421 protein-coding genes, 7 tRNA genes, 7 pseudogenes and 1 riboswitch (2 of these 436 cut by a window edge) are annotated in these 461373 nt (G+C 72.9%); of the genes and pseudogenes, 166 read left to right on the top strand and 269 right to left on the bottom strand.

Annotated elements, in window-relative coordinates:
• The 4 genes from thrC to argS all read right to left on the bottom strand — a co-directional run.
• A protein-coding gene (thrC, locus tag JQN84_RS09655; protein ID WP_204957988.1) for a threonine synthase crosses the window boundary here: on the bottom strand, positions 1–680 show its 5' portion. It extends 370 nt beyond the left edge of the window; only the first 680 of its 1050 coding nucleotides appear in the window; its start codon is at positions 678–680; its stop codon lies beyond the left edge, outside the window.
• A 114-nt stretch (positions 681–794) separates the two neighbouring features.
• Positions 795–2108 carry a homoserine dehydrogenase gene (locus tag JQN84_RS09650; RefSeq protein WP_204958216.1) on the bottom strand — a complete coding sequence of 438 codons (1314 nt, stop codon included), beginning with the start codon at positions 2106–2108 and terminating at the stop codon, positions 795–797.
• 8 nt (positions 2109–2116) lie between these two features.
• Complete coding sequence (gene lysA, locus JQN84_RS09645) at positions 2117–3502, bottom strand: diaminopimelate decarboxylase (RefSeq protein WP_204957987.1); 1386 nt, start codon at positions 3500–3502, stop codon at positions 2117–2119.
• Positions 3503–3507: 5 nt separating this feature from the next.
• Positions 3508–5172, bottom strand: a complete 1665-nt coding sequence (gene argS, locus JQN84_RS09640) for an arginine--tRNA ligase (protein WP_204957986.1) — start codon at positions 5170–5172, stop codon at positions 3508–3510.
• 98 nt (positions 5173–5270) lie between these two features.
• On the opposite strand from argS, the gene JQN84_RS09635 reads away from it, so the two are divergent.
• The 4 genes from JQN84_RS09635 (at position 5271) to JQN84_RS09620 (ending at position 7829) form a co-directional block, all read left to right on the top strand.
• Entirely contained in the window at positions 5271–6089 is an 819-nt protein-coding gene (locus JQN84_RS09635; RefSeq protein WP_204957985.1) for a thioredoxin-like domain-containing protein, read from the top strand.
• A gap of 10 nt (positions 6090–6099) precedes the next feature.
• Positions 6100–6765, top strand: a complete 666-nt coding sequence (locus JQN84_RS09630) for a DUF305 domain-containing protein (protein ID WP_204957984.1) — start codon at positions 6100–6102, stop codon at positions 6763–6765.
• 184 nt (positions 6766–6949) lie between these two features.
• On the top strand, positions 6950–7645 hold the full coding sequence (locus JQN84_RS09625) for a winged helix-turn-helix domain-containing protein (RefSeq protein ID WP_204957983.1): 696 nt from the start codon (positions 6950–6952) through the stop codon (positions 7643–7645).
• 109 nt (positions 7646–7754) lie between these two features.
• A tRNA-Arg gene (locus JQN84_RS09620) sits at positions 7755–7829 on the top strand.
• A 208-nt stretch (positions 7830–8037) separates the two neighbouring features.
• Here JQN84_RS09620 and ligD read toward each other — a convergent pair.
• A complete protein-coding gene (ligD, locus tag JQN84_RS09615; RefSeq protein ID WP_204957982.1) occupies positions 8038–8997 on the bottom strand; it encodes a non-homologous end-joining DNA ligase in 960 nt (319 codons plus the stop codon).
• A 200-nt stretch (positions 8998–9197) separates the two neighbouring features.
• Here ligD and JQN84_RS09610 point away from each other — a divergent pair, with 200 nt between their 5' ends.
• The 3 genes from JQN84_RS09610 (at position 9198) to JQN84_RS09600 (ending at position 12409) form a co-directional block, all read left to right on the top strand.
• On the top strand, positions 9198–9530 hold the full coding sequence (locus tag JQN84_RS09610) for a winged helix-turn-helix transcriptional regulator (protein ID WP_239485203.1): 333 nt from the start codon (positions 9198–9200) through the stop codon (positions 9528–9530).
• A gap of 85 nt (positions 9531–9615) precedes the next feature.
• Positions 9616–10203, top strand: a complete 588-nt coding sequence (locus tag JQN84_RS09605; protein ID WP_204957980.1) for a TetR/AcrR family transcriptional regulator — start codon at positions 9616–9618, stop codon at positions 10201–10203.
• A 13-nt stretch (positions 10204–10216) separates the two neighbouring features.
• A complete protein-coding gene (locus tag JQN84_RS09600; protein WP_204957979.1) occupies positions 10217–12409 on the top strand; it encodes an MMPL family transporter in 2193 nt (730 codons plus the stop codon).
• 91 nt (positions 12410–12500) lie between these two features.
• Here JQN84_RS09600 and JQN84_RS09595 read toward each other — a convergent pair whose 3' ends face one another.
• A complete protein-coding gene (locus JQN84_RS09595) occupies positions 12501–13757 on the bottom strand; it encodes an erythromycin esterase family protein (RefSeq protein WP_204957978.1) in 1257 nt (418 codons plus the stop codon).
• Between the two features lie 90 nt (positions 13758–13847).
• Here JQN84_RS09595 and JQN84_RS09590 point away from each other — a divergent pair, with 90 nt between their 5' ends.
• Positions 13848–14039: a DUF2795 domain-containing protein gene (locus JQN84_RS09590; RefSeq protein WP_204958215.1), complete on the top strand. Its 192-nt coding sequence runs from the start codon at positions 13848–13850 to the stop codon at positions 14037–14039.
• Between the two features lie 33 nt (positions 14040–14072).
• Here the strand turns inward: JQN84_RS09590 and erm are convergent, their stop codons facing one another.
• Both erm and JQN84_RS09580 read right to left on the bottom strand, forming a co-directional pair.
• Positions 14073–14903, bottom strand: a complete 831-nt coding sequence (gene erm / locus JQN84_RS09585; protein ID WP_204957977.1) for an ErmE/ErmH/ErmO/ErmR family 23S rRNA (adenine(2058)-N(6))-methyltransferase — start codon at positions 14901–14903, stop codon at positions 14073–14075.
• Between the two features lie 522 nt (positions 14904–15425).
• Positions 15426–16331: a Gfo/Idh/MocA family protein gene (locus tag JQN84_RS09580; RefSeq protein ID WP_204958214.1), complete on the bottom strand. Its 906-nt coding sequence runs from the start codon at positions 16329–16331 to the stop codon at positions 15426–15428.
• A gap of 249 nt (positions 16332–16580) precedes the next feature.
• Here JQN84_RS09580 and JQN84_RS09575 point away from each other — a divergent pair, with 249 nt between their 5' ends.
• Both JQN84_RS09575 and JQN84_RS09570 read left to right on the top strand, forming a co-directional pair.
• A complete protein-coding gene (locus JQN84_RS09575) occupies positions 16581–16985 on the top strand; it encodes a hypothetical protein (RefSeq protein WP_204957976.1) in 405 nt (134 codons plus the stop codon).
• A pseudogene (locus JQN84_RS09570) lies at positions 16978–17471 on the top strand (hypothetical protein). The gene JQN84_RS09575 and the pseudogene JQN84_RS09570 overlap by 8 nt, the downstream one beginning before the upstream one ends.
• Here JQN84_RS09570 and fabG read toward each other — a convergent pair.
• Positions 17444–18202 (bottom strand): 3-oxoacyl-ACP reductase FabG, encoded by a 759-nt coding sequence (fabG, locus tag JQN84_RS09565; RefSeq protein ID WP_204957974.1) that lies wholly within the window; start codon positions 18200–18202, stop codon positions 17444–17446. The pseudogene JQN84_RS09570 and the gene fabG sit on opposite strands and share 28 nt — an antisense overlap.
• 92 nt (positions 18203–18294) lie before the next feature.
• A complete protein-coding gene (locus JQN84_RS09560; protein WP_204957973.1) occupies positions 18295–19947 on the bottom strand; it encodes an alpha-amylase family protein in 1653 nt (550 codons plus the stop codon).
• An 82-nt stretch (positions 19948–20029) separates the two neighbouring features.
• On the opposite strand from JQN84_RS09560, the gene JQN84_RS09555 reads away from it, so the two are divergent.
• Complete coding sequence (locus JQN84_RS09555; RefSeq protein WP_204957972.1) at positions 20030–20644, top strand: DUF1349 domain-containing protein; 615 nt, start codon at positions 20030–20032, stop codon at positions 20642–20644.
• Between the two features lie 158 nt (positions 20645–20802).
• Positions 20803–21474 (top strand): DedA family protein, encoded by a 672-nt coding sequence (locus tag JQN84_RS09550; protein ID WP_204957971.1) that lies wholly within the window; start codon positions 20803–20805, stop codon positions 21472–21474.
• Between the two features lie 69 nt (positions 21475–21543).
• Here JQN84_RS09550 and JQN84_RS09545 read toward each other — a convergent pair whose 3' ends face one another.
• From JQN84_RS09545 to lysX, 7 genes are all read right to left on the bottom strand, one after another.
• Positions 21544–23106, bottom strand: a complete 1563-nt coding sequence (locus tag JQN84_RS09545; protein WP_204957970.1) for a cellulose binding domain-containing protein — start codon at positions 23104–23106, stop codon at positions 21544–21546.
• Positions 23107–23318: 212 nt separating this feature from the next.
• Positions 23319–24755: a carbohydrate-binding protein gene (locus JQN84_RS09540; RefSeq protein WP_204957969.1), complete on the bottom strand. Its 1437-nt coding sequence runs from the start codon at positions 24753–24755 to the stop codon at positions 23319–23321.
• Positions 24756–24831: 76 nt separating this feature from the next.
• A complete protein-coding gene (locus JQN84_RS09535; protein WP_204957968.1) occupies positions 24832–25563 on the bottom strand; it encodes a YidC/Oxa1 family membrane protein insertase in 732 nt (243 codons plus the stop codon).
• A gap of 127 nt (positions 25564–25690) precedes the next feature.
• Complete coding sequence (locus JQN84_RS09530) at positions 25691–25999, bottom strand: DUF6412 domain-containing protein (protein ID WP_307821117.1); 309 nt, start codon at positions 25997–25999, stop codon at positions 25691–25693.
• 10 nt (positions 26000–26009) lie between these two features.
• Positions 26010–26840, bottom strand: a complete 831-nt coding sequence (locus tag JQN84_RS09525) for an alpha/beta fold hydrolase (protein WP_204957967.1) — start codon at positions 26838–26840, stop codon at positions 26010–26012.
• On the bottom strand, positions 26837–27538 hold the full coding sequence (locus tag JQN84_RS09520) for a DUF998 domain-containing protein (RefSeq protein ID WP_204957966.1): 702 nt from the start codon (positions 27536–27538) through the stop codon (positions 26837–26839). Before JQN84_RS09520 ends, JQN84_RS09525 begins: the two co-directional genes overlap by 4 nt.
• A complete protein-coding gene (gene lysX, locus JQN84_RS09515) occupies positions 27535–30897 on the bottom strand; it encodes a bifunctional lysylphosphatidylglycerol synthetase/lysine--tRNA ligase LysX (protein WP_307821115.1) in 3363 nt (1120 codons plus the stop codon). Before lysX ends, JQN84_RS09520 begins: the two co-directional genes overlap by 4 nt.
• A gap of 203 nt (positions 30898–31100) precedes the next feature.
• Between lysX and JQN84_RS09510 the strand changes: the two genes are divergently transcribed.
• The 5 genes from JQN84_RS09510 to JQN84_RS09490 all read left to right on the top strand — a co-directional run bounded on the left by JQN84_RS09510 (position 31101) and on the right by JQN84_RS09490 (position 35789).
• Positions 31101–32240 (top strand): carboxylate-amine ligase, encoded by a 1140-nt coding sequence (locus JQN84_RS09510; protein WP_204957964.1) that lies wholly within the window; start codon positions 31101–31103, stop codon positions 32238–32240.
• Positions 32233–32433 (top strand): hypothetical protein, encoded by a 201-nt coding sequence (locus tag JQN84_RS09505; protein WP_204957963.1) that lies wholly within the window; start codon positions 32233–32235, stop codon positions 32431–32433. Before JQN84_RS09510 ends, JQN84_RS09505 begins: the two co-directional genes overlap by 8 nt.
• A complete protein-coding gene (locus JQN84_RS09500; protein WP_204957962.1) occupies positions 32430–33800 on the top strand; it encodes an FAD-dependent oxidoreductase in 1371 nt (456 codons plus the stop codon). Before JQN84_RS09505 ends, JQN84_RS09500 begins: the two co-directional genes overlap by 4 nt.
• Positions 33801–33883: 83 nt before the next feature.
• Positions 33884–34831: a PDDEXK family nuclease gene (locus JQN84_RS09495; RefSeq protein WP_204957961.1), complete on the top strand. Its 948-nt coding sequence runs from the start codon at positions 33884–33886 to the stop codon at positions 34829–34831.
• 91 nt (positions 34832–34922) lie between these two features.
• A complete protein-coding gene (locus tag JQN84_RS09490; protein ID WP_204957960.1) occupies positions 34923–35789 on the top strand; it encodes an aminoglycoside phosphotransferase family protein in 867 nt (288 codons plus the stop codon).
• Positions 35790–35865: 76 nt separating this feature from the next.
• Here JQN84_RS09490 and JQN84_RS09485 read toward each other — a convergent pair whose 3' ends face one another.
• Positions 35866–36672 (bottom strand): Fpg/Nei family DNA glycosylase, encoded by an 807-nt coding sequence (locus tag JQN84_RS09485; protein WP_204957959.1) that lies wholly within the window; start codon positions 36670–36672, stop codon positions 35866–35868.
• 369 nt (positions 36673–37041) lie between these two features.
• Here JQN84_RS09485 and JQN84_RS09480 point away from each other — a divergent pair, with 369 nt between their 5' ends.
• Positions 37042–37290, top strand: a complete 249-nt coding sequence (locus JQN84_RS09480; RefSeq protein ID WP_204957958.1) for a hypothetical protein — start codon at positions 37042–37044, stop codon at positions 37288–37290.
• 72 nt (positions 37291–37362) lie between these two features.
• Here JQN84_RS09480 and JQN84_RS09475 read toward each other — a convergent pair whose 3' ends face one another.
• From JQN84_RS09475 to JQN84_RS09465, 3 genes are all read right to left on the bottom strand, one after another.
• Positions 37363–38091 (bottom strand): hypothetical protein, encoded by a 729-nt coding sequence (locus JQN84_RS09475; RefSeq protein ID WP_204957957.1) that lies wholly within the window; start codon positions 38089–38091, stop codon positions 37363–37365.
• 76 nt (positions 38092–38167) lie between these two features.
• Entirely contained in the window at positions 38168–38893 is a 726-nt protein-coding gene (locus JQN84_RS09470) for a TIGR02391 family protein (protein WP_204957956.1), read from the bottom strand.
• A 79-nt stretch (positions 38894–38972) separates the two neighbouring features.
• On the bottom strand, positions 38973–39503 hold the full coding sequence (locus JQN84_RS09465) for a hypothetical protein (protein ID WP_204957955.1): 531 nt from the start codon (positions 39501–39503) through the stop codon (positions 38973–38975).
• A 175-nt stretch (positions 39504–39678) separates the two neighbouring features.
• Here JQN84_RS09465 and JQN84_RS09460 point away from each other — a divergent pair, with 175 nt between their 5' ends.
• From JQN84_RS09460 to rocD, 4 genes are all read left to right on the top strand, one after another.
• Positions 39679–39912 (top strand): GntR family transcriptional regulator, encoded by a 234-nt coding sequence (locus JQN84_RS09460; protein WP_067315389.1) that lies wholly within the window; start codon positions 39679–39681, stop codon positions 39910–39912.
• Positions 39913–40114: 202 nt separating this feature from the next.
• Entirely contained in the window at positions 40115–40945 is an 831-nt protein-coding gene (locus JQN84_RS09455; protein ID WP_204957954.1) for a DMT family transporter, read from the top strand.
• Positions 40946–41300: 355 nt separating this feature from the next.
• A complete protein-coding gene (ddaH, locus tag JQN84_RS09450) occupies positions 41301–42116 on the top strand; it encodes a dimethylargininase (RefSeq protein ID WP_204958212.1) in 816 nt (271 codons plus the stop codon).
• A complete protein-coding gene (gene rocD, locus JQN84_RS09445; RefSeq protein ID WP_204957953.1) occupies positions 42113–43327 on the top strand; it encodes an ornithine--oxo-acid transaminase in 1215 nt (404 codons plus the stop codon). The genes ddaH and rocD overlap by 4 nt, the downstream gene beginning before the upstream one ends.
• A 94-nt stretch (positions 43328–43421) precedes the next feature.
• Here rocD and JQN84_RS09440 read toward each other — a convergent pair whose 3' ends face one another.
• The 5 genes from JQN84_RS09440 to JQN84_RS09420 form a co-directional block, all read right to left on the bottom strand.
• The gene (locus JQN84_RS09440) at positions 43422–44573 is read right to left on the bottom strand and encodes an FHA domain-containing protein (RefSeq protein WP_204957952.1); all 1152 of its coding nucleotides are present in this window, start codon (positions 44571–44573) and stop codon (positions 43422–43424) included.
• Between the two features lie 114 nt (positions 44574–44687).
• Positions 44688–48596 (bottom strand): SCO7613 C-terminal domain-containing membrane protein, encoded by a 3909-nt coding sequence (locus JQN84_RS09435; RefSeq protein ID WP_204957951.1) that lies wholly within the window; start codon positions 48594–48596, stop codon positions 44688–44690.
• 48 nt (positions 48597–48644) lie between these two features.
• Positions 48645–48965, bottom strand: coding sequence for a divalent-cation tolerance protein CutA (gene cutA, locus JQN84_RS09430; RefSeq protein WP_204957950.1), 321 nt, complete (start codon positions 48963–48965; stop codon positions 48645–48647).
• A 52-nt stretch (positions 48966–49017) separates the two neighbouring features.
• Positions 49018–50037: a 1-acyl-sn-glycerol-3-phosphate acyltransferase gene (locus JQN84_RS09425; protein WP_204957949.1), complete on the bottom strand. Its 1020-nt coding sequence runs from the start codon at positions 50035–50037 to the stop codon at positions 49018–49020.
• Positions 50037–50867: a patatin-like phospholipase family protein gene (locus tag JQN84_RS09420; RefSeq protein ID WP_088645980.1), complete on the bottom strand. Its 831-nt coding sequence runs from the start codon at positions 50865–50867 to the stop codon at positions 50037–50039. The genes JQN84_RS09425 and JQN84_RS09420 overlap by 1 nt, the downstream gene beginning before the upstream one ends.
• 194 nt (positions 50868–51061) lie before the next feature.
• Here JQN84_RS09420 and JQN84_RS09415 point away from each other — a divergent pair, with 194 nt between their 5' ends.
• Positions 51062–52744 carry a serine/threonine-protein kinase gene (locus JQN84_RS09415; RefSeq protein WP_204957948.1) on the top strand — a complete coding sequence of 561 codons (1683 nt, stop codon included), beginning with the start codon at positions 51062–51064 and terminating at the stop codon, positions 52742–52744.
• Between the two features lie 28 nt (positions 52745–52772).
• On the opposite strand, the gene JQN84_RS09410 is transcribed toward JQN84_RS09415, so the two are convergent.
• The 9 genes and pseudogenes from JQN84_RS09410 to JQN84_RS09375 form a co-directional block, all read right to left on the bottom strand.
• Complete coding sequence (locus JQN84_RS09410; RefSeq protein ID WP_372445961.1) at positions 52773–53882, bottom strand: glycosyltransferase family 4 protein; 1110 nt, start codon at positions 53880–53882, stop codon at positions 52773–52775.
• A gap of 190 nt (positions 53883–54072) precedes the next feature.
• Positions 54073–55686 carry a S1C family serine protease gene (locus JQN84_RS09405; RefSeq protein WP_204957947.1) on the bottom strand — a complete coding sequence of 538 codons (1614 nt, stop codon included), beginning with the start codon at positions 55684–55686 and terminating at the stop codon, positions 54073–54075.
• A gap of 84 nt (positions 55687–55770) precedes the next feature.
• A pseudogene (locus tag JQN84_RS09400) lies at positions 55771–57021 on the bottom strand (sensor histidine kinase); the annotation flags it as partial.
• A gap of 137 nt (positions 57022–57158) precedes the next feature.
• Positions 57159–57324 (bottom strand): annotated as a pseudogene (locus JQN84_RS32545) (two-component sensor histidine kinase); the annotation flags it as partial.
• Positions 57321–58022, bottom strand: a complete 702-nt coding sequence (locus tag JQN84_RS09395; protein ID WP_204957945.1) for a response regulator transcription factor — start codon at positions 58020–58022, stop codon at positions 57321–57323. The gene JQN84_RS09395 and the pseudogene JQN84_RS32545, both read right to left, overlap by 4 nt.
• Before the next feature lie 109 nt (positions 58023–58131).
• Positions 58132–58749 carry a PadR family transcriptional regulator gene (locus JQN84_RS09390; RefSeq protein WP_204957944.1) on the bottom strand — a complete coding sequence of 206 codons (618 nt, stop codon included), beginning with the start codon at positions 58747–58749 and terminating at the stop codon, positions 58132–58134.
• Entirely contained in the window at positions 58746–59576 is an 831-nt protein-coding gene (locus JQN84_RS09385) for a DUF4097 family beta strand repeat-containing protein (protein WP_204957943.1), read from the bottom strand. The genes JQN84_RS09390 and JQN84_RS09385 overlap by 4 nt, the downstream gene beginning before the upstream one ends.
• A gap of 308 nt (positions 59577–59884) precedes the next feature.
• Entirely contained in the window at positions 59885–60802 is a 918-nt protein-coding gene (locus JQN84_RS09380; RefSeq protein ID WP_204957942.1) for a lysophospholipid acyltransferase family protein, read from the bottom strand.
• Complete coding sequence (locus JQN84_RS09375) at positions 60799–61578, bottom strand: GNAT family N-acetyltransferase (protein ID WP_204957941.1); 780 nt, start codon at positions 61576–61578, stop codon at positions 60799–60801. The genes JQN84_RS09380 and JQN84_RS09375 overlap by 4 nt, the downstream gene beginning before the upstream one ends.
• A gap of 200 nt (positions 61579–61778) precedes the next feature.
• On the opposite strand from JQN84_RS09375, the gene JQN84_RS09370 reads away from it, so the two are divergent.
• The 5 genes from JQN84_RS09370 (at position 61779) to JQN84_RS09350 (ending at position 68710) form a co-directional block, all read left to right on the top strand.
• A complete protein-coding gene (locus JQN84_RS09370; RefSeq protein ID WP_204957940.1) occupies positions 61779–62444 on the top strand; it encodes a hotdog fold domain-containing protein in 666 nt (221 codons plus the stop codon).
• Between the two features lie 150 nt (positions 62445–62594).
• Complete coding sequence (locus JQN84_RS09365; protein ID WP_204957939.1) at positions 62595–63527, top strand: ABC transporter ATP-binding protein; 933 nt, start codon at positions 62595–62597, stop codon at positions 63525–63527.
• Complete coding sequence (locus tag JQN84_RS09360) at positions 63524–64348, top strand: DUF2705 family protein (protein ID WP_204957938.1); 825 nt, start codon at positions 63524–63526, stop codon at positions 64346–64348. The genes JQN84_RS09365 and JQN84_RS09360 overlap by 4 nt, the downstream gene beginning before the upstream one ends.
• Before the next feature lie 300 nt (positions 64349–64648).
• Positions 64649–68452 (top strand): multifunctional oxoglutarate decarboxylase/oxoglutarate dehydrogenase thiamine pyrophosphate-binding subunit/dihydrolipoyllysine-residue succinyltransferase subunit, encoded by a 3804-nt coding sequence (locus JQN84_RS09355; protein ID WP_204957937.1) that lies wholly within the window; start codon positions 64649–64651, stop codon positions 68450–68452.
• 78 nt (positions 68453–68530) lie between these two features.
• Positions 68531–68710 carry a DUF6104 family protein gene (locus JQN84_RS09350; RefSeq protein ID WP_088645992.1) on the top strand — a complete coding sequence of 60 codons (180 nt, stop codon included), beginning with the start codon at positions 68531–68533 and terminating at the stop codon, positions 68708–68710.
• A gap of 51 nt (positions 68711–68761) precedes the next feature.
• Here the strand turns inward: JQN84_RS09350 and JQN84_RS09345 are convergent, their stop codons facing one another.
• Positions 68762–70882 carry a bifunctional polysaccharide deacetylase/glycosyltransferase family 2 protein gene (locus JQN84_RS09345; protein WP_281894252.1) on the bottom strand — a complete coding sequence of 707 codons (2121 nt, stop codon included), beginning with the start codon at positions 70880–70882 and terminating at the stop codon, positions 68762–68764.
• Positions 70883–70964: 82 nt separating this feature from the next.
• On the bottom strand, positions 70965–71570 hold the full coding sequence (locus tag JQN84_RS09340) for a hypothetical protein (protein ID WP_204957935.1): 606 nt from the start codon (positions 71568–71570) through the stop codon (positions 70965–70967).
• 249 nt (positions 71571–71819) lie between these two features.
• Between JQN84_RS09340 and pta the strand changes: the two genes are divergently transcribed.
• The 4 genes from pta (at position 71820) to JQN84_RS09320 (ending at position 77021) form a co-directional block, all read left to right on the top strand.
• Positions 71820–73895 carry a phosphate acetyltransferase gene (gene pta / locus JQN84_RS09335; RefSeq protein ID WP_204957934.1) on the top strand — a complete coding sequence of 692 codons (2076 nt, stop codon included), beginning with the start codon at positions 71820–71822 and terminating at the stop codon, positions 73893–73895.
• Positions 73892–75013 (top strand): acetate/propionate family kinase, encoded by a 1122-nt coding sequence (locus tag JQN84_RS09330; protein WP_204957933.1) that lies wholly within the window; start codon positions 73892–73894, stop codon positions 75011–75013. Before pta ends, JQN84_RS09330 begins: the two co-directional genes overlap by 4 nt.
• An 88-nt stretch (positions 75014–75101) precedes the next feature.
• A complete protein-coding gene (locus JQN84_RS09325; protein ID WP_204957932.1) occupies positions 75102–76004 on the top strand; it encodes an alpha/beta hydrolase family protein in 903 nt (300 codons plus the stop codon).
• A gap of 39 nt (positions 76005–76043) precedes the next feature.
• Positions 76044–77021: an alpha/beta hydrolase family protein gene (locus tag JQN84_RS09320; RefSeq protein WP_204957931.1), complete on the top strand. Its 978-nt coding sequence runs from the start codon at positions 76044–76046 to the stop codon at positions 77019–77021.
• Positions 77022–77029: 8 nt separating this feature from the next.
• Here JQN84_RS09320 and JQN84_RS09315 read toward each other — a convergent pair whose 3' ends face one another.
• The 3 genes from JQN84_RS09315 to JQN84_RS09305 form a co-directional block, all read right to left on the bottom strand.
• Positions 77030–77992 (bottom strand): zinc-binding dehydrogenase, encoded by a 963-nt coding sequence (locus JQN84_RS09315; protein WP_204957930.1) that lies wholly within the window; start codon positions 77990–77992, stop codon positions 77030–77032.
• A gap of 64 nt (positions 77993–78056) precedes the next feature.
• Positions 78057–79235: an NAD(P)-dependent malic enzyme gene (locus JQN84_RS09310; RefSeq protein ID WP_204957929.1), complete on the bottom strand. Its 1179-nt coding sequence runs from the start codon at positions 79233–79235 to the stop codon at positions 78057–78059.
• Between the two features lie 147 nt (positions 79236–79382).
• Positions 79383–79733: a S24/S26 family peptidase gene (locus JQN84_RS09305; protein WP_372445956.1), complete on the bottom strand. Its 351-nt coding sequence runs from the start codon at positions 79731–79733 to the stop codon at positions 79383–79385.
• Between the two features lie 84 nt (positions 79734–79817).
• On the opposite strand from JQN84_RS09305, the gene sodN reads away from it, so the two are divergent.
• The 3 genes from sodN to JQN84_RS09290 all read left to right on the top strand — a co-directional run bounded on the left by sodN (position 79818) and on the right by JQN84_RS09290 (position 81183).
• Positions 79818–80222: a superoxide dismutase, Ni gene (gene sodN, locus JQN84_RS09300; protein ID WP_088645999.1), complete on the top strand. Its 405-nt coding sequence runs from the start codon at positions 79818–79820 to the stop codon at positions 80220–80222.
• Positions 80223–80287: 65 nt separating this feature from the next.
• Positions 80288–80779 (top strand): GNAT family N-acetyltransferase, encoded by a 492-nt coding sequence (locus JQN84_RS09295; RefSeq protein WP_204958209.1) that lies wholly within the window; start codon positions 80288–80290, stop codon positions 80777–80779.
• Positions 80776–81183: an ATP-binding protein gene (locus tag JQN84_RS09290; RefSeq protein ID WP_145921526.1), complete on the top strand. Its 408-nt coding sequence runs from the start codon at positions 80776–80778 to the stop codon at positions 81181–81183. The genes JQN84_RS09295 and JQN84_RS09290 overlap by 4 nt, the downstream gene beginning before the upstream one ends.
• Before the next feature lie 36 nt (positions 81184–81219).
• Here the strand turns inward: JQN84_RS09290 and JQN84_RS09285 are convergent, their stop codons facing one another.
• Complete coding sequence (locus JQN84_RS09285) at positions 81220–81609, bottom strand: hypothetical protein (RefSeq protein WP_204957928.1); 390 nt, start codon at positions 81607–81609, stop codon at positions 81220–81222.
• 42 nt (positions 81610–81651) lie between these two features.
• Here JQN84_RS09285 and JQN84_RS09280 point away from each other — a divergent pair, with 42 nt between their 5' ends.
• Together JQN84_RS09280 and JQN84_RS09275 are read left to right on the top strand one after the other, a co-directional pair.
• Positions 81652–82602, top strand: coding sequence for a diacylglycerol/lipid kinase family protein (locus tag JQN84_RS09280; RefSeq protein WP_204957927.1), 951 nt, complete (start codon positions 81652–81654; stop codon positions 82600–82602).
• Positions 82603–83047: 445 nt separating this feature from the next.
• Positions 83048–83305: a WhiB family transcriptional regulator gene (locus JQN84_RS09275; protein ID WP_067311984.1), complete on the top strand. Its 258-nt coding sequence runs from the start codon at positions 83048–83050 to the stop codon at positions 83303–83305.
• 144 nt (positions 83306–83449) lie between these two features.
• On the opposite strand, the gene JQN84_RS09270 is transcribed toward JQN84_RS09275, so the two are convergent.
• From JQN84_RS09270 to JQN84_RS09255, 4 genes are read right to left on the bottom strand one after another with little or no spacing between them, the layout of a single operon-like run.
• A complete protein-coding gene (locus JQN84_RS09270; protein WP_239485182.1) occupies positions 83450–84226 on the bottom strand; it encodes a sirohydrochlorin chelatase in 777 nt (258 codons plus the stop codon).
• 59 nt (positions 84227–84285) lie between these two features.
• On the bottom strand, positions 84286–85050 hold the full coding sequence (locus tag JQN84_RS09265) for a phosphoadenylyl-sulfate reductase (protein ID WP_204957926.1): 765 nt from the start codon (positions 85048–85050) through the stop codon (positions 84286–84288).
• Positions 85047–85205 (bottom strand): IS1 family transposase, encoded by a 159-nt coding sequence (locus JQN84_RS09260; RefSeq protein ID WP_204957925.1) that lies wholly within the window; start codon positions 85203–85205, stop codon positions 85047–85049. The genes JQN84_RS09265 and JQN84_RS09260 overlap by 4 nt, the downstream gene beginning before the upstream one ends.
• Positions 85202–86923 carry a nitrite/sulfite reductase gene (locus tag JQN84_RS09255; protein ID WP_204957924.1) on the bottom strand — a complete coding sequence of 574 codons (1722 nt, stop codon included), beginning with the start codon at positions 86921–86923 and terminating at the stop codon, positions 85202–85204. Before JQN84_RS09255 ends, JQN84_RS09260 begins: the two co-directional genes overlap by 4 nt.
• 941 nt (positions 86924–87864) lie before the next feature.
• On the opposite strand from JQN84_RS09255, the gene JQN84_RS09250 reads away from it, so the two are divergent.
• Positions 87865–89424 carry a glycosyltransferase family 39 protein gene (locus JQN84_RS09250; RefSeq protein WP_372445955.1) on the top strand — a complete coding sequence of 520 codons (1560 nt, stop codon included), beginning with the start codon at positions 87865–87867 and terminating at the stop codon, positions 89422–89424.
• Positions 89425–89439: 15 nt separating this feature from the next.
• Here JQN84_RS09250 and JQN84_RS09245 read toward each other — a convergent pair whose 3' ends face one another.
• The 5 genes from JQN84_RS09245 to JQN84_RS09225 form a co-directional block, all read right to left on the bottom strand.
• Positions 89440–90978 carry a glycosyltransferase family 39 protein gene (locus JQN84_RS09245; RefSeq protein WP_204957922.1) on the bottom strand — a complete coding sequence of 513 codons (1539 nt, stop codon included), beginning with the start codon at positions 90976–90978 and terminating at the stop codon, positions 89440–89442.
• A complete protein-coding gene (locus JQN84_RS31295) occupies positions 90975–91973 on the bottom strand; it encodes a glycoside hydrolase family 26 protein (protein WP_204957921.1) in 999 nt (332 codons plus the stop codon). Before JQN84_RS31295 ends, JQN84_RS09245 begins: the two co-directional genes overlap by 4 nt.
• Positions 91970–93622, bottom strand: a complete 1653-nt coding sequence (locus tag JQN84_RS09235; protein WP_204957920.1) for a glycosyltransferase family 2 protein — start codon at positions 93620–93622, stop codon at positions 91970–91972. Before JQN84_RS09235 ends, JQN84_RS31295 begins: the two co-directional genes overlap by 4 nt.
• A gap of 261 nt (positions 93623–93883) precedes the next feature.
• Positions 93884–95407 carry a sensor histidine kinase gene (locus tag JQN84_RS09230; RefSeq protein ID WP_204957919.1) on the bottom strand — a complete coding sequence of 508 codons (1524 nt, stop codon included), beginning with the start codon at positions 95405–95407 and terminating at the stop codon, positions 93884–93886.
• 52 nt (positions 95408–95459) lie between these two features.
• Positions 95460–96491 carry an SIS domain-containing protein gene (locus tag JQN84_RS09225; protein WP_204958207.1) on the bottom strand — a complete coding sequence of 344 codons (1032 nt, stop codon included), beginning with the start codon at positions 96489–96491 and terminating at the stop codon, positions 95460–95462.
• Positions 96492–96680: 189 nt separating this feature from the next.
• Here JQN84_RS09225 and JQN84_RS09220 point away from each other — a divergent pair, with 189 nt between their 5' ends.
• A complete protein-coding gene (locus tag JQN84_RS09220) occupies positions 96681–98522 on the top strand; it encodes a tetratricopeptide repeat protein (protein ID WP_204957918.1) in 1842 nt (613 codons plus the stop codon).
• 162 nt (positions 98523–98684) lie between these two features.
• On the opposite strand, the gene JQN84_RS09215 is transcribed toward JQN84_RS09220, so the two are convergent.
• Positions 98685–100274, bottom strand: coding sequence for an MDR family MFS transporter (locus JQN84_RS09215; RefSeq protein ID WP_204957917.1), 1590 nt, complete (start codon positions 100272–100274; stop codon positions 98685–98687).
• 116 nt (positions 100275–100390) lie between these two features.
• Here JQN84_RS09215 and JQN84_RS09210 point away from each other — a divergent pair, with 116 nt between their 5' ends.
• A complete protein-coding gene (locus tag JQN84_RS09210) occupies positions 100391–100957 on the top strand; it encodes a TetR/AcrR family transcriptional regulator (protein ID WP_204957916.1) in 567 nt (188 codons plus the stop codon).
• 4 nt (positions 100958–100961) lie between these two features.
• On the opposite strand, the gene JQN84_RS09205 is transcribed toward JQN84_RS09210, so the two are convergent.
• On the bottom strand, positions 100962–101216 hold the full coding sequence (locus JQN84_RS09205) for a flavin reductase (RefSeq protein WP_281894213.1): 255 nt from the start codon (positions 101214–101216) through the stop codon (positions 100962–100964).
• A complete protein-coding gene (locus tag JQN84_RS09200; protein ID WP_204958205.1) occupies positions 101213–101485 on the bottom strand; it encodes a hypothetical protein in 273 nt (90 codons plus the stop codon). Before JQN84_RS09200 ends, JQN84_RS09205 begins: the two co-directional genes overlap by 4 nt.
• A 406-nt stretch (positions 101486–101891) precedes the next feature.
• On the opposite strand from JQN84_RS09200, the gene JQN84_RS09195 reads away from it, so the two are divergent.
• The 4 genes from JQN84_RS09195 to JQN84_RS09180 all read left to right on the top strand — a co-directional run bounded on the left by JQN84_RS09195 (position 101892) and on the right by JQN84_RS09180 (position 103498).
• A complete protein-coding gene (locus JQN84_RS09195; RefSeq protein ID WP_204957915.1) occupies positions 101892–102644 on the top strand; it encodes a DUF5753 domain-containing protein in 753 nt (250 codons plus the stop codon).
• 2 nt (positions 102645–102646) lie between these two features.
• Positions 102647–102832, top strand: a complete 186-nt coding sequence (locus JQN84_RS09190; RefSeq protein ID WP_204957914.1) for a DUF397 domain-containing protein — start codon at positions 102647–102649, stop codon at positions 102830–102832.
• 177 nt (positions 102833–103009) lie between these two features.
• A complete protein-coding gene (locus JQN84_RS09185; RefSeq protein ID WP_204957913.1) occupies positions 103010–103201 on the top strand; it encodes a DUF397 domain-containing protein in 192 nt (63 codons plus the stop codon).
• Positions 103202–103312: 111 nt separating this feature from the next.
• A complete protein-coding gene (locus tag JQN84_RS09180; RefSeq protein WP_204958204.1) occupies positions 103313–103498 on the top strand; it encodes a DUF397 domain-containing protein in 186 nt (61 codons plus the stop codon).
• Positions 103499–103669: 171 nt separating this feature from the next.
• Here JQN84_RS09180 and JQN84_RS09175 read toward each other — a convergent pair whose 3' ends face one another.
• Entirely contained in the window at positions 103670–104200 is a 531-nt protein-coding gene (locus JQN84_RS09175) for a GNAT family N-acetyltransferase (protein ID WP_281894291.1), read from the bottom strand.
• Positions 104200–104415 carry a biotin/lipoyl-binding carrier protein gene (locus tag JQN84_RS09170; RefSeq protein ID WP_145921537.1) on the bottom strand — a complete coding sequence of 72 codons (216 nt, stop codon included), beginning with the start codon at positions 104413–104415 and terminating at the stop codon, positions 104200–104202. The genes JQN84_RS09175 and JQN84_RS09170 overlap by 1 nt, the downstream gene beginning before the upstream one ends.
• 234 nt (positions 104416–104649) lie before the next feature.
• Between JQN84_RS09170 and JQN84_RS32540 the strand changes: the two genes are divergently transcribed.
• Positions 104650–104724 (top strand): 50S ribosomal protein bL37, encoded by a 75-nt coding sequence (locus JQN84_RS32540; RefSeq protein ID WP_369700219.1) that lies wholly within the window; start codon positions 104650–104652, stop codon positions 104722–104724.
• Between the two features lie 129 nt (positions 104725–104853).
• Here JQN84_RS32540 and rsrA read toward each other — a convergent pair whose 3' ends face one another.
• From rsrA to JQN84_RS09140, 5 genes are all read right to left on the bottom strand, one after another.
• Positions 104854–105141, bottom strand: a complete 288-nt coding sequence (gene rsrA, locus JQN84_RS09160; protein WP_204957911.1) for a mycothiol system anti-sigma-R factor — start codon at positions 105139–105141, stop codon at positions 104854–104856.
• Between the two features lies 1 nt (position 105142).
• Entirely contained in the window at positions 105143–105964 is an 822-nt protein-coding gene (locus JQN84_RS09155) for a sigma-70 family RNA polymerase sigma factor (protein ID WP_204957910.1), read from the bottom strand.
• Between the two features lie 215 nt (positions 105965–106179).
• Positions 106180–106833: an alpha/beta hydrolase family protein gene (locus JQN84_RS09150; RefSeq protein ID WP_204957909.1), complete on the bottom strand. Its 654-nt coding sequence runs from the start codon at positions 106831–106833 to the stop codon at positions 106180–106182.
• A gap of 32 nt (positions 106834–106865) precedes the next feature.
• The gene (locus JQN84_RS09145) at positions 106866–107258 is read right to left on the bottom strand and encodes a WhiB family transcriptional regulator (protein ID WP_204957908.1); all 393 of its coding nucleotides are present in this window, start codon (positions 107256–107258) and stop codon (positions 106866–106868) included.
• Positions 107259–107458: 200 nt separating this feature from the next.
• Positions 107459–108157 (bottom strand): SOS response-associated peptidase, encoded by a 699-nt coding sequence (locus tag JQN84_RS09140; protein ID WP_204957907.1) that lies wholly within the window; start codon positions 108155–108157, stop codon positions 107459–107461.
• Between the two features lie 103 nt (positions 108158–108260).
• Between JQN84_RS09140 and aroA the strand changes: the two genes are divergently transcribed.
• Together aroA and rsgA are read left to right on the top strand one after the other, a co-directional pair.
• A complete protein-coding gene (aroA, locus tag JQN84_RS09135; protein WP_204957906.1) occupies positions 108261–109562 on the top strand; it encodes a 3-phosphoshikimate 1-carboxyvinyltransferase in 1302 nt (433 codons plus the stop codon).
• Between the two features lie 204 nt (positions 109563–109766).
• Positions 109767–110660, top strand: a complete 894-nt coding sequence (rsgA, locus tag JQN84_RS09130; RefSeq protein ID WP_239484980.1) for a ribosome small subunit-dependent GTPase A — start codon at positions 109767–109769, stop codon at positions 110658–110660.
• Between the two features lie 3 nt (positions 110661–110663).
• Here the strand turns inward: rsgA and JQN84_RS09125 are convergent, their stop codons facing one another.
• Positions 110664–111320: a TetR/AcrR family transcriptional regulator gene (locus JQN84_RS09125; protein ID WP_204957905.1), complete on the bottom strand. Its 657-nt coding sequence runs from the start codon at positions 111318–111320 to the stop codon at positions 110664–110666.
• 58 nt (positions 111321–111378) lie between these two features.
• Here JQN84_RS09125 and JQN84_RS09120 point away from each other — a divergent pair, with 58 nt between their 5' ends.
• From JQN84_RS09120 to JQN84_RS09105, 4 genes are all read left to right on the top strand, one after another.
• A complete protein-coding gene (locus JQN84_RS09120) occupies positions 111379–112209 on the top strand; it encodes an SDR family NAD(P)-dependent oxidoreductase (RefSeq protein WP_204957904.1) in 831 nt (276 codons plus the stop codon).
• Between the two features lie 250 nt (positions 112210–112459).
• A complete protein-coding gene (locus JQN84_RS09115; RefSeq protein WP_204957903.1) occupies positions 112460–112783 on the top strand; it encodes a nuclear transport factor 2 family protein in 324 nt (107 codons plus the stop codon).
• A gap of 346 nt (positions 112784–113129) precedes the next feature.
• The gene (hisN, locus tag JQN84_RS09110; RefSeq protein WP_204957902.1) at positions 113130–113948 is read left to right on the top strand and encodes a histidinol-phosphatase; all 819 of its coding nucleotides are present in this window, start codon (positions 113130–113132) and stop codon (positions 113946–113948) included.
• Positions 113949–114007: 59 nt separating this feature from the next.
• Entirely contained in the window at positions 114008–114862 is an 855-nt protein-coding gene (locus JQN84_RS09105) for a hypothetical protein (protein WP_239485170.1), read from the top strand.
• A gap of 22 nt (positions 114863–114884) precedes the next feature.
• Here JQN84_RS09105 and JQN84_RS09100 read toward each other — a convergent pair whose 3' ends face one another.
• Positions 114885–116207 (bottom strand): glycosyltransferase, encoded by a 1323-nt coding sequence (locus tag JQN84_RS09100; RefSeq protein ID WP_204957900.1) that lies wholly within the window; start codon positions 116205–116207, stop codon positions 114885–114887.
• 170 nt (positions 116208–116377) lie between these two features.
• Between JQN84_RS09100 and JQN84_RS09095 the strand changes: the two genes are divergently transcribed.
• The 3 genes from JQN84_RS09095 to JQN84_RS09085 all read left to right on the top strand — a co-directional run bounded on the left by JQN84_RS09095 (position 116378) and on the right by JQN84_RS09085 (position 118030).
• Positions 116378–116608 carry a hypothetical protein gene (locus JQN84_RS09095; RefSeq protein WP_204957899.1) on the top strand — a complete coding sequence of 77 codons (231 nt, stop codon included), beginning with the start codon at positions 116378–116380 and terminating at the stop codon, positions 116606–116608.
• A gap of 56 nt (positions 116609–116664) precedes the next feature.
• Entirely contained in the window at positions 116665–117384 is a 720-nt protein-coding gene (locus tag JQN84_RS09090; RefSeq protein ID WP_204957898.1) for an ATP-binding protein, read from the top strand.
• A 73-nt stretch (positions 117385–117457) separates the two neighbouring features.
• On the top strand, positions 117458–118030 hold the full coding sequence (locus tag JQN84_RS09085) for a DUF5709 domain-containing protein (protein ID WP_204957897.1): 573 nt from the start codon (positions 117458–117460) through the stop codon (positions 118028–118030).
• Positions 118031–118056: 26 nt separating this feature from the next.
• Here the strand turns inward: JQN84_RS09085 and JQN84_RS09080 are convergent, their stop codons facing one another.
• Both JQN84_RS09080 and macS read right to left on the bottom strand, forming a co-directional pair.
• Positions 118057–118725: a response regulator gene (locus tag JQN84_RS09080; RefSeq protein ID WP_204957896.1), complete on the bottom strand. Its 669-nt coding sequence runs from the start codon at positions 118723–118725 to the stop codon at positions 118057–118059.
• Positions 118722–119852 carry a MacS family sensor histidine kinase gene (gene macS, locus JQN84_RS09075; protein ID WP_204957895.1) on the bottom strand — a complete coding sequence of 377 codons (1131 nt, stop codon included), beginning with the start codon at positions 119850–119852 and terminating at the stop codon, positions 118722–118724. Before macS ends, JQN84_RS09080 begins: the two co-directional genes overlap by 4 nt.
• Positions 119853–119972: 120 nt before the next feature.
• Here macS and JQN84_RS09070 point away from each other — a divergent pair, with 120 nt between their 5' ends.
• Entirely contained in the window at positions 119973–120407 is a 435-nt protein-coding gene (locus tag JQN84_RS09070; protein WP_204957894.1) for an ATP-binding protein, read from the top strand.
• A gap of 14 nt (positions 120408–120421) precedes the next feature.
• Here JQN84_RS09070 and JQN84_RS09065 read toward each other — a convergent pair whose 3' ends face one another.
• On the bottom strand, positions 120422–121360 hold the full coding sequence (locus tag JQN84_RS09065; protein WP_204957893.1) for a ribose-phosphate diphosphokinase: 939 nt from the start codon (positions 121358–121360) through the stop codon (positions 120422–120424).
• 63 nt (positions 121361–121423) lie between these two features.
• On the opposite strand from JQN84_RS09065, the gene glpK reads away from it, so the two are divergent.
• The 8 genes from glpK to JQN84_RS09025 all read left to right on the top strand — a co-directional run bounded on the left by glpK (position 121424) and on the right by JQN84_RS09025 (position 133256).
• Positions 121424–122908: a glycerol kinase GlpK gene (gene glpK / locus JQN84_RS09060; protein WP_204957892.1), complete on the top strand. Its 1485-nt coding sequence runs from the start codon at positions 121424–121426 to the stop codon at positions 122906–122908.
• Positions 122909–123691: 783 nt separating this feature from the next.
• Positions 123692–124702 carry a hypothetical protein gene (locus tag JQN84_RS09055; RefSeq protein WP_204957891.1) on the top strand — a complete coding sequence of 337 codons (1011 nt, stop codon included), beginning with the start codon at positions 123692–123694 and terminating at the stop codon, positions 124700–124702.
• A 98-nt stretch (positions 124703–124800) separates the two neighbouring features.
• Entirely contained in the window at positions 124801–126468 is a 1668-nt protein-coding gene (locus JQN84_RS09050; protein WP_204957890.1) for a right-handed parallel beta-helix repeat-containing protein, read from the top strand.
• A gap of 5 nt (positions 126469–126473) precedes the next feature.
• Positions 126474–128039, top strand: coding sequence for a glycosyltransferase family 39 protein (locus tag JQN84_RS09045; RefSeq protein ID WP_204957889.1), 1566 nt, complete (start codon positions 126474–126476; stop codon positions 128037–128039).
• Positions 128036–129808 carry a glycosyltransferase family 2 protein gene (locus tag JQN84_RS09040; RefSeq protein WP_204957888.1) on the top strand — a complete coding sequence of 591 codons (1773 nt, stop codon included), beginning with the start codon at positions 128036–128038 and terminating at the stop codon, positions 129806–129808. Before JQN84_RS09045 ends, JQN84_RS09040 begins: the two co-directional genes overlap by 4 nt.
• A complete protein-coding gene (locus JQN84_RS31290; protein ID WP_204957887.1) occupies positions 129805–130803 on the top strand; it encodes a glycoside hydrolase family 26 protein in 999 nt (332 codons plus the stop codon). Before JQN84_RS09040 ends, JQN84_RS31290 begins: the two co-directional genes overlap by 4 nt.
• 111 nt (positions 130804–130914) lie before the next feature.
• Positions 130915–132150, top strand: a complete 1236-nt coding sequence (locus tag JQN84_RS09030; RefSeq protein WP_204957886.1) for a type VII secretion protein EccE — start codon at positions 130915–130917, stop codon at positions 132148–132150.
• Positions 132147–133256 carry a hypothetical protein gene (locus JQN84_RS09025; RefSeq protein ID WP_204957885.1) on the top strand — a complete coding sequence of 370 codons (1110 nt, stop codon included), beginning with the start codon at positions 132147–132149 and terminating at the stop codon, positions 133254–133256. The genes JQN84_RS09030 and JQN84_RS09025 overlap by 4 nt, the downstream gene beginning before the upstream one ends.
• On the opposite strand, the gene JQN84_RS09020 is transcribed toward JQN84_RS09025, so the two are convergent.
• Both JQN84_RS09020 and eccCa read right to left on the bottom strand, forming a co-directional pair.
• Complete coding sequence (locus tag JQN84_RS09020) at positions 133207–133965, bottom strand: HEAT repeat domain-containing protein (protein WP_204957884.1); 759 nt, start codon at positions 133963–133965, stop codon at positions 133207–133209. The genes JQN84_RS09025 and JQN84_RS09020 overlap by 50 nt on opposite strands.
• A gap of 259 nt (positions 133966–134224) precedes the next feature.
• Complete coding sequence (gene eccCa, locus JQN84_RS09015) at positions 134225–138172, bottom strand: type VII secretion protein EccCa (RefSeq protein WP_204957883.1); 3948 nt, start codon at positions 138170–138172, stop codon at positions 134225–134227.
• 185 nt (positions 138173–138357) lie between these two features.
• Here eccCa and eccD point away from each other — a divergent pair, with 185 nt between their 5' ends.
• Positions 138358–139767, top strand: a complete 1410-nt coding sequence (gene eccD, locus JQN84_RS09010; RefSeq protein ID WP_204957882.1) for a type VII secretion integral membrane protein EccD — start codon at positions 138358–138360, stop codon at positions 139765–139767.
• 7 nt (positions 139768–139774) lie between these two features.
• Positions 139775–141166 carry a type VII secretion protein EccB gene (eccB, locus tag JQN84_RS09005; RefSeq protein ID WP_204957881.1) on the top strand — a complete coding sequence of 464 codons (1392 nt, stop codon included), beginning with the start codon at positions 139775–139777 and terminating at the stop codon, positions 141164–141166.
• Positions 141167–141190: 24 nt separating this feature from the next.
• Here the strand turns inward: eccB and JQN84_RS09000 are convergent, their stop codons facing one another.
• From JQN84_RS09000 to JQN84_RS08990, 3 genes are read right to left on the bottom strand one after another with little or no spacing between them, the layout of a single operon-like run.
• Positions 141191–142462: a S8 family serine peptidase gene (locus tag JQN84_RS09000; protein ID WP_204957880.1), complete on the bottom strand. Its 1272-nt coding sequence runs from the start codon at positions 142460–142462 to the stop codon at positions 141191–141193.
• 19 nt (positions 142463–142481) lie between these two features.
• The gene (locus tag JQN84_RS08995; protein ID WP_307821104.1) at positions 142482–143462 is read right to left on the bottom strand and encodes an SMI1/KNR4 family protein; all 981 of its coding nucleotides are present in this window, start codon (positions 143460–143462) and stop codon (positions 142482–142484) included.
• On the bottom strand, positions 143459–144394 hold the full coding sequence (locus JQN84_RS08990) for an SseB family protein (protein WP_204957879.1): 936 nt from the start codon (positions 144392–144394) through the stop codon (positions 143459–143461). The genes JQN84_RS08995 and JQN84_RS08990 overlap by 4 nt, the downstream gene beginning before the upstream one ends.
• Positions 144395–144522: 128 nt before the next feature.
• Between JQN84_RS08990 and JQN84_RS08985 the strand changes: the two genes are divergently transcribed.
• Positions 144523–144993: a hypothetical protein gene (locus JQN84_RS08985; protein ID WP_204957878.1), complete on the top strand. Its 471-nt coding sequence runs from the start codon at positions 144523–144525 to the stop codon at positions 144991–144993.
• Between the two features lie 20 nt (positions 144994–145013).
• On the opposite strand, the gene JQN84_RS08980 is transcribed toward JQN84_RS08985, so the two are convergent.
• The 10 genes from JQN84_RS08980 to JQN84_RS08935 form a co-directional block, all read right to left on the bottom strand.
• Positions 145014–145562 carry a hypothetical protein gene (locus JQN84_RS08980; protein WP_281894330.1) on the bottom strand — a complete coding sequence of 183 codons (549 nt, stop codon included), beginning with the start codon at positions 145560–145562 and terminating at the stop codon, positions 145014–145016.
• Positions 145559–146119: a hypothetical protein gene (locus tag JQN84_RS08975; protein WP_204957877.1), complete on the bottom strand. Its 561-nt coding sequence runs from the start codon at positions 146117–146119 to the stop codon at positions 145559–145561. Before JQN84_RS08975 ends, JQN84_RS08980 begins: the two co-directional genes overlap by 4 nt.
• A complete protein-coding gene (locus tag JQN84_RS08970; protein ID WP_204957876.1) occupies positions 146116–146346 on the bottom strand; it encodes a hypothetical protein in 231 nt (76 codons plus the stop codon). The genes JQN84_RS08975 and JQN84_RS08970 overlap by 4 nt, the downstream gene beginning before the upstream one ends.
• A 103-nt stretch (positions 146347–146449) precedes the next feature.
• Positions 146450–147112 (bottom strand): hypothetical protein, encoded by a 663-nt coding sequence (locus JQN84_RS08965; RefSeq protein WP_204957875.1) that lies wholly within the window; start codon positions 147110–147112, stop codon positions 146450–146452.
• Positions 147113–147216: 104 nt separating this feature from the next.
• On the bottom strand, positions 147217–147888 hold the full coding sequence (locus JQN84_RS08960) for a hypothetical protein (RefSeq protein WP_204957874.1): 672 nt from the start codon (positions 147886–147888) through the stop codon (positions 147217–147219).
• Positions 147889–147986: 98 nt separating this feature from the next.
• Entirely contained in the window at positions 147987–157745 is a 9759-nt protein-coding gene (locus JQN84_RS08955; RefSeq protein ID WP_204957873.1) for a WXG100-like domain-containing protein, read from the bottom strand.
• Between the two features lie 48 nt (positions 157746–157793).
• Entirely contained in the window at positions 157794–158165 is a 372-nt protein-coding gene (locus tag JQN84_RS08950) for a hypothetical protein (RefSeq protein WP_204957872.1), read from the bottom strand.
• The gene (locus JQN84_RS08945) at positions 158158–158559 is read right to left on the bottom strand and encodes a YbaB/EbfC family nucleoid-associated protein (protein WP_204957871.1); all 402 of its coding nucleotides are present in this window, start codon (positions 158557–158559) and stop codon (positions 158158–158160) included. Before JQN84_RS08945 ends, JQN84_RS08950 begins: the two co-directional genes overlap by 8 nt.
• 109 nt (positions 158560–158668) lie before the next feature.
• Positions 158669–158959, bottom strand: coding sequence for a WXG100 family type VII secretion target (locus JQN84_RS08940; RefSeq protein ID WP_088644222.1), 291 nt, complete (start codon positions 158957–158959; stop codon positions 158669–158671).
• Between the two features lie 78 nt (positions 158960–159037).
• The gene (locus JQN84_RS08935) at positions 159038–159397 is read right to left on the bottom strand and encodes a WXG100 family type VII secretion target (RefSeq protein WP_239484979.1); all 360 of its coding nucleotides are present in this window, start codon (positions 159395–159397) and stop codon (positions 159038–159040) included.
• Positions 159398–159645: 248 nt separating this feature from the next.
• Here JQN84_RS08935 and JQN84_RS08930 point away from each other — a divergent pair, with 248 nt between their 5' ends.
• Positions 159646–160692, top strand: coding sequence for a WXG100 family type VII secretion target (locus JQN84_RS08930; RefSeq protein ID WP_204957870.1), 1047 nt, complete (start codon positions 159646–159648; stop codon positions 160690–160692).
• Between the two features lie 15 nt (positions 160693–160707).
• Entirely contained in the window at positions 160708–162711 is a 2004-nt protein-coding gene (locus JQN84_RS08925; RefSeq protein ID WP_204957869.1) for a hypothetical protein, read from the top strand.
• A 45-nt stretch (positions 162712–162756) separates the two neighbouring features.
• On the opposite strand, the gene JQN84_RS08920 is transcribed toward JQN84_RS08925, so the two are convergent.
• Positions 162757–163590 carry a phosphoribosylaminoimidazolesuccinocarboxamide synthase gene (locus JQN84_RS08920; protein WP_204957868.1) on the bottom strand — a complete coding sequence of 278 codons (834 nt, stop codon included), beginning with the start codon at positions 163588–163590 and terminating at the stop codon, positions 162757–162759.
• Between the two features lie 134 nt (positions 163591–163724).
• Here JQN84_RS08920 and JQN84_RS08915 point away from each other — a divergent pair, with 134 nt between their 5' ends.
• Entirely contained in the window at positions 163725–165056 is a 1332-nt protein-coding gene (locus JQN84_RS08915; RefSeq protein ID WP_281894355.1) for an ABC transporter substrate-binding protein, read from the top strand.
• Positions 165057–165092: 36 nt separating this feature from the next.
• Here JQN84_RS08915 and JQN84_RS08910 read toward each other — a convergent pair whose 3' ends face one another.
• From JQN84_RS08910 to JQN84_RS08880, 7 genes are all read right to left on the bottom strand, one after another.
• Positions 165093–165290, bottom strand: coding sequence for a hypothetical protein (locus JQN84_RS08910; RefSeq protein ID WP_204957867.1), 198 nt, complete (start codon positions 165288–165290; stop codon positions 165093–165095).
• A gap of 224 nt (positions 165291–165514) precedes the next feature.
• A tRNA-Met gene (locus JQN84_RS08905) sits at positions 165515–165588 on the bottom strand.
• Positions 165589–165802: 214 nt separating this feature from the next.
• Positions 165803–165876: transfer RNA gene (locus JQN84_RS08900), tRNA-Met, on the bottom strand.
• Positions 165877–165932: 56 nt separating this feature from the next.
• Complete coding sequence (locus tag JQN84_RS08895) at positions 165933–166877, bottom strand: RodZ family helix-turn-helix domain-containing protein (protein WP_204957866.1); 945 nt, start codon at positions 166875–166877, stop codon at positions 165933–165935.
• Complete coding sequence (locus JQN84_RS08890; RefSeq protein ID WP_204957865.1) at positions 166867–167376, bottom strand: SigE family RNA polymerase sigma factor; 510 nt, start codon at positions 167374–167376, stop codon at positions 166867–166869. Before JQN84_RS08890 ends, JQN84_RS08895 begins: the two co-directional genes overlap by 11 nt.
• A gap of 144 nt (positions 167377–167520) precedes the next feature.
• Entirely contained in the window at positions 167521–170517 is a 2997-nt protein-coding gene (locus JQN84_RS08885; protein ID WP_204957864.1) for a UPF0182 family membrane protein, read from the bottom strand.
• Between the two features lie 129 nt (positions 170518–170646).
• Positions 170647–171660: a YlbL family protein gene (locus JQN84_RS08880; RefSeq protein ID WP_204957863.1), complete on the bottom strand. Its 1014-nt coding sequence runs from the start codon at positions 171658–171660 to the stop codon at positions 170647–170649.
• Positions 171661–171842: 182 nt separating this feature from the next.
• Here JQN84_RS08880 and JQN84_RS08875 point away from each other — a divergent pair, with 182 nt between their 5' ends.
• Positions 171843–173072, top strand: coding sequence for a zinc-dependent metalloprotease (locus JQN84_RS08875; protein ID WP_204958197.1), 1230 nt, complete (start codon positions 171843–171845; stop codon positions 173070–173072).
• A gap of 114 nt (positions 173073–173186) precedes the next feature.
• On the opposite strand, the gene JQN84_RS08870 is transcribed toward JQN84_RS08875, so the two are convergent.
• Together JQN84_RS08870 and JQN84_RS08865 are read right to left on the bottom strand one after the other, a co-directional pair.
• Positions 173187–173786, bottom strand: a complete 600-nt coding sequence (locus JQN84_RS08870; protein ID WP_204957862.1) for a hypothetical protein — start codon at positions 173784–173786, stop codon at positions 173187–173189.
• A 135-nt stretch (positions 173787–173921) separates the two neighbouring features.
• Positions 173922–174452 carry a M48 metallopeptidase family protein gene (locus JQN84_RS08865; RefSeq protein ID WP_204957861.1) on the bottom strand — a complete coding sequence of 177 codons (531 nt, stop codon included), beginning with the start codon at positions 174450–174452 and terminating at the stop codon, positions 173922–173924.
• Positions 174453–174962: 510 nt separating this feature from the next.
• Here JQN84_RS08865 and JQN84_RS08860 point away from each other — a divergent pair.
• The 3 genes from JQN84_RS08860 (at position 174963) to JQN84_RS08850 (ending at position 178010) form a co-directional block, all read left to right on the top strand.
• On the top strand, positions 174963–175130 hold the full coding sequence (locus tag JQN84_RS08860) for a DUF5679 domain-containing protein (protein WP_007464795.1): 168 nt from the start codon (positions 174963–174965) through the stop codon (positions 175128–175130).
• 254 nt (positions 175131–175384) lie between these two features.
• Positions 175385–176497 (top strand): ThiF family adenylyltransferase, encoded by a 1113-nt coding sequence (locus tag JQN84_RS08855; RefSeq protein WP_204957860.1) that lies wholly within the window; start codon positions 175385–175387, stop codon positions 176495–176497.
• 181 nt (positions 176498–176678) lie between these two features.
• A complete protein-coding gene (locus JQN84_RS08850; protein WP_204957859.1) occupies positions 176679–178010 on the top strand; it encodes an ABC1 kinase family protein in 1332 nt (443 codons plus the stop codon).
• 314 nt (positions 178011–178324) lie between these two features.
• Here JQN84_RS08850 and JQN84_RS08845 read toward each other — a convergent pair whose 3' ends face one another.
• The 3 genes from JQN84_RS08845 to JQN84_RS08835 all read right to left on the bottom strand — a co-directional run bounded on the left by JQN84_RS08845 (position 178325) and on the right by JQN84_RS08835 (position 181384).
• Positions 178325–178690: a WhiB family transcriptional regulator gene (locus JQN84_RS08845; RefSeq protein ID WP_204957858.1), complete on the bottom strand. Its 366-nt coding sequence runs from the start codon at positions 178688–178690 to the stop codon at positions 178325–178327.
• 131 nt (positions 178691–178821) lie between these two features.
• The gene (locus JQN84_RS08840; RefSeq protein WP_204957857.1) at positions 178822–179079 is read right to left on the bottom strand and encodes a hypothetical protein; all 258 of its coding nucleotides are present in this window, start codon (positions 179077–179079) and stop codon (positions 178822–178824) included.
• 124 nt (positions 179080–179203) lie between these two features.
• Positions 179204–181384 carry an ATP-dependent DNA helicase UvrD2 gene (locus JQN84_RS08835; RefSeq protein WP_204957856.1) on the bottom strand — a complete coding sequence of 727 codons (2181 nt, stop codon included), beginning with the start codon at positions 181382–181384 and terminating at the stop codon, positions 179204–179206.
• An 89-nt stretch (positions 181385–181473) separates the two neighbouring features.
• Here JQN84_RS08835 and JQN84_RS08830 point away from each other — a divergent pair, with 89 nt between their 5' ends.
• A complete protein-coding gene (locus JQN84_RS08830; RefSeq protein ID WP_204957855.1) occupies positions 181474–181716 on the top strand; it encodes a mycoredoxin in 243 nt (80 codons plus the stop codon).
• 65 nt (positions 181717–181781) lie between these two features.
• On the opposite strand, the gene JQN84_RS08825 is transcribed toward JQN84_RS08830, so the two are convergent.
• Positions 181782–183068 (bottom strand): MFS transporter, encoded by a 1287-nt coding sequence (locus tag JQN84_RS08825; RefSeq protein WP_204957854.1) that lies wholly within the window; start codon positions 183066–183068, stop codon positions 181782–181784.
• A gap of 232 nt (positions 183069–183300) precedes the next feature.
• On the opposite strand from JQN84_RS08825, the gene JQN84_RS08820 reads away from it, so the two are divergent.
• The 3 genes from JQN84_RS08820 to JQN84_RS08810 all read left to right on the top strand — a co-directional run bounded on the left by JQN84_RS08820 (position 183301) and on the right by JQN84_RS08810 (position 185068).
• The gene (locus JQN84_RS08820) at positions 183301–184275 is read left to right on the top strand and encodes a helix-turn-helix domain-containing protein (protein ID WP_204958196.1); all 975 of its coding nucleotides are present in this window, start codon (positions 183301–183303) and stop codon (positions 184273–184275) included.
• A 73-nt stretch (positions 184276–184348) separates the two neighbouring features.
• Positions 184349–184567 carry a DUF397 domain-containing protein gene (locus tag JQN84_RS08815; protein WP_204957853.1) on the top strand — a complete coding sequence of 73 codons (219 nt, stop codon included), beginning with the start codon at positions 184349–184351 and terminating at the stop codon, positions 184565–184567.
• Between the two features lie 237 nt (positions 184568–184804).
• Entirely contained in the window at positions 184805–185068 is a 264-nt protein-coding gene (locus tag JQN84_RS08810; protein WP_204957852.1) for a hypothetical protein, read from the top strand.
• Positions 185069–185184: 116 nt separating this feature from the next.
• Here the strand turns inward: JQN84_RS08810 and nudC are convergent, their stop codons facing one another.
• Genes nudC through JQN84_RS08790 form a run of 4 tightly spaced genes read right to left on the bottom strand, consistent with a single transcriptional unit; the run spans position 185185 to position 189901 of the window.
• Positions 185185–186132: an NAD(+) diphosphatase gene (nudC, locus tag JQN84_RS08805; protein WP_204957851.1), complete on the bottom strand. Its 948-nt coding sequence runs from the start codon at positions 186130–186132 to the stop codon at positions 185185–185187.
• On the bottom strand, positions 186129–187454 hold the full coding sequence (locus JQN84_RS08800; RefSeq protein ID WP_204957850.1) for a M16 family metallopeptidase: 1326 nt from the start codon (positions 187452–187454) through the stop codon (positions 186129–186131). Before JQN84_RS08800 ends, nudC begins: the two co-directional genes overlap by 4 nt.
• Positions 187451–188761: a M16 family metallopeptidase gene (locus JQN84_RS08795; protein ID WP_204957849.1), complete on the bottom strand. Its 1311-nt coding sequence runs from the start codon at positions 188759–188761 to the stop codon at positions 187451–187453. The genes JQN84_RS08800 and JQN84_RS08795 overlap by 4 nt, the downstream gene beginning before the upstream one ends.
• Positions 188762–188815: 54 nt before the next feature.
• Complete coding sequence (locus JQN84_RS08790; protein ID WP_204957848.1) at positions 188816–189901, bottom strand: LLM class flavin-dependent oxidoreductase; 1086 nt, start codon at positions 189899–189901, stop codon at positions 188816–188818.
• Between the two features lie 187 nt (positions 189902–190088).
• On the opposite strand from JQN84_RS08790, the gene JQN84_RS08785 reads away from it, so the two are divergent.
• From JQN84_RS08785 to JQN84_RS08770, 4 genes are read left to right on the top strand one after another with little or no spacing between them, the layout of a single operon-like run.
• Positions 190089–191153, top strand: a complete 1065-nt coding sequence (locus JQN84_RS08785) for an ABC transporter substrate-binding protein (protein ID WP_204957847.1) — start codon at positions 190089–190091, stop codon at positions 191151–191153.
• Positions 191150–191929 (top strand): ABC transporter ATP-binding protein, encoded by a 780-nt coding sequence (locus JQN84_RS08780; protein ID WP_204957846.1) that lies wholly within the window; start codon positions 191150–191152, stop codon positions 191927–191929. Before JQN84_RS08785 ends, JQN84_RS08780 begins: the two co-directional genes overlap by 4 nt.
• The gene (locus tag JQN84_RS08775) at positions 191919–192803 is read left to right on the top strand and encodes an ABC transporter permease (protein ID WP_204957845.1); all 885 of its coding nucleotides are present in this window, start codon (positions 191919–191921) and stop codon (positions 192801–192803) included. Before JQN84_RS08780 ends, JQN84_RS08775 begins: the two co-directional genes overlap by 11 nt.
• 1 nt (position 192804) lies before the next feature.
• The gene (locus JQN84_RS08770; protein WP_204957844.1) at positions 192805–193254 is read left to right on the top strand and encodes an RrF2 family transcriptional regulator; all 450 of its coding nucleotides are present in this window, start codon (positions 192805–192807) and stop codon (positions 193252–193254) included.
• Positions 193255–193336: 82 nt separating this feature from the next.
• Here the strand turns inward: JQN84_RS08770 and JQN84_RS08765 are convergent, their stop codons facing one another.
• The 7 genes from JQN84_RS08765 to JQN84_RS08735 form a co-directional block, all read right to left on the bottom strand.
• On the bottom strand, positions 193337–193537 hold the full coding sequence (locus JQN84_RS08765; protein ID WP_204957843.1) for a hypothetical protein: 201 nt from the start codon (positions 193535–193537) through the stop codon (positions 193337–193339).
• A gap of 265 nt (positions 193538–193802) precedes the next feature.
• Entirely contained in the window at positions 193803–195170 is a 1368-nt protein-coding gene (locus JQN84_RS08760; RefSeq protein ID WP_204957842.1) for a DEAD/DEAH box helicase, read from the bottom strand.
• Between the two features lie 225 nt (positions 195171–195395).
• Positions 195396–195599 (bottom strand): cold-shock protein, encoded by a 204-nt coding sequence (locus JQN84_RS08755; RefSeq protein WP_067374184.1) that lies wholly within the window; start codon positions 195597–195599, stop codon positions 195396–195398.
• A 200-nt stretch (positions 195600–195799) separates the two neighbouring features.
• Positions 195800–199333 carry an ATP-dependent helicase gene (locus tag JQN84_RS08750; protein WP_204957841.1) on the bottom strand — a complete coding sequence of 1178 codons (3534 nt, stop codon included), beginning with the start codon at positions 199331–199333 and terminating at the stop codon, positions 195800–195802.
• A 64-nt stretch (positions 199334–199397) separates the two neighbouring features.
• Positions 199398–202994 carry an ATP-dependent helicase gene (locus JQN84_RS08745; protein ID WP_307821096.1) on the bottom strand — a complete coding sequence of 1199 codons (3597 nt, stop codon included), beginning with the start codon at positions 202992–202994 and terminating at the stop codon, positions 199398–199400.
• An 85-nt stretch (positions 202995–203079) separates the two neighbouring features.
• Entirely contained in the window at positions 203080–203625 is a 546-nt protein-coding gene (locus JQN84_RS08740; protein WP_204957839.1) for an LOG family protein, read from the bottom strand.
• A gap of 4 nt (positions 203626–203629) precedes the next feature.
• Positions 203630–204553 (bottom strand): LOG family protein, encoded by a 924-nt coding sequence (locus JQN84_RS08735; protein ID WP_239484978.1) that lies wholly within the window; start codon positions 204551–204553, stop codon positions 203630–203632.
• Between the two features lie 155 nt (positions 204554–204708).
• Between JQN84_RS08735 and JQN84_RS08730 the strand changes: the two genes are divergently transcribed.
• Positions 204709–204876, top strand: coding sequence for a hypothetical protein (locus JQN84_RS08730; RefSeq protein ID WP_204958239.1), 168 nt, complete (start codon positions 204709–204711; stop codon positions 204874–204876).
• A gap of 537 nt (positions 204877–205413) precedes the next feature.
• Here the strand turns inward: JQN84_RS08730 and dapE are convergent.
• On the bottom strand, positions 205414–206487 hold the full coding sequence (dapE, locus tag JQN84_RS08725) for a succinyl-diaminopimelate desuccinylase (protein WP_204957838.1): 1074 nt from the start codon (positions 206485–206487) through the stop codon (positions 205414–205416).
• Between the two features lie 81 nt (positions 206488–206568).
• Between dapE and dapD the strand changes: the two genes are divergently transcribed.
• Positions 206569–207525 carry a 2,3,4,5-tetrahydropyridine-2,6-dicarboxylate N-succinyltransferase gene (gene dapD, locus JQN84_RS08720; RefSeq protein WP_204957837.1) on the top strand — a complete coding sequence of 319 codons (957 nt, stop codon included), beginning with the start codon at positions 206569–206571 and terminating at the stop codon, positions 207523–207525.
• A 52-nt stretch (positions 207526–207577) separates the two neighbouring features.
• Here dapD and JQN84_RS08715 read toward each other — a convergent pair whose 3' ends face one another.
• Positions 207578–210919, bottom strand: a complete 3342-nt coding sequence (locus tag JQN84_RS08715) for a S8 family serine peptidase (protein WP_204957836.1) — start codon at positions 210917–210919, stop codon at positions 207578–207580.
• 217 nt (positions 210920–211136) lie between these two features.
• On the opposite strand from JQN84_RS08715, the gene JQN84_RS08710 reads away from it, so the two are divergent.
• Both JQN84_RS08710 and JQN84_RS08705 read left to right on the top strand, forming a co-directional pair.
• On the top strand, positions 211137–211694 hold the full coding sequence (locus JQN84_RS08710) for a sugar O-acetyltransferase (RefSeq protein ID WP_281894408.1): 558 nt from the start codon (positions 211137–211139) through the stop codon (positions 211692–211694).
• A gap of 91 nt (positions 211695–211785) precedes the next feature.
• A complete protein-coding gene (locus JQN84_RS08705) occupies positions 211786–214356 on the top strand; it encodes a hypothetical protein (RefSeq protein WP_204957835.1) in 2571 nt (856 codons plus the stop codon).
• Here the strand turns inward: JQN84_RS08705 and JQN84_RS08700 are convergent.
• The 5 genes from JQN84_RS08700 to fdxA all read right to left on the bottom strand — a co-directional run bounded on the left by JQN84_RS08700 (position 214339) and on the right by fdxA (position 218206).
• Positions 214339–214980, bottom strand: coding sequence for a nucleoside/nucleotide kinase family protein (locus JQN84_RS08700; RefSeq protein WP_204957834.1), 642 nt, complete (start codon positions 214978–214980; stop codon positions 214339–214341). The genes JQN84_RS08705 and JQN84_RS08700 overlap by 18 nt on opposite strands.
• Positions 214980–215618 carry an SIMPL domain-containing protein gene (locus tag JQN84_RS08695; protein ID WP_204957833.1) on the bottom strand — a complete coding sequence of 213 codons (639 nt, stop codon included), beginning with the start codon at positions 215616–215618 and terminating at the stop codon, positions 214980–214982. The genes JQN84_RS08700 and JQN84_RS08695 overlap by 1 nt, the downstream gene beginning before the upstream one ends.
• 47 nt (positions 215619–215665) lie before the next feature.
• Entirely contained in the window at positions 215666–216670 is a 1005-nt protein-coding gene (locus tag JQN84_RS08690; protein WP_204957832.1) for a prephenate dehydrogenase, read from the bottom strand.
• 10 nt (positions 216671–216680) lie between these two features.
• Positions 216681–217784 carry a succinyldiaminopimelate transaminase gene (gene dapC / locus JQN84_RS08685; protein ID WP_281894417.1) on the bottom strand — a complete coding sequence of 368 codons (1104 nt, stop codon included), beginning with the start codon at positions 217782–217784 and terminating at the stop codon, positions 216681–216683.
• A gap of 95 nt (positions 217785–217879) precedes the next feature.
• Positions 217880–218206 carry a ferredoxin gene (fdxA, locus tag JQN84_RS08680; RefSeq protein ID WP_007072862.1) on the bottom strand — a complete coding sequence of 109 codons (327 nt, stop codon included), beginning with the start codon at positions 218204–218206 and terminating at the stop codon, positions 217880–217882.
• 79 nt (positions 218207–218285) lie between these two features.
• Here fdxA and JQN84_RS08675 point away from each other — a divergent pair, with 79 nt between their 5' ends.
• Entirely contained in the window at positions 218286–219269 is a 984-nt protein-coding gene (locus JQN84_RS08675; RefSeq protein ID WP_204957831.1) for a GNAT family N-acetyltransferase, read from the top strand.
• 139 nt (positions 219270–219408) lie between these two features.
• On the opposite strand, the gene JQN84_RS08670 is transcribed toward JQN84_RS08675, so the two are convergent.
• From JQN84_RS08670 to mshB, 3 genes are all read right to left on the bottom strand, one after another.
• Positions 219409–219873 carry a hypothetical protein gene (locus JQN84_RS08670; RefSeq protein WP_204957830.1) on the bottom strand — a complete coding sequence of 155 codons (465 nt, stop codon included), beginning with the start codon at positions 219871–219873 and terminating at the stop codon, positions 219409–219411.
• 81 nt (positions 219874–219954) lie between these two features.
• On the bottom strand, positions 219955–220398 hold the full coding sequence (locus JQN84_RS08665) for a hypothetical protein (protein WP_204958193.1): 444 nt from the start codon (positions 220396–220398) through the stop codon (positions 219955–219957).
• A 17-nt stretch (positions 220399–220415) separates the two neighbouring features.
• On the bottom strand, positions 220416–221405 hold the full coding sequence (mshB, locus tag JQN84_RS08660) for an N-acetyl-1-D-myo-inositol-2-amino-2-deoxy-alpha-D-glucopyranoside deacetylase (RefSeq protein ID WP_204957829.1): 990 nt from the start codon (positions 221403–221405) through the stop codon (positions 220416–220418).
• Between the two features lie 86 nt (positions 221406–221491).
• Here mshB and JQN84_RS08655 point away from each other — a divergent pair, with 86 nt between their 5' ends.
• The gene (locus tag JQN84_RS08655) at positions 221492–223636 is read left to right on the top strand and encodes a S9 family peptidase (RefSeq protein ID WP_204957828.1); all 2145 of its coding nucleotides are present in this window, start codon (positions 221492–221494) and stop codon (positions 223634–223636) included.
• Positions 223637–223728: 92 nt separating this feature from the next.
• On the opposite strand, the gene JQN84_RS08650 is transcribed toward JQN84_RS08655, so the two are convergent.
• The gene (locus JQN84_RS08650) at positions 223729–224490 is read right to left on the bottom strand and encodes a class I SAM-dependent methyltransferase (RefSeq protein ID WP_204957827.1); all 762 of its coding nucleotides are present in this window, start codon (positions 224488–224490) and stop codon (positions 223729–223731) included.
• 378 nt (positions 224491–224868) lie between these two features.
• On the opposite strand from JQN84_RS08650, the gene JQN84_RS08645 reads away from it, so the two are divergent.
• Positions 224869–225315, top strand: coding sequence for a hypothetical protein (locus JQN84_RS08645; RefSeq protein WP_204957826.1), 447 nt, complete (start codon positions 224869–224871; stop codon positions 225313–225315).
• A gap of 91 nt (positions 225316–225406) precedes the next feature.
• Here the strand turns inward: JQN84_RS08645 and JQN84_RS08640 are convergent, their stop codons facing one another.
• Positions 225407–226594, bottom strand: coding sequence for a helix-turn-helix domain-containing protein (locus tag JQN84_RS08640; RefSeq protein WP_307821090.1), 1188 nt, complete (start codon positions 226592–226594; stop codon positions 225407–225409).
• The gene (locus JQN84_RS08635; RefSeq protein ID WP_204958238.1) at positions 226584–226790 is read right to left on the bottom strand and encodes a hypothetical protein; all 207 of its coding nucleotides are present in this window, start codon (positions 226788–226790) and stop codon (positions 226584–226586) included. The genes JQN84_RS08640 and JQN84_RS08635 overlap by 11 nt, the downstream gene beginning before the upstream one ends.
• Positions 226791–226902: 112 nt before the next feature.
• Between JQN84_RS08635 and JQN84_RS08630 the strand changes: the two genes are divergently transcribed.
• On the top strand, positions 226903–227640 hold the full coding sequence (locus tag JQN84_RS08630; protein ID WP_204957825.1) for a helix-turn-helix domain-containing protein: 738 nt from the start codon (positions 226903–226905) through the stop codon (positions 227638–227640).
• 37 nt (positions 227641–227677) lie between these two features.
• On the opposite strand, the gene JQN84_RS08625 is transcribed toward JQN84_RS08630, so the two are convergent.
• From JQN84_RS08625 to JQN84_RS08595, 7 genes are all read right to left on the bottom strand, one after another.
• On the bottom strand, positions 227678–228283 hold the full coding sequence (locus JQN84_RS08625) for a PIN domain-containing protein (RefSeq protein ID WP_204957824.1): 606 nt from the start codon (positions 228281–228283) through the stop codon (positions 227678–227680).
• Between the two features lie 3 nt (positions 228284–228286).
• On the bottom strand, positions 228287–228745 hold the full coding sequence (locus JQN84_RS08620) for an excisionase family DNA-binding protein (protein WP_204957823.1): 459 nt from the start codon (positions 228743–228745) through the stop codon (positions 228287–228289).
• Between the two features lie 279 nt (positions 228746–229024).
• Positions 229025–230767 carry an ABC transporter substrate-binding protein gene (locus tag JQN84_RS08615; protein WP_204957822.1) on the bottom strand — a complete coding sequence of 581 codons (1743 nt, stop codon included), beginning with the start codon at positions 230765–230767 and terminating at the stop codon, positions 229025–229027.
• A gap of 119 nt (positions 230768–230886) precedes the next feature.
• Positions 230887–231873 carry an ABC transporter permease gene (locus tag JQN84_RS08610; protein ID WP_204957821.1) on the bottom strand — a complete coding sequence of 329 codons (987 nt, stop codon included), beginning with the start codon at positions 231871–231873 and terminating at the stop codon, positions 230887–230889.
• 12 nt (positions 231874–231885) lie between these two features.
• Positions 231886–232890 carry an ABC transporter permease gene (locus JQN84_RS08605; RefSeq protein WP_204957820.1) on the bottom strand — a complete coding sequence of 335 codons (1005 nt, stop codon included), beginning with the start codon at positions 232888–232890 and terminating at the stop codon, positions 231886–231888.
• On the bottom strand, positions 232887–234017 hold the full coding sequence (locus JQN84_RS08600) for an ABC transporter ATP-binding protein (protein WP_307821087.1): 1131 nt from the start codon (positions 234015–234017) through the stop codon (positions 232887–232889). The genes JQN84_RS08605 and JQN84_RS08600 overlap by 4 nt, the downstream gene beginning before the upstream one ends.
• Positions 234014–235060, bottom strand: a complete 1047-nt coding sequence (locus tag JQN84_RS08595; protein ID WP_204957819.1) for an ABC transporter ATP-binding protein — start codon at positions 235058–235060, stop codon at positions 234014–234016. Before JQN84_RS08595 ends, JQN84_RS08600 begins: the two co-directional genes overlap by 4 nt.
• Before the next feature lie 195 nt (positions 235061–235255).
• Between JQN84_RS08595 and JQN84_RS08590 the strand changes: the two genes are divergently transcribed.
• The 6 genes from JQN84_RS08590 (at position 235256) to JQN84_RS08565 (ending at position 242769) form a co-directional block, all read left to right on the top strand.
• The gene (locus JQN84_RS08590; RefSeq protein WP_204957818.1) at positions 235256–235804 is read left to right on the top strand and encodes a Uma2 family endonuclease; all 549 of its coding nucleotides are present in this window, start codon (positions 235256–235258) and stop codon (positions 235802–235804) included.
• Positions 235805–235836: 32 nt separating this feature from the next.
• The gene (locus JQN84_RS08585) at positions 235837–237273 is read left to right on the top strand and encodes a TldD/PmbA family protein (protein ID WP_204957817.1); all 1437 of its coding nucleotides are present in this window, start codon (positions 235837–235839) and stop codon (positions 237271–237273) included.
• Positions 237270–238697: a TldD/PmbA family protein gene (locus tag JQN84_RS08580; protein WP_204957816.1), complete on the top strand. Its 1428-nt coding sequence runs from the start codon at positions 237270–237272 to the stop codon at positions 238695–238697. Before JQN84_RS08585 ends, JQN84_RS08580 begins: the two co-directional genes overlap by 4 nt.
• Positions 238698–238968: 271 nt before the next feature.
• Entirely contained in the window at positions 238969–239775 is an 807-nt protein-coding gene (gene sdhC, locus JQN84_RS08575) for a succinate dehydrogenase subunit SdhC (RefSeq protein WP_204957815.1), read from the top strand.
• A gap of 13 nt (positions 239776–239788) precedes the next feature.
• Positions 239789–241702, top strand: a complete 1914-nt coding sequence (locus tag JQN84_RS08570; protein ID WP_204957814.1) for a fumarate reductase/succinate dehydrogenase flavoprotein subunit — start codon at positions 239789–239791, stop codon at positions 241700–241702.
• Positions 241702–242769, top strand: coding sequence for a succinate dehydrogenase/fumarate reductase iron-sulfur subunit (locus JQN84_RS08565; RefSeq protein ID WP_204957813.1), 1068 nt, complete (start codon positions 241702–241704; stop codon positions 242767–242769). Before JQN84_RS08570 ends, JQN84_RS08565 begins: the two co-directional genes overlap by 1 nt.
• A gap of 228 nt (positions 242770–242997) precedes the next feature.
• On the opposite strand, the gene JQN84_RS08560 is transcribed toward JQN84_RS08565, so the two are convergent.
• The gene (locus tag JQN84_RS08560) at positions 242998–243438 is read right to left on the bottom strand and encodes a (deoxy)nucleoside triphosphate pyrophosphohydrolase (protein ID WP_204957812.1); all 441 of its coding nucleotides are present in this window, start codon (positions 243436–243438) and stop codon (positions 242998–243000) included.
• A gap of 182 nt (positions 243439–243620) precedes the next feature.
• Between JQN84_RS08560 and JQN84_RS08555 the strand changes: the two genes are divergently transcribed.
• Entirely contained in the window at positions 243621–243929 is a 309-nt protein-coding gene (locus tag JQN84_RS08555; RefSeq protein ID WP_204957811.1) for a 4a-hydroxytetrahydrobiopterin dehydratase, read from the top strand.
• Between the two features lie 167 nt (positions 243930–244096).
• Here the strand turns inward: JQN84_RS08555 and JQN84_RS32225 are convergent, their stop codons facing one another.
• Positions 244097–245374 (bottom strand): DUF4190 domain-containing protein, encoded by a 1278-nt coding sequence (locus tag JQN84_RS32225; RefSeq protein ID WP_204957810.1) that lies wholly within the window; start codon positions 245372–245374, stop codon positions 244097–244099.
• Between the two features lie 112 nt (positions 245375–245486).
• On the opposite strand from JQN84_RS32225, the gene JQN84_RS08545 reads away from it, so the two are divergent.
• Entirely contained in the window at positions 245487–245849 is a 363-nt protein-coding gene (locus JQN84_RS08545) for a PH domain-containing protein (RefSeq protein ID WP_088647519.1), read from the top strand.
• Here JQN84_RS08545 and JQN84_RS08540 read toward each other — a convergent pair.
• Complete coding sequence (locus tag JQN84_RS08540) at positions 245837–246253, bottom strand: MerR family transcriptional regulator (RefSeq protein WP_204957809.1); 417 nt, start codon at positions 246251–246253, stop codon at positions 245837–245839. The genes JQN84_RS08545 and JQN84_RS08540 overlap by 13 nt on opposite strands.
• Positions 246254–246313: 60 nt before the next feature.
• Between JQN84_RS08540 and JQN84_RS08535 the strand changes: the two genes are divergently transcribed.
• The 3 genes from JQN84_RS08535 to JQN84_RS08525 all read left to right on the top strand — a co-directional run bounded on the left by JQN84_RS08535 (position 246314) and on the right by JQN84_RS08525 (position 248720).
• Entirely contained in the window at positions 246314–247207 is an 894-nt protein-coding gene (locus tag JQN84_RS08535) for an NAD(P)-dependent oxidoreductase (protein ID WP_204957808.1), read from the top strand.
• Between the two features lie 80 nt (positions 247208–247287).
• Positions 247288–247794 carry a GNAT family N-acetyltransferase gene (locus JQN84_RS08530; protein ID WP_204957807.1) on the top strand — a complete coding sequence of 169 codons (507 nt, stop codon included), beginning with the start codon at positions 247288–247290 and terminating at the stop codon, positions 247792–247794.
• A 197-nt stretch (positions 247795–247991) separates the two neighbouring features.
• Positions 247992–248720 (top strand): class I SAM-dependent methyltransferase, encoded by a 729-nt coding sequence (locus JQN84_RS08525; protein WP_204957806.1) that lies wholly within the window; start codon positions 247992–247994, stop codon positions 248718–248720.
• 99 nt (positions 248721–248819) lie between these two features.
• Here the strand turns inward: JQN84_RS08525 and JQN84_RS08520 are convergent, their stop codons facing one another.
• Positions 248820–249392 carry a hypothetical protein gene (locus tag JQN84_RS08520; RefSeq protein WP_204957805.1) on the bottom strand — a complete coding sequence of 191 codons (573 nt, stop codon included), beginning with the start codon at positions 249390–249392 and terminating at the stop codon, positions 248820–248822.
• A gap of 125 nt (positions 249393–249517) precedes the next feature.
• Here JQN84_RS08520 and JQN84_RS08515 point away from each other — a divergent pair, with 125 nt between their 5' ends.
• The gene (locus JQN84_RS08515) at positions 249518–250099 is read left to right on the top strand and encodes a Uma2 family endonuclease (RefSeq protein WP_204957804.1); all 582 of its coding nucleotides are present in this window, start codon (positions 249518–249520) and stop codon (positions 250097–250099) included.
• A 51-nt stretch (positions 250100–250150) separates the two neighbouring features.
• Here the strand turns inward: JQN84_RS08515 and JQN84_RS08510 are convergent, their stop codons facing one another.
• From JQN84_RS08510 to JQN84_RS08495, 4 genes are all read right to left on the bottom strand, one after another.
• Entirely contained in the window at positions 250151–250660 is a 510-nt protein-coding gene (locus tag JQN84_RS08510; protein WP_204957803.1) for a GNAT family N-acetyltransferase, read from the bottom strand.
• A gap of 92 nt (positions 250661–250752) precedes the next feature.
• The gene (gene ychF, locus JQN84_RS08505) at positions 250753–251838 is read right to left on the bottom strand and encodes a redox-regulated ATPase YchF (protein ID WP_088647525.1); all 1086 of its coding nucleotides are present in this window, start codon (positions 251836–251838) and stop codon (positions 250753–250755) included.
• A 58-nt stretch (positions 251839–251896) separates the two neighbouring features.
• The gene (locus tag JQN84_RS08500) at positions 251897–252631 is read right to left on the bottom strand and encodes a Type 1 glutamine amidotransferase-like domain-containing protein (RefSeq protein WP_204957802.1); all 735 of its coding nucleotides are present in this window, start codon (positions 252629–252631) and stop codon (positions 251897–251899) included.
• A 70-nt stretch (positions 252632–252701) separates the two neighbouring features.
• Positions 252702–253163, bottom strand: coding sequence for a hypothetical protein (locus JQN84_RS08495; protein WP_204957801.1), 462 nt, complete (start codon positions 253161–253163; stop codon positions 252702–252704).
• 143 nt (positions 253164–253306) lie between these two features.
• Here JQN84_RS08495 and JQN84_RS08490 point away from each other — a divergent pair, with 143 nt between their 5' ends.
• The 8 genes from JQN84_RS08490 to valS all read left to right on the top strand — a co-directional run bounded on the left by JQN84_RS08490 (position 253307) and on the right by valS (position 265020).
• Positions 253307–253816: a SigE family RNA polymerase sigma factor gene (locus tag JQN84_RS08490; RefSeq protein WP_204957800.1), complete on the top strand. Its 510-nt coding sequence runs from the start codon at positions 253307–253309 to the stop codon at positions 253814–253816.
• Positions 253813–254379, top strand: a complete 567-nt coding sequence (locus tag JQN84_RS08485; protein ID WP_204957799.1) for a hypothetical protein — start codon at positions 253813–253815, stop codon at positions 254377–254379. Before JQN84_RS08490 ends, JQN84_RS08485 begins: the two co-directional genes overlap by 4 nt.
• A gap of 101 nt (positions 254380–254480) precedes the next feature.
• Positions 254481–256187, top strand: coding sequence for a DNA-3-methyladenine glycosylase 2 family protein (locus JQN84_RS08480; RefSeq protein ID WP_239484976.1), 1707 nt, complete (start codon positions 254481–254483; stop codon positions 256185–256187).
• The gene (locus tag JQN84_RS08475; RefSeq protein ID WP_239484975.1) at positions 256184–256711 is read left to right on the top strand and encodes a methylated-DNA--[protein]-cysteine S-methyltransferase; all 528 of its coding nucleotides are present in this window, start codon (positions 256184–256186) and stop codon (positions 256709–256711) included. The genes JQN84_RS08480 and JQN84_RS08475 overlap by 4 nt, the downstream gene beginning before the upstream one ends.
• A 37-nt stretch (positions 256712–256748) precedes the next feature.
• Positions 256749–258557, top strand: a complete 1809-nt coding sequence (locus JQN84_RS08470; protein ID WP_204957798.1) for an ABC transporter ATP-binding protein — start codon at positions 256749–256751, stop codon at positions 258555–258557.
• A 92-nt stretch (positions 258558–258649) separates the two neighbouring features.
• A complete protein-coding gene (locus JQN84_RS08465; RefSeq protein WP_204958188.1) occupies positions 258650–260482 on the top strand; it encodes an ABC transporter ATP-binding protein in 1833 nt (610 codons plus the stop codon).
• A 211-nt stretch (positions 260483–260693) separates the two neighbouring features.
• Positions 260694–262268, top strand: coding sequence for a trypsin-like peptidase domain-containing protein (locus tag JQN84_RS32220; protein ID WP_204957797.1), 1575 nt, complete (start codon positions 260694–260696; stop codon positions 262266–262268).
• A 136-nt stretch (positions 262269–262404) separates the two neighbouring features.
• Positions 262405–265020 (top strand): valine--tRNA ligase, encoded by a 2616-nt coding sequence (gene valS, locus JQN84_RS08455; RefSeq protein WP_204957796.1) that lies wholly within the window; start codon positions 262405–262407, stop codon positions 265018–265020.
• Between the two features lie 102 nt (positions 265021–265122).
• Here valS and JQN84_RS08450 read toward each other — a convergent pair whose 3' ends face one another.
• From JQN84_RS08450 to JQN84_RS08435, 4 genes are read right to left on the bottom strand one after another with little or no spacing between them, the layout of a single operon-like run.
• On the bottom strand, positions 265123–265833 hold the full coding sequence (locus JQN84_RS08450; RefSeq protein ID WP_204957795.1) for an ABC transporter permease: 711 nt from the start codon (positions 265831–265833) through the stop codon (positions 265123–265125).
• Positions 265833–266783 carry an ABC transporter ATP-binding protein gene (locus JQN84_RS08445; RefSeq protein WP_204957794.1) on the bottom strand — a complete coding sequence of 317 codons (951 nt, stop codon included), beginning with the start codon at positions 266781–266783 and terminating at the stop codon, positions 265833–265835. Before JQN84_RS08445 ends, JQN84_RS08450 begins: the two co-directional genes overlap by 1 nt.
• A complete protein-coding gene (locus tag JQN84_RS08440; RefSeq protein ID WP_204957793.1) occupies positions 266780–267661 on the bottom strand; it encodes an ABC transporter permease in 882 nt (293 codons plus the stop codon). The genes JQN84_RS08445 and JQN84_RS08440 overlap by 4 nt, the downstream gene beginning before the upstream one ends.
• The gene (locus JQN84_RS08435; RefSeq protein WP_255553919.1) at positions 267654–268511 is read right to left on the bottom strand and encodes an ABC transporter ATP-binding protein; all 858 of its coding nucleotides are present in this window, start codon (positions 268509–268511) and stop codon (positions 267654–267656) included. Before JQN84_RS08435 ends, JQN84_RS08440 begins: the two co-directional genes overlap by 8 nt.
• A gap of 308 nt (positions 268512–268819) precedes the next feature.
• Here JQN84_RS08435 and JQN84_RS08430 point away from each other — a divergent pair, with 308 nt between their 5' ends.
• From JQN84_RS08430 to galT, 4 genes are all read left to right on the top strand, one after another.
• Positions 268820–269461, top strand: coding sequence for a DM13 domain-containing protein (locus JQN84_RS08430; RefSeq protein ID WP_204957791.1), 642 nt, complete (start codon positions 268820–268822; stop codon positions 269459–269461).
• 128 nt (positions 269462–269589) lie between these two features.
• On the top strand, positions 269590–271119 hold the full coding sequence (cysC, locus tag JQN84_RS08425) for an adenylyl-sulfate kinase (RefSeq protein ID WP_204957790.1): 1530 nt from the start codon (positions 269590–269592) through the stop codon (positions 271117–271119).
• A gap of 104 nt (positions 271120–271223) precedes the next feature.
• Entirely contained in the window at positions 271224–272030 is an 807-nt protein-coding gene (locus JQN84_RS08420) for a DeoR/GlpR family DNA-binding transcription regulator (RefSeq protein ID WP_204957789.1), read from the top strand.
• Positions 272027–273103, top strand: coding sequence for a galactose-1-phosphate uridylyltransferase (gene galT, locus JQN84_RS08415; protein ID WP_204957788.1), 1077 nt, complete (start codon positions 272027–272029; stop codon positions 273101–273103). Before JQN84_RS08420 ends, galT begins: the two co-directional genes overlap by 4 nt.
• 298 nt (positions 273104–273401) lie before the next feature.
• On the opposite strand, the gene JQN84_RS08410 is transcribed toward galT, so the two are convergent.
• The 3 genes from JQN84_RS08410 to JQN84_RS08400 all read right to left on the bottom strand — a co-directional run bounded on the left by JQN84_RS08410 (position 273402) and on the right by JQN84_RS08400 (position 277280).
• Positions 273402–274619 carry an NADP-dependent isocitrate dehydrogenase gene (locus JQN84_RS08410; protein ID WP_204957787.1) on the bottom strand — a complete coding sequence of 406 codons (1218 nt, stop codon included), beginning with the start codon at positions 274617–274619 and terminating at the stop codon, positions 273402–273404.
• 682 nt (positions 274620–275301) lie between these two features.
• On the bottom strand, positions 275302–276252 hold the full coding sequence (mdh, locus tag JQN84_RS08405) for a malate dehydrogenase (protein WP_204957786.1): 951 nt from the start codon (positions 276250–276252) through the stop codon (positions 275302–275304).
• Positions 276253–276419: 167 nt separating this feature from the next.
• A complete protein-coding gene (locus tag JQN84_RS08400; protein WP_204957785.1) occupies positions 276420–277280 on the bottom strand; it encodes a bifunctional methylenetetrahydrofolate dehydrogenase/methenyltetrahydrofolate cyclohydrolase in 861 nt (286 codons plus the stop codon).
• Between the two features lie 403 nt (positions 277281–277683).
• Between JQN84_RS08400 and JQN84_RS08395 the strand changes: the two genes are divergently transcribed.
• From JQN84_RS08395 to JQN84_RS08375, 5 genes are all read left to right on the top strand, one after another.
• Positions 277684–279288: a peptide ABC transporter substrate-binding protein gene (locus tag JQN84_RS08395; protein ID WP_204957784.1), complete on the top strand. Its 1605-nt coding sequence runs from the start codon at positions 277684–277686 to the stop codon at positions 279286–279288.
• A gap of 151 nt (positions 279289–279439) precedes the next feature.
• The gene (locus JQN84_RS08390; RefSeq protein ID WP_204924948.1) at positions 279440–280378 is read left to right on the top strand and encodes an ABC transporter permease; all 939 of its coding nucleotides are present in this window, start codon (positions 279440–279442) and stop codon (positions 280376–280378) included.
• An 18-nt stretch (positions 280379–280396) separates the two neighbouring features.
• On the top strand, positions 280397–281353 hold the full coding sequence (locus JQN84_RS08385) for an ABC transporter permease (RefSeq protein WP_204957783.1): 957 nt from the start codon (positions 280397–280399) through the stop codon (positions 281351–281353).
• A 40-nt stretch (positions 281354–281393) separates the two neighbouring features.
• Complete coding sequence (locus JQN84_RS08380) at positions 281394–282431, top strand: ABC transporter ATP-binding protein (protein ID WP_204957782.1); 1038 nt, start codon at positions 281394–281396, stop codon at positions 282429–282431.
• Positions 282415–283452: an ABC transporter ATP-binding protein gene (locus tag JQN84_RS08375; protein WP_204957781.1), complete on the top strand. Its 1038-nt coding sequence runs from the start codon at positions 282415–282417 to the stop codon at positions 283450–283452. The genes JQN84_RS08380 and JQN84_RS08375 overlap by 17 nt, the downstream gene beginning before the upstream one ends.
• A gap of 90 nt (positions 283453–283542) precedes the next feature.
• On the opposite strand, the gene purH is transcribed toward JQN84_RS08375, so the two are convergent.
• On the bottom strand, positions 283543–285114 hold the full coding sequence (gene purH, locus JQN84_RS08370; RefSeq protein WP_204957780.1) for a bifunctional phosphoribosylaminoimidazolecarboxamide formyltransferase/IMP cyclohydrolase: 1572 nt from the start codon (positions 285112–285114) through the stop codon (positions 283543–283545).
• Positions 285111–285731: a phosphoribosylglycinamide formyltransferase gene (purN, locus tag JQN84_RS08365; protein ID WP_088647168.1), complete on the bottom strand. Its 621-nt coding sequence runs from the start codon at positions 285729–285731 to the stop codon at positions 285111–285113. The genes purH and purN overlap by 4 nt, the downstream gene beginning before the upstream one ends.
• A 185-nt stretch (positions 285732–285916) precedes the next feature.
• On the opposite strand from purN, the gene JQN84_RS08360 reads away from it, so the two are divergent.
• Positions 285917–286213 carry a CD225/dispanin family protein gene (locus tag JQN84_RS08360; RefSeq protein WP_088647169.1) on the top strand — a complete coding sequence of 99 codons (297 nt, stop codon included), beginning with the start codon at positions 285917–285919 and terminating at the stop codon, positions 286211–286213.
• Between the two features lie 26 nt (positions 286214–286239).
• Positions 286240–286842, top strand: a complete 603-nt coding sequence (locus JQN84_RS08355; RefSeq protein WP_204957779.1) for a DUF4190 domain-containing protein — start codon at positions 286240–286242, stop codon at positions 286840–286842.
• Between the two features lie 237 nt (positions 286843–287079).
• Here the strand turns inward: JQN84_RS08355 and JQN84_RS08350 are convergent.
• A pseudogene (locus tag JQN84_RS08350) lies at positions 287080–288354 on the bottom strand (cell division protein PerM); the annotation flags it as partial.
• A gap of 156 nt (positions 288355–288510) precedes the next feature.
• Here JQN84_RS08350 and JQN84_RS08345 point away from each other — a divergent pair.
• On the top strand, positions 288511–288768 hold the full coding sequence (locus tag JQN84_RS08345) for a hypothetical protein (RefSeq protein WP_204957778.1): 258 nt from the start codon (positions 288511–288513) through the stop codon (positions 288766–288768).
• A 62-nt stretch (positions 288769–288830) separates the two neighbouring features.
• Here the strand turns inward: JQN84_RS08345 and sucD are convergent, their stop codons facing one another.
• From sucD to icmB, 3 genes are all read right to left on the bottom strand, one after another.
• On the bottom strand, positions 288831–289718 hold the full coding sequence (sucD, locus tag JQN84_RS08340) for a succinate--CoA ligase subunit alpha (protein ID WP_204957777.1): 888 nt from the start codon (positions 289716–289718) through the stop codon (positions 288831–288833).
• A gap of 2 nt (positions 289719–289720) precedes the next feature.
• Positions 289721–290899, bottom strand: coding sequence for an ADP-forming succinate--CoA ligase subunit beta (sucC, locus tag JQN84_RS08335; RefSeq protein WP_204957776.1), 1179 nt, complete (start codon positions 290897–290899; stop codon positions 289721–289723).
• Positions 290900–291397: 498 nt separating this feature from the next.
• Positions 291398–291802 carry a coenzyme B12-dependent isobutyryl CoA mutase small subunit gene (icmB, locus tag JQN84_RS08330; RefSeq protein WP_204957775.1) on the bottom strand — a complete coding sequence of 135 codons (405 nt, stop codon included), beginning with the start codon at positions 291800–291802 and terminating at the stop codon, positions 291398–291400.
• A 385-nt stretch (positions 291803–292187) separates the two neighbouring features.
• On the opposite strand from icmB, the gene JQN84_RS08325 reads away from it, so the two are divergent.
• Entirely contained in the window at positions 292188–292904 is a 717-nt protein-coding gene (locus JQN84_RS08325; protein WP_088645807.1) for a M23 family metallopeptidase, read from the top strand.
• 343 nt (positions 292905–293247) lie between these two features.
• The gene (locus tag JQN84_RS08320; RefSeq protein ID WP_204958187.1) at positions 293248–294015 is read left to right on the top strand and encodes a M23 family metallopeptidase; all 768 of its coding nucleotides are present in this window, start codon (positions 293248–293250) and stop codon (positions 294013–294015) included.
• Positions 294016–294073: 58 nt separating this feature from the next.
• Here the strand turns inward: JQN84_RS08320 and pcrA are convergent, their stop codons facing one another.
• The gene (pcrA, locus tag JQN84_RS08315) at positions 294074–296476 is read right to left on the bottom strand and encodes a DNA helicase PcrA (RefSeq protein ID WP_204957774.1); all 2403 of its coding nucleotides are present in this window, start codon (positions 296474–296476) and stop codon (positions 294074–294076) included.
• 214 nt (positions 296477–296690) lie between these two features.
• Here pcrA and JQN84_RS08310 point away from each other — a divergent pair, with 214 nt between their 5' ends.
• Together JQN84_RS08310 and JQN84_RS08305 are read left to right on the top strand one after the other, a co-directional pair.
• Entirely contained in the window at positions 296691–298541 is a 1851-nt protein-coding gene (locus tag JQN84_RS08310; RefSeq protein WP_204957773.1) for a bifunctional metallophosphatase/5'-nucleotidase, read from the top strand.
• A gap of 268 nt (positions 298542–298809) precedes the next feature.
• Positions 298810–299178 (top strand): chorismate mutase, encoded by a 369-nt coding sequence (locus tag JQN84_RS08305; protein WP_204957772.1) that lies wholly within the window; start codon positions 298810–298812, stop codon positions 299176–299178.
• 139 nt (positions 299179–299317) lie between these two features.
• On the opposite strand, the gene JQN84_RS08300 is transcribed toward JQN84_RS08305, so the two are convergent.
• The 8 genes from JQN84_RS08300 to JQN84_RS08265 all read right to left on the bottom strand — a co-directional run bounded on the left by JQN84_RS08300 (position 299318) and on the right by JQN84_RS08265 (position 309181).
• Positions 299318–300331 carry an ABC transporter ATP-binding protein gene (locus tag JQN84_RS08300; RefSeq protein ID WP_204957771.1) on the bottom strand — a complete coding sequence of 338 codons (1014 nt, stop codon included), beginning with the start codon at positions 300329–300331 and terminating at the stop codon, positions 299318–299320.
• Positions 300324–301352, bottom strand: coding sequence for an ABC transporter ATP-binding protein (locus tag JQN84_RS08295; protein WP_204958186.1), 1029 nt, complete (start codon positions 301350–301352; stop codon positions 300324–300326). Before JQN84_RS08295 ends, JQN84_RS08300 begins: the two co-directional genes overlap by 8 nt.
• Before the next feature lie 26 nt (positions 301353–301378).
• Positions 301379–302350, bottom strand: a complete 972-nt coding sequence (locus JQN84_RS08290; RefSeq protein ID WP_204957770.1) for an ABC transporter permease — start codon at positions 302348–302350, stop codon at positions 301379–301381.
• Positions 302351–302425: 75 nt separating this feature from the next.
• Positions 302426–303352: an ABC transporter permease gene (locus JQN84_RS08285; protein ID WP_204957769.1), complete on the bottom strand. Its 927-nt coding sequence runs from the start codon at positions 303350–303352 to the stop codon at positions 302426–302428.
• Positions 303353–303507: 155 nt separating this feature from the next.
• Entirely contained in the window at positions 303508–305151 is a 1644-nt protein-coding gene (locus JQN84_RS08280) for a peptide ABC transporter substrate-binding protein (RefSeq protein ID WP_204957768.1), read from the bottom strand.
• 732 nt (positions 305152–305883) lie between these two features.
• The gene (locus JQN84_RS08275) at positions 305884–307083 is read right to left on the bottom strand and encodes a thioester domain-containing protein (protein ID WP_239484973.1); all 1200 of its coding nucleotides are present in this window, start codon (positions 307081–307083) and stop codon (positions 305884–305886) included.
• Positions 307084–307251: 168 nt separating this feature from the next.
• Positions 307252–307938: a response regulator gene (locus JQN84_RS08270; protein WP_204957767.1), complete on the bottom strand. Its 687-nt coding sequence runs from the start codon at positions 307936–307938 to the stop codon at positions 307252–307254.
• Between the two features lies 1 nt (position 307939).
• Complete coding sequence (locus JQN84_RS08265; protein ID WP_281902857.1) at positions 307940–309181, bottom strand: ATP-binding protein; 1242 nt, start codon at positions 309179–309181, stop codon at positions 307940–307942.
• Positions 309182–309377: 196 nt separating this feature from the next.
• Between JQN84_RS08265 and JQN84_RS08260 the strand changes: the two genes are divergently transcribed.
• From JQN84_RS08260 to JQN84_RS08250, 3 genes and pseudogenes are all read left to right on the top strand, one after another.
• A complete protein-coding gene (locus JQN84_RS08260; protein WP_204957766.1) occupies positions 309378–310940 on the top strand; it encodes a PspC domain-containing protein in 1563 nt (520 codons plus the stop codon).
• A pseudogene (locus JQN84_RS32215) lies at positions 310937–311123 on the top strand (hypothetical protein); the annotation flags it as partial. The gene JQN84_RS08260 and the pseudogene JQN84_RS32215, both read left to right, overlap by 4 nt.
• A gap of 411 nt (positions 311124–311534) precedes the next feature.
• Positions 311535–312782 carry a phosphatidylserine decarboxylase gene (locus JQN84_RS08250; RefSeq protein WP_204957765.1) on the top strand — a complete coding sequence of 416 codons (1248 nt, stop codon included), beginning with the start codon at positions 311535–311537 and terminating at the stop codon, positions 312780–312782.
• Between the two features lie 65 nt (positions 312783–312847).
• On the opposite strand, the gene JQN84_RS08245 is transcribed toward JQN84_RS08250, so the two are convergent.
• The 3 genes from JQN84_RS08245 to JQN84_RS08235 form a co-directional block, all read right to left on the bottom strand.
• Entirely contained in the window at positions 312848–313777 is a 930-nt protein-coding gene (locus JQN84_RS08245) for a CDP-alcohol phosphatidyltransferase family protein (protein ID WP_204957764.1), read from the bottom strand.
• A gap of 367 nt (positions 313778–314144) precedes the next feature.
• Positions 314145–315146, bottom strand: a complete 1002-nt coding sequence (locus JQN84_RS08240; RefSeq protein ID WP_239484972.1) for an NUDIX domain-containing protein — start codon at positions 315144–315146, stop codon at positions 314145–314147.
• 70 nt (positions 315147–315216) lie between these two features.
• The gene (locus JQN84_RS08235) at positions 315217–316167 is read right to left on the bottom strand and encodes an NUDIX hydrolase (protein WP_088645791.1); all 951 of its coding nucleotides are present in this window, start codon (positions 316165–316167) and stop codon (positions 315217–315219) included.
• 144 nt (positions 316168–316311) lie between these two features.
• Between JQN84_RS08235 and JQN84_RS08230 the strand changes: the two genes are divergently transcribed.
• Positions 316312–316620: a PspC domain-containing protein gene (locus tag JQN84_RS08230; protein ID WP_204957763.1), complete on the top strand. Its 309-nt coding sequence runs from the start codon at positions 316312–316314 to the stop codon at positions 316618–316620.
• A gap of 7 nt (positions 316621–316627) precedes the next feature.
• Here JQN84_RS08230 and guaA read toward each other — a convergent pair whose 3' ends face one another.
• Together guaA and JQN84_RS08220 are read right to left on the bottom strand one after the other, a co-directional pair.
• Positions 316628–318184: a glutamine-hydrolyzing GMP synthase gene (gene guaA, locus JQN84_RS08225; RefSeq protein ID WP_204957762.1), complete on the bottom strand. Its 1557-nt coding sequence runs from the start codon at positions 318182–318184 to the stop codon at positions 316628–316630.
• 68 nt (positions 318185–318252) lie between these two features.
• A complete protein-coding gene (locus JQN84_RS08220) occupies positions 318253–319962 on the bottom strand; it encodes an FAD-dependent oxidoreductase (protein ID WP_204957761.1) in 1710 nt (569 codons plus the stop codon).
• Positions 319963–320092: 130 nt separating this feature from the next.
• Between JQN84_RS08220 and JQN84_RS08215 the strand changes: the two genes are divergently transcribed.
• Positions 320093–321217: an LCP family protein gene (locus JQN84_RS08215; RefSeq protein ID WP_204957760.1), complete on the top strand. Its 1125-nt coding sequence runs from the start codon at positions 320093–320095 to the stop codon at positions 321215–321217.
• Positions 321218–321233: 16 nt separating this feature from the next.
• Here the strand turns inward: JQN84_RS08215 and JQN84_RS08210 are convergent, their stop codons facing one another.
• The 3 genes from JQN84_RS08210 to guaB all read right to left on the bottom strand — a co-directional run bounded on the left by JQN84_RS08210 (position 321234) and on the right by guaB (position 325550).
• Positions 321234–322685 carry a M1 family metallopeptidase gene (locus tag JQN84_RS08210; RefSeq protein WP_204958182.1) on the bottom strand — a complete coding sequence of 484 codons (1452 nt, stop codon included), beginning with the start codon at positions 322683–322685 and terminating at the stop codon, positions 321234–321236.
• A 135-nt stretch (positions 322686–322820) separates the two neighbouring features.
• On the bottom strand, positions 322821–323939 hold the full coding sequence (locus JQN84_RS08205) for a GuaB3 family IMP dehydrogenase-related protein (protein ID WP_088645785.1): 1119 nt from the start codon (positions 323937–323939) through the stop codon (positions 322821–322823).
• A gap of 30 nt (positions 323940–323969) precedes the next feature.
• Positions 323970–325550 (bottom strand): IMP dehydrogenase, encoded by a 1581-nt coding sequence (gene guaB / locus JQN84_RS08200; RefSeq protein ID WP_204957759.1) that lies wholly within the window; start codon positions 325548–325550, stop codon positions 323970–323972.
• A gap of 196 nt (positions 325551–325746) precedes the next feature.
• Here guaB and JQN84_RS08195 point away from each other — a divergent pair, with 196 nt between their 5' ends.
• Positions 325747–326157 (top strand): DUF5319 domain-containing protein, encoded by a 411-nt coding sequence (locus tag JQN84_RS08195; RefSeq protein ID WP_204957758.1) that lies wholly within the window; start codon positions 325747–325749, stop codon positions 326155–326157.
• Positions 326158–326214: 57 nt separating this feature from the next.
• Here JQN84_RS08195 and JQN84_RS08190 read toward each other — a convergent pair whose 3' ends face one another.
• Positions 326215–327030 carry a helix-turn-helix domain-containing protein gene (locus JQN84_RS08190; protein ID WP_204957757.1) on the bottom strand — a complete coding sequence of 272 codons (816 nt, stop codon included), beginning with the start codon at positions 327028–327030 and terminating at the stop codon, positions 326215–326217.
• A gap of 257 nt (positions 327031–327287) precedes the next feature.
• Between JQN84_RS08190 and JQN84_RS08185 the strand changes: the two genes are divergently transcribed.
• Entirely contained in the window at positions 327288–327671 is a 384-nt protein-coding gene (locus tag JQN84_RS08185; protein WP_088645816.1) for a WhiB family transcriptional regulator, read from the top strand.
• Between the two features lie 240 nt (positions 327672–327911).
• Here the strand turns inward: JQN84_RS08185 and JQN84_RS08180 are convergent, their stop codons facing one another.
• The 4 genes from JQN84_RS08180 to groES form a co-directional block, all read right to left on the bottom strand.
• Positions 327912–329360 carry a non-reducing end alpha-L-arabinofuranosidase family hydrolase gene (locus tag JQN84_RS08180; RefSeq protein WP_204957756.1) on the bottom strand — a complete coding sequence of 483 codons (1449 nt, stop codon included), beginning with the start codon at positions 329358–329360 and terminating at the stop codon, positions 327912–327914.
• Between the two features lie 181 nt (positions 329361–329541).
• Positions 329542–331167, bottom strand: coding sequence for a molybdopterin-dependent oxidoreductase (locus JQN84_RS08175; protein WP_204957755.1), 1626 nt, complete (start codon positions 331165–331167; stop codon positions 329542–329544).
• 128 nt (positions 331168–331295) lie between these two features.
• Positions 331296–332942: a chaperonin GroEL gene (groL, locus tag JQN84_RS08170; RefSeq protein WP_204957754.1), complete on the bottom strand. Its 1647-nt coding sequence runs from the start codon at positions 332940–332942 to the stop codon at positions 331296–331298.
• Between the two features lie 72 nt (positions 332943–333014).
• The gene (gene groES, locus JQN84_RS08165) at positions 333015–333323 is read right to left on the bottom strand and encodes a co-chaperone GroES (protein ID WP_067313457.1); all 309 of its coding nucleotides are present in this window, start codon (positions 333321–333323) and stop codon (positions 333015–333017) included.
• A gap of 347 nt (positions 333324–333670) precedes the next feature.
• Here groES and JQN84_RS08160 point away from each other — a divergent pair, with 347 nt between their 5' ends.
• The 7 genes from JQN84_RS08160 to JQN84_RS08130 all read left to right on the top strand — a co-directional run bounded on the left by JQN84_RS08160 (position 333671) and on the right by JQN84_RS08130 (position 341025).
• Positions 333671–334927, top strand: a complete 1257-nt coding sequence (locus JQN84_RS08160; RefSeq protein WP_204957753.1) for a THUMP-like domain-containing protein — start codon at positions 333671–333673, stop codon at positions 334925–334927.
• Positions 334928–334937: 10 nt separating this feature from the next.
• Positions 334938–335417, top strand: coding sequence for a Cys-tRNA(Pro) deacylase (gene ybaK, locus JQN84_RS08155; protein ID WP_204957752.1), 480 nt, complete (start codon positions 334938–334940; stop codon positions 335415–335417).
• 215 nt (positions 335418–335632) lie between these two features.
• Complete coding sequence (locus JQN84_RS08150; protein ID WP_204957751.1) at positions 335633–336733, top strand: sugar ABC transporter substrate-binding protein; 1101 nt, start codon at positions 335633–335635, stop codon at positions 336731–336733.
• 118 nt (positions 336734–336851) lie between these two features.
• Entirely contained in the window at positions 336852–337676 is an 825-nt protein-coding gene (locus JQN84_RS08145; protein ID WP_088645777.1) for an ATP-binding cassette domain-containing protein, read from the top strand.
• Complete coding sequence (locus JQN84_RS08140) at positions 337673–338932, top strand: sugar ABC transporter permease (RefSeq protein WP_204957750.1); 1260 nt, start codon at positions 337673–337675, stop codon at positions 338930–338932. The genes JQN84_RS08145 and JQN84_RS08140 overlap by 4 nt, the downstream gene beginning before the upstream one ends.
• A gap of 40 nt (positions 338933–338972) precedes the next feature.
• Complete coding sequence (locus tag JQN84_RS08135) at positions 338973–340154, top strand: ROK family protein (protein ID WP_204957749.1); 1182 nt, start codon at positions 338973–338975, stop codon at positions 340152–340154.
• 130 nt (positions 340155–340284) lie between these two features.
• Complete coding sequence (locus JQN84_RS08130) at positions 340285–341025, top strand: DUF4142 domain-containing protein (RefSeq protein ID WP_204957748.1); 741 nt, start codon at positions 340285–340287, stop codon at positions 341023–341025.
• A gap of 85 nt (positions 341026–341110) precedes the next feature.
• Here JQN84_RS08130 and JQN84_RS08125 read toward each other — a convergent pair whose 3' ends face one another.
• From JQN84_RS08125 to tsaB, 4 genes are read right to left on the bottom strand one after another with little or no spacing between them, the layout of a single operon-like run.
• Positions 341111–341365, bottom strand: a complete 255-nt coding sequence (locus JQN84_RS08125) for a hypothetical protein (RefSeq protein WP_204957747.1) — start codon at positions 341363–341365, stop codon at positions 341111–341113.
• 14 nt (positions 341366–341379) lie between these two features.
• Positions 341380–342426, bottom strand: a complete 1047-nt coding sequence (gene tsaD, locus JQN84_RS08120; protein ID WP_204957746.1) for a tRNA (adenosine(37)-N6)-threonylcarbamoyltransferase complex transferase subunit TsaD — start codon at positions 342424–342426, stop codon at positions 341380–341382.
• Positions 342419–342895 carry a ribosomal protein S18-alanine N-acetyltransferase gene (gene rimI, locus JQN84_RS08115; protein WP_204957745.1) on the bottom strand — a complete coding sequence of 159 codons (477 nt, stop codon included), beginning with the start codon at positions 342893–342895 and terminating at the stop codon, positions 342419–342421. The genes tsaD and rimI overlap by 8 nt, the downstream gene beginning before the upstream one ends.
• Complete coding sequence (gene tsaB / locus JQN84_RS08110; protein ID WP_204957744.1) at positions 342892–343617, bottom strand: tRNA (adenosine(37)-N6)-threonylcarbamoyltransferase complex dimerization subunit type 1 TsaB; 726 nt, start codon at positions 343615–343617, stop codon at positions 342892–342894. Before tsaB ends, rimI begins: the two co-directional genes overlap by 4 nt.
• 382 nt (positions 343618–343999) lie before the next feature.
• Here tsaB and JQN84_RS08105 point away from each other — a divergent pair, with 382 nt between their 5' ends.
• Positions 344000–344740, top strand: a complete 741-nt coding sequence (locus JQN84_RS08105) for a helix-turn-helix domain-containing protein (RefSeq protein WP_204957743.1) — start codon at positions 344000–344002, stop codon at positions 344738–344740.
• A gap of 87 nt (positions 344741–344827) precedes the next feature.
• Here JQN84_RS08105 and ung read toward each other — a convergent pair whose 3' ends face one another.
• The 5 genes from ung to JQN84_RS08080 all read right to left on the bottom strand — a co-directional run bounded on the left by ung (position 344828) and on the right by JQN84_RS08080 (position 349822).
• Positions 344828–345529: a uracil-DNA glycosylase gene (ung, locus tag JQN84_RS08100; RefSeq protein ID WP_204957742.1), complete on the bottom strand. Its 702-nt coding sequence runs from the start codon at positions 345527–345529 to the stop codon at positions 344828–344830.
• Positions 345530–345601: 72 nt separating this feature from the next.
• The gene (tsaE, locus tag JQN84_RS08095; RefSeq protein ID WP_204957741.1) at positions 345602–346084 is read right to left on the bottom strand and encodes a tRNA (adenosine(37)-N6)-threonylcarbamoyltransferase complex ATPase subunit type 1 TsaE; all 483 of its coding nucleotides are present in this window, start codon (positions 346082–346084) and stop codon (positions 345602–345604) included.
• Positions 346081–347178, bottom strand: a complete 1098-nt coding sequence (locus JQN84_RS08090; RefSeq protein WP_204957740.1) for an alpha/beta fold hydrolase — start codon at positions 347176–347178, stop codon at positions 346081–346083. The genes tsaE and JQN84_RS08090 overlap by 4 nt, the downstream gene beginning before the upstream one ends.
• On the bottom strand, positions 347175–348293 hold the full coding sequence (gene alr / locus JQN84_RS08085) for an alanine racemase (protein ID WP_204957739.1): 1119 nt from the start codon (positions 348291–348293) through the stop codon (positions 347175–347177). Before alr ends, JQN84_RS08090 begins: the two co-directional genes overlap by 4 nt.
• Before the next feature lie 59 nt (positions 348294–348352).
• Positions 348353–349822: an NAD(P)H-hydrate dehydratase gene (locus tag JQN84_RS08080; RefSeq protein ID WP_204957738.1), complete on the bottom strand. Its 1470-nt coding sequence runs from the start codon at positions 349820–349822 to the stop codon at positions 348353–348355.
• Between the two features lie 250 nt (positions 349823–350072).
• Here JQN84_RS08080 and JQN84_RS08075 point away from each other — a divergent pair, with 250 nt between their 5' ends.
• Both JQN84_RS08075 and JQN84_RS32080 read left to right on the top strand, forming a co-directional pair.
• Positions 350073–350369 (top strand): hypothetical protein, encoded by a 297-nt coding sequence (locus tag JQN84_RS08075; protein ID WP_204957737.1) that lies wholly within the window; start codon positions 350073–350075, stop codon positions 350367–350369.
• Positions 350366–352096, top strand: a complete 1731-nt coding sequence (locus JQN84_RS32080; RefSeq protein WP_204957736.1) for an alpha/beta hydrolase — start codon at positions 350366–350368, stop codon at positions 352094–352096. The genes JQN84_RS08075 and JQN84_RS32080 overlap by 4 nt, the downstream gene beginning before the upstream one ends.
• 8 nt (positions 352097–352104) lie before the next feature.
• Here the strand turns inward: JQN84_RS32080 and glmS are convergent, their stop codons facing one another.
• A complete protein-coding gene (glmS, locus tag JQN84_RS08065; protein ID WP_204957735.1) occupies positions 352105–354018 on the bottom strand; it encodes a glutamine--fructose-6-phosphate transaminase (isomerizing) in 1914 nt (637 codons plus the stop codon).
• Positions 354019–354812: 794 nt separating this feature from the next.
• Between glmS and JQN84_RS08060 the strand changes: the two genes are divergently transcribed.
• Positions 354813–355310: an MmpS family transport accessory protein gene (locus tag JQN84_RS08060; RefSeq protein ID WP_204957734.1), complete on the top strand. Its 498-nt coding sequence runs from the start codon at positions 354813–354815 to the stop codon at positions 355308–355310.
• A gap of 95 nt (positions 355311–355405) precedes the next feature.
• Complete coding sequence (locus tag JQN84_RS08055; protein ID WP_204957733.1) at positions 355406–356602, top strand: pyridoxal phosphate-dependent aminotransferase; 1197 nt, start codon at positions 355406–355408, stop codon at positions 356600–356602.
• A 27-nt stretch (positions 356603–356629) separates the two neighbouring features.
• Here JQN84_RS08055 and glmM read toward each other — a convergent pair whose 3' ends face one another.
• From glmM to JQN84_RS08020, 7 genes are all read right to left on the bottom strand, one after another.
• On the bottom strand, positions 356630–357985 hold the full coding sequence (gene glmM, locus JQN84_RS08050) for a phosphoglucosamine mutase (RefSeq protein ID WP_204957732.1): 1356 nt from the start codon (positions 357983–357985) through the stop codon (positions 356630–356632).
• Between the two features lie 116 nt (positions 357986–358101).
• Positions 358102–358575, bottom strand: coding sequence for a 30S ribosomal protein S9 (gene rpsI, locus JQN84_RS08045; protein ID WP_204957731.1), 474 nt, complete (start codon positions 358573–358575; stop codon positions 358102–358104).
• Positions 358576–358595: 20 nt separating this feature from the next.
• Positions 358596–359039 (bottom strand): 50S ribosomal protein L13, encoded by a 444-nt coding sequence (gene rplM / locus JQN84_RS08040; protein WP_088647410.1) that lies wholly within the window; start codon positions 359037–359039, stop codon positions 358596–358598.
• Between the two features lie 211 nt (positions 359040–359250).
• The gene (locus JQN84_RS08035; protein WP_281902795.1) at positions 359251–360693 is read right to left on the bottom strand and encodes an MFS transporter; all 1443 of its coding nucleotides are present in this window, start codon (positions 360691–360693) and stop codon (positions 359251–359253) included.
• A gap of 121 nt (positions 360694–360814) precedes the next feature.
• The gene (locus JQN84_RS08030; RefSeq protein ID WP_204957730.1) at positions 360815–361120 is read right to left on the bottom strand and encodes a type II toxin-antitoxin system PemK/MazF family toxin; all 306 of its coding nucleotides are present in this window, start codon (positions 361118–361120) and stop codon (positions 360815–360817) included.
• Complete coding sequence (locus JQN84_RS08025) at positions 361098–361355, bottom strand: DUF6364 family protein (RefSeq protein WP_091241872.1); 258 nt, start codon at positions 361353–361355, stop codon at positions 361098–361100. Before JQN84_RS08025 ends, JQN84_RS08030 begins: the two co-directional genes overlap by 23 nt.
• Positions 361356–361425: 70 nt before the next feature.
• Entirely contained in the window at positions 361426–362124 is a 699-nt protein-coding gene (locus JQN84_RS08020) for a class I SAM-dependent methyltransferase (RefSeq protein ID WP_204957729.1), read from the bottom strand.
• A gap of 149 nt (positions 362125–362273) precedes the next feature.
• Between JQN84_RS08020 and JQN84_RS08015 the strand changes: the two genes are divergently transcribed.
• Genes JQN84_RS08015 through JQN84_RS07995 form a run of 5 tightly spaced genes read left to right on the top strand, consistent with a single transcriptional unit; the run spans position 362274 to position 369913 of the window.
• Positions 362274–364454, top strand: coding sequence for a molybdopterin oxidoreductase family protein (locus JQN84_RS08015; protein ID WP_204957728.1), 2181 nt, complete (start codon positions 362274–362276; stop codon positions 364452–364454).
• A complete protein-coding gene (locus JQN84_RS08010) occupies positions 364451–365884 on the top strand; it encodes an FAD-dependent oxidoreductase (RefSeq protein ID WP_204957727.1) in 1434 nt (477 codons plus the stop codon). The genes JQN84_RS08015 and JQN84_RS08010 overlap by 4 nt, the downstream gene beginning before the upstream one ends.
• Positions 365885–365913: 29 nt before the next feature.
• Complete coding sequence (gene nirB / locus JQN84_RS08005) at positions 365914–368481, top strand: nitrite reductase large subunit NirB (protein WP_204957726.1); 2568 nt, start codon at positions 365914–365916, stop codon at positions 368479–368481.
• Positions 368478–368825: a nitrite reductase small subunit NirD gene (nirD, locus tag JQN84_RS08000; RefSeq protein WP_204957725.1), complete on the top strand. Its 348-nt coding sequence runs from the start codon at positions 368478–368480 to the stop codon at positions 368823–368825. Before nirB ends, nirD begins: the two co-directional genes overlap by 4 nt.
• Positions 368825–369913, top strand: coding sequence for a uroporphyrinogen-III synthase (locus JQN84_RS07995; protein WP_204957724.1), 1089 nt, complete (start codon positions 368825–368827; stop codon positions 369911–369913). The genes nirD and JQN84_RS07995 overlap by 1 nt, the downstream gene beginning before the upstream one ends.
• A 102-nt stretch (positions 369914–370015) precedes the next feature.
• Here the strand turns inward: JQN84_RS07995 and JQN84_RS07990 are convergent, their stop codons facing one another.
• The 5 genes from JQN84_RS07990 to JQN84_RS07970 form a co-directional block, all read right to left on the bottom strand.
• Positions 370016–370639 (bottom strand): GTP-binding protein, encoded by a 624-nt coding sequence (locus tag JQN84_RS07990; protein ID WP_204957723.1) that lies wholly within the window; start codon positions 370637–370639, stop codon positions 370016–370018.
• Complete coding sequence (locus JQN84_RS07985) at positions 370620–370982, bottom strand: DUF742 domain-containing protein (RefSeq protein ID WP_088647420.1); 363 nt, start codon at positions 370980–370982, stop codon at positions 370620–370622. Before JQN84_RS07985 ends, JQN84_RS07990 begins: the two co-directional genes overlap by 20 nt.
• A gap of 92 nt (positions 370983–371074) precedes the next feature.
• A complete protein-coding gene (locus JQN84_RS07980) occupies positions 371075–371482 on the bottom strand; it encodes a roadblock/LC7 domain-containing protein (RefSeq protein ID WP_030329975.1) in 408 nt (135 codons plus the stop codon).
• A complete protein-coding gene (locus tag JQN84_RS07975; RefSeq protein WP_204957722.1) occupies positions 371479–374748 on the bottom strand; it encodes a sensor histidine kinase in 3270 nt (1089 codons plus the stop codon). The genes JQN84_RS07980 and JQN84_RS07975 overlap by 4 nt, the downstream gene beginning before the upstream one ends.
• On the bottom strand, positions 374745–374906 hold the full coding sequence (locus tag JQN84_RS07970) for a hypothetical protein (protein ID WP_168222566.1): 162 nt from the start codon (positions 374904–374906) through the stop codon (positions 374745–374747). Before JQN84_RS07970 ends, JQN84_RS07975 begins: the two co-directional genes overlap by 4 nt.
• 279 nt (positions 374907–375185) lie before the next feature.
• On the opposite strand from JQN84_RS07970, the gene JQN84_RS07965 reads away from it, so the two are divergent.
• Entirely contained in the window at positions 375186–376367 is a 1182-nt protein-coding gene (locus JQN84_RS07965; protein WP_204957721.1) for an ABC transporter substrate-binding protein, read from the top strand.
• 74 nt (positions 376368–376441) lie between these two features.
• Here JQN84_RS07965 and JQN84_RS07960 read toward each other — a convergent pair whose 3' ends face one another.
• Positions 376442–377305: an ABC transporter permease gene (locus JQN84_RS07960; protein ID WP_281902781.1), complete on the bottom strand. Its 864-nt coding sequence runs from the start codon at positions 377303–377305 to the stop codon at positions 376442–376444.
• 101 nt (positions 377306–377406) lie between these two features.
• Positions 377407–378438 carry an ABC transporter substrate-binding protein gene (locus tag JQN84_RS07955; protein WP_204957720.1) on the bottom strand — a complete coding sequence of 344 codons (1032 nt, stop codon included), beginning with the start codon at positions 378436–378438 and terminating at the stop codon, positions 377407–377409.
• Positions 378439–378698: 260 nt separating this feature from the next.
• Between JQN84_RS07955 and JQN84_RS07950 the strand changes: the two genes are divergently transcribed.
• From JQN84_RS07950 to JQN84_RS32075, 4 genes are all read left to right on the top strand, one after another.
• Entirely contained in the window at positions 378699–379484 is a 786-nt protein-coding gene (locus JQN84_RS07950) for an ABC transporter ATP-binding protein (protein WP_204957719.1), read from the top strand.
• Positions 379481–380437, top strand: a complete 957-nt coding sequence (locus JQN84_RS07945) for an LLM class F420-dependent oxidoreductase (protein WP_204957718.1) — start codon at positions 379481–379483, stop codon at positions 380435–380437. The genes JQN84_RS07950 and JQN84_RS07945 overlap by 4 nt, the downstream gene beginning before the upstream one ends.
• The gene (locus JQN84_RS07940; protein WP_204957717.1) at positions 380434–380742 is read left to right on the top strand and encodes a cupin domain-containing protein; all 309 of its coding nucleotides are present in this window, start codon (positions 380434–380436) and stop codon (positions 380740–380742) included. Before JQN84_RS07945 ends, JQN84_RS07940 begins: the two co-directional genes overlap by 4 nt.
• A gap of 86 nt (positions 380743–380828) precedes the next feature.
• Positions 380829–383027 (top strand): hypothetical protein, encoded by a 2199-nt coding sequence (locus tag JQN84_RS32075; RefSeq protein WP_204957716.1) that lies wholly within the window; start codon positions 380829–380831, stop codon positions 383025–383027.
• A 336-nt stretch (positions 383028–383363) separates the two neighbouring features.
• On the opposite strand, the gene thiC is transcribed toward JQN84_RS32075, so the two are convergent.
• The 7 genes from thiC to thiE all read right to left on the bottom strand — a co-directional run bounded on the left by thiC (position 383364) and on the right by thiE (position 389134).
• Positions 383364–384956 carry a phosphomethylpyrimidine synthase ThiC gene (thiC, locus tag JQN84_RS07930; protein ID WP_204957715.1) on the bottom strand — a complete coding sequence of 531 codons (1593 nt, stop codon included), beginning with the start codon at positions 384954–384956 and terminating at the stop codon, positions 383364–383366.
• Positions 384957–384973: 17 nt separating this feature from the next.
• Entirely contained in the window at positions 384974–385762 is a 789-nt protein-coding gene (gene thiD / locus JQN84_RS07925) for a bifunctional hydroxymethylpyrimidine kinase/phosphomethylpyrimidine kinase (protein ID WP_204957714.1), read from the bottom strand.
• The gene (locus tag JQN84_RS07920) at positions 385759–386460 is read right to left on the bottom strand and encodes a thiamine phosphate synthase (RefSeq protein ID WP_307821077.1); all 702 of its coding nucleotides are present in this window, start codon (positions 386458–386460) and stop codon (positions 385759–385761) included. The genes thiD and JQN84_RS07920 overlap by 4 nt, the downstream gene beginning before the upstream one ends.
• Positions 386457–387227 carry a thiazole synthase gene (locus JQN84_RS07915; RefSeq protein ID WP_204957713.1) on the bottom strand — a complete coding sequence of 257 codons (771 nt, stop codon included), beginning with the start codon at positions 387225–387227 and terminating at the stop codon, positions 386457–386459. The genes JQN84_RS07920 and JQN84_RS07915 overlap by 4 nt, the downstream gene beginning before the upstream one ends.
• A 5-nt stretch (positions 387228–387232) precedes the next feature.
• On the bottom strand, positions 387233–387433 hold the full coding sequence (gene thiS / locus JQN84_RS07910; protein ID WP_204957712.1) for a sulfur carrier protein ThiS: 201 nt from the start codon (positions 387431–387433) through the stop codon (positions 387233–387235).
• Positions 387434–387443: 10 nt separating this feature from the next.
• Positions 387444–388514 (bottom strand): glycine oxidase ThiO, encoded by a 1071-nt coding sequence (gene thiO / locus JQN84_RS07905; RefSeq protein WP_204957711.1) that lies wholly within the window; start codon positions 388512–388514, stop codon positions 387444–387446.
• Positions 388508–389134: a thiamine phosphate synthase gene (gene thiE / locus JQN84_RS07900; protein WP_204957710.1), complete on the bottom strand. Its 627-nt coding sequence runs from the start codon at positions 389132–389134 to the stop codon at positions 388508–388510. Before thiE ends, thiO begins: the two co-directional genes overlap by 7 nt.
• A riboswitch (TPP riboswitch) is annotated at positions 389129–389238 on the bottom strand. It overlaps the preceding gene by 6 nt.
• A gap of 337 nt (positions 389239–389575) precedes the next feature.
• On the opposite strand from thiE, the gene JQN84_RS07895 reads away from it, so the two are divergent.
• Positions 389576–395395, top strand: coding sequence for a ThuA domain-containing protein (locus tag JQN84_RS07895; protein ID WP_204957709.1), 5820 nt, complete (start codon positions 389576–389578; stop codon positions 395393–395395).
• A 75-nt stretch (positions 395396–395470) separates the two neighbouring features.
• Positions 395471–396013 (top strand): hypothetical protein, encoded by a 543-nt coding sequence (locus tag JQN84_RS07890; protein WP_204957708.1) that lies wholly within the window; start codon positions 395471–395473, stop codon positions 396011–396013.
• Positions 396014–396169: 156 nt separating this feature from the next.
• Here JQN84_RS07890 and JQN84_RS07885 read toward each other — a convergent pair whose 3' ends face one another.
• From JQN84_RS07885 to JQN84_RS07875, 3 genes are all read right to left on the bottom strand, one after another.
• Positions 396170–397132, bottom strand: a complete 963-nt coding sequence (locus tag JQN84_RS07885; protein WP_204957707.1) for an aldo/keto reductase — start codon at positions 397130–397132, stop codon at positions 396170–396172.
• A gap of 86 nt (positions 397133–397218) precedes the next feature.
• On the bottom strand, positions 397219–398898 hold the full coding sequence (locus JQN84_RS07880) for an ABC-F family ATP-binding cassette domain-containing protein (RefSeq protein WP_204957706.1): 1680 nt from the start codon (positions 398896–398898) through the stop codon (positions 397219–397221).
• Between the two features lie 41 nt (positions 398899–398939).
• Positions 398940–399545 (bottom strand): class I SAM-dependent methyltransferase, encoded by a 606-nt coding sequence (locus JQN84_RS07875; RefSeq protein WP_204957705.1) that lies wholly within the window; start codon positions 399543–399545, stop codon positions 398940–398942.
• A gap of 154 nt (positions 399546–399699) precedes the next feature.
• On the opposite strand from JQN84_RS07875, the gene JQN84_RS07870 reads away from it, so the two are divergent.
• Positions 399700–400803: a hypothetical protein gene (locus JQN84_RS07870; RefSeq protein WP_204957704.1), complete on the top strand. Its 1104-nt coding sequence runs from the start codon at positions 399700–399702 to the stop codon at positions 400801–400803.
• Between the two features lie 79 nt (positions 400804–400882).
• Here the strand turns inward: JQN84_RS07870 and JQN84_RS07865 are convergent, their stop codons facing one another.
• Positions 400883–401377 (bottom strand): GyrI-like domain-containing protein, encoded by a 495-nt coding sequence (locus JQN84_RS07865; protein ID WP_239484969.1) that lies wholly within the window; start codon positions 401375–401377, stop codon positions 400883–400885.
• Between the two features lie 154 nt (positions 401378–401531).
• Here JQN84_RS07865 and JQN84_RS07860 point away from each other — a divergent pair, with 154 nt between their 5' ends.
• Positions 401532–402341: a phytanoyl-CoA dioxygenase family protein gene (locus JQN84_RS07860; RefSeq protein ID WP_204957702.1), complete on the top strand. Its 810-nt coding sequence runs from the start codon at positions 401532–401534 to the stop codon at positions 402339–402341.
• On the top strand, positions 402338–403180 hold the full coding sequence (locus JQN84_RS07855) for a TrmH family RNA methyltransferase (protein ID WP_204957701.1): 843 nt from the start codon (positions 402338–402340) through the stop codon (positions 403178–403180). Before JQN84_RS07860 ends, JQN84_RS07855 begins: the two co-directional genes overlap by 4 nt.
• Here JQN84_RS07855 and truA read toward each other — a convergent pair.
• From truA to JQN84_RS07570, 57 genes are all read right to left on the bottom strand, one after another.
• On the bottom strand, positions 403177–404007 hold the full coding sequence (gene truA, locus JQN84_RS07850; protein ID WP_204957700.1) for a tRNA pseudouridine(38-40) synthase TruA: 831 nt from the start codon (positions 404005–404007) through the stop codon (positions 403177–403179). The two genes, JQN84_RS07855 and truA, sit on opposite strands and share 4 nt — an antisense overlap.
• A gap of 74 nt (positions 404008–404081) precedes the next feature.
• Positions 404082–404651: a 50S ribosomal protein L17 gene (gene rplQ / locus JQN84_RS07845; RefSeq protein ID WP_204957699.1), complete on the bottom strand. Its 570-nt coding sequence runs from the start codon at positions 404649–404651 to the stop codon at positions 404082–404084.
• Positions 404652–404685: 34 nt separating this feature from the next.
• Positions 404686–405708 (bottom strand): DNA-directed RNA polymerase subunit alpha, encoded by a 1023-nt coding sequence (locus tag JQN84_RS07840; protein WP_007073009.1) that lies wholly within the window; start codon positions 405706–405708, stop codon positions 404686–404688.
• Between the two features lie 96 nt (positions 405709–405804).
• Positions 405805–406431: a 30S ribosomal protein S4 gene (rpsD, locus tag JQN84_RS07835; protein WP_067301470.1), complete on the bottom strand. Its 627-nt coding sequence runs from the start codon at positions 406429–406431 to the stop codon at positions 405805–405807.
• Positions 406432–406445: 14 nt separating this feature from the next.
• Positions 406446–406853, bottom strand: coding sequence for a 30S ribosomal protein S11 (rpsK, locus tag JQN84_RS07830; RefSeq protein ID WP_030329919.1), 408 nt, complete (start codon positions 406851–406853; stop codon positions 406446–406448).
• Between the two features lie 69 nt (positions 406854–406922).
• The gene (gene rpsM / locus JQN84_RS07825; protein WP_088646990.1) at positions 406923–407303 is read right to left on the bottom strand and encodes a 30S ribosomal protein S13; all 381 of its coding nucleotides are present in this window, start codon (positions 407301–407303) and stop codon (positions 406923–406925) included.
• 263 nt (positions 407304–407566) lie between these two features.
• Positions 407567–407680 (bottom strand): 50S ribosomal protein L36, encoded by a 114-nt coding sequence (gene rpmJ / locus JQN84_RS07820; RefSeq protein ID WP_012184307.1) that lies wholly within the window; start codon positions 407678–407680, stop codon positions 407567–407569.
• Positions 407681–407773: 93 nt separating this feature from the next.
• Positions 407774–407995, bottom strand: a complete 222-nt coding sequence (gene infA / locus JQN84_RS07815; protein WP_007073013.1) for a translation initiation factor IF-1 — start codon at positions 407993–407995, stop codon at positions 407774–407776.
• Between the two features lie 251 nt (positions 407996–408246).
• Positions 408247–408849 (bottom strand): DUF1707 SHOCT-like domain-containing protein, encoded by a 603-nt coding sequence (locus tag JQN84_RS07810; protein WP_239484968.1) that lies wholly within the window; start codon positions 408847–408849, stop codon positions 408247–408249.
• A gap of 531 nt (positions 408850–409380) precedes the next feature.
• Positions 409381–410232: a type I methionyl aminopeptidase gene (gene map, locus JQN84_RS07805; protein ID WP_204957698.1), complete on the bottom strand. Its 852-nt coding sequence runs from the start codon at positions 410230–410232 to the stop codon at positions 409381–409383.
• Between the two features lie 95 nt (positions 410233–410327).
• A complete protein-coding gene (locus tag JQN84_RS07800; protein ID WP_204957697.1) occupies positions 410328–410981 on the bottom strand; it encodes an adenylate kinase in 654 nt (217 codons plus the stop codon).
• Complete coding sequence (gene secY / locus JQN84_RS07795; protein ID WP_145921749.1) at positions 410982–412310, bottom strand: preprotein translocase subunit SecY; 1329 nt, start codon at positions 412308–412310, stop codon at positions 410982–410984.
• A 234-nt stretch (positions 412311–412544) separates the two neighbouring features.
• Positions 412545–412988 (bottom strand): 50S ribosomal protein L15, encoded by a 444-nt coding sequence (rplO, locus tag JQN84_RS07790; protein WP_088646994.1) that lies wholly within the window; start codon positions 412986–412988, stop codon positions 412545–412547.
• Positions 412988–413170, bottom strand: a complete 183-nt coding sequence (rpmD, locus tag JQN84_RS07785; protein ID WP_088646995.1) for a 50S ribosomal protein L30 — start codon at positions 413168–413170, stop codon at positions 412988–412990. Before rpmD ends, rplO begins: the two co-directional genes overlap by 1 nt.
• Positions 413170–413784: a 30S ribosomal protein S5 gene (rpsE, locus tag JQN84_RS07780; RefSeq protein ID WP_088646996.1), complete on the bottom strand. Its 615-nt coding sequence runs from the start codon at positions 413782–413784 to the stop codon at positions 413170–413172. The genes rpmD and rpsE overlap by 1 nt, the downstream gene beginning before the upstream one ends.
• A gap of 33 nt (positions 413785–413817) precedes the next feature.
• Positions 413818–414207 carry a 50S ribosomal protein L18 gene (rplR, locus tag JQN84_RS07775; protein WP_110563093.1) on the bottom strand — a complete coding sequence of 130 codons (390 nt, stop codon included), beginning with the start codon at positions 414205–414207 and terminating at the stop codon, positions 413818–413820.
• Positions 414204–414746, bottom strand: coding sequence for a 50S ribosomal protein L6 (gene rplF / locus JQN84_RS07770; RefSeq protein ID WP_204957696.1), 543 nt, complete (start codon positions 414744–414746; stop codon positions 414204–414206). Before rplF ends, rplR begins: the two co-directional genes overlap by 4 nt.
• Before the next feature lie 16 nt (positions 414747–414762).
• Positions 414763–415170 (bottom strand): 30S ribosomal protein S8, encoded by a 408-nt coding sequence (rpsH, locus tag JQN84_RS07765; RefSeq protein WP_067301438.1) that lies wholly within the window; start codon positions 415168–415170, stop codon positions 414763–414765.
• Positions 415171–415266: 96 nt separating this feature from the next.
• Complete coding sequence (locus JQN84_RS07760; protein ID WP_007073023.1) at positions 415267–415452, bottom strand: type Z 30S ribosomal protein S14; 186 nt, start codon at positions 415450–415452, stop codon at positions 415267–415269.
• A gap of 1 nt (position 415453) precedes the next feature.
• On the bottom strand, positions 415454–416023 hold the full coding sequence (gene rplE / locus JQN84_RS07755; protein ID WP_204957695.1) for a 50S ribosomal protein L5: 570 nt from the start codon (positions 416021–416023) through the stop codon (positions 415454–415456).
• Complete coding sequence (rplX, locus tag JQN84_RS07750) at positions 416023–416343, bottom strand: 50S ribosomal protein L24 (RefSeq protein ID WP_194821781.1); 321 nt, start codon at positions 416341–416343, stop codon at positions 416023–416025. Before rplX ends, rplE begins: the two co-directional genes overlap by 1 nt.
• Entirely contained in the window at positions 416340–416708 is a 369-nt protein-coding gene (gene rplN / locus JQN84_RS07745) for a 50S ribosomal protein L14 (protein WP_007073026.1), read from the bottom strand. Before rplN ends, rplX begins: the two co-directional genes overlap by 4 nt.
• 100 nt (positions 416709–416808) lie before the next feature.
• Entirely contained in the window at positions 416809–417090 is a 282-nt protein-coding gene (rpsQ, locus tag JQN84_RS07740) for a 30S ribosomal protein S17 (protein ID WP_088646999.1), read from the bottom strand.
• Positions 417087–417323, bottom strand: a complete 237-nt coding sequence (rpmC, locus tag JQN84_RS07735; RefSeq protein WP_013288628.1) for a 50S ribosomal protein L29 — start codon at positions 417321–417323, stop codon at positions 417087–417089. Before rpmC ends, rpsQ begins: the two co-directional genes overlap by 4 nt.
• Positions 417323–417748 carry a 50S ribosomal protein L16 gene (gene rplP / locus JQN84_RS07730; protein WP_088647000.1) on the bottom strand — a complete coding sequence of 142 codons (426 nt, stop codon included), beginning with the start codon at positions 417746–417748 and terminating at the stop codon, positions 417323–417325. The genes rpmC and rplP overlap by 1 nt, the downstream gene beginning before the upstream one ends.
• A gap of 3 nt (positions 417749–417751) precedes the next feature.
• A complete protein-coding gene (gene rpsC / locus JQN84_RS07725; RefSeq protein ID WP_088647001.1) occupies positions 417752–418624 on the bottom strand; it encodes a 30S ribosomal protein S3 in 873 nt (290 codons plus the stop codon).
• The gene (gene rplV / locus JQN84_RS07720) at positions 418624–419082 is read right to left on the bottom strand and encodes a 50S ribosomal protein L22 (RefSeq protein WP_088647002.1); all 459 of its coding nucleotides are present in this window, start codon (positions 419080–419082) and stop codon (positions 418624–418626) included. Before rplV ends, rpsC begins: the two co-directional genes overlap by 1 nt.
• Before the next feature lie 40 nt (positions 419083–419122).
• The gene (gene rpsS / locus JQN84_RS07715; RefSeq protein WP_007073032.1) at positions 419123–419404 is read right to left on the bottom strand and encodes a 30S ribosomal protein S19; all 282 of its coding nucleotides are present in this window, start codon (positions 419402–419404) and stop codon (positions 419123–419125) included.
• Positions 419405–419416: 12 nt separating this feature from the next.
• Positions 419417–420256, bottom strand: coding sequence for a 50S ribosomal protein L2 (gene rplB, locus JQN84_RS07710; protein ID WP_204957694.1), 840 nt, complete (start codon positions 420254–420256; stop codon positions 419417–419419).
• Positions 420257–420268: 12 nt separating this feature from the next.
• Positions 420269–420571 carry a 50S ribosomal protein L23 gene (gene rplW, locus JQN84_RS07705; protein ID WP_067301418.1) on the bottom strand — a complete coding sequence of 101 codons (303 nt, stop codon included), beginning with the start codon at positions 420569–420571 and terminating at the stop codon, positions 420269–420271.
• The gene (rplD, locus tag JQN84_RS07700; protein ID WP_204957693.1) at positions 420568–421248 is read right to left on the bottom strand and encodes a 50S ribosomal protein L4; all 681 of its coding nucleotides are present in this window, start codon (positions 421246–421248) and stop codon (positions 420568–420570) included. The genes rplW and rplD overlap by 4 nt, the downstream gene beginning before the upstream one ends.
• The gene (rplC, locus tag JQN84_RS07695; RefSeq protein WP_088647006.1) at positions 421245–421910 is read right to left on the bottom strand and encodes a 50S ribosomal protein L3; all 666 of its coding nucleotides are present in this window, start codon (positions 421908–421910) and stop codon (positions 421245–421247) included. Before rplC ends, rplD begins: the two co-directional genes overlap by 4 nt.
• A gap of 11 nt (positions 421911–421921) precedes the next feature.
• Entirely contained in the window at positions 421922–422230 is a 309-nt protein-coding gene (gene rpsJ, locus JQN84_RS07690) for a 30S ribosomal protein S10 (protein WP_007073037.1), read from the bottom strand.
• Positions 422231–422584: 354 nt separating this feature from the next.
• Positions 422585–423778 carry an elongation factor Tu gene (gene tuf / locus JQN84_RS07685; RefSeq protein ID WP_204924855.1) on the bottom strand — a complete coding sequence of 398 codons (1194 nt, stop codon included), beginning with the start codon at positions 423776–423778 and terminating at the stop codon, positions 422585–422587.
• A gap of 220 nt (positions 423779–423998) precedes the next feature.
• Positions 423999–426095, bottom strand: a complete 2097-nt coding sequence (gene fusA / locus JQN84_RS07680; protein WP_204924854.1) for an elongation factor G — start codon at positions 426093–426095, stop codon at positions 423999–424001.
• Between the two features lie 75 nt (positions 426096–426170).
• Positions 426171–426641, bottom strand: coding sequence for a 30S ribosomal protein S7 (gene rpsG / locus JQN84_RS07675; protein WP_088647009.1), 471 nt, complete (start codon positions 426639–426641; stop codon positions 426171–426173).
• A 1-nt stretch (position 426642) separates the two neighbouring features.
• A complete protein-coding gene (rpsL, locus tag JQN84_RS07670; protein ID WP_007465318.1) occupies positions 426643–427017 on the bottom strand; it encodes a 30S ribosomal protein S12 in 375 nt (124 codons plus the stop codon).
• Positions 427018–427492: 475 nt separating this feature from the next.
• A complete protein-coding gene (locus JQN84_RS07665; protein WP_145923052.1) occupies positions 427493–427864 on the bottom strand; it encodes a DUF4190 domain-containing protein in 372 nt (123 codons plus the stop codon).
• Positions 427865–428484: 620 nt separating this feature from the next.
• Complete coding sequence (locus JQN84_RS07660; RefSeq protein WP_204957692.1) at positions 428485–428853, bottom strand: hypothetical protein; 369 nt, start codon at positions 428851–428853, stop codon at positions 428485–428487.
• A 112-nt stretch (positions 428854–428965) separates the two neighbouring features.
• Positions 428966–432856 (bottom strand): DNA-directed RNA polymerase subunit beta', encoded by a 3891-nt coding sequence (locus JQN84_RS07655; protein ID WP_088644796.1) that lies wholly within the window; start codon positions 432854–432856, stop codon positions 428966–428968.
• An 81-nt stretch (positions 432857–432937) separates the two neighbouring features.
• Positions 432938–436369: a DNA-directed RNA polymerase subunit beta gene (gene rpoB, locus JQN84_RS07650; RefSeq protein WP_204957691.1), complete on the bottom strand. Its 3432-nt coding sequence runs from the start codon at positions 436367–436369 to the stop codon at positions 432938–432940.
• Positions 436370–436959: 590 nt separating this feature from the next.
• The gene (gene rplL / locus JQN84_RS07645) at positions 436960–437349 is read right to left on the bottom strand and encodes a 50S ribosomal protein L7/L12 (protein WP_088644794.1); all 390 of its coding nucleotides are present in this window, start codon (positions 437347–437349) and stop codon (positions 436960–436962) included.
• A 54-nt stretch (positions 437350–437403) separates the two neighbouring features.
• Complete coding sequence (gene rplJ, locus JQN84_RS07640) at positions 437404–437952, bottom strand: 50S ribosomal protein L10 (protein WP_088644793.1); 549 nt, start codon at positions 437950–437952, stop codon at positions 437404–437406.
• 302 nt (positions 437953–438254) lie between these two features.
• A complete protein-coding gene (locus tag JQN84_RS07635; RefSeq protein ID WP_204957690.1) occupies positions 438255–438941 on the bottom strand; it encodes a hypothetical protein in 687 nt (228 codons plus the stop codon).
• The gene (locus tag JQN84_RS07630) at positions 438938–439762 is read right to left on the bottom strand and encodes an ATP-binding cassette domain-containing protein (protein WP_204957689.1); all 825 of its coding nucleotides are present in this window, start codon (positions 439760–439762) and stop codon (positions 438938–438940) included. The genes JQN84_RS07635 and JQN84_RS07630 overlap by 4 nt, the downstream gene beginning before the upstream one ends.
• An 83-nt stretch (positions 439763–439845) precedes the next feature.
• Positions 439846–440562, bottom strand: a complete 717-nt coding sequence (gene rplA, locus JQN84_RS07625; RefSeq protein ID WP_204957688.1) for a 50S ribosomal protein L1 — start codon at positions 440560–440562, stop codon at positions 439846–439848.
• 79 nt (positions 440563–440641) lie between these two features.
• The gene (gene rplK, locus JQN84_RS07620) at positions 440642–441073 is read right to left on the bottom strand and encodes a 50S ribosomal protein L11 (RefSeq protein WP_204957687.1); all 432 of its coding nucleotides are present in this window, start codon (positions 441071–441073) and stop codon (positions 440642–440644) included.
• 187 nt (positions 441074–441260) lie between these two features.
• The gene (gene nusG / locus JQN84_RS07615; RefSeq protein ID WP_088644788.1) at positions 441261–441983 is read right to left on the bottom strand and encodes a transcription termination/antitermination protein NusG; all 723 of its coding nucleotides are present in this window, start codon (positions 441981–441983) and stop codon (positions 441261–441263) included.
• A 38-nt stretch (positions 441984–442021) separates the two neighbouring features.
• Positions 442022–442441: a preprotein translocase subunit SecE gene (gene secE, locus JQN84_RS07610; protein WP_204957686.1), complete on the bottom strand. Its 420-nt coding sequence runs from the start codon at positions 442439–442441 to the stop codon at positions 442022–442024.
• Positions 442442–442654: 213 nt separating this feature from the next.
• Positions 442655–442727: transfer RNA gene (locus JQN84_RS07605), tRNA-Trp, on the bottom strand.
• Between the two features lie 127 nt (positions 442728–442854).
• Positions 442855–443247 (bottom strand): MaoC/PaaZ C-terminal domain-containing protein, encoded by a 393-nt coding sequence (locus tag JQN84_RS07600; protein WP_204957685.1) that lies wholly within the window; start codon positions 443245–443247, stop codon positions 442855–442857.
• A 1-nt stretch (position 443248) separates the two neighbouring features.
• A complete protein-coding gene (locus JQN84_RS07595; protein ID WP_088644785.1) occupies positions 443249–443695 on the bottom strand; it encodes a MaoC family dehydratase N-terminal domain-containing protein in 447 nt (148 codons plus the stop codon).
• 135 nt (positions 443696–443830) lie between these two features.
• Complete coding sequence (rpmG, locus tag JQN84_RS07590) at positions 443831–443998, bottom strand: 50S ribosomal protein L33 (RefSeq protein WP_013288652.1); 168 nt, start codon at positions 443996–443998, stop codon at positions 443831–443833.
• A 132-nt stretch (positions 443999–444130) separates the two neighbouring features.
• Positions 444131–444203, bottom strand: a tRNA-Met gene (locus JQN84_RS07585).
• A 26-nt stretch (positions 444204–444229) separates the two neighbouring features.
• Positions 444230–444302 (bottom strand) — tRNA-Thr (locus JQN84_RS07580).
• A 96-nt stretch (positions 444303–444398) separates the two neighbouring features.
• On the bottom strand, positions 444399–446918 hold the full coding sequence (locus JQN84_RS07575) for a putative bifunctional diguanylate cyclase/phosphodiesterase (protein WP_204957684.1): 2520 nt from the start codon (positions 446916–446918) through the stop codon (positions 444399–444401).
• Positions 446919–446981: 63 nt separating this feature from the next.
• A complete protein-coding gene (locus JQN84_RS07570) occupies positions 446982–447128 on the bottom strand; it encodes a hypothetical protein (protein WP_169733070.1) in 147 nt (48 codons plus the stop codon).
• Between the two features lie 692 nt (positions 447129–447820).
• On the opposite strand from JQN84_RS07570, the gene JQN84_RS07565 reads away from it, so the two are divergent.
• Both JQN84_RS07565 and JQN84_RS07560 read left to right on the top strand, forming a co-directional pair.
• The gene (locus JQN84_RS07565) at positions 447821–448339 is read left to right on the top strand and encodes a hypothetical protein (RefSeq protein ID WP_204957683.1); all 519 of its coding nucleotides are present in this window, start codon (positions 447821–447823) and stop codon (positions 448337–448339) included.
• Between the two features lie 123 nt (positions 448340–448462).
• Positions 448463–448918, top strand: coding sequence for a hypothetical protein (locus JQN84_RS07560; RefSeq protein WP_239484967.1), 456 nt, complete (start codon positions 448463–448465; stop codon positions 448916–448918).
• 100 nt (positions 448919–449018) lie between these two features.
• Here JQN84_RS07560 and JQN84_RS07555 read toward each other — a convergent pair whose 3' ends face one another.
• The gene (locus tag JQN84_RS07555; RefSeq protein WP_204957681.1) at positions 449019–449561 is read right to left on the bottom strand and encodes a DapH/DapD/GlmU-related protein; all 543 of its coding nucleotides are present in this window, start codon (positions 449559–449561) and stop codon (positions 449019–449021) included.
• A gap of 379 nt (positions 449562–449940) precedes the next feature.
• Between JQN84_RS07555 and JQN84_RS07550 the strand changes: the two genes are divergently transcribed.
• Positions 449941–450741: a hypothetical protein gene (locus tag JQN84_RS07550; protein ID WP_204957680.1), complete on the top strand. Its 801-nt coding sequence runs from the start codon at positions 449941–449943 to the stop codon at positions 450739–450741.
• Between the two features lie 302 nt (positions 450742–451043).
• On the opposite strand, the pseudogene JQN84_RS07545 reads toward JQN84_RS07550, so the two are convergent.
• Positions 451044–451310: pseudogene (locus JQN84_RS07545) on the bottom strand (hypothetical protein); the annotation flags it as partial.
• A gap of 198 nt (positions 451311–451508) precedes the next feature.
• Between JQN84_RS07545 and JQN84_RS07540 the strand changes: the two are divergent.
• Positions 451509–451739, top strand: a complete 231-nt coding sequence (locus tag JQN84_RS07540) for a GntR family transcriptional regulator (protein WP_204957678.1) — start codon at positions 451509–451511, stop codon at positions 451737–451739.
• Between the two features lie 319 nt (positions 451740–452058).
• Here JQN84_RS07540 and JQN84_RS32210 read toward each other — a convergent pair whose 3' ends face one another.
• The 3 genes and pseudogenes from JQN84_RS32210 to JQN84_RS07525 form a co-directional block, all read right to left on the bottom strand.
• Positions 452059–453393, bottom strand: a complete 1335-nt coding sequence (locus tag JQN84_RS32210; protein ID WP_204957677.1) for a pentapeptide repeat-containing protein — start codon at positions 453391–453393, stop codon at positions 452059–452061.
• Between the two features lie 131 nt (positions 453394–453524).
• Positions 453525–454056 (bottom strand): annotated as a pseudogene (locus JQN84_RS07530) (HAD family hydrolase); the annotation flags it as partial.
• Between the two features lie 122 nt (positions 454057–454178).
• Positions 454179–454262, bottom strand: a tRNA-Tyr gene (locus tag JQN84_RS07525).
• Between the two features lie 148 nt (positions 454263–454410).
• On the opposite strand from JQN84_RS07525, the gene JQN84_RS07520 reads away from it, so the two are divergent.
• On the top strand, positions 454411–454905 hold the full coding sequence (locus JQN84_RS07520) for a YajQ family cyclic di-GMP-binding protein (protein ID WP_088644769.1): 495 nt from the start codon (positions 454411–454413) through the stop codon (positions 454903–454905).
• Between the two features lie 86 nt (positions 454906–454991).
• Here JQN84_RS07520 and JQN84_RS07515 read toward each other — a convergent pair whose 3' ends face one another.
• Positions 454992–456251, bottom strand: a complete 1260-nt coding sequence (locus tag JQN84_RS07515) for an MFS transporter (RefSeq protein ID WP_204957676.1) — start codon at positions 456249–456251, stop codon at positions 454992–454994.
• Between the two features lie 188 nt (positions 456252–456439).
• Between JQN84_RS07515 and JQN84_RS07510 the strand changes: the two genes are divergently transcribed.
• Both JQN84_RS07510 and JQN84_RS07505 read left to right on the top strand, forming a co-directional pair.
• Complete coding sequence (locus tag JQN84_RS07510; protein WP_158224196.1) at positions 456440–456577, top strand: hypothetical protein; 138 nt, start codon at positions 456440–456442, stop codon at positions 456575–456577.
• Positions 456577–457797 carry an MFS transporter gene (locus tag JQN84_RS07505; protein WP_204957675.1) on the top strand — a complete coding sequence of 407 codons (1221 nt, stop codon included), beginning with the start codon at positions 456577–456579 and terminating at the stop codon, positions 457795–457797. The genes JQN84_RS07510 and JQN84_RS07505 overlap by 1 nt, the downstream gene beginning before the upstream one ends.
• Positions 457798–457856: 59 nt before the next feature.
• Here the strand turns inward: JQN84_RS07505 and htpX are convergent, their stop codons facing one another.
• From htpX to JQN84_RS07490, 3 genes are all read right to left on the bottom strand, one after another.
• Positions 457857–458735 carry a zinc metalloprotease HtpX gene (gene htpX, locus JQN84_RS07500; RefSeq protein ID WP_204957674.1) on the bottom strand — a complete coding sequence of 293 codons (879 nt, stop codon included), beginning with the start codon at positions 458733–458735 and terminating at the stop codon, positions 457857–457859.
• A 188-nt stretch (positions 458736–458923) separates the two neighbouring features.
• A complete protein-coding gene (locus JQN84_RS07495) occupies positions 458924–460471 on the bottom strand; it encodes an NADH-quinone oxidoreductase subunit N (protein WP_204957673.1) in 1548 nt (515 codons plus the stop codon).
• 73 nt (positions 460472–460544) lie between these two features.
• Positions 460545–461373 carry the 3' portion of a complex I subunit 4 family protein gene (locus JQN84_RS07490; RefSeq protein ID WP_204957672.1) on the bottom strand. Its footprint extends 701 nt past the window's final position, so the window shows 829 of its 1530 coding nt (coding positions 702–1530); its start codon lies off the right edge, out of view — the gene reads right to left on this strand; it ends in the stop codon at positions 460545–460547.

Below are 461373 nucleotides of genomic sequence, written 5' to 3'. Positions count from 1 at the left end.
TGGCCGCTGACGATCGGGGCCGCCCCGGCGGCCTGGAAGCCGTACATCTTCGGGGCGCGGGTGGCGTTGCCGGCGCGCAGGTCCTCCGAGTAGCCCATCCAGTAGGCGGAGATGTTGCCGGCGTTGCCGACCGGCAGGCAGTGGATGTCGGGGGCGTCACCGAGCGCCTCGACGATCTCGAAGGCGGCCGTCTTCTGGCCGTGCAGCCGGTCCGGGTTGACCGAGTTGACCAGGGCCACCGGGAAGTCCTGGGCGAGCTTCGAGGCCAGCGCCAGACAGTCGTCGAAGTTGCCCTGCACCTGGAGCAGCTTGGCCCCGTGCACCAGCGCCTGGGCCAGCTTTCCCAGCGCGATCTTGCCCTGCGGCACCAGCACCGCGCAGGTGATCCCGGCCCGGGCCGCGTACGCCGCGGCGGAGGCGCTGGTGTTGCCGGTGGAGGCGCAGATGATCGCCTTGTCGCCGGCCTCGACCGCCTTGGAGACGGCGACGGTCATCCCCCGGTCCTTGAACGAGCCGGTCGGGTTGGCCCCCTCGACCTTGAGGTAGACGTCCGCGCCGAGCCGGGCGGAGAGCGCCGGCGCGGGCAGCAGCGGGGTGTTCCCCTCGTGCAGGGTGACCACGGGCGTGGCGTCGGTGACCGGCAGCCGGTCCCGGTACGTCTCGATCAGGCCCCGCCACATGTCGCTCTCCTCGCCTCTGCCGCCCCGGTCGCGCCGGAGCCCCTGCCAGCCTGGACCAGCCTCGCCCATCGCGCCCCGGCACACCCACCGATAACCATCAGGCGAGACGCCCGGTCACGCCCCGCCCTCGACCCGCAGCACGCTGGCCACCGACCGGACGATGTCCAGCCCACGCAGCTCCCGTACCGTCGCGGCGAGCGCGGCGTCCGGGGCGACGTGGGTGACGATGACCAGGTCGGCGTCCTCGCCCCGGCCCGCCGGGCCGCCACCGGCCGGCCCCTGCCGGACGGTGGCGATGGACACGTCGTGCCTGGCGAACACCCCGGCCACCGCCTGGAGCACACCCGGCCGGTCGACCACGTCGAGACTGATGTGGTAACGGGTCAGCGCCTCGCCCATCGGCCGGACCGCCAGGTCGGCGTAGGCGGACTCGCTGGCCGCATGGGCGCCGGCGAGCCGGTTACGGGACACCGCGACCACGTCGCCGAGGACCGCGCTGGCCGTCGGCGCACCACCGGCCCCCCGGCCGTAGAACATCAGCTGCCCGGCCGCCTCGGCCTCGACGAAGACCGCGTTGAACGCGTCGCCGACGCTGGCCAGCGGGTGGGTCAGCGGGATCATCGCGGGGTGCACCCGGACGCTGACCGTCTCCCGGCCGGCCGCGTCGGTGCCCCGGGCGGCGATGCAGAGTAGTTTGATGGTGCAGCCCATCGCCTTGGCGCTGGCCATGTCGGCGACGGTGACCTCGGTGATGCCCTCACGGTGCACGTCGGCGGCGGTGACCCGGGTGTGGAAGGCCAGCGACGCCAGGATGGCGGCCTTCGCGGCGGCGTCGAAGCCCTCCACGTCGGCGGTCGGGTCGGCCTCGGCATACCCCAGCTCGGTCGCCTCGTCCAGCGCCTCGGCGAAGCCGGCACCGGTGGCGTCCATCGCGGAGAGGATGAAGTTGGTGGTGCCGTTGACGATGCCGGTGACCCGGTTGATCCGGTCGCCGTGCAGCGACTCGCGCAGCGGGCGCAGCAGCGGGATCGCCCCGGCGACGGAGGCCTCGTAGTAGAGGTCGGCCCCGCCCTCGGCCGCCGCGTCGTGCAGGGCCGCGCCGTCCTCGGCGAGCAGCGCCTTGTTGGCGGTGACCACGCTCTTGCCGGCGCGCAGCGCCTCCACCAGCCAGCTCCGCGCCGGCTCGATACCGCCGACCACCTCGACGACGACGTCCACGTCGTCGCGTTTGATCAGGCCGAGCGGGTCGGTGGTGAACAGCGCCGGGTCGACGGGGAGGCCACCCCGGTCCCGGCCGAGGCGGCGCACGGCGATACCGGCGATCTCCAGCGGAGCACCGATCCGGGCGGCCAGGTCGGCGGCCTGCTCGTGCAGCAGCCGGACCACCTCGCTACCGACCGTTCCGCAGCCGAGCAGAGCCAAGCGCACAGGTGACGTCATCCCACATCCAAAGCGAGCAGGTCTTCTTCGGTCTCCCGCCGTACGATCAGCCGGGCTCGGCCGTCACGCACCGCTACCACCGGGGGGCGGGGCACATGGTTGTAGTTGCTGGCCATGCTCCGGCAGTACGCCCCCGTGCCGGGGACCGCGACAAGATCTCCGGGCTGCACGTCGGCGGGCAGGAATTCATCCTTCACCACGATGTCCCCGGACTCACAATGCTTTCCCACCACGCGGGCCAGCAGTGGCTCGGCGGTCGAGGTCCGGCCGGCCAGCGTCGCCGAGTACGAGGCGTCGTAGAGGGCGGTCCGGATGTTGTCGCTCATCCCGCCGTCCACGCTGACGTACGTGCGCAGCCCGTCGACGTCCTTGACGGTGCCGACCGTGTAGAGGGTGAACACGGCGGGGCCGACGATGGCCCGGCCCGGTTCGATCGACAGGTGCGGGACGGCCAGGTTCTCCGCCGCGCACTCCGAGTCGACGATCTTGCGGAGCCGCTTGGCCAGTTCCGCCGGGGTTGACGGGTCGTCCTGGGTGGTGTAGGCGATGCCGAAGCCGCCGCCCAGGTCCAGCTCGGGCAGCTCCACCCCCCGGGCGTCGCGGATCTGCGCCTGCAGGGCGAGCACCCGGCGGGCGGAGACCTCGAAGCCGCTGGTGTCGAAGATCTGCGAACCGATGTGCGAGTGCAGCCCGCGCAGGTCCAGCACACCCTCGTCGATGACCCGGAAGGCTGCCGCGGCGGCGGCCCCGCCGGCCAGCGAGAACCCGAACTTCTGGTCCTCGTGGGCGGTGGCGATGAACTCGTGGGTGTGCGCCTCCACCCCGACGGTGACCCGGATCAGCACGCCGGGGCGGACCCCGCGTTCCCGGGCCAGCGCGGTGAGCCGGTCGATCTCGGTGAACGAGTCGAGGATGATCCGCCCCACCCCGGTGTCCAGCGCCCGGGTCAGCTCGGCGACGGACTTGTTGTTGCCGTGGAAGCCGATCCGCTCGGCGGGCATCCCGGCCGACAGCGCGGTGGCCAGCTCGCCGCCGGAGCAGACGTCCAGGTGCAGGCCCTCCTCGGCGATCATCCGGACCACCGCCCGGCAGAGGAACGCCTTGCCGGCGTAGTAGACGTCCACGTCGGGGAAGGCGTCCCGGAAGTCCCGGGCCCGCGAGCGCAGGTCGTCCTCGTCGAGGATGTACGCCGGGGTGCCGTACCCGGCAGCCAGTTCGCGGACGTCGAGGCCCGCGACGGTCAGCGCGCCGCCCGCGCCGCGCTCGACCTGGCGCGGCCACAGCTGCGGGACCAGGGCGTTGACGTCGGCCGGCGAACGCAGCCAGCCCGGCCCCCGGTCTCCGATGTCGCCGTGCAGGGCACCGGCTTCGTGGGCACGCATCAGGGCTACATCCTCTCCGGGGCGGTGACGCCGAGCAGGCGCAGCCCGTTGGCGATCACCGTGCGGGTGGCGTCGTTGAGCCAGAGCCGGGCCCGGTGCAGGTCGGTGACCTCCTCGTCGCCGCGCGGCAGGACCCGGCAGTTGTCGTAGAACCGGTGGTACGCCCCGGCCAGGTCCTCCAGGTAGCGGGCCACCCGGTGCGGCTCGCGCAGCTCGGCGGCGGCGGCGACCACGGCGGGGAACTCGGCGAGCGCCTTGAGTAGCTCGTTCTCCTTGTCGTGGTCGAGCAGCTCGGGATGGAACCCGGTCCCGTCGCCCCGGCTCAGGCCGACCTCGGCGGCGTTGCGGCCGACGCTGGCCGTGCGGGCCGCGACGTACTGCACGTAGTAGACCGGGTTGTCGCGGGTGGCCCGGGTCCACAACTCGACGTCGATGTCGATCGGGGAGTCGCTGGAGTAGCGGGCCAGCGCGTAGCGGGAGGCGTCCACCCCGATCGCGTCGACCAGGTCCTCCAGGGTGACCACGGTGCCCGCGCGCTTGCTCATCCGCAGTGGTACGCCGTCACGGACCAGGTTGACCAGCTGGCCGATGAGGATCTCCAGGTTGACCGCCGGGTCGTCGCCGAAGCAGGCGGACATCGCCTTCATCCGCCCGATGTAGCCGTGGTGATCCGCGCCCAGCATGATCACGACCCGCTCGAAGCCGCGCTCCCGCTTGTCCAGGTAGTAGGCGCAGTCGGCAGCGAAGTACGTCCACTCACCGTTGGACTTGCGCAGCACCCGGTCCTTGTCGTCACCGAAGTCGGTGGTGCGCAGCCAGGTCGCCCCGTCGGCCTCGTACAGGTGGCCCTGCGCGCGCAGCCGGTCCAGGGCGAGGTCCAGCTCACCCCGGTCGTGCAGGTCCTTCTCGTTGAAGTAGGTGTCGAACTCCACCCCGAAGCCGCGCAGCGAGGACCTGATCTCGGCGAACATCAGCGTGACGCCCTCGACCCGGAACACCTCCTGGGCCTCGCCGTCGGGCAGGTCGAGCACGTCCGGCCGGATCGCCCGGACCTGCTCGGCGATCTCGGCGATGTACGCCCCGCCGTAGCCGTCCTCGGGGGCCGGCTCGCCCTTCGCCGCGCAGAGCAGCGACCTGGCGAACCTGTCGATCTGCGACCCGGCGTCGTTGAAGTAGTACTCGGTGCCGACGTCGGCGCCGGTGGCCCGCAGCAGCCGGCTGAGCGCGTCGCCGACGGCCGCCCAGCGGACCCCGCCGATGTGCACCGGGCCGGTCGGGTTGGCCGAGACGAACTCCAGGTTGATCCGCTGGCCGGCGAGCCGGTCGCTGCGGCCGTACTCCTCGCCGGCCTCGACGATCACCCGGGCGAGCTGGCCGGCGGCGGCGGCGTCGAGCCGGATGTTGAGGAAGCCGGGGCCGGCGATCTCCACCGACTTGATCCCGGCCGCCCGACCGAGCTGGTCGGCCAGCGCGGCGGCCAGCTCCCGGGGCGGGACGCCGACCTTCTTGCTGAGCTGGAGGGCCAGCGTCGAGGCGTAGTCGCCGTGGTCGGGGTTACGCGGTCGCTCCACCGCCGTGTGCGCCGGAAGCGCGGCGGGGTCGAGCCCGCGCTCGCGGAAGACGGCGTGGGCTGCGGAGAGGACGACCTCGGCGAGTTCTGCGGGAGTCACCGAACCATGTTATCGGGGGTAGACTCGGGCACTCGGCGGCGACCCTGAGCGTCACCCGGCCCGCCAGTTCCCCTGACCGACCGACCTGACGAGGGACGATGAGCATCAGCACCCCGGGCGGCCCGCAGCGCCGTCCGACCGTGGTCAGCACCGGTAAGAAGCCGGCGGCGGGCCGGCCCGCCGCCGGCGCCAGCAAGCCCGGGGCCGCCAAGTCCACGGGCACCCCCCGGCAGACCTCGGGCGGCAAGGGCCCGCGCAAGCCGATCACCCCGGTGAAGGTCAGCCAGGGCCGGTCCTGGGGCCCGATCGCCCTGTTCGTCGCCGTGGGCGTGCTCGCTGTCTCGATCATCGGTTACGGCGCGTACGCGGCCTTCCAGGGTTCCAAGTCGTGGGAGCAGCGGGCCGCCGAGATCGACGGTATCGTCGACTTCCGGGAGAAGGACCCCAAGCTCGTCCAGGGCGGCCAGCACCAGCAGGGCGCGATCAAGTACGACGTGCTCCCGCCGGTCGCCGGCCCACACAACCCGGCCTGGCAGAACTGCATGGGCGACGTCTACGACGCCCCGATCGCCAACGAGCACGCGGTGCACAGCCTGGAGCACGGCACGGTGTGGATCACCTACCGTCCCGACCTGCCGGCCGACCAGGTCAGCAAGCTGCGCGGCAAGGTGCAGGGCGTCGAGAAGGCCATGCTCAGCCCGTTCGAGGGGCTGGACAAGCCGATCTCGCTGCAGGCGTGGGGCTACCAGCTCAAGGTCGACAACGCCGACGACAGCCGGATCGACGAGTTCATCAAGACGCTGCGGGTGAACGCCTCGGTCGAGGGCCCGAACGCCAACTGCGGTCAGGGCATCACGGCCACCGGCACCGCCCCGCGCGACAACGTCCCGCAGCAGCAAGAGATGCCCACCCAGTGAGGACGTGGCGATGACCGCTCCCGCGACGACCGACACGCCGCCCGTCGAGCCCCCGGTCACCCCCGCAGGTGACCGGCGGCCCGCCGGCCGTTACGGCGTGCTCGTGCTGGCCGCCGCCATCGTGGTCGGCCTCCTGCTCGGGTACGCCGGCGGCCTGCTCACCCCGACGTTGACCCGGCCTGGCGACAGCTCGGCGGAAGCCGGCTTCGCCCGGGACATGAGCACCCACCACGCCCAGGCGGTCGAGATGGGGCTGATCGCCTTCGACCGGGGCACCGACCCCGAGGTGCGGCAGATCGGCGGTGACATCGCCACCGGCCAGCAGGGCGAGATCGGCACCATGCAGACCTGGTTGCGGTCGTGGGGGCTCGACCCGACCGGCAGCGAGCCCCGGATGGCCTGGATGCCCGACGGGGCCAGGGTCGAGAACGGTCTGATGCCGGGCATGGCGACGCCTGAGGAGATGGCCAAGCTGCGCGTCGCCCAGGGACGCGAGCTGGACGTCCTCTTCCTCCAGATGATGATCAAGCATCACCTCGGCGGCATCCACATGATCCAGGGCATCCTGGACGCCGGCAGCGACGACGACGTCCTCAAGGTCGCCCAGATCATGAAGAACACCCAGCAGACCGACCTGACCAACCTGCAGAACGCGCTGAAGCGCCTGGGTGGCTGACCCGCCCGACCTCCTGGGAGGCCCGCGTACCGCCCCGGCGGACGCGGGCCTCCGCGCATCCACCGACTCCACGGCAGGTTATGGGCGATTTGCATCTTTAGCGCGCTGCGCACCTTTGAGCCCCTACGAGAGCTTTCTACCCACATATCGTGACCAGTTGCGATTAGTGCTCGTTGCGTAGGACGTGGGGGTTGCACTCAGAGACGCGCGGCGCTCGGTCACCAGTTGGTGCCGACGCCACACCATCGGCGGTGACGGAGCGGTGGCAGCCGCCCGTCGCGGACACCGGCAGGGCGAGTCGGGAGCGCTCAGCCGGGAACAGGAACTCGAACTGATCGACGTACTGCGCGGCGTCCACCCCGACGGGTTCGGGCTGGACGAGGAACTCTGGACGCGCCAGAGCCTCGCCGCGCTCATCCAACGCCGCTTCGACCTCACCATGGACGCCGGCACCGTCGGGGCGTACCTGCGGGCCTGGGGGCTGGGCCCCCGGGAACCACGCGAGCGGGCCTGCGGGCTCTGCGTCGGTGCGGTCGAACGCTGGGTACGCGGCGAGTACCCGGCCATCACCCGGGCCGCCCAGGAACACGACGCGGAGGTCTACTGGATCGGCCGGGTACGCCTGCGCGGCACCATGCCCGCCGCCGAGGTGATCTCGGCGGTGTCGTCCCGGGGCCGGGTCCGGTTCATGGTCACCACGCCGAGCGTGGACCCGCCGCTGCCCCGCGACTTCGTGCTCCGGCTCAGCGGCGTCGACCAGCACCCGGTGCACCTGATCGTGGACGGCTCCTGGCCCCGCAACGAGTGGCCCCGCCGGCTGCCCCGGCGCATCGTCCTGCACCCGCTGCCGAGCTGCGGACGCACCCTGGCCGCCGCCTGAACAGCCCGCCCGACGTCACGGTCGCCCAGGTCAACGGGGAGAACCGGGGGGTGCCGGGTGGCGATTCGGTGATCCGGAAGGGGGTTTGCTACTCTTCTCAGGTCGCTGAGCCCCCGTAGCTCAGGGGATAGAGCACCGCCCTCCGGAGGCGGGGGCGCAGGTTCGAATCCTGCCGGGGGCACCACGGACGACCAGCACGATAAGGCCGCTGAGCAGGGGAAACCCGATCAGCGGCCTTCGTCGTGTGTCCGGCCGTCAACGACCCGGGCGGGCTTCCGGGTCACCGCGACGATCCACGCAGTATCGCCCCCGTGGCGCTGTCCCGGCTCGATGATGCCGCTCCATCGGCCCACAGGAGTCGATCACCACCCGGCCGGGCGGGCGACGGCCGGTCAGGGGTTTTCGCGGCGGGCCCGGGCGCGGCGTTTACCCTCGTGCATGGCCTGCACCCGGGGCACCGGGATGGTCCGCCCCTCGGCCACCAGGCCGGCCGGGAGCCGCTGCGGTGCGGGCATCGCACCGGTCCACGGGTCGCGGTCGCCGAGCATCGCCGGGACGGTCCGCACGGTGAAGTCGGCCGGGGTGACCCGGTCGAGCTCGTCCCAGGCAACCGGGAAGGAGACCGGCAACCCGGGGCGCATCCGGGGGCTGTACGCGGCGACCACCGTCGCCCCGCCGGCCCGGGTGGGGTCGACGAAGACCCGGCCGCCCCGGTCCTCCCGGATGAAGGCGGTGGTCGCCGCCTGCGGGTCGAGACGTTCGGTGTGCACGGCGAGCGCCCGGGTCGCGGCGGCCACCTCCTCGGCGGTGGTGTCCGGGTGCACCGGTACGAAGACGTGCAGTCCCTTGGCGCCGCTGGTCTTCACCGCGCCGGCCAGCCCGACGTCGGCCAGCGCCCGGCGGACCGCCCCGGCGACCCGGGCCACCGTCGGGAAGGCGTCCCCCTCGGGCGGGTCGAGATCGAGCACGAGGTGGGTGGGCTGCTCGGGACGGGTCGCGGTGACCAGCGCCGGGTGGTATTCGACGGCCCGCTGGTTGGCGAACCAGAGCAGGGTGCGCCGGTCGTCGCAGAGCGCGTACGACACCTGGCGGTGCGAGGTCTCGGCCCAGATCGCGGTGCGGCGTACCCAGTCGGGGGTGTATTTCGGCAGGTTCTTCTGCATGAACGGCTCCTGCCCGCGCAGCAGCCGGACCACCGACAGCGGCCGGTCGCGCAGGCCGGGCAGGATGCGGTCGCGTACGGCGTCGAGGTAGTCGACCAGGTCCCGCTTGGTCAGGTCGCTCCCGGCGAGCAGCGGCTGGCCCAGATTGGTCAGGCCGACCCCGTCCCGTGTCTCCTCCGCCCCACCCATCCGCCCACCCTCCCGGGCGTGCCGGCCGGGCGCAACCCCGACACGGGTCGACCGCCGGCCCCGTCGTCGGGGTGTCCGTCTGTGACCATGGCACCGGCGGAAGGAGACCCCTCGTGTCCCGGGAACACAGCGACGGCCACACCGGCGGGCAGCAGGACGGCGACGAGTGCGACGGCGGCGGACGGGACGGCGACTGCACCCTGCGGGAGGCGCTGGACCGGGTGGGCGGCAAGTGGGCGATCGGCATCCTGCTGGCCGCCTCCCCCGGCCCGGTCCGCTTCTCGGAGCTGACCCGGCAGGTCGAGGGGATCAGCCGCCGGATGCTCACGTTGACCCTGCGCAACCTGGAACGGGACGGCCTGTTGCACCGCCGGGTGCACCCGGGCGTGCCGCCGAGGGTGGAGTACCGGGCCACCCCGATGGCGTTGGAGCTGTACGAGCCGTTGCTGGCGCTGACCGCCTGGGCGCAGCGGCACCGTACGGCGATCAGCGAGGCGCGGGCCGCGTACGACCGGGGGCACGGCCGGGGGTGAGGGGCACCGCCCTGTGGCGAACGCCACCGACTTCCTCTGACCGATCGGTCAGTGTCTGACCGATCGGTCAGGCATGCTGGAACGCATGATCCGACGTACCCCCCGCACGCACGGCGAGATCCTCGCCGCAGCGGCCCGGCGGTTCGCGGTGACCGGCTACAAGGGCACCTCGTTGCAGGACATCGCCCGCGAGGTGGGCTGCTCCAAGGCGGCGGTGCTCTACCACTTCGCCGGCAAGGAGGCCCTGCTCGCCGAGCTGATGGCGGGACCCATCGCGGCCCTCTGCGAGCTGGACGAGCGGATCTCGGCGCTGACCGGCGCGGCGGCGCAACGCGTGGCGGCGGAGGGCTTCGTCGACCTCGCGGTGCGGTTCCGGGGTGAGATCGCGCTGCTGCGCGGGGAGTTCCCGGAACTGCTCGCCCAACCGGCCTTCGCCCACATCCAGCGCATCTCCGAGCGACTGATCGAGGCGATGACCGGCCCCGACGGCGGGCAGGACGCGCGGGTCGCCGCGCTGGTGCTGCTCGCCGGCATCGCCGAGGGGTGCGGCGCGTTCGCCGACATCCCCGACGAGGAGCTGCGCCCCGCCCTGCTGGCCGTCGCCCAGCGGGTGCTCGTCACCCCCACACCGCCGCCACCACGGCCACCTCTCGACCACCAACACCAGGATTGAGGACAAGGATCTGATGGCGACCCTGCTGTACCGGCTAGGCCGGGCATCGTTGCGCCGCCGGCGACTCGTCATCGCCGTCTGGCTCGTCGTACTCGTCGGCCTCGGCATCGCCGCCGCCACCCTGAGGGGCCCGACGGCCAGTAACTTCACCATGCCCGGCACCGAGTCGCAGCAGGCGTTGGACCTGCTCGCCGAGCGGTTCCCGGCAGCCAGCGGCGCCACCGGCACCATCGCGGTGAAGGCACCGGCCGACGGCCAGTTGACCACCCCTGACGGGCAGGCCGTGGTGAAGGGGGTCGTCCAGGAGGCGGCCACCCTGCCCGGCGTGGTCGGCGCGGTCGACCCGTACCAGTCCCAGGCGATCACCCCCGACGGCCGCTACGCGCTGATCCAGGTGCAGTTCGCCACCGGCGCGGACGACGTCACCGACGACCAGCGGACGGCGTACGAGAAGGTCGGCGCGCAGGCCGAGGCGCAGGGGTGGCAGATCGCCCCCGGCGGTGAGGTGCTCAACTCCGAGCCGGAGGTCGGTTCGACCGAGGCGCTGGGTGTGCTCGTCGCCGCGATCGTCCTGATCATCACGTTCGGTTCGCTGGTCGCGGCCGGGATGACCATGCTGAACGCGCTGATCGGCGTCGGGGTCGGCATGGCCGGCCTGTTCGCGCTCAGCAGCGTGGTCGAGCTGACCAGCACCGCGCCCATCCTGGCCCTGATGCTCGGCCTGGCGGTCGGCATCGACTACTCGCTGTTCATCACCTCACGGCACCGGCAGCACCTGCTCGAAGGGCTCACCCCGGAGGAGGCGGTCGGCCGGGCCGTCGGCACCGCCGGTTCCGCCGTGCTCTTCGCCGGCGCCACCGTGGTCATCGCGCTCGCCGGCCTCGCCGTGGTCGGCATCCCGTTCCTCACCGTGATGGGTCTCGCCGCCGCCGGCACGGTCAGCGTGGCGGTGCTGGTGGCGATCACCCTCGCCCCGGCGCTGCTCGGGTTCGCCGGCCGCCGGGTGCTGCCCCGCAAGCTGCGCAACGCTCCGCCGGCCGGGGCCACCGAGGCCGTCGACGCCGTGCCGACCGCCGAGGACCGCTCCGGCTTCGGGTTCCGCTGGGCGCAGTGGGTGACCCGGCTGCGCATCCCGGTGATCCTGGTCGGCCTGCTCGGTCTCGGGCTGCTCGCCCTGCCCGCCCAGGACATGCGGATCGCCCTGCCGGACGCCAGCACCGCCCCGGTGGGCAGCCCGGCCCGCACCAGCGCCGACCTGATCCGGGAGGGCTTCGGTCCGGGCTTCACCGGCCGCCTCGTCGTGGTGGTCACCGCAGACTCGCCACAGGACACCGCAGCCGCCGTGCCGCAGGTCGCCGCGCTGGTCCAGCGTACGGAAGGGGTGCTGGCGGTGGCCCCGCCGCAGCTCGACCCGTCAGGCCGCACGGCGCTGATCGGGGTGATCCCGAAGAGCGGGCCGACCGACGCGGCCACCGAGACGTTGGTCCACGACATCCGGGACCGGGTGGGTTCGATCGGCAACGCCGAGGTGCTGCTGACCGGCGTGACCGCGATCGGCATCGACGTGTCCGAGAAGCTGTCCGACGCGATGCCGGTCTACCTGCTGCTCGTGGTGGGGCTGTCGATCCTGCTGCTGATGCTGGTCTTCCGGTCGATCCTGGTGCCGGTGAAGGCCGCGCTGGGCTTCCTGCTCACGGTGGCCGCCACCTTCGGCATCACCGTCGCGGTGTTCCAGCAGGGCCACCTCGCCAGTCTGGTCGGCCTGGACAGCCCGGCCCCGCTGATCAGTTTCCTGCCGATCCTGCTGATCGGCATCCTGTTCGGCCTGGCCATGGACTACGAGGTCTTCCTGGTCTCCCGGATGCGGGAGGACTTCGTGCACGGCGACACGGCCCGGCAGGCCACCATCAACGGGATGGGGCACGGGGCGCGGGTGGTCACCGCCGCCGCGCTGATCATGATCTCGGTCTTCGGCGGCTTCGTCTTCCTCGACGACCCGGTGATCAAGTCGATGGGCTTCGCGCTCGCCGTCGGTGTCGCCATCGACGCCTTCGTGGTCCGGATGACCATCGTCCCCGCCGTGATGTCCCTGCTGAACAACCGGGCCTGGTGGCTCCCCCGCTGGCTCGACCGGTCCCTCCCCAACGTCGACATCGAAGGCGAAAACCTCCGCGCCCACCTCGACAAACACCCGGTCAACGCCTGACCCTGCCGATCATGGAGTTGTGGTGCCCGACCGGGGGGCTTTCGCCCCTTTCATCCGGCACCACAACTCCATGATCCACGCAGGAGTGGGGTCAGAGGCCGGTGGGGTAGGTTTCCAGTTCGCCTACGGTGGGGTGGGTGGGGAGCGGGTGCAGGGCGGTGGTGTGGTCGCACCAGATGAGGGCGTCGTAGCGGTCGGCCAGCCGGGTCGGCACGTAGTTGCCCCAGCGTTCGAAGGTCGGGTCGTAGACCACCCCGATGGCCCGGTGCTCGACGGTGCCGGTGACCCAGTCGGGCTGGTCGGGGCCACCGAAGACGAGCACCGCCCGCTCCGGCAGCAACCCGTGCAGCCGCCACTCCACCGAGCCCTCCCGGGCCGGCGGCACCGTCATCACCTCGGCCGGTGAACCCCAGTGCGGAGCGGCGACCACGGTGCCCCGGTAGCCGCCGAAGCCGATCAGCGTCACCGCGTCCCGGCCGAGGCGTTCCCGGGCGAGCTGACCGATGTTGACCATCCCGTCGCCGGCCATGTCGGTGGCGCGGGCGTCCCCGATGTGGGTGTTGTGCGCCCAGACGATCCCCCGTGACCCCGGGCCGTACCGGGTGAGCAGCCGGTCCAGGGTGTCGGCCATGTGGATGTCACGCACGTTCCAGGAATCCGGACCGCCGTGCACCATCGCCCGGTAGTACCGCTCCGCGCCGGCCACCACCTCCGCGTTCTGCCAGGCCGCGAACGCGTCCGGGCCGTCCGAGGCGACGTGTGCCCGGGTACGCGACAGCAGCCGGATCACCTCCTCCTCGCAGCGCGCCGAGACGAACCGGCTGGCCGCGCCGTACTCCTCGACCCGCCGCCCGTACGGCTCGAAGCACCGGTACGCGTCCTGCGCCGCCTCCATCGACTTCGGGTCCTCCTCGCCGAGGTAGTCGAAGATGGCCTGCATGGACTCCCACAGGCTGTAGACGTCGAGCCCGTGGAAACCGGTCCGGTCCCGCTCCGGACGCTCCAGGTTCCACGCCCGCAGCCAGTGGCAGAACCGGTCCACCTCGGCGTTGGCCCACATCCAGGTCGGCCAGCGGGTGAACCGGCCCAGCGCGGTACGCGGGTCCTGCGCGCCGCCGGGCGCGCCCACCACCGACCGGTGCACCCGGTCGCAGTCCGGCCAGTCCCCCTCCACCGCCACGAAGTCGAACCCCTGCTCGGCGATGAGGCGTCGGGTGAGCTGTTCACGCAACCGGTAGTAGTCGTAACTGCCGTGCGTCGCCTCGCCGATCATCACCACCCGGGCGTTCCGGGCGCGCTCCAGCAGCGGGTCGAAGTCGCTCGGCGTACCGAGCCGCTGTACCAGCATGGGCGGGGCTACCCGGCAGGGTCGGCGGACAAACCGCCGTCCGGTGCGCGGCGGCCGGTGTGTCGGCGGGTGGAACGGGTAGCCGGCGGCATGACCGTCACCGGGATGCAGTTGCAGGAGTACCTGGCCGGGCTCGACTACCCGGTCTCCCGTGAGGACCTCATCCGCTGGGGTCAGGAGAACGGTGCCAGCACCGAGCTGCTCCAGATGCTGCGGGCGCTGCCCGCCGGGCAGTTCGACGACCCGGCCGAGCTGAACGAGGCTCTCGGCACCCTCGCCTGAGCCGCCCGCCCGGCCCACTCCCGCCCCGGTCGGTCACCACCGGCGACCACCGGCGTGCCGCGGTGCCGTCGGGGCGTGCAGCAACCGGAACAGCACCAGCCACTGCTCCGGCCAGACCAACCCGACCGGGGTCGCCGGGTCGAGCCGCGCCGCCCGCAGCGCGCCGTCGACCCGCCGGCCCGGATGCGCCGCGCGCAGCGAGGCCGCGAGCGACCCGCCCGCCCCGCCGAACCCCAGCTCCACCATCTTCCGGTACGCGGGCAGTCCGGCCGGGTCCAGCAACGCCGCCGGCCGGCGTTCGATCCGCAGGATGCCCCCGTCGACGCCGGGCACCGGGCGGAACGCGGTCCGGGCCACCCGGCCGGACAGCCGCCAGTGGTACTCCGGCCAGGTCAGCACGGTCAGCCGGCTCCACCGGCCGAGGTCGCCGGTCCGCTTGCGGGCGTACTCCCACTGGGTGAGCAGGGTGGCCGCGCGCAACCGGGGCGCGGCGAGACACCAGCGGACCACCGCCGCCGTCAGCGACCAGGGAACGTTTCCGACGACGGCGAACGGCTCGTCGGGGGGCGCGGCGGTCAGGAAGTCGGCCTGCCGGTGCTGCACGTGCGGCAGCGTCGCGCACACCGCCGCCAGGGCGGGGACGACGCCCGGGTCGACCTCGTAGGCGATCAGCCGGCCGCACCGCTGCGCCAGCGGCCGGGTCAGCTGGCCACGCCCGGCACCCACCTCCAGCAGCAGGTCGTCCGGGCCGGTGCGGGCCGCCCGGACCATGCGGGCCACGGCGGCCGGGTCGGCGAGGAAGTTCTGGGACAGTACGCGACGGGACCGGTCGCGTGCGGTGGTGCGGTCGGGGCGGGGCGCCACGGGGCTCGTCCTGTCTGTCGCCGCTCGGCGACGGTACGGACAGGCACAGCACACTGCCGGGCCTGTCCGAGTGGATCGGGACTCGGACGGCCCTGGAGAGATCGGCGGGGACGCGACGCGAAGAGAGCGCAGCCGGTGGCAGGCCGGGTGGTGCTTCGGGTCAGGCGCGGTGGGCGTCCCGGCCGGCCAGGGCCGGACGCCGGACTCGCGGGCGGGCCACCAGGAGGGGGCCCCGCGCGGCCGACGTGACGGCCACGGTGATCAGGGCGTGCATACACATGGCGGCCACGCTAGCGCACACCCCACGGTGCGCAACGCGTTTTCCGGCGTTCCACCACGACCCCGCCGGCCGCCGATCCGGCCGACAGGACAACTCTTGCCCGCCCACCGTTATGACGCCGGGGCATATTGATGACTCTCAGGAATGACGTCCGGGGCAGCACGTCGAACCCGTCACCGACACGCCGGCCGACGCCCCACCTGACCACGACCGGCCTGACCGGGGGCGGCACGGGGCGGGGCTCAGGGCTGGAGGTCGACCGTACGGGCCTCGGCGCGGGCGGTCTCCGCAGCCGCCAGGACCGCCACCACCTCCCGGCCGAACCGGACGTCACACAGGTGGTCCCGGTCACCCGAGTCGACCTGCCCCAGCAGTTGGTCGACGGCCGTACCGAATGCGGTCAGCGCGTTGCCGTCGCCCGGCGGTACGGCCTCGACACCGTCGTCGCCGTAGAGGACGACGTCCCGGGTCAGCGCAGCCGGCGGCGCATCCAGGGTCAGCGACAGCGCACTCGTCGCACCGCCGCCGTGGGTGAGCAGCAGGTGCACCATCCCACCGGGGCCGTCCAACGCGGCGACCCGGGTGACCCGGCCGAGCACCGGCACCACGATCGAGAGCGCGTGCGGTCCGATGTCCCACAGCGCCCCCTGCTCCCGCCGCCAGGAGGAGCCGGCGTACGGGCTGCCGGGCTGGTAGATCGAGGCGAACAGGGTGGCGCGGGCGTGGTGCCAGCCGCCGGCTGCGGCGGCGGCGGTGAGGAAGCCGTCGACGTTCGGGTGGAACCGCTGGGTGAAGAAGACCACCGAGGCCACCCCGGCGGCCCGCACCGCCGCGACCAACCGGTCGGCGTCGGTGAGGGTCAGCGCCAGGGGCTTGTCCAACAGCAGGTGCCGGCCGGCAGAGGCGGCCCGGACGGCGATCCCGGCCTGCACGTCCGGGGGCAGTGCCACGGCCACCGCGTCGCAGGCGTCGAGCAGCGCGTCGACGTCGTCGAAGGCCGGGACGCCGTGCCGGGTGGCCAGCGCGGCGGCCTTCTCCGGGTCGCGTCCCCAGACCCCCACCAGCTCGGCGCGGGGATGCGCGTCAATCCCCGCGCCGTGCGTCTGTGCCGCCCAGTGACCGGTGCCGAACAGGCCGAACCGCAGCACGAGGTACCCCCGGTCTCGTCGGGCCACGCGACACCGTGGCCGTCACCCACGCTAGCCGCCCCGGCCGGGCCACGCAGCCGGGACCGGGCCGGGAGCGCCGGAGTCCGCGTGGCGACCGGCCGGCTACACCGCCCACTCCGGTGGGACCGGTTCGCCGGACCGGGACCGGGGCATTCGGGACGGGGACCGGGACGACGGCGATTACTACGCCGGTTAGTAGGCTGTGCCGGTGACCGAGACACCGATCGGATGGCGGCGATGACCGGCGCGGCGTCGGCCGGTTCGCCGGTGGACGGGGTGCTCGCCACCGTGACGATCGGGCTGTCGCTCGTACTCGCGCTGTGGGCGCTGGTGGCGGCGGTCCGGCACCGGCCGCCGGACCTGGTGCAGTCCGTCGGCCTGGGCCTGCTGGAGGTGGCGCTGCTCGCGCTGACCGTGCTGGCCCTGGTCGCCGTCACCGGGGGTGAGCGGCCGGGCGAGCCGGGCGCGTTCTTCGGCTACCTGGTGACGCTGGTCTGCCTGCCCCCGCTGGCCTGGGTGCTGGCCCGGATGGAACCGACCAGGTGGGGGTCGGCGATCGTCTGCGCCGTCTGCCTGGTCCTGCCGGTGGTCGTGGTCCGGCTGCAACAGACCTGGGAGGTCGTCGGTGGCTGACACACCGACGGCGCGACGCGCCACCAACGCGGGGCCGGGGCGGCTGCTGATCGCCGTCTACATCCTGTTCGCCATCGCCGCCACCTCCCGGGCCGGGCTCCAGATCGCCACGAAGTTCGACGAGGCGCCGGTGGCGTACCTGCTCTCGGCGGTGGCCGCGCTGATCTACATCGTGGCGGCGGTCGGGCTGGCCCGTGCCGGGCACGCCGGCCGCCGGGTCGCGCTGGCCTGCTGCTCGGTGGAGCTGGTCGGGGTGGTCGGCGTCGGGGTGCTCAGCCTGGTCGACCCCGAACTGTTCCCCGACGAGACGGTCTGGTCCGGCTTCGGCAGCGGGTACGGCTACATTCCGCTGGTGCTGCCCGTGCTGGGCCTGCTCTGGCTGTGGCGCACCCGCCACGCCGCCGACGCCTGACGCGGACGCCTGACGTCGGCTCCCGGCGCGGGCGCACCGGCCCCGGTCAGTCCTTCGGGCCGCCCGCGACGTAGATGACCTGGCCGGAGACGAACGACGCGCCCTCGCTGACCAGGAACGAGATGGTGTGCGCGACGTCCTCCGGGCGGCCCGGACGGCGGACCGGGATCTCGGCGGCGGCGTGCTTCTGGAGGTCGTCGAAGTCGACCTTCATCCGGGCGGCGGTGGCGGCGGTCATGTCGGTGACGATGAAGCCGGGGGCGACCGCGTTGACCGTCACCCCGAACGGCCCCAGCTCGATCGCGAGGGTCTTGGTGAAGCCCTGGAGGCCGGCCTTGGCCGCCGCGTAGTTGGCCTGGCCCCGGTTGCCCAGCGCGGAGGTGCTGGAGAGGTTGACGATCCGGCCGTACTTCTGCTCGACCATGTGCCGCTGGGCGGCCTGGCTGAACAGGAACGCGCCGCGCAGGTGCACCCCCAGCACGGTGTCCCAGTCGGCGTCGGTCATCTTGAACAGCAGGTTGTCCCGCAACACCCCGGCGTTGTTGACCAGCACGGTCGGCCCGCCCAGTTCGGTGGCGACCCGCTCGACGGCGGCCTCGACCTGGTCCCGGTCGGCGACGTCCGCGCCGACGCCGAGGGCCCGGCCACCGGCGGCGGTGATCGCCTCCACGGTCGGCCCGGTCGCCGCCTGGTCGATGTCGACCACGGCGACGGCCATGCCGTCGGCGGCCAGCCGACGGGCGGTGGCCGCGCCGATGCCGCGCGCGGCTCCGGTGACGATGGCGACGCGGGACTCCTCCGACATGACTACCTCCCGGTAACTTCTGGCTCGACCGAGGAGCCTACCCGCCCCGACGCCCGTCGGCGTCCCGGCCGGGACGCCGACGGGCCTGCCGGTCAGTAGGTGGTGGAACGGCAGAGCCGGATCCAGCGGTAGCCGTGCCCGCCCAGCTTCAGGCTGTCCAGCTTGCCCACGTCGCCGTAACCCCGGTCGGTCAGGACGTCTATCGGCAGGTCCGCCTCGGGGGCCACGCTGCTCAGGTCCACCTCCACGTCCTCGGTGCCGAGGTTGTGCAGGAAGACCATGGTGCCGGTGGGGCCGTCGGCGCGGTGCGCGAGCACCCCGGCCGGCATCGGCACGTCGATGTGCGTGGTCGAGCCGGAGCCGATCTCCGGGGCCTCCCGCAGCGTCCGGATCATCCGCTCGAACCAGGCCAGCAGCGACGTCGAGTCGCGCCGCTGGGCGGTGACGTTGACCTGCTGGTAGCCGAAGTCACCCTGGTCGATCACCGGGCGGATCAGCTTCTCCGGGTCCGCCGTGGAGAAGCCGCCGTTCTCCTTGTACGACCACTGCATCGGGGTACGGATCGCGTCCCGCCCGTCCAGCGCGAGGTTCTCCCCCATCCCGATCTCCTCGCCGTAGCGCAGCACCGGCGTGCCGCGCAACGAGAACTGGAGCGCGTACGCCAGCTCGATGTGCCGCCTGTCGTTGCCGAGCATCGGGGCGAGCCGCCGCCTGATGCCCCGGCCGTAGAGCTGCATGTTCTCGTCCGGGCCGAACTTCGCCAGCACGTCGTTGCGCTGGTCGGAAGTGAGCCGGGACAGGTCGATCTCGTCGTGGTTGCGCAGGAAGGTGGCCCACTGGCCGCCGGTGGGCAGCTTCGGGGTGTCGCGCAGCGCGTCGATGATCGTCTCCGGGTCCTCCCGGGCGAGGGCGAGCATCAGCCGGCCGTTGAGCATGAAGTCGAAGAGCATGTGGATGCGGTTGCCCGAGCCGCTGCCGTCGCCGAAGTAGACCGGGAGCTGGTCCGGCTCGACGTTCGCCTCGGCCAGCAGCACCGCGTCGCCGCGTCGCCACTGCACGTGCTGCCGCAGGTCGGTGAGGAAGTCGAAGTCCTTGGGCGCGTCCGGGTTACCCGGCTCGGTCCGCTCGATGATGAACGGCACCGCGTCCATCCGGAACCCGGAGACGCCGAGCTGGAGCCAGAACGAGGTGATCTTCTTGATCTCGGCGCGGACCTTGGGGTTCTCGATGTTCAGGTCCGGCTGGAACTTGTAGAAGCGGTGGTAGTACCACGCCTTGGCGGTGCGGTCGTAGCTCCACGTCTCGTGCTGCTCACCAGGGAACACCATGCCCTGGTGCCGGTCCGCCGGCTCGTGGTCGGCCCAGACGTACCAGTCACGGTACGGCGAGTCGGGCGAGGACCGGGCGGACTGGAACCACGGGTGCTGGTCGGAGGTGTGGTTGACCACCAGGTCGATGATGACCCGGATGCCCCGGTTCTGCGCCTGGTGCAGCAGTTCGGCGAAGTCACCGAGGGTCCCCAGCCGCGGGTCGACGTTGTAGAAGTCGGTCGCGTCGTATCCGTCGTCCTGGTTGGGCGAGGGATGGATCGGGTTGAGCCAGAGGCAGGTCACCCCCAGCCGCGCCAGGTAGTCGAGCCGGCCGATCAGGCCCCGGAAGTCACCGACCCCGTCACCGTCGGAGTCCGCGTACGTGTCGACGTCGAGGCAGTAGACGACGGCCTCGGAATACCACCTGTCACCCATGCCGGCCTAATGTCTCCGGTGCGCCGCCGCCGCAAACGCGAGCCCCGTTCCGACCTCGACCCTGCAGGGGTACGGTCCGGGCATGGCTGCGCATCCGACGGACGGCTCCCGCACGCTCGACTGGGACGAGGGCCGGTGGCTGCACCCACCGGTACGGGTGGACCGGACCGACGACGGCGCGCTGCTGGTGGAGCCGGCCGCCAACAGCGACCTGTGGCGGCACACCGGCTACGGCTTCGTCCACGACGACGGGCCGGCACTGCTCGCCCCGCTGCCGGCCGGTGGCGCGGTCGAGGTGGACTTCCTGCTCGACTACGCGGAGCAGTTCGACCAGGCCGGCGTGCTGGTGCGGGTGGACGAGCGGAACTGGATCAAGGCCGGGGTGGAGGTCAGCGACGGCCTGCCGCAGGTGGGCGCGGTGGTGACCAGGGAGTTCTCCGACTGGTCGGTGGCCCCGGTGCCGGACTGGCAGGGCCGGGAGGTGACCGTACGGGCGAGCCGCGACGGCGACGCGCTGACGGTCCGGGCACGGGTCGCCGACGGGCCGTGGCGGCTGGTCCGGCTCGCCCCGCTCGACCCGGACGCGGTGGCGTTGGCCGGGCCGTTCTGCTGCGCGCCCACCCGGGGCGGGCTGACCGTCCGGTTCACCGGCTGGCGGCAGGGGCCGGCGGACCGGGAACTGCACCCCTGCGACTGAGCCCCGGCTCAGCCGGCGGGGCCGCCCGGTCGGCACGACGGCGCAGGTCGCAGCGCCCGGCCGGGCGCGGACGGGGTGGGCTCACTCACCCGCAGGGTGTAAGTGGCGGTCGGCTGGGTACCACTGTCCGATCCCGCCGGCCTGCTGGAAGGACGCCCATGGCTCTCGCCGAGAACGTCGACCCGAACCAGTTCACCGGGCTGACCGGATGGGTGGCGGGCGTCATCGACTCCCTCGGCGCGGTCGGGGTCGCCTTCCTGGTGGCGCTGGAGAGCATCATCCCGCCGATCCCGAGCGAGATCGTGCTGGCGATGGCCGGCTACCTCGCCGCCGAGGGCCGGTTCAGCCTGGTGGTGATCATCCTCGCCGCGACCGTCGGTTCGCTGGTCGGCGCGCTGGTGCTCTACTGGCTCGGCGCGGCGATCGGCGAGGAACGGCTCAAGCACTGGCTGGACCGTATCCCGCTGGTCGACCGGGACGACCTGGAGAAGGCCGACCGCTGGTTCGAGCGGCACGGCCGGTGGGCGGTGCTGATCGGCCGGCTGGTGCCGGTGGTGCGCAGCCTGGTCTCCGTCCCGGCCGGCGCGAACCGGATGCCGATGGGCGAGTTCGTGCTGCTCACCACGCTGGGCAGCGGGGTGTGGAACGCGCTGGTCGTCGGTCTCGGCTACACGTTGGGCTCGCGCTGGCAGGACGTGGAGAAGTACAGCGACTGGTTCAACTACGCCATCTTCGCGGTCTTCGCCGTCATGGTCGTGAGCTGGGCCGGCAAGAAGATCCGCGCCCGGCGCGACCGCAACGACAGGCAGTCGGTGAGCACCGACCGCTGACCGGGTCACCGCGCCGGCCCGGTTCAGCCCGGTGGGGCCGCCGGAGCGGCCGGCCCCACCGGGCGGTGCTCAGAACCTCGCGGTGATCGAGGTGAATTCCCAGGTGCCCTGGCTGATGCCGGAGCAGTTGGCGACCACTCCCCCGTCCGGGCAGGCCCGGTCCCGGTTGACCGACCAGAAGGTGAACCGGGACAGCCCCCGGGCCTTGGCCCAGTCCCGCAGCTGCGTCCAGGTGGCCGGCGAGGTCAGCTCCCGCTGGTCGGACAGGCCGTTCATGCCGCTGATGCCCATGTGGGCGTACGCGGTGGCGTCGGACCAGCCGAACGCCGACTTCAGGGTGGCCTTCAGCCCCTCGGCGGCGTTGACGCTGTTCTGGTACATGTTCGCCCCGCCACCGAAGTCGAACGGCATGATCGTGAACGTGTCGATGTTCGCGCCGAGCGCGGCGGCCTGGTTGATCAGCCGGGTGCCGTAGTACGACGGCCCGGTGGTCGAGGTGCCGAAGGTGATGATCGTCTTGATCCCCGGATTGTTCTGCTTGACGATCTTCAGCGCGCCGAGGATGCGGTCCTGCACCACCTCGTTCTCGAACTCGTCGCTGTTCTCGATGTCGATGTCGATCGCCTTCAGGCCGTACGCGTTGATCACCTGCTGGTACGCCCCGGCGAGGGCGCTGGCGGACGCGCAGTTCGGGCCGAGCTTGTTGCCGCTCCAGCCGCCGAACGACGGGATGACGTCGCCGCCGGCCGCCCGGATCGCGGCGATGGTGTTGGCGTGCGCGCCCCCGGTGAGCGGCCCGGAGCCGTCCCAGGCCGGGGTGCAGCCACCGCCGGAGAGCACGAACGCGATGGTGAACCACTTCACCCCGGTCGCCCCCATCACCGTCGCCGGCGCGGGCGGGTCACCCCAGCCCGGGTAGAGGTAGGGGGCGGCGGCCATGGTGCCGTTACCGCCGGTGCAGCCGGTGGTGGTGGCCGACACCGCTGCCGACTTCGCCGACTCGCCGGCCGCGTTGTACGCGGTGACGGTCCAGCTGTGGGTGGAGCAGGCGGCCAGCCCGGAGACGGTGGTCGAGGTGCCGGTGACGGTGGCCTTCACCGTGCCGCCCTCGTAGATCCGGTAGCCGGTGACCGTGCCGGAGACGGCGTTCCAGGCCAGCGTGGCCGACGACGCGGTGGTGCCGGTGACCCGTAGTCCGCCCGGGGTGGCCGGGCCGGTCGGGTTGCCGGGGCCGCCGCCGGTGCAGGACGCGCCATTGACCGTGCAGTTGGTCGGGTCGCCGGTGCCGGCGACGACGAAGCCGAAGGTGGTGCTGGCACCCGGCGCGAGGCTGCCGTTCCAGCTCTGGTTGAGGGCGGTGACGCGCTGGCCGGAGCTGCTCAGCCGGGCGTCCCAGAACGAGCCGACGGTGCTGCCCGAGGGCAGGTCGAACACGACGGTCCACGAGCTGATCGCGGTCGAGGTGTCGTTGGTGACGGTGAACTTGGCCTCGTATCCGCTGCCCCAGCTGGCGGTGCGGACGAAGGCGGCGGTGGCGGCGGACGCGGCCGGCGGGGCCACGAGCGCGCCGGTGACCAGGGCGGCGGCGAGTGCGACGGCAAGGGTGGCCGCGCGGGGGGAGCGGAGTCTCACGGGTGGCCTCCAGTGGACCGGGGGTGGGGGCGTCAAGGGGGGTGACCGGTCCGGTACGCGGGCCGGTGGACGCGGTCCGGGGGTGGGACCGCCGGGACGACATCCACCGTCGTCCACGTCCGCGCCTATTATTAGGACTCTTAACTGTTAATGTCCAGAGCCCACCGACGCGGGGCCCGCGCCACACCGGCACGGACCCCCGCGCGGACCGCTCAGCGGCGGAAGGTGAACCAGTTGACGTTGACGAAGTCGGCCGACTGACCACTGCTGAAGGTGAGGTAGACGGTGTGCCGCCCGGTCACCGCCGACACGTTGCCCGGCACCGACCGCCAGCTCTGCCAGCCGCCGGTGTTGGCCACGGCGAAGCTGCCGATCGGGGTGGCGGTCGGGCTGTCCACCCGCACCTCGACCAGGCCGCTCACCCCGCCCGCCGCGCCGGAGGCCACCCGGGCCAGGAAGTCGCGCGGGCCGCTGCTGCCGAAGTCCACGTTGTCGTAGCGGGCCCAGTCACCGTTGCGCAGCGCGGCGATGTTCTGCCCGCCCTCGGCACAGGTCTCGACGGCCACCCCGTTCTGCCCGGAGAACGCCTCGGCCTGGATCGTCGAGTAGGCGTCCACGGTGCCCGACGGCGGCGGCGTGGTCGGGGCCGGCGTGGTGGGGGTCGGCGTCGGGGTGGAGCCACCGCCCCGGCGGTAGACCGCCACGTAGTCGACCAGCATCGGCCGGCCGGAGACGGTCGAGCCGGTCGGCGTGACGGCACCGGCCACCCCGTCCGGGAAGGAGCCGCCCATCGCCACGTTGAGCAGCAGGAAGTAACCGCCGTGGCCGGTCATCTGCGCCCAGTAGGTGGCCCCGACCTGGGTCTGGGTGACGGTGTGGAACAGCTGGCCGTCGACGTACCAGCGCAGTTGCTGCGGGCTGACCGAGGTGTCCCACTCGGTGCGGTAGGTGTGGAAGGCGGCCTGGCAGGCGCTGCCGGGGCAGACCCGGGTCGCGCCCAGCCCGCTGAACTCGTTGCACGGGCCGCCGGGGGCGACCCCGCAGTGCAGCGCGCCCCAGACCTGGTTGAGCCCGTTGACGTTCTCCATCACGTCGATCTCGCCGATGCCCGGCCAGTTCTGGTAGTTACCCCGGTACGGCGAGCCGAGTGCCCAGAACGCCGGCCAGTAGCCGGCCGCCTGGGCGCCGGTGACGTTGGGCATCTGGATCCGCCCCTCGATCGCCAGCACCCCGCCCGACGGGGGCTTGAAGTCGGTGCGGACCGTCTCGATCCGGGCCGAGGTCCACCGGCCACCGGAGTCGCGCAGCGGGGTGATCCGCAGGTTGCCGGACCCGTCGTGGGCCAGGTTGGCGGTGCTGCCGGTGTACGTCTGGATCTCGCCGGTGCCCCAGTTGGCCGGGCCACCCGGGTAGCTGGTGCCGGTGTCGACGATCCAGTTGGCCGAGGACGGCAGGGTGCCGGCCGCGCCGGTGAAGTCGTCGCTCCACATCAGGCTCCACCCCGACGGCGGCGTCGGGACGGCGGCCTGGGCGGCGACCGAGACGCCGGTCAGCGCGGTGGCAGCGGCGAGCGTGACCGCCAGGGCGAGCCGGCGGCGGGGCCGGCGCGGGGCGGTGGGGGCGACCGGAGCCGCCGGGACAGCGTTCATCGGGATGCCTCTCTGGGGGGACGGGAGCAAGAGAGCGCTCTCTGAGCGGTTTTCTACGCTCCCGCCCCACCACTTGTCAACGCTCGTCGATGGCGTCGACCGGCACGGGTTGCGGTCGACGCAGCAGCACGTGCTCGGCCACCGTCCACCCGGTCGTGGTGACCAGGTAGAGCACCGCCGCCAACGGCACCACCAGCGCCAGCAGCACCGTGCCGTACGGCAGCAGCGGCAGCACCCGGGCCAGCAGCGCCGCCCCCGGCTGGTCGGCCGGGACGGCGGCCGACGCCGCCGCCCGCCGGGACAGCACCGTGGCCAGACCGGCCAGGGCCGCCAGCAGCACCCCGAACACCAGCAGCACCGACGGGGTCAGCCCGTCGCCCAGGTGCCAGCCCAGCGGCACCCCGGCCAGCCGCGCGTCGAGCAGCCCGACCGCACCGTCACCGGTGCCGAACAGCCGGTACATGACCAGGAAGAACGGTGCCTGGAGCAGCGCCGGCAGGCACCCCGCCACCGGCGACGCCCCGGCCGCGCGGTAGAGCGCGAACAGCTCCGCCTGCAACGTCGCCGGATCGCCCGCGTACCGCTGCCGGAGCTGGCGCAGCTGCGGGGCGAGCGCCGCGCGACGCCGCTCCGCACGGACCTGGGCGACGGTGAGCGGTGAGATCAACAGCCTGACGGCGATGGTGAACAGCACGATCGCGGCGGCGGTGGCGGCCCCGCCGGCCAGCGGCGTCAGCAGCCCGGCGAGCCAGCCGACGGCGGAACCCGCGGCGGCAGCCGCGTCGTGCACAGGTGAGAAGGCGAGCATGGGGAACCCCTCGGTCCGATTCCGGAGGTCCGCACGGGACGGCGACCGGCCGCCGGTCAGGGCGGTCGGGGCGGTCCACCGTGGGACGGATGACGACGGAACCGGTCGGGGCCTGCGGCGCGCGGGATCAGCCCGCGACCGGTGACCACCCGACCGGGAGGGAACCCCCGGGTGCCCGGGGGCGGGGTCGGCCCGCCGCGTCCGGATCGACCTGCCGGGGTACGCGTCGACGCCGGGCCCGGTCGCGTAACCCGGCCGCCCGCCGCCCCGTGCCGGGGCCGGAGGCCGGCCGGGAACGGGTGGTCAGCAGGGTGACGAGCAGCAACGCGGCCACCACCGCCGCACCCGCCAGCAGGTCACCCGGCCGGTCCGCGAGCAGGGTCAGCCCGACGAGCGCGTACGCCCACAGACCCGTCACCACCCGCAGCCCCGACACGCCCGCCAGCCTAGGACCCGCTGTCACGTCGGACCGCCGCGACGGCCTCGACCACCGTCTGCGGCCGGTCCACGTGCAGCAGGTGCCGGGCGTCCCGGAACACCTCCTGCCGGCCGGCGGGGAAGCTCGCCGCCAGCGCCGCGTGTCCGGCCCGCCACGCCGTCCGACCGGCCGGGGTGGGCACGTCGCCGAGCGCGGTCAACACCCGCACCGGCAGCGTCGGCGCCGCCGTCACCGCCCGCAACGCCACCAGCTCCGCCGCCACCGCCGGGTGCGCCATCACCTGCACCAACGCCCCGACCAGCACCGATCCGCGGCCGTACGCCGCCGCAGCGGCCGGGTCGGGCGGGCGGACGCTCATCCGGCGCACCGCCCGACGCCAGGCACCCGGGCCGTACCGGCGGGCCAGACCGGACCGGTCGAGCGCCCCGGCCAACACCGACGCCCCGGCCGCCACCGTGCCGGCCGTCCACGCCGACCACCACCGCCACCGGGCCGCCCCGGCCGGGTCCACCAGGCTCGGGTCCACCAGCACCAGCCCGGCGAGCCGCCCCGGATACCGCCTGGCGTACGCCTCGGCGGGCAACGCCGCCGCCGAGTGCGCCACCAGCACCGGCCGGTCCAGCCCGGTCACCGCCGCGTCGAGGCGGGCCAGTTCGGCGGTGAGGGTGGGCATCCGGGCGTCGTCCGGCCGGTCCAGCCGGCGCACCAGGTAGCCGGCGGCGGTCAGCGGCGGGACCAGCCGGTCCCAGGTCGCCGCCCCCTCCCCCAGCCCCGGGCAGAGCAGCACCCCCGGCCCGCCGGCCCGCGACCCCGGGTCGGGGGTGGGCGGGCCGGTCACCGCTGACGCTCCGGGCCGGGGCCCCACCGGGCGACGGCGGCGGTGAGCAGCAGCCAGCCGGACAGGCCGGCGAGCTGGACCCGCTGCCACAGGCCCAGCCCCCACTCGGGGTGCAGGGTGGCGACCAGCGTGCCGACCGTGCCGACCGCCAGCACCACCGCCACCGAAAGCCCCGCCCGGCGGCGGGCCGGACCGCGCAGCACGGCGAGGACCGCCACCGCGCTGAGCAGTGCGCCGGCCACCGCCACCGAGGAGGTGACCGTGTGCGCCTGGTGCCGCCAGGACAGCTCGCCCAGCTCCTCCAGCCGGGCGCAGCGGTCATCGATCGAGGGGGCACAGTCCATCGAGGTCCACCCGCCGTCGACGGCGGTGGCCACACCGAACACCAGCAACCCCCACCAGGCCGGCCGGGGCACCTCCCGGGCCACCCGGGCCAGCAGCAACCCGGCCGCCGTCGCGCAGAGCCCGGTCGTCACGTCGCCGAGCTGGAAGACCAGGTGGTACGGCTGGTCACGGGCGGCCAGCTCGCTGAGGTAACTCCGCACCGGCCGCAGCCCCGGGTTGAGCACCGGGGCGAGCAGCCAGGAGGCGTAACAGACCGCCGCCGCCACCAACGCCACCGCCGCCCCGGTCCGGGCGGCCCGGTGTCCGCCGGCCCCACGGGCCGCCGGGTCCGGATCACGGTGCGGGCGGGTCACGACGACTCGCGGACCATCGGGAACGGCAGCGTCTCCCGGATGGATCTGCCGGTCAGCAGCATCACCAACCGGTCGACCCCCAACCCCAGGCCACCGGTCGGCGGCATCGCGTACTCCAGCGCGGTGAGGAAGTCCTCGTCCAGCTCCATCGCCTCCGGGTCACCGCCGGCCGCCTTGAGCGACTGGACGGTCAACCGCCGCCGCTGCTCGGTCGGGTCGACCAGCTCCGAGTACGCGGTGCCCAGCTCCATCCCGAACGCCACCAGGTCCCACCGTTCGGCCAGCCGGGGATCGGCCCGGTGCTGGCGGGTCAACGGGGAGACCTCGGTGGGGAAGTCCAGGTAGAACGTGGGCACGTCGGTACGCGCCTCGACCAGCCGCTCGTACAGCTCCAGCAGCAGCTCGGCGCGTTCCCACCCCGGGTCGTACGGCACTCGGGCCGCGTCGGCGCGACGGCGCAGGGTGGCGGCGTCGGTGTCGACGGTCACCTCCTCGCCCAGCGCCTCGGAGACCGCCTCGTGCACCGTACGCACCGGCCACGGCCCGCCGATGTCGACCAGCTCACCGGTGCCCGGTCGACGGGCCAGCGGAGCCCCGTGCACCGCCACCGCCGCCGCGACGATCAGCTCCCGGGCCAGCTCCCGCATGTCGTGGTAGTCGGCGTACGCCTGGTACGCCTCCAGCACGGTGAACTCCGGGTTGTGGCTGAAGTCGACGCCCTCGTTGCGGAACACCCGGCCCAGCTCGTACACCCGCTCGACGCCGCCCACGGCGAGCCGCTTGAGATACAGCTCGGGGGCGATCCGCAGGGTCAACCGCAGGTCGTAGGCGTTGCTGTGGGTGACGAACGGGCGGGCGTTGGCGCCCCCGTGCACCCGTTGCAGGATCGGCGTCTCCACCTCCAGGAAGTCCCGCTCCACCAGGGTCCGCCGGAGGCTGGTCAGGGTGGCGCTGCGGGCGCGCAGCAGGTCCCGGGCCTGCGGGCTGGTCGCCAGGTCCAGGTAGCGGCGGCGGACCCGCGCCTCCGGGTCGGCCAGGCCGTGGTGCTTGTCGGGCAGCGGGCGCAGGCACTTGGCGGTGAGCCGCCAGTCGGCCACCCGGACGGACACCTCGCCGCGCCGGGTGGCGTACACCTCGCCGGTCGCGCCGACGTGGTCGCCGATGTCGACGGTCGCCCGCCACCGGTCCAGCTCCTTCTCCAGCACCAGTTGCAGGTCGCCGCTGCCGTCACGGACGGTGACGAAGCAGATCCGGCCGTGGTCGCGGACCAGCAGCACCCGCCCGGCCACCGCGACGGTCTCCCCGGTACCGGTGTCCGGGGCCAGCCCGGCGTGCCGGGCCCGCACCGCCGCGCACCCGTCGGTACGCGGCCACCCCACCGGGTACGGATCGACGCCCTGCGCCCGCAGCCGGTCCAGCTTCGCCCGCCGGACCCGCACCTGCTCGGGCTGCTGCCCGTGCGCCGGCTCCGGGCTGACCGCGTGCACGGTGGCCGCGTCCGGTGGCACGAACCCCACCCCGCCACCGGCCGGAGGTGCCCCGTGCAGCGGGGACGGCCGGCCGCCGGGCAACGCGACGAAGCCCTCCGCGACGGCGGCGGCCAACCCGACCCGGGCCAACTCCCGCCGCTCGCCGAAGCACAGGTACCGGGGCGTCCAGTGCGGCTGGTACTTGGCGTTGGACAGGTACAACGACTCCAACTGCCACCAGCGGGAGAAGAACAGCAGCGTACGCCGCCACAGCCGGATCACCGGGCCGGCGCCGATCCGGGCGCCCTGCTCGAACACCGACCGGAACACGGCGAAGTTCAGCGACACCCGTTCGACGCCCAGCCGGGGGGCCGTGCCGAGCAGCGAGGCCACCATGAACTCGGTGACCCCGTTCTCGGCGGTGCGGTCCCGACGCATCAGGTCCAGCGACAGCCCGTTGCCACCCCACGGGCTCAGCGACAGCAGCGCCCGTACCCGGCCGGTGTCGTCGCGGGCCTCGACCAGCACGCAGTCGCCGTCGGCCGGGTCGCCGAGCCGGCCCAGCGCCATCGAGAAGCCGCGTTCGTGTTCGGTGTCCCGCCAGCGGGTGGCCAGCGCGGCGAGGGCGGCCAGTTCGTCCGGCGGGATGTCGGCGTGCCGGCGTACCCCGGCGGTGTAACCGGCCCGCTCGACCCGGTGCACCGCCTGCCGGACCGGCCGCATGTCCCGCCCGCCCAGGTCGAACTCCCGGGCCAGCAGGATCGCCTCGTCGCCCAGTTGCAGCACCTTCAGCCCGTGCCGGTGGTAGGCGCGCGCGCCGGCCTCGCTGGCCCCCATCACCGCCGGGGTCCAGGCGTACTCCCGGGCCTGGTCCAGCCACGCCGTGATGGCCGGGCCCCACGCCTCCGGGTCGCCGACCGGGTCGCCGCTGGCCAGGCTCACCCCGTTGACCACCCGGTAGGTCAGCGCCGCCTTCCCGCTGGCCGAGAAGATCGCCGCCTTGTCCCGCCGGGTGGCGAAGTAGCCGAGCGAGTCCTGGTCGCCGTAGCGGGCCAGCAGTCCCCGGATCCGCTGCTCCTCGTCGGGGTGCAGCACGGCGGCGGCGCGCTGGGAGCGCAGCAGGGTGAACAGGCCGGCCAGGAAGGCGACCGCGCCCATCCCGCCGAGCAGCAGGTTGACCCAGCCGGGGGCCTGACCCTGCCGGGTGACGTCCAGGGTGATCGCGCCGCCGAAGACCTTCTCGATGGCGTACCCGACCCGGTCCAGCCAGCTGTGCAGGCTGCCGGGCACGGCGGTGAGCAGCAGGTAGCCCAGCCCGACGGCCGCCGTGGCGAGGCCGAAGAACACCCCGAGGGCGCGTCGGGTGCTGCCGCTGCGCACCCGGGCGTAGAACTCCCGCCGGGCGGCCCGCAGCAGCGCCAGCGCGACGGCGGCGAAGCCGATGCCCACCCAGACGCCGACGGTCTCGACCAGGCTGAACAGCCGTCGGCCGGCGTCGTCGGTGAGCTGGTCCGCGCCGACGGTCACCAGCAGCAGGCCGGTCAGCACGCCGACGACCAGGCTGAGGATGAAGTAGACGACCAGCACCCAGTACGCCAGCCGCTTGTGCCGCAGCACCGCCGCGGCGAGGGTGCCGAGGAACACCGCGTACGCCAGGTTGGCCGGGGCCGGCACCAGCAGCGTGTCGATGGTGGTCCGGATCGGCTGGAACTCGGCGTTGGCCGCGCTGCTGACCGCCGCCAGCGCGCAGATCGCGGCGATGAACCACAGCAGCGCCGCGAACGTCCGGGGCACCTGCCGCCGCCAGTCCCGCCCGGGTGGCCGGGCCGGACGGCCGGGCCGCCGCGCCGGGGTCGGGGGCGTCACCCGGGGCGTCGTCGTCGGGGTCACCTGGCCTCCCTCACGCTCCCGCCCCGACCCGCTCCAGGTCGGGGCGGGGGTGCGGCACGGCACCGGTCGGCGGGACCGGGTCATGGTAAGCATCCGGCGCGATGACGCGCCGTGTCGCGTTTTCTCCGCCGGACACCGCGGGTAATGGGCGGACAGCACCGCGGCGCTCCCGCCGCGGCGGGACGGGACGGACGGTGATGGCGATGACCAGTGGGGTGGCGGCCGGGGCGGTGGCCCCGGAGCGGACCGGGCCCGACCGGCTCACGGTGGGCGTGGAGGAGGAGTTCCTCCTGGTCGATCCGCACACCGGTGCCGCGGTGCCCGCCGTCGACCTGGTCATGGAGCAGGTGCCGGCCGAGCTGCGCGGGCAGGTGGAGCGGGAGTTCCAGACCAGCCAGATCGAGATCGGCAGCCCGCCCGGGTTGGACCTGGGCTCGATCCGGCACTCGCTGGGCGTGCTGCGCGGCGCGCTGGCCGACGCCGCCGAGCGGGCCGGCGTCCGGGTGCTGGCGATCGGCACCGGGCCGGTGGCGGGACCGGTGCCGCCGGTGGTGGACAAGCCACGCTTCGACCGGATGATCGACCGGTTCCGGCTGCTGGTGCCCGGCCCCGGCAACAACGGCATGCACGTGCACGTGGGCGTGCCCGACCCGGACACCGGCGTGCAGGTGCTCAACCACATCCGGCCGTGGCTGCCGGTGCTGCACGCGATGACCACCAACTCGCCCTTCTCCGAGGGGGTAGACACCGGCTACGCGAGTTGGCGGTCCGTCGAGTGGGAACGCTGGCCGTCGGTCGCGCCCACCCCCTACCTGGAGTCGTACGAGCACTACGAGCGGCTGATCAGGCAGTTGATCGCCAGCGGGGTGATGCTCGACGAGGGGATGCTCTACTGGTACGCCCGGCTGTCGGCGAAGTACCCGACGGTGGAGGTCCGCATCGGTGACGTCTGCCCGTCGGTGGACGACGCGGTGCTGGTGGCGGGGCTGGTGCGGGCGCTGGTCGCCACCGCCATGGACGACGTGGCGGCGGGCCGCCCACCGGTGAACACCGACCACCACCTGCTGGTCGCCGCGCACTGGCGGGCCGCCCACGACGGGTTGGAGGGCGACGGCGTCGACCTGGCCAACGGCGAACTGCGCCCGGCGTGGGAGCTGGTCGACCGACTGGTCGAACGGGTCCGCCCGGCGCTTGAGGCGCACGACGACCTGGCCGAGGTGACCGAACTGCTGGCCACGCTGCGCCGGCACGGCACCGGGGCGGCCCGGCAGCGGGCCGTGTTCGCCCGCTCGGGCCGGCTGGAGGACGTGGTCGCCGAGGTCGCCCGGCAGACCCGTGGCTGACCGGCCCGACGCCGGCCGGCCGGTCGACGGCCGGCGGGCCACCCACCGGGCCGCCACCCACCGGGCCGCCACCCACCGGGCCGCCACCCGCCGGGCCGCCACCCGCCGGGCCGCCACCCGCCGGGCCGCCGCCGCCCGGCCTGCCGCTGGCCGGCCCGGGGGCGGCCGGCGCGTGGAAGACTGGGCGTCGTGACGGAGCGGCTGATCGTGGTCGGTGGGGACGCCGCCGGGATGGCGGCGGCGTCCCAGGCCCGTCGCCGCCGGGGCGTCGACGACCTGGAGATCGTGGCGTTCGAGCGGGGACACTTCACGTCGTACTCGGCGTGCGGCATCCCGTACTGGATCAGTGGGCTGGTGCAGGAGCGGGACGCGTTGATCGCCCGCGACCCGGCCACCTTCCGGGACGACTTCGCCATCGACGTACGGCTGCGCACCGAGGTCACCGGCATCGACCTCGACCGCCGCGAGGTCACCGCCCGCCGGCTCGACGACGGCGGCGAGGTCCGCGAACGCTTCGACACCCTGATGTACGCCACCGGCTCGGTGCCCAACCAGCCCGACTGGGCGGGCGACGACGTCGACGGCATCTTCGGCATCCAGACCCTGGACGACGCGGCGGCGCTGCGGGAATGGCTGGACGCCGACCCGACGCCGACCCGGGCGGTGGTGGTCGGCGGCGGCTACATCGGGGTGGAGATGGCCGAGGCGCTGATCCAACGCGGGCTCGCCGTCACCCTGGTCGAACGGGCCGAGCAGCCGATGGCCACCGTCGACGAGGACATGGCCGGCCTGGTCGCCGAGGCGATGCGCGGGCTGGGCGTCGAGATCCGTACCGGCGTCACGGTCAGCGGGGTCGAGCAGCGCGACGGGCGGGTGTCCGCGGTGGTCACCTCCGCCGGCCCGGTGCCGGCCGACGTCGTGGTCCTCGGCCTGGGCGTACGCCCCAACACCGCGCTCGCCGCCGCCGCCGGCCTCCCGCTGGGCGCGTCCGGCGGGGTACGGGTGGACCGGCGGATGCGGGTGGCCGGGGTGCCCGGCGTCTGGGCGGCCGGCGACTGCGTGGAGACCCTGCACCGGGTCACCGGCATGTCGGTGCACATCCCGCTCGGCACCCACGCCAACAAGCAGGGCCGGGTCGCCGGGATCAACATCGGCGGCGGGTACGCCACCTTCCCCGGGGTGATCGGCACCGCCGTGACGAAGGTGTGCGACCTGGAGGTGGGGCGTACCGGGCTGCGGGAGCGGGACGCCATGGCGGCCGGGTTCGAGTTCGTCTCGGTGATCGCCGAGTCGACCAACCGGGCCGGCTACTACCCGGGGGCCCAGTCGATGACGGTCAAGCTGATCGCCGAACGGCCCACCGGTCGGCTGCTCGGCGCGCAGATCGTCGGCCGTTCCGAGGCGGCGAAACGGATCGACGCGCTGGCCGTGGCGCTGTGGAACGAGATGACGGTGGACGAGATGACCGCCCTCGACCTCGGCTACGCCCCGCCGTACGCGCCGGTGTGGGACCCGGTGCTGATCGCCGCCCGCAAGGCCGTCGACGCCCTCGGCCGCTGAAGCCCCGTCCCGGCGGCGCATTGTGGAGAGTTGTTGTCGCCCTGGCGACAACAACTCTCCACAATGCGTGGTCTGCTCGTCCGATGCGGATGCCTGGCGACGATGCCGCCGCCCTCGACTGGTTGATCTTCACGCAGGCCGGGGTGGTGAGCTGGGCACAGGCCACCGCCGAACTCACCCCTTCCCGGGTCCGCCACCTGCTGGCCACCGGTCGGTGGGAGCGGGTGTGCCGGGGCATCCTGCGGGTCGGCGGTGGCCCGGTGACCGTCGACCAGGCACGCTGGGTGGCGGTGCTGGCCGCCGGTGCCGACGCCGTCCTGGCCGGTCTCGTGGCGGCCCAGGCGGGGGGCCTGCGCGGGCGGTGGCGGCACGAGGCGGTGGACGTGCTGATCCCGTACCAACGGCAGGCCCCCGACCTGCTGCGCCGGCTGCCGCTCGGCATGCCGGCGGTGCGGGTACGACGGACCCGGCACCTGGGCGACGAGGACCGGCAACGGGGGCGGCCGGACCGCACCACGATGGCCCGCTCGCTGATCGACGCGGCTCAGTGGATGCGCAGCGACGACGACGCCCAGGCGGTGCTGGCGGCCGGCTGCCAGCAGCGCCGGGTCACCCCCGGGGAACTCGACGCGGTGGCCCGTCGGCTGCCCCGCCTGCGCCGGTCGACTCTGATCCGGCACACCGTCGCCGACCTGGCCGGCGGCGCGGAGGCGCTGTCCGAGATCGACCTGGTCCGGCTCTGTCGCCGGTACGGGCTGCCCCGGCCCGAGTTGCAGGAACGGCGACTCGACGCCGACGGGCGGACCCGCTACCTGGACGCCTACTGGCGGCGGTGGGGGCTACACGTCGAGGTCGACGGGGCACACCACATGGACGTCCGGCACTGGGCGGCGGACCTGCGCCGGCAGAACGGGGTGTGGATCTCCGGGGACCGGATCCTGCGGTTCACCGCGTTCGACGTCCGCCACCGCCCCGACGAGGTGGCGGCCCAGCTCCGCGCCGCCCTCACCGCCGCCGGCTGGCACCCCTGACCAGCCCCGGCGCATCCGGTCGTCGCGTTCTGTGTGGAGAGTTGTTGTCGCCAGGGCAGCAACAACTCTCCACGGTCGCCACAATGGGGCGGTGGAGATTCCGGCCGGGTTGTCGTGGGTGCGGCAGACGCCGGAGGGGCGGGAGTGGCTGGCCACCCTGCCCCGGTGGCGGGACGAGTGCGCGCGGCAGTGGTCGCTGCGGCTCGGGCCGCCCTACCCGTACGCGTTCGCCTCGCTGGCGATGCCTGCCGACCTGCCCGACGGCACCCCGGCGGTGCTGAAGTTGCAGTATCCGGCCCCGGACAGCCGGCACGAGGCCGACGCGTTGGCGCACTGGGACGGCGAGGCGGCGGTCCGGCTGCTCGCCCACGACCCGCAGCGGCGGGCGCTGCTGGTGGAGCGGTGCCGGCCCGGTTCACCCCTGCACGAGGTGCCCGCCGACGAGGCGGTGGACGTGGTGGCCGGCCTGCTGCCCCGGCTGTGGCGGCGGCCGGCCGGGCCGTTCATCCCGCTCGCCGAGGAGGCGACGGGCTGGCGGCACCGGCTGCCCGAGCAGTGGGACCGGGCCGGCCGGCCGTACGGGCGGCGGCTGGTCGACGCGGCCCTCGACCAGCTCGACCGGCTGGTCGACACCCAGGGCGAGCAGGTGCTGGTCAATCAGGACCTGCACGCCGGCAACGTGCTGCGGGCCACCCGCGAACCGTGGCTGGTGATCGACCCTAAGCCGCTGCTGGGTGAGCGGGAGTTCGCGGTGGTGCCGATCGTGCGCGGCGTCGAGCTGGGACACTCCCCGCAGGCGGTACGGCGTCGGCTGGATCGGGTCACCGGTGCGCTCGGCCTGGACCGGGACCGGGTGGCCGGCTGGACGGTCGCGCACTGCCTGGCCTGGAGCCTGGACGGCGACACGGTCTTCCCCAACCAGGTCGAGGTGGCCCGCTGGCTGGTCGACGGCGCGTAGGTGCCCCCGCCGGCACGGCCGGGCGGGCAAGTGCGGCAGGTGGCGGTACCGGCCGGTGGGCAGGGCCCACCCACGCTCAGCGTTGGCAGGTGGGGCACCAGTAGAGGTTGCGGCCGGCCAGCTCGCCCCGGCTGACCGGGCCGCCGCAGACGTGGCAGGGCGCGCCGGCGCGGCGGTAGACGTACACCTCGCCGCCGTGCCGGTCGACCCGGGCGGGGCGGCCCATCGCCTCGGGCAGGTGGGCGTCGCGGACGGTGTCGATCCGGCCGCTGCCCACCGCCCTGGTCATCAGCGCCACCAGGTCGGCCCAGAGCGCCGTCCAGCCGGCCGGGGTGAGCTGCCGGCCGGGCAGCGTCGGCCGCAGGCCGGCCCGGAACAGCGCCTCGGTCACGAAGATCAGCCCGGTGCCGGCCACCACCGACTGGTCGAGCAGCAACGCGGCCAGCGGGGTCGGGCTGCGCCCGATCCGGGCGTACGCGCGGTCGGGGTCGGCGTCGGCGCGCAGCGGGTCCGGGCCGAGCCGGTCGCGCAGCGCCGCCACCTCGGGCGGGGTGAGCAGGTCACAGGCGGTGGGTCCGCGCAGCTCCAGCCAGTGCCGGTCGCTGGCCAGCCGCAACCGGACCTGCCCCACCGGTACGGGCGGCTCGCCGTCCCCGTCGGTGAACCTGCCGTACAGGCCCAGGTGGACGTGCAGGATGCGCTCGTCGGCGTAGTGGTGCAGCAGGTGCTTGCCGTACGCCTCGGTGCCGTCCAGGACGCTGCCGGAGATCAGCGCGGCACCCTCGGTGAAGCGGCCCTGTGGGCTGCTGGCGGTGACCTTGTCGCCAGCGAACAGCTCGGCGTGCCGGGCCGCGAGGCGGTGGATGGTGTGTCCCTCTGGCACGGGTACCAAGCATAGACACCAGCGGTCAGACATGCCGACTCGCCTGCGAGAACGTCACCGCCGTCAACCGGTGGCTAGACCTGGTATCTCGTGCCAATGCGGGGCCGATGTGGGCGGGTTCGAGGATGGGTCCACTTCCCTCGCGCTCTTGGTTCGGCCAGGTAAGGCCAAGTACGCTCGGTGCCAGCAACACCCCGAGGCTCTGGGACTACCCTCGGCACGCTGACCTCCCCGCACGGCGGGACGGAGCAGCGGCATCCACGGCCGAGCCTGCGCCCGTTCAGCTGCCAGCGGCCAGACAGCGGGCGGCATCATTGACCTGGCCACCGAGCGCCGCAAGCGCCGGGCCGGGTAGTGAAGGAGGGGATCATGGGAGCAAGCCTGAAGCGCATCCGAGAGTCAATGGACGTGAAGCCCACGGCGAAGGACAAGGGGCTGATCCTGACCCTGCGCCTGGTCGCCTACGACAACGGCATCGTTGAGCTCGACGGCATCCCGGTAAGCCAACTACCCGACGATGAGGGCTGGCTTGCCGGGGCCGAGGTAGCACTCCAGACGATGGACGAGTTCCGGCGGCAGGTCGTACGCCGTAGGAATGCCGCGCAGGCTACCGAGTAGCGGTCGCGCGTAACGGGTCGATTCGGGGCCGCCGGCCTTGCCGGTGGGGCGGCCCCGAGTCGTGGAGCCCCCTCACCCGCCGGTGATGGCCTTGACGACCTCCGCCGTGCTCGCGGCCGTAGCGGCGATGGCCTCCGCTCCCTGCGCATGCTCGCCCAGCTTCCCCCACAGCCGGCTCAGCCAGCCGCCGACCTGGGCGCGCTCCTCGCTGTCCGGCTTGGTTGCCCGCACCGCGCCGAATGTCAAGGCGTCCAAAGCCTTCTCGACGTTGGCGTATCCACCAATGCGGACGCTGAGCAGTGCTGCCTCCACGCCCCTGAGCCGGTCCACCAGGAGCTCCTTGAGGTCTTCCGGTAGATCGCTGGCGACCACGGCATCGATGACGGATCTGACATCCTCCACGAGTTGGTTGGAGGAGTCCTCGGAGAGAGTGGGCTCCGAGTGGCCGTTGCGCCGCAACGCTCGCGCGCAGACGCCAACGCTGTAAATCATCTCTCCTGTTACTTGATCGACGAAGTGATTCATATGGACATTGCCGACGTACAAGAGTCCATCAACAACGTTGCGGATCTGGGGAAGAAATGCCAGAAGATGATCCGGGTCCTCATCCTCCGGTAGAGCTCGGACCTCTGCCTCCATCTGATCAACAAGCCTGGCCAAGTCGGCTGAGCTCTGAAGCACGCCGAGACGGTCAGGCACGCCAAAGATCTCCATCCAGACCTCGATGGCGGCCCTCTTGGGCTGTTGCCTCACCTGTTCCAGGATCGCTGCCAGCCTGCTTGCCGAGTTGCCTGTCGCCACGCTCGAACCCTCTCGTTCAATCCCGACAGCGGAGTCTACGGCGGTGGAGCGTGCACCGACGCACAGAAGGCGAGGACTACTCGGCTGCCTCCTGCAGGATGTCCCCGTGCTCGTACCGGAGCTGCGTCAGCAGCAGACTCCCCAGACCGAGTACGCCGAGGGCGTACCGCTTGGCGTCGTCCCGCGTCTGGATCCGGTGACGGTCCACATTGCTGAGCGCCTGGGCGAAGCCCATCCCGAGGTACCGCCAGCCCTCCCGCTCGCTAGCCTGTCGGCCGAGCCGGTAGTCGCTGGCGTCGTCGAAAACCTTCAGGTAGAGAGCCTTGCCGACCAGGTTGTTGTCACTCCGATCCTGCGGGTTACCCGCCCACGTCCGGACGTGGTTCTCAACAAAGATCGCCGTCTGGCTGGCGACCTTGCCCCACTCGCCGTCTTCCACCTCGGTCTTGACGTGCGCCCATAGTTCGGGGTCGTACGCGTGTTCGTCCACCGGCTCGTCGCCGCCGATCAACTTCAGTTCGTAGATGGCGGCTTCGATGACCCCCTGTGCTTCCGAGATGCCCGCCCGAAAGGATTGGTCATGTTCGCCCTGCGACATGCCATCGTAGATGACCCACGGCGAGTAGCTGATCTTCCCGAACCGCTCTACCTGCCCACTCGTTGCCCCGAAGGCTCGCGAGAGCACCGCTCGGACCCTATTTTCCCATGAGGTGAACCCTCTTCCGAAGTCGTTGGAGCGAGTGAAGGTTCCCGCCTCTTCTTTGAGCTTCGTCAGTTCCTCGATGGCAACAGCAGGCCGCATGGACGCGAGCCTACTTCTCCCCTGCGACATAGACCCCGCGCCCCGGCTGCCCGGTTCGGGCGGCCCCCTACCGGGTGGACTACGCCCAGCGCCCCCCGTTTCGTCCCGCCCTGGCCATGTCGAGCAGATTGGCCAGCCGGTACCGCAGGACCCGCGACTGCCCGACCGACAGGACCAGGCTCGTTGCCGCGCCGCCCTCCACGCTCGTCAAGCGCACCGTCGGCTCGGCAGCCGGGTGAAGGGCCTGCACCAGGGCCACGCCGACGATGAATGCTTCTGGTCGGTTGGTGTCCGAGCGGAGGATGCGGGAACGGTGCCGACCCCGACGTTCGCAGTCGTCCCGGTTGCACCAGTGCGGGTGCGTCAGGTCGGCCGGAGCGCCGCCAAGGGCACCGGTCGGGTAGACGAACACGTCACCGCAGGACCGTTTCATGTCCGGTGCCATACCCGTCACGTGGGCCGCCAGACCGGCTCGGGCGACCGCTGCGCTGGCGCGGACGGTGTGCGCCGCGCAGGTGTACGCACAGGCGTCCAAGGAGCCGGGCGTGTACAGCTCGATCCGGACCGTCGCAGGGTCTCCGCAGGTGGGCAGGGTAGGTAGGGTGCTCATGGTCGCCTCCTAGCTCGGCGATCAAGGCCCCCGGCCAGCGGCGCAATCGCTGGTCGGGGGCCGCCTTCGTGCGGGGCACGACAAATGTACAGTCCATGTACGTCTAGTTTCTAGACGTCTATAGGCTGGACATCCCCGAACACGTATAGATCCTGTGCGTGTTTACGCTCCGCCCATGACGAGCCCGCTGAACAACGTGCCGCTCTACCGGCAGTTGGCGGACGTGCTCGCCAGGGAGATCGAAGAGGGCAAGCTGCGCCCCGGCCAGCCGTTGCCCAGCGAACTGCACCTGCAGCAGACGTACGGCGTCGCCCGGGGAACCGTCCGGATGGCAATGCGTGAGCTGCGCGAACGCGGCCTGGTCGTCACCGTTCACGCCCGAGGAACGTTCGTCGCCGACAGGACTTAGCCCGCACGGGCGAACCTGCCCGACGTGACGGGTCCGGGTGGGCCGGTCGAGGTCGCCGCCCACCGGGCTCACACCGCCACCGCCAAGCACGCACCCCCCGACGGTCGGCGTGTGGTCGATCGACGCACGGGGTACGTACCGGTCGTTCCCGCGTGGCGGCCACCGACCCTTCCGAGGCTGCACGCATCGACAAGGAGGTGTGGTGGTGAACGTTCCTTCGCTCCTGCGGCGTCGTACGGCGCAGGACAGCAACGGCGACGGGGTGGTCGACGCGCGCGACGGCCAGCCGGTGGTGACGGACCGGGACGGCGACCGGACGACGTACCGCAGCGGGTCGCCGACCGCCGACGGCCAGCGCGATGCCGACCTGCCGCGGCGCACCGCCGAGGGCCGGGCTGCCACCGACGGCGACGCGGAGCAGCGGGCGGCGGAGCGCGCCGCGCTGGCGCGGGCGGCGACCGCCCGCAGCGCCGTCGACGGCACCCGCAGCGCCGCCGCCGCCCGGTCGACGACCGTCGACGACGAGCCGCGCACGCCGACCGACCCGATGCGGGTCCCCGACCCCGCGCCGCGTCCGGTGCCGGACCGGCCGGTCGACCGGGACCGGACGCCCGTCGCGCCGACCCCGCCCGCCGACACCCGCCCCGCCGACCGGGACCGGGTGACCACCGACGAGGCCCGCCCGGAGCCGCCGGTGGTGGCCGGACCGAAGCCGAGGACCAGCCTGCTCGCCACCCTCGGCCTGATCGTCTCGGTGGTGGGTGCGGCGTTCGTGCTCACCGGCACCCTGGCCGGGTACGGCATCGCCCTCGGCGCGCTCGGCGCGGTCTTCGCGGTGCTGGGCCTGGTCGCGACCCGGCGGCGGCACGTGGCCGGCACCACTGACGCGTTGCTCGGCGTGCTGGTCGGCCTGACCGCGGTGGTGCTGGGCGTGCTCGCCTTCACCGGCCAGTTCGACTGGCCGACCACCGACGGCGACTGGGTGGCCCGGTTCCGGGAGTGGCTTGACTCACAGTTTGTGGACCGGTTCTGAGGGCACATTTGATCTCGCCGGCGGTTCGCCGGCGATGTTGGACCAGCCGGCTCGCCGGCACCGCCCGACCAGCTCTGGTGGTTCACCAGCCGGGCACCCACTCGTTCGGGGGCAGCGGTTCGCCGCCACCGATGCGCACAGGGGCCGTCACCTCCCGCCGGGGTGGCGGCCCCTTCGCGGTTCGCCCTCACGCAACGGATCGCCGTCGCGGTCGGGTCACACGCAACGAACCACCGCCGGACGCACGGTTCGGCGGTGGTTGTCGTACGGCCGGGCCGCATACCGTTGAGCCACGGCGCCAGCCCGTGGGCCACGGAGGCCGGGCGCGCCCGACCCCGGGAGCAGGACAATGACGATGGACGCCACCAGCCAGCGCTTCCTGATGTGCCGGCCGACGTACTTCGCCGTCGACTACGCCATCAACCCGTGGATGGACCCGACCGCGCCGGTCGACACCGCCCTGGCGGTCCGGCAGTGGGAGCAGCTCCGCCGCACCTACCTCGACCTCGGCCACACCGTCGAGCTGATCGACCCGGTCCCCGGCCTGCCGGACATGGTCTTCGCCGCCAACGGTGGCACGGTCATCGGCGACCGGGCGATGGCCGTGCAGTTCCGCGACCCGCAGCGCGCCGACGAGGCCCCCGCCTACCGGGCCTGGTTCGAGGCCGCCGGCTTCGAGGTGTACGACCCGAAGCACGTCAACGAGGGCGAGGGCGACGTGCTGCTGGTCGGCGACCACCTGCTCGCCGGCACCGGGTTCCGCACCGCGCACCCCTCGCACGCCCAGTTGCAGGAGGTCTTCGGCTACCCCGTGGTCACCCTGCAACTGGTCGACCCGCGCTTCTACCACCTGGACACCGCGCTGACCGTCCTCGACGAGCGGACCGTGGCGTACCTGCCGGAGGCGTTCTCCCCCGGCAGCCGGGCGGTGCTGCGCCGACTCTTCCCGGACGCGGTCCACGCCACCATGGCCGACGCGGAGGTGCTCGGCCTCAACGCGGTCGGCGACGGCCGGCACGTGGTGCTCCCCGCACAGGCCACCGGGCTGGCCGCGCAGCTGCGCGACCGGGGCTACCAGACCATCGGTGTCGACCTGTCCGAGCTGCGCAAGGCCGGCGGCGGACCGAAGTGCTGCACGTTGCGACTCCGTCAGGGAAAGGCGAGCCAGTGATCGAGGACATGCTGCGGACCCCGTCCGCCGTGCGGGACGCGGAGCGGTACACCGCGCACAACTACCACCCGCTGCCGGTGGTGATCTCGTCGGCCGAGGGCGCCTGGCTCACCGATGTGGACGGTCGCCGCTACCTGGACTGCCTGGCCGGCTATTCGGCGCTGAACTTCGGCCACCGGCACCCGACCCTGGTCCGGGCCGCCCACGAGCAGCTCGACCGGCTCACCCTCACCAGCCGGGCGTTCATCCACGACCAGTTCGCCGACTTCTGCCGGGAGTTGGCCGCGCTCTGCGGCAAGGACCTGGTGCTGCCGATGAACACCGGTGCGGAGGCGGTGGAGACCGGCATCAAGGTGGCCCGCAAGTGGGGCTACCAGGTCAAGAAGGTCACCCCCGGGCAGGCGAACATTATCGTCGCCGACGGGAACTTCCACGGCCGGACGACCACCATCGTCAGCTTCTCCACCGACGACGACGCCCGCGCCGACTTCGGGCCGTACACGCCCGGGTTCACCGTGGTGCCCTACGGCGACCTGGCGGCGCTGGAGGCGGCGATCGACGAGAACACCGTCGCCGTGCTGCTGGAGCCGATCCAGGGCGAGCAGGGCGTGGTCCTGCCGCCGGAGGGCTACCTGCCTGGCGTACGCCGGGTCTGCACCGACCGGAACGTGCTGTTCATCGCCGACGAGATCCAGTCCGGCCTGGGCCGGACCGGGCGCACCTTCGCCTGCGACCACGAGGGCGTCGTACCGGACATGTACCTGCTGGGCAAGGCGCTCGGCGGCGGCATCGTGCCGGTCTCCGCGGTCGCCGCGGACGCCGACGTGCTCGGGGTGCTCCGGCCGGGCCAGCACGGCTCGACCTTCGGCGGCAACCCGCTCGCCTGCGCGGTCGCCACCGAGGTGGTCCGGCTGCTGGCCACCGGCGAGTTCCAGCGCCGCTCCGCCGAGCTGGGCGAGCGGCTGCGCGCCGGGCTGGAGGGTCTGCTCGGCAGCGGGCTGGTGGCGGTACGGGTGCGCGGGCTGTGGGCGGGTGTCGACATCGACCCGGCGCTGATGACCGGACGGCAGGCGTGCGAGCGACTGATGGACCGGGGCGTGCTGGCCAAGGACACCCACGGTTCGACCATCCGGCTGGCCCCGCCGCTGGTGATCACCTCCGACGAGATCGACCACGCGGTGGCACAGGTCGCCGCGGTGCTGGCCGGCTGAGCCTCGTGGGCACGGCGGGCGTCGGGGTCGACGCCCGCCGTGCCGGCCGCCGGTCGCGGTGAGCCGGTGACCGGCCGGTCCGGGCGACCACCGCTCAGTTGCGCGGCAGCCGCATCGCCATGGTGGGTGCCTCGGCCATCACCGACGTCGGGGTGAACGCCGCACCGGTGGGCAGTTCCCGGGCCCGGCCCACCTGCACCCCCGGGTACAGCTCCACCATGTCCGCGCCGCCGAGCACCCGGGACTGCTTCGGGGCCAGCGGGACGCGGTCGGCCTCGGTCATCGAGCCGTTCGGCCGGATGCCGGAGCCGTTGGTGCTGACGTCGGTGACGATGACCTCGCCGACGCGCAGCTCGAACCGGACGTGCGCCCGGCTGATCCAGCGCCGCGCCTCGTCGTTGAGCCACTGCCCGAGCATCACGCCCCCGGTCTCCTCGGGGGCCCGGCCGACCGTCACCGGCTCGTCCTCGGTGAGGACGAAACGGCGGCGGATCAGGCCACCGATCCGGATCGCCAGCACCTCGCTGCGCGGGCGCGGCCCGGCGTCGGAGAGCCGGGCACCGTGCCGGGGGCAGGTCGGCACGCCGTGGCGCAGGGCCGGCGGCGGCTGACCGGCCGGGGCGCGGTCCACCCGGGCCAGGTCGGCGAACGCCCCACCGCCCCCGCCACCGCCGAACAGCGCGCAGCCCGGCTCCGGGCAGCGCCACCTGCGGGCCAGCAGTTGCCCGCCGACCGGGGACCGGTCGCCCTCGACCGGGGTGTGCCCGCCGCCGACGTGTGCGACGAACGCCGGGCCGCCCGCGCCGGGCACCGGGGCGACGACCCGCCCCGGCTGTTCCACCAGCCACGGGAACCGGCCGCGCAGGCCGTCGAAGCGGACCCGGCTGACCACCGGCAGACCGAGCAGGTCGGCCACCTCCAGCATCCGGTCACCCGGGTTGTCGAGCACCTCGACCAGGCCGTCGTCGGCCCAGCGGCGGACCACCATCCGTTCGTTCGAGGTGAGGTCGGCGTCGGAGAGCAGCGCCCGGTGCACGATCGCGTAGACCGGGACACTGTCCTCGGCCAGCTCGCGGGAGAGCGCGTCGATCACCATGCCGAGCCGCAGCAGGCTGGCCGGGCGGCCACCGTCGAGATCCTGGTAGCGGATCACCTCGGCCAGGTCGAGTACGGCTCGGGCCAGGGACGGGTCGGTGCAGACCCGCCCCTCGATGGCGTCCAGCACCTTGCTGATCTCGAATCTCATCGCGCGCTCCGGAGGATGTCGTCGATCGGCCGGGCCGCCACCACCGGGCCCGGTCGGCGCCTGCCCGCCGGGGTGAACAGGCGCTGCCCTGGCACGACCCTACCGGTGCCCGGGTCAGCCCATCCGGCCCACCGCCGCGCGCAGCCGGGCCACGTCGCGCCGACGCCGCTCGTAGGTGGCGGCGAGGGTGATCAACGCCAGCCCGCCGACGGCCAGGTAGATCCAGCGGGGCAGCAGGTCCCAGCCCCGGACCAGTTCGTGCAGCGCGAGCAGGACGAGGGCACCCCCGCCGAGCACCACCGGCGCCTGCCAGCGGCGGACCGCGCCGACCAGCACCACGGCCAGGGCGGCACCGCCCAGCAGCAGCCGTCGCCACGGCTGCGGGTCGGCGGCCACCAGCACCGACACCAGGCTGGGCAGCAGAGCCGCGGCGAGCCCGGGGCCGAGGGCGAGCCAGCTGGTCAACCCGGGTCGGGCGCGCAGCGCGAGCAGGCCGGCCACCAGGGTCAACCCGGCCGCCGGCAGGGTGTACGCCTCCAGCAGCACCACCTCGCCGCTGATCAGCAGCAGCCACGCCCCGAGCAGTTCACTGCCGCCGGCCACTGCCCCGAACGCCCACCGCCGGCCGGCCGACTGGCCCGGGTACAGCACCCGCAGTGCGGCGGCGGCCCCCCAGAGCACGCAGATCACCGCCGCGTACCGGATCGCGCCGACGGTGAGCAGCAGGGCGAGCACGGCCACCGCCTGCGCGGCAACCTCCAGCGCCCGTACGGTGAACGAGCCGCGCCGGGCCAGCGCGGGTGCTCCGAGGAGCACCGCCACCGCCACCCCGAGCACCGGGAAACCGGCGGTACGCAGCGGCAGGTCGGCGGCCAGCGGCGCGGTGAGCGCGAACCCGGTGGCCGCCGCGACGGCGGTCAGGAAGCCCAGCAGCCGTACCTCGGCCCGCCTGCCGATCGCGCCGACCACCGCCGCCGCGACCACCAGCAGGGCGAGCCCGGCCAGCGTGCCGGCCCGGGTGGCGAGCAGCCCGACCAGGCCGGCGACCGTCCACAGCAGACCGATCGGGGTGGTCACCGGCACCAGGAGCGCCCGGCCACCCCGGTGGGCCGGTGTCGGTGCGGCCCCGGGAACTGCCGGGGCGGCCCCGTGGGGAACGCCCCCGTCCGAAACGCCCCCGCCCGAAACGGCCACGCCCGGGGCGGCCACGCCCGGCACGGCCACGCCCGGGGCGGCCACGCCCGGCACGGCCACGCCCGGGGCGGCCACGCCCAAAGCGCCCCCGCCCGAAACGGCCACGCCCGGGGCGGTGGGCCGGGGCGGGCCGGTGAGCGTGGCGGCGAGCAGGGCGGCCATCCCGACGAGCAGCACCGCCGCCGGCACCACCGGCCAGGGGGCGGCCACGCCGATCAGCAGCACGGGCAGCGCCGCCGCCCCGAACGGCAGCGCGGCGACGGCCGCCCCGGACCGATCACCGGTGTGCCGGCGGACGACCAGCGCGGCCGTACCGGCCAGGACCAGCAGCGCCGCCCCGACCACGAGGGCCCCGGGCGGCCCGTCCCCGGTCGGCACCCCCGACCAGGGCCGCACCGGCCCGCCGTAGGGGGCGACGAGCGCGGCCAGGGTCACCGGCGCGGCGGCGACCAGCGCCAGGCCGGCCAGCACCGCACCGACCACCCGGCCGGGAGTGACCAACGCGGTCCGCCGGTCGGCCGGCACCAGCGCGACGACCGCGAGCGCCGCATAGAGCGCGAGCGGCTCCCCACCGGGTACGACGGTCGGCGCGACCACGGCGGCGAGCGCCAGGGCGAGCGCGGTGCCGGCGTACCCGTCGAGGTCGGGGCGGCGGCGACGCAGCGCGAGCAGCGGGACCAGCAGCAGCACGGCGGCGGCGAATCCGGCCCGCAGTTGCCACCAGGGTGGTGCCCCGGCGGCCCGCAGCGCGACCGAAGCGCCGGCCGGCACGGTGAGCAGCGCGACCGTCAGCGCGATCCCGGCGACCCGGCCCGCGACGTCGCTCGCCGGGCGGCCGGGCAGCGCCACCGCCAGCCCGGCGACCAGCACCACCCCGAGCGCCACCAGCATCCCGACCGGGGCGGCCGAGGCCACCAGCAGGCCGTGCCCGAGCAGCACCGCGGCCCCCGCCGCGCCGACCAGCACGGTCGGGGCGCGCCGGCCGCGCAGCACCGCGACCGGCAGCAGCGCCGCCCCGACGACCAGGTCGACGGCGAGGGTGGCCGGCCACGGGGTGACCGTCACCGCCGGCAGTGCCGCAGCCGTGACCACCACCGCCAGCAGTACGGTCACCGGGCGGGCCGCCCTCGGCAGCAGCAGGAGGCCGGCACCGGCGGTGAGCAGGACGACGAGCGGCAACTGCCAGCCCCAGGCGAGATCGGGCCCGGCGGCGGCGCCCTGCCAGGCGGGCAGTGACCGGTCCACCGCGAGCGCCGCCACGGCACCGGTGGCCAGCACGACGACCTGGGCCGCGCCGCCCGCGACCAAGAGTGCGCCGACCCGGGGGCCGGTACGGTGCCGAAGCGGCAGCAGCCGGACGGCACCGGCCAGGGCGGCGGCCACCAGGCCGACGGCGAGCAGCAGGAACCCGGCCCGCAGTTCCGCGACCGGCCGCAGCACCGCGACGGCCAGCAGCGGCACCAGCAGCCCGACGGTGATCTGCCGGAACACCGCTGCTGCGGCGACCCGGGCCGCACCGGCCAGGACCAGGCCGACGAGGAGCAGCGGCAGACCGGCGAGCAGCGGCAGACCGGCGGCACGGCCCAGCGCCAACGGCACCAGGGCGCAGCTCGCGGCGACGGTCGACGCGGCACCGAAGCCGAGCCAGCCGAGCAGCAGTCCGGCGAACACGGCACCGGACGGCCCGGCGACCGGCCCCCCGCCGGCCGCCGGACCCCCGTCCGCCGGGGCGGTGGTGGTGCCCGACCCCCCGGCGGGCACCACCACCCCTCCCCCCGGACCCGCGACGGCCACGGCCGCTGCGGGTGACGCCGCTGCGGCCGGAACCGCAGCGGCGGGATCAGGCCCGGCCGGGGCCGGGGAGCGGCGGCGCAGCACGACCACCACCGCGAGGTCGAGCAGCGCCACCCCGAGGAAGGTCAGCGTCCAGCCGGTCGCCCCCGGACGGGACTGCGCCACCGTGAGCGGCAGCACCGGCTGGACCACGAGCAGCGCCGCGAACCACGGCACGGTGAGCCGGCTGAGCAGGGCGTACCCGGCGGCGATCCCGGCGCTGACGCCGGCGACCAGGGCGGCGTAGCGGGTGCCCGGCCAGTCGGCGCTGCCGAGCAGGTTCACCGACCAGGCGGCGTACCCGTCGAGGATCACCAGCAGCAGACCGACGGCGGCGAACGTCTCGGCGGTGCCGCGCAGGCCACGCCACTTCGCCACCAGCGGCACCGCCAGGGCGAGCGCGGTGAACGCGGCCAGGATCAGCGCCCGGCCGGCCACCCCCACGGTGGCCCAGGCGACGGCGGTGAAGACCACCGCCGCGGTGCCGAGCAGCAGGCCACCAAGGACGAACAGCAGCCACTGGATGGTTCTGGTGGACGTCTCCGGGCGACCCGGAACGTCCGGCCCGGCCGGCGGCACCGGACCGGCGAACGCGCCAGGGGGTACCGGCGTCCCCGGGCGCACCGGCGGCGCGACCGGACCGGCCGGCACGGTGGGAAGGGCGGCCGGCGCGGCGGGACGGGCGGCCGGCGGGGCGGGAGGCGCGGCCGGCGCGGGTGGGTGGACCGCCGCGCCGACCGGGACCGGCGCGGGGATCTCCCGTCGGATGCGGGCCGCCAACTCCGCCCGTCGACGCTGCGTCGCGAGCAGCCGGGAGCCGAGCCCCTGGTACACCTGCCGGGCCTGCTCGACCTCCCGGCCGAGGGCGGCGATCTCCCGGTCCAACCGGACCACCTCGGCGGCGGGCGGGTACGGCCCGAGCCCGCAGCCGGCGCACCCACGGGTCAGCTCGGCGGGCGCTCCGCAGCGGGGGCAGGGGTAACCGGTGTTCTGCACCCGGCCATCCTGCCGGTGGGCCGCAACCGGAGGCCAGAGTGCCCGTACCTAGGTACGGGTGTTCTCGTTCACCCAGGCGGCGTACGCCGGGTCGCCGCACTGGGCCTGGGTGACCAGGATCTCGGGCACCTCGTACGGATGGCTGGCCCGGATCTGGGCGACCAGCGCCACGGCCCGGTCGGGGGCGGTCTTGAACTGCACCGACCATTCGGTGCTGGTCTCCACCCCGGCCCGCCACCAGTACGTGCTGTCGACCTGACCGCCGACCTGGGCGCAGGCGGCCAGTCGCCCGGCCACCGCGGCGGCCGCCATCAGGTCCGCGGCGGAGCGCGAGTCCACCACCGTCGTCACCACGCAGATCTGGTCCACCTGCGCACCTTACGCGGGAATGGCGGTGAACCTGTCGACCGTCACGGTGCGTTCACCCCGCCGTCACGCCGTCCCGGTTGTCGGCGATCCACCTGTCGATCCGGTCCCACCAGTCGAACAGCCAGTCGATCCGCTCCTGCCGGCCGGTCGGGACGTCCTCTGGCGGCACGGACCAGAACCGCATCACGATTCGTTTGTCCATCGGCAGTTCGCGCCACACGTCGGCGACGGTCAGCATCCGGTCCAGACCGGTGTGCGCCACGAAGATCACGCCGGCCTCCGGGGCGGCGTCCAGGGCGGCGAGCACCCCGCCTGGCTGCGGGGCGAGCACGTGCTGCATCCGCTCGGCGCGGACCGCCATCCGTTCCAGACCGAGCGCGCGCAGCTTGGCGATGGCCCGCAGCCGCCGGCCGGGGGTGAAGTTGCCGCCCTCCGGGAAGATCACGAAGGCGTCGTCGTCGTCCAGTCCGGTGGCCAGGTGACCGATCTGCCGGACCGCCGACCCCTTTCCGTCATCGGCGGCAATGAACCGGTTGGGCAGGCGGTTGAGCAGCACGTCGATCGCCGGATCCCACTGGAGCGCCTCCTTGAGCACGATCCGGGGCTCCCGCTGGAACCAGTTGACCAGGGAGTGGATCAGGATGAACGAGTCACCCGGGCCGGCGTGCCGGCAGAGCACCAGTTCCGGCCGGCCCGGCAGGGCGGTGTCCGGGTCGGTGCCGACCACGTCGATGCTCAGCCGCAGCGTCCACCGGGCCTGCCAGAACAGCACCCGCAGGAACCAGCCGGCGAGCACGTAGTGCGCCCGCTGGAAGGCAGGCGTGCGCTTCCACCTGCCGAACCCGCAGGCCAGCCAGAGCACGAAGAGGGCGACCAGCGCGGCGGCGTCCCAGACCAGGTAGACGCAGCCGATCCAGAGCAGCCGCAGCGGACGCAGCCGACCCGGCACGAACGGCGACGCGGCCAGCGCGAGCAGCGCCCAGACCGGCACCGTGGTCAGCACCGTGACCGCGAGCAGGATCACCCCGGGCGCGAACAGCAGCCGGCGTACCCACCGAGGGGGCAGCGGCATCAGCGGTCCAGGCTCGCCAGATAGTGCCGGGAGGCGGTGTAGGCGCGGCTGATCCGCCGCCCCACCGCCGCCATGTCCCGGTACGCCCACGGGCTGTCGTCGCGCGGTTCCAGCCCGCCGGTCGGCAGCACGTGCACCCGTACCCCCTCGGGCAGGGCGGCCATCTCCCGGGCGAACCGGTGCCGGCGGGCGATCTCGAACGCGACCTGGGCGATCTCCCACGGCCGGCGGGGCGGCGTCAGCTCCCGTTCGATCCGCCCCACCTGGAGGACGAAGATCTGCGTCGCGCCGACGGCGACCGCCTCGCCGATCGGGATCGAGTTGACGATCCCGCCGTCTATGTAGTGCTGGCCGTCGATCTGCGCCGGCGGCAGCAGCCCCGGCACGGAGGCGGAGGCGAGCACCGCCGACACCAGGGGTCCGGTGTGGAACCAGTGTTCGGCGGCCCGCTCGATGTTGGCCGCGCAGCAGCGGAACGGCACCTTCAGGTCGGCGAAGGTGGTGTCCGCGCCCAACTCCCCCTCCAGCAGCTTGCGCAGCGGCCGGGGCGAGTGCAGGTGGGTACGGGCGGCGAACCGGCGTAGTTGCCGGGCGACCGAGTCGCCGTAGACCTCGCTCGCCTCCGGGGAGGCCCAGAGCCGGACCAACCGGTCGGTGACCGCCTCGGACGGGTCGGCGGCGACCAGCGCGCCGTTGACCGCGCCGATCGAGGTGCCGAGCACGACGTCGGGGCGGATCCGGGCCCGGAACAGGGCACGCAGCATCCCCACCTCGACCGCGCCGAGCACTCCCCCGCCGCCGAGCACGAACGCCACCGGACCGCCACTCATGCCGTTCATCCTGGCACGCCACCGCCCGTGACCGTGGCGCAGCCGCTGGTCACCGCCGCGCGCGCCCCGGCACCGGTGGCGGTGGGCGAACACACCACTGCGGAGGGTCATCGGGCAACTGGACAACCGTTGACAGGGGGGACACATTCCCGCAACCTGACACCACCCCGAACCCCAGGCAGGTGCGAACACTGATGGCAGCCCTGAACGCCGGTAGGTTGCTGGCCCGCAGGTACCGGCTCCTCGACAGGATCGGGGCCGGCGGGATGTCGGTGATCTGGCGGGCCCGCGACGAGGTGCTCGACCGGGTCGTCGCGGTCAAGGTGCTCGCGCCGTCGCTGGCCGCCGACGCCCGGTTCCGGGACATGGTGCGCGAGGAGGCGCGCTCGGCCGCCCAGCTGGTCCACCCGCACGTGACCGCGGTGCACGACTACGGCGAGGCGCTCGCCCCGGACGGCGAGATCACCTCGTTCGTGGTGATGGAGCTGCTCACCGGCGAGGAGTTGGAGCACCGGCTGAGCGAGGGGCCGTTGCCCTGGCCGGAGGCGGTCGAGATCGGTGCCCAGGTGGCCGAGGCGCTGGCGGCGGCGCACCGGCTCGGCATCGTGCACCGGGACATCACCCCGGCGAACGTGATGATGACCCGGGTCGGCGCGAAGGTGCTCGACTTCGGCATCGCCACCCAGGTCGGCACCCCCGACGACGACGAGGACGGCGGCACCTTCGGCACCCCGGCGTACGTCGCGCCGGAACGGTTGGACGGTGCGCCGGCCCAGCCGTCGACCGACGTCTACTCCCTCGGCGTGCTGCTCTACGAGACGCTGACCGGGCAGCCGCCGTACCTGGCGGAGACCTGGGAGCAGCTCGCCGCGGCGATCGCCGACGAGCGGCCGCCGGTGCTGGACGGCGTACCGGGGCTGCCCCCGGTGGTGGTCGATGTCTGTCTGCGCTGCCTGGCCCGGGATCCGCAGGAACGGCCGACCGCGCACCAGGTCGCCACCGCCCTGCGCGACCAGTTGCTGCCGGGTGATCCGCAGGCCGCCACGATGCTCTCCCCGACTGTCACCCTGCCCGCCGTCGCCGGGGCCGACGCCCCGGGCGACCGGCCCACCGCGCCGGTCGCCGGGACCGGCCTGGCCGCCGCCGGCGCGGCAACAGGCATCGGTGCGGCAGCGGCGGGCGGTGCCGGATCGGCGGGCCCCGGTGACGGCAGCGCGCCGGCCGGCCGGGCCGCGGTCGGTGGTGCGGCCGGGGCCGGGGCGACGACGGGCACCGGTACCCCGGACGCCCGGCACGCGGGCCCGGGCGGTCCGGGTGACACGGCCGCCGAACCGGAGCTGCTGCCGCCGTCGCGCCGCCCGCTGGTGGCGGTGGGGGTGCTGGTGGTGCTGACCGCGGCGGCGGTCCTTCTGCTCGCCCCGCTGCTGGAACCCGGCACCCACTCCCCGCCGGTGGCCGGGCGGACCGAGACCCCGGCGGGCGAACCGACACCGTCGCGTACCCAACCGGCGGCGGACCCCACCCCGCCACCGGCGCCCCGACGGGCCACCACCGCACCCGCACCGTCGCGTCCGCCGGCCACCACCCCGGACGGGGGCCAGGGCGGCGGCGGGTTGACCGAGGCCGCCGACCGGCTGCGCCGGCTGATCGACGACGGGGTCCGCACCGGCGAGGTCCGCGAGGACGTCGGTCTGGACCTGCGCAACGTGCTGGCGAACCTGACCCGGTCCGCCGCCGCGGGCAGCTCCGACGTGCCGGCGCAGGTGACCGCGCTCCGCGAGAAGGTCACCCGCCGCGTCGACGAGGGGGGCATCACCCAGGCGTACGGCCGGCAGCTCGACGCCGCCGTGCGGGACCTGGCCGCGACCACCGTCTGAGCCTGCGCGCCGTCGGGTCGCGCGCCCGTCAGCGGGTACGCAGCCCGACGGGCCGGCGCACGGTCGGGGCGGTGCCGAACGCGACGGACCGGTAGACCGCCTCGTAGCCGAGGGCCATCCGCCCGGTGGAGAAGTGCTCGGCCACGTGCGCGGTGCAGGCCGCCGGGTCGAGCCGGACCACCTCGCGCAGGGCCGCCGGCAACTCCCGGGCGTGGTCGCGGACCAGCCCGGTCACCCCGTCCACCACCACCTCGGGCACCGCGCCCCGGCGCAGCGCCACCACCGGCGTGCCGGTCGCCATGGCCTCCACCATCACCATGCCGAACGGCTCCTCCCACTGGATCGGCATGATCAGGCAGCGGGCGTCGACCAGCAGCCGCAGCGTCGCCTCCCGGTCGGCGTTCATCACCACGTCGACGTCGTGGCCGAGCATCGGCTGGACCACCTCGGCGAAGTACCGGCGTTCGGCGGGCTCGTTGCACTTGCCGGCCAGGGTGAGCGGGAGGCCGGCCGCCCGGCAGGCCCGGATCGCCGTGTCGGGGCCCTTGTCCGGGCTGAACCGGGCCAGCCAGAGCACCGGACCCCGGCCGGGCGCCCGCTTGACCGGCACGTCCCGGCTGTCCAGCGCGTTGTGCACCGTGCCCACCCAGGGCAGGGTGGGGTTGGCCCGCCGTTGGGCGTGCGAGATGGCCACCAGGCCCACCCCGTGGTCGGTGTCGCCGAGCACCGCCCCGTACTCGCCGACCGGGTTGCCGTGCACGGTGGCCACGGTGGGCACCGCGCGGCGGCCGGCCACCAGCGGCCCGATCGTGGTGTGGTCGTGGATGACGTCGAAGTCGGCGGCGGAGACCAGCCGGTTGATCCGGGCCAGGTGGGCCAGCTCCGGCAACGACTCACCCAGCCGGTCGTACTGCAACTCGTCGATCGTGGAGACGAAGTCGGCGGTGGTGCCGTGCTGCCGGCCGGCCCCGAAGAGGGTCACCCGGTGGCCGTGCCCGACCAGCGCGTCCACCAGCCCGTGCACCACCTGCTCCAGCCCGCCGTACCCCGGTGGGGGCACCGACAGCCAGGGTGGCACGAGCATCGCGACCCGCAGTGGCGGCCCGGACGGCGGACGTTCCGACGGACGGTGGGTCACTGCCACGAATCCTCCCCCGTTGTCCCGGTCCGGCAGGCGTGTCCGGCGGGATCGGCGGCGATTTCCCCCTGGCCGGACACGCAAACGCGCCCCGGCCGGGTGGGGCCCGTCCGGGGCGCGTGCGGCGGCGGGCGGTGGAGCCAACCCCCTTGGCTCCGCCGCCCGCCGCCCGGAGGAGGCAGGTATCTGGTTACGACGTCTCGGCGAGCGTCACGGTTGCAGTCGCCTCGGCACCATTTCGCTTGTAGGTCACCTGGACCCGGTCGCCGACCTTGCCGGCCTGCACCGCACCGACCAGATCGTTGGAGTCGTTGATCACCGTGTCGCCGAACTTGGTGATCACGTCGCCGCGCTGGATGCCGGCCTTCTCGGCGGCGCTGCCCCCGGTGACGGCGGCCACCAGCGCCCCGCCGTCCTCGGCCGCGTTGACGCTGACCCCCAGGGACGGGTGGCTGATCTTCTCGCCACGCTGGAGCTTCTCGGCGACGTCCTTGGCCTTGTTGCTCGGGATGGCGAAGCCGACCCCGATGTTGCCGGTGCTGCCCTGCCCGGCGGTGGCGATGGCGGTGTTGATGCCGATCACCTCGCCCCGGGTGTTGACCAGCGCGCCGCCGGAGTTACCCGGGTTGATCGGGGCGTCGGTCTGGAGCAGGCCGGAGATCGAGCTGGCACCGCCCTGCGGAGACTGCTGCGGGCCGTCGCCGCTGCCGGCCTGGATGGTGCGGTCGCGGGCGCTGAGGATGCCGGCGGTCACCGAACCCTGCAGGCCGAGCGGGCTGCCCAGGGCGAGCACCTGGTCGCCCACCTGCATGGCGTCGCTGTCGCCGAACTTCGCCGCCTTGAGGTTGTCCAGGCCGCTGGTCTGGACCACCGCGAGGTCGGTCTTCGGGTCCGTGCCGCGGATCTCGGCGGGGGCGGACTTGCCGTTGGCGAAAACCACCCGGACGGTCTTGCCGGAGGCGGACGCGACCACGTGGTTGTTGGTCAGCACGAAGCCGTCGGCGCTGAGGATCACACCCGACCCCTCACCGTTGTCGGTGATGATCGAGACCACGCTGTCCTGCACCGACGCCGCGATCTTCGGCAGGTCGGCGCTGTTGATCACCGGCGCGGCCGAGTAGTTGCGGGTGATGCCGCCCCGGTCGCCGTCGACCGCCAGGGCGAGCGCGCCACCGGCCACGCCGGAGCCGAGCATCAGCGCGAAGACCGCCACCCCGGCGCCGACGAACTTGGCCACCTTGCCGGCCTGCGGCGCCGGGGTGGGCGTCCACGGGGTCGGCTGGCCGGGGTGCTGCGGACCGCCCTGCCCCGGGTAGCCGGCGGACGGCTGGCCCGCGCCGGGCTGACCGTAGCCGACACCTGGCTGACCGGGGTAGCCGGCCGACGGGGTGGCCGCACCCGGCTGGCCGGGACGGTGCTGGCCGGGGTAGCCACCGGCCCACCCGGACTGCTGCTGGCCGGGCTGGTAGCCGGCCGACGGGTACTGCCCCGCCGGGGCGTGGCCCGGGTAGCCGGAGGACCCGGAATAGCCGGGCCGGTACGCCTGGTCGCCGCCACCGGACGGGTACGGGGAGGACTGCGGATACCCGGCGGCGGGCGACGCGTACGGCGACGCGGGCGACGCGTACGCCGGTCCGGGGTTGGCCGTGCCGGCCGGCTCCCCCGCGGTGCCGGCGGCCTGACCGGGGGTGTTGGGGGTGTCGGACTCGCCGCGCGTGGCGCGGGACGGCTCGGCGGAGGGGTGCGACGGCTCGGCGTCGGAGGAAGCCGGCCGACGCTGCGGGTCGGTCTCGAACTCGGTCATGCCCCCTAGTTTTCCCCGTCGCACTGTCACCCACCTGGAACCCGCCTGGAAGTTTTCTGAAAGTCACCACGGGGTCGGTGAGGGTTACTCCGGGTCGCCGTCGACCACGGGCAGCAGGGGCAGCCGGACCCGGAAGGTGGCTCCGCCGCCCGGGGTCTCGTCCACCTCGACGGTGCCCTGGTGGGCGGTGACCAGTGCCGCGACGATGGCCAGGCCCAGTCCGGTGCTGGTGATCCCGCTGGCCCGGCGGGTCCGGGCCGCGTCGGCGCGGTAGAACCGTTCGAAGACCCGTTCGGCCTGCTCCGGGGCGAGTCCCGGCCCGGTGTCCACCACTTCCACCACTGCCGTGTTCCCGTCCTCGGAACACAACCGCAGGGTCACCGACGCCTCCGGCGGGGTGTGCGTCAACGCGTTGGTCATCAGGTTGCCGATCACCTGACGCAGGCGGGCGTCGTCGGCGTACACCACCAGCGGGCCCGAGTTCGGGGTGATCTCCAGCTCGATGTGCCGTTCGGGGGCGACCACCCGGGCCGCCTCGACCGCCTCGGAGGCGAGCACCGGCAGCTCCACCGGGGCCAGCGACAGCGGGCGTTCCCGGTCCAGCCGGGCGAGCAGCAGCAGATCCTCCACCAGCAGCCCCATCCGGGCCGCCTCGTCCTCGATGCGGCGCAGCAGGTCGGCGGTCTGCTCGGGGGCGCGGGCCGCGCCCTGCCGGTACAGCTCGGCGAAGCCCCGGATGGTGGTCAGCGGGGTACGCAGTTCGTGCGAGGCGTCCGCGACGAACTGCCGCATCCGCTCCTCCGACCGCCGGGCGCGGGCCTCGGACGCCAGCGCGGCGTGCGCCGCGTCCCGGGCGCCGGCCTCGGCCGTACGGGCCGCCATCTCCGAGGCGGCGCGGGCGGTGAAGGCGGCCTCGATCTGAGCCAGCATCGCGTTCAACGCCCGGGAGAGCCGGCCCAGCTCGGAGGTGGCGCACTCCTGCCCCTCCTCGGGGTCGGGCACCCGGCGGGTCAGGTCACCACCGGCGATCGCGGCGGCCGTCCGTTCGATCTCCACCAGCGGTTTCAGGCTGGTCCGCACGATGGCCGCGCCGATCGAGGCGAGCAGGATCAGCACCGCCCCGCCGACCAGCATGTCTATCCAGATCAACCGCTTGACGGCCAGGTCGACGTCGGTGAGGTGCTGCCCGACGGCGAGCACCCGGCCGTCGGAGAGTTCCCGGTAGAGCATCCGCCACCGTTCCCGGCCGTCCTGGGACCGGACCGTGAACGGTTCGCCCTCGTCGGCCCGGAAACCGGGCAGGTCAGCCGGGACCGGAGGAAGGTCGTCCGGTTCGAGCGCCGGGTCGTACCCGATGAACCGGGAGGTGTCCTCGTCGGCGAGCGCGACGACGTAGTCGGTGGGCAGCGCGGCCTTGACCCGTCCGCTCTCCAGGTCCGGCAGCGCCCGGCCGACCTGGACGCTGGCCGACTGCAGCTCGCCGTCGACCTGCCCGATCAGGTACTCCCGCAGGAAGTACGTGGTGAGCGAGCTGATCACCACGAGGGCGACGGCGACCAGGGTGAGTACCGCCGCGACCAGCTTGACCCGTAGCGGAACGCTCCGGATCCGTCCCTTCGCCTCGTCGAGCGGGCTCACGCCGCCGGCTTGCGCAGGACGTAGCCCACGCCGCGCAGGGTGTGGATCAGACGGGGCTGGGTGTTGTCGACCTTGCGGCGCAGGTACGAGATGTAGGACTCGACGATGTTGTCGTCGCCCCGGAAGTCGTAGTTCCACACGTGGTCGAGGATCTGCGCCTTGGACAGCACCCGGTTGGCGTTGAGCATCAGGTACCGCAGCAGCTTGAACTCGGTCGGCGAGAGCTGCACCCGCTGGCCGGCCCGGTGCACCTCGTGGGTCTCCTCGTCCAGCTCCAGGTCGGCGAAGGTGAGCCGGGAGGGGGCGTGCTCGCCGGTGGCCGTACGCCGCAGCACCGCCCGGATCCGGGCGGTCAGCTCCTCCAGGCTGAACGGCTTGGTGACGTAGTCGTCGCCGCCCAGGGTGAGCCCACGGATCTTGTCGTCGGTGGCGTCCCGGGCGGTCAGGAACACCACCGGGGTACGCGTGCCGCCCTCGCGCAGCATCCGGATGACCTCGAAGCCGTCCAGGTCGGGCAGCATCACGTCGAGCACCACCAGGTCGGGACGGTGGTCCTTGGCCGCGTTCAGGGCCGCGCTGCCACTGGTGGCGGTCGCCACGTCGAACCCCGCGAAGCGGAGGCTGGCGGAGAGCAGTTCGAGGATGTTGGGGTCGTCCTCGACGACGAGCAGTCGCGCCTCGGTCTGGGTAGCGGCCATGCTGGCCATCATCCGTGACGTCGCTGCGCCGGCGCTGGACGGTTCCTGCAAAAAACCTGTGAAGCCGTCCACGCCGGCCGGGGTGACGGTCGGTGCCCGGCGGTGGCCGTCACCGCAGCAGCCGACGCAACCCGTCCAACGCACCGTCGAGCACCCGGATCGCCGTGCGCAGCTGGGTGTCGCTGAGCCGGCCGGCCCGGACCAGGGCCCCGACCTCGACGGTGAACTCGGCCAGCCGCTTGTCGAACTCGGCCAGCAGGGGCGGGCCGCCGGTGGTGGGGGTCGCCGGGCCGGGCGGGCCGGAGGCGGCCGGACGGTCCCAGCGGGTCTGCCGGGTCTGCCGGGTGGCCTCGCGCAGCTCCCGTTTGAGGTCACGCACCGAGCCGCGTACCTCGGTCTGGATCTCCCCGGCCAGCGCGGAGAGATCCTGCACCGAGGCCGAGATGTCGGATTCCAGGGCGGTCAGCTCGTCGGCACGCTGCCGCAGCTCGGCCCGGCCCCCCTCGGTGATCTCGTAGACCTTGCGGCCACCGGCGGCGGTGTGGGTGACCAGCCCGTCGGCCTCCAGCCGTTGCAGCCGGGGGTAGATGGTGCCGGCGCTGGGGGCGTACAGGCCGAGGAAGCGCTCCTCCAGCAGCCGGATCAGCTCGTAGCCGTGCTTGGGGCCGTCGTCGAGCAGCCGGAGCAGGTAGAGCCGCAGCCGCCCGTGACTGAACACGGCGGTCACGGCAGCTCCTCCTGGTCGGCGTCCACCGGCCGGGCGAGCAGCGCGATGCTGCCGGAGGTCGCGGACACCCAGAGCTTACCCGCGCCCGCGCCGAGCACTCCGTGGCTGTCCTTGACCGGTCCGACGCCGACCCCGCCACTGACCTGGGGGAAACCGCTGGTGATCCGGCCCGAGGTGGTGTGCAGGTGGACGGCGAGGTCGCTGTCCTCGCGGACCCGTACGGTGATCGGCCCGGAGATGGTGGTGAGCCGGATGTCGCTGTGCCGGGGATTGTCCAGGTCGCAGGTGATCGCTCCGGAGACGGTGGTGGCGTGCACCCGGCCGGCCGCGCTGTCGGCGAGGGTCACCTCGCCGGAGACCGTGTTCAGCAGGAGGTCGCCGGTGACGCCGAGCGCCTCGACCGGGCCGGAGACGATCCGCGCGTCGGTGCGCCCGGCCAGGCCCATCAGGGTGATCTGCCCGGAGGTGACGTCCACCGTGGTGTCGTGGGACAGCCCGGAGGCGACCAGCGTGCCGTCGACCAGGTGCAGGTCGGCCAGGGTCCCGGTGGGGACGGCGATGGACACCTCGGCCCGGAACCGGCGGCCGAGCTGACCGAGCCACCAGAGGAACCCGGGCCGGCGGGGTGGCCGCTCGTGCCCGATCCGCAGGACGCCGTCGCGGTGCTCGACGATGACCGGCCGGCTGCTGACCCGGGTGACGTCGACCCGGGCCGGGCCGTCGGTGCCGACCACGTTGAGCCGCCCGGTGATCAGGCGTACGTCGAGCCGGGTGACCGGGCCCTCGACGGCGATCCGTTGTGGTCTGTCGAGCTTCCAGCTGGCCATGACGTCTCCCTCCGGGGGCCACGGCCGACGGCCGCGCCACTGCACGGAGGAAGCATAACGCGATACATCGCGATAGAACAAGACTGTCGCGACCAACGCCGAAGGGACCTCCCGACACGCTGCCGGGTGGTCCCTTGCGTGTTTCTGCGGGCAGCCTGATCCGGAGTCGGCGGGGGAGCTTCACTCCGGCGACGGGTATTCCTGTCCGTCATATTTATGCCACAGCGTCATACCTTCCTCCCTCGGTAAGTAGATCCGTCGGGGTCACCTCGCGTAACGGAGTGGGAAGGGCCGCCTCCGGCGGTCCCTCAGGCGGCCAGGCCGAGCCCCGCCCCGGCGGCCACCGGGCCGGGCACGGCCACCGGGCCGACGGCAGCCAGGGTGGGACGGCTGACGACCGGGCGGGGCGGGAGCAGGTGCACTGCCGACTCGGCGGCACGGGCCAGCACCCGGCGGTCCGCGCCGGGGACCGGGTGCAGGGCGGCGGCCACCGCGACATCGACGACCAGGTCGCGGGCGGCCAGCACCCGGCGTACCGAGCGCCACAGCGTCTCGTCGCCGAGGAAGGCGGCGGTGGTGGTCGTCGCCCCGGTGGCAGCAGAGCGGTAACTGATCCGCACCGGCACGACGGGGGCGCCGGCGTCGACCGCCGCCTGGAAGACCGCCGGCCGGAAGCCCCGCCGGGGCCGACAGCCGGCCGGCGGGACGACGCCGCACCAGGTCGTACCCTCGGGAAAGACCGCGACCGGGTGACCGGCGCGCAGGGTGGCCGCGAGCCGGGCCACCGTGCCCGGCAGGTCCCGGGGCCGCGACCGGTCGACGAAGACCGCGCCACCGGCGCGCGCCAGCAGCCCCAGCACCGGCCAGTTCCGCACCTCCCGCTTGGCCAGCAGCCGGGCCGGCGCGACCGCCAGCACCGCGAGCACGTCCAGCCAGGAGACATGGTTGGCGACCAGCAGCGCCCGTCGTCGGGGCAGCCGCCCACGCACCACCAGCCGTACCCCGAGCACCCCGGCGGTCCGCCGGGCCCAGGCCCGCAGCACCGCCGCCCGCCGCGCCGCCGGCAGCACCGGCAGCAGTACGGCCATGCCGGCCCCGGCCAGCAGCATCCCGAGTACGCCCAGCAGCCGGGCCACCTGCCGCACCGGCGACGCCCCGGCCCGCCCCTCCCCCGGCAGGCAGTCCGGCCCGCAGCCGGCGGTCGGTCGCCACAACTCGGCGCTCACCGGGCCTGCCCGCCCAGGAAGTGCCGGCGGTAGCGCGGGTTCATCCGGTCCAACGAGAACAGCAGGTAGAAGTCGGCACAGCGGAAGTCCGGGTCGTACGCCGGTTCCCCGGCGATCCACGCGCCGAGCCGCAGGTAGCCGCGGACCAGCGGAGGGATCAGCGCCCGCCCGGCGGGGTCCCCGGTGGCCGACTCCGGTGCCACCGCGCCCGGCTCGGCGAACCACGGCCGCAGCGGGCGGACCCGCATCAGCGGGGGTGCGAGGTGCCCCGCCCGGCCCAGCGCCCACGTCTCGGCGACGGCACGACCCCCGTCGCCGACCGGCACCGAGGCGCAGCCGCCCAGCCAGTTCACCCCGCGCAGGTGCAGGTAACGGGTCAGTCCCGCCCACATCAGGTTGAGCACCGCGCCGGTGCGGTGCTCCGGGTGCACGCAGGAACGACCGGTCTCGACCAGCAGGTCGCGCAGCGGGTCGAGCGGGGTCAGGTCGAACTCGCCGGCGGCGTACCGGCGGTCGGTGCGTCCGGGGGGCAGCAGCCGGTAGGTGCCGACCACCGCGCCGGTGCGCTCCTCGCGGACGATCAGGTGGTCGCAGTGCACGTCGAGGTCGTCGGTGTCCAGCCCGGCGGCACCCGGGCGCAGGGTCGCGCCGAGTTCGGTGGCGAACACCTCGTGGCGCAGGCGTTGCGCGGCCGCGACCTCGGTCGGGTCGTCGGCGATCAGCAGGGTGTATCCACTGGTCGTCAGGGGTGCGCCAGCGGCATGCAGAACAGCCATGGGACCTGTGTAGGTGCCCCGGGTTGCCGGGCTCCCGGGGACGGGTGTCGATCCGGTGAACGCCTGCCGGCGGGACCGGGCCCGGTGTGACCGGGGTGGCCTACGGGGCCGGCGGGGCGGTTGGGTGGCAGGGCCGGCGCGTGCGAGGCTGCCTGCGGGCGCCCGGTGGTCGGTCCGGGCCGACGACCGGCGGAGGGGCGATGATCATCGAAGCGCGGTACCAGGGGCCGGCCGGCACGGGCAACGGCGGCTGGAGCGCGGGGATCTTCGCCGGGGCGTACGGCGTGGACGGTCCGGTCGAGGTGACGTTGCGTCGTCCGCCGCCGCTGGACACCCCGCTCACCCTCGCCGACGGCGACGTGCTCGACCCCGACGGCCGGCTGGTCGCCGAGGTACGCCCGGCCGGCACTCCGCCCGCCCCGGTGCCCCCGGTGGATCCGGCGACCGCACGGGCCGCCTCGGCCGGCTACCCGGGGCTGGTGGACCACCCCTTCCCCGGCTGCTACGTCTGCGGCCCGGAGCACCCGGACGGCCTGCGGATCCACCCCGGGCGGCTGCCCGACGGCCGGACCGCCGCGCCGTGGCGGACGCCCGCGCGGGTGACCGCGCCGACGGTGTGGGCGGCGCTGGACTGTCCCGGGGGCTGGGCGGTGATCGCCCCGGGCCGGCCGTACGTGCTGGGCCGGCTCGCCGTCACGCTGGACGCGCTGCCCGAGCCGGGCGGGGAGTACGTGGTCACCGGGGCGGTGGACACCGTCGAGGGACGCCTGGCGGTGGTGCGTACCAGCCTCTACGACGGCGTCGGTGGGCTGCTGGCCCGGGCCCGCGCCACCTGGGTCGCGCTGCCTGCCGAGCCTCGTCCCTGAGGACGACCCGCTCCTGCCTGAGTCGGAGCATGACCTACCGACCGGGACTGATGGCGTAGCTTGACCTGACCAGCAAGGCTGGCAGCGGCGCATTCCGCAACGGCGTCGCAGATCGCGGTGCCCCGCGCGCCGCCGCACGGGAGGAGAACGATGTCCGACGGGCAGTGGAGCCCCAGCACCGGCCAGATCGTCGTGTCCGGTTTGACCAAGCAGTACAAGAACGTACGGGCCGTCGACAACCTGTCCTTCTCGGTCGAGTCCGGTCGGGTGACCGGCTTCCTCGGCCCGAACGGGGCAGGCAAGACGACCACCCTGCGGATGCTGCTGAACCTGGTCACCCCGAGCGGTGGCACGGCGACCATCGGCGGCCGGCGGTACGCCGACCTGACCGACCCGCTGCGGCACGTGGGCGCGGTGCTGGAGGCGTCCAGCGCGCACAAGGGCCGTACCGGCATCAACCATCTGCGGGTGATCTGCGCGGCGGCCGGCCTGCCCCGCAGCCGGGCCGACGAGGCGCTGGCCCTGGTCGGGCTCACCCCGGCGGCGAAGCGCAAGTTCAAGGGCTACTCGCTGGGCATGAAGCAGCGGCTCGGCATCGCCGCCGCGATGCTCGGCAACCCCCAGGTGCTGATCCTCGACGAGCCGGCCAACGGTCTGGACCCGGAGGGCATCCGCTGGATGCGTGGCTTCCTCAAGGGGCTGGCCCACGAGGGACGCACGGTGCTGGTCTCCAGCCACCTGCTGTCCGAGATGCAACTCCTCGCCGACGACGTGGTGATCATCGCGGCGGGCAAGCTGATCCGGCAGGGGCCGGTGGAGCAGGTGCTCGGCTCGATGGCGCAGGGCGGCCGGGTACGGGTGCGCACCCCGCAGGCCGAGGAGCTGACCGTGGCGCTGCGTGAGCAGTCGGCGACGGTGGAGACCGACGAGCATGGCGTCCTGCTGGTCAGCGGGGTGGACGCGCCGGTGATCGGGCGGGTCGCGCTGGCCGCCAAGGTCGAGCTGCACGAACTGACCCCGGAACGACCCGACCTGGAACGGGTGTTCCTGGAGCTGACGGCCGGGAAGGCGGGCATCCGATGAACCTGGTCCGATCCGAGCTGTTGAAGATCCGTACCACCAGCACCTGGTGGATCTTCGGGCTGATCACGGTGCCGCTGTGGGCGCTCACCGCCCTGATCAACTGGTTGCAGACCGACGCGCTGGCCAGCAACAACTTCGGCGACGTGCCGGCCGAGCAGGCCGACCAGATCCAGGCCGCGCAGTCGGTGGACAGCCTGGCCGCCAACGTCTACACCAACGGGCAGTTCTTCGGTCTGATGATCGTGATGCTGCTCGGCATCATCGTGGTGACCAGCGAGTTCTTCCACCAGACGGTCACCACGACCTTCCTCACCGTGCCGCACCGCACGGCGGTGATGCTGGCCAAGCTGGCCGCTGCAGCCGTGCTGGCCGTGCTGTTCTGGCTGGTCACCACCATGTTCAACCTGGCCTTCGGGGCACTGGTGATGAACAGCGTCGACCTGGGCTCGCAGCTCGGCAACGGCGCGGTCTGGCGGGCCACCGCGCTCAACGGCCTGGCGTACCTGCTCTGGTCGGTGCTCGGCGTCGGGATCGGGGTGCTGATCCGCAGCCAGATCGGCGCCACGGTCACCGGCATCCTGCTCTACCTGGGCGGGGCGGTCGGCGCGGCCATCGCGATCAACATCCTGGCCGCCCGCTGGGGTGACTGGATCAACGACCTCCAGGTGCTGGTGCCCTCGCTGGCGTCGTCGCTGATGGTCAGCGGTACCGAGATCCCGGGCAACCCGCCGCGCTGGGCGGGTGCGGTGGTCCTCATCGGCTACGCGGTGGTGGCCGGCGCGATCGGCACGCTCACCATGCGGCGACGGGACATCTCCTGACCCGACCGGTTCTCCGGCCCGGCCCGGCGCGACGACCCGTCGCGCCGGGCCGACGTCGTTCCCGGGCGGTCCGGCCGGGGCGACGCTCCGCCGGCACCCGCTCCGGTACGGAGTCGGCGGAACACGAAGAGCTGATTGACTTTCGACATCTTCTGTGAAACCGCCCACCCCTTGGAGGTGGAAATGCCTATCGTATTTGCACGGCGTAGCCTGGGAGCCGTCTCCCGTCCACGCGTACGTACGGACGACGGCGGACACCGCGTGACACACAAACCCGCGTGAAAGAGGCGATTACCGGCCGTGTCGACCCAGCAGACTTCGCAGGAGAACCCACTGGCGGGTTTCGGCCCGAACGAGTGGATCGTCGAGGAGATGTACCAGCGCTACCTCGCCGACCCGTCGAGCGTCGACTCGGCCTGGCACGACTTCTTCGCCGACTACCGACCCACGCCCGGCACGGCGACCCCGCGCCCGGCTGACGGCAGGGCCGCGACGCCGGACCGGGCCGGGCAGCAGGAGCCGGCCGCCCCCGCCGCGACCGGGTCCACCGCGAAGGCGACGACGACCGACGCCGAGCCGCCCGCCACGAAGCCGGCCACCGTCACCAGGTCGGCGACCACCGCGAAGCCGGCGACCAGCGCCAAGTCGGCCACCGCGGCGAAGCCGGCCACCGCGAAGCCCGCCACCAGGTCCGCCACGAAGCCGGCGGCCACCGAGAAGGCCGCCGCGACGAAGGCGCCGACGGCCAGCGCCGCCGGCACCACGCCGCTGCGCGGGGTCGCCGCCCGGATCGTGCAGAACATGGACGCCTCGCTGTCCGTGCCGACCGCCACCAGCGTGCGCGCGGTCCCGGCCAAGCTGCTGGTCGACAACCGCATCGTGATCAACAACCACCTCGCCCGGGGGCGCGGCGGCAAGGTCAGCTTCACCCACCTGATCGGGTACGCGCTGGTCCGGGCCGTGGTCGAGCACCCGGAGCTGAACAACTCGTACGCCGAGGTCGACGGCAAGCCGGCGATGGTCCGCCCGGAGCACGTCAACCTGGGCATCGCCATCGACCTGACCAAGCCCGACGGCACCCGCAACCTGGTGGTGCCGTCCATCAAGGGCTGCGAGCAGATGGACTTCAGGCAGTTCTGGCAGGCGTACGAGGACGTGGTCCGGCGGGCCCGTCGCAACGAGCTGACCATGGAGGACCACTCCGGCACGACGATCTCGCTGACCAACCCCGGCGGCATCGGCACGGTGCACTCGATCCCCCGGCTGATGCAGGGGCAGAGCGCGATCATCGGGGTCGGCGCGATGGAGTACCCCGCGCCGTACCAGGGGATGAGCGAGGCCACCCTGGCCGAACTGGCGGTCAGCAAGATCATCACGCTGACCAGCACGTACGACCACCGGATCATCCAGGGCGCGCAGTCCGGCGAGTTCCTCAAGGTGATGCACGAGCTGATGCTCGGTGAGCGCGGCTTCTACGACGAGATCTTCACCTCGCTGCGCATCCCGTACGAGCCGGTGCGCTGGGTGCGGGACGTGGCCGTCGACTCCGAAGGCCAGATCAACAAGACCGCGCGGGTGCACGAGCTGATCCACGCCTACCGGGTCCGGGGCCACCTGATGGCCGACACCGACCCGCTGGAGTTCACCATCCGCAAGCACCCCGACCTGGACGTCCTCCAGCACGGGCTGACCCTGTGGGACCTCGACCGCACCTTCCCGGTCAACGGCTTCGCCGGCAAGCAGCGGATGAAGCTGCGCGAGATCCTCGGCGTGCTGCGTGACTCGTACTGCCGTCGGCTCGGCATCGAGTACATGCACATCCAGGACCCGGAGGAGCGCCGCTGGATCCAGGAGCGGATCGAGCGCCGCTACGAGAAGCCGGCCGCCGACGAGCAGAAGCACGTGCTCAACCGGCTCAACGCCGCCGAGGCGTTCGAGACCTTCCTGCAGACCAAGTACGTCGGCCAGAAGCGGTTCTCGCTGGAGGGCGGCGAGTCGCTGATCCCACTGCTCGGCGAGGTGCTGGAGGCGTCCGCCGAGGACGGGCTGGACGAGGTCGTCATCGGCATGGCGCACCGGGGCCGGCTCAACGTGCTGGCCAACATCGTCGGCAAGCCGTACGAGAAGATCTTCTCGGAGTTCGAGGGGCACCTCGACCCGCGGTCCACCCAGGGCTCCGGCGACGTGAAGTACCACCTGGGCCAGAACGGCAAGTTCACCACCCCGGACGGCGACCACTCGGTCAAGGTGTCGGTGGTGGCCAACCCGTCGCACCTGGAGGCGGTGGACCCGGTGCTGGAGGGCATCGTCCGGGCCAAGCAGGACCGGATCGACCTCAAGCTGGAGGGTTACACCGTGCTGCCGCTGGCGGTGCACGGTGACGCCGCGTTCGCCGGCCAGGGGGTCGTCGCCGAGACGCTCAACCTGTCCCAGCTGCGCGGTTACCGCACCGGCGGCACCGTGCACGTGGTGGTCAACAACCAGGTCGGGTTCACCACCGCCCCGGAGTACAGCCGTTCCAGCCTCTACAGCACCGACGTGGCCCGGATGATCCAGGCACCGATCTTCCACGTCAACGGCGACGACCCGGAGACCGTGGTCCGGGTGGCCCGGCTGGCCTTCGAGTACCGGCAGGCGTTCAACAAGGACGTCGTGATCGACATGGTCTGCTACCGGCGGCGCGGGCACAACGAGGGCGACGACCCGTCGATGTCCAACCCCCAGATGTACAAGATCATCGACTCGAAGCGGTCGGTCCGCAAGCTCTACACCGAGGAGCTGATCGGCCGGGGCGACATCACCGTCGAGGACGCCGAGGAGCTGCTGCGCGACTACCAGGCGCAGCTGGAGCGGGTCTTCAAGGCCACCCGGGACGCCGCCACCACCCCGCGCCAGGCCGGCCGGCCCAGCCGCGCGGAGGAGCCGGAGCCGCAGGTGCAGACCGCCACGGACGCCGCCGTGATCAAGGCCATCGGCGAGGCGCACGTCAACCTGCCCGAGGGCTTCACCCCGCACAAGCGGATCCAGCAGTTGCTCGACCGGCGGGCCAAGATGTCCGTCGAGGGCAACATCGACTGGGGGTACGGCGAGATCATCGCGTTCGGTGCGCTGCTGCACGACGGGATCACCGTCCGGCTCGCCGGCCAGGACTCCCGCCGGGGCACCTTCGTCCAGCGGCACGCCTCGATCGTCGACGCCAAGACCGGCGAGGACCACCTGCCGCTCAAGTCGCTCACCGCCGACGGCGAGCGGTCCCGGTTCTTCGTGCACGACTCGCTGCTGAGCGAGTACGCCGCGATGGGCTTCGAGTACGGCTACTCGGTGGAGAACGTCAACGCGCTGGTCGCCTGGGAGGCCCAGTTCGGCGACTTCGTCAACGGCGCCCAGTCGGTGATCGACGAGTTCATCTCCTCCGGCGAGGTGAAGTGGGGCCAGCGTTCCGCGGTCACCCTGCTGCTGCCGCACGGGCACGAGGGGCAGGGCCCGGACCACACCTCCGGCCGCCCGGAGCGGTTCCTGCAGATGTGCGCCGAGGACAACATGCGGGTGGCCATCCCGACCACCCCGGCGAACTACTTCCACCTGCTGCGCCGCCAGGCCCTGTCGCCCAAGCGCAAGCCGCTGGTGGTGTTCACGCCGAAGTCGCTGCTGCGGCACAAGCTCTGCGTCAGCCCGGTGGAGGACTTCACCACCGGCACCTTCGCCCCGGTGCTGGCCGACACCGCCGCACCGGCCCCGGAGCAGGTCAAGCGGGTGCTGCTCTGCTCGGGCAAGGTCTACTACGACCTCTTCTCCGCCCGGCAGGAACGCGGCGTCACCGACACCGCGATCGTCCGGATCGAGCAGCTCTACCCGCTGCCGGTGCAGGAGATCCGGGACGCGCTGGCGGCGTACCCGAACGCGGAGGACTTCGCCTGGGTTCAGGAGGAGCCGGCCAACCAGGGGGCGTGGAGCTTCGTCGCGCTCAACCTGCTGGAGCACCTGGCCGACGTCCGGCTGCGCCGCATCTCCCGCCCCGCCGCCGCCGCACCGGCGGTCGGCTCGGCCAAGATGCACGAGGTGGAGCAGACCGCGCTGATCGACGCGGCCCTTCCCCGCCCCTGACCCGACCCGTCACGACCCATCCGGCCCGCCCCCTGTCAGGGGGCGGGCCGGGCCCGTCAGCAAGGAACGAGGAACCCGGTGTACTTCACCGATCGTGGCATCGAGGAACTGGTACAGCGGCGCGGCGACGAGCAGGTCACCCTGGAGTGGCTGGGCGAGCGGCTGCGCGACTTCGTCGACCTCAACCCCGAGTTCGAGACGCCCGTCGAGCGGTTCGCCACCTGGCTGGCCCGCCTCGACGACCTCGACGAGGACTGATCGGGGGCGGTGGACGCGTACCCGCACGGCCGTCCCGCACCCCGGGGGCGGTCAGCGGTTGCGCACCGCCGGTTCCAGGCCGGTACGCCGCAGCTTCTGCCAGCCCAGTCGGCCGCCGGTCAACGCGGTGACCACCGCCTGCACCATCACCAGGTACATCAACTGCCGGTAGACGAACTGTTGCAGGGGCAGCACCCACAGCACGCCGAGCTTCTCCCGGTCCAGCCGGAACGCCACCACGGCGGTGAGGGTCTGTACGCCGAGCATGACCAGCCAGGCGACCGCCGTGGCCCGGCGGTCGAGGAAGAACAGGCCGTACAGGGCCAGCAGGTCGATCACCGGTGCGAGCAGCGGCAGCAGCACCCCGAAGAGGCTGAGGAAGAACAGGCAGCGCCTGGTGAACCGGCCGGACGCGCCCCGGTCGAGCACCGAGCGCCGGTGCTTCCACATCGCCTGCATGGTGCCGTAGCTCCACCGGTAGCGCTGTTTCCAGAGCTGTCCCATGGTCGCCGGGGCCTCCGTCCAGGCGCGGGCGGTCTCCTCGTAGACCACCTTCCAGCCGGCCCGGCCCAGGGCGATGGTGATGTCGGTGTCCTCGGCCAGGGTGTCGTCGGTCATCCCCCCGGCGTAGCGCAGCGCCTCCCGCCGGAACCCGCCGATCGCGCCCGGCACGGTGGACATGCAGCGCAGCGTCTCGTAGAGCCGCCGGTCGAGGTTGAACCCGATGACGTACTCGATGTGCTGCCACTTGGCGATCAGGCTGCGCCGGTTGCCGACCTTGACGTTGCCGGCCACCGCGCCGACCCGCGGGTCGGCGAAAGGCTGCACCAGCCGGCGGACGGCGTCGGGCTCGAAGACGGTGTCCCCGTCGACCATCACGATCAGGTCGTGCCGGGCCAGCGCCAGGCCGGTGTTCAGGGCGCTGGGCTTGCCGCCGTTGGGTTTGCGCACCACCCGCACGTTGGGCAGGCCGAGCGCGTCGACGATGTCGGCGGTGCCGTCGGTGGAGCCGTCGTCGACGACGATCACCTCGATCCCGCCGGGATGGTCGCCGCCGGCCAGCGAGCGGACCGCCGCGGCGATCCCCTCCTTCTCGTTGTACGCCGGGACGATCACCGAGACCGGGTCGGTGACCGGCGGGCCCCAACTCCAGTCCCTGGCCCGCCGCCGTCGGGCGTGCCGCCCGGCCAGCACGAACAACACCAGGGTACGACCCACGGTGAGCACGCCGACGACGACGAAGAGCACACCGAACACGGTGAGCGTGCTGTCGGCGCCCTGGACCGCCCAGATCAGCATCCGGCCGCGCCACCGTTCCCCGGTGCCGGCGGGGGTGTCGGCGTCCATCCGGTGGTCGACCCCGGCGGCGGCGAAGGCGAGGTTCAGGCCCTCGGTCGCGGTGACGAACCGGTACCCCCGTTCCTTCATCATCGGGATGAACCGGTCAAGGGCCGCGACGGTCTGTGACCGGTCACCGCCGGCGTCGTGCCAGAGGGTGACCGCACCGGTGTCCCCGTCGGGGGCGGCGTTCTCGACGATCCGGTCCACTCCGGGCAGCGACCAGTCCTGGCTGTCGGTGTCGTTGAGGAAGGTCAGGTAGCCCAGGTCACCGGCGGCGGTGACCACCGGCCAGTCCCGGTTGTCGATCGCGCCCGGGTGCGACGAGTACGGGAAGCGCACCAGCGAGGTCCGCATCCCGGTGGCACCGGCCACGGCGAGCTGGGTCTGGGCGTACTCCAGGCGTTGCCGCCACGACGGCAGCTCGGCGAGGTCGGGGTGGGTGAAGGTGTGCACGCCGAGCTGGTGTCCACCGGCGGTCAGCTCGCGGGCCACCTCGGGGTGCCGGGCGACCTGCGAGCCGAGCACGAAGAACGTGCCCTTGACCTGGTGGGCGTCCAGGACCTTGAGCACCTCGCGGGTCCAGACCGGGTCCGGGCCGTCGTCGAAGGTCAGCGCGATGGTGCGCGGTGGCAGCCGGTAGGAGCGGACCAGCTCGCTGCTGGCGCTGATGATCGGTCCGCCGGTCACCACCGAGGTGGGCACCTCCCGCTGCCCGGCGACGCTGTCCCGGCGGTCCGGGGCGAAGGAGGCGTTGGCGTACGCGCCGACCAGCAGCACACCGGCCAGCAGCGCGAGCACCGTGCCCAGCAGGATTCCGCTCGGCTGCGGCACCGGCCGACGCCGCCGGGTCGGGCCGGGTGCGCGGCGACGGGTCGGCCCGGGGACACGCCGGCGGGTGGTCGGGCCGGCCGGCTCAACCATCGACGCGGACGCCCTCGGCGTCGCCGGGGAGCGGATCGGGCAGGACGGGCGGCTCGTCGGTGGGCGTCGGCGGGTTCGGCGTCGTGGCCGGCGGCGTCGACCGGGTCGGCCGGGGCGACGCCGTGGCGGTGGCCGGGCTGCGGCTCGGCGACCGGCTGGCGCTCGGCGACGGCGAGGGGCTGGCGCTGCCGCCGGTGGCGGACGGGGTGACCGGGGCGACGGCCGGCCCGCTCCCCCGGGGTGACCGGGGGGCGACGGTCGGTGCCACGACGCCCGTGGTCGGGGTGGGGGCGGCCGGGGTGGTGGTGGCCGTCCGGGTCGGCGGCGCGGACCGCTCGGGCTGCGCGACCTCGTCGACGAAGGGGAGCACCGAGTGCGGGGCGATGCCGCCGGCGAAGCTGACCCCGACCAGCCCGGAGTAGATCAGGACCACCGCCCCCAGGGCGTACGCGAGCCAGCGCAGCCGGGAGTGGCGTCGGCCGCTGGGGTCGACGAAGACGGGGACGGGCGGGGGCACGGCGGCGATCAACGCGGTGGGGTCGTCGGTCGGGCCGGCGGTGCGGTCGAGCACCACGGTCGGCCCATCGACTACCGTCACGCCATCGATACAATGTGGATCGGCAGCCGACCGAACACCGAGCGCGCCCACGGTCTTCGATCCCTCGGGAGGCGCATTTCTCCTGCTCAGGCGGTCGCCAGTCATGGGATGCGAGTTTAGGCACGAGGATCACTCAGCTTCCAGCTCGTCCCACGAATGAGACTCGGGTCGCACCGGCGGGCACCTGCCGGCGACGGTTCAGGGCGAAGGTCCCGGGCGGGACGCGACGTGATCTCCTAGGGTGGTGCCGTGGCCCGCAGCGTCTACCTGACCAGCGTGGGGTCCGGCGGGGGTAAGTCGACCATCGCCCTCGGCCTCGCGGAACTCCTCTCCCGGCAGGTCGAACGGATCGGCGTGTTCCGGCCGCTGGTCTCCGACGCCGGCCCCGACCCGATCCTCGCCCTGCTGCACGACCGCTACCGGATCGACCTGCCCGGGGCCGACCTGACCGGCGCGACGTACGCCGAGGCCGCGGCCCTGGTCGCCGACGGCCGGCGCGAGGAGCTGATCTCCCGGATCGTCGAGCGCTACCGGGCGGTGGAACGGCGCTGCCCGGCGGTGATCGTGGTGGGCAGCGACTTCGCCGACGGCGGGGACACCGCCGGGCCCCGCGAACTGGCGTTCAACGCCCGGTTGGCCACCGAGTTCGGCAGCGTGGTGGTGCCCGTGGTGGACGGCTTCGGGCAGCAGCCGGAGGCGGTCACGGCGGCGGCGCGGGGGGCGTACCACGATCTGGCCGACCTGGGCGCGACGGTGCTGGCGGTGATCGCCAACCGGGTGACCGGGGCGCTGACCCTGCCCGAGCTGCCGGTCCCCGCGTACGCCATCCCGGAGGTGCCGAGCGTGTCCGCGCCGACGGTGGCCGAGGTGGCGGCGGCGCTCGACGCCACCCTGTTGGCCGGCGACGACGCCGCCCTCGGCCGGGACGTGCTCGACTACGTGGTCGGCGCGGCGCACGTGCCGACCCTGCTCGACCACCTCACCGAGGGGGCCCTGGTGATCACCCCGGGTGACCGGGCCGACCTGCTGGTCGCGGCGGCCACCGCGCACGTCGCCGGGCAGGTCTCGCTCGCCGGGGTGGTGCTCACCCTCGGCGAACAGCCCGACCCCCGGGCGATGCGCCTGGTCGAACGGCTCAACACCGGCTTCGCCGTGCTCTCGGTGACCAGCGACAGCTACGACACGGTCGAGGCGTCCAGCCACATCGAGGGCCGGCCCGGCCCGGCCAACCCGCGCAAGGTGGAGGCCGCGCTCGGCGCGTTCGAGGGCCACGTCGACACCGTCGACCTGGCCCGCCGGCTGCGGGTCAGCCGCTCCGAGCGGGTCACCCCGCTGATGTTCGAGTACGACCTGATCGACCGGGCCCGCGCCGACCGCCGCCGGCTGGTGCTGCCCGAGGGCACCGACGAGCGCATCCTGCGGGCCACCGAGATCCTGCTCCGCCGGGGGGTGGCCGAACTGACCCTGCTCGGCCGCCCCGACGAGGTGGCCCGCCGCACCCGCGAGCTGGGCATCGACCTGGGCGGCGCGGAGGTGGTCGACCCGGCCGGCAGCGCCTGGCGGGACGAGTTCGCCACCCGGTACGCGAAGCTGCGCGCCCACCGGGGCGTCACCGTCGAGCTGGCGCACGACATCGTGGCCCAACCCAACTACTTCGGCACCATGATGGTGGCCACCGGACACGCCGACGGGATGGTCTCCGGGGCCACCCACACCACGGCCGCCACCATCCGCCCCGCCTTCGAGATCATCCGTACCGTGCCGGGCGTCTCGGTGGCGTCGAGCGTGTTCTTCATGCTGCTCGCCGACCGGGTGCTGGTCTACGGCGACTGCGCGGTCAACCCCGACCCGGACGCCGCCCAGCTCGCCGACATCGCCATCTCCTCGGCCGACACGGCGGCCCGGTTCGGCATCGAACCCCGGGTGGCGATGCTGTCCTACTCGACCGGGGACTCCGGCGCGGGCGCCGACGTGGAGAAGGTCGCCGCCGCCACCAGGCTCGTCCGCGAGCGCCGGCCCGACCTGCTGGTCGAGGGGCCCATCCAGTACGACGCGGCGATCGACCCGCAGGTCGCGGCGACGAAGCTGCCGAGCAGCACGGTCGCCGGCCGGGCCACCGTGTTCATCTTCCCGGACCTCAACACCGGCAACAACACGTACAAGGCGGTGCAGCGGTCGGCGGGGGCGGTGGCCGTCGGCCCGGTCATGCAGGGCCTGCGCCGGCCGGTCAACGACCTGTCCCGGGGCGCGAAGGTCGCCGACATCGTCAACACGGTGGCGATCACCGCCATCCAGGCGGCCGGATCGTCGGAGGAGGGGTCGTGACCGACCGGGTGCTGGTGCTCAACTGCGGGTCGTCGTCGGTGAAGTACCGGCTCTACGCCGGGGAGTCGACCGTCGACTCCGGCACCGTGGAGCGGGTCGGCGAGCCGGGCGGCGGTCCGGCCGACCACGCCACCGCCGTCCGGGACGTCCTCGGCCGGCTCGACCTGACCGGGCTGACCGCGGTGGGGCACCGGGTGGTGCACGGCGGCCGACGGTTCAGCGCGCCGGTGCGGATCGACGACGCGGTCGTCGCCGCGATCGGGGAGCTGGTGCCGCTGGCACCGCTGCACAACCCGGCCAACCTGGCCGGCATCGCGGTCACCCGGGAACTGCTGCCGGACGTCGCCCAGACGGCGGTCTTCGACACCGCGTTCCACCACACCCTGCCCGAGTCCGCCGCCACGTACGCCATCGACCTGGACACCGCCCGCCGGCACGACATCCGCCGGTACGGCTTCCACGGCACCTCGCACGCGTACGTGTCGCGGCGCACCGCCGAGCTGCTCGACCGGCCGTACGACCGGCTGCGCACGATCAGCCTGCACCTGGGCAACGGGGCGAGCGCCTGCGCGGTGGACGGCGGACGCAGCGTCGCCACCTCGATGGGGATGTCGCCGCTGGAGGGGCTGGTGATGGGCACCCGCAGCGGGGACCTCGACCCGACGGTGATCTTCCACCTGCGCCGCGAGGGTGGGATGGGCGTCGACGAGATCGACGACCTGCTCAACCACCGCAGCGGCCTGCTCGGGCTGACCGGGGCCAACGACATGCGGGAGGTGCAGTCCCGCCGGGCCGCCGGGGATCCCGCCGCCGTGCTCGCCTTCGACGTCTACTGCCGGCGGATCACCGGCTACGTCGGGGCGTACCACGCGCTGCTCGGCGGGGCGGATGCGATCACCTTCACCGCCGGGGTGGGCGAGCACTCCTCCGAGGTGCGGGCCGCCGCCCTGGCCGGGCTGGACCGGCTCGGCATCGCCGTCGACCCGGAGCGCAACGCCGGCACCGGTGACCGGGTGATCTCCCCGGCCGGCGCGGCGGTCAGCGTCTGCGTGGTCGGCACCGACGAGGAACGGGAGATCGCCAGGCAGACCCGCGCCGTGCTGGCCGACGCCCGCTGAGCGGTGGAGGGCGCACCGACCGGGGTGGCGGCCGGCGTCGTCCGGACGGCCGGGTCGGACCGGGCCGCCGACCACCTACCGTGCACTCATGGGGGTGAGGTGGCTGTGCGCCGTGGTGCTGGCCGCGCTGCTCGCCGGTTGTGCCCCGGCCACCGCCGCCACCGACGCACCGCCACCGACGCCGGCCCGGCCCGCCCCGGCGCAGGCCCTGCCGGTCGCGGTGCGCACGCTCACCGTCGACCCGACCGGGCCGCGCCCGCTGCCGGTGACGATCTGGTACCCGACCGAGCGGGGCCGGGTCGCCCCGGGCCGGTTCCCGGTGGTGCTGCACAGCCACGGCCTGTTCAGCCTTCCCGAGCTGCACGCCGCGCTGGCCGTCCGGTGGGCCGCCGCCGGTTTCGTGGTGGCCGCGCCGACCTACCCGCACACCAACCGGCGGGCGGCCCGGTTCAGCCGCGCCGACGTCCGCAACCAGCCCGCCGACGGCTGGCGGGTGATCAGGCACCTGGTCCGCCTGGACGCCCGCGCCGGTGACCCGCTCGCCGGGCACCTGGACGTCGGCCGGTTCGCCGCGACCGGGCACTCGGCGGGCGGTTTCACCACCGCCGGCATGTTCACCTCCGGGCACCCGGCCCGGCTGCGCTCCGGCGTGATCATCGCCGGAGGCGGGTTGGCCGGCGCGTTCGCCGGACCGGCCGCCCCGCTGCTGTTCGTGCACGGCACCGCCGACCCGGTGGTGCCGCTGACCGTCGGCCGGGCCGGCTACCGGCGGGCGTCCGGTCCGAAGGCGTTCCTCAGCGTGCTCGGCCAGGGGCACGGCGAATACCTCACCCCGGGCCGGCCGGGCTTCGACCAGGTGTTCGCCACCGTCACCGACTTCCTCCGCTGGACCCTCTACGACGACCGGGAGGCCGGCCGCCGGCTGCGTGCCGACGCCACCCGCCCCGGGGTCACCACCCTCGACGACCGGTTGGCCGCCGCCGGGCCGTAGCCGCCCGGGCCACCGCGACAGGCGGGCACAATCGTTCTCATGTTCCGTCGTCGTGTCCCGGCCCTGCTGACCGTCGCCCTGCTCACCGCCGGCCTCGTCGGCTGCTCGGCGGCTGCGCCCGAGCGCCCCGCCGCCCCGGCACCGACGCCGCAGGCGAGCACGCCGGGGGCCGCCACGCCGGCACCGCGCGTGCCCGCCGGGACCGCGCCGACGCAGGCGTTCGCGGTAGGCGTACGGCAGCTCGCGCTGAACCGGGGCGGCGACCGCCCGCTGCCGGTGACCCTGTGGTACCCGGCCCGGGGCAGCTCCGGTGGGGCGGCGCAGCGCGACGCCACCGTGGCGGCCGGACGCTTCCCGGTGGTGGCGTTCAGCCACGGCCTCGACGGGCGGCCGACGGACTACCGGGCGCTGACCACCCGCTGGGCGGCGGCCGGTTTCGTGGTGGCCGCGCCGATGTTCCCGCACACCGGCAAGGGCACCGACGGCAGCGTCCTGGACGTGCTCAACCAGCCCGCCGACGTGTCGTACGTGCTGGACAAGGTGCTGGCGCTGGACGCGAAGGCGGGTGATCCGCTGCGCGGCCGGCTGGCCACCGACCGGGTGGCCGCGGCCGGGCACTCGGCCGGCGGGGTGACCACCATCGGCCTGTTCACCACCGGCCGGGACGAGCGGCTGCGCGCCGGGGTGGTCCTCGCCGGGACCGGGCTGGGCGTGGGCACCGCCTTCGCGGGGACCGCCGCCCCGCAGCTCTTCGTGCACGGCCGGGCCGACGAGGTGGTCGACTACGCCGCCGGCAAGGCCGTCTACGACGCGGTGCCGTGGCCCAAGGCGATGCTCAGCCTGACCCGGGGCGACCACGGCCGGGTCCTGCTCGGTGACGACACCGCCCTGGGGGTGGTCGCCGACACCACCATCGAGTTCCTCCGCTGGACGCTCTACGGCGACGCGGCGGCCCGGGACCGGCTGCCCGCCTCGGCCACCCGGGGCGACATCGCCACCCTCGACGACCGCCTCTGAGCCACGGGTCAGGCGGTGTGGTCGACCACGACCTTGCCGAAGACCTCGCCGGAGTGCAGCCGGGCGAAGGCGTCGGCCACCCGGCTGAACGGGACCACGCTGTCCACCACCGGGCGCACCTCGTGCTCGGCGCAGAACGCGAGCAGCTCGGTCAGCTCGTCCGGGGTGCCCATCGAGGTGCCGAGGATCTCCAGCTGCATGGCGAAGACCCGGCGCAGGTTGACCGGCGGCAGGTGACCCGAGGTCGCGCCGGCGACCACGATCCGGGCCATCGGGGCGGCCGACTTCAACGAGTGGTCGAAGGTGGCCGCGCCCACCGTCTCGATCACCACGTCGACCCGCTCCGGCAGCCGGGCACCGGGTTCCAGCGCGGTCGCCCCCAGCGCGGCGATGCGGTCCCGCTTGGCGGCGTCGCGGCTGGTGGCGTACACCCGCTTGCCCAGTGCCAGGCCGAGCGCGACGGCGGCGGTGGCGACCCCGCCGCCGGCCCCCTGCACCAGCACCGCCTCGCCGTCGGCGATCCGGCCCCGGGTGGTGAGCATCCGCCAGGCGGTGAGCCAGGCGGTCGGCAGGCAGGCCGCGTCGGTCGCCGACAGGCCGGTCGGCAGCGGCAGCAGGTTCATCCGGGGTACGGCCACCCGCTCGGCCAGGGTGCCCTGGTAGTGCTCGGAGAGGATGGAGACGCCGCGCGGGTCGCCGGGGGTGGGCAGCACCGGGTAGATGACCACCTCGTTGCCGTCCGGGTCGGTGCCGGCCGCGTCGCAGCCGAGAATCATCGGCAGTTGCCCGTCGGCGAGCCCCACCCCGCGCAGCGACCACAGGTCGTGGTGGTTGAGCGAGCTGGCCCGCACCTGCACCGTCACCCAGTCGTCGTCGAGGTGGGCGGGCTCGGGACGGTCGCCGACGGCGAGCGCGGCGAGCGGATTGTCGGCGTCGAACCGGGAGGCATAGGCGGCACGCATGATCCGCACCGTAACAGCGGAACGATCGTTCAAGAAGGGTCCGGGCCGGCCGACCCGGACCCTTCCCACCCGCTCAGGCGCGGGCGACGCCGTCGTGCCGGGCCGCCTGGGCCACCGCCTCGGCCACCGCCGGGGCGACCCGGGGGTCGAGCGGGGACGGCACGATGGCGTCCGGGCTGAGCGACCCGGCGACCACCCCGGCGATCGCGTCGGCGGCGGCCACCTTCATCCCGTCGGTGATCCGGGTGGCCCGGGCGTCCAGCGCGCCCCGGAACACCCCGGGGAAGGCGAGCACGTTGTTGATCTGGTTGGGGTAGTCGCTGCGCCCGGTGGCCACCACCGCCACGTGCCGGGCGGCGACCTCCGGGTCCACCTCGGGGGTGGGGTTGGCCAGCGCGAACACGATGCCGCCCGGGGCCATTCCGGCGACCGCCGCCTCGGGGATCCGCCCGCCGGAGACGCCGATCAGCACGTCCGCGCCACGCAACGCCTCGGTGACGTCACCGCGCCGCCCCTGCGCGTTGGTGGTCTCCGCGAGGTGTGCCTTGGTCCCGGTCAGGTCATCGCGGTGCCGGCCGATGACGCCCCGGGAGTCGCAGACCACCACCTGTTCGGGGTCCACTCCCCCGGCGACGAGCATGTGGGTGACCGCGACCCCGGCCGCGCCGGCCCCGCTGACCGTCACCCGCAGGTCGCCGAGCTTGCGGTTCAGCAGGCCGGCCGCGTTGCGCAGCGCGGCCAGCACCACGATCGCGGTGCCGTGCTGGTCGTCGTGGAAGACCGGGATGGGCAGCGCCTCGTCGAGCCGCCGCTCCACCTCGAAGCAGCGTGGGGCGCTGATGTCCTCCAGGTTGATCCCGCCGAACGAGGGGGCGAGGGCCCGGACCGTCGCCACGATCTCGTCGACGTCCTGGGTGTCCAGACAGACCGGCACCGCGTCGACGCCGGCGAACTGCTTGAACAGCACGGCCTTGCCCTCCATCACCGGCAGCGCCGCGCGCGGGCCGATGTTGCCGAGGCCGAGCACGGCGGAGCCGTCGGTGACGACGGCGACGGTGTGCGACACCCAGGTGTAGTCGTCGACCAGGGCGGGGTCGGCGGCGATCGCCTCGCACACCCGGGCCACCCCCGGGGTGTACGCCAGCGAGAGGTCCTCGCGGCTGGTCAGCGGGACGGTCGGGGCGACGGCGAGCTTGCCGCCGAGGTGCAGTCGGAAGACGGGATCAGCGGGATCCACGGTGGACGCAGACATGGTGACTCCAGGATCTGTCGAGCAGACGGAGCGGCCGGCGCGAGGGCGCGAGGTGAGGCGGAGCGGCGACACGCGGTACGCGGTACGGGGGTCACCCGGGCACCCCCCGAGCATAGTCAGGCCACCGGTACCGGGTTGTGAGGAGGGTCATATCGGTGCGGCGGCCAGCCGACCGGGGCGGGGCCAGTAGCGGAACACCACCCGGCCCAGCACGTCGGCCACCCCGTACGTCCGGGAGTCGTCGGTGACCAGCGCGTTGTCGCCGTGCAGCCACCACCCGCCGTCCTGCGGGCGCACGGCGCGCTTGACCACCAACAGGTCCGGTCGGCTGCGGAACACCGCCACCACCACGTCGCCGGGGCGGACCGGCCGGCCGCCCCGGCGGACCAGCAGCGCGTCGCCGTGGCGCAGGGTGGGTGACATCGAGGGCCCGGCCACGCCGACGGCGGTGAACGGGGCACCCGACCAAAGGATGGGACCGGAGCCGCCGACCGTCACAAGGTTTCCCCTCCGCCCCTGCCGGGGACGTCCTCAGGAGTAATGTCGGCTCGGATCATCGCAAACATCCCATGGAGGAACCTGATGCGACTTCCCCGCATCCTTTCGCCACGTGTGACCGCCAGCGCACACTGTGACCTGCCGTGCGGCGTGTACGACCCGGCGCAGGCCCGGATCGAGGCCGAGTCGGTCAAAATGATCTGCGAGAAGTACCAGGCGAACACGGACCCCGAGTTCCGCACCCGGGCGATCCTGATCAAGGAGCAGCGCGCCGACCTGGTCAAGCACCACCTGTGGGTGCTCTGGACCGACTACTTCAAGCCGCCGCACTTCGAGAAGTACCCGCACCTGCACCAGCTGTTCAACGAGGCCACCAAGGCGGCCGGCGCGGCCGGCGCCAAGGGGGCGACCGACCCGGCCAAGGCCGACGAGCTGCTCCAGAAGATCGACGAGATCTCCAAGATCTTCTGGGAGACCAAGCAGGCGTGAGCCTGCCCGTCACGGCACCGACGATCCGGCCGGCGCGTCCCGCAGACGTGCCGGCCGTCGTCGCCATGGTGCACGAGTTGGCCGACTACGAGCAGGCCGCCGATCGGTGCGGGCTGACCCCGGCACAGCTCGACACCGCCCTGTTCGGGCCGGCCCCGGCGCTGTTCGGGCACGTCGCGGTGGACGACGACGACCAGCCGGTCGGCTTCGCGCTGTGGTTCCTCAACTTCTCCACCTGGGCCGGTGTGCACGGCATCTACCTGGAGGACCTGTACGTCCGCCCCGCGTACCGGGGCACCGGCACCGGCCGGGCGCTGCTCGCCACCCTCGCCGGGATCTGCGTGGAACGCGGCTACCGGCGGCTGGAGTGGTGGATGCTCGACTGGAATCCGGCCGCCCGGTTCTACGCCTCGATCGGGGCCCAGCCGATGACCGAGTGGGTGCCCTACCGGCTCGACGGGGCGGCCCTGCACGGTCTCGCCGCCGAAGGGGTGACGTCGGCCACGCGGGTGTCCGCCGGGCCGGGTAGAGTCCCGGACCGGGGGGATGAGGCGTGACTCAACTGACCGGCCAGCCAGCGACCGACGACGACGTCGTGCACCTCACCGTGCCCGCCGACGGCGGCTACCTGGGCGTGCTGCGCACCGCGACGGCGGGGCTCGCGGCCCGTCTCCAGTTCGCGCTCGACGAGATCGAGGACCTTCGCATCGCGGTCGACGAGGCGTGCGCGATGCTGCTCGCCATCGCCACCCGCGACGCCGAGTTGGAGTGCCGGTTCTCGGTCACCGAGGACGCGCTGACCGTCGAGGTGACGGTGCCGACCGTGCGCGGCGCGGCACTGCCCGGGGAGTCCTCGTTCGCCTGGAAGGTGCTCACCGCGCTGACCACGGCGGCGGCGGCGGAGTCGACCCAGGGCCGGGCCACCATCTCGCTGCTGACCCGCCGTTCCGCCGGCTACTGACCGGGGCGCGTCACCGCGTCCCGGCCGGGGCGTGGGTCAGCCGAAGCCCAGCGCGCGGGTGGTCGGCGGGCTGACCAGCAACGCGCAGACGCCCACCCCGAGCGCCATCAGGGGCACGCCGAGCCAGCCCAGCCCGCCGGAGATCATGAACCAGCCGACCGGCAGCAGCATCAGCTCCAGCACCATCGCCGGGGCGCGGGCACCGGCCCGGCGGCGGGCCAGTGCCCCGCCCAACGCCCAGAGCGCGACCGCGCCCGCGATGGCGAACCCGGTCACGAAGAGTGCCGAGACCAGGTCGGTCGTGGTGGCGGTGAGGTCGGCCCAGACCAGCCAGCCGGCGAGCAGCGCCAGGGCGACGGCCTCGCCCCGCAGCAGGCGTACCGCCCAGCGCAGGGTGTCGGGAACCGGCGCGGAGTCGATCGTCACGCGGGCCACGATACCCCCGTCCCATCACGTAAAGTGCCGGCCATGCGGGCCGTCCTGGTGGTCAATCCGAAGGCCACCACCACCAGCGAACGCAGCCGGGACGTGCTGGTCCGGGCGTTGCGCAGCCAAGTAGACCTGTCGGTGCGGTACACCCGACGCCGGGGTCACGCCACCGACCTGGCCCGGGAGGCCGCCCAGGAGGGCGTCGACCTGGTGGTCACCCTGGGTGGCGACGGCACGGTCAACGAGGTGGTCAACGGCCTGATGACCGCCGATCCCCCGACGATCCGCACCGGTGGCTCCCCGGCCGAGCGGCTGCCGGCGCTGGCCACGGTGCCGGGCGGCTCGACGAACGTCTTCGCCCGCGCGCTCGGATTGCCCCGGGAGTGGGCCGACGGCACCAGCATGATCCTGGAGGCGCTGCGGCTGGGCCGGTCCCGCACGATCGGGCTGGGCCGGGCCGACGACCGCTACTTCACCTTCTGCGCCGGCTTCGGGTTGGACGCGGCGGTGATCCACCGGGTGGAGCAGGCCCGGCGGCGGGGGCGGGTCTCCTCACCCGCGCTCTACTTCCGTTCCACCCTGAGTCACTACTTCCTCGGCTCCGACAGGCGGCATCCGGCGATCAGCCTGGAGCGGCCGGGCGAGCCGGCCGAGGGCGAGCTGGCCACGGTGATCATCCAGAACACCGCGCCGTGGACGTACCTCGGCGACCGGGAGGTCAACCCGAACCCGGAGGCGTCGTTCGATCTCGGGCTGGACGTGCTGGCGATGCGTCAGCTCCGCGTTGCCAGCACGACACGGACGGTGACCCAGTTCCTGTCCCGGGACCCCGATCCGCGTGGCAAGCAGGTGCTCCGATTGCACGATCTGGAGGAGTTCACGCTGGTCTCGGCCCGCCCGCAGGCCTTCCAGCTGGACGGGGACTACCTTGGCGAGCGACACAAAGTCAGATTCTCCTCCGTTTCCGGCGCACTGAGAGTAATCTGCTAGGTCTCGGGTAACGCCCTAGGTCGAGCGGTCGGGTACACCGCGCGGCGCGGTGGCCGCCACACCGAGGAGGAGTGCCGGAAATGTCAGCAATGTCACGCGGACTGTACTATATTGATCCTCGACTGTGGTACGCCGGGTAGCAGGGAAGCCTGGAAACCAGACAAAAGGGTCGTGAGCTTGCTCACCGAGCGGAGTTTTTCCGAGCGTCACCCCTTGACATCGCGTTCGTTCGTGAAAGTATTCACAAGCGAACTTGAGTTACCGGGACATTGCCTGGATATGCTCGGCCGGTTGAGCAGTTCCAGCAGGACCAGGCGCCAAAAACGAGTCTGCTCACGCATTGCCGAATAGTCGAACGCGAACCGTGACGACCGGCAACGCGGACGGATATAAGAAAAGCACCAGCGTTAACTGCCATCCATCCAGAATGAGGAGTGTTGCCGCCATGGACTGGCGTCACAATGCCGTCTGCCGCGACGAGGACCCGGAGCTGTTCTTCCCGATCGGGACGTCCGGCCCTGCTGTCCTGCAGGTCGAGCAGGCCAAGGCCGTCTGCCGGCGCTGCTCCGTGACCGACCAGTGCCTCCAGTGGGCACTGGAGTCCGGTCAGGACGCCGGCGTCTGGGGCGGGATGAGCGAAGAGGAGCGCCGCGCGGTCAAGCGCCGTGGCGGTCTCCGGGTGCTGCGCGCTCACTCCGCCTGAAAAAAAACCGATCACACACGCTGTTCGCCCCGGCCGGGTCCGCCCGCCGGGGCGTTCTGCTGTCCGCACTCCGCGTGATCAGAATTCGTCAATGTATTGTGGCGAGACAATTACTGAGGGTAGTTAAGCTGTGAGTGACCCCGGTCACCCGTCACCCGACGTGTCGACCCGACGCAGCACCAGATCCACCAGATCCGGGGAGTCGTTCAACGGGGCGCTGACCGCCACCGCCCCGGCCCGCTGCGCCGCCGCCACCACCGCGTCGTGGAACAACCCCGGCGCGAGGAAGTACGCCACCACCGCCACCTGTGGCGCACCGGCCGCCCGCAGCCGGGTCACCGCCACGTCGGTCGTCGGCGGGGCCGCCGACGCGTACGCCACCGTGCAGGGCACCCCGAATCCGGCGGAGAGAGCGGCGGCGACCCGCCCCACCGACCCCCGCGCCCGCGCGTCCCGGGTGCCCGCCGCCGCCAGCACCAACGCGTCCACCGGCCCCGGCCGCGCCTGCGCCAGCCGGCTACCCAGCCCGGCCAGCAGACCCGCGTCCACCGTCCCGTCGGCCGGCCCGAGCACGTCGGTGACCCGTACCGTCAGCCCGGGAGCGGCCTGCCGGGCCGCCGCCACCGCCGCCGGAACGTCCACCCGCCGGTGGTACGCGGCGGTGAGCAGCAGGGGCACCACGACCGCCGTGCGGTGACCGTCGGCGGCCAGCCCCCGCAGCACCTCCGTCGGCCCCGGATCGGTGTGGTCGAGCCAACTGGGCAGCACCGGCGTACCGGGACGGGCGGCACCGACGGCACGGGCCAGCGCCCGGGTCGCCGCCGCCGCCCGGGGGTCGCGGCTGCCGTGCGCCACCAGCACCACCGGCACGCCCGCGTCGGCCCGCCCCGACCGCGCCGGGGCCGCACCGGCCGGGCGCAGCGCAGCGGCGGCGGGTCCGGGTGACGCCGCGCCGGGCGTCGGGGCGTGCTCCGGCCCGGTCAGACGTGCAGGCCGCACTCGGTCTTCTCGAACATGGCCCAGCGGCCGGCCCGGGGGTCCTCCCCCGCCTTGGTCCGACGGGTGCACGGCCAGCAGCCGACCGAGCCGTAGCCCCGGCTGAGCAGCTCGTTGACCGGGATGTCGTAGCGGGAGATGTAGGAGTCCACGTCGGCCTGGGACCAGGCGGCGATCGGGTTCACCTTCACCTTGCCGCGTCGCGGGTCGAACGTCACCACAGGCGTGTTCGCCCGGGTCGGCGACTCGTCCCGACGCAGCCCGGCGGCCCACGCGTCGTACCCGGACAGGGCGCGCTCCAGCGGCTCGACCTTGCGCAGCTGGCAGCAGTCGTCCGGGGAGCGGTTGAACAGCCGGGGGCCGTACTCGCCATCCTGCTGGCCGACGGTCTGCCGGGGTCGGATCGAGCGCACGTTCACCGGCAGCCGGCGGGCCACCTCGTCGCGGACCCGCAGCGTCTCCGGGAAGTGCAGGCCGGTGTCCAGGAAGATCACGTCCACCCCGGGGGCGACCCGGGACACCAGGTGGGCCAGCACCGCGTCGGCCATCGAGCTGGTCACGCAGAACCGGTCGCCGAAGGTGTCGGCCGCCCACCTGGCGATCTCCAACGCCGGGGCACCCTCCAGCTCGCGGCCGGCCCGCTCGGCAAGTGCCCGCAGCTCGGCCGGCTCACGCCGGGCCGGGTCGGTCGTCCTCGGGCCACCGGGACCGACCAGGCCCAGACCGGTGGCGGAGAGCAGCCCGGTCACCGGGTCACCGCCCGACTCAGCAGGCCGTTGAACTTGACGGTGAAGACCCGGGCGCAGGCGTGGCACTCCCAGACGCCGTGGCCGGCCTCGTTCGGCCGCAGGTCCTCCTCGCCGCAGTACGGGCAGTGCAGCGGCACGGATCGGGTTTCACTCATCGGAGTTCCTCCTCGTCGACCCTGATCACCCAGTTGGCGAACGTCTCGCCCTCGGTCCGGCCGGCCAGGTAGCGGCGGGCCAGTCGTTCCACGTACTCGGGAAGCTCGTCGGCGGTGGTCTTCAGGCCGCGCAGCTTGCGGCCGAACCCGGCGGTCTGGCCCTGGGCCATCCCCAACCCGCCGCCGAGGTGCACCTGGAAACCCTCCACCTGCCGGCCGTCCGGACCGACCACCAGCTGCCCCTTGAGGCCGATGTCGGCGACCTGGGTGCGGGCGCAGGCGTTCGGGCAGCCGTTGATGTGGATGGAGATGTCCGCGTCGAAGTCGCGCAGCCGCTCCTCCAGCCGGGCCACCAGTTCCTCGCCGCGCGCCTTGGTCTCGACGATGGCCAGCTTGCAGAACTCGATGCCGGTGCAGGCCATGGTGCCGCGCCGCCAGGCCGACGGCCGGGCCTCCAGGCCGATCCCGCGCAGCTCGTCGACCAGGGACTCCGTCCGCGCCGGCGGCACGTCCAGCACCAGCAGCTTCTGGTACGGCGTGAGCCGCACCCGGCCGCTGCCGTGCGCCTCGACCACGTCGGCGAGCTTGGCCAGCTGACCGCCGGAGACCCGCCCGACCACCGGGGCGGCCCCGACGTAGTTGAGCCCGTCACGCTGGCGGTGCACGCCGATGTGGTCGACCGGCTTGTCGGGCAGCTGCGGGGCGGGGCCGTCGAGCAGGGTACGCCCCAGGTACTCCTTCTCCAGCACCTCGCGGAACTTCTCCACGCCCCAGTCGGCGACCAGGAACTTCAACCGGGCCCGGTTACGCAGCCGGCGGTAGCCGTAGTCGCGGAAGATGCCGACCACGCCCGCCCAGACGTCAGGCACCTCGGCCAGCGGCACCCAGACGCCGAGCCGCTTGGCCAGCATCGGGTTGGTGGACAGGCCGCCGCCGACCCAGACGTCGAAGCCGGGGCCGTGCTCCGGGTGCTCGACCCCGAGGAAGGCGATGTCGTTCGCCTCGTACGGGGTGTCGACCAGCCACGAGATCGTGGTCTTGAACTTCCGGGGCAGGTTCGAGTACGCCTTGTCGCCGACGTACCGGCTGACGATCTCGTCGAGCGCGGGCGTCGGGTCGAGCACCTCGTCCTCGGCCACCCCGGCGACCGGGCTGCCCAGCACGATCCGGGGGCAGTCGCCGCACGCCTCGGTGGTCTGCAGGCCCACCGACTCCAGCCGACGCCAGATCTCCGGCATGTCCTCGACCCGGATCCAGTGGTACTGGATGTTCTGCCGGTCGGTGATGTCGGCGGTGTCCCGGGCGAACTCGCGGGAGATGTCGGCGATCACCCGGAGCTGGGCCAGCGAGAGCTGACCGCCGTCGACCCGGACCCGGAGCATGAAGAACTCGTCCTCCAGCTCGTGCGGCTCCAGCACGGCGGTGCGCCCGCCGTCGATGCCGGCCTTACGCTGGGTGTAGAGGCCCCACCAGCGGAATCGGCCCCGCAGGTCCTGTGGGTCGATCGAGGCGAACCCGCCGTGGGCGTAGATGTTCTCGATCCGGGCCCGGACGTTCAGCGGGTCGTCGTCCTTCTTGATCCGCTCGTTGGGGTTGAGCGGCTCGCGGTGGCCGAGCGCCCACTGTCCCTCTCCACGGGGGCGGCGGGGGGCACGGGTGGCGGGAACGGCGGTGGCCGTCGGGGTCCCGGGACGGGCCGGGGTGCTGCTGACCGCCATCGCGGCGTCCTCCGTTGTCTCTGCGGTGCCTCGGGGGGAGCGCGAACGCGGCGACGGCCGGCCCTGGAAGGGCCGAGGACAACGGTGTCGGAACGGCCGGCGCAGAATACGCGCCCGAGACGGATGGGTCGGGCGTCGTCAGTGGGCCGGACAGATCGCGCTGCGCACGCGGCCGTAGTCGACGTGGCGACGTGCCACGAAGCGGCGGACGACAGCGGCGGTCATGCAGCCATGCTCCCACACCCTGCGGAAACCGGCCAAGAACCGCGTGCCGCATCCCACATCACGGGCCGCATCCCCACCGTCACCCTGCCCGGTCCCACCCCGCGGCACGGCCGGGCAGTGGGCGCGAACAGCGGTGTCCGGCCCGGTGCGACGCCGCAGTATCGGCCCCTCGGCCCGGCCCGACCACCTCGCCCATACCTTCCTCGCGCCCTTTCGAGCTGATGACGACAACGAATCGCGGCCCCGTCCAGCGGAACCGCAGGACGGGGCCGAAGGGTGCGACGCGTTCGACTCCTTGCCACCGGATCAGGCACCACGAGTTGCCACCGGATCAGGCACCACGAGTTGCCACCGGATCAGGCACCACGAGCCGACGCCGGCCGCGCGGACGGCACCGAGCCGGCGAGGTACCCGGGTGGGTGTGCCGAGCACGGACAGCCGCTGACGGACAGGTCGATGCCGGTGGGCAGGCATGGCCGATCGTCGCCAGGTCGTCGAGCGAGTGAATCGTTTACGAGATCAGCTCGAAAGGACGCGAAACCACTCCTCCCACCCGGCCGGAGGCCTGGTCGCCGCCAGCTCCGGCGGCATCGTCGGGTCCGGTGTGGGACCCTCGACCCGTGGGCGCGATGTCCGGAAAGAGGCATTCGGGTGGGCCGGCTGGTGCGCGCCCGCGTCCGCACCCGGGACCCGTGGGAAGGTCACGGCCGGGGCCGGTGGCAGGTTTCCGGGCGGTCTTCCTGCGCCCCGACCGGTGGCCGGCGGGGTGGGTGGTCTGGGCGGTTCCGCTACTGGTCACCCTGGTCGCCGGCTGCTCGGGAATCAACCGGGCCCAACCCTGGCGGGACGAACTGGCCACCTGGAGCGCGGCCACCCGTCCGGTCGGGGACCTGTTCCGGCTCACCCGGACCGTCGACGCGGCGACGGGGGCGTACTACCTGGTGGTGCACGGCTGGACCGGGGTGTTCGGCGACTCCGTGGCGGCGCTGCGACTGCCCTCGGTGCTGGCGATGGCGGGCGCGGCCGGCCTCACCGGCGTACTCGGGCGGCGGTTGTTCGGGGTGTCTGCCGGCCTGCTCGCCGGCCTGCTCTTCGCGGTCCTGCCGGGCACCTCCCGTTACGCGCAGGAGGCCCGGCCCTACGCGCTGGTGACCCTGCTCGCCGTGCTGGCCACCGTGCTGCTGGTCCGCGCGCTGGACGGTCCCGGCCGGCTGCGCTGGGCCGGCTACGCGGCGGCCGTCGCCGGGCTCGGCCTGGCCCACCTGCTCGCCCTGGGCCTGCTCGCCGCGCATGCCGTGGCGGTGCTGACCTTCACGGCCTGGGGTCCGCCCAGCAGCGGCGTCACCCGCGAGTCGTGGGGACGGCGGCTGCGGGGGTGGCTGCTGGCCGTGTCGGCCGCCCTGGTGGTGCTGACCCCGCTGCTGGTCACGGCGCAGCGGCAGCGGTCCCACCAGCTCGACTGGGTCACCGCGGCCCGGCTGGCGGATCTGGCGGCCCTGCCGGGTGCACTGGCGCACAGCGGTGTGGTGGGGGGTGTGCTGGTCGGGCTCGCCGCGCTCGGGGCGACCCGCTCGGGGTGGCGGGGCCTGCTGCCGGGCCTCTGCGTGCTGCTGCCGGTGCTGCTGATCTTCGTCGCCGCGCTGGCCGTGCCCCTCTGGGTGCCTCGGTACCTGTTCTTCACGGTGCCCTTCGCCTGCCTGCTCGCCGGCACCGCCCTGGCCGGCCCCGCACCGCCGACGGGCCCGACACGGACCCGACCGGCGGGAGCCCGACCGGTGCGGGCGGGGCTGGCGGTGGTGGCGCTCGCCGCGCTGCTCGGGCTGCCCGACCAGGCGGCGGTACGGCACAGCCACGGCTGGCCGCGCAGCGCGACGGTCGACTACCGGGGGGCGGCGGCGGTGATCGCCGCAGGTCAGCGACCCGGCGACGCGGTGGTCTACTCCCCCCGCGACGGGTGGCTCTTCCTCGACCTCGGCATCGACTACCACCTGCCCCGGATCACCGGTGACCGGGCCGCCGACGGGCCCCGGCCCCGGGACGTGCTGGTCGCCCAGGGGCGGCGGGCGCGGGCCGACCTGTGGGTCCGCGAGTGCGACCGGCCCGCCGGCTGCCTGGCCGGCGTGGACCGGGTCTGGCTGGTGGTCGCCGGGCGGCACGACGATCCGCTCGCCGCGGTGCCCGGCGACAAGGGCGATGCCCTGCGGGCCGGGTTCACCGTCGAGCAGGCCCACCCCCGGCCGGGGGTGACGGTGGCGCTGCTCGTCCGTCGGCGTTGACCACACCCACCCCGGTCAGGCCGGTTTGCGTTCCAGCAGGACCACCCGGACCCGGTCGAACCGCTCGACGTGACGGATCAGGAAGCGCTGCCGCAGCAGCGCCTCCCGGGCCGGCGGCAGCCCGGCCAGCGGGTCGTTGAGGTGACCGGTCTCCACCAGCCAGATCCGCCTGGTGTCCCCGAGGCAGGGCAGCGGTTCCCGGCACTCGCGGGCGGTCAGCCAACCGGTCTGCCGGGCCGGTACGGCCACGAAGACGTCCCGGGGGTGCGTCTGGTCGCGCAGGCCGTAGTCGGTGGCCTTGCGGGCCACGTCGCTGGAGCCACCGAACCCGTCGTTGTAGGCGACCCCGTCGCCCGGTTTGACCTGGCTGCCCAGGTAACGGACCGCGTCGAGGTAGCGGGGCTGCCCGTCGGCCTCATTGGAGCGGACCCGCTCCTGGGCCGGCCAGGTCTGCCAGGCCAGCACCGGCAGCAGCACCAACGCCCCGGCCAGCCAGGCCGCCGGCAACCGTTCCCGGGTGGCCAGCCGCGCGGTGCGGCAGACTGCGAACGCGGCGAGCAGCGCCCACGCGGGGACGGTGAACAGGAAGTACCGGGCCAGGAACAGGTGCACCACGCTGAACGTCAGGTAACCGGCGACCGGGGGCAGCACGGCCCAGATCAGCAGCATCAGCACGGTGTTCCGCCACTGCCGGCCGGCGACCGCCACCGCGAGGACGGCGAGCGCCGCGACCAGCGCCAACGCGGCCGTGGTGCCGGTCAGGTTCGCCAGGAAACGGAGCACCGCGTCGCCGTCGTTCTCGACCCAGGAGATCTGGCCGGACTGCCGGCTGCCGAGGATCAGCACCGGGAGGACGAACAGCCCGGCGATGCCGGTGGACGCCGCCCACCGCCACCGGGGTTCCTCGCCGGGCACCGACCGCCACAGGTGGAACAGGTGCGCGAGCACCACCAGCAGCGCGACGAAGTGCAGCCAGCCGACCAGCACCAGCAGCACGCCGTACGCCCACCAGCGGCTCCGGGTCGGCCGGTCCACCGCGCGGAGGAAGAGCCAGGTGGCCGCGACCGCCGCCAGGGTGACCAGGGCGTACGACCGGGCCTCCTGGGCGTACCGGGAGACGGTGGGCAGCAGGGCGAAGACCAGGCCGGCCAGCACCCCGACCGGGGTGTCGAAGAGTCGCCGCCCGATCAGGGCGACCAGCCCGGCGGTGAGCCCGACCGCGAGCACCGAGGGCAGCCGCAGGGCGGTCGTCGAGTCCCCGGTCAGCGTGGTCAGCACCGACATGATCACGTAGTAGCCGGCGTGCACCAGGTCGATGTTGCCGACCAGCATCCGGAACTGCTCGACCGACAGCGACGTGACGTGCCAGGTGACCAGTTCGTCGTTCCACAGGTCCCGGGCGTCCAGCCGCCACCAGCCGAGGCCGAGCGCGACGACGGTCGGCAGCAGCGCCCACCAGCCGCCGCCCCGGCCCGCCGCCCGCCGGGGTGCGGCGTGGCCGGTGACCTCCGCCGGGTCGGCCTGCCCGGTCCACTGGATCGCCGGCGCGGTCACTTCACGGTCCTGATGTCGAAGCCGAAGGTGTCCTTGGCGGCGGCCCGGCGGAACGCGCGCAGGGCGGCGTCGTCCCGGTCGATGTTCCACTTCCCGGAGCCGTTGATGTTGAAGTAGGCCACCCCGAGGAGGTCCCCACGCTTGGCCACGTTGGTGAGCAGGTCGGTGATCTGGGCCGGTCGCCGGCTGCCCGGTTCGGCCCCGGTCTCCACGATCAGCAGGGGACGCCTGGTGAACGTGCGGATCTCGGTGATGGTGGGCACGAAGAGGTCCCGGAACGTCTTGGGGCCCCGGTTGGTGTAGTAGCCGTCCATGCCGACCCAGTCGACGTAGGCGTCCCCGGGGTAGAGCGCCCGGATGCTGACCTTGCGCAGGTAGTTGACGACGTTCGGGGTCCACGTCCAGATCACGTTGGTGGCGCCCTGCTGGGTGAAGATGTCGTGCAGGTGCCGCCAGGCGGCGACGTACTCGGTGGCCCTGGTCTGCTTGGTGCCCCAGGAGTACCAGTGCCCGTTCATCTCGTGGGCGAAGGTGAGGGCGATCGGCAGGTTCAGGGTGCGTACGGCGGTGGCGAACTCCTTGACGTACGCGTCGTGCTTGCCGGCGGCGATGTCCCGCAGCGGCACGTCGTACGGTTCCCAGCGGATCACCGCCAGCGCGCCGTAGTTGTGCAGCTCACGGACCTCGCTGGCGGCGAACCTGTCGTCGAAGCTCTCGAAGATCGCCACCAGGTTGGGGGTCTTGCCGGTCTCCTCGGCAAAGGCGCGGACCCGCGCCATCTCGGCACCACCGGTCACGGTGACACCGAGGTACCTGCCCTTCGGTGACTTCAGCGCGGTGACGTCGTACGCCGGGACCTGTTCCTCGGTGGCGGCGACGCCGCCCGGCCCGGCGGCGGACCCGGCGACCGTGATGTCGACCCGGCGCAGCACGGCGAACTCGGTGAACGCCAGCGCGACCACCAGCAGGAAGGTGACCAGGTACTTCGTCCTCACCTGACGACCTCGACGTCGCGTTCCGGGTCGACCAGCAGCGCCTGCCCGACGACGGCGAGGTAGAAGACCGCGCTGAGCAGGGCCGGTACGAAGATCCACGGTTCGGGTTCGACGAGCATCCGCCAGCCGGCGACGCCGGCCCAGACCAGGCCGGTGCCGGCGGTCCACACCTTCATGCCGGTCCACAGCCGCCGGGTCTTGCTCTTCTTGGCGGTGCCGCCGGTGGGCTGCCAGCCCATCCGCCGGCCCCGGACGATGTCGATGACGGCGAAGGCGTGCGCCCAGCCGTAGATCATCTTGACGGTCCAGCTCTCCAGGCCGTACCGGTTGCGGTGCCAGAGCGGGAAGATGATCAGGTTGTAGACCACGCTGGGCAGGATCAGCAGATAGTTGGCGATCGCGATCTGGTGCGCGAACACGGTGAGCATCAGCACCGGGATGACCGGCGCGACGAAGGTGAACAGCCCGGTGTGCAGGTAGTAGCAGAAGCCGGAGAGGTAGCTGAGCCGGGCCCGCAACCGCAGCTTCGTCGACCAGAACTTCCGCGACCCGAGCAGGCTCATCGAGCCGGCGCACCAGCGGTACTGCTGGGTGAAGAACGAGTCCACGTCCGACGGGCAGAGCCCGGCGGCCAGCACGACCGGGATGTAGCGCAGGTTCCACCCTTTCATCCGCAGGTCGAAGCCGGTGTGCACGTCCTCGGAGTGCTCGATGAGGGTGGACCCACCGATGGAGAACAGCGCGTCGCGGCGGTAGACGGCGCAGCTGCCCACGCAGATCGCCGAGTCGTGGGCCTGCCGGGACACCTGCACCGACCGGTAGAACAGCTCCTGCACCGCCCCGGCCCCGCGCTCCACCCAGGTCTGCCCGAGGTGCACCCGGAAGTACTGCGGCGACTGCACGATGCCCGCGTTCGGCTCGGCGTCGAACCAGGGCAGCATCTGGTCGAGCATGTCCTTACGCGGGACGAAGTCGGCGTCCAGGACCAGGATGAAGTCGCTCATCGTGCGTTCGAAGGCGTACCGCATGTTGCCGGCCTTCTTGAACCAGCCCCGGTTGGGTCGTCGCTGGTAGACGAAGCCGAAGGCGAGCGCCATCCGTTCCATCGCCTCGTTGGGCGAGTCGTCGAGCACGTAGACGGTGACCTCGCCCCGGTAGTGGCGGCCCATCGCCCGCACGTGCTCCCAGGTGTTGCGCAGCACGTGCGCGGGTTCGCCGCAGACCGGCAGGAACACGTCGACGCTGGGGTGGCGGGCCGGCCGCCAGGTGCGTACCAGTTCCTGGTGGCGGGCCAGGTCGAAGCCCGGGGTGAACAGGTTGACCGCGAGCGAGACGAGGTAGTAGACGACGGTGAAGAACAGCAGCGGGGCGAGCAGCCACAGCCACGGGGCGAGCCGGACGAAGAGCAGTTGGCTGGTGATCAGGCAGCCGAAGCTGACCAGCGACGGCACCATCAGGGCGGCCAGTCGCCGCTTGCGGTAGGAGAGCATCTCGGCGTCCGTCGGCGGCAACGGCACCGGGGCGTACGCGGGCCGGTGCGGCGCGTCGGCGTCCCTGCGCGGGGTCCACTTCGACACCTGCCGCGGCACCCGGAACTCGGCGGTGGGCGACAGCACCGCGGCCGGATCGACCGCAGGCGGTGAGGTCATCGCTTTCGTCTCCCCCGCTCGCCGGGCCGCACGGTCTTCCCGGCAGTGCGAGCGGGATGGGTCGCCGGACGCGTCCAGGAAGCCGGGCACGGTGAACTGGCCGTGGCTGCTTGATGGTGAAGCTAGAAAACTATTCAGTCGGCTGCAAGGTGTCAATGCCGATGAATCGACCTAAAGCCTCACCAGGCCGCAGATCCTGCGTCACGCTACTCACATTCACCCGAACGTCACCGGCGGGAAACCGGTGCGTCGCCGACCGGCTCAGCCCTTCGCCAGCGGCAGCACCAGCACCGCCTCGGTCCCACCGGTCGGGCCGGGACGCAGCTCGATGCTGCCCCGCAACTCCCCGGTCACCAGGGCCCGGACGATCTGCAACCCGAGCCGCCCGCCCCGGTCGGCGTCGAACTCGGCAGGCAGCCCGCGCCCGTTGTCGGTCACCGAGACGTGCAACTGCTTGCGCTGCCGGTGCGCCGAGACGACCACCTCGGGCCGGGTCTCCGGCTCCACCACCTCGTCGCCCTCCTCGGCCGGCGGGAAGCCGTGCTCGACGGCGTTGAGCAGCAACTCGTTGAGCACCATCACCAGCGAGGTGGCGATCTCGGCGGGTAGCACCCCGAAGCTGCCGGTCCGCCGCATCCCGACGCTCACCTCGGTCGCGGCCACCTCGGTCGCCGCGCTCGCCACCCGGTCGACGATCCCGTCGAACTCGACCGCCTCGTCGCTGGACATGGAGAGCGTCTCGTGCACCAGGGCGATGGAGGCGACCCGGCGTACCGACTCCTCCAGGGCGACCCGGGCCTCCGGCATCGACACCCGGCGGGCCTGCAGGCGCAACAGTGCGGCGACGGTCTGCAGGTTGTTCTTCACCCGGTGGTGGATCTCCCGGATGGTGGCGTCCTTGGTGATCAGGGCCCGGTCGCGGCGGCGTACCTCGGTGATGTCGCGGACCAGGACCAGCGCGCCGATCGGCACCCCGGCGGGCATCAGCGGCAGGGCCCGGGTGAGCATCGTCGCCCCCCGGGCGTCGATCTCCCGCCGGGGCGGGCCCTCGCCGCGCAGCGCGGCGAGGATGCCGTTGGCCGCCTCGGTGCCGTCGAGCGGGTCGCTGGCCAGCCGGCGGTGCAGCTTCGCCAGGTCCTCGCCCACCAGGTGGGAGGCGTACCCCAACCGGCGGTACGCCGACTGCGCGTTCGGGCTGGCGTAGGTGACCTTGCCACCGGCGTCGAGCCGGACCAGCCCGTCGCCGACCCGGGGCGCGGAGGTGGTCTCGCCCGGGTGCCGGGGCGGCGGGAAGGTGCCGTCGGCGATCATCTGGGCCAGGTCGTCGGCGGTGGTGAGGTAGTTCAGCTCCAGCTGGCTGGGGGTGCGGGCGGTGGACAGGTTGGTGTCCCGACCGACCACCGCGATCACCTCGCCGGCCTCCCCGTCGGCGGTGCGCAGCCGGACCGGGATCGCCTCGTGCCGGGCCGGCACGTCGCCGTACCAGACCGGGTCGCCCTCCCGCCAGATCCGGCCCTGCCGGTAGGCGACCTCCAGGTGGGCCACCTCCGGGCCGCCCACGATCCGGCCCACCTGGTCGTCCAGGTAGGCGGTCGGGGCGGTCGTCGGGCGGACCTGGGCGACGCAGAGGAACGTGCCGTCGGCGTCCACCGGCACCCACAGCAGCAGGTCGGCGAAGGACAGGTCGGACAGCAGCTGCCAGTCCCCGGCGATCCGGTGGAGGTGGTCGATGTCGGCCGGGCGGAGCTGGGTGTGCTCCTCGGCGAGGTCGCGCAGCGTGGACACGAGACACAGCGTGCCACGCCCACCCGGACGCCGTCGCGCTGGCCGGCCCGGGTCACATCGTCGCGGTGACCTTCTTCAGCCCGCGCGGGGCGTCCGGGTCCTCACCCCGGGCCAGCGCCAGGGCGAGGGCGAGGCGCTGCAACGGCAGGATGTCCAGCAGCGGGGCGTACCGCTCGTCGACCTCGGGCACGGCCAGCCGGGTGACCCCCTCGACCTCGGCCGAGCCCACCACCACCACGTCGGCGCGGCGCTCGCCGAGGCGGGGCAGCACCTCGCCCATGGACCGGCCGCCGGGGCCGGAGCCGACCACGGCCAGCACCGGCACGTCCGGGTCGGTCATCGCGAGCGGGCCGTGCAGCAGGTCGGCCCCGGAGAAGGCCAGCGCCGGCAGGTAGGAGGTCTCCATCAGCTTCAGTGCCGCCTCCCGGGCGGTCGGGTAGGCGTACCCCCGGCCGGTGGTGACGAGTTGGCCGGCGAACCGGTAGCGCGGGGCGAGCCGGGTCGGGGTGTCGTCGGCGAGGGTGCGTTCGGCCAGCTCGGGGAGGCGTTCCAGGGCGGCCCGCTGGTCGGCCGGCAGTACGCCGTCACCGGCCCGGACGCCCTCCACCAGCAGCAGCAGGGCGAGCAGTTCGGCGGTGTACGTCTTGGTGGCGGCGACCGCCCGCTCGTGCCCGGCGGCGATGTCGATGCCCAGCTCGGCGGTCCGGGCCAGCGGCGAGTCGGGGGCGTTGGTGACCGCCAGGGTGAGCGCGCCGGCCTCGCGGGCGGTGCGCAGCACCTCGGTCAGGTCGGGTGAGCCGCCGCTCTGGCTGACCCCGACGACGAGCGCGTCGGAGAGGTCGGGGCGGGCCCCGTAGACGGTGACCGCGCTGGGCGAGGCGAGCCCGGCGGGCAGCCCGAGCCGGATCTCGGTCAGGTACGCCCCGTAGAGGGCGGCGTGGTCGGAGGTGCCCCGGGCGGTGAAGACCACGTGCCGGGGGCGGCGTTCCGCGACGGCCGCCGCGACCCGGGCGATCGCCCCGGCGTGCCCGGTGGAGAGCAGCCGCGCGTAACCGGCCGGCTGCTCGGCGATGTCGGCGGCCATCCCGGCCCCTGGCTGCGTCACGGAAACTCCCCTCGCTGCGCGATCGCCGCGCGTTTCATGTTCAGTCTTGCACGATTCTGTCGCTGAGGACAATCCAGCGCGCACTAATGAGCAGAAGATCGGCACCGGTTGCCGGTATCCCCTACGCTTGCCCAGCCCTGGCAACCCCCCTGCTAGTGAGAGGCCGACGTGTCGGAGGAGCCACCCGCGCTGACCGCGGCCGAGGAACTCGCCCTCGCCCGGCTCGCGCTCGACGAGGGCGACCTGGCCCACGCCGCCGACCACCTCGCCGCCGCCCTGGTGCTGGCACCGACCCTGCCCGACACGCACGAGACGCTCACCCGGATCGCCGCCGCCTCGGGCGGCGACCTCGACCTCTTCCCGCTCGGCCAGCGGGCACACGTCGGGGCGGTGGTCGCCCGCGCCCACCTGCTCGCCGCCGCCGGCCGCCCGGCCGAAGGGCTCGACCTGCTGGTCGCCGCCACCGGCCACGCCCCCGGCGTCGACTGGGCCGGGGTGCCCTGGGTCACCGCCCCCGAACTGGCCCAACGGCTCGACCCGGACCGCTGCGCCCGGATCCTGATGCAGGTCTGCGCCGCGGTGCCCGACCCGGTCCCCCGCGCCGGGCGGACGCCCCTGCTGCCGTACCTCACCCTGGCCCGGCACGCGGTCGCCGCGCACCCCCGGCACGCGCTGCTGCTCGGCGCGGCGTCCGCGCTGGCCCGGCGGCTCGGCGAGGTCACCCTCGCGGTCACCTGGGCCAGCCGAGGGGTACGCGAGACGCCGTCCAAACTCGGCGAGGTCTGGCTCGGGTACGCCTACCGCAGCGCCGGACGGACCCGCGACGCCCTGGCCGCGCTGGAACGGGCCGTCGGACACGACCCCGACGACCTGGCCGTCTACGCCGACATCGCCGGCACGCTGGCCGACCACGGCCGGCTCGACGAGGCCCTCGGCTGGACCGACCGGGCGCTGGCCCGCGACCCGGCCTTCGACTGTGCGGTGCACACCGCGCACCGGCTGCGGTTCCTGCGCGACGGTGACGTGGCGCACCTGGTCGACCTCGCCGACTTCACCCGGGACCACCCGGACGACAGCCACGAGCACACCGACCTCGCCGAGTCCTGCCGGGGACGCCCCTGGCTGGGGCAGGTCACCCCGGCGACCGGCGCGATGGTCGACGCGCTGCGCCGCGCGCTCGCCGCCGACGGTTTCCCCGACGCGGCGGTCCACCTGACCACCCCGGAACCGCCGAGCGCGATGCGTACGGTCGCCGCCGCCGTGCCCGGCCTGCACGTCGAGGTGACCGGGGTGGCCGAGCCGGACCCCCGCGAGCCACGTCGGGACACCGGCTACCGGCTCTGGCGTTACGAGGGCACCACTGCCGCACCGGCCCTGCCGGCGCCGTCCCCGGTCGCCGCCGAGCGGGTACGCCACCTGGCCCACCCCGCCTGGCCGCACCCACCTGCCGCGTACGACGCGGCGGTCGGGCTGGCCACCCTGGAGCTGGCCGACCTGCTGGGTCTGCTGGTGCACCCGCCCGACGCGCCGCCGACCGCGCTGGGCCGGGTGCTCACCGGTCAGGACCCGTCGCTGTGGGTGCGTTGTGTGCAGGTCTGGGCCTGCCTGGGCCTGCTGCACCACCGCACCGACGAGCCGTGGGCGACCTCGACCCGTCGCCGGGTGCTGGTGGAGCTGATCTGGGGCGTGGAGGACTGGATCACCGAGGCGGCACTGTTCGCCCTGGTCACCGCCGCCTGGGTGGACCCGGAGGTACGCCCCGACGTGGCCGGCCTGGTGGCCGAGCGGCTCGCCGACGTGGCGACGGTCGCGCAGGGCCGGCCGGTGCCGATCGCCGTCTCCCTGGCCCATCTGGCGTTGGTCGCCCCGGCCGTCGACCCGGACACCACCGCGCTGGCCCACCGGCTGCTCGCCACCCCGGCCCGCCTCCGCCGGACCGGTCGGCTGGCCCGCGCCTGGCGTCGCCTCGCCGCCCTGGTCCGCCGCCACCCCGGCCCCCGCCCAGCTTGATCGACTCACCGGGGCCGAGGTAGCGGTATCCGAGCCGGTTAATGCCGCAACATCGGCCCAAGCGAGTCGATCACGGAGGCGGGCACGACGGAGGCGGGCACTACGGGCGCGGCCGGCCCGTACCCCTGGCGGGGGCGGACCGGCCGCGACGAACGGGACGGGTCAGGAGACCGGGGCCTTGCCGAGGGCGACCTCGGCCTGCTCCTCGCCGGTGGCCTCCGGCGGCGGGACGGCGTTCGCCGTGCGCAGCGGGATCTCCCGGATGAACCAGGCGAGCACCGGCACCGCGATCGTAATGATCATCGCCCAGAAGAAGACGTGCGAGATGGCGTCGGAGAGCCCGCCGAGGACCACCTCGCGCGCCTGCGCCGGCAGTTCCTTGAGCTTCGTCAGGTCCATCCCCCGCCCCTCACCGGTGCCACCGGCAAACGCGCTGCCGGCCGGCGAGTCGGCGAGCCGGTTGGCGAAGATCGCCCCGAACAGCGAGATGCCGAACGAACCACCGATGGAGCGGAAGAAGGTGGCCGCGCCGCTGGCCGCGCCGAGGTCCTTCTGCTCCACGCTGTTCTGCGCGATCAGCATCGAGGTCTGCATCAGGAAGCCCATGCCGGCGCCGAGGACCAGCATGTAGAGCGAGGACTCCAGCTTGCCGGTGTCGACCTCCAGCCGGGACAGCAGCGCCATGCCGGCGGCCATCACCACGCCGCCGACGATCGGGAACATCCGGTAGCGCCCGGTCTTGGTGATGGCCCGCCCGACCACCAGCGACACCACCAGCATGCCGAACATCAGCGGGAGCAGGAGCAGGCCGCTGTTGGTGGCCGAGGCGCCCTGCACGGTCTGCTGGTAGAGCGGCAGGAAGTTCATCGCGCCGAACATGGCGAAGCCGAGCAGGAAGCCGATCACCGAGATCAGCGCGAAGTTGCGGTTGGCGAAGAGGCCGAGCGGCAGGATCGGCTCGACGACCCGCCGTTCGACGAGGCCGAAGGCCACCAGGCTGACCAGGGCCAGCGCGGCGAGGCCGAGGATCTGCGCGGAGACCCAGTCGTACTCGTTGCCGCCCCAGGTGGTGACCAGGACGATCGCGGTGATGCCGACGGACAGCAGCGCCGCACCCAGCCAGTCGATCCGGTGCTCGGTACGGTACTTCGGCAGGTGCATGCTGGTGGCCAGGATCAGCAGCGCGAGCCCACCGAGCGGCAGGTTGACGTAGAACGCCCAGCGCCAGGAGAGGTTGTCGGTGATGAAGCCGCCGACCAGCGGGCCGGCGACCATGGCGATCGCCATGATGCCGGCGATCATGCCCTGGTAGCGGCCCCGCTCACGCGGCGGGACCAGGTCGCCGATGATCGCCATCACGCCGACCATCAGGCCGCCGGCGCCGAGCCCCTGCACGGCCCGGAAGGCGATCAGCTCGACCATCCCGTTGCCGGTGCCGCCGAGCAGCGCCGAACCGGACATCCCGCACAGCGCCGATCCGATCAGGAAGACGACCACCGAGGTCAGGAAGATCGCCTTGCGCCCGTAGAGGTCACCGAGCTTGCCCCAGATCGGGGTGGAGACGGTGGTGCCCAGCACGTACGCGGTGACCACCCAGGTGAAGTGGTTGACGCCGCCGAACTCGCTGACGATCCGGGGCAACGCGGTGCTGACGATCATGTTGTCGAGCATCGCGAGCATCATCGCGATCATGAGGCCGAACAGCACCACCCGGATGTTGGGTTTCGCCCTCGCCTGGGTTTCCTGAGTCATGGGTAAGCTCCCCCGGAGATCTGTCGCACTTACTTGCCGCCCGGCTAGTCACCTTACTAGCCGCACGGTAAGTTGGTGAGCGGGACCCCGTCAAGCGAGTTGGGTGGTAGGTACAGGTGAGCCAGAGCACAGGCGGCACGCGTGAGCGCATCCAGGCCGTCGCCCTGGAGCTCTTCACCGAGCAGGGTTACGAGAAGACGTCGCTGCGCGAGATCGCCGAGCGGCTCGGGGTGACCAAGGCCGCCCTCTACTACCACTTCAAGAGCAAGGAAGAGATCGTCAACAGCTACGTCGAGGACCGGTTGCACCGGATGGACGAGCTGATCGGCTGGGCCCGCGACCAACCCGCCAGCCGGGCCACCCGGCGGGAACTGGTCAGCCAGTACGCCGACACGATGTTCGCCCCCGGACAGTCCGTGGTGATGCGGTTCTTCGAACAGAACCAGACAGTGCTCAAGAGCCTCGTCGCCGGCCAGCAGATGCGTGAGCGGATGTTCCGCCTGGCCGACGCGATCTGCCAGGGAGACGACTCACCCCGGGCCCAACTGCGGGCGACGCTCGTCCTGTTCGCCGTACACAGCAGCTGGTTCGCCGTCCGGACGCCGGACATCACCGACGACGAACGTAAGAAGATCGCCCTTGAGGTGGCCGACGAACTGCTGGCCGGCATCGAGGAGAGCTGACCGCTCAGTCGGCGGGCGGGCGGGCCCAGGTGAGGAAGCGGTCGGTCACGTCGACCGGGCGACCGCCGTCCAGAGACGCGAGGTGGTCCTCCGCTTCCGCTTTCCAGCCCGCGAGCAGCGTCAGCAGCCGGGGCCGGTCGTCGGCGTACGTCGCGAGCAGTGCGAGCTTCGCCTCCCCGCAGGGCCACGGGTGTGCGTCCACCCGGCACAGCCAGGTCGGGGGCAGGGGCGTGTGCCGCCCCGGGATCGCACCGGTCACGAGGCCGACACCCTTCGCGGGACGGGCCGGCGGGCTGCCGGCCGGCGGACCGGGGCCGTCAGGCGCCCGACGCCGGCAGGCCTGAGGAACAGGGTCCGCCGGGAGACCGCGTCGCCAGCGGCGTCGAGCACGTACGCGTCGATCCACACCCACCCGTCGTACGTGTGCCAGTCGGTCAACACCCGGATGACCCGGACCGTGATCGGCCGGACGAACTGCACGCTGGCCGCGCGGGACAGGCGCAGCACGTCGCCGGAGCGAATCAGCAGCGGGGTCACCGCGCGGGCCTCCGCTCCCGCCAACGGCGCTCGGGAGTGACGTTCGCCAGGCGGCCGGGCCCCCGCCACGGTGGGACGACCGGCCCGATCGGACCCGGTAGGTACGGGCGCGCGGGCGGCGGGTCGGCGGCCGGCTCCGGGCGCGGCGCTGGTGGAGGATCGGTGGGCTTCGGCTTGTCGGGCACGGTGCTCCCCTAACGTCGTGGCTTTGGAAGGGGACCGCCTCCCACCCCTCCGAAGGAGGCGGCCCCCACAGCGGACGCGACCGGCGGTGTCCACTCCGGCCGGCAGCGTCGCTCTACGCACGACTCTCGCAGGCAGTTGCGGAGCGAACACACTGCGTTGCAAAATGCAGATGGACGTTCGGAACGTTCGGGCAGAACGTTGGAGGGACGGGATGAATCTCGCGGTCAAAGAGGCGATGGCAGAGAAGGGTGAGACCGCCGAGAGCCTTGCAGCTCGGATAGGGGTTGATCCGAAGACGGCCGCGAAGTGGGCGAGCCACGGACGTATCCCGCAGACGCGTCACCGCGCCCAGGTCGCTTCGATCCTCGGGCGGGACGTTCTCGACCTCTGGCCCGACGTGGTGAAACGCCGTGAGCCGGTGTGGTTCCGGAGGTGGGCCGACATCGAACGTGAGGCGGTCGCACTCCGGGGGTTTCAACTCGCCTGGGTGCCGGGTCTACTTCAGACCGAGGCGTACGCGCGGGCGACGCTCGCGGGTGAAGCGCTGACGCCGGACGAGGTCGACGATCTGGCGACGGCACGTATCGCGCGGGCCGCCGTGCTGCACAAACCGAGGGGGCCGCTCTTCGTCGCCATCATGGACGAGATCGCGTTGCGCCGGATCGCACCCGAGATCATGCCTGCGCAGCTCGCCCACCTGATCGAGTGCGCACGGCTCGACAGCGTGCAGCTCCACGTGGTGCCCGCATCGGCCGGGGTGTACGCGGGCCTGGGTGGACCGTTCACTGTGGCCGAATTGAACGACGGAAGACGCGTCGGCCACGTCGACAGCCAGGCTCGCGCGCAGATCATCGATCAGCCTGCGGACGTTGCTACGCTGGAACGGCGGTGGGCACGCATCGTAGGCAAAGCCCTACCCACAGCGCAGTCCGTAGACCTCATCCGGAGATTGGCAGAGGCATGAACATGACCAGCGCGCAGTGGCGCAAGAGCACGAAGAGCGGGAACAACGGTGGCGACTGCGTCGAGGTGGCCGACAACCTGCCCGGCGTCGTGCTGGTGCGGGACACCAAGAACCGCGACGGCGGGACGCTGACGTTCACTCCTGGCGCGTGGCGTGGGTTCGTCAGCTTCGCGAAGGCATCCCGCTAAACAGGGCGGTGGCCCCCGGCCGGACGGCACACGGGTAGCGCACCAAGACAGCCCGGCCAGGGCGCAGATCACCGACGATGCCACCGAAATTGCAAGCCTCGAACGTAAGGCGCGCGTTGTCGGCGAGGCCCTCCCCCGGGCACAGTCTCTCGACCTAGTGAGGAAAGTGGCAGCGACATGGACATCACCAGCGCGCAGTGGCACAAGAGCACCAAGAGCGGCAGCAACGGCGGGGCATGTGTCGAGGTTGCCGACAACCTGCCCGGCGTCGTATTCGTACGGGACACCAAGGACCGCGACGGCGCAACGCTGACCTTCACTCCCAGCGCGTGGCGTGGGTTCGTGACCTTCGCGAAGGCATCCCGCTAAACAGGCAGTGAGCCCTCGGCCGGACGGCACGCGGGTGGGCGCACACCGTCGGCGAGGCCCTACCGGGGCACAGTCTCTCGACCTCGTGAGGGAAGTGGCAGCGACATGGACATGACCGGCGCGCAGTGGCGCAAGAGCACCAGGAGCGGGGACAACGGCGGCAACTGCGTCGAGGTGGCCGACAACCTGCCCGGCGTCGTCCTCGTAAGGGACACCAAGGACCGCGACGGCGCAACGCTGACCTTCACTCCCAGCGCGTGGCGTGGGTTCGTGACCTTCGCGAAGGCATCCCGCTAGACAACGCGGTGGGCCCCGGCCGGGGGCCGCCTGCCGTCCGGGGCCACCGGGACACGGCGACGCCCGCCGGGCCTGGCGTGACGAGGGCTGCGACACCGGTTGACAGGCCCGGCGGCGGGCGGGTCGGTGCCCACCCGGTCAGACCGGGCCGGGCGGGTCGGTACGACCCGGTCAGGACGGGCCGGCGGGCAGGGCCATCCGCAGGGCGAGCAGGTCGACGCCGGGCAGCGGCGACCAGTCCCGCTCCGGGGTACGCACGAAGCCCAACCCCGCGTACAGCCGGTGGGCGGCGTCGGCGAGCCCGCTGCGGACGCAGATGACCATCGCCGAGCAACCCTGCTCCACCGCCCGGGACAGGCAGGCCCGGACCAGTGTCACGCCCACCCCCCGCCCCTGGGCGGCCGGGTCCACCGCCAGCATCCGGAACTCCGCCTCGCCCGGCCGGGACAGCTCCGCGTACGGGCTGCCGGGCAGCACGTAGGTGACCGAACCGAGGACCGCGCCGGTGGCCCCGTCGACGGCGACCAGGATCTCACCGTGCTCGGCCCGGCCGGCCACGTCGGCCAGCACCTCGCCGTAGCCGTTCTCGCCCTTGAGCTGACCGTCGGCCTCGTAGGCGGCGACGGTCAACCGGGCCACCGCCGGGAACTCGGCCGGCACGGCCCGCCGGACCAGCAGCCCGGTCGACCGGTCGCCGGGGATCAACCGATCACCGCGATCAGGTCACCGTCCTGCACCACGTCGCCCTCGTTGACGGCGAGCTGCTCGACCACCCCGTCGGACTCGGCGACGACCGGGATCTCCATCTTCATCGACTCCAGGATCACCAGGGTGTCCCCCTCGGAGACGGTGTCCCCGGTCGACGCGACGACCTTCCACACGTTGGCCACCATCTCGGCGCGGATCTCCTCGGCCATCACGGCCCTCCTTCTCCACCGGGTGTGTCTGCGTCGGTATCCAATCACGGACCGACCCCGCGTGGGCGGAGAGCGCCACGCGCGCCCCGGCGTACCGCTGCCGCCCCGGCGCACGACGGCGCACGCCGGCCGCACTAGCATCATCAGGTCGGACCCGACGCCGGGAGGCCGGTGGCGTGCACCGGCGTCGCGGGTCAACCGCAGCAGGGTCGGACCCATCACGAGGAGGTCAACATGGCGAAGAAGGCCCGTAAGAAGAAGGCCCGTAAGAAGAGCGGCGCGAACCACGGCAAGCGCCCCAACTCCTGAGCCGTTGCGGCGGGTGACCGCCACGACGTCAGGTCCGGCCGCGTGCCGGACGCACCGGTGGCCCGGGTCGAGTCGACCCGGGCCACCGTCGTGTGTCCGTCTCGTCCACGGCGGGTCCGCCGTGCGGTGTCACTCGGCGAGTTCGCGGGACTCGCTGGGCTCGAAGACCACCAGCTCGGTGAGGCGTACCCGCAGCCGCTCGCGCAGCTTGTCGGGGGCGGTCTCGTTGCCGCAGCACCGGGCCACCAGCGCCCGCACCTCCTGCTCGATGCCGTACTCGCGCAGGCACGGTCCGCACTCGTCCAGGTGGTGGCGGATCAGCGAGCGGCGCTCGTCGGCGCACTCCAGGTCGAGGTAGAGGTAGACCTCCGCGAGCACTTCCCGGCAGTCCGTCTCGTGCGGTTCTCCACAGCTCACGTCACACCTCCCGGCCGGCAGTGGCGGTGGTCGAACCCTTCGCGGGCTGCGCGGCGCTGAAACCGCGCTCCGCGGCGTACCGCTCCAGCAGCTTGCGCAGGTTACGACGCCCACGGTGCAACCGGGACATCACGGTGCCGATCGGCGTGCCCATGATGTCGGCGACCTCCTTGTACGAGAAGCCCTCGACATCGGTCAGGTAGACCGCCAGGCGGAACTCCTCAGGCAGCTGCTGGAGGGCCTCCTTGACGTCGGTGTCCGGCAGCCGGTCCAACGCCTCGGTCTCCGCCGACCGCAACCCGCTGGAGGTGTGCGACTCGGCCTCGGCGAGCTGCCAGTCGGTGATCTCCTCGGTGGGCGCCTGGATGGGCTGGCGCTGCCGCTTGCGGTAGGAGTTGATGTAGGTGTTGGTCAGGATCCGGTAGAGCCAGGCCTTCAGGTTGGTGCCCTGCTCGAACTGGTGGAAGGCGGCGTACGCCTTCAGGTACGTCTCCTGGACCAGATCCTCGGCGTCGGCCGGGTTGCGGGTCATCCGCAGCCCGGCGGCGTAGAGCTGATCGACGAAGGGCATCGCGTCCCGCTCGAAGCGGGCCCTGCGCTCGTCCGTCTTCTCGGTGGTCAACCGCACATCCCCTCGCGTCGGATGCTGTCCCGCCGAGGATACGCGGACGGACCGGTCCGCAGCTTCGGTTCTGCCGGGTGTGCCCGCGCTCACCACCCGGGGGCCGGTTTCCACCGCCGGCCAGTCCGGACCGTCGAGCAGCCGCCTGAGCTGCCGTGCGTCCCGATCGTCCCGTTCCCGGTTCCGTGTCTCGGTCGGCACCGGTCACCCCCCTCGCCAGATTCCTCGTCCGGGAGTCGTAACACCCGACCGACTGCCGCACATTCCGCCGGCCCCCGCTCCTGGTCCCGGCCCACCGGTCGGCTACCGGAGGACTGGGACCAGGAAGGGCCTGGGAGGGACGGTCCCGACCACCCGAACCGGAAGGTCGACACCACCGGATGCAACGAGGGGTCCGCCGGGGCGGAAACGGGTGGTCAGCGCGGCGAACCGGCCCGGGACGCGACCGGTGGACGCGGTCCGCGGGCCCACCTGTGGGTACGCAGCCAGGCGAGCACCGCGGCGGCCACCCCGGCCGGGTCCTGACGCAGGTCGTGACGTTCGCCACGGCGCACCTCCACCTGCACCGTCCCGGCGGCGACGGGCAGCCCGAACGGGTCCCGGTCGCCGTTGACCACCAGCGTCGGCAGGCCGGTCACCAGTTCGTCGGCCCGGGACCGCTCCGGGCGGCCGGGCGGGTGCAGCGGAAAGGCCAGGGCGACCACCCCGGCCGCCCCCACCGGGCCGGCCGTCCGGCAGGCCACCCGGGCGCCGCTGGACCGCCCACCGACCAGCAACGGCAGGTCGGGGTGCCGACGGCGCAGCACGGCCAGCACCGCCGTCCACGCCTCGTCCAGGTGCCCGGCCGGGGCCGGGGCCCGCCGGCCGGCCACCCGGTAGGGCTGGGTCACCCGGGCCACCAGCACCCCGGCGTCGCGGGCGGCGTCGCGCACCGCCAGCAGGTCCGGCGCGTCTACCGAGCCGCCAGCCCCGTGGCCGAGCACCAGCAGGGACGTCGGCGGGCCGGTCGGCCGGTCGGTGTCGACCCGGGCCGGGCCGCGCGGGGTGTCGAGCTGCGTGGAGCGGGGCATCAGGCCATTCTGCGCCGTGGCCGGCGGCGTGCTCAGCTCAACGGCACCAGGGTGAGCAACCGGTCGCGGACCGGCGGACCGGCGTCGGCGGCCGTGCCGGAATCGGTCCCGACCTCGCCCCGCCAGGCGACCAGCATGGCCCGGCGCTCGCGGGGCGTCGTGCCGCCCCACACGCCGTGGGTGTCGCCCACCTCCAACGCCCAGGCCAGGCAGGAACCCTGCACGTCGCAACTGCGGCAGAGCGCGATTGCCGCGTCGGCCGGTTCGTTGGGTGCCGGAAAGAACGTCTCCGGATCCACACTCTGACAGGTGCCCCTGGTCCGCCAGGCATCGTCGGAACGGCGATCCCGCAACGCCCGGAGCAGTCGCGGATCTCGTCGTGCGGCGGCCACCTCGTGCGGTCGGGGCATACGTGCCCGGGTCATCACACCCACCTCCCCCGTGGGACCGGCAAGATCGACGGGCGTCGTTCGCACCGCGCGAGGACGCTCCCAGTGCCAGCGCTGTGTTGTATCGCACTGTCGGCTACGGAGACAAGGGGTCTGCCGGAAAGATGGCAAAAGATCCGAGCGACGTTTCACCCGGAACTCTGGCAATTCGTACGCGCCAATGTCACCTATCGCGATCAGAACAGTGCGCTCTCCCCGTGGGAGCGTTCCCCGTCCGGCGACACCCGGGCGGTCAGCTCCGGACCGTCGTTGCGCACGTCGCCCACCGCCGTACCGACCGGACGGATCTCCAGCCCGGCGAGCCACCCCACCGGCGGCGGGACCAGCAGCGCCGCCGGATCGTCGGCCGGGGCGAGCCACTCCGCCCACCGGTCGGGCGGCAGCAGCAGCGGCATCCGGTCGTGCACCTCGGCCAGCTCACCCACCGCCGCCGTGGTCAGCACGCTGAACGTGAGCGTCGTCTCCCACCGTGACCAGATCCCGGCCAACGCCAGCACCGAGCCGTCCCGCGGGGTCATGAAGTAGGGCTGCTTGCCACCGCCGGCCCGGCGCACCCACTCGTACCAGCCGTCGGCCGGGACCAGGCAGCGCCGGCGGGCGAACGGCAGGGCGTACGCCCGGCTGGTGGCGACGGTCTCGGCCCGCGCGTTGATCATGCGGGCCGCCCCGGCGGGCGACTTCGCCCAGTGCGGCACCAACCCCCAGCGGCCCACCGAGAGCGCCCGCCCCTGCTCCGGATCGACCCGCACCACGGGCACCCGGTCGGTCGGCGCGACGTTGTGGTCCGGCCGGACCCCGCCGTCGGTGTCGTCGTACGACTCGAAGACCGCGCTCAGGTCGCCGGCACTCCGGGTCGTCGCGTACCTGCCGCACATGACGCCTACGCTAACCCCCCACGCCGCCGCCGGCTGTCCCGCCCACCGGGAGTCGACCCGTCGGCGGTCCCGCACGACGCCGCCGGGTTGGCAGAATGTGACCGTGGGAAACCTGACCGCCACCCGTCCGCAACAGCCCTGGGCCGCACCGACCGCCACCGCCCCGGTCACCGCCGCCCTGCGCCTACCCGGCTCCAAGTCGATGACCGCACGGGCCCTGGTGCTCAGCGCGCTGGCCGGTGGCCCGTCGACGCTGCACGGGCCGCTGCGCGCCCGCGACACCGAACTCATGGCGGGCGGGCTGCGGGCGATGGGCGCCCACGTCTCGGTCTCCGACGACGACCGCTGGCTGGTCCGGCCGCACCGGCTGGTCGGCCCGGCCCACGTCGACGTCGGGCTCGCCGGCACGGTGATGCGGTTCGTCCCGCCGGTCGCCGGGCTCACCGAAGGGCGGGTCACCTTCGACGGCGACCCGCAGGCCCGGGTCCGGCCGCTCGGCCCGCTGATCGGCGCGCTGCGCTCGCTCGGCGTCCGGATCGACGCCCCGGAGACCGGCAGCCTGCCCCTGGTGGTGCAGGGCGTCGGCCGGGTCACCGGTGGCGAGGTGGTGATCGACGCCTCCGCGTCCAGCCAGCTCGTCTCCGGTCTGCTGCTCGCCGGGGCACGCTTCGACCGGGGCGTGGTGGTCCGGCACCAGGGCCCGCCGGTGCCCTCCGCGCCGCACCTGCGGATGACGGTGCAGATGCTGCGCGCCGCCGGGGCGGCCGTCGACGACACCGTCGACGACGTCTGGGTGGTCGAGCCGGGGCCGCTCGCCGGCCGGGGCTGGGAGATCGAACCCGACCTCTCCGGCGCGGTCCCCTTCTTCGCCGCCGCCATGGTCACCGGCGGCGAGGTGACGTTGCAGGGCTGGCCGCACAACAGCGTCCAACCGGTCGAGCAGCTCCGCTCGCTGCTGGACCGGATGGGCGGCGAGGTCACCCTGACCACCGCCGGGCTGACCGTGCGGGGCACCGGCACCGTGCACGGCCTGACCGCCGACCTGTCCGACGTCAGCGAGTTGACCCCGGCGCTGACCGCGCTCGCCATGCTCGCCGACTCGCCGTCGACGTTCACCGGCATCGGGCACATCCGGGGGCACGAGACCGACCGGATCGCCGCGCTGGCCCGCGAGTTCACCGGGCTCGGCGCCGACCTGACCGAGACCGCCGACGGGCTGGAGATCCGGCCCCGACCGCTGCGCGGAGGCCCCTTCCGCACCTACGCCGACCACCGGATGGCGCACGCCGCCGCGGTGGCCGGGCTCGCCGTCGGAGGCATCGAGGTGGACGACGTCGCGTGCACCTCGAAGACCATGCCGGAGTTCCCGGCACTATGGTCGGCGTTGGTGACCGGCAAGAGCTGACGGCGGAGGGGGCAGGTCCTGGCGACCAAGCGACGGGAGTACGACGAGGACGACGTACGGGTCCGGCCCGGCCGGTCCTCACGTCCGCGTACCCGGACCCGCCCCCGGCACGACGACGCGGTCGACGGGTTCGTCATCGCCGTCGACCGGGGCCGCTACACCTGCGTCCTCCCCGAAGCCCCGGACGGCGCGGCCGTCACCGCGATGCGGGCCCGTGAACTCGGCCGCAAGTCGGTGGTGGTCGGCGACCGGGTGAGCCTGGTCGGTGACGTCTCCGGCGCCGACGGGGCGCTGGCCCGGATCGTCCGGATCGCCGAGCGGCGCTCGGTGCTGCGGCGCACCGCCGACGACGACGAGAACACCGCCGAGGGACGGCTGGAACGGGTGGTGGTCGCCAACGCCGACCAACTGGTGATCGTCAGCGCGCTGGCCGACCCGCCGCCCCGGACCGGCTTCATCGACAGGTGCCTGGTCGCCGCGTACGACGCCGACATCGAGCCGTTGCTCTGCCTGACCAAGGCCGACCTGGCCGGCCCGGAACAGGTGGTCGGCTACTACACCGAGCTGGAACTGCCGTACGTGCTGGTCCGGCCCGACTCCGACCTCGACGCGCTGCGCGCCCTGCTCGCCGGCCGGGTGTCGGTGTTGGTGGGGCACTCCGGGGTGGGCAAGTCGACGCTGGTCAACCGGCTGGTGCCGGACGCCCTGCGGGCGGTCGGCGTGGTCAGCGCCATCGGCCGGGGCCGGCACACCTCGACCAGCGCGGTGGCGCTGCGACTGCCGCGTACCCCCGACGGCGACGGTGACCCGGGCTGGATCGTGGACACCCCGGGCATCCGCAGCTTCGGGCTGGCCCACGTCTCGGCCGAGAGCCTGCTGCACGGCTTCCCCGACCTGGTCGAGGGGACGGTGGACTGCCCACCCAACTGCCCGCACACCCCGGACGAGGCGGACTGCGCGCTGGACGCCTGGGTGGCCGCCGGCAAGGCCGACCAGCGCCGGCTGGCCTCGTACCGTCGGCTGCTGGCCTCCCGGGCCGGCGAGGGCGATCCCCGCGAGGTGGAGCGCAACCCCGGCGATCCGCTGGCCGGCTCCTGACACCTAGCGGGCCAGGCGGTCCAGCAGCTCGTCGAGCAGCGCCCGTTCGCCAGGGGTGAGGTCGCCCGGGTCGTCGCCGACCAGTGCGCGCAACGTCAGTGCGGCGCTCGCCCGGGTGGCGGGCGCATCGGCGGAGGGGGTGTGCAGGACCCCGGCCAGCGCGGCCTCGCGGACGCGTTCGGACAGCCCGAAGTCCGGCTCCGGCTGGCTGATCAAGGTGAGCGTGATGCCGACGTTGGCGGCGAGCACCTGTTCGGCGGCGTCGGCCGCCGGCACCTTGAGCATGCCCTGGACGGCGGCGCCGGTGAGCCGCTCGCGCAGCGCGGCGTGCGCGGGAGCGGTCACGGCGCACGGCCTTCCCGGTTCGGCCCGGCCGTAGAGCAGCCCGTAGAACGACGGGTGCTCCAGCCCGAACCGTACGTGGCGGTCCCAGCCCTCCCGCAGGTCGCCCAGCGGGTCGCCGGAACTCTCGACCGCCGTGTACTGGGTGAAGCCGTGGTTGGCCACGGCGTCGATCAGGCCCTGCTTGCTGCCGAAGTGGTGGTAGAGCGTCGGGGCCTGCACCCCGGCGCGTTCGCACACCGCCCTCGTGGACACCGTGCCGCCCCTCTCCAGCAACTCCGCCGCGGCGAGCAGGAGGCGATCCCGTGCGTTCTGCATGGTTGCTACAGTAGCGCATGTAGCGCTACATTGGCCGCTATAGCGAAAGGAGAAGTCCATGCGAACGTGGTTCATCACCGGTGGGACGCCAGGAGGGTTCGGCCTGTTCTATGCCGAAGCCGCACTGAACCAGGGCGACCAGGTGGCGGTGACCTCCCGTCGCCCCTCCGAACTGCGAGAATGGGCCGAACCGTACGGTGCCCGGGTGCTCGTACTCCCGCTCGACGTCACCGATGCCGAGCAGGTGCGGGCGGCGGTCCGCACGACGGAGGAACGGTTCGGCGGGATCGACGTACTGGTCAACAACGCGGGCCGGGGCTGGTTCGGCTCCATCGAGGGTGCCCCCGACGAGACGATCCGCCGCACGTTCGACCTCAACCTGTTCGCCGTGGTCGAGGTGATCCGCGCGGTCCTGCCCGGCATGCGGGCCCGCGGCGGCGGCTGGATCGTGAACATGTCGTCGGTGGCGGGCCTCGTCGGCGCACCGGGATTCGGCTACTACTCGGCGGCGAAGTTCGCCCTCGAAGGGCTGTCCGAGACGCTGCGCCACGAAGTCGAACAGTTCGGGGTACGCGTGCTCCTCGTGGAACCGGGAGCATTCCGCACCAACGCCTTCGCCGGCTTCCAGGACGAACCCGTCAACGAGACCGTCGACGCCTACGTGCCGCTGGTCGAGGGCGTCAAGGCGGCGTTCGTGGACCACAACGGCAGGCAGGAGGGCGATCCCGAACGCGGCGTCCAAGCCGTGATCGGCGCGCTGGCCGCACCCGTCCCGCCGCACCGGATCGTGCTCGGCAACTCCGGCTACGACGCCGTCGTCGCGATGCACGAGAACGCCCTCACGGAGCTGCGCGCGAACGAGAAGCTCTCGCGCTCGGCGGACTTCTGAGCCTGCCGACCGGACCTCCCGACCCGGCGGGCCTTCCGACCCGGCGAGCCTTCCGACCCGGCGAGCCTTCCGACCTGGCAGGTCTCCCGACCTGGCGGGCCTTCGCCGACCGTCATCCCGAACCTGAACTGATCACCATGCTGCACGGCCCATGGCGGGACGGCACCCGCAGCATCACCGTGCCGCCGAGCCGCCACCGGAACACGGGACGCACCCGCGCCCCGGCACCCGAGAAGATCTGGAGAGCACAATGGACACTGTCCACCTTCCCCAGGCCGTCGAGAACTTCGTCGCGGCCACCAACGCCCACGACCCGAACGCCCTGGCCGCGGTCTTCGCCGACGGGGCCACCGTGCACGACGACGGGACGGCCTACACCGGCGAGTCCGCCATCCGCGAGTGGATCCAGGTGCACCTGATCAACCCGAAGATCGTGATCACGCCGACCTCGTTCGCCGGCGACCGGCTGGTGGCCTCCGGGGACGGGGAGTTCCCCGGCGGGCCCCTGTCCTTCGCGTTCGTGTTCGGCATCCAGGACGACCAGGTCACCAACCTCGCGATCACCCCCGTCTGACCCCTCCCCTCCACCACCCCCGCCCCTCCATCACCCTTCCCCTCACCACCCCGTCCGGCCTCACCGCCTGCCTCGCCGCCCCACCCCGGCGGGGCTCCACCCCGCCACCCGGGCCCCCGCCTCGGGCCTCCCGCCTCGGGCCTCCCGCCTCGGGCCTCGCCGGCCCGCCTCGCCGCCCCGGCCTCCTCTCCCGCCCCCGTGATCAAGAGGTTTGCGTCAGGTGATCAAGAGGTTTACGTCAATCTGGAGCTCTGCCATGACGCGAACCTCTTGATCACGCGCGGCAAGCGGGTGGTGGGGACGGGGAGGAGGGGAGGAGGAGAGGGGAGGAGGGTAGGGTTTCGGGGTGACGGGGTATGTGGGGGATATTGATCTTGCTCATCGGCTTGCGGATGCGGCCGATGCCATCTCGATGGACCGGTTCCGGGCGCTGGATCTGCGGGTGGCGGCGAAACCGGACCTGACCCCCGTCTCCGACGCAGACACCTCAGTCGAGCGGGAGATCCGGGCGCTGCTGGCCGCCCACCGGCCGGACGACGGGCTGCTCGGCGAGGAGTACGGCGAGCAGCCGGCCACCGGCCCGCACGACCGGCGGTGGGTGATCGACCCGATCGACGGCACCAAGAACTTCGTCCGGGGTGTGCCGGTGTGGGCCACCCTGATCGCCCTGCTGGAGGGGGACCGGCCGGTGGTCGGGCTGGTCTCCGCCCCGGCGCTCGGCAGGCGCTGGTGGGGTGCCGACGGCGTGGGGGCGTACGCCGGGCGCGACGCCGCCTCCGGTGAACCGATCGGGGTCTCCGGGGTCCGCGACCTCGCCGACGCCAGCTTCTGCTATTCGTCGCTGACCGGGTGGGAGGCGGCCGGCCGGCTGGACGCGGTGCTCCAGTTGATGCGCGACACCTGGCGCAGCCGCGCCTACGGCGACTTCTACGGCTACATGCTGCTGGCCGAGGGGGCACTGGACGTGATGGTGGAGCCGGAACTGTCACTGTGGGACGTGGCCGCCCTGGTGCCGATCGTGACCGCCGCCGGTGGCACCATGACCACGTTGGAGGGTGCTCCCGCCCCTGGTGGGACGACATCCAGCGAGATCAGCGCGATCGCCACCAACGGGCCGCTGCACACCGAGGTGCTGTCCCGGCTGGGTCGGCCAACCGCGCGCTGAACGCACCGGCACTCTATTCTCGCCTGGTGGTGTCCTCCGGCTGGTGCTTCCTCGCGGCGATGATCGTCGCGTACGGCTTCGCCAACATGCTCCAGTCGGTCGCCGCCGCCCGGACCACCGTGCACCACACCTTCGACCCGGGGCTGCTGCTGCGGCTGGCCGGGCACCGGACGTACCTGATCGGGCTGCTCTGCCAGGTGACCGGCTTCGTGCTGGCCTTCCTGGCCCGGCGCGACCTGCCGCTGTTCCTGGTGCAGGCGAGCGTGGCGGCGGGCCTGGGGGTGACCGCCCTGCTGGGGGTGGTGGTGCTCAAGTGGCGGCTACCGGCCGCCGAGGTGGCGCTGCTGGTGCTGCTCTTCGCCGGGATCACCGCGCTGGTGCTCTCCGCCCAGCCGGCTCCCTCCAAGGGGCTCGGCACCGCCGGTCTGGTCGCCCTGGCGATGGCGCTCGGCGGGATCGGGCTGCTCGGCTTCTTCGCGGTACGCCTGCACGGGGCGCCCGGTTCGGTGGCGCTCGGCTCCCTGGCCGGGCTGGCGTTCTCCGCCGCCGCGGTGGCCGCCCGGCCGCTGGCCTCCGCCCCGTCGGCCGAGGAGTTCGTCCGTGACCCGCTGCTCTACCTGCTGATCGCCCATTCGCTGGTGGGTCAGCTGCTGCTCGGCCTGGCGATGCAGCGGGGCTCCACGACGGCCGCCGTCGCCGCGATGGACGCCGCCGGGGCGGTGCCCGCCGCGATCGTCGGCCTGCTGCTGCTCAACGACAAGATCTGGCCGGGCCGGGAGTGGCTGGCTGCGGTCGGGTTCCTGATCACCCTCGCCTCGGTGATCGGGCTCACCCGGTACGCCGCACCCCAGCACCACCACGCGGTGGCCCGCACCCGGGAACGCGCCATGGTCGGCGCGGCCCCCCGCGCCTGACCGGTCGGCGGTCGGGGCGCGGTCAGACGCCGACCGGGCCGGTGGTCGTGGTGGTCGTCCCCGTGACCGGCGTCTCGACCTCCACCCCCACGGTGGCGTCCGGGCCGGCCGACGGATCGACCTCGACGTCCACCGGCACCGTCTCGGGCACCTCGACCGGGGTACGCCGGCCCACCACCCGCTCGTAGAGCCGTTCCAGCGCGCCGGCCGTCCGCTCCCAGGTGTAGCTGCACCGCACCCGGTCCACCGCGGCGTGCCCGTAGGCGAACCGGCCCGCGTTGTCGGCGAGCAGCCGGCGCAGCGTCATGCCCAGCGTGCGGACGTCACCGGGGGGCACCAGCCGGCCGGTGACCTCGTCGACCACCGCGTCGGCGATGCCGCCCACGGCGTAGCCGACCACCGGCACCCCGCAGGCCATCGCCTCCAACGACACCCGCCCGGCCGAGGAGTAGTGCGGGGTGCAGGCGACCACGTCGGCCGAGCGGTACCAGGTGGCGAGTTGGTCGTGCGGCACCGCCCCGACCAGGGTGACCTGGTCGGCGACCCCGGTGCGCTCGGCCAGCTCGCGCAGCCGCCGGGCCTCCGCGTGGGTGGCCAGCTGGTCCGCCGGCGGCCCGCCGGCGATCACCAGTTCCGCGTCGCCGACCAGCCGCATCGCCCGGATCAGGTCGTCCTGGCCGTGTCCGGGGGACAGCCCGCCGACGGAGAGGATGCGGGCCCGCTGGTCTCGGGGGGCGGCCTCGCCGTCGGGGTGGAACCGTTCGACGTCCACCCCGGTCGGCACCATCGCCACCGAAGAGCGTTGCAGCCCCATCCGGGTCAGCTCGTCGACCTCGTCGTTGCACTGGGCGACGGCGACGTCCACCGCCCGGGTGAGCGCGCGCTCCAGCGGGATGCGTTCGCCGGGGCCGTCGTACTGGCGGCCGAGGTGGCGGCGCTGCTCGACGCCGAGCGAATGGAAGGTCTGCACCACCGGGATGTCCGTTTCCCGGACCGCGTGCGCGGCGGCCAGGCCCCCGATCCAGTAGTGCCCGTGCACCACCTGCGGGGTCCACTCCCCCGTCCACCGGTCGGCCAGCCAGCGGCCGAACTCGGGCACGTACGGGACCAGGTCGCCGGTGGCGGTGGGCTGTGCCGGGCCGACGGGCACCCGTTCCACCAGGTACCCGTCGATCTCGACGCTCGCCGGCAGGGCCGGGTCGTCGCGGCGCTCGTACACCCGGACGTCGTGGCCGCGCCCGGCCAGCTCGCCGGCGACCCGAGCGACGTGCTCGTGGGTGCCGACGGGCGGTCCTTCCGCGTGCCGGGACGACCCGGCGTGCGCGCAGACGAGGCCGACGCGCATGGTGCACCTCCATGCGATCTGCAAGGGATGGTCTCCGGTCAGAGCGTCCCATTAACCGGGGCCCCACGAGCCGAAACCTCGCAGATCGGAAGCGGTCAGCGGGTCGATGGACCGGCTGTGGGGCGGCCCACACCGACCCGGGCCGGGGCGGGCCTGACCCGGGGTGAACCGTGGCTCACCTGAGTGGTCCGGATGATCAGTGGCTGCGCGGCGGCATGACCCGGCCCGACCCGGGGTACCGGGCGGAGATGCCGATGACCCGTACCCCCGCCGTCGCCGCCGTGGTGAATGCCGGCGTCACCGGCGGCTTCGACACCACCCCCACGCCGTGCCGCGCCCGGCCCGGCGTCGCCGCGACGACGACCCGGCCCACCCGGGCCGGTCGGGCGCGAGCGCGATGAGCCGCGCCGACCTGCCGACCCCCGGAACGGTCCGGCACCCCGGGACCGGATGCCAGGTGGTGGCCGACGAGTCCTCCGCGCTGGTCCGACTGGCCGGGACGCTGGGGCCGGCCGACGTCGACCGGGTCCGCGACGCGCTGCTCACCCGGCTCGTCGACCGGCCCGGTCCGGTCCTGGTCGACGTGGCCGGGCTGCGCGGCGCAGGGCCCGCCGTCGGGCAACTGCTGGCCGGGGTACGCCGGGCGGTACGCGACTGGCCCGCCGCCGACCTGCTGGTGGTCGACCCGACCGGGGCGGTCGCCGAGCGGGACGCGAGGGAGCTGGCGGTCTACCCGACCGAGGCCGAGGCGACGGCGGCCCTGGCCCGTACGCCGATGGCGGCGGTGCTGACCGAGGAGCTGACGCCGGCGGTCGGGGCGGCCCGGTGGGTGCGGGAACTGGTGACCGACGGGTGTGCCCGGTGGGGCGTGCCGGAGCTGGCCGAACCCGCCTGCATAGCGGCCACCGAGCTGGTCAACAACGTGGTGGCGCACGCGTCGACCCCGATGACGCTGCGGTTGGCCGCGCAGGGCGACACGGTGCACCTGGCGGTGCGCGACCGCTCCCGGCGGCAGCCCCGCTACGGGGGGCTGGCCCCGCTCACCTCGGCCGGCGGCCGGGGGCTGCTGCTGATCGACACGGTGGCCCGGCGATGGGGCAGCACCCTGCTCCCGGACGGCAAGGTGATCTGGTGTGTGCTGCACACCGAGGATGAGTCACACTGGCACCACGACTGATTGGTGCCCTTTCGTCCTGATCCGGGGAGCGGGACCCGGTTACCCGGGCCGTGCCAGTGGGTAGTGCTCAGCCATGCGCGACGACGAGTTCCCGACCCCCGTGTCCGACCCCGAGGCGCTCGGCCTGCCCGACACCGCCGACGACGACTCGACCGCCGACGACGACGTGCTGACCGGCCGGGAGGCCGACGGCCCCGACCCGGCCCAGCTGCCCGGCGACCGTACCCCGGTGGCTGTCGACCACTTCGGCACCACCGCCGACGAGCAGCTCGACGGCGAGTCGCTGGACTACAAGCTCGACCGCGAGCAGTACGAACGGCGGGCCGACGACCCGCTGGCCGGGCCGGTCGACCCGGACATCGCCGCCGAGGCGGAGAACGAGGAGGCCGCCGCGCAGGCCCAACTCGACGCCGACGTGCTCGACCCGGGCCCCACCTCGGACCCGAACTCCCCGGTCTCGCTCTACGACCACGGTCAGCTCGGCACGGTCGCCGACGCGCAGGTGGGCCGGCTGGTCGAACCGGACGAGGGGGCCCGCACCGACCAGGAGACCGACAGCATCGCCTACGACGCGGGCGCGGCCGGCGGCGGCGCGAGCGCCGAGGAACTGGCCGTCCACGAGACCCGGCCGCCGGACGCGCACTGACCCCCGGTCGTCCGGGCCCGCACCGCTCAGTCGTCCAGGCCCCGCTCGATCGCGTAGCGGGTCAGCTCCACCCGGTTGTGCAGTTGGAGCTTGCCGAGCGTGTTCTGCACGTGGTTCTGCACGGTGCGGTGCGACAGGCCGAGCCGGCCGGCGATCTGCTTGTAGGACAGCCCCTTCGCCACCAGCCGCAGCACCTCGGTCTCCCGTTCGGTGAGCCGGGGTGCCGCGCCGGGCCCGTCGTCGCCCGTCCCACCGGCCGGCGGGTCCGCGGCGAGCCGCCGGTACTCGCCCAGCACCAGCCCGGCCAGGCCCGGGGTGAACACCGGTTCACCGGCCGCCGTCCGGCGCACCGCGTCCAGGAACTCCGCCGGGGCCGCCGACTTCAGCAGGTAGCCGGTGGCCCCGGCCTTCACCGCGTCCAGCACCCCCTGCTGCTCGCCGCTGGCCGACAACATCAGCACCCGGACCCGGGGCAACGCGGCCCGCAGGCCCTGGATCACCTCCACCCCGGAGATGTCCGGCAGTTGCAGGTCGAGCACCACCACGTCGGGGCGGGCGGCGGCGGCCACCCGGACCGCCTGGCGTCCCTCCCCGCTGGTCGCCACCACCAGGTGCCCGGCCTCGGTGAGGTCCCGGGCCACCCCCTCCCGCCACATCGGGTGGTCGTCGACCACCATCACCCGTACCCCGGTCATCGGCTCCTCCTCGGCACCATCAGTTCGATCTCGGTGCCCTCCCCCGGCGTCGAGATGATCCGCACCTCGCCGCCGAGGTCGGTCATCCGTCCCCGGATGGCCTGCGCCACCCCCAGCCGACCCTGCCGGGCCGCCTCGACCAGCCGCCCCTCCGGGATGCCCGGCCCGGCGTCACGCACCGACACGGTCACCGTGTCGCCCTCGTCCTCGACCAGCACCCAGGCCCGCCCGTCGGCGTGCCGCCGCACGTTGTCCAGGGCTGCCGCCGTCGCGGCGGCCACCTCCCGGGCCACCGACGCGGGCAGCGGCACCGGGGTCGCCGGGGCGGAGACCTGCACCGTCGCCGAGGCGTACCCGGACAGCAGGGACCGCAGGTCGATCTCGCCGACCGGGTCGGCGGGGGACGCCGGCGGGGTTCCGGAGATCAAGGCGCGTAACGCCAGCTCCTGCTGGCCGGCGAGCCGGGCCAGTTCCCCGGCCTCCCCGTCGAGGTGCGCGCCGCGCCGCTGGACCAGGGACAGCACCTGGAGCACCGAGTCGTGGATGTCCCGGGCCAGCCGTTCCCGTTCCCGGGTCGCCGCCTCCAGCTCCACCGCCCGCTGCAACCGTTCCTCGGTGCTCACCGCCAGCCGGGCCACGTGCCCCACCACCGCCCCGGCGAGCAACAGCAGGATCGCCCCGGTCAGCGAGGACGGGCCGATCCGGCCCCGGGTGGCGAGGTCGGTGCCGCCGACCAGCAGCGCCGCCACCGTGCCGCGCCGCCGGCCGCCGGAGACCGCCCAGGCCAGCACCGGCCCGGCCAGCCACGCCACGGCCAGGGCGGGCACCCCGGCGGCCAGCGCCGGGCGTCCCACCACCCACGGCGTGACCGCCAGGATCGCCAGGACCACGCCGAGGTCGGCCAGGAGCAGCGGCCAGCGCCGGTTGGCCGGCCGGGCGTACCCGACCGCCGTCACCCCGGACCAGGCCAGCATCACCAGCAGTACGCCGCCCGCGGCGACCGGGTGGGCGTACCGGCCGGCGTCGCGCAGGACCAGCAGGCCGACGTACGCCAGCGAGGCGAATCGGAAGACCGCGACGGACCGCCACAGCGGGTCGGCGAAACCTCCCGGCGGGGACGACGGCATGGCCGCCACGATGCCACAGTCCCAGGTCAGCCGGCCGGGCCGGTCGGTGCGGACCGGAGAACCCTGACGTACGGTAGAAATAGCGTGAAAAACTCCGAGATCGCTGTCGGGACAGGGCCCATGACGAACGCAGAGCTTCCCACACCGCGTACGGTGGTGCCCATCGAACCTTCCCTTCTCATCGCCGAGGCGTTCGACCAGGCACAGGTGACCGAGCTGAGACACTCGGTCAGCTCCTGCGCGCACGCCGCCGGCCTGGCCGGGCAGCGGCTCGACGACTTCGTGCTGGCGGTCAACGAGCTGATCACCAACGCGGTCCGGCACGGCGGCGGCCGGGGCTGGCTGCGGCTCTGGCGACGCCCCGGCGAGCTGGTCTGCGAGGTCTCCGACCACGGCACCGGCATCAGCGAGCAGCGGCTCGACGACCACAGCCGGCCCGCGCCGGACACCGCCGGCGGCTGGGGGCTCTGGCTGGCCCGGGAACTCAGCGACGCGATGGAGGTAGAGAGCGGCGCGGCCGGCACCACCGTGCGGATCAGCGCCGCCGCCGGCTGACCCGCCGGATCGGGTCAGCCGAACAGGGCGCTCACCGACTCGCCGTTGTGGATCCGGCGCATCGCCTCGGCCAGCGCCGGGGCCACCGAGAGCACCGTCAGCTCCGGCACCCGCTTGTCCTGCGGGATCGGCACGGTGTTGGTGCAGACGATCTCGCGTACCCCGTCGACGGCGGCGAGCCGGGTCAGCGCGCCGCTGGAGAACAGGCCGTGCGTGCAGGCCAACCGGATCGACCGGACCTTGCGTTCGTGCAGGTGGCCGATCAGCTCCACCACCGTGCTGCCCTTGGCGATCTCGTCGTCCAGCACGATCACGTCCCGGTCGGCCACCTCACCGATCACCGTGCTGATGGTGACCCGGTCGTCGCTGAACCGCTGCTTCGCCCCGGCCGCGACCGGGGTGCCGAGCATCCGGGCGAACGCCGCCGCCTCCTTCGCGTTGCCCAGGTCCGGCGAGACCACCACCGTGTTGCCCAGGTCGCGCCCCCGGAAGTGGGCGGCCAGTTCCCGCAGCGCGTGCAGGTGGTCGACCGGGACGCTGAAGAAGCCGTGCACCTGCGGTGAGTGCAGGGTCATCGCCAGCACCCGGTGCGCGCCGGCCGAGGTGAGCAGGTCCGCCACCAGCCGGGCACCGATCGAGATGCGCGGCGCATCCTTCTTGTCCGACCGGGCGTACGCGTAGTGCGGCAGGACCACGGTGATCCGGCCCGCCGACGCGCCCCGGGCGGCGTCGATCATGAGCAGCAGCTCGACCAGGTTCTCCTGCACCGGCGGCACCAGCGGCTGGATCAGGAAGACGTCCCGCTCCCGGCAGTTCGCCTGCAACTGCACCTCGAGACAGTCGTTGGCGAACCGGGACACCCGCACCGGGTGCAGCGGCACCCCCAGGTGGGCGCAGATCTCGGCGGCGAGGTCGGGATGGGCGGTTCCACTGAACACGGCGATGTCGCGCACGTCTGGAGATCGTACGGACCCGTGCCGGTTCTCCCGTCGACCCGGGCCCGGTACGGTGCCGAAATGACCGGAGAGTACGTCGCCGCCATCGACCAGGGCACCACCTCGTCGCGGTGCATCGTCTTCGACCGGGCCGGTGGGATCGTCGCCGTCGCCCAACGCGAGCACCGGCAGATCTTCCCCCGCCCCGGCTGGGTCGAACACGACGCCGAGGAGATCTGGGCCAACGTCGAACGGGTGGTCCGCGACGCGCTGGCCGACGCCGGCACCGGCCCGGACGGGTTGGCCGCCGTCGGCATCACCAACCAGCGGGAGACCACCGTGGTCTGGGACCGGGCCACCGGCCGGCCGGTGGCCAACGCCGTCGTCTGGCAGGACACCCGTACCGGTCCGCTGCTGCGCGAGCTGGCCGAGTCGTACGGCGAGGAACGGCTACGCGCCCGTACCGGGCTCACCCTGGCCACCTACTTCGCCGGCCCGAAGCTGCGCTGGCTGCTGGACAACGTCGACGGGCTGCGGGAACGCGCCGAACGGGGCGAGGTGCTGTTCGGCACCATGGACAGCTGGCTGATCTGGAAGCTGACCGGCCGGCACGTCACCGACGTCACCAACGCCAGCCGGACCATGCTGATGGGCCTGGAGACCCTCGACTGGGACCCGGAGCTGCTCGACGCGCTGCGCATCCCGGCCGCGATGCTGCCGCAGATCCGCAGCTCGGCGGAGGTCTACGGGACGGCCCACGGGGTGCTCGACGGGGTGCCGGTGGCCAGCGCGCTGGGCGACCAGCAGGCGGCCCTGTTCGGGCAGACCTGCTTCCAGCCCGGCGAGGCGAAATGCACCTACGGGACCGGGAGCTTCCTGCTGCTCAACACCGGGGCCAGCCCGGTGCCGTCCAGTCACGGCCTGCTGACCACGGTGGCCTACCGGATCGACGGCCAGCCGGCCGCGTACGCCCTGGAGGGGGCGATCGCGGTGACCGGGTCGCTGGTGCAGTGGCTGCGGGACAACCTCGGGTTGATCTCCTCGGCCGCCGAGGTCGAGGAGCTGGCCGCCACCGTGGACGACAACGGGGGCTGTTACGTGGTGCCCGCCTTCTCCGGACTGTTCGCGCCGCACTGGCGCAGCGACGCCCGGGGGGTGATCGCCGGGCTGACCGGCTACATCACCAAGGGGCACCTGGCGCGGGCGGCGTTGGAGGCGTCGGCCTGGCAGACCCGCGAGGTGGTCGACGCGATGAACGCCGACTCCGACGTGGCGCTGCGCCGGTTGCGGGTGGACGGTGGGATGACCGCCAACGGCCTGCTGATGCAGTTCCTCGCCGACGTGCTGGCGGTGCCGGTGGTGCGCTCCCGGATCACCGAGACCACCTGCCTCGGCGCGGCGTACGCGGCCGGCCTGGCGGTCGGCTTCTGGCCCGACCTGGCCACCCTGCGCGCCCAGTGGCGCTCCGACGCGCAGTGGGAGTCCCGGATGGACCCGGCGCACCGGGAGCGGGAACTGGGCCGGTGGCGCAAGGCGGTCGCCCGCACGCTCGACTGGGTCGACTGACTCCGGTCGGCGGCCCGCCGGTCGGTCGGTCCCCGTCGTACCGACCGATACGATCAGTCGGGGGGATGCCACATGCAGACAGTCGGTCCATATGCGCTGCACCGCAGGCTCAGCTCGTGCGAGTTGGGCGAGGTCTGGGCCGCACGGGACGCCGCCGAGCGGCCGTTCACCGTGGCCGTGCTCGCGCCGGCCGCCGCCGAGGGCGGCTGGCGGGAGGCGTTCGCGGCGGCGGCCAACACGCTGGCCCGTTCCGACGGCCTGCCGATCACCGGGGCCAACCACACCGGCCCGGTGCCCTGGGTGGCCTGCGCCGCCGAGCAGGGCGCCGGGGCCGCACACGTCTTCCTCGCGCTGGGACAGCGCCTCGTCCCGGCCGGGGAGCCCCCGGCCGGTGGCCCTCCGGCCGGACCGTCGGGTGCGCCCGCCCCGGCGCACCGGCCGACCGCCGGAGCACCTGCCACCGGCACGCCGCTCGCCGGGGCACCTGCCGCCGGGACTCCGCTCGCCGGGGCACCCGCCGCCGGGACGACGATCGCCGCAGCCGGGACGGCCGGGACACCGGCACCGGACGGGCACCGCACCGACGGACCGGCGGGCCCGACCCGGCCGGGGGTGCCCACCTCGTCGACCGGCTCCGCCCCGTCAGCCGGGGCTGTCGCCTCGGCCGGGCCTGCTTCACCCGCCGGGCCTGCTTCCTCGGCCGGGTCTGCTTCACCCGCCGGGTCTGCATTACCCGCCGGGCCTGCTTCGCCCGCCGGGCCTGCGGCGGTCACCGGCGGTACGGTGCCGCCGGCTGCCGCACCCCGCCCGACCGCCCCGACCCACCCGACGCCCCCGCACCAGACCGCCCCGCCGCAGGTCAGCCCGCCGCAGCACGCACCGCAGCAGGCCGGCCCCCACCGGGCGGCCCCGCAGCAGGCCGGTCCGCACCCGGCACCCCCGCGCCAGGTGACCCCGCCGCAGGTCGGCCCGCACCAGATGGCCCGGCAGCAGGCAGGCCCACAGCAGGCGGTGCCGCAGCGGGTGGGACCGCCGTACCCGCCGACGCCCCTGGCGGCACCGTTCCCGCCGGCACCGTTCCCGCCGGTCGCGGGCCCGGCGCGCGGACGGGGTCGGGCCGTGCTGTGGTCGGTCCTGGTGGCCCTGCTCGCGGCGACGCTCGGGGCGACCGGCGGCTACCTCGTCGCTGCCCGGACGACCGACGGGCCGGCCAGCCTCGCCGCGCCGGCCTCCGCGACCCCGAGCGTCGACCTGGGGCTGCCGGGCACGCCGCCGCGCCGGCCGGGGGTGGAACCGCCGGTCGGCGGCGGCTGGCCGGCCGGAGCGCCCACCTTCGCCGGCACCGAGCCGACCCGGGAGATCACCGGCCTGGCCGGGGTCGACTTCAGCTTCCGGGTGCCCACCGGCTGGAGCTGCACCGAGGCCGGCCGCACCAGCGGTTCGGCGCACTACCGGTGCGGCGTACCGGCCGCCGACGGGTCGATCATCGGTGGCGACCTGGTCGTCAGGCAGTGCCCCCGGCTCTGCACCGACGAGCGCCGCACCACGCTGCGCCGGCAGGAGGAGGCATGGGGGTTGCAGTGGATCCGCAGCGGCGAGTTCACCACCTGGGCGGAGACCGCCCGGGTGGACGGTTCGCCACGCTACGGACTGGTCTACCTCTCCTACTGGCGCAGCGTCCCGGAGGACGCGATCGACAGGCAACTGGTGCTGCGGATGACCGCGCCCCCGGACCGCGCGGACGAGGTGCGCAAGGTGGCCGCCTCGGTGCGCGAGGCCACCTTCACCATCTGACGCGGGGGCGAGACCACCCCCGCCCGCCCGGTACCCTTCGACCGGACGTCGACGACGAACCGGTCCGTCCTTCCACGACCGAGCGGGGCCATGTGCGCATGCTGACTGTCTCCCCTGACCGAGCCGGGGCCTGTCCGACCATCACGGACGCGTTGGAGATCGCGCCGGATGACGCGGTCGTCTCGATCGCCCCCGGCGTCTACCCCGAATCGCTCCGGCTCGACGGCCGGCGGGTCCGGCTGGTGGCCGCCGGCGAGCCGGGCTCGGTCATCGTGGACGGTCGGGCCGCCGGACGGCCGACGGTGGCCTGCACCGGCGGCGAGGTGCTGTTGCAGGGGCTGGTCGTGCAGGGCGGCGACTACCCGGCGGTGGAGGCGGTCGGCGGTCGGCTGCGCATGGAGAAGTGCCAGGCCAGCGCCGGGTACGCGGCAGCCGTGTCGGTACGCGACGGGGCCCGGATCGAGGCCGTCGAGGTCACCGTCACCGGCGGCCAGCACGGGCTGGTCGTCTCCGACGCGGGCGGCACGGTCGAGCAGTGCGAGATCCGCGACGTCACCGACGACGGGATCATCGTGCGGCTCGGTGCCGACCCGACCATCCGCAACTGCACCGTCGGCGCCGCCGGCTTCCGGGGCGTGTACGTCTACCAGGCGGCCCGGCCCACCATCGAACGCTGCGACATCTCCGGCACCGGCGACGCCGGCATCGTGGTCGCGTTGCAGAGCAGCCCCACCATCGTGGACTGCTGGGTGCACGACACCCGGGGCGTCGGCATCGACGTCGGCCGGGGCTGTGGCGGCACGATCGAGGGCAGCCGCACCGAGCAGACCGCCACCCCCGGCGTCCGGATCGCCGAAGGGGCCGGCACCGTGTTCCGGGCGGCGGAGGCGGGCGGGCGGCCGATGGCCGGGGTGAGCGCGGGCGGCGGGACGGTCGGCCAGGACGAGCGGAGGGTCGAGGAACTCCTCGCCGAGCTCGACTCGATGATCGGCCTGGCCGGGGTGAAGGCCGAGGTGCGCTCGCTGATCGACGAGATCCAGGTCAACGAGTGGCGACGCGACGCCGGCCTGCCGGTGGGCGCGGTCAGCCACCACCTGATCTTCACGGGCGCGCCGGGCACCGGCAAGACGACGGTGGCCCGGGTCTACGGGCAGTTGCTCAAGGCCCTCGGGGTGCTGCCCAACGGCCAGTTCCGGGAGGTCTCCCGGCGGGACCTGGTCGGCCAGTACATCGGGCACACCGCCGAGAAGACCTCGTCGGTGTTCACCGAGGCGCTGGGCGGGGTGCTGTTCATCGACGAGGCGTACACCCTCTCCCGGGCCGGGGGTGCCGGCGGCGACTTCGGCCAGGAGGCGATCGACACCCTGGTCAAGCTGATGGAGGACCACCGGGACCAGGTGGCGGTGATCGTCGCCGGGTACACCACCGAGATGGCCGCCTTCCTCGACGCCAACTCCGGGCTGGCGTCCCGGTTCGCCAAGACGCTGGAGTTCGAGAACTACAGCCCGGTCCAGTTGGTCGACATCGTCGGCCGGATCGCCCGCACCGACGAGTACCTGCTCGCCGACGGGCTGACCGACGGGCTGCTGGAGTGGTTCGGCCAGATCGAGCGGGACCAGAACTTCGGCAACGCCCGGGAGGCGCGCAAGCTGCTGGAGGGGATGCGCAAGGCGCAGTCCGGGCGGCTGCGCGCGCTGGGCCGGATGCCGAGCCGGGACGACCTGCGCACCCTCGTCCTGGACGACCTGCTCGCCGCCACCCGGTGACCGGGATGTCGCCCACCGGGGGCACCGGAGCCCGCAGCGACGCGCCGACCGCCCTGATCGTCCGGGTCCGGGACGCGCCACCCGAGCCGGCCGCCCCGTGGCGGCCCACCGAGGCCGACCAGCCGGCCCCGCCGGAGCCCCTGGACGCGCCCTGGCTGCGTCACCTGGCCCGGCTGCTGCCGATGGTGCTCGTCGCCGTCCTCGGCGGGATCGGGGTGAACCGGCCCGGCCTGTGGGAGGACGAGCTGGCCACCTGGGGCATGGTCACCGTCGGGTTCGACGACTTCGTGGCGGTGCTGCGCAACGTCGACGCCTCCATCGGCCCGTACTACCTGCTGATGCGCGGCTGGGTGGCGCTGGCCGGCAGCTCCGACGTCGCGCTGCGGGTGCCGTCGCTGCTGGCCATGACGGCGGCGGCCGGCCTGGTCGCCGCGATCGGCCTGCGGATCGGCGGGCTGCGGGTCGGGCTGGTGGCCGGCCTGCTGTTCGCGGTGCTGCCGACCACCTCCCGGTACGCGCAGGAGGCCCGGCCGTACGCGTTCGCGGTGTGCGCCGCGGCGCTGGCCACCCTGCTGCTGGTCCGGCTGCTGGACCGGCCCCGGTTCCTGCGCTACGCGGGATACTCGGCCGTGGTGGCGTTGCTGGGGCTGATGCACCTGGTGGGCCTGCTGCTGCTCGCCGCGCACGCGCTGGTCGCCTGGCGGGGGGCGCAGCGCCGACGCGGCTTCTTCGGTTGGCTCGGCGCGGCGGCGGTCGGTGTGCTGCCGGTCCTGCCTGTGCTCTGGTTCGGTAGGCAGCAGACCGCCACGCAGATCAACTGGATTCCGCCGGTCACCCTGGACCGGCTGGTCGACACGCCGGAGGCGCTGTTCGGCGGACCGCTGCTCGCCGGCGCCGTGCTCGCCCTGGCCTTCCTCGGCATGTCGATGCGTCAGCGGTCGGCGGTGGCCACCGCCTGGCTGGTGCTGCCCACCGCCGGTCTGCTGGCCGCCGCCCAGCTCACCCCGCTCTGGTTGCCGCGCTACCTGCTGTTCACGGTGCCGGCCTGGGCGCTGGTCGCCTCGCTGGCGTTGCGGCGCAGTTCACTGCTGCGGGGCACCGCCGCGATGCTGGCGGTCGGGCTGCTCGGCATCCCGGTGCAGGTCGAGATCCGGGGCGTCACCGGCCACAGCCAGGGCACCAAGGACATCGCCGCCGTGCTGCGGGCGCACGCGCGCCCCGGCGACACCCTGGTGTACGGCCCGTTCGACGCCGGTGACCAGCGCACCAGCCGGGACGCGGTGAACCGGTACGTCGACGAGAGCTGGCGACCCCGGGACGTGCTGATGACCGTACCGGCCCGTAGGCAGGGCACCCTGGGCGCGCGGGAGTGCGCCGACCGGGACGTACCGGTGTGTCTGGGGCGTCCGGAGCGGGTGTGGGTCGTCCGCAAGGGGGCGTTCGACGACCCGGTGCAGCGGATCGGCGCGGCGAAGGAGGCCGCACTCAAGCCGTACGCCGTCGAGCGCACCTGGCGGGTCCGGGGCTTCAGCATCGGGCTGCTGGTGCGCAAGTCGGAGGCGGGGAAGTGAGCCCCCGGGCCGGCGCGGGCCGCACCGACGAGACGACGGAGTTCCACCGTCAGGTGCCGCCGCCCCGCCCCGCCCCGACGGCGCCCCCGCCCTCCCGCGGCCCGGCGACGGTGCCGACGCGCCGGGGCCCGGCGACGGTGCCGACCCCGCGCGGGCCGGCCGCGGCACCGAATCCGGTGGGGCCGGCGGCGCGGGAGGCGGTGGCTCCGGCGGCGCTGGGTCGACCGGCGACGGTGGACCCGTCCCTGCCGCTGCCGCCTGACGACGACGAGAAGGCCGCCTACCGGCACCGTCGGCTGCCGGTGCTGATGGTCGCCTCGTTCGTCAGCTTCACCGGGCTGCTCACCAGCCAGTTGCTCTTCGTCCGGATGGCGCCCTGGCTGTTGGCGCTGCTGCCGTTGTTCGGCTTCACCGTCCTCTACTACCTGATCTCGGCGACGGTGAACATCGGCACGCCCGGGTTCGACCTGGACCGGCACCGCCGGCTGGTCCGCGACTTCCGCCCGCCCGTGCACCCGTCGGTGGACGTGTTCCTGCCGGTCTGCGGCGAGGCGACCGAGGTGCTGCGCAACACCTGGGAGCACGTCAGCCGGATGGTCGACCACTACCGGGGCCGGGTGCACGTCTACGTGCTCGACGACTCGGCGACCGACGAGCGGGAGGCGATGGCGCTCGCCTTCGGCTTCGTCTACCAGCGCCGCCCCAACCGGGGCTGGTACAAGAAGGCCGGCAACATGCGGTACGCGTACCAGCGCACGCTGGGCGAGCACATCCTGGTGCTGGACGCCGACTTCACCCCCCGGCACGACATGCTCGACGAGATGGTGCCCTACCTGGCCGCCGAGCCGGATCTCGGGATCGTGCAGTCCCCGCAGTACTTCCGGGTGCACGCCGGCCAGGGCTGGCTGGAGCGCGGGGCCGGGGCGGTGCAGGAGCTGTTCTACCGGATGGTGCAGGTGTCCCGGCAGCACCACGAGGCGGCGATCTGCGTCGGCAGTTGTGCGCTCTACCGCCGGGAGGCGCTCGACGCGATCGGCGGTTCCACCCTGATCGAGCACTCGGAGGACGTACACACCGGGTTCGACATGCGGCGGCGCGGCTGGCGGCTGCGCTACCTGCCGGTGCCGTTGGCCACCGGGCTGTGCCCGGCCGACGTCAGCTCGTTCTTCACCCAGCAGTACCGCTGGTGTGCCGGCTCGATGAGCCTGCTCGGGTCGACGAAGTTCTGGAACACCCGGATGCGGCTGCGCACCCGGCTGTCGTACCTCTCCGGGTTCTGCTACTACCTGCACACGGCGCTGTTCACCTTCGTCGGGCCGCTGGTGCCGATCGTGCTGCTGGCCTGGTTCCCGCAGTCGGTGGCCCCGGCCAACTACCTGTGGATCGTGCCCAGCCTGGTCTACAACCTGGTGGTCTTCCCGCTGTGGCACCGGTGCGCCTACCGGGTGGAGGCGTGGACCGTGAAGATGATCTACGGCTGGTCGCACGCCTTCGCCATCTGGGACCTGCTGCGCGGGCAGAGCATGGGCTGGCAGCCCACCGGCGGCACGGGACGCAAGAACAGGACGGGTCGACTGTGGTGGGGAATGGCCGTCTGCACGGCGGGCAGCGGAGCACTGTGGACCGGTCTGGCCGCCCACCGGATGATCACCGACGACCTGTGGACCTTCGCGCCGGCCTTCCTCGGTGGCGCGTTCTACCTGGCCGTCGCGTTGCAGGCGCTGCTGGTGAAGCCGGCGCGGGACATCCGTCCGGAGCGTTCCCGGTGACCTCCCGTCAGCTGTTCACCATCGTCACGATGTTCGTGATCGGGGTGTTCGGCTACGCCGCGCTCGCACCCAGCCCGGCCAGCCGTCCGGCCCGGTTCGCCACCGAACCCAGCGCGTCGCCCTCCCCCACCGGCCCGCCCCCGGCGTACGACGTCCGCCCGCTGGTCCAGCCGCAGGGCCGCTACCTGGGGGTGGCGCTCAGCGGCGCACCGCAGGACATGAGCCGGGTCGACCGCTTCGCCGACCTGGTCGGCAGCAAACCCAACATCATCACCATCTACGAGAGCTTCGACGACGAGTTCGCCGCCGCCGAGGTCCGCCGGGTCCACCGGTACGGCGCACTGCCGATCGTCCGTTGGGAACCGTTCAAGGCGAAACTGAAGGACATCGCCGCCGGGCGGCACGACCCGTACCTGGTGGAGTTCGCCGTCGCGGTACGCCGGCTCAACCTGCCGGTGGCGCTCACCATCGCGCACGAGATGAACGGCCACTGGTACTCCTGGGGCGCGCACGACAACACCGCCAAGGAGTTCGTCGCCGCCTGGCGGCACATCCACGCCGTCTTCGCCCGCGCCGACGCCACGAACGTGATCTGGACGTGGACCCCGAACGTGGTCAACCCGGTCCCGTCGGTGAAGCTCGCCCCGCTCTACCCCGGTGACGCGTACGTGGACTGGGTCGGCATCGACGGCTACTTCACCAGGCGCGGCGAGCAGACCTTCGACGACCTGTTCGGCCCCACCATCACCCAGGTCCGGAAGTTCACCGCCCGGCCACTGCTGATCGTGGAGACCGGGTCCGAACCGGGCGCGATGCGTCGCCGGGCGGTCGACGAACTCTTCACCGCCATCCGCAAACGCCCCGACCTGCTCGGGTTCGTCTACTTCAACCAGAAGGGCTCCGGCGACTGGGTGATCGACTCGGACCGGCCGGCGCTCGCCGCGTACCGGTCCGGCGCGGCGGCCGACCCCCGGACCGGCTTCCGGGTCGGCTGACCCCGGGCCGCCGACCCACGGGCCCCGGGGCGCTGCGGCGGGTTCCTATGATGAGGGCGGCCTGCCGTGGGCGGGCCAACACGGGTCGATGCGTCTGGGGGGCAGCCGGAGATGACCGGAGCACCACGGCCGGCACGCGCCACACTCCGGCCGGACGACCCCGCCGCCCGCGTGCACCTGGCACCCCGCCGTCGGCCCGGCCGGATCGGCGAACTGCACGTGCTGCAACTGCTCCTGCTGGAGGCGGTGCTGCTCGGCGTCCTCGCCAGTGGACTGTTCGGGATGCCGGTGCTGGTCGTCGCCGCGCTGTGCGGCGTACTCCTGCTGACCGTGGTGTTCCTGCGCTCGCGGGGCCGCTGGTGGCTGGAGCGGCGGGCCCTGGCCCGGCAGCAGCGGCGACGGGCCGCCGCGCCGGTCCCGGTCGCCGCCGACCCGGGATTGGACGCCCTGCAACGACTCGCGCCCGGCCTGTCGGTGGGCACCGTGGCGATGGCCGACGGCACCCGGATCGGGGTGGCCCGCGACGACGCCGGCTGGTTCGCGGTGGCCGCCGTCGACGGCTCCGGGCCGACCGGCGACGCGCCGGCCGGCCTGCCGCTGGACGTGCTGGCCACCGCGCTGGCCGAGTCCGGCCAGCCGGGCACCGTGCTCCAGGTGGTGACCAGCACCGTGCCGGCCGGCGGTCCGACCGACGACCCGACGGCCCCCGCCCGGGAGTCCTACCGGCAGTTGCTGGCCGACCTCGGCGGCACCCCCGTCCCGGCCGGGCGGGCGACCTGGGTGGCGGTCCGGCTGGACGCCCGCGCGCTCGCCGAGGCGGTCGGCGACTACGCGGTCGACCTGGGCGTCGCCCCCTCGGTGGTGGCCGCGCTGGCCCGGCAGACCGGCAGGTCGCTGCGCCGCAGCGGGGTCGAACACCGGCTGTTGGACGCGCACGGCCTGCTCGCCGCCGTCGGCCGGTCCTGCGGCTTCACCCCCGGCCTCCCGGCCGGTGCCGCCGGAGTGCGTGAGGAGTGGTCGGCGTGGCACTGCGGCCCGATCGCGCACCGCTCGTTCTGGATCCGCCGCTGGCCGCCCGTCGACCGGGCGGCGGCCATGCTCGGCTGGCTGGAGACGCTGCCGGCGTCGCTGGTGACGGTGTCGTTGACGGTGGCCACGAACGGGCCGGGTGAGGATCTCGACCTGCGCGGCCTGGTCCGGGTGACCGGGCCGGCGGAGCTGCTGCCGCAGCTGTGCGGGCCGGCGGTCGACGGGGTACGACAGGCCGGCGGGGAACTCTTCCCGCTCGACGGCGAACACGGCCCGGCGGTGTACGCGTCGGCACCGACGGGAGGTGGCGCGGGATGACCGGCCCTGGTGACGAACGGCGTACGGCGGTGCCGGCCACCTTCGGCACCTCCCCCGACCAGCCGGCCGGACCGTACCGCGACCCGGTGGGTGGGCCGTACCCGCAGGGGCCGGCGGTGGCCGGGAGGTACCCGGGCGGGGCGGTCGCCTCGGCCGCCGTACCGCCGCCGGTGACCGCACCACCGGTCACCGCGCCGCCTGTCGGCACGGACGCGCCGGTGCTGGGCACGTCCCGCACCCGGGTCGACGCGGACGCCGACGCGACAGGCGTCGCCGCCGCGACCGCGCTGGCCACCGCCGACCCGCTGACCCGGGCCCTGGCCAGTCCGCTGGCCGCCCCGGAGAGCCATCCGTCCGCTCCCCCCGGCCCACCGCCGGCCCACCTCCCCGGGGTCGGCGACGCCTCCGGTCGGGGCGGGCCGTCCGGTCGGCTGCCCCGGCTGCGGATCGGCACCCACGCGGTCTCCCCGGCGGCGCTCGCCCGGCTCAGCCCGAGCCCGCTCCCGGCCGGTCTGGTGCTCGGCGCGGACCGCCGTCGGGCGGCGGTCACCATCCGGTTGTTCCGCCCGGAACCGACCCGGGTCGTCCTGGTCGGCGGGGTGTGGGCGGGTCAGCTCGTCGCCTTCCGGGCGCTGGCCCTCGGTGCCCGGGTCGTCGTGGTCACCGCCGACCCGACCACCTGGACCGGGTTCGGCCCGGCGGCGCTCGGCCGGGCCGCCGACCGGGTCGAGGTACGCGTCGACGGCCGCCCGGTGCCCGCCGCCGGCACCGCCGGGCAGCCCACCCTGATCGTGCGCGACCTACCGCCGCACGCGCCCGGATCGACCATCCCGGGCCCGTGGCAGGCCGAGCTGACCGTGCTGCGGCGGCTCGATGCCGGCACCGCCCCCGCCCTGCGCGACAGCGACCTCTGCGTGCTGCAACGGCTCTCCGCCGACGAGTCCGTGACCGCGCAGCAGGCGCTGCGGCTGCCCCCGGACAGCGGCCGGTTCCTGCGGGTGATGGCCGACGACATGCTCGCCCTGGTCGGCGGCGGCGCGGACCGGCACCTGTGGATCAGTCAGACCCCGGTCGAGCAGCACCTGCTGGGCGTGCCGCGGCGCTGACGAGCAGCCGCGCGAGGCGCTTCTTCCGGCCGTTCTCGCGGACGATCCAGGCCACGTCGCCGTCGTCGACGGCGGCCAGCGCCCGGAACGCCGGCAGGCCACCGGCCGGATCGGCGGCCACGGCGACACTCCAGCAGTAGCCCAACGCCTGACGCAGGGCCCGGACGTCGTCGTCGCGACGCTTGTCGGCCGGCAGCGCGGCCAGGCCCGCCGTCGCCCGTCCGCACAGGGCGACGGCGCGGGCGGCGGCCTCCGCAGCGGTCAGCAGGCGCGGTTCGCACACGGCCGCGACGGCCGCCCGCCGGACCAGCGGGTGCGGGTCCCCGACCCAGGCCGTGCCGAGGTCGAGCAGGCGCGGCAGGTCGGCGTCGCCGAGCCGCTGCAACGCCAGGGCCACCGCCTCGCGTACCCGCCAGCGGGGGTCGGTCGCGTGCTCGTGCAGGCGCGCCTCGATGCGGGTCCGGGTCCGGGCCGGCGGACCGTCGGCCAGCAGCCGACCGAGGCCCAGCACGCCGCAGAAGACCAGGTACTCGTCGTCGGTGGCGAGCAGGCTGTCGAACGTGTCGGGCCCGCCCTCGTCGGCGACGGCCTGGGCGAGTTCGAGGTTGGCGCGCGGCCCCGGCAACCCCGAACGCTCCCGCAGGTACGCCGGCCAGCGCGCCGGCCCGCCCGCCCGCAACTCGGCCCGGTACTGGTCACGGCGGCTCACCAGCGCAGCGTAACCCGCCTGATTCCCACGCGGAGTCGCCCCGACACGCGGACCCTCGGGTGGGCAGGTCCCGCCCGTCACCCAAACCACTCGTGGTGCTGGGATCCGATGCGAAGGCAAAGCTGAGACGAATGCACGAGAGGCCCGCATCAGCGGGCCTCAAGGCGGGCGCGGGAGCCCGGCGGGCGTCCTGCACCATCCAGGCTAGCAGGCAGTTCCGGTCCTCGGGAGCAGAACCGACCGTCGGACCGACGGCCCGCTACGTCGGGGGCACCAGCGGGAGCTGGACCAGTTGGGCACCGTGCCGGCGGGTGAACAGCCAGCCCCGGCCGGGCGGCAGCCGCTGCGGCTTGACGGTGCCGAACAGCGCGCCCTCCTCACGCGGACCGGACATCATGATGCCCGGGGAGGCGAGTTCCCTGATCCGCCCGATCACCGGGTCGAACATGGCCCGCCCGGCACCGCCGATCCGTCGGGTCAGCACCAGGTGCAGGCCGATGTCGCGGGCCTGCGGCAGGTACTCCAGCAGCGGCGCGAGCGGGTTGACCGCCGCCCCGGCCACCAGGTCGTAGTCGTCGACCAGCAGGTAGAGTTCCGGACCCTTCCACCAGCTCCGGTCGCGTAGCTGCTCGGCGGTGACGTCCCGCCCCGGCAACCGCTCCCCCATCACCGTGGCCACCTGCTTGACCAGGTCGGCGGTGACCTGCGGGGAGGTGCCGTAACCGATCAGGTGCTCGGACTCCACCGCGCCGAGCAGGCTGCGCCGGAAGTCGACCAGGATGATCCGGGCCGCCGCCGGGTCGTTGCCCTCGACGATGCCGCGGGCCAGCCCGCGCAGGAACGTGCTCTTGCCGCACTCCACGTCCCCGAAGAGCAGCAGGTGCGGTTCGGCGGTGAAGTCGAGGCGTACCGGCTGGAGGTCGGTCTCGGCGATGCCGATCGGGATCAGGCCGCCCTGCGCGGCGGGCAGCGCCGCGTAGGGCAGCTCGGCGGGGAGCAGCCGGACGGCCGGGGCACCCGCCGACGTCCAGTGCTGCTGCACCCGCTTGACCAGGTCGGCCAGCGCGTCCGGCAGGTCGTCGACCACCGGCCGGCCGTCGAGGCGGGGCAGGCCGGCGAGGAAGTGCAGGCCGTCAGGGGTCAACCCGTGGCCGTGCTGTTCCGGCACGTTCACCGCGGCCCGCCGGTTGATCACCGAGTCGGCCGGCTCGCCGAGGCGCAGCTCCACCTTCGCACCGAACATGTCCCGCACCGCGGGCCGGACGTCCATCCACCTGCTGGTGGCGGCCAGGAGGTGGATGCCGTAGCCGAGACCCCGGTTCGCCAGCTCGGTGACCAGGGGCTCCAGGTCCTCGAACTCGGCCCGCAGCGCCGCCCAGCCGTCCACCACCAGGAACACGTCGCCGAACGGGTCCTCGGGGAACCGGCCCTCGCGGCGGGCCCGCCGGTAGGCCGCCGCACCCTCCACCGCGTGCGCGGTGAACAACGCGTCCCGGGCCTGCATCAGCCCGTGCAGCTCGGCGATGGTGCGGCGGACCTTGTCCACCTCGCGCCGGCTGGCCACCCCGCCGACGTGCGGCAGGCCGGCCAGCGCGGCCAGGGTGCCGCCGCCGAAGTCGAGGCAGTAGAACTGCGCCTCGCGCGGGGTGTTGCCCAGGGCCAGGCTGGTGACCAGGGTACGCAGCAGGTTGCTCTTGCCGGTCTGCGGCGCACCCACCACCATCACGTTGCCGGCCGCCCCGGCCAGGTCCAACCAGAGCGGGTCGCGGCGCTGCTCCAACGGCTTGTCGACGATGCCGGCCACGCCGTGCAGCGCGCCGTGCCGGTCCTCGGCGGCGATGGTCAGGCCGCGCACCGGGGACACCTGCACCGGTGGCAGCAGCGCGTCGAGGGTCGGCGGCTCCTCCAGCGGCGGCAACCAGACCTGGTGGGCGGCCGGCCCGCGCCCCTGCATCCGGGCCACCAGCACGTCGAGCAGGCTCTCCCCGACGTGCTCGTCGACCGGGGCCTGCGTCGGCTCGTCAGGCGCGTCGTCGGTGGCCAGCGGAACGTAGTCGGTGGTGTAGTCGCGGACCGGGTCGATCAGCCGACCGCCGACGGTGGGCACCCCGCCGTGCTGCCGGACCGCCCCCGAGACGTACGCGGCCTTGAACCGGACCAGCCCCTCGGTGCCGGCCTTGAGGTAGCCGTGCCCCGGTGAGCGGGGCAGCTCGTAGGCGTCGGCCACCCCGAGCACCGCCCGGGACTCCATCGAGGAGAACGTGCGCAACCCGAGCCGGTACGACAGGTGCGTCTCCAGGCCGCGCAGCCGCCCCTCCTCCAGCCGCTGCGAGGCCAGCAGCAGGTGCATGCCCAGCGACCGGCCCACCCGGCCGATCTGCACGAACATGTCGATGAAGTCCGGGCGGGCGCTGAGCAGCTCGCTGAACTCGTCCACCACGATCAGCAGGCTGGGCAGCGGGGCGAGCGGCACCCCGGCCGCGCGGGCCCGCTCGTAGTCGCGCTGCGAGGCGTAGTTGCCGGCCCGGCGCAGCAGCTCCTGCCGGCGGGTGATCTCGCCCTGGATCGCGCCGAGCATCCGGTCGACCAGGAACAGCTCGTCGGCCAGGTTGGTGATCACGGCGCTGGTGTGCGGCAGCCGGTCCAGCGCGGCGAACGTGGCGCCGCCCTTGAAGTCGACGAGCACCAGGTTGAGGATCTCCGGGCTGTGCGTGACGGTCAGCGCCAGCACCAGCGTCCGCAGCAGCTCGCTCTTGCCGGAGCCGGTCGCGCCGACGAGCAGCCCGTGCGGGCCCATCCCCTCCTGGGCGGACTCCTTGAGATCCAGCTCGATCGGCCGGCCGTTCTCGTTGACCCCGATCGGCACCCGCAGCCGGCTGCGGTTGGGCCGGCTGCCCCACGCGTGGGCCAGGTCCAGTTCGTACGGGTCACCGAGGCCGAGCAGGTCGGCCAGGCCCAGGTCGGTGGCGACGGCCGGCTGGTCGGCGTACGAGGCGGCGGAGAGCCGCAGCGGCGACAACTCCCGGGCCAGCACCTCGGCCCGCGCCGGGTCGAGCGTGTCGGCCCGGCCGACCCGGGTGGCACCGTCCATCGTGGTGCCCGAGATGGTGCCGTCGTCGGCGACGTCGAGCACCACCGAGGTCTCGTCGAGCAGGCGCGGCGGCCGGCCGGTGAGGTCGAGCAGGGTCACCCCGGCGACGCCACCCTCGGTCAGCAGGTGGTCGGAGCCGGCGACCTGCCCACCGTCGACCACCACCAGCACGTACGGCGTGACCGCCGCCGTCGCCGTCGGTTCGAAGCGGGGCCGGTTGGCCAGCACGTCGACGAGCATCGCCTCCAGCGCCACCACGGTCGGGGCGAACAGCCGGATCGGGCCCACCGCGTCCAGCTTGGTCGGATGCTGGGCGTGCGGCAGCCACTTCGCCCACTCCCAGCCGGCCCGCCGGTCCGGGTCGACGCAGAGTGCGACCAGCAGGTCGTCGGGGGCGTGGAAGGTGGTCAGCTGGGCCACCACCGCGCGGACCAGCCCCCGTACGGCGTCGTCGGCACCGCGCAGGTAGACGTGGGAGAAGTCGCGCAGGGCGATCGCCACCGGCAGGTCGGGCACCACCGAGTAGGTGGCGACGAACCGGCGCAGCGCCACCGCGCACAGCGGCTCCAACTCGTCCACCGGGCGGGTCTGCGGTGGGATCAGCGGGGTGGCGACCTCCTGCGGGCCGAGCCCGATGCGGACCACGCTGAAGTCGGCGTCACCCCGGCGACGTTCCCACAGCCGGCCACTGGTCACCGTGGACCAGAGCGAGTCCGGGTCGGGGTGCCGGTAGTGGATGGCCTCCCGCTGCTGGCGTACGGTCGCGCGGACCTGGGCGCGTAGCTGGGCGAGACGGCGCATGTACTGGCGGCGGGCCTCGATCATCTCGCGTTTGCCGGGCCCGGTCTGGTTGACCGCCATTACAGCGATCATGCCGAGGATGGAGATCCCGTACATGCCACCGACCACATAGGTCATCACGCCGCCGCGCTGCATGCCCATCATCAGGCCCATCGCCGCGGCACCCGCCGCCATCGGCAGGATCATCAGCATCCGGGTCCAGCCCCGGCCACCGGCAGCCGGCACCTCGGGCGGCGGGTCGAGGAGCACCTCACCGGTCGGCAGCGGGGGCGCCGGCCGGCGGGGTGGACGCTTGACGACCACCAACGACGACATCTCCCCCGTACCTCCCACCACGTAGGTCTCCGGCGGCCCACTCTATCGACCGGTCGCCCCTGGCAGGGACCGCCGTCCGCGCTCGGACGGCCACCCGGCGGGCGGTGCGACCGTGCTACCTTGACCGCCGCGGAAGGCCCAGGAGGCAACCGCGCGGACGCGTGGCACACGGGGAGGTGACCAGCGTGACGGCCCCGGGCGGTCTCAGTCTGGCCAGGGTGACCATCGCCGCCCCCCAGCGGCGGATGGACGTGGCGTTGCCCAACGGCATGCTCGTCGGGGAACTCCTGCCGCACCTGCTCCGGCACGCCGGGGAGGGCCTCGGCGACGCCGGCGAACAGCAGGGCGGGTGGGTGTTGCGCCGGGCCACCGGCACCCTGCTGGAGGCCACCCGCAACCTCGCCGTGCAGGGCGTCCGCGACGGCGAGCTGCTGCACCTCACGCCCGGCCGCGACGAGTGGCCCGAGCTGGCGTACGACGACGTGGTCGAGGTGATCGCCAGCGGCGCGCGGCGGACCGGTCGATCCTGGAGCGACGACGCGACCCGGCGGGCCGGGCTGGCGGTCACCGCCGCCCTGCTCGGGTTCGGCCTGGTCGCGTTGACCGCGGTCGGCGCGCCGTGGCGTACCCCGGGGCTGCTGGCGCTGGGGGTCGCGGCGTTGCTGGCGGTCGTCGGCCCGGTGCTGTCGCGGGCCGTGCCCGACGCCACCGCCGGGGCCGTGGTGGCCGCCGCCGGCCTGCCCTACGCGCTGCTCGGCGGGGCGCTGCTCGGCGCACCGGACGACGCCCGGCTGGTCGACCTGGGGGCACCGAGCCTGCTGCTCGGCTCCGCCGCGCTGCTGGTCTTCGGCATCATCGGCTACGCGGCGGTCGGTGGGGTGCAGCGGCTGTTCATGGCCGGGGCGGCGGCCGGGCTCACCGGCGTGCTGGCCGCGCTGCTCTGCTACGGCGGGGTCTCCCCCGCCGGCTCGGCGGCGGCGACGCTGACCACGGTGATCGGGCTGCTGCCCGGCTATCCGCTGATCGCCGGCTGGTTGGGCAGGCTGCCGGTGCCGGAACTGCCCGACCGGCCGGAGGAGATCCTCAAGGACCGGCCGGTGCCCGAGCGGGCGAAGGTCTTCGTGACCGTCGCGCGGGCCACCGAACTGCTCACCGGGATGCTGCTGTCCGCCTCGGTCTGCGGCGCGCTGGCCATCGCGTTCCTGCTGACCGCTGACCGTACCCCGGCCGGCGCGCTGCTGGCGCTCTGCGGTGCCGGCGCGCTGCTGTTGCGGGGGCGGCTCTTCCCCACCGCCGCGCAGCGGGTGCCGCTGCTGGTCAGCGGCCTGCTGGGGTTGTCGGCGCTGGCGGTCGCCGCGCTGCTGGGCACCGCACCGGGTGGTGGCCGGGTGCTCGTCTGGCTCGGGGTGGTCGCCGCGGCGGCGCTGACCCTGGTCACCGGGCTGGTCTACAGTCGACGCCGGCCGTCGCCCTACCTGGGTCGGGCCGCCGACCTCGCCGACGTGCTCGCCATCATGGCGCTGATCCCACTGGCCTGCGCGGTCATCGGCCTGTTCGGGGCGATCCGGGGGATGTTCGCCTCGATCGGCGGGTGAGACGACGATGACGACGCGACGGGACCAGCTCCAGTCGTACCAGTTCATGACCCAGCGGGTGATGTCCGCGTTCGTGATGCGCGAGACCGACCCGCAGCAGTCGCCGCTGCGTCGGGGCATCGGCGCGCTCTTCGGCGGGCTGATGGTCGCCGTCCTGGTCGCCGCCGGGGTCGGCATCTACGGGCTGCTCACCAAGGTCGGCGGGAACAGTTGGCGGCAGCCCGGCGCGGTGGTGGTCGAGAAGGAGAGCGGCGCGACCTACATCTACCTGGATGGCCGGCTGCACCCGACGCTCAACTACGCGTCGGCGCTGCTGGCCGCCGGCCGCCCCGGCACCCCGGTGGTACGCGTCTCCGCCAGCACCCTCGGCACGGTGCCGCGCGGGGTGACGATGGGCATCCCGAACGCGCCCGCCTCGCTGCCGGCCGCGAACCGGCGGGCCGGCCTGCCGTGGACGGTCTGCTCCACCCCGATGACCGACGACACCGGCCGCACCACCGACACGGTGACCCTGGCGTTGGCCGCCCGGCCGGCCGGTGGGCAGGGCGTCGGCGACGACGGGCTGCTCGTCAAGGACGCCACGCTGGGCATGAACTACCTGGTCTGGCACGGCCGCCGGCACCTGGTGCAGGGTTCCCGGGTGGTCGTGCCCGCCCTGTTCGGGGCGGTCACCCCGACCCCCGTCGGCACCGCCTGGCTGAACGCGCTGCCCGCCGGGGTGGACCTCGCCGCGCTGCCCGTCGCCGACCGGGGGGACCCGTCCCGGGAGGTGTCCGGGCGGCGCAACGGCGACGTGCTGGTCACGCAGACCGCTTCCGGCCCGCAGCACTACCTGGTGCTCGCCGACGGGGTCGCCCCGATCACCCCGGTGCAGCAGGCCATCCAGACCGGCCAGTCGGGGCGGCAACCCGTCCCGGTCGCCGTCTCCGACGTCACGTCGCTGCCCAAGAGCCAGCGGGTCCCCCGCCCGCCGGACCGGGGCCAGCCGCCCGCCACCCCGCCGAAGCTGCTCGGCCCCGAGCCGGGGCAGCAGATCTGCGCCGTCACCGCCGACGGCACCCCGCCGGAGTTGACCGTGGGCGGCACCCTGCCCGACGCGGACCGGGCCGCGCCGACCGGTTCCGTGTCCCCCGACGGCATCCCGCTGGCCGACCGGATCGCCGCCCCCGCCGGCCGGGTCACCGTGCTGCGCCTGCTCGGCAGCCCCGGCGCGTACAGCATCGTCACCGACCTGGGCATCCGCTACCCGGTGCCGTCCGCCGAGGCGTTGCGCCTGCTCGGCTACCCGGCCCAGGGGGCGCTGACGGTGCCGCCGAGCCTGACCATGCTGGTCCCGACCGGCCCCACCCTGGACCCGCTGGCCGCGGTCCGACCCGCGCCGATCACCACCGGCGGCTGACCGCCGACCGTCCGCCGTGATGGGTCAGCGGCCGGGTGTCGGATCGTCGAAGAGCTGCACCGGCGGGCCGGGTTCGGTCGGCGGCGTCGACCGGGCGGGTGCCGGCGCGACGGCCGCCCGCCACCGGCGACGCCGCACCCGGGGCAGGGTCAGCGCGACGGCGCACACCACCAGCACGGTGGCCAGGGCGAGCGCGGCACCGGCCAGGGCGATCCGTCGGCTCTCCCGTACCGCCGGGTCGGGCCGGTCGTCGGCGGGCCGGAACCGGGGCAGCGGGGCCGGCCGGGCCTGCGGCAGCAACTGGTCGTTGACCGCCCCGTACGGGTTGACCGTGCCGTGGCCGTACTCGGTGCGGTCGGCACCGGGGACCGCCGTCACGGTCAACAGCCTGACCAGTTCGCTGCGCGGCGTTCCGGACCGTTTGGCGAGGGTCAGCGCCCCCGCACCGGCCACGAACCCGCAGGCCAGTGCGGTGCCGTCGGCGGCCTCGACCAGTCCGGTGCCGCGCTGGGTGGTGGTCACCGCCACGCCCGGCGCGACCAGGTCCAGGTACGGCCCGTACTGCGACTTCGGCCAGCGCCGCCCGTCCGGGCCGATCGCCCCGACGGCGAGCACCTCCGGGTAGCCGGCCGGGTAGGACACCGGGTTGCCGTCGGAGCCCCGGTCACCGCTGGCGGCCACCACCAGGACGCCCCGGTCGACGGCCCGTCGTACCGAGTTCCGCAGGGTCGCGGCGTCCCGGTCGGCGGCCACGGTCACCGCGACCACCCGGGCACCCCGGTCGACCGCCCAGTCGATGCCCCGGGCGAGCACCGCCGGGTCGACCGGGGCGGCCCCGAACGCCAGGTCGTCGACCACCCGTACCGGCAGCACCCGGGCGCTCGGCGCGAGGCCCGCGAACGGCGACCCGTCGGCCTGCCGGGCGACGATCAGCCCGGCCACCCGGGTGCCCTGCCCGGTGCAGTCGGTGTCGGCCGGGCCGCTGCCCCGGACCGCGTCGAAGCCGCTGCCGACCCGCCCCCGCAACTGCGGGTGGTCGGCGTCCACCCCGGAGCCGAGCACCGCGACGGTGATCCCGGCCCCCTGGCTGAACGGCCACACCTGCTCCGGGGCGAGCACCTGCTGCGCCCAGGACGGCGTGCCGACCTGCCCACCGGCCGGCGCGCACGCCGGTGCCGCCGGGGCGGGCCGCACCGGGCCGGCCAGGGTCGCGGCGACGAGCCCGACGACGAGCCCGCCCGCCGCCTGACGCACCAGGCCGGCCGCCGTCATCCGCCGTCGCCGGTATCCCGTCATGTGTTCCTCCGTCCCCGTCTCACGCTGCGGGCCGGCGGCGGGCGGGCGGCAGCGCCGACCCGGTCCGCCCGTCGTCGACCCGACCGACCAGGCCGCCGGTCACCGCGCCGACGGCCAGGTCACGCAGCGACCCGGGCACCGCCCGCAGGTCGTGCCAGAAGACGCCGAAGCTGTCGGCGCAGCGGTGCAGCAGCCGGTCGCCCACGTCGGCGGCGGTGTCGTCGTCGCGGGCCCGGGGATCGTCGTCGTCCCAGTACCAGACCGACCCCTCGTCGCCGCCGGCGACCCGCACGGCGAGCAGGCCGCCCTGCACGTGCCCGACGGCCAGCCAGTCGGCGGTGAACCGGTCGGTGAACCAGGCGTTGGCGTGGCACAGGTCCTGCATCCAGTCGGCCCGTGCCACCCCGAACAGCGGCTGGTCGACCACGAACCCGAACCGGGGGTGCACGGCCGGCCAGTCCGGCCAGCCGCCGTTGGTGCGGGCCAGGAAGTCCCGGTAGCCGGCCGGGAGGGCGAAGCCGAGCCGCTGCTCGACGCGGGTCACCGCCTGCGGGGTGAGCCGTTGCGCGAACCGCAGCGGCGGCGGGGTGACGGAGTCCACCGGCAGGCCGCGTCGGCGGTGGTCGGCGTCGCCGGTGCTCACCCCGCCCAGGTGCCGCAGCGCCGCGTGCAGTTCCGCCGGCACCAGCGCGAGCCGCCGGCTGCGCGGCAGGTGCGCCCAGACCCACCCCGCCGGGGTACGTCCCGACGCCTGCGGATCGGCCGGGTCGGGCACCGCCAGGTTGGCGGTGAGCACGTCCAGCACCCGGGCCTCGTCCACCCCGATGCCGGGCGGCAGCGGCGGCAGCTCGACCACCGCCCGCGCGTACGGCGTCCAGTCGGGAAAGCCGTACGGGTCGACCGGCACGCCCTGCCGGTAGCGGACCCGCAGCATCGGCGCGACCGGGTGGGCCACCCCGAAGGCGTACCGGGCTGCGGGGATCGGCCCGCCCCCGCTCACCGGTCCCCCCCGTCCGGGCCGGGGACGGTCTCGTCGGGGGTGGGCCAGAGCAGCAGGAACGGGACCTGGTCGGCGGGGACGGTGACACCGGCCGGGGAGTCCGGGTCGACGGCCAGGGCGTGCCCCGGCGGCCAGACGGTGAGCAGGGCGGTCATCGTGGCCCGCAGGCTCGGCGTGCCGTCCGGGTAGGCCCGCGCGAAACGTTCCGGGACGGTGAACACCTCGATCACCGGCGACTCCCCCGCGCCGACCGCCCGCCACGGAAAATCCGGGTCGACCAGCCGGGCCGGGTCGGGCACCGGGGCGGCGGTGGGGAGCACCACCAGCGCGTCGAGCAGCGCGTCCAGGTAGCCGACGGAGTCACCATGCTCGGCCGCGTCGAGCAACAGCGCGGCGGTGTCCGGCTCGGGCGCCGGGCGCGGGGCGGGGGCCGGTGGGGCGATCGCGGCAGCCGGGTCGTCCGGCCCGTCGGCGGTTGCGGCGGCGATCTCGTCGTCGGCCGCCGCCTCGGCCAGCTCGGTGAGCAGTTCCGCCCCGGCGGGCACGGTCAGCTCGCCGGCCGCCGCCGCCCGGACCGCCTCCACCGGCAGGTACGCGTCCAGCGGGGTGCCCGGGTTGACCGCCAGCCGCCAGCCGGCCACCGGCCACCGCTCGCACAGCTCGTCGTACCCGGTCACGGTGTACGCGTCGGCGACCCCGGCGACCTGCGGCGCCATCGCCTCCAGCGAGGTGAACACGGGCAGGAACGGCGCTCCGAAAAGGTCCATCGTGACGAACCGCTGGCCGCCGTCGGCCGGGTCGTCGTCGCGCACCTGCGGCAGGAACAGCTCGGCCCGGGTGAGGATGCGGAAGAACCCGGTGCGGTCGTCGTCGCGGGCCGCGCGCAGCAACGCCCGTTCGGTGTCGTTGGCCGGCTGCCACGACTCGTCCACGACGGGTCTCCCTCCCTGCCCGGTGTCGACCTGAGCCTAGCGATGTCCCGGCGGCGGGCGGGACCCGCAACGGGCGCACGCTAGGCTACGGGCCGGTCGCCGTCCGCCGACGTTCCGCAGGAGGTTCCATGCGACGTGTCGTCGCGGTCGCCGCCCTGGCCGCCACTGTGGCCGGTTGTTCCGCCGGCCCGCCGCCCGCCCCGGCACCGGCCCCGGTGGACCACGTGGTCACGCTCACCGTCGAGGTGGTCGGCGGCGGGGGTGGGCTGTTCGGAATGGCGGTCACCTGGGGACACAGCAGGGTGGAGACACAGTCCGCCACCAGCCTGACCTGGGCCTGGTCCCACGCGGTGACGCTGCGTTATCCGGACGTCGAACGGGTGTGGGTGTCGGCGACGCCGCAGGTCCGCCCGGGGGTCGACGAACGGTTGGCGTACGCCGGCGGGCCACCGACGTTGCACTGCACGATCCTGTTCGGCGACCGGCTCGTGCAGGACCAGAGCAGCATCTCCCCGACGTGCGAGGCGAACCTGTCGGCCAGCCCACCGGCCGGCCGGGCCCCCGCCCCCGGGCAGCGGTCGGGCGGCACCGCCGACTGACCGCGGCCACCCCCGACGGTTCAGCCCAGCCGGCGCAGCGCCCCGACGTACGCCGACCGCACCGCGACCAGCCGGCCGGCCCGGAACCGGCCCGGCTCCCGCTGGTAGACCGTGCGGCCCAGCGCCGTCCAGACCGCGGTGAACGGCACCCGGGCACCGCCGGGCGGCACGAACTTCACCACCTCGTCGAGCGCGGCGACGGCGGCGGTCAGCCGGGACCGGCACCGCTGCCGGTCCGCCTCCGGCAGGGTGTGCGCCCCGGCCGGCACCCCCCGGGCGTGGTGCCCGGCCACCCACAGCCACTCCCCGGCGTCGATCAGCCGGGACGGCTCCGGGCCGCCGTACCGGAAGCTCTCCTCGACCTCGACGGGCCCGGCGGGCAGCCGGAACAGGAACTCGCGGGCCGTGCCGCATCCCTGGCACGCGCCGGTGTAGCGGCGGGCCAGGTCACCGTCGGGCAGGGTGAGCACGGTGGAGGCGCGCGGGAACCGCCCCTGCCCGCAGCCGCACGGTTGCAGGTCCATGTAGAGGTGGGCCTCGTGGAGGGACCGCGCGGCCAACGGGATCACGACGGGCTCCACGGCATGTGGTCCAGGTGGAAGTCCCGCACGACCTCGATGCGGCGGCGGCGGAACCGTCCCGGTTCCCGGTGGTAGACAGTCCGTCCCCGGGTCGACCAGAACGCCGCCTCGGGCACCGCATCGCCGCCGTCGGGCAGGAACTTGTGGACCTCCTCCAGGGCGGCCACGGCCGTCCAGCGCAGGTCCGCCGCCTCGGCGTCGTCACCCTCCCGTTCGGCCACCTCCGCCGCCTGGCCGCACCAGTCGGCGACGAGCAGCCACTCACCGGGGTCGAGCAGGGCGGACGGCTGCGGACCGCCGAACCGGGTGGTGGGGTGCGGCCCGGCATCGGCGGGCGTCGTCCGTCCGTCGGGCAGGGCGAAGACGAACTCGCGCTGCTCCTGGCACTCGGCGCAGCGGCCGGAGTACCGGTAGGCCGGTCGGCTCCCCTGCGCCGTCGCCGTCCCGGTCCAGGCGGCCTCCATCGACCCGCACCGGCCACACGGATGCAGCTCCAGGTAGAGGTCGGCCTCGTCCCGGCTCCGGACGGCGGGCAGCAGGCTCATTCCGCGTCCCGGTAGTGGCCGGTGTCCGGGTCGAGACCCATGATCTCCCGGGCCTGGCGCATGTACTCGCGCTGCGCCTGTGCCGACGGCGACCGGCGCTGCGCCGAGTCGGCACCCTCGGGGGTGAAGTCGACGTCGTCCACCCGGTGTGTGGCCTGCCACCGGGCGTGCAGGTCGGCCAGCTCCCGCAGCCGGCGTTGCCGTTCCGGATCGACGTTCATCGCCATCGGGTCACCTCCGGACACCGGCCGCCGGTGGGCGAACCGCTCGCCCGGACCAGCGACCGTGCTTGGTCTCTCCTGGCCGGTACGTCGCACGCGGCACCACCCGTCACGGCAGCGGACGCTCCACCCGCTCGGCGACGGTCTCCCGGGCCCAGGTCGCCGCCCGGTCCGGCCCGCCCGTCACCGTCCACCGGTACACATCGACCGCGGAGCGGATCTCCAACAGGTAATGGTTGTGCGAGAAGAACCGCAGAGTCCAGCCCCCGTCCGGGTCCGGCGCGAACGTCGGGGGCGTCACCGCCGGAGCGTCCGGCACCGCCAGCACCCGGGTGAAGTGGTCGGGGTCACGGACCAGCCAACCGGCGCGGGTGCCCTCGGTCACCGAGAACGGGCATACCACCGGGCCGTCGATCTCCCACGCCGAGTACAGCTCACCGAGCAGCTCCGCGTAGGCCAGCGGGTCCAGCCCGGCGCCCACCCGGCGACCCAGTTCACCCATCACCTCGGGCCGGTTGAGATGCAGCGTCCCGCCCGACGCGGTGAGGAGCAGGGCATGGGTGACGAAGATCGGCTGTCGCGCGGCCACCACCCGGACCGCGTCGGCCACCCACTCCTCGTCGGCGACCGCCCACCGCGCCGGGCGGGCCAGGTAGCGGAAGCGGGCGGTCCGCACGGTCACCGACTCCGGACCGACCCACACCCGCTCGGTGGATTCGCCCGGCGCCAGCACGTACCGCTGGAGCGCCTCGGTCGTCCGCTCCGTGTCCACCAGCAACCTCCCCGTCACGGCCGTCGGCGCACGTCATCCTGCCACAGCGACGCACCCGGCCGTCCCGGTCGGGCGTCGGAACGGGCCCGCTGCGGCTGCCGGTGTCATCCCGCGACCGGGCCGGACGGTCCAGGCGTCCACAGCAGGGCCGCGCCCGCCAGCGCCGCCCGCTGGTACGGCGGCAGTGGTTCACCTGCCCAGAACGTCTCCACCTGCGGCGTCTCCTCGTCCTCCTCGGCGAGGGCGCGCTGGGCATCGTAGGTGATGTCCCAGGCCCGCATCCCAGGGCTCAACTCGGCGAGGCAGACCCGCCGTTCCACCGGTGAGCCGTCGACCGCCGACCGCCACGCCCGCCAGATACCCCGGACACCGGGATGACGGGAAACACTCACCACGAACCGGGTGTCGGGCCAGTCGGTCAGCTCGTAGGCCAGATCGGCGAGGTGACCGAGCCGGGCCGGCAACCGGGTGAGGTCCTCCGGGTCACCACCGGTCAGGTCCAACGGGTTCGGCAGCCGGTTCCCGGCGCGCTCGACAACCGCTGTCCGCGCCGGCAGGAAACGGAAGGCGTCCGCCGACGGCGTCTGCTCGGAGACCGGCACCTCGGCGTACAACTGGGGTTCACCCCCCGGCACATCCAGCGTGCGCAGGATACGGCCCAGCAGTTCCCGGTCCGCAGCGGAGATCGGTACGGCGTACTGCACCGTCGCCACCGACACCGCGTCCGGAAGGTGCCGCAGATCCCCGTCGCCGAGGAGCTTACGCAGCTGGGTCACCACTTCGTCAGGGAACCGCCCCGCCAACCGCAACAGCATGCGGTGTACGGCGGCGAAGAGGTCGTCCGCCTCATCCCATACAGGACTGTCGATCACTGTCAGATCTCTTCCATGATGATTATCGTGCAGTTGTCCTGGAACTCGGCAGGCAACCGGGCCCGTACCTGTTCCTCAAGGTCAGGATCGGACGTGCGACGCATCCGCGAGCGTGGGGGGAAGACCGCCTCCTCATCGACGGCGAAGGACGAGAACACCGATATGTCGCGGGCCTGCTGCCCGGTGAGCCGGTAGACCACCAGGATCCTCCCGCCCGAGGCAGGGTTCTCGGCCATGAACCGTACCGCCACGTCGAGGCGACGACTGACGCTGAGGAACTCCCGCGCCCTACCGGTCGGCAGCCACGAGTTGCCGTAGATCGGGGAGTACACCGGGGTGATCCAGTCACCCCGATAGGCGACCACCGGCCGGTCCGGACTACCGACGGCGGGCAACTGCATCATCGCGTCGTGCACCATGTCAGCGTGCCACCGCACCTCGTTGAACAACCGGGGTGACACCGAGCGGAGCCGGCCGGTGAGGTCGTCCCAGGCCCTGTCGAGCGCCTGGGCGGCCCGGACCCGCTCGACGGTGCTCTGGGCGCCCGGCTGGGCCCGCGCCTGCTGCCTGGCCGCCGTCATGCGCCGTTGCGCCTGCACCCACCGCGCGGCCGGGTCACTGAGCGGCGAGCGTACGGTGAGGTGACCCGCCCCCTCGTGCACCACCGCACGGAGCAGCAACGGCAACGGCAACGCCTTGGTGCCGGCAGCGACAGCGCCCAGGTAGTTCCGGACGAGTTCGTCGACCTTCCGGTCGAACACCTCCCTCGTCGGCCGCTCCGCCACCCCTGCGGTGAACAGGTGGGTACGGATCACGTTGTTGATCAGGTAGTGGCTGTGTCGGGTGTAGACGGCCAGCGCCATGACGTGGGGCTTCGACAGCCGCTGACCCAGACTGCGCACGGCTGCGGTGTCGGCCGGGTCGATGCCGTTGCGCCGCAGCCAACCGGCGAGGTCGGCGTCCCGCACCTGACCGCTCTCCAGTTGGGGCCACAGCCGGTCCGCGATCGCCGGGACCTTGTGCTGGGTCTCCGAGAAACCCTGCGGGTCGACGGCATGATCCAGGTAACGGGCCTCGTGGGGGAAGAGCCCGTCCACCGTCACCTCGGCCCGCAGCGTGGGCAGGTCGACGTCGGGCAGGCTGCGGTAGAGGTCCACCGCCGTCAGGCGGGTGTCGGGCGGGCGCAGCTCCACCCGCTTGACACCGGCGATCTCCGCTCCGCGCAGGATCTCGAAGAGCGAATGGTCCCGGGCCGGCAGCATCCAGCCCATCAGGCCGCTCAGGAACCGCTCGGTCTGCCGGCCGTCGAGCCCCACGAACCGGGCGGCGGTGAGCATCCGGGCGGTGGTGCCGGAGACCCCGTCGATGACCGGGAAGCCGTCCCGACCCACCCAGCGGGCCCACGGCCCATGGTCGGTGTCGTGCGCGGTCACCCCCTCACGCCACGGCAGCAGGCTGTCGTCACCGAGCGGAGCGCCGGACCTCTCCCTGTTCACCTGGTCGACGTAGGCCCGTTCGAGCCGACCGAGCGGAGTCCCCAGCCGGGCATAGTGGTCGGGGGTGTTGGCCAGTGCCAACTGTTCGTCATCCGAGCGGGGCCGGCGGGGGGACTGACTCGCCGTCATCTCGGCCAGGTCCCGGATGCCGTGCTCCGAGTTCCGCGCCACGTTGCCGGTGGCGAAGAAGTCCCGGCCGAACTTCAGCCTGTCCCGCAGCGGGTCCGGCAGCAACCGGTTCACCGTACCGTCGAGCAGGTCCCCCATCCGACGGACCGCCGCCACGTCGACGCCCGCGTCCCGGGCCTGCTCCCACCGGCCCCCGTCGAGCACCGACAGCAGCACGTGGGAAAGGGTGTACGGGCTCTTCCAGTTGCAGTAGGCCGCGTTGTAGAAGGCGGTCATCGTCTCCCGGAGGTTACCCTCGGCGAGCAGCCGATCGAAGCTCACCGAGGTGCCCACCTGACCGGCGCTGTCGGGGGCGTCGTCCCGGAAGAAGGCGCTCTCCACCCGGGCGACCACCTCGGCGCGGGTCTCCCCCGGGTGCGCCGGCCCGGTCAGTGCCACCAGGATGTCACGCATCCGGGTCAGCGCCGTCCGTACCGTGTCCTGCACCTGCGGGTCGCGGAAATAGTGCGCCCCCAACCGCTGCTCGAACCGGGTCGCCTCCGTGGACCAGCGGGGATCGTGCAGGAACCGCGCGAACTCGAACGGCACCCGACTGACCCGGGCCGGATAGGTCGCCGGAGCCAGGTCTCCCGTGGGCTTCGACGGGTGGACCTCCGGCGGCAGCACATCGCCGTCGCGGGCACGCCCCGGCGGGCCGCCGCCGGAGGGACCGGCACGCTCGTCCGGTGGGCCCGCCCGGCCCAGCAGCGCGTCCCGGCCGGCGTCGCTGAGCCGCCCGTCGAGCAGCCGCAGCCGGGCCGCCGACCCCGGATCGTCCGGACGCAGGCCGAGATGGTCGCGCAGGGCCCGCAGTTCGACGCGGGCGTACGTCGCCTGCGCCGGGTCGCGCAGCAGGTCGGCCAGCACCTCCACCTCGGCCAGCCGGCCCAGGTCGTGCGGGCTGGGACCGATGCCGTCGGCCAGCACACCCGGGGTGAGAGCGTCCGGCGCGAACGGGTCCAGCCCACCGGCGGCCCGCTGCCTGATCGCCGCCAGCTCGGCCGCCTCGTGGGCGACGGCCCGCGCCACGTTGACGTCGGCAGCCCGGTCGGACAGCTCGATCCGCCAACCGCCCCCCTCCGGTGGCACGGTGCCGTGCGGCAGGTCCCGGCCGTCCGCGTCGACCGGCACCGACCGGGCCACCGCGCCGTCGGGCAGGGCGTCCGCCGGCACGGCGGTCAGGTCCAGCCGTACGCCGCGCAGCGTGCCGTCCGCCGGCAACCGGTCGATCAGCAGGCGCAACGCCTCGTCGCCGAGTCGACGTACCAGTTCCGGCGCAGCCACCTCCCGGCCGTACCCGTGGAACTGCGCGTCGGGCACCCGGGCGGCGGTGACCGGCGCAGGGCCGTCCCCACGGAGCAGCCCGTGGATCGCCGACGGGTCGGGCACCCGGGGCAGCCCGGCGGTGTACGCCGACCGGGGGTGCAGCGGACCGGTGTCACTGATCGACTTGACGCCCTTCCAGTCGGCGCCGAGCAGGGCCCGCTTGCCGATCCAGGAGGCGTCCCGCCCCCGGTGGTGCTCCCCCCAGCCGGCCTGGCTGATCTCGAACGGCGTCGGGTACCGGCCGGTGCCGAAGGGGTGGCTGCGGGCCCGGTCCAGGATCTCCCGTCCCGCCTCCCGCTGCCGGTACGCCTCGGTGAGCACCTGCTCCGGTTCGCTGGTGCCGTAGCGTTCCCGGAGCCGGTCGACGTCGACGGGGTCGTCGCCGTCGGCCGCCCGCCGGGCCAGCGCGATGTCGACGTCCACCGCACGCAGCTCATCTCGGAGCCGGTCGAGCACGCCCTCGGCCCGGTGCCCGGTGTTCGGCGCCCAGTCGAATCCGTCGCGCGCCCACGCGTACCCGCCGACGGTGGAGGCGGCGTGCACCTCGACCCGTTCGACGCCTGAGTACCGGTACCAGTCGGTGAGATGGCCGTTCCACTCCCGGGCGAAGCCCTGGCCCTGGACCCGTTCGCTGAGCTTCAGCGAGACGTGTTCGACGAACAGGCTGCCGTCGTGGTCACGGTGGAAGGACCGCACCACCCGACCGACGGGCACGCCGTCCGGATCGTGCACGGCGGCCCGGACGACGACCTCGTCGCGGTGCACACTGACGCTGTACGGATCGTCTAGTTCCACCCGGACGCGCAGCCCGGCGAACTCGCGTCCGTCGAGCTGGTCGGCGAACTCCCGGCGGACGGCGTCACCCCAGGCGTCGGCCTCCTCCCGGCTGGCGGGGATCAGCTCGTCGAGCGACGGACGACGGTCCTCCCGCCGCCACGGCGGGTCGGACCACATCTCGTCGTTGCGGGCGGGCTCCCGCCCGTCGGCAGGTGTCTCCCCGTCCGCCTGCGGCACCTGCTCCAGCTCGTGCACGGGGTACCCGCGTCGGGCCAGGTCGGCGTCGAGCCGGTGGAGGTCCTCCCGGAGCCGGGCCCGGTCGATCGGGTCGGTCGCCGCCCGCAGCTCGTCGACGACGCACCGGCGCTCGGTCAGCCCGAGCAGGGTCCGTCCATCCGGGGCCACCGCGTCGGCCGCCCCGCGCCCCGCACCCGGCTGGCCCGCCGGACGGACCGGCTCCGCAGCGGGCCAGCCCGGCCCCGGTTCCGGTGCCCACGTCCGGTGGTCCGCGGCCCGCCCCGGAGGCGACCACGATCCGACGGTCCCCTCGCCCGGTCCACCCGGTCGCGGCGTCCCCGCTTCGCCGGTGCCCCACCGGGGTGCCGCTCCCCGCTCCGGCGGGAGCGGGGTCGGATCGGCCCCGCCGAGGAGGCCGGTGATCCGGTGCAGGGCCCGACCCAACACTCCCGGGCGATGCCCCGCCGGCCGGTCCGCCGGGCCACCGTCGCGTGCCGGCCCCCACTCGGCGAGCGGTGGCACACCGGGGTCGGAGCGGGGTGGGGCCGACCCGTCCGGGGCGGCCGGACGGTCGCGGAGCGCGGGCAGCGACCGTCCCGACTGCTCCTGTCCGATCGCGTCGAGGTCGATGCCGTACCGGTCGGCGATCTCCCGGCTCAGCGGGCCGTGGAAGGCGCCGCCACGACGCTCGCCGGGGATCGGGTGGTTCGCCTCGGCGATGGCCAGGCGGGCCCGTTCCACGATCTGCGCGACAGGTTGGTCGACCGCCCGGTCGAGCAGTTCCCGGGGCAGGACGGCCCGCTCGGCCGGATCCAGCACGTACCGGTCGAGGACATAGTCCCGCATCTGCTGCGGGGTCCAGTCGGCCATCTCCTGGTAGGCGTCACTGCGGGGTAGGCGCGGGTCCCCTGCGTGGTCGGTGGCGCGGAAACCGGCCAGCCCCCGCAGGAAGTGCTGCTGGACGGCGAACGCCTGGAACTCGCCTTCGAACCGGAACGGCACCAGCACCTGCGCCGAGATGTCGTCGCCGTAGCGTCCTTCGGCGACTCCCTGGGCCAGGACGTCGCCCACCACGTCGGGGCCGGGCTGGAGCCGGTGCATGCTCTCGTGCACGACGGTCGCGGCGACCGCGCTGATCGGTCGGAAGGTGGCGCCGTCGCGGGGGTCGACATAGAGGATCTCGGTCCGGGTGTCGAAGCCGCCGCGCGCCGGTCCGCGGATCCACGCGTCCAGCTCCGGGTGGCGCAGCTCCGGTGGGAGCAGCGCCGCGACGCTCTCCGGGTCCTTGGGGATCAGCCGGTCGAAGGTGTCGGCGGCGTGCCGCTCGAAGGCCGGCCCGAGCACGTCGCCGATCTTCGCCACCGCGATCGCCTGGTCGATGACGTGGAACCGGTGGGTGACCGGGTCCACGCTGACCACCCGATGGGCCATCTCGACGGCGTTGAGCGGGTCCACCCCGTCCAGGTCCCGCCAGCCCGGGTCGGCGTGTTCCCCGCCCCGGGAGAAGTCCCGCCAGTCGCGGTACCGGTCGGCGTACCCGTCGACCGCCCGGCTCAGCGCGCGTACCTCCCGGACGACGTCACCGAGCGGGCCGCCGGCGCGGGCCCGGTCGGCGGCCGCCTGCAACCGGTCGGCCTGCCCGGCCACCGCGTCGAGGTCGGCGATCCGGCGGGCCACCGCCGCCTGCGGGTACCGGCCGAGCAGGTTCTCCTTCGCCCTGCCCACCAGCTCGTGCACCTGCTCGGGCAGTTCCGCGCCGGTCCTGGTGCGGTGCGCCGGGAAGTTGCCGCTCGGCGCGAGTTCCTGGCTGATCGGCAACTCGTCGCCCGTCCGGGGTGGGACGGCCGGCGGCGTGGCGGTCGGGTCGGCCGGGCTTCGCTGGGCGACCAGCGCCGTCGTCTCCGCGCGCAGCCGGGCCACCACGGCGTCGATCTCCGCCTGGCTGCGCGGCAGGTAGGAGCCGTCCTCCTGGCGCACCGCCAGGTGTTCCCGGGCCCAGTCGCGCAGCTGCCCGGGGGTCGTCGGGTCGCCGGCGAGCAGGCCGCGCACCGTGTCCGGGCTGAGGGGCCGGGGTGGTGCCGGCGTCGGGGCGGTGGCGTCCCGGAAGCTGACCGCGTCGGCGTCCAGCACCGGCGGGTCCGGCCGGACCGGTGCCTCCAACGGCGCAAGCGACGGCTCCGGCATCGTCCGCACCGGTCCGGGTCGCGTCGGCCCGTCCGGCGTCGTCGCCCCGGCCCGACCCCCTTCCGGTACGCCGTCCGCCGGCACCCCGGACCGGCCGGGCTCGACCGGGCGGTCGAACACCTGGTGGATCTCGCGGTGCAGGGTGCGCCAGGCGTCGCCGAGCTGCCTGTCGACGAAGGCGGCCCGAGTGGCCGGGTCGGCCGGCAGGTGCTCCGGCAGCACCACCCCGGCCGGCTCCCGCTGGACCCACCGCCCGTGCTCGACCGCCATTCCCGGCCGCAGCACCACCGGCTGTCCGGGTGGCAGCGCCGAGTTGACCTGGAGCACCACCCCGACCCGCAGCCCGTCCGGGTACTCGACGGTGAGCAGCCGGGACGACTCGTCCCAGCTGGCCCGGTGCGGCTGGTCCACCGGCCCGGCGTCCCGGCCGGCCAGCAACTCCCCGACGTGCCCGTCGAACGTCGACCGCACCGCCTCGGGCAACGGCACCGAGGGCCCGATCGGGTGCGACCCGGTCGGCACCAGCTCGACCGGGACGTGTCCCTGCGCTACGCCGCGTAGCTGCCCCCCGGCGGCCAGCTCGCCGCCTCGGCCTGCATCCGCAGGATCTTGCCGTACGCCTTCCGGTACTGCATATCCGCCGGCCCGTCCAGCACCTGCCCCTCCCGGGACTCCTTCTGGATGACCAGCCGACGGTCCTTCTCCGGGTGGCCGAAGCTGTACTCGACCTCCCGACTGTCCTCCCGGACCAGTTCGAAGTCCACCAGAATCGCCATCACCGGTTCTCCTCGGCCACGAGTTGTCCAGGTCCTCTCCGGTCCGGCCGGGCGCGACCCGCTCCCAATTGAACAGGCTCTGGGCGTACGCGTGGGCATCCGGGTAGGTGGCGTCCGGGTGCAACAGCAGGTAGCCCGACTCGGCCAGCTCGTGCTCCAGCAGGATCAGGTCGGGTTCGAGCGGGCGGCCCTCCCGCAACCTGATCCACGCCTCGGCGATGTCCTCGTCCGCGTCGAAACGTCGGCGGACCCAGCCGTCCGGGTAGTCCCGCAGCACGTGCTCGTCGACCATGAGGTGCTGTTTCACCCGGGCGATCTCGGCGTGGGTGAACCCTGTCGTGCCGCCGGGCCGGGCGACGGTGGCGAGGTTCGCCGCGATGTCCGCGATGTCCCCCGGATCTGCCCGGAACCGGTCGTAGGCCCGGTCCGCCCACTCCATCGCCCGGAGTTCGTCCCGGGGACGGATCGCGGCCCCGGTCTGCGCGTCCTGCTCCTCGGGCCCCCGGTCCCCCGCCCCCCGATCCTCGGGGGGCCGGTCCGGTGGGGGCCGGTCGTCGGCCGGGTGGTCCCCCGGTCGGGGGTGGTCCGGGCGGTGGTGGTCCGGGTGGGGGTGGTCCGGGTGGGGGTGGTCCGGGTGGGGTTCGGCCCGGGTCACCCCGGTCGGGTCGGTGGCCGGCCCGGTCCGGTCGGCACCGGTGGCCGCCGGGTGGTCCCGGGCAGTGGTCACCGGTGCTTCGGGGCGGGTGGGAGCACCGTCGACGGGTCCACGCGGCGGCGCGGTGTCGGCCGGTGTCGGCCGGGTCACCGGGTCACCGGCCGCCCGTCCGCCGGTCGGCGGGGTCGACTCCCCCGCCACCCGGTCGCCACCCGGGCGGGACCACTCCCCCGGCGTCCGCTCGCCCCCGGGCCGCACCGGATCGGCAGGTGGACGGGCCGGGTCGAGAGACGGGCGGGCCGGGTCGGCGAGGCGGGTCCCGGCCTCCGGGGTGCGTACCGGTGCGGGGTGGGCGGGCTGGCGCGGGCCGCTGCCGTCCCCGCCTCCGGTGCCGCCGACCAGGTCGGTGCGTTGCGGCAGGTCGGCCGAGGGCAGCTCGGGTCGCGGCGGGTGCGGGCCACCCGGGCCGCCCGGGGTGGGGCCGTCGCCGTCGACCACCGTCGGGTCGGGCGACCGGACGCCGTCGCGGGCGAGCACGGTGCCGTCGGCAGCGATCGCCCCACCGTCGATCCGCTGGCCGTCGCCGTCGACGTGGGTCCAGACCGCGCCCCGCTCGCTGTAGGTGACCCGCAGGCCGGCGGCCCGGTCGACGGCGGCCATCCCCTCGGGGAGCACCAGCACGTCCCGCCCGATCCGCAGGTTCGTCCCGCCGACCCGGACGGTGTCCAGTTTGTTCTGCGCGCCGAAGACGACGCCGGCCTTGGCCCCCTCGGCACCCCCGTGCAGCATGTTCTGCAGGTCGAACTTCCCCTGGGCGGCGTCGGTCGCGCCGGTCACCAGCGCACCGGTGACCCCGCCACCGATGACGTGGCCGGGGATGCCGCCGAACATCGACGCCCCGAACAGCCCACCCTGGACGGTGGAGACGCCGAGCTGACCGAGGTCGAGGCTGGCCCGTTCGCCACCGGCGATCTGGTACATCTGGCCCAGCAGGTTGCCCCCGCCCATGAACGCCGCCCCGAACGCCACCCGCTGGCCCAGGTACTTGGTCAGCTCCCGGCCGAAGGTGGTGGTGGCGATCTCGCGGGTCGCGTACTGGCTCAGGGTGGCCCGGCTGAGCTGCTCGAACGCCTCGGTGCCGGCCAGTCGTACGCCGCCGCGGGTGGCGAGGTCGGTGCCGACCCGGGCACCGAACTTGCGCAGCAGCTGTTCCTCGATCTCCCGGGCGAGCTGGTTGCGGGCGGCGAGCAGGCTGCGCCCGGCCAGCCGTCGGGACTCCAGCCCGGCCTCCCGGCCGAGTTGGCGCAGCAGTTCCCGGTTGGTGACGCCGCGCAGCCACTGACCGGCCATCCGGTCGGCGACCGACCGGGCGATGACGTTGCGCGGCAGGGTGTTGCGGGCGAGGGTGCCCGCGCCCTGCCGGATCACCGTCGGCAGGGTCTGCCGGACGAAGGTGGGGACCTGGGTCCGCGCGAAGCGCGGCAGCTGGGTGGTGACCAGCCGGGGGACCTGGGTACGGACCAGGTTCGGCAACTGGGTCCGCACCAGGGTCGGCAGCGTACGGGTCAGCAGCGCGGTCACCTCGGCGAGCGCGGCGCGGACGGAGATGCTGCCGATGGCCCGTACCGCGTTGGTGGCGGCGGCCCCGATCGCGGCGCGGCAGGCGGCGAACGCCCCCGGAATGCCGGCGGTGGACAGGCCGAGGGACGGGATGGCGGCGGCGACCAGCAGGAACAGCGAGACGGCCAGCATGATCAGGCCGAGCAGGGCCATGAACTTCATCAGCTCGATCTGGAGCCCGAAGCTCTGCACCGCCTCCTCCATGGAGGCGAGGGTGTCGACCGTGCCGGCGAGCGACTCCAGGTAGGCGAGCCATTCCCGGGTGAACGCCCCGGCGGCCCCGTCGCCGCTCCAGTTGGTCAGGATGCCGTCGGCCGCGTGTACCGCCTCGGTGTAGAAGGCGGCGAGTTCCTGCGTCGCGGCGCCCCAGGCGTCGGAGAGCTCGTAGACCGCGTCGATGTCCGACTCGGGGATCTTGCCGATGAGGATCTCACCGACGGTGGAACGGACGCCCGGGATGGCGGCTTCGAGGTCGGAGAACCACTCCAGGATCTCGGCGAGGGCGTGGTCACTCTCGCTCACGCGGGGTCCTCCGCGGCACCGTCGGATTGCCCGGCCGGCCGCCTCGGGTCAGTGCCGGCCACCGGCCCGGTCGATGTCGGTGGCGTTGTCGTCGTCGGTGCCGGTGTAGCTCCACATCGCGTCGGCCACGTACGCACCGAGCTTGTCCATCGCCTCGCCGAGCTTGGGCACGGTGGTCTTGATCGCCTCGTTCATCTGCTGCCCGCCGCCGCCGGAAACCTCGACCGACTTGTGGTACGTCTTGAGGAACTCGTTGGTGAACTCGTCGCGCGGCAGCGTCCCGGGCGTGCCTTCCAGGGTAGTGATCGCCCGGAACCTGTCACCCATCGTGGTGGACATCGACTGCCCGGCGAACCGCAGCCGGTTGGCGATGCCGAGGATGTCGGCCACGCTCGTCTTGATCTCGACGAAGCTACTCATCGTCGTCCCCCTTCAGGCGCACGTCGGCGTCGTGGCTGTGCAGCAGCTTCTCCAGCTGCGCGCCGCCGGGGGCCAGCCGGCGCAGGTCGGGGGCGATGCTGTCGTCGAGGATCTCCTTGGACTGCTCGGCGGCGTCCTCGACAGCGAGCCGGACGGTCGCCACGATGGTGGCGGCCAGCGCCCTGGAGTTGGGGTTACGGAACACCCGGGGGTCGATGTCCAGCTCCAGCAGGTGCCCCCGGGGGCCGACGACCGCCTTGACGGTGCGGTCGTCCGACCAGGCCGTGCCGGTCACCCGGAGCATCCGGCGCTGGACGTCGTCCATTCCGGACCAGGCCTTCTTGAGGTCACCGATCATGGCGGTCAACGCGCCGAAGTTCGGTCGTTCCTCCATCGTCCCTCCCCCGAGGTCCCTCCGCCGGGCAGCCTAGCCGGGGCGGCCCGGCACCGGCCGCCCCGCCGGTCCGCCGCCCTCCCGGCCGGGAGGGCGGCGGACCGGACGGTCACATGCCGGCGGCGATCTGCTGGTCGACCTGCTGCATCCGCTCGGCCGACGCGCCGAGCTTCACGCCGACCCGGGTCAGCGCCTCCTTGATCTCGGTGGCACCCTGGTTCCACTTCTGCCGGGCCTCGTCGCACGCCTGCCCCGCCGGCCCCTGCCAGTCCTGCGCGAAGAGCTGGGTGAACTGGGTGTAGAGGTCCTGGAGGCTGCCGTCCATCTGGCCCTGGTAGGTGCCGATGGCGGTGGCCACGTCGGAGATCTGGGCGAAGTTGTAGGTGATGGGACTGCTCACTGGAAGGTCACCTTTCGCTGGTCACGGCGGCACGGGTCGCCCGGGCGGGTCGACGTGCCGCGGCGGATACCGGCGGCGTCAGCCGCGCAGGATGCTCATCACGCTGGCGTCGCCGGTCTCGGCGGCGGCCTGGCGGATCTCGGTCGCGGCGTCCTCGTCGTTCATGCCGTACTGGGTGGCGGCGCTGGTCATCTTGCCGGACAGCTCGTCGAGCGCCGAGATGATCTTCTTGAGGCCGTCGTTGAGCTGAATGGAGACGTCCTGAAGCGCGTTGTTGGCCGAGCCGCGCATACCGCTGCCGCCCAGGGCCTGCACCCGTTCGATGAGCCGTGCCATGCCCAGCGCGAGGCCCTCACCGGTGTCGTTGCAGCGCGTCGCCATCTGGTTCAGCTGTTCCTGGGTGGCGTGAACCTGACCCAGTCCAGGAGTGTCGGTCAAGGTGGACTCACCCGCTCCTCTGCTTGCGCCCCCCGGTCAGGGAAGCGTCCCCTTGATGGTGGTGGCCGTCATGGCCGACCCTGACGGTAGCGCCCCGTAACGAATCGGGCCACCTCACTACGTCCGAAGTGGCTGGTCGGTGCGCCGACAGTGGTGGTACCGGGTCCCGCCGGTGGTCGGCAGCGGTTACGCTCGGGGCGATTTCCGGTGAGACCCGGGCGGGGGCCCGCCGCACCAGGGGAGGTTCGGTGGCGCAGGACGACGGCAGCAACCCGTACCAGCACGAGACCGACCAGAACACCCGGACCGACTGGCTGGCCGACCAGAAACCCGTCGACGTCGATCCGGACGGGCTGGTCGACTACGGCAAGAACATGGTCGTCATCCAGGAAAATCTGCAGAGCCACGGCGGTCGGTTGAGCCAGCTCGGCCAGTTGCCGCACCGCGCCTGGGAGGGTGCCGCGCTGCCCGAGGGCGTCTACGTCCGCACCCAGCTCACCCTCAACTACGCCGAGTTCCAGCAGTACCTGACCTACCTGGGCGCGGCGCTGACCAACATCGGCATGGCCGCGCAGACGGTGGCGGACGCCTACGCCAACACCGACGGCTGGTCGGCGGCCTCGCTGGACGCGGTCCGGTTCGCCTTCGGCGAGGCCGACGCGCCGCGTCCCGCCGGGCTGCCGCCGTTCGTCTCCGGAAAGACCTGGTGGGACCAGTACCTCGAAACGGTGTCGAGCGGTCAGGCCGGCGTCGCGCCGACCCCCGAGCAGTTCGTCGACCAGGGCCAGCCCCGGGTCGCCCCGGACGGCAGCATCACCTTCACCGCGCTCGGCCCCGGCGGTGTGGTGCGCACCATCGTGCAGCGGTCGTTGCCCGGCGGCGTGGGCACCGAGACGGTCACCACCACGACCGACGCCACCGGCAAGGTGCTCGACAGCAGCACCAGCCGGACGACCACCGTCGTCACCGGCAACTCGACGGTGGTCACCACCACCAACACCGACGCCGAGGGCCGGCGCACCGGCGGCAGCCGGGAGACCACGTCGTACGGCGTCGACGGCGGTCGTACGGTGACCAGCGAGCAGCTCGACGCCGGGGACAAGCCGACCGCCACCCGGGTCGACGCGCAGCACGCCGACGGGACGCACACGATCACCACGACCGACGGCAAGGGCACCGTCACCCAGGAGCTGCACATCGGCGAGGACACCGAGGGGGTGGACCCGGCCGAGCTGACCGAATCCCCCGCCAAGCGGGCCCTGGACGAGATCAAGCAGCACGACTACGGCATCTGAGCCCGGGAGGACACCATGGCCGACTACTGGGGTGCCCAGGCGACGTACGCGCACGGTGGCCCGCGCGGCGAGGGCACCCGGTACGTCATGCCGCCGGAGAACCCGGACCTGAAGTTCACCCCCGCACCGGGTGGTGAGGGCGGGGCCACCATCGAGGCGGTCCGCCAGCAGGTGCTGGGGCAGCACCCGGAGGACATCTCGGCGCTGGCCGACCAGTGGCAGAACGCCTACAACCTGCTGCAGAGCATCCACCAGCAACTGCTGTCCGCCAGCCAGACCCTGCACGACGAGCACTGGAAGTCACCGCAGGCCCGGGACGCGTTCCTCAAGGCGGGGCCGGGCAAGACGCTGGCGTACCTCGACGAGTGGATGGACGCGGCCCAGCACAACGTGACCGCGCTGCGCGCGATGGTCGGCATCGCCCGCGACTCCCGGGCGGAGATGGAGCGTCTCTGGACGGAATACCGGGAGGCCATCGACGACGCGAAGAACTCCGACGGCTGGACGCAGTTCTCGGAGGGCTTCAAGCAGGGCTTCACCCTGGGCCTGTACGACGGCGAGAAGGGCATCCAGGCGGCCGAGGCCGAGGCGGTGCAGGAGAAGCAGGAGGAGTACAACCGCCGGGCCCAGGAGTTGGCCCGACGCACCGCCGACGACTACTTCGACACGTTGAGCAAGGTCAGCGGCGGGCACGGTCCGCCGTTCTTCCCGATGGACGCGGTGCTCAACCCGGTCGGTCACCCGCCGTGGCGCGGGCCGGTCGGCGCGCCGCCGCCGGTGGGGCCGCCCGGTGCCCGCCCGCCGGGGGTGGGGACGACCCCGCCACCGGCGTCGGTGCGGCCGGTGCCCCGTCCGGGTGATCCGGACCAGTTGGCCCGACAGGTGCTGGACACCCTCCGGCCGCCACCGGAGGCCGGCGCGCCGGCACCGACGCCCGGGACCGACGGGCGGGCGGGTCCCGCCGTGACGCCGCCGCCGGTGGTGCCGCCGCTGGTCGCACCGCCACCCGGCCTGTCCACCGGGGCACCCGGGTTGAGCGGTGCGACCGCCAACGCCACCGGCGCGGGCCGGGCCGGGCTCGCCCGGCCGCCGGGCCTCGACGGGCTCGCCGGTGAGCGTGCCGGGCTGCGCAGCGGCGTGCTGCGCGGTGGCGCCGGAGCGCCGGCGGTCAGCGAACCGCCCCAGGCATCGCTGCGGTCCCCCGGCGCGAACGCCACCCCGCCACCGACCGGCGGCCGGGCTGCGCCGCCGAACGGGCTGCGTGGTCCCGGTGCCAGGTCGACGGCGGCCCCGCCGACCGGTGCCCGGGGCACCCCGGCCGGTTCCCCGCACTCCCCGGCCTCCGGCCGGCCGGGCAGCGGGCAGCAGGCGGACCCGGCCCGGCGGGGCACCGTCCGTGCGGGTGCCGGCGACGAGGACCTGTTCGGCCGGCCGGCCGGGGAGACCACCGCGCCGGTGTTGCAGAACCGGCGGCCGGACGCGCGGCGCACGTCCGGCGATTCCGCCGGTACGCAGGCCGGCGACGCCTCGACGCCGACCCGGCCGGGGACCGCCCCGCCGGTGCTGGGCAGCTCGGCACGGGGTGCCGGGGTGACCGGGTCGCCCCGCTCGAAGCGCCGGGACCGGACCGGTGCGGCGCAACCGGCGACGCCGGGCGGCGGGTGGCTGGGTGACGGGCGGTCGGAGGCGACCGCACCGGTGCTGGACGCGCCGGCCGCGCCGCTGTCCGGGGGGCGGGTGTCCCGGCTGGAGGAGGTGCCTGGCGCGTTGCGGGGCCGGCCGGCGGCCGAGCCGGCACCCCGGCGGGCGCGCGGCGGGCAGCCGGTGCCGCCGGAGCTGACGCCCCGGCGGACCACCGCCGCGAAGCGGGACGACCGGGAGAGGCCCGGTGACGGTCCGGGGATCGTCACCGACGAGCAGGCGTTCAGTGTGGAGACGCCGGGTGGTGGTGTGCTCGGCAAGCAGGCCGAGGACCGCTCCTACCGGGCCGAACCGAAGACCGCGCTGGGCGGCAACTGAGCGCGTTCCGGCCGGCCCGCCACGGGCCGGCCGGGACGCGGTAGGTCAGGACCAGCGTTCGCCGGTCAACCGTTCGTAGACGTCGACGTAACGGGCCCGGGTCGCCTCGACCACGTCGGCCGGGACCTCGGGCGCGGGGGACCGCTTGTCCCAGCCGCTGCTGGTCGCCCAGTCCCGGACGTACTGCTTGTCGTAGGAGAACTGGGTGCGGCCCGGCTGGTACGACTCGGCCGGCCAGTAGCGGGAGGAGTCCGAGGTGAGCACCTCGTCGCCGAGGACCAGCGTGCCGTCCGCCGCCCAGCCCAGTTCGATCTTGGTGTCGGCGACCAGGATGCCCCGGTCGGCGGCGAGTTCCGCACCCCGCCGGTAGACGTCCAGGGTGATCTGGCGCAGCCGCTCGGCGGTCTCCGCACCCACCTTGTCCACCACGTCGGCGAAGGTGATCGGCTCGTCGTGCTCCCCGGCCGGCGCCTTGGTCGACGGGGTGAAGATCGGCTCCGGCAGGATCGACGCCTCGACCAGGCCACGCGGCAGCGGCACGCCGGAAACCGCGCCGGTGCGCTCGTACTCCTTGAGGCCGCCACCGGTCAGGTAGCCCCGGGCGACGCACTCGACGGGCACCATGTCCAGCCGGCGGCAGCGGATCGCCCGGCCGGCGAACTCGGCCGGCACGTCGGTGGTCGAGACGACGTGGTGCGGCACCAGATCGGCGAGCTGCTCGAACCACCAGAGCGACAGGGCGGTGAGCAGCCGTCCCTTGTCCGGGACCGGGGTGGGCAGCACCACGTCGTAGACGGAGATCCGGTCGGAGGCGACCAGGATCAGGTCCTCGCCGTCCGCGTAGACGTCCCGGACCTTGCCCGAGTGCAGAAGTTCCACGTGCCCTAGTACACCACGGGGACCACGCCGGCCGGGTCGCCCACCCGTGCGGCCGGCGGGCGGGCGTTGACACCCGGCCGCGCCACCTGCGTGAATGGTCCGGCTACCGGCCCGACCGTCCCCAGGAGCACCACGTGTCCGCTGTGCGTCCCCCGCTGGTCCGGCCCGGCGTCGACCCGGCCCGGCGGCGGCTGCTCGGCGCACTGCTCGGGGTCCCGGTGCTGGCCGCCGGCGGGCTGAGCGGGTGCGGCGGCGAGGCGGAGTCGCCGACGCCTGACGGCCCGGTGGAGCTGTCGGTCTTCTGGTACGGCGGCACCCGACGGGCCGAGGCCACCGAACGGGCCCTGCGGCTGTACTCGGCCCGCAACCCGCAGGTCACCTTCCGGGTGACCTGGCAGGGGCAGGGCGGCTACTACGAGCGGCTCGCCACCCAGGCCGGTGGCGGCAACGCGCCCGACCTGTTCCAGATCGACGACTCGATGCTCGGCGACTACGCCCAGCGCGGCATCCTGCTCGACCTCGGCGGCTACGTCGACGATGGCCGGATCAACCTGAACACCCTGCCGACCGGCCTGATCGACTACGGGAAGATCGACGACCGGGTGTACGGCGTCGCGGCCGCGCAGACCCACCCCGCCGTGGTGTTCAACCGCGACCTGCTCGACCGGCTCGGGGTCGCCGCCCCGACCACCTCGATGACCTGGGCCGACTATCTGAGCTGGGCCGCCGGGGTGACCCGGGCCGGCCGGGGCCGGGTCGCCGGCTCGATGGACCCGTCGGGCGACCACCGGGCGCTGTGGCTGTGGCTGCGTGGGCTGGGCACCCGGTTCTACCAGGGTCGCCAGTTGGGCTTCGGTTCGGCCGCGCTGCTGGACTGGTTCGAGTTCTGGGAGCGGGCCCGCAGCCAACGGGCCACCCCGGCCGCCGCCCTGGTGGACCGCGCCGACGGTGGCGAGCCGGCCCGGCAACTGGTGGTCAGCGGGCACACCGCCGCCTCGTTCGCCTGGTCGCACCAGTTTCCCGAGTTGCAGCGCTACAGCAGGGACGAGCTGGCCCTGGTCGGCTTCCCCGGCCCCCGGGCCGCCCAGTGGGACCGGGCGTCGATGTACTGGGCCGGGTTCCGGGGCACCCGGCACCCGCAGGTGGTGGCCGACGTGGTCGACTTCCTCACCGGCAGCGTGGAGGTGGGCCGGCTGCTCGGCACCGAGCGGGGCCTGCCGGCCAGCCTGACCGTACGCCAGGCGGTCGTGCAGACCCTCGACGATCCGCTGGCCGAACAGGTCGCCGCCCTCGGTGAGGCGCTGCACCAGCAGGTCGGCCCGGCACCCGCGCCACCCCCGAGAGGGCACAACGAGGTGCGGGCCCTGCTCACCGAGGCGGCCCGGAGCATCCGCGCGGGACGCTCCGGGGCGCGGGCGGCGACGACACAGTTCATGGCCCGGGCCCAGGCGGCCCTGGCCCGGTGACGGGTCGGCGGGACGGGCGGTGACGCCGGTCGCGGGTCAGCGGGGCGGACGGTTGCGGCGGTTGCGGGTCAGCAGCACCACCAGCAGGACGATGCCGCCGACGACCACCAGGCAGCAGAGCAGCCCGAAGACGCCGAACCCGCCGGCCCTGGACCGTCGCCGGGCCGCCTCCACCACCAACTCGCCGGTGCCGGTGGACGCCCACGCGGCCACCGGCACGAAGACCGACAGCACGACCGCGCCGAGGACCGCGCTCAGCCGGCCCCACCATGTAATCGGAGTTGACGTCCTGATCTCAGTAGACATGCCCTCATCCTGACCGAGGCCGGCAACTCCGGCACGCCGAAGCCCGGGCCGGTTTCCGGACGCGGGTACCCGGAGACCGGCGCGGGCCCAACGATGCCGGGGCGGAAACGGCGACAGGCCCCGGAGACGAACTCCGGGGCCTGTCGAACGAGTAGCGGGGACAGGATTTGAACCTGCGACCTCTGGGTTATGAGCCCAGCGAGCTACCGAGCTGCTCCACCCCGCGTCGGCCCGTTAAGCCTAACCCATCCGCCCGACGGAGATCGGCCGGCCCCCCGATCCGGCGTCCACCCAGCTCAGGACGCCCACCGGAGACCACCGCCGTCCGTGCCGCCCCATCCGCCGGCCGCGGTACGCCGGTTTCCGACCCCACGACGGCGGACCCGTCGACGGAAACGGCGACAGGCCCCGGAGACGAACTCCGGGGCCTGTCGAACGAGTAGCGGGGACAGGATTTGAACCTGCGACCTCTGGGTTATGAGCCCAGCGAGCTACCGAGCTGCTCCACCCCGCGTCGGCTGGTTAACCGTAGCCTACCGACCCCCGGGCCCGCAAAACGGCACCCGGCGGTCAGTCCAACCAGGCCCGCAACGCGTCCACCGCCCGCCCGCTGTCCGCGTCCACCTGCGACCGGTCACTGGACGTGCCCTCCCAGCCCTGCTCCCAGAGCACGGTCACCACGTCCCCGAGCCGGATCGCCCGGACCAGCCGGACCTCCTCCCCGCCGACCGGGTCGCCCGCCCCTTCGGAGTACGACCGACGCAGCTCGAACAGCACCGACTCGTCGCCGTAGCCGCCCCCGCCGAGCAGCCGGTACCGGGACGTCACCCCCGGGGTGTCCGACGACTGCTGGATCGGGCAGTCCCGCACCGCCGCCCGCAGTTCGCCGAGCGCCTCCCCGGCGTGACCGGACCGGTAGACGGTGATGGTGTGCCGGTAGCTGCCGTCCGGGACGTACCCCTTCGGGGTGTCGGCGTACCGGAAGGCCAGGGCGCGGCCCCGGCGCTGGACGACACCCGAGTCGCCGGGGTGCGCGCCGCAGAGCTGCGGCAGCGTCGGGCCGGCGTCGAACGTCGCCCGGATTCCGGTGTCGTTGGCCGCGGCGAGGGTGAAGAACGCCGCGTCGGGGATCGCGGTCGGCGGTTGGCCGGACGGCGACGTGACGGCCGGGTTGGCCGGGCCGGCCGACGACCGGCCGGCCGAACCGGTGAGCGCGGACGCGGCCGGGACGGAGGTCACCGTCGCCGCCGGCGACACCGCCGGGGCGGGCACCGACACGGCGGTGGTGGGTGGGAGGGCCGGCGGCCCGGCGGGCGGGCCGGGCGCGGCGGTGAGCACGAACCGGGTGCCGGCCGCCGTCCCGCCCACCAGGGCCGCCACGACCAGCACCCCGGCCGCCGCCCGCAGCCGGGCCCGCCGGTCGGCGTACCGACGGACCAGGTCGGGCGAGACCAGGCCGCCCGGGTCGGTGTCCTGCGCCAACGATTGGTAGAAACGGTGCAGCTCACGCGACATCGTTGACCTCCAACTCCTTCGCCGAGACGCCGGGGAGCAGCTCGGCCAGCCGGGACCGCCCCCGGGACAGCCATGACTTCACGGTGCCGCTGGGCACCCGGGCTTCGCGGGCGATCTCCTCCACCGGCATGTCGAACAGGTAGTGCAGGGCCAGCGCCTGACGCTGGTTGGCGGGTAGCTGCCGCAGCGCGGCCACCAGCAGCACGGTGTCCTCGCCGGGTGGCCGCACGTCCTCCGGTGGCCCGGTGCGGCTCAGCGCCGTCCGCCAGCTGCGTAACCGGCGGAACCGGTCGGCGGCCAGCCGGCTGATCACCAGCCGCAGCCACGCCTCCGGCGCGGGGTGCTGCGCCAGCCGGCCCCACTGCCGCCAGGCGCGGGCGTACGCCTCCTGGACGAGGTCCTGCGCCTCACCGTGGTCGCCCGCCACGGCGTGACCGTAGCGCAGGGTCCGCGCCGAGGTGCTCCGGTAGAACTCGTCGAAACTCCGCTCGTCCCTCATGCCCGCACCACGTCCCCCCGTCCCGGCCACTGCACTGGAGACGGTCAGCGGCATCGTGAGGTTGCGGGACAACCGGTCGGAAAAACGACGGGACCCACGATCCCGGTACGGATCGTGGGCCCCGTCGACGCGGGACCAGGCGGGTCAGCCGCCGCCGGACGGCGTCGGTGTGGCGGGCGGGTTACCGCTGGACGTGCCCGCCGGGTTGCCCTGTTGGGCCTGCTGGAAGGCGGTGATCGCCTCGTCCAGCGCCTTCAACGCGCGGCCGTACCGCTCGAAGTCGCCGGACGCCTGCGCGGCCTTGACCTCGGCGATCGCCGCCTGGACCCGTTGTGTGGCGGCGGCCAGGTCGGCGGCGGGAGGTGGGCTGCTCGCCCCGGGCGAGGCCGTCGGCGAGGGGGACGGCGGGGTGCCGCCCGAGGGCGGCGGCGTCTCGCCACCCGGTGGCGGGGTGGTCCCCTGCCCGGCCCGTTTACCCTGCTCGACGAGCTGCTTGATGCCGTCGGTGACGTTGTTGGCCAGCACCACGTACGAGCCGCCGTCGCCGTACGACAGGAGCACCTTCTGCAACAGCGGGTACGCGTCCTGCTGGTTGCTCTTGACGTAGACCGGCTCCACGTAGAGCATCCCGTTGCCGAACGGCAGGGACAGCAGGTTGCCGTACTGCACCTGGGCCTGGTTGGAGGAGAGCAGGTTCAGCTCGGTCCGGATGGTCGCGTTGTTGGTCATCTGCTGGTGCACCTGCACCGGGCCGGAGATCCGGGTCTGGTCGGGCAGTTCCAGCACCTCCAGCTTCGGCTGCCCGTCGACGTACGACCCGGAGATCAGCGCGGCGAGGTTCTGCCTGCCGTTCGGGGTGACCGCCGAGGTGAGCTGGAACCGGGGGGCGTCCTGGTTGGGGAACTGGGTGAACAGGTAGTACGGCGGCTGCTTCTGCCCGCTGTCCGGCGCGTCCGGCACGTTCGGCACCTGCCAGAAGTCCTGGCCGGAGTAGAAGTCGCCGGGGTTGGTGACGTGGAACTTGGTGAGCAGGTTGCGCTGCACCTTGAACATGTCGGCCGGGTAGCGGAAGTGGGCGGCCAGGTCGGCCGGGATGGCGCTCTTGGGCAGCACCAGGTCACCGCCGAACGCCTTGTTCCATGCCTTGAGCACCGGGTCGCCGTCGTCGAACTCGTAGAGCCGGACCGTGCCGTCGTACGCGTCGACGGTGGCCTTCACCGAGTTGCGCATGTAGTTGACGTTCTCCCGGGCGAGCTGGAAGGTGCCCCGGTTGGTCAACTCGTCGGTGGTCTCCTGCTGGAGGTTGATCCGCTCGGCGTACGGGTAGGTCGCGGCCGTGGTGTAGCCGTCGATGATCCACTGGACCTTGCCGCCCACCACCGCCGGGTACGGGTCGCCGTCGAGGGTGAGGAACGGCGCGACCTTCTCCACCCGGTCCCGGGGGTTACGCACGTAGAGCAGTTTGGAGTTGTCGTTGACCGCCTCGGAGAGCAGGAAGTTCGTCTCCTGCTCCTTGATCGAGTAGAGCAGCCGGCGGGTGAACGAGCCGATCTCGACGCCGCCCTCACCGGTGTAGGTGTAGTACTGCTCGCCGCCGGTGGTCGGGGTGGGCCGGTCGAACTCGACGTCCTTGTCCGCGCTGGTCTGGCCGACGATGGCGTAGTCGTCGGGCTGCATCCGCTCGCCGTAGTAGATCCGCGGCTGGCTGGCCGGGATCTGCTCGGCCTGCGAGGAGCACGCCTCCTGCGCCTTCTCGCCGAGGAAGCCGGAGACGAAGTACGGCTGCCCGCCGCAGACCACCTGGTTGGCCGGGGCCGCGACCAGTCCGTAGCCGTGGGTGTAGACGGTGTGCCGGTTGATCCAGTTGTTCTGCTGGTCGGTCAGCTCGCCGTAGTTGATCTCGCGGACCCCGACCACGTAGTCGGAGGTCTTGTTCTCCACCGAGTACCTGTCGATGTCCAGCTTGGGGCCGAAGTCGTAGAACCCCCGGACCTGCTGGAGCTGGGTGTACGTCTCGGAGACCAGTTGCGGGTCGAGCAGCCGGACGTTCGGCACCACCGAGGTGTCGGTGGCCAGGCTGGCCGGGGGCACCAGGTTGCTCGCCGCGTACCCCTCGGTCTGCACGTCGGATATGCCGAACGCGGCCCGGGTGGCGTCGATGCTGCGCTGGATGTACGGGGCTTCCTTGTCCCGGGCGCTCGGCTTGACCTCGAAGGTCTGCACCGCCCACGGGTAGATGCCGCCGATCGCGACGGCGGAGACCCCGAGCAGGGCCAGCGAGATGCCCGGCCAGACCAGGTTCCGCATCACCGCGTTGGAGAACACGATGATGGCGATCGCCACCACCACCGAGATGTACGCCAGGATCTCCTTGGCCGGCAGCAGCGCGTTGACGTCGGCGTAGCCGGCGCCGTACAGCTTGGCGCCCTCGTTGTACTCCAGCAGCATGGCCCGCCGGTCCAGCACGTACGCCACGGCCTTGAGCAGGACGAAGACCGCGACCAGCGTGCTCAGGTGGGCGCGCGCGGAGTTGGTCATCCGGTCGCCGACACCCTGTAGGCGCACCCCGCCGAAGATGTAGTGCACGGCCAGCGCGCCGATCAGCGCCAGCACCACGGCGGTGAAACCGACCCCGAGCAGGTAGCGCCAGAACGGCAGCTGGAAGACGTAGAAGCCGACGTCGATGCCGAACTCCGGGTCCTTGACGCCGAAGTCACCGCCGTTGCGGAACAGCAGCCACTGCGACCAGCGGCCCTGCGCGGAGAGCCCGGCGAACAGGCCGAGCACCACGGCGGTCAGGCTGATCCAGGTGCCGATGCGCGGGGTGAGCAGCATCCGGTACCGCTCCAGGGTGGCCTGCTCCAGCGAGTGCGGGCGCAGCTTCGGCCGCAGCCGGTACGCCAGCCACAGGTTCCCGCCCACGAACGCGGCCAGGCCGAACCCGACGGCGAGGAAGAGCAGCAGCCGGGTGAGCAGCACACCGGTGAACACCTGGGTGTAGCGGACCTCGTCGAACCACAGCCAGTCGGTCCACGCCTGCACCCCCCAGCCCAGCAGGGTGAACAGGAGGAACACCCCGACCAGGACCCCGATGGTGACGCGTCCGCGCCGACTCATCCTCGGCAGGGGGCTGCTACGCATGGCCACTGTTTGGCTCCGCACGCTCGATGTGATCGGCTCCGGACAGGCACCCAGAGTACGGGGTGTTCCTGAACGTGTCGGGTCAGGTCGTGCCCGGGTCGCCCCGGTGTCCCCGGCGTGGCCCCGCCCTCAGCAGCGGGTCGGTTCCCCACCGGCGCGCAACGTGTCCAACGCGGTCAATGCCTCGTCCAACGAACCGACCTTGAGCATGGGCAGACCGGGTTGCGGGTTGCGGACCGCCTCGGCGCAGTTGTCGGCGGGGACCAGGAACACCTTGGCCCCGGCCTTCTTCGCCCCGACCAGCTTCTGGGCGATGCCGCCGATCGGACCGACCCGGCCCTCGTCGTCGATCGTGCCGGTGCCGGCGATGATCTTCCCGCCGGTCAGGTCCTCCGGCTTGAGCTTGTCGATGATGCCGAGGGCGAACATCAGCCCGGCGCTCGGGCCGCCGATGTCCTTCAGGTCGATCTTCAGGGTGAACGGGTGCGGCTGCCGCTGGTCGGGGACCACCCCGATACGCGGGTGGCCGTCGGATTCCCGGCTGGTCACGGTGGCGGTGCCGGCCGCGCCGTCACGGACGTACCCGATGGTCAGCGCGGTGCCGGCGGGCTTGCCCCGGACCAGCTCGACCAGCCGGGACGCCGAGGTGACCTGCGCGCCGTCGACGGTGGTGACCACGTCGCCGGCCTTGAGCGCGCCGGCCGCCGGCCCGTCCGCGGCGACCTCCTTGGCCACCACCTCGACCGGGTAGCCGAGCTTGACCAGCGCGGCGGTCTCGGCGCTGCTCTGCGAGTTCTGGAAGTCCTCCGCGTTGCGCTTCTCGACCTCCTCCTGCGACTCGCCCGGTGGGTAGACCAGTTCCCGGGGGACCACAGCCTCGTCCTTGGACAGCCAGCCGGCGATCGCGGCGCGCAGCTTCACCGTCGGCTGCACCCCGACCGTGGTCATCCGGAGCTGACCGGCGGAGGTGGAGGTCTCCCGGCCGCTGACCTGGATGACCTCCCGGCCGTCGTTGGTGCCCAGGGTGTTCACCGTCGGGCCGGGGCCGAGCACCACGTACGGGATGGGCGCGCCGAGCACGCCGATGCTCAGCAGGGTGGTGAGCAGAGCACCGAGGAGGACGGTCACGCCACGACGTCTCATGCGGCAGAGCGTACCGACCGGTGGCGGTGGGTCCGGCGGGCTGCGGCCGACTTCGCCCTCAGCGCAACGCCAGCTGCGGTTACCAGGGGCGCGGCGCGCGTACCGTAGACGTCGTGCCTGATATTCCGTTCGGTTTCGCGCTCCCGGGTGGGCAACCACCAGACCCCAACGATCCCGCGCAGATGCAGCAGTTCATGTCGCAGTTGCAGCACCTGCTCTCCGCGCCGGGCAGCGGGCCGGTCAACTGGGACCTGGCCCGCCAGGTGGCCGCCAGCCAGCTCGCGGCCACGGGTGACCCGATGGCATCCCCCTACGAACGGCACGCGGTGGAGGAGGCGCTGCGCCTGGCCGACCTCTGGCTGGAGCCGGCCTCGGCCTGGCCGACGGGCATCCGCACCTCCCTGGCCTGGAACCGCAACGAGTGGATCTACAAGACGCTCGACGTCTGGCGCAAGCTCTGCGACCCGGTGGCCAGCCGGATGGTCGGTGCGATGGGCGACCTGGTCCCGCCGGAGGCGCGCGCGCAGCTCGGCCCGATGCAGTCGATGGTCGCCACCCTGGGCGGGGCGCTCTTCGGCGGTCAGCTCGGGCAGGCCCTCGGGCAGCTCGCCGCCGAGGTGCTCTCCGCCGGTGACATCGGCCTGCCGCTCGGCCCGGCCGGCACCGCCGCGCTGATCCCGGCCAACATCCGGGTGTACGGCGAGGGCCTGGAGCTGCCGGAGGACGAGGTACGCCTCTACGTCGCCCTGCGCGAGGCGGCCCACCAGCGGCTCTTCGAGCACGTCCCGTGGCTGCGCGGACACGTGCTGACCGCGGTCGAGAACTACGCGTCCGGCATCCGGGTCAACCGGGAGGCGATCGAGGAGGCGATGGGCCGGGTCGACCCGACCGACCCGGAGTCGATGCAGGCGATCGCCCTGGAAGGGATCTTCACCCCGGAGGACACCCCGGCGCAGAAGGCGTCCCTGGCCCGGCTGGAGACGGTGCTCGCGCTGGTCGAGGGCTGGGTCTGCCACGTGGTGGACAGCGCGGCGACCGACCGGCTGCCCAACGTGGTCCGCCTCGGTGAGGCGTTCCGTCGCCGCCGGGCGGCCGGCGGGCCGGCCGAGCAGACCTTCGCCGCGCTGGTCGGCCTGGAGCTGCGTCCGCGCCGGCTGCGGGAGGCGTCGGCGCTGTGGGCGGCGCTGACCGAGCACCGGGGCATCGCCGGCCGGGACGCCGTCTGGGGCCACCCCGACCTGCTCCCGTCGGACGCCGACTTCGCCGACCCGGTGGCGTTCGCGACCACCTCGACCGACCTCGACGACGAGCTGGCCACGTTCGACTTCACCGCCCCGGGCGGTCCGGAGGAACAGGCGCCGGGCAGCCGGCCCCGCCCCGACGGCACCGACGGCGACACCGACCGGCCCTGACCGCTACCGATCAGCCGCGACACCGGCCGGACCGCCCGACTCCCGGGCGGGCCCGGCCGGTCGCCGTCCGTCGGCCGGCTGCGCTGGTCGGGCCGGCCGCGATGGTCGGGCCGGTCAGGTTCGGTGGCCGGAGAGCAGGGCGCGGGTCGCCTCCCAGCCCTCCACCGCCGGGTCCAGGGCGGCCAGGTCGGCCGGGCCGCGCAGCCGGTGCCAGCCGGGGGTGACCGCCACGTCGGCCGGGGCCGACGCCACGCGCCGCAGGTCCGCCGGCCCGGCGACGTCCAGGTCCAGCGCCGGCAGCCACCCGGGTACGGGCAGCCGGGACGCCACGCCGAGCAGTCCCGGCCCGCCCTCGACGGGGGCGACGGCGACGGGTCGGCTGGTCAGCGGTCGCAGCAGCTTGCCCAGGACGAGCCCCGGCAGGTCGGGGGCGTCGGCGGCGACCACGGCGGCCTGGTCGTACCCGTCGAGGGCGGCCAGCACGGCGGTGACGGTCGGCTCGGGCACCTCGTAGACGGGAGTGTCGGGCCAGCGCACCGCGTCGGCCAGCCAGCGGTCGGCCGGGGTCACCGCGAGCGCGGTCTCCACCTCGGCGAGGGTGGCGAACAGGTCCACCACGTCCTCGGCCAGCGCGGTACGCCAGCGGATCAGCTCGACGCCGGGCGGCGACCAGGCCACCGGAGCGAGCAACGCGACCACCACCCGTCGGACCATTCCCCGACTGTAGTGGGCGGCCCGAGGGTGATCGACTCCTGTGGGCCGGAGTAGCGCCGTCGACGCCGCCCGGACACCGCTACCTGCGCGCAGATGAGTTGATCACCCCGGCAGGGCGCCCGACGGGTGGGCCGGTCAACCGGCGACCGGGACGGCCGAGGCGGCGGCCACGCCCTCCAGGTAGCCCCGGGCCCGTTCGGTCTTGGCGTACCGGCCGACCAGGGCCCAGAAGCGGGCGTTGTGGCTCGGCACGATCAGGTGCGCCAACTCGTGCAGCAACACGTAGTCGAGCACCCAGTCGGGCATCTCCTGAAGCCGGTGCGAGATCCGGATGGTCCGGTCGGCGGGGGTGCAGGAACCCCATCGACCGTTCTGGTTGGTGACCCAGCGGACGCTTGCCGGCAGGGCATCGCCACCCTGGTCGGCCAGGTAGAGATTGATCAGGCGCAGGGCCCGGTCGAGCAGTTCGGTGTCGTTGCGGGCCAGTCGGCCTTCCCGGGCGGCGAGCCGGGCGAGCATCCGGTCGACCCACTCGCTCTCCTCGGCCCGGGAGAACTGGTCCGGGATGAGCACCACGACCCGCTCGCCGTCCCGGTAGGCGGACACCGTGCGTCGCCGGCGCTGACTGCGCCGTACCTCGACGACTGGCTTCCGCGCCGCCGCCATCAGTGGGCCGCGCAGCCGTGGTTTCCTGCCACGATGGAAAGCTAATGCGTACTGACCAGGGGTCCGCAAGAGTCAACACCCCGACACGCGCCCGGAAAATGGTGGTTAGTAGTAAGGAGTCCGAAAAAAACTGGTGGTGACCATGGAGCCGGACCACCGTCACCCTTCGTGGCGACACCGGAAGCCACCCGCGGGCGCGATCTCCACGGTAGGTGATCGGTCCCGACGGCGTCACCGCACCCCCGTCCGGGGGACCTCCCAGAGGGCTCCACACGGCGTGTCCCCGGCAAACTCACTTATCCCGCCCTTTTCGGGATGCACACTCTCGACGTCGACTTGCTCACAGTGTCGATGCACCGCTGACATGGAACCGCCCAGAGCTGGGTAGGGTCCGCCAACCGGCGGTCACGTGGGTGGCCGCGGAGAAGGACCCGGTGCCGGCGCCCCCAGGCCCGCCGCCGGGAGCACCGCCGGACCGACGTGCCCGGCGGACGAGACGAGGAGGCTACCGTGGCCGACCAGGCCCAGACCTACAACGGTTACTGCGTGAAGTGCAAGGAGAAGCGGGACTTCGAGGGGCACGTCGAGGTCTCGAAGACCGGGATGAACATGGCCAAGGGCAAGTGTCCGGTGTGCGGCACAACAGTGAACCGCATCCTGGGCAAGGCCAAGGTCTGACACCCGTTCGGGTACGACGCGGGAGGGGCGGCCCGGTGGGCCGCCCCTCCCGCGCCCGCGCCCGCACCCACCCCGCCCGACCGTGGCAGCCGCCCGTCGCCCACCACCCGAGCGGCAGATCTGTCGGCTGCCTGACATAACTCCGCGTAATCTGTGGATAACTCGCGGGATCCTGTGGACAACGCTGGATCTGGCGCTGCACACCTGTGGACAACGAGCGACGCACCGCAGGGACTCGGTCACGATTCGTCGTCATGAGCCCGCCCCACGCCGTGCCCACCCACCCGGCGCCCACCCACGCCGTACCAACCCACGCCGCGCCCTCCCGTACCGCGCTGTTGCGTCCGGCACTGGTGCCGGGCCTGACCCGGCTCTGGCGGGACCGGCACACCCTGCAACTGGGGCTGACGCCCGGCCGGGCCGTCCTGCTGGAGGTGGCCGACTCGCGGGTCACCCGGCTGCTCGACCTGCTCGACGGCACCCGCAGTGAACGTGGCGTGCTGGCGGACGCGGCGAGCGCCCGGGTCGACCCGGGCCAGGCCCGGGGATTGATCGACACCCTGCACGCCGCAGGGCTGGTCGTACCGGCGCACACCCTGCTCCCCCGCGACCTGACCGGCCCGGACCGGACCCGGCTGGCCGCGGAGGCCGGGGCGCTCGCCCTGGCCGCGCCCGCCCTGCCCGGCACTCCGGCCCAGGTGCTCCGGCGTCGCCGCGCCGCCCGGGTGGTGGTGGCCGGGGCGGGCCGGCTCGGTGCGCCCGTCGCCGTGGCTCTGGCCCAGGCCGGCGTCGGGCAGGTGACGGTCGGGTTGACCGGTCCGGTGCAGCCGGGTGACCTGGTGGGCACCGGGCTGGCCGCCGCCGACGTCGGGCAGCCACTGGCCGATGCCGTCCGGGCCGCCATCGACCGGGCCGCCCCGGGCACCCGCACCCGCCCGGCCGACCGACGCCGGGTCGAGCTGGTGGTGCAACTCGGCACGGACCGTCCGGCGGCCCTGCTCGCCACCGGGTACGCCAGGCGTCGCCAGCCCCACCTGCTGCTCACCCTGCGGGAGGGGACACCTGTGGTCGGCCCCCTGGTCCGGCCGCCGGTGGGGCCCTGCCTGCACTGTCTGGAGCTGCACCGCACCGATCGTGACCCGGGCTGGCCCGGCCTGGCCGCCCAGCTCGCCACCGGTCCGGCGGACCAGTCCTGTGGCACCGCCACCCTGCTCACCGCCGCCGGGTACGCGGTCGCCGAGGCGCTCGCCCAGCTCGACGGCGGCACCCCGGAGACGGTCGGCCGCACGGTGGAGGTCGGACCGGGCGGCCGGTTACGCCGGCGGGCCTGGGCCCCGCACCCGGACTGCTCCTGCTCGGGCCGTTGACGCCGGCCGAACGCCCGCCGGCCACAACCGGGTCCGGTCCGCGGCGTACGCCTCCGGCCGGCCCGTCCGGGGCGCGGTGGGGGCGGCGGACGGGGGTCGCGGGAGCACGGAACGGGGGACGGGGCCACCCAGCCCGGCTTCAGCGCAGCAGCGGGGCCACCAAGTCGGTAACAATGGCCAGGTGACCGACATCCCGCGCCGCGCCGTGTCCCGGACCGCCAAGCTCGCCGCTCTGCCGCTCGGTTTCGCCGGTCGGACCGTCCTCGGGATGGGCAAGCGCGTCACCGGCATCGCCTCCGACGTCATCTCCGCCGAGATCCAGCAGCGCACCGCCGAGCAGCTCTTCAGCGTCCTCGGGCAGCTCAAGGGCGGGGCGATGAAGTTCGGCCAGGCCCTGTCGGTGTTCGAGGCGGCCCTGCCGGACGAGATCGCGGCACCCTACCGGCAGGCGTTGACGAAGCTCCAGGAGGCCGCCCCGCCGCTGCCGGTGGCGAGTGTGCACAAGGTGCTCGCGGAGCAGCTCGGGCCGGACTGGCGGGACCGGTTCGTCGAGTTCGACGACGCGCCGGCCGCGGCGGCCAGCATCGGCCAGGTGCACCGGGCGGTGTGGCGGGACCCGGAGACCGGGGTGTCCCGGTCCGCCGCCGTCAAGATCCAGTACCCGGGCGCGGGGGACGCGTTGCTCGCCGACCTCAAGCAGCTCTCCCGGCTGGGCGGGATGTTCCGCGTCATCCAGCCCGGCCTGGACGTCAAGCCGCTCCTGGCCGAGCTGCGGGAACGGATCACCGAGGAGCTGGACTACGAGCTGGAGGCCGAGTCGCAGCGCGCCTTCGCCGCCGCGTACGCCGACGACCCGGAGATCTTCATCCCGGCGGTGCTCTCGTCGTCGCCCCGGGTGCTGGTCACCGAGTGGATCGAGGGGACACCGCTGGCGGACATCATCCGGGAGGGCACCGAGGCGCAGCGCGACACGGCCGGCCGGTTGATGGCGACCCTGCACCTGTCCGCCCCGCCCCGGGCCGGGCTGCTGCACGCCGACCCGCACCCGGGCAACTTCCGGTTGCTGCCGGACGGCCGGCTCGGTGTGATCGACTTCGGCGCGGTGGCCCGGATGCCCGAGGGCACCCCGGAGCCGATCGGCCGGCTGCTCGGGCTGTCGTTGCGCGGCGACGCCGACGCGGTCGTCGCCGGGTTGCGCGAGGAAGGTTTCGTCAACCCGACCGAGCCGATCGACGCGCAGGCGCTGCTGGACTACATCCGTCCGATGCTGGACCCGGTGGCGCAGGAGGAGTTCCGGTTCACCCGGGCCTGGCTGCGCGCCGAGGCGACCCGGCTGGCCAGCCCCAAGTCGCCGGCCTTCCAGTTCAGCCGACAGCTCAACCTGCCGCCGTCGTACCTGCTGATCCACCGGGTGACGCTGGGCTCGATCGGGGTGCTCTGCCAGTTGGAGGCGAAGGCCCCCTACCGGGGGATCCTGGAGCGCTGGCTGCCCGGCTTCGCCCCGGTCGCCTGACCGGCGACGGCCGACCGACACGACGCGGGGGCGGTGACCGTGATCCGGTCACCGCCCCCGCGTATCAGTGGTGGTTTCAGAGAACGCCCAGGTCGCGAGCCGACTGGCTCCGGCTGTCCATCGCGACGGTACGGGCGGAACGGTGCGCCTCAGTGCTCGTGGTGGTACGACCGGCCTGAGGCCGGCGCATTCGAGCCCGGGACAACGCTTCGTGGAGTAGTTGCATCTCGGTTCCGTTCGGCAGGTGCAGCATCGGGGTCAACTCTCTCTCTGGGCCGACGACTGTCGGCGGTGGGTGGAACGGATCGGGTGGGTCAGGCTGCCAGTCGTACCGCGCTGCGCGAGGTGGCCAGACCATTGGCCGCCAGTCGCGCCTCGGCCTCGACCCGGAGGGCGGCGTCGCGGGCGAGGTCCTCCTTGCGCGGACGGCCCCGGGGCCGCTTACGCGGGACGACCGCGCCACGCTCGAAGATCTCGCCGCCCCAGACGCCCCACGGCTCGGCCCGCTCGACCGCCCCGGCCAGGCACTCGACGCGCAGCGGGCAGTCCCCGCAGAGCGACTTGGCCAGCTCCAGGTCGGTGGGCGAGTCGGAGAACCACAGGTCGGGGTCGAACTTCCGACAGGGCAGGTTCGCCTCCAGCTCGACGCTCACGTCGAGGGGGGCCAACGCCAGACTCATCTCCCGGTCACCTCTCTCTCACTTCGATCTCGTGGATCGCATTTCCGACGTACTTCGACGGGCAAAAAACTGAGGCCGCGGATCCCGGTGAGCGGGTTCCGCGGCCTCGAGGTGAGCCGGTGGTCTGAGTGTCAGACCGGTCTACCTCGAGGTGGAACGCCGCGGACATCCATGCGCTTCGTGGCGACATCGATGCCCAGACCCGTGAAGCCACTGGTCCCCTCGACACCCGCAGTCGGCGCAACAGTCAGGTTCAGCTCGGCCTGAACCGAGACCTGGTGCACCTGCGGGATCGACGGTCGCGGAGCGGCAGGGGCCACCCACGCAGCCGACAGCGGAGCGCAGGCAGCTGGCATCGCCGCCGGACGCTCATAAGTGATGATCTCCACGGGTGCCACCTCCCTCACGTTCCTCGTGCCGATTCGGACTCAGCCCCCGTGAGCAGCCGTTATGGCGCTGCTCCTGAGGTGCGTCCTGAGGCTATTCCTCGCCACGGGGCGAGGGCAAACGAATTTACGACGAGATTTCGAGAGTTTTTTCCGGGCCGATCTCGTCGACCGTCGCGCCGGCCACCAACGCCAGCACCGCCTCGCCGTACAGGCCGAGTTTGCGCGGGCCGATGCCGGCGATCGCGATCAGCTCCTCGACCCGGCCCGGTCGCCGTTCGGCCAGCGCGACCAGGGTCGCGTCGGTGAAGACCACGTACGCCGGGACCCGCTGCGCGCCGGCCACCCGGGCCCGCCAGTCGGACAGCCGCTCGTAGAGCTGCTCGTCGATGTCGGACGGGCAGGTGGGGCAACGGCCCAGCTTGCGGTCGGCACCGGCGAGCAGGGTCGCGCCACAGATCCGGCAGGAGACCACCGGGGCCCGCCGCCGCTCGACCGCCCGCTTCGCCGCCCCCGCACCGCCCGACCGGGCCGCACCGGCCCGTTCGCCGCCACCGCTGCGGTCCAGCTGGGGCAGGAACCGCGACGGCCGGCGGGCCCGCCCACCCGGGGAGCGGGCCGACGCGTACGACAGCCAGAGCCACTGCCGGGCCCGGGTGATCCCGACGTAGAGCAGCCGCCGCTCCTCCTCGACCTGCTCCGGGGTGCGCGCGTACGAGGTGGGCAGGGTGCCCTCGGAGAGCCCGACCAGGAAGACCGCGTCCCACTCCAGCCCCTTGGCCGAGTGCAGGGAGGCCAGGGTGACCCCGTCCACCGTCGGCACGTGCTGCTGGGCGGCCCGCCGGGCCAGCTCGTCGTTGAAGTCGGCCAGGCTGGCCTGACGCTCCACCGTCGCGGCCTCGCCGATCGGCAGCACCTCGGGGGTGGCCGCGTACTCCTCGGCGAGCTGGACCAGGGCGGCGAGCGCCTCCCAGCGTTCCCGGGCGGCGCCACCGGGTGGGGCGGTGTCGGGCGTCCAGCCGACGGCGGTCAGCGCCTCCCGGACGGCGATCGGCAGCGGCGTCTCGCCCGGGATCGAGCGGGTGGCGGCGCGCAGCGCCACCATCGCCTGGCGGACCTCGGCACGCTCGAAGAACCGTTCCGCCCCCTGCACCACGTACGGGACGCCGACCTCGGTCAACGCCTTCTCGTACGCCTCGGACTGGGCGTTGGTGCGGAACAGCACGGCGATCTCCTTCGCCGGGGTGCCGCCGTCGACGAGCACCCGGCAGCGGGCCGCCACCGCGGACGCCTCGGCCGGTTCGTCGGTGAAGATCCGCAGCTCCGGTTCGGGGCCGGGCGGGCGCTGGCCGTGCAGCTCCAGCCGCAGTCGCGCCTCGGTGCCCCGGGCCTGCCCGATCACCGCGTTGGCCAGCCCCACCACCTGCGGGGTGGACCGGTAGTCACGGACCAGCCGGACCACCGTGGCCGCCCGGTGCCGGCGCGGGAAGTCGATCAGGTACGCCGAGGTGGCCCCGGTGAACGAGTAGATCGTCTGGCTGGCGTCACCGACCACCGTCACGTCGTCCCGGCCGCCCAGCCAGGCGTCGAGCAGCCGCTGCTGGAGCGGGTTGACGTCCTGGTACTCGTCCACGACGAAGTGCCGGTACTGGCCGCGTACCTGCTCGGCGACGTCCGGGTGCTCCTCGATGCCCCACACCGCGGCCCGCAGCATGTCCTCGAAGTCGATCACCCCGGAGGAGCGTTTCAGCCGCTCGTACGCGGTGAACACCTCGGCCACCTTCGCCGGCTCGTACGGCGTCTCGCGCAGTGCCCGGGTCGCGGCGACCACGTACTCCCCCGGCTCGACCAGCGACGACTTGGCCCACTCGATCTCGCCGGCCAGGTCCCGGGCGGCGGCCCGGTCGGCCCGCAGGCCGACCTTGGCGGCGGCCAGGGTCACCACCCGGACCTTGCTGTCCAGCAGCTCCGGCATGGCCCGCCCGGACAGCAGCCGGGGCGCGAAGTAGCGCACCTGGCGCAGCGCCGCCGCGTGGAACGTCCGGGCCTGCACGCCCGGCACCCCGATCAGGGCCAGCCGGTGCCGCATCTCGGCGGCGGCGCGGGCGGTGAAGGTGACCGCGAGCACGTGCCGCCCGGAGATCCCGCCGGTCAGTACCCGGTGGGCGATCCGGGAGGTCACCGCCCGGGTCTTGCCGGTGCCGGCGCCGGCCAGGACGCAGACCGGGCCGGCCGGGGCGGTCACCACCGACCGCTGCTCCGGGTCCAGCCCGGCGAGCACCGTCTCCGCCGCTGAGTGAACCGCCACAGCGAGGAATCATCTCAGCTCCGGCCGGTGTTGCACCGGTTAGCCTGGCCTGACCCGGGCCGGCGCGGTGACCCTTGGAGGATCCGACGATGTTGACCATGTATTCCACCTCGTGGTGCGGCTACTGCCACCGGCTGAAGTCGCAGCTGGACCGGGAAGGCATCGGGTACGAGGTGGTCGACATCGAGCAGGACCCGAAGGCCGCGGAGTTCGTGATGGGCGTCAACGGCGGCAACCAGACCGTGCCGACGCTGCGCTTCGACGACGGCAGCGCCCTGACCAACCCCTCCATCACCCAGGTCAAGCAGCACCTGGCCACGATCGCGGGCTGAGCCCGCCCCGTCTCGTGCAGCGGCCGGCCCGCACCGGGGCCGGCCGCTGCGTCGTGTCGTGGGGGTCAGCGCCCGGGCAGCCGGTCGGCGGTCGGGTCGGGCAGCGGACGACGGGGGGCCGGGATGCGGGCCACGGGCGGTGTCGTGGGCGGGACCGGCGGCTTCGGCGGGACCGGTGGGCTGAGCCGACGTCCCCGCCAGAGCCACAGGCCGGCGGCTGTGGTGACCACCCCGACGAGCACGAAGAGCAGCCGGTAGTCGAACACGCCGACGAGCAGCGCCCCGGCCCCGATGGAGACCGCCTGCGGCCCGCTGACCAGCGCCTCGGAGGCGGCGGTGACCCGGCCGAGCAGCCCCGGCGGGGTACGCCGCTGGACCAGCGTGGTCAGCCCCACCATGGTCAGCGGCAGGGACAGCCCGGCGAGCAGCAGGGCCAGCACGCCGAGCCGGAGGTCCGGCCAGGCCAGGATCAGCGCGGCCGGACCGAACAGGGTCACCCCGACGGCGAGTGCGCCCAGTTCGCCGACCCGGCGCACCACCGTCGACGAGAGCAGGCCGCCCACCAGGCCGCCGATCCCCTGCACGGCGATCAGCACCCCGACGAAGGCGGCGTCACGGCGCAGCCCCTGGTCGACGTACGCGAAGATCAGTGACTCGGTGAAGCCCATCACGAGCGAGCCCAGGCCGTAGCCGAGCAGGGCCCGGCGCAGGGCGGCCTCGTGGGTCAGGTGGCGCAGCCCCGCCCCCAGTTCGGCCGGCCAGCGCAGGGCGGCGGCGGCCGGCGGGTGCTCGGTCACCCGGAGCAGCCCCACCACGGCGGCGGCGACCACGAACCCGGTCATCGCCAGGCTGGTCAGCAGCCAGCCGCCGACCGCGGCGTAGAGGGCCGCGCCGGCCAGCGGGCCGCCGAGGCGCAGGCCCTGCCGTACGGTCTGCAACGCCCCGTTCGCGTCGGCCAGCAGCTCGCTCGGCACGAGCTGGCGGAGCAGCCCGCTCAGGGTCGCGTGCAGGGTCAGGTAGGACAGCCCATAGCAGGCGGCCACCACGTAGATGACCCAGACGTCGGACCTGTCGTGGACCGCGAAGAGTGGGCTGAGCAGCAGGGCCGTGCCCAGGTTCGCGATCACGAAGAACGGCCGGCGGCGGTAGCGGTCGACCACCCAGCCGATCAGCGGGGCCAGGATCATCGGCGCGATGATCGCGAAGATGGTCGCGCCGGCCAGCCCGTCGGAGCCGGTCAGGTCCTTGACCCAGATGGCCAGGGCGAGCAGCAGCATCGATTCGGCCGCCATGCTGGCCAGCAGCGCGACGAAGAGCAGACGGAAGTCGGGGCGGCGCAGGACGGTGCGCATGGGTTCCCTCCGGCGGGGGTGGCGTCCGGCTGGACGCGTACGGGGGAACTGCCGCCGGTGGGGACGGCGTCGTCCCGGGCCCGGCTGACACGTTCCACAGTCGTCTTTCTGTCGCAAGACACGCCCTCGCCGGGACCTCCGACGCCGGTCGCGCCGTCCATACTGACCGTGGGGGTCGAGTTTCATACAGTTACCGTCGCGTCTCGTGACGGTCTACGGAATCGAGGACACCGTGCCTCCTGCCGTACCGAGCCCGATCCTGCGTCGCCGCAGGCTCGGCACTGACCTGCGTCGCCTACGCGAGGCGGCGGGACTCACCGGCGACCAGGTGATCGAACGCATCGGCTGGGCGTCGGCGTCGAAGCTGTCCCGGCTGGAGAACGGCCGCAGCCGGCCCGACCCGGAGGACGTCGCCATCCTGCTCGACCTCTACCGGGCCGCCCCCGCCCTGCGGGAGGAGTTGCTGGTCATCACCGAGGAGGCAGGTGACATGCGCGCCTGGCGCAAGTCGTACCCGGTGATGACCCAGCAGCAGCTGGGCTGGGCGGAGCTGGAGGCGGGCTGCGCCCACATCCGCGAGTACAACCCGGTCCTGGTGCCGGGGCTGTTGCAGACCGAGGGGTACGCCCGGCTGCGGATCGTCTCGGCCAACGCCGCCGCCGCGTCGGCCGACCCGTCCGCCGGGGACGACCCGGAGACCGAGGTCAAGGCGCGGTTGGGCCGGCAGTCCCTGCTGGACCGGCCGGACGGTCCCCGCTACACGGCGGTGCTGGAGGAGGCGGCGCTGGGTCGCCGGGCCTGCCCGCCCGACGTGCTGCGGGATCAGCTCGCCCACCTCTGCGAGCTGGCCATGCTGCCGAACGTGACGCTGCACCTGCTGCTGCGCGACACCCGGATCGGCGAGTTCTACCTGCCGCCGACAGCCTTCTCGCTCTACCGGTTCACCGATTCGCAGGACCCGGAGACGCTGGCGATCGAAGGAGGCTTCATCGACGTCATGTCAACCGAGGCATCTACGGTAAATCGCTATAAAGTGGCGTTTGAGTGGCTAAGCTCGGCGGCGCTCTCCGCATCGGACACCCTTTCCTGGCTCTTCACGGCGACGGGACGGCTGACCGACACGGCGGCCTCGTCCTCGACGGTCCCGGGTCCGACAGCAGCGCCGGCCCAACGCCGCCGGCAACCTGGACGCCTGACGGAGCGGTGACACACCGACCCGTCGGGGCCGGGCGACCGCCGCTCGTTTCGTCGAAGCAGTTCCAGGAACCAGGAGCAGAGCCATGAACGAGACCCAGACCGTGCCCGCCGACCTGCGCTGGCACAAGAGCAGCCGTAGCCAGACCTCCAACTGTGTGGAGGTCGCCCGGCTGCGTACCGCGACGACCGAGGTGGCGCTGCGGGACAGCAAGGACCCGGACGGCCCGGTGCTGCTGTTCCCGCGCGCCGGCTGGCTCGGCTTCCTCCGGGGCACCAAGGACGGCCAGTTCGCCCTGGACTGATCCGGTCACCACAACGGGGCCGTCGGCAGCCTGCCGGCGGCCCCGCGTCGTCGCGTCGCCGCACCCGTCCACTCCGCCCGGCCGACCCACCTGAGCAGGCATCGGATGATCGGACAGGACCCCGGCCGAAGGCCCACGTTCGCCTTGCCAGGAGCATCGGCGGGCGTAACATGACGATCCAGTGACGTGGAAGTTCCACAACGTAGCCGGCCACCCGCGCTCCGTCCGGAGACCACCATGCGTTACCTGATCGTCCGTACCGACATCCGCACCGCCGCCGACATCGACCTCGCCGCCGCCTGGGCCGGCGGAGGTTGCCTACGCAACGAGACCACCACCCCCGAACCACGCCGACAGACCGTGCACGCCGAGGACCGGGACGCCGCTCTGCTGCTGGCCCGGGCCCTGTCCACCGTGGGTGCGGTCCGCGCCGGCCGGCAGCGGGTCAAGGTGCTGCCGCTCGGCGAACCCGGCCGACGGCACCGGAACCCGCCCGGCTGAACCGCCGTCCGTCGTGGCCGGTCCGGCCCGCCGGGTCGACTCCCCGCCCGGCCACGACGACCCGCGTTCCCGGCCCGGGGCCCGTCGCGGCAACGACGGCCCGGGGCCGGGACCGGTCAGCAGTGGCCGTCGAGCCAGCGGTGGATCAGGAACAACGCGATCGACGACGGCGGCGGCAGGATCACCCGCTCGCCGTCCCCGGCGTCCACCGCCCGGCCGGCCAGCACCGCACCGATCTCCCGCCTGGTGAACCAGCGGGCGTACGCGATCTCCGTCGGGTCGACCCGCACCGGCTCCCGGGGGTCCGCCTCGGCCAGGTAGCCCAACATCAGCGAGCCGGGGAACGGCCAGGCCTGGCTGCCCGCGTACGTGATCCGCCCGACCCCGACGCCGACCTCCTCGCGGACCTCGCGCAGCACGGCCGCCTCGACGGACTCCCCCGGCTCGACGTACCCGGCGAGGCAGGAGAACCGCCGCTGCCCCGGGGTCCGTGGCCAGGTGGCGTTGTTGCCGAGCAGGCAACGCCCGTCCGGGCCGTCCACCCCGTCGTGCACCAGCACGATCATCGCCGGATCGGTACGCGGCCACATCCGGTGGCCGTCCGTGCCCACCCGCGTCCAGCCACCCTCGTCCACCTCCGTCCGGTGTCCGCTGCGGGGTGACCAGCCGTGCCCCAGGTGCCAGTTGACCAGGGCGAGCGCGGTGGTGAAGATCCCCGCGTCCCGGTCGTCGAGCAGGTGGCCGATCTCCCGCAGGTTGGCCTCCCGGGTCCCCGGCAGCTCCGGCAGCGGGGCGTCCACCGCGAAGACCGGCACCCCGTCCGGCTCCACCCCCAGGAAGAGCCGGTACGCCTGCGGAGTCGGGCCGACCTCGGCGGCGTCCCGCAACACCAGCACGGGCGGGTTCGCGTCGGCCCGGACCAGGGCGCGACCGTCCCGGGTCGAATCCAGCACCAGCACCCGGGCCCGCTGCCACGCCTGCGCCAACCACTGCGGGTCGGTACGCCGGTGCGCCGCCCGGTCCAGGGTGGACCGGGCCAGTGGCGGCGCGGTCTCCCCGCTCACGCCGACTCCGTCCGGACCGGGGTGAGGGCGGCCAGCGGACCGGCGATCCGTTCGGCGTCACCGAGCACCACCACCACCGCCCGCGCCGGGGCGAGGTAACGGGCACCCACCTCGGCGACATCGTCGACGGTGACCTTCGCCAGCCGGGCGGCGTGCTCGGCGAGGAAGTCCAACCGCAGGCCGCTACCCGCGTACGCACTGGTCAGCGCGGCCAGCCCGGCCTGGGTGGAGATGCCGAGCTGGAGGGTGCCCAGGGCGTACTGGCGGGCCTGTTCCAACTCGTCGGTCCCGGGCGGCACCGAGGCCAGCCGGCCCAACTCGTACGTGGTCTCCAGCAGGGCCGGCCCGGTCACCTCGGTCGCCACCTCGGCCCCGGCGACCAGCACCGACCCGGCCACCGAATGCTCCACCGAGGAGTGCGGGCCGTAGGTGTAGCCCTTGTCCTCCCGGATGTTCTCCGTCCAGCGGGACGAGAAATAGCCGCCGAAGATCAGGTTCGCCAGTTGCAGCGCGGCATGGTCCGGATGGGTGCGGGGCACCGCCGGCAACGCGATCCGCAGCGAGGACTGCACCGAACCGGGCCGGTCCACCAGCAGCAACGGACCCGGTTCCAGCGGTGGCGCGGGTGGCAGCTCGGCACCCCGGCTGTCCCCGGTCCAGCCGCCCAGCGCCTTCTCCGCCGCGTCCAGCGCCCGCTCCGGTTGCACGTCACCGACCAGCACCAGCACCGCCTCGGCCGGGTGCACCCGCTCGGCGTGCAGCCGGCGCAGCGCCGCCGGCCGGACCGCGCGGACCTGGTCGGGCTCGGGGGTCTGCACCGCGTACGGGTGCCGGCCGTAGATCCGCCGCAGCAGCGCTGTCCGGGCCAGGTGGGCGGGCTGACTCAACGCCACCTGGATGCGGTCCACCAGCCGGTCCCGCTCGGTCTGCACCCAGTCCGCCGGGTAGCTGGCGTCGGTCAGCACGTCGGCCAGGAGCTCCAGCATCCGGTCCAGCCCGGTGACCAGGCCCGCGCCGGACAGCATCAGCCGGTCCGGGTCGGCCCCCGCCGAGAGCCCGCCGCCGACCCGCTGCAACTCGGCGGCGATCTCGGTGGCGGTGCGGGTGCCGGTGCCGGCCAGCACCGTCTCGGCGAGCATCGCGCCCCGGGCCAGGTGGGTACGGCCGAACGGCATCCACAGTCGCAGCTCGACCAGGGGTACGGCGGGCCGGCGTACCGCGATCACGGTGAGCCCGTTGGCGAGCCGCCGCTCGGCCTGCCGGGGCAGCTTGAGCCGCCGGGTCGGCCCCAGCGGCGGAAGTGCCCGGTTGGCGGTGGTCATTTGGCACCTCCGGGGATGACCTCGATGGAGGCGCGGCGGTCCGGTCGCAGGGTGGCGGCGGCGGCGCGGACCTGGTCGTCGGTGACCTCGCCGACCAGCCGGGGCAGGTCGTTGAGCAGTCCCGGCTCGCCGCGCTGCTGCTCCAGCACCGCCATCCGCAGCGCCCGGCCGAGCACCGCGTCGGTGTCCCGCAGCAGGTGGGTGGCCATCCGCGCCTGGGTGCGGGCCAGCTCGCCGTCGGTCAGCCCGTCGGTGGCCAGCCGGTCCAGCTCCTCGTCGATCGTGCGCAGCGCCTTGTCCACGTCGCCGCCGGGCGGCAGGTGCGCCTGGAGCAGCAACGCGGTGGGGTCGCGGACGTCGAACGGGTCACCCATGAAACCGAGGTAGCCGCCGAGGCCGGTGACGCTGCGGTCGCGCTGCACCATCCGCTCGACCAGCCGGGAGGCGTCCCCGTCGGTGAGCACCTCGGCGAGCACCACGTAGGGCAGGTAGCCGGCGAAGTCGCCGACCGGGTCGGGCACCCGCCACGCCGAGGCCACCGCCGGCAGCGGCGCCAACTGGTCGGTGTACGCGGTGCGCCGCTCGGCGGTCAGGTCGGGCTCGGTGAAGTCGGGGCGCTGCGGGGCGGGGCGGGCCGGCACGTCGCCGAAGTGCCGTTCGACCAGGGTGGTCGCCTCGGCGACGTCGATGTCCCCGCTGACCGCGAGCACGGCGTTGCCGCTGGCGTAGTAGCGGCGGAAGAAGTCGGCGGCGTCGGCGACGGTGGCGGACTCCAGATCGTCGAAGGAGCCGTAGCCGTCGTGCGCGTTGGGGAAGGTGTCGAACATCACCGGCGGCAGGGTCAGCCAGGGGAACCCTCCGTACGGCCGGTTGAGCACGTTGACCCGGATCTCCTCCTTGACCACGTCGACCTGGTTGCGCAGGTTCTCCTCGGTCAGCCGGGGGCCGCGCATCCGGTCGGCCTCCAGGAACAGCGCCCGTTCCAGGGCGTTGCCGGGCAGCGTCTCGTAGTAGTCGGTGTAGTCCAGGTGGGTGGAGCCGTTGAAGGTGCCGCCGGCACCCTGCACGTGCCGGAAGTGGGCCAGCTTCTCCAGGTTCTCCGAGCCCTGGAACATCAGGTGCTCGAAGAGGTGGGCGAAGCCGGTGCGCCCCTGCGGCTCGGAGCGGATGCCGACGTCGTAGACGACCGCCACACCGATCACCGAGGCGCTGCGGTCCGGGGTGAGCACCACCCGCAGGCCGTTGTCGAGGGTGAACCGCTCGACCGGGTACTTCGTCGCTGGAATTCTCGCTCTCCGGGTCGGCACGTGATCGACCCTAGCGTGTCGCCAGCGGTGACACGGGCGTCCTCGGCCTGCGTCTCAGTGCGGCACCGCGACGCGCAGCGCGGTGACCCGGGGCAGCACCTCCGCGCCGACCCGTTCCGCCTCCTCGCGGTGCGGCCAGCCGGAGAGGATGAACTCGTCGACGCCGCTGCGGGCGTACTCGTCGATCCGGGCGGCGACCTCGGCGTAGCTGCCGACCAGCGCGGTGCCCGCACCCTCGCGGACCAGGCCGATGCCGGCCCACAGGTTCGTCGCGACGGTGAGGCGTCCGCTCCCGCCGCCGTGCAGCGCGGTCATCCGGGCCTGGCCGACGGAGTCCATCCGGCCGAACCGGGCCTGGGCGGCGGCGATCCGCTCCGGGCTCATCCCGGCCCGCAGCCGGTCGGCCTCGGCCCATGCCTCGGCGGCGGTGTGCCGGGCGATGACGTGCAGCCGCAGCCCGGTGCGCAGGGTACGACCGTGTTCGGCGGCACGGGCCCGGACCCGGGCCACCCGGGTGGCGATCGCCGCCGGCGGCTCCCCCCACATCAGGTACGCGTCGGCCTGCCGGGCGGCGACCGCCTCGGCGGCCGGGGACGCGCCACCGAGGTAGACCGGCGGCGGGTCGGCCAGCGGACCGGAGAGCCCGCCGCCGTCGATCCGGTAGTGCTCACCGGCGAAGTCGAACGGGCCGCCGCGCCAGGAGCGACGGAGCACCTCGATGAACTCACCGGTACGGGCGTAGCGGGCGTCGTGGTCGAGGAAGTCGCCGTACGCCCGCTGCTCGGTGGGGTCGCCGCCGGTCACGACGTTCAGCGCGAGCCGCCCGCCGGAGACCGCCTGGAACGCCTCGGCCTGCTGGGCGACCAGGGTGGGCAGGGCGAAGCCGGCGCGGACGGCGACCAGCAGGCCGATCCGCTCGGTGTGCTGGGCGACCGCCGCGCAGACGATCCACGGGTCGGGGCAGCCGGAGCCGACCGGGGTGAGCAGGGCGGTGAATCCGCCCGCCTCGGCGGCCCGGGCCACCTCGGTCAGATATCCGACGGTGGCGGCCCGTGCGTGCCGGGCCGCGCCGGCGGTGACGGTGGCGGCACCGACCTGGTCGCCGTCGCCGGAGGTGGGAAGGAACCAGTGGAAGGTCATCTCGGAGCCCTCTCGCCGTGTCCCGCCCGGTCCATCTCGCCGGGGGCAGATAAACCTATCAAGAAGGTAGGAAAACCAGGAATATTCGAGACCGGATATCCCACGATGCGGACGGTGCTTGACGCCGCCGGACTCCTCACCCACTCTTCCTACCAACTAAATAGGAATACTGCGGATTGGACAGATGATGAGACGGCTCCCCTTCCGTCGGCTGCTCTCCCTCGCCACCCTCGCCGCCGTCGGCGTGGCCACGATGGGAACCACCGCGGCGTGCGGTGACGACGACAGCGCCGGTGGCGGCGACTCCGGTCCGGTCACCCTGCGGCTGGGCTACTTCCCCAACATCACCCACGCTCCGGCAGTGGTGGGGGTGGAGAAGAAGATCTTCGAGGACAAGCTGGGCGATGGCGTCAAGCTGGAGACCAAGACGTTCAACGCCGGCCCGGCCGCCATCGAGGCGATCTTCTCGGGCGCGCTCGACGCCACGTACATCGGTCCGAACCCGACGGTGAACGCGTTCTCCAAGTCCAAGGGCGAGGCCGTCCGGGTCATCTCCGGCGCCGCCTCCGGCGGGGTCGCCCTGGTGGTCAAGCCCGAGATCACCTCGGTCGAGCAGCTGCGCGGCAAGAAGATCGCCACCCCGCAGCTCGGCAACACCCAGGACGTCGCCATCCGCTACTGGCTCAAGGAGAAGGGCCTCAAGACCACCAAGGAGGGCGGCGGCGACGTCAAGATCGTCCCGCAGGAGAACGCCCAGACGGTCGAGACCTTCGCCAGCGGCTCGATCGACGGCGCGTGGGTGCCCGAGCCGTTCGTCTCCCGGCTGGTCAACGCCGGCGGCAAGGTCCTCGTCGACGAGCGGGACCTCTGGCCGGACAAGAAGTTCGTCATCACCAACCTGATCGTCTCCACCAAGTTCCTCAAGGCCCACCCGGAGGCGGTGAAGAAGCTGGTCGAGGGGCAGGTCGCGGCGAACGACTTCGTCAACACCAAGCCGGACGAGGCCCAGCAGGCCATCTCCGACCACATCGGCAAGATCACCGGCAAGCCGCTGGACCTGAAGCTGATCAAGCAGGCGTGGCCCACCCTGCTGTTCACCAACGACCCGATCGCGTCCTCGCTCAAGACCGGGCTGGACCACGCCGTCGCCGTCGAACTGACCCAGCCGGTCGACCTGAACGGCCTCTACGACCTGAAGTACCTCAACGAGGTGCTCAAGACGCAGGGCCAGGCCGAGGTCACCCAGCCGTGACGTCGACCACGACGCCGCCGCCGAGCGCGACCACCGCGGTCGCGCTCGCCGGTGTGACCAAGGTGTACGGGCGCGGGACGAACGCCGTCCTCGCCCTGGACGGGGTCAGCCTCGACGTCCGGCCCGGGGAGTTCGTCTGCCTCGTCGGCGCGTCCGGCTGCGGCAAGAGCACGTTGCTCAACCTCGTCGCCGGGCTGGACCGCGCGCAGGGCGGCACGATCACGGTGGCCGACGACGCCCACCCCGGCCTGATGTTCCAGGAGCCGGCGCTGTTCCCCTGGCTGACCGTCGAGGCCAACGTCGAGGTGCCGTTGAAGCTGCGCGGGCTGCCCCGGGCCGAGCGCCGGGAACGGGTGGCGGAGCTGCTGAGCACCGTCCACCTGTCCGACTTCGGCCGCAAACGGCCGCACCAGCTCTCCGGCGGTATGCGGCAGCGGGTCGCCCTGGCCCGCACCCTCGCCCTGGACACCCCGGTGCTGCTGATGGACGAGCCGTTCGGTGCGCTCGACGCGATGACCCGGGACATCCTGCACGACGAGCTGGAACGGATCTGGGCGGAACGGCAGCTCACCGTGCTGTTCGTGACGCACAACGTCCGGGAGGCGGCCCGGCTGGCCGACCGGATCATCCTGCTCAGCAGCCGACCCGGACGGATCATCTGGTCCACCGAGGTGAACGTCCCCCGGCCCCGGCGCATCGACTCCCCCGAGGTCGCCTCGATCGCCTCCGAGGTCACCGACCGACTCCGTACGGAGGTGGGCCGCCATGGCAAATGACACCCTGACCGGCGCGGCCCGCACCGACGCGGAGATCTCCGGGCTGGACGCGCTGGAGATCGCCGGCCGGGAGAAGGAGGTCTCCCGGGGTGCCCGGCTCTGGGCGTCCACCTGGCCCAAGCTCGCCGCGCTCGCCATCGCCGTCGGGCTGTGGCAGCTGGTGGTCTGGAGCGGGTGGAAGCCGCCGTACTCGCTGCCCGGCCCGGTCACCGTGGCCGAGGAACTGGTCAGGCAGGCCGGTGGCCGGCAACTCTGGGACGGACTCGCCACCACGCTGCAACGGGCGGCGCTCGGTTACCTCTTCTCCGTCGCGGTCGGCCTCCTGGTCGGCCTGGCGGTGGCCCGGTTCACGGTGCTCCGGGCGGCGATCGGCTCGATGATCACCGCATTGCAGACGATGCCGTCGATCGCCTGGTTCCCGCTGGCCATCCTGCTGTTCGAGCTGAGCGAGAAGGCGATCTTCTTCGTGGTGGTGCTCGGTGCCGCGCCGTCCATCGCCAACGGGGTGATCAGTGGGGTCGACTACGTGCCGCCGCTGCTGGTCCGGGCCGGGCGCAACCTCGGCGCCCGGGGGCTGAACCTCTACCGGTACGTCATCGCGCCGGCCGCGCTGCCCGCCATCGTCGCCGGGCTCAAGCAGGGCTGGGCCTTCTCCTGGCGCAGCCTGATGGCCGGTGAGCTGCTGGTGGTCGGCATCTCGCAGACGTCCCTGGGGGCCCAGCTCACCTACTCCCGGGAGCTGTCCGACGCGCCCTGGCTGCTCGCCACGATGATCGTCATCCTGGTGGTCGGGCTGGTGGTCGACGCCGCCTTCGGGGCGGCCGACCGGGCGATCCGCCGCCGCTGGGGCGTGCTGGACCAGGCTGGTCAGTGACGTGTACATCTCCGCGCGCAGCGACTACGCGCTCCGGGCCATGCTCGCCGTCGCCGCAGGCGGCGACGGCGGGACCACCCGCCCCGACGGCGCCGGGGAGCTGGTCAAGGCGGCGAGCCTGGCGCGGACGCAGGGCATCCCGCTGAGTTTTCTCCAGGGCATCCTGCTCGACCTGCGTCGTGCCGGACTGCTGCACAGTCACCGGGGCACCGAGGGCGGCTACGCGCTGACCCGTCCCGCCTCGCAGATCAGCGTCGGGGACGTGCTGCGCGCCGTCGCCGGGTCGCTGACCACCGTACGGGGGCTGCCCGCCGAGGACGCCGGCTACCACGGGGTGGCCGCCGGCCTGCGCGACGTGTGGCTGGCGGTGGACGGTGCGATAGCCGTGGTGGTGGACCGGACCACGCTGACCGACCTGCTCATCCACCAGGAGCAGGCCCCGGCCCGCTGACGTCGGCCGCCCGTCCGACCGTCGGTCCCCCAGGACCCGACGGTCGGACGGGACGACCTGACCTACCGCCCCCGGCGGGGGCTCAGCCGGCGGTCAGCTCGACCGTCGGCGGACGCCCCTCGTCGGGGCTGTGCAGTTCGACCAGCCCGGCCGGGGCGGCGCGCCCCGGCCTCGGGTGCCAGGGCGCGAACGCCGCGACCATGGCGAGCACGAGCCCGGCACCCGCGACGGCGAACACCACCAGTAGCTCGCGCCCCGCTCCCGACTCAGCGTCGCCCCCCATGGTCACCCCTCCCGTGCCCGACCGTGCCGGCCGGTTCTTCCCCCGGGAGCAAGCTTCGACCAGCCGGACCGAATGGAACAGTCACCGATCGGACGCAATAGCGCCGGCAACCCGACCCATCCCGATGCATGATCACCGAGGGTCCGCACCCGACCCCGCGCCGTCCCCGTCGCCGCGCGCCGAGATGATCGACTCAGGCTGAGCCGATGCTGCGTCGTCCCCGCCCGCCGAAACCGCGACGTCAGCTCGACAGCGGCCGGGAACCTCAGGCGGTGCGCGGGCGACGCGGGCGACGGGACCGGCCCGACGTGCGGTGTGGGCGGCCACCCTCGCCGCCACCACCGACGGCGGCCCGGGGACGACCGCCCTCGCCGCCTGCGGCCCGGGGACGACCGCCTTCGCCACCGGCACGCGGACGGGCCGCCGGGGCCGGCGTCGGGGCGACGATGGTCACCGGCACGCCGGACGGCTCACGGGCCCCGGTCACCCGGGCCAGCGCACCGTCGCCGAGGCGCACCTGGGTCGACTGCGGGGTGATGCCGGCCACGCTCATCAGGCGGGAGACGTCCCGACGCTGCTCCGGCAGGACCAGGGTGACCACCTGACCCGCCTCACCGGCACGGGCGGTACGACCACCCCGGTGCAGGTAGTCCTTCGCCTCGGTCGGCGGGTCCACGTTGACCACCATGTCGAGGCCGTCGACGTGGATGCCCCGGGCCGCCACGTCGGTGGCGACCAGCGCGGTCACCTGGCCGGTGCGGAACTGCTCCAGGATCCGGGTGCGCTGCGGCTGGGACTTCCCCCCGTGCAGCGCCGCCGCGCGTACGCCCTTGGCGAGCAGTTGCCGGGCCATCCGGTCGGCGCGGTGCTTGGTCGCCATGAACAGGATGGTGCGGCCCTCCCGGGCGGCGATCTGGGTCAGCGCGGCGGGCTTGTCGGCCGCGTCGACGTGCAGGACGTGGTGGGTCATCGCGGTCACCGTGGCGGTGCCCGGGTCCACCGAGTGCGACACCGGGTTGCTGAGGAACCGGCGCACGAGGCGGTCCACCCCGCCGTCCAGGGTCGCCGAGAAGAGCATCCGCTGGCCGTTCGGGGCGACCTGCTCCAGCAGCTTGGTCACCTGCGGCAGGAAGCCCATGTCGGCCATCTGGTCGGCCTCGTCGAGCACGGTGACGGCAACCTGGTCGAGCCGGGCATCACCCCGGTTGATCAGGTCGTGCAGCCGGCCCGGGGTGGCGACCAGCACCTCGGCACCGGCGCGCAGCGCGTCCGCCTGCCGTTGCAGGGACAGGCCACCGACCACGGTGACGCAGCGCAGCCCCAGCGCCCGGGCGTACGGGGTCAGTGCCGTGGTGACCTGGGCGGCCAGTTCACGGGTGGGGACCAGCACCAGGGCGAGCGGGCGGCCCGGGCGGGCCCGGTGGCCGGCGGTGCGGTGCAGCAGCGGAAGCCCGAAGGCGAGGGTCTTGCCCGAGCCGGTGCGGCCCCGGCCGAGCACGTCCCGGCCGGCCAGGGAATCCGGCAGGGTGGCCGCCTGGATCGGGAACGGCTCGGTGATGCCCTGCGCGGTCAGCTCGGCGAGCAGCGCCGGCGCAAGGCCGGTCGCGGCGAAGGTGGGAACGGTCATGGTCATGCGGAAATGGCCTTCCTCGACGCGGCACGTGTCGAGGGAGGGCGCCGGGAGCCGGCGCGGTCACCGACGGAGCTGTCCGTCGGTGACTCACAAGCACGAACCGATGGGGTACGGGAGCCGGTCCGCCGCAGCACGCCGCGTCCCGCCGGAGCGGGGGGCGGCGCGGCGGACCGGTCCGTCACCGGGCCCGGAGGACCCGGAGGGTGTTACCGGACGATCCGAAGATCAGAGCGGGCGGATGTTCTCCGCCTGCGGGCCCTTCTGGCCCTGGGTCACCTCGAACTCGACCCGCTGGTTCTCGTCCAGGCTCCGGTAGCCGGAGGTCTGGATCGCCGAGAAGTGGGCGAAGACGTCGGCGCCGCCGCCGTCCGGGGTGATGAAGCCGAAGCCCTTGTCAGCGTTGAACCACTTGACGGTGCCAATTGCCATCTGTTTCGTCTCCTTGACGGAACGTCGGACCCGCACCTGTTGCGGGCCCGAAGAGGAGCGCTCCGCGCGGGATGCGCGAATCGCCTGTTGTTTTTGGTCGCCCCGCCCGGAGAACTCCGGACACAACAAAGAGCGCCTGGGGCCACAATCCGCCAGGCGCACACAGAGTCTCTGGAAACCAAAACTGCAACAAGAACAACTTACCACGGATCCGCCGCCGCGCCACCCCCCACCGGATTTTCCGGCAACCCGGCGATGATCGCGGTCAGCCCGTCGGCGTCCAGCAGGTCGGCCGGGCGCACCGTCACCCCTTCCCGTACGTAGTGGAAGGCGGCCCCCACCCGGTCCACCGGCACCCCGGCCAGCTCCGCCCAGGCCAGCCGGTAGACGGCCAACTGCACCGCGACCACCTCGGCCTCCGCGCCGGTCGGCTGCCGACCGGTCTTCCAGTCGACCACGTCGTACCGGCCGCCGGGGCGGGAGAAGACGGCGTCCATCCGGCCCCGGACCACCACGCCGGCCAGCACCGAGGCGAACGGCACCTCCACCTCCACCGGCACCCGGTCGGCCCACTCGCTGGCCAGGAAGCGCTCCTGAAGCTCGGCCAACGCCCCGTCGGGCGCGGCGTCCGCGTCGGCGGCACCCGGCAACTCGTCCACGTCGAGCAGCCGGTCGATGCCGAACCGGGACTCCAGCCAGGCGTGGAAGGCGGTGCCCCGCCGGGCGTACGGGCTGGGTGGGGTGGGCATCGGCCGGCGCAGCGTACGGGCCAGTTGGGCCGGGTCCCGGCGCAGGGCCACCAACTGGGTCACCGACAGGTGGCCGGGCAGGGTCACCTCGACCGCCTCAGCCTGCCGCAGCAGCTCCGCCCGCTCGGCGAGGAGCAGGTCCGCCTCCCGCCGCCACCGCACCACCTCCGGATCGGGCTCGGGCGCAGCCACCTCCGGACCAGCCGCTTCCCCGCCCGCCACCACCCGGCCCGCCGCCTGCCGCCCAGCCGCCTGCGGACCTGCCGCCGGTGGGTCCACCACCTCCGGCCCCACCGCCGCCTGGGCGTCGATTGCGGGGGCGGGGACAGGACCGGGAGCTTCCCGGCGGGCCGCGTCAGGGTCGGCGAGGAAGCGGCGGACCAAGGCCGCCGCCTCGGTCAGCGCCGGCCGGCGCGGGCCCAGCGGGTCGGCCGGCCACTCCGCCCGCAACACCAGCGCGGTGGTCGGATTGACCGCGTCACCCGCCGGTTCGGGTGCCCACTCGTCGATCAGCAGGCCGTCGCCACCGGTCAGGCAGGCGTCGTACACCTCGCGGAGCAGCACCGACGGGCCCCGGAACCGCTTGGTCCCCTCCCCCCACCAGTACCCGGAGCAGAGCAGCAGCCGCCGGGGCCGGGTCACCGCCACGTACGCCAGCCGGCGTTCCTCGCGTTCGTCGTGCGCCCGCCAGGCGTCGGTGAAGTCGGCCACCGCCCGGGCCACCCCCCGCTGGTCGGCCACCTCGGTCAGGTCGAGCACGGGCAGCCCGTCGGCGTCGCCGCGCAGCGGGAACGGCAACACGCCGAGCCCGCCCAGCCAGTGGTCGGAGTTGCGGACCTGACCGGGCCAGCCGCCCCGGGTCAGCCCGGCGACGGCGACGACGTCCCACTCCAGGCCCTTGGCGGCGTGCGCGGTGAGCACCTGCACCGCGCCGTCGACCACCTCCACCTCGCCCGGGGACAGCCCGCGCTCCTCGTCCTCGGCGGCGGTCAGGTAGGCCAGGAAACCGGCGAGCGTCGCCGCCGGGGTCTCGCCGCTGAACCGGGCCGCCACGTCACCGAGCGCGTCCAGGTGCCCCCGGGCCAGCCCGGCGTCGCCGGCGCCGTCCCGGCCGGCCCGGACCGCCACCTCGACGTCCAGGCCGATGGTGCGTTCCACGTCCGCGATCAGCTCCGGCAGCGTCTGGTCCAGCCGGTACCGCAGCAGGGCCAGCTCCATCCCGTACGACCGCAGCCGCGCGTACCCCTCCGCCGAATACGCCTGCGCCGGCCCCAGATCGGCCAGCGCCTCCACCAGGGTCGCCTCGTCGAGGGCGTCCACCACGATCTCCGGCCCGTCGTCGCCGGTCACCTCCCGGCGGGCCCGGGCGATGGCGCGTGCCCGCCGGTGCAGGGCCACCAGGTCACGCGGCCCGATCCGCCAGCGCGCCCCGGTGAGCAGGCGCAGCAGCGCCGCGCCGTCGGTCGGGTCGGCGAGCACCCGCAGGGTGCAGACCACGTCCCGTACCTCAGGGGTGTCCAGCAGCCCGCCCAGGCCGACCACCTCGACCGGCAGCCCCCGCGCCCGCAGGGCCGCCTCGATCGCCGGGATCTGGCTGCGGACCCGCACCAGCACGGCGGTGGCGGGGCGCTGCGGCACCGGGATGTGCTCGGGCAGCGCGCCGGGCATCCGGGCCGCCCCCCGCCAGGCGGCGAGCACACTGTCGGCGATCCAGTCCGCCTCGTCGACGTACGTGGGCAGCAGCGCACAGTGCACGGTGCCGGCGGCCCGCCCGCGGGGGCTGCGGTGCGGGATCGGGTCGCGGACGCTCAACGCGGCGTGCAGCTCCGGCACCCGGGCGCCGGCCGCCCGCAGCGGCACCGACAGGGTGTTGGCCACCCCGAGGATCTCCGGCCGGTTACGCCAGCTGGTGGTGAGGCTCATCGCCCCGGCGGGGGTGCCGTCGGCGTGGGCGAAGTCGGTGGGGAACCGGTCGAGCGTGCCGGCGCTGGCCCCCCGCCAGCCGTAGATCGACTGGCAGGGGTCGCCGACGGCGGTGACCGGGTGACCGCCGCCGAAGAGGTGGTTGAGCAGCACCACCTGGGCGTGGCTGGTGTCCTGGTACTCGTCGAGCAGCACCACCCGGTAACGGTCCCGCTCGACCGCGCCGACCGCCGGGTGGTCGCGGGCCACCCGGGCGGCGCGGGCGAGCTGGTCGGCGAAGTCCATCGCCTCGAAGTCGTCCTTGCGCCGGGCGTACGCCCGCACCAGCGGCAGCAGCTTCAGCCGGGTGCGTTGCAGTTGGAGGGCCTTGCGGACGTCGGCGTAGACCCGCCCGGGGTGGGCCTGCACCTCGGCGAAGAACCGGCCCGTCCAGGCAGCCAGGGCGTCCGGGTCGACCAGGTGTTCGTCCAGCTCGCCGGCCAGCGCCAGCACGGCGTCGGTGATCGTGCTGGGCATCCGGTCGACCTCGGACATGTCCCCGTCGTAGTTGCGGACCAGCAGGTCGACCAGTTGCCACCGGGACGCCTCGGTGAGCAGCCGGGTGGTCGGCTCGTAGCCGGCCCGCAACCCGTGCTCGGCGACGATCCGACCGGCGTACGAGTGGTAGGTGGCGACGGTGGGCTCACCGGCCAGCGGATCGTCGAGCGGATTGCGGGCCCGCCGCCCGAGCCGCCGCACCAACTGGTCGAGCCGGGTACGCACCCGGTGCGCCAGCTCACCGGCGGCCTTACGGGTGAAGGTCAACCCGAGGATCTGCTCCGGGCGGACGTACGAGTTGGCGACCAGCCACACCACCCGGGCGGCCATCGTCTCGGTCTTGCCCGAACCGGCGCCCGCCACCACCAGCAGCGGCGCGACCGGCGCCGCGATGATCGCGGCCTGCTCGGCGGTGGGGGCGGGCAGCCGCAGCAGCCGGGCCAGCTCCACAGGCGTGTAGCGCGGCCCGGCGTCGGCGGTACGCGGCACGGGAGTGGCGGCGCTGAACAGGGTCGGCTGGGTCACCGCTCTCCCCTCGTCGCACGCCGCGGCCCCGGCCGCCCGGTCGTCGGTGGCGCGGCCGACACGTTCACTCCCCGCCCGCCCGGTGCTCGCCGGTGGTCGGCGGCTCGACGACCTGCCGGCCCTGCCCGGAGACCGGGCAACTGGTCCGTACCGGGCAGACCCGGCACTTCGCGTTGGCGACGGCGGCGAAGGTCGAGGCGGCCATCGTATCGGCGGTACGCCGGACCAGGGCGGTGGCCCAGCCGGCCTCGGGGCCCTGCCCGGCGGCGGCCTGGGTCTGCTCGCGGGCGTCCTTCCCGCCGGTGCCGAGCTGCACCAGCGCCGCACCCCCGGCCTCGTCGCCGAACTCGGCGAACCCGCCCGCCTCCACCGCCGCCTGGTACGCCCCGAGCTGCGGATGCTCGGCCATCTCCCGTTCGGTGACGGTCGTCGACTTGCCGGTCTTGAGGTCGATCACCACCAGCCGGCCGTCGGCGTCGACCTCCAGCCGGTCGACCCGGCCGGTCAGCTCGATCGGCCGGGTCGGGTCGTCGAGGCGGACCGCGAACTCGTGCTCGATGGCGAGCAGCCGGCGCGGGTTGCCGGCCAGCCAGCGCAGCAGCTTGTCCACCATCGCCTCGGCGCGTTCCCGCTCCGGGCCGAGCATCCACCGGGCCGCCAGCTCGATCGCGTCGAACCGGGCGGCCACGTACTCCAGCAGGGCCGTCCGGTCGGCGCTGGCGTCCTCGGCCAGCATCGCCGCGGCGTGCACCAGGTTGCCGACCCCCTGGGCGGCGCTGGCCGGCCCGCTGCCGCCGTGCCGCTCCAGCAGCCAGCGCAGGCTGCACCGCAGCGCGCTCTCCATCCCCGACGGGGTGACCCGCACCGGTTCACCCTCCTCGGCCAGCGGCCGGTCGTCGGAGAGGCTGCGCAGGCCCCACCAGTCGTCCGGGTGCGCGCCGGGGATGCCGGCGGCGGCCAGCCGGGCCAGTTCGGCCGCCGCCGCGCGCCGCCGGGCCACCGACGCCGCCGGGTCGACGATCGCGGTACGCAGCTCCGCCACCAGCGCGGAGAGGGTGAGCGCCCGGGGTGGCCGCCCGACGGGCAACTCCCGGGACGTCTCCTCCCCCGGTTCCCCCTCGTCCCCCGCGTCGCCCTCACCGGGCCCGTCCGCTGGCGGGCCACCGTCGGGGGCGGTCGGGGTGGGGCCACCGTGGGTGGGGCCGTCTGCGGTGGGACCGTCTCCGTCCTGGCCGGTGACGCCGAGTTCGTGCAGGAAGCGGCTGGGCTGCTCCTCGTGGTCGTCGCCGCCGACGGCGGCCGAGGCGACGGCGGTGACCAGCAGCCGCCGCCGGGCCCGGGTCACCGCGACGTGGAACAGCCGGCGTTCCTCGTCGAGCAGGGCGGAGGTCTGCCCGACCAGGCTGGCCCGGGTGCCGGTGCCGTCCGCCCGGCCGGCCAGCACGTCGACCAGCCGTTCGGAGCCGAGCAGGCTGCCGCGCAGCCGCAGGTCGGGCCAGACGCCCTCCTGCACGCCGGCCACCGCGACCAGGTCCCACTCCAGGCCCTTGGCCGCGTGCGCGGTGAGCAGGCGGACCGCCTCGCCCCGGTCGGCGCTGGCCGCCAGGGTGTCGGCCGGCAGGTCCTGGCCGAGGACGTGGTCGAGGAAGACCTCCGTCCGCGCGCCGGGCAGCCGGTCGACGAACCGGGCCGCCGCGTCGAAGAGCACCAGCACCGCGTCGAGGTCCCGGTCGGCGGCCTCGGCCCGCCAACGCTGGGCGGTCTCGTGCTCCCCGGTGGCCGCCCGCCCCCGGTTGATCGCCCCGGCCCAGCGTTCGGCGAGACCGCTGGCGTCCCACACCGCCCAGAGCACGTCCTCGGCGGTCGCCCCGGGCACTGCCGCCGCCGTCCGCGCGGTGGCGAGCAGCTCCGCGACCGTACGGGCCGGCTCGACCCAGCGCCGTTCGATGCCGGCCAGCTCGGCCGGATCGGCCAGCGCCTCGACGATCAGTCCACCGGAGGGCCGCCGGTCACCCCGGGCCAGCGCGAGCGCCCGCAGCCCCTGGCGTAGCCGCCGCTCGGCGAGCGGGTCGGCCCCGCCCAGCGGCGAGTGCAGCAGCGCGATCGCGGACTCCTCGTCGAGCCGGGCCGGTTCGAGCGCACAGCGCAGCAGGAGTAGCAGCGGGGCGACCGCCGGTTGCAGGTGCAGCGGCAGGTCCTCACCGTGCACGACGGTGGGCACCCCGGCGGTGTGCAGCGCCCGGCGCAGCGACGGCAGGTGCAGGTGGGTCGAGCGGACCAGCACCGCCATCGCCGACCAGGGCACCCCGTCGAGCAGGTGGGCCGAGCGCAGCGCGTGGGCCAGCCAGGCGGCCTCGCCGGTGGCCGAGCGGAAGGTACGCACCTCGACGCTGCCGGGCGGCGCGTCGGGCAGCGGTCGCAGCCGCCGGTGCCCGGCCGGGCCGCGCAACCGCCTGGCGAGCCGACCGGTGGCCCCCAGCAGCACCGCACCGGCCCGGTACGAGGTGGTGAGGGTGACCTGCGCCGCCGGTGCCCCGGAGGCGGTGCGGAACCGGTGCGGGAAGGCGGCCACCACCGCCGGGTCGGCACCCCGGAAGGCGTACGTGGAGGAGTCCGGGTCGGCGAACGCCACCAGGGACCGGCCACCACCGGCCAGGACGGCCAGCAGGTCCTGTTGGGCCGGGTCGGTGTCGGCCAGCTCGTCGACGTAGACGTGGGCCAGCCGACGGCGTTCGGCCGTCAGCAGCTCCGGATCGTCGAGGAGCATGCCGGTGGCCGCCCGCACCAACTCGGCCGGGTCGTACGCCACGGAACCCCGGTTGCCGACGTCGCGCAGGGCGAGGACGGCGACGTACTCCCGCAGGAACCGGGCGGCGGCCGGCCAGTCGGCGCGGCCCAGCTTCTCCCCCAGCCGGGCCAGCTCCACCGGCCCGACGCCGCGTTCGGCGGCGCGCATCAGCAGGTCACGCAGCTGGGCGGCGAACGCCCGGGTACGCAGGGCGGGAAGCAGGTCGTCCGGCCAGCCGACCGGGTCGTCGTCGGGCTCGTCGCCGACGACGTCGAGCAGCTCCCGGATGATCAGATCCTGTTCGGGGCCGGTGAGCAGCCGGGGGGACGGCTCGCCCCGCTCGGCGGCGGCCCGGCGCAGCAGCCCGAAGGCGTACGCCGGGAAGGTGCGCACCAGCGGCTCCCGCAGCACCAGGTGGCCGTCGGCGGCGATCCGGGCCTCGATCCGTTGCCGCAGCCCGGTGGCCTGCCGACGGCTGAAGGTGAGCACCAGCAGACGTTCCGGGTCGACCCCCTCGGCGACCCGGGCGGCCACCGCCTCGACCAGGGTGCCGGTCTTGCCGGTGCCCGGCCCGCCGAGGACCAGCATCGGTCCGTCGGTGTGCGCCACCACCTCCGCCTGGAGCGGATCGTGCCGCCGCCCGCCGGGGCGAACGGCATCGCCCGCCGGGCCTCGCGCCGGTGGGCTCCCCTCGGGGCGTACGGCATCGCCCGTCGGCCCCCCGGGCCGCGGCTCCCCCTCGTCACCCGCACCGGCCCGACCCGGCCCCTCGGCCGGCCCGCCGTGCCGGCCGTCCCCCCGGACGTCCGCGGCGGACCGCCCGTCCTGCGGGCCCGGTCCGGCAGGTCGGCGCACCAGCCGGTACCCCTGCACCCCCACATCCCACCATGTCGGTACGACACCCCCCAGGGCACCACCCCGCCCGGACGGGGCGGCCGGAGGCCGGTCCGGCCTCGGGTCAGGGCAGCCGGGCCTCCAGGGCGTCGAGCGCGGTGGCGACGGTCGGGGTGACCGTGAGCAGGTCCAGGCCGGCCGGCTTGAGGAAGGTCTGGTCGGTGATGGTGGCCAGCCAGTCGAGCAGCGGGCGGTAGAAGCCGTCGGTGTCGACCAGCACCATCGGCTTGGCGTGCATGGCCAGCGTGGCGGTGGTCCAGACCTCGAACAGCTCGTCCAGGGTGCCCAGACCGCCGGGCAGGGTGAGGAACGCGTCCGACTTCTCGATCATGACGGTCTTGCGGCTGGCCATGCCGTCGGTGACCAGCAGTTCGTCCGAGGCGAGGTCGGCGACCTCCAGGTCCACCAGCGCCTGCGGGATCACCCCGACGGTCCGCCCACCGGCCGCCCGCGCCCCGTCGACGAGCGCGCCCATCATCCCGACGCAGCCGCCGCCGCTGACCAGCGTGTGCCCGCGCCGGGCCAGCTCCGCGCCGGTCTCGGCCGCCAGGTCCAGCCAGCGCTGGTCGAGCGTACGAGAGGACGCGCAGAAGACACAGATCGCCGCCACCGGCTCAGCCCTCCCGACCGTCGACGACACCCCGGCCCGTGCCGTTGGACCCGGTGCCGTCGGACGGCGTACCCGGGGAGGGGGTGGCGGTGTCCGCGGCCCGGCGGGCGGCCTGCTGGTCGGCGGCGGTACGCGCCACCGCCGCCTCACGGACGGCCTCCTGGTCGACGGCGAGCGCCGCCTCGGCCTCGACGATGTGCCGGACCGCGGCGTCCACGTCGTCGGTGAGGCAGATCAGCTCCAGGTCCACCGGGCCGATCTTGCCCTCGGCGGCCATGCTGTCGCGCAGCCAGTCGAGCAGCCCCCGCCAGTAGTCGGTGCCCATGAGCACCACCGGGAACCGGGTCACCTTGCCGGTCTGCACCAGGGTCAGCGCCTCGAACAGCTCGTCCATGGTGCCGAACCCGCCCGGCAGCACCACGAACGCCTGGGCGTACTTGACGAACATGGTCTTGCGGGCGAAGAAGTAGCGGAAGTCGATGGCCAGGTCGACCCAGTCGTTGAGCCCCTGCTCGAAGGGGAGTTCGATGCCCAACCCGACGGAGAGGCCGCCGGCCTCGCTGGCCCCCCGGTTGGCCGCCTCCATCACACCGGGTCCACCGCCGGTGATCACCGCGTAACCGGCCCGGGCGAGACCCGCGCCCAACTCCTCGGCCAGCCGGCACTCGGGACTGTCGGGTTTACTACGGGCCGAGCCGAAGACACTCACCGCGGGTGGCAGATCGGCTAACGTGTCGAAACCCTCGACGAACTCGGCGAGGATGCGCAGCGCCCGCCAGGCGTCCTTCGTCTTCCAGTCGCTGCGCCCTCGGGAGTCGAGCAACCGCTGGTCAGCGGTGCTGGTGGGGATCGCGCCACGGCGCAGTGTCACCGCCCCCCGGTGCCGCTCCGGATCGCGGCCCGACTGTCGCCCGTTGGTCTGACTCATGTCAGTCACCGTAGTGGAGACGCACGTCAGGGCGGTGCTGGCCGACGGGTCGGAGAAAAAGTTCGCGATCATGGGCAACTAATTCTGTCGCCCGTACGTCTTACTATTCACATACCGGGTATGGCCCGGCGCGCGCCTTCGGGGGAGGAGCAAGCGTGATCAGCAACAACGAACGGATGCGGATCCGTCGGCAGATGCAGCGAAGGATCAACGAGGTGGTGGCCGAGCGCCGCCGCGCCCGACAGCTGGAGGTGCCGGTGGAGCCGGCCGCCCAGTCCGTCGAGCCCAGCGAGCCCGACAGTCCCCGCCTCACCACCGTCTGACACCACCAGCCCGACCCGCGTCGACCCGGCCGGAGCACCCGCCCCGGCCCGCACCACCCGACCGGCCGGCCGCCTCACACCCCTGGCCGGCCACCCGAGCCTTCACCCAGTACGCACCGAGGCCCCCGCGGTCCCCCGACCCGGGGGCCTCACCACATCCACCCCGCCGACCCCGCCCTCTGCGACCGTCCCGGCCCACGCTGCTCCCGACCCGGCCCACACTCCTGCCGGCCCGGCACACGCTGCTCCCGACCCGGCCCACACTCCTGCCGGCCCGGCCCATACTGCTCCCAACCCGGCCCGCGCTCCTGCCGGCCCGCTCCCCAGCCCCGCCCCACGCCCGGCCGAGTCCCCGCGCCGCACCCGGTCCGCTCCCGCAGCCAGCCCGGGCCCGCCCCGCACTCGGTGATCAAGAGAAATGAGTCGTGATCAAGAGAAATGGGGAGTGGGAGAGCGCTCTCGGTGACACAAACCTCGTGATCACCGGGGCGAACCCGGGGCGGGGCGCGGGGCGGGGGCGCGGGGCGGGGGGCGGGGTTAGGCGGGGGTCAGCCAGCGGTGGAGGGTGGCGGCGCCGTCGCGGATCTTGGTGAGTTCGACGTGTTCGTCCTTGTGGTGGGCGAGGTTGGGGTCGCCGGGGCCGAAGTTCAGCGCCGGGATGCCCATCGCCGCGAACCGGGCCACGTCGGTCCAGCCCAGCTTGCCGATCGGGGCGGCACCGACGGCAGCCAGGAACTCCTGGGCCACCGGCGCGTCGAGTCCCGGGGCCGCGCCGGCCGCCGCATCGGTGATCGCCAGGTCGTAGCCGGCGAAGACCTCCCGCAGGTGCGCCTCGGCCGCCGCCGGGTCACGGTCCGGGGCGTACCGGTAGTTGATCTCGATTTCGCAGCGGTCGGGGACGACGTTGCCGGCCACCCCGCCGTCGATGCGCACCGCGTTGAGGCCCTCCCGGTAGTCGCAACCGTCGATGGTGACCCGCCGGGCCCGGTATTCGCCGAGGCGGCGGAGCACCTCGCCCGCGCCGTGGATGGCGTTGACCCCGCGCCAGGAGCGGGCCACGTGGGCGCGTTCGCCGGGCACCGTGACGATCGCCCGCATGGTGCCCTGGCAGCCGGCCTCCACGATGCCGTACGTCGGTTCCAGCAGCACCGCGAAGTCGGCCCGGAGCCATTCCGGGTGGGCCTCGGCGACCAGGGTGAGCCCGTTGTACCGGGACTCGATCTCCTCGGCCTCGTAGAAGAAGTACGTCACGTCGTACCGGGGGTCGGGCAGGGTAACCGCCAGGTGCAGCGCGAAGGCCACCCCGGACTTCATGTCGGAGGTGCCGCAGCCGTACATCAGATCCCCGCGCATGGTCGACGGGAAGTTGTCGTTGTGCGGCACCGTGTCCAGGTGCCCGGCGAGCACCACCCGGGAGGACCGGCCCAGATCCGTCCGCGCCATCACGGTGTTGCCGTGCCGGAAGGTGCTCAGGTGCGGCACCCGGCGCAGGACCTCCTCGACACAGTCGGCGATAGCCTTCTCGTCGAGGGAGACGGACTCGATGTCGACCAGGGCGCGGGTCAGCGCCACCGGATCGGCCAGGACCTCGGGGGTAAGCGGGTTCTCCATGATTCGCACGGTACCGTCCTGGACGGTGGGCGGGAGGGGTGAGCCCACCGGCCCCGCAGCCGCGAACGAGAGGGTAGAACAGTGACGTCCCAATCCGCCTGGGGTATCGGCCTGGCCACAGTGACCGCCGCCGAGCAGGTGCTCGACACCTGGTACCCGACCGGCAAGCTGGGCCTGGGTGAGCTGCCGCTGGTCCCCGGCGAGGACCAGGCCGACGTGCTGGACCTGCCGCCCGGCGCGGTCGGTGAGCGGGCCCTGCCGGGCCTGCGTACGGTGCAGGTGGTCACCGTGATCGGCGCGCTGGACGAGCCGATCAAGGACGCCGCCGACGCGTACCTGCGGTTGCACCTGCTCTCCCACCGCCTGGTGCGGCCCAACGAGCTGAACCTCGACGGCATCTTCGGCAAACTGGCGAACGTGGCCTGGACCTCGGCCGGCCCGTGCCCGCCGGAGCGGGTGGACGAGCTGCGGGTGATCGAGCGGGCCGCCGGCCGGCACCTGGCCGTGTACGGGGTGGACAAGTTCCCCCGGATGACCGACTACGTGGTGCCCGCCGGGGTGCGGATCGCCGACGCGGACCGGGTCCGGCTCGGCGCGCACCTGGCCGCCGGCACCACCGTGATGCAGGAGGGCTTCGTCAACTTCAACGCCGGCACGCTGGGCACCTCGATGGTCGAGGGCCGGATCGTGCAGGGCGTGGTGGTCGGTGACGGCTCCGACATCGGCGGCGGCGCGTCGATCATGGGCACCCTCTCCGGCGGCGGCACCGACCGGGTGCGGATCGGGGCACGCAGCCTGATCGGCGCGAACGCCGGGGTCGGCATCTCGCTCGGCGACGACTGCGTGGTCGAGGCCGGCTGCTACGTCACCGCCGCCTCGAAGATCACCCTGCCGGACGGCCGGGTGGTGAAGGCCCGTGAGCTGTCCGGCGTCGACGGCCTGCTGTTCTGGCGCAACTCGGTGACCGGGGCGCTGGAGGCGAAGCCGCGCACCGGCCAGGGCATCACGCTCAACGCCGCCCTGCACGCCAACGACTGACCCGCACGGGTCCGGGCCCGCGACGAGAACCGTCGCGGGCCCGGACGTCCGATCACTTCAGGCGGTACGCCTGGATGATCCGGGTGCTCGCGGTGTTGCCCTCGGTGTCCCGGGCGGTCGCCCGCAGGGACGCGTACCCGGCACCGGCCGGGTGCTTGACCAGCGCCACCGTGCCCTGGCCCGGCACCTTCACCACGGTCGCCCGCCGCCAGGTCCTCCCCCCGTCGTACGACACGTCGACGCTGAGCTTCGCCAGCTTGGCGGTGCCGGCGCCGGGCTGCCGTCGTACCTGCACGGGGACGGCGAAGACCTGCCCGGCCGGGGCGGTGTTGTCGGCCCGCAGCCGCGGGGTGAACCGGATCTCCGACAGCGGCAGCGGCTTCGGCGTGTCACCCGCCACGTGCCCGGAGCGGAACGTCCAGCTCGCCTCCACCTCGGTGCCGAGGTCGGTGAGGCTCCGCGTCGCCGCGACGGTCAGCTTGTAGTCGCCGGCCGCCTTCGGCACGGTGAACTCGCCGTACCCCGGGTTGTCGGTCTCCTCCACCAGCGTGCCGTTGCGCCACAGCGCGGTACGGGCGCTGTCGGTCAGTGACCCGCCGGGGTGCCCGGCCGCGTCGGCGTGCAGCGCCACGCTCACCAGCATGGTGTCCCCGGTCCGGGTGACACCGTCCCCCGGCCAGCGCGGGGCGGGCAGGGACGGCCCGAGCGGCGCCGCACCCCAGGTCTCGGTGGCCCGCCGGCCGGGCTGGTACTTCGTGGGCGGGGTCACCAGGACCGCCTGGACGTCGAGCCAGCCCGCTTCCGGGTCGCGGACGCCGAAGTCCAGCTCGGACTCCCAGCGCATCCCCTTGGTGCTGTAGTGCTCGGTGCGCTGGCCGGGCAGGTCGGTCGGCAGGACGACCGCCCAGCCGCCGAGGTTGTAGCCGCTGTCCGGGAAGACCAGCCGTTCGGCTTCCATCTTCGGGTACGGGTCACGGAACGTGTGCACCACCGTGGCCAGGTCGCCCCGCCGGTAGTCGCGCACCAGCCCGCTGGGCAGCTTGCCCGGCACGACCTCGCCCAGCGCGTACAGGTAGGGGCTGACCTCGGCGTCCCGGTCGGCCCACTGGCTGTTGAAGGTGGCGACGAACTCGTCGGCCGACACCGCCTTGCCGAGCTGGCCGGTGGACAGCCCGTCGAAGGTGTCGAAGGAGACGATGCCGAAGCCGTAGCTGCCGTCGTCGGGCAGCAGGTAGTTGGCGCTGATGTCGACCAGGGAGACCTTGGCGTCGGCCTGCGGCACGGTCATCCGTACCGGCTTGGCCTTGCGCAGGTCGACGGTGACCGCCGTGTCGCCGTCGACCACCAGTTCCGGCTGGGCGAGCATGCCCAGGCCGCCCGACTCCTCGTCCGGGCCCGGCTCGAAGAAGACGCTGCTCAGCCCGTACCGGCCCTTGGGGACCCGGAGTTCGACGACGCCGTCGGCCTCGAACACGTCGCGCAGGTCGCCGTCGGCGAGGTTGACCAGGCTGGTCGAGTAGTCGCCGCCCGGCTCGCCGCTGCGGTCGAGGTGGGTGAGCGTGACGGTGTAGCTCTCCACCTCCCGGTGCACGGCCAGCGGGGTCACCGCGACGGTGCCGCCGGAGCGGGCCACCACCCGACCGGTCCAGTAGCCGTCGACGCCGAGCCGGGTGTTCGCGGTGACTGTAGTCTCGGCCCGGCCGCCCGCCGGGACGGTGATCCGGTTGACGCCGAGGGTGAACATGCCGGCCGGTGCGGCCTTCCCGTCCGGCCCCTTCACCTCGACGGTCAGGTCGAGGGTGAGCGGCGTGGTGCCGCCGTTGTGCCAGGCGACGGTCCGGGTGATCGGGGCGTCGTCGCCGTGCGGCCACAGGGCCCGGCCGAACGAGACGCTGACCGGGTCGGTGGTGACCTGCTCGGTGATGGCCCGGGTCAGGTCCACCCGGCCGGCGCCCTGCTCGTAGGCGGTCTGCGTCGGGTGCGGCTTGGCGGCGGCCATCAGGGTCGCCTTGAGCTGCCCGGCCTTCCAGCCCGGGTGCTGCTGGGCGAGCAGCGCCACCGAGCCGGCCACGTGCGGGGTGGCCATCGACGTGCCGGAGAGTGCGACGTACCTCGTGCCGACCGGGTCGCCGATCTGGCCGTCGACGGAGCGGGCGGCCACGATGTCGACGCCGGGGGCGGTGATGTCGGGCTTGAGCGCGTCGTCGCCGAGGCGGGGGCCCCGGCTGGAGAAGTCGGCGAGTTCGTCGTCCCGGTCGACCGCGCCGACGGTCAGTGCGGCGTCGGCGGTGCCCGGTGAGCCGACCGAGCCGTCCCGGCCGTCGTTGCCGGCGGCGATGACGAAGAGGCTGCCGGTCTGGGCGGTCAGCGTCTGGACGGCCTCCTCCAGCGGGTCGACCTCGGGGGTGTCGCCGCCGCCGAGGCTCATGTTGACCACGGCGGCCTTCTTCTCGGTGGTGGCCCACTGCATGCCGGCCAGGATCGCCGACTCGGCGCAGCCGAACTCCTCGCAGACCTTGCCGTCGAGCAGCGTCGCGTCCGGCGCGACGCCCCGGTACTTCCCGCCGGAGGCGGCACCGCTGCCGGCGATGGTGGAGGCGACGTGGGTGCCGTGCCCGACGATGTCCCGCTGGTCGGGCAGGTCGCTGAAGTTGCGGGCCTCGGCGACCTTGCCGGCGAGGTCCGGGTGGGTGGCGTCGATGCCGGTGTCCAGCACCGCGACGGTCACCCCCTTGCCGGTCCAGCCGGCCGCCCAGGCGGTGGGCGCGCCGATCTGCGGCACGCTGTGGTCGAGGGAGAGCGTGCGCCGACCGTCCAGCCAGATCCGCTCGACGCCCCCTGCCGCGTCGAGCCGGGCTCCGGCGTCGCCGCCGGTCAGCGTCGACCAGACCGCGCCGGTCGAGGACTTGCCGGCGGTCAGCGCCGCGCCCTGGATCGCCGGCAGGTCGCGGGTCACCCGGGTGCCCGGCAGCCCGGCCGCGCCGCGCCGGGCCTGCCCCTCGCGGTACGACACCAGCAGCGGCAGGTTGTCGCGGTGGGCGTCGTCGTAGCGGGCGGCGATCAGGCCGGTGACGTCGAACAGCCGCTTGTCGACCTGCCCGGAGCGCACCAGCGGCACCGCGTCGCGGGGCACCACGGACAGGTGGCCGCGTTCCCGGCGGACCAGGAACTGCTGGTGTTCCCGGCCGGGGCCGGGGCGCACGGCGGCACCACCGGTGCGGGTGACGGTGACCTGGTCCCCGGTGATCAGGGTGACGGTGCTGGAGCCGGCGGCCGGCGTGATGGGCCGGGGCGCGGTGGGGCCGGCGGGCGCGGCGTGCGCGCCCGTCGCCGGCAGACCGAGGGCCAGGGCGAGCACCAGCCCGCCGGCCGCGGTTCTTCTGCTTCGGTGCAACGGAACCTCCTTCTGGGACGTTTACCTGACGTGAGCCCATCGAGCCACGTGAACCATCGACGACCGGCCACATCGACGACCGGGCCACATCGATGCCCCAGAATTACATACTCGGTATGTAAAAAGAAGTCCGCGGGATGACCGTCCGGACACATTGCCGAGACACGACCGACGCGATTTCGTCCCACCGGCCCGCCCGATCGGCGACGATCGCCTGGTGACGTCCATGAGGGAACGCATGCTCGCCGGCGAGCCGTACGTCGCCGACGACCCCGAGATCGTCGCGGATCTCGACCGCGCCGCGCGGCTGGCCGAACGGTTCAACCGCAGCCCCGCCGACGACCCGCAGGGCCGGCTCGCCGCCCTGCGCGACCTGCTCGGCAGCGTCGGCGAGGACGCCCAGGTACGTCCACCGCTGTACTGCGACTACGGCTGGCAGACCCACCTCGGGGACCGCAGCTTCGTCAACTTCAACGCCGTCCTGCTCGACGTCGCCCGGATCACCATCGGCGCGGACGTCCAGATCGGACCGAACGTGCAGCTGCTCACCGCCACCCACCCCGTCGAGGCCGAGGCGCGGAGAGCCAAGTGGGAGGCCGCCCAGCCGATCACCATCGGGGACAACGTCTGGCTCGGCGGCGGGGTGATCGTCCTCGCCGGAGTGACGGTCGGGGAGAACACGGTGGTCGGCGCGGGCGCGGTGGTCACCCGCGACCTACCCCCCAACGTGGTCGCCGTGGGTAACCCCGCACGAGTGATCCGTACCCTGCAATAACAGCTTGAGCTGCGAAAACACCGACGCAACCGTGGGCGAACGGCAAATTCCGATGCACTCTGGGTAGTGACTTCGTCACCAGGGAGCACCGATGGCCGAGCGGGTACTCGAACTCCGGGTACACGGCGTGTCCAACACCCCGCCCGACCAGATCCTCGGCCTGCCCGCCGACCCGACCGGCACCGGCCCGCACCCCCGGCTCGTCTCCGGCGGCGACGTCACCGGCTTCTACCGGGCCGACGACTCCGCCCCCGACGACCCCGTCGTCGTCGAGGCGTACAGCTGGGGGCAGTTGACCTCGGGGGCGCGGACCGCGCGGGACGTCGAGCGCGCCCTGTGGACGCTGCTGCTGCCGTTCACCCTGGCCAACGTCGCCCTGTACGCCCGCCCCGGCATCCCGCCCGACCCGGACACCGAACGCTGGGGCAGCCGCTCCGGCATCACCGCCTGGCTGATCCGGCTGTTCTGCCTCAGCCTCACCGGCACCCTGGTCCTCGCCGCCACCGGCATCGGGGTCGACCTGATCGCCTGGCAGTGCGTCGACCAGGAGTGCCTGCGGCAACTGCCGGGCCCGTGGGAGTTCCTCGGCCGGGGCTGGTGGCGCGCGGACGCCCGCGCGCTCGCCGTCGGCCTGCTGGTGCCGTTGGCGATGCTGCTGGTGCTCGGCATCGTCTCCTGGCGCACCTACCAGTACGAGGCCGAGATGCCCGCCGAACCCCGCCCCCCGGCGGGCGACGGGGAGCACCCGGCCGAGCCGGCGCCCAACCCGGCCAACCCGTTGCAGGACCCCACCTTCTGGGGCGGGGAGGGACAGCTGCGCCGGGCCGCCGTGCTGCACCTGTGCGTCGGCGCGGCGCTCGCCGCGGCGGTGCCCGTCGGCGCGGTGCTGGTGCTGGACCCGGCCCGGGGCGTCCGCGCCGTGGTCGCCGTCCCGACCGTCGCCGCCCTGGTCACGGTCGTGGCGATCGCCGTGGTGGCGGTCGGCCGTCCCTGGCTGACCCGACGCAGCGGGGCCGCCCCGCTCGGCCGGTGGAGCCTCGCCGTCGGCGTGCTCACCGGCCTCGCGCTGGCCGGCACCTTCACCCTCCTGCTGCTGCCGGACGGCCCCGCCGGCACCCCGCTCGCGCAGTTCCGCCCACCGGCCGGCTGCATCCGCGACCCCGGCCTGGCCGGCTGCCGCGCCGACCACTCGCTGCCCGGCTACGACGGGCTGGTCGCCTGGCTCGCCACCTACCAGGTGCTGCTGCTGATCGCCATCGGCACGGTCGCCCGCTCCGGCCGCCGCGCGCTGCCCGTCCCCGCTGCCGCCGCCGTGCTGCTGCCCCTCGGCACGGCCTGGCTCGACGGCCGGCTGCCCGGCCTTCCCGCCGCCCCCGACGGGCTGCGGATCTGGATGCTCGCCGCACCCGCCATCGCGCTCGCCACGACCGGACTGCTGCTGCCCCGCACCGGCAGCGACGCCGGACAGCAACCACTGGGCGTGCACACCGACGTCGCCTGGGGCGGACGCGGGGCCGCCGTGATCGCCGGCTTCGGCTGGATGATGGCCATCGCCTACTGTGCCGGCCTGCTCTACTGGGTCACCGACCGGCTCGACGGGGCCGCCTCACCCAGCGGGTTCTCCCCGATCGTGCCACCCCTGCCGGTGATCTGGGCCGGGCTGGCCTTCACCGTCGCCACCGCCGCCCTGCTCGGCACGCTGATCCGCGCCGGGGTGCTCTTCCACCGGCTGCGCCGCGTCGAATACCACCGGCTCACCGGCGCCGGGCAGGCCCTCTCCGCGCACGACCTGCGCCGCTGCCGGCACGTCAGCACCTTCCGCGCGCTGCACCGCCTGGTCGGCGAGCACGCGGTACGGCTGATCGGCTGCTACGCCACCATCGCGGCGGTGCTGGTGGCGCTGTCCTGCGTGGCGGCGCTGACCCGGGCCCGCCCGGCCCCGGCCGGCGCGTCGGGCTGGCCGGGGCTGGTGCACGCCGCCGCCGACCTCGGGGACACCCTGCTGGGCTGGCTGCCGCTGGTGGTCGCCGGGCTCGGCATGCTCGTCTACCGCAACGACACCGTCCGGCGCAGCGTCGGGGTGCTGTGGGACGTCGGCACCTTCTGGCCGCGCGCCGCGCACCCGCTCGCCCCACCCAGCTACGCCGAACGCGCCGTCCCCGAGTTGCAGACCCGGATCGCGGGCCTCCTGGCGCTGACCGAGCGCGACCCCCGCCGGATGGACGGGGTGATCCTCTCCGGGCACAGCCAGGGCACGGTGATCTGCGCGGCGACGCTGCTGCAACTGCCGACCCGGTGGCGGCGACGGATCTGGTTCCTGTCGTACGGCTGCCAACTCACCCGACTCTACGGGCGGGTCTTCCCCGCCTACTTCGGCCCGGCCCGGCTCCGGGTGCTCGCCGACGCCCTGACCTGGCCCTCCGGCCACGTCGCGTGGACCAACTTCTGGCGGGACACCGACCCGCTCGGCTGGCAGGTCAACGCCGGGGAACGGGACATGCCGGTGACCGACCCGGAGGCGCTGCACCCCAGCGGGGGCGAGGTCGCCGACCCGCCGATCCGCAACCACAGCGGCTACCCGGAGGCGTGGGAGTTCCACCGGGAACGGGCCCTGGTGGCCCGGCTGCTGCGGCGTAGCGTTCCGTCACCCCGGGTCGGTTGACCGGATCACCAGGTCGGCCCGGTCGGCGGTGCCCGCCACCACGGCGGCGTTCGCCTCGTCGCTGCCGTACGCCCAGGCCTGCGCCGCCTCCGGCGACCGCCCGTACGCCACGTGCCGGGCCACCAGTCGACGCAGCCGGGCCCCCGCATCCAGGTCGAGGAACCACGCCTCGTGCAGCAACGACCGCACCTCGTCCCACGGCGGCTCGCCGAGCAGCAGATAGTTGCCCTCGGTCACCACCAGCCGGACCGAGGGCGGCACCTCCACCGCCCCGGCCACCGGCTCCTCCAGGTCACGGCGGAACAGCGGCGCGTACACGGTGGTCGGCTCCAACCGGTGCAGCCGGCGCAGCAACGACACGTACCCGTTGGCGTCGAACGTGTCGACCGCGCCCTTGCGGTCGGCCCGGCCCAGCCGGACCAGCTCCGCCTGGGCGAGGTGGAAGCCGTCCATCGGCACCAGCCGGGCGCTCGGGCCGACCGCCGCGACGATCCGCTCGGCCAGGGTGGACTTGCCCGCCCCGGGCGCCCCGGCGATGCCCAGCAACTGCCGGGGGCCGGCGTCGGCCAACGACCGGGCCCTTGCCACCAGGTCGTCGAGGGAGAACGGACGTGCCCCGGGCATCAGGTCAGGACCGGCTCGCTGATGGTGAACCGGGCCCGCACCACCGCGTGCACCGACTGCGGACGGGGGTCGAGATCCAGCTCCGGCGGGCCACCCTGGCGGGCCTGACGGGCGAAGAGCGCCCCGCCCATGCCGGAACCCTCGTCGCTGTCGGCCAACTCCAGCAGCGCGGTCACCCGGACGCCGAGCGCCTCGGCGTACTCCCGGGCCCGGCGCAACGCGTCGGCGATCGCCGCGTGCCGGGCCTCCCGGTGGGCCGGGCTGTCCGGGCGCAACGACCACCAGGGGCCGGCCACCTCGACGTGGTCCAGTTCGGCCAGCCGCAGCATCAGCTCCGCCAGGGAGCCGAAGTCGGTGACGGTGACGGTGGTGGAGACGCTGCCCAGGTAGCCGACGACCCGTTCGCCGGACCGGTTCGTCTCGGGGCGGACCCGCAGCTCACCGGCCTCCCGGCGGTCCACCGCCGGCTCGTGCTCGTCGAGCAGCACCCGGACGGCGGCGGCCCGCTCGGCGAGCCGGGCCAACGCGACCTGACGGTCACGTTCCCGGGCCGTCGCGGTCACCTCGAAGCGGGCCAGCTCGGGCGGCACCTCCCGGTACGCTTCACCGCGCACCGCCACCACCGGTCCGTCCGCCACGCCCCCACCCTAGCGGCGCGACCGGCGTGCCGCCGGTATCCGCGCGGTCAGGCCGGTCGCAGCCCGGTGTACGTCACCGTCCCCCGCGCCACCGCGCAGCCGGTCAGGTGCCCGCCGGACTCGCCCACCGACCTGACGAACGCCAACTCCCCGGCGGGATCGGCATCGAGGTCGAACGCCCGGTGGACAGGCTGTTCCCGGCCCGACCCGGCCGCCCGCACCGCGCCGGCCCGCTCGTAGTGGGCCACCAGCGTGGGCAGGTCGTCGTCGCGGACCGCCTCGGCGAGCACGTCGAGCGCGGCCCGCACCTCGGCCAACTGCCGCAGCACCTGCTCCCGGTTGGCCAGCAGCATGGCGGCGGTCCGCCGGGCCGGGGTGGTCGCCACCCGGGTGCCGTCGCGGAAGCTGCCGGCGGCGAGCCGGACCACCGCGTCGCGCACCGTCGAGTTGGCGGCGGCCCCGGCCAGACCGCCGGCCAGCAGGTGCGGCACGTGCGAGGACAGCGCCACGACCCGGTCGTGCACCTGCGGCGACATCGGTACGACGTGCGCGCCGAAGACGTCGACCACCAGCCCGACCAGCGCCCGGAACGGCACCAGCCCGTCGGCGCTCGGGCAGAGCACCCAGGCCGCGTCGGCGAACAGGTCGGCCCGGGCGGCGGTGAGCCCGGCCCGTTCGGTGCCGGCCATCGGGTGCCCGGGGACGAACCGGCCGGTCAACCCGTGTGCCCCGGCGAACCCGGCGACGGCCTCCTTGGTGCTGCCCACGTCGGTGACGATGCACCGGTCACCGGTCAGCCCCGCCACCGTGAGCAGGGTCTGCGGCAGGCTGGGCAGCGGGCCGCCGAGGAACACCACGTCCCGGTCGCGGACCGCGTCGCCGAGCTCGTCGGCGAAGTCGAGGCCCCGGCGGCGGCCCTCGGCCCGGGTCGCCGGGTCCGGGTCCCAGCCGGTCACCGGGACGCCCGCCGCGTGCAGGCGCAGCAGGATCGACCCGCCGATCAGGCCGGTGCCCACCACGGCGACCCGGGGTCGGCCGACGTCGTCACCCACCGCAGCCGCCCTACGGCTGGGCGAGCCGCTGCGCGACCGCCCCGACGTGCGCGTCGGACCCGGTCAGCGCCACCCGGACGTGCCGCTGCCCGGCCGGGCCGTAGAACGCCCCGGCGGCGACCAGGATGCCCCGGCGGGCCAGCCAGTCGACGGTGTCCCAGCAGTCCTCGTCGCGGGTGAGCCAGAGGTAGAGGCCCGCCTCGGAGTGCTCCAGCCGGAACCCCGCCCCGGTGAACGCGGCGAGCAGCGTCTCCCGCCGGGCCCGGTAGCGTTCCCGCTGCTCGTCGGCGTGCGCCTGGTCGCCGAGCGCGGCCACCATGGCGGCCTGCACCGGTGCCGGGACGATCATGCCGGCGTGCTTGCGGATCTTCAGCAGCTCGGCGACCAGCACCGGGTCACCGGCGACGAACCCGGCCCGGTAGCCGGCCAGGTTGGAGCGCTTGGACAGCGAGTGCACCGCCAGCACCGAGTCGTACGACCCGCCGCAGACCTCCGGCGCGAGCACCGACACCGGGGCGGCGTCGGCCGTCCAGCCCAGCGGGAGGTAGCACTCGTCGCTGGCCACCACGGCACCGCGCTCCCGCGCCCAGTCGACCACCTTGCGCAGGTGGGCGGCGGGCAGCACCCGACCGGTCGGGTTGCCCGGCGAGTTGACCCAGACCAGGCGTACCCGTGAGGTCGGGCCGACCGCGGTCAGCGCGTCGGCGCGGACGACAGTGGCGCCGGCCAGCCGGGCACCGTCCTCGTATGTCGGATAGGCGACCGTGGGCACCACGACCACGTCGCCGGGGCCGATCCCGAGCAGGGTGGGCAGCCAGGCCACCAGTTCCTTGGAACCGATGGTCGGCAGCACCCCGAGCCCGTCGACACCGGCGGCGCAGGCGCGCGCCACCCAGCCGGCGATGGCCTGCCGCAACGCCGGGGTGCCCGCCGTCAACGGGTAACCCGGCGCGTCGGACGCGTCGGCCAGGGCCTGCCGGATCACCGTGGGCACCGGATCGACAGGGGTGCCCATGGAGAGGTTGATCAGGCCGTCCGGGTGCGCCGCGGCCAGGGTGGCCGCGGAGTCCAGGGTGTCCCAGGTGAACTCGGGCAACCGGGCCGACACCGGCACGGCCGGTGCCGGCCCGACCTGACGCTCCGGCGCGGCCCCGGCCGGTGCCGCTGCGGGCCCGGCCGGTGCCCCCGGTGTCACGGCGGCGGGCCGGTTCAGTGGCCCTCGCCGCGCGGCGGCTGGCCGGCGACGAACGTCGCGTCCTTCTCCACCTTGCCGATCTTCGACGCACCACCCGGCGAGCCCAGGTCCTCGAAGAACTCGTAGTTGGCGCCGGTGTAGTCCTTCCACTGCTCGGGGACGTCGTCCTCGTAGAAGATGGCCTCCACCGGGCAGACCGGCTCACAGGCACCACAGTCGACGCATTCGTCGGGGTGGATGTAGAGCATCCGGTTGCCCTCGTAAATGCAGTCGACCGGGCATTCCTCGATGCATGCCTTGTCGAGCACATCCACGCACGGCTCGGCGATGATGTAGGTCACCGGTCTTCTCCTCCGCAAGACTCGTCGCGATCACCCGCGACGCTAAGAGCCTAGTATCTCGCCGGGGAGGAGGTCGATCGTGCTCCGACAGCAGGATGTGGGACACCGGATCGTGGTTCGCCGCATTGTGGGGATTCGTGAGGGCCGGCCCCTCTTCTCGGACGCCCTTGGTGAACTGGTCGAGCTGAGCGAGACCCATCTCACCATCGCCACCGCGCAGGGCCGGGTCCGGGTGCCGGTGGCCGAGGTGCACCGGGCCAAGCGGGTGCCGCCCACCCGCCGGCCCACCGCGTCCGCCGTGGTCGAGCTGGAACTCGCCGCCGACGAGGCGTGGCCCGCGCCGGTACGCGGCCGGCTCGGCGACTGGCTGCTGCGTTCCGCCGACGGCTGGACCGGACGCGCCAACTCGGCCCTGCCGGTCGGCGACCCCGACCGGCCGCTGCCGGCGGCGATCGACGCCATCGAACGCTGGTACGCCGGACACGGCCAACCCGCCATGGTCAACACCCCGTTGCCGCTGGCCGTGCCGGTCGGCGCCGAACTGGACGCCCGGGGCTGGACCGCCCGCCCGCTGACCCTGGTCCAGACCGTCCCGCTGGCCACCCTGCTCACCCCGCAGCCACCACCCGCGCCGGATACGCCGGACCCGGCCGGCGGGCTGCCGGTCGGGCTCGACGCCGCGCCGTCCGAGGAGTGGCTCGCGGTCGCCGCCGGGCGCAAGGGCGGGCTGCCCGACTCCGCCCGGCACATCCTCACCGCCGTGGCCCGGGTCCGCTTCGCCCAGGTGTACGCCGACGGCAGGCTGCTGGCGACGGGCCGGGGCACGGTCACGGGGCAGGGCCGCTGGCTGGGGCTCAGCCTGATCGAGGTGACCCCGTCAGCGCGCCGGCAGGGGCTGGCCGCCCGGGTGATCCGGGCCCTGGCCGAGTGGGGCGCGGCAGAGGGGGCGACACACGCCTTCCTCCAGGTGGAGCAGCGCAACACCGCGGCGGTGACGCTCTACCGCAAGCTCGGCTTCACCACCCACCACACCTACCTGACGCGGGTCGCCCCGCCGGGCTGACCCACCCCGTCCCATCCCGCGACCTGACCCGACCCGGGCGCCTTGATCGACTCCTGTGGGCCGATGTTGCGACATCGCACCGGTCCGGATACCGCTATGTGCGCCCCCACGAGTTGATCAAGCCCAGCGGGCGCGCGGGTCAGCGCCGGACCACCCGACGGGGCTTGCCGACGTTACGCTCGGCGTACCGCCGCAACTGCTGCGAGCGGTAGTCCGACCCGAGCGCGATCAGCACCAGGTAGCCGAGCGCCACGCCGGCCCCGGCGGCGACGAGGTAGAGCCAGATCTGGGCGAAGAACAGCCCCGCGCCCCCACCGAACGGGTTGTTCCCGACCAGCAGCGGGCCGACGAGCACCGTCAGCAGCAGCGCCACGGCCACCGCCGCAGCCACGTCGGCACCCCACCGGGCCGCCGGAACAGCCTTACCCCAGGTGAACACCACCCCGGCCAGGACCAGCCCGATCACGACGAACATGCCCAGCGAGACCCGGTCGGCGGCGGTGTCGTTCCCGTCGAAGCCGAGTTTGATGATCACCCGGGCCACCACGTTGACCGCGAACAGGGCCGCCGCGAGTACGCCGACCGCCCGCCACCGCTGTGTCATCACACGCCTCCCGCCGTACCACCCGCCCCGTCGGCGGGTCTCCTGGCAGGAATATCTACCACCGCAGGCTGTGTGTCGTCATCACCCGTCGTGGCGACGCGGCTGCGGGCTGAGCATCTGCCGGAACGCCATCACCGCGAACGTCATCGCCCCGGTGGTGATCATCGCCAGCCCGACCCAGTTGTCCCCCGCCACCAGCAGGTCACCCTCGGCGGTCCGGACCGCCGCCACCGCCATCAGCACGAACCACGGCAGCGCCGGCAACGCCACCGCCCACTTCCGGCCGACCGCCGCGTACGCGAACCAGCTCACCGCGACCGCGCCCAGGATGGTGACCACCACCGACACCCCGATCAGCTGCCCGCCGGCCCGGACGGTGGACAGCAGCAGCCCGGTCACGGCGGTGAGCACCCCACCGACCACGGCGACCAGCCCACCGACCACCCGCAGCACGACGTCGAGCAGGCGTACCGTCCAGCCGGGCGGCGGCGGGACGGCGGCGGCCTCCTCCTCGACGACCGGCATCGGCGTGGCGGGCAGGGTCACCGGAGCCCGGCCGACGCCGTGGCCGCCGACGCGTCACCCGCCGGGGTCGCCTGCTCCGGCCGACGCGCCGCCGCCACCGGCCGGCCGTCCGGCAGGTCCACCGGGTCCGGGTCGATCCCGGCGAAGAGGTCGTTCTCCCAGCCGTTCGGGCCGCCCGCCGGGCCGGGCTCCCCCACCGCCAGGGTGAAGTACTCGACGCCCATGAACTCCGCGCCGAAGTTACCGGCGATCGCGTACAGCCAGGAGTCGGCCGGGATCTGGGTGGCGTGCGCCCGCATCGCCGCCTCCTTGGCCGCGTGCTGGTCGGTGGCGTCGATCCGGGCGGCGATCTGCTCGTCGGGGGTGCCGAACGGCAGGTCGTCGACGCCGTCGATGGCGGCGAAGGGGTTGTCCGACGACTCGGTGAACTGGCTCATCCCGGCCTCCAGGACGCTGCGCGGCAGCGCCGTCCAGTAGACCTTGGCCGGGGCGATGCCCTCCGCGCCGGCCAGCTCGTGGGCCCGCATCGCCACCCGGTGCGCCTGGATGTGGTCCGGGTGCCCGTAGAAGCCGTTCGGGTCGTAGGTGACCAGGACCTGCGGGCGGATCTCCCGGATGACCTCCAGGAGCAGCCCGGCGGCCTCGTCGAGGTCGGCCCGCCAGAACGCCCGAGGATGCTCGTTGGTGGGCATGCCCATCATCCCCGAGTCCCGGTAGCGGCCCGCGCCGCCGAGGAAACGGTGGTCGGTGACACCGAGCGCGGCGCAGGCGGCACCCAGCTCGCCGATCCGGAACCCGCCGAGCTGGTCGGCCTCGGCGGCGACGAGCTGCGCCAGCGCCGGCACGTGGACCTCGCCCTCCTCGCCGAGGGTGCAGGTCACCAGCGTGACGTGGGCCCCGGCGGCGGCGTAGTGCGCCATCGTCGACCCGGTGCCGATGGACTCGTCGTCGGGGTGCGCGTGGACCAGCAGCAGGCGTCGGTCGGGCAGCGTCGTCACGACCGTCACTCTAACCGGCGGTCCGGCGGCACCGGGGCGTACGCGTCCACGCAGGTCGGCCACATCACGCCCGACACGGCTCTACGATCCGGGTTGTGGACTTTCCCGAGCTGGCCGCCCGTACCCGTCGGTTCAGCCACGGGGCGCCGCGCGCCGTTTCCGTGGCCGACGACGGTTCCCGGGTGGTCTTCCTCCGCTCGGGCGGCCCGCAGGACCCGGCCGACGCGCTCTGGGCGCTGGAGACCGCCTCCGCCGAGGAACGGCTGATCGCCGACCCGGCCGTGCTGCTCGGCGAGGACGCCGACCCGGTGGCGCTGGCCCCCGGCGAGCGGGCGTTACGCGAACGCCGCCGGCTCAGCGCCGCCGGCATCGGCTCGTACGCGCTGGACGGCGCGGGCCGGGTGGCGGTGTTCGCGCTGGCCGGCCGGTTGTTCCGGGCCGACCTGGTGCACGGCGACGTGATCGAGGTGAGCACCGTCGGGCCGGTGGTCGACCCGCGCCCCGACCCGACCGGGCAGCGGGTGGCGTACGTGACCGATGCCGCCGACGGGGTACGCCGGGGCGAGCTGCGGGTGGTCGCCCCGGACGGCACCGACACCCTGCTGGCCGGCGAGGACGGCGGGGTGACCTGGGGGCTCGCCGAGCATGTCGCGGCGGAGGAGTTCGGCAGGTTCCGGGGCTACTGGTGGGCCCCGGACGGGCGGATGGTGCTCGCCGCCCGGGTCGACGAGTCCCGGCTGCCCCGCTGGCACCTGCACGACCCGGCGGACCCGGCGACCCCGCCGACCACCGTCGCGTACCCCCGGGCGGGTGGGCCGAACGCCGAGGTCAGCCTGCACCTGCTCGACCTGGACGACGGCTGGGTCGACGTGCACTGGGACCGGGAGACCTACCCGTACCTGGCCTCGGTCGACTGGGCCGACGGGAACCCGCTGATCACCGTGCTGCGCCGGTCGCAGCAGCACGGCCTGGTGCTGGCGGTGGACCCGCGTACCGGGGAGACCCAGGTGCATGCCGAGCTGGCCGACCCGCGCTGGGTGGAGCCGATCCCGGGCACCCCGGCGCACCTGCCCGACGGCCGGGTGCTGGTCGGCGGTGAACTGGCCCACGACGGGTACGACGCCCGCTGCCTGTTCGCCGACGGCACCCTGCTCACTCCGCCGTCGCTGTACGTGCGGCGGGTGGTGGGCCGGCTGCCCACCGGCCCCGGCCCGGCCGACCTGCTGGTCGAGGCGAGCGAGGGCGAACCGAGCCAACGGCACCTCTACCGGGTCCGCACGGTGATCGGCGGTGGGGTGGACGCCCGCCGGATGAGCAGCACCCCCGGCTGGCACACGGCGGTGGTCGGCGGGGACACCCTGGTCGTCGGCACCGCCTCGCTGGACGAGGCGGGGACGACCTGGTCGGTGTGGCGCGGCGACGGCGAGGTGGCCCGGCTGCGGTCGCTGGCCGCCACCCCGTCGTCGGCGCCCCGGCCGATGCTGGTCCGGGTGACCGACAGGCGGTTGCCGACGGCGGTGCTCTACCCGTCCGAGCACGTCAAGGGCACCCGGTTGCCGGTGCTGCTGGACGTCTACGGCGGCCCCGGCCACCAGGAGGTGGTGGCCGCCCGGTCGGCCTGGTTGGAGCGGCAGTGGTGGGCGGACTCCGGGTTCGCCGTGGTCACCGTCGACAACCGGGGTACGCCGGGCGTGGCACCCTCGTTCGAGAAGGCGATCCACCGGCGGGTGGCCGACGTGATCCTGACCGACCAGGTGGACGCGCTGACCGCGCTCGCCGGCAAGCATCCCGACCTGGACCTGGACCGGGTGGCGATCCGGGGCTGGTCGTTCGGCGGCTGGCTCGCCGGGCTGGCGGTGCTGCGCCACCCGGAGCTGTTCCGGTGCGGCATCGCCGGTGCCCCGGTCACCGACTGGGCGCTGTACGACACCGCGTACACCGAGCGCTACCTCGGCCTGCCCGACGACGGCATCGACGTGTACGGGCACCACTCGCTGGTGGAACTGGCGGCGGAGCCGCTGCATCCCGGCGAGCCGGCCCGGCCGCTGCTGCTGGTGCACGGCATGGTCGACGACAACGTGGTGGCCGCGCACACGCTGCGGCTGTCGGCGGCGCTGCTGTCGACCGGCCGGCCGCACGCGGTGCTGCCGCTGACCGGGGCCACCCACATGGCGGCCGGGGGGTTGTCCGAACGGCTGCTCCGCCTGGAACTCGACTTCCTCCGCACCCACCTGGGCTGAGCCGTCGCCGGACCGTCCCGCCGGACCGGGTCGGGGGTCGCCGGACCGCCGGCCGGGCGGGTCAGCGGGCGGCGGGGCGGCGGCCGGGCAGGTCAGCCGGCGGGGCGGCGGGCCAGCAGGGCGAACGCGTTGGGCAGGCGGCCCCGGAAGGCCGCCGCGTCGACGTCGCCCATCCGCCAGAACGGCTCCGCGTACTCGTCGAGCTGCCGGATCTCCAGGCCGGCGGTGACCACGGCGGTGACGATCCGGCCGAGCGTCCACTGCCACATCACCGCCCCGTGGGCCGGGAAACTGTCGTCGGGGCAGACGAACGAGCGGCCGAAGTAGCTGCGGTCGGGCCGGATGCGCGGCTCGTCCAGGTCCCAGGTCCACAGGTCGGTGGCCGGGTGACCGTCGTGGACGAACAGGTGGCCGCCGGGGCGCAGCAGCCGGGCCATCTCCCCGGCCCAGGCGTCGATGTCGGGCATCCAGATCAGCGCGCCCTTGCCGGTGTAGACGAGGTCGGCGCAGCCGTCGTGCAGCGGCACACCGGGGACCGTCCCGAGCAGGTAGTCGCAGGCGGTACCGAGGGCGTCGGCGCGCCCGCGCGCACCCCGGATCGCGTGCTCGCTGTAGTCGACGCCGATCACCATCCGGGCGCCGGCGTGGACCAGTGCGACGTCGTCCTGGCCGTTGCCGCTCTGCGGGTGGACCACCAGCGGGCGGGTCGCCAGGATGTCCCGGAGCAGCGCGCGTTCACTGGGGATGAGCGTGACACCGGCCGCCGCCTCGGCCGTCATCTGGTCGTTGGCCCAGACCCGCTCCTGGTGGGCCAGTTCCCAGGCGGTCCGGTTGGCACGCGACGTCGGGTCCATACCCCGAACTGTCCCGACCGACAGACCGGCGGTCAATCGAATTGCGTCCCTGTCCGAGGGTCGACGCCGGCCCGGATCGACTCAACGTCACGGATATAGCGGTATCCGAGCCCCATGACACCCCAACATCGCCCCCATGACCCCACCCGCCCGCCCACGCCCCGCCACGCCCCGCCTTGCCCCGGCGATCAAGAGGTTCGCGTCATCCTGCGGCCGGAATCTGACGCAAAGCTCTTGATCACCGGGGTCGGGTGGTGGACGAAGCGACCGAACGTCGAAACGGGGCTGCGGGAGAGGGCAGCGTCGATCACACTTTCGGGGGTCCCGCCCGCCCCCCACCCCGGAGACGACATGCAGCCCTTGTACGAGGAGCGGACCGTGCGACGTCGTCCCGGGTGGATGTGGGCCGGTGCTGCCGCTGGGCTGCTGCTCGCCGGGGGCATGTTCGTGGGCAACAGCACCAGGGCCCGAACCCCGGTCGCGGCGAACCGGCCGCCGGGAGAGACATTCACGGCCTCCGGCACGGTGCTGCTCGGCGACAGGGGATCCTTCGTCACCGACGGTCATGGTGGCTGCGCCGGGACGGGCGGCCACGCCGACGTCCAAGCGGGTGCCCAGGTGGTCATCTTCGCCGGCCTCGGATTCGCCGGTGGACGGTTGACCGACGCCCGTGCACTCGCCGACGGCACCTGCCAGTTCCGGTTCTCGGTGTCGGGAATTCCGGCCCGCCAGGACAGCTACCTGCTGATGGTCGCCGACCGGGATTCCCGGCAGTACGTCGAACAGGAACTGAAGAGCACCCTACTGGCCCTGCGGGTCGACTGACCGCCGGCCCGTCGCGCGACCCGGTCAGCGGATCATCTTCACCGCCCGGGTCGACACCACCAGGCGATCCGGCAGGCAGGACCGCTCCCCGTCAGAGCAGCCCGAGGCTGACGGCGAGCGGGGTGATCGTGGTGGGAGCACGCGGGTCGCGGGCGAGTTGGTCGACCACCTTCCGTACCGCCGGCCGGTGCCGGACCTCGGCGGGCGCGATCCGGTCGGCGCGGATCAGCGCCCGCGCCGCGCCGACCGGATCGCCGGTCAGCAGGTACCCGCGCGCCGCGTCGACCAGGTGGGCGGCTCGGTGCTCGACCGGCAGCCAGCGCCACCCGTCCCACCCGATCACCTCCTCGTGCCGGGCGACCGCCTGCGGGCCGTCGCCCAGTTCCACGGCGGCGGTGACCCGTCCCGCCTCGACGGCCGCCGGCCCGAACCCCGTCCGGTGATGGTCGTGACCGTCGCCGACCTGGGCGGCCATCTCGGTGGCCTCGTCCAACAGGCCGTCGGCCGCCCGATCGTCCCCCGCCCGTGCCGCGATCAATGCAGCCTGCACCAGTAGCGATCCGCACAACGACCACTCCTGCGGCGTACCACGGTTGGGGTCGACCGGGGCGATCTGGTACGCGGCGGCCAGCATCACCGACCGCGCCCGCGCCACCGTCCGCAGCACCTGACCGAGTTGCACCGCCGCGCCCGCCAGCAACACCCGGTCACCGGTGGCGGCGGACATCGCCCGATCGGCGGCCAACCAGGCAAGGCTTCCCTCGTCCAGCTTCACCAGCAGCGCCGCCGTCAGCCGGTACGCCTGCACCACCGCCGCCCGGCCCGCCTCCGGGTCCCGCACGTGGGCACGATGCACCTCGGTCAACAATCCCGGCAGCAACTCCACCAGGCGCGGATACCGGGCCTGCTGGTACGCCGTCCACGCGTGCCCCAGCGCCCGCGCCAGCCGATCCGTCGACATCATTTCCCGGCCCGTCGCCCGGCCAAGAGCCATCTCGTACGTCGACAGCGCCGCCCTGATCCGGGCGACACTCGTATCGCGCGTGGCCATCTCGGCGGGTTGGGCGTCCCGACCGAGCAGCGTCGCGGTGTCGACCCGCAGCACCGCCGCGACCTCCCGGATGGTCGACATCCGTTCCAGCGGACGGACTCCACGCTCGACCTTGTCCACCCAACTCTTCGACTTGCCGAGCCGGTCGGCGAAGGACTGCTGCGACAGCTTCCGCCGCACCCGCAGGTACGCCACCCGCCGACCGATCGGCAACGCGTCACCGCTCACCGCGCCACCGCCGATCCGGCACCGCCCGGGTTGTTTCCTCCACGGGTATCCGCTCCGCCTCGGCCTGCGCCAGAATCCGCTGCCGGGCCGCCTCCCGCTCGGCGGCGTCGATCTGCTCACCCCGGCTCCCCGCCGATCCGTCGCCACGACGCTCCATCGCCACCTCCATCGACAACGCGGCAGCAGGTTCAGCCACCGCGCACTACATGGATTCGACGCTGAAATGTCGCTGCGCACGACGTCATAGCAAGTGACAAAACGGTCGCCTAGAGGACGACATTAGGGCGACAAATCGGTACCGTGACGGCATGGCTGCCCCCAACATCGCACTGCGCGCCGTTCGGACCAGGATGCGCATGAGCCAGGACGACTTCGCCCGCGCGCTGCAGGCCGCCGGCTACCGTGCCGGCGAACCCAACGACGCCAACAAGCGGCTCGTCCAACGCTGGGAGTCCGGGATGACCGCCGCCCCTCGACCCGTGTACGCCCGCGCGTTGGAGGTCGTCACCGGCCTGCCCATCACACTGCTCGGCTTCGCCACGACCCCTGACGGCGACGCGGTCGACGACCAGGACGGCGGCGACCGCTCGCCCATGTCCGACCTGGCCACCCCGACGCCCAGATCAGCCGCCGCGCACGGGTCACACGAGGGGGTGTGGCTCAGCCGCTATCAATACCACTCCAGCAGTCGCGGCGAGTCCTTCGCCGGACAGCACTTCGTGGTGGTGCTCCAGCACGGCGACCGGTTGACCGTGCGCAGCCTGCCCGGCTCGGCGGCATCGTCGCTGTCGCTGGATCTCAGCGTGGACGGCGCCGTCGTCACCGGGACCTGGGTGGAGCAGACCGACCCCGCCGGCCACTACCGGGGAGCCCGCTACCACGGCGCGATCCAACTGCTGGTGGAGCCGACCGGTCGACGGATGGCCGGGAAGTGGGTCGGGTTCGGCAAGGACATGGACGTCAACACCGGCCCCTGGGAGCTGACCTTCCAGGACGCTTCCACGTCCAAGGCGACGCTCGACCGCTACAACGCCCCGCCCGAGTAGTCTCTCGACGCCGTGTGCCTCCCCGGTCGAGATCCGACTACTCACCTACCGAGGCGCGGGGGTGCGATTCCCTCGCCGCCACAGGGCCGTCCATGGGTAGCGTGCTTCGTCGGACCGTCGCGGCGAAGCGTCGTGCGCCTGCACTGGCCAGGTAGTCCAATACCTGGTGGGCCGTCAACTGACGACCGCGTCGGCCCGTACCGGCCGCTTGCTCGCCGAGAATCCGCAGCAGGGTTCGCGGCTCACGGGCCCACAGATCGAGGAGAACGGTGTCGGGGTGTTCGGCGACCACCCCGTGCGGTTCGCAGGCGGCGAGGGGGAAGTCCCGCAGGTTGCAGGTGATGATCGAGTCCGCTCCGGCTGCCACCGCAGCGGCCAGCACGTGCCGGTCCTTGGTGTCGTTGCGCATCTGGTCGATCAGGGTTTCGTAGCCGGTGACCAATGCGTCCTCGAAGGCAGCGTTCATGAACGCGATTCGCCGGTCGATCGCGGCTGCCGGCACCGGCACGTGCCGTCGGACCTCCGCAAGAATGTCCGGTGACCAGCGCGGCTGATAGAGGTCTTCCTCGGCCAGCCGCAACAGGAAGTCGCACAGTGCGTTGGGGATCAGAACGTTGGCGTCCAGGACCGCGATCGTCGTCACCCGTCAGGCCGCGTCATCCGTCTCGACCGGCGCGGGCTGCCCGTACATGCCCATCTCGACCGCGTCTGCAGTCAACTCGTCGAGGAGCGCCCGCCGGGCCTGCCCACGCCGATCCCGATAGGCCAGAACCTGGTCAAGCGGGATGCGGCGCGACGAGTTCGGCCGCGAATAGCCGATCTCGCCAGCCTCCAGCAGCTTGATCAGGGTGGGACGGGACACTCCGAGCAACCCCGCCGCCTCGGTGGTCGTCAACTCCCGGTCCACCGGCACGATTGCCACCCCCCGACCGGATGCCAGGACATCGGCGATCCGGGTCAACACGTCCCGCACGGACGACGGCACCTCGACCTGCGCCCCACCACGGGTCATCGCCAACGCCCCCGAGCCGTCGTGGAGCAAGCCGACCAACTCGGTAAGCGAATGGCGTTCGCTGTCCCCCGGCATGATCGCTTTCGCAGCCATAGCCCCTCCCTACCATTCGACGCCATCTCCATCATCCCCCGAAGTGAAAAAAGTGCAACCACCTTCGCGGTTCGGAGCGGCCCGAGCCGGTGGCGAGCGGGGTGGTCATGGCGGGGCCACCCGGGCAACCGGGCCCGCTCGTGGCACCAATTGTGCAAATCGCGTGATTCACACGAGCGTTGACGGGCGCAGCCAGCACCACGCAGCGCGCCCACGAGAGCCGACGGGCTCCCTCCCGATCGGCGTCGGGAGGGAGCCCGGTTCCGGCTCAGTGCGACGTCACTGCTTGACGTGGGCGTTGACGAAGGACGGGTAGCCGAAGACGCTGGAGATGAACACCCCGCCCACCTTCGAGCCGTGCACCGTGTAGGCCACATCCACGAAGAGCGGCACCACCGGGGCGTACTCGGTCATGATCCGCCGGTCGAGCTTGCCCCACTCGGGGCCCTGGTCGGCCGGGGGCATGGCCTGGATGCGGTCGATCTCGGCGTTGACCGCCGGGTCGTTGAAGTACGCCTGGTTGCTGTTGCCCTCGGCCTTGATCGTGCGGCCGTCGTAGAGCACCGGCAGGATCGACGCGCCGCTGGGCCAGTCGGCGGCCCAGTTGCCGATGTAGAGGTCCCACGGGTTGTTCTTCTTCTTGATCTCGTCGAGCTTCGCGTCGTCCGGGATGTTCCGCAGCGTGATCCTGAATCCGGCGCGTTCCAGGTTGGCCTTGAGCTGGGTGCCGATCTGCTGTTCGGTGGTGTTGTCGGCGACCCCGAGGACCAGCTCCGGGGTCTTGCCGGCGAGCAGTTCCTTGGCCTTGTCGACATCGCCGTTGGCGCCGGCCGGGTAGGCGTCGTACGCCTGGTAGCCGATGGTGGACGGCGGCATCAGGGTGGTCATCGGCTGGGCGACGGTCTGCCCGCCGAGCGCCTTGACCAGGCCGTCGCGGTCGATGGCGTAGTTGAGCGCCCGGCGGACGGCGAGGTCGGTGACCCGCTGGTTGTTGATCACGAGCTGGTTGGCGCTCGGCGTCGGCGACAGGACGCTGCGCGACTTGAGACCCCGGTCCTGGGCGACCCGGGCGACCAGCGAGGCCGGCACGTAGTTCCAGGCCAGCGCGCTCTGGTCGGCGCCGTTGTCGGCGATCACCCGGTTGACGGCCGCGTCGGCGGTCGGCCCGAAGGTCCAGACGAACTGGTCCGGGTACTGGTGGCGGACCGGGTCGGTGGCCGGGTCCCAGTGCGGGTTGCGCTCCAGGGTGAGCTGCACGCCCGCCTGGTTCTTGGCGATCTTGTACGGCCCGGAGGAGAACGGCCGCTGGTCCAGGTTGACGCCGGTGTCCTGGTCCGGCCGCAGCGGCGCGGTGGTCGGCAGCGAGACCGCGAACGGCAGGTCGCAGCGGGGCTTGGCGAACTCGAACCGCAGCGTCTTCGCATCCGGGGTGGTCAGCCCCGGCGGCAGCGACGTCTTGTTCTTCGTGAAGTCCCACTTCGTGTCGTACTGCGGGGTGTCGGCCAGCCACTCCTGGAGGTAGGTGGGGCCACCGGTCAGGTCGGGGTCGAAGGAGCGGGCGATGCCGTACGCGATCTCCCGGGACGTGATCGGGCTGCCGTCCTCGAACTTCACCCCGTCCTTGATGGTGTACTCCCAGACCCGGCAGTCGCTGTTCACGTTGTTGCCAGGGTTCTGGGCCAGGTCACCGACCAGGACCAGGCCACCGTTGCCGTCGTCCTTCCAGGTGGTCAGGTAGCGGGCGAACAGCGGGTTGGCCATCAGGCCGGCGAACGAGTACGTCCGCTGCGGGTCCAGGTGGGAGATGGGGGTCTCCCGGATGATGGTGAAGGTGCCGCCCCGGGTCGCCCCCTCGATCTCGGCGGCGGGGCCCTGGGAGTCCTTCGGGTCGGTGGCGATCACCCCGGTCTGCTGCCGGTCGGTGTCCACGGTGGTGCCCTCGCCCGTGTTCTCCGAGCAGGCCCCCAACGCCACCACCAGGGCGATCGCCCCGCCCACGGCGGCTGCTGCGCGTGGTCGCATCTCCTACCTCCTCCACCCGGTCACCGGCGGAGGTGGCCGCCGACACCCGGGGATCGTCAAGAAGAAAAACTTCGGACTGTCTAGCAGATTCCGGTAACTTCCACCGCCCGACGGGCCGGTCAGCGCAACCGCACCCGGGGGTCGATCGCCGCGTACAGCAGATCCACCAGCACGTTCGCCAGCACCACGAAGACCGCCGCGATCAGCACGGTCGCCATGATGGTGGGCAGGTCACCGGCGCGTACCGCGTCGACCGCCGTACGGCCCATGCCGCCCAGGCCGAAGGTCGTCTCGGTGATCACCGTGCCGCCCAGTGCGCCGCCGACGTCCAGGCCGGCGATCGTCACCACCGGCGTGATCGCCGCGCGCAGCGCGTGCCGGCCGTACACCGTGCGTTTGGCCAGGCCCTTGGCCCGTGCGGTCCGCACGAAGTCCTCCGAGAGTGTCTCCAGCATCTGCGCCCGGGACAGCCGGGCGTAGATGGCGGAGAAGAGGAACGCCAGCGACAGCCAGGCCAGCACCAGCCCGCCGGCCCAGCGCACCGGGTCGTCGAGCAGCGGCGTGTAGCTCGGTACCGGCAGCCAGCGCAGCGTGTAGACGAACACCAGCAGCAGCACCGCGCCCACGAAGTAGAGCTGCAACGACGCCCCGGCCAGTGAGAAGCCGATCGCCGCCCGGTCCAGCCAGGTGCCCCGGCGCAGCGCTGAGACCATGCCCAGGCCCACCCCGAGCAGCAGCCACAGCACCGCCGCCGGCACGACGATGCTCAACGTCACCGGCAGCACCCGGGCGATGGTGTCGCTGACCGCCTCGTTGGCGACGTACGACCAGCCCAGGCAGGGTGCGTCGCACCTGCCGCCCTGGGCGCTGCCGAGGTCCCGGCCGGTCACGATGCCCTTCATGTAGCCGGCGTACTGGCTGATCAGCGGATCGCGCAGGCCCAGCTCCTGACGGACCCGCTCCAGCCGTTCCGGGTTGCAGTTCTTGGGGCACATCCCGGTGACCGGGTCGCGGGGCAGGGCGAAGAACATCAGGAAACTGAGCACGCTGACCGCGAAGAGCGTCAACGCCGCCGAGAAGAGCCGCTTGACCAGGAACCGCGCCATCGCCGGGCCCTCCTACCGGGACGACTTCGGGTCGAGCGCGTCGCGCAGCGCGTCGCCGAAGAGGTTGAAGGCGAACACGAGCGCGAAGATCGTGATGCCGGGGAAGAAGACGTACGCCGGGTCGGTCTGGAGATAGTCCAGGCTGCGGTAGATCATCCGGCCGAAGCTCGGGGTGGCGTCGGTCAGCCCGACCCCGATGAACGACAGCGCCGCCTCGCTGGTGATGTACGCCGGCACCGCCAGCGAGAACGACACCAGGATCGGCGCCCAGAGGTTCGGCAGCAGTTGCCGGAACAGCATGTGCCCCAGCCCCGCGCCGCTGGCCCGCGCCGCCTCCACGAACTCCCGCTCGCGCAACGCGATCACCTGCCCCCGGACCAGCCGGGCGGTGCTCGTCCAGCCGAACAGCGCGAAGATGGCGATCAGCACCCCGATCTGGAACGCGGCCGGCACCTCCTCCCGCTGGCCGTAGAAGCGCAGCGCGATGGTGGGCGTCAACGCCAGCGCGATGATCAGGAACGGCATCGCCAGGGTCAGGTCGGTGACCCAGTTGACCACCGCGTCCAGCCAGCCGCCCAGGTAGCCGGCGACGGTGCCCAGCACGACACCGATCGCCGCCGTGGTCACCGCCGCCGCGAAGGCGATGAACAGCGAGGTGCGCAGCCCGTGCACCATCCGGATGAAGATGTCCCGGCCCAGCGCCGGCTCCAGTCCGAACCAGTGTTCCCCGGTCACCCCGCCGGCGTAGCCGAGCGGCATCCCGAACCCGTCCAGCCGGGACTGGAACTGCTCCCGGGGACCGATCCCGTACGCCCATTCGATCAGTGGCACGGCGAGCGCCACCAGCACGAAAAAGACCAGCATCCCGCCGCTGACCAGGCCGGTCCGGTCGCGTCGCAGCCGGGCCCAGGCGAGTTGGCCGGGCGAGCGCCCGACGAACCCGGAGCCGGGCCGGTCGCCACCCGTTGCGGCCTCGGCCTCGGCCAGCGTCGCCGGATCAACCGGGGACACACTCATCTCGGCACCTCCTCGGCGTTCCCGTCCGCCCGGCCCGCGCCCGGGGTGGCCGGGCCCGTCCCGCCAGCCGTGCCCGCCCGTGCGTCGCCGGGACCGGACGGGGTCGGTCCGGTCTCCGGGAAGTGGCAGGCGGTGGCGTGCCGGCCCCCGGCGTCGACCACCAGCACCGGCTCCTCGCGGGCGCAGACGTCGCGCGCCCGGGGGCACCGGGTGCGGAACCGGCAGCCCGACGGCGGGTCCAGCGGCGTGGGCACGTCCCCGGTCAGTCTGATCCGCCCCACCGCACCCGTGGCGGTCACGTCCGGAACCGCCGACAGCAGTGCCCGGGTGTACGGGTGCCGGGGCCGCCGGTAGATGTCGTCCCGGTCGCCGATCTCGACGATCCGGCCCAGGTACATCACCGCGACCCGTTGGCAGAAGTGCCGCACCACGGCCAGGTCGTGTGCGATGAACACGAACGCCAGGTCGAGGTCGCGTTGCAGGTCGCGCAGCAGGTTCACCACCTGTGCCTGGATCGAGACGTCGAGCGCGGAGACCGGTTCGTCGGCGACGATCAGCCGGGGTCGCAGGGCCAGCGCGCGGGCGATCCCGATCCGCTGCCGCTGCCCGCCGGAGAACTCGTGCGGGTAGCGGTTGTAGTGCTCCGGGTTCAGCCCGACCAGTTCCAGCAGCTCGCGGACCCGCGCCTTCACCCCGCCGGGCGGGTCGATCCGGTTGACCTGCAACGGCATCGCCACGATCCGTCCGACGGTGTGCCGGGGGTTCAGCGAGGCGTACGGGTCCTGGAAGATGATCTGGAGGTCCTGCCGCAGTGGACGCAGCGCACGCCGACGGGCGTGGGTGATGTCCCGGCCGGCGAACTCGATCGTCCCGGCGGTCGGCTCCAGCAGCCGGACCAGCATCCGGCCGGTGGTGCTCTTGCCACAGCCGGACTCCCCCACCAGGCCCAGCGTCTCGCCGGGTCGCACGTCGAAGTCCAGCCCGTCCACCGCCCGCACCAGCCCCCGGGACCACAGGCCGGTGCGGACCGGGAAGTGCTTGGTCAACCCCCGTACCCGCAACAACGGCTCACCGGCGCTCACCGGCCCGCCCTCCGCTCGCGACCGCGGCACGTCCGTCGTGCTCACCGGGACACCCCCGCCCCGGGAACGGCCTGGTGGGAGAGGGCCGCGCGGTCGCCGGCGGGAAGGTGGCAGGCGACCAGGTGGCCGGCCGCGCCCGCCGGGCCGAGCGCCGGCACCACCGTACGGGAGCGGTCACCTGCGTACCGGCAGCGCGGGTGGAACGCGCAGCCGGGCGGCGGGTCGATCAGCGAGGGCGGGTTGCCGGGGATGGGCACCAGGTCCGCGTCCGGGTCGCCGTGCAGCGACGGCACGCTGGAGAGCAGCCCCCAGGTGTACGGGTGCTGCGGCCGGCGGAGCACCTGCGGCATGCTGCCCTGCTCGACCACCCGCCCGGCGTACATGACCAGCACGTCGTCGGCGACCTGGGCGACCACCCCCAGATCGTGGGTGATCAGCACGATCGCGGTGCGGAACTCGGCCTGGAGGTCGGCGAGCAGGTCGAGGATCTGGGCCTGCACCGTCACGTCCAGCGCGGTGGTCGGCTCGTCGGCGATGACCAGGGCCGGGTCGTTGACCAGCGCCATCGCGATCATCGCCCGCTGCCGCATGCCGCCGGAGAACTCGTGCGGGTACTGGTCGTAGCGGCGGGCCGGCTGCGGGATGCCCACCCGGTCGAGCATGTCCACGGCACGGGTCCGTGCCGCCCGCCGCCCCGTCCGGGGGTGGTGTACCCGGTACGCCTCGGCGATCTGCCGCCCCACGCTGTAGTAGGGGTGCAGTGCGGAGAGCGGATCCTGGAAGATCATCGCCACGTCCCGGCCGCGCAGCCGGCGTACCCGGTCCTCGGCCAGGCCGACGAGTTGCCGCCCGCCGACGCTGATCGTGCCGGTGACGGTGCCGCGTCGGGGGTCGTGCAGGCCGAGCACGGCCAGCGCGGTGGCGCTCTTGCCGGAGCCCGACTCGCCGACGATGCCGAGCGTCCGACCGCGCGGCACGGCGAAGGACACCCCGTCCACCGCACGTACCACGCCGTCGGCCGTGTCGAACCGCACCCGCAGGTCGTCCACCCGCAGGTACGGGTCGTCGCCTGCCTTCGGACTGTCCACGACCGCCTCCCCGGGGTTGTAGGGAACCTACAACAAAGAGCCGAGGCTGAAAATAAGCTACGGAGCGGGAGCTGTCACCGGACCACAGCGTAGTCGCCGCACGGTGTCGTCGCCGTCCGGTCGCACCCGGGGTGCGACCATGGGCGAGGTGCCCGGTGGAGGATGCCCGGCGACACGAGGTGGAGGTGACCGACCATGACCGCAGCGGTGTTCGGCCACGACGGACCGTGGACCGAAGAGGAGTACCTCTCCCTCGGCAAGACGTCCCAACGCGTCGAACTCTTCGACGGGAGCCTCCACGTGACCCCAGCCCCAACCCCCCGCCACCAGAACATCTCGGGAGAACTCCGGGCCGCGCTACGGCAGCCGGCCCGCAGTGCGCACCTGCGGGTCCTGGAGGCGGTCAACGTCCGCCTCAAGCCGGGTCGGATCACCATTCCCGATCTCGTCGTCACCGGCGAGATCGACTTCGACGAGGTCTACGTCGAGGCACACGACGTCCACCTGGTGTGCGAGATCATCTCGCCCGGCAACGCGGCGACCGACAAGGTCCTCAAGATGCACTATTACGCCACCGCCGGGATCGAGTGGTACCTGCTGGTCGAGCAGCAGAACGGCAACCTGCACCTCTACCGCCGACACGGCCGGCACTACCTGGAGCACGCGGTCGCCAAGGTCGGGGAGACGCTCGACCTCACGGAGCCGGTGCGGGCCACGATCCGGCCCGAGGATCTGGTGCCCTGACGGATGTCGGTGGACTGGCCTAGGGTCGGTCCATGACCGAGTTCGATGCGGCGTCCGCAGCCGTCCAGGCCGCTCTCGACGCGGGCGCCCGGTACGCCGACGCCCGGGTGATGCACCTGCGCTACGAGTCGATGTCCGCGCGCAACGGCGACATCGAGGAGCTGACCCAGGACGAGAGTCTCGGCCTGGGGGTGCGTGCGCTGGTCGGGTCGGGGTGGGGCTTCCACGCCGTACCCGAGCTGTCCGACGCGGCGGCCCGCGCGGCCGGCCGGCGGGCCACCCAGGTCGCCGCCGCGAGCGCCCGGGTGCCCGGCCCACCGATCACGCTGACCCCGGCCGAGCCGGTGGTGGCGAGCTGGGCCTCCGACTGCGCGGTCGACCCGCTCGGCGTGCCGTTGTCCGACAAGGGCGACCTGCTGGTGCGGGCCACCGAGGCGGCCCGTGGGCAGGGGGCCGACCTGGCCCAGGGGCTCTACCAGGTCTGGGACACCCGCAAGTGGTTCGTCTCCAGCGAGGGGCACCGCATCGACCAGCACATCCGCGAGTGCGGCGGCGGCATCTCGGCCACCTCGATCGGCGAGCACGAGACCCAGCGCCGCTCCTGGCCGAGCTACCGGGGCCAGTACGGCACCACCGGGTGGGAGCTGGTCGAGTCGCTCGACCTCACCGGGCACGCCGCCCGGATCGCCGACGAGTCCCGGGCGCTGCTCACCGCGCCGGAGTGCCCGGCCGGCGAGACCGACCTGATCCTTGGCGACGAGCAGCTCGCGTTGCAGATCCACGAGTCGGTCGGGCACGCCATCGAGCTGGACCGCATCCTCGGCTGGGAGGCCGCCTTCGCCGGCACCTCCTGGCTCGACCTGGCCCAGCTCGGGTCGCTGCGCTACGGCTCCGAGCTGATGAACGTCACCATCGACCCGACGATCCCCGGCGCGCTGGGCAGCTTCGGCTTCGACGACGAGGGTTCCCCGGCGGTCAAGCGCGACGCGGTCCGCGAGGGCCGCTGGGTCGGGGTGCTCGCCGGCCGGGACTCGGCCGCCGTCGCCGGCCTCGGTCACGGCGGCAGCGTACGCGCCGACGGCTGGGCCCGGCTGCCGATGGTGCGGATGACCAACGTGGGCCTGGAACCCGGCCCGCACACCCTCGACGAGATCATCGCGGCCACCGACGACGGGGTGCTGATGGACGTCAACCGGTCCTGGTCGATCGACGACCGACGACTGAACTTCCAGTTCGGCTGTGAGATCGCCTGGGAGGTGCGCAACGGCCGGCGCGGCCGGATGCTGCGCAACCCCACCTACACCGGCATCGGCCCACTGTTCTGGCAGTCGATGGACATGCTCTCCTCCGAGATCGTCCCGTGGGGCACCCCGAACTGCGGCAAGGGCCAGCCGGGCCAGATCGGGCACACCGGGCATCCGGCGGCGCCGGCTCGGTTCCGGGGCGTCCGGGTGGGGGTGCGGGCATGACCGGCCTGCGCGACACCGGGGCGACCGAGCTGGACGTCGCCGCCCGGGTGGTGGAGCTGGTCCACGAGATCGCCGGTCCGACCGCCGAGGCCGAGGTCGACGTCGTCCGGCACGATCTGGCGTTGACCCGGTTCGCCAACTCGTTCATCCACCAGAACGTCGCCGAGTCGCAGGTGACGGTGCGGCTGCGGGTGCACGTCGACGGTCGGACGGCCGCCGGGGGCGGCAGCCTGATCGGCCCCGACGGGCTGCGGGCCCTGGTCGGGCGGACCCTCGCCGCCGCCCGGCTCTGCCCGCCCGATCCGGCCTGGCCGGGGCTGACCCCGCCGTCGGCGGTGCACTCCAACGGCCTGCTCGACGAGGCCACCGCCTATGCCGAGCCGGCGGCCCGCGCCGACCGGGTGCGCGCCTTCGTCGACGCGGTGGGCGGGCTGGAGGCGGCCGGGTACTGCCGGACCGCGTACCGGTCGGGGGCGTTCGCCAACTCGGCCGGCCAGTCGGCGCAGGGGCGCACCACCGAGGCGGCGATGGACGGCATCGCCCGGGTGGACGGCGCGGACGGGGTGGCCCGGCTCTGCGCCGGTCGCCTCGACGAGCTGGACGGCGCGTCCCTGGGGGTGCGGGCGGCGGCGAAGGCACGGGCCGCCGCCGACCCGGTCGAGCTGCCCCCGGGCCGGTACGAGGTGGTCCTCGAACCGGCCGCCGTGGCCGACCTGCTACAGAATCTCGCCTGGTACGGCTTCAACGGCAAGCGGCACGTCGAAGGCCAGTCGTTCGCCCGGCCCGGCGTCGCCCAGTTCGATCCGGCGGTGACCCTGGTCGACGACCCGACGTACGGCGGGGCGATGCCGTTCGACCTGGAGGGCACCCCGCGTACGGCGTTGACCCTGGTCGAGGCGGGCACCACCCGCGCGGTGGCCCACGACCGGCGCAGCGCCGCCGGGGCGGGCACGTCGTCGACAGGGCACGGGACGCCGGGCGGCGCCACCTTCGGCCCGATCCCCCGCAATCTCCTGATGCCCGGGTCGGCCGGCGATCCGGTGGACCCGGCGGTCGGCGGCCACCCGGCCGGCGGCCCGGTCGTGGGGGCGGTGGCGGACGCGGACACCGCCGCACTGGTCGCGCCGATGGCCCGAGGGCTGCTGGTCAGCGACTTCTGGTACACCCGGGTGCTCGATCCGTTGAGCCTGGTGGTCACCGGGTTGACCCGCAACGGGGTGTGGCTGGTCGAGGACGGCGTGCCGGTGCGGGCGGTGCGGAACCTCCGGTTCACCGAGGCGTACCCCCGGGCGTTGGGGCCGGGGGCGGTGCTCGGTCTCGGCCGGCGGCCGGTCCGCCAGCCGGACCGGTTCGACGGCGGCTGGTGGGAGGGGCCGGCACTGCGGCTGGCCTCGTGGAACTTCACCGGCGGCGCGTCGGGCTGACGGTGCCGCAGCGCCCGCGCAGCCGACTGACGCCGACTACACATTGATCATGGTTCGGGTCTTTCCAAGGTGCGGGACACACGGGACACTGCGTTGCGCGGCCCGAACGTGATGATCGGCGTAACGTGTGTCACTTAGCTGCGCCGATGTTTCGGCGTGGTCGCCTGCTTGCGCACGACGCGGCAGTGGACACGGTCCGGCCGGTCCACTGGCCGGCACGGAACGTGAACCGCCGCCCGCGAGGGCCCGTCCCGTCAGGAAGACGACTCGAATGACATCAACGGCAACGAAGCCGCGGGGTGCGCGGGCGCGCGCCGCCATCGCGGCGAAGACGTTGCGGACCGACCGCTGGTGGTTCGCCCCCCTGATCACCGTCGTCGGGCTCAGCGCCTGGGTGGCGTACGCGACCGTCCGGGTGTTCATGCACAAGTGGTACTGGGTGGACCAGTACCACTACCTGACGCCGTTCTACTCCCCCTGTGTGACCGACAGGTGCGTCGAGGGCTCCTCGCACTTCGGCACTCTCCTGCCCGGCTGGTGGATCATCCCGGACGCGGCGCTGACCCTGCCGTTCCTGCTGCTGTTCCGGTTGACCTGCTACTACTACCGCAAGGCGTACTACAGGTCGTTCTGGCTGTCGCCGCCGGCCTGCGCGGTTCCCGACGGGCACAAGTCCTACTCCGGGGAGACCCGGTTCCCGCTGCTCGGGCAGAACCTGCACCGCTACTTCTTCTACGCCGCCGCGATCATCTCGCTGATCAACACCTGGGACGCGGTGCTGGCCTTCCACTCGCCGGAGGGCTTCGGCTTCGGGCTGGGCAACATCGTCCTGCTGGTCAACGTGGTGATGCTCTGGGCGTACACGATCTCCTGCCACTCCTGCCGGCACATCATCGGCGGGCGGCTCAAGCACTTCTCCGCGCACCCGGTGCGGTACCGGGCCTGGACGTTCGTGTCCAAGCTGAACACCCGGCACATGCAGCTCGCCTGGATCACCCTCGGCACGCTGGCCTTCACCGACTTCTACGTGATGGCCATCGCCGCCGGCTGGTTCACCGACCTGCGGTTCATCAACTAGAGGGCGCGGCGACATGACCACTACCACTCGCATCGAACGACACCACTACGACGTCGTCGTGATCGGGGCCGGCGGCGCCGGCCTGCGCGCGGCGATCGAGGCCCGGCTCGCCGGCAAGAAGACCGCGATCATCTCCAAGTCACTGTTCGGCAAGGCGCACACCGTGATGGCCGAGGGCGGCGCGGCGGCCGCGATGGGGAACGTGAACAGCCGGGACAACTGGCAGGTGCACTTCCGTGACACCATGCGCGGCGGCAAGTTCCTCAACAACTTCCGGATGGCCGAGCTGCACGCGAAGGAGTCGCCGCAGCGGATCTGGGAGCTGGAGACGTACGGGGCGCTCTTCGACCGGACGAAGGACGGCAAGATCTCCCAGCGCAACTTCGGCGGGCACGAGTACCCCCGGCTGGCGCACGTCGGTGACCGCACCGGCCTGGAGCTGATCCGCACCCTCCAGCAGAAGATCGTCTCCCTCCAGCAGGAGGACAAGCGCGACCTCGGCGACTACGAGGCCCGGATCCGGGTGTTCTCCGAGACGACCATCACCGAACTGCTGCTCGACGGGGACCGGGTGGCCGGGGCGTTCGGCTACTACCGGGAATCCGGCGAGTTCATCCTGTTCGAAGCACCGGCGGTGGTGCTGGCCACCGGCGGGGTCGGCCGGTCCTACAAGGTCACCTCGAACTCCTGGGAGTACACCGGGGACGGGCACGCGCTGGCGCTGCGCGCCGGGGCCACGCTGATCAACATGGAGTTCCTCCAGTTCCACCCGACCGGCATGGTCTGGCCGCCCTCGGTGAAGGGCATCCTGGTCACCGAGTCGGTCCGGGGCGACGGCGGCGTGCTGAAGAACTCCGAGGGCAAGCGGTTCATGTTCGACTACGTCCCCGACGTCTTCCGCAAGCAGTACGCGGAGACCGAGGAGGAGGCCGACCGCTGGTACACCGACCCGGACAACAACCGGCGTCCGCCGGAGCTGCTCCCCCGCGACGAGGTCGCCCGCGCGATCAACAGCGAGGTCAAGGCCGGTCGGGGTACGCCGGCCGGCGGCGTCTACCTGGACATCGCCTCCCGGCGTTCGGCCGACGAGATCCGCCGTCGACTGCCGTCGATGTATCACCAGTTCAAGGAGCTGGCCGACGTCGACATCACGGCCGAGCCGATGGAGGTCGGGCCGACCTGCCACTACGTGATGGGCGGCGTCGAGGTGGACCCGGACTCCGGGGCCGCGTTCGGCACCGTGCAGGGGCTGTTCGCCGCCGGTGAGGTCTCCGGCGGCATGCACGGCTCCAACCGGCTGGGCGGCAACTCCCTGTCCGACCTGCTGGTCTTCGGCAAGCGGGCGGGCGGGCACGCGGCGTCGTACACCGATCAGCTGGCCTCGCGCCCGAAGGTGCCGGTGGCCGCGGTGGAGACCGCCGTGGAGACGGCGCTGGCGCCGTTGCAGCGGGACACCGGGGAGAGCCCGTACACCCTCCAGCAGGATCTCCAGGCGGTGATGGGGGATCTGGTCGGCATCATCCGCCGGGAGGGCGAGCTGGTCGACGCGCTGCGCCGGCTGACCGAGCTGCGGGAGCGGGTGGCGAAGGTGAGCGCGGCCGGCGGCCGGCGTTACAACCCGGGCTGGCACCTGGCGCTGGACCTGCGCAACATGCTGGTCGTCTCGGAGTGCACCGCGAAGGCGGCGCTGGAGCGGCAGGAGTCGCGCGGCGGGCACACCCGGGAGGACTTCCCGACCATGGACCCCCGCTGGCGGCGGATCAACCTGGTCTGCACGCTCGACGGTGACACCGTCCGGCTGGAGCACAAGCCGCTGCCGAAGATGCGGGCCGAGCTGATCGGCCTCTTCGACCGTACCGAGCTGGCCAAGTACCTGACCGACGAGGAGCTGGCCGACGTCGACGCCGTCGGCGAGGAGGCGAACTGATGGGAAGCAAGAGGGAGTTCCGCATCTGGCGGGGCGACGAGACCGGCGGTGACCTCCAGGACTACTCGGTCGAGGTGAACGAGGGCGAGGTCGTCCTCGACGTCATCCACCGGCTCCAGGCCACCGACGCGCCGGATCTGGCCTGCCGGTGGAACTGCAAGGCCGGCAAGTGCGGCTCCTGCTCGATGGAGATCAACGGCAAGCCCCGGCTGAGCTGCATGACCCGGATGTCGACGTTCGAGGAGTCCGAGACCGTCACGGTCACCCCGTTGCGCACCTTCCCGGTGATCCGGGACCTGGTCACGGACGTCTCGTTCAACTACGAGAAGGCACGCGAGACGCCGGCCTTCGCCCCGCCGGCCGACCTGGCGCCGGGTGAGTACCGGATGCAGCAGGTCGACGTGGAACGCTCGCAGGAGTTCCGCAAGTGCATCGAGTGCTTCCTGTGCCAGAACGTGTGCCACGTGATCCGCGACCACGAGGAGAACAAGCCGGCCTTCTCCGGCCCCCGGTTCTTCATCCGGGCCGCCGAGCTGGACATGCACCCGCTGGACGCGAAGACCGACCGCAAGCAGTACGCGCAGCAGGAGCAGGGGCTCGGCTTCTGCAACATCACCAAGTGCTGCACCGAGGTCTGCCCCGAGCACATCAAGATCACCGACAACGGGATCATCCCCATGAAGGAACGGGTCGTCGACCGCAGGTACGATCCCCTGGTATGGCTCGGTAGCAAGATCTTCCGTCGGGGCGAGACGCCCCAGAGCACCGCGAACAGCGCGGGAAAGGGGTCCGTGGTGCACAGCGGCGCACGGCAGGCTGGAGTCCACTCGCACGCCGGCGGCTCCGGCGACCCGGCCGCGGAGGCCCAGGCCCAGCAGGGCGTGAACTGGCACCGCGAGGTCCCGCACCCGACCATGCCGGCGGTCGACGACCGGGGCAAGCTCCCGCTGACGGAGTTGACCTTCGACCGGGCGGCGGCCCCGTCGCCGTTCGGTGACGACGTCACCTTCCCGCTGCCGCCGGAGCACCTGAACTTCGCCCACCCGAGCCAGGACGACAAGCACTGAACGGGCACGAGACCGGCACGACAGGCACCGGGCCGGCCTGACGGCACCACCGGGCCGGGCGAACGGCACGGGCCGGGCGAACGGCACGGGCCGGGCGAACGGCACGGGCCGGGACGGCCGGCATCGCTGCGGCGCGACATCCGCCGCAACGGGCACGACGAGGTCGACGGGGGTCGACGGCACACGCCGTCGGCCCCCGTCGCCGTGTCGGCCGGGCACCCGCCGCCGTCAGCCGGCGGCCAACAGCGGGCGGAGGGCGGCGACGATGGGCACGTCGGCGGGGAGCCAGGTGACGCTGTGCAGTTCGTCGGCGGTCAGCCAGCGCAGCGCGGAGTGTTCCAGTGCGCGCGGCTGGTCGCCGTGCAGCAGGCGTGCCGCGTACACCTTCAGCACCGACCGGCCGTGGGCCATCCGGACGTCGCGGCCGATCCGGTCGCCGACCTCCACCCGGACGGCCAACTCCTCGGCGCACTCACGGACCAGCGCCGCCGTCTCACTCTCGCCCGGCTCGACCTTGCCGCCGGGGAACTCGAACATGCCGGCGACCTCGGGGGGCGCGGTACGCGCACAGGCGAGCACCCGCCCGGCGGAGATGATCGCCGCTCCCACGACCACCCTCGGCTCGCGCCGGTCGGTCGGTCCGTTACCGCTACTCCGTTCGGTCTGCACGGGCGTCCAGCGTGCCAGATCAATCGTCGGTTTGGGTACCGTGGCCGACCGGTAGGCCAATAAGAGACGGAAGTGTGGGCGTGGACACACCGCCATCAGGTCGACAGACTAATAGCACCACGAGGACACGGGACGGCGACGATTTGGCCACAAGCCGGCAACGGCGCCTGGGAGGTGCGGTGATGCGCGCGCTGTTCACCAGTCGAAGCAAGCACGACTATCTCAGTGACGCCCTCACGCTCCTGCACGGGTGGACCCGCGACGGTGAGCAGATCCGCCGCACCCTGGTCATGGACGACAGCCAGCACGCCGCGCTCACCGAACGGGTCAAGGTCGTCGCGGACGCGCTGCGGCTGCGACCGGACATCAGCCGGCGGGACACCGAGACCCGCATCCGGGTCGGGCACGGCGACGGGGAGCCGCTCACCGAGGGTGAGGTGCTGCTCGCCGCCCGGATCGAGGACGCGTACCGCGCGGTGACGGCGGACTGACCAGCCGGCCGCGGCGGTCGCGGGTGACCGGCGGTTCCCGTCATCGTCGACCCCCGTCGTCGCCAGCCGCACCCTCCCCGCCAGCTTAGAGCCGTCCGGGGCCCGCCCCCTCGGCGGAACGTCCGCCCCGTCCGCGCCGAGTGGTCGGAACACCACCCTCGGTCAGCTCAGCGCATCGGCTCGCCCTGCGCCGTCGGCAACCCCAGCGCCTGGCGTACGGCCAGCTCGGTGGCCGGGTCCGGATGCTGCCCGGCCTGCGCGACCACCTGGAGCAGCCGGCCCCGGTCGGGTTCGCCGTCGGCGTCCCGCCAGGCCGGCTCGTCCTGCTCCATCTCGGTGAGCAGCCGCTCCATCGCCGGGCGGACCGCCTCCGGCCAGGTCTCGCGGCGCAGCCGGAACCACATGTCGGTGTGGATGGTCTCGGCCCGACGCACCGCGTCCCGTAGCCCGGCCGGGGTGCTGGTCGGCGCACTGGCCACCAGGGCGGCCCGCGCCTCGGTCCAGTCCCGGCTGGCCAGCAGGTAGCCGAGCTGCGCCGGGTCCAGCACCGTGGTGTCCATCCGCAGCGACCGGGACAGCCCCGCCGGGGAGGTCAGGTAGCAGGTGATGGTGGGGTCGGTGGACCAGTCGACCCGGGTCGGCAGGAACCAGCTCAGCCGCACCTCGGTCGGCAGTCCCAGCGGGTCCACCACGTAGCTGCGCTGCCGCTGCCGGCAGAGCGTCTCGGCCCGCTGGGAGAGCGCCGCCGCACCCGGGTACCGCTCGTCGGCGGAGCGCTCGTAGGCGGGGAAGTCGTCGACGTACTCGGCGTGGTGCGGGGTGTCACAGGCCACCCGGGTGACCTTCTCGGGGGCGGTCCGGCTGGCGGTGGCACCGGAGGACACCCGGAAACAGTCCCCCACCCGCAGCCCGCGCAGCCCCGGGTCGGGGTCGGAACCGGTCATCGTGACGCCCAGCGCCACCAGACCGGCCAGCACCCAGCCACCGAGCAGCACCAGGCCGGCGATCACCAGCCCTCGACCCCGCTCACCGTCCCGCCTGATCCGGCGTAGCGCGAACCCGGCGGTGACCGGTGCCAGCACCCCGCCGAGCAGGCCGAGCAGCAGCGTCACCACGGCCAGCCGGTTCAGCCGGCCCCGGACTGCGGGGCGCTGCGGCCACGGCTCCCAGTCGGGCACGGCATGCGACGCCGGGCCCGCCTCGGCGTCCCCGGTACCGCCCGGGGCCGTGTCGGCACCGCCGTTGGCCGCGTCGGCACCGGGGGCCGGGGGCGGGGTCGCCGCAGCGGCCGGGCTCGCGTCCGCACCGCCGTCGGGCGCGTCGGCACCGCCGGGAGCCGGAGGCGTCGCGTCGGGCGGGGCCGCGTCGGCGGTGCCGGCCGCGGTCGTCGGCGGCACCGGCCGCGACTCGTCGGCGGGCTGCGTCTCGGAACGTTCGCTGGTCACACCGCTTCCCTCCCCCGTCGCCCCGCGTCCGGCCAGGCATGGGGAGACTAGTCGACCGGGCGGACGGGCAGGCAACGGCCGACGCTGGCGCCCACTTCCTACCGTGGAACCCATGGCAAATGTGACGTACGACCGCAAGGAGCAGTTCCAGCAGATCCGCAGTGGACTGCTCGACGGGGAACAGATCATCGCCGTCTACGACGCCATCGGCACCGGCACCGGGTTCATCGGCCTGACCGACCGGCGGGTGATCATCCAGGACCGCTCGTTCGTGGGCAAGAAGTTCGCGATCACCAGCATCCCGTACTCGAAGATCACCAGCGTGAGCGTGGTGAGCAACAAGTCGTGGGGCGGGGAGTTCTTCTCCACCGGCGCGATCGCCGTACACGTCGGCACGCACACCTACGAGGTGGAGTTCCGGGGCGCGCAGAAGAGCCACCACGTGCACAACGTGATCCTGCACTACATCTCCTGACCTGCCCCCGCCCGCCGACACGCCGCCCCGTCCCGCCTCACCGCTGGCGGGTCGGGGGCGCCGGTGGCGATGAGGGAGTCGAGGATGTCCCGGGCCGCGGCGAGCCGCTGCATGGCCGCGGTGATCCGCGCCCGTTCCTCGGCGAGGCCGTCGAGCAGTTCGGGGCAGGTGGGGGCGAGCACCGTGGTGTCGTCCGGCACACAGGGCAGGATCTCGGCGATCACGGCCGTCCCGAGCCCGGCCGAGAGGAGCAACTGGATCCGCCGCACGGTGGCCAGGGCCTGCTCGCCGTAGTCGCGGTAGCCGCTCGGCCGCCGTTCCGGCCGTAGCAGGCCCTGCTCCTCGTAGTAGCGCAGGGCCCGGGTGCTCACCCCGGCCCGCCGGGCCAGTTCACCGATCCGCATGCCGTACAGGAGAGCGCGGACTTGACCTTCACGTCAACGTGAACGTCTACCGTCGCCGGCATGAGCGATCGCAAACTCACGCACCACGACCCGGTGGCGGTGCTCGGTCTCGGCCCGATGGGGCAGGCCCTCGCCACCGCCCTGATCTCGGCCGGCATTCCGACCATCGTCTGGAACCGTACGCCGGAGCGGGCCGAACCCCTCGTCACGCGGGGCGCGGTGGCTGCGCCGACCGTCGCCGGGGCGGTCCGGGCCGCCGCCGTCGTGGTCACCTGCCTGCGTAGCCCGGCAGCGGTCGACTCGGTGCTCGCCGCGCACGACGACTGGGCCGGCCGGACCGTCATCGACGTCACCACCGGTCAACCGGACGAGGCGCGCAAACTGGCGAAATGGGCCGAAGGCAACGGCGTCGACCTGGTGAAGGGCGCGATCCTGACCCCGACGCCGACGATCGGCACACCGGCCGCCGTGACGCTCTGGTGCGGCGACCGGCCCACCGTCGACGCGGTCATGCCCACCCTGACGGCCTTCGGCGGCACACCCGCCCACCTCGGCCCGGACCCGGGGGCGACGGCGGCGTACGAGATGGCGCTGTTCGATCTGTTCGGCACCGCGGTCACCGGCCTGCTGCACGCCTTCGCGCTGGCCTCGGCGGAGGGCATCGACCCCCGGTCGTTCGCCCGGTACGCCGCCGGGATCGCCCCGATGCTCGCGGAGCTGGTCGGCCGCTTCGCCGACGACATCGCCGCGGACCAGTTCCCCGGCGACCGGTCCACCGTCGCCTCGGTCGGCGCGAGCATCACCCACGTCATCGAGGCCACCGACGCCCACGGGATCGACTCCGGGATGCTGCGTGCCGCCCGGTCCGTCATCGAACGGACCATCGCCGCCGGTCACGGCGAGGACGGACTGGCCCGGCTGGCCCAGGTTCTCACCCCGGCCCGCTCCGTCTGACACCCGGCCGGCCCCGGTCCCTGGAATACTCGGGCCCATGCGGACGACTCTCCACAATGGTCATCGGGGGCTGGTGCGGCGTGTTCCTGCGTGACGTGCTGGCCACCGATGTCGAGGCGTACCAGCGGATGCGCTGCGACCCGGCGATGATGGTCGAACTCGGCGGGCCGCTGCCGGCCGCCCACGTGGCCCGGCAGGTCCGCCGGGACGCCCGACTGGCCGCCGACGGCGTCGCACTGATCAAGATGATCGTGGTGGACGACACGGTCGCCGGGACCGTCACCCTCTGGCGCGGGCCGGACGACGGGGCGGTCGCCGAGGTCGGCTGGATGGTGCTGCCCGAGTTCCAGGGCCGGGGGCTGGCCAAGCAGGGCGTACGCGCGCTACTCGACCAGGCCCGCACCGAGGGACGGGAGGACACCGTGCACGCCTTCCCGGCGGTCGGCAACGCCCCGTCGAACGCGATCTGCCGGTCGCTCGGGTTCACCCTGCTCGGCGAGGAGGACGTCGAGTTCAACGACCAGGTCATCCGTACCCGGCACTGGACGCTCGACCTGACCCGGCCGGAAACCGGGTTGCCCCGCTGACCGGCCCGCTGCTTGGCTGGGGACGAAGCCGACCGGAGGGAGCAGACGACATGTCGTACGCCACGAGGTCCACCCAGGCGCCCACCATCGACCAGCAGCGGGAATCGAGGCTTCGTGACCACCAGCACCACGGCAGTGACGGCGCGACCATGCGCCGGTGACACCGGACCGGCCGGCACCCCGAACGGGGGTCGCTGATGTCGGTGTTCGATGATCCGGGCCACTTCGGCAGGATGTGGGCCGACAGGTACGACAGCCCCGGCAACCCCGACCCGGGCCCGGCGGTGGACTTCCTCGCCGAACGGGCCGGCGACGGGCGGGTGCTCGAACTCGCCGTCGGGACGGGTCGGGTGGCGTTACCGCTCGCCGCCCGGGGCGTACCCGTCGACGGGGTCGAGGCGTCACCGGAGATGGTGGCGAAGCTGCGCGCCAAGCCCGGCGGCGACGGCGTCCCGGTCACCATCGGCGACATGGCCGACGTGCCCGTGACAGGCCCGTACCGGCTGGTCTACCTGGTGTTCAACACCCTGTTCAACCTGGTCCGTGCCGAGCGGCAGCAGGACTGCCTGCGCAACGTGGCCCGGGTGCTGGCCCCCGGCGGCGAGTTCGTCGTCGAGGCGTTCGTGCCCGACCCGGCCGGCTTCGACCGGGACGAACAGGTGCAGATGCGGTCGGTGACCGAGGACTCGGCCACCATCCGGCTGCACCAGTACGACCGGGCGGCGCAGACCTTCGTCCGGCAGACCATCACCTTCGACCGCGACGGCGTACACCTGGAACCGTTCGCGATGCGCTACTGCTGGCCGGAGCAGATCGACGAGCTGGCCCACCGGGCCGGCCTGCGCCTCGTCGAGCGGTACGCCGACTGGCACCGGCACCCGTTCGACGACACCAGCACGTCGCACATCTCGGTCTACCGCCGCTGAGGGGTGGACCGGCCGGGGTCGGGGCACCTGCCCCGACCCCGGGGTGTGCCGGCGCACTACAGCCGTTTGATCATCCGGATGGCGGCGGCCTCGGCGGCCTCAGAAGTCGATGAACCCGGCCACGACCTCGTCCACCGTGCCGTCGTCCCGCAGCGTGCCGTAGAAGTACACCGAGCCGTATCCCCAGAGGTAGGACTCGACCATGTCCGCCAGTTCGCCTGCCACCGGCCAGCCTTCCTCGTCGACCTGGAACAGGAAGTCGTGCCCGTCGGCGAGCACCGCGTCCGCGTAACTCGGGTCGCCCTGGATGAGCACCGGCTCGGTGCCGACGCGCACGAACGGAACGACGTCACCGTCGCACTCCGTCAACGCGGCGCAGCGCAGTCCGGGCCAGCCGAGCTCCGTACGGGAGCCCCGCGGCGAGGGCTGGTGCAGGACGGCCCGCATCGCCATGCCCGGGTATTCGAGATCGTCGTCGCTGATCTCGAACCCCTCGCGCAGCAGCACCGACACCTCACGACCGCCGGTCCAGGGCGCACAGTCCGCAGGAAGTGTCAGGAGGTAGCGGTGCGTCGTCAGCACCGGGTGGGACTCGATCGCGACAGGTGGCGCGCCACCGATCCGCCCACCGGTCCGGCCGTCCGGGAGCACGGGCGTCAACGTCGTGACCATGGCCCGACCGTACCGGCCGGCTCGGACGTCGAAGCGGAGGTCCACCGCGATCCGTGACGACGCGGGGCCGGGGCGGGCGAGCGCAGGAGGCCGGGACCGCGACTACCGAATGCTACGGTGACCGCATGACTGCGGTGCCCGAGTGGATGCGGCCGCCCCGCCCGGAGGGGTGGTACGCAGACGACCTCGACACGCTCACCGAGGCACCCCGTCACACCGAACTGATCGACGGAGCACTCGTCTTCATGATGTCCCCCCAGCGGGTCTGGCACGCCCGGATCGTCACAGCGCTGGTGAACGCCCTGACCGACCAGGCACCATCAGGTGTCGAGGTCGACAGGGAGATCACGGTCCGACTCGACAGGTGGAACCGTCCCGAGCCCGGCCTCGTGGCAGCGGCAGCACCTCACGACCCGTCGCGGACCTTCTACACACCTGAGGAGACTCTCCTGGTCGTGGAGGTGGTCTCGCCGGAGTCGGCGCACCGCGACCGTACGGTCAAGCTGCGCAAGTACGCGGAAGCCGGCATCGCCAACTACTGGCGCGTCGAGGAGGAGGACGGCTCACCTGTGGTCCACGCCTACGAACTGGACGTGCCGACACGGGCCTACGTGGCGACCGGAATTCATCGCCACGAACTGCGGACCACGAAGCCGTTCGTGATCAAGCTTGACCTGGACGGGCTGGTGCCGGGCCGCAAGGCCTGAGCGCGGCGACCACCACACGCTGGAGCGGACCCCACCGGATCCCGTCGCCGGTCACCGTGACGGTGGCTCGGGAGCGCCCAGATTCAGGAACATCACGTGCAGCCCCACCAGGCCGTGCTCGGGGTGGTCGAACGCCTCGGGGACGGTGGCGAGCACCTCGAAACCCAACGAACGCCACAGCCGGACCGCGACCTCGTTCGACTCGACGACCGCGTTGAACTGGATGCTCCGGTAGCCGGCGGCCCGCGCCCAGCCGACGACGTACTCGCCGAGGGCGCGGCCGACGCCGCGGCCGGAATGCCGTGGGTCGACCATGAAGCTGGCCGTTGCCACATGCGCGCCGCGACCGGGCCGGTTCGGACCCATCTTCGCGCTGCCGAGAACGGTCGGCCCGTCCACCGCGACGACGGTGCGCCCCGGAGGGGACTCCATCCACCACCCGCGGGCCTGCTCCAGGGACAGGTTCCCGGGGAACGCGTACGAGCGGCCCTGCGCCACGATCTCGCTGAAGAAGGGGTAGATCGCAGGCCAGTCGCCGTCCTCGGCGTCGCGGATCGTCACCGGATCACCGTAGGACCGGTCGACAGGCCCGACAACGCGATTCAGCCGGGCGGCACGACCCGCGAACTTGTCCGCGAGACGGTGGACCGGAACTACACGTTGAACCGGAACTCCACCACGTCGCCGTCCTGCATGACGTATTCCTTGCCCTCGATCCGGACCTTGCCGGCGGCCTTCGCCGCCGCCATCGAACCGGCCGCGACCAGGTCGTCGTAGGAGACCACCTCGGCCTTGATGAAGCCGCGCTGGAAGTCGCTGTGGATCACCCCGGCGGCCTCCGGGGCGGTCGCGCCGACCGGCACCGTCCAGGCCCGCGCCTCCTTCGGCCCCGCCGTGAGGTACGTCTGGAGCCCGAGCGTGCGGAAGCCGACCCGGACGAGCTGGTCCAGCCCCGGCTCGGACTGCCCGATCGACTCCAGCAGCTCGCGGGCCTCCTCCTCGGGCAGGTCCACCAGCTCGGATTCGATCTTGGCGTCCATGAACACGGCCTCGGCGGGAGCCACCAGGGCGCGCAGCTCGTCGAGGAAGGCGGCGTTGCCCAGCTCGGCCTCGTCGACGTTGAACACGTAGAGGAACGGCTTCGTGGTGAGCAGGTGCAGCTCCCGCAGGTGCTCCAGCTCGATCTTGGCGGCGGCGGCCCCGGCGTACAGGGTGGTGCCGCCGTCGAGCACCTCGACGGCCTGCTTCGCGGCGGTCACCGCGGCGGCCCGGTCCTTGCGGAGCTTGGCCTCCTTCTCCAACCGGGGCAGCGCCTTCTCCAGGGTCTGCAGGTCGGCCAGGATCAGCTCCGTGTTGATCGTCTCGATGTCGTCGGCGGGCGAGACCTTGCCGTCGACGTGCACCACGTTCGGGTCGGAGAAGGCCCGTACCACCTGGCAGATGGCCGAGGCGTCCCGGATGTTCGCCAGGAACGCGTTGCCCCGGCCCTGCCCCTTCGACGCCCCCCGGACCAGGCCGGCGATGTCGACGAACGACACCGGCGCGGGCAGCACCTTCTGCGACGAGAAGATCTCGGCGAGCTTGTCGAGCCGCGCGTCCGGCAGCCCCACCACCCCGACGTTGGGCTCGATCGTGGCGAACGGGTAGTTCGCCGCGAGCACGTCGTTCTTGGTCAACGCGTTGAACAGGGTGCTCTTGCCGACGTTGGGCAGGCCGACGATGCCGATGGTGAGACTCACGACGGGCCAGCTTACGCCGTCACCCGGCAGGCGGCCCCGTCGGCACCGCCGGGGCGGCTCAGGCGGTGAGCAACCGGGGTTCGATCCGGGTCTCCCGCACCCCGCCGACACCGTCCGGCACCACCTCGTACGCGGCCACCCCGGCCCGGTCGGCGACCGCCTCGGCCAGCCGGGTGCCCCGGTAGACCAGCCCCACCCCGTCGTCGGTGCAGTGGCTGGCCGGCAACGTGCCGTCGGCGACCAGCCGGTGCAGCAGCGGCCGGCGCTGCGCCTCGCTGTCGTAGTGCACCCCGTTGCCGTACGGCAGCCAGCCCAGGCCGTCGGTGTAGGCCCGCAACCGCCGGCCGTAGCTGTCGGTGGTGCCGCCGACGTGCCAGCAGATCGAACCGGCGGAGACCCCGCCGAGCACCACCCCGGCCTCCCAGCACTCGCGCAGGATCTCCGGCAGCCCGTGCACCCGCCACACCGCGCAGAGGTTGGCCACGCTGCCGCCACCGACCCAGATGATGTCCTGGCCGAGCAGGTGCGCCCGGACGTCCTCGACGTTGGGCATCGGGAACAGCGCCAGGTGCGAGGGGCGGTAGCGGGTGCCGGCGAACGCGCCGTGGAAGACGGTCAGCGCGGTGGGCTGGTCGCCGACGGCCTGGTTGAGGTAGCAGATCCGCGGCTCGTCGGCCTGCGCCAACTCGGCCATCAGGTCGAAGACCGGTCCGGGATCGGCATCCCAGGGGCCCCGGCCACGACTGGTGAAACCCATGCTGGTGGCGACGATGGTCGGTTCGGTGGCGGGCATGTCGGTCCTCTCTGCGGCTGGCTCCGCTGTCATCCTGCGCCACCGCCGTCCCCCGGCCCACCGGCCGGCGTCACCCGGCGAGTCGCCAGTCCGCCCCGCCGTCGGCCACCCCCGGCAGTTCGCCAGTCGCCGCGAGCGGCAGGGTGAGCCGGTCCCCGGCGCTCGGGCCGGCCCGCTCCGACTCGCCCAACATCCAGCGCACCTCGTCGACCGTCCAGCCCAGCCCCCGCCGGCCGGCGATCTCCCGGACCAGCCGGCGGCCGACCCGGGTGTCGTCGTCGTAGAACCGCATGCACCAGTGGTGTGCCCACATGCCCAGCGCCCGCAGGCCGGCCGCGTCGAGGGAGCCGGCGAGCCGACCGCAGGCGGTGTCGGCGAACGGTCGTGCCGGATCGTCGGCCCGGTCCCGCTCGATCGCGCCGAAAGCGGCCGGCGCGACCACCCGCATCCGGTCGTACAGGCCCTGCGCGGTGGCGTCGTCCAGCCGCCCCGGCCCTGACCGAGGGTCGCCCCGCCCGGTCACGCTCGCCATCGCCGCACCCTTTCTGGAGTTGGTGCCGGGACGCTACCGACCACTACCGACACTTTCCGGGCCGGAAACTGATCCCCGGGACCGGGATAGGCGGGGTGAGCTGGGGCGTCTGTATCGGTGACAGACAATGACGGGGAGGGTGGGTGGACGAGGACGATCGGGCCCGGCTGGCCGAGTTCGTGGCCAGCCGGGCACCGGCCCTGATGCGGGTCGCGTACCTGCTCACCGGGGACCGGCACGCCGCCGAGGACCTGTTCCAGTCGGCGCTGGCCAAGACCATTCCGAGGTGGCGTGACCTGCGCCACACCGACCCGGAGGGCTACCTGCGCACGGTCATGTACCGGGAGCAGGTCAGCTGGTGGCGGCGGCTGCGCCGGTACCGGGAGACGCTGCTCACCGGCGTCGACGACCCGGCCGGTCCGGACCTGTTCGGCGGCACCGACGTACGGCTGGCGATGCGGGCCGCGCTGCGCGCGCTGCCGGCGGCCCAGCGCACGGTCGTGGTCCTGCGCTACTACGAGGACCTCACCGAGACCCAGGTGGCCGCCGCGCTCGGCTGCTCGGTCGGCACCGTACGCAGCCGCACCCACCGGGCCGTGGCCCGGCTGCGGCAACTCCTGCCGGACATCGAACTGCTGGAGGTACGGCGGTGACCACGCCCCTCGAGAACCTCATCCGCGCCACCCTCTCCGACCTCGCCGAGGAGGCACCGACAGTGCACGACCAGTTGAACCGGGCGGAACGCCGGGCCCGGTCCCGCCGCCGCGCCACGATCACGATGAGCGCGGCGGGGGTCCTCGCCGCCATGCTGATCGCCACCCCGTTCGCGATGGCCGCCAGCGGTGACGGGGACACCCCGCCCGCCGTACCGGCGTCGACGCCGAGCGGGCCGCCCGCGGCACCCGCCCCGGCGGCGGTGACCGAACCCCCCGTCGACCAGGGCGTCCGGACCGGCCGCGGCGCGCCGGCCCGGACCGCCGTTCCCGCACCGCCGGGCAAGCCGGCCTCGACGGCCGTACCCGCGTCGCCCGCGACGTCCACTCCGGCACCGCCCGCCATCCCCGCGTCGCCCGCTCCGGCGACGACCGCCATCCCCGCGTCGCCCGCGCCACGCGTCGCCGGACCGCGCACCGGCCCGGTCACCGCACCGGCCCCCGCCAGCAGCGCACCGCCCGTCGACCAGGGCCCCGCGACCGGCCCCGTTCCCGCGCGCTGACGCACCGCCTCCCCACCCCGGCACGGCCGGGGTGGGGAGGTCGACCACCGCCCGCACGCTCAGGTCCGATTCCCGCGAGCCACCACCGGTGAGCTGCGGGCATGATCGGTGGCGTGGAGTTGGACTTCGAACGGTGCTACCGCGCCGTGGACAGCCGTGACCAGCGGTTCGACGGCTGGTTCTACACGGGCGTCACGTCGACCGGGATCTACTGCCGGCCGTCCTGCCCGGCGATCACCCCGAAGCGGCGTAACGTCCGCTTCTTCCCGTCGGCAGCCGCCGCGCAGGGGGCCGGCCTACGGGCCTGCCGCCGGTGCCGCCCGGACGCCGCGCCCGGCTCACCGCAGTGGGACGTCCGCGCCGACGTGGTGGGTCGCGCCATGCGGCTCATCGCCGACGGGGTGGTCGACCGGGACGGCGTACCCGGGCTGGCCGCCCGGCTGGGCTACACGCAACGGCACCTGCACCGGATGCTCCGGGCGGAACTGGGCGCCGGGCCACTGGCACTGGCGCGGGCCCAACGTGCCCAGACCGCCCGAACGTTGATCGAGACGACCCACCTGGGCCTGGCGGAGGTGGCGTTCGCAGCCGGGTTCGGCAGCGTACGGCAGTTCAACGACACCGTCCGGCAGGTGTACGGGACGGTGCCGTCGCAGTTGCGCACCGGGCGGGGCGGCCCGCCGACGCCGGGTGGGGCGGGCACGATCACGCTCCGGCTGGCGTACCGGCCGCCGCTGCACGCCGCCGCCCTGCTGGGGTTCCTGGCCGCCCGGACGCTGCCCGGCCTCGACGAGGTGCGCGACGGGACGTACCGCCGGGGGTTGCGGCTGCCGCACGGCCCGGCGCAGATCGCGCTGACCCCGACGACCGGGTACGTCGGGGCGACGCTGCGCCTGGCCGACCTGCGGGACCTGGCCCCGGCGGTGGCCCGCTGCCGTCGCCTGTTCGACCTGGACGCCGATCCGGAGGCGGTCGACCAGACGTTGGCCGCCGATCCGGCCCTGGCCGGGGTCGTCGCCGCCGAACCGGGCGTGCGGGTGCCCCGGGCGGTGGACGGCTTCGAGATGGCGCTGCGGGCCATCATCGGCCAACAGGTCTCCCTCCCCGCCGCCCGCACCACCCTCACCCGCCTCCTCACCCACCCGGCCCTCACCCCCGGCCCCGCCCCCGGCCCCCACCCCCGCCCCGGCCCCGGCTCCGGCCCCGGCTCCGGCTCCGGCCCCGGCTCCGGCTCCGGCCCCGGCTCCGGCTCCGGCCCCGGCTCCGGCTCCGGCTCCGGTGATCAAGAGGTTTGCGTCACGGAGAGCGCTTCCCGGCGACGCAAACCTCTTGATCACCGCGCCGCGGCGGACGGGGGCGGCGCGGCGGACGGGGGCGGCGCGGCGGACGGGGGCGGCGCGGCGGACGGGGGCGGGGCGGGCGGGTGGGGAGTGTGGGGGTTCCCGGGGGCGGAGGAGGTGCTGGGGTTGCCGGATGCGGCGTTCGGGATGCCGGCCGCCCGGCGGGAGACGATCCGGGCGCTGGCCCGGGCGGTCGCCGCCGGGGAGGTAGACCTGGAGCCGGGCGGCGACCGGGCGGAGACGGTACGACGGTTGACGGCGCTGCCCGGGATCGGCCCGTGGACCGCCGGTTACCTGGCCATGCGGGCCCTCGGCGACCCCGACGTGCTGCTCCCCACCGACCTCGCGGTACGTCGGGGCGCTGCCGCCCTCGGCCTGCCGGCCACCCCCACCACCCTGGACACGTACGCCGACCGCTGGCGACCCTGGCGGTCGTACGCGGCGATCAGACTCTGGAGAGCGGCATGACGACCCTCGGCACCACCACCATCGGCACCACCACCATGGACACCCCGGCCGGCCCGTTCAGCGTGCTCGTCGACCCCGACGGCGCGGTCCGGGCGGCCGGTTTCACGGCCGACCCGGACAGCCTGCTGCCGCTGGTGCACCCGAGCCTGCGCGGCCCGCTGACGCCGTACGCCGACCTCGGTCCGGTGACCGCCGCCGTCCGCGCCTACCTCGACGGGGACCTGACCGCGATCGACGTGGTGCCGGTACGGCAGCACAGCGGCGGGGCGTTCCAGACCCACGCCTGGACCGTGCTGCGCGACGTCAAACCGGGCGAGCCGGTCACCTACACCGGGTACGCCGCACTGGCCGGCCGGCCCGCCGCGGTCAGGGCGGCCGCCGCCGCCTGTGCCCGTAACGCCGCCGCCCTCTTCGTGCCCTGCCATCGGGTGCTGCGCACCGACGGCACCCTCGGCGGCTACCGGTACGGTCTGCCGGTGAAGAGGTGGTTGCTCGGTCACGAGCGGCGGCTGACGGCAAGCTGACAGCGGAATCGATGCCGATCGACGCTACCGTCGGGTAGTGCCTGCGCAGCGCGACGGCGACCCGGCCAACCCCAGGGCGGACGGTCGGGTCCGGTCGCTGCGCAACCTCTGGCGGCTGCGCCGCTACCTGCGCCCGTACGCCGCCACGTACGTCCTGCTGTTGCTGGCGGCGCTGGCCGCCACCGGGGCGGGTCTGGCCGTACCCCTGGTGGTACAGCGGGTGGTGGACGGGCCGGTCGCCCGGCACGACCCGGCGGGGCTGCTCCGCCTCGGCGGGCTGGCCCTGCTGCTCGGCCTGGTCGAGGCAGTGCTGATCTTCATCCGGCGGTGGAGCCAGTCCTCCTCCTCGGTCGGCATGGAGGCGACCATCCGCGCCGACCTCTACGCCCACCTGCAACGCCTGCCGGCCGGATTCCACGACCGCTGGCAGTCCGGGCAGCTGCTCTCCCGGGCGATCAGCGACCTGTCGGTGCTGCGCCGGTTCCTCTCCTTCGGGCTGCTGTTCCTGGTGCTCAACGTGGTCACCTACGTCGCCGTGGTGATCCTGTTGATCCGCCTGCACGGGCCGCTGGGGCTGCTGGTGGCGGCCAGCGCGGTGCCGCTGTTCCTGATCAGCCGCCGGTTCGGGCGGCACTACCACACCTCGTCGCGGCGGATGCAGGACCAGCAGGGCGACGTGGCCACCCTGGTCGAGGAGACCGCGCAGGGGCTGCGCACCATGAAGGCGTACGGGCGGGGGCCGGAACTGGCCGACCGGTTCGCCGGGCGGGCCCGCGCGCTGCACGACACCGGCGTGGCCAAGGGGGCGCTGCTGGCCGGCGCGTCGGCCCTGTTCGACCTGGTGCCGAACCTGACGCTGGGCGCCACGCTGGTCGGCGGCGCGACGCTGGTCGCCCGGGACGCGTTGACCATCGGTGAGCTGGTCGCCTTCGTCAGTCTCCAGCTCATGCTGATCTGGCCGGTGCAGTCGCTCGGTTGGATCATCGCCAACGGGCAGGAGGCCGCCACCGCCGCCGACCGCATCCAGGAGGTGCTGGACACGCCTCCTTCGATCGTGGACGCGCCGGACGCCGTGCCGCTGGCCCGCTCGGCGGTGCGCGGCCGGCTCCGCTTCGAGGGGGTGTCGTTCCGCTATCCGGGCAGCACCGAACCGGTGCTGCGGGAGATCGAGCTGACCGTCGAGCCGGGCGAGACGCTGGCCCTGGTGGGGGCGACCGGCTGCGGCAAGAGCACCCTGCTCTCCCTGGTGCCCCGGCTGCACGACGTCACCGGTGGCCGGATCACCCTGGACGGGCACGACCTGCGCGGGGTACGCCTGGACGCGCTGCGCCGGCTGGTCGGGGTGGCCTTCGAGGAGCCGACGCTGTTCTCCATGTCGGTCTGGGAGAACCTCACCCTGGGCTGTCCGGACGCCACCGACGACGAGGTCCGGGCCGCGCTGGCGCTGGCCCAGGCCGACTTCGCGTACGACCTGCCGTGGGGGTTGGCGACCCGGGTGGGCGAGCAGGGGCTGTCGCTCTCCGGCGGGCAGCGGCAACGGCTGGCGCTGGCCCGCGCGGTGCTCGGCCGGCCGGCGTTGCTGGTCCTCGACGACCCGCTCTCCGCCCTGGACGTGCACACCGAGGCGCTGGTCGAGGCGGCGCTGCGCCGGGTGCTGCGGGACACCACCGCGCTGCTGGTGGTGCACCGGCCGTCGACTGTCGCGCTGGCCGACCGGGTGGCGCTGCTCGACGGGGGTCGGATCACCGCCGTCGGCCGGCACGGCGACCTGATGGCCACCGTGCCGGCGTACCGGGCGGTGCTCGCCGCCGAACCCGCACCGGCACCGGGCCTGGTGCGTTCGTGATCCGCCGGCCGGCCCGGCAGCACCGCACGACCGCCGGTGACGGCCGCCCCCGGCAGCACGGCACCGCCGGGGGTGACGGCCGGTCGGTCGCGCTGGACCACTGGCGGGGCCGGGCCACCGACCCGGACGCCGACCGCAGCCGCGCCGAGGACGACTCCCCGGAGGCGGTGGCCCGGCTGCGGGGGCGCAGCCGGGCGCTACTGCGCGACCTGCTCCGCCCGCACCGCAGGTCGCTCGGCGTGGCGGTGGGCCTGCTGCTGGCCCAGAACGCCGCCGCGATGGCCGGGCCGTACCTGGTCATGCTCGGCATCGACCGGGCGGTGCCGCCGCTGCGCGCCGGGGACCCGGGTCCGCTGGCCGCCGTCGCGGGCGCGTTCGCCGTCGCGGCGGTCACCGAGTACGCCGCCCGGCGCAGCTACCTCACCCGCTCCGCCCGGATCGGCCAGGCCGTCCTGCTCGACCTGCGCCAGCGGGTGTACGGCCACCTGCTGACCCTCTCCGTCGGCTTCCACGAGCGCTACACCTCCGGTCGGGTGGTGTCCCGGCTCACCAGCGACGTCGACTCCATCGCCGAGCTGGTCGACGGGGGGATCGACACCCTGGTCGCCGCCGCGCTGTCGGTGCTGTCGGTGGCCGCCATCCTGCTCTGGCTGGACCTGCCGCTGGCGGCGGTGACGCTGCTGGCGTTCCCGTTCCTGTTCTGGCTGTCCCGCTGGTTCGCCCGCGCCTCGGCCCAGGCCTACCGGCACAGCCGGGAGGCGGTGGCCCTGGTGATCGTCCATTTCGTCGAGTCGTTGCGCGGCATCCGGGCGGTGCAGGCGTTCCGCCGTGAGCCGCGCAACCAGCAGATCTTCGTGACGGTCAACGACGAGTACCGGCGGACCAGTCTGCACGGGTTCCGGCTGATCGCCACGTACTCGCCGGGGATCAAGGTGATCGGCAACGTCACCGTGGCCACCGTGCTCGGGTACGGCGGCTGGCGGGTGCTGGGCGGCGACACCGAGGTGGGGGTGCTCGCCGCGTTCCTGCTCTACCTGCGCCGGTTCTTCGATCCGATGCAGGAGCTGAGCCAGTTCTACAACTCGCTCCAGTCGGCGACCGCCGCCCTGGAGAAGCTCGCCGGGGTGCTCGACGAACGGCCGGGGGTACCCGAACCGGCGTCGCCGGTGCCGTTGCCGGCCGGGCCGGGGCGGGGCGCGGTGACGTTCCGCGCGGTCTCCTTCGGTTACCGGCCGCAGACGCCGATCCTGGCCGGGCTGGACCTGGCCGTGCCGGCCGGTCAGACGGTGGCCCTGATCGGCCCGACCGGCGCCGGCAAGTCGACGGTGGCGAAGCTGCTCGCCCGCTTCCACGACCCGGACGCCGGCACGGTCGAGCTGGACGGCGTCGACCTGCGGGACCTGTCCGACGCCGAGCTGCGCCGGGCGGTGGTGCTGGTGACCCAGGAGAACCACCTGTTCGGCGGCACGGTGGCGGAGAACATCCGGTTCGGCCGGCCGGACGCCTCCGACGCGGCGGTGCAGGCGGCGGCGCGGGCGATCGGCGCACACGACTTCATTGCCGCCCTGCCCGACGGGTACGCCACCGAGGTGCACCGGCGCGGCGGCCGGCTCTCCGCCGGGCAGCGGCAGCTCGTCGCGTTCGCCCGCGCGTTCCTGGCCGACCCCCGGGTGCTGATCCTGGACGAGGCGACGTCGTCGCTGGACGTGCCGACCGAGCGGCTGGTGCAGCGGGCGCTGGCCAGCGTGCTGCGGGACCGCACCGCGCTGGTGATCGCGCACCGGCTCTCCACGGTGGAGACCGCCGACCGGGTGCTGGTCGTCGACTCCGGACGGATCGTCGAGGACGGTGCGCCGGCGCGGCTCGCCACCACCGGCGGCCGGTACGCCACGCTGCACCGGCAGTGGCGCGAGTCGCTGAGCTGACCGGCGGACGCCTCGCACCCGGCCGCCGCCCGGTCCCGGCGGGTGAGCAACGCGGTCGGGACCGAACCGGACGGTACGGGGCAACCGGTGCCCGCCGGGGACGGATAGACTCTGCCCGCATCGACGGCCCCGACCCTGTTCCCACCGGTCCGACCGGCCGGGCGGGCGTGGCGGGGTCGGTCGCGTCGCCGGCATACGGGGAGGTTGCGGCGTGCGGATCCGTGGACGAGTGGTGCTGGCAGCGGCGTTGGCGCTGAGCACGATGGGGACGACCGGGGTGGCGTTGGCCATGGACCGGGGCACCGGTCCGACCGGCGGACCGGCAGGTGGCACCTGGGCGGCCGGGGCGGCCCCGGTCGCCGTGGAGGCCCGGGTGGCGGCCGGCACCGACGTCGGTGGCCGGGCCGCGACGCCCGCCGCACCGCGTCCGGCACCGGTGGCGACCCGCCCGGCGGCCCAGGTCGCGCAGGCGGCCCCCGCCTCGGTGAGCTACCTCAGCGACCGTTACCGGGTCGCCCCGGGCGAGGCCGCCCGCCGGCTGGCCCTCCAGGAGCTGTCCGCGCCGCTGGCCGACACCCTCGCCACCCGTTTCCCCGACTCGTACGCCGGGATGTGGCTGGACCAGGCGGGCGGCGGGGTGCTCACCATCGCCGCCACCGACCCGGCCCCGGTCGCCGGGGCGGTCGCCGGGCTGCCGGACGCCCGGCACGTCACCGTCGTGCCGGCCCGGCACTCGCGGCGCGACCTGGACGCGGCGGCGACCCGACTGGCCGGGACGCTGGGCGTCACCGCCGGGCGGGACGTGGTGGTCGACGAGCGGGCCAACGAGGTGCTGGTGCTCACCGGCGACGCGGTGCCCGCCGGTGACACCCGGCTGGCCGGTGCGCTCGACTCGGCCGGGGTGCCGGCCCGGGCCCGGACCCGGCTCGACGAGGGCGCGATCCCCAAGGCGTGCGACCCGCGCTACTGCGCGCAGGCGCCGATGCGCGGCGGCATCCGGCTGGACGTGCCCCGCGACGACGGCACCGTCGGCGGCTGCACCACGGGCTTCAACGTCCGGGCGAAGTCCGGGCAGTACTACGTGCTGACCGCCGGGCACTGCGTGGTGGGCGGCCGGCACCAGCGGGTGGACGACACCTGGCACCAGTTCCTCGGGCCGAAGGTGCCGGTGGGCATCGAGTCGACCAACCCGGTGCTGGCCGAGAACGACTTCCCCAACGACTACGCGGTCCTGCCCTACGCCACGGGGGCCAGCACCCGCTGGGCGTACCCGAGGCGCAGTGTCGGCAACACGCCGAGCCTGGTCAACTACTGGTGCGTGGCCGACAATCCGGCCTGCGCCGGCAGGGGCAGCCGCGACGTGCCGATCACCGGCGTCACGCCGTACGCCGCCGTGCAGGCCGGCTGGGTGGTCTGCGCCACCGGCTCGGCGTACACCCCGAAGGCCGGCGAGCAGTACGTCGACTCGGGTGCCGGTGTCGGCTACCTGCCGGGCACCCGCTGCGGCGAGGTCATCGGCAAGGCCGGCGGCGGCATCGACGTGCGGGTGTGCGCGCGGCCCGGTGACAGCGGCGGCCCGCTGTTCACCGAGTCCGACGGGCGGGCGCTGGGCATCCTCAACAACGGCGATCCCGGCGAGGGGCCGTGCACCAACCCCGACGAGACGAACACCTACGCGTCGGTCTCGGTGATCCTCGACCGGGTCAACGACCGCACCGGGCTCGACTTCCAGATCGCCACCAAGGGGCCGCTGCTCGCCCCGCCGGTCGGCTCTTCGAACCGGTAGCCCACCGGGTCCGGCCCACGTCGCACCGGGCACTCGGCCCGCCACGACCCATGTCGTGCCGGGCACCCGGTGCGGTGCCGCCGGCACGCCCGGTAAAGCCGTGGGCGGGAGGTCGACGGCTGCCTACGATCGACCGATGACTGATACGGCGAGGACGGCCCGCGCCGGTGTTCCCGAACGTCCCACCCTGGACGGCATCGAGGAACGCTGGGCGCGCCGCTGGCAGGAGGAGGGCACGTACGCGTTCGACCGGGAGAAGGCGACCGTAGCGGGTCGCGGGTCGACGGCGGGGACCCCGCGTCGGCACGGTCGCGGCGACGACGTGTACGCCATCGACACCCCGCCGCCGACCGTATCCGGCGAGCTGCACATGGGGCACGTCTTCTCGTACACGCACACCGACACGGTGGCCCGGTTCCAGCGGATGCGCGGACGCAACGTGTTCTACCCGATGGGCTGGGACGACAACGGCCTGCCCACCGAACGCCGGGTGCAGAACGTCCACGGGGTGAGTTGCGACCCGTCCCTGCCGTACGACCCGGCGTGGCAGCCGCCCGACGCCCCGGTCACCGAGGCCCGACGCCGGGAGCCGACGCCGATCTCCCGCCGCAACTTCGTCGAGCTGTGCGAACGGTTGACCGCCGCCGACGAGCAGATCTTCGAGGCGCTCTGGCGGCGGCTCGGGCTGTCGGTGGACTGGTCGCTGACGTACACCACGATCGGGCGTACGGCGCGGGCCACCTCGCAGCGGATGTTCCTGCGCAACCTGGCCCGGGGCGAGGCGTACCAGGCGCAGGCGCCGACGCTGTGGGACGTCGGGTTCGGCACCGCCGTGGCGCAGGCGGAACTGGAGGACCGGGAGCGCCCGGGGGCGTACCACCGGCTGCGGTTCACCGGGCCGGACGGGCGGGAGGTGCTGATCGACACCACCCGGCCGGAGCTGCTGCCGGCCTGCGTGGCGCTGGTCTGCCACCCCGACGACGAGCGGTACGCCGACCTGGTGGGCACGACCGTGCGTACCCCCGTGTTCGGGGTCGGGGTGCCGGTGCGCGCGCACCCGCTGGCGGACCCGGGCAAGGGCACCGGCGTCGCGATGGTGTGCACGTTCGGCGACCTGACCGACGTGACCTGGTGGCGGGATCTCGACCTGGCGACCCGGGTGGTGATCGGCCGGGACGGCCGGCTGCTGGCCGAGCCGCCGGCCGGCGTGCCTGACGGACCCTACGCCGCGCTTTCCGGGCAGTCGGTCAACGCCGCCCGGCGGGCCGTGGTGGAGCAGCTGCGCGACGCCGGTGACCTGGTGGGTGAGCCGCGCGAGATCACCCATCCGGTGAAGTTCTACGAACGCGGCGACCGGCCGTTGGAGATCGTCTCGACCCGGCAGTGGTACCTGCGCAACGGCGGCCGGGACGCCGGGCTGCGGGCGGAGCTGCTGGCCCGGGGCGACGAGCTGCGCTGGGTGCCGGAGCACATGGCGCACCGCTACGCGCACTGGGTGGGCGGGCTGACCGGGGACTGGCTGGTCAGCCGGCAGCGCTTCTTCGGGGTGCCGGTGCCGGTGTGGTACCGGCTCGACGCCTTTGGCGAGCCGGACCATGCCAACCCTCTCACACCGGACGAGGCGTCGTTGCCGGTCGACCCGTCGGCTGAGCCGCCGCCCGGCTACGACGAGTCACGACGCGGCGTGCCCGGTGGGTTCGTCGGCGACCCGGACGTGCTGGACACCTGGGCCACCTCGTCGTTGACCCCGCAGATCGTCGGCGGTTGGGAGACCGACCCGGAGCTGTTCGACCGGATCTTCCCGATGGACCTGCGCCCGCAGGGGCAGGAGATCATCCGGACCTGGCTCTTCGGCACCGTCGTGCGCGCCCACCTGGAGCACGGGGTGCTGCCCTGGCGGGACGCGGTGCTCTCCGGCTGGATCCTCGACCCGGACCGCAAGAAGATGTCCAAGTCCAAGGGGAACGTGGTCACCCCGATGGCGCTGCTGGAGCAGCACGGCTCGGACGCGGTGCGCTACTGGGCGGCCAACGGCCGGCCCGGCATGGACCTGGCCTTCGACCCGGCGCAGATCAGGGTGGGCCGGCGGCTGGCCACCAAGCTGCTCAACGCCTCGAAGTTCGCGTTGGGGCTGGGGGCCGCCGACGCCCTGCGCACCCCGGCGACCACCCCGCTGGACACCGCCCTGCTCGCCGAGCTGTCCACCGTGGTCGCCACCGCGACCGCCGCCTTCGACGGGTACGACCACACGGCCGCGTTGCAGGCCACCGAGGCGTTCTTCTGGCGGTTCTGCGACGACTACATCGAGTTGGTGAAGGAACGTGCCTACGGCACCGGGCCGGGTGCCGACTCGGCCCGGGCGGCGCTCGCCACCGCCCTGTCGGTGCAGTTGCGGCTGTTCGCCCCGGTGCTGCCGTACGTGACCGAGGAGGTCTGGTCGTGGTGGCGGTACGGCTCGGTGCACCGGGCCCCCTGGCCGACCACCTACGAGGTGGGGCGGGCGATCACCGGCACCGGTGACCCGGCCCTGCTGCGGCTGGCCGGGAACGCGCTGGGCCAGGTCCGGCGGGCCAAGTCCGAGCGCAAGCTGTCGATGCGGGCGGAGGTCCCGCTGGCCGAGGCGCTGGGCCCGGCGGGCCTGCTCGACCAGCTCACCCTGGTCGCCGACGACGTGCGCGCCGCCGGCCGGATCACCACCCTCGACCTGCTCCCCGACCGCGCCCCCGAACTCGTCATCGCCAGCGCGTTCTGAGCCGGGTCGGGCTCGAACGCCGGTGTGGCGGTATCCGGGGCACCTGGATACCGCCACACCGGCGCAATCGTGTCGATCAAAGTCCGGGCCGGCCGGACCGGGTCAGCTGGTTTCGCCGGCGATGCTGAAGGAGCGGAGGCGGTCGATGGCCAGCACGGTGAAGCCGACGCTCACCAGGGCGGTCAGCACCGCCGCCACCGGCACCGAGACGGTGGTCGACAGCAGGTCGGTGGGGGCCATCCGGTCGGCCAGGGCGATCACCCACTGCTGGATCGACAGCACCCGGGTGCCGCTGACGAAGTTGCCCAGCAGCCCCTCCCAGATCAGCACGTAGACCAGGCCGAGCAGCACCGGCCGCCGGGTGACCAGGCTGAGCGCCAGGAACAGCGCCGAGTAGGCCAGCGCGCCGAGCGCCGAGGCGACGACCAGGCCCAGGCCCAGACGTACCGAATCGGCGAGCACGCCCGCGACGTAGAGCGGCACGGCGACGGTGACCGCGCTGACCCCGGCGGCCACCGCGAGTTTCGGCAGCACGATCTGCCAACGCGGCAGCGGCTTGGTCAGGATGTGCACCACCGTGCCGTCGTCGATCTCCGCGCCCAGCACGCCGGTGCCGACGATGAGCGCCACCACCGGCAGCACCACGGCCAGGCCGAGACCGACCAGCACCGGCGGGGCCCACTGGCCCGGGTCCACCCCGAGCGACCGGCACAGGACGGCCAGCAGCACCAGCACCGCCGGCAGCGGCAGCAGCATGAGGAACCGGCGACGGCCGAACAGCCCGCGCGCGGTGATCCAGGAAACGGTCGACATCAGGCCTCCACCAGGTAGGAGAAGACGCTCTCCAGGGACTCGTCCTCGGGGGTCAACTGCCGGACCCGGATCTGCCGGGCGAGCGCGATCTTGGGCAGCGCCCGGGTGAACGCGCCGTAGTCACCGGCGCGTACGGTCAGGCCGGTCTTGTCCAGCTCGACGCCCGCGACCGACGGGTCGGCCATCAGCGCCACGGCCAGCGCCCGGTCGTCGGTGGAGCGGACCGCGAAGACGTGCGGCCGGTTGGTCATCAACCGGCGGATGGTGCGGAAGTCGCCGGAGGCGGCCAGCCGGCCGGCCACCATCACCTGCACCGTGCCGGAGACCTGCTCGACCTCCTCCAGGATGTGCGAGCTGAACAGGATCGTCCGTCCGGCGTCGCCGAGGGAGTGCAGCAGGCCCATCATGTGCAGCCGCTGGCGCGGGTCCATCCCGTTGAACGGCTCGTCGAGCAGCAGCACCTGCGGGTCGTGCACCAGCGCGGCGGCCACCCGGGTCCGCTGCCGCATCCCCTTGGAGTACGTGCCGATCCGGCGGTTCTGGGCGTCGGTCATCTCGACCAGCTCGATCGCCCGGCGGGCTGCGGCCTCCGGATCGGGCAGCCGGTGCAACTTCGCGCTGGCCAGCACGAACTCGCGGGCGGTGAGGAAGGAGTGCACCGCCTCCCGCTCGCTGACCAGCCCGAGCCGCCGGTAGACCGCCGGGTTGCGCCAGGTGGACTCCCCGTCGAGGGTGAGCGTGCCCCGGGACGGGGCGAGGAAGCCGGCCATCATGTGCAGCAGGGTGGTCTTGCCGGCGCCGTTCGGGCCGAGCAGGCCGGTCACCCCGGGGCCGAGCCGCATGGTGACGTCGTTGACCGCCACCACGTTGCCGTACCAGCGGGAGACCCCGGCGAGGTCCAGGGTGCTGGTGGTGACCGCCGGCCGGGCGTCGGTGTCGAGTGTGGTCATCGGGCGGCCACCTTCCGGTATCGCAGCAGCAGCAGGGCGGTGCAGGCGGTGACCAGCAGCACGGCGACCACCGCGTAGACCGGGCCGAAGCCGCCGATCGGCGGGCCGGTGCCGGCGCCCGGGTAGAGCAGGTCCTGCAACGCCCACGAGCCGACCCCCTGTACCAGCGTCGACGGCGAGGCCAGCAGGGCCAGCTCGTTGACGGCCCGCGAGGGCAGGATCGACAGCACGCCGACGACCGGGGTGGTCATCAGGAAGACCGCCACGATGCCACCGGCGGCGAAGGCCCGCTTGCCGGTGAGCGAGGCGACCAGTAGACCGATCGAGGCGAAGACCGCCGCCCACAGCCCGGCGTAGAGCAGGCCGGGCAGCAGGTCCAGCAGCTCGTTCCAGGTGCCGCGCAGGCCGTCGGGGGTGGTGAACGCAGCCCCCAGGAACATCACCAGCTGCGGCCCGCCCAGCAGCAGCCACAGCGCGCTGGCCAGGGAGAGCAGCTTGGCCAGCGCGTAGTCGTCACGCGGCAGCGGCCGGGAGAAGTACAGCGGGAGCACGCCGCTGCGCAGGTCCCGGGAGACCAGCTCGGGGGCGGCCACCGCGACGAAGAAGATGACCAGCCAGCTCATCGCGTCGGCGAACTGGGCGTACGTCATCACCACCTCGCCGATCTGGCTGCGTACGGCGGTGAGGCCGGCGGCCACCACCGTCACGATGCCGACCACCAGCCAGGGGAAGATCTTCGCCTTGGCGCTGCGGCCCAGCCCGAAGACCGTCCGCAGGCCGTGCAGGTAGAGCGCGCCGAAGACGTGCCGGCGGCCCAGCCGCGGGCCGGTGTAGCGCTGGTAGCCGATGTCGTGGATGACGCCGGTCGGCTCAGGCATTGCTGGGCTCCCTCGGGGCGAAGAGTTCGGCCACCCGGTGCCGGCGCTGGTCCAGCCGGTGCAACGGCAGGTCCAGCTCGGCGACCGCGCCGAGGATCAGGTCGTAGGTACGCTCGTCGGCCAGCGGGACGAGCAGCATCCGGCCGTCGCGGGTCACCGGCAGGTCGAGCGCGGCGAGCCGGCCGGCCAACTGGTCGGTGCCCTCGCTGACCTCGACGGCGAGCAGGTCGGTGGCCGAGGTCATCGCGTCGATCCGGTCGGCACGCAGCAGCCGCCCCCCGTCGATGGCGACCAGGGTGTCGCAGATCCGCTCCACCTCGCCCAGCAGGTGCGAGCAGACCAGGACGGAGATGCCGAACTCGGTGCCGATCCGGTGGACCAGGGCGAGCATGGCGTCCCGGCCGGCCGGGTCGAGCCCGTTGGTGGGCTCGTCGAGCAGCAGCAGGTCCGGGTCGTGCACCAGAGCCTGGGCGAGCTTGACCCGCTGCTTCATGCCGGTGGAGTAGCCGCCCACCGGGCGGTACCGCTCCTCGTAGAGACCGACGTGGCGCAGCGTCTCGGAGGCGCGCTCGCGGGCCACCGTGCGGGGCAGGCCGCTCATCCGCCCCAGGTGGGTGACGAGTTCGGCGGCGGACAGGTCGGGCGGGAGCGCCTCGTGTTCGGGCATGTAGCCGACCCGGGCGCGGACCGCCGCCGGGTCGGTGGTGGGGTCGAGGTCGAGCACACGGACCCGTCCGCTGGTCGGCGGGAGCAGGCCCAGCAGGATCTTTATCAGGGTCGACTTGCCGGCGCCGTTCGCGCCGACCAGTCCGATGATCCCCGGCTCGACCGCGACGGTGAGGTCGGCCAGCGCGGTGACCCGGCCTCCGTACGTCTTGGTCAGCGACTCGGTCGCGATCAGTGTCACGTCCGCCAGCCTAGGGAGCCGGCACCCTGGCGGGTATCCGGATTCGCCCCGGGTCGCCCCTGATTCCCGCCCCCGACCAGCCCCGCCCCGGTCGGCCGGGCCGACGGTCCGCGCCCGGTCGGCGGTACGGCGGTGTCCGCCGCACCCGATACCGCCGTACCGGCCCGACGAGTCGGTCGATCGGGGCGGTAAGGCTTCCGTAACCCCGGCCACGGGTGACCGTTCGCGGTGGCGCGGCGAGACTGGACGGCATGTTCCGTCGCCTGTCCCGTGCCCCGCTGACCTGGGTCGCCGTCGCCGTGCTCGGCGTCGGCGCCGCCTTCGGCCTGTACTGGTTCCAACCCTGGAAAGTGGTGGCCGACCGCCAGGTCGACGAACGGCTCTCCGAGGTGGACGACGCCGCCCCGACCGGCACCGTGGCCGGCGACGGCACCGCACCGGCCGACGGCGGCGTGGCCGGGACCACCCCGGCCGGCACCGCCACCCCGACCGGGGCCGCCGGCGCCCCGCCCCGGGCGGAGCCCACGGCCACCCGGCCGGTGGTGGTGAGCCGGGGGGAGTTCGTCAGTCACGAACACGACACCTCGGGCACCGCCCGGATCGTCCGCACCGCCGACGGCCGGCACCGGCTGGAACTGGTCGAACTGGACACCTCCAACGGCCCGGATCTGCGGGTCTGGCTCTCCGACCAGCAGGTCCGCACCGGCCGGGCCGGTTGGCACGTCTTCGACGACGGCCGCCGGGCGGAACTGGGCCGACTCAAGGGCAACCGCGGCGACCAGGCGTACGCCGTCCCGCCCGGCACCGACCTCGCCGAGCTGACCAGTGTCACCATCTGGTGTCAGCGATTCGCGGTCTCGTTCGGTGCCGCGTCCCTGGTCCCGGCCGGTTGACGCTCCCCCACCGACCGGTCGGGACACGCCACCGATGATCCACTTCCGGGTCGGGAGTGGAGTGGCACTCTCGACCGATCGCCGGCCGGCTGAGAAACTGTGATCCGGCCAGCGAGTGAGGGGTACGGATGAGCAACGGTGCAGTGCTGCCCGAGGACGTGCTGCGGGACGCCCCCGCGTACGCGCCACGCCCCGGTGAGCTGGCCGATCTGGAGCTGCTGCTGAGTGGGGCGTACACCCCGCTGGCCGGCTTCATGACCCGCGCCGACCTGGCCTCGTTGCAGCGTCGCGGCAGACTGGCCGACGGCACGTCCTGGCCGGTCCCGGTGACCCTCCAGGTGCCCACCGCCGTCGCCGACGGGCTGGACCCGGCCGACCCGGGCCGGCGGACGCTGGTGCTCACCGACGGCGAGGGCGCCCCGGTGGCCGGGCTGGAGGTGACCGACGTCTGGCCGGTCCGCGAGGGCGTGGCCGGGCTGGGCGGCCCGGTGCGTCGGCTCGGCGACGGCGGGCACGGCCCGTTCCAGCGGCTGCGCCGGGGCCCGGACGAGATCCGTCCGCTGCTGCCCCCGGGCCGGGTACTCGGGGTGATCGCCGACCGTCCGCTGCACCGGCCGCAGCTGGCGCAGATCGCGCACGCGGCGCGGACCCTCGGCGCGCATCTGCTGGTGATGATCCCGGTCGGCGAGGACGGCGTGGGCGGGCTGCCCACCGAGGCCCTGGTCCGCAGCATCTTCGCCGCCCGCGACCGGATGCCCCCGGCGACCCTGGTCGCGGTGCCGCTGCCCCGCCGGGCCGACGAGATCAGCGACGCGCTGCTGCGGGCCCGGATCTCCGCCGCCTACGGGGTGACCCACCTGCTGTCCACGGGCGGCATGCTGTCCGGGGCGGGGCTGCGGGTGCTGGTCCCCCGCGAGCTGGCCTACGACAGCCGGGACGGCCAGTGGCGCTGGCGGGACGACATCCCGCCGCGCAACCGCAAGCTCGCGCTGAGCGAGGCGGAGATCGACGACCTGCTCGACCGGGGTTTCCCGCTGCCCGAGTGGCACACCCCGCCGGCGGTGGCCAAGGAGCTGGGCCGGGCCCGCCCGCCGCGTCGGCACCGGGGGCTGGTGGTCTTCCTCACCGGGCTCTCCGGCTCCGGCAAGTCGACGATCGCCCGGGGCCTGGCCGATCTGCTGCGCGAGCAGGGCGACCGGACGATCACCCTGCTCGACGGCGACGTGGTGCGTCGGGAGTTGTCGGCCGGGTTGACGTTCAGCCGGGCCGACCGGGACGCCAACGTCCGCCGGATCGGCTGGGTGGCGGCCGAGATCGCCAGGCACCGGGGGGTGGGGATCTGCTGCCCGATCGCCCCGTACGCGCAGGCGCGGGCCGCGGTGCGGGAGATGGCCCGGTCAGCCGGGGCGGGTTTCCTGCTGGTGCACGTCGCCACCCCGTTGGAGGTCTGCGAGCAGCGCGACCGCAAGGGCCTGTACGCCCGCGCCCGCGCCGGCCTGCTCACCGGGATGACCGGCATCGACGACCCGTACGAGACGCCCACCGACGCCGATCTGGTGGTCGACACCACCGACCAGAGCATCGACGAGGCGGTGCAGGCGGTGATGACCCATCTGACCGAGACCGGCTGGGTGGAGCCGCGGCTGCCGTCCGCCTGACCTCGGGGGTTCCACTTCCACCGCTGCCTGCTGCGCGCTAGTGTTCAATCTTGTTGGAACACGTGCGAGCGCGTGCAGGTGCGGGGGCCCGGGAGGTACGGCGGATGCTGGCGCGGCAGCGGCAGGCGACGATCCTCGACCGGGTCCGCACCGCCGGTGGCGTCCGGGTCACCGAGCTGGCCGCCGAGTTCGGTGTCTCCGACATGACCATCCGGCGTGACCTGGACGCGCTGCACGACCGGGGCCTACTGGCCAAGGTGCACGGCGGGGCCACCGTCACCGACCCGGGCTCGACCGACGAACCGGGCTTCCACGCCAAGTCCGTCCGGCAGGCCGCCGAGAAGGCCGCGATCGCCACCCGGGCCGCCGAGTTGGTGCGTCCGGGTGCGGCGGTCGCCCTCTCCGCCGGCACCACCACCGCCGAGCTGGCCCGACGCCTGGTCGACGTGCCGGGGCTGACCGTGGTGACCAACTCGCTGCCGGTGGCCGAGATCCTGCACACCGCCGGCCGACCCGACCAGACCGTGGTGCTGACCGGCGGGGTACGCACCCCGTCCGACGCGCTGGTCGGCCCGCTGGCCGTGGAGGCCATCCGATCGCTGCACCTGGACCTGCTCTTCCTCGGCGTACACGGGATCACCGAGCGGGCGGGTTTCACCACCCCCAACCTGATGGAGGCGGAGACCGACCGGGCCCTGGTGGAAGCCGCCGACCGGCTGGTCGTGCTCGCCGACCACACCAAGTGGGGCACCGTCGGCATCTCCTCCATCGTCGGCCTGGGCGCCGCCGACGTGCTGGTCAGCGACGACCGGTTGGCCCCCGAGGCGCTCCGGGTGATCGACGAGAAGGTGGGCGAACTGGTGATCGTGACAGGCACGGGCCGGGCGACCGGGCGGGAGACGACGCGGTGAAGCGTACGGCGATCGAGCTGGCCGACGGCCGTGAGCTGATCTACTTCGACGAGCGGGACGACGCCGTCCGGGACCAGCCGGACCGGCGGGAGTTGCCGCCGCCCCCACCCGCCTCCCAGCTGCGCTACGACCCGCTCACCGACGAGTGGGTGGCGGTGGCGGTGCACCGGCAGACCCGGACCTTCCTCCCGCCGGCCGACCAGTGCCCGCTGTGCCCGTCGCGGGGCGACCGGCACAGCGAGATCCCCGCGCCCGACTACGATGTGGCGGTCTTCGAGAACCGGTTCCCCTCGCTGAGCCAGCGGATCGCCGACGAGCCGGCCGAGATCACCGGGTTCACCCCGGTCCGCCCCGGCCAGGGGCGCTGCGAGGTGGTCTGCTTCACCGACGACCACCAGGCGTCCTTCGCCAGCCTCTCCCCCGCCCGGGTCCGGCTGGTGCTCGACGCGCTGGCCGACCGGACCACGGCGGTCGGCGCACTGCCCGGGGTGGAGCAGGTGTTCTGCTTCGAGAACCGGGGCGTGGAGATCGGCGTGACCCTGCACCACCCGCACGGGCAGATCTACGCGTACCCGTTCGTCACGCCGCGTACCCGGTCGCTGCTGGCGGCGGCACGCCGGCACGCGGAGCGCACCGGCGGCGGCAACCTCTACGCCGACGTGCTCGCCGCCGAGCGCGCCGCCGGTGACCGGGTGGTAGCCGCCAACGAGCACTGGACGGCGTACGTGCCGGCGGCGGCCCGCTGGCCGTTCGAGGTGCACGTCGCGCCGCACCGGCCGGTGCCGGACATCCCGGCGCTCGACGACGCCGAACGGGATGCCTTCGGCCCGCTCTACCTGGACCTGCTGCGCCGGTTCGACGGGCTGTTCGACCTGCCCATGCCGTACATCGCGGCCTGGCACCAGGCGCCGGTGCGGATCGACCGGGAGTTGGGTCACCTGCACCTGCAACTGTTCAGCGTCCGGCGGGCGAGGGACAAGCTGAAGTACCTGGCTGGTTCCGAGTCCGGGATGGGGGTCTTCATCAACGACATCGCCCCCGAGCGGGCCGCCGAACTGCTGCGCGCCGCCTGACCCCGCAGGCAGGGCGCGGGGGGCCCCGGAACAGGGCCCCCCGCGGGGAAGGGACGGCTGGCTGTGCTCGACAGCCGGGAAGGCTGGCCGGCCGGCACCGGTGCCGTGCGACGGCCGACGACAACCTCCCTGGACGCGACTGGCACCACGTCCACCCAGCTCAACGACCTTTTTCCGGGCCGGTGACGCGCCCGTCACCCGGGCGGGTGGCGGCTGCGGCCTCCTGCGGGAGCCGCGCGCCGGAGACGACGGAACCCGCCGGCGGTCCGCCGACGGGTTCCGTGGGTACGGGCGAGGGTCAGGCGCCGAGCTTGCGGGCCAGGTTCTCGTCGAGGGTGTTCATGAACTCGTCGGTGGTCTGCCACGGGGCGTCCCGCGAGATGAGCAGCGCGAGGTCCTTGGTCATCTGGCCGCTCTCGACGGTGTCGACGATGACCTGCTCCAGGGTGTCGGCGAACTCGGTGACCGCCGGGGTGCCGTCCAGCTTGCCCCGGTGGGCCAGGCCCCGGGTCCAGGCGTAGATCGAGGCGATCGGGTTGGTCGAGGTCTTCTCGCCCTTCTGGTACTGCCGGTAGTGCCGGGTGACGGTGCCGTGGGCGGCCTCCGCCTCGACGGTACGGCCGTCCGGCGAGAGCAGCACGGAGGTCATCAGGCCGAGCGAGCCGAAGCCCTGCGCGACGGTGTCGGACTGCACGTCACCGTCGTAGTTCTTGCAGGCCCAGACGTAGCCGCCCTCCCACTTGAGCGCGGCGGCGACCATGTCGTCGATGAGCCGGTGCTCATAGGTGAGGCCGGCGGCGGCGAACTCGGCCTTGAACTCGTTCTCGAACACCTCGGCGAAGAGGTCCTTGAACCGACCGTCGTACGCCTTGAGAATGGTGTTCTTGGTCGACATGTAGACCGGGTAGTTGCGGTCCAGGCCGTACCGGAACGAGGCGCGGGCGAAGTCCCGGATCGACTCGTCGTAGTTGTACATGCCCATGGCGATGCCGCCGCCGGGGAAGTTGGCGACCTCCATCTCCATCGGGGTGCCGCCGTCGGCCGGGGTGTAGGTGATGGTCACCGTGCCCGGGCCGGGGACCACGAAGTCGGTGGCCTTGTACTGGTCGCCGTGGGCGTGCCGGCCGATGATGATCGGCTTGGTCCAGCCGGGGACCAGGCGCGGCACGTTCGACATGATGATCGGCTCGCGGAAGACCACGCCGCCGAGGATGTTACGGATGGTGCCGTTCGGCGACCGCCACATCTTCTTGAGGCCGAACTCCTCGACCCGGGCCTCGTCCGGGGTGATGGTGGCGCACTTGACGCCGACGCCGTGCTCCTTGATCGCGTTGGCGGCGTCGATGGTCACCTGGTCGTCGGTGGCGTCCCGGTGCTGGATCGACAGGTCGTAGTAGTGCAGGTCGACGTCGAGGTAGGGCAGGATCAGCTGCTCGCGGATCTGCTTCCAGATGATCCGGGTCATCTCGTCGCCGTCGAGCTCCACGACCGGGTTGTTTACCTTGATCTTCGCCATCGGCCGGCGCTCCTCTCGGGGGACACGTGCTCAAGCAGTACGAGCGTACTGGAAACTGGTTCGCGGCACCGAGCCGGCCTCCACCCGGCGGCACCGGCCGGCGGAAAACGCCCTGTGCGCCACGGCCGGATCTGCCAGGACCACCGGATGCCGGCCAGCCGCACCCTCGGGTCTATCACGGTCCCCGCCCCACCGACGGTGAGGGACCGTTCTTCCAGCCCTGGACGGAGGCATTCCCCGGGGCGACCGCCGCACACCGGCGCGAAACCGACCGACGCGAACCCGCCTCGGTGACCGCCGACGGCCGGTGGTGGTTGCCGTTCCGCGCCTTCGCGCTACGCGACCGTTCCGCGCCTCCCCGCCCCTCCCCGGTGATCAAGAGGTTCAGGTCACGCCAGACCGATCTCCTGACCTGAACCTCTTGATCACCCGGAGTCAACCGACCTGACGTCCGCGATCAAGAGGTTTAGGTCACGTTGGGCCGGCCTTCTGACCTAAACCTCTTGATCACTCCAAGCCAGGCGGTCCCGCGGCGGTGATCAAGAGGTTTCGGTCATGCCAGCCGGGATTCCTGACCTAAACCTCTTGATCACCGGGGCGGGGGGCCGGGGTGGGTGGCGGGGACGGCGCAGGGGCGGGACGGCTCCCGCCGTCCCGCCCCTGCGGCGGATGGTTCAGTGGATCACATGCTGGCGACGTCGGCCTGCTTGGCACGGACGGCCTCGGCGGCCTCCTTGAGGCTGGCCAGCTCGTCGGCGTCCAGGTCGGTCTCGACGACCCGCTTCACGCCCTCGGCACCGATCTCGGCCTCGACACCCAGGTAGACCCCGGAGATGCCGTACTCGCCGTCGACCCAGGCGCAGACCGGCATGACCGCGCCGGAGTCCTCGGCCACGGCCCGCGCCATCCGGGCAGCGGCGGCGGACGGCGCATAGTACGCCGAACCGGTCTTGAGCAGCGCGACGACCTCGGCACCACCGTTGCGGGTCTTGACGACCAGCTCCTCGATCTGCTCGGCGGGCATCGCGTCGCGCAGCGGCTTGCCGTTGACGGTGCTCAGCGAGGGCACCGGGACCATCGTGTCGCCGTGCGAGCCGAGGGTCAGCGTCTTCACCGACTTCACCGGTACGTCGAGGGCCTCGGCGACGAAGTTGGTGAACCGCGCGGTGTCGAGCATGCCGGCCTGGCCGAGCACCCGGTTCTTGGGGAACTGGGTGGCGAGCTGGGCCAGCGCGGTCATCTCGTCGAGCGGGTTGGACACCACGATGACGACGGCGTTCGGGGCGTACTTGGCGACGTTCTCGGCGACCTGCCGCACGATCTTGGCGTTGGTCTCCAGCAGATCCATCCGGCTCATGCCCGGCTTACGGGGCAGGCCGGCGGTGATCACGACGACGTCCGAGCCCTCGATGGCCTCGTAGCCCTCGCCGCTGGGGCCGGTGGTGACGCCGACGACCTTGGTCTCGAAGCCCTCGACCGCGCGGGACTGGTTGAGGTCCAGCGCGAGACCCGCCGGCTTGCCCTCCACGATGTCGGTGATGACGACGGTGTCGAAGACGTCGTACTCGGCCAGGCGCTGTGCGGTGGTGGAGCCGTAGAAGCCGGCCCCGACGACAGTGACCTTCTTACCCATGGTCGTCCCACTCCCTGCTACCAGTCGGTTTTCCCGACCGTAACAGTCACCCCGGCACGGTTTCGGCCAGGGGCGGTGACCATCCCCGGGATGGGGCCAACGTCACCACCGCCCGGTTCCCGACGGACGGCGCGACGGGTGCCGGGCCGGGAGACGGGCCGGGGAGGTCAGCCGCGCTCGGCGCGTTCGACGACGTTGGTGAGCAGCATGGCCCGGGTCATCGGCCCGACGCCGCCCGGCATCGGGGCGAGCCGGCCGGCGACCTGGGCCACCTCCGGGTCCACGTCGCCGGTGTAGCGGCCCTTGCCGTCGTCGCCGATCACCCGGGTGATGCCGACGTCCACCACGGTGGCCCCCGGCGTGATCATGTCGGCGGTGAGCAGGCCGGGCACCCCGGCGGCGACGATGACGATGTCGGCGGCGCGGGTGTGTGCGGCGAGGTCGAGGGTGCCGGTGTGGCAGAGGGTGACCGTCGCGTTCTCGCTGCGCCGGTTGAGCAGCAGGCCGAGCGGGCGGCCGACGGTGTTGCCCCGGCCGACGAGCGCGACGTTGGCGCCGCGCAGCGGCACGTCGTACCGGCGGAGCAGCTCGACGATGCCGCGCGGGGTGCAGGGCAGCGGACCGTCGTAGCCGAGCACCAGCCGGCCCAGGTTCACCGGGTGCAGGCCGTCGGCGTCCTTGTCCGGGTCGATCATCTCCAGCGCCCGCTGGGTGTCCAGGTGCGCCGGCAGCGGCAGCTGGACGATGTAGCCGTGGCAGCCCGGGTCGGCGTTCAGTTCGGCGAGCACGTCGTCGAGCTGTTGCTGGGTGGCGTCGGCGGGCAGCTCGCGGCGGATCGAGGCGATGCCCACCTCGGCGCAGTCGCGGTGCTTGCCGTTGACGTACGCCTCGGAGCCGGGGTCCGCGCCGACCAGGACCGTGCCCAGGCCGGGGGTGACGCCCCGCTCGGCCAACGCCTTGACCCGTACCCGCAGCTCGTCCTTGATCTTGGCTGCGGTCGCCTTGCCGTCCAGGATGATCGCCGTCACGACCAGATCGTCTCATGGCCGGCGGACGGCAGGCCGACGACGGGGAACCCGTGACTTTCCGTGAGGTGCCATTACTCACCCTGAGTGAGGGTTTTCGGCCGACCCACCTGCCGTACGGGACGGACGGGCCGGGTCGGACCCGGTCCGGACATCCGGCGACCCCGTGCCGGGACAGGCGATCCGGGGCGACGTAGCACCGGAACCGCCCTCGACACCCCGCTAGCACGCAGGGATTTTGCCCAAAGCGCTATACCAGCGAAGGTCGTCGTCGACAAGGGCGTAGCCGGTGATCGCAACACTGTCGTTGTCGTCGGGCCGAGCCCGGCCTACCGTTGCCGAACGTTGCGCAGAGTCACCCAGCGCCGGGTCCGGCTGCGCTACGTCATGAGATGAGGAGACCCCCATGCGTGTGCGCAGGCTTGCCGCCTGGACCGCTCTCCCGCTCGCGGTGACGCTGGGCCTGGCGGCCTGCGGCTCGGGCGGCGGCAGCGGAACCGGCCAGTCCGACCCCGACGCGGCCGTGCGGATCGAGATCGCCGAGCCGCAGCACCTGGTGCCGACCAACACCAACGAGACCAGCGGCTCCCAGGTGCTCGCCGCCCTGTTCAGCCCGCTGGTCGACTACGACGAGGCCAACAAGCCCCACGAGGTGGCGGCCGAGTCGGTCACGTCGTCGGACAACAGGGTCTGGACGGTCAAGCTCAAGGACGGCTACACCTTCCACAACGGCGAGCAGGTCACCGCCGACAACTACCTCGACGCCTGGAACTACGGCGCGTACGCCCCCAACGGGCAGAACTCCAGCTACTTCTTCGAGAAGATCGCCGGGTACGCCGACCTCCAGGGCGACGAGCCGGCCGCCGAGCGGCTGTCCGGGCTGAAGAAGGTCGACGACCTGACCTTCACGGTGACGCTGACCGAGCCGTACAGCGAGTTCAAGTCGATGCTCGGGTACACCGCCTTCTACCCGCTGCCGAAGGCCGCCTTCTCGGCCCCCGGCGTGCTCAGGGAGGGCTACGAGCAGGCCCCGGTCGGGCAGGGCCCGTTCCGGATGAAGGGCTCCTGGCAGCACGACGCCAAGGTCGAGGTGGAGCGCTACGACGCCTTCCCCGGCGAGCAGCCGAAGGTGGGCGGCGTGGAGTTCCGGATCTACCAGCAGCCGACCGCCGCGTACGCGGACGTGCTCTCGGACAACCTCGACGTGATCAAGACGATCCCGACCGAGAACCTGTCCACCGCCGGCACCGACCTGGGTGACCGGTTCCAGCAAAGCCCCGCGTCGTCGTTGCAGGTGCTGGCCTTCCCGACCTTCCAGAAGGAGTTCAGCAAGCCCGAGGTGCGCAAGGCGATCTCGATGGCGATCGACCGGGACGAGATCACCAAGTCGATCTTCAAGGACTCGCAGCAGCCGGCCCGCTCGTTCGTCTCGCCGGTGGTCGCCGGCTACCGGGAGAACACCATCGGCGCGGCCGGCGAGTTCGACCCGGCCAAGGCGAAGGCGGCGTACGAGGCGGCCGGCGGCCCGAAGAAGATCGAACTGTCGTACAACGGCGACGGCGGGCACAAGGACTGGATCGACGCGACCTGCAACCAGCTCAAGGCCAACCTGGGCGTGGACTGCGTCGGCACCGCCGAGCCCAAGTTCGCCGACCTGCTGACCAAGGTCAAGGCGAAGCAGCCGGTGGGTCTGTTCCGGATGGGCTGGGTGATGGACTACCCGTCGATGGAGAACTACCTCGGCCCGCTGTACAGCACCAACGGCTCGTCGAACTACTACGGCTACAGCAACCCCGAGTTCGACAAGCTCCTCGCCGAGGGCGCCAAGGCGCCGAACGAGGAGGCCGCGATCGCCAAGTACCAGGCGGCCGAGGATCTGCTGGCCGAGGACCTGCCGGTGATCCCGCTGCGCTACGGCCAGAACAACTTCGGCCACTCGACCAAGGTGAAGAACGTCCAGATGGACCTCTTCGACCGGGTCGACCTGCTGAAGATCGAGGCGGTCAGCTAGTCCGGGAGGGCGTCGGCGGCGAGCGGGCCGCCGGCACGTGCAGGCGCGTCGGCGGCAACGGGGCCGTCGGCGGGAGCAACGGGTCGGGTCATCGGTGGACGGTGACCCGACCCGCCTCCGTCTCCGCTACTTTTGGGCAAGACTGCACAGTATGTTCCGCTTCGTTCTGCGGCGTCTGCTCCAGATGGTCCTGGCCTTCTTCGGGACCACCCTGATCGTGTACGCCCTGATGTTCGCCGGCCAGGGCGACCCGATCCAGGCGCTGGCCGGAGAACGGCCGGTGACCCCGGCGCAGCGGGCGTACCTGACGGAGAAGTTCCACCTCGACCGCACCGGCGTCGGCGGCTTCCTCTACCGCTACCTCGACTACCTCAAGAACCTGCTCCAGGGTGACCTCGGGCAGTCGCTGACCGGCCGGTCGATCGGGGACATCCTCGCCGCCGCCTGGCCGGTCACCGTCAAGCTGGCGCTGATCGCGATGGCCGTGACGATCCTGTTCGGGGTCACCGCCGGGGTCCTCGCCGGCATCCGCCGGGCCAGCCTGTTCGACAACGCCACCCTGGTGCTGACCCTGCTGGTGCTGGGCATCCCCACCATCGTGCTGGCCCCGCTCGCCCAGTACCTGCTCGGCGTCCGCTGGCCGGTCTTCCCCCCGACCGCCGGCGCCGACCCCGACCTTTGGGCCCTGCTGCTGCCCGGCATCGTGCTCGGCTCGCTGTCGCTGGCCACCGCGCTGCGGCTGACCCGTACCTCGGTCGCCGAGAACCTGCGCGCCGACTACGTGCGTACCGCCCGGTCGAAGGGGCTGGCCCGGCGGCGGATCATCGGCGTGCACGTGCTGCGCAACTCGCTCATTCCCGTGATCACCTTCCTCGGCGTCGAACTGGGCAACCTGATGAGCGGCGCGATCATCACCGAGGGCGTGTTCAACATCCCCGGCGTCGGTTTCAACCTGTTCCGGGGCATCCGCACCGAGGACGGCCCGCTGGTGGTGGGCATCGTCAGCGTCCTCGTCGTGGTCTACCTCGTCGCCAACCTGGTGGTCGACGTCCTGTACGCCGTCCTCGACCCGAGGATCCGCTATGAGTGAACGCAGCGAGGTGCCGGCATGAGCGACTTCGAGACGGTGGCGGCGACGGAGGACCAGGCCGCCCGGCGCGGGGTCTCCGGCGAGCCCGGGACGCCCGACCGGGTCGGCGTACCGCACAAACCCCGCAGCCTGGCCGGGGACGCCTGGCGCGACCTGCGCCGCAAACCGGTCTTCTGGATCAGCCTGGTGCTGGTCGTGCTGGTCGCCGCGATGGCCGCCGTGCCGTCGCTGTTCACCGCGAACGACCCGCGCGACTGCGTGCTGTCCCGCCAGCACGCCGGGCCGTCCGGTGGAGCCGTCTTCGGGTACGACTTCCAGGGCTGCGACACGTACGCCCGCGCCGTCTACGGGGCCCGCGCCTCGCTGCTGGTCGGCGCGTTGTCCGCCCTGCTCACCGGGGCGATCGCGCTGGTCGTCGGGATGGTGGCCGGGTACTTCGGCCGCTGGGTCGACGCGGTGCTCTCCCGGGTGATCGACATCGTGCTCGGCATCCCGCTGCTGCTGGCCGCGATCGTGCTGCTCAAGCGGGTCAGCACCAGCAGCGACACGGTACGGCTGTTCGCGGTGATCTTCGTGCTGGCGGTGCTCGGCTGGACCACCGCCGCCCGGGTCGTCCGATCCTCGGTGATCACCGCCAAGGAGCAGGACTACGTGGCCGCCGCCCGGATGCTCGGCGCGGGCCACGGCCGGATCATGTGGCGGCACATCCTGCCCAACGCGCTCGCCCCGGCGATCGTGGTGCTGACCATCGCGCTCGGCTCGTTCATCGCCGCCGAGGCGACGCTGAGCTTCCTCGGCATCGGGCTGAAGGCCCCGACCATCTCCTGGGGCATCGAGATCGACGCCGGCCGGGTGCACATGCGCGAGTCGGCGACGCCACTGGTCGTCCCGTCGGCCTTCCTCGCGCTGACCGTGCTCGCGTTCATCATGCTCGGCGACGCGATCCGCGACGCCTTCGACCCGAAGCTGCGGTGAGGCCGATGTCCACCCCGGGCGCGAGCGAGAGGCAGATCCGGTGACCGAGTCCGCACCCCGGCCCACGCCGGCCTCACCCACCCCGCCCGGCGGCCACCTGCTGGACGTCCGCGACCTGCACGTCGAGTTCCGTACCGGCGAGGGGGTGGCCAAGGTGATCAACGGGGTCTCCTACCACCTGGACCCGGGCGAGACGCTCGCCGTGCTCGGCGAGTCCGGCTCCGGCAAGTCGGTCACCGCCCAGGCGGTCATGGGCATCCTGGACACCCCACCGGCGGTGATCCGTTCCGGTCAGATCCGCTACCGGGGCCGCGACCTGCTCACCCTGCCCGAGGAGCAGCGCCGGCAGGTACGCGGCAAGGAAATCGCGATGATCTTCCAGGACGCCCTGTCGGCGTTGAACCCGGTCTTCCCGGTCGGCTGGCAGATCGGCGAGACGCTGCGCCACCGCGACGGGCTGTCCCGCGCCGACGCCCGACGGCGGACCGTCGAGCTGATGGACCTGGTACGCATCCCCGGTGCGGCCGGACGGCTCGGCGACCACCCGCACCAGTTCTCCGGCGGCATGCGGCAACGCGTCATGATCGCCATGGCGCTGGCGCTGAACCCGAAGGTGCTGATCGCCGACGAGCCGACCACCGCCCTCGACGTCACCGTGCAGGCCCAGATCATGGACCTGCTGGCCGACCTGCGCCGCGACCTCGACATGGCGATGATCCTGATCACCCACGACCTGGGCGTGGTGGCCGGCGTCGCGGACCGGATCGCCGTCATGTACGCCGGCCGGATCGTCGAGCACGCCGACGTCCACCCGCTGTACCGGGCACCGGCCCACCCGTACACCAGGGGGTTGCTGGCCTCGATCCCCCGACTGGACGTGCGCGGCCGGGAACTGTCCACTATCCGGGGCCTGCCGCCGAACCTGATGCGCATCCCGGACGGCTGCCCGTTCCACCCCCGCTGCCCGTACGTGCAGCAGGTGTGCGTGGACGTGGTGCCCGACGACCTGGTCCTCGCCGACGGCCGGACCAGCGCGTGCCACTTCGCGCAGGAGGTCCACGATGACCGCGACCGCTGACCCGACCAAGGTCCGGGGCGAGACCATCCTCGCCGTCGACGACCTGGTCAAACACTTCCCGATCACCCGGGGGGTGCTGTTCCGGCGGCAGGTCGGCGCGGTCCGCGCCGTCGACGGGGTCAGTTTCACCCTGCGCCGGGGCGAGACGCTCGGCATCGTCGGCGAGTCCGGCTGTGGCAAGTCGACCCTCGCCCGGGTGCTGATGCGGCTGGAGACACCGACCTCCGGCCGGGCCACCCTCCAGGGCCGGGACCTGCTCTCCGCCGCCGGGGGCGAGCTGCGCCGGCTGCGCCGCAACATGCAGATGGTGATGCAGGACCCGTACACCTCGCTGAACCCGCGGATGACGGTGGGCGACATCATCGGCGAGCCGTTCGACATCCACCCCGACGCCGCCCCGAAGGGCAGCAAGCGCGGCCGGGTGCAGGAGCTGCTGGACGTGGTCGGCCTGAACCCGGAGCACGTCAACAGGTACCCGCACCAGTTCTCCGGCGGGCAGCGGCAGCGCATCGGCATCGCCCGCGCGCTCGCCCTGCGCCCCGAGGTGATCGTCTGCGACGAGCCGGTCTCCGCCCTGGACGTCTCGATCCAGGCCCAGGTGATCAACCTGTTGGAGCAGCTCCAGGACGAGTTCGGGCTGTCGTACGTGTTCATCGCGCACGACCTGTCGGTGGTCCGGCACATCTGCGACCGGGTCGCGGTGATGTACCTCGGCCGGATCGTCGAGATCGGCACCGAGGAGGAGATCTACGAGCGGGCCACCCACCCGTACACCCAGGCGCTGCTGTCGGCGGTGCCGGTGCCCGACCCGCAGGCCCGGGGCGCGGCCGGCATCATCCGGTTGACCGGCGACGTGCCCAGCCCGGCCGACCCGCCGTCCGGCTGCCACTTCCGCACCCGCTGCTGGAAGGCCGAGGAGATCTGCGCCCGGGAGGACCCGCCGACCGTCCCCCGCCCCGCCGACCCGCACCCCAGCGCCTGCCACTTCGCCGCCCTGCGCGACCCGCCGGGCGGGGGGTGACACCGCCCACCGCCGCCGGACACACCTGCGGCCGAGCGCGGATGCCGCTCGGCCGCAGGTGGTACGCCGGGTCGGGCCCGGCCGGGTGGATCAGTGGAAGAAGTGCCTGGTGCCGGTCAGGTACATGGTGACGCCGGCCTGCTGGCAGGCGGCGATGGTCTCCTCGTCGCGGACCGAGCCGCCGGGCTGGACGATCGCCCGCACCCCGGCATCGATCAGGATCTGCGCGCCGTCGGCGAACGGGAAGAAGGCGTCGGAGGCGGCGACGGAGCCCCGGGCCCGCTCCGCACCGGCCCGGCTGACCGCCAGCCGGGCCGAGTCGACCCGGTTGACCTGGCCCATCCCGACCCCGACCGACGCGCCGTCCTTCGCCAGCAGGATCGCGTTGCTCTTGACCGCGCGGACCGCCCGCCAGGCCAGCGCCAGGTCCCGCAGGGTGGCCTCGTCGGCCGCCTCGCCGGTGGCGAGCTTCCAGTTGGCCGGGTCGTCGCCCGCGGCGTCGATCCGGTCCCGCTGCTGGACGAGGACCCCGCCGGTGACCTGCCGCCACTCGGCCGGCAGCGGGGCGAAGGCCGGGGCGCGCAGCAGCCGGATGTTCTTCTTGCCCTGGAGGATCTCCACCGCGCCGGGCTCGAACTCCGGTGCCACCAGCACCTCGGTGAAGATCTCCGCGACCTGCCCGGCCAGCTCCACCGAGACCGGCAGGTTGACGGCGATCACCCCGCCGAAGGCGGAGACCGGGTCGCAGGCGTGCGCCTTGCGGTGCGCCTCGGCGACGTCCGCGCCGACGGCGATGCCGCACGGGTTGGCGTGCTTGATGATCGCCACCGCCGGCTCGTCGGGGAAGTCGTTCGCGGCCCGCCAGGCGGCGTCCGCGTCGACGTAGTTGTTGTAGGACATCTCCTTGCCGTGCAACTGCTCGGCCTGGGCCAGCCCCGGTGGGCTGCCCGGGTCGGCGTAGACGGCGGCGCCCTGGTGCGGGTTCTCGCCGTAGCGCAGCGTCGCCTGCCGGCGCAGCGCCAGCCCGGCGAAGTGCGGCCAGCCGTCCTCGGCCGGGGCGGCGGTGCCGGCGAACCAGTCGGCGACCGCCACGTCGTACTCGGCGATGTCGGCGAACGCGCGGGCGGCCAGCGCCCGCCGCTGGGCCAGCGTGAACCCGCCCTCGGCCAGCGCGGCGACCAGCGCCGGGTACGCGGCCGGGTCGGTCACCACGGCGACCGAGGCGTGGTTCTTGGCGGCGGCCCGGACCATCGCCGGCCCGCCGATGTCGATCTGCTCGATGCACTCGTCCGGGGACGCGCCGGAGGCGACGGTGGCCTGGAACGGGTAGAGGTTGGAGACCAGGACGTCGATGCCGGCGATGCCGTGCTCGTCGAGCTGCGCGCCGTGCGACTCCTTGCGCAGGTCGGCCAGGAGCCCGCCGTGGATCTTGGGATGCAGGGTCTTGACCCGGCCGTCGAGGATCTCGGGGAAGCCGGTCACCTGCTCGACCGGGGTCACCGGCACCCCCGCACCGGAGATCGTCGACGCGGTGGAACCGGTCGAGACGATCTCGACCCCCGCCTCGTGCAGCGTCCGGGCCAGCTCGACCAGACCGCTCTTGTCGTAGACGCTGACCAGCGCCCGCCTGATCGGGCGGCGGGAGTCCTGCGGGGCACTCACGGAACCGTGACCTTTCTTCCGGTGATCGTCCAACCTGCACGGACCAGGCGACCGACCTGCTCGACGAGCTGGCGGCGCTCGGCTTCCTTGATGCGCTCGGTGAGCGTCTCCTCGTCGTCGTCGTCGAGGACCGGCACCGCCACCTGCGCGACGATCGGGCCGGTGTCCATCCCGGCGTCGACGAAGAAGAGGGTGGCCCCGGTGACCTTGACGCCGTAGGCGAGCGCGTCGCGGGGGCCGTGGATGCCGGGGAACGCCGGCAGCAGCGTGTTGTGCGTGTTCAGGTAGCGGTCGCCGAAGGCCGCCAGGAACTGCGGCCCGACCAGCTTCAGGAAACCCGCCGAGATCACCAGGTCGGGCCGGTGCTCGGCGACGTGCGCGGTGAGCGCCTTGTCCCAGTCGGCACGGGTGGGGTGGTCCTTCACCCGGTCGACGAAGGTCGGCACCCCGGCGGCGGCGGCCCGGTCCAGCCCGACGATGCCGTCCCGGTCGGCGCCGACGGCCACCACCCGGGCCCCGTAGCCGGGGTCGGCGGTGGCGTCCAGCAGCGCCTGGAGGTTGCTGCCGGAGCCGGAGACGAGGACGACGAGGCGGGCGACGGACGCGGGCTCGGTCACCCGGCCACCCTAGCGGGCAGGTCGGCACGCCCATCCTGCGGGCGGCGACGTTTCGGGTGATCACGCGTGTCGCCCCGGCACGGTACGCTGCCGGTCGCCCGGTGGCCGGGCCGTGCCCGCCACCGCACCCCATAGCCAATGATCAGGTACGGACGCCGTACCGACGTGAACGAGGAGCACCTCAGATGCAGCCCGGTTACCCCAACCCGCAGCAGCCGATCAACAACAACATGACCGCGTCGATCGTGGCCATCTTCTTCTTCTGGCCGCTGGCGATCCCCGCCATCATCAACGCCTCGAAGGTCAACCCGGCCCTGCAGCAGGGCGACTACGCGGGCGCCGAGGCCGCCGCCCGGGAGTCCAAGAAGTGGTCGAAGCTGGCCTTCATCATCGGTGGTGTGTGGCTCGTCATCGTGCTGCTGTGCTGCCTCTTCGGTGGTGTGATGGGTGCGATCGACGGCAGCAGCACCAGCAGCTACTGACGGCCCACGACTGAGGAGCAGCCGAGATGCAGCCCGGAAACCCCGGCCACGACCCGTACGGCCAGCAGCCCCCGCACGATCCGTACGGGCAGCAGCCCGTCCCGGGCCAGCCGCAGGACCCGTACGCCGCGCCGCAGGCACCGTACGGGCAGCAGCCGGCGACGCCGTACGGTGAACAGCCGCCGTACGGCCAGCAGCCCCCGCACGACCCGTACGGCCCCCAGCCCACCTCGGGCCAGCCGTACGGTCAGCCACTCCAGCCGGACCCGTACGGCCAGCCCGTCCACAAGGACCCCTACGGGCAGCAGCCGTACGCCGCGGCGGCCGGCTCCTACCCGGGGGCCGGCTACCCGACGCCGCAGGGGCAGCAGAACACCCTCGGCCTGGTGTCGCTGATCCTCGGCATCGCGTCCCTGCCGCTGCTCTGCTGCCTCTTCCTGGGCCTCCCGGTCGCCATCGGCGCGGTGATCACCGGCTGGCTGGGCATGCAGAAGGCGAACCAGGGCCTGGCCAGCAACGGCGGTCAGGCCAAGGCCGGCCTGATCTGCGGGGCGGTCGCGGTCGGCCTCGGCATCCTGCTGCTGCTGCTCAACCTCATCGGCAGTTTCACGCTCCCCACCTCGCCCTGACCCGGGCCGGCACGATCGAGGGGCGTCCCGGCACCGTCCGGGGCGCCCCTCGCCGCGTGTCCGGCAGGGCCACCCGGCGGTCGGGCCGGCCGGTCAGTCCGGAACCGGGCGGGCCGGCCGTTCCTCGGTGCCCCGGGTCGGCCGGTGCCGCTCCCCGGCCGGGTCGGACCGTTCCGGAGCCCTCCGGGGGCGGCCGGCGGGCGGGCGGGGCCGGGCGGCCGGGCGGGCCGACGACGGCCGGTCGAGCACCTTGGCGGCGGCGGCCCCGAGCAGCGCGCCGACGGTGACCACCGCGGTCGCCACCGCCGCCACCTGCCACGGCACCGGGCCGATCACGGCCAGCCGGCCGCCGCCGAGCGGGCCGCCGGAGGCCGCCGCGGCGAGCCCGACGACCAGGCCGACCACCGGACCGGCGAGCACGGCCGGGCCGAGCAGCGCCGGCCAGGCCGGCGGGGTCCACTCGTCGGCGTCCGGGCGGAGCAGCCGGCGGGCGAGCAGCCAGCCCGCCGTCATGCCGGCCAGCACCGGCACCGCCAGCAGCGCCGCGCCGAGCCCGTCGACCGGGCCGCTGGGCAGCCCGGCGAGCAGCGGTACGGCCGGCAGCGACCCGACGGAGACCTCGCTGAGCCGGACCGCCGTGCCGGTGCCGACGGCGAACCCTGGGCCGAGCAGGTAGGCCGTCGACCAGACGGTGGCGTTCGGCGCGTAGGCGAGGCTGACCAGGGTGATGCCGGCCTGCCCGGCGACCCCGGTCCGGTAGGCCCCGATCAGGTCGGCGGCGTCTCCGCCGCCGGTCGCCACCGCAAGGCCCGCCGCGCTCGCCCCGGCGGCGAGCAGCAGCAGGGCGGCGACCAGGCCGGTGCGGACCCCGTCGCGCAGCACCGGTGCGGCACGGTCGGCGACCAGGCGGGTGACCCCGGTGGTGCGGGCCGCCCCGACCAGCGCGGCCAGCGTGCCGAAGAGCAGCAGGGTCAGCCCGGACCGGACCGGGGACACCCGCAGGCCGCTGCTGTCGACGAGCAGCGCGGCCAGGACGCCGAACACGGCGTATCCGAGGCCGACCGCGAGGGCGACGGTGGCCGCCCGTCGGGGTGACCGGCCGTCGCGCGCGCCGACCGCGCGGCTGGCGTGCACCCCGGCCCGGGTCAGCCGCCAGAAGGCGAAGGCGCAGAGCGTCAGCGGGACGAGGCCGAGCCGGCCGGCGGTGGTCTCCAGCGGCACCCCGTGACCGAGCAGCCAGCCGGCGAGCCCGGCGCGCAGCGCACCGACCAGCGAGCCGGCGTCCTCGCTGAACTGGGCCAGCCCGAGCACCACCGCCACCGGCAGGTACGAGGTGACGGCGGCGCCGGCCGCGGCCACCCCGGCGGCGACGGGCAGCGGCGCCCGGGAGCGCCCGGACTGCTCCGGCCGGCGGGGTGCGGGCACCCGGGCGCCGCCGGCACGGCCTGGCGGCCGGCCGCCGGTGCGGGCACCGCTGGGACGGCGGGGCTGATCAGGGGTGGTCGAGGACATCGGCTCTACTCTGGCATGCCGCGCCGGTGGTGGCTGCCCGTCGGGGCCGCCCGGGGCCGGCGAGTTCCGTGATCCACCGCCGTGGGGCCCCGATCCGGTCTAGCCTCGGCGCAGGGACGCGACCGAAGTCGCGGCACCGATCGCCCGGAGGAAGCCGTGAACGCTCCGTACCCACCGCCACCGGCCGCGGCCGGGCGGGACCGCACCACGCTCTGGGGGGTGCTCGGCATCGTCCTCGGCCTGATCTGCTGCGGAATCCTGGGCATCATCTTCGGTTACCTGTCGATCCGCGACGCCAAGCGGTACGGCCAGTCGCCGGTCCTCGGCTACCTGGCGATCGCGTTCGGCGTGATCAACATCATCGGCACCGCGATCTGGCGGGCCAGCGGGAACTACCCGCTCTGGAACGACTGAGGGGGCCGACCGTCTCCGGTCGACCCCCTGCGTCGCTCGCTCGGGTGGGTGCGGTGCACGGCTCAGCGGCCGGACATCAGCTCCCGCATCAGCTTGGCGGTCTCGGTCGGGGTCTTGCCGACCTTGACGCCGACCGCCTCCAGGGCCTGCTGCTTGGCCTCGGCGGTGCCCGCCGAACCGGAAATGATCGCGCCCGCGTGCCCCATGGTCTTGCCGGGGGGCGCGGTGAAGCCGGCGATGTAACCGACCACCGGCTTGGTGACGTTGTCCTTGATGAACTCGGCGGCCCGCTCCTCGGCGTCGCCACCGATCTCGCCGATCATCACGATGGCGTCGGTCTCCGGGTCGGCCTCGAACGCGGCGAGCGCGTCGATGTGGGTGGTCCCGATGATCGGGTCACCGCCGATGCCGACGCAGGTGGAGAAGCCGATGTCGCGCAGCTCGTACATCATCTGGTAGGTCAGCGTGCCGCTCTTGCTGACCAGGCCGATCCGGCCGGAGCCGGTGATGTCGGCCGGGATGATGCCGGCGTTGGACGCGCCAGGCGAGGCGATGCCGGGGCAGTTCGGCCCGATGATCCGGGTCTGCTCACCCTTGGCGACGTTGTACGCCCAGAACGAGGCGGTGTCGTGCACCGGCACGCCCTCGGTGATCACCACGGCGAGCGGGATGCCGGCGTCGATCGCCTCGACCACCGCCCCCTTGGTGAACTGCGGCGGTACGAAGATCACCGTGGCGTCCGCCCCGGTCTCCCGCATCGCGTCCGCCACGGAGGCGAACACCGGCAGCTCGGTGCCGTCGAAGTCGACGGTGGTGCCGGCCTTGCGCGGATTCACCCCGCCGACCACGGTGGTGCCGGCAGCGAGCATCCGCCGGGTGTGCTTGGAACCCTCGGAGCCGGTCATCCCCTGCACGATGACCTTGGACTCCTTGGTCAGCCAGATCGCCATCGTCAGACCCCCGCAGCAGCCAGCTCGGCGGCCCGCTCGGCCGCGCCGTCCATGGTGTCGACCCGCTGCACCAGCGGGTTCCCGGCGCCGTCGAGGATCGCCCGACCGGCCTCCGCGTTGTTGCCGTCGAGCCGGACCACGAGCGGCTTGGTGACCTTCTCGCCGCGCTCCTCCAGCAGGGCCAACGCCTGGATGATGCCGTTGGCGACCTCGTCGCAGGCGGTGATGCCGCCGAAGACGTTGACGAAGACGCTGCGCACCGACGGGTCGGACAGCACGATCTCCAGGCCGTTGGCCATCACCGCGGCGCTCGCGCCGCCGCCGATGTCGAGGAAGTTGGCCGGCTTGACGTTGCCGTGCCGCTCGCCCGCGTAGGCCACCACGTCGAGGGTGGACATGACCAGGCCCGCGCCGTTGCCGATGATGCCGACCTCGCCGTCGAGCTTGACGTAGTTGAGGTCCTTCTCCTTGGCGGCCTGCTCCAGCGGGTCCACCGCGGCCTGGTCGACCAGGGCCTCGTGGTCCGGGTGCCGGAAGCCGGCGTTCTCGTCCAGGGTGATCTTGGCGTCGAGCAGCAGCAGCGTGCCGTCGCCCGTCTTGGCCAGCGGGTTCACCTCGACCAGGGTGGCGTCCTCGGCGACGAACGCCTTCCACAGCCCGACCGCGACCGCGACGACCTGGTCGGCGACCTCGGCCGGGAACCCGGCCGCGTCGACGATCTCCCGGGCCTTCGCCTCGTCCACACCCTCGACCGCGTCGATCGGGGCCTTGACCACCTTGTCGGGGGTCTCGGCGGCGACCTGCTCGATGTCCATGCCGCCGGCCACGCTGGCGATGCAGAGGAAGGTGCGGTTCGCCCGGTCGAGCAGGTAGGAGAAGTAGTACTCCTCGGCCACGTCCGCGGTCACCGTGATCATGACCTTGTGGACGGTGTGGCCCTTGATGTCCATGCCGAGGATGTCGGTGGCCCTGGCCACCGTCTCGTCGGCGCCCTCGGCCAGCTTGACGCCGCCGGCCTTGCCTCGGCCGCCGACCTTCACCTGCGCCTTGACGACCACCCGGCCGCCGAGGCGTTCGGCGATCGCGCGGGCCTCCTCCGGGGTCGTGGCGACGCCGCCGGCGAGCACGGGCAAGCCGTGCCGCTCGAACAGGTCCCGCCCCTGGTACTCGTACAGGTCCACGATTGCGCGTCCCGTCCCGTCTCCGCGGCGCGCCGTCGCGCCGCCGCCAGCGTTGTGGAAACTCCGTTGACGCCTGTCATCAGTTGAAACAGGCCATTGGCCGCAGCCTAGCGAGGTGGGCACCGGCGGCAACCGAGCGGGTGCGCGGTGTGCGGTAATGCACAGCGCGCCGCCGACGACTCGCCGGTGGCACAAATTGGTCCACAGGTTGTCCCACGCAACGCGTAACCCCACGGTACGGGCGTCGTTGAGTCTGATGTCGGAGCGCTGATCAGCGCGAAGACGGGAGCGGCCGATGCCCTGTCGGTCGAGGGGTGGCGGCGGGGCATCGTGCATAGAAGGGCCGGGCGTGTGAGGGGTGCGTCCGGCCCTTCACCCTGCCCGGATTCGGCAACCCGCCCCTCCCGGCCACCGCCTCACCGTACGACGCGACGGCGGCGGCCCGGAACGGGTCCACCACCGTCGGTGTACGGACGGGTGCGGCGCACCCGCAGGTCGTCAGGCGACCGGCTGGGCCACGTTGGCGCGGACCCACTCGACGATCGACTGGGTGGTCGCCCCCGGCGTGAAGATCTTCCTGACGCCGATCTCCATCAACTCGGGGATGTCGGCGTCGGGGATGATGCCGCCGCCGAAGACGACGACGTCCCGCGCGTCCCGCTCGGCGAGCAACTCCAGCACCCGGCGGAAGAGCGTCATGTGCGCGCCGGAGAGCACCGACAGGCCGACCGCGTCGGCGTCCTCCTGGACGGCGGTCTCGACGATCTGCTCCGGGGTCTGGTGCAGGCCGGTGTAGATGACCTCCATACCCGCGTCACGCAGGGCACGCGCCACCACCTTGGCACCCCGGTCGTGGCCGTCGAGGCCCGGCTTCGCGACGACTACCCGGATACGAGAGTTCATCAGCGCACACCCTTCACGGCTCCGCGGCTACCAGCTGAACGAACGGTAACCCGGCCCACCGGGGGTGGAGAACCCGGGCCGGACCCCTACCGTCCCGGCCCGCCCCCGGGAAGCCGGACGCCTCCGCCGATCGGTCACTGTGCGCGACGAACGGGCAGGAAGGGGGACAGCCGTCCGGCGCGTGGAGCTATGACAATGATGGACGGAAAGGGACAGAACGAATCGCCGATCCGGGGGGCACGCTTGTGACCGGCGCGGCGGAGGGCTAACGTGTCCACGGTTGTCATCAGGTCCACGGACGGGTGATGACGCGATCAACGATCGTCGGGGCGGCTGCGCCGATCGGTCGGAGGTTGCATCGGATCCCCGACAACGGAGGGTGTGCGTGCGCCAGCGCCTGTCGTCTGAGCCCGATAGATATCGCGGCCGTCGCCGCGTGCCCACCCCCCCGCGGAGCCGTTACGCGGCGGTTGTGACCACCGCGTTCGTCGGCGCCGGGATCGTCGCGCTCGGCGCGGGGGCGATGCCGGACGCCAAGAGCGTCAGCCCGTCGGTCCTCGACGAGCTGCGGCAGGCCTCGATCACCAGCCAGGACGCCGCCGCCCGTGCCGACGCCGCCGACCGGGCCACCCGCAGCGACGCCCGGGACAGCCAGCCGGGCGTCGACGAGCAGGACCCGTGGCTGCTGCCCATGCAGGGCTACGACTTCAACTCCCCGTACGGCATGCGCTGGGGCAAGCTGCACACCGGCATCGACCTGGTCGCGCCGGAGGGCACCCCCTACGTGGCCATCCACTCCGGCACGGTCACCAAGGCCGGCTGGTTCGGCGGCTACGGCTACGCGGTGATCGTGCAGCACGCCGACGGCAGCGAGGCCATCTACGGCCACTCCTCGGCGGTGAGCGTGCACGAGGGCCAGCAGGTGAAGGCGGGCGACCAGCTCGGACTGGTCGGCAACACCGGCCACTCCTACGGCGCGCACCTGCACCTGGAGGTCCATGTCAAGGGCCAGCCCCTCGACCCGGTGCCGTGGCTGCAGGAACGCGGAGTGGACATCAAGCTGCAAGTCGAGGCGTACTACACCGAAGCAGCCGCTTCCTGACGCTCGGTAACGCCTGCTCACCGCCCGGATCTACGGATCCGGGCGGTTTTTCGTGCGGCCAAGTCTGCTGCGTCACACTCCGCAGTGTGACCGAGCCCACGGTCGGGCCGGTGGAGGCAACAGGTCAGACGACACCCCGACGGGACATAGCCGGTCAGGCCGCCGGACGATCCGGGCTACCCGTCGGTACCCGTACCCGGCCAGGCGCGCTTCGACACCCAGGATGGTCCGGGTCCGAAACCCCCTGAGTAGTTGAAGGTCCACCGTGCTGGAAGACAACAACCGCCCGGACGACGGCACCACCCGCGCCGGGAACCCCACCCGCACCGGCCCCGGAGCCCGGATCTCGGCCGCCGTGGTCCGGCACCGCAGGCGTCACCCGCGGGGCGTACGCACCCTGACCCTCGGCCTCGCCGCGCTGGTCGGCCTCGGCCTGGCCGGGGTCGCCACGGTCACCGCCCTGGACCGGGACGACGCCCCCGAACCGGCGGCCGTCGCGCTCGACGCCCGGGAGCGGGCCGAGGCCGCCGCCCGCGCCGACCGGTCTACCCGCGAGTCGGCCGCCCCGGCCAGCCCCACCGCCGTGCCGAGCCCCACCAGCGCCAGTCCCACCCCGACGGCCACGGCCACCCGGAAGGCCGCCGTGAAGTCGAAGGTCACCGCGAAGCCCAAGGTCACCGCGCGGAAGACGACCGCGCCGAAGCCGAAGCCGTCCTGGGTGATCCCGATGGCCGGCGCGCAGATCACCTCCTGCTACGGGGAGCGCTGGGGCACCCTGCACGCCGGCATCGACTTCGCCCTGCCGGCCGGCACCCCGATCCGCGCCGCCGCCGCCGGCACGGTCGTCAAGGCCGGCGACGTCGGCGACGGCTACGGCATCTCGGTCTTCATCGACCACGGCAACGGCTACCTGACCCACTACGCCCACCAGAGCAGCGTGAAGGTCGCCGTCGGAGACCGGGTCGGCGTCGGCGAGGTGATCGGCTACGAGGGCTCCACCGGCGACTCCACCGGCCCGCACCTGCACTTCGAGGTGCACCAGGGGCAGATGTGGAACCAGATCGACCCGGCGCCGTTCCTGCGCGCCCGGGGCATCGACGTGGCCTGCTGAGCCGTACCACCGACGGGCCCGGCCGGCAGCACGCCGGACCGGGCCCGTCGGTGTCGGCTCAGAGCTTGTCGAGCGGAGCGTGCCGCAGCACCAGCCACATGGTCTGGTCGCCGAAGTCGATCTGCGCGCGGGCGCTCGGCCCGTGCCCCTCGACCGCGAGCACCCGCCCCAGGCCGTAGCGCTGGTGGTTGACCCGGTCGCCGGCCGACACCTTCGGCCCCTGCGGCAGCTCGCTGGCGGTGGCCAGCCGACTGGCGTCCACCCCGAGCCGTTTCGCCAGCTCCGCCGCTCTCGGAGTGCCCCCGGTGAAGCCGTTCCGCCCGCCGGGCGCGCGGTCCGCGCGCCCGCCGACGCCGCCGCCCCCACCGGCCCACGAGGTGTACGTCCCCTCGGTGCGCTCCCAGCGCACCAGCTCCGGCGGCAACTCCTCCAGGAAACGCGACGGCGGGTTGTACGACGGCTGTCCCCAGGCCGAACGGGTGACCGCCCGGGACAGGTAGAGCCGCTGCCGGGCCCGGGTGATGCCCACGTACGCCAGCCGCCGCTCCTCCTCCAGTTCCCGGGTGTCGCCCAGCGACCGCAGGTGGGGGAAGACGCCGTCCTCCAGGCCGGTCAGGAACACCACCGGGAACTCCAGGCCCTTGGCGGTGTGCAGGGTCATCAGGGTGACCACGCCCTGGTGGTCGGGGTCGTCGGAAGGGATCTGGTCGGCGTCGGCGACCAGCGCCACCTGCTCCAGGAAACCGGCCAGGGTGGCCCGCTCGTCGTCGGCGCCCAGCGCCTCGATCCGCTCGGTGTACTCCCGGGCGACGCTCACCAGTTCCTGGAGGTTGTCGACCCGGCCGGCGTCCTGCGGGTCGACGCTCTCCTCCAGCTCGGTCAGGTAGCCCGAGCGGGTCAGCAGCGCCTCCAGCACCTCCTCCGGGGTGCCCTCCTCGGCCAGCTCGCGGGCCCCGTCGAGCAGGGCGACGAACTCGGCGATGGAGTTGGCGGCCCGGGTGGAGATGCCCGGCGCCTCCCGGGCCCGGCGCAGCGCCGCCCCGAAGGAGATCCGCTCCCGGCTGGACAGCGCCTCGACGCACGCCTCGGCCCGGTCGCCGATGCCCCGGCGCGGGGTGTTCAGCACCCGGCGGAGGCTGACCGTGTCGTCGTCGTTGACCACCGCGCGCAGGTAGGCCAGCGCGTCGCGGACCTCCTTGCGCTCGTAGAAGCGCACCCCGCCGACCACCTTGTAGGGCAGGCCGACCCGGATGAACACCTCCTCGAAGACCCGGGACTGGGCGTTGGTGCGGTAGAAGACGGCGATGTCGCCGGGGCGGGTCTCCCCCGCGTCGACCAGCCGGTCGACCTCCCGGCCCACCCAGTCGGCTTCGGCGTGCTCGGTGTCGGCGACGTAGCCGACGATCTGCTCGCCCGCCCCGGCGTCGCTCCACAGCCGCTTGGGCTTGCGGGAGGTGTTCCGGTCGATCACCGCGTTGGCCGCGTTGAGGATGGTCTGGGTGGAGCGGTAGTTCTGCTCCAGCAGGATGGTGCGGGCGTCGGTGAAGTCCCGCTCGAACTCCAGGATGTTGCGGATAGTCGCGCCCCGGAACGCGTAGATCGACTGGTCGGCGTCGCCGACCACGCACAGCTCGGCCGGGGCGAGCCCCTCGGTGCCGGCGACCAGCTCCTTGATCAGGGTGTACTGCGCGTGGTTGGTGTCCTGGTACTCGTCGACCAGGACGTGCCGGAATCGGCGGCGGTAGCTCTCCGCGACGTGCGGATGCGACTGGAGCAGGTGCACCGTCGTCATGATCAGGTCGTCGAAGTCCAGCGCGTGCGCCTCCCGCAGCCGCCGCTGGTAGAGCGTGTACGCCTCGGCCAGCGCCCGCTCGTTGGGGCCCGTGGCCCGGCCGGCGAACTCCTCCGGGTCGGTCAGCTCGTTCTTCAGGTTGGAGACCTGGGCGGCCAGCCCCCGGGCCGGGTAGCGCTTCGGGTCGAGATCCAGTTCCCGGGCGACCAACTGCATCAGCCGGCGGGAGTCGTCGGCGTCGTAGATGGAGAAGGTCGACTTCAGGCCGGCGTGCTCGTGCTCGGCGCGCAGGATGCGCACGCAGGCGGAGTGGAACGTCGACACCCACATCAGCCTGGCGCGCGGACCGACCAGGTGGGTCACCCGCTCCTTCATCTCCCCGGCGGCCTTGTTGGTGAAGGTGATCGCGATGATCTCGCCGGGGTGGACGTCCCGCGCGGCGAGCAGGTAGGCGATCCGGTGGGTGAGCACCCGGGTCTTGCCGGAGCCGGCCCCGGCCACGATCAGCAGCGGTGAGCCGGCGTGGACGACCGCGTCCCGTTGGGGACCGTTCAGGCCCTCCACCAGGTCCTGCGGATCGAGGCGACGGGCGGGGCCGGGCCGGCGCGGCGGAACCGACTCGGGCTCGGGCGCGGGCGGGGACGCGGGGATGTCGAAGAGAGGATGCATCGCACGGCGAGTCTATGCCGTCGGCCGGACACTTCCCGCCCGCGCACGCCCGGCACGGATCGTGCCCCGCCACCGGGCGCACGCCCCGGCCGCCGACCGGCCGGACTGAGACGAACCTGTCACGGTGGCCCCACTGGCATCTTCCGCCCCGAGGCGCGACGATGACCCGGGAAATCCCCGCCTGCTCCCCCGTAGACGACTTGGGAGAACAAATATGAGTCACCCGCGCTCGCGCGGTCGGGCCGTGCTGCGTCACCTCGCCGCACCGGCCCTCGCCCTGGCCGTCGTGGCCAGCCTGCCCATCACCGGCCGCGCCACCACGCCGCCGGCCGACGCCGCCCCCGGTGCCGGCCTCGCCCCGGTCGCCGTCTCGTACGCCACCGCGACGGGTGGCGAGGTCAAGGGCCAGTTCCTCAGCTACAACGACTTCCACGGCGCGATCGACCCGCCCGGCGGCAGCGGCGCCACCGTCAACGGCACCCCGGCCGGCGGGGTGGAATACCTCGCCACCTGGCTGAAGAAGCTGCGGGCCGAGGCGAAGGCCGAGGGCCGGGTCACCACCACCGTCGGCGCCGGCGACCTGATCGGGGCCACCCCGCTGGTCAGCGCCGCCTTCCACGACGAGCCCACGATCGAGCTGATGAACCAGGTCGGCCTCGACGTCAGCTCGGTCGGCAACCACGAGTTCGACGAGGGCGTCAAGGAGCTGCTCCGGATCGACAAGGGCGGCTGCCACCCGGTCGACGGCTGCCAGGACGGCGACGGCTTCGCCGGCGCGAAGTTCACCTACCTGGCCGCCAACACCATCAACAAGAAGACCAAGCTGCCGATCCTGCCCCCGATCGACGTGAAGTTCGTCGGCGGCGTGCCGGTCGGCTTCGTCGGGGTCACCCTGGAGGGCACCCCGGGCATCGTCAACCCGGCCGGGATCAAGGACGTCACCTTCACCGACGAGGTGCAGACCGCCAACAAGTGGGGCGGCCTGCTCAAGCTGTTCGGCGTCAAGGCGATGGTGCTGCTGGTGCACGAGGGTGGCGCGCAGTCCGCGCCGCCGGCCACCCCGGGCGTCTCCGACTGCGCCAACTTCTCCGGCCCGATCGTCGACATCGTCAAGGGCCTGCGGCCGGAGTTCGGCGTGGTGGTCTCCGGACACACCCACCGCTTCTACTCCTGCTCGCTGCCGAACTCCTCGGGCAAGCCGAGCGTGGTCACCAGCGCCGGCAACAACGGCCAGCTGGTCACCGACATCGACTACTCGCTGAACCGGCGGACCGGCCGGTTCACCAGCATCACCGCGAAGAACGTGATCGTGGAGAACGGCGTGCGCAACGCCGACGGGACCTGGCAGCAGACCGGCGGGGTGTTCGCCAAGAACCCGGCGCTGGTCGACGCGGGCGCGAAGGCGCTGGCCGACAAGTACCGCACCGCGGTCGCCCCGATCGCCAACCGGGTGGTCGGGAAGATCAGCGCCGACATCGTCCGGGACGCCCGGCCCAACGGGGAGAGCCCGCTGGGTGACGTGATCGCCGACGCGCAGCTGGCGTACACCAGGGGCGACGGGGCGCAGCTCGCGCTGATGAACCCGGGCGGCGTGCGGGCCTCCCTGGCGTACGGGGCGTCGACCGGTGGCGAGGCGCCGGGCGAGGTCACCTACGGCGAGGCGTTCACCGTGCAGCCGTTCAACAACCTGGTGGTCACCCAGACGTTCACCGGCGCGCAGCTCAAGGACGTACTGGAGCAGCAGTTCGTCGGCTTCAAGGGGCAGACCACCCAGCGCATCCTCCAGCCGTCGGCCGGGCTGACCTACTCCTACGACAGCACCGCGCCGGCCGGCTCGCGGGTCAGCGCGCTGGCCCTGAACGGCACCCCGGTCGACCCGGCCGCCAGCTTCCGGGTCACCACGAACGACTTCCTCGCCAACGGCGGGGACGGGTTCACCGAGCTGGCGGGCGGCACCGGCCGGACCACCGCCCCCGGCTTCGACGTGGACGCTCTGGTGGCGTACCTGGGTGCCGGCGCGCCGGTCGCCCCCACGGCGGCGGACCGCATCACCCGGCTGGGCTGACCGGCGGGAAGGGCCCCTCGTCGGCGCGGGCGCGCGGCGACGAGGGGCCCTTCTCTCAGCCTTCCGGGTGCTTGCGCGCACCGGCCACCGGTCGGCATACTCGACGACGTGATCGAGCGGCAGTTCTTTTTTTACTACGGCACCGGGAGTCCGGCAGCCGTGGGTCGCGCCTGATCGACAGACCTACGAAAGCCCCGGGCTCGGAGAGCCCGGGGCTTTTTTCGTCCCGGGATCCGAACACCGGGCCCGAGACCCGAGGGGTACGACGATGATGACTGACGTGGTGGAGTCCAGCGGTGGCCCCGCGCGGCACGACGATCCGGCCGGGGCCGAGCCCACGGAGGCGGACCCGACCGGCGCCGCTGCCGCCCGGACCGGCACCGGCGACACGGTGGCGGCCGAACGGATCGTGGCGATCAGGGAACGGATCGACGAGATCGACCGTACGCTGATCGCGCTCTGGCAGGAGCGGGCGGCGCTGTCCCAGGAGGTCGGGGTGACCCGGATGGCCTCCGGGGGCACCCGGCTGGTGCTCTCCCGGGAGCGGGAGATCCTGGAGCGTTTCCGCAGCGAGCTGGGGGCCGACGGCACCCAGTTGGCGTTGCTGCTGCTGCGGGCCGGGCGCGGGCCGCTGTAACCGGCGACCCGGCGGACACGGGGTGCGGTAGCGGCACTGCGGTTTACGCGGGCCGCGGTGAGGGCGTCCCGGGGACCGTGGTGGAACGACGAACCGCCTGCCGCCGTCGGGTGGACGGTGGCAGGCGGTCCGGGTGCTGTCACGCCTCGTGCGTGGCGACGATCTCCCGCTTCTCGGCGAAGTGGCAGGCGCTCGGGTGGTCCGAGCCGGGGCGGATCTCCAGCAGCGGCGGCTGCTCGGCGCAGACATCCTGCGCCTTCCAGCACCGGGTGCGGAACCGGCAGCCCGACGGCGGGCTGATCGGCGAGGGCACGTCACCGGTGAGCCGGATGATCGCCTTGTTCTCCCGCAGCGTCGGGTCCGGCACCGGCACCGCCGACAGCAGCGCCTGGGTGTACGGGTGGGTCGGCCGCTCGTAGATCTCGTCCTCGGTGCCGATCTCGACGATCTTGCCGAGGTACATCACCGCGACCCGGTCCGACAGGTGCCGGACCACCGACAGGTCGTGCGCGATGAACACGTACGACAGGCCCAGCTCGTTCTGGAGCTTCTCCAGCAGGTTCATCACCTGGGCCTGGATCGAGACGTCCAGGGCGGAGACCGGCTCGTCGCAGACGATCACCTCGGGGCGCAGGGCGAGCGCGCGGGCGATGCCGATGCGCTGCCGCTGGCCGCCGGAGAACTGGTGCGGATACCTGTTGATGTGCTCCGGGTTGAGGCCGACCAGGTCGAGCAGTTCCTTGACCTTGTCCCGGCGGCTGCCGCGCGGCGCGACCTCCGGGTGGATCTCGAACGGCTCGCCGATCAGGTCGCCGACGGTCATCCGCGGGTTCAGCGAGGTGTACGGGTCCTGCATGACCAGCTGGATCTGCCGGCGCAGCCGCCGCAGCGCGCCACCGGAGAGCTTGGCGATGTCCTGGCCCTTGTAGTGCACCGTGCCGGCGGTCGGCTTCTCCAGGTTCATCAGCACCCGGCTCAGCGTCGACTTGCCGCAGCCCGACTCACCGACCACGCCCAGCGTCTCGCCGGCCTTGAGGTCGAATGAGACGCCGTCAACGGCCTTGACCTGGCCGATGGTCTTCTTGAACACGATGCCCCGGGTGACCGGGTAGTGCTTGACCAGGTCGCGGACTTCGATGATGTTCTCAGTCACGGTTCACCAGTTCCTCGGCGAAGTGGCAGGCGCTGGCCCGACCGGTGCCGATCTGCAACAGCGGGGGGACGGTCTCCCGGCACACCGGCTGCGCCATCGGGCAGCGCGGGTTGAACGGGCAGCCCGGCGGGATGTTCATCAGGTTCGGCGGGAGGCCCTTGATGGTGCGGAGCTGCTGCCCCTTCTCGTCCAGCCGGGGGATCGAGTTGAGCAGGCCGAGGGTGTACGGGTGCGCCGGCTTGGCGTACAGGTCGTAGACGTCGGCTTCCTCGACGATCCGGCCGGCGTACATGACCGCGATCCGGTCCGCGACGTCGGCGACCACGCCGAGGTCGTGGGTGATCAGGATCATGCCCATCTGGCGTTCCCGCTGGAGTTCGCCGAGCAGGTCCATGATCTGGGCCTGCACGGTCACGTCCAGCGCGGTGGTCGGCTCGTCGGCGATCAGCACCTCGGGGTCGAGCGCCAGCGACATCGCGATCATCGCGCGCTGCCGCATGCCGCCGGAGAACTGGTGCGGGAAGTTGCTGAACCGGCCCTTGGCGTTCGGGATCTTGACCTGGTCGAGCATCTCGATCGCGCGCTTCTTGGCGTCGGAACGGCTCATCCCGCGCCGGACCCGGAACTGCTCGGCGATCTGGAACCCGACGGTGAAGACCGGGTTCAGGGCGGAGAGCGAGTCCTGGAAGATCATCGCAATGCCCTCGCCACGGATGCGGCGACGTTCCTCGGCGGACATGGTGAGCATGTCCTTGCCGTGGAAGCGGACCTCGCCGCCGGTGACGAAGCCGGGGGGCATGTCCAGGATGCCCATGATGGTCTGCGCGGTTACGCTCTTACCGGAGCCGGACTCGCCGAGCACGGCGAGGGTCTCCCCCGCGTCGACGTGGTACGTCACTCCGTTGATGACCTTGGCGACGCCGTCCCGGGTGCGGAACTCCACCCGCAGGCCGTCGACCTCGAGCAGCCGACCGGAGGGGCGGCCGGATCCGTCGGCGCCGGGCGCGGACTGCTCGGACACGAGAATGTCGGACAACTCAGTCTCCCCTATCGGAGCTTCGGGTCGAGGGCCTCGCGGACCGCCTCGCCGAGCATGACGAAGCTCAGCACGGCGGTGACGAGGAACGCGGAGGGGAAGAAGAGCAGGAAGGGCGAGACCCGGAGGTAGTTCTGCGCTTCATTGATCATGATGCCCCAGGAGACCACCGGGCTCTGCAGGCCGATACCCAGGAAGGACAGGGTGGCCTCGGCACCGATGAAGGAGCCGATCATGATCGTCCCGTAGACCAGCAGCGGTGCCAGGCAGTTCGGCAGCAGGTGCTTGAAGATGATCCGACCGGTGCTGGCACCCATCGCCCGGGCCGCCACGATGTAGTCGGCCTCCTTGGTGGCGAGCACCGAGGAACGCATCAGCCGCATCACCACCGGCCAGCTCAGCAGCACCAGCGAGCCGATCACCAGGAGCTTGATCTCCCACTCGCCGTTGTCGGAGCCGGCGCCGTTGAACGTGGTGAGGATGACGATCGCACCGAGCACGAACGGCAGACCGAAGAAGATGTCGGTGATCCGGGAGAGCAGGCCGTCGATCCAGCCACCCTTGTAGCCCGCGATGATGCCGACCGTCCCGCCGATCAGCAGGGTGCCGATCGTGGAGAGCAGCGAGACCACGATCGAGGCGTTGGCGCCGTAGATGACCCGGGCGTAGACGTCACGGCCCTGCACGTCGTAACCGAACCAGGCGTCCGACGACGGCTCGACCCGGCTGCGGGCCAGCACGCCGTCGGTCGGGTTGCCGGAGGTGAACAGCGACGGGAAGGTCGACATCACCACGAAGAGCACGATGAAGACGGCGGAGATCCAGAACAGCGGCTTGCGACGCAGGTCGAGCCAGGCGTCGCCGAGCAGGCTACGCGGCTTCTCCTGCTTGCCGCCGGGGCCGGCGGTGGCCGGGGAGCTTGCCTCGGTCAACTGCTCGGGACGGGGCGTGCTCACGATCGAAGCGGCACTCGGGTCGCTCATGCCTGCACCTCGCTGCGCTCGGCGCCGGCCTGGTTGCCCGCGCACACTGCAATGACGGTTCGTTCGCTGCTGCGCTCACTCATAGCGGATCCTCGGGTCCAATGCGGCGTAGAGCAGGTCCACCAGCAGATTCATCACCAGGTAGACGAGCACCAGCACGACCACGATGGAGACAACGGTAGCGCTCTCCTTGGTGACGATCGCCCGCAGCACGGTGCGGCCGATGCCGTTGATGCCGAAGATGCCCTCGGTGATGATCGCGCCGCCCATCAGGGCGCCGAGGTCGGTGCCGAGCAGGGTCACCACCGGGATCAGCGAGTTGCGCAGCAGGTGGATGCCGACCACCCGGCGCATCGGGAGCCCCTTGGCGATCGCGGTACGCACGTAGTCGGCCCGGCGGTTCTCCGCGATGCTGGTGCGCGACACCCGGGCGATGTACGCCATCGACGCGCTGCCCAGCACGAAGCCCGGTAGGAGCAGTTCGGTGATCCGCATCTCGTTGGAGACGGTCGGCTTGACGATGCCGAGCTTCACGCCGAAGAACCACTGGAGCACGAAGCCGACCACGAAGACCGGCAGCGCGATCAGGAAGAGCGTGGAGACCAGGACCAGGTTGTCCAGGAAGCCGTTGCGGCGCAGGCCGGTGAGCACACCTGCGGTGAGGCCGATGACACCCTCGATGATCAGGGCCACCAGGGCCAGCTTGAGGGTGTTCGGGTACGCGGTGGCGATGATCTCGCCGACGTCGCGCCCCGACCAGGTGGTCCCGAAGTCGCCTTGCAGGAGGTTCTTCATGTAGGTGGCGTACTGCACGAACCAGGGCTGATCCAGCTGGAACTTCTCGGTCATCATGGCCCGGTAGTTGTCCGGGCAGCCACGGTCACCGCACTTGCCGGCGAACGGGTCCCCGGGGACCTTCCACACCAGCAGGTAGATCATCAGCGTCGTCCCGATGAACACCGGGACGAGTTGGAGCAGCCGTCTCACCAGATAACGGCCCATGGGGTGGTCCTCCTGACAAGGGGTGTGCCGGGGGCGGGGGTGCGGCCGACACGGGTGGCGACAACGTGGCGAGGGGTGGGGTGCACCCACTCGCGGAACGGCCCCGGGTCGGGCTCACCGGTAGGCGAGCCCGACCCGGGGTCAGACCGTTCGGATCAGAGCTCGACGGAGGTGATGTCGAGCTCGCCGACGTTGGTCAGCTCCATCTTCTTGATCTTCTCGGAGTGACCGGACTGCTGGCCACCGAAGTAGATCGGCATCGACGGAACGTCCTGGTCGACCTTCTCGACCGCCTTGGCGAACAGCTCGTGCGAGGCCTCCAGGCTCGGGGCGGAGCTGGCCTGCTTGGCCAGGGCGTCCACCTCGGGGTTGCTGTAGAGACCGTCGTTCGAGGAACCACCGGTCACGTAGAGCGGGTTGATCCAGTTCTCCACGTCCGGGTAGTCCTGCTGCCAGCCGGCACGGTAGGCGCCGTCCATCTTGTGGGCGTTGATGTTCTGCCGGAAGACCGCGAAGGTCGGCACACCGACGGCGACCGCGTCGATACCCAGGTTGGTCTTGATCTGCTGGGCGACGGCCTCCATCCAGTCCTTGTGGCTGGCGTCGGCGTTGTAGTACATCTTCAGCTGCCCGGTGAAGCCACCGGCCTCGGTCAGCAGGGTCTTGGCCTGGGCCGCGTCGAAGGAGCACGCGGTGCAGTTGCCCGGCTTGGCACCCGGGGTCAGCGGGTTGGCCCAGCTGTCGGCCGGCTTGCGGTTACCGAAGAAGATCTTGTCGGTGATCTCCTGCCGGTTGATCGACAGCGAGATCGCCTTGCGCAGCTTCGGGTTCTGGAAGCGCTTGTCGTAGATCGGGAAGGCGATGATGCCGGTCGACGGCGTGGTCGACGGGATCGCCCGGTCGCCCAGGTCGGCCTTCCACTTGTCGCCGGCCAGCGAGGAGACCGGAACCTGCTGCTGGAAGTCCAGGTTGTTGGAGACCAGGTCGTTGTAGGCCGCCGTGTCGTCCTGGTAGATCTTGACGGTGACGTCCTTGATCTTCATCTTGTCGCGCAGGTTGTAGTCGTCGAACCGCGTCAGCTTGATCGCGACGTTGTTCTCCCACGAGACGAAGCTGACCGGGCCGTTACCGATCGGCTTCTTGCCGAAGGTCTCGGCACCCTGCGAGAAGAAGGCGTCCGGCAGCGGCATGAAGGTGCTGTAGCCGAGCTTGGTCGGGAACACGGCGGTCGGCGCGGCGAGCGTGACCTCGAAGTTCCAGTCGTCGACGACCTTGAGGCCGGACATCTCCTTGGCCTTGGGCTCGGGCGCCTTCTTCGGGCCGTCGCCGTCCGGGTCGGAGGTGTTGACGTCGGCGAAGCCGGCGATGTCGGCGAAGAAGCTGGCGTTCTGCGCGCCGTTCGGCGAGTACGCGCCCCAGTTCCAGGCGTCCACGAAGTTCTTGGCCTTGACGACGGTGCCGTCGTGGAACTTCGTGTTCTGCTTGATCTTGATCTTGTAGACCTTGGAGTCGCTGGTCTCGATCGACTCGGCCAGCGCGTTCTGCGGCGCACCACCGTTGTTGGGGTACTCGACCAGACCGGTCCAGAGCCAGTCGATGATCTTGCCGCCACCGGTCTCGGTGGTGTTCGCCGGAACCAGGGGGTTCTCCGGCTCGGTGCCGTCGATGACGATGGCACCGTCCGAGCTGCTGGCGCCGCTGCTGCCTTCGTCGTCGCTACCGCTGGAGCAGCCGGACGCGATGAGCGCGAACGCCGCACCCATCGCGATGGCGCCGCTCGCCCGCTTCGAGACTCTCATTCCGAGGGGCCTCCTCTTTCTAACCTGGTTCCGTCGTGGGTTTCACGCACGTTGGGGGGTGACACCGCACGGCGATCATGTGTTACAGATCACCGGTTACCGCAGAGAAATCGGGACACCCCAGGGGTACCGATCCGCCGGGCCACCACACTCCCGCACTCGGCCCCCGGGCAGGCTCGACGACCACGATCCGTGCCATGGGCAGCGGCGACGTGGTCGGTCGGGACACACGGGTGCCTCACGTCAGGGGTGAGGTGCTGCCACTGTGACACCCACCGGCCCATTACGTGAAGGTGCCGTTATCAAGCCGTTAGTTGCCCGCCATGTTGCCGATACTTGAGAAAAGATCATGAGATGCCCTGGTCGTACCGCTCTGAGCAGGAAAGACAGCAAGTCTGCTGCAGCAGGTAGTGACCGACGGGTAGCAAGTGTGAGCTTTCCCGCCGTCCCGTCACGACGGTTGGACGTCCACCGAGAGTTGCCCGATTTCGACCATCCGGATGATGGCAACTTCCGCCGCGCGGAGACAAGTCCCGACCGGCCGGCCGACGACACCGGCGCAGGTCCGCACCGGTCCCTCCGGACCGCGTGACCACCCGGACGGCGTGACCACCCGGACGGCGTCGCCGGACCGGAACACCCCTCGACCCGACGGAAACGGGCCGGAGCACCCCCGACGGAAACGGGCCGGCCCCGGCACCATCGGGGTGCCGGGGCCGGGGTGTCCGTACCTCAGACGGTGAAGCGGATCCGGCGGCGGCGGACCAGCAGCACCGCCACCGCGCCGAACGCGAGCAGCGCCATCCCGGCCAGGGCGGCCAGGGCGATCGGCGACCCGGTCAGCGGCAGGCCGCCGCCGTTGCTGGCCGGCGAGGTCGACGGAGCCGGGCTGGCCGGCGGCGACGAGGAATCCGCCGGGGTCGACGGCGACGGGGACGCCGCCGAGGACGACGGGGAGGGCGACGGCGACGGCGACCCGGACGGCGAGGCCGACGGCGACGGCGAGGCCGGGGCGGCGGCGAAGGTCGCCGCCGCGTCGGCGGTGACCGAGGTGCCGGTGCTGCCACCCAGGATCAGCTTCTGCTTGGCGTTCTTGCCGCCGGAGAAGAGGAAGACCCGCCCGAAGGAGACCGAGTCCGGGGCGGAGACGGTCACCGTGACCCGGCCGGCGGCGGTGGCGGTCAGCCAGAACCGGCCACCGTTGGTGGTCGCGGCGACGGGACGCCCCTCGGCGTCGACGGCGCTGCCGCCCTCGACCTTGAGCGCGATCTCCCCGGCCGGTCCGTGCACGGTGAACGGCCCGGCCCGCCCGCCGGTGGTCGCGCTGGCCGAGGCCGGATCGAGGCTCAGCTCGGCCTTCGGCTCCGGCTGGTCGGTGGCGTTGCGCACCAGGTAGTCGTGCACCCGGCGGATCACGTCGTACTCGGCGGCGACGGTCAGCCCCCGCTCCCAGTCACCCAGGGTGATGCCGTCGCTGAACTGCCAGACGGCCGTCTGGGTGCCGAAGTAGAGCAGCGTGTCGCGCCGGGAGTCGGGCAGCCCGGCGGGCAGGGTGGCACCGGCCGCGGCGAGCAGCTTCGCCCGGTCGGCGTTGGGGTAGCCGTGGGTGAGCACCCACTGCACCCGGCCGAGGTTCTTCACCTCCGACTCGTCCCAGCTGCCCTCGGCGTACTCGCCGTTGCGGGCCACCGGGGTGTGGAAGTCGATGCAGAAGACCGGCACGGTGCCGTCCTTCAGCTCCAGGGCCAGCGCCGAGGTCTTCTGCGCCCGACCGTCCAGCTTCAGGGTGACGCTGGTGCCCGGCACCGCCCGCGCCACGCCCTTCGTCGCCGGCTCGGCGGCGGCCGGACCGGCTGCGGCGAGCACCAACGCGCCACCGGTGACGAGCGCCGTGACGGTACCCGCCCAGCGTCGTCCTCGTTCTCCGAACATCAGTTCCGTGCACCTCTCCCCAGGGGTTGGCCCGCTCCGGGCGGGCCGGTGTGCGTCGCCCCCGGGCGGGGTCGTGACACCACCCGCACGCGCGAAGGCGACGGGGCATTATGCGACACGAATTGATCTCTTGTCAGCCCTGGGATGATGCTCCCGGAATGGGAGGTGTCAGACGAGTCGTCGGTCCGCCGCCCAGCGGGACAACTCATACCGGTTGGACATCTGGAGCTTGCGCAGCACGTTCGACACGTGCGTCTCGACCGTCTTGATCGAGATGAACAGCTCCTTGGCGATCTCCTTGTACGCGTACCCCCGGGCGAGCAGGCGCAACACCTCGCGCTCGCGGTTGGTGAGCTGGTCCAGCTCGGGGTCGGCGACCGGGGCGTCCGGCCGGGCGGCGAAGGCGTCCAGCACGAATCCGGCCAGCCGGGGGCTGAACACGGCGTCCCCGTCGGCCACCCGGCGGATCGCGTCGGTCAGCTCGTCCGGGGAGATGGTCTTGGTCACGTAGCCCCGGGCGCCCGCCCGGATCAGCCCGATCACGTCCTCGGCGGCGTCGGACACGCTCAGCGCGAGGAACTTCACCTGCGGGTGGCTGCGGCGCATCGCGTCCAGCACCGCCCGCCCGCCGCCGTCGGGCATGTGGACGTCGAGCAGCACCACGTCCGGCCCGGTGGCGGCGATCCGGGCGACCGCCTCGGCCACCGTGCTCGCCTCCCCCACCACCTCGACGTGCGCGCCCAGCTCGGCCCGGACCCCGGCCCGGAACATGGCGTGGTCGTCGACCAGGAAGACCTTCAACCGGTGCGCCCGGTCCGCCGTGCCCGCCCCCGCATCCATCGACTGTTCCGCCATCTCAGCTGCCCCTTTCCGCCGTGGAGCCGGTGCCGGTGATCGGCAGCATCAACCGGACCTCCGTCCCCTCTCCGGGCTCGGAACGGATCTCCGCCCGGCCACCGTGCCGCTTCATCCGCCCGATGATCGACCCTCGGACCCCGTGCCGGTGATCCTCCACGGTATCCGGGTCGAAGCCCTTGCCCCGGTCCCGGACGAAGACGCTCACCTGCTCCGGTTCGACCTCGGCATAGAGCGACACCGTCTGCACCCCGGCGTGCCGGGCCGCATTGACCAGCGCCTCCCGGGCCGCCGCCACCAGCGCGCCGACCCGCTCGTCGGTCCCCCGGTCACCCACCACCACCGCCTCGACGGTGATCGCGAAGGTGTCCTCCACCTCGGCGGCGGCCTGCTCCAGCGCCGCCGCGAACCGCTCGGTCGGCGAGGCGGTCGGTTTGTAGAGCCAGTTGCGCAACGACCGCTCCTGGCCCCGGGCGAGTCGCTGCACCGTCTTGACGTCGCTGGCGTTGCGCTGGATCAGGGCGAGGGTGTGCAGCACCTGGTCGTGCACCATGGCGGCCAACTCGGCCCGCTCCTGCTCACGGATGCGCCCCTCCCGCTCCGAGCGGAGCTGGTTCCAGATGCGCCACAGCATCGGGGCGGCCACCACCCCGACGCCGACCAGCCCGACCAGCGCGAAGATCACGCCGTTGACCACCGCGTCGAGGTTCTGCACCGGGGAGTAGACCGCCGCCACGCCGATGATGCCGACGGCGACCAGCACCGCGCCACCGGCGAACCGGAGCACGAGTGCCCGCCTGTCGGTCTCCTCCACCACCGCGCCGAGCCACGGCACCGGCATCGAACCGCTCCACTGCCGACGACGCTCCGGCGCGGCCTGGTGCCAGATCACCCCGGCACCGACCGCGATGATCGCCACCAGCCAGCCGGCGGTGCCCGCCGCGCCGACCGAGTCGAAGACCAGCACCTGGACCAGCAGCACACCGAGGCCGATCGCCACGAACGGCAGCAGCTGCCCGGGGTCCCGCCGGGGCGGCACGGCGGTGTCACCCGGCCGCAGCGGCACCACCGCCCAGAACGCCGCGTACAGCAGCAGGCCCAGGCCGCTGAGCCCGAGCAGCACCATGAACGCGACCCGGACCCGCAGCACCGAGATGCCGAGGTGGTCGGCGATGCCGGCGGCCACCCCGGCGGCCAACCGGTGCTCCGGCGCCCGGTAGAGGCGGGGTGGCGGCGGGGTCACGACGCTGATGGGAGGCTCCCCTGGTCACGGTGGGTGGCGGACGGACACCTGGCGGTACGGTGCCGCTCCGATCGTCACACGCCCGGGACGCCGCCGACCACGGGGACGCCCCCGACATCCGCCTCCCGGGATCTCAGGGTGGGGTCAGGGTCGGTTCCGGAGGTGACCCGGCCCGACTGCGGCGCAGGATCGAGTCATGACCGAGGACCCCGCCCTGCCGCCGTACCCTCCGGTGGCCACACCGGGTGGTACGCCGCCGCCCGGTCCCGCCGCCGGGCCGGACCCCACGGCGCCCGCGTCGCCCACGGGGGGCGACGACGCGCCACCACCGCCCGGTGGCTATCCCCCGCCGTCCGGCGGGGCCAGCTTCACCTCCCGGTACGGCCTGGTCCGGCCCCGCGACGGCCGCTACCTCGCCGGCGTCTGCGCGGCGATCGGCCGGGCCACCAACACCGACCCGGTGCTGTGGCGGGTGCTGCTCGCCGTGCTCGGGTTCTTCGGCGGGGTCGGCATCCTGGTCTACGTGGCCGCCTGGTTGATCATCCCGGGCGAGGGCGACAGCGCCTCCCCGCTGGAGTCGATGCTCGGGCGGGGCCGGTCGAGCATGTCCCCGATCACCGTGATCGTGCTGACCATCCTGGTCGCGGTCAGCTTCGGCTACATCGTCACCGACGCGTTCCGGGCGGTGCTGCTGGGCGCGGCGATCCTGATCGGCGGCGCGCTGCTGCTCAACCGGGACGGCCGGTCCGGCTTCGCCGCCGCCGGTCCGGCACCCGCGCCGGCCGGACCGCCGGGACCGGTGCCCCCGGTCGGTTACCCGGCACCCACGCCGTTCACCCCGCCCGCACCCGCCGTGCCGTTCCCGGCCGGTGCCCCGACGGCCCCCCGGGCGGGCGGCGCGGTGGGCTGGCCGGCGCAGGGCCCCACCGCTGCGCTGCCGCCCTGGCCACCCGCCCGGCCGATGGAGGTCACCGCGACCCGGGCGGAAGCGCCGGGCTGGCCGCCGCGCCCACCGGTGCCCGGCACACCGGTGGCCGTCCCGCCACCACCCGGTACGGGCTACCGGCCGCCGTTCGCCCCGCACGGCCCGTACGCCGGGTCGGGCCCGCCGCCGCCCGCACCCCGGGTCAAGCCGCCGAAGAAGCCGAAGGAACGCTCGGCCCTGGGTGCCGCCACCTTCTCGCTGATCTTCCTGGTCCTCGGCGTGGTGGCCATCCTGGACCTGCTGGACGTCTTTCCGATCGGCGCGGCCGGCTACTTCGCGGCGGTGCTCGCCACGATCGGGCTCGGCCTGCTGGTGGGCACCTGGTTCGGCCGGGCCCGCTGGCTGATCGCCCTCGGTCTGGTCGCCGCCGCCGCTCTCGCCGTCGCCACCGTCGCCGAGTCCTACGACCGGGTCAGGGGCGTCGACGGGGCGGTCACCTGGGCACCGGCCAGTTACCGGGAACTGGCCGACCGCTACGAGAACAGCTTCGGCGACACCACCCTGGACCTGCGCGCGGTGGACTTCGACAAGCAGGACACCGACCTCACCGTGGTGGTCAACTTCGGGGAGGCCACCATCGTGGTCCCGCCGAACGTGGACGTCACCGTGGTGACCAACGTCAAGGCCGGGGAGGCGACCGTGTTCGGGCGACGTAGCGCCGGATTCGAGGGACAGGCACGGCAGGTCACCGACCTGGGTCCGGACGGGACCGGCGGTGGCACGCTACGGCTCACCGTCCAGGTCAACGCCGGCAACCTGGAGGTGACCCGGTGAAGGCCCACCGCACCGACCTGGTGTCGTTCGTCTTCGGGCTGCTCTTCGTCGGCCTTGCCCTGTGGTGGCTGCTGGCCCAGATCCTCGGGTTGGCCCTGCCGGCCGTGGGCTGGTTCCTGGCCGGCGCGCTGGTGCTGATCGGGCTGCTCGGCCTGGTCGGCGCGGTGCGGTCGGCGCGGACCGTCGACGCCGGGTCCCCGGCCGCCGACAGCGCCGCGACCCCCACGCCGGCCCCGGTCGACCCGGTGGGCGGGCAGGTCGGCGACCCGGCGGACGAGCCGGGGCGGCCGGACACGGTGGAGCGTCGACCGGACGAGCCGGCCCGGATCGGCGACGGGGACACCCGGCGGTGGCCGGCCGACGACCCGGTCACCGGGCCACCCGGCACCCCACCACCGCCGCCGAGCTGACCGCGCCGGTGCGGACGGCCGCCGCCGGCTCGTATGCTGGCCGGGGAGATCCCGCCTCCGTCGGCCGAGCCCCGCCGGTGGCCGCGCGCGAGAGGCGGCCCGGCACCGGCCCGGGTGCGCCTCGTCGGGCACCCGAGGCGGTCCCGCCGCGACGTCCGCCTACCCCGTCAGGAGCCCGCCCGACATGACCCAGTCCCCCGCCGTGCGCCCCTCCGGTCCGTCCGGTCCGGTCCGCATCGGCGAGCGTGCCGCCCGTACCCTCGTCGCCGAACTCGCCCGCCGCAACGACCCGAAGGCCGCCCTGCTGGTGGGCGCGGCCCCCGGGGCCACGGTCCTCGCCGCGGCGATCGACGCGCTGCTGCCGGGCGACACGCTGACCGTCGTGCCGGCCGCGACGACCGACGCCGCCACGCTGCGCGACCACGTGACGGCCCAGGGCCGCTGGGTCGCCGACCGGGTACGGGTGGTCGACTCGCTGGCCGAGGCGGACGCCGCCGAGCTGGTCATCGCCGCCGAGCCGTTCACCGGTACCGGTGAGCAGACCCGCGACGCCGTCGACGGCCTCACCAAGTACCTGACCGACGGCGCGGTGCTCAGCGTCGCCGCGCCGGTGTTCCGTACCGGGGGGGCCGCCGCCGAGCTGGACCGGTACGGCGTGCTGCACGGCGTCCGGACCGACCTGGTGGTGCGCAACTCCCCGCCGGTACGGGTGCACCACCTGCGGTTCACCCCGGCCGGTGCCGCGTCGGCCGCCCGCCTCGCCCCGGCGTACCGGCCGTCGAGCGTGCCGCTGACCCGAAGCATGCACATCGACTCGAACGGGGTCGCCGCGGCAGGTATCGCGCTCGGCCTGGCCGCCGTCGCCCGGGTCGCCCGGCCGAAGTCGAAGCTGTGGCTGGTGCCGGCGCTGGCCGCCGCCCCGGTGGCCGCGTTCTTCAGGGACCCGCAGCGGGACGTGCCGGAGGACCCGTCCGCGGTGGTCGCCGCCGCCGACGGTCAGGTGCTGTCGGTGCAACGGCTGCACGACGAGCGGTTCGGCGACGGCGAGTGGCTGCGGATCGCGGTCTTCCTGTCGGTGCTCGACGTGCACGTCAACCGTTCGCCGGTGGCCGGCAAGGTGGTCGACTACTTCGTCGCCGACGGCGGCTTCGTCAACGCGATGAAGCCGGACGCGGAGCACAACGTCGCGGCGTACACGGTGCTGGACACCGAGCACGGCACGGTGGTGGTGGCGCAGCGGACCGGGTTGATCGCCCGTCGGATCGTGCAGCGGGCGCCGGTGGGGGCGCTGCTGGCCCGGGGGGAGCGGTTCGGGCTGATCCGTTTCGGTTCCCGTACCGACGTCTACCTGCCGGCCGACGCCGCCACGCCGCTGGTCGGCCCCGGCGACAAGATGATCGGCGGTTCCTCGGTCATCGCCCGCTGGAGCTGAGCCGGCACCGGTACGAAACAGGGGCGCCGCGGTCGCGGCGCCCCTGTCGTGTGACGGCGGACGGGTCAGGCGGTGCGGCGCTGGTGCAGCCAGAGCAGCGGCCCGCTGACCAGGTAGCCCACCACCACGAGGGCGAAGGTGAGCCGGATGTCGACCAGCGCGCCGACGGCCGGGGCCAGCCAGAGCCACGGCGGCAGCTTGACCAGCCGGGCCAGCTTGGCGTACGGGAAGCTGGAGACCATCGCGAAGGCGAGCAGCGCCACCCCGCCGATCTGCACGGTCGCCGGCAGCGGCAGCCCGATGGCCACACCGAGCGCGAGCACCGCCGCCGCCATCGTGGTGGGCACACCGCAGAAGAACCGGCCGTCCTTGGGCGAGACGTTGAACCGGGCGAGCCGGATCGCGGCGCAGGACGCCACGAGCGCTGCCGCGACCGCCGCCGCAGGAGCGGGGGCCGATCCGGCCAGCGAGGCGTAGACCACCACCGGGGCGGCCAGGCCGAAGGAGCACATGTCGGCGAGCGAGTCCATCTGCGCGCCGAACGGGCTGGCCACGCCGAACTTGCGGGCGAGCGCGCCGTCGAGGCCGTCGAAGACGACACAGGCGATCAGCAGCAGGGCCGCGAGCCGGGGCTGGCCGTTCATGGCGACGAAGATGGCGTTGATGCCGAGCACCAGGCTGGCCAGGGTGCAGGCGTTGACCAGCGCGAACTTCATCCGCCGGGCGGGGGTACGCGCGCCGGGGAGCAGCGGGATCGCCATCGCCGGCGAGTCGTCGACCGATGTGGTGGGGCCCAGGGCCGGGCTGACCGGGGCGACCGCCTCGATCTCGGCGCGGTCGAGGGTGATGCCGCGACGGTCGAAGCCGTACCGGCGACGCTGGCGGTCGACGCGGTGCTCGGGAAGAACCAGGTCGGTGCCGTTGAGCTGGTCACCGTCCCGGCGACCCACCCGAACCAGCAGTACCTGGCGGGCGAATGTGCTGCTGCGGCGCAACCGGCCCGCCCAGCGACGCCCTGCGGGGCGCGGACTGTCAGTCGTACGACGCCGGCGCCATGGGGCTCTCGGCACGTTTCCTCCATCACCGGATCGGCTGGCCGCCCGTGCGGGCGGGTGTCCGGCTGTCTCGTGCCGGACCGCTTCTGGCCCGGCAGCCGTTCAAGCGGAGTACACCATTGCACAGCGGCGTGGTGGTTGGCGATAGCTGCCGGCGGTACTTATAACCTCGTTAACCGCGCAAACCGCTGCCTTGTTCCCATCTCGGACTTTCGGGTCCGTTTTTCGGGCTTCATCGCCCATTTTCTTCGCCAACCGCAGGGCCGACTTTACCGGAGCACCACCCAGTCGGCTCGTCGAGCGTCCGTCAGCCGACCGGCCACCTGGCGGCCAACATCGCGACGTCGGTCATCTTCAGGCCGCTGAGCTGGGCATACGTGAACCATGCAGCGTCGGCCGTCGATCCTCCGGCCTGTTCGGTCACCACCGGCCCGGTCGGCTCGTCGACCAGCACCCGGTAGATCACCCGTACGCCGTGCCAGTCCAACGGCCGGCCCTCAGGGCCCACCGCACCCGGATTGTGTAGATTGTCGGCCAGGATCAGCCTGTCGACCCGGCCCCGCTGACCCGATTCCTCCACCAGTTCCCGTAACAGACCGTCGACCGGTTGCTCACCGTGATCGGTCCCGCCGCCCGGCAGATGCCAGAGTCCGGCACCCGGATAGCCGGGCGCGATCAGCGTGAGCAGCACCCGCCCGTCAGGATCGGTGACCAGCCCGTACGCGGCGAACCGCTGCCGCCGGTCAGTCGACTCCACCACCGCCGGCGCGACCGGCGCACCGGGTTCCGGGCCGACCGGAGGCTGCGGGCCGGGCAGGCCGAGCAGATCGGCGGTGAACGACGCCAGCGGCAGCGTCGCCGCCTCCTGCGGGGTGCACCAGACCAGCTCACCGGGGCCGTCGCCCCCGCCGACCCCCGGCGGTGGCGTCGCCCCGGCCACCGGCAGGTCACCCGGGATCGTGACGTCGAACACCAACCGGTCGGTGTGCACCGGCCCTGCGGCGTCCGCCGGGTCCGCAGCGGTCAGGTCGGCGACGGCGGCACGTATCCCGGCCACCACCACGACCAACCCGACCTGCCCGGCGTACGCGCGGACCACGGTGTCGGCCGGATGCTCCGCGTGCCGCACGGCACCCCCGGGCAGCCGCCAGAGCACCGCCGCCGGATCGGACGCCGCCGCACCGCTGCCGTCGCCGGCACCGCGTACCAGCAGCACCCGGCCGGATTCGTCCGCACACCAGCCGTACGCCGCGATCCGTCGTCGCCCCTGCACGTCACCCTCCCCCGCCCGCGCTCCGCCGTCGATCATGAGGCTAGCGGTAGTCCGGGCGGGGCGGGCGCCGTCGTGCCGGGCCGACGCCGCCGGCGGGCGGGGCAGGTCAGGCGGTGAGCCGGGCGGCCTGGACGGCCTCGGCGGTGACCTCGGTGAGCCGGTCGGTGGGCAGGGCACCCAACTCGTCCCGGGCGAACCAGCGGGCCTCGCAGGTGGAGCCGCCCACGTCGGTGACGGTCGGCGGGGCGGGCTGGTCGACCATCACCCGGTAGAAGGCCCGCACGCCGTGCCAGTCGATCGGATAGCCCTCCGGGCCGAGCGAGGCGGCGTCGCGGTGGCTGGCCACCCCGAGCAGCTCGACCAGCCGGCCGGTCTGCCCGGTCTCCTCGACCAGTTCCCGGATCAGCGCCGCGCCCGGCTGCTCGCCGTAGTCGGTGCCCCCGCCGGGCAGGTGCCAGCAGCCCGCGCCCGGGTAGCCGTCGGAGACCCGGGTCAGCAGCACCCGGCCCTCCGGGTCGGTGGCCACCGCGTACGCGGCGAAACGCTGCGCCCGGTGCAGCCCGTCCGGGCCGGGCACGGCGTAGAACGAGGGGAACTCGGGGGCCTCGTCGGGAACCACGTCGGCCGAGGACGCCGGCAGCCCCAGCGCGCGGGCGGTGAAGGCCCGTAGCGGCAGCTCCCGCGCCTCGTCGAGGGTGTACCAACGGGCCAGGTCGGTGGAGCGGTCCACCCGGTCGGTGAGGGTGCCGCCGCGTACCGACACCTGGTAGATCAGGCGGTCGGTGTGGATGGTGATGCCCCGCTCGGGCAGGGCACGCATGTCGGCCAGGACGTCCGCCAGGCCGGCGACGGCGACGGAGAGGCCGGTCTCGGCGGCGGTCTCCCGGACGACCGTGTGGTTCGGGTCCTCGCCGTGGTCGACCGCCCCACCGGGCAGGGACCATACGCCGGGGGTGCCGGAGCGCTCCGATGCGCGGACCAGCAACACTCGGCCGACTGAATCAGCACAGACTGCATATGCCGCGATCCTGCGGAGCGGCTCCAGCAAGGTGGTCACGGGGCCAAATTCTCCCCGGGTAGCGTTACCGACGCGGAAAAGAGTCGGATTCCTGACTCAGGGCTGGCTACTCAGGGATCGATCAGGGTATGCCTCCGGGCGGTCACCGAGGTCGACGGGGCGTCCGGCGCGGACCGTGGAGACATGACCTCGACGAGCACCCCCCACGCCCCGTACAAGCAACTCCGCAGGCCGACCACCGACCGGATGGTGGCCGGCGTTGCCAGCGGCCTCGGTCGCTACTTCGCCGTCGACCCCACCCTGGTCCGGGTGCTGTTCGCGGTGGCGACCCTGGTCACCGGCGGTCTCGCCGCGCTGGCGTACCCGATCATGTGGTTCCTGATGCCCGAAGAGCCGGCCGGCGCGCCGGCCTGGCCGCACCCGACGGACCCGGCGGCGACCGCTCCCACCACCTGGCCGCAGCCGCCGACGACCCCGCCGACGGCCGGCTGAGCCCGGCTCACTCCCACTCGATGGTGCCCGGCGGCTTGCTGGTCACGTCCAGGACCACCCGGTTGACCTCGGCGACCTCGTTGGTGATCCGGGTGGAGATCCGGGCCACCACCTCGTAGGGCAGCCGGGACCAGTCGGCGGTCATCGCGTCCTCGCTGGAGACCGGGCGCAGCACCACGGGATGCCCGTAGCTGCGCCCGTCACCCTGCACCCCGACGCTGCGCACGTCGGCCAGGAGCACCACCGGGAACTGCCAGACGCCCCGGTCCAGGCCGGCGGCCGTCAGCTCCTCCCGGGCGATCAGGTCGGCCTGGCGCAGCAGCGCCAGCCGCTCCCGGTCGACCGCGCCGATGATCCGGATGGCCAGCCCCGGCCCGGGGAACGGGTGCCGCCAGACCATCGCCTCGGGCAGGCCCAGCTGGAGCCCGAGCGCGCGGACCTCGTCCTTGAACAGCGTGCGCAGCGGCTCGACCAGGGCGAACTTCAGGTCGTCCGGGAGGCCGCCGACGTTGTGGTGGCTCTTGATGTTGGCGGTGCCGGTGCCGCCGCCGGACTCGACCACGTCCGGGTAGAGGGTGCCCTGCACCAGGAACTCGACGTCGCCGTGCGCAGCGACCTCGCGGGCGGCGGCCTCGAAGACCCGGATGAACTCCCGACCGATGATCTTGCGCTTCTGCTCGGGGTCGGTCACCCCGGCCAGCGCGCCGAGGAACCGGTCGGCCGCGTCGACCACCTTCAGCTTGATGCCGGTGGCCGCGACGTAGTCCTTCTCCACCTGCTCGGCCTCGCCGGCGCGCAGCAGGCCGTGGTCGACGAAGACGCAGGTGAGCTGGTCACCGACCGCCTCGTGAACCAGCGCGGCGGCGACCGCCGAGTCGACCCCGCCGGACAGGCCGCAGATGACCTCCTTGTCGCCGACCTGGGCCCGGATCCGGGCCACCTGCTCGTCGATGATGTTCTGCGGCGTCCAGGTGGGCTCGATGCCGGCGATGTCGTAGAGGAAGCGGCGGAGCATCTCCTGCCCCTGCGCGGTGTGCCCCACCTCGGGGTGGAACTGCACACCGGCCCGGCGGCCGGCCAGGTCCTCGAAGGCGGCGACCGGGGCACCCGCCGACTCGGCGGTCACCGTGAACCCGGCGGGGGCCTCGGTCACCGCGTCGCCGTGACTCATCCAGACCGGCAGGTCCGCCGGCAGATCCCGCAGCAGCACCCCCGGGTCGAGCAGCCGGGGACGCAGCGGGGTGCCGCCGTACTCCCGGTTGCCGGTCCGGGCGACCGTGCCGCCGAGCGCCTGGGCCATCGCCTGGAAGCCGTAGCAGATGCCGAAGACCGGCACGCCCGCGTCGAACAGGCCGGCGTCGATCTGTGGGGCGTCCGGGGCGTAGACGCTGGACGGGCCGCCGGACAGGATGATCGCGGCCGGGTCCTTCGCCAGCATCTCGGCGACCGGCATGGAGTGCGGGACGATCTCCGAATAGACCTTCGCCTCGCGCACTCGGCGCGCGATGAGCTGGGCGTACTGGGCTCCGAAGTCCACCACGAGGACGGGGCGAGGCGTGCTCATGTGGGCAAAGCCTACCGACAGTCACACCCGCCCCGGGCACGGGCCGCCCCCGGGCGCGCCGGGCCCGGTCAGCACCGGTCGGTGCGCAGCGCGCCGGGGGCGTCCGCCGGGACCGCCGGGTGCCGGGGCACCACCGCCGCCACCCGGGTGTACGCCGACCCGAGCGGCGGCCGGGGGTCCGCTTCGCCCTTGTTCGGCCAGTACGACATCGCCCGCTCCGCCTGCGCGGTGATCGTCAGCGACGGGTTCACCCCGAGGTTGGCCGAGACCGCCGCCCCGTCGACCACGTGCAGCCCCGGATGGCCGTACACCCGGTGCCAGGGGTCGATCACCCCGTCGGCCGGGGTCCCGCCGATCACCGCCCCGCCGAGCAGGTGCGCGGTCAGCGGGATGTCGAACGGTTCGGTCAACGCCCCGCCCGGGGTGCCGCCGACCTCCTCGGCGAGCAGTCGGGCGGCCCGGTTGCCGGCCGGAATCCAGGTCGGGTTCGGTGTGCCGTGCCCCGGCCCGGAGACCAGCCGCCGCCGGCCCAGCCACCCCCGCCGCCACCGAGTGGTCAGCGAGTTGTCGACCGACTGCATCACCAACGCGATGACCGTCCGCTCGGACCAGTGCCGCACCGACAGCATCCGGGCGGCCTGCCCCGGGTGCCGGGCCAGGCCGGCCAGCCAGCGCCGGACCCGGTGCGGGCCGCCGTCGACCAGCAGCGACTGGAGCAGCCCCATCGCGTTCGCGCCCCGGCCGTAGCGGACCGGCTCGACGTGGGTCTGCGGGTCGGGATGGAACGAGCTGGTGATCGCCACCCCGTCGGTGAAGTCCAGCCCCCGCCGCCGGGCCTGCCGCCGGTCGACCGACGCGCCGAGGATCGCCTCCGAGTTGGTGCGGGTCAGCGCGCCGAGGCGGTCCGACAGGTGGGGCAGCGCGCCGGTCTGCTTCATCGCGTGCAGCAGCCGCTGGGTGCCGAGCGCCCCGGCCGCGAAGACCACCTGGTCGGCGTGGAACACCTGGCGTCGCCGCCGCAGCCAGGCCCCGGTCCGTACGGTGTGCACCAGGTAGCCGCCGCCGTCGGCCGGCCGCACGGCGGTGACCGTGGTCAGCGGGTGGACCCGCGCGCCGAGCCGTTCGGCCAGCCACAGGTAGTTCTTGACCAGGGTGTTCTTGGCACCGTGCCGGCAGCCGGTCAGGCACGACCCGCAGTGCGTGCAGCCGGTGCGCTCCGGGCCGGCCCCGCCGAAGTACGGGTCCGCCACCCGCTGCCCGGGCCGGCCGAGGTGCACCCCCACCGGGGTCGGCACGAAGGTGTGCCCGACCCCCATCCGCTCGGCCACCGCCCGCATCGCCCGGTCCGCGCCGGTGTGCCGGGGGTACGTGGTGACCCCGAGCATCCGGCCGGCCTGGTCGTAGTGGCTGGCGAGTTCGGCCCGCCAGTCGGTGACGTCGCGCCACTGCGGATCGGTGTAGAAGGCGTCCGGTGGCCGGTAGAGGGTGTTCGCGTAGACCAGGGAGCCGCCGCCGACGCCGGCGCCGGAGAGCACCAGCACCCCGCCGCCGGTCCTCCGTTCGGCCGGGCGGAGCAGGGTGATCCGTTGCAGCCCGTAACAGCCCAGCCGGGGGGCCCAGAGGAACCGGCGCAGCCGCCAGGAGGTCTGCGGGAACTCGTCGTCGGCGAACCGCCGGCCCGCCTCCAGCACCCCGACGGTGTAGCCCTTCTCGGCCAGCCGCAGCGCGCTGACGCTACCGCCGAAGCCGGAGCCGATGACGAGCACGTCGTACCGCATCAACGCATCATTACCCGCGGGTAGCCATCGCGCCAGTGCGGGATTTCGCGCGATCATGCTCACCGTCGCCGATCGACGCCCGCAACCCGGAGGCCCGGTCGAAGCGTTGTGCAGACGGGGGTGGCGAGCGATGACTCAGGAAACCGGAACGGGACGACCACGCTGGGTGTGGGGGCTGGCCGCCCTGGCCGTGGTCGTCCTGGTGGGGGTGGCCGCCCTGGTGGTGACCCGGGTGGTCCGCGATGACGGGCCACGGCGTACGGCCGGGCCGGCCGCCACGACCGCCGGCCCGACGCCGACGCCGAGCCCCACCCCCAGCCCGACCCCGCCCCCCGGGGCCTCGATCACCGGCCCGCTCAACCTGCTCCTGGTCGGGGTGGACACCCGGGTCAGCGTGCCCGGCTGGGAACCGCACGGCGACGCGGTGCTGATCCTGCACGTGCCGGCCGGACTGGACCGGGCATACCTCTTCTCGCTCCCCCGCGACCTGGTGGTCGACATCCCGGCGTTCCCGAAGTCGGGTTACCGGGGCGGCCGGACGAAGCTCACCCACGCGATGAGCTACGGCAGCCGGGTGCCGGGCAAACCCAAGAACCCCAGCGCCGCCCAGGGGTACGAGCTACTGCGCAGCACGGTCAGCGGGTACACCGGGCTGCGCTTCGACGCCGGCGCGGTGGTCACCTTCAACGGCTTCGACCGGCTGGTCGACAGCCTCGGCGGGGTCGACCTCTACGTCGACCAGCGGGTTCCCTCGCTGCACCGCCGGCCGGACGGCAGATACCGAGAACCGGCCCCGGGCGGCGGCGGGTACACCGGCCCGCAGATGGTCTACGAAAAGGGCGAGCGGCACCTCAACGGCTGGCAGGCGCTGGACTACGCCAGGCAGCGCTACATCACCGGCGGCGACTACGCCCGGCAGCGCCACCAGCAGCAGCTCCTCCGGGCGTTGGCCGCCAAGATCCTCAACGAGAACCTGGCCCGCCAGCCCGACCGGGTGGAGCAGGTGGTGTCGGCGCTCGGCGACACCCTGGTCTACGCCGGCGGCCCCCGCATCGTCGACCTGGCGTACGCCCTGGGTGGGCTGAGCGCCGACCGGATCACCCTGGTCGGGCTGCCCGGCGACGGGGTGGGCAAGGGCAGCAGCTACCGCGGCGAGCAGCTGACCGGCGTCGGCAAGGGCTTCCTGCCCGCGCTCAAGGCCGGCGACGCCGAGAAGTACCTCGACGCCCACCCCGAGCTGCGGGTGAAGAACTGACCGCAGGCGTCGGCGGTCAGCGGCGGGTGGGCGGGCCGGGCCGCTCGGTGCCGTACAACCAGGCGGCGAAGAGGTCGTCGAGCTGCTGCCCGCAGACCCGCTCGGCGGTCGCCACGAACTCGGCGGTGGTGGCGTTGCCGTTGCGCTTCTCCGCCGCCCACGTCTTCAGCAGGCGGAAGAACGCGTCGTCGCCGACCGTCACCCGCAGCGCGTGCACCGCCATCGCGCCCCGCTGGTAGACCGACTCGCTGAACAGGTTGGCCGCCCCGGGCGCGGCCGGCGGCACCCGCCACACCGCGTCGTCGGCGGTGGTGTACTCCTGGTCGAAGGTGGCCTGCGCGGTGTCCCGGCCCTCGTGCTCGGCCCACAGCCACTCGGCGTACGTGGCCAGCCCCTCGTTGAGCCAGATGTCCGCCCAGCGGGCCACCGACACGCTGTCGCCGAACCACTGGTGGGCCAGCTCGTGCGCGACCACCCCGGTGTTCTCACCGCCCCGGAAGAAGTTGGCCGAGTAGACCGGCCGGCTCTGCGTCTCCAACGCGTACCTGATCCGGGGCTCGTCGACCACCACCCCGCCGTACGCCGCGAACGGGTACGGCCCGAAGACGCTCTCCAGGTAGTCGGCGACCGCCACGGTGCGGGCGATCGAGTCGTCGGCGGCCCCCCGGGGCAGGCTGCTGGCGACCGCGCTGAACACCGGCCGGCCCTGGTGCTCGCCGGTGCTGGTGCGGTATTTCCCGATCACCACCGTACTCAGGTAGCTGGCCATCGGGGCGGCCTCCGACCAGCGCCACGTGGTGAAACCACCGGCCGCCGGACGTTGCCCCCCGGGCACCCCGTTGGCGACCGCGACCAGCCCCTTGGGCACGGTGATCTCGAAGTCGTAGGCGGCCTTGTCCGAGGGGTGGTCGTTGACCGGGAACCAGGTGCTCGCCGACTCGGGTTGGCCGAGCGCGACCGCGCCGTCGGCGGTGTGCAGCCAGCCGCCCTCGCCGATCGTCTCGTTGCGCAGCGGCTCCGGCCGGCCGTCGTACCCGACCTGGACGGTGAAGGCCGCCCCGGCGCGGACCGGCGCGGCCGGGGTGACCACCAGCTCGGTCCCCTCGCGGGTGTGCCGGGCCGGGACGCCGTCCACGGTCACCCGACGCACCGTCAGCCCGGCCAGGTCGAGGTGGAACAGCGGCAGGTCGGCCCCCGCGGTGGCCCGGACGGTGGCGTCGCCGCGCAACTCGTCGCTGGCCGGGTCGTAGCGGACCTTGAGGGTGTACCGCTCGACGTCGTACCCGCTGTTGCCGGCGGTCGGGAAGTACGGGTCGCCCACGCCCGCCGGGCCGGGGGTCACGCTCGGGGTCGCCCCGGGCGTCGGGGTCGACCGGGATTCCCGCCGGGGTGCCGGGTCGGCGGTGCAGCCGGCCAGGGCGAGCGCCCCGGTGACGAGCAGCGCGAGCCCGCGCCGGTTCCGGCTGATGGCCACCTTCGTCCCCCGTTCACCGCCGCCGTCCGCGCAGCCTACCGATCCGGCCGACCCCGCGTGGCCGCAACGCCTGACGACGGTACGGCCGGCCGGCCCACGACGGGACCGGCCGGCCGGGACGGACCCGGGTCAGCGGTCGAGGACCAGCCCGACCCGCTGGAACTCCTTGAGGTCGCGGTAGCCGCACTTGGCCATCGCGCGACGCAGCCCACCGAACAGGTTGAGCTGGCCGTCCGGCTCGTCGGCCGGGCCGAACAGCAGCCGTTCCATCGAACCGAGCGGCTCGCCGGCCACCTCGAACGCGCCGCGCGGCAGCGACGGGTGGCTGGCCGCCGAGTGCCACCAGGCACCGCCGGCCGGGGCCTCCTCGCACAGCGACAGCGGCTCGCCGAGCATCACCGCGTCCGCGCCGCAGCCGAGCGCCTTGGCGATGTCGCCCGAGGTCTGGATGTCGCCGTCGGCGATGAGGTGCACGTAGCGTCCACCGGTCTCGTCGAGGTAGTCGCGGCGGGCCGCGGCGGCGTCCGCGATCGCGGTGGCCATCGGCACCCGGATACCGAGCACCGACTCGCTCGTCGACCAGTCGTCACCGCCGATGCCGACGATCACCCCGGCGGCGCCGGTACGCATCAGGTGCAGCGCCGTCTTGTAGTCGGTGCAGCCGCCGACGACCACCGGTAGGTCGAGGTCGGCGATGAACTCCTTGAGGTTCAACGGCTCGTCGGTGGTCGAGACGTGCTCGGCCGAGACGATGGTGCCCTGGATGACCAGGATGTCGACGCCCGCGTCCAGGATCACCGGGGCCAGCGCGAGGGTGTGCTGCGGGGACACCCGCACCGCCACCGTGCTGCCGCCGGCCCGCAGCTCGCGGACCCGCTCGGCGATCAGGTCGGGGCGGATCGGCTCGGCGTAGACCTCCTGGAGCCGCTTGGTCGCGCGGGCGTCCTCGCCCAGCCCGGCCAGCTCCTCCAGCACCTTGGTCGGGTTCTCGTAGCGGGTCCACAGGCCCTCGACGTTGAGCACGCCCAGGCCGCCGAGCTGCCCGAGCCGGACCGCCGAGGCGGGGCTCATGGTGGCGTCCGACGGATGGCCGACGCAGGGGATGTCGAACTGGTAGGCGTCGAGCTGCCAGCCGGTGGAGACGTCGTCGACGTCCCTGGTCCGCCGGCTGGGCACGATGGCGATGTCGTCCAGGTGGTAGCCGCGCTGCGCGGTCTTGCCCAGCCCGATCTCGACCACGTCACGCATGAGGGACTCCAGGTGGTTTGGGGTGGTGGGTCAGCGGGTGTGGTAGTTGGGGGCCTCGACGGTCATCTGGATGTCGTGCGGGTGGCTCTCCTTGAGCCCGGCCGCGGTGATCCGGATGAGCTGGCCCCGGTGGTGCAGGTCGGTGATGTTCTCCGCACCGGCGTACCCCATCGCCAGCCGCAGCCCGCCGACGAGCTGGTGGGCCACCCGGGACAGCGGCCCCCGGTAGGGCACCTGGCCCTCCACGCCCTCCGGCACCAGCTTGTCGTCGCTGAGCACGTCCTGCTGGAAGTAGCGGTCCTTGCTGTACGACTTGGCCTGCCCCCGGGACTGCATCGCGCCCAGCGACCCCATCCCCCGGTACGCCTTGAACTGCTTGCCGTTGACGAAGATCAGCTCACCGGGGCTCTCCTCGCAGCCGGCCAGCAGGCTGCCGAGCATCACCGTGTCGGCGCCGGCCACCAGGGCCTTGGCGATGTCGCCGGAGTACTGGATGCCGCCGTCGCCGATCACCGGGACGCCGGCCGGACGGGCCGCGCGGGCCGCCTCCATGATCGCGGTCACCTGCGGCACCCCGACCCCGGCGACGATCCGGGTGGTGCAGATCGCACCCGGGCCGACGCCCACCTTGACACCGTCGGCACCGGCGTCGACCAGGGCCTTCGCCCCGGCGTAGGTGGCCACGTTGCCGCCCACGATGTCGATCGCGACGTCAGCCTTGAGCCGGCGGACCATGTCCAGCACGGCCCGCTGGTGGCCGTGCGCGGTGTCCACGATCAGCACGTCGACACCGGCGTCGACCAGGGTGCGGGCCCGCTTGTAGGCGTCCTCGCCGACCCCGATGGCGGCGGCGACCCGCAGCCGGCCGGCGTCGTCCTTGGTGGCGTCCGGGTACTGCTCGCTCTTGGTGAAGTCCTTGACGGTGATCAGCCCGCGCAGCCGCCCGGAGTCGTCCACGATCGGCAGCTTCTCGACCTTGTGCTGACGCAGCAGGGAGAGCGCGTCGTCCTTGCTCACCCCCACCGGGGCGGTGACCAGCGGCGTCCGGGTCATGATCGCGTGGACCGGGGTGGCCGGGTCGGAGACGAACCGCATGTCCCGGTTGGTGACGATGCCCACCAGCTGGCCCTCGCCGTCGACCACCGGGACGCCGGAGATGCGGTAACGGCCGCACAGCTCGTCGACCTCACGCAGGGTGTCCTCGGGGCTGGCCGTCACCGGATTGGTGATCATGCCGGACTCGGAGCGCTTGACCAGGTCGACCTGGAGCGCCTGGTCCTCCAGCGACAGGTTGCGGTGCAGCACGCCGATGCCGCCCTGGCGGGCCATCGCGATCGCCATCCGGGCCTCGGTGACGGTGTCCATCGCGCTGGACAGCAGCGGAATGGACAGCTCCACGTTGCGGGTGAGCCGGGTACGGGTGTTCACCCGGCTGGGCACCACGTCCGACTCGCCGGGCTGGAGCAGCACGTCGTCGAAGGTCAGACCGAGCGGCACCACCCGCGCCGACCCGGCCGGCAACTCCGGCAGATGGCCGCCCCACTCGCCGCTGTCGACACCGGCCGGAAGATCGGTGCCGGCCGGAAGATCGGTGCTGGGCGAATTCTCCACGATTGCTCCCCTGAGCTGCTCGAACGGGATTCAGCGAGGCGGCGCGCACGGCAACCGGCGCACGCCGGGGTGACGGCGAGTCGTCTCATCGTACCCACTGAGCAGGGCGGCCCTCGCCGGTGACCGGCCGAGGTCGGCGATGCCACAGCGACCGCCGGGGGGCGCGTGCGGCGAGGGTTGGGTCTACGGTGAGGGGGTGCACGACGAGCCCATCGACCCGTTCAACGGCGACCCGGCCGATCCGGCTGCGGGGCTGGACGATCCGGGCGACGACGCCCCGCTCGACCCGCTGACCGAGGTCGAGCGGCAGGACGTGCTGGAAGACCTCGCCGACCTGGAGATCTACCAGGCCCTGCTGTCCCCGATCGGGGTGCGCGGGCTGGTCATCGAGTGCGAGGACTGCCGCGAGCCGCACTACTTCGACTGGGACCTGCTCCGGGGCAACCTGCGGCACCTGCTCAGCTCGGGCCGGCCCCGGGTGCACGAGCCGGCCTACGATCCCGACCCGGACCACTACGTCACCTGGGACTACGCCCGGGGCTACGCCGACGGGGTGCACGACACGCTCACCGAGTCCGCGGACGACGACACCGACCCGGACGACTGACGCCCGGCACGACCCGGCTCGCCGCCGTCTGACCGACCGGGTCCGGGACGGGAGCGGTCAGGCGACCAGGCCGGCGCGGAAGCCGGCAGCCACCGCGTGCGCCCGGTCCCGCGCGCCGAGTTTACGGAACAGCCGCCGGGCGTGCGTCTTGACGGTGTCCTCCGAGACGAACAACTCCCGGCCGATCTCCGCGTTGCTCTTGCCCTCGGCCATCCCGAGCAGCACCTGGAGTTCACGCTCGGTCAGCCCGACCGAGGTCCGGCCGGCACGCGTGCCGGGGGTCGGGCGGGGCAACCCGGCGGCCGGGGCCGGCTCGGCCGGGGTGCCCTCCGGGTCCTCGACCTCGTCGTCGCCGCGCTGCACGGGCACCACCGACGGCGCTCCGGGCGTACCGTCGGCCGGCGTCGGCGACCAGCCCGGGGCGGGCGGGCGACCGGGGCGCGGGGGCGCGCCGACCGCGGCGGTGTCCCGGGCGGGGTCGGCGACCCGGTGCCGGGCGGGCCGGCCGGGCGCGGCGAGCAGCAGCAGCGCCTTCGCCACCGCGCTGGTCAGGTCGTGGTCGGCGCCCTGGATCAGGCCCCGCGCACCGGCGTTGATGGTGGCCGCCGCCGCCTCCGACTCCTCGGTGCCGAGCAGCAGCACCGCGGCCTGCGGGGCGCGGGCGAGCACCCGGCGGACGAAGCCGGCGCTGTCCGGGCGGGTGAGCGCCGTGTCGGCGAGCACCACGTCGACCGGGCGCTCGGCGAGCCGCAGCATCGCCTCGGGATCGGAGACGGCTGTCCGGACGACCGAGGCCAGGCCAAGTCGCGCCGCCGCGTTGGTCAACTGCTGCGCGGCGATCGGTGTCCGAACGCATACGAGAACGGTACGCACGGTGGTCTCCTCTCCGGACATGAGCAGACCATGACGGGGTCCACCGGGGAGGAGGTTCCGGGCAATCCTCTGAACTTTTCCGACATTTAGGTCATATGCCACAGAAGGCTTCGGGTTTTCGATCTCAACACGTGTGAGTCGGCGAGGGTTCGGGTACCGAGGCTCCACGCCGGAAACGGGGTACGCCAGCGCGGACCACAGCCCGGACGCCGGTTCAACGAGGATCTCCGCGGTGCCGCGCGGGAGGAGGGGTGCTGATGTCGAACGTACGTAGACTGCCCGGACCCATCGTCGACCTGTGGGACTGGCAGCGTCTCGGCGCCTGTCGGGGCCGGGACAGCGCGCAGTTCTTCCACCCGGACGGCGAGCGCGGTTCGTCCCGGCTACGCCGGGAGTCCGGTGCCAAGTCCGTCTGCCAGGCCTGCCCCGTGCGGGCCGAGTGCGCGGCGCACGCCCTGTCCGTGCGGGAGCCGTACGGCGTCTGGGGTGGCCTCAGCGAGTCCGAGCGGCTGCGGCTGCTCGCCCTCGGCTGGGAGGACCTGGCCGACCGCCGGCAGACCCGGGTGGACATCGCCCGCATGGAGGCCCGGCTCGGCGCTTCGCACAAGACCGCCGTACCGGCCCAGCGCAAGATCGCCTGACCGACCCGGCACACCTCGACGAGGCCGCACTCCGATCTCCGGAGCGCGGCCTCGTCGTGTCCCGGCCCATGGTCCGACGCCGGGCCGACAGGTACGACAAGCGGGGCGGGCCCGGCACAGCCGGACCCGCCCCTTCATTGCACCCGATCCTGCTCCGAGCCGTCGTGCGGCTCACCCGGTGCGGCGTTCGCCACCGGTCGCGGGAGTCAGGAACAGCGGGGCCGCACCTGCGTCACGCCGTCAGCGCTGCAGGGTCAGCAGACCCGGCCGGTACGGCAGGAGGCCGTAGTCACCGCCCGAGTTCGTGGCGCGGCCCTGGTACAGCAGCTGCAGGTTGCACGGGTCGATCGTGTTCGTCTGGTCCGCGCTGGTGCGCAGCAGCTCGCCGTGGCTGATGTCGTTGGTCCAGGTGGCACCGCTGTTGGCCTTGCCCGCGAACGGGTTGTTGTAGGTCGTCGCGTTCGGCGTCCAGGTGCCGCCCAGGCTGGTCGCCGTGAACGAGCGGAAGTAGCGCTCCCAGCCGCTGGTCCGGGCCTCGATGATCATCAGGTACTGGTTGCGGCCCGCGACCTTGTAGACCTGCGGCGCCTCGAAGATGTTCTCCGAGGTGTCGCTCATGATGGTGGTGTAGTTGGAGCCGAAGCTGCCCGGGAAGTTCCCGATCGGCATGATCTGGCGGTAGATCTTGCCGTTGTCGCCGGCGAAGAACAGGTACATGTTCTGGTCGTCGCCGATGATCGTCTGGTCGATCACGCCGGTGCCGGAGTCAGTGATCTTCGCGGTCGACAGGGTCTGCGCGGCCGACCAGCCATTGGCGTTGGCCGGGTTGGTCGACGTGCGGTACGAGAACGACGTCGGACCCCACTGGTGGGCGAGGATCCAGATGTTCTTCGGCGCGAAGTAGAACAGCGACGGCGCGACGGTGCTCTGGCTCATGGTGTTCTGGGGAGCCGTGCTGAGCTGGTTGAGGTTGTCGACCAGACCGAAGTTCATCGAACCCCAGCCGCCGGTGGCGCTGCTGCTGTGGGTGGTGGCGTACACCAACTGCTTGCCCTGGTAGGGGGCGATGGTGAAGTCCTTGAGTGACGCCCAGCCGGCCTTCGGCTGCGCCAGCGGGCCGGTCGACGACCAGCGGTAGGACGTCGGCAGGGCGCAGTTGCCCGTCGGCGGCGGGGTGGTCGGCGGGGGCGTGGTCGGCGGCGGGGTGGTGGGGGGCGGGGTGGTCGGCGGCGCGGTCGTCGGCGGCGTGGTGGGCGGGTTGGTCGGCGTCGTGCCGCCGTTGCAGGCCACCCCGTTGAGCGCGAAGCTCGTCGGGACCGGGTTGCTCGACGTCCACGCGCCGTTGAAACCGAACGACACCGAGCCGTTGGTGGGGATCGCGCCGTTGTAACTCACGTTCTTGGCGGTCACCGCCGAGCCGCTCTGCGTCACTGTCGCGTTCCACGCCTGGGTCACCGACTGCCCGGAGGCAAAGGACCAGGTAAGCGTCCAACTGCTCAGCGCGTCGCCCAGGTTGGTGATGGCGACGTTGGCCCCGAAGCCACCGCCCCACTCCGAGGAGACGGTGTAGTTCACCGAGCATCCCGCCGCCGCCGCGCCTGCGGGCAGCGCGGTGACTACCGTGGCCGACGCCAGCAACGCGACACCGGCCGAGACCAGGCCGACATTGGCCGATCTGGATCTGGACATAAAACACCCTCCTGACGGGATGGCGACCTGCACATTGGTGGTGGCCGTTGTTAGGTTAACGTTAACAGTCGCGTCAGGTATGTTACGGGAGCGCTCCCATAGCCTCAACCCTCGACATCACCGAGGAATTTTTGGCTATCCGTACATTGATCACTCTTGATGACTTAACGCTGATGGGGAATCAGCGCACGGTGACTGTGACGCTGTGCCAGCCGGTCGCTCCGTCCGGGGCGACCGGCGCGGTCAACGGGGTCTGCGTCTCGCCGTCCCGGTCGGTCGCCCGCACCTGGAGGGTGTGCTCACCCGGGGTCGCCGGCCACCGCCACGACCACTGCACCCAGGTGTCCACCGACACCGTCGGGGCGAGGGTCGCCTCCTGCCACGCGCCGCCGTCGACGCGTACCTCGACCCGGCTGATTCCCCGGTGCTGCGCCCAGGCCACCCCGGCCACCGTCACCTCGCCCGCGGTGAGCCGGTTACGCGCGCGGGGGGTGTCGATCCGCGACTGCGTCTTCACCGGCCCCTGCGCCGACCAGCCACGCGGCACCCAGTACGCGTCGAAGTCGGCGAAGCTGGTCAACTCCAGCTCGGTCACCCACTTGCAGGCCGACACGTACCCGTAGAGGCCCGGCACCACCATCCGCACCGGGAAGCCGTGCTCGACGGGCAGCGGCTCGCCGTTCATCCCCACCGCCAGCAGGGCGTCCCGCCCGTCGCGCAGCGCCGCCGTCGGGGTGCCGCAGGTCCAGCCGTCGACCGACCGGCCGACCACCTGGTCGGCCCCCTCCTCCGGCTCCGCCTCGTCGAGCAGCTCCTTGATCGGTACGCCCAGCCAGCGGGCGTTGCCGATCAGGTCCCCGCCCACCTCGTTGGAGACGCAGGCCAGGGTCACGTACCGCTCCACCATCGGCCGGGCGAGCAACTCGGCGAAGGTCAGCTCGATCGGGTTGCGCACCCGACCGTGGATGCGCAACCGCCAGGTCTCCGGGTCGACCTGCGGCACCACCAGCGCCGTGTCGATCCGGTAGAAGCCGCCGTTCGGCGTGGTGTAGGGGGCGAGCTGGGCCAGGGACAGGTCCGCACCGGCCGGCACCGTCGGCGCCACCGCCGACGGGGTGGGCAACGCGACCGCCTCCCGGGCCGCCGAAACCCCCCGCCGCCCGGCGAGCCAGTGCCCGCCCAGCCCCACCACGGTCGCCGCGCCCGCGAGCAGGCCCGCACCACGCAGGAACCGCCGCCGGGACTCCGGGTCGGTCGACTCCAACGGCTCCCACCCGGACGGCGGACCGCTGCCCGGACCGGTGGGGGTCGGCCCCGGAGAGGCCGGCGGGGTGGCGGACAGCGGGGTGGGCGGCTGCCAGGGCCACGGGTCGAGCTGCCAGGGGCCGGCCACGAACGCCCAGAGCACCAGCCCGCCCAACCCCCCGCCGACCAGTGCGGGGAGCGCGTCGGCGGCATCCGCGCCGGCCCGGGTGAGCGCGGCGGCGACACCGAGGCCGGTGAACGCCGCGATGCCCACCAGCCCCACCGCCAGCCGGCGCGCGGCCAGCACCCCGATCCCGGCGGCGAACGCCGCCAGCAGCACCGCCGTACCCACCAGCAGGGCGATCTTGTCGTACCTGCCGAAGACGTCGATGGCGAACTGCTTGAGCGGCTCGGGGACCGTGTCGACGACCACCCCGCCGACCGCGATCAGCGGGGCGGAGCGGGGACCGGTGAGGACGGCGACCGGCTCGGCGACGCCGATGGCCACCACGGCGGCGGTGACCCCGGCCAGCGCGGCGAAGCCACGGGAGGTGGTGCTCATCGGGCCAGTGTCGTCGATCGACCGGGCCGGCCGCCAACCACGTCACCGTTCCGTAAGCAGCCGTCACCGTACGCGTCAGGGCGCACCGCCGAGATCGACGGTGCGCCCTGAGCTGGCGTGCTACCGGGTCAGAAACCCGGGCCGTGCTGGTGGCCGTGACCGTGGCCGTGGCCGTGGCCACCGGCGGCGGCCGGCTCCGGCTGCTCCGGCTTCTCGACCACCAGGCTCTCGGTGGTCAGCAGGAGACCGGCGATCGACGCGGCGTTGGTGACCGCATTGCGGGTCACCTTCACCGGGTCGATGATGCCGGACTTCACCAGGTCGACCCACTCGCCCTTGGCAGCGTCGAGGCCCTGGCCCCAGTCCTGGCCGGCGACCTTCTCCACCACCACGTAGCCGTCGTGGCCGGCGTTCTGGGCGATCCAGCGCAGCGGCTCGACCAGCGCCTTGCGCACGATCGAGACACCGACCTTCTCGTCACCGGTCAGGCCAAGGTCGTCGTCGAGCACCGAGCGGATCTGGGCCAGCGCGGCACCGCCGCCGGGAACCGTCCCCTCCTCGACCGCGGCCTTGGTGGCGGCGATCGCGTCCTCGATGCGGTGCTTGCGCTCCTTCATCTCGACCTCGGTCGCCGCGCCCGCCTTGATGACCGCGATGCCACCGGAGAGCTTCGCCAGCCGCTCGGCCAGCTTCTCCCGGTCCCAGTCGGAGTCGGACGCCTCGATCTCCTTGCGGATCTGGGCGACCCGGTCGGCGACCTCGGCGGACCTGCCGCCGCCGTCGACGACGGTGGTGTTCTCCTTGTCGACCACGACGCGCCGGGCGGTGCCGAGCGCCTCCAGGCCGACCTGGTCGAGCCGGTAGCCCAGCTCCGGGGCGACCAGCTCGGCGCCGGTCAGGATCGCCATGTCCTGGAGCATCGCCTTGCGGCGGTCACCGAAGCCGGGGGCCTTGACCGCGCAGACCTTGATGGTCTTGCGGATCGCGTTGACCACCAGGGTGGACAGCGCCTGACCCTCGACGTCCTCGGCGACGATCAGCAGCGGCTTGCTGTTCTGGAGGACCTTCTCCAGCAGCGGCAGCAGCTCCTCGATCGCCGAGATCTTCTGGGTGGTGATGAGGATGTACGGGTCCTCCAGCACCGACTCCTGCGACTCCGAGTCGGTGACGAAGTTCGGCGAGATGAAGCCCTTGTCGAACTGGAGACCCTCGGTCACCTCCAGCTCGGTGGTCAGGGTGGAGCCCTCCTCGACGGTGATGACACCGTCGCGGCCGACCCGCTCCATCGCCTCGGCGATCAGCTCACCGATGGTGGCGTCCTGCGCCGAGATCGTCGCGACGTGCGCGATCGACTTCTTGTCGGCCACCTCGACGGCCCGGCCGAGCAGCGCCTCGGAGACCTTGGTGGCCGCCGCGTCGACGCCCCGCTTGAGGCCGGTCGGGTTGGCCCCGGCGGCCACGTTGCGCAGGCCCTCGCGGACCATCGCCTGGGCCAGCACGGTCGCGGTGGTGGTCCCGTCGCCGGCGACGTCGTTGGTCTTCGTCGCCACCTCCTTGACCAGCTGCGCGCCGAGGTTCTCGTACGGGTTGGTGAGCTCGATCTCCTTGGCGATGGTCACACCATCGTTGGTGATCGTCGGCGCACCGAATTTCTTGTCCAGGACGACGTTGCGCCCGCGCGGGCCGAGGGTGACCTTGACCGCGTCCGCGAGGGCGTTGACACCGTGCTCCAGCAGGTGCCGGGCGTCGTCCGAGAAGCTCAGGATCTTCGCCATGAATGTCCCTTCGAAGCGTCGTCGCCCCGGCCCGGCGAGCCGGACCGGGGCGACGACACGGGAATCGGTTGGTTACTTCTCGATGACCGCGAGAACGTCGCGGGCGGAGAGCACCAGGTACTCCTCGCCGGCGTACTTGATCTCGGTGCCGCCGTACTTCGAGTAGAGGACGGTGTCGCCGACCTTGACGTCGAGCGGCACGCGGTTGCCCTTGTCGTCGATCCGGCCGGGGCCGACGGCGAGGACGGTGCCCTCCTGCGGCTTCTCCTTGGCGGTGTCGGGGATCACGATGCCCGACGCCGTGGTGGTCTCAGCCTCGTTCGCCTGGACCACGATCCGGTCCTCGAGCGGCTTGATCGCAACCTTGGTCGCGGTAGTCACGGGCATACCCTCCTGGGGTACTTGGTTTCGTTGCCGGCCGAGAGTCCGACCAGCGTCAATCTGCCACATGCCACCGGGCGGGGCCGTCGTCGCGGGTGCCGGTCCGCCTGGCGTTCAGCATCCGGACCGGATGGCCCGGACGCTGGCACCCTCGGGGTGAGAGTGCTAATCGCAGGTTATTCCTCGGCTAGCACTCCGTCAAGGAGAGTGCCAATCTGCCGCCCTCCGTGTCGCCGTCCCGCCGATGATCAACTCAAGGGTGGCGATGTTGCGGTGACGACACCGCCCGGACACCGCAACATCGCCCCACCTGAGTCGATCTCCCGGGAGGGCCGGACAATGGGCGGGTGGATCTCGACCAGTTCGCCGCGCTGCGTACCGCCGAGGGGTCGGCCGTGCTCGCCGCGGCGGCCGGGGTGGCCGGCGGCGACCCGCTGGTCGCGGCGGCGGCGCTGCGCTCGCGCGGGGTGCCCCCCGGGCTGGCCGCCGCCGCGCTGACCCAGGCCGAGCTGCGCCGCCGGGCGGTCGGCAAGTTCGGCCCGGAGGCGGCCGGGATGTTCCTCACCCGCCCCGGCCTGGAGCAGGCCACCCGCCGGGTGGTCGCCGACCGGCGGGCCGCCCGGCTCGCCGCCGCCGGGGTGCGCACCCTCGCCGACCTGGGTTGCGGCCTCGGTGCCGACGCGCTCGCCGCCGCCCGCGCCGGCATCCGGGTGTACGGCGTGGAGGCCGATCCGGTCACCGCCGCGCTGGCCGCCGCGAACGCCGGGGCCGCCGGGCTGGCCGGGATGTTCACCGTGGAGTGCGGCGACGCGACGGCCTTCGACGTGACCCGGGTCGACGCGGTCTTCTGCGATCCGGCCCGGCGGCGGGCCGGCACCGGCCGGCGGATCTTCGACCCGGACGCCTACTCGCCGCCGTGGGACTTCGTCACCGGGCTGGCCGCGCGGGTGCCGCACACGGTGGTGAAGGTGGCCCCCGGCATCGACCACGCGTTGGTCCCGGCCGACGCCGAGGCGGAGTGGGTGAGCGTCGACGGGGACCTGGTCGAGGCGGCCCTGTGGTGCGGCGCGCTCGCCGGGGTGCCCCGCCGGGCGACCGTCCTGCGGTCGGGGCCCGCCGACCGGCGGCGGCCGGCGGACGGTTCGCCCGCCGACGGCGAGCCGGTCGCCGTCCACCGGTTGACCGGCACCGGTACGGCCGAGGCCCCGGTCGGCCCGGTCCGGCGCTACCTGTACGACCCGGACCCGGCGGTGGTCCGGTCGCACCTGGTCGCCGAACTGGCCGACACCCTCGACGCGACGCTTGCCGACCCGAGCATCGCCTACCTCTACGCGGACACCCCGCGTCCCACCCCGTTCGGCAGGTGCCTGGAGATCGTCGACGTGCTGCCGTTCTCGCTGAAACGGCTGCGCGCGCTGCTGCGGGAACGCCGGGTCGGCCGGGTCGAGATCCTCAAGCGGGGCTCGGCGTTGTCGCCCGAGCAGCTGCGGCGGGACCTGCGACTGGCCGGGGAGAATCCGGCCAGCCTGGTGCTGACCCGGGTGGCCGGGGCGCCGACGGTGCTGATCGGCCGACCGGTCGCGGACGGCGGCCCGCCGGGCTAGCGTGACCGGCATGGCGGGACAGGCCACTGCGGCGACGGCACTGCTGACCAAGCGGAAGATCGCCCACCGCACCCACCCGTACGACGTCGCGCCGGACGCGCCGAACTACGGCGCGCTGGTCGCGGCGGCGCTCGGGGTGCCGCCGGGGCGGGTGTTCAAGACGCTCGTCGCCGAGGTGGACGGGGCGCTGGCGGTGGCGGTCGTCCCGGTCACCGGCGAGCTGAACCTCAAGGCCCTGGCCACGGCGCTGGGCGGCAAGCGGGCCGCGCTGGCCGACCGGGCCGCCGCCGAGCGGAGCACCGGTTACGTGCGGGGCGGGATCAGCCCGCTGGGCCAGCGACGGCGGCTGCCGACGGTGGTCGACGTCTCGGCGCTGGACCACGACACCGTCTACGTGTCGGCCGGCCGGCGGGGGTTGCAGCTCCAACTCGCCCCGGCGGACCTGGTCGCCCTCACCGACGCCGGCACCGCGCGGATCGCCGCCGGCTGACCCCGGCCGGCGGTCGGCAGCCGGCCGCAGACCGGACACGCAGCGTGATTACGGGGCGGGTGTCCTGCGGGTGACAACCGCGTTGCTGAATTGTTACCGCCGCCAACAAACTTCTGACCTCGGCAGTCTTGCGCCCGCGTTGTGAGCGGGAATACGTTGCCGGACACAACAAAACACCGACCACTCCTCCCCCACCCTCGAAAGGACCCGTGCAGATGCGCAAGGGCTTCCTCACCTTCGCCGCCGTCGGCCTGCTGGCCACCGGCAGCATGGCCGCCTGCGGCGACGACTCCAGCAGCAACGACGCCGGCGGCGATGCCGCCAAGAAGCCGAAGATCGGCGTCATCCTGCCGGACAGCAAGTCCTCCGCCCGCTGGGAGACCGCCGACCGCAGGTTCCTCAAGGCCGCCTTCGACGCCGCCGGTGTCGAGTCGGACATCCAGAACGCCCAGAACGACAAGAACGCCTTCCAGACCATCGCCGACCAGATGATCACCAGCGGGGTCACCACCCTGATGATCGTCAACCTGGACTCCGGCACCGGCAAGGCCGTGCTGGACAAGGCGAAGTCGCAGGGCGTCGCGACGATCGACTACGACCGGCTCACCCTGGGCGGCTCCGCCCAGTACTACGTCAGCTTCGACAACGAGGCCGTCGGCAAGCTCCAGGGCGAGGGCCTGGTCAAGTGCCTGACCGAGAAGGGCGTCAAGAACCCGACGGTCGCCTACCTCAACGGCTCGCCGACCGACAACAACGCCACCCTGTTCAAGAACGGCTACGACTCGGTGCTCAAGCCGAAGTTCGAGTCGAAGGAATACACCAAGGGCCCGGACCAGTCGGTGCCGGACTGGGACCCGGCGCAGGCCGCCACGATCTTCGAGCAGATGCTCACCCAGACCGGCGGCAAGATCGACGGTGTGCTCTCCGCCAACGACGGCCTCGGCAACGCGGCCATCTCGGTGCTGAAGAAGAACAAGCTCAACGGCAAGGTCCCGGTCACCGGCCAGGACGCCGACGTGACCGGCCTGCAGAACATCCTCGCCGGTGACCAGTGCATGACCGTCTACAAGGCCGTCAAGAAGGAGGCCGACGCGGCCGCCGAGCTGGCCATCGCCGTGGCCAAGGGCGAGCGCAAGGAGACCGGGCAGACGGTCAAGGACCCGGAGAGCGGCCGGGACGTCCCGTCCGTGCTGCTGGAGCCGAAGGCGATCGACAAGGCGACCGTCAAGGACGTCGTGGCCGACGGCTACGTCGACAAGGCGAAGCTCTGCACCGGCGCGTACGCCGCGCTCTGCACCGCCAACGGCATCAGCTGACCGTACGACGAGCGTCGTACCCCGTCGACGCGACGCCGCCCGGCACGGAACCCCGTGCCGGGCGGCGCTCGCCGCCGGACGGGCTCCGAGATCTTCCCTCCGTCCGAAGGAGACCCCCGTGTCCGCGACCCCCCTGCTGGAACTGCGCGGGATCGACAAGAGCTTCGGTCCCGTCCAGGTCCTGCGCGACGTCGCCCTCGCCGCCCACGCCGGAGAGGTGACCGCACTGGTCGGCGACAACGGCGCCGGCAAGTCCACCCTGGTCAAGTGCATCAGCGGCATCTACCCGGCCGACGCCGGCGAGTTCCTCTTCGACGGCCGACCGGTGACCATCAACAGCCCCCGGGACGCCGCCACGCTCGGCATCGAGGTCGTCTACCAGGACCTCGCGCTCTGCGACAACCTCGACATCGTGCAGAACATGTTCCTCGGCCGGGAGAAGCACAGCGGGCTGGTGCTCGACGAGCCGACCATGGAACAGATGGCGGCGGAAACCCTCGCCGGGCTCTCCGTACGGACGGTGAAGTCGCTTCGCCAACACGTCTCCAGCCTCTCCGGCGGGCAGCGGCAGACCGTCGCCATCGCCAAGGCGGTGCTCTGGAACAGCAAGCTGGTCATCCTCGACGAGCCGACCGCCGCACTGGGCGTGGCACAGACCGCCCAGGTCCTCGAACTGGTCCGCCGGCTGGCCGACAACGGGCTGGCCGTGGTGCTGATCTCGCACAACATGAACGACGTCTTCGCGGTCTCCGACCGGATCGCCGCGCTCTACCTCGGGCAGATGGTCGCCCAGGTGAAGACCACCGACATCACCCACTCGCAGGTCGTCGAGTTGATCACCGCCGGTCGTTCCGGCAACCTCGGTCTCACCGGCGAACCGGTCACCGCCGGCAACGGCACCGGCGCGGGACCCGCCGACACCACTCCAGGAGGCGTTCGATGACCACCACCGCCGTGCGCAAGGAAGGCCCGGCGGCGGTTACGCCGCCGCCCACCGTCGGCAGCCACCTGCGCGGCTACTGGGGCCGGGTACGCGGCGGCGACATCGGCGCGCTGCCCGCCGTCCTCGGACTGATCGTGCTCTGCACGGTCTTCTCGATCATGCGGCCGTCGTTCCTCACCGCCGGCAACTTCGCCAACCTGTTCACCCAGGGCGCGGCGGTCACCCTGATCGCCATGGGGCTGGTCTTCGTCCTGCTGCTCGGCGAGATCGACCTGTCCGCCGGCTTCGCCAGCGGGGTCTGCGCGGCCATCCTGGCCAACGTCGCCACCAAGGCCGGCTACCCCTGGTACGTGGCCGTGCTCGCGGCGATCCTCACCGGTGTGGTCATCGGCACCGTGCTCGGCTTCCTGGTCGCCAAGATCGGCATCCCGTCGTTCGTGGTCACCCTGGCCGGCTTCCTCGCCTTCCAGGGCATCGTGCTGATGCTGATCAGCGGTGGCGCCAACATCTCGGTCAACGACGAGGTGCTGGTGGCGATCGCCAACCGCAACCTGCCCCCGGCCGTCGGCTGGGCGCTGGCCGCCCTCGCCATCGGCGGGTACGCCGCCGTGCAGCTGCTGCGGTACCGCAAGCGGCTGTCCCGGGGACTGACCGCCGACCCGATGGCGGTGGTGCTCGCCCGCATCGGCGGCCTGACCCTGATCCTCGGCATCGCGGTCTACATCCTCAACCAGGAGCGCAGCCGCAACGTCCTGATCAACTCACTCAAGGGCGTGCCGATCGTGGTGCCGGTCATCGCGGTGCTGCTGATCGTCTGGACCTTCGTGCTCCAGCGCACCAGCTACGGCCGGCACGTCTACGCCGTCGGCGGCAACAAGGAGGCCGCCCGTCGGGCCGGCATCAACGTCGACCGGATCCGGATCTCGGTCTTCGTGATCTGCTCGTCCATGGCGGCGGTCGGCGGCATCGTCGCGGCCAGCCGGGCCAACTCGGTCGACCCCAACACCGGCGGCAGCAACGTGCTGCTCTACGCCGTCGGCGCGGCGGTGATCGGCGGCACCAGCCTCTTCGGCGGCAAGGGCCGGGTCCTCGACGCCGTGCTCGGTGGCGCGGTGGTCGCCGTCATCGACAACGGCATGGGCCTGATGGGCTACAGCGCCGGGGTGAAGTACGTCGTCACCGGTGTGGTGCTGCTCCTCGCGGCCAGCGTGGACGCGCTGTCGCGCCGCCGCGCCTCCGCCTCCGGCACCCGCTGATCCGCGTACGCCAGCGGCGGAACACGGGGTGTCACCAACGATGCGGGTAGGACCGAGCCAGGACGAGATCCGACGGCAGAACCTCGGGGCGCTGCTCCGACACGTCCACGTGCACGGCGCCACCTCCCGCGCGGAACTCACCACCGCCCTCGGGCTCAACCGCAGCACCATCGGCGCGCTCACCGCCGACCTGGCCGGGGCCGGCCTGGTCAGCGAGGGCACACCGAAGGAGACCGGCCGGGCCGGGCGACCGTCGCTGGTCGTCCGGCCCGAGTCGGCCCGGGTCTACGCGTACGCGTACTCGATCGAGGTGGACCGGCTGCGGGCCGCGCGGGTCGGTCTCGGCGGCGAGGTGCTCGACCGCCGGGAACTCGACAGGCCACGTGACCTCGACGCCGGGGAGACCGTCCCGATGCTGGCCGGCGCCCTCAAGCAGATGCGGGAACGGGTGCCGCCGGAGTCGATCTGCGTGGGTGCCGGCGTCGCGGTCTGCGGCATGGTCCGCAAGGCCGACGGGCTGGTTCGGCTCGGTCCCACCACCGGCTGGGTGGACGAGCCGATCGGGGCCGCCCTCGCCGTCGAACTCGGCGTCGAGCTGCCCGTCACGGTGGGCAACGTGGCCGACGTCGCCGCCTTCGCCGAGCACGCCCGGGGCGTCGCCGCCGGCTGCGACAACGTCATCTACCTGTACGGGGACGTCGGCGTCGGCGCCGGCATCATCGCCGGTGGCCGCCGGCTGACCGGCCACGGCGGGTACGGCGGCGAGGTCGGCCACATGGTGGTGGTCCGCGACGGAACCCCCTGCGAGTGCGGTTCCCGGGGTTGCTGGGAGACCCAGATCGGCGAGTACGGGCTGCTGCGGGCCGCCGGCCGGTCCGACGCCCGGGGCCGGGACGCGCTGCTGGCCGTCTTCGACGCCGCCGACCGGGGGGACGCCCGCGCCCAGACCGCCGTCCGGCACGCCGGGGACTGGCTCGGGTTCGGGGTGGCGAACCTGGTCAACATCTTCAACCCGGAGATGGTCATCTTCGGCGGCACCATGCGGGACCTCTACCTGGCCGCCGCCGCCCAGGTCCGCAGCCGGCTCAACGAGACCGGGCTGCCCGCCTGCCTGGAACACGTCCGGCTGCGGACCCCGAAACTCGGCGACGACGCGGCCCTGATCGGTGCCGCCGAGCTGGCCTTCGAACGGCTCCTCGCCGACCCGCTCGACGCCGCCTGAACGGTCCCCTTCCGACTCGTGCGCCGCCCGGTGAACTGATCGGCCCGACAGTCCGTACCAGTGGGCGGACGGGCAGCCGGGGGTCGCTGCCCGGCAGGACAGGTCGGCCGGATCGAGGAGGCACCGCAGCATGGCACCGCTGGATTCCGTACGTCGTCGGCGAGGGCACCGGACCCACCGGGTGGCGGTGCTGCTCGTCACCTTCCTGGCCGGGCTGGTCGTGCTACCCGGCATGGCGGTCGCCGCACCCGGCGTCCAGTTGAACGCCGCCGACATGACGCTGCTCAACGGCGTCCGGTTGGCCGGCCTGTGGGAGATGCCGGCGGGCACGATGGCCGCCGAGAAGGGCCAGTCCGCGCGGGTGCGGGAGGTCGGCGCGGAGATCGCCCGGCAGCACGGCGTCCTCGACGAGTTGGTGGTGCAGGCCGCCAACAAGCTGGGCGCGACGCTGCCCACCGATCCCACCACGGAGCAGAAGGGGTGGCTGACCGAGATGCAGAACGCCTCCGGTGCTCAGTTCGACCAGATCTTCGTGACCCGGCTCCGGCTGGCCCACGGCAAGATCTTCCCGGTGATCGGCGCGGTCCGGGCCAGCACCCGGGACAACACCGTCCGCAAGCTCGCCGACGAGGCCAACAAGTTCGTGGGCGACCACATGGCCATGCTGGAGAGCACCGGGCTGGTCCGCTGGCAGCAGATGCCGCCGGCCGCGATCCCGGCCGCGCAGAACGACTCGCTGGTCGCCGCCGCGCAGGCCGGGGCCGCCTCCGGCCCGTCGGTCGGGGTGAGCACCACGGTGGTCTGGGCGGTCTTCCTGCTCGCGCTCGGCGCGGGCGGCTACGCGACCTGGCGGATCACCCGCCGCAGTTGACCCGGCGCGACTGACCCGACGGCCCGCAGGCGGCACCACCGCCGGCGGGCCGTCCGGCTGTCCGGGCCCGGCACCGGGCGGCCGGTCAGCGGTCGACCTGGGTGAAGTCCCAGGAGTGCGGGGGGCGGGCGAGCAGGGTGGCCGGCGGCTCGGGCAGCGACCGGGGGCTGCTGCGCCACTTCGAGACGACCACCACCCGGTGGTCGGTGGAGGAGAAGACCTCACTGGACACGTGCAGCGGATCGTGCTCGAACTCCGGCAGCGCCGTCTCGCACACCCAGGTGATCAGGTCGGCGAAGCCGTACGACTCGGCCCGCGCCTCCCACATCCGTACGATCACGTCGGTCCCTCCCCTCACACGCTGACCGTGGTCAGTGGCAACGCCGAGTCGGCGGGCAGGTCCAGCCGGCTCGGACGTACCCCGGCGGCCACCAGATGCGACCCGAGCGCGGCGACCATCGCGCCGTTGTCGGTGCACAGCCCCGGCCGGGGCGTGCGGACCCGGATGCCGTACCGCTGCGCCCGCTGCTCGGCCATCGCCCGCAGCCGCGAGTTCGCCGCCACGCCCCCGCCGATGACCAGGGTGTCGATCCCGTGTTCCCGGCAGGCGGCCAACGCCTTGCCGGTGAGCACGTCGCAGACCGCCTCCTGGAAGGCGGCCGCCACGTCGGCCACCGGCACCGGCTCACCGGCCCGCCGCCGCGCCTCCACCCAGCGGGCCACCGCCGTCTTCAATCCGGAGAAGGAGAAGTCGTAGCGGTGGGCGACGAGATCCTTCGCGGCGGTCAGGCCACGCGGGAAGGCGATCGACGCCGGGTCACCGGAGCGCGCCTCCCGGTCGATGTACGGGCCACCCGGGAACGGCAGGCCGAGCAGCCGGGCCACCTTGTCGAACGCCTCACCTGCCGCGTCGTCGATGGTCGCGCCCAGCGGGGTCACCCCCCGGGCCAGGTCGTCGACGCGCAGCAGCGAGGAGTGTCCACCGGAGACCAGCATGGCGATCGCCGGCGCGGGCAGCGGACCGTGCTCCAGGGTGTCCACCGCGACGTGGGCGGCCAGGTGGTTCACCCCGTACACCGGCTTCTCGGCGGCCAGCGCGTAACCCTTCGCGGCGGCCACCCCGACCAGCAGGGCCCCGGCCAGGCCGGGGCCGGAGGTGACCGCGATCGCGTCGATGTCGGCGAGGGTCACCCCCGCGTCGCGCAGCGCCCGGTCCATGGTCGGCACGATGGCCTCCAGGTGCGCCCGGCTGGCCACCTCGGGCACCACCCCGCCGAACCGGGCGTGTTCGTCCACGCTGGAGGCCAACGCGTCGGCGAGCAGCGTGTGGCCGCGCACGATGCCCACCCCGGTCTCGTCGCAGGAGGTCTCGATCCCGAGGATCAGCGGTTCGTCAGCCATGGTCCGTCCCGTCCGCACCCGGTTCCGCGTCGCGCCGCATGACCAGCGCGTCGGTGTTGCTCGGTTGGTAGTAGCCCCGTCGTACGCCGATCGGCTCGAACCCGTACGTCGCGTAGAGCCGCTGGGCGGGGGCGTTGTCGACGGCCACCTCCAGCAGGACACTGTCGATCCCGCGCCGGGCCGCCTCGGCGAGCAGGTCCGCAAGCAGCGCCCGGCCGATCCCGCGCCGCTGGGCGTCCCGGCGGACCGCGATGTTCTGCACCCACGACTCGCCGTCCGGATCGACGGTCAGACCCGCGTAGCCCAGCAGCGACCCGTCGGTGTCCAGGGCGACCCGGTAGTGGTGGCCGCTGGCCAGCTCGTTCCAGAACATCGCCGGCGACCACTGCTCGGCACCGAACAGGTCAGCCTCGATCGGCAGCACCTCGGCGACGTGCCACCAGCGGAACCGCTCGATGCGGACGGTCACGGCAGCACCGACTTACGGCTGGTCGCCGCGACCGCGTCCGGGCGGCGCAGGTACAACGGGGTGAGCGTCTCGCCGGCGGCCCCGGCCCGGACCCGCTCGGCGGCCAGGGCGACAAGTGTGGCGGCGTCCGGGTAGCGGGGTTCGGCGCGCAGCGGCAGGCCGAGCACGTCGGCGTACCGGTGGGCGCCGTCGCCGACCGCGACGGTGACGGCCAGCTCGCGGGCGCGGGCGACGGCGACGGCCGGGGCGTCCACCTCCGGCCCGACGATCCGCCGGCCGTCGCCGTAGACCGCCCAGTAGACCTCCTTGCGCCGGGCGTCGGCGGCGACCAGCACCCGCTGCTCCCGGACCGTGCCGTCGCCGACGGCGGCGGGCGCGGCGGTGCCGGCGTTGTCAGGCATCGGGGCGTGGCCGATGCCGTCGAGCGAGCAGACGCCGTACGTGGGGACGCCGAGCACCTGGCCCATGGTGGCGGCGGTGACCAGCCCGACCCGCAGCCCGGTGAAAGGTCCGGGGCCGAGCCCGGCGACGATCGCGTCGAGATCGGCCGGTCGGGCGTGGACGTCGGCGAGCACCGCCTCGACCTGCGGGGCGAGCAGTTCACCGTGGGCGCGGGCGTCGACCGTGCACCGGTGCGCCCGCAGCGCGACGCCGTCCGCCGTGACCTCGGCCAGCGCCGCGGTGACCGCGGGGGTCGAGGAGTCCACCACCAGTACGAGCACGGTAAGCCAGCCTAGCCGGCCACCCGCGCCGCCCGGTCACACCCCGCCCGCCCTCTCATCCCGCGCCCTCGCCCCCGCCCGGGCTCTCATCCTGGGCGCTCGTCCTGCTCCTCGACCTCGGAATCGTCCCGGTCCCGGCCCCGCGCTGCTGCCTCGGAACAGCCCTTCGGCTCCGCCCTCAGGTCCACGCCTCGCTCTCGGGCCACCCCCCTGTCCCCGCCCCGACTGCTCCTCACCCCCTGGCTCCTGGCCCCGTCGACGGACCACCGGATGGGGAACCGGCCAGGGCGGGGAGTGCCATCCGACGTAGAGCGGTATGCCTGTGAGTCATACTTATGACTCACAGGCATACCGCTCACTGCCGGCACATCATCATCCGGGGATGCCTGAAAGTAGTCGGCTCGCCACAGAGATCGCCGCCCTGCTTCGTCGGGAACGCAGCGTCGGACGGCTCACCCAGCAGCAACTGGCGGATCGGGCCGGGACGAGTCAGAGCGCGGTGGCCCGCGTCGAGCGCGGTGGTCGGGTGCCGAGCCTCGACCTGGTCGAGCGCCTCTTCGCCGCCCTCGGCCGGCAACTCGCCGTCACCACCGAGCCCCTCGACAACCACCTCGACGCCGAGATGGACGCGCTGGCCGGGCGGTCGACCACCGACCGGATCGACGAGCTGGGGCTGGACCGGCTGCTCGACCGGCTGGGCGACCTGCCCCACCTGCTGACCGGCAGCACCGCCGCGCTGCTGCAGGGTGCGCCCGTACCCGTCGACGCGGTCGAGATCGCCGTCCGGTGGTGCGACTCCGCCCGGTTCACCGCCTGGCTGACGGCCGCCTATGGCCAGCGCTGGAACGCCAGGTGGGGTGAGTTCGGTGGCCTGCACCTGGAACCGGAGGAACCCGGCGAGCACCTCTGGATGACCCGGTACGGCGAGATCCGCGCGCAGATGTGCGACGAGTTCCCGGCGGCGATCGAGGTACGGCACGGGGAGCGCGGCTACCGGGTGGTCCCGCTGGTCGCCGTGGAGCTGACCGACCCGCGGGCCGCCGCACTGCTGCGCCGGCACCGGCAACGCGCCGCCGACGGCCGTGCCCCGGACGTCGGCCCGGCCGACCGGACCGGGCGGTGAGCACCGCGCCGACGAAACGCAGCGCCGTGTCCCCACCACGCCGCGATGCGGCGCACCACCACGCGGTGGGGACGGCGGCCACGCAGGTCAGCCGGCCGAGCGCTCCCAGTCGATCGGGGGCAGCCCGGCGTCGGCGAGTGCCTTGTTGGTGGCGCTGAACGGGCGGCTGCCCAGGAACCCACGCGGGTTCATCGGGCTCGGGTGACCGGCCTCCAGCACCACGTGCCGGGAGTTGGTGACCAGGGCCGCCTTCTTGCGGGCGTAGCCACCCCAGAGCAGGAAGACCACCGGCTCGTCCCGGGCGTCCAGGGCGCGGATGGTCGCGTCGGTGAACTCCTCCCACCCGGAGTTGCCGTGCGAACCGGGGCTGGCCTGGCGGACGGTCAGCACCGCGTTGAGCAGCAGCACACCCTGCGCCGCCCACCCGTCCAGGTTGCCGCTGCGCGGCTTGGGCACCCCGAGGTCCTCGCTCAGCTCCTTGAAGACGTTGCGCAGCGACGGCGGCACCGACACCCCCTCGCGGACGCTGAAGCTCAGCCCGTGCGCCTGCCCCGCCTTGTGGTACGGGTCCTGGCCGAGGATCAGCACCCGGCACTGCTGCGGACCGCACAGCCGGTAGGCGGAGAAGAGGTCCTCCTGCGGCGGGAAGACGGTCTGGGTGGCGTACTCGCGGGCGACGAATTCGGCGAGCGCCGCCGTCCGGGCCGGGTCCAGGTGCGGGGTGAGCACGGCACGCCACTCCTGCGGCAGCAGCTCCAGCAGGTCGAGGGTGGGGGTGTCGTCGGGCATCGGCAACCTTTCACAAACGAAGTCCCCGGCACTCTAGGCAGCGGGTACGACACCCCGCACCCCAGGGCCGGGTCAGCCCAGCGCGGTCAGGCGGTCCGCCCAGTCCCCGCCCACCGGCTCCAACTCGACCACCCGGGAGTCGTCGTCGCGCCGGTCGATGCGTACCCGCAGGTGGGTCTCGGCGAGCTGCTCGACCAGCCCCTCGCCCCACTCGACCACGGTCACCGAGTCGTCCACCGAGGCGTCCAGGTCCAGGTCGTCGATCTCGGCGCGCGGGTCGGCGGCGTCACCCAGCCGGTACGCGTCGGCGTGCACCAGGGCCACCGTGCCGCCGCGCGCCGGATCCGGCCGGTGCACCCGGGCGATCACGAAGGTCGGCGAGGTGACGTCGCCGCGTACCCCCAGGCCGACGCCGAGGCCCCGGGTGAGGGCGGTCTTGCCGGCCCCCAGCGGGCCGGTGAGCAGCAGCAGGTCACCGGCGCGCAGCACCCCGGCGAGCCGACGGCCGAAGGCGTGCGTGTCCTCGGCCGTGGGCAACGTGACGCGCACGCTCACAACGCCTCCAGGAAACGTTCCAGCGCGGCGTTGACCTCGTCGGCGTGTTCCAGCATCACCACGTGCCCACTGTCCCGGATCTTGACGTATTCGGCGTGCGGCAGCCGACGGACGATCTCGTCCGAGTGGACCACCGGCGTGATCATGTCCTTGTCGCCCACCACCACCAGCACCGGAGTGCCGCTCAGCGCGGCCAACGCCGGGAACCGGGAGTGGGTGGCCAGGGTCCGCAGGTAGCGGGTCACCGTGTCGGCCGACGTCCGGGAGTTCATCCGCTCCACGTACGACACCAGGGCCGGGCTCGGCTTCGGGGTGCCGAAGCCGTACCGGCGGGTCAGCAGCCAGGCCACGTTCGAGGTGGACTTCCGGGCCCGGTCGATGACGAGCCCGCCGTACCTGGTGGCGTTGCTCATCATGAACAGCACCGGCGAGCCGACCCGGCCGAGCAGGGCCGGCGCGACCAGCTTCGTCTCGGCCAGCAACCCGCCCGACGTGGCCATCAGCACCGTGCCGACCACCCGGTCACCGAACAACTCCGGGTACGCCTCGGCGAACGCCATGATGGTCATCCCACCCATCGAGTGCCCGACCAGCACCAGCGGCCCCTCCGGGGCGGTCGCGTCGATCACCCGGCGCAGGGTGTGGCCGAGTGCGGCGAGGTCGTACTCGCCGGTCTCCAACCGCCCCGACCGGCCGTGCCCCGGCTGGTCGTACGCGACGACCCGGTAGTCGCCCCGCTCGGCCAGCAGTTGACGCTGGAAGTGGAACGTCCCCATGTCCAGGCAGAAGCCGTGCACCAGCACCACCGTCGGACGCCCCGGCACCGGCCGGGTCGGCTCGACCACCTCGACGTGGATGTCGGTGCCGTCCGGCAACTCCAGCCGGTACGCCTCGTCGTACCGCTGCGCGCCGAAGTCCTCCCCGGCGTACGGGTCGGCGGGGTCGGCCTTGAGCCGGCGGACCAGGGCCCGTTCGGTGGCCACCCCGGCGGCCAGCCCGGCGGCGGCCACCCCCACCGCGGCCCCGACCACACCGGCGACCCGTCCGGCGGCGGTCCTCGGTCGGGGCACCCGGAACCGGCTGACCGCGCTCACGGGCGCGTCCCGTCGTAGACCCGGGGCACCCGGACCCCGCCGAACCGGGTGACGATCTCGTAGTTGATCGTGCCGACCGCCTCCGCCCAGTCGTCGGCGGTGGGCATGCCGTCGTCGCCGCTGCCGAACAGGGTCGCCACGTCACCGGCGGCCACCTCGTCCGCGCCGCAGTCGAGCACGAACTGGTCCATGCAGACCCGGCCGGAGATGGTCCGCCGCTTCCCGCCGAGCTGCACCGGGCCCACGTTGGAGGCGTGCCGGGGCACCCCGTCGGCGTAGCCGAGCGGCACCACGGCCAGGTTCGCCTCCTCGGTCGTGGTGTAGGTGTGCCCGTACGACACGCCGGTGCCGGCGGGGACCCGCTTGGCGAGCATCACCCGGGCCCGCGCGGTCATCGCCCGACGCAGCCCGAACTGCTGCCCGGCGATCGGCGACAGCCCGTAGACGGCGATCCCGGGTCGGACCAGGTCGAAGTGGGTGTCGGGGCGGGTCAGGGTGGCCGCCGAGTTGGCCAGGTGCCGGTAGCGCGGACGCAGGCCGGCCCGCTCGACCATGGCCAGCCCCTCGTGGAAGACCGCCAACTGCCGGTCGGTGGTAGGGTGGCCGGGCGAGTCCGCGTACACGAAGTGGCTCCACACGCCGACCACCTCGACCAGGCCGTCGGCCTGGGCCTTCGCGGCGGCCTCCAGCAGGGTCGGCCAGTCGGCGACGGTCGCGCCGCCCCGGGACAGCCCGGTGTCGATCTTGAGGTGCAGCCGGGCCGGCCGGTCGGCTGCCCGCCCCGCCGCGACCATCTCGTCGAGCTGGGACAGGCTCGCGGCGGCCAGGTCCACCCCCGCCGCCACCCCCTCGTGCAGGGGCAGCCCCGGGTCGAGCAGCCACGCCAGCACCGGCACGGTGATCCCGGCCCGGCGCAGCGTCAACGCCTCGTCGAGGGTGCACACCCCCAGCCAGTCCGCCCCCGCGTCGAGCGCGGCCCGCGCCGACGGGACCATGCCGTGGCCGTACCCGTCGGCCTTCACCACCGCCATCAACTCGGCGCTGGTGCCCGACCGGAGCCGGGCCACGTTTGCACGGATCGCGTCCAGATCGACGCGCACCTCGGCCTGCCACATACGCCCAGCCTACTGGCGTCGGTGATCACCGGGTCGGTGGACGCCGACCCGACCGCCGGTCAGAGCAGCGGGGCCGCCACCGTACGCAGCGCGGTGACCACGTCCGGCGCGGTCACCGGGCCGCCCCGGGCCGCCTCCCGCCCGGCCAACCCGTGCAGGTACGCCGCGACGACCGCCGCCCGCTCCGGGGCCAACCCGGCGGCGAGCAGCGACCCGAGCAGCCCGGCGAGCACGTCGCCGGTGCCCCCGGTGGCCAGCGCGGGACTGCCGGTCGGGTTGACGTACGCCCGGCCGTCAGGCGTGCCGACCACCGTGCGGTCCCCCTTGAGCAGCACCGTCGCGTTCATCCAGGCGGCCAGCCGCAGCGCGGCGGCGACCCGGTCGGCCCCCGGTTCCTCACCGCACAGCCTGGCGAACTCCCGGTCGTGCGGGGTGACCACGATCGGGGCGTCCCGGTCCCGCAGCCGACCGGCGAGCGAACCGTCCACCAGCAGGGTCAACGCGTCCGCGTCGAGCACCACCGGCACCGGCGCGGCCAGCACCGCGCGCAGCTCCGCGCCGGCCTGCTCGTCGGTGCCGAGGCCGGAGCCGCAGACCCAGGCCTGCACCCGGCCGGCCCCGGCGACCCGGTCGGTGGCGATCACCGACGGGTGCTGGCGGACCACCTCGTCGCGGGCGCCGCCGGCGTACCGGACCAGCCCGGTGGGGCCGGCCAGCGCGCCACCCACCGAGAGCACCGCCGCCCCCGGGTAGGTCCGCGACCCGGTGGCCACCCCGACCACGCCCCGGCGGTACTTCTCCGAGGACGCGCCGGTGCGGGGCCACCAGTCGCGCACGTCGGACCACTCGGTGACGTGCAGCGCGGGGGTGCCGCGCAGCCACGGCCCGAGCCCGATGTCGACCAGTTCGACCTGCCCGGCCAGCGGGGCCGCCGGGCCGACCACCAGGGCCGGCTTGAGCGCGCCGAACGCCACCGTCACGTCGGCCCGCACCGCGCGGGGCCGGCCCACCCCGTCCGTCGGCACGTCGCCGGTGTCCACCGCCACCCCGCTGGGCACGTCCACCGCGACGACGGTGGCCCGGCCGCCGTCCCGGCCCCGCAATTCGGGCAGGCCGGCGACGAGTTCGTCGGCGGCGTCCCGCAGCCCGCCGGTGCCGCCGATCCCGACGATCCCGTCGAGCACCAGGTCGACCGTGGCGGGCGGGGCGTCGACCAGCCGTCCCCCGGCGGCCCGCAGCGCCGCCAGCCCGTCGGCGTGCGCCCGCCCGGGGGCGGTCGGCAGCACCGCGACCTGGGCACCCCGGCGGGCCAGCCGCTCACCGGCGTACAACGCGTCGCCGCCGTTGTCGCCGCTGCCGACCAGCAGCAGCACCCGCGCGCCGTACACCCCGCCCCGGTCGGCGAGCAGCAGGGCGCACCGCCGGGCCAACCCGGCCGCCGCCCGCTGCATCAGCGTCCCGGGCGGGAGGGCGGCCATCAGGCCGGCCTCCGCCGCGCGCACGTCCGACACCCGCCACACCGATCTCATGCCGCCCCCGTCTTCGCCGCCGGGCGGCCGGCCCGCCCGTCCCGGCCGGGCCCGTCCGCCGTGGTCGGGATCACCCTACCGGCGGTGGAGGCGGCAGATTAGCCACCGGCGTCGCGGCCGGCAAGACCTGTGGACAACCGGACGTACGACCCCTGCCCGTCGTCCACAGGGCCCGCCGGAGGGCCGCCCGGCCACCTAGCGTCGGCGGCACGGTCACGGCGGCGGGCCGACCGAGGCAGGGAGGCGGACGATGACGGACGAGCCGGTGCGGGTGGACCTGCCGGTGCTGCGCGCCGCGGCCGGTGGGCTGGCCGACGAGGCGTACACGCTGGCCCGGGGGCTGGCGGGTCACCCCGGGTTGGTGCTGTCCGCGCCGGGTTGGCGGGCCGGGGCCGCGCTGGCCGGGTTGGAGTCGGCGGTGCACGCCTGGCACGGGGTGCTCGGCGTACGGGTCGCCGAGACCGGTGCCGCGCTGCGGGCCGCCGCCGAGGCGTACGCGGCGGCCGACGACCGGGCCGCCGAGCGACTGGCCGGTCGACCCCGATGATCGGGTACGCCCAGCTCTGGGCCGCCTCCCCCGGCGACTGGGCGGCGGCGGGGGTGGCCTGGCGCGGGCTGGACGCGCCGGTCACCCGACGGCGGTCCGGGTTGGCCGAGCAGGCGACGACGCTGCGGGCCAGCTGGTCGGGCGGGGCGGCCACCAGGGCCGGTGCCCGGCTCGACGGGCTGCGCGCGGAGCTGGGCACCATTCTGCCGGCGCTGGTCGAGACCGATCAGGTGCTCGCCGAGTTCGCCGGTCGGCTGCGGGTGGCCAAGGCCCGGCTCGCCGAAGCGGTGACGCTGGCCGACCGTACCGGCGTGGCGGTGGACCGGCACGGTGGGCTGCGGGCGGTCCCGCCGACCTGGCGCGGCCCCGAATCGGGCGGGCTGCCGGCCGGGACTGGTGCCCACCGCGCCCCGGCGGGTGGTGCCGGCGCGGCCCACTCCCCCGGCCCCCGCGCCGGCACGGGCGCGCCTGATGGCGGTCCCGGTGGCCGTGGGACCGGTGGTGGTGGCAACGGTGGCGGGGTGGGATCGCCGGCGGCGGTGGCCCAGGTGGCGGTGGCGCTGCGGGAGGCGCTGGCCCTGGCCGACGTGGCCGACCAGGAGGCCGCCGGCCGGCTGGCCGAGTTGACCGGGGCGGCCCGCACCGGCTGGGTGCACCGGCCACCACCGGGCCGGCCGGCCGACGATGCCACCCCGGCGGCGGTCCGCGCCTGGTGGGACGGTCTCACCCCGGCCCAACGACGCTGGCTGGTGCTGCACGAACCGGCCCGGACCGGCCCCCGCGACGGGGTGCCGGCGGCGGCCCGGGACCAGGCGAACCGGTTGCTGCTGGCCGGGCACCGGGAGGCCCTGCTGGCCGAACGCCGGGCGTTGTCGGCCAGCGGGTCGGGCGGGCGTTCCGGGCTGCGCCGGATCGACCGGGCGCTGGCCGCCCTGGACGGGCTCGCCGGACGACTCGCCGCGACGACGGGACCCCGGGCGTACCTGCTCGGGCTCGACCCGAGCGGCGACGGCCGGGCGATCGTCGCGCTGGGCAACCCGGACCGGGCCCGCCGGGTGCTGACCTACGTGCCGGGCATGACGAGCGACCTCGCCGACGTCCCCGGTGAGCTGGGCCGGGCCGCCCGGGTGCAGGACCGGTGCACCGCCCTCGCTCCCGGCGAGGAGACGGCGGCGGTGCTGTGGCTGGACTACGACGCCCCCGACTTCCTGCCCGAGGCGTCCTCACCGGCCCAGGCCCGGGACGCCGGGCCCGGCCTGCACCGCTTCCAGGAGGGGCTGCGCGCCACCCACGACGGACCGCCGGCCCGGCAGACCGTGCTGGGGCACAGTTACGGCTCGCTGGTGGTGGGCAGCGCCGCCCGCGACCACGGGTTGGCTGCCGACGCGTTGGCCTTCGTCGGGTCACCGGGGGTGGGGGTGGACCGGGCCGGGGCGCTCGGCCTGCCGCCGGGGCAGGTCTGGTCGAGCACCGCCGGCGACGACGTGATCCGGCTGGTCGAGCCACCCCGGGAGCTGGCCGGTCGGGCGGTGCTGGCCACCTCGCCGCTGGCCAGCGCCGCCGCGCTGTTCCGCCCGGACGACCACCGGCTGTGGTTCGGGCACGACCCGAGCGATCCGGGCTTCGGCGGCCGGACCTTCCCCAGCGGTCGGGGCGGCCACACCGGTTACTGGGACCCCGACAACCCCGCCCTGGACGGGATGGCCCGGATCGTGCTCGGCCGGTGAGCGGCGACCTACTCCACGGTGACCGACTTCGCCAGGTTGCGCGGCTGGTCCACGTCGTGCCCCCGGGCGGCGGCGATCTCGGCCGCGAACACCTGCAACGGCACGGTGGTGACCAGCGGCGCGAGCAGGGTCGGCGTACGCGGCACGTAGATCAGGTGGTCGGCGTAGCGGACCACCGCCTCGTCGCCCTCCTCGGCGATCACGATGGTCCGCGCGCCCCGGGCCCGCACCTCCTGGATGTTGGAGACGACCTTGTCGTGCAGCATGCCCCGGCCGACCGGCGACGGCACCACGCAGATCACCGGGGTGCCCTTGTCGATCAGGGCGATCGGCCCGTGCTTCAGCTCACCGGCGGCGAACCCCTCGGCGTGCATGTACGCCAACTCCTTGAGCTTGAGGGCGCCCTCCAGGGCCACCGGGTAGCCGACGTGCCGGCCGATGAACAGCACCGTCGGCTCCGACTTCAGCTCCCGGGCCAGCTCCCGCACCGGCTCGATCCGACCCAGCAGCTCCCGCAGCTTGCCCGGCATCTCCTGGAGCTGGGCGACCACCGCGCCGACCTCGTCGGCGAACTTGATCCCGCGTACCTGGGCCAGGTGCAGGCCGATCAGGTAGCAGGCGACCAGCTGGGTGAGGAACGCCTTGGTCGAGGCGACGGCGATCTCCGGGCCACCGTGGGTGTAGAGCACCGCGTCGGACTCGCGCGGAATGGTGGAGCCGTTGGTGTTGCAGATGGCCAACACCCGGGCCTTCTGCTCCTTGGCGTGCCGCAACGCCATCAGGGTGTCCATCGTCTCGCCGGACTGCGAGATCACCACGATCAGGGTGGACCGGTCGAGCACCGGGTCGCGGTAGCGGAACTCGCTGGCCAGTTCCACCTCGCAGGGGATCCGGGTCCAGTGCTCGATGGCGTACTTGGCGACCATGCCCGAGTGGTACGCGGTGCCGCAGGCCACGATGAAGATCTTGTCGACGTCGCGCAGGTCCTGGTCGCTGAGGCGGACCTCGTCGAGGGCGATCTCCCCGGTCTCGGTGAGCCGGCCGAGCAGGGTGTCCGCGATGGCCTGCGGCTGCTCCTCGATCTCCTTGAGCATGAACCAGTCGTAACCACCCTTCTCGGCGGCCGAGGAGTCCCAGTCGATGTGGAAGTCCTTGCCGGTGGCCGGCTGGCCGTCGAAGTCGGTGATCTCGATGCTGTCGGCGGTGATCAGGACGAGCTGGTCCTGCCCCAGCTCGACCGCCTCGCGGGTGTGCTCGATGAACGCCGCCACGTCACTGGCCAGGTAGTTCTCCCCGTCACCCCGGCCGACCACCAGCGGCGAGTTGCGCCGGGCACCGACCACCGCACCCGGGATGGCCGCGTCGACGGCGAGCAGGGTGAATGCGCCCTCCAACCGCCGGCACACCACCCGCATCGCGGCGGCGAGCAGCTGCGGGCCGTCGGTGCCACCGGCCGCCCGCAACTCGGCGAGCGCGTGGGAGAGCAGGTGGGCGGCGCACTCGGTGTCGGTGTCGCTGGTGAACTGGACGCCGTCGTCCTCCAGCTCGGCGCGGAGCTTGGCGAAGTTCTCGATGATGCCGTTGTGGATCACGGCGACCCGGCCGTCGGGGGCCAGGTGCGGGTGGGCGTTGCGGTCGGTCGGGCCGCCGTGGGTGGCCCACCGGGTGTGGCCGATGCCGGTGGTGCCGTCGCCGATGCCGACCGGGCTGGCGGCGCAGTCGTCGGGGTTGGTGGCGGCCCGCTCGGAGAGGACCTTCTCCAGGTTGGCCAGCTTGCCGGCCTTCTTCTCGGTGAGCAGCTCGTCGTCGCAGACGATCGCGACCCCGGCCGAGTCGTAGCCCCGGTATTCCAGCCGCCGCAGTCCGTCGAGCACGATGCCGAGCGCCGGGCGCGCGCCGGCGTAACCCACGATTCCACACATGGTTCGCAGCCTAACCCAGTTTCGCTCACCTCGCGTGCGCGGAAGCCAGGCAAACGATCACCGAATTTGAGCGATCGGGCGGTGACGGGCGGCAACCGGACGACCGTCCCGGCCGTCCGGCCGTACGGGGTTGCGGCAGGCCCGCCGGTACGACAGTCTCTCGGCGACCCTGGAACGTCCCTGGGACGGCCCGCACGCCCCTTTCCTCCTCTTCCGTCCCCGGAGCAGCCATGTCCGACACGTCGCCCCCCAGCGACCCCACTCCCCCATCCGGCGATTCCGCACCTGCGGCCGGCAGTTCCGCACCTGCCGCCAGCGACCCCGCACCTGCCGCCGGTGACCCGACGCCTCCGGCAGCCGGCTACCCGGGTCCCGGGCCCGCCGGCGCCCCGGGCCCGTCCGCGTGGGCCCCGCCGGACCCGTTCGCGGTCCCACAGCCCTGGGCGGCCCCCGGCCCCTGGGTCCACGGATCGGCACCCGGCCCCTCCGCTGCCGCCTATCCCGATCCGACCGGTGCCGCCTATCCCGACCCGACCGGCCCGGCTCCTCCCGGCCCGCTCGGCTCACCTTCTTCCGGCCCGGCCCCCGGTACGCCCGGCGTCGCCTGGCCCGCCGGCCCGCCCGGAATCCCCGCCGGCCCACCCGCCGCCGGCTGGCCCGGAATCCCCGCCGGGCCACCCGCAGCGGGCTGGCCCGGCGGACCGCCCGGCCACGGCTGGCCGCCGCCGGGTTATCCGCCGCCGTTCGCCCACCCCGGATACCCGCAGGCGGGCAGGCGGACCGGCGTCGGCACGGTGGTGGGCATCGTGGTCGCCGTGGTCGTGGTGCTCGCCCTCGTCGGCTGCGCCTGCTTCTGCGGGGGTGGTGCCCTGCTGGGTAGGACCGGGCCGGACACGGCGACCGAGGACCCCTACGGCCGGGGTTACTACGACGACGAACCCGAGCCGAGCTGGAGCCCGCCGCAGCCGTTCCAACCCTCCGCACCCGCCACCCGGCCGGCCGACGGCCCCGGCCGGCACCCGGTGACCTACGAGGTGACCGGCACCGGCCCGGTGGACCTCCAGTTCTACGACGGGGACGGCTACTTCATCCAGCAGGAGAACGTACGGCTGCCCTGGCGGATGGAGCTGCGTACCGACGATCCGAACCGGGTGCTGGTCAGCGCCGCCCGCTCCGACGGCAACCCGGGCGGATTCCGGTGCGCCACCACCGTCGGCAACCGGCCCCGGGTCACCGACGCGGCCGGCCCGGACGACTGGCGGGTGCAGTGCCACGCCAACCCGATCCGTTGACCACACCGGACCAGCGGCAGCGAGCCGGCTCAACGGCGGAAAGGCGGTGACGAGCCCTGGTGGCGGGGGTGGTCGCGGGCCGTAGGCTGACGGGCGTGACGACGCCTACCGATGTCGACCCGCTGGTGGCCCGGATGCGCCCGTTCGGGACGACCGTCTTCGCGGAGATGTCCGCGCTCGCCGTCCGGACCGGTGCGGTCAACCTGGGCCAGGGCTTCCCGGACACCGACGGGCCGCCCGAGATGCTCGCCGCCGCCGCCGAGGCGCTGCGCTCCGGGCACAACCAGTACCCGCCCGGTCCGGGGGTGCCCGTGCTGCGCCGGGCCGTCGCCGAGCACCAGCTGCGCTTCCACGGCCTGACGTACGACCCGGACGGCGAGGTGGTCGTCACCGCCGGGGCCACCGAGGCGGTCGCGGCCAGCATCCTCGCGCTCTGCGAGCCGGGCGACGAGGTGATCTGCTTCGAGCCGTACTACGACTCTTACGCGGCGTCGGTCGCCCTGGCCGGGGCGGTACGGCGGCCGGTGACGCTGCGTCCCGGCGACGACGGCCGGTACGCCTTCGACCCGGACGAGCTGCGGGCCGCGTTCGGGCCGCGTACCCGGCTGGTGCTGCTGAACTCGCCGCACAACCCGACCGGGAAGGTCTTCACCGCACCGGAGCTGGCCCTGGTCGCCGACCTCTGCCGGGAACACGACGTGTACGCGGTCACCGACGAGGTGTACGAGCACCTCGTCTTCACCGACGCCGCCGCCACGCACCTGCCGCTGGCCACCCTGCCGGGGATGTGGGAACGCACCCTGCGCATCTCGTCGGCCGGCAAGACCTTCTCCTGCACCGGGTGGAAGGTGGGCTGGGTCAGTGGGCCCGCCCCGCTGGTCTCGGCGGTGCTGCGGGTCAAGCAGTTCCTCACCTATGTCAACGCCGCACCGCTGCAACCGGCGGTCGCCGTGGCGTTGGCCCTGCCCGACGACTACTACACCGGTTTCCGCGACAGCCTCCAACGGCAGCGGGACCTGCTGATCGGTGGCCTGACCGACGCCGGTTTCACGGTGCTCACCCCGGAGGGGACGTACTTCGTCACCGCTGACATCACCGGCCTCGGCGGTCGGGACGGGCTGGAATTCTGCCGGTCCCTGCCGGAACGCTGCGGCGTGGTGGCGGTGCCCACCCAGGTCTTCTACGACGACGCCGAGGCCGGCCGCCGGCTGGTCCGGTTCGCCTTCTGCAAGCGCCCCGAGGTGCTGACCGAGGCGGTCACCCGGCTACGCGGACTGGCCGCCGCACACTGATCCCGCCGGCGGCGGAGCGGAGACCGGTCAGCTGGCGGGGCTGGCGCTGCGGACCTGCTCGGCGATCCGTTCGGCCACCGACCGGGCGGTCTCCTCGGTGCCGGCCTCCACCATCACCCGGACCAGCGGTTCGGTGCCTGACGGGCGCAGCAGCACCCGACCGGTCTCCCCCAGCTCGGCCTCGGCCCGTTCGACCTCGGCCGCGACGGCGGGCGCGGTGGCACCGACGGTACGGTCCCCGACCGGCACGTTGATCAGCACCTGCGGCAGCTTGGTGACCACCGAGGCCAGCTCGGCCAGGGACCGGCCGGTGGCGGCCATCCGGGCCATCAGGTGCAGGCCGGTGAGCACCCCGTCGCCGGTGGTGGCGTGCGCGGGCATGACGAGGTGTCCGCTCTGCTCGCCGCCGAGGGCGAGGCCGGAGGCGCGCAGCTCCTCCAGCACGTACCGGTCGCCGACCTTGGTCTCGACCAGCCGGATGCCCTGCGCGGACATGGCCAGCCGCAGGCCGAGGTTGCTCATCACGGTGGCGACCAGGGTGTCCCGGGTCAGCTCGCCGGCGTCGCGCAGGGCCAGCGCGAGGATCGCCATCAGCTCGTCGCCGTCGACCTCCGCGCCGTCGGCGTCGACGGCGACGCAGCGGTCCGCGTCGCCGTCGTGGGCGAGGCCCAGGTGCGCACCGTGCTCGACCACGGCGGCCCGCAGGCCGTCGAGGTGGTTGGAACCGCACTCGTCGTTGATGTTGAGGCCGTCCGGCTCGGCGTGGATCGCGATGACCTCGGCACCCGCCTCCCGGTAGGCCACCGGGGCGACCTCGGCGGCGGCGCCGTTGGCGCAGTCGACCACCACCTTGATCCCGTCGAGGCGGTGCGGCACGGTGCCGACGAGGTGCTGCACGTAGTGGTCGGCACCGTCGAGCAGGTCGTGCACCCGGCCGACGCCGGCACCGACCGGGCGGTCCCAGGCGGTGGTGGCGTTCGCCTCGACGGCGGCCTCGATCCGCAGCTCGATCTCGTCGGGCAGTTTGTGCCCGCCGGCGGCGAACAGTTTGATCCCGTTGTCCGGCATCGGGTTGTGCGAGGCGGAGAGCATCACGCCCAGGTCGGCCTTGGCCTCGGCGGTCAGGAACGCCACGGCGGGGGTGGGCAGCACGCCGACCCGGACCACGCTGGCCCCGGCGCTGGTGAGGCCGGCGACCACGGCGGCCTCCAGCATCTCGCCGCTGGCCCGGGTGTCCCGGCCGACCACCGCCAGCGGCGGGTGGCTGCGGTCCGACTCGGCCAGCGTGTGCGCGGCGGCCACGGCCACCGCGAGCGCCAGTTCCGGGGTGAGGTCGACGTTCGCCCGCCCGCGTACGCCGTCCGTGCCGAACAACCGACCCATACCCGCCAACCTCCGGTGCGACTGCGATGAGTGGAGCAAACGGAACGGCCGGGCCACCTCCCCGCTGGGGGAGGCGGACCCGGCCGTCCGTCAGAAGTACAACGCGCTGTCGATGATCAGCGCTTCGAGTACTGGGGTGCCTTACGGGCCTTCTTGAGACCGTACTTCTTGCTTTCCTTGACCCGGGCGTCCCGGGTGAGGAAACCGGCCTTCTTCAGCGCCGGACGGTCGTCCGGCTCGCTGACGATCAGCGCGCGGGCGATGGCCAGCCGCAGCGCACCGGCCTGGCCGGTGGTGCCGCCGCCCCGCAGGTTGGCGATGACGTCGAACGCCTCGGGCTTCTCGGCGGTGACCAGCGGGTCCTTGATGAGCTGCTGGTGCACCTTGCTCGGGAAGTAGGCCTCAAGGTCGCGGCCGTTGCAGGTGATCTTGCCGCTGCCGGGGACGATGCGGACCCGGACGATGGCCTCCTTGCGGCGGCCGACGGTCTGGATCGGGCGGTCACCACGCGGCGCGCGGGCGACGGGCGCGGGCGCCTCGGTGGCCTCGGGGGCTTCCGCGGCAACCTCGGTCTCGGTGATGTCGGTCATGCTGTTTCCTTCGCCCTCGCTCACTGCGCGATCTGCTTGATCTCGAACGGCACCGGCTGCTGCGCCAGGTGCGGGTGCTCGGCGCCGGCGTAGACCTTCAGCTTCTTGATCAGCTGACGGCCCAGCTTGTTGTGCGGGAGCATGCCCTTCACGGCCAGCTCGATCGCCCGCTCGGGCCGCTTGGTCAGCAGCTCCTCGTAGCCGACCTGCTTGAGGCCGCCCGGGTAACCGGAGTGCCGGTAGGCGACCTTGGTCTGCCGCTTGTTGCCGGTCAGCGCCACCTTGCCCGCGTTCACGATGACGACGAAGTCGCCCGTGTCGACGTGCGGCGCGAAAGTCGGCTTGTGCTTGCCGCGCAGCAGCGTGGCGGCGTGGGTGGCCAGGCGGCCCAGCACGACATCAGAGGCGTCGATAACGTGCCACTGACGCTCGATCTCACCCGGCTTCGGGCTGTACGTACGCACAGGTCTACCTTGTCTCGTCGTCGGTCTGGGGTCGCGCGCCGAGGTGACCAGAGGCTTCCCGGCCGGACCAGCGCGCACGAACGACCAAGCGTACCTGAGCGGCACGCCTCTGGATGTCGTACAACAGCAGGCAACGATACCCGCCGCCCCGTCAGCTGGTCAAAACGGGGGGTCGACCGGCGTGGCCTGCGGTTTTCCCGCATGACCAGGGTCACACCCCGGTGAGCCTACCCGGGCCGGGCCGCAGGTAGACCGTCCAGGTCACCACGAAGCAGAGCGCGTACCACCCGATGAAGGCCAGATAGGCGGCGTCGGCGTTGCCCGAGGCGAGGAAGGACTGCCGGAAGGCCACGTTCACCAGCACCCCACCCGAGGCGCCGACCGCCCCGGCGATGCCGATCAGGGCCCCGGAGAGCCGCCGGGCCCGACGCTGTGCGGCGACCGGGTCGCCGGTCAGCTCCGCCTCGGCCGTCGCGCGGGCCCGGAAGATCGCCGGGATCATCTTGTACGTCGACCCGTTGCCGATGCCGGAGAAGACGAACAGCGACAGGAACCCGGTCAGGTAGAGCGGGAACGACCGCTCCCGGGCGGCGAAGAGCACCAGGCTGGCGCCGACGGCCATCGCCACGAAGTTCCAGAAGGTCACCCGGGCCCCGCCGAGCCGGTCGGCGAGCTGCCCGCCGACGGGCCGGATCAGCGAACCGATCAGTGGTCCGAGGAAGGTCAGCCAGGCCGCGTCGACCGGGGTGGGGAACCGCTCGGCGAACTGGAGCTGGAGCACCTGACCGAAGGCGAAACCGAAGCCGATGAACGAGCCGAAGGTGCCCACGTACAGCAGGGACATCACCCAGGTGTGCCGGTCGCGGGCGGCCTCGCGCAGCGCGCCGGGCTCGTTGTGGGCGTCCGGGATGTTGTCCAGCCAGCGGGCGGCGGCGAGCGCGGCCAGCACGATCAGCGGCAGGTAGACCGCCGGCACCAGCCGGGGGTACGCGGCCCCGGCGGTGGCCAGCACCGCGAGCCCGACCAGTTGCACCGCCGGTACGCCGAGGTTGCCGCCGCCGGCGTTGAGCCCGAGCGCGCGGCCCTTGAGCCGGTCGGGGAAGAACAGGTTGATGTTCGCCATCGACGAGGCGAAGTTGCCCCCGCCCACCCCGGTGAGGCAGGCCAGCACCATCAGGGTGGTATAGGACACCCCCGGCTCCAGCAGCACCGTCATCGGCACCGCCGGCAGGAGCAGCAGCAGCGCGCTGACGATGGTCCAGTTCCGCCCGCCGAAGCGGGCCACGGCCAGGGTGTACGGCAGCCGCAGCACCGCACCCAGCGCGGCCGGTACGGCGGTGAGCAGGAACTTGCCCGCCGGGTCGATGCCGTAGGCCGGGCCGAGGAAGAGCACGGTGACCGACCAGAGGCTCCACACCGAGAAGCCGACGTGCTCGGCGAAGATCGACACCCAGAGGTTACGGCGGGCGATCGGGGCTCCGGTCGTCCGCCAGAAGGTGGGGTCCTCGGGACGCCAGTCGTCGAGCCGGTGGCGGCGGCCGGCCCCCCGGTCGGCCGGCGGGCCGGCGGCTGTCGACGGGTCGACCTCCGGCGGCGCGTCGGTGACGCCCGGCGGGTCGGCGGCGGGGTTGCTGCTGCTGGCGAGCGCGCTCACGGCGATTCCTCCTCATCGATGTGAGGAGGATGGTAGGCAGTGCCGGTTTCCCGGCGGTGGCCCGGCTGGGTCGTTCCGGAAACGGGAATCGCACGTCGCCCGGAAACCTGCGGTGAGGTGGTCAGAGCTCCTGGAGGATGCGCAACGCGCGGGTCACCCGCTGCATGGTCTCGGTGTCGGCGACGTCCACGCACTCGGTGAACCACTTCTTCATCGGCGCGGACAGCCGGTCGGGCATGACCACGTTGCCACCCATCGGCACGGCGAGCGGGGAGTCGCGCAGCAGCGCGGTCTCGACCACCTCGGCGACGATCACGATCGGCACGTCGGTGGAGTTGTAGACGTCGGAGCTGATCACCAGGCCGAGCCGTTCCCGGGCGCCCTCGATGCGCCAGACCTCTCCCCTACGCAGCACGCGGGCGACCACCGAAGAGCACGTCGGCGACCATCCCCACCTCACGGGCGTCGGCGAGGGCGGCGGATTCCAGGTCGAGCCCGGCCCGACCGACCGCCTCGGCGTGCGCGGTGAACACCTCCCGCAGGGCCTTCTCCCGGGCGGCCTGGTCCATCCAGGCGGAGAGGGACAGGCCCTCCCGTTTGGCGAACCGGCGGGCCTCCTCGATCGTCTCGTCCGAGAACGAGAGGGTCACCTTGGCAGTCATGCCGTCGATCCTACCCCTGGTATGACCACAGGTCATCCCCTTGCCACGACCGTCGCACCGACGGCCCGGGTCAGGCCGGCCGGCGTCCGCCGAAGACGGCGAACCGCCACGCCTTGTAGAAGCAGTCCACGTCGACCAGGCCGGCGTCGACAAGCCACCGGCACTGGTCGGTCACCGACGCCGGGCGGTCGTGCCGCATCCGCTGCCGGGCGGCGGCGATCTCGTCGGCGTCCGACCCGCGGGCGGCGGTCTGCGCCAGCCAGACGTCGTCGTAGCGGCGGTCCAGCGTCGGGGTGGGGCCGGCCACCTGCTCGGCGTTGACGAACACCCCGCCGGGGACGAGCGCGTCGGCCGCCCGCCGGTAGAGGGCGCGCTTGCCGTCGTCGTCGAGGTGGTGCACGGCCAGCGCGGAGACCACCGCGTCGTACCGGCCGGCGGGCAGCGGGTCGGCCAGGTCGGCCACGACGGTGCGGTGCGCCACCCCCCGGGCGGTCAGCCCGTCGCCGGCCACCGCGAGCATCCGGGCGGCCCCGTCGACCAGGGTCACCCGCACCCCGGGCAGCGCCGCGGTGAGCAGCAGCGAGAGCAGCCCGGTGCCGGCGCCCAGGTCGAGCACCTCGGGGGTACGGCCGGCGGCGGACGCGGCCCGCAGCGGTGGGGCGGCAACCTCGACGGCAGTGCCGTAGAAGTCGTCGAAGCAGGGGACGAGCCGACGGCGGGCCTGATCGTAGGAGCCCGCCACCGCATCGAAGGCCGCCGTCACGTCCATGATCCGTCCTCCCAAATATTAGGAAATCTGTCTCATATTATAGACCCCACCGACCGGTCCGATGCACCCGTGCGGTGTGAACCGCTCTTGACAGGACCGAAACAGAAGGGACCCCAGTCGGAAACCGCCCGGCGGCACGCTTTGCGGACATGACAGACGGTGCACGCGCCGCGACACGAACGGGGCCCCCACCCCGGGAAGTGGGGACGCACTGCCCGTACTGCGCACTCCAGTGCGGCATGGTCCTGCGGGACACCGACGACGGCCGGACCGAGGTCCAGCCCCGACAGTTCCCCACCAACCGGGGCGGGTTGTGCCAGAAGGGCTGGACCGCCGCCGACCTGCTCGACCACCCCGACCGGTTGACCACCCCGCTGGTCCGTGACCCGTCGGGCGAGCTGCGGCCGGCCAGCTGGCAGGTCGCGCTGGACCGGATCGCCGACGGGCTGCGCACCGTCCAGCGGACCCACGGGCGGGACGCGGTCGCCGTCTTCGGCGGCGGCGGGCTCACCAACGAGAAGGCGTACGCCCTCGGCAAGTTCGCTCGGGTGGCGCTGCGCACCCGGCACATCGACTACAACGGCCGGTGGTGCATGTCCTCCGCTGCGGCGGCCGGGCTGCGCGCCTTCGGCGTCGACCGGGGGCTGCCGTTCCCGCTGACCGACCTGGGCCGCACCGACACCCTGCTGCTGGTCGGGGCGAACCCGGCCGAGACCATGCCGCCACTGATGCGGCACGTGACCGACCAGCGGGCCCGGGGCGGCCGGCTGATCGTCGTCGACCCCCGGCTCACCGCCACCGCCCGCCAGGCCGACCTGCACCTGCAACCGCTGCCCGGCACCGACCTCGCGGTCGCCAACGCGCTGCTGCACATCGCGCTCACCGAGGGACTGATCGACAGGGACTACGTCGCCGCCCGCACCGAGGGCTTCGACGCGGTCCGCCGCACCGTCGCCGAGTACTGGCCGGCCGAGGTGGAACGGCTCTCCGGGATTCCGGTGGCCGACCTGGAGGCGACCGCCCGCGCGCTCGGCACCGCCGCCTCGGCGATCATCCTCACCGCCCGGGGCGCCGAACAGCACGCCAAGGGCGTCGACACGGTCAGCGCCTACGTCAACCTCGCCCTCGCCCTCGGCCTGCCCGGCCGCCCACACTCCGGGTACGGCTGCCTCACCGGACAGGGCAACGGCCAGGGTGGACGCGAGCACGGCCAGAAGGCCGACCAGCTCCCCGGCTACCGCAAGATCGACGATCCGGCCGCCCGCGCGCACGTCGCCGGGGTCTGGGGCGTCGACCCGGCCGAGCTGCCCGGCCCCGGAGTGCCCGCCTACCAGCTGCTCGATTCGCTCGGCACCCCCGACGGCCCCCGCGCGCTGCTGGTCTTCGGCTCCAACCCGGTGGTCTCCGCCCCCCGCGCCGCCCGGGTCGAGTCCCGGCTGCGCGGGCTCGACCTGCTGGTGGTGGCCGACTTCCTGCGCTCCGAGACGGCCGAGCTCGCCGATGTGGTGCTCCCGGTGGCCCAATGGGCCGAGGAGGACGGCACGATGACCAATCTGGAGGGTCGGGTGCTGCGCCGCCGGGCGCTGCGCGAACCACCCCCCGGCGTCCGTACCGACCTGGCGGTCCTCGCCGACCTCGCCGCCCGCCTCGACGACACCGACCCGGTGCCGGCCGGCCCGGGGACCGGTCCGGCCGGGGCGGCGGACGGTCCGGCCCCGGTGACCACGCCGGAGCGCTTCCCCACCGACCCGAGGGTGGTCTTCGCCGAGCTGCGCCGGGCCTCCGCCGGTGGCGTCGCCGACTACGCCGGGGTGAGCTGGGAACGGATCGAATCCGCCGACGGGGTCTTCTGGCCGTGCCCCGACCCGGACGGACCCGACTCCCCCCGGCTCTTCGCCGACACGTTCCCCACCCCGACCGGCCGGGCCCGGTTCCACGCCGTCCGGCACCGGCCGGCGGCCGAGCCGGTCTGCGCCGACTATCCGCTGCACTTCACCACCGGGCGGGTCCTCGCCCAGTACCAGTCCGGCACCCAGACCCGACGGGTCGACGCGCTGCGCCGGGCCGCCCCGCACGGCTTCGTCGAGCTGCACCCCGACCTGGCCGCCCGGCTCGGCGTCGACGACGGCGACGAGGTACGGGTCGCCTCCCGCCGCGGTGAGCTGCGGGCACCGGCCCGGCTCAGCCCGACCATCCGGCCGGACACCGTCTTCGCCCCGTTCCACTGGCCCGGTGCGGCCCGCGCCAACTCCGTCACCAACGACGCTCTCGACCCGGTCTCCGGAATGCCCGAGTTCAAGATCTGCGCGGTCCGGGTGGAGCGGGCATGACCGGCCACATCGTGATCGTCGGGTACGGCATGGCCGGCGCCCGGCTCGCCACCGAACTGCACGCCCGCAACGGGGACCGCAAGGTCACCGTGCTCGGGGCGGAACCGCACCGGGCGTACAACCGGATCATGCTGTCCACGCTGCTCGCCGGCAAGGTCGACGAGCCCGACGTGGAGCTGGCCGAGGTCGCCGGGCAGGGCACCGACGTGCGGACCGGCGCGACCGTCACCGCCATCGACCGGGCCGCCCGCACGGTGCGCACCCCCGACGGCGACCTCGACTACGACCACCTGGTCCTGGCCACCGGCAGCCGGGCGGTGGTGCCCCCGCTGGCCGGCCTCGACCCGGCCGCCCTGCCGCCCCGGGTGGCCGTCTTCCGTACCCTGGCCGACTGCCGCCGGATCCTGGCCACCGCCCGGTCGGCGCGCACCGCGCTGGTGCTCGGCGGGGGGCTGCTCGGCCTGGAGGCGGCCCGTGGCCTCGCCGCCCGGGGGCTCGCGGTGACCGTGGTCCACCCCCACCCGTACCTGATGGAACGGCAGCTCGACCCGGCCGCCGGCGCGGTGCTCGCCGGCACGTTGGCCGGGCTCGGCGTCGCCACCCGGCTGGGCGTCCCGGCGACCGGGCTGGCCGCCGACCCCGACGGGGTCCGGCTCGACCTGGCCGACGGCACCGCCCTGCACGCCGACCTGCTGGTGCTCTCCTGCGGGGTGCGCCCCGACACCGGCCTGGCCACCGCCGCCGGGCTGACCGTCGACCGGGGGGTGCAGGTCGACGACCGGCTGCGCACCGACGACGAGGCGATCTCGGCGATCGGCGACTGTGCCCGCCCGCCCGGCACGGGCCCGACCGGGCTGGTCGCACCCGCCTGGGCGCAGGCCCGGGTGGTGGCCCGGCTGCTCACCGGCGAGGACCCCGCCGCCCGCTACCGGCCCCGGCCGGTGGTCACCCGGCTCAAGGCCGCCGGGATCGACCTGGCCGCGATGGGCGACCCGGCCGGCGGCCCCGGTGAGGAGCTGACCTTCAGCGACCCGGCCCGGGGGACGTACGCCCGGCTGCGCATCCACCACGACCGGCTCACCGGCGCGATCCTGCTCGGCGACAACCCGTCGGTCGGCACGGTGGTGCAGCTCTTCGACCGGGGCGCCCCGGTCCCCACCGACCGGCGGGCACTGCTGCTCGGCCGGTCACTCGGCGCTCCCGCCGCCCCCGTCGCCTCCCCGGCGCTGATGCCGGACGCGGCGACCGTCTGCCAGTGCAACGACGTCGACAAGGGCACCCTGGTCCGCTGCTGGCGCTCCGGGGCCCGGACGGTCGACGAGGTGGTCGCCGCGACCCGGGCCGGAACCGGCTGCGGTGGCTGCCGGCAGGCCGTCGGCGGGATCGTCGACTGGCTGTCCGAGGCGGACTCGGTGGGGACGACCCGATGACCGTGACGACACCACGAGGAGGTGAACCGATGACCCGTCAACGATTGGTCGTCGTCGGCAACGGCATGGTCGGCCAGCGGTTCGTCGAGGCGCTGCGCGCCCGCGACCACGACCGGCGGTGGCAGCTGACGGTGCTCGCCGAGGAGTCCCGCCCGGCCTACGACCGGGTGCGGCTGTCCGCGTTCTTCGACGGGGTCAGCGCCGAGGAACTGAACCTGCACACCCCCGACGACGGGGTGGAACTGCGCCTCGGCGACCCGGTCACCGGGATCGACCGCCGCCGGCGGGTGGTGACCACCGCAACCGCCGAGCACCCGTACGACGCGCTGGTGCTGGCCACCGGGTCGTACCCGTTCGTCCCGCCGGTGACCGGCACCGACCTGCCCGGCGTCTTCGTCTACCGCACCCTCGACGACCTGGCGGCGATCCGGGCGCACGCCCGGGGCCGGTCCACCGGGGCGGTCATCGGTGGTGGCCTGCTCGGGCTGGAGGCCGCCAACGCGCTGCGCCTGCTGGGGTTGCGGACCCACGTGGTGGAGTTCGCACCCCGGCTGATGCCGGTGCAGGTCGACGAGGCGGGCGGGGCGATGCTGCGCCGCTACGTCGAGGAACTGGGCGTCGCCACCCACCTCGGGGTGGGCACCACCGCGCTGCGGCCCGGCCCGGACGGCACGGTCGCCGCGCTGGACCTCTCCGACGGCGGCACGGTCGACGCCGACCTGGTCGTGGTGGCCGCCGGCATCCGGCCCCGCGACGAGCTGGCCCGCGCCGCCGGTCTGCCGCTGGGCCCCCGCGGCGGAGTGCTGGTCGACGGGGCCTGCCGCAGCGACGACGAGCGGATCTGGGCGGTCGGCGAGTGCGCCGCCGTCGACGGCACCTGTCACGGCCTGGTCGCCCCCGGGTACGCGATGGCCGAGGTGGTCGCCGACCGGCTGCTCGGTGGCGCGGCCACCTTCCCCGGCGCGGACAGCGCCACCAAACTCAAGCTGCTCGGCGTCGACGTGGCCTCGTTCGGCGACGCCCACGGCACCACCCCTGGCTGCCTGGACGTCACGTTCACCGACCCGGCCACCCGTTCGTACGCGAAGCTGGTGCTCTCCGACGACGCACGGACGCTGCTCGGTGGGGTGCTGGTCGGGGACGCGAGCGCCTATCCGACGCTGCGGGCCAGCGTCGGTGGGCCGCTGCCCGCTCCCCCGCTGGCACTGCTGGCCCCGGCCGGCGAGGGCGGCGGCGGGGTGACCGCGCTGCCCGGCGCGGCGCAGGTCTGCTCGTGCAACGCGGTGACCCGGGACGACATCGACGCGGCGATCGCCGGCGGGGCGTGCGACGTGCCGGCGTTGAAGGCGTGCACCCGGGCCGGGACGAGCTGCGGCTCCTGCGTGCCGATGCTCAAGTCTCTGCTCGACGCGGCCGGGGTGCAGCAGTCCACCGCCCTGTGCGAGCACTTCGACGCCAGCCGGCAGGAGTTGTTCGACATCGTCCGGGTCCGCGGTATCCGGACGTTCTCGCAGCTCGTCGCCGAACACGGCCGGGGCCGGGGGTGTGACGTCTGCAAGCCGGTGGTGGCCTCGATCCTGGCCTCGCTGGGCACCGGGCACGTGCTCGACGGCGAGCAGGCGTCGTTGCAGGACACCAACGACCACTTCCTGGCCAACCTGCAACGCGACGGCAGCTACTCGGTGGTGCCCCGGATCCCGGGCGGCGAGATCACCCCGGACAAGCTCATCGTGATCGGTGAGGTGGCCCGCGACTTCAAGCTCTACACCAAGATCACCGGCGGGCAGCGGATCGACCTGTTCGGCGCGCGGGTCGAGCAGCTACCGCAGATCTGGCGGCGGCTGGTCGACGCCGGCTTCGAGTCCGGCCACGCGTACGGCAAGTCGCTGCGCACGGTGAAGTCCTGCGTCGGCGAGACCTGGTGCCGCTACGGCGTGCAGGACTCGGTCGGCCTGGCCGTCGCGCTGGAACTGCGCTACCGGGGTCTGCGGGCCCCGCACAAGCTCAAATCCGCCGTCTCCGGCTGCGCCCGGGAGTGCGCCGAGGCGCGCAGCAAGGACTTCGGCATCATCGCCACCGACACCGGCTGGAACCTCTACCTCGGCGGCAACGGCGGCTTCCGGCCCCGGCACGCCGACCTGTTCGCCACCGACCTGGGCACCGAGGAACTGATCACACTCATCGACAGGTTCCTGATGTTCTACGTCCGCACCGCCGACCGGCTGCAACGCACCTCCGCCTGGATCGAGGCGATGGACGGCGGCCTGGAACACCTCCGCTCGGTGATCGTCGACGACTCGCTGGGGCTCTGCGCCGAACTCGACGCGGCGATGGCCCGACACGTCACCTCCTACTCCGACGAGTGGCGGGACGTGCTCGACGACCCCGACCGGCTGCGCCGGTTCACCTCGTTCGTCAACGCCCCCGACGTGCCGGACCCGTCGATCACCTTCGCCGTGGAACGCGGCCAGCCGGTGCCGACGCGCGACACCCGTCCCGCCGGGACCGCGCCACCCGATGGCGGCACGCCACCCGACGGGGCACCCGCCCGACGTCGGCAGCCGGTCGTCCTGGGTCTGCCGGAGGTGCGGCGATGAGCGACACCGTCACCGCCGCCTGGACCCCGGTCTGCCCACTGCAGCGGCTGGAACCCGAACGGGGCGTCGCCGCCCTGGTCGGCGGCGTCCAGGTGGCGATCTTCCGGATCGACGACGAGCTGTTCGCGGTCGACAACCTCGACCCGCTCAGCGGCGCGTACGTCATGTCGCGGGGCATCGTCGGCAGCCGGGGCGGGGTGCCCACCGTCGCCTCCCCCCTGCACAAGCAGGTGTACGACCTGCGAACCGGGCTCTGCCTGGACCTGCCCGGGGTGACCCTGCCCCGGTACGACGTCCGCTGCCGGGACGGCCTGGTCGAGGTGCGGCTGCGACAGGAGGAGTGATGCGGGACGAACTGGCCGGCTTCACCATCGGGGTGACCGCCGACCGGCGACGCGACGAACTGGCCGCGTTGCTGGAGCGGCGCGGTGCCCGGGTGGTGCTCGCCCCGGCCCTGCGGATCGTGCCGCTGTCCGACGACACCGACCTGCGGGACGCCACCCGGGCCTGCCTGGACCGGCCACCGGACGTGCTGATGGCCAACACCGGCATCGGCATGCGGGGCTGGCTGGAGGCGGCCGAGGGCTGGGGGTTAGCCGAGCCGCTGAAGAACGTGCTGTCCCGGGCCTACGTGGTGGCCCGCGGCCCCAAGGCGCGCGGCGCGATCCGGGCCGCCGGCCTGCACGACCAGTGGTCGCCGGCCTCGGAGAGCTGCGAGGAGGTGGTGGAGCACCTGTGCCGGCGCGGGGTGGCCGGGCAGGTGATCGCCATGCAGCTGCACGGCGACCGGCAGCCGGAGTGCACCGAGGCGCTGGAGGCAGCCGGCGCCACCGTGATCGAGGTGCCCGTCTACCGGTGGGCCCCGCCGACCGATCCGGCCCCGCTGCACCGGCTGATCGACCTGGTCGCCGGCCGGCTGGTCGACGCCGTCACCTTCACCTCCGCCGCGGCGGCGGAGGCGCTGCTGCGCGCCGCCGGGGACCGCACCGAGGCGGTGCTCGCCGCGCTGCGCGGGGACGTGCTGGTCAGCTGCGTCGGCGCGGTCACCGCCGAACCCCTGGTCCGGCGGGGGGTGCCGGTCAGTGCGCCGAGCCGCGCCCGGCTCGGCGCACTGGTCCGCACCATCGTGGACGAACTGCCCCGCCGTACCGTCACCGTGAAGGCGGCCGGACACCTGCTGACCCTGCGCGGGCACGCCGCCGTCATCGACGGGGAACTGCGCCCGCTGGCCCCTGCCCCGATGGCGGTGCTGCGGGCGCTGGCCACCCGACCCGGCCGGGTGCTGTCCCGGACCGAACTGCTGCGCACGCTGCCCCGCGGGGCCGATGAGCACGCGGTGGAGATGGCGGTGGCCCGGCTGCGGGTGGGGCTGCGGGCACCCCGGGTGGTGCAGACCGTGGTCAAGCGCGGCTACCGGCTACGGGTGGAGTGACCCGGACCCGTAACGGTGGACGCGGACCGGGTGGCGGGCGTGGAACGCGACGGCCCGCCCCACCGTCACACGGAGGGGCGGGCCGGGTGGTCACGGGTCGGCTCAGCCCACCGGGGTGGGGAAGCCCCGGCCGTGCTCAGCCTGGAGCCTGATCATGGCGTGCTCCACCACCGTCACCAGCACCTGCTTGACCGACTCACGGTCCCGGGCGTCGCACATCACCAGCGGCACGTCCGCCGAGATGGCCAGCGCCTCCCGGACCTCGTCCGGCTCGTACAGGTCCGAGCCGTCGAACCGGTTCAGCGCGACCACGTACGGGAGTTTGCGGTTCTCGAAGTAGTCGAGCGGGGCGAAGGCGTCGGTGATCCGGCGGGTGTCCACCAGGACGGCGGCACCCACCGCACCCCTGATGATCTCGTCCCACATGAACCAGAACCGGGTCTGGCCGGGGGTGCCGAACAGGTACAGGATCAGGTCCTGCGCCATGGTGATCCGGCCGAAGTCCATGGCGACCGTGGTGGTCTCCTTGCCTGGCACCTTCGACGGGTCGTCGATGCCGACACCGGCGGCGGTCATCAGCGCCTCTGTGGTCAGCGGAGTGATCTCGGAGATCGCCCCGACCAGGGTCGTCTTGCCCACGCCGAAGCCACCCGCGACCACGATCTTCGCGGAGACGATTCCCCGGCTCTGGCGCGACCCGGCGGGGTCATAGCCTGCGAAGTCCACTTAGCACCCTTCCAAGGATTTCCATCCGCTCCTCGAACCCCTCGGCGGGAGCGGCAGTGTGTAGCGTGAGCAGACCGTCGGCGACCAGGTCGGCGATCAGCACCCGGGCGACGCCCAGCGGCATCCGGGTGTACGCGGCGATCTCCGCCAGCGACTGCGCCCGACCCTCGCAGACGGTGGCGATGCGGTACTTGTCGTGTCCGGCGAAACGGGACTCGGCCACCTGGGTCGCGTTGGAGCTGAGCACCGCCTCCAACGCGATGTCCCGGCTCGGTTCGGTGCGGCCCCGGGTGACCGCGTACGGACGTACCAGCGCTCCACGTGGGTCCCGCCTGGGGTCCATCCCTCGATCACCTCCTCCCGCCCGGGACCGGGCCCGGATGCTTCGTCACTCGGGCCGGACGCGGTCGCGCCCGGCCCACCCGCCGACCGTGGCTACGAGCGCACGGCGTCCCGGGGCAGCGGCACCAGCGCCGCGCCCACCCGCTCGACCAGCAGCGCCATCTCGTAGCCGACCTGACCCACGTCACAGCTGCGGGCGGCGAGCACCGCCATCGACGAGCCGTCGCTGATCGACATCAGGAACAGGTAGCCGCTGTCCATCTCGATCACTGTCTGCAGCACCCCGCCGGCGCTGAACATCCGGGCGGCACCCTCGGTCAGACTCACCACGCCGGAGGTGATCGCCGCGAGCTGGTCGGCCCGGTCGGCGGGCAGGTCCCGCGAGGAGGCGAGCAGCAGCCCGTCCGCGGACACCGCCACCACGTGGGCGATACCCGCCACGCTGTCGGCGAAGTTGGTGAGCAGCCAACCCATGTCCTGCATGGCAGCTGGCCTGTTCATCGGTTCGTCTCCTTGGTCGAGGTGCTGTTGAGGTCCGCGCCCGCCGTACGACCGCGCTGGACGCCGCGGTGGTAGGCCGAGAGCAGGCCGCGTACTTCGTCGGGGGTGCGGCGGCTACGGTCCCGGCCGCTCTTCGGCTCGATCCCGCCGGGCACGAGCTGCGCCTGGGGCACCCGCTTGGGCAGGCCGGACCGGGTGGTGCCGGCGTTGGCGGGCTCGGCCGCCTGGCTGGCCCGGGTCCAGCCCTCGTCGGCCGCCGTCCGCCACGCGTCGGGATCGGTTTCCGGCCCGGTCGGCGGGGCCTCGGGGGCGGCCGGCGGGGTTGTGCCGTAGGTCGGCGACGCGGTGGCGGCGGGCGGTACGGGACCCGGGGCGGCTGGCGCTTCCGGGGCCGCCGGGGCGGCTGGCGCCTCCGGGGGTGCCGGCGTGACGGTAGGCGTGCCGGCGGCGGTCGGTGCGGTCGGCACCCGGGTGGGCAGCGGCGGGCGCGACGGCGCGGTCGCGCCGTTCGGGCGGGCCGGCGCGGCCGGCGGTTCCTCGTCGAACCGGGGGCGGGTGAAGATCGCGGTGGCGTCGTCGCCGTGGGACCGGAACCACACCGCCTCCATCTCCCGGAAGATCGGCGAGTCGGCCGGCCGGTCCGGGCGGGCCACCACCGGCGTCGACGGGGCCGGCGGGGTGTACGAGGTGGCCGGCGCGGTGTACGGCTGCGCGGCGGGAGCGGCGTACGCGGCCGGCGGTGCGGCCGGGGCGAACGACGCGGCGGCGGCCGGGGCGAACGGGGTCGCCGCCGGTGCCCCCGCGTACGGGGTGGCGGCGGGTGCCCCGGCATACGGGGCGGCGGCGGGCGCCCCGGCGAACGGCATGGCCCCCGCGCCGTACGACTCCGTCGGGTGCGGTGCGGCACCGGCGACCGGGCCGGCCGGCAGGACCGGGGCGGGCTCGGCCGGTGTGGCCCGCCGGGGCAGCGGGTCGATGGTCGGGTTCGCCACCGTGGGGCTGCCGGCGGAGAAGGCGTTGAACCCGGAGTCGGCGGTCGCCGGGGTGGGCAGCGGCGCGAACGGCGGGGCGGAGACCGGGCCGCCGAACTGCACGGCGGGAGCGGTGTCCCGGGCATCCACCGGCGGCTGCCAGGGGGCCGGGGCGGGCGGGGTGTTGCGCCACTGGTCGGTCAGGGTCGCCGCTGCGCTGCGGGTCCCGTTGAGGGCACCGCCGAGACCGGCGGGGGCGGGCGGCTGCTCGACCGCCAGCGGCTGGCGGGGCCGGCTGATCGCCTGGTCCCGGCCCCGGTGGGCGGGGAGCACCACGGTGGCGTTGGGCAGCGTCACCTGGGCGACGGTGCCGCCCTCGACGTTGCGGCGCAGCTCCACCCGGATGCCGTACCGGCTGGCGAGCCGGCTGACCACGGCCAGCCCCATCAGTCGGAAGGCGGCCACGTCCACGGTCGGCGGGGCGGCGAGCCGGCGGTTGAGCGAGTCGAGCTGCTCGTCGGTGAGGCCGAGTCCCCGGTCCTCGATCTGGATCAGCACGTAGTCGCGGATGCGCCGGCCGTCGGCGACCACGGTGGTGGTCGGCGGCGAGAAGCGGGTGGCGTTGTCCAGCAGCTCGGCCACGAGCCGTACCACGTCGTTGACGGCGTGGGCGGCGACCGAGATGTCGGTGTCGACGGTGCCGAACTCGATCCGGTTGTACAGCTCCACCTCGGACTGGGCGGCGCGCAGCACGTCTACCAGCAGCGCGTCGTCGCGACGCGGCACGGCCGAGTCGGCACCGGCCAGGACCAGCAGGTTCTCGTCGTTGCGGCGCATCCGGGTGGCGAGGTGGTCCAACTCGAAGAGCTGGGCGAGCCGCTTCGGGTCCTCCTCGCCGCGCTCGATCGCGTCCAGTTCGCCGATCATCCGGTCGACCAGGGTCTGACTGCGCCGGGCCAGGTTGAGGAACATCGCCGAGACGCTGGTCCGCAGGGCCGCCTGCTCGGCGGCGACCCGGACGGCCTCCCGGTGCACGACGTTGAACGCCAGGGCCACCTGGCCGACCTCGTCCCGGTTGGTCAACCGGATCGGGTCCCGCACCTGACGGACGATCTCCTCGACACCGCCGTCACCGACGCTGCCCATGTTCTGCAGCCGCTTGACCGCGTCCGGCAGGTCGTGGTTGGCCACCGACAGCGCGCCCTCCCGCAGCCGGCGCAGCGAGTGGTTGAGCGAGCGGGCCAGCACCACCGCGAGGGTGATCGCGACGATGAGGGTGAGCAGCACCAGCACCGTCTCGATGACGGCCTGCTGGATGACGTCGCTGCGGGCCTGCTCGGAGCGGGCGAGCAGGGTGTCCTGGAGCTGGATCTCGGTCCACCGCATCAGGTCGTTGACCGCGCCGATCGCGGCGCTGGCGTCGCCGGCGCTGACCGGGCTGCGCTGACCGACCGAGCGGGTGATGTCGGCGGCCACCCGGTCGGCCAGGCCGACGGCGTCACCGGAGACCGCGCTGTCGACCAGCGCACGCTGGGTGGGGTCGGCGGCCAGGGAGAAGCCGAGCAACGCCTCCTGCTGGCTGGTCAGGGTCGCCACGAAGGAGGAGAACTGCTCCTCGTCGAGGCGTCCGCCGACCAGCGCGGTGTAGGCGACCGCCTCCTCCTCGGCGACGGCCGACTTGGCCCGGCTGAACGCGGCCACCGCGCGGCGGGCGTCCGCCAGGCTCTCCTGGCCGGGCATCTGGGCCAGGGTGTCGCCGTACGAGACCAGGTCGGTGAGGATCACGCCGTACCGCAGGGTGGCCTCGGCGACGGGCATCTGCCGGCGGTCGAGCACCTCCTGCCGGGTCGCGTCGAGCGTGCGCAGGTGGTCGTCGATCACCTTGAGCCGGTCCCGCACGGCGGACGGGACCTCGCCGAGGTCGGCCCGCTCGGCCCGGTACGCGTTGATCCGCTCGCCGGTGGCCCGCACCCGCAGGTTGTAGTCGTCGGGACGCAGCTGCGGGTTCGCCAGGTAGGCGGCGGCCGCCATCCGTTCCTTGTGCAGATCCTGTGTCAGTGCGGAGACGTCGATGGACAGTGCGGTCAGTGACCGGATCTGGGTCGCGTCGACCGCACCCTCGGTAGTGGAGACGAGTCGGATTGTCGCCAACGCGATGACCGCGGCTACCGGTACGACCAGAATCAGGGCGAGCTTGGAACGAATGCGCGCATCCCGCAACCGGGGCAGTCGGCGCTCCCGTTCGGGTCCGGCGCTTTCGCCTGGCTCGGGCAGGGTCGTCGGTCCGGTGCTCACGACATCGCCTCCGTCGTATCTTCCACACGCCTGACCCGCCGACCCGCGCCTGGTGCGACGGACAGCGCCATGCGCGGCACGGCCGCGATTTCATCAGAGAAGATCCTGTTTGGGAAGCCGCGTTCGGACAGGAATCGGTCGACCAGTGCGCTGGTCACCATTTTCCCTGCTGAGCAGGCCACCCCTGAACAGGGCATGTCACTCCAGAGTGTTCGTTCGCCTCTGATGAGTGAGCATGGGTAAATATCTGATGTCCCCACAATGTGAGATTCGCGTCCCGAAACCGCCGTCAGCATCGCGCTTGACCGCACGCCCCCGCATTGGCAAGGTTTTGCAGGCTTTCGCGCACACCGTACGGCACACAATCCCGTTTCTCCACTGAGGACGGACTAGCGGCGGTGACCGGGCCTCGCCCGCGCCGCACCTGGAGGACTGAGTTGAGCCCCATCCGCTCCGCGACCATCGTGGCGCTCGCATCGGCCGTGCTGGCCGCCACGCTCACCGGCTGCTCGTTCGGCGCGGCAGAGAAGGACAGCAGCCCGATCACCATCGCCGCCGACCTCGAACTCTCCGGTGCCGCGGCACCGGTCGGCAAGGCGTACCAGCGCGCCCTGGAACTGAAGGTCGACCAGTTGAACGCGTCCGGCGCCCTGGGCGACCGGAAGGTCAGGCTGGTGGTCAAGGACAACCGCTCCGACGCCGCCGAATCGCTGCGCAACATCGGCGACTTCAGCAACGACGCCACGGTCAACGCCATCATCATGGGCGGCTGCAACCAGTGTGCCGTCGACGCCGTGCGCACCATCAACGAGCGGAAGATCCCGACCATCGCGCTCGCCCCGTCCGGCACGGTCGCCAGCCCGGTCACCGAACGCCGGTACGTGTTCAAGCTCGCGCCGAACGCGGCCGACAACGCTTCCGCGCTCACCGCCGAACTGCGGCGACGCGGGATCACCGAGGTCGGCGTCCTGCACAGCGACGACGACTACGGCCGCGAGGGTCTGACCGCGCTGGACGCCGAGTTCGGCAAGACCACCATCAAGCGGGTGCGCGCCGAGGCGGTCCGCACCACCGACACCGAACTGGCCGCACCGGTGCGCCGGCTGACCAACCGCGACCCCGCCGCCCTGATCATCTGGACCCCGCCGGAGCAGGCCACCCTCGCCGCCACCGCCGCCGACCAGTCCGGCTACGGCGGGTCGCTCTTCTTCGACGCCGCCGCCGCCGGTGACCTCTTCCTGGGCGGTTCCGGCCAGGCCACCGAACGGGCCACGATGATCTTCACGCAGACCATGGTGATCGACGACGTCATCGCCACCACCCCGGCCAAGGCCGCCCGCCGGCAGTGGTTCCAGGACTACACCGCCCGGTTCGGCGGGTACAACGGACTGTCGTCGTTCGCCGCCGACGCCGTACAGCTGATCGCCGACTCGGCGCTGCGCTCCGGCGGCCCCGACGGCAAGGTCAACCGGGACGGCCTGCGCGACGTGCTGGAGACGTCCCAGTTGGACGGTCTGTCCGGGCCGATCCGGATGACCCCGGACAACCACTCCGGCCTGATGCCGCAGGCGCTGACCACGCTCGTCGCGCGCGGTGGGCGGTGGCGGCTGGCGGGCTGACCACCACACGCTGACGGGCCGGCCCCCAGGTGGGGTCGGCCCGTCAGTGGCGTCGGGGGTCGCCCCGGAGCGGGTCAGCGGGCCGACGTGGTGGCCCGGACCCAGGGCAGGGCCAGCCGCTCCACCAGGGACAACGCCGAATAGAGGAGGATGCTCATGGCGGCGATCAACACGATCGCCGCCCACGCGGTCGCCGTGTCGCCGACGCCGTTGTACTGGAGGATCTGGTAGCCCAGACCCGGCTTGTCGGAGTAGAACTCCCCGATCACCGCGCCGATCGCGGCCAGCGGCATCGCCACCTTCAACCCGACGAAGATCTGCGGCAGCGCGGCCGGGAACCGGACCTTGCGGAACGACTGCCACCAGGAGGCGTTCAACGACCGGGCCAGCTCGGCCAGGTCCGCCGGGGTGGTGGTCAGGCCGGTGGCGGTGGAGAGCACGATCGGGAAGAAGCAGAGCAGGAACACCATGGTCAGGATCGGCTTGGTCCCCCAGCCGACCGAGACCACCAGCAGCGGCCCCAACGCGATCTTCGGGACCGCGTTGATCGCCACCAGCAGCGGGGCGAACATCCGCTCGACCCGCCGGGAGGCGGCCAGCGTCATCCCGATCAGCACCCCGGCGACCGCCGACAGCAGGAAGCCGAGCACCGTCATCAGGGTGGTCGTGCCCAGCGCCGGGAGGAGCACGTCCGCCGACGCGGTCAGTGAGCTCCCGACCGCCTGTGGCGGCGGCAGGGACGCCGGGTGCACCAGGTGCAGCCCGGAGGTGACCGCCCACCAGACGGCCAGCGTGACCACCAGGCCGAGCAGCGGCAGGCCGACCGTCGCGGGGCGCATCCGGGACCAGGGTGACCGGCGGGGCGTCGGGGGCACGGTCGGCACGGCGGTCGGTGGTCCGGCCGACCCGGGTACGGGACGGGTCATCGACTCCGTCACAGGGTCCTCCTCTCCTGCCGGCGCGTGGGCCGGCACACGACGGGGGTGCGTCCCACCGGTCGAACCGCTGGGTCGCACCCCCGTGGCACCGTCGGTGCCGGTCAGGCCTTCGGTACGAGGTCGAAGTTGATGATCTGGTCCGGCGTGATGTTCGACTTGAGCGCGCCGGCGCCCTGGAGGATGGCGATGCTCTTGGCGACCCGGTCACTGTCCAGGGTGCCGATGGCGGTGCCGGAGTTGCTGGAGCGGACGTAGCCGGCCATCAGCTGCAGCTCGGCAGCGGCGGCGGCGGGGTTGGTGGCGTCCACGTTCTTCTTCAGGATCGTGGCCGCCTCCTGCGGGTTGGCCAGGGCGTACTCCAGGCCCTTGAGCAGGGCGGCGGTGAACTTCTTCACCTTGTCCGGGTTCTCCTTGGCCATCTTGCTGGAGGTGATCAGCGCGTTGCCGTAGAGGTCCTGCATGACGTTGCTGTACGGCAGCACGACGGGCTTCTTCTTGGTGACCGCCTCGACGGTCGGCTGGCCGACGACGAACTGGCCGATCCCGTCCACCTGGCCGGAGGCCAGCGTGCCCATCAGGTTCTGCGCCTGGTCGTTGACCCAGGTGACCTTGGTGTAGTCCACCCCGGCCATCCGGGCGTAGGTCGGGAAGAGGTTGCGCACGACGGAGCCGGGGGTGTCCGCGAGCTTCTTGCCCTCCAGGTCCTTCGGCGTGGCGATGTTCTTGCCCTCGACCGAGACGATGGCGGCCATGGTCCGCTGCTGGATCGCGGCCACCGCCACGAAGTCCTTGGCCTGCCCGTTGCCGACCTGGAGCAGGCCACCGGTCAGGTCGATCGGGCCGAAGTCGGCCTGGCCGCCGACGATGGTCTGGATGACCGCGCCGGTGCCCTGACCGGGCTTGATCTCCACGTCGAAGCCGGCCTCCTTGAAGAAGCCCTTGTCCTTCGCCACCCAGGCGTAGGAGTCACGACCGAAGTTGCCGAACGAGGTGAGGTAGGTCACCTTCTCCAGCGACGAGCCGTCGCCGGTCTTTGCTGCGTCCGCCGAGTCGGACCCGCCACTGCAGGCGGAGACCAGGGCGAGGGCGGTGGCCAGGGTGGCCGCGGCGACCGTGCGGGTCAGCCTTGTCATCTGTGCACCATGTCCTTTCCGACCGGGCGGTGTACCCGGAGGGGGTTGTCGGTCGGCGGCACGGCGTGAGGGGGCACCGAGCCGCCGTCGTGAAGGGACTCTTCGCTGGCACAGCGTACGAGACACCCACCGTCACCACACCAGGCGGATCGGGTTGCGGAACGGAAACAACTCCACTCCACCCCGGACAGTGAGCGGCCAACACGCTGGGGATATCCTTGTCGGATTCCTGACCGCCGAATCAGGGGAGACCGACGGCGATGATCCGACTGTCCGATGTGTCGCGTACGTTCGACGGCCGTTCCGGGCGGGTCGAGGCGTTGCGCGGGATCAATCTCGACGTGGCCGAGGGCGAGTTCGTCGCCGTGCTCGGCCGCTCCGGATGTGGCAAGTCGACACTGCTCCGGATGATCGCCGGGCTGCTTCCGGTCAGCGGTGGCGAGATCACTGTAGCCGGCAGCCGGATCACCAGGCCCCGCCGGGACGTCGCCATGCTCTTCCAGAAGCCGGCCCTGCTCCCCTGGCGCAGCGTGCTCGACAACGTGCTGCTGCCCGCCGAGATCTTCGGCTGGAGCCGGGCCAAACACCGCGACCGCGCCCGCCAACTGCTGGAACTCTCCGGCCTGGCCGGCTTCGAGAAGCGGCTGCCACACGAACTGTCCGGCGGCATGCAGCAGCGGGTGTCACTGTGCCGGTCGCTGATCGGCCAACCCCGGGTGATGCTGATGGACGAACCCTTCTCCGCCCTGGACGCGCTCACCCGCGAGGAACTCTCCGGTGAGCTGCAACGGGTGCACATGGAGACCGGGGCGACAGTCGTCTTCGTCACCCACTCCATCGACGAGGCGGTGCTGCTCGCCGACCGGGTGGTCGTGCTCAGCCCCCGCCCGGGGCGGATCCGCAGGATCGTCGACGTGGACATCCCCCGGCCCCGCACCCTCGGCCGCAACGCACACCTGGCCGACGTCGCCCGGGTCAGCGCCGACCTGCACGAACTGCTGATGGAACGGGACCTGCCGGCGACAGCCGGGGTGGAGGGACGATGACCGTACGGGTGGCAGTGTTCACCGAGCCGCACCGGGGCGCCAGCTACGACGACCAGCTCCGGTTCGCCCGGCTCTGCGAGGCCGGCGGCTTCGACGCGTTCCTGCGGGCCGACCACTACCGGGCGATGGGCGACGAACCCGGGCTGCCCGGCCCCACCGACGCCTGGCTGACCCTCGCCGCGCTCGCCCGCGAAACCTCCCGCATCCGGCTCGGCACCCTGGTCACCTCGGCCACCTTCCGGCTGCCCGGCCCGCTGGCCCTGATGGTCGCCCAGGTCGACCAGATGAGCGGCGGACGGGTCGACCTGGGCATCGGTGCCGGCTGGTACGAGCGGGAACACATCGCGTACGGCATCCCCTTCCCCAGCGTCGGCGAACGCTTCGACCGGCTCGCCGAGCAGTTGGAGATCGTCACCGGGCTGTGGCGCACCCCGGTCGGCGAGACCTACAGCTGGGCCGGTGAGCACTACCGCCTCGTCGACGCCCCGGCCCTGCCCAAACCGGTCCAGCAACCCGGCCCGCCGATCATCGTCGGCGGCCGGGGACCGAAGCGCACCCCCGACCTCGCCGCCCGGTACGCCGACGAGTTCAACATGCCGTTCACGTCGGTCGGGGAGACCGCCGAGGCGTACGACCGGGTGCGGGAAGCCTGCGACCGGGCCGGCCGGGCCGAGTCGGGGCGGGCGCCGCTGGTGCTCTCCGCCGGGATCGTGGTGGCGATCGGGCGTACCGACGCCGAAGCCCACCGTCGGGCCGCGCCGCTGCATGTCAAGAGCGCCCTGCCGCCGGAGGACCCGGTGGTCGGCTCCCCCGCCCAGCTCGTCGACCGGATCGGCGAGTTCGCGGCGATCGGTGCCACCCGGGTCCACCTGCGGCTGATCGAACTCGACGACCTCGACCACCTGGAGCTCATCGCCACCGAGGTACTCCCCCAACTGGACGGAACCCGATGACCGACGTGACGCACGACCTCGAACTCGGCCCGGTCGGCCAGGAGATCGTCTTCGAGAACGACCGGGTGCGGGTCTGGCACATCCGGCTGGCCCCGGGCGAGCGGCAACCGCTGCACCGGCACGACCACCCGTACCTGGTGGTGGCGATCGAGGGTGCGAAGAACGTGGTGCAGACGGTCGACGGCACCCGGATCGACGCCGACGAACCCACCGGCGGCGTGGTCTACCGGGACCCGGGTGCCGTCCACATGCTCACCAACGTCGGGGAGACGACCTACCTGGCCCGCCTGGTCGAGTTGAAGTAGTCGCTGGTAGAGCTTGGGTAACAGGTCGTCACGGGCACGCCGCGCCGCAGTGGCGATCGGGGGCACCGGGCCGTAACGTGCGCCACATGGCCTTTCGGACGTGGGGCAAACTGCTGCTCACCGCACTCGGGGTGAGCATGTTGGCCGGGGCCGGCCAGCTCGGCATCGCGTACGGCTTCGGCATCGTCCGACTCACCGGCGACTTCACCGACGTCAACCGCTGGCCGGCCCAGCTCGCCTGGGTCGGCTGGTTCGCGGTGACCGCCGCCGTGGTCGGCGCGGTCCTCACCGGCCGGCTCGCCCGGCGCGAGGGGCTGCCCGAGGGCACCCCCGTCCAGCTCGCGATCTCCGGCGTCGCCGCGCTCGGCGCGCTGGTCGTCGCCCCACTCTGCATGCAGCCCGCCCGGGCCGCCGACCTGAACGCCGTCGACCCGGTCTGGGCGGTCGGCATCTGCGCGGTCGCCGGGGCGGTGGTCGGCGCGGGCGCCGCCTCGGCCGTCCTGCTGCGCCCCCCGCTGGGCTGGAACGTCGCCCTGCTGGGTGGGACGATCTGGCTGGTCGCGCTCCTGTCGGTCGCACCGGCGGTACTGTCCAGCGAGCCGCTGCGCACCGTACGCCTGGGGGTGCTGGAACCCTCGTGGCTCGGACCGGACCGGGCACAGCGGGTGGCGATGCTGTTGCTGCCCGTGATCGCGCTGGTGGCCGGCGCGGTGACCGGTGGACTGGCCCGGCGACGGGGACACCCCCGGCTGATCGGCGGGGCGGCCGGGGTGGCCGGGCCGGTGCTGCTCGCCTTCGCCTACCTGACCGCCGGGCCGGGCGACCAGGTCGACCGGTACCAGCTCGCCCCGTACTACGGCGCGGTGATCGCGGTCGTCACCGGCGCGCTCGGCTCGGTCGCCGCCACTCTGCTGCGCTGGCCGCTGCTGCCCACCCGTTCCGCCCGCCGCGACGGCGAGACGGCGATCGAACCGACCGACATCCTCGCCCCGCTGCCGTCCGTGACCGACCCGGCCGTCTCCGGCCCGGACCGGGCCACCCGGACCGGCACCGACCCGGCCGGCACCGTCCTCACCGGCTCCGAACTGGCCGGCACCGGCGGGGACGAGCCGGTCACCGTGGACCTGAGCGGGGTGGGGGGCGTCGCCGGTGAGCGGCGCGCCGCCACGCGTCCCCTCCTCCCCGACCAGCCGGACGTCACCCGCTCCCGGGCCGCCGACCGGCCCGCTGCCACCGCACCGCGGAGGGCCACCGTCTCCGGCGCCCCGGCCGACACCACGCCGGGGGTCGGCGGGGTGCCGGCGGTGCCGGGCACGGCGGGGTGGCCGTCGCCCGACGCGCCGGGCACCGGTCGCCACCCGGCCCACTGGGACTGGCCGGACCCCGCCGCCACGGTCGCCGACCGGCACGCCCCCCACACCACGCCGGGCCCGGACCAGCCGACCGGGGACTTGACGCCAGCGGCCCCGAACGGGCCGGCCGGGCACGGAGCGGGTGCGACGTCGCCCGCACAGGCCGGGTCGGACCGGACCGGGTCGGACCGGACCGGGTCGGACCGGACCGGGTCGGACCGGACCGGGTCGGACCGGACCGGGTCGGACCGGACCGGGTCGGACCGGACCGGGTCGGACCGGACCGGGTCGCCGCGAGGCCGTTCCGGCCAGCGGATGGCGGTACCGGCCGAACAGACCGCCGGTGAGGTCGGCGCAGCGGGGCCGGCAGGTGCCGGGGACGAGCCTGCGGCCACGCCCAAGCCCCGGGCGAAGCGGGCCAGCCGTGCCCGGTCCACCGCGACCGGAGCTGCGGCGGTCCCCGCCGGGCCACCCGAGCCCTCGCCCGGCGCAGGATCCGGTGACGGCGGGGACGACCAGCCGACCGATGCCCACCGACCCGGACCGGCCCGAGCGACCCTGCCGTTTCCCGCACCCGCCGGGCAGCCGGGTGCTCCGAAGCCTGTCAGTCTCCGCTGGGAGCCGGAGGAGTCCACCGGCACCGCACCGTCGGAGGGTCCCTCCGTCGATCCTGACCAGGCCGATCCCGCTCCGGACGGCGGCAGCGCTCCGGAGCCGACCGGGAAGGCCCGCAGCCGACGGGGACTGTTCCGGCGTAACCGCTCCCCGCAGGATGCTCCGACGGACGAGGCCGACCGGACGTCGGCGGCGCCGGACGACGAATACGTCGACTGGGTCACCGGCCTGAGCAAGCCCCTGGCCGACAACGAACCGGACCGGGAGAGCGGCCGACGCTCACTACGCACCACCGGCCGCCACCACCACCACGACTGACCCACCCCACCCACCCCACCCCACCCACCCCGCCCCCCGATTTGCCCCGCCCCGCCCCCGGTTTGCCCCGGTGATCAAGAGCTTTACGTCAACCCGCAGGCGAAACCTGACGCAAACCTCTTGATCAACAGCACCAAACCCCGACGAACCGGATATTTAGCCACCGACACGGCCCAGGGGCGCGGTGATCAAGAGCTTTACGTCATCCGCCGGCGCAAATCTGACGCAAACCTCTTGATCACCGGAGCAGAACGGGGTGGAGCCGGCAGGACGGGTGGAGCGGGGCAGAGCAGGGCAGAGCGGGGCCGAGTGGGGCCGAGTCGGTGCCCGGGTCGCTCAGGCGAGGGGGAGGTAGACGCGGTTGCCGGTGGAGCGGAACTCTGCCGACTTGGCCTGCATGCCCTGGGCGGCGTACTCCTTCAGCTCCTGGGTGATCTTCATGGAGCAGAACTTCGGGCCGCACATGGAGCAGAAGTGGGCGGTCTTCGCCGGCTCCGCCGGCAGGGTCGCGTCGTGGTAGGAACGCGCGGTCTCCGGGTCCAGCGACAGGTTGAACTGGTCTTCCCAGCGGAACTCGAACCGCGCCTTCGACAGCGCGTCGTCCCAGGCCTGCGCGCCGGGGTGCCCCTTGGCCAGGTCGGCCGCGTGCGCCGCGATTTTGTACGCGATCACGCCCGCCTTCACGTCGTCCCGGTCGGGCAGCCCGAGGTGCTCCTTCGGGGTGACGTAACACAGCATCGCGGTGCCGTACATGCCGATCATCGCGGCCCCGATCGCCGAGGTGATGTGGTCGTACGCGGGGGCGATGTCGGTGGTCAGCGGGCCGAGGGTGTAGAACGGGGCCTCGTGGCACCACTCCTGCTGGAGGTCCACGTTCTCCTTGATCTTGTGCATCGGCACGTGGCCGGGACCCTCGATCATCACCTGTACGTCGTACTCCCAGGCGATCCGGGTCAGTTCACCGAGGGTACGCAGCTCGGCGAACTGGGCCTCGTCGTTGGCGTCGGCGATCGAGCCGGGCCGCAGCCCGTCGCCGAGGGAGAAGGTCACGTCGTACCGGGCGAGGATCGCGCACAGCTCCCGGAAGTTGGTGTAGAGGAAGTTCTCCTCGTGGTGCGCCAGGCACCAGGCCGCCATGATCGAGCCGCCCCGGGAGACGATCCCGGTGACCCGGTCCACCGCCAGCGGCACGTACGGCAGCAGCACCCCCGCGTGCACCGTCATGTAGTCCACACCCTGCTCGGCCTGCTCGATGACGGTCTCCCGGAACACCTCCCAGCTCAGCTTGACCGGGTCGCCACCGACCTTCTCCAACGCCTGGTAGATCGGCACGGTGCCGATCGGCACCGGCGAGTTGCGGACGATCGCCTCCCGGGTCTCGTGGATCCGCTTGCCGGTGGACAGGTCCATCACGGTGTCCGCGCCCCACCGGGTGGCCCAGGTCAGCTTCTCCACCTCCTCGGCGACCGACGAGGTCACCGCCGAGGTGCCGATGTTGGCGTTCACCTTGACCAGGAACGCCTTGCCGATGATCGCCGGCTCGCACTCGGGGTGGTTGACGTTGAGCGGCAGCACCGCCCGCCCGGCGGCGATCTCGTCGCGCACCAGCTCCGGCGGCAGTCCCTCCCGGATCGCCACGAACTCCATCTCCGGGGTGATCATCCCGGCGCGGGCGTACCAGAGCTGGGTGGGGCGTTTGGCGTCGACGCCGGCCAACGGGCTGCCCGCGCCCCGGGCCGGCGCGACGTCGCCCCGCTCGGCGATCCACGGCCCGCGCAGCGGCGGCAACCCCACCTGCGGGTCCGAGCCGGGGCCGGAGGTGTCGTACAGGCGCAGCGGCGGGTTGTCCCCGGCCAGCTCCACCTCCGCGAACGGCACCCGGACGTCCGGTCGGGACCCCTCGACGTAGACCTTGCGACGTGCCTGCATGACAGCCTCCCTGTTGGTCATCGGGACCAGCCGAAGTGGTCCAGCGGGCCGCGTCCCGCGCCCAGTTCCCAGTCCCGCGCGCCGGTCAGCGCGCGGGTGACGTACTCCTTGGCGGTGGCGACCGCGACCGGCACCGGGTCGCCGGCGGCCAGCCGGACGGCGATCGCCGCCGAGAACGAGCAGCCGGTGCCGTGGCTGTGCCGGGTGTCCACCCGGGGCGCGCGCAGCAGGGTGGTCGTGCCGCCGCCGGCCAGCACGTCGACCGACTCGCCGGCCGCGTCGACGTCGCCGCCGGTGACCACCACGAACTCGGGCCCGCCGGCCGCCAGGGCCTGCGCCGCCGCGACCATCTCCCCGACCGTGGTCACCGGGCCTCCGGTGAGGGCGGCGGCCTCCGCGCAGTTCGGCGTCGCCACCCGGGCGTACGGCAGCAGCCGCTCGACGGCCGTGACCACCCCGAGCCGGTGTCCGCTGGTGGCGACGAGCACCGGGTCGACGACGAGGTGCGGCAGCCGGCCCGCCTTCGCCGCCTCGGCCACCGCGTCGGCGACCGCCGGGGTGCCGAGCATCCCGGTCTTCACCGCCCGGACCGCGAAGTCGCCGAGCACGCTGTCGAGTTGTTCGGTGACGGTGCGCGGGGGCAGCGGCAGCACGGCGTCCACGCCCCGGGTGTTCTGCGCGGTGACGGCGGTCAGCACGCTGGTCCCGTACGCGCCGAGGGCGGCGAACACCTTCAGGTCGGCCTGGATGCCGGCACCACCCCCGGAGTCGGAGCCGGCGATGGTGAGCACTGTCGTCGGTGTCATGTCGTCTCCTCGGGCCGCGCCCCGCCGACCGGGATACGGTCCGTCGTCCGGCGGGTCGACGGGAAGGCGCTGGTGAGGGTGGCGGCGACCTCGGCCGGGTCGGCGGCCCGCATGATCGCGCCGAGCACCGCCACCCCGACCGCGCCCGCCTCGGCACAGGCCGTCACCTGCTGCGGGGTCTCGATGCCACCCAGGGCGAGGACCGGCACCGGGCTGAGCCGGACCAGCCGGCGCAGCCCGTCCGGGTGCAGGGGTGGGCCGTAGCCGGGTTTGCTGCGGGTGGTCCAGACCGGCGAGAGCGTCACGTAGTGCTCGGTGCTGAGCCGGGCCAACTCCGCAGCGTCGTGACAGGACCGCCCGACGAGCCGCAGGGCAGGCGGCGGGTACGGCCCGGCCGCCGGCAGATGCACCGCCCCACCGGCACCGCCCGGGTCCGGGCCGAGCGGGTCGGAGCCGTCCGAGCCGTCGTCCAGCGGGTCGGGGCCGGCGACGATCAGGGTGCCGTCGACCTGCGTCAGGGCGGCCCGCAGGTCGACGGCGAGCGCGGCCCGGTCGGCGCGGGGCAGGTCCTTCTCCCGCAGCACCACCCACCGCACGCCGCCGTGCACCGCCCCCGCGACCACGTCGACGAGGTCCCCGTGCGCCACCAGCCGGTCGGTCAGCAGCACCACCCCGTGCGGGGTGGCGGGGCGGGTCACAGGTCGGGTCTTCCGTCGTCGGGGGTGGAGGCGAGGGCGTGGAAGCGCCGGGGGATCCGCCCGGCGGTGTACGCGAGCCGCCCGGCCCGTACGCCGTACCGCATGGCGGTGGCCATCGCCGTCGGGTCGGCGGCCCGGGTGACGGCGCTGGCCAGCAGCACCCCGTCGCAGCCCAGTTCCATGGCGAGCGCCGCGTCGGAGGCGGTGCCGATCCCGGCGTCGAGGATCACCGGCACGTCGACGCTCTGCCGGATCAGCCGGATGTGGTGCGGGTTGGTGATGCCCAGTCCGGAACCGATCGGCGCACCCGCCGGCATCACCGCCGCGCAGCCGACGTCGGCCAGCCGGCGGGCCAGCACCGGGTCGTCGGAGGTGTACGGCAGCACGACGAACCCGTCGGCGATGAGTTCCTCGGCGGCCCGCAGCAGCTCCACCCCGTCCGGGAGCAGGGTGCGTTCGTCGCCGATCACCTCCAGCTTCACCCAGTCGGTGTCGAACGCCTCCCGGGCCAGCCGGGCGACCTTGACCGCCTCGGCGGCGGTGTAGCAGCCGGCGGTGTTGGGCAGCAGCCGCACCGCGCACCTGTCGAGCAGGTCGAGCAGGCCACCTGCGGTGCCGGGGGCGGTGTCGACCCGACGCAGGGCGAGGGTGACCAGTCCGGTGCCGGAGGCCCGGACCGCCTGTTCCAGCACGTGCAGGTTGGCCGCGCCGCCGGTGCCGAGGATGAGCCGGGAGGGCAAAGTCTGTCCGGCGATGGTGAGGGGCATCCCGGTCACCCGCCCTGGGCGGCGCTGAGCACCTCGACCCGGTCGCCGTCGCGCAGCACGGTCGCCGGCCAGCCGCCCCGGGGGACCACCTCGCCGTTGACCGCGACGGCGATTCCGCGCCGCTGCCCGGTGACCGTGGCGACCAGGTCCGCGACGGTCGTGCCGCCGGCCAGCTCGCGTCCGACACCGTTGACGATCAGTCGCACGTTGTCCTCCTCAGTGGAACCGGTCGGCGGTGAAGGGGGTGAGTAGCGGGTCCGGCCGACCGGTGACGATCAGATCGGTGATCAGGTCGGCGGTGACCGGGGTGAGCACGATGCCGTGCCGGTGGTGGCCGGTGGCGGCGAGCACGCCGGGTCGGTCGGGCAGCGGCCCGAGGATCGGCGCGTTGTCCGGGGTGCCGGGGCGCAGCCCGGCGGTCGCCTCGGTCAGCGCGTACTCGGCGAGTTCGGGGACGAGGTCGACGGCGGCGCGGAGCAGGCGCAGCACCGCCCCGGCGGTCACCTCGGTGTCGGTGCGTTCCTCGACGGTCGCCCCGAGCACCACCTCGCCGTCGTCGCGGGGGACGAGGTAGACCGGCTCGCCGTCGGCGTACCCCCGGATGACGTGCCGGAAGCCGGGCGGGCGGTGGTCGGGCGCGCGTAGCCGCAGCACCTGGCCCTTGACCGGGCGGACCGGCAGCCCGGTCAGCGCGGCGGCGCCGCAGCCGGCGGCGACCACGACGACCGGCGAGTCGAGGTCGGCCAGTCGGGTCACCGCGCCGGGCAGCAGGGTCGCCCCGGCCCGTTCGGCGGCGACCCGCAGCGCGTCGACCAGCCGGCGCGGGTCGACCTGGTGGTCGCCGGGGGCGACCGCGCCGCCGCGCAGCCGGGGGGTCAGCGCCGGTTCGCGTTCCCGCAGCTGCGACGGCCGCAGCGCGCTGATCGGCAGCCCCAACCCCTGCTGGTACGACCAGAGCCGGCGCGCCTCGGCCAGGTCGTCCCCGGTCAGCCCGACGACGAGGGTGCCGTCGGTGCGGTACCCGAACTCCGTTCCGGTGGCTTCGGCCAGCTCGGCGGCGAAGCCCGGCCAGCGGGCGGCGGACTCGGTGAGCAGCCCGGTCAGCTCCCGTTCCCCGAAGTACGCCTCGGCGACGGGGGCGAGCATCCCGGCGGCGACCCGGGACGCGCCGGAGCCGGGGGCCGGGTCGTGCACGGCCACCCGCAGGCCCCGGGTGGCGCAGCGCCAGGCGATCGCCAACCCGACCGGCCCCGCGCCCACGACGGCGACGTCGGGCCGGGTCAGCACGTCAGCGCCGCGATCAGTTCGGCGGTGACCCGGCCGGGGTCGGCGGCGGTGGACAGCGCCCCGACGACCGCCACCCCGTACGCCCCGGCGGCCCGCAGCGCCGGAACCGTGGCGACGGTGATCCCGCCGATGGCGATCACCGGCACGTCGACTGCCGTGACGACGGCGCGGACCCCGGCCGGGCCGATCGGGTCGGGCAGGCCGGTCTTGGTGGCGGTCGGGTGGCACGGGCCGACGCCCAGGTAGCTGGCTCCGGCGGCGACCGCCCGGGCGGCGGCGTCCGGTTCCCGGGCGGTCGCGCCGAGCACGGCGTCGGGGCCGAGGACCCGGCGGGCCGCCGCGACGGGCAGGTCGTCCGCGCCGACGTGGCCGCCGTGGGCGTCCACCGCGAGGGCGACGTGCAGCCGGTCGTTGACCAGGCAGGTCGCCCCGTACGGCACGCAGAGCGCGCGCACCCGTCGGGCCAGGTCGTAGGCCTGCCGGTCGGTGGTGTCGTCGTCGACCCGGACCTGGACGACCAGGTCGGCGCGGGCCACCGGCAGGGCGGCCCGCACGACGGCGAGCGGGTCGCACCCGGGGCGGGTGTCGGTGATCAGATGCAGTCGGCCGAGGGACGGCACGGCAACTCTCCTCCCTGCGCCGGCATTACCCGGATCAGGTTCGACGGTCGGGGGCTCTCAGCCCCCCTCTCAGCCCGGTGCACCGGGCTCCCGTGGGTCACGTGTCTGTGACCGTACGACAGATCCGCTGATCCGCCAAGGGGTGTTAGATTGATCCATGACCATCGATGCGTACGGTTGTGGGCTTGTATCCACATAAGCCGGAAAAGCGAGTCGCCGATACCGAATCGTTACATGCTCATGCCTTGCCGGAAACCAATCCAGCGGCGCTAATTTGTTCAACCGATCGACATTATTCCGGTGCGGAGCCTCGGCGTGGCCCGCACCTGATCGCCACTGGTGCGGACCTCGGCGGGCCCACACCGATCCGACCGGGGACGGTCTGCGGCGAGTCGTCCCCATGCCCCCACCACTGTCCAGCACGGACAAAAGGAGCATGGAGTGTCTCCATCCCGCCATCGCCGCGCACGTCGCGGCCCACTGGGTGCCGGTCTACTGGCCCTCTCCCTACTTGCCGGCGGCCTGATCGGCGGCACCGCCGCCCAGGCCGCTCCCGCCGCGGCGGCCCTGCCACAGGCCGCACCGGCACCGGCGGCAGCCGCCGCCGAACCCTTCTCGGTCCTGGTCTTCTCCAAGACCGCCGGATTCCGGCACGACGCCATCCCGGCCGGCATCGCCGCGATCCAGAAGCTCGGCACCGAGAACGGCTTCACCGTCGACACCACCGAGGACGGAGCCGCCTTCAACGACACCAACCTGGCCAAGTACCAGGCGGTGATCTGGCTCTCCACCACCGGTGACGTGCTCGACGCCACCCAGCAGGCCGCGTTCGAGCGCTACATCAAGGCCGGCGGCGGCTACGCGGGCGTGCACGCCGCCTCCGACACCGAGTACGACTGGGCCTGGTACGGCAACCTGGTCGGCGCGTACTTCTCCGGCCACCCGGCCAACCAGCAGGCCACCGTCAAGGTCGAGGACCCCGCGCACCCGTCGACCGCCGACCTGCCGGACCGCTGGTCCCGGTTCGACGAGTGGTACAACTTCCGCACCAACCCGCGCTCCAAGGTGCACGTGCTGGCCAGCCTGGACGAGAAGTCCTACAGCCCGGGTGCCGGCGCGATGGGTGCCGACCACCCCACCGCCTGGTGCCAGGACTACGACGGCGGTCGCTCCTGGTACACCGGCGGCGGCCACACCCAGGCGTCGTACACCGAGCCGGAGTTCCTCAGCCACCTGCTCGGCGGCATCCGCACCGCGGCCGGGGTCGAGAACGCCGACTGCGGCGCCACCAAGACCGCGAACTTCGAGAAGGTCACCCTCGACAGCAACACCAACAACCCGATGGAGCTGGACATCGCTCCCGACGGCCGGGTGTTCTACGCCGAGCGCGACGGCCGGGTGCAGATCGTGAAGCCGGACACCGGCAACACGGTCACCGCGACCCGGCTGGACGTGTTCACCGGCAACGAGGACGGCCTGCTCGGGTTACGCCTCGACCCGGACTTCACCACCAACAAGTGGATCTACCTGTACTACGCACCGGCCGGTGGCGCCCCGCGCAACTACCTGTCCCGGTTCACCGTCAACGGTGACACCATCGACAAGGCCACCGAGAAGGTCGTGCTCCAGGTCGACACCCAGCGCAACACCTGCTGCCACGCCGGCGGCAGCATGACCTTCGACTCGCAGGGCAACCTCTACCTGGCCACCGGCGACAACACCAACCCGTTCGAGTCCAGCGCCTTCACCCCGATCGACGAGCGGGCCGGCCGGCAGGACTACGACGCGCAGCGCAGCGCCGGCAACACCAACGACCTGCGCGGCAAGGTGATCCGGATCCACCCGGAGGACGACGGCACCTACACCGTCCCGGCGGGCAACCTGTTCGCCCCGGGCACCGCGAAGACCCGTCCCGAGATCTTCGGCATGGGCTTCCGTAACCCGTTCCGGATCGGCGTCGACCAGAAGACCGACACCCTCTACGTCGCCGACTACGGGCCGGACGCCTCCGCGGCCAACCCGAACCGGGGCCCCGAGGGTCTGGTGGAGTGGAACATCGTCGCCACGGCCGGCAACTACGGCTGGCCGTACTGCACCGGCAACAACAAGGCGTACAACGACTACACCTTCCCGTCCGGGCCGAGCGGGGCGAAGTTCGACTGCGCCGCGCCGGTCAACGACTCGCCCAACAACACCGGCCTGACCAACCTGCCGCCGGCCATCGCGGCGACGGTGGACTACGGCTACGCCGGCGACCCGCGCTTCCCCGAGATCGGCGGCGGCGGCGCCCCGATGGGCGGCCCGGTCTACCGCTACGACGCCGACAGCACGTCGAGCCGCAAGTGGCCGGCGTACTACGACGGCAAGGCGCTGCTCGGCGAGTGGAACCAGTCGAAGATGTACACGATGCAGGTCAGCGAGGACGGCAAGACGCTGGTCGACATCAACCAGTTGCTCACCGGCATGCCGATGATCCGCCCGATGGACTTCGAGTTCGGCCCGGACGGCGCGCTCTACATGATCGAGTGGGGCACCGGGTTCGGCGGCAACAACGACGACTCCGGGGTCTACCGGATCGACTACACCGCCGGTGACCGCGCCCCCATCGCCGAGGCCAGCGCCGACCCCACCTCCGGGGCCGCGCCGCTGACCGTGAACTTCTCCAGCGCCGGGTCCCGTGACCCGGACGGCGGCACGCTGACCTACGCGTGGAAGTTCGGTGACGGGCAGACCTCCACCGAGGCCAACCCCACCCACACCTACACCGCGGCCGGCGACTACACCGCGCAGCTCACCGTGACCAACCCCAAGGGCCGCACCGCCGTGGCGAACGTGCCGGTGACGGTCGGCAACACCGCTCCGACGGTGACCATCGAGTTCCCGCCCAGCGGCGGTTTCTTCGACTGGGGCGACCAGGTCAAGTACACGATCAAGGTGACCGACCCGGAGGACGGCACCGTCGACTGTGACCGGGTGCAGCTGCAGGTGCTGCTCGGCCACGACGAGCACGCCCACCCGCTGGAGCAGCACACCGGCTGCACCGGCACCGTGCAGACCTCGCTGGCGTCCGGGCACGGCGCGGAGGCCAACGTCTTCGCGGTCTTCGAGGCCACCTACACCGACGACGGCGGCACCGGCGGCGCCGGCCCGCTGACCGGTCGGGCGATCGAGATCCTCCAGCCCAAGCGCAAGCAGGCCGAGTACTTCACGGCCACCGGGCGGGCCCCGGGCAGCACCGGCGGCGGTGACCCGGGCGTGCAGAAGGAGACCACCACCGACCCCGCCGGTGGCGGCCAGAACATCGGCTTCATCGAGGACGGCGACTGGTGGTCGCTCGTCCCGGCCAACCTGACCGGGGTCGAGCAGATCCGGTTCCGGGTGGCCTCCGAGGTCCAGGGCGGCCGGATCGACGTGCACGCCGGTGCCGTCGACGGTCCGGTGGTGGCCACGGCCACCGTGCCGGGCACGGGCGGCTGGCAGCAGTTCGTCGACGTGACCGCGCCGGTGACGGCCGGTGCGGAGGGCGCGCTGTACTTCGTCGCCAAGGACCCGGCCGGTGGCGCGGGTTCGCTGTTCAACGTCAACTGGATGGACTTCATCGGACGGGGCGTCACCGACAACGCGCCGCCGCAGGTGACGGCCACCGCCACCCCGGCGACCGGCACCGCGCCGGTCACCGTGACCTTCACCGGCACGGCCACCGACACCGAGGGTGACACCCCGCTGACGTACGCCTGGGACTTCGGTGACGGTGGGACGGCGACGACCCTGAACGCCACCCACACCTACACCACCCCGGGCACCTTCACCGCCACCCTGACGGTGACGGACAGCCGGGGCGCGAAGTCCTACGCCACCGTCCCGGTCAAGGTGGACGCGCCGACCAACTCGTGCCTCGGCGCGCGGTCGGACGAGTTCACCGGCAACAGCCTGAACAAGGACCGCTGGTCGGTGGTCCGGGAGAACCAGCTCTACTCGGTCTCCGGCGGGGCGCTGCGACTGCCCACCGCCTCCGGTGACCTGTACGGCTCCCGGAACGACGCGACCAACCTGGTGCTCCAGCCCGCACCCAGCGGGGCCTGGCAGGCCACCACGAAGGTCACCGTGCCCGTCACCGCCGACTACCAGCAGGCCGGCCTGCTGATCTACGGCGACGACGACAACTACGCCAAGGTGGACCTGCTCTACGGCGGTTCGCGCAAGGTGGAGTTCATCCGGGAGACCGCCGGTACGCCGCGTAACGACTCGGCGGACGCCGTGGCCGCCCCGGCCGGTGACACCATCTGGCTGCGGCTGATCAGCGACGGGACCAACCTGACCGCGCAGTTCTCGACCGACGGCACCACGTTCACCCCGGTCGGCCGGTCCGCCGCGCTGGCCGGCATCACCAACCCGCGGATCGGTCTGCTCGCCCTCAACGGCGCCACCACCGCCCCGGTGGTGGACGCGGTGTTCGACTCGTTCGTGGTCTCGCCGGACGCCCCGGCCGGCCCGGTGGACCCGTCGGACGAGTTCACCGGCACCACGCTGGACAAGTGCCGGTGGAACGCGGTGCTCCGGGAGGACCCGGCCGCCTACCGGGTGGCCGACGGCGCGCTGAAGATCGACGTGCCGAAGGGTGACATCTACGGCACCAGCAACACCGGGCCGACGAACTTCATCCTCCAGACCGCGCCGAGCGGCGACTGGACCCTGGAGACGAAGGTCGACGGCAGCGCGCTGGCCGAGCAGTACCAGCAGGCCGGTCTGATCGTCCACGCCGACGACGACAACTACGTCAAGTTCGACTTCATCGTGGACAACCAGGCAGGTCAGACCCCGTCGCGGCGGATCGAGTTCCGTGGCGAGGTCGCCGGGGTGACGCAGAACCCGCAGCCGCAGGTCTCCAACCTGACCTCGGCGGTGTGGTACCTGCGGCTGGCCCGCGCCGGTGACACCTTCACCGCGTCGTACTCGGCCGACGGGCAGGAGTGGACGACGTTCGAGACGCTGACGAACACCGCCGTCGGGGCCACCCCGAAGGTCGGTCTGTTCACCCTCGGCGCGAACGCGGCCACCTCCAAGACGGCCTCGTTCGACTACTTCCGGCTCTCCACCAAGGCGGCCGACACGACCGCCCCGGTGACCACGGCCACCGTCTCCGGCACCCCGACCGAGGGCTGGTACACCGGCCCGGTCACGGTGACGCTGGCGGCGGCCGACGAGGCTGGCGGTAGCGGGGTGGCGAGCACCGAGTACCAGCTCGACGGGGCCACCACCTGGACCGCGTACACCGAGCCGGTGCAGGTCACCGGGGACGGCACGCACGAGGTGCGGTTCCGGTCGACGGACGCGGCAGGCAACGTGGAGGCGACGAAGAAGGTCGCCGTGAAGATCGACGCCACCGCGCCGGTCAGCTCGGCGTCGTTCGCCCCGGCCAACGACGACGGCTGGCACAACGGCACCGTCCCGGTGGTGATCACCTCCACCGACGCCGGTTCCGGGGTGAAGAAGCTGGAGTGGTCGCTCGACGGCGGTGCCTGGACGGCGTACACCACGCCGGTCGAGGTGACCGGGGACGGCACGCACGAGCTGCTGTACCGGGCCACCGACGCCGCCGGCAACGTCGAGGCGCTCAAGTCGGCGGTCGTGAAGATCGACGGCACCAAGCCGACGCTGCTGGTCTCCGGCATCGCCGACGGCCAGCTCTACGGTGACAGCCAGGACGTCCGGATCTCGTGGCAGGCGGTCGACCCGACCTCCGGCATCAAGACGACCTCCGGCGTGCTGGACGGCCGGGCGTACGCCAGCGGCACCCTGCAGGCGCTGTACGAGCTGCCGCTCGGCCTGCACGAGCTGACGGTGACCGCGACCGACAAGGCGGGCAACTCCACCACCTCGACGGTCCGGTTCTTCGTCACCACCTCGTTCCGGGACATGCAGAACCTGCTGGACCGGTTCAAGGCGACCGGACGACTCACCACCAAGGCGCACCGCCAGCTGTCCAACAAGCTGGACGCGGTGCGGGAGTCCGAGGCGGCGGGCAACGACAAGCGGGCGGTGCAGCAGTTGACCGCCTTCAAGGCGTTGGCCACCGACACCGCCGTGGTCACCGACACCGACGTCCGGGACGTGCTGGTCCGGGACGCCGACGCCATGATCGTCCGGCTCGGTGGCGCGGCCACCAAGGCCGGCGTCAAGGCGAACGACAACAAGTCGGTCGACGGGGCCGGCCGGCTCGGTGCCGACCCCACCCGGATCGCCGAGGGCGGTTCGCTGTAAGGAGCACCACGGGGCCGCTCCCACCGTCGACACCGACGGTGGGAGCGGCCCCCTCCATATCGGAAGGAGGCGTCGATGCGAAGCTTGAGAGCCCTTGCCGCGCTGGTCGTGGCGGTCCTGGTGGCCCTGCCTGCGGGCCCGGCGGCGGCGCACGGCGGGAAAATCAAGCTGACCGTGGCCGGTGACGGTGCCGGCGGGGTCACCGTGATGGCCGTGTACGCCGACGGGCACCGGCTGGACCAGCTGGTCCGGCTCACCCTGACCGCTGAGGGCGAGGGTGGCCGGACGGCGGGTCCGGTGCAGATCGAGCCGGCCGGGGAGGGTCAGGGCTTCTACAGCAGCGGCCCGCTGCTCTCCCCCGGCGACTGGCGGGTGACGGTCAGCGCCCCCGCCCCGTACCAGAGCACGGCGACGGCGCAGGTGCAGGCCCGGGTGGCCCAGTCGCCGTCACCGGTCGCCATTGAACGCCCGGCGGACCGGACCGATCCGGCCGGGGTGCGGTGGTGGCCGTGGCTGGCCGGCGGACTCGTGGTGGTCGTCGCCGCGGCGGCGCTGCTGTGGCGTCGTCGCCGGGTCGACCTCGGACCCGGGGACCAGCCGGCCGGTCTGGGCGGCTGACGCCCCGGCACCGGTTCCCGCCACCCACCGACGACCGATCGGCCCCGGACACCCACCGGTGTCCGGGGCCGAAGCGTCGGCCCTGCCAGGCCGGAACTCGTCCGGGCAGGTCAGCCTCCGACCGGCCCGGACCCGCCTCCCCGCCCGACCGTCGGCTCAGAGCAGGGCGTCCAGGGCGTCGAGGTCGTCGTCGGTGGGCTGCCAGGTGCCGGCGGCGGCGTTCGCCCGGACCTGCTCGGCGGTGGTGGCGCCGGCGATGACCGAGGCCACCGCCGGTCGGGCGGCCAGCCCACCGATGGCCACCTGGAGCAGCGTGAGACCCCGCTGCGCAGCGAACGTCTCCAGCGCCTCGATGGTGTCCCAGCGGGCGGCGGCGAGCCGCTCGGCGTACCGGCCGCCACCGGCGAGGCGGCTGCCGGCGGGTGGGGCGGTGTCCCGCCGGTACTTGCCGGTGAGCAGCCCGTTGGCCAGCGGGAAGAATGGCAGCAGGCCCAGGCCGAACCGCTCGCAGGCCGGAATGATCTCGACCTCGGCGTCCCGGTGGAGCAGGTTGTAGTGGTTCTGCGCGCTGACGAACCGGGTCAGCCCCCGGGTCTTCGCCGTCCAGTCCGCGTCGGCGATCTGCCAGCCGGAGAAGTTGGAGTTGCCCAGGTAGCGCACCTTGCCGGCGCGGACCAGGTCGTCCAGCGCGGCGAGCGTCTCGTCGACCGGAGTGTCCGGGTCGGGTTCGTGCAGTTGGTAGAGGTCGATGTGGTCGGTGTCGAGCCGGCGCAGCGACGCCTCGACGGCCCGCACCACGTACCGCCGGGAGCCGCGAACCCCGAAGTCGCGGCCGTTGCGACCGCCCATCGACATGCCGAACTTGGTGGCCAGCACCACGTCGTCCCGCCGGCCCTTGAGGGCCTGCCCGAGCAGTTCCTCCGAGCCGCCCGGCGGCTCGCCGTAGATGTCGGCGGTGTCGAAGAAGGTGATCCCGGCGTCGAGCGCGGCGTCGACCACCGCCCGGGTGCCGTCGATGTCGAGCTTGCGGCCGAAGTTGTTGCAGCCGACGCCGACCACGGACACCACGAGCCCGGAGTCGCCCAGCCTGCGGTAGGTCATCTCAGTCACGAGATCCACCCTATGCCGGCCGGACCGGCCCCGACCGGCGACGACCACGCCCGGTGACCGGTCGTGGTCGTCGCCTCACGTTCCGCGTAGGCGGCTCAGCCCACGTCCCAGACCGGCTCCGGGGTCTCCACCACGTCACCGTCGCCCCGGAACAGCACGAACCTGTCGAACGACCGGGTGAACCAGCGGTCGTGGGTGACCGCCACGACCGTACCGGCGAACGCCGCCATTCCCGCCTCCAACGCCTCCGCCGAGGCCAGGTCGAGGTTGTCGGTCGGCTCGTCCAGCAGCAGCAGGGTCGCCCCGGACAGCTCCAGCAGCAGCACCAGGAACCGGGCCTGCTGGCCGCCGGAGAGGGTGCCGAAGCGTTGGTCACCCTGGGCGGCCAGCTCGTAGCGGCTCAGCGCCGCCATCGCCGCGTGCCGGTCCATCCCGTCCCGGTGCTCGTCACCGCGCCACAGCACCTCGACCAGGGTCTTCGCCATCAGCTCCGGCCGGTCGTGGGTCTGCGAGAAGTGCCCCGGGCGCACCCGCGCACCCAGCCGGACCACCCCGCCGTGCGCCACCGGGGCCAGCGCGGCGGCCCCGTCCACCGGGCCGTTGGCCGGGTCGGGGTCGGTGCCGCCCCGGGCCAGCAGGCGCAGGAAGTGCGACTTGCCGGTGCCGTTGGCCCCGAGCACCGCCACCCGGTCGCCGTACCACAGCTCCAGGTCGAAGGGGTAGGTCAGGCCGTCCAGCTCCAGCTGCTCGCAGATCACCGCGCGCTTGCCGGTCCGTCCGCCGGCCAGCCGCATCCGGATGTCCTGGTCCTTCGGTGGTACGGGCGGCGGCCCGGCCTCCTCGAACTTGCGCAGCCGGGTCTGTGCCGCCTGGTAGCGGGAGGCGAGCCCGTCGTTGTACGCGGCCTTCTGCTTGTACATCAGCATCAGCTCACGCAGCTTCTGGTGCTCCTCGTCCCAGCGGCGGCGCAGCTCGTCGAGGCGGGCGTGCCGGGCCGTGCGGGCCTCGTGCCAGCTGGCGAAGCCCCCCGGGTGCACCCAGGCGCTACCCCCTTCGACGGCGACCACCCGGTCGGCGGTGTGCGCGAGCAGTTCCCGGTCGTGCGAGACGTACAGCACCGACTTGGTGGACTCGCGCAGCCGCTGCTCCAGCCAGCGTTTGCCCGGTACGTCGAGGAAGTTGTCCGGCTCGTCGAGCAACAGCACCTCGTCGGGGCCACGCAGCAGCAGCTCCAGGGCGAAGCGCTTCTGCTGCCCGCCGGACAGGGTGCGCACCGGCCGGTCCCGGGAGGCGTCCCAGGGCAGGTCGAGCACGGTGGTGGTGACGGTGTCGAAGAGCACCTCGGCGTCGTACCCGCCGGCCTCGCCCCAGGCGGCCAGCGCGTCGGCGTACGCCAGTTGGGCCTTGCCGGCGACGGTGCTGTACTTGCCGCGCAGCTCGGCGTCGCGCATGGCCCGTTCGGTGTCGGCGAGCCGGCGGCCGGCCGCGCGCAACGCCGGTGGGGCCAGCGACAGGGCCAGGTCGGCGAGCGTCGACTCGTCGCCGATCATGCCGATGAACTGCCGCATCACGCCGAGCCCACCGGAGCGGGCGATTGCGCCGGTACGCACCGGCAGGTCACCGGCGACCATCCGGAGCAGCGTCGTCTTGCCGGCGCCGTTCGGCCCGACCAGGGCGACCTTGGCCCCCTCACCGACCCGGAACGACACGTCGGCGAAGAGTTCCCGACCGTCCGGGAGGATGTGCCCGACCGCTGCCACGTCCACGTATCCCACGCCGGCATCCTGCCCGAGGCGCGGGGGCGGGCGACACCGGATTACCTGGTGACCCGCAGCACCCGGTAGCCCTTCTGGCTGGCCTGCCGGGTCACCGCGAACCCCTCGTCGAGCAGCCAGCGGTGCAGCGAGTCGCCGCCCAGGTGCCGGGCCACCACCAGCCAGCCGACGCCGTCCGGGGCGAGCCGGGGCAGCCAGCGGCGCAGCAGGGCGTGCAGTTCGGGCTTGCCGATGTGGATCGGCGGGTTGGACCAGACCTGGGTGAAGGTGACGTCGGTCGGCACCTCGTCCGGGGCGACGGCGTGGATCCGGTCGGCGGCGTCGAGGCGGACGGCGTTCGCGGCGGTCAGCGCGCGGGCCCGCTCGTTGACGTCGACCGCCCAGACGGTGGCGGTCGGTGCGAGGTCGGCCAGCACGCAGCTGATCGGACCGAATCCGGAGCCGATGTCGAGCAGGTGGCCACCGGTGGCGGCGGTCGGCAGCTCGGCCTTGCGCAGCAGGACGGCGGTGCCGGGGTCGAGCCGGGTGGCGGAGAAGACCCCGCTTGCGGAGGCGAGTGTGTAGTCGCGCCCGGCGACGTGGAACTCGACCTCGCGGGGCTGGGCCGGGGCGCTGGGCTCCGGGGTGAAGTAGTGGTCGCCGGTCACCGGGGCATTGTTCCACCGGCCCGTAGCGGTCCCGTCGTCGGCGGTCGGTGTGCCCGGCGGCACGCCGGGGTGGACGGCCCGGGGCATCCGACGCGCCGCGCAGTATTTCCTGATTTTATCCCCTAAAGGGGCAATGGACCCTACTCTGGGCGACATGGTATATCGGTACGAGTCCGCTGAGGACGCGTTTGAGGAGAACCCGCGGCCCGGGGCGGACCTGCCGCTGTTCCAACCCGGCCCGACCGCACCGGCCGGTCCCTCCCCGTCCCGCTTCCCGGCACCCTCCCTGCCCCGGACCAGCCGGCCGGCACCGCCGGAGGCCGATCCCGTCCCGATCCGCTCCGCCGTCCAGGTACCCGCCCCGACGCCCACGCCACAGCGGTCCCGGTCCCGCCGCTCCGGTGACGCCCGGGGCGGCCGGCTCTGGCAGATCGCCGTCGGCGGGGCGGCGGTGCTGATGCTGCTCGGCCTCTGCGGCATCGGCGGGGCCCTGCTGCTCATCGACCGCTCCGCCACCGACGATCCGGGGCAGACCGGGGCCGCACCCACGGCGTCGGCGAGCACCGCCCCGACCGACCCGACCGCCGCCGGTCCCCTGGACACCCGGGACGTCGACAGGCAGCCGCTGACCACCAAGGAGGTCTTCCCCGACAAGACCCTGGTCGTCGGCGTCGACAGACACGAGTACCAGGTGCTCAAGACCCAGTCCGGCTCGAACTGCGCCGTGGCCGCCACCGGCGAGATCGCCGACCTGCTGGTCACCCTCGGGTGCAGCCAGGTCGTCCGGGCCACCCTGCGCTCCCCCGACGGCGACCACCTGCTCACCGCCGGCCTGCTCAACCTGACCGACCTGGCCACCGCGCAACGCGTCCGGGACCGGATCAGACCGCTGCTCGACGACCGGCGCGGCCGGTTCCGGGGGATGCCCGCCGGGGACGACACCGAGTCGGTCGCCACCGCCGCCGCCCGCGTCGCCTGGCAGGTACGCGGCCACTACGTCGCCTACTGCCTGGTCACCCGGGACGACGCCGGTGCCGTCCCGGCCGGTGACCGCACCGTCCGCGAGATCATCTACGACCTGATCGAGCTGCACCTGGACAAGGGGGTGCTGGACCGTCGCGCCGCCGGCGTCAGTGTGGACCAGCCCACCGCGAAGGCCACCGGCCCCGCGGCGACCCCGTCCGCCGGGACGAGCCGGACACCCACCGCCACCCCGCGCGGCGACGACCCGGACACCGACGAACTGCCGGGCGACTGACCACCGTCGACACGGGCCCGGCCACTCCGGCCGGGCCCGCGTCATGCCGGGCGACCCGGCTGCGGCGGCGGACCGGTCGCTACGCCGGCTCGACGGGCAGCCAGAGCTCCCGGGCCGTACCGCCGGGGTCGTCCGTCCCCGCGGACACCGCGACGATCTCCGGCCCCGGCCGCAGCCGCCACGGGTTGAAGGGGAACCACCCCGTCACGGCGGTGGCCCAGGTCTCCTGCAGGACCTGCGGATCCGGCCCCACCACCCGCAGGACCACCCAACGGCCCGCCGGGACCTCGATGACGTCCAGATCGGCCGGGACCGGCGTGCCCCGTGACACGGCGACCCCGTGCAGGTACGTCAGCTCGCTGCCCTCGTCGAAGTCCGCGTCGAGGTCGGCGCAGACCGCGAGCAGGCCGGCCGGCTCGGTGTCGCCGAGCGCCTTCAGCCGCAGGTGCTCCCGCGCCGGCAGCGCCGCGACGTGCCGCTGGATGTACGGGTTGACGCCCCGGTGGATCAGGGGAACCCGGGTGGCGTGCCCCACGAGCCGGAATGCGGGACGGCCGACGATGCGGGTTTCCATGCGTTCGTTCCCTTCGGCGCTGCGGCGGAACCTGAGCCGTCGTACCGGGCGACCCGACCCTTCGTATCGTGGCCGGCACCGGTGCGGCACACCCGACCGAAGCGGAGCGGAAAGTGTCGGGCGACCGGGCCCGGTGCCGCCCCACGATGGGCGCATGGACGACACCACACTGGTATCCCGGTTCCTTCACGACGGCTTCGTGAAGGTGGCGGGAGCCGTCGCGCCACGGGTGGCCGCGGACTGCGCGCGGCTGCTGTGGCGGGAGACCGGCTGCGACCCGGACGACCCGGCCACCTGGACGAAGCCCGTGCACTGGGTGCCCGGCATGGCGCAGGGGCCGTTCGCCGCCGCACCCAACTCCCCGTACCTGCACCACGCGTACGACCTGCTCGTCGGCGCGGGACGCTGGGAGCCGCGCTACTCACTGGGCACCTTCCCGTTGCGTTTCCCGCACCCGGACGAGCCGGACGACGCGGGCTGGCACATCGAGGGCAGCTATCTGCCGGAGGGCGCGAGCTGGTACTTCACGAACATCCGCTCCCAGGGTCGGGCCCTGCTGATGCTGTTCCTGTTCAGCGAGGTCGGTGCCGGGGACGCCCCGACCCGGATCAGGGTCGGCTCGCACCTCGACGTGCCGAAGGTGCTCCAGCGGTACGGGGAGGACGGGGCGAGCGGGCTCGACCTCGCGCCCGAACTGGTGGCGGCGTCGGACCACCGGCCGGTCGCGCTGGCCACCGGGTCCCCGGGTGACGTCTTCCTCTGCCATCCGTTCCTGGTGCACGCGGCGCAGCCGCACCACGGGACGCGGCCCCGCTTCATGGCCCAGCCGCCGCTGCTGCCGGCGGCACCGTACGAACTGGAACGGGCCGACGGCGCGTACTCGCCCGTGGAGATCGCGATCCGCCGGGGACTCGGGCAGGAGACCCCCGATCCCGAGGTAGCGGGGAGGCGGGAACAGTCGTGAGCGGGCGGGTCAGTGGCCGCAACGCGCGGTTCCAGCAGTGGGAGGCGCTGCTGCACAACCGGACCAAGCGGCAGCGGCGCGGCGAGTTCCTCGTGCAGGGCGTACGCCCGATCGCGATGGCCGTCGAACACGGCTGGCAGATCCGGGAGCTGCTCTACGACGCCGACGTCCAGTTGTCCGGCTGGGCCCGCAGAGCCCTGGACACCGTCCGCGCCGAGCGGTACGCCGTCGCCCCCGACCTGATGCACGAGCTGGGCGGCAAGGCGGACACGGTGCCGGAACTGCTGGCCGTGGTCGCCCTGCCGGAGGACGACCTGGGCCGCATCCCGGTCGGGCCGACCATGCTCACCGTCGTGTTCGACAGACCCACCAGCCCCGGCAACATCGGGACGCTCATCCGGTCCGCGGACGCCTTCGGCGCGTCCGGCGTCATCGTCACCGGCCACGCCGCCGACGTGTACGACCCGAAGGCGGTACGGGCGAGCACCGGCTCGTTGTTCGCGCTGCCCGTGGTCCGGGCACCCGCACACCAGGCGGTGCTGTCCTGGGTCGCCGGCCTGCACGCCGGTGGTGTCCGCCTCGGCATCGTGGGTGCCGACGAGCACGCCCCCGTCGATGCCGCCGGATACGACTTCACCCGGCCCACGCTGATCCTGATCGGCAACGAGACCTCAGGTCTCAGCGTCGGCTGGCGTGCAGCCTGCGACCAACTCGTCCGGATCCCGATGTCCGGGGCCGCCAGCTCCCTGAACGCGGCGGCCGCCGCGACCGTCGTGCTCTACGAGTCGGCACGCCAGCGCAGCGCCGCCGCCAGCCGGCAGCACCAGCCGACCGGCTAGGACTCCACCGGGAGCCGCAGGCGGCGGGTCCGGTCGGCGCGGTCGGCGTAGTCGGCCGGGTCGTCCGGATAGCCGACGGCCACCAGGGTCAACCCGTGCGCCGGGGCGACCGTCACCTCGCTTGCGCGGTCCCGCCGCACGAGCAGCCCGGCCGGCCAGTCGACCGGCCGGCGGCCGTCCCCGGCGGTCAGCATCGCCCCCACCAGGCTGCGCACCATCGCCTGGCAGAACGCGTCGGCCTGCACGGTGGCGACCAGGATCCCGTCGGCGTCCCGCCGCCAGTCCAGCCTGGTCACCTCGCGCACCGTGGTGGCGTTCTCCTTGCGCCGGCAGAACGCGGCGTAGTCGTGCTCCCCCACCAGGCCGGCCGCCGCGACGTTCAGGGCAGCCGGGTCCAGCGCCCGGGGCCAGGCGAGGGTGTCCCGTCGCCGCAGCGGCTCGGCACCCCACGGGGCGTCGGTCACCCGGTACTCGTAGCGACGGAAGGTCGCCGAGAAGCGGGCGTCGAAGTCGGCGGGCACCTCCGTCATCGCCCGCACCCGCACGTCACCGGGGAGCAGCCGGGCCAACCGGCGCAGCAGCCGTTCCCGGTGCTCCGCCCAGACGGCGGCGGGCAGGTCGAGGTGGCAGACCTGCCCGGTGGCGTGCACCCCGGCGTCGGTGCGCCCGGCCACCGTCAGGCCGGTCACGGTGCCCGCCCCGAGCACCAGGTCCAGGGTCGAGACCAGCACCCCGGCCACCGTGCGCCGGGTCGGCTGGGCGGCCCAGCCGGAGAAGTCGGTGCCGTCGTACGCGACGTGCAACCGCAGCCGGATCCGCTCGTCCACCTCGTACCTTCCCTTCACGACGTCGGGCCCGGCACCCCAGGAAGGGGTGCCGGGCCCGACGGTGCTGCCGTTGCTCAGGCCTTCTTCTCGGTGGCCTCGGTCTCGGTAGCCTCGTCGCTGTCCTCGCGGGCGGCGGCGGTGTCACCGGACGCCGAGACCGGTGCCTCGGAGTCCTGGTCGGCCGGGGCCGCCGGGGTCTCCTCGGCCGGGGCGAGCGCCTCGACCTTGTCCTGCTGGGCGGCCTTGCGGGCGGCGGTCTTCCTGTTCGCCTTCGGCTCGGCGACCTGAAGCTCCTCCACCAGCTCGATGATCGCCATCGGAGCGGCGTCACCCTTGCGCGGGCCGGTCTTCACGATCCGGGTGTAGCCACCGTTGCGGTTGGCGTACCGGGGCGCGATCTGGTCGAACAGGGAGTAGACCACGTCCTTGTCCTTGACGACGCCCAGCACCCGCCGCCGCGAGGCGAGGTCGCCCCGCTTGGCCTTGGTGATGAGCTGCTCGGCCAGCGGACGCAGCCGCCGGGCCTTCGTCTCGGTGGTCTGGATCTTGCCGTGCTGGAACAGCGCGGTGGCCAGGTTGGCCAGCATCAGCCGCTCGTGCGCGGGGCTGCCGCCGAGGCGGGGGCCCTTGGTGGGCGTGGGCATGCTTGGTGCTCCTCAGGTGTGGCGGCAGCGCGGACTAGAGCTGCTCGGTCTCGCGATAGTCGTCGGTGTCGTAGTCGGCCTCGCCGAAGGCGTCCACGACGTGTGCCGGGTCGAAGTTCGGGGCCGAGTCCTTCAGCCCCAGACCCATCCCGGCGAGCTTCATCTTGACCTCGTCGATCGACTTCTGACCGAAGTTGCGGATGTCGAGGAGGTCGGCCTCGGTACGCCCGATCAGCTCACCAACGGAGTTGATGCCCTCGCGCTTGAGGCAGTTGTAGGAGCGGACGGTGAGGTCCAGCTCCTCGATCGGCAGGGCGAGGTCGGCCGCCAGCTGGGCGTCCTGCGGGGACGGCCCGATGTCGATGCCCTCGGCGGTCTCGTCCAGCTCCCGGGCCAGCCCGAACAGCTCCACCAGCGTCGAACCGGCGGAGGCCAGCGCGGTACGCGGGCCCATCGACGGCTTGGTCTCGACGTCGATGATCAGCCGGTCGAAGTCGGTCCGCTGCTCGACACGGGTCGCCTCGACGCGGTACGTCACCTTCAGCACCGGCGAGTAGATCGAGTCGACCGGGATCCGGCCGATCTCGGCACCGGCCTGCTTGTTCTGCGCCGCCGTCACGTAGCCGCGACCCCGCTCGACGGTCAGCTCCATGTCGAGCCGGCCCTTGCCGTTGAGGGTGGCGAGCTTGAGGTCGGGGTTGTGCACCGAGACACCGGCCGGGGGCTGGATGTCACCGGCGGTCACGTCGCCCGGCCCCTGCTTGCGCAGGTACATGCTGACCGGCTCGTCGTGCTCGGAGCTGACGCAGAGCTCCTTGATGTTCATGACGAGCTCGACCACGTCCTCCTTGACCCCGGGGATCGTGGTGAACTCGTGCAGCACACCGTCGATCTTGATCGAGGTGACCGCGGCACCCGGGATGGACGACAGCAGCGTACGCCGCAGCGAGTTGCCCAGGGTGTAGCCGAAGCCGGGCTCCAGCGGCTCGATGGTGAACCGGGAGCGGGTCTCGTTGATCGACTCTTCGGAGAGAGACGGTCGCTGGCTGATGAGCATTTCTTCTCTTCTCTTCCGGGACGCCCGCTATATGACGTCCGCGACACAAACTGTTCCGGTGGCCCGCCCCGCAGGACGGGCCACCGCAACGAGCCCTTACTTGGAGTAGAGCTCGACGATCAGCTGCTCCTGGACCTGGGTGTCGATCACCTGGCGGGCCGGGAGCGAGTGCACCAGGACCTTCATCTGGCTCGGGATCGCCTCCAGCCACGCCGGAACGGTCTTCGAGCCGGCCTGGGCCTGCGCCACGATGAACGGGGTGAGCTCCTTGCTCTTGCCCCGGACCTCGATGATGTCGTGCTCCTTGACGCGGTACGACGGGATGTCGACCTTCTTGCCGTTCACGGTGAAGTGACCGTGCTTGACAAGCTGGCGGGCCATGTCCCGGGAGTGCGCGTACCCGGCCCGGTAGACCACGTTGTCGAGCCGCGACTCGAGGATCTGCAGGAGGACCTCACCGGTCTTGGCCTGCTTGGCCACGGCCTCCTCGTAGTACCCGCGGAACTGCTTCTCCAGCACGCCGTAGACACGACGGGCCTTCTGCTTCTCGCGGAGCTGGAGCAGGTACTCCGTCTCCTTCGTGCGGCCACGGCCGTGCTGCCCGGGCGGGAACGGCCGGGACTCGAACGGGCACTTCGGGCCATCGCACTTGCTGCCCTTGAGGAACAGCTTCATCTTCTCCCGCCGGCAACGGCGGCAGTCAGCACCGGTGTAACGAGCCATCTCTCTCTAACCTCTCAGACCCGGCGACGCTTCGGCGGACGGCACCCGTTGTGCGGCTGCGGGGTGACGTCGGCGATCTGGCCGACCTCCAGCCCGACGGCCTGCAACGAACGGATGGCGGTCTCCCGGCCGGAGCCGGGACCCTTGACGAACACGTCGACCTTGCGCATGCCGTGCTCCATCGCCCGGCGCGCGGCGGCCTCGGCGGCCAGCTGCGCGGCGAACGGGGTCGACTTGCGGGAGCCCTTGAAGCCCACCTGGCCGGCGGAGGCCCAGGAGATGACCGCACCGGTCGGGTCCGTGATGGACACGATGGTGTTGTTGAACGTGCTCTTGATGTGCGCCTGCCCGTGGGCGACGTTCTTGCGTTCCTTGCGCCGGACCTTCTTGACTGCGGCTCCGGCACGAGCCTTCGGTGGCATAAGTCTTCTGCGCTCCTGTATGGGTTCTCGATCGGCTGCTGGCTCTTGGCCTGGGCGCCGGCGTGGAAATTACTTCTTGCCGGGCTTCTTCTTGCCGGCCACGGTCCGCTTCGGGCCCTTGCGGGTCCGCGCGTTGGTGCGGGTCCGCTGACCGCGCACGGGCAGGCCCCGGCGGTGCCGGATACCGGCGTAGCAGCCGATCTCGACCTTGCGGCGGATGTCGGCGGCAACCTCGCGGCGCAGGTCGCCTTCAACCTTGTAGTTCGCCTCGATGTGGTCGCGGAGCTGAACGAGCTCCTCGTCCGTGAGGTCCCGAGCGCGCTTGTCCGGCGAGATGCCGGTAGCGGCGAGCGTCTCCTGGGCGCGGGTGCGACCGACCCCGAAGATGTAGGTGAGCGCGATCTCCATCCGCTTCTCGCGGGGGAGATCCACGCCGACTAGACGTGCCATGTGCGGGCGTACTCCTCGTGATGTGTGGCGGAGGTGTGGACCCGTCCCACCCCGCTACCGACCTGTTCCGGTTCCGGCGCGTCGTGCGCCGGCGACCGGACGGCCGCTGCCCGAGCGGGCCCCGGCCTCCGACCGGGGGTTGGCCACGAGAAGGTACGCGTGCGTACGTTCCGCGGCTGGGACGAGCTGGTGACGTGTTGTCGTCGGATCTGCGCGACCCGGACCGGTCCACCGCCCTCCGTCATGCGGAGAGCGGGCTCGGATCAGCCCTGGCGCTGCTTGTGGCGCGGGTCGGTGCAGATCACCATGACCCGGCCGTGCCGGCGGATAACCCGGCACTTGTTGCAGATCCTCTTGACGCTCGGCTTGACCTTCACGGTTGCCTTACTTCCCATCCGGCCCGGTGACGCGGTGACCGCGACTCCGGACGTCGAAGACGGACACGGGGACTTCCCGGCCGCCGTCAGGCTTTACTTGTAGCGGTAGACGATGCGCCCGCGGGTCAGGTCGTACGGCGAGAGTTCGACGACGACCCGGTCCTCCGGCAGGATGCGGATGTAGTGCTGCCGCATCTTGCCGCTGATGTGAGCCAGCACCTTGTGGCCGTTCGCGAGTTCCACCCGGAACATGGCGTTCGGCAGAGGCTCGATGACCCGACCCTCGATCTCGATGGCTCCGTCTTTTTTCGGCATGTACTCCGCTGTCCTGACGTCGGTTGTTCCGGACGACCCACAACGTCTTACACGGGCCATCCGACGGTCATCGGGGACCCGCGCCAGCCGCGGCTCCGGGCTCCCACCGAAGCGCGTGGCGGGCATGCCGGAGTGGACGCTGTGCGCCGATCTGAAAGTGTACGCCCGCCCACTGGCGGTCGCCAAACCGGCCACCCGTGGTGTCACCCACCCGGACGAAACCGGGCACCACCCCGCGCAACACCCGGCCGTCAGCGGTCGGGCCGGCGCCTGCGTCGCCGGGTGGCGCGGGCCGCCCGCCGGCGGTCCCGCGCGGGAGCGGCACCGGCGAAGCCACCGGTGGTGCGGAAGAGCAGCAGGACACCCCACGGGCCGAGCGCCCAGACCGGCCAGTAGAACAGCAGTTCCCGGCTGCCGACCGAGGAGATCGCCCAGATCGCGGTGAGCAGGGCCGCCACCCGCAGCCAGGGCCCCCACACCGCCACCGGCCACCGGCCGGCGGCGGCACCCGTCGGCGCCGACTTCCCGACCGCGGTTTCCCCGGTCACCGGCGGCCCCGGCGGCACCTCCCCGCCGGGCACCGACGCCCCGGGTCCGGACACCGGCGGCGGCTGCGGGCCGAGCGGGGTCAGCGCGGAGCGCTGCGCGGACGCCGGCCTCGGCAGGTCAACCAGTACGGTATCCAGCTCCGCGTACGTTTTCGCCCCGTACGTCTGTTGCAGCCGCTCGTCGTACTCGTGCAGGTCCAGCCGGCCCTCTTCCAGGGCGACCCGGAGTCGTTCCGCCGTCGCCTCCCGGTCGGCGTCCGCCGCCCGCATCCGGTCCCGCCCCTGCTCGCCGGCTCGCCCCTCCATGTCGGCAAGCATGACACCACGGGGCCACCGCCGCCGAACCTGCAACCGCCCCCGGTGTCCCGGCGGGCTGCCGCGCCGGCTGCCCGACCACCCGACCACCCGACCACCCGTCCCGCGGCGGGCGGCGGGCGGCGGGCGGCGGGCGGCGGGCGGCGGGCGGCGGGCGGCGGGCGGCGGGCGAGGATCATGCCGACCCCGGCTCCCGTCCGACGAGCCACCCCGCTCTCACCGGTGGCATCCCGCCCCCACCACATCTGTCCTCGGGTCCTTTCGACCTGATGACGTCAGCGATTCACGTACGTCTCCCGGGCAACGGTCGGACTCACGTCCTTCCCCGGGACGACGCTCGAATCGTCAACGTCATCAGGTCGAAAGGACCCGTACTCGTCTAGCCTGGCACCGGCTCCGCCGGGAAAGGGGCCGCGATGACCCGCACCACCGGCCCAGGCACACCCCCACGCCCCGTCCGGACACGCTCCCGACCCGTAGGCGACGGGAACCGCGTGGGGAGGGGAAGCTGCGGCGACGGGGTCAGGTGGCCGGGGAGTCGGCCGGCTGCCGGGCGGTCACCAGGTCGCCGAGCCGCGCCCGCCCGCCGTCGAACGCGGTCAGTACCCAGACCCCGTCCTCCAGCAGCGCCATCGAGTGCTCGACGTGCACCGCCATCGACCGGTCCCGGGTGACCACGGTCCACCCGTCGGACAACTCCACGGTACGCGGGGAACCCATGGTGATCATCGGCTCGATCGCCAGCGCCATGCCCGGCACCAGGCGTGGTCCCTTGCCGGGCCGCCCGTGGTTGAGCACGTGCGGGTCCTGGTGCATCTCGGTGCCGATGCCGTGGCCGCCGTAACCGTCGACGATGCCGTACCGGCCGCCCCTACGGACGGCGGTCTCGACGGCGTGCGAGATGTCGGTGAGCCGGCCACGGCCGTTCGCGGCACCCCGCGCGGCGGCGGCGATCCCGGCCCACATGGCGTCCTCGGCGACCGAGGCCATCTTCAGCAGCGCCGGGTCGACCTCGCCGACCCCGACGGTGACCGCCGCGTCGCCGTGCCAGCCGTCCAGCACCGCACCGCAGTCGATGGAGATCAGGTCGCCGTCCCGGAGCACCTGGTCGGCGGCGGGGATCGCGTGCACCACCTGCTCGTTGACCGACGAGCAGATCGAGGCGGGGAAGCCGTGGTAGCCCTTGAAGGACGGGATCGCGCCCGCCTCACGGATGGTCGCCTCGGCGATGGCGTCGAGGTCGGCCGTACTCACCCCGGGGGCGACCGCAGCGCTCATCCGGCGCAGGGCCTCGGCGACCACCAGGCCGGCGGCCCGCATCTTCTGGATCTGGTCAGGGGTCTTCAGCTGGATGTCCAGCTGGGCACGGCGCATGGAGCGGTCACCTTTCGTTGCCTTGCACAGCGAAACAGCGGGGCACGTCGCGTACCCCGCTGTTCGCACTCTATCCGCCGGGCCCCGGCGGGAGGTCAGCCGCCGTACGAGCGCAGCGCGTCGATCGCGCGGACGGTGACGTCCTCCACGGGGCCGGTGGCGTCGATCCCGACCAGCTTGTTCTGGGCGCCGTAGTAGTCGACGAGCGGCGCGGTCTTCTCGGCGTATTCCCGCAGCCGGGCGGCGATGGTCTCCGGCTTGTCGTCGTCGCGTTGGAACAGCTCGGCGCCGCACCTGTCGCAGATGCCGTCCTTGGTGGTCGCGTCGAACTCGACGTGCCAGATCTTGCCGCAGCCCCGGCAGGTACGCCGGCCGGAGAGCCGCCGGATCACCTCGTCGTCGTCGACGACCAGCTCCAGCACCAGATCCAACGCGGTGCCCAGGTCGGCGAGGAGCTTGTCCAACGCGGCGGCCTGCGGCGTGGTGCGCGGGAAGCCGTCGAGCAGGAAGCCCTCGGAGGCGTCCGGCTCGGCAAGCCGGTCCCGGACCATGTTGATGGTCACCTCGTCCGGGACCAGCTTGCCCGCGTCCATGTACCGCTTCGCCTCGACTCCCAGGGGCGTCCCCTGGGAGACGTTGGCCCGGAAGATGTCACCGGTCGAGATCTTCGGCACCGAGAGGTGTGCGGCGATGAACTCCGCCTGTGTGCCCTTGCCCGCGCCCGGCGGGCCAACCAGAACGAGTCGCATCTACCGCAGGAACCCTTCGTAGTTCCGCTGCATGAGTTGGCTCTCGATCTGCTTCACGGTCTCCAGACCGACGCCGACCATGATGAGCACAGCGGTGCCGCCGAACGGGAAGTTCTGGAACTGCTGGCTGTTCAGCCAGATGAAGAAGAAGTTCGGCAGGACCGCCACGATACCCAGGTAGAGCGCGCCCGGCAGGGTGATCCGGCTGAGGATGAAGTCGAGGTAGTCGGCGGTCGGCTTGCCGGGGCGGATGCCCGGCACGAAGCCGCCGTACTTCTTCATGTTGTCCGCGACCTCGGTCGGGTTGAACGTGATCGACACGTAGAAGTACGTGAAGAAGATGATCAGCAGGAAGTAGATCACGATGTGCAGCGGGGCGTCGGCCTGCACGATGTTGTTCTGGATCCAGGCCTGGGTCTTGCCCGGGTCGTTCTGGTCGAAGAACTGGAGCGCCAGCTGCGGCAGGTAGAGCAGCGACGAGGCGAAGATGACCGGGATGACACCGGCCTGGTTCACCTTCAGCGGGATGTAGGTGGAGGTGCCGCCGTACATCCGCCGGCCGATCATCCGCTTGGCGTACTGCACCGGGATCCGGCGCTGCGCCTGCTCGATGAAGCAGACCGCGGTGATGACCACCAGGACCAGGGCGAGCACCAGGGCGAACTTGCCCCAGCCCTCGTTGGTCTTGATCTTCCAGCCCTCGCTGGGGAGCCGGGCCGCGATCGAGGTGAAGATCAGGACGGACATGCCGTTGCCGACGCCCCGGTCGGTGATCAGCTCGCCGAGCCACATCACCATGCCGGTGCCGGCGGTCATCGTCATGACCAGGATGCCGAGGGTCAGCCAGTCCGGGATGCCGGTGCCCTCGGGCACGATCGGGAACTGGTCGCAGCGGTTCTGGAACAGCTGGCCGGAACGGGCCAGCGCCACGAACGCCGACGACTGGAGGATGCCCAGGCCGAGGGTCAGGTAGCGGGTGTACTGGGTGATCTTCGCCTGGCCGGCCTGGCCCTCCTTGCGGAGCTGCTCCAGCCGGGGGATGACCACCGTCAGCAGCTGCAGGATGATCGACGCGGTGATGTAGGGCATGATGCCCAGCGCGAAGACCGAGAGCTGCAACAGCGCGCCGCCGGAGAACAGGTCGAGCAGGTTGAGCACGCCCGTGTTCTGGCCCTGCAGACTGTCGAGACACTTCTGCACGTTGCCGTACGAGACGCCGGGGCTGGGCAGAGTGGCGCCGAGCCGGTAGACCGCGATGATGCCTACTGTGAACAGCAGCTTCTTGCGCAGGTCAGGCGTACGGAACGCACTGAGAAAGGCGGACAGCAACTTCTTCCTCCTGCGCGCGGGCCGCCCGGTGGTGGTCCCTGGCGGGTGGGGTGGGTGCCGGGCGAGTGCCCGATATCCATGGCTGGGAAGGGACTCTAACAGCCCGATCCCGCTCCGGGCAGGTGTGCCCGGCTACATAAACCGAATCCGATGTTACCCGGCGAACACGCTCCGGGTAGACCAGGGCGCCCGCCCAGTCACGAAGAACTGAGCGGGCGCCATGGTCTGCCTGTCCTACAGCTCGGTGACCGAGCCGCCGGCAGCGGTGATCTTCTCCTTGGCCGACGCGCTGAATGCCTGCGCCGACACCTGGAGGGTCACGCCACCGAGGTCGCCGGTGCCGAGGATCTTGACCGGGTGGCCCTTGCGGACCGCGCCGGCCTCGACCAGCTCCAGCGGGCCGACCTGGCCGCCGTTGGGGAACAGTTCGGCCAGCCGGTCCAGGTTGACCACCTGGAAGACGACCTTGAACTTGTTCTTGAAGCCCTTCATCTTCGGCAGGCGCATGTGGATGGGCATCTGCCCACCCTCGAACGCCGCCGAGATGTTCTTGCGGGCCTTGGAGCCCTTGGTGCCGCGACCGGCGGTCTTGCCCTTGGAGCCCTCACCGCGACCCACGCGGGTCTTCGCGGTCTTGGCGCCCGGGGCCGGACGGAGATGGTGAACCTTGATCGTCATTACTCGACCTCCTCGACCTTCACGAGGTGGCTGACCGTGAAGATCATGCCCCGAATCTCGGGACGGTCCTCCTTGACCACCACGTCATTGATCCGCTTCAGGCCGAGCGAACGCAGCGAGTGCCGCTGGTTCTGCTTCCGCCCGATCTCGGACCGGATCTGGGTGACCTTCAGGCGTGCCATCAGGACGCCACCCCCGCCCGCGACGCCAGCATGGCGGCCGGCGCGACGTCCTCGACCGGCAGGCCACGACGGGCCGCGACGGCCTCCGGGGATTCGAGCCCCTTCAGCGCCGCCACCGTGGCGTGCACGATGTTGATCGGGTTGGACGAGCCGAGGCTCTTGGAGAGCACGTCGTGGATGCCCGCGCACTCCAGCACGGCACGCACCGGGCCACCGGCGATGACGCCCGTACCGGCGGACGCCGGCTTGAGCAGCACCACACCGGCCGCGGCCTCACCCTGGATCGGGTGCGGGATCGACTGGCCGATCCGCGGCACCTTGAAGAAGTGCTTCTTGGCCTCCTCGACGCCCTTGGCGATCGCCGCGGGCACCTCCTTGGCCTTTCCGTAGCCCACGCCGACCGTGCCGTCGCCGTCGCCCACGATCACCAGGGCGGTGAAGCTGAAGCGACGACCACCCTTCACGACCTTGGCGACGCGGTTGATCGCGACGACCCGCTCGAGGTGCGGGGTCTTCTCGACGGGCGCGTTTCCGCGGCCGCCCTCACGGCGGTTGTCGCGGCGACCACCCTCGTTGCCACCGGACCCGCCGCCACGGCGCTGTTGACCTGGCATCAGCAGCCTTCCTTATCTCTCGTGACGGGGTTTCTAGAACTCGAGCCCGGCTTCGCGGGCGGCATCGGCAAGCGCGGCGACCCGCCCCGCGTACCGGTTGCCACCGCGGTCGAAGACGACCTTGGAGACGCCGGCGGCCTTGGCCCGCTCGGCGAGCAGGGCGCCCACCTTGCCGGCGAGGGCGCTCTTGTCGCCCTCCGTGCCGCGCAGCGAGGCGTCCAGGGTCGACGCCGACGCCAGGGTGTGACCCTTGGTGTCGTCGACGATCTGGGCGACCATGTGGCGCAGCGAACGGGTGACGACCAGGCGCGGACGCTCGGCCGTGCCGCTGACGTTCTTGCGGACGCGGAAGTGCCGACGCGCACGGCCGACGGCGCGCTTGGCGGCGACGCCGCGGCGGCGCTTGAGCAGCGTGGCGCTCACTTCTTACCTGCCTTTCCGGCCTTGCGGCGGATGACCTCGCCCTGGTACTTGACACCCTTGCCCTTGTAGGGCTCCGGCGGGCGGATCTTCCGGATGTTGGCGGCGACCTCACCGACCTGCTGCTTGTCGATGCCGGCCACGTGGAACAGCGTCGGCCGCTCCACCGTGAAGGTGATGCCGTCCGGTGCCTGCACCACGACCGGGTGCGAGAACCCGAGCGCGAACTCCAGGTCCTTGCCCTTGGCGGTGACCCGGTAACCCGTGCCGGCGATCTCCAGGCTCTTGCGGTAGCCCTCGGTCACCCCGACGATCATGTTGGCGACCAGGGTACGGCTCAGGCCGTGCAGCTCCTTGGCCTTGCGCTCGTCGTTCGGCCGGTTGACGTGCAGCTGGCCGTCCTCGCCCCGCTCCGCGGAGATCGGCTCGGCGAGCGTGTGCGCCAGCTCGCCCTTGGGGCCCTTGACCTTGACGGTCTGGCCCTCGATCGTGATGTCGACGCCGGAAGGCACCGGGATCGACTTACGTCCAATACGCGACATTTCTACCTGTCTCCCGTTACCAGACGAAGGCGAGGACTTCCCCGCCAACGCTCCGCTTGCGGGCCTGCCGGTCGGTGAGCAGCCCCTGGGACGTCGAAATGATCGCCACGCCCAGCCCGCCGAGCACCCGCGGGAGCCCGTCCGACTTGGCGTACACCCGGAGGCCGGGCTTGGACACGCGCTTGATGCCGGCCAGGCTCCGCTCCCGGTTCTGGCCGTACTTCAGCTCGACGACCAGTCGCTTGCCGACGGCGCCCTCCTCGGGCTCCTCGACCAACCAGGTGGCGATGTAACCCTCGGCCTTGAGGACCTCGGCGATGTTCGCCTTGATCTTCGAGTAGGGCATCGTCACCCGGTCGTGGTACGCCTGGTTGGCGTTCCGCAGACGCGTGAGCATGTCTGCGATCGGGTCGGTCATCGTCATGAAATTCGTCAACCTTTCTCGCCGGGGTTCCCCGGGCACGGCCCGGGGCCTACGGCGAAGAGACAGTTCAGCTGACGCGCGGAGCGCGCCGGGCTATTACCAGGAAGCCTTGGACACGCCGGGCAGCTCACCGCGGTGGGCCATCTCCCGGATGCACACCCGGCAGAGGCCGAACTTGCGGTAGACCGCCTTCGGACGCCCGCACCGCTGGCAGCGGGTGTACGCGCGAACCGAGAACTTCGGCTTCGCGGCGGCCTTGAGGATCAGCGCCTTCTTGGCCATCTCAGTTCTCCTTGAACGGGAAGCCCAGGAGCTTGAGCAGCGCCCGGCCCTCGTCGTCGGTCGTGGCGGTCGTGACCACCGTGATGTCCATGCCCCGCTGGCGATCGATCCGGTCCTGGTCGATCTCGTGGAACACCGACTGCTCGGTCAGGCCGAACGTGTAGTTGCCGTGCCCGTCGAGCTTGCGTCCGTCCAGGCCGCGGAAGTCACGGATACGCGGCAGCGCGATCGACAGCAACCGGTCGAGGAACTCCCACATCCGGTCGCCGCGCAGGGTCACCTTCGCGCCGATCGGCATGCCCTCACGCAGCTTGAACTGCGCGATCGACTTGGTGGCCCGACGCACCTGCGGCTTCTGGCCGGTGATCGTGGCCAGGTCGCGGACGGCGCCGTCGATCAGCTTGGCGTCGCGGGCAGCCTCGCCCACGCCCATGTTGACGACGATCTTGACCAGCCGCGGCACCTGCATGGGGTTGCCGAAGTTGTGCTGCTCCTGCAGCTTGGCCACGATCTCGTTGCGGTACCGCTCCTTGAGGCGCGGCAGGGTCTTGGTTTCGGTAGCCGTGGTCATCACAGGTCCTTACCGGTGCTACGCGCGATGCGGACCTTCTGGCCGTTGTCGTCGAACCGGTAACCGACCCGGGTCGGGTTCCCGTCGGAGTCCAGGACCTGCACGTTCGAGACGTGGATCGGGGCCTCCTGGGTGACGATGCCACCGGTCTTGGCGCCGCGCTGGGTGGTGCTGACACGGGTGTGCTTCTTGACCCGGTTCACGCCTTCGACGAGGACCTTGTCCTGCCGCGGGTAGGCCGCGATGACCTTGCCCTTGGCACCCTTGTCCTTGCCGGCGATGACGATGACCGTGTCGCCCTTCTTGACCTTCACGGTCACAACACCTCCGGCGCGAGGGAAATGATCTTCATGAACCGCTTGTCCCGCAGCTCGCGGCCCACCGGGCCGAAGATACGGGTGCCGCGCGGGTCCCCGCCGTCCTTGATGATGACGGCGGCGTTCTCGTCGAAACGGATGTACGAGCCATCCGGCCGCCGCTTCTCCTTGGCGGTGCGGACGACGACGGCCTTGACCACGTCGCCCTTCTTGACACCGGCACCCGGGATCGCGTCCTTGACGGTGGCCACGATGACGTCGCCGATGCTCGCGTAGCGCCGACCGGAGCCACCGAGAACCCGGATGCACAGGATCTCCCGGGCACCCGTGTTGTCGGCGACGCGCAGTCGCGACTCCTGCTGAATCACGTCTATCTCCTATGTCTGCCGGTTCTCCGGCCGCCCTCGCGGACGGCCGGAGCCTGGCGGAACCTGCGCCCGACCGAAACCGGCCGAGCTCGAGCCTTCGCTACTTGGCCTTCTCGAGGATCTCCACGATCCGCCAACGCTTGGTGGCGGACAGCGGCCGGGTCTCCATGATCAGGACCCGGTCACCGATGCCGGCAGCGTTCTGCTCGTCGTGGACCTTCAGCTTGCTGGTACGGCGCATGATCTTGCCGTACAGCGCGTGCTTGACCCGGTCCTCGACCTCGACCACGACGGTCTTGTCCATCTTGTCGCTGACCACCAGGCCCTCACGGACCTTACGGCGGGCCCGCACGGTGGTGGCGGTGTTCTCGGTCTCACTCATGATGCAGTCACCTCAGTCGGCGCGGCCGAGAGACCCAGCTCGCGCTCACGCATGATCGTGTAGATCCGGGCGATCTCCCGACGGATGACCTGCAGCCGCCGGTTGTTGTCCAGCTGACCGGTCGCGGCCTGCACGCGGAGGTTGAACAGCTCCGCCTTGGCCTCGCGCAGCTTCGTGACCAGCTCCTCCTCGGAGAGTTCACGCAGCTCGGAGGGCTTGACGCCCGCTGCCATCAGGATTCACCCACTTCGCGCGTAACAATGCGGCACTTCATCGGGAGCTTGTGGATCGCGCGACGCATCGCCTCTCGCGCGATCTGCTCGTTGGGGAAGGACATCTCGAAGAGAACCCGCCCCGGCTTGACGTTCGCGACCCACCACTCGGGCGAGCCCTTGCCGGAACCCATCCGGGTCTCGGCCGGCTTCTTGGTGAGGGCCTGGTCCGGGAAGACCGTGATCCACACCTTGCCGCCACGCTTGATGTGCCGGGTCATGGCGATACGTGCCGACTCGATCTGCCGGTTGGTCACGTACGCCGGCTCGAGAGCCTGGATTCCGAACTCGCCGAACACCACCCGGTTACCGCCCTTGGACGCGCCGTGGCGGTCCGGGTGGTGCGGCTTGCGGAAGCCCTTCGGGGGCTTGCGCGGCATCAGCATCTGTCAGCCCTCCTGCTGCGTTTCTGCCGGCTGGGTGGCGGCTGCGGCGACAGCGGAGCTGTCGACCGGCTCGCCACTCGGCGTCTCGGCCTGCTGCGCGATGGTGGTCGCGGCAGCCCGGCCGGCCTCGGTACCGCCGGCGGTCGTACCCGACGAACCCGACCGGCCACGACGCGGCCGCTCGGGCCGGTCGCCACGCTCACCACGACGCGGGCGGGACGGACCGGCCTCGGCCGGAGCCTCCCGGCCCGGCACGGCGTCGCCCTTGTAGATCCAGACCTTCACGCCGATCCGGCCGAAGGTGGTACGGGCCTCGAAGAAGCCGTACTCGATGTTGGCCCGCAGCGTGTGCAGCGGAACCCGACCCTCGCGGTAGAACTCCGTCCGGCTCATCTCGGCGCCGCCGAGACGGCCCGAGACCTGCACCCGGATGCCCTTGCAGACGGGGTTCTTCATCGCCGACTGCATCGACTTGCGCATGGCCCGACGGAAGCTGACCCGGCTGGAGAGCTGCTCGGCGACACCCTGGGCGACCAGCTGCGCGTCCGACTCGGGGTTCTTGACCTCGATGATGTTCAGCTGCACCTGCTTGCCGGTGAGCTTCTCCAGCTCGCCGCGGATCCGGTCGGCCTCCGCACCCTTACGGCCGATGACGATGCCCGGCCGGGCGGTGTGGATGTCGACCCGGACCCGGTCCCGGGTCCGCTCGATGTCGACCTTGGAGATGCCGGCCCGCTCAAGACCCTTGGACATCATCCGGCGGATCTTGACGTCCTCGCCGATGTAGTCCTTGTAGAGCTTGTCGGCGAACCAGCGGGACTTCCAGTCGGTCGAGATGCCGAGCCGGAACCCAGTGGGGTGAACCTTCTGACCCATTACTCGGCACCCTCCGTCTTGCTCTCGGTCGCCGCGGGCTCGGCCTGCTGCGCCGGCGCCGCCTTCTTCGCCGCGGACTTCTTCGGCGCGGCCGGCGCGACCGCCTCGACCGCCACGGTGATGTGGCAGGTGCGCTTGCGGATCCGGTACGCCCGGCCCTGCGCCCGCGGCCGGAACCGCTTCATCGTCGGGCCCTCGTCGACGAACGCCTCGCTGACGAGCAGCGCGTCGGGGTCCAGCCGCTCGTTGTTCTCCGCGTTGGCGATCGCGCTCGCGAGCACCTTGTACACCTGCTCGCTCGCCGCCTGCGGCGCGAACTGCAGCACCGTGAGCGCCTCCTTCGCGGGCAGGCCGCGGACGAGGTTGACCACCCGGCGCGCCTTCATCGGCGAGATGCGCACGTGTCGCGCAACCGCCCGCGCGCCCGGAAGCACCGGAGCGTCGCCCTTTCCTGGCATCGCTGTAACCCCTTGTTCCTCTATCCGTATGCCCGCGGCGTCAGCGCCGGCGGCTCTTCCGGTCGTCCTTCTCGTGACCCTTGAACGTGCGGGTCAGCGCGAACTCGCCGAGCTTGTGCCCGACCATGGCCTCGGTCACGAACACCGGGACGTGCTTACGTCCGTCGTGCACGGCGATCGTGTGCCCGAGCATCTCGGGGATGATCGTCGAACGGCGCGACCAGGTCTTGATGACGTTCTTCGAGCCCTTGTCGTTCTGCGTCTCCACCTTCTTGAGCAGGTGGTCGTCGACGAACGGGCCCTTCTTCAGGCTGCGAGGCATGCTCTATCTCCCTCAGCCGCGCTTACGCGTGGCGTAGCGGCGGCGGACGATCAGCCGGTCGCTCGGCTGGCCCTTACGACGGGTGCGGCCCTCGGGCTTACCCTGCGGGTTCACCGGGTGGCGACCACCGGAGGTCTTACCCTCACCACCACCGTGCGGGTGGTCGACCGGGTTCATCGCGACACCACGGACGGTCGGGCGCTTGCCCTTCCACCGCATCCGGCCGGCCTTGCCCCAGTTGATGTTCGACTGGTCGGCGTTGCCGATCTCGCCGACGCTGGCACGGCAGCGCACGTCGACCCGCCGGATCTCGCCGGACGGCATACGCAGGGTCGCGTAGACGCCCTCCCGGCCGAGCAGCTGGATGCCGACGCCTGCCGAACGGGCCAGCTTGGCACCGCCGCCCGGACGCAGCTCCACGTTGTGGATCGTGGTACCGACCGGGATGTTGCGCAGCGGCAGGTTGTTGCCCGGCTTGATGTCGGCACCCGGCCCGGACTCGACCCGGTCGCCCTGCTTCATGTCCTTCGGCGCGAGGATGTAGCGCTTCTCGCCGTCGGCGTAGTGCAGCAGCGCGATGCGCGCGGTGCGGTTCGGGTCGTACTCGATGTGCGCGACCTTCGCCGGCACGCCGTCCTTGTCGACCCGCTTGAAGTCGATCAGGCGGTACTGCCGCTTGTGGCCGCCGCCGTGGTGCCGGGCGGTGATCCGGCCGTGGGCGTTGCGTCCGCCCTTCTTCGGCAGCGGGGCCAGCAGGGACTTCTCCGGCGTGGACCGGGTGATCTCGGCGAAGTCGGCGACGCTGGAGCCGCGTCGGCCCGGCGTCGTCGGCTTGTACTTACGGATAGCCATTGTCTACACCCCTCAGCTGACCGGGCCGCCGAAGGCCTCGATACGGTCACCGTCAGCCAGCTTCACGATCGCCCGCTTGGTCGCCTTGCGCTGACCGAAGCCGGTCTTGGTGCGCTTGCGCTTGCCCTGGCGGTTGAGCGTGTTGACCGTCAGGACGCGGACGTTGAAGATCTGCTGGATAGCGATCTTGATCTCGGTCTTGTTCGCGTCCGGGTGCACCAGGAAGGTGTACCAGTTCCGGTTCAGCTCGCTGTAGCTCTTCTCCGAGACGACCGGCGCGACGATGACGTCCCGCGGGTCGGCGATCGTGCTCACTTGCCACCCTCCTCGGTGGTCTCGGCGGCGGACTCGGCCGCAGGGCCGGCCTCCGCGGGCACGCCCAGGAACTCGTCCAGGGCGTCCTTGCTGAAGACCACGTCGTCGGCCACCAGCACGTCGTACGTGTTGAGCTGGCCGGACTCGATCAGGTGCACCCGCGGCTCGTTGCGCAGCGACACCCAGTTCAGCTCGTCGGTGCTGCTCAGCACGACCAGCACCCGCCGGGCCCCGGTCAGCTTGGCCAGGGTGGCCAGGGCCGCCTTGGTCGACGGCTTCTCGCCCGAGACGAAGGTCTCGACGACGTGCACCTGGCCGGCGCGGGCCCGGTCGGAGAGGGCGCCACGCAGGGCGGCGGCCTTCATCTTCTTCGGGGTCCGCTGGCTGTAGTCGCGCGGCACCGGGCCGTGGACCACGCCACCGCCGGCGAACTGCGGCGCGCGGATCGAGCCCTGCCGGGCACGACCGGTGCCCTTCTGCTTGTACGGCTTCTTGCCGCCGCCGGAGACCTCGCCACGGGACTTGGCCTTGTGGGTGCCCTGCCGGGCCGCCGCGAGCTGAGCCACCACGACCTGGTGCATCAGCGCGATGTTGGCCTGGACGTCGAAGATGTCGGCCGGCAGCTCGACGGAGCCGCTCTTGGCGCCTTCGACGTTGAGGACGTCAACGGTGGTCACTTGGCCACACCGCCCTTCTTCGCCTTCGTCTTGGCCGCGGTGCGGACCAGGACCAGCGCGCCCTTGGGGCCGGGAATGGCACCACGGACGAGCAGGAGGTTGTTCTCGGTGTCGACCGCCTGGACGGTCAGGTTCTGGACGGTGTAGCGCACGCCACCCATCCGGCCCGCCATCCGGGTGCCCTTGAAGACGCGACCCGGGGTCGCGCAGGCGCCGATGGAGCCCGGCGAGCGGTGCTTGCGCTCGACACCGTGGCTGGCCCGCAGACCGTGGAAGCCGTGCCGCTTCATCGGGCCGGCGTAGCCCTTGCCCTTGGTCTTGCCGGTGACGTCGATGACCACGCCGACCGGGAACTCCTCGACCGTGACCTCCTGGCCGAGCGAGTAGTCCGCGGCATCGGTGGTGCGCAGCTCGACGATGTGCCGGCGCGGCGCCACGTCCGCCTTGGCGTAGTGCCCGGCGAGCGGCTTCTTGGCCTTGCGCGGGTCGATCGTGCCGTAGGCGAGCTGGACCGCGGAGTAACCGTCCTTCTCGGCGCTACGAACCTGGCTGACGACGCAGGGGCCGGCCTGAACCACGGTCACGGGGACAACCTTGTTGTTGTCCCAGACCTGGGTCATGCCGAGCTTTGCGCCCAGGATCCCCTTGACTTGCCTGTCCATTTGTCCGGTCCCTACAGCTTGATCTCGATGTCGACGCCAGCCGGCAGGTCGAGGCGCATGAGCGAGTCGACCGTCTTCGGGGTCGGGTCGATGATGTCGATCAGCCGCTTGTGCGTACGCATCTCGAAGTGCTCGCGCGAGTCCTTGTACTTGTGCGGCGAGCGGATGACGCAGAAACGGTTGATCTCCGTGGGCAGCGGCACCGGGCCCGCGACCTGCGCCCCGGTGCGCGTCACCGTCTCGACGATCTTCCGCGCCGAGGAGTCGACGACCTCGTGGTCATAGGCCTTGAGCCGGATGCGGATCTTCTGTCCCGCCATGGTGGCTTCTGTTCCTTCTCTCGATGCCGCTGTGTTGCGGGCACCTGTACCGGCTGGCACAGGCCCACTTCGCCGACCCCCGCGGTCGGGCGTGTCGCGCCCTCGGACCAGGCTCCGCCCCGGGACTCCGGAGCGACTCTCTGACCACGCGGTGGGTCAAGGCGCCGATCGCATCACAGCGATCTGGACGCCGTGCGAGGGTGGTTGACCGCCAGGGGCGATCAACCACCCTACGCGCGACTGTTGGTCTTCCCGGAGGTCCAGCTTTCGCCGGACACGGGCGACTAACCGTCGTTACGCAACCTGACTAGTATGCCGCACGACCGGCGGCGACGCTAATCGGGGTTACCTGGGTCACTTGATGATCTTGGTGACGCGACCCGCGCCGACCGTACGACCACCCTCGCGGATCGCGAACTTGAGGTTGTCCTCCATCGCGATGGGCTGGATGAGCTTGACGGCCATCGTGGTGTTGTCGCCCGGCATGACCATCTCGGTGCCCTCGGGGAGGGTGACGACACCGGTGACGTCGGTGGTGCGGAAGTAGAACTGCGGGCGGTAGTTCTGGAAGAACGGGGTGTGCCGGCCGCCCTCCTCCTTGGAGAGGATGTAGACCGTCGCCTCGAACTCCGTGTGCGGGGTGCTGGTGCCCGGCTTGACGACCACCATGCCGCGCTCGACGTCCTCGCGCTTGATGCCACGCAGCAGCAGACCGACGTTCTCGCCCGCGCGGGCCTCGTCGAGCAGCTTGCGGAACATCTCGATGCCGGTGCAGACCGTCTTCTGCGACTTCTCGCGGATGCCGACGATCTCCACCTCCTCGTTCGGCTTGAGGATGCCGCGCTCGGCGCGACCGGTGACGACGGTGCCACGACCGGTGATCGTGAAGACGTCCTCGATCGGCATCAGGAACGGCTTCTCGGTCTCCCGCTCGGGCTGCGGGATCGCGGTGTCGACCGCGTTCATCAGCTCCAGCAGGCGGCCGGTCCACTCGGGGTCACCCTCGAGGGCCTTCAGCGCCGAGACCCGGACGACCGGCAGGTCGTCACCCGGGTACTCCTGCGCCGAGAGCAGCTCGCGGACCTCGAGCTCGACGAGCTCCAGGAGTTCCTCGTCGTCGACCATGTCGCTCTTGTTGAGCGCCACGACGATGTACGGCACACCGACCTGACGGGCCAGCAGCACGTGCTCGCGGGTCTGCGGCATCGGGCCGTCGGTCGCGGCGACCACCAGGATCGCGCCGTCCATCTGCGCGGCACCGGTGATCATGTTCTTGATGTAGTCGGCGTGCCCGGGGCAGTCGACGTGCGCGTAGTGCCGCGCCTCGGTCTGGTACTCGACGTGTGCGATCGAGATCGTGATACCGCGGGCCTTCTCCTCCGGCGCCTTGTCGATCTCGTCGAACGGCGTGTACGGGTTGAGGTCCGGGTACTGGTCGTGCAGGACCTTCGTGATGGCCGCCGTCAGCGTCGTCTTACCGTGGTCGATGTGACCAATGGTGCCGATGTTGACGTGCGGCTTAGTCCGCTCGAACTTCGCCTTCGCCACTGGTGTCCTCCTGTGGACTTCTTGGTTCTTCTCGCCCCGGCGCGCCGGACGGCGCTTAGGACTCTGTCGACAGCCTTTCCGGCCTGCGGCCGGAGAGCTTGGTGGGTTCTGCGGCGATGAAGCCTACAGGCCCGGATTCACACAACCCGACCGAGGTGGTCGCGGGCGGGACTCCCGTCCGCGACCGGCCCCGGCTCACCGGATCAGCAGCAGGTGAGCGTCACTCACCCGTCGCCTTGGCGATGATCTCCTTCGCCACGCTCTGCGGCACCTCGGCGTAGGAGTCGAACTGCATGCTGTAGCTTGCCCGGCCCTGGGTCTTCGACCGCAGGTCGCCGACGTAGCCGAACATCTCCGACAACGGCACCAGGGCCCTCACGATGCGGGCGCCGCTGCGCTCCTCCATCGCCTGGATGATGCCACGGCGGGAGTTGAGGTCGCCGATGACGTCACCCATGTTCTCCTCGGGAGTGGTGACCTCAACGGCCATCATCGGTTCGAGGAGCGCGGGGTCGGCCTTGCGGGCCGCCTCCTTCATCACCATCGAGCCGGCGATCTTGAATGCCATTTCGGACGAGTCGACCTCGTGGTACTGGCCATCCAGCAGGGTCAGCTTGACACCGACCAGCGGGAAGCCCGCCAGGATGCCGTACTGCATGGCGTCCTGCGCACCGGCGTCCACCGACGGGATGAACTCCCGGGGGATGCGGCCACCGGTGACGGCGTTGGCGAACTCGTAGGTCGGCGACTCGTTGTCCAGCGGCAGCGGCTCGATGCTCACGATGACGCGGGCGTACTGGCCGGAGCCACCGGTCTGCTTCTTGTGGGTGTACTCGATCTTGTCCACCTTGCGGCGGATCGTCTCGCGGTACGCCACCTGCGGCTTGCCGATGTTCGCCTCGACGTTGAACTCGCGGCGCATCCGGTCGACCAGGATGTCCAGGTGCAGCTCGCCCATGCCGGCGATGACCGTCTGACCGGTCTCCTCGTCCAGCTTGACGCGGAAGGTCGGGTCCTCCTCGGCCAGCCGCTGGATGGCGGTGCTGAGCTTCTCCTGGTCGGCCTTGGTCTTCGGCTCGATCGCCACCTCGATGACCGGCTCGGGGAAGGTCATCGACTCCAGGATGACCGGGTTCGCCGGGTCGCAGAGGGTGTCACCGGTGGTGGTCTGCTTGAGACCCTGCACCGCGATGATGTCGCCAGCCTGGGCCGAGCCGCGCTCTTCCCGCTTGTTGGCGTGCATCTGGTAGATCTTGCCGATCCGCTCCTTGCGGTCCTTGGTGGAGTTCACCACCTGGTTACCGGTCTCGACCACGCCGGAGTAGACCCGGACGTAGGTGAGCTTGCCGAGGTGCTTGTCGGTCTGGATCTTGAAGGCCAGGCCGGAGAAGGGCTCCGCCTTCGACGGCTTACGCTGCAACGGCGTCTCGCCGTCGGTCGCGGTGCCCTCGATGGCAGGCACGTCCAGCGGCGACGGCAGGAAGTCGACCACGGCGTCGAGCATGGGCTGCACGCCCTTGTTCTTGAACGCCGAGCCGCACAGCACCGGGTTGGCCTTGCTGGCGATGGTGGCCCGCCGGATGGCGGCCTTGATCTCCTCGACGGAGATCTCCTCGCCCTCCAGGTACTTCTCCATCACCGCGTCGTCGACGTCGGCCAGGGTCTCCATCAGCTTCTCGCGCCACTCGGCCGCGGAGTCGGCCAGGTCGGCCGGGATCTCCTCGATGGCGTAGTCCTCACCCTTCTGGGTCTCCCCGCGCCAGGTGAGGGCGCGCATGCCGATCAGGTCGACGACACCGATGTGGTCGCCCTCGAGCCCGATCGGGATCTGGAGCACCAGCGGGGTGGCGTTGAGCCGGTCGATCATCATCTGGACGCAGCGGAAGAAGTCCGCGCCCGTACGGTCGAGCTTGTTGACGAAGCACATCCGCGGGACGTGGTACTTGTCGGCCTGCCGCCAGACGTTCTCCGTCTGCGGCTCCACGCCGGCCACGCCGTCGTAGACCGCGACCGCACCGTCCAGCACCCGCAACGACCGCTCGACCTCGACCGTGAAGTCGACGTGACCGGGCGTGTCGATGATCTGGATCGTGTGGCCCTTCCACTCACACTTGGTGGCAGCGGAGGTGATGGTGATACCACGCTCCTGCTCCTGCTCCATCCAGTCCATGACGGCAGCGCCCTCGTGGACCTCACCGATCTTGTAGGTGATACCGGTGTAGAACAGGATCCGCTCGGTGGTCGTGGTCTTACCGGCATCGATGTGCGCCATGATGCCGATGTTGCGTACGTTGGCGAGCGCGTCTGCGGCGGCCACTTCAATCCCTACTTATCGTCGTCTCGACTCGACCGGTGGCGGTTCCGGCGCCGGTCCGGCGCCGGAACCAGGCTGTTACCAGCGGTAGTGCGCGAAGGCCTTGTTGGACTCCGCCATCTTGTGGGTGTCCTCGCGCCGCTTGACGGCGGCGCCCAGACCGTTGCTCGCGTCGAGCAGCTCGTTCATCAGCCGCTCGACCATGGTCTTCTCGCGGCGGGCCTTGGAGTACGTGACCAGCCAGCGCAGACCGAGGGTGGTCGCCCGGGCCGGACGGACCTCGACCGGCACCTGGTAGGTGGCGCCACCGACCCGGCGGCTGCGCACCTCCAGGGTCGGCTTGACGTTGTCCATCGCGCGCTTGAGGGTGACGACCGGGTCGGTGCCGCTCTTCTCGCGGCAGCCCTCCAGGGCGGCGTACACGATGCGCTCGGCGAGCTGCCGCTTGCCGCGCATCAGGATCTTGTTGACCAGCTGGGTGACCAGCGGCGAGTTGTACACCGGGTCAGCGACCAGCGGCTTCCGCGGAGCGGGTCCCTTACGCGGCATGTCAGCTCTTCTCCTTCTTCGCGCCGTACCGGCTGCGCGCCTGCTTGCGGTTGCGGACACCCTGGGTGTCCAGCGAGCCGCGGACGATCTTGTAACGCACGCCGGGGAGGTCCTTCACCCGGCCGCCGCGAACGAGCACGATCGAGTGCTCCTGAAGGTTGTGACCCACGCCCGGGATGTAGGCGGTCACCTCGATCTGGCTGCTGAGCTTGACACGCGCGACCTTGCGGAGCGCCGAGTTCGGCTTCTTGGGGGTGGTGGTGTACACGCGGGTGCACACACCGCGCCGCTGAGGGGATCCCTTCAGCGCCGGGGTCTTGGTCTTGGTCGTCTTGGCCTGGCGGCCCTTTCGGACCAGCTGCTGAATGGTGGGCACCGGGTTTCTCCGCTCCCTTCGGCCGCGTCACGCGACCGCGCCGTCTGCTCGTTAGCCGACCTGGTGGCCGACTCTCCTACATTCCGACCGGGTCCGCCTCGCGGCGGTCCCGGTACCCGCGGTCGGGTGTGTCGCCCGGTTCGCGGTCCCGGTGCCGTCGCTCGCGCGGGTGGCACCGGCTTCTGTCACCGGCGCGTGGTCGTCCGCCCGCCGGGTCCTGTGGACTGTGTCGTACGGCCGCTCGATCTCCGGATCAATCCGGATCCCGCGCACGCACGAGTCGCCCGGGCATGCCCGGGCGCAAGGGGAAAGAGTACCTACCACAGCCTCGCAGGTCAAAACGGGCTGGTCCGCCGGGTCTCAGAACTCCGTCGGTCGCGCCGTGCGCCCTGCCTGCTCGCCCGTGACGGGCCCCTAGGCTGTCCAGTGTACCGGCTGCCGTGCGCTGCAGCCCGTCACCCCCGGGCGACGGGGGTCACGCCAACTGCACCAGCAACGCCAGCCCCAGGCCCAGCAGGCTGAGCACCAGCCCCACCCCGCCGCAGCTGATCCCGGCCGTCGCCAGGCCCCGACCGGTGAACCGCACCGCCGGTGGTGGCGCGGCCCGGCGGATCTGCCGGCGGGCCAGCAGCCCGGCGACGATCGCCGCCGTACCGGCCAGCACCCCCGGCACGGTGAACGCGCCGGCCGCCCAGGCGCCGCCGAGCTGCGCTCCCCCGACGCCGAAGCAGATCACCAGGAACGACACCAGGATCGACCCGATGCCGGCGATCAACGAGCCCACCGCCGGCCCGGAGGTGACCGCCGGCACGTCCAGGTGCACCACCCCGAAGGGGGTGCCGGGCACGGCGTCGACCCGCTTGGGTGCGCGCGGGGCCTCCGGCGGCGGTGGTGGCAGCGGCCCCGGTCCGTGCCCCGACGGCGTCGGCCAGCCCGTCCCGGCCGCCGGCTGACCCGGGTACGCCCCGGCCGCGCCCGTCTCGGGATACGCCCCACCCGGGCCGGGATACGGCGACGGACCCGGATACGAGGACGGCCCGCCACCCGACGGTGCCCCACCGCCGAACGGCCCACCACCGAACGGCCCACCACCGAACGGCACAGCGCTGGCCGGCCCGCCACCCGATGGTGTGCCGCCGGCCCCGGACATCGGCGGCGGGGCGTACCCGAGGGGGGTGGCCTCCGGCGGGATGCCGGCGCCGTGCACCGGGCCGGGCTCGGACGGCGCACCCCACGGGCCGGCGGCCCACGGGTCGGGCGGGCGGGTCGTCCCGGCGTCGGTGCCGGGCGCGGCCGGCTCCGGGGAGCCGACGGGCGGTCCGCCCGGGTCGCCTCCCGACGGCGACGCCGGTTCCGTCACGGGGTCCTCCTGTCGCGATCTGGGTCCACCGTCACGCGACGGACACCGGCCAGGCTACCGCCGCCGCGCACCGCGGGTGCCCCCTGCCGGATCATCACCCCGACGGGTCAGTCAACGTTCGGGGCGAAGTCCTGCCCGTACGGGGACCCGGCCAGCCGGACCACGCCGATCACCACCAGCGTCACCACCGCGACCGCGACCAGCACCAGGCCCGCCCAGGCCAACCGCTCCCCCCGCCGCAGCCAGGCCGCGCCGGTGAGGAACCCACCAGAGGCGTACGCCTCCCGGCGGGCCTGCCGGGCCAACTGGAGGGCGATCGTGGCGGGCACCACCCCGCCGACGAAGATCCCGGTCAACGCCCCGATCAACCCGAGCGCGAAGACGGCCCGGGCCTTGGTGGCGCGGACCGGGTCCGGGTCGAGCGGATGACGTGGTGGCTGGTGCGCCAACGGCAGCGGCCCCGCAGCGGTCGTCATGCCCACCATCATGCCCGCCCTCCGGCCGTACCTGACACTTCCCGCCGGCACCGGCCCCGTGACGAGGAAGGCCCCCGGCGCGACGCCGGGGGCCTTCCTCGTCAACTGGTGCTCAGCGGTACGACCCGAAGTCGAAGTCGTCAAGCGGAACCGCCTGGCCGCTGGCCGGCCCGAAGCCGTAGTCGGTCTCCGGGTAGCCGGTCATCGAGTAGACCTTGGCCTTCGCCTCCTCGGTCGGCTCGACCCGGACGTTGCGGTACTTGCTGATGCCGGTACCGGCCGGGATGAGCTTACCGATGATCACGTTCTCCTTGAGGCCGACCAGCGAGTCGCTGCGCGAGTTGATCGCCGCGTCGGTCAGCACCCGGGTGGTCTCCTGGAAGGAGGCCGCCGAGAGCCAGGAGTCGGTGGCCAGCGAGGCCTTGGTGATACCCATCAGCACCGGACGACCGGCGGCGGGCTCGCCACCCTCGCCGACGAGCCGGCGGTTCTCCGACTCGAACAGCGCCCGGTCGACCAGCACACCCGGCAGGAACTCGGTCGAGCCGGAGTCGATGACCGTCACCCGCTTGAGCATCTGGCGGATGATGATCTCGATGTGCTTGTCGTGGATGAGCACACCCTGCGAGCGGTAGACCTCCTGGACCTCCTGGGTCAGGTGGACCTGGACCGCGCGCGGGCCGAGGATGCGCAGCAGCTCGTGCGGGTCGATGGTGCCCTCGGTGAGCTTCTCGCCGACCTCGACGTGGTCCCCGTCGTGGGTCCGCAGCCGGACCCGCTTGGAGATCTTGTCGTAGACGATCTCGTCGCTGCCGTCGTCCGGCACCACGATGATCTTCCGGGACCGCTCGCCGTCCTCGATCCGGATCCGGCCCGGGGTGTCGGCGATGGGCGCCTTGCCCTTCGGGATACGCGCCTCGAAGATCTCCTGGACACGCGGCAGACCCTGGGTGATGTCCTCACCCGCGACACCACCGGTGTGGAAGGTACGCATCGTCAGCTGGGTGCCCGGCTCACCGATCGACTGGGCGGCGATGATGCCGACCGCCTCGCCGACGTCCACGGTCTTGCCGGTCGGCAGCGAGCGGCCGTAGCACGCACCGCAGACGCCCAGCTTCGACTCGCAGGTGAGCACGCTGCGCACCCGGACCGTCTCCACCCCGGCGGCGACGATCTTGTCGACCCCGATGGAGTTGATGTCCTGACCCCGGTGGGCCACCACGGTGCCGTCCGGCCCCTTGATGTCGTCGGCCAGGGTACGGGCGTGCACGCTGGTCTCGGCGTGCTCGTGGACGACCAGCCGGCCACCCTCCAGACGCTCGCCGATCTGCATCGGGATCGCCCGGTCGGTGCCGCAGTCCTCCTCGCGGATGATGACGTCCTGCGAGACGTCCACCAGACGACGGGTCAGGTAACCCGAGTCGGCGGTACGCAGCGCGGTGTCCGCCAGACCCTTACGGGCACCGTGCGTGGAGATGAAGTACTCCAGCACGGACAGACCCTCCCGGTACGACGCCTTGATGGGTCGCGGGATGATCTCGCCCTTCGGGTTGGCCACCAGACCACGGATCGCCGCGATCTGCCGGAGCTGGAGCAGGTTACCGCGGGCGCCCGAGTTGATCATCTTCCACAGCGGGTTCTCCTGCGGCAGCGCGGTGTCCATCTCCTTGGCGACCTCGTTGGTCGCCTTGGTCCAGATCTCGATGAGTTCGCCGCGACGCTCCTCGGCGGTCATCAGACCACGCTGGTACTGCTTGTCGATCCGGTCGGCTTCCTTCTCGTACCGCTCCAGGATCTCCCGCTTGCGCGGCGGAGCGATGACGTCCTCCATGCCGATGGTGACGCCGGACCAGGTGGCCCAGTGGAAACCGGCCTCCTTGAGCCCGTCCAGGGTGGCGGCCAGCGCCACCTTGGGGAAACGCTCCGCGAGGTCGTTGACGATCGCGGAGAGCTGGCCCTTGCGGATCTCGTAGTTCACGAAGCGGTAGCCCTGCGGCAGCGTCTCGTTGAACAGGACCCGGCCGAGCGTGGTCTCCACGGTCAGCGGCTCACCCTCGACCCAGCCCTCCGGGGCCACCCAGGGCTCCGCGCCGTTGCCGTTGTCGACACCGATCACGTCCCGCAGCCGGATCTTGACCGGGGTCTGCAGGTGCAGCTCGCCCGCGTCGAAGGCCATCCGCGCCTCGGCGTCCGAGCTGAACGCCCGGCCCTCGCCGATCCCACCCGGGGTCAGGTGGGTGAGGTGGTAGAGACCGATGACCATGTCCTGGGTGGGCATGGTGACCGGCTTGCCGTCGGCCGGCTTGAGGATGTTGTTCGACGACAGCATCAGGATCCGCGCCTCGGCCTGGGCCTCGGCCGACAGCGGCACGTGCACCGCCATCTGGTCACCGTCGAAGTCGGCGTTGAACGCGGTGCAGACCAGCGGGTGGATCTGGATCGCCTTGCCCTCGACCAGCTGCGGCTCGAAGGCCTGGATGCCCAGGCGGTGCAGCGTCGGCGCGCGGTTGAGCAGCACCGGGTGCTCGCCGATGACCTCTTCCAGCACGTCCCACACGACCGGGCGCTGCCGCTCGACCATCCGCTTGGCGGACTTGATGTTCTGCGCGTGGTTGAGGTCGACCAGCCGCTTCATCACGAACGGCTTGAACAGCTCCAGCGCCATCTGCTTGGGCAGGCCGCACTGGTGCAGCTTCAGCTTGGGGCCGACCACGATGACCGAACGGCCGGAGTAGTCGACGCGCTTGCCGAGCAGGTTCTGCCGGAACCGGCCCTGCTTGCCCTTGAGCATGTCGGACAGCGACTTGAGCGGGCGGTTACCCGGGCCGGTGACCGGCCGGCCACGACGGCCGTTGTCGAACAGCGCGTCGACGGCCTCCTGGAGCATCCGCTTCTCGTTGTTGACGATGATCTCGGGCGCGCCGAGGTCGATCAGCCGCTTGAGCCGGTTGTTCCGGTTGATCACCCGGCGGTACAGGTCGTTCAGGTCGGAGGTCGCGAAGCGGCCACCGTCGAGCTGCACCATCGGGCGCAGGTCCGGCGGGATGACCGGGACGCAGTCCAGCACCATGCCCAGCGGCGAGTTGCGGGTGTTCAGGAACGCCGCGACGACCTTCAGCCGCTTGAGCGCGCGGATCTTGCGCTGGCCCTTGCCGGAGCGGATGGTCTCGCGGAGGTTCTCAGCCTCGGCGTCGAGGTCCATGTTCTGGACCAGCGCCTTGATCGCCTCGGCACCCATACCACCGGTGAAGTACTCGCCGAACCGGTCACGCAGCTCGCGGTAGAGCAGCTCGTCGGTGACCAGCTGCTTGGAGTCGAGCTTGCGGAACGTGTCGAGGACCTCGTCGAGGCGGTCGATCTCGCGCTGGGCCCGGTCGCGGATCTGGCGCATCTCGCGCTCTCCGCCCTCCTTGACCTTGCGCCGGACGTCCGCCTTGGCGCCCTCGGCCTCCAGCTCGGCCAGGTCGGCCTCCAGCTTGGCGGCCCGCTTCTCGATCTCCGAGTCGCGGCTGTTCTCGGACTGCCGCTTCTCGGCGAGGATCTCGTTCTCGATCGTCGAGAGGTCACGGTGACGCGCCTCGGCGTCCACGCTCGTCACGACGTACGAGGCGAAGTAGATGATCTTTTCGAGGTCCTTGGGGGCGAGGTCCAGCAGGTAGCCCAGCCGGCTCGGCACGCCCTTGAAGTACCAGATGTGGGTCACCGGAGCAGCCAGCTCGATGTGCCCCATCCGCTCACGACGGACCTTGGAGCGGGTCACCTCGACGCCGCAGCGCTCACAGATGATGCCCTTGAACCGGACCCGCTTGTACTTGCCGCAGTAGCACTCCCAGTCCCGCTGAGGACCGAAGATCTTCTCGCAGAAGAGCCCGTCCTTCTCCGGCTTGAGGGTGCGGTAGTTGATCGTCTCAGGCTTCTTGACCTCACCGTGCGACCACTGGCGGATGTCGTCCGCGGTCGCGAGGCCGATGCGCAGCTCGTCGAAGAAGTTGACGTCGAGCACTATGTCCCCTATGTCGTCGTCTTTACAGCTAGATCACGGGCGGGGTCGGGAGCCGGACAGCCGGCCCCCGACCCGCACCACTTACACCTCTTCGACCGAGCTCGGCTCGCGCCGGGACAGGTCGATGCCCAGCTCCTCCGCGGCCCGGAACACCTCGTCGTCGGTCTCGCGCATCTCCAGGGCCACCCCGTCGCTGCTGAGCACCTCGACGTTCAGGCACAGCGACTGGAGCTCCTTGAGCAACACCTTGAACGACTCCGGGATGCCCGGCTCCGGGATGTTCTCGCCCTTGACGATCGCCTCGTAGACCTTGACCCGGCCCAGGACGTCGTCGGACTTGATCGTCAGCAGTTCCTGCAGGGCGTAGGCGGCGCCGTACGCCTGCATCGCCCAGCACTCCATCTCACCGAAGCGCTGGCCACCGAACTGCGCCTTACCACCCAGCGGCTGCTGCGTGATCATCGAGTACGGACCGGTCGACCGGGCGTGGATCTTGTCGTCGACCAGGTGGTTGAGCTTCAGGATGTAGATGTAGCCGACCGCGATCGGGTCGGGCAGCGGCTCGCCGGAACGACCGTCGAACAGCTGCGCCTTGCCGGAGGAACCGATCAGCTGCTTGCCGTCCCGGTTGGGCAGGGTCGACGCGAGCAGACCGGAGATCTCCTCCTCGCGGGCACCGTCGAAGACCGGCGTGGCCACGTTGGTGTCCGGCTCGGACTCGTGCGCCTCGATCGAGCGGAGCTGACGCTTCCACTCGGTGTCGTCGCCGTCCACGCTCCAGCCGGTCTTGGCCACCCACCCGAGGTGGGTCTCCAGGACCTGGCCGATGTTCATCCGGGACGGCACACCCAGCGGGTTCAGCACGATGTCGACCGGGGTGCCGTCCTCCAGGAACGGCATGTCCTCGATCGGCAGGATCTTCGAGATGACACCCTTGTTGCCGTGCCGGCCGGCGAGCTTGTCGCCGTCCTGGATCTTGCGCTTCTGGGCGACGTACACCCGGACCAGCTCGTTGACGCCCGGCGGCAGTTCGTCGCCGTCCTCGCGGGAGAAGGTCCGCACCCCGATGACCGTGCCGGTCTCGCCGTGCGGCACCTTCAGCGAGGTGTCCCGGACCTCCCGGGCCTTCTCACCGAAGATCGCCCGCAGCAGCCGCTCCTCCGGGGTCAGCTCGGTCTCGCCCTTCGGCGTGACCTTGCCGACCAGGATGTCGCCGGGGACGACCTCGGCGCCGATCCGGATGATGCCGCGCTCGTCGAGGTCGGCGAGCATCTCCTCGCTGACGTTCGGGATGTCCCGGGTGATCTCCTCCGGGCCGAGCTTGGTGTCCCGGGCGTCGACCTCGTGCTCCTCGATGTGGATCGAGGTGAGCACGTCCTGCTGCACGAGGCGCTGCGACAGGATGATCGCGTCCTCGTAGTTGTGGCCCTCCCAGCACATGAACGCGACCAGCAGGTTGCGTCCGAGCGCCATCTCGCCCTCGTCGGTGCACGGACCGTCGGCGATGACCTGGCCGGCCTCGACGCGGTCGCCCTCGAAGACGACAGGCTTCTGGTTGACGCAGGAGCCGGCGTTGGAGCGGCGGAACTTGTGCAGCAGGTACGTCCGGCGGTGGCCGTCGTCCTGGTGGATGGTGATGTAGTCGGCGCAGAGATCCTCGATCACGCCACCGACCTCGGCCACCACCACGTCACCGGCGTCGACCGCGGCGCGGTATTCCATACCGGTGCCGACCAGCGGCGACTCCGCCTTGACCAGCGGCACCGCCTGGCGCTGCATGTTGGCGCCCATCAGCGCGCGGTTGGCGTCGTCGTGCTCCAGGAACGGGATCATCGCGGTCGCGACCGAGGTCATCTGCCGCGGCGACACGTCCATGTAGTCGACGGCGCCGGGGACCACGTCCTCGGTCTCGCCACCCTTACGGCGACACAGCACCCGGTCCTCGGCGAACGTGCCGTCGGACTTGAGCGGCGCGTTGGCCTGGGCCTTGACGAACCGGTCCTCTTCGTCCGCGGTCAGGTAGTCGATCTGGTCGGTGACCCGACCCTCGACGACCTTCCGGTACGGCGTCTCGATGAAGCCGAACGGGTTGACCCGGGCGAAGGTGGACAGCGCGCCGATCAGGCCGATGTTCGGGCCTTCCGGCGTCTCGATCGGGCACATCCGGCCGTAGTGGGACGGGTGCACGTCGCGGACCTCGAAGCCGGCCCGCTCCCGGGACAGACCACCCGGGCCGAGCGCGCTCAGCCGCCGCCGGTGGGTCAGGCCCGCCAGCGGGTTGGTCTGGTCCATGAACTGGGACAGCTGGGACGTACCGAAGAACTCCTTGATCGCCGCCACCACCGGGCGGATGTTGATCAGGGTCTGCGGCGTGATCGCCTCGACGTCCTGCGTGGTCATCCGCTCACGGACGACCCGCTCCATCCGGGAGAGACCCACCCGGACCTGGTTCTGGATCAGCTCGCCCACGGTACGCAGGCGACGGTTGCCGAAGTGGTCGATGTCGTCGGCCTCGTAGCCGTCCTCACCGGCGTGCAGCCGGCAGAGGTACTCCACGGTGGCGACGACGTCGTCCTCGGTGAGCGTGCCGGTGGTGATCGGCACGTCGAGTTCGAGCTTCTTGTTGAACTTGTACCGACCGACCTTGGCGACGTCGTACCGCTTCGGGTTGAAGAAGAGGTTGTCGAGCAGGGTCTGGGCGTTCTCGCGGGTCGGCGGCTCGCCAGGGCGGAGCTTGCGGTAGATGTCGAGCAGGGCCTCGTCCTGGCCGGCGATGTGGTCCTTTTCGAGCGTGGTCATCATCAGCTCGGACCAGCCGAACTTCTCGCGGATCTGCTCGGCGGACCAACCGATGGCCTTGAGCAGGACCGTGACGGCCTGCCGGCGCTTGCGGTCGATGCGGACGCCGACCGTGTCGCGCTTGTCGATGTCGAACTCCAGCCAGGCACCCCGGCTGGGGATGACCTTGACGCTGGAGAGGTCGCGGTCGGAGGTCTTGTCCGGCTGCTTGTCGAAGTAGACGCCCGGGGACCGGACGAGCTGGCTGACCACGACGCGCTCGGTGCCGTTGATGATGAACGTGCCCTTGGGCGTCATCATCGGGAAGTCACCCATGAACACCGTCTGGCTCTTGATCTCGCCGGTGGTGTTGTTGGTGAACTCCGCCGTCACGAACAGCGGGGCGCAGTAGGTCAGGTCCTTCTCCTTGCACTCCTCGATCGAGGCCTTGACCTCGTCGAAGCGCGGTGCCGAGAAGGACAGCGACATGGTGCCGGAAAAGTCCTCAATGGGACTGATCTCGTCGAGGATTTCCGCGAGACCCGAGCGTGCGTGCGGGTCGTCCGCCGACCGGCCCTGCCAAGCCTCGTTGCCGACGAGCCAGTCGAAGGACTCGTTCTGGATGGCGAGGAGGTTGGGGACCTCGAGGTGTTCGGTGATCCTGCCGAAAGAAACTCGGCGGGGCGCGAAAGCGCTCGACGTACGACTGGTCTTCGCAGGGCGGGAAGCTGCCAAGATGCGTCCTTCCGAGGACCGGTGCTGCAGAACGGCTGGTACGCGTGCACTCCAATGACCCCACCAGAAATATCCGTAACCGGACATTTCCGAGCAGGGGTCAAGTCGGAAGGCAGCGCAAACTAGCAGTGTAGCCGAGAGGCTAACCGCTGTCCAGCCCATCCCGCAGGTCGTCGCGGAACGCGCCACGGGACCCCGGAGAACGGGGTCACACCGGGCCGCTCGGAACACGACGTTCCTGTCGGACCGCCCGGTGGAGCGGCTGCTGGTGCTGCCGCAGCCATTACCCGGGAGGGGGCCGTCGCAAGCGCGGAAGGTCTTGCTGGTGTCAGCGTGCCTGGCAGGCCGGGGCCACGTCAAGAGGCTCCAAGCGCCTGCTCGACGGGTTTCCCACGGACGGGCTACCCACGGCGTCACCACGATGTCGCACCACGAGTGCGAACACCCTGCTCACACCACTGATACCCGGAGTCACCAAGCAGGACGGGCGGTGATCCGTGTATCGGATCACCGCCCGTTCAGTTCGTGGTGTGCCGCGACTCACCCGAGCCGGACACGCGCCACTGTCGACCCCAGGGGTCGACCTCAGGTCACTTGAGGGTGACCTTGGCGCCCTCACCCTCGAGCTTGGCCTTGGCCTTCTCGGCGGTCTCCTTGTTGACCTTCTCCAGGATCGCCTTCGGCGCGGACTCGACCGCGTCCTTGGCCTCCTTGAGGCCCAGGCCGGTCAGCTCACGCACGACCTTGATGACCTGGATCTTCTTGCCACCGTCGGCCTCCAGGACGACGTCGAACTCGTCCTTCTCCTCCTCGACCGGCGCGGCGGCGGCGCCACCGGCACCACCCGCGGCGGCAACCGCGACCGGCGCGGCGGCGGTGACCTCGAAGGTCTCCTCGAACTGCTTCACGAACTCGGAGAGCTCGATCAGCGTCATCTCCTTGAACGCGTCGAGCAGCTCGTCGGTGCTGAGCTTCGCCATGTCTGGCGTCCTTTCTCGCAATGAAAATTAAAGAACGTGGTGCGCCGGGGGGCCTCAGGCCGCCTCGGCGCCCTCCTGCTCGCGCTTCTTGTCCGCCAGGGCGGCCGCCGCGCGGGCGGCCTTGGAGAGCGGCGCCTGGAACAGGGCCGCGGCCTTGCTCAGGTTGCCCTTCATCGCGCCGGCCAGCTTGGCCAGCAGCACCTCACGGGACTCCAGGTCGGCGAGCTTCGTGACCTCGGCCGCGGAAATGGCCTTGCCCTCGAACACACCGCCCTTGATGACGAGCTTCGGGTTGGCCTTCGCGAAGTCGCGAAGACCCTTCGCCGCCTCGACGACGTCGCCCGAAACGAAAGTCAGCGCGGTAGGACCGGTGAACAGCTCGTCGAGGCCGGAGATGCCCGCCTCGGTCGCGGCACGCTTGGCCAGCGTGTTCTTCGCAACCGTGTAGGTGGTCTCCTTGCCGAGCGAGCGCCGCAGCTGGGTGAGCTGGGAAACCGTCAGACCACGGTACTCGGTGAGCACCGCGGCGCCCGAGGTACGGAAGCTCTCGGTCAGCTCAGCGACGGCCGTGGCCTTGTCGGCCCGGATCGGCTTGTCCGCCATGTCCCTCCTCTCTCGTTACTCGGAGCTGGTCGCCGTCGCGCGGCACGAAACTCTGCGACGACGCCGGAGGCCTCACGACAACGAAAAAGCCCCGGCGCAGGGCGCGCGGGGCGAGGACCGGACCGATCACCATGGTCGGCGGACCACGGAAAGGAACCGTATTACGCTTACCGCCCTGCGCGGGTCGCCCGTCGTCGCGGAGCCTTCGACCGTGCCGGGGCACGGTGACCAGCGGTCTCTGGGTGGAACTACCGCACCAGGTTACGCGACGGCCCGGCCATCACCAAATCGCCCTCCGTTGCTCACGGACGGACCCGCCGCCACCGGACGTAGCCGGCCAACGCCACCCCCGCCCACACCAGCGCCCAGGCCGACAGGAGCAGCGCGGTGCCGGCGGGCAGGGAACCGGCGAGCGCCCGCGCGGTGGCCAGCACCGGCGGCACCAGCCAGGGCGCCACCGAGCCGCGCAGGCCCAGCGCGAGGGTGCCGACCGCGCCCACGGCGAGCACGGCCACGCCGTACCCGGCGCTGCGGGTGAGCGCCCGGCTGGCCAGGGCGCCCAGGGCCACCGCCGGCAGCAGGGCGAGCAGGTGCGCCCACAGGCCGAGGGCCAACGCCGCCACCACCGGCGGATCACCCGGACCGGGCGCGGCCACCCCGCCGACCGGCCACGGGAAGACCAGCGCGACCAGCACCGTGCCCAGCCCGGCGAGGACGGCCGCGAACAGCCCGGCGCACCGCTCCCGGACCGGGCCGACAAGCACCTGCGCCAGCCGGCGCTGCACGTCCGGTTCGACGTCCAGCAGGATCTTGGTCTGCCAGGCCAGCACGGGGAAGAGCACGACCGCGCTGACGCCGTACGCCTCCGCCGGGCGGGCCCGGCCGCCGCCGTACAGGATGCCGAGGGCCAGCAGGCCGGCCAGCAGCGGTGCCAGCGCCCGTCCGGTACGCAGGAAACCGGCCAACCGCATCCGCACCAGCGCGCTCACCGGGCCCCCTCCCCCGCCCGGCCGTCCCGCGCCGGCTCGCCCGCCGACCCGGCTCCGACGGGTGGGACGGGTGCCGGTGGGGGTGTGCCGGCGGGTTCGCGTACCCGCAGGATCCGGTGGCCGTCGGCGCGCAACCGGGCGACGGTGCCGGCCACCCGCGCGGCCGGCACCGCGACCTCGACCACGGCGACGGCCGCGTCACCCGTGGCCGGCTCATCGGTGAGCAGACCGTCGGCGACCGTCCAGTGCCGGGCCCCGGGCAGCCGGACCGTCTCGCCCCGGTGGTCGCTGACCAGGACCGCTCCCCCGGCCGTCAGCACCTCGTCGACCAGTTCCGGGACCAGGCCGCGGGCGGCTGCGTCCAGCCCCTCCCAGGGCTCGTCGAGGACCAGCAGGCCGGGGGTGCGCAGCATCGCCTGGGCCAGGCCGACCTTCTGCGCGGTGCCCTTGGACAGGTCGGGCAGGCGGACCGTACGGAACGGGGTCAGGCCCAACCGGTCGGTCCACCTGTCGACGGCCCGGTCGGCGTCGGCCCGGCCCAGGCCGGCGGCCCGGCCCATGGCGGTGAGGTAGCGGGTCACGGTGAACGGCTGGTCGGCGGGGAACCGCTCGGGCACCCAGCCGACCCGGTGGGGACGGTCGACCACCCGGCCCCGGACCGGACGCAGCACCCCGGCGCAGAGTTGCAGGAGGGTCGACTTGCCGGCCCCGTTACGGCCGAGCACCACCGCCACCTCGCCCGGGTCGAGGCGGGCCGTGACGCCGCGCAACACCCAGGGGCCGCTCCGGCGGTACCGGAGCCGGACGTCCTCCAGTCGCATGGGGGTGAGCCTGCCACAGCCCGACACACGGCAGGGGCCCCGCCACGGTGCGTGGCGGGGCCCCTGCGCGGGAGCGGTCGGGATCAGCCCTCGACGGCGGTCTCCTGGAGGTTCTTCACCACGTTCGGGTCGATCGGGACGCCCGGACCCATCGTGGTGGCCAGGGTGACCTTCTTGAGGTACTTGCCCTTGGCCGCGGACGGCTTGGCGCGGAGCACCTCGTCCAGCACCGCGGCGTAGTTGTCGATCAGCTGGGTCTCCGAGAACGAGGCCTTGCCGATGATCAGGTGGAGGTTGGAGTGCTTGTCCACCCGGAAGGTGATCTTGCCGCCCTTGATGTCCGAGACGGCCTTGGTGACGTCCATGGTCACGGTGCCGGTCTTCGGGTTCGGCATCAGGCCGCGCGGGCCCAGGATCCGCGCGATCCGGCCGATCTTGGCCATCTGGTCCGGCGTGGCGATCGCCGCGTCGAAGTCCAGCCAGCCGCCCTGGATCCGGGCGACCAGCTCGTCCGTGCCCACCTCGTCGGCACCGGCGGCGACGGCCTCCTCGGCCTTCGCGCCGGCGGCGAAGACGATCACGCGGGCGGTCTTACCGGTGCCGTGCGGCAGGTTGACCACGCCGCGGACCATCTGGTCCGCCTTGCGGGGGTCGACGCCGAGGCGCATGGCGACCTCGACCGTGGCGTCGAACTTGGCGCTGGTGGTGTCCTTGGCGAGCTTGACCGCCTCGGCCGGGGTGTAGAGCTTCGACTTGTCGATCGCCTCGGCGGCCTTGCGGTACGTCTTGCTGCGCTGCATCTCGGGTTACTCCTGTGGTCTCTGGCGGGCCGCGGTCGACGCGCGCCCTCCCACGAACTGGTCTGGGGACTGACGGACGTCAGTCGTTGACGACGATGCCCATCGACCGGGCGGTACCGGCGATGATCTTCGCAGCCTGGTCGACGTCGTTGGCGTTGAGGTCGACCATCTTCTTCTCGGCGATCTCGCGCACCTGGGCCTGGCTCACCGAGCCGACCTTCTGGCTCTGCGGCACGCCGGAGCCCTTCTCCACACCGGCGGCCTTGAGCAGCAGCCGGGCGGCGGGCGGGGTCTTCAGGACGAAGGTGAAGGAGCGGTCCTCGTAGACGCTGATCTCGGCGGGGACGATGTCGCCCCGCTGGGACTCGGTCTGCGCGTTGTAGGACTTGCAGAACTCCATGATGTTCACGCCGTGCTGACCGAGCGCGGGGCCCACCGGCGGCGCCGGGGTCGCCTGGCCCGCCTTCAGCTGAAGCGTGAACGTCTTGACGAGCTTCTTCTTCGGAGGCATGTCACTTCCTGGGGCTTGGAACTGGGAAAGGTGCCGGCCACGGGCGCGCACGGTCAGCGCGGTGCCACAGCGACGACATTCAAGGGTAGCGCAGCGCCCGGCGACCCTCTGCGCCGAGGTCCGCGCCGGGGCGGAACGACGTCGCCGGCGGCGGGCCGTGGCCCACCGCCGGCGACGGGGTACAACGTCAGATCTTGGCGACCTGGTTGAAGTTCAGCTCGACCGGGGTCTCCCGGCCGAAGATCGACACCAGCACCTTGAGCTTCTGCTGGTCGGCGTTGATCTCGCTGATCGTCGCCGGCAGCGAGGCGAACGCCCCGTCGGTGACGGTGACCGAGTCGCCCACCTCGAAGTCGAGGACCTTGATCTCGGGCTTGGCCTTCTTCTGCTCGGTCTCCACCGCCGGGGCCAGCCACTTGAGCACCTCGTCGAGGCTCAACGGCGCCGGCCGGTCGGCCCGGTCGGTGGCCCCCACGAACCCGGTGACCCCCGGCGTGTTGCGCACGCAGGAGTAGGACTCGGCGGTCAGCTCCATCCGGACCAGGATGTAGCCGGGGAAGACCTTGGCCTGGATCTGGGAACGCTTGCCGTTCTTGACCTCGACCTCTTCCCGGGTCGGCACCTCGACCTGGTAGATGAACTCCTCCATGTCGAGGGAGGTGATCCGGGTCTCGAGGTTGGTCTTGACCTTGTTCTCGTAACCGGCGTACGAGTGCACCACGTACCAGTCGCCGGGCGCGTAGCGCAGCTTCTGGCGCAGCTCGGCGACCGGGTCGTAGTCCTCGTCCGGCTCCGGCTCCGTGGTCGGGAATTCCGGCTCGCTGGCGGCCTCGACCGACTCGTCACTCGCCGCCGTCGCGACCGTGGACTGGTCGTCCGTGGTCTCGGCGGTCTCGTCGTACTCAGGCACGCTTGCTCACTTCCGTCACTATCGGCTCAGTCGGCCGGTCAGCTGGGGCTGCCGAAGACCCACAGCACGCCCTTCGCGAAGGCGAAGTCGAGCAGGCCCACGATGGTCAGCATCACCGCGACGAAGGTGACCACCACGGCCGTGTAGGTCAGCAGCTCCTTGCGGGTCGGCCAGATGACCTTACGCAGTTCGGCGACGACCTCGCGGAAGAAACGCGCGATGCGGGCGAACGGCCCCACCCGGTCGGTCTCGGAGCGGGTCTTCGGCTTGCTGTCGGCGGCGCCTGCACGGGTCCGCGACCGGGTCGCGGTGCCGCCCCGGGATACCGGCTCGTCCGCGTCGGTGGCGTCGTCGTCGATGGCGTCGCTGTCGGCGGTCACCTCGTCGACGACCTCGTCGCGCTCGTCGCGCAGACCGTCGTCGCCGGCGTCCTCGCCGCGCCGCTTGCTCTCGGCCACTTCGCCCTCCGTCGCGGGATGTCGGTTCGTACGCCGGGAGGCGTACGCGGCGCTGGTCACGCCGGCCGGACCAACCGTCCCGCGACGGGCCGCGGCCGGCGGACCGGACGAAGGGCCCCGAGTCGCCTCGAAGCCACCCCGCCGATGCCACCACCACGGGCCGGACGCCGCCTTGCGGCGGCGCGACCCACGGGAACGGTCAGGCCTGAGGCGCAGGGGTGACAGGACTTGAACCTGCAGCCTGCGGTTTTGGAGACCGCTGCTCTGCCAATTGAGCTACACCCCTGTGCGGCAACGCTCGCCCCACCCGGCCTGCGCGGCCGAGCAGGGGTCACTTGCCCCACGGCGGACCAGTGTACGGGTAGCGCCCCGACTTTCCCAACCGGTCCCGCCCGGTCCGTTCCGACGACCTGTCAGCCGGCCGTCCGCACGAGCGCCCGCGCCTGCGACAGGACCTTCTCGCCGCCGCACCTGGCGGTCACATCGAGCCTGGTCAGACCGGCTTCAGTGACCTCCTTGACCACCGCGTCGACGGTGATCTCGGTGCCCTCGTCGTCGTCCGGGACGACCACCGGCCTGGTGAACCGCACCCCGAACTCGACCACCGCGTCGGGCGCGCCGGCCCACTCGGCGACCGCCCGACCGACGAGCGCCATGGTGAACATGCCGTGCGCGATCACCCCGGGCAGCCCCACCTTCGTGGCGGTCCGGTCGCTCCAGTGGATCGGGTTGAAGTCCCCCGAGGCGCCCGCGTAGCGGACCAGGTCCGCCCGGGTCACCCGGAACGTACGGGTCGACAGTTCCACGTCAGGACTCCCCACGGACGACGAGCTTGGACCAGACGGCGACCACCGGCTCACCGGCCACGGTGGTCACGTCGGTGCGGGTGGTGAGGAAGCCGTGCCCGCTGCGGGAGCTGATCTCCTCGATGGTGTTCACGCAGACCAGCTCGTCACCGGCCACCACCGGCCGGGTGTAGGCGAACCGCTGGTCGCCGTGCACCACCCGGCTGTAGTCGACTCCGAGCGCCGGATCGTCCACGATCTGCTGGCTGGCGGCCATGGTGATCAGGACCGGGAAGGTGGGCGGGGCGACCACGTCCGGGTGGCCGAGCGCACGGGCCGCCGCCGGGTCGTGGTGGGCCGGGTCGGTGGCACCGATGGCGGTGGCGAACTCGCGGATCTTTTCTCGGCCCACCTGGTAGGGGGCGGTCGGCGGGTACGTCCGGCCGACGAAGGACGGGTCCAGGGACATGCCGCCGAACCTACACGGGACACGCGAACGCCGACCCGTACGGGCGGGGCGACCGTGAAAGGCCACGCCAGCCGTGCGGATCGGCGTCCGGGGTGAAGCTGCTGCGGACCGGGCCGGCCTACTGCCGGCCGCGGGTCAGCGGGTCTCGCGGTGGACCGTGTGCTTGCCGTCCCGGGGGCAGAACTTCTTCAGCTCGATGCGGTCCGGGTCATTGCGGCGGTTCTTGCGCGTGATGTAGTTGCGCTCCTTGCACTCCACACACGCCAAAGTGATCTTCGGCCGGACATCGGTCGCCTTCGCCACGGCGGAGTGCCTTCCTCGCTACGGATATCAACTACAGCGCATCAGCCTACGCGGACAACGCCGGGACATGCAAAGCGGGCGCCAGTGGCGCCCGTCCCACCGACCACCGGGGATGAGCCCGGAGGACGAGAGTAGCGGTGGCCGGACTTGAACCGGCGACACAGCGATTATGAGCCGCTTGCTCTGCCATCTGAGCTACACCGCCGCAGGCGGGTCCAGCCGGACCCTCTGAGCCCCCTTACGGAATCGAACCGTAGACCTTCTCCTTACCATGGAGACGCTCTGCCGACTGAGCTAAGGGGGCCTACCCGATCACCCCGGAGGGCGTCGCGCAGGGGATACATTACACGGCACCGCGCCGGGGGTGAAATGGGATCCCCCCGTACCGCGTCGTCGCAGCTCAGGGCACGACGCGGAGCCTCGGCAGCGCGTCCGGGCCGATCACCTCCGGGTCGGTCTGGGCACCGAACCAGGCCTCCAGCCGCTCGTACGGCAGCGGTCGGCTGAACAGGAAGCCCTGCCCGATCTCGCAGCCGATGTCCTGGAGCAGTTCGAGGGTCAGCTCGCTCTCCACCCCCTCGGCCACCACCGCCAGGCCGAACTGCTGGGAGAGCGACACCACCGCGTTCACGATCGCCAGGTCCCCCGGGTCGGTCGCCATCCCCTGCACGAACGACCGGTCCACCTTCACCTCGTGCACCGGCAGCCGGCGCAGCTGGGCCAGCGACGAGTTGCCCGTGCCGAAGTCGTCGACCGCCAGCCGGACGCCGAGGTCCCGCAACCGGCGCAGGGTGGGAATGGGTCGCTCGGTGCCGTCCAGGACCGCCGCCTCGGGGATCTCGACGGTCAGCAGCTGCGGTGGGACGCCGTACTCGGCCAGCAGCTCGCCGACCCGGTCCGGGAAGTGCCGGTCGGTCAGCGAACGGGCGGCGATGTTGACCGCCACCGCCAACGGCTGCCCGGTGTGGCTCCAGTCCCGGCTGCGGCGCAGCCCCTCACGGAGGACGAACTCGGTGAGCCGGCCCAGCTGCCCGGTGTGCTCGGCGACCGCGACGAAGTCCTCCGGGGAGACCGTGCCGTGCGCCGGGTGCTCCCAGCGGGCCAGGCACTCCACCCCGAGCAGGCGGCGGTCCCGCAGGGTCACCTTCGGCTGGAAGTAGACCTCCAGCTCCCCCTCGTCGAGGGCGCGGCGCAGGTCACCGGCGAGCCCGAGCCGGCGCAGCGACCGCGACTCCAGCGCCGGGTTGAACAACTGGACGCTGCCCGGCACCGCCTTGGCCGCGGTGGCCGCCAGGTCGACCCGTTGCAACAGCACGGCGGCGTCGCTGCCGTGATCCGGGTGCACCGCCACCCCGACCGCGGTGTCCACGTCGAGGGTGAGCGCGTCGAACACCATCTCGTCGCGAATCTGCTCGCGGAGCTGGGCGGCCAGTTCCAGGGCCGCCTCGGCGTTCTCCAGCCGCAGCGTCACCAGGAACTCGTCCCCGCCGGCCCGGCCCACCAGAGCCGACGAGGGGGCGCAGGCACGCAGCCGGTCGGCCACCTCGACGAGGACCTTGTCCCCCGCCGCGTGGCCCAGCGACTCGTTGACCTGACGCAGGCCGTCGACGTCGAAGAGGAGGACGGCGACCACCTCGCCGGGCGCCCTGATCTTGACCGCCTCGGCCAGCGCGGCGGTGATCCGCCGCCGGTTGGGCAGCGTGGTCAGCGCGTCGTGGTAGGCGTCGTGGCGCAGCCGGTCGACCAGCCGGGAATTCTCCAGGGCGACGGCGGCGTGCGCGGCCACCGTCTCGAAGACCGGGATGTCACTGGTGGTGAAGTGGCCGATGTCGCTGAGCCGGTTGGTCACCTCCAGGGTGCCGATCACCGCCTGGCCCGACCGCAGCGGCACCACGATGGCGTCCTTGACCTGCTGCGCGCCGACCTCCCGGCGCAACGCCGTGTCGTCGCCGAGCAACCGCCCGATGGACAGCGTCTTGCCCAGCTCGCGGGCCTGTTCCCGGAAGACGGTCGGGGTGGGCGCGACGTCGAGCAGGCCGGGGGTGTCGACCCGGGCGGTCAGCAGCACCTCGGGGTGCCGGCGCTGGGCGGGCAGCCACAGGGTGGCGTACTCGGCCTGCATCAGGCCCCGCACCCGGTCGAGCAGGATGTCGGCGATCGCGCCCTCGGCGCTGTTGGTGAGCAACCGGGTCAGGTCGTACATGCCGGTCAGGGTGCGGTGCTGCCGGAAGAACTGCGAGTAGGACCGGTAGACCTGGAACAACGCCGCGAACAACGCGGCCAGCAGCAGCACCGACCACCAGGTGGTCTTCAACGCGATCAGGACGAGCAGGCCCACCGAGGCGTTGATCGAGGTGGTGAGGAAGACCGACGGCGCGGTCCGCAGTGCCTCCCGGCCGGCCTGCCAGCCCTGGAGCAGCACGTGCACCCCGGCCACCGAGAGCAGGCTGACCAGGGTGATGGTGTTGACCGCCAGGAACAGGATGCCCCAGGTGCCCGGCCCCACCCCCTCGAGCGGGGGCAGGGCCAGCAGGAGCAGCCCGGCCAATGAGGTGGCCGCCGCCGCCTTCGCGACGTTGAACCACAGCTTGGCCGGGGCGAACCGGTGTGACGCACTCCAGATCAGCACGGAGAGCGTGTAGATGAGCACCACGATCAGCGGTGGCAGGAAGAAGAGCGCGACGACGAGGGGCACCTCGGTCAACGTCACCCCGACGGACTGCCGTCGGACTATGACGTTGAGGACCGGGATGCTGATCCCCGTCATCGCCACGAAGAGAACGAACGCCAGGCCCCACTTCCCGAACTCGGGACGCAGGACACCGATCGCGGTGCTGAAGACGATGGCCAGCAGGGCCAGGGGTGCGGTGATGAACCAGGCGCGTTCGGTGGACTTACGCCGCTGATCTCGGCTGGCCATGCGCCACCCTCTCCCTGAGAGACGTCACCCCCAGGACACCGGGAGCGGGGACGACGCGGGGGCTTAGCGCGCGCCGCCCATCGTCCAGACGACGTCCGCCATTTGCGCGCTGCCGTCGATGGATTGGACGCCGGCGACGGCGAGTCCACCCAGGATGGTGGCGAGCACGAGGAGCGAGCCAAACAGCCGGCCCAGCCTTCGACCAGACATGATTGCTCCTGTCGAGAGAGTGTTCACGGGGGATGGTGGAGGTTCCACGATCGTGCCACACCTCGGGTACCCAGAAAAGCGGGGAGAGCGGTGCTGGTCCGAGCAGCGGAGAGGTTCCGCCGTTCGGACCACCACCGTCGCCTCCCCGTGCCAGATCAGCGGCACCAGGACGGGTAACGGCCTCCACGAATCGCCCAATGTCACTATCGACGCAAACCCGATCTTAACGGCGCGAGGCCGCTGTCCGGGTGGCAGGGCGACCGTCGGATTCGAGGGTCGCGACGACTGCTCCCGGAACCGTCACATCGATCACCATAGCTCATTTCGTCAGGTACGGAAGCGGCCTGTCGGGAGTCGACGGACTCCGCACCAGATCAACGACAAAACACGCGTACGGTGGCGAGCCGGCGCGAGCAGGTGAAACACCCGCCGAGGCGGTCGGACCCCGTGATGTCGTACCCCGATGATGTCGTGAATCCATGACATCGCAGACACCGGTGACGCCGGTGATCGAGAAACGGACGCCCCAGCCGTACCTGGGATCCGACGCACGGTGACCGTCGGCGACGCCGCGGCTGCCTGGCCGATCTTGTCGACTGGTTGACCGCGCGCCGGCCACTGCGAACGGTGCGGCGGGTTGCCGCGGGCGTTATCGCCGAGACACCGCCGGCCGGACAGCGGACCATGTACCGATGCGACCCGACGATGCGCTGGCCCGCCTCCAGGAGGCCGCCGTCCTGTGGAGCGTCGGGTCGGGCACGCCGGGCGGGGTGATCGGGGCCGCCTGCGACTGCCTGGTAGCGGGCGTGGACACCCCGACGCTTCGTATCCTGACGGGTATCTCCCCCACTCCCGGCAGCGAGAGCGACGAACTACGTCGGTGGCTCGGCGACGCACTGGCGGAACTCTCACTGACCTTCTTTCCGGAGGGCAGCCGGGCGGGTGAGGACGAAGCCGTCCGGATCATGGCCCGCCGACTGCTCGACCGGACGATCACCGCCCGCGCCCTCACCTCCTGGGCGTACGGGTTCATCACCCGGGACGGGACTCCGCTGGCGGCCGGGCTCATCGACCTGGAGTACGCGTACGAGATCGTCGAGGCCGTCGTCCACGACGGGCAGCCGTACCCGGACGATGCGGTTGCGGAAGTCGATGCGGATGTCGTCGCGGAGGCCCGGCAGCTGCTCGGCGGCACAGCGGGAGACCGCTGAGCCACCGCCCCCGCCTGAACGACCGCCCCCGGCGTCTGCGGTGTTCCCGCGCACTCCGCCGGCCGCGCTGCTGGCACCGAGACCATGGGATACCTGGGGCGGTATGGGGGTATGTCGGGGGTTATGGCAGGTCAGCACGATGCGATAGACGAGGAGCACGCACGGCCGGCGGGAGTCGACGACGCGACGGTCGAGGCGTTGGGCAAGTTGAGTGAGGCGTTGGAGACGATCCACCGGGTGCGTGGGCACCTCTACTCCGCGCACCAGCTCGTCGGCGGCGCGGACCTCACCCTGGACCGGGTGGTGGAGCTGCTGCGCGGGGCCGGGCACGACGAGGTGGCCGACCGGGTCGAACACGAGCTGTTGGGGCGTAACCTGCTGCCCGGCCGGTGGACGTTCCAGATCGTGGAGGAGTTCGACGACGGCTACTACGCCACGTTCCAGGAGATCGAACGGTACGCCCGGGAAAAGCTGGTCGGCGGCCGGCGGCACCTCTACGAGGCGGAGATGAAGCAGCGGCGGCGTACCCACGGCATGCCCGGCCACGAGGCCACGCCGGAGTCGGCGCGGCCTCTCTGACCAGGACGGGCGTCGCGATGATCCACGCAACTGGGCCTGAGTAGCGGTATCCGCCGCGCCCGATACCGCTACCTCGGCCCGGTAGCGAGACGGGCGGGGGTCACCACTGGCGGCGTACACCCGCTTTGGGGCCGGTGACCAGGGTGGCGGGCGGGATGTCGTCGGCGACCACCGCGCCGGCCGCCACCACGGCGTCGCGGCCGATGCGGACGCCGGGGAGGATCGTCGCGCCGGCCCCGATCCAGACGTTCTCCGCCACGTCGATGGGCGCACCGGTCAGCCACTCCCGCCGCTGCGCGGGGTCGACCGGATGGCCGAGGGTGATGAAGGTGGCCTTCGGGCCGATCATGACGCCCTCGCCGAGCCGGATACCGGCATAGTCGAGGAACGTACAGTTCTGGTTGATGAACACCCGCTCCGCGATCTCCAGGTTGAGGCCGTGGTCGGTGAAGAACGGCGGATAGATGGTGACCCGCGCCGGCAGCGGCCGGCCGAGGAGCTGCGCCAACAGCTCCGCCCGGCCGGCCTCGTCGTCGAAGGGCAGCACGTTCAGCCGGGAGGTCAACTCGGTGGCCCGCAGCACCCTCGCCGCCATCGCCTGGAACTCGGGGCTGTGGATACGCATGAAGTTGTCGTCGGACATCCCGCGATCCTCGCCGACGTTCCCCGTACCCGACCCTGCGGGCCGCCGCCGCTCATCGGCCGGCGCACAGGTGCCCGCACCAGCCGGCACGCCCGGGTCGACTCCGGCCTGTCGTCGCCGTGAATCTCGGATGGCTTTTCTGCGCGCGAAGCCGTCACGACCGGATCATGGCCGGTGCCACCCTGACCCTCTCCGGAGTCACCCTGACCGGGAAACGCTTCCCCGAAATCGAGATAACCCAAACTTCACATCGATCAGCCATCCTTGTATCTGGGTGGTCCGAATAGCCGACCCAGCCTGGTGATCATCCAGTCGAAAGTCGACCCCTCGACACCTCCCGCCGAATCAGATCATCACCCTGGATGTGTAGAGGACGCTGATGCAAGTCACCATGGCAACCAGCCCGGCCAAAGCCGACCAGCCCAACGAGGACTGGGCCGGAGCCACGACGAGCGCTGCCGTAGTTCTTGACGGACTCTCTGAGGCGTCAGAGACCGGCTGCGTGCATGGGACTCCTTGGTACGTGCACCAGCTCGGAAGCAAGCTGTTGTGGCTCGCGGGCGACTCTGGTCGAGGCTTGGAGGAAGTCTTGGCGGAGTCCATCGATGCAGTGGCAGCCATGCATCGCGACTCCTGCGACCTCGCCCACCCCGGCTCCCCGTGCACGACGGTAACAATGGTGAGGCATGCAGGAGAGTCGCTGGAGTATCTTGTTCTCTCGGACTCGATTATAGTGCTCGACCGTGTCAGTGGTGGGCCGCTGGTAGTACAGGACAAGTCGGTTGATGCCTTCGCGTCGGATAGTGCAAGGGCCGCCATTTCCAGCAAAGACAAGAGCGATAAGGAGGCGCTTTTCACGCTGATTCGTGAACAGCAACAGGTGAGAAATCGTCCCGGTGGCTACTGGGTGGCGCAGGTTGACCCGTCGGCCGCTGCGCATGCCATGTCCGGATTTGTGGTCGAAGTGCGTGGCGCTGCCCTGCTGTCAGATGGGGCTGCTCTTCTTGTTACCGATTTCAGCGCTATGGATTGGCCCAGGCTACTTACCTTCACCTACGAACACGGCCCATCCGCCCTGATTGCGGCCACCCGTGAATTTGAGGACCGCGATCCCAATGGTGTGATCTGGCCGAGGTACAAGCACCGAGACGACGCCACGGCGGTGGTTTGTCGCCTGTAGTGCGTGCCGGCGCGCTGCTGCGGCCCGACAACTGACGTGCGAGCCTCTCCGCCACGTGATGCGCGGCAGCGCAATGAACCTAGGGGCGCATCGGTGCGTCGTGGGATGCTCGGATCTGCCGATGAGCGAATGCCCGATCTCGGGAGGTTCCCGTTGACCTCAACCAGAGTTGAGGTGCTTCACTGTCGGCCATGGATCTTGATGGTCTGCGCGTCGCCATCACCGGCGCGGTCAGGTCAAAGGCGCTCACGTGGCGGTGTCCACCGGGTGTTCGGCCGTGACACGAAAGCCGAGCCCGCCGTCAGGCGCCCATCAGAACGACGGACCCGCTTGAGGCCCGCCAGCCGTACGAAGATCTCCCGCTTGGTGACGGCCTGGCCCTGGCCGTCGAGCTGGTAGCCGGTCACCCACGCCCAGCCGTCATAGGTGGGCCGGGGGCAGACCGAGATCACCCGGAACACGAACGCCGGTGTCCGCGCGAACTGCACCGACGCTTCCCGGCTGATCAGCAGTTCCTCACCCGGCGTCGGGGGCTGGAGACGGGGAAGGCCCCGTGCGTCAGGAAACATGCTCTTCCCTCCCTGCGGTGGCCCTGCCCGACCGGTGTCGGAGGAGACCGGCCGGGCAGGGGGACCGCCGCACCGGGGCGGGTTCGGGCCTCCACGACCAGCACAGCGGGATAGACACACCCTATCCCACCCGGTACATGGTGGTCCATGGTCTACCAAGCCTGACCAGCGGCATCCCTGCCCACCTACCGTCAAGACGTGATTGACCCCGAAGGGCCAGTGCCGCTGTATCAGCAGTTGGCGGCGATCCTGCGCGAGCGGATTGAGCGCGGCGACCTGGTGCCCAACCGGCCGATACCGAGCGTTGCCCGACTCCAACAGGAATACGGCCTGGCGCGCGGCACCATCCTGCACACGGTGCGCGTGCTGGTCGAAGAAGGCCTGATCTACGTGGTGCCCGGCAAAGGCGCGTTCGTCAAGGCTCGTTGAGCCGGTGCCCGCTCAGCAGCGATCAACGCGGACGTAGCCGCCGCACCACGGATAGACACCGGACCATGATCAGCGTTCCCGCCATGTTCCCGTGGAGGCTCGTAGACGGCTAGACCGCACTGGACTCGGCTAGATCAACGAGAACGGCCCTGTGGTCAGCGTTTCCGCTGTTCACAGGGCCGTTCGTGCTCCTGGTGGCGGGTAGAGGATTCGAACCTCTGTAGCTTTCGCGACGGATTTACAGAGCGCCACGCTCAAAGCCCTGACCTGCGCAGGTGGGCTGTATCGGCAGGGATGGCGACGCAGATGCGACGCAACCTCACTCGTGGGGCAGATGTAGCCCTTCTGGCGGGCGTCCGTCCGGCCATCGGTCGAACTCCGGGGGAAGATCCAGATCCGCTCTATCGAAGGACACGTCCCCGCCGCTGAACGTCGCCCTGTCGAAGGACACCTCCCCGCCGCTGAACGTCGCCCTGTCGAAGGACACCTTCCCGCCTCTGAACGTCGCCCTATCGAAGGACACGCGCCCGCCGCTGAACCTCGCCCCGTCGAAGTACACCCGCCCGCCGATAAACGACGCCCCGCCGAAGTACACCTCCCCGCCGCCGAACGTCGCCCCGCCGAACGACACCAACCCGCCGCCGAACGTCGCCCCGCCGAAGTACACCCGCCCACCGATAAACGACGCCCCGCCGAAGTACACCTCCCCGCCGCCGAACGACGCCCCGCCGAAGTACACCTCCCCGCCGCCGAACGACGCCCCGCCCAAGTACACCAACCCGCCGCCGAACGTCGCCCCATCGAAAGACACGTCCCCGCCGCTGAACCTCGCCCCATCGAAAGACACCCGTCCGCCGCCGAACGTCGCCCCATCGAACGAGACCCGCCCACCGCTGAACGTCACGCCCGAGAGGTCACCACCGTCGAAAACTGCGCCGGTGAAGTCGTAGTCGAAGCCGCACCACGAATTCGCATCCTCCTCGGCAAGCCGTAAATGCCTGCCGATGAGTCGAATGACGGTATGACGCACCTCCCGCTCCTCGCGAGCGGTCCGAGCAGCCTCCGAGGTTGCCGCCGACGCGTCGTCGTCGGCCTGCTCCGGCGGTGCTTCGTTTGATGCTTCCTGAGGCGGGGTGTAGGGCATTCGGAGGTACGCGCAGAGTACGTCGATGCAGGTCTGTCGACCGTCTCGCCAGTCGTCTGCGAGCCCGGCCATGGCGTAGACCCCGGCCAATCGCACTGCCGCCTTGTCCGAGCCAAGCTGTTCGGAAGCCTTGGCGAATCGCTCGTTGAAAATCCGAATGCCGTTACGGTCGGTTTCGATCTTGGCTCGACCCTCGCCAGCCTCCGCGCGCAAGTCAGCGGCGTGCGCTAGTCCATGGGCGAATTCGGCCAGCTTGTTGGCGTGCTCGGCAACGCGCTGCCGTCGGTACGCCACTACGAGAGCTGCGACGCCTCCAACACCCGCCACCACGGAAAAGACGAGCTTCAGCAGGTCAAACAGTGTGGCAGCCGTAACGGTGCTGGCCCGGTGGAGGCTCGGCCAACCGGCGTACCAGAGCGCTCCAGCAACCAAGGCTCCAACCACTAGCACCGCAGTCGCGATGACCAGCGCGATCGACCGGCGGATACTCCAAAGCCGAAGCGCCGGCACCGGACTATCCGCTGGTGAAAGTGGTGGAACTCCAATGCCGCCAGGCACCGAGGACAGAGATCGACTTTCGCGCTCCACGTCCCTCTTCGTAGTCGATCGGAGCAAACGACCAGATGCAGGCCCTCCCGATTTCAGCCCTCAGCCCGGTCGATCAGAACCTCGGCAATCTCGCCCATGCTGGTAACCACCGCGCCCGCCCCGGCGAGCCGGAACGCATCGACCTTTGACGGCCGATTCGCGTAGCCGATCACCGTTACTCCAGCGGCCCGCGCGCCCTCGATATCCGACAGCGAGTCGCCGACCAGCACGCACCGGGCCGGCAACTGACCAAGGGCACGTACGGCTTGCAGGATTGGTTCCGGGTTGGGCTTCATGCGGTCCGGGTCTGCGTACGCCCGGCCGACGACCGGCGAGCCGGTGCGCGGCTAGGTAGGCGGATACGGCCCCGGCTGAGTTGTTGCTGACCGCCGCCACCGGCATCCCGGCTTGCTGGGCAGCCACGATGACCTCACGGCCGTAAGGCGTCGGCTCGGCAGTCTCTACGGCCCGGCGCTCAGCCGCGCAGAGTGCATCCTCTACCGCACGCGTGGTGCCGTAGTTGCCGGCCGCCCCGGTACGCCGTAGCACCTCAAGCGGATCAGGCTCCCCAGCTAGGAGGTGCGGAAAACGCCGACGCGAATACGACGCGACCGGCGAGATTGAGCGGGTCAGAGCAGGACTGAGTGAGACTCACGAAAGAGGCCCCTGACCGGCGTTCGCGCTGGTCAGGGGCCTCTTTGTGCACCTGGTGGCGGGTAGAGGATTCGAACCTCTGTAGCTTTCGCGACGGATTTACAGTCCGCTCCCATTGGCCGCTCGGGCAACCCGCCAGGGCACACCGCCGTGTCGTAACGCGGCAGCGGAGCAAGGATAGCGGTCGCCCCCGGGGGCATGGCAACCGGGTACCGTCAGAGGGTCGTGGGGCTGGTCAGCACCGCGACGACCCTGACAGACCGCCGGACAAGCAGGAGCATCAGCATGGCAGCGAACCCGTCGTTCGACATCGTGAGCAAGGTCGACCGGCAGGAGGTCGACAACGCCCTTCGCCAGACGGAGAAGGAGCTTGCCCAGCGGTTCGACTTCCGTGGCACCGGCGCCGAGATCTCCTGGTCGGGTGAGGAGGCGATCAGCCTCCAGGCCGAGACCGAGGAGCGGGTCAGCGCCGCCCTGGACGTGTTCAAGGAGAAGCTGGTCAAGCGGAACATCTCGTTGAAGTCCCTGGACGCCGGTGACCCCCGTGCCTCGGGCAAGGTCTACAAGATCGATGCCAAGGTGATCCAGGGCATCGAGTCGGAGAAGGCCAAGGCGATCAGCAAGAAGATCCGCGACGAGGGCCCGAAGGGCGTCCAGGCGCAGATCCAGGGCGACCAGCTCCGGGTGACCGGCAAGAAGAAGGACGACCTCCAGGCCGTCATCTCGCTGCTCAAGGGCGAGGACTTCGGGGTGGCCCTCCAGTTCACCAACTACAGGTAGAGCGGCCCCGGCCGGGCGGTCGTCCCCCGACGGGGACGGCCGCCCGCCGCACGAACCCCGGAAGACAGCGGGGCCGCGTACCCCGTTCAGACCGTGACGGGGTGTTCGGCGCGGACGGCGGCGGCCTCGGCGCGGGCGATCGGGCCGCCGGGCAGCGCCGCGACGGCGGCCCCGACGCCGACCGCCCCGGCGGCGAACAGGAACGCCCAGGGCACCCCGCCGGCGTGGTCGACGATCAGGCCGGCCACCGCGCCGCCGGCCGCGCTCGCCGCCACCGACATGGTCACCACCCAGGTGTACGCCTCGTTGAGCATGCCCGTCGGGGTGATCCGCCCGACCAGGGTGTTCTCCAGGGTCAACGCGGGGGCGATGGTGGCCCCGCCGATCACCAGGGCGATGCCGAGGGACACCGGACCGGGCATCACCGCGAAGATCGCCAGGGTGCCGGCCACCGCCGCGAGCAGCCAGGCGAACTGGCGGGTCATGTTGGCCGCCGGGCGGCGTACCCCGAACCAGAAACCGCCCACGGCGCTGCCCACCCCCCAGACGGCGAGCAGCAGGCCGGCCAGGCTCTGCGGGTCGTCGGTGGGCTGGCTGCCGGCGAACGCCGGCACGATCACCCCGGCCGCGCCGAACGCGATGCCGAGGCTCGCCACGCAGACCAGCAGCGCCGGGAAGCCGCCCACCCGCAGCGGGCCGAGCCCTCGGGCGTGGTGCTCGCGGGCGTGCGGACGCCAGGCGCGCATCACCCGGCCCAGCGCCACCCCGCCGGTGCCGACCAGGGTCACCACTGCCGCACCGAGCAGCGCGGCGGCGGCGTCGGCGACCAGGACGAACCCGGCCACCAGCAGCGGGCCGAGCACGAAGACGACCTCGAACAGCGACGTCTCGGCGGCCAGTGCGGTGTTGCGCAGCTGGTAGCGGCCGGTCGCCGGGGCGGTCAGGTCGTTCCAGGCTCCCCGGATGGCGGCGGTCAGCGGCGGGTAGGTGGCCCCGGCCAGCCCGGCCGCCAGGTAGATCAGGCGCAGGTCGGCGTTCTCGGCGCGACTGGCCCCGAGCAGCCCGAACAGGGCCAGCGGGTGGGCCACGGCGGTGACCAGCAGCACCGGGGTGGGTCCGACCCGGTCGGCGATCCGGCCGGCGACCGGGCTGAGCGCGGCACCGGACAGCGCATAGATCCCGCCGGCCACGGCGGCGAGGGAGTACCGGCCGGTGACCTGCTCCACGACCAGCAGCAACGCCAGCGGTGTCATGCCGATGCCGAGCCGGCCGACGACACCGAGGAGCAGCAGCAGTGGGGCGCCGGGAATCCGCCAGACGCCCAGGTACTGGCGCAGTGCGGACACGGCGGACCTCCCAGGAGACGATCAGGTAACGACTCAGAACCCTGTAGACCCTAACGCCGCAGGTCGCTCCGGGAATGGTCGATTCACTCACACCCGGGGTCGCTGACCCGGTGGCGGCGAGAGGGTAACTTGCTGATCGACCCAGATACATACACCGCTGGATCGCCCCCGATGTCGTAGGAGGTCCAATGGTCGGCACGACGACCGAACGCCGCCGGCCCGGCCCGGCGTCCCGGGGCGGCCGTCACCGGGCAGCCGCCCCGGTGCTCCGGGAGAGCCCCGGTCACCAGCAGAACGGGGTCGAGGAAGCGGAACCGACGACCTGATGACCGACGCCGACGAGCGGCTCTCACCGCCCCCCGGTTACCTGGCCCTGTTCCGCCATCCGGTCGCCTCCCGGCTGGTCACCGCCCGGGGGATCTCCGAGCTGGGCGACTTCGTGGGGCTCGCCGCGCTGCTGCTGCTCGCCTACGACCAGACGCAGTCGGTCCTCGGGCCGGCCGCCGTGTACGCCGCCCGCGCCCTGCCCGCCCTGCTGGTCGCCACGGTGTTCAGCGGTTGGCTGGACGTGCCGGCCCGCCGTACCCTGCTGGTCTGGCTCTCGGTGGCCGGTGCGGTGCTGATCGCGGTCCCCCTCGCGGTGCCCCGGCCGGTGCCGGCAATCGTCGCGGCCGGCCTGCTCGGTGCGGTCCGGGCCGCCTACTCCAGCGTCAACGTGGCGGTAGCCGCCGAGTCGGTGGACGCCCCGCTGCGGCTGCCGCTGTTCGGCCTGTCCGCCTTCGCCAACCAGGTCGGCCAGGTGGTGGGGCTGCTGGCCGGGGCGAGCATCACCGTGGCCCTCGGCCCCCGGGTCGCGCTCCTGATCGACCTGGTCTCGTTCCTCGTGGCGGCGGTGGTGCTGGCCGGGTTGCCGACCGGGCAGCAGCGGCGGCGCGGGCCACGCCCACCGGCCACCGCCGGCCTGCGGACCATCGCCGGGCACCCGGTGCTGCGCGGCGTCGCCCTGCTCACCCTCGCCACGGTCGTCTCCGGCGCGCTGCCCGAGACCCTCACCCCGGACCTCGCCGACGGGGCCTGGCGGCCCGTCGTGCTGGCCTCGTCGGCGTTGGGCGGCGCGGTCTTCGTGCTGGTGCTGGGGCGGGGCACCTGGTTGGGCCGGTTGACCGGGCAGGTCACCGTGGCCGCCGCCCTGGCCGGGGCGCTGCTGCTGGCCGCCCTGCTGGTCGCCACGCACTCCCCGGTGTGGGCGCTGGCCTGTGCCAACGCGCTGATCGGCGCGGGCGGAGGGTGGCTGATCGGCGCACAGGCCACCTTTGCCCGGCTGGCACCGGTGGAACGGATGGGGCAGGTGGAGGCGACCATCGTGGCCGCCAACATCGTGGTGGCAGGTTGCGGGATCTTCCTGCTCGGGTCGGCCGCCGCGCTGTTCGGGCCGGCCGTGGCCTACCTGCTGGCCGGGGTGCTGCTGCTGGTCGTGGTGCTGCTGACCCGCCCCGACCAGTTGCCGGCCGGGGCCGGCGCACAGCCGACCGGCCGAACCCCCTGACCGTGGATACGACCGCGCCCGCGTCCAGGGTGTGGACGCGGGCGCGGTGGGTGTGACCGTCAGCGCTGGAACTGCACCGGGCCGGAGTTGCGGGCCATCTGCTCCAGCCGGGCCACCCGCTCCTCCATCCGGGGGTGGGTGGAGAAGAGCGCGGCGATGCCGCCACCCCGCTTGAACGGGTTGTCGATCATCAGGTGGGCGGTGCTGGTGAGCTGGCCCTGGGCGGGCAGCGGCCGGGCCTGGGTCCCCAGGTGGATCTTGCGGAGGGCGCTGGCCAGGGCCAACGGGTCCCGGGTGAGCTGCGCGCCCGAGGCGTCGGCCTGGAACTCCCGGCTGCGGCTGATCGCCAACTGGATCACGGTGGCCGCGATCGGGCCGAGGATGATGGTGAGCAGCAGCACCGCCGGGTTCGGGCCGTCCTCGTCGTTGCTGCCGCCCAGCGGGATGAAGAACGCCAGGTTCGCCAGCATGGTGATGATGCCGGCCAGTCCGGCCGCCACGCTGGAGATCAGGATGTCCCGGTTGTAGACGTGGGACAGCTCGTGGCCGATCACCCCGCGCAGCTCGCGGTAGTCGAGGATCTCGGTGATCCCCTGGGTGACGCAGACCGCCGCGTTGGCCGGGTTACGACCGGTCGCGAACGCGTTGGGCTGTGAGGTGGGGCTCACGTACAGCCGGGGCATCGGCTGCCGGGCCTCGGTGGCCAGCTCACGCACCATCCGGTACAGCTCGGGGAACTGGGCCTCGCTGACCGGTTGCGCCCGCATCGAGCGCAACGCGAGCTTGTCGGAGAAGAAGTAGGTCACGCCGTTCATCAGCAACGAGACGACGACGGCGACGACGAGGCCACCGCTCCCACCGAACCAGTAGCCGACCGCGAGGATCAGCGAGGTCAGCAGGCCCAGCAGCGCTGCGGTCTTCAGACGGTTGTGATGCACGATCGCTCCTTCGGTGCGCGGGTCACGCGGGACCCGCTGACCGGTACAACGTCACCGGTACCCGTCAACCATCCAGCTCATGACTGGCAGTTGACTGACAGAAGCTGTGAACCCGCTGAACGCACCGGACAACCGGGGACGACCCGGGACACCAGGTCAGCGGGTGGCGGAAGCTCCGGGCGGGCCGGTCAGCGGGTGGCGAGATCAAGCACCAGTTGGGGGGCGAAGCCGATCACCACGGCCAACGCGGTCGCCACGGCCAACGCCACGGAGACCGGCCAGGCCACCCGGCCGGGCGTCACCCCGGGCGCGACCCCGACGGGCGCGGTCGGCTGCCCGGTTCGGGCAGGTAAACCGGCCGCAGCCGGCTCCCCGGCGGGACCGGCCGGCACCCGGATCGGGTCGGCGTACAGGGTGGCGGCGAGACGCAGGTAGTAGGCCAGTCCGATGACCGCGTTCAGCGCCACCACCAGGGCCAGCCAGCCGGCCCCACCGTCCAGCACCGCCCGGACCACTGTCACCTTGGCGAACAGCCCCGCCAGCCCGGGTGGCAGGCCGGCCAGCCCGACCAGGGCCAGCGCGAACGCCGCCCCGGCCCAGGGCCGCCGCCGGGCCACCCCACGCAGGTCCGCCACCGCGCCGCCGTCCGCACCGGCCGGGCGCAACGCCACCAGCGCCGCGAACGCCGCCAGCTCCACCACCACGAAGAAGACCGCGTACGCCACCGCGGCGGCGTACGCCCCGGCCCGGACGTCGTCGCCGCGCCCGGTGGTCGACGCCAGCACCCCCAACGGAGCCAGGATGTAGCCGGCCTGGGCCACCGACGACCAGGCGAGCAACCGGACGGTACGCCGCTGGCGCAGCGCCACCAGGTTGCCCACGGTCATGGTGAGCACCGCCAGCAGGGCCAGCACCGGGCCGGTCACCTCGGCCGGCAGCGCCCGCTGCACCACCGCCAGCAGGGCCACCACCCCACCCAGCTTCGACGCGGTGGACAGGTAGGCCGCCACCGGCAGCGGCGCCCCGTCGTAGGTCGCCGGCGCCCAGGCGTGGAACGGTACCGCCGCCACCTTGAAGGCCAGCCCGAGCACCACCAGCGCCACCGCCGCCGGGACCAGCGGCACGTCCGGCGCGTCGGCCAGCAGCCCGCCGAGCCGACCCAGGTGCAGGCCGCCGGTCGCCGCGTAGAGCAGGGCCGCACCGAGCAGGGTGACCGTCGTGGCCACCACGCTCACCACGAAGAAGGTGACCGCCGCCTCGGCGCTGGCCAGGCTGCCCCGACGCAGGCCGACCAGCACGTACAGCGGCAGGGTCAGGGTCTCCAGGGCGACGATCAGGGTGATCAGGTCACCGGCCGCGCCCAGCACCACGCCGCCGGTCATCGAACAGGCCAGCAGGAAGCAGTACTCGCCGACGGGCGTCGGACCGCCGCGCAGCAGCGGGCCGGAGAGCCCGAGCACCCCCAGGGTGAGCAGGGCGAAGACCCCCGCGACCAGGGCCGCACGGCCGTCGAACACCCACGAGCAGTCGGCACCCACACAGAACGTCCGCCGGGTGCCGGCCGCGCCCACCACCACCGCACCGACCCCGGTGGCGACGACGCCCGTGCCGGCCACCGCCACCGTCGCGCCGGCCCGGCCGACCAGCAGATCCGCCAGCAGCACGAGTACGGCGGTGCCGGCCGCCAGGTACGCCGGCAGCAACGCCACGTTGTCGACGCTCTGCACCACACTCACGAGTCGGACCTTTCGTTCGCGACTGCGGGGCTCCGCTGCGCTGCACTCCTCGCGCTCACCGGGCCGACCCCGTTCACCGGACGATCCCCACCAGGGCGTCCACCGGGCCGGTGGCGTAGCCGAGCACCAGGGTGGGCAGCAGGCCGACGGCGAGGGCGAGCAGGACCAGCGGGACCCAGGCGGCCAGCTCCACCCCGGCCAGGGCGGGGGTGAACCGGCCGACCACCGGGCTGGGCCGACCGTGGGTGACCCGACGCAGCAGCCGCAGGAAGTACGCGGCGGTGAGCGCCCCGCCGATCGCCGCCAGCACCGCCAGCGTCGTCCACAGCGGCCCGCCCCGCTCGACGGCCGCGACCACCGCGAACGCCTCACCCCAGAAGCCCGCCAGACCGGGCAGGCCGAGCGAGGCGACCGCCGCGAAGCCGAGCAGGCCGGCCAGCCGGGGTGCGGTCTCCCGCAGCCCGGACAGCTCGGCCAGCGCCCCCGTGTGGGCCCGGTCCTTGACCGCCCCGGCGAGGAAGAACAACAGCCCGGTGATCACCCCGTGCGCCACGTTGCCGATCAGCGCCGCCTGGATGCCGGTGGCGGTCAGCGTCGCCACCCCGAGCAGCACGAACCCCATGTGCCCCACGCTGGAGTAGGCGATCAGCCGCTTCAGGTCGTCCTGGGCCAGACAGACCAGCGAGCCGACCAGGATCGCCGCGACGGCCAGCACCCCGAGGATCGGCGCAGCCCAACGGGCACCCTCCGGAGCCACCCCGACGGCGACCCGGATCAGGCCGTACGTGCCCATCTTGAGCAGGACCCCGGCGAGGATGACGCTGCCGACCGTGGGGGCCTGGGTGTGCGCGTCGGGCAGCCAGGTGTGCAGCGGCCACAGCGGGGCCTTCACCGCGAACGCC

The organism is Micromonospora humidisoli, assembly GCF_016900955.1.
Lineage (GTDB): Bacteria > Actinomycetota > Actinomycetes > Mycobacteriales > Micromonosporaceae > Micromonospora > Micromonospora wenchangensis.
This window is presented reverse-complemented; position numbering and strand designations above follow the sequence as displayed.

Excerpts from the sequence above, each read along its gene's own strand:
- JQN84_RS08075 (WP_204957737.1), top strand. The coding sequence starts at position 350,073 with ATGACGGACGAGCCGGTGCGGGTGGACCTGCCGGTGCTGCGCGCCGCG.
- JQN84_RS08515 (WP_204957804.1), top strand. The coding sequence starts at position 249,518 with ATGACTGCGGTGCCCGAGTGGATGCGGCCGCCCCGCCCGGAGGGGTGG.
- rpsQ (WP_088646999.1), bottom strand. The coding sequence starts at position 417,090 with ATGAGTGAGACCGAGAACACCGCCACCACCGTGCGGGCCCGCCGTAAG.
- JQN84_RS07555 (WP_204957681.1), bottom strand. The coding sequence starts at position 449,561 with ATGTCCGACGACAACTTCATGCGTATCCACAGCCCCGAGTTCCAGGCG.
- JQN84_RS08610 (WP_204957821.1), bottom strand. The coding sequence starts at position 231,873 with ATGGCGCGGTTCCTGGTCAAGCGGCTCTTCTCGGCGGCGTTGACGCTC.
- JQN84_RS09185 (WP_204957913.1), top strand. The coding sequence starts at position 103,010 with ATGGACATCACCAGCGCGCAGTGGCACAAGAGCACCAAGAGCGGCAGC.
- JQN84_RS09080 (WP_204957896.1), bottom strand. The coding sequence starts at position 118,725 with ATGACCGGGGTACGGGTGATGGTGGTCGACGACCACCCGATGTGGCGG.
- JQN84_RS08215 (WP_204957760.1), top strand. The coding sequence starts at position 320,093 with ATGACTCAGGAAACCGGAACGGGACGACCACGCTGGGTGTGGGGGCTG.
- JQN84_RS09440 (WP_204957952.1), bottom strand. The coding sequence starts at position 44,573 with ATGAGATTCGAGATCAGCAAGGTGCTGGACGCCATCGAGGGGCGGGTC.
- JQN84_RS08775 (WP_204957845.1), top strand. The coding sequence starts at position 191,919 with ATGGCAAATGACACCCTGACCGGCGCGGCCCGCACCGACGCGGAGATC.
- JQN84_RS08875 (WP_204958197.1), top strand. The coding sequence starts at position 171,843 with ATGCAGCAGTTCATGTCGCAGTTGCAGCACCTGCTCTCCGCGCCGGGC.
- JQN84_RS08810 (WP_204957852.1), top strand. The coding sequence starts at position 184,805 with ATGCGTTACCTGATCGTCCGTACCGACATCCGCACCGCCGCCGACATC.
- ybaK (WP_204957752.1), top strand. The coding sequence starts at position 334,938 with ATGGCGGGACAGGCCACTGCGGCGACGGCACTGCTGACCAAGCGGAAG.
- JQN84_RS07575 (WP_204957684.1), bottom strand. The coding sequence starts at position 446,918 with ATGGCCAGCCGAGATCAGCGGCGTAAGTCCACCGAACGCGCCTGGTTC.
- JQN84_RS09295 (WP_204958209.1), top strand. The coding sequence starts at position 80,288 with ATGGTGCACGAGTTGGCCGACTACGAGCAGGCCGCCGATCGGTGCGGG.
- JQN84_RS09590 (WP_204958215.1), top strand. The coding sequence starts at position 13,848 with ATGACCGTCACCGGGATGCAGTTGCAGGAGTACCTGGCCGGGCTCGAC.
- JQN84_RS09105 (WP_239485170.1), top strand. The coding sequence starts at position 114,008 with ATGATCGTCGCGTACGGCTTCGCCAACATGCTCCAGTCGGTCGCCGCC.
- JQN84_RS08570 (WP_204957814.1), top strand. The coding sequence starts at position 239,789 with ATGACCACTACCACTCGCATCGAACGACACCACTACGACGTCGTCGTG.
- JQN84_RS08535 (WP_204957808.1), top strand. The coding sequence starts at position 246,314 with ATGAGCGATCGCAAACTCACGCACCACGACCCGGTGGCGGTGCTCGGT.
- rpsS (WP_007073032.1), bottom strand. The coding sequence starts at position 419,404 with ATGCCTCGCAGCCTGAAGAAGGGCCCGTTCGTCGACGACCACCTGCTC.
- JQN84_RS07840 (WP_007073009.1), bottom strand. The coding sequence starts at position 405,708 with ATGCTCATCAGCCAGCGACCGTCTCTCTCCGAAGAGTCGATCAACGAG.
- JQN84_RS08630 (WP_204957825.1), top strand. The coding sequence starts at position 226,903 with ATGGCTGCCCCCAACATCGCACTGCGCGCCGTTCGGACCAGGATGCGC.
- JQN84_RS09360 (WP_204957938.1), top strand. The coding sequence starts at position 63,524 with ATGAACCTGGTCCGATCCGAGCTGTTGAAGATCCGTACCACCAGCACC.
- guaA (WP_204957762.1), bottom strand. The coding sequence starts at position 318,184 with ATGAGCACGCCTCGCCCCGTCCTCGTGGTGGACTTCGGAGCCCAGTAC.
- JQN84_RS08130 (WP_204957748.1), top strand. The coding sequence starts at position 340,285 with ATGGCACCGCTGGATTCCGTACGTCGTCGGCGAGGGCACCGGACCCAC.
- JQN84_RS09115 (WP_204957903.1), top strand. The coding sequence starts at position 112,460 with ATGGACACTGTCCACCTTCCCCAGGCCGTCGAGAACTTCGTCGCGGCC.
- JQN84_RS08390 (WP_204924948.1), top strand. The coding sequence starts at position 279,440 with ATGTTCCGCTTCGTTCTGCGGCGTCTGCTCCAGATGGTCCTGGCCTTC.
- JQN84_RS08950 (WP_204957872.1), bottom strand. The coding sequence starts at position 158,165 with ATGAGTAGCTTCGTCGAGATCAAGACGAGCGTGGCCGACATCCTCGGC.
- JQN84_RS09145 (WP_204957908.1), bottom strand. The coding sequence starts at position 107,258 with ATGACCCGGGCACGTATGCCCCGACCGCACGAGGTGGCCGCCGCACGA.
- rplP (WP_088647000.1), bottom strand. The coding sequence starts at position 417,748 with ATGCTGATGCCGCGCAAGCCCCCGAAGGGCTTCCGCAAGCCGCACCAC.
- JQN84_RS08755 (WP_067374184.1), bottom strand. The coding sequence starts at position 195,599 with ATGGCAATTGGCACCGTCAAGTGGTTCAACGCTGACAAGGGCTTCGGC.
- JQN84_RS09385 (WP_204957943.1), bottom strand. The coding sequence starts at position 59,576 with ATGGCCAGCTGGAAGCTCGACAGACCACAACGGATCGCCGTCGAGGGC.
- JQN84_RS08285 (WP_204957769.1), bottom strand. The coding sequence starts at position 303,352 with ATGGGCCGTTATCTGGTGAGACGGCTGCTCCAACTCGTCCCGGTGTTC.
- rpsC (WP_088647001.1), bottom strand. The coding sequence starts at position 418,624 with ATGGGTCAGAAGGTTCACCCCACTGGGTTCCGGCTCGGCATCTCGACC.
- sdhC (WP_204957815.1), top strand. The coding sequence starts at position 238,969 with ATGACATCAACGGCAACGAAGCCGCGGGGTGCGCGGGCGCGCGCCGCC.
- JQN84_RS09375 (WP_204957941.1), bottom strand. The coding sequence starts at position 61,578 with ATGGCTGTTCTGCATGCCGCTGGCGCACCCCTGACGACCAGTGGATAC.
- JQN84_RS08670 (WP_204957830.1), bottom strand. The coding sequence starts at position 219,873 with ATGACACAGCGGTGGCGGGCGGTCGGCGTACTCGCGGCGGCCCTGTTC.
- JQN84_RS09495 (WP_204957961.1), top strand. The coding sequence starts at position 33,884 with ATGCGGATGCCTGGCGACGATGCCGCCGCCCTCGACTGGTTGATCTTC.
- eccB (WP_204957881.1), top strand. The coding sequence starts at position 139,775 with ATGACGACGCGACGGGACCAGCTCCAGTCGTACCAGTTCATGACCCAG.
- ung (WP_204957742.1), bottom strand. The coding sequence starts at position 345,529 with ATGCCCGACGACACCCCCACCCTCGACCTGCTGGAGCTGCTGCCGCAG.
- JQN84_RS08305 (WP_204957772.1), top strand. The coding sequence starts at position 298,810 with ATGATGACTGACGTGGTGGAGTCCAGCGGTGGCCCCGCGCGGCACGAC.
- JQN84_RS09420 (WP_088645980.1), bottom strand. The coding sequence starts at position 50,867 with ATGAGTGGCGGTCCGGTGGCGTTCGTGCTCGGCGGCGGGGGAGTGCTC.
- JQN84_RS08555 (WP_204957811.1), top strand. The coding sequence starts at position 243,621 with ATGCGCGCGCTGTTCACCAGTCGAAGCAAGCACGACTATCTCAGTGAC.
- JQN84_RS08355 (WP_204957779.1), top strand. The coding sequence starts at position 286,240 with ATGCAGCCCGGAAACCCCGGCCACGACCCGTACGGCCAGCAGCCCCCG.
- JQN84_RS08135 (WP_204957749.1), top strand. The coding sequence starts at position 338,973 with ATGCGGGTAGGACCGAGCCAGGACGAGATCCGACGGCAGAACCTCGGG.
- pcrA (WP_204957774.1), bottom strand. The coding sequence starts at position 296,476 with ATGCATCCTCTCTTCGACATCCCCGCGTCCCCGCCCGCGCCCGAGCCC.
- JQN84_RS08260 (WP_204957766.1), top strand. The coding sequence starts at position 309,378 with ATGACCGAGGACCCCGCCCTGCCGCCGTACCCTCCGGTGGCCACACCG.
- JQN84_RS08620 (WP_204957823.1), bottom strand. The coding sequence starts at position 228,745 with ATGGCTGCGAAAGCGATCATGCCGGGGGACAGCGAACGCCATTCGCTT.
- JQN84_RS09310 (WP_204957929.1), bottom strand. The coding sequence starts at position 79,235 with ATGTCTGCGTCCACCGTGGATCCCGCTGATCCCGTCTTCCGACTGCAC.
- JQN84_RS09180 (WP_204958204.1), top strand. The coding sequence starts at position 103,313 with ATGACCGGCGCGCAGTGGCGCAAGAGCACCAGGAGCGGGGACAACGGC.
- JQN84_RS09395 (WP_204957945.1), bottom strand. The coding sequence starts at position 58,022 with ATGGCCGCTACCCAGACCGAGGCGCGACTGCTCGTCGTCGAGGACGAC.
- cysC (WP_204957790.1), top strand. The coding sequence starts at position 269,590 with ATGAGCAACGGTGCAGTGCTGCCCGAGGACGTGCTGCGGGACGCCCCC.
- ligD (WP_204957982.1), bottom strand. The coding sequence starts at position 8,997 with ATGGGTGGGGCGGAGGAGACACGGGACGGGGTCGGCCTGACCAATCTG.
- JQN84_RS09575 (WP_204957976.1), top strand. The coding sequence starts at position 16,581 with ATGGCGGCGATGACCGGCGCGGCGTCGGCCGGTTCGCCGGTGGACGGG.
- JQN84_RS09460 (WP_067315389.1), top strand. The coding sequence starts at position 39,679 with ATGACGAGCCCGCTGAACAACGTGCCGCTCTACCGGCAGTTGGCGGAC.
- eccCa (WP_204957883.1), bottom strand. The coding sequence starts at position 138,172 with ATGTCGTCGTTGGTGGTCGTCAAGCGTCCACCCCGCCGGCCGGCGCCC.
- JQN84_RS08360 (WP_088647169.1), top strand. The coding sequence starts at position 285,917 with ATGCAGCCCGGTTACCCCAACCCGCAGCAGCCGATCAACAACAACATG.
- JQN84_RS08150 (WP_204957751.1), top strand. The coding sequence starts at position 335,633 with ATGCGCAAGGGCTTCCTCACCTTCGCCGCCGTCGGCCTGCTGGCCACC.
- JQN84_RS07955 (WP_204957720.1), bottom strand. The coding sequence starts at position 378,438 with ATGACAAGGCTGACCCGCACGGTCGCCGCGGCCACCCTGGCCACCGCC.
- rplJ (WP_088644793.1), bottom strand. The coding sequence starts at position 437,952 with ATGGCGGACAAGCCGATCCGGGCCGACAAGGCCACGGCCGTCGCTGAG.
- JQN84_RS07560 (WP_239484967.1), top strand. The coding sequence starts at position 448,463 with ATGGCAGGTCAGCACGATGCGATAGACGAGGAGCACGCACGGCCGGCG.
- JQN84_RS08025 (WP_091241872.1), bottom strand. The coding sequence starts at position 361,355 with ATGACTGCCAAGGTGACCCTCTCGTTCTCGGACGAGACGATCGAGGAG.
- rpsE (WP_088646996.1), bottom strand. The coding sequence starts at position 413,784 with ATGCCAGGTCAACAGCGCCGTGGCGGCGGGTCCGGTGGCAACGAGGGT.
- JQN84_RS09555 (WP_204957972.1), top strand. The coding sequence starts at position 20,030 with ATGGCTGCGCATCCGACGGACGGCTCCCGCACGCTCGACTGGGACGAG.
- JQN84_RS08500 (WP_204957802.1), bottom strand. The coding sequence starts at position 252,631 with ATGCCCGCCACCGAACCGACCATCGTCGCCACCAGCATGGGTTTCACC.
- rplV (WP_088647002.1), bottom strand. The coding sequence starts at position 419,082 with ATGCCAGGAAAGGGCGACGCTCCGGTGCTTCCGGGCGCGCGGGCGGTT.
- JQN84_RS07630 (WP_204957689.1), bottom strand. The coding sequence starts at position 439,762 with ATGCGACTGGAGGACGTCCGGCTCCGGTACCGCCGGAGCGGCCCCTGG.
- JQN84_RS08520 (WP_204957805.1), bottom strand. The coding sequence starts at position 249,392 with ATGGTCACGACGTTGACGCCCGTGCTCCCGGACGGCCGGACCGGTGGG.
- JQN84_RS08765 (WP_204957843.1), bottom strand. The coding sequence starts at position 193,537 with ATGGGGGGCGACGCTGAGTCGGGAGCGGGGCGCGAGCTACTGGTGGTG.
- glpK (WP_204957892.1), top strand. The coding sequence starts at position 121,424 with ATGACCGGAGAGTACGTCGCCGCCATCGACCAGGGCACCACCTCGTCG.
- JQN84_RS08480 (WP_239484976.1), top strand. The coding sequence starts at position 254,481 with ATGATCGGTGGCGTGGAGTTGGACTTCGAACGGTGCTACCGCGCCGTG.
- JQN84_RS07510 (WP_158224196.1), top strand. The coding sequence starts at position 456,440 with ATGGTCGGCACGACGACCGAACGCCGCCGGCCCGGCCCGGCGTCCCGG.
- JQN84_RS09470 (WP_204957956.1), bottom strand. The coding sequence starts at position 38,893 with ATGCGGCCTGCTGTTGCCATCGAGGAACTGACGAAGCTCAAAGAAGAG.
- JQN84_RS08495 (WP_204957801.1), bottom strand. The coding sequence starts at position 253,163 with ATGGCGAGCGTGACCGGGCGGGGCGACCCTCGGTCAGGGCCGGGGCGG.
- JQN84_RS09465 (WP_204957955.1), bottom strand. The coding sequence starts at position 39,503 with ATGAGCACCCTACCTACCCTGCCCACCTGCGGAGACCCTGCGACGGTC.
- JQN84_RS09370 (WP_204957940.1), top strand. The coding sequence starts at position 61,779 with ATGATCATCGAAGCGCGGTACCAGGGGCCGGCCGGCACGGGCAACGGC.
- JQN84_RS08105 (WP_204957743.1), top strand. The coding sequence starts at position 344,000 with ATGCCTGAAAGTAGTCGGCTCGCCACAGAGATCGCCGCCCTGCTTCGT.
- JQN84_RS09535 (WP_204957968.1), bottom strand. The coding sequence starts at position 25,563 with ATGCTCGCCTTCTCACCTGTGCACGACGCGGCTGCCGCCGCGGGTTCC.
- JQN84_RS08270 (WP_204957767.1), bottom strand. The coding sequence starts at position 307,938 with ATGGCGGAACAGTCGATGGATGCGGGGGCGGGCACGGCGGACCGGGCG.
- JQN84_RS08410 (WP_204957787.1), bottom strand. The coding sequence starts at position 274,619 with ATGGCGAAGATCAAGGTAAACAACCCGGTCGTGGAGCTCGACGGCGAC.
- rplF (WP_204957696.1), bottom strand. The coding sequence starts at position 414,746 with ATGTCGCGTATTGGACGTAAGTCGATCCCGGTGCCTTCCGGCGTCGAC.
- JQN84_RS08735 (WP_239484978.1), bottom strand. The coding sequence starts at position 204,553 with ATGAGTCAGACCAACGGGCGACAGTCGGGCCGCGATCCGGAGCGGCAC.
- JQN84_RS08280 (WP_204957768.1), bottom strand. The coding sequence starts at position 305,151 with ATGAGAGTCTCGAAGCGGGCGAGCGGCGCCATCGCGATGGGTGCGGCG.
- rplO (WP_088646994.1), bottom strand. The coding sequence starts at position 412,988 with ATGACGATCAAGGTTCACCATCTCCGTCCGGCCCCGGGCGCCAAGACC.
- JQN84_RS07945 (WP_204957718.1), top strand. The coding sequence starts at position 379,481 with ATGACCGTACGGGTGGCAGTGTTCACCGAGCCGCACCGGGGCGCCAGC.
- JQN84_RS08290 (WP_204957770.1), bottom strand. The coding sequence starts at position 302,350 with ATGAGCGACCCGAGTGCCGCTTCGATCGTGAGCACGCCCCGTCCCGAG.
- JQN84_RS08855 (WP_204957860.1), top strand. The coding sequence starts at position 175,385 with ATGAGCCCGCCCCACGCCGTGCCCACCCACCCGGCGCCCACCCACGCC.
- JQN84_RS08185 (WP_088645816.1), top strand. The coding sequence starts at position 327,288 with ATGTCGAACGTACGTAGACTGCCCGGACCCATCGTCGACCTGTGGGAC.
- JQN84_RS08760 (WP_204957842.1), bottom strand. The coding sequence starts at position 195,170 with ATGACCATGACCGTTCCCACCTTCGCCGCGACCGGCCTTGCGCCGGCG.
- JQN84_RS09480 (WP_204957958.1), top strand. The coding sequence starts at position 37,042 with ATGGGAGCAAGCCTGAAGCGCATCCGAGAGTCAATGGACGTGAAGCCC.
- JQN84_RS09030 (WP_204957886.1), top strand. The coding sequence starts at position 130,915 with ATGACCGGAGCACCACGGCCGGCACGCGCCACACTCCGGCCGGACGAC.
- JQN84_RS09050 (WP_204957890.1), top strand. The coding sequence starts at position 124,801 with ATGCTGACTGTCTCCCCTGACCGAGCCGGGGCCTGTCCGACCATCACG.
- JQN84_RS09195 (WP_204957915.1), top strand. The coding sequence starts at position 101,892 with ATGAATCTCGCGGTCAAAGAGGCGATGGCAGAGAAGGGTGAGACCGCC.
- rpsG (WP_088647009.1), bottom strand. The coding sequence starts at position 426,641 with ATGCCGCGTAAGGGACCCGCTCCGCGGAAGCCGCTGGTCGCTGACCCG.
- JQN84_RS07800 (WP_204957697.1), bottom strand. The coding sequence starts at position 410,981 with ATGCGACTCGTTCTGGTTGGCCCGCCGGGCGCGGGCAAGGGCACACAG.
- JQN84_RS08925 (WP_204957869.1), top strand. The coding sequence starts at position 160,708 with ATGGCCGACTACTGGGGTGCCCAGGCGACGTACGCGCACGGTGGCCCG.
- JQN84_RS32080 (WP_204957736.1), top strand. The coding sequence starts at position 350,366 with ATGATCGGGTACGCCCAGCTCTGGGCCGCCTCCCCCGGCGACTGGGCG.
- valS (WP_204957796.1), top strand. The coding sequence starts at position 262,405 with ATGACTGATACGGCGAGGACGGCCCGCGCCGGTGTTCCCGAACGTCCC.
- JQN84_RS08375 (WP_204957781.1), top strand. The coding sequence starts at position 282,415 with ATGACCGCGACCGCTGACCCGACCAAGGTCCGGGGCGAGACCATCCTC.
- rplK (WP_204957687.1), bottom strand. The coding sequence starts at position 441,073 with ATGCCTCCGAAGAAGAAGCTCGTCAAGACGTTCACGCTTCAGCTGAAG.
- JQN84_RS08945 (WP_204957871.1), bottom strand. The coding sequence starts at position 158,559 with ATGGAGGAACGACCGAACTTCGGCGCGTTGACCGCCATGATCGGTGAC.
- JQN84_RS07890 (WP_204957708.1), top strand. The coding sequence starts at position 395,471 with ATGCGAAGCTTGAGAGCCCTTGCCGCGCTGGTCGTGGCGGTCCTGGTG.
- JQN84_RS08580 (WP_204957816.1), top strand. The coding sequence starts at position 237,270 with ATGACCGGCCTGCGCGACACCGGGGCGACCGAGCTGGACGTCGCCGCC.
- JQN84_RS09190 (WP_204957914.1), top strand. The coding sequence starts at position 102,647 with ATGACCAGCGCGCAGTGGCGCAAGAGCACGAAGAGCGGGAACAACGGT.
- JQN84_RS08310 (WP_204957773.1), top strand. The coding sequence starts at position 296,691 with ATGAGTCACCCGCGCTCGCGCGGTCGGGCCGTGCTGCGTCACCTCGCC.
- macS (WP_204957895.1), bottom strand. The coding sequence starts at position 119,852 with ATGCCGTCGTCCCCGCCGGGAGGTTTCGCCGACCCGCTGTGGCGGTCC.
- icmB (WP_204957775.1), bottom strand. The coding sequence starts at position 291,802 with ATGAACTCTCGTATCCGGGTAGTCGTCGCGAAGCCGGGCCTCGACGGC.
- JQN84_RS08865 (WP_204957861.1), bottom strand. The coding sequence starts at position 174,452 with ATGGCGGCGGCGCGGAAGCCAGTCGTCGAGGTACGGCGCAGTCAGCGC.
- JQN84_RS09140 (WP_204957907.1), bottom strand. The coding sequence starts at position 108,157 with ATGTGCGGCAGGTACGCGACGACCCGGAGTGCCGGCGACCTGAGCGCG.
- mdh (WP_204957786.1), bottom strand. The coding sequence starts at position 276,252 with ATGGGTAAGAAGGTCACTGTCGTCGGGGCCGGCTTCTACGGCTCCACC.
- JQN84_RS08540 (WP_204957809.1), bottom strand. The coding sequence starts at position 246,253 with ATGCGGATCGGTGAACTGGCCCGGCGGGCCGGGGTGAGCACCCGGGCC.
- JQN84_RS09225 (WP_204958207.1), bottom strand. The coding sequence starts at position 96,491 with ATGGCCGCCGACATCGCCGAGCAGCCGGCCGGTTACGCGCGGCTGCTC.
- JQN84_RS09125 (WP_204957905.1), bottom strand. The coding sequence starts at position 111,320 with ATGCAGAACGCACGGGATCGCCTCCTGCTCGCCGCGGCGGAGTTGCTG.
- JQN84_RS07505 (WP_204957675.1), top strand. The coding sequence starts at position 456,577 with ATGACCGACGCCGACGAGCGGCTCTCACCGCCCCCCGGTTACCTGGCC.
- JQN84_RS08800 (WP_204957850.1), bottom strand. The coding sequence starts at position 187,454 with ATGACCACCGCCAACCGGGCACTTCCGCCGCTGGGGCCGACCCGGCGG.
- rpsJ (WP_007073037.1), bottom strand. The coding sequence starts at position 422,230 with ATGGCGGGACAGAAGATCCGCATCCGGCTCAAGGCCTATGACCACGAG.
- rplQ (WP_204957699.1), bottom strand. The coding sequence starts at position 404,651 with ATGCCCACGCCCACCAAGGGCCCCCGCCTCGGCGGCAGCCCCGCGCAC.
- JQN84_RS08830 (WP_204957855.1), top strand. The coding sequence starts at position 181,474 with ATGTTGACCATGTATTCCACCTCGTGGTGCGGCTACTGCCACCGGCTG.
- JQN84_RS08790 (WP_204957848.1), bottom strand. The coding sequence starts at position 189,901 with ATGACCTTCCACTGGTTCCTTCCCACCTCCGGCGACGGCGACCAGGTC.
- JQN84_RS07950 (WP_204957719.1), top strand. The coding sequence starts at position 378,699 with ATGATCCGACTGTCCGATGTGTCGCGTACGTTCGACGGCCGTTCCGGG.
- JQN84_RS08205 (WP_088645785.1), bottom strand. The coding sequence starts at position 323,939 with ATGCGTGACGTGGTCGAGATCGGGCTGGGCAAGACCGCGCAGCGCGGC.
- JQN84_RS09085 (WP_204957897.1), top strand. The coding sequence starts at position 117,458 with ATGCGCGACGACGAGTTCCCGACCCCCGTGTCCGACCCCGAGGCGCTC.
- JQN84_RS09595 (WP_204957978.1), bottom strand. The coding sequence starts at position 13,757 with ATGCTGGTACAGCGGCTCGGTACGCCGAGCGACTTCGACCCGCTGCTG.
- JQN84_RS08230 (WP_204957763.1), top strand. The coding sequence starts at position 316,312 with ATGACCTCGACGAGCACCCCCCACGCCCCGTACAAGCAACTCCGCAGG.
- JQN84_RS08825 (WP_204957854.1), bottom strand. The coding sequence starts at position 183,068 with ATGCGCACCGTCCTGCGCCGCCCCGACTTCCGTCTGCTCTTCGTCGCG.
- rpsM (WP_088646990.1), bottom strand. The coding sequence starts at position 407,303 with ATGGCACGTCTAGTCGGCGTGGATCTCCCCCGCGAGAAGCGGATGGAG.
- rplA (WP_204957688.1), bottom strand. The coding sequence starts at position 440,562 with ATGCAGCGCAGCAAGACGTACCGCAAGGCCGCCGAGGCGATCGACAAG.
- JQN84_RS08140 (WP_204957750.1), top strand. The coding sequence starts at position 337,673 with ATGACCACCACCGCCGTGCGCAAGGAAGGCCCGGCGGCGGTTACGCCG.
- JQN84_RS09325 (WP_204957932.1), top strand. The coding sequence starts at position 75,102 with ATGGGGGTGAGGTGGCTGTGCGCCGTGGTGCTGGCCGCGCTGCTCGCC.
- JQN84_RS08890 (WP_204957865.1), bottom strand. The coding sequence starts at position 167,376 with ATGAGGGACGAGCGGAGTTTCGACGAGTTCTACCGGAGCACCTCGGCG.
- lysA (WP_204957987.1), bottom strand. The coding sequence starts at position 3,502 with ATGCGTGCCCACGAAGCCGGTGCCCTGCACGGCGACATCGGAGACCGG.
- JQN84_RS08010 (WP_204957727.1), top strand. The coding sequence starts at position 364,451 with ATGACCGGCCACATCGTGATCGTCGGGTACGGCATGGCCGGCGCCCGG.
- JQN84_RS08440 (WP_204957793.1), bottom strand. The coding sequence starts at position 267,661 with ATGCCTGAGCCGACCGGCGTCATCCACGACATCGGCTACCAGCGCTAC.
- JQN84_RS08275 (WP_239484973.1), bottom strand. The coding sequence starts at position 307,083 with ATGTTCGGAGAACGAGGACGACGCTGGGCGGGTACCGTCACGGCGCTC.
- rplE (WP_204957695.1), bottom strand. The coding sequence starts at position 416,023 with ATGACCACGGCTACCGAAACCAAGACCCTGCCGCGCCTCAAGGAGCGG.
- JQN84_RS07865 (WP_239484969.1), bottom strand. The coding sequence starts at position 401,377 with ATGGAAACCCGCATCGTCGGCCGTCCCGCATTCCGGCTCGTGGGGCAC.
- JQN84_RS09320 (WP_204957931.1), top strand. The coding sequence starts at position 76,044 with ATGTTCCGTCGTCGTGTCCCGGCCCTGCTGACCGTCGCCCTGCTCACC.
- JQN84_RS08565 (WP_204957813.1), top strand. The coding sequence starts at position 241,702 with ATGGGAAGCAAGAGGGAGTTCCGCATCTGGCGGGGCGACGAGACCGGC.
- JQN84_RS09215 (WP_204957917.1), bottom strand. The coding sequence starts at position 100,274 with ATGACTCAGGAAACCCAGGCGAGGGCGAAACCCAACATCCGGGTGGTG.
- nirD (WP_204957725.1), top strand. The coding sequence starts at position 368,478 with ATGAGCGACACCGTCACCGCCGCCTGGACCCCGGTCTGCCCACTGCAG.
- tsaD (WP_204957746.1), bottom strand. The coding sequence starts at position 342,426 with ATGGCTGACGAACCGCTGATCCTCGGGATCGAGACCTCCTGCGACGAG.
- JQN84_RS08885 (WP_204957864.1), bottom strand. The coding sequence starts at position 170,517 with ATGCGTAGCAGCCCCCTGCCGAGGATGAGTCGGCGCGGACGCGTCACC.
- JQN84_RS09605 (WP_204957980.1), top strand. The coding sequence starts at position 9,616 with ATGATCCGACGTACCCCCCGCACGCACGGCGAGATCCTCGCCGCAGCG.
- sucD (WP_204957777.1), bottom strand. The coding sequence starts at position 289,718 with ATGGCGATCTGGCTGACCAAGGAGTCCAAGGTCATCGTGCAGGGGATG.
- JQN84_RS09000 (WP_204957880.1), bottom strand. The coding sequence starts at position 142,462 with ATGACGGGATACCGGCGACGGCGGATGACGGCGGCCGGCCTGGTGCGT.
- alr (WP_204957739.1), bottom strand. The coding sequence starts at position 348,293 with ATGTGGCAGGCCGAGGTGCGCGTCGATCTGGACGCGATCCGTGCAAAC.
- JQN84_RS09630 (WP_204957984.1), top strand. The coding sequence starts at position 6,100 with ATGACCGCTCCCGCGACGACCGACACGCCGCCCGTCGAGCCCCCGGTC.
- JQN84_RS08525 (WP_204957806.1), top strand. The coding sequence starts at position 247,992 with ATGTCGGTGTTCGATGATCCGGGCCACTTCGGCAGGATGTGGGCCGAC.
- glmS (WP_204957735.1), bottom strand. The coding sequence starts at position 354,018 with ATGTGTGGAATCGTGGGTTACGCCGGCGCGCGCCCGGCGCTCGGCATC.
- JQN84_RS08240 (WP_239484972.1), bottom strand. The coding sequence starts at position 315,146 with ATGATCGACGGCGGAGCGCGGGCGGGGGAGGGTGACGTGCAGGGGCGA.
- JQN84_RS07660 (WP_204957692.1), bottom strand. The coding sequence starts at position 428,853 with ATGACGACCGCTGCGGGGCCGCTGCCGTTGGCGCACCAGCCACCACGT.
- rpmD (WP_088646995.1), bottom strand. The coding sequence starts at position 413,170 with ATGGCACGCCTGAAGGTCACCCAGATCCGGTCCGAGATCGGGCGGAAG.
- JQN84_RS09255 (WP_204957924.1), bottom strand. The coding sequence starts at position 86,923 with ATGGCGGTCAGCAGCACCCCGGCCCGTCCCGGGACCCCGACGGCCACC.
- infA (WP_007073013.1), bottom strand. The coding sequence starts at position 407,995 with ATGCCGAAAAAAGACGGAGCCATCGAGATCGAGGGTCGGGTCATCGAG.
- JQN84_RS08615 (WP_204957822.1), bottom strand. The coding sequence starts at position 230,767 with ATGCGACCACGCGCAGCAGCCGCCGTGGGCGGGGCGATCGCCCTGGTG.
- JQN84_RS08175 (WP_204957755.1), bottom strand. The coding sequence starts at position 331,167 with ATGAGCACCACCTCCCGTGGCTTCGCCGCGCTGGCCGGGGTCACCGCC.
- JQN84_RS08180 (WP_204957756.1), bottom strand. The coding sequence starts at position 329,360 with ATGTCCAGATCCAGATCGGCCAATGTCGGCCTGGTCTCGGCCGGTGTC.
- JQN84_RS09635 (WP_204957985.1), top strand. The coding sequence starts at position 5,271 with ATGAGCATCAGCACCCCGGGCGGCCCGCAGCGCCGTCCGACCGTGGTC.
- thiC (WP_204957715.1), bottom strand. The coding sequence starts at position 384,956 with ATGCAGGCACGTCGCAAGGTCTACGTCGAGGGGTCCCGACCGGACGTC.
- JQN84_RS09150 (WP_204957909.1), bottom strand. The coding sequence starts at position 106,833 with ATGCCCCGCTCCACGCAGCTCGACACCCCGCGCGGCCCGGCCCGGGTC.
- JQN84_RS09415 (WP_204957948.1), top strand. The coding sequence starts at position 51,062 with ATGGCAGCCCTGAACGCCGGTAGGTTGCTGGCCCGCAGGTACCGGCTC.
- JQN84_RS08585 (WP_204957817.1), top strand. The coding sequence starts at position 235,837 with ATGACCGAGTTCGATGCGGCGTCCGCAGCCGTCCAGGCCGCTCTCGAC.
- JQN84_RS08590 (WP_204957818.1), top strand. The coding sequence starts at position 235,256 with ATGACCGCAGCGGTGTTCGGCCACGACGGACCGTGGACCGAAGAGGAG.
- JQN84_RS08250 (WP_204957765.1), top strand. The coding sequence starts at position 311,535 with ATGACCCAGTCCCCCGCCGTGCGCCCCTCCGGTCCGTCCGGTCCGGTC.
- JQN84_RS09170 (WP_145921537.1), bottom strand. The coding sequence starts at position 104,415 with ATGGCCGAGGAGATCCGCGCCGAGATGGTGGCCAACGTGTGGAAGGTC.
- JQN84_RS08815 (WP_204957853.1), top strand. The coding sequence starts at position 184,349 with ATGAACGAGACCCAGACCGTGCCCGCCGACCTGCGCTGGCACAAGAGC.
- JQN84_RS08870 (WP_204957862.1), bottom strand. The coding sequence starts at position 173,786 with ATGGTCCGACGGGTGGTGGTCGCGTTGCTCGCTCCGGTGGCCTGGTCG.
- JQN84_RS08020 (WP_204957729.1), bottom strand. The coding sequence starts at position 362,124 with ATGGACGTGACGGCGGCCTTCGATGCGGTGGCGGGCTCCTACGATCAG.
- thiD (WP_204957714.1), bottom strand. The coding sequence starts at position 385,762 with ATGACACCGACGACAGTGCTCACCATCGCCGGCTCCGACTCCGGGGGT.
- JQN84_RS07915 (WP_204957713.1), bottom strand. The coding sequence starts at position 387,227 with ATGCCCCTCACCATCGCCGGACAGACTTTGCCCTCCCGGCTCATCCTC.
- JQN84_RS07870 (WP_204957704.1), top strand. The coding sequence starts at position 399,700 with ATGGTATATCGGTACGAGTCCGCTGAGGACGCGTTTGAGGAGAACCCG.
- JQN84_RS08080 (WP_204957738.1), bottom strand. The coding sequence starts at position 349,822 with ATGAGATCGGTGTGGCGGGTGTCGGACGTGCGCGCGGCGGAGGCCGGC.
- JQN84_RS08880 (WP_204957863.1), bottom strand. The coding sequence starts at position 171,660 with ATGAGACGTCGTGGCGTGACCGTCCTCCTCGGTGCTCTGCTCACCACC.
- JQN84_RS07810 (WP_239484968.1), bottom strand. The coding sequence starts at position 408,849 with ATGGAGGGGCGAGCCGGCGAGCAGGGGCGGGACCGGATGCGGGCGGCG.
- JQN84_RS08545 (WP_088647519.1), top strand. The coding sequence starts at position 245,487 with ATGGCAAATGTGACGTACGACCGCAAGGAGCAGTTCCAGCAGATCCGC.
- glmM (WP_204957732.1), bottom strand. The coding sequence starts at position 357,985 with ATGGGTCGGTTGTTCGGCACGGACGGCGTACGCGGGCGGGCGAACGTC.
- JQN84_RS08395 (WP_204957784.1), top strand. The coding sequence starts at position 277,684 with ATGCGTGTGCGCAGGCTTGCCGCCTGGACCGCTCTCCCGCTCGCGGTG.
- JQN84_RS07550 (WP_204957680.1), top strand. The coding sequence starts at position 449,941 with ATGCAAGTCACCATGGCAACCAGCCCGGCCAAAGCCGACCAGCCCAAC.
- JQN84_RS08650 (WP_204957827.1), bottom strand. The coding sequence starts at position 224,490 with ATGGACCCGACGTCGCGTGCCAACCGGACCGCCTGGGAACTGGCCCAC.
- JQN84_RS09070 (WP_204957894.1), top strand. The coding sequence starts at position 119,973 with ATGACGAACGCAGAGCTTCCCACACCGCGTACGGTGGTGCCCATCGAA.
- rplC (WP_088647006.1), bottom strand. The coding sequence starts at position 421,910 with ATGGACAGGCAAGTCAAGGGGATCCTGGGCGCAAAGCTCGGCATGACC.
- JQN84_RS09540 (WP_204957969.1), bottom strand. The coding sequence starts at position 24,755 with ATGAACGCTGTCCCGGCGGCTCCGGTCGCCCCCACCGCCCCGCGCCGG.
- JQN84_RS07760 (WP_007073023.1), bottom strand. The coding sequence starts at position 415,452 with ATGGCCAAGAAGGCGCTGATCCTCAAGGCCGCCGCGAAGCCGAAGTTC.
- JQN84_RS09100 (WP_204957900.1), bottom strand. The coding sequence starts at position 116,207 with ATGCGCGTCGGCCTCGTCTGCGCGCACGCCGGGTCGTCCCGGCACGCG.
- rsgA (WP_239484980.1), top strand. The coding sequence starts at position 109,767 with ATGCGGGCCCGTGAACTCGGCCGCAAGTCGGTGGTGGTCGGCGACCGG.
- rplB (WP_204957694.1), bottom strand. The coding sequence starts at position 420,256 with ATGGCTATCCGTAAGTACAAGCCGACGACGCCGGGCCGACGCGGCTCC.
- JQN84_RS08975 (WP_204957877.1), bottom strand. The coding sequence starts at position 146,119 with ATGAGCCTGCTGCCCGCCGTCCGGAGCCGGGACGAGGCCGACCTCTAC.
- fabG (WP_204957974.1), bottom strand. The coding sequence starts at position 18,202 with ATGTCGGAGGAGTCCCGCGTCGCCATCGTCACCGGAGCCGCGCGCGGC.
- JQN84_RS09280 (WP_204957927.1), top strand. The coding sequence starts at position 81,652 with ATGCGGGCCGTCCTGGTGGTCAATCCGAAGGCCACCACCACCAGCGAA.
- JQN84_RS07985 (WP_088647420.1), bottom strand. The coding sequence starts at position 370,982 with ATGGACCCCAGGCGGGACCCACGTGGAGCGCTGGTACGTCCGTACGCG.
- JQN84_RS09405 (WP_204957947.1), bottom strand. The coding sequence starts at position 55,686 with ATGACCGAGTTCGAGACCGACCCGCAGCGTCGGCCGGCTTCCTCCGAC.
- JQN84_RS07995 (WP_204957724.1), top strand. The coding sequence starts at position 368,825 with ATGCGGGACGAACTGGCCGGCTTCACCATCGGGGTGACCGCCGACCGG.
- JQN84_RS09025 (WP_204957885.1), top strand. The coding sequence starts at position 132,147 with ATGACCGGCCCTGGTGACGAACGGCGTACGGCGGTGCCGGCCACCTTC.
- JQN84_RS07520 (WP_088644769.1), top strand. The coding sequence starts at position 454,411 with ATGGCAGCGAACCCGTCGTTCGACATCGTGAGCAAGGTCGACCGGCAG.
- JQN84_RS08895 (WP_204957866.1), bottom strand. The coding sequence starts at position 166,877 with ATGTCGCGTGAGCTGCACCGTTTCTACCAATCGTTGGCGCAGGACACC.
- groL (WP_204957754.1), bottom strand. The coding sequence starts at position 332,942 with ATGGCGAAGATCCTGAGCTTCTCGGACGACGCCCGGCACCTGCTGGAG.
- sodN (WP_088645999.1), top strand. The coding sequence starts at position 79,818 with ATGCGACTTCCCCGCATCCTTTCGCCACGTGTGACCGCCAGCGCACAC.
- JQN84_RS08430 (WP_204957791.1), top strand. The coding sequence starts at position 268,820 with ATGTTCCGTCGCCTGTCCCGTGCCCCGCTGACCTGGGTCGCCGTCGCC.
- rpsD (WP_067301470.1), bottom strand. The coding sequence starts at position 406,431 with ATGGCTCGTTACACCGGTGCTGACTGCCGCCGTTGCCGGCGGGAGAAG.
- rplL (WP_088644794.1), bottom strand. The coding sequence starts at position 437,349 with ATGGCGAAGCTCAGCACCGACGAGCTGCTCGACGCGTTCAAGGAGATG.
- dapE (WP_204957838.1), bottom strand. The coding sequence starts at position 206,487 with ATGGAGAACCCGCTTACCCCCGAGGTCCTGGCCGATCCGGTGGCGCTG.
- JQN84_RS08015 (WP_204957728.1), top strand. The coding sequence starts at position 362,274 with ATGACAGACGGTGCACGCGCCGCGACACGAACGGGGCCCCCACCCCGG.
- JQN84_RS08385 (WP_204957783.1), top strand. The coding sequence starts at position 280,397 with ATGAGCGACTTCGAGACGGTGGCGGCGACGGAGGACCAGGCCGCCCGG.
- JQN84_RS09425 (WP_204957949.1), bottom strand. The coding sequence starts at position 50,037 with ATGCCGCTGCCCCCTCGGTGGGTACGCCGGCTGCTGTTCGCGCCCGGG.
- JQN84_RS07565 (WP_204957683.1), top strand. The coding sequence starts at position 447,821 with ATGCGACCCGACGATGCGCTGGCCCGCCTCCAGGAGGCCGCCGTCCTG.
- ddaH (WP_204958212.1), top strand. The coding sequence starts at position 41,301 with ATGGACGCCACCAGCCAGCGCTTCCTGATGTGCCGGCCGACGTACTTC.
- JQN84_RS08220 (WP_204957761.1), bottom strand. The coding sequence starts at position 319,962 with ATGCGGTACGACGTGCTCGTCATCGGCTCCGGCTTCGGCGGTAGCGTC.
- rpmC (WP_013288628.1), bottom strand. The coding sequence starts at position 417,323 with ATGGCAGCGGGCGTCAAGCCCTCCGAGCTGCGTGAACTCTCCGAGGAG.
- JQN84_RS09120 (WP_204957904.1), top strand. The coding sequence starts at position 111,379 with ATGCGAACGTGGTTCATCACCGGTGGGACGCCAGGAGGGTTCGGCCTG.
- JQN84_RS07980 (WP_030329975.1), bottom strand. The coding sequence starts at position 371,482 with ATGAACAGGCCAGCTGCCATGCAGGACATGGGTTGGCTGCTCACCAAC.
- JQN84_RS08700 (WP_204957834.1), bottom strand. The coding sequence starts at position 214,980 with ATGCCCGGGGCACGTCCGTTCTCCCTCGACGACCTGGTGGCAAGGGCC.
- rpsI (WP_204957731.1), bottom strand. The coding sequence starts at position 358,575 with ATGACCGACATCACCGAGACCGAGGTTGCCGCGGAAGCCCCCGAGGCC.
- JQN84_RS09235 (WP_204957920.1), bottom strand. The coding sequence starts at position 93,622 with ATGACCTCACCGCCTGCGGTCGATCCGGCCGCGGTGCTGTCGCCCACC.
- JQN84_RS09600 (WP_204957979.1), top strand. The coding sequence starts at position 10,217 with ATGGCGACCCTGCTGTACCGGCTAGGCCGGGCATCGTTGCGCCGCCGG.
- JQN84_RS08605 (WP_204957820.1), bottom strand. The coding sequence starts at position 232,890 with ATGAGTGTGTCCCCGGTTGATCCGGCGACGCTGGCCGAGGCCGAGGCC.
- JQN84_RS09365 (WP_204957939.1), top strand. The coding sequence starts at position 62,595 with ATGTCCGACGGGCAGTGGAGCCCCAGCACCGGCCAGATCGTCGTGTCC.
- JQN84_RS08705 (WP_204957835.1), top strand. The coding sequence starts at position 211,786 with ATGGCCGAGCGGGTACTCGAACTCCGGGTACACGGCGTGTCCAACACC.
- JQN84_RS07860 (WP_204957702.1), top strand. The coding sequence starts at position 401,532 with ATGGACGACACCACACTGGTATCCCGGTTCCTTCACGACGGCTTCGTG.
- JQN84_RS09260 (WP_204957925.1), bottom strand. The coding sequence starts at position 85,205 with ATGAGTGAAACCCGATCCGTGCCGCTGCACTGCCCGTACTGCGGCGAG.
- JQN84_RS08475 (WP_239484975.1), top strand. The coding sequence starts at position 256,184 with ATGACGACCCTCGGCACCACCACCATCGGCACCACCACCATGGACACC.
- JQN84_RS08445 (WP_204957794.1), bottom strand. The coding sequence starts at position 266,783 with ATGACCACACTCGACACCGACGCCCGGCCGGCGGTCACCACCAGCACC.
- JQN84_RS09510 (WP_204957964.1), top strand. The coding sequence starts at position 31,101 with ATGACCAGTGGGGTGGCGGCCGGGGCGGTGGCCCCGGAGCGGACCGGG.
- JQN84_RS09560 (WP_204957973.1), bottom strand. The coding sequence starts at position 19,947 with ATGGGTGACAGGTGGTATTCCGAGGCCGTCGTCTACTGCCTCGACGTC.
- JQN84_RS32075 (WP_204957716.1), top strand. The coding sequence starts at position 380,829 with ATGGCCTTTCGGACGTGGGGCAAACTGCTGCTCACCGCACTCGGGGTG.
- rpsK (WP_030329919.1), bottom strand. The coding sequence starts at position 406,853 with ATGCCACCGAAGGCTCGTGCCGGAGCCGCAGTCAAGAAGGTCCGGCGC.
- JQN84_RS08665 (WP_204958193.1), bottom strand. The coding sequence starts at position 220,398 with ATGCCGGTCGTCGAGGAGGAGGCCGCCGCCGTCCCGCCGCCGCCCGGC.
- map (WP_204957698.1), bottom strand. The coding sequence starts at position 410,232 with ATGCGCCGTGCCCAGCTGGACATCCAGCTGAAGACCCCTGACCAGATC.
- JQN84_RS08420 (WP_204957789.1), top strand. The coding sequence starts at position 271,224 with ATGCTGGCGCGGCAGCGGCAGGCGACGATCCTCGACCGGGTCCGCACC.
- JQN84_RS08450 (WP_204957795.1), bottom strand. The coding sequence starts at position 265,833 with ATGTCGACCGTTTCCTGGATCACCGCGCGCGGGCTGTTCGGCCGTCGC.
- rpsH (WP_067301438.1), bottom strand. The coding sequence starts at position 415,170 with ATGACGATGACCGACCCGATCGCAGACATGCTCACGCGTCTGCGGAAC.
- JQN84_RS08845 (WP_204957858.1), bottom strand. The coding sequence starts at position 178,690 with ATGAGTCTGGCGTTGGCCCCCCTCGACGTGAGCGTCGAGCTGGAGGCG.
- JQN84_RS08985 (WP_204957878.1), top strand. The coding sequence starts at position 144,523 with ATGCGACGTGTCGTCGCGGTCGCCGCCCTGGCCGCCACTGTGGCCGGT.
- JQN84_RS09045 (WP_204957889.1), top strand. The coding sequence starts at position 126,474 with ATGTCGCCCACCGGGGGCACCGGAGCCCGCAGCGACGCGCCGACCGCC.
- JQN84_RS09275 (WP_067311984.1), top strand. The coding sequence starts at position 83,048 with ATGGACTGGCGTCACAATGCCGTCTGCCGCGACGAGGACCCGGAGCTG.
- JQN84_RS07595 (WP_088644785.1), bottom strand. The coding sequence starts at position 443,695 with ATGTCCCTGGACCCGTCCTTCGTCGGCCGGACGTACCCGCCGACCGCC.
- JQN84_RS07940 (WP_204957717.1), top strand. The coding sequence starts at position 380,434 with ATGACCGACGTGACGCACGACCTCGAACTCGGCCCGGTCGGCCAGGAG.
- JQN84_RS09550 (WP_204957971.1), top strand. The coding sequence starts at position 20,803 with ATGGCTCTCGCCGAGAACGTCGACCCGAACCAGTTCACCGGGCTGACC.
- JQN84_RS08785 (WP_204957847.1), top strand. The coding sequence starts at position 190,089 with ATGAGACGGCTCCCCTTCCGTCGGCTGCTCTCCCTCGCCACCCTCGCC.
- nirB (WP_204957726.1), top strand. The coding sequence starts at position 365,914 with ATGACCCGTCAACGATTGGTCGTCGTCGGCAACGGCATGGTCGGCCAG.
- JQN84_RS07570 (WP_169733070.1), bottom strand. The coding sequence starts at position 447,128 with ATGTCTGGTCGAAGGCTGGGCCGGCTGTTTGGCTCGCTCCTCGTGCTC.
- JQN84_RS08970 (WP_204957876.1), bottom strand. The coding sequence starts at position 146,346 with ATGGCGATGAACGTCGATCCGGAACGGCAACGCCGGCTGCGGGAGCTG.